We start from the raw sequence: 439281 nt of genomic DNA on the forward strand, positions 1-439281 counted from the left end.
TACCGCGGTCCGGCGCCCCGCAGCCGCGAGACGGCGATCCTGATGCTGGCCGACGGCTGCGAGGCCGCCCTGCGCTCCCTGCCCCCGGGCACCACCGAGGCCGAGGCCCGGGCCATGGTCCGGCGGCTGGTGGAGGCCCGCCAGAACGACGGCCAGCTCGACGGCAGCGGCATCTCCCGGGCGGAGCTGGAGTTGGTGATCCGCGCCTTCGTGCGGGTCTGGAAGCGCATGCGCCACCGGCGCATTCCCTATCCCATCCCCCCCCGCAAGGCCTTCAGCGCCTGAGCCGGAACCGCCCCAGCCAGCGGCCCACCACCAGCCCCAGTGTCACCGCCGCCAGGCCCCCCAGCAGGCTGACCAGCACCACGGCGAGCGCCTCATCGGGGCGACCCCGCCGCAGCGCCAGGCTGATCTCCAGCATCCAGCTGCTGAAGGTGGTGAGCGAGCCGCAGAAGCCGATGCCGCCCAGCAGCAGCAGCCGCGGCCGGGGAGGGTGCAGGCCGGCGATCACACCGATCAGGAAGGTGCCGACCAGGTTGGCCACCAGGTCCGCTTCGATCAGTCCGGTGGGCACCCCCTCCAGGCCCTTGCCGACGTCCTCCAGGCGCCAGCGCAGCAGGGCGCCGGGCACCGCACCTGCGGCCACCAGCAGCAGGTCCCGGGCTTCCCGGCGCAGGCTGGCTGGGCTGTCGGAAGGGGGTGGTGCCATGGTTCCTCCCTAGCTGCCGCCGATGGCCAGCCCGGCAGCCACGGCCAGCAGGCCCCCCAGCACCGAGCCGCCGCAGAGCAGGACAGCCTCGCGGCGCTGGCGTTGGTGCAGGGTCGCGTGCAGCTCGGCGATCCAGGTGGAGAAGGTGCTGAAGCTGCCCAGGAAGCCCGTGCCCAGCAGCAGCAGGGTGCGACCGGCTGCACCGCCGCAGCTGGCCTCCAGGCTCACCAGCAGGCCGATGGCGAAGCAGGCGATCAGATTCACCCCGAAGGTGCCCCAGTGCTTGCGGGGCAGCATCGGTTCGAAGTGGTTGACCACCCGGAAGCGCAGCCAGGCCCCCGGCACCGCGCCGATGGCGACGAACAGGGCGTCGTTGTCCATGGGGCCGGCCACCTCAGCGCCTCCCCTCCAGCAGGGCCCGCAGCTTGCGTTCCAGCACCACCGAGGCCGGGATCAGCGTGATCAGGTTGGCGGCGATCACCGGACCGTCGGCCCGCAGCAGGCCGTAGATGGCCCAGGCCAGCACCCCCAGTGTGAACAGGCCATACATCCGCAGCGAGATGGCGCTGGTGTCGCCGCTGCGCACGGTCTTCAGCGCCTGGGGGAACAGGCTCAGGGTGGTGAGGGAGGCGGCGCCGTACCCGAGGGCACTCACCGTGAACGACTCCATTGGCGCTGGCCGCTGTGGTGGTCAGCATGACGACATTCCGCCCATCCGGCCATGGCCCTGAGCTTCCGCGAACTGCAGCAGGGGCTGCAGGCCCCGTGGGGCCGGGAGCATGGCGACGCCGGCGGCGGGGCGGGCGCGGATTTCGATCTGCTGATCCTGCCTTCGCTCACCATGGATCCCTCCCAGCTGGCCCTGGTGACGGGGGCCCACCACTACGAGGAGCGCCAGCTGTTCTCCCTGATGCGGCTGCGCAATCCGGGCGTGCAGGTGGTCTACGTGACCAGCAAGCTGCTGCCCGAGCTGGTGGTGGACGCGGTGCTGGAGCTGATGCCGGGGGTGCCCACCTCCCATGCCCGCCGCCGGCTGCACCTGTTTGACACCGACGACGGCTCTGCCCGACCCCTGACTCAGAAGCTCCTGGAGCGGCCGGCCCTGCTCGGCCGGATCCGGGAGCGGCTGCGGCCGGGCCGGAGCTTCATCATCTGCTACGTGGTGACCGAGCTGGAGAAGACCCTCTCCGAGCGCCTGCAGGTGCCCCTGCTGGGCACGGACCCGGCCCTGGGTTACTGGGGCACCAAGGCGGGCAGCCGGGAGCTGTTCGCCCGCTGCGGCGTGCCCCACCCCCCCGGCACCGGGCTGGCCCACGGCCTCGACGACCTGGCGGAGGCGGTGGCCGACCTGTGGGAGAGCGACCCCGGGCTGGGGGGCTGTGTGATCAAGCTGAACGAGGGCTTCAGCGGCGAGGGCAATGCCCGCGTCGACTTCACCCCCCTGGGGCTGGCCGGGCTGGCCAGGAGCGAGCGGGTCGGGCGGATCCGGCGGGCCCTCGAGGACCTGCCGATGCCGGCGGCCGGCTGGACGGACCTGCTGGCCAGCCAGGGGGCCCTGGCCGAGGCCTGGCTGGAGGGCGGTGACGCCCTTCGCTCCCCGAGCGTGCAGGGCACGATCCACCCGGGCGGGATGGTGGAGGTGCTCTCCACCCACGAGCAGATCCTCGGTGGTGCCGGCGGCCAGACCTACCTGGGCTGCCGCTTCCCCGCCGCCGAGCCCTACCGGGTGGCGCTGATGGAGCACGGCCTGGCCGTGGGCCGGGCCCTCGCCGCCGAAGGGGCCCTCGAGCGCTTCGGGGTCGACTTCATCGCCCGCCGCTTCGGCGAACGCTGGGATCTGCAGGCCATCGAGGTCAACCTGCGCCAAGGGGGCACCACCCATCCCTTCATGGCCCTGCGGGCGATCACCGCCGGCAGCCTCGATCCCGCCACCGGTTGCTTCCTCTCCCCCACCGGCCAGCCGCTGCACTACCGGGCCACCGACAACCTCAGCGATCCCCGCCTGCGGGGGCTGATGCCCCTCGACCTGATCGACATCGTGGCCGAGGCCGGCCTCCACTACGACCCCGCCCGGCTGCAGGGCAGCGTCTTTCACCTGCTGGGCTGCCTGTCGGAGTTCGGCAAGCTGGGCATGACCTGCATCGGCCGCGATCCGGAGCAGGCCTCCGCCGTCTACCGCTCCACCGTGGCGGAGCTGCTGGCGGGGGCCTGCGCCCGCCGCGGGGCGGGGCTGCCGGAGGCCGGCGGCTGACGCTCCGGGCCACTCAGGGCAGGATGGGTCAGCACAGGGGGCGCATGGTCTCGATCACCGACCGCGAAGACGACCGTTCCCGGCGTTCTCCCCCGCCCCCGGTCCCCGGTCCGCCGCCACCGGCCGCCGGCCTGCCGCCCTGGACCAGCTGGCTGCAGATCGGCCTGAGCTCCATGCTCGCCGTGCTGTTCCTGGTGATCCTGGGGAAGACGCGCGAACAGAGCCAGCTGCTGATGAAGCTGGAGCAGCGCCTGCAGGGACTGGAGAACAGCCGCGCCCTCGATCGCACCTCCGTGCTGGAGGAGCAGCAGCGGGCGATGGTGGGCCGCCTCCAGACCCTGGAGGCCGGGGCCCAGCGGCTGGAGGCCCTCGAGCAGCAGCAGGACCAGTGGCGCTCCGCCCTGGCCGACCTGCAGGGCCGGGCGGTGCGGCGCCCCCAAAGGGATCCGGACCCCTTCCCCGCCACGCCGGTGCCTTCGGCGGGGCCCGGCGGCCGTCCCGCCCAGGCCCCGGCGGAGCGCGGCGACGGCGGCGGCGTGCTCCGCCCCCCGCCGGTGGGCAGCCCCTGAGCGGCCAGGGGAGCTCCCCCTGCCTCACCCGCGCCAGGTGGGCCCTCAGTCGGTGTCGCCGATCAGGGTGAAGGCGGCCCAGGCGACGGGATCGGGCTCCTGCCGCCGCACCTCCAGCATCGCCGCCCGCAGGGCCCGTGCCTTGGAGCGCCCGGCAGCCAGCTCCCTGTAGAAGGCCGTCATCAGGGCCGTGGTGGGGGCATCGGGAACGGCCCAGAGGGACACCAGCACGCTGCGGGCTCCGGCCGTGAGCAGGGACCGGGACAGGCCGATGACGCCGTCGCCGGTGATCGTGCCCCGCCCGGTGTCGCAGGCGCTGAGCACGAACAGGTCGGCCGAGAGGGAGAGTCCCAGGATCTCCCCGGCGGTGAGCAGCCCGTCGTCACGGTCCGAGGCCGCCAGCACGATCGTGCCCGGCACCTGCTGCCGCATGTCGTCATCGAGCAGGCCGTGGGTGGCCAGGTGCACCAGCCGCGCCTGACCCATGCCGGCGACGACGGCGGTCTCGGTCGCCCTGGCGCCGATCAGGGGGGTGGTGCCGAACAGGGCCGCGATGGCCCTGGCCTCCTGCTCGGCCCCGGGCAGGGGGGCCAGGGGGACCGGAGGATCGCCAGGCCGCAGGGCGATCGCCGGCATCGTCGGATTGCCAGCCACCAGCACACCCCGCCCGCCCTCTCCCTGCCCACTTTCTCCCCGCCCACCGTCGCCCCGGGGGCGGGAGTCCCGGGCGCGGCTGAGCATGGCCAGCACTTCGATCGAGGGGGCGGTGAGGAGGGTGTGCCGGGCGATCAGCGGCTGCCCTGTGGCATCGCGCAGGGCAGGGAAGGGCACGAAGAACAGGGGCCCCTGGGGGATGACGATCACCGGCGCCTCGGGATCGGCCGGCAGCAGGTCGGCGATGGGCTGGATCAGCAGGCGGTGCAGGTCCGCCAGGGCCCCGTCGGAGGCGCCGCTGCGGCGGGCCGCCGCCGGGGTGGCCGCGGCCACCACCGCCAGGCCCCGGGCGCTGCGCACCCCCATCGCCTCGCGGCTGGCGACCACCAGGCGGTCGAGGGAGGCCAGGGACCCGGGACTCTGCAGCCGGCGGAAGCTGATGCGCCCGTCGGGGGCGACGACCCAGGTGTAGATCCTGTCGTTGATCAGGGCGTACTGGACCAGGCTGGCGTTCTGGCTGCGGGCCACCGCCCGGATGGCCGCCAGATCCATCGGTGCCGCTGCCGCCGTCGCCGTCGCTGCCGGGGTCTGGGCCGAGCCGGTGGCGACCGAGCGGGCCTGGAGCTGCTCGACGAAGGCCCGGGCCCGGGCCCGTTCCGCCACCACCAGGGCGTCCTCGCTGCGGCCCTGGGCCACCAGCACCACCTGCAGCGCCTGGTACGGGGAGGTCTGGGTGTCGAACAGGGACACCTTGAGGTCGTCCCGGGGGCCCAGCCGGGCGCGGATCTCCTCGTTGCGGGCGACCGCCTGGCGCAGGGGTTCCTCCGCCTCCTGATTACGCCCGGCGCGGTGCAGGGCCAGGCCCAGCCCGACGAGCGCCTGGGCCTGGCCGTAGCGATCGTCGATGGCCTCGTAGATGGTGAGCGCCTGCCGGTAGCTGAGGCTGGCGCGATCGGTCTGATTCTGCCGCAGGTCCCCGTGGCCGAGGGCCAGCAGCATCATCCCCTCGTTGTAGCGGTTGCCGATCTCCCGATAGATGGCCAGGCTCTGGGCGTAGGCCCGACGGGAGGCGCCTCCGTCGCCCCGTTCGGCCTGGGCGTGGCCCAGGGCGGAGAGGGCGTTGGCCTCCAGGTTGCGGTTCTTTCCGGCCCGGGCCAAGGCGAGGCCCCGCTCCAGCTGGGCGACGGCGGTGGCGGTGTCGCCGTCCTCAGCGGCGAAGCCGCCCAGCGCGATCAGGGCGACCGCCTCGGACAGATGGTCCCCCGAGGTCCGGGCCAGCTCCAGAGCCTCGCGACTGAAACCGCGGGAGGCCTCGTTGTTGCCCACAAAAACGTGGACATCGGCCAGGCCCCGCAGCAGGGTCAGCTGGTTCCTGGTGTCGCCGGCCTCCCGGGCCAGGGCCAGGCCCCGGACGTAGGCGTCGATGGCCTCGGCGTAGTCGTTGCGCCAGTAGTGGGAAAAGCCGATCTGCTGCAGCACCTGGGCCCGTTCCCCCGGGGGGCTCCGGCGCGCCTCCATCTGGACCAGGACAGGTTGCAGGGTGGCGATCGCGGCGTCGTAGCGGGCCAGCCGCAGCTGGATGGCGCCGATGGCGGTGCGGATCGTGAGCGCCGTCTCGGGATCGTCCAGCTTCTCGGCCAGGCGCAGCGCGTCCTGGAAGTGGCGCAGGGCCAAGGGATCCCCTTGCTGGTCGGCGTGCAGCCAGGCGATCCGCATGTGAAGCCGCAGCAGAGTGGCTGGATCGGCCCGGGCCTCCCGCCCCAGCAGATTCAGGCTGGCCTGGCTCGCCGCCAGGGCCTCCGCCGGCCGGTCCTGGAAGGCCAGGACATCCCCGATGCGCCCGAGCACGATGGCCTCCCGTGTCCGGTCGCCGAGGCGGCGATGCAGGGTCAGGGCCTGTCGGAAGAAGGCCAGGGCGGGCTCGTAGCGCTCGAGCCAGTAGTGGGCGAAGCCGAGTTCCTCGAGGGTGCGGGCCTCGCCGGCCGCATCGGCCCGCTGACGGAACAGGAGCAGAGCCTGCTCCCAGGCCTGGATCGCCGCCGGCAGCTGCTGGGCGTTGGACTGCCGCAGGCCTTCCAGGTAGAGCTGCTCCGCCGTCGTGCCTGCCCGGGGTGGCTGGGGGGCGGGCTGGCCCGGGTCCGGGCTGGCTGGCGGTGCCGGAGCGGCCCGCAGCGGCGGCGTCCCCAGCAGCGCCAGGGGCACCAGGCCGGAGGCCAGCCACCGTCGTACCGGACCGGCACGGGATGGGGGCACTCAGATCACCTCGAAGCTGAGCGACAGGGTCGCGATCTGGGTGCTGTCCAGTCCCCGTTTCTCCACGGCCAGCCCCCGGGTGGCGGCGGGACCCGCCGTCAGATCCCGAAGCAGTTCCTCCACGGCGGCCACCGGTTCGGCCAGGGTCACCGGACCGCGCGTCTGGCCGGTACGGCCGGCGATCGCCTGTAAGCCCCTGAGGGCCTGGTGGATCGGCTGGAGGCTGGCGACAATCAGCACCTCCACAGGGCCCCTGGGCTCCTGGGTCACCAGGCGGAACCCGTCGCGTTCCGGATCAGGAACCAGCAGGGAGGCTCCTGCGGCCACCCGCGTCGCCTCGGCGTCGGCGGTCCAGTTGTTGGGGTAGATGACGGTCATCTCACCGGTGGGATCGATCACCAGCAGGCTCATGTGGATCGGTGTCGCCTCCCGGTTGCGGACCTCGAACTGCACGGCGCTGCCGACGGGCAGGCGGGCCGGACCCAGGACAGTGCCACTGGCCGGCCCCCCCGGGCTGCCGCTGGAGGCGGCCAGCCCCCGCGTCGGCAGGGTGCGCGCCACCAGAGCGTCCGGCTGACCTTCCGGCCGCATCGAGACCACCACTTGGAGTCGGGAGGAATCGCCGTTGAGGGCCAGCCGGAAGAGCCTCGCCGCCAGCAGGGCCTTGAACGTCGGGCGCAGCCGCTGGACCGCCGCCGCCACAGACTCCCCGCGGCCGCCGAAGGAGCGGGCCAGCGGGTCCCCGCCGGGGGTGAACAGACCGAGGCTTCCCTCCTCGGGAGGGGGATCGGCGCCGGCCGTCGGCCTCCCTGACAGTCCCGGTCGATAACGCCCGAGGATGGTCTGTACGTCCCGCTTCTGAAGCGGGGTCACCCGCAGCCGCGGCAGGGACTGAAGGGCCCGCTCCGCGTTGGGCAAGTCCCCTCCGAGGGATGGGTCCAGTCCGACGACAAGCTCCACATTCGGCGGCAGGTCGCGCAACCGTTCCTGCAGCAGCAGGCCGGGCGTGAGGGGCCCGCTGGCCTTCAGCACCGTGCCGCGGGCGATCAGACCCTGGCGGGAAGCCAGCGTCACCTCTCCGAGGACGGCTCCGCCGTGGTCCACCAGCCGGTAAACACTGCCCGGCCCGAGGGCGGTCAGTCCCTCCGGTTCGACGCCCCCGAGCCAGAACTCCACGCTGCCGCCACTGATGCCGGTCAGGACTCCATCCCCCGGGGGCACGGTCTGGTCGAGGAAGAACAGGGCGCTGCGCTCGTTGCCGCTGCCCGGCTTGCTTTCGTACAGCGGCTCCTGACGGGTGGTGGAGAGCCGCGTCGTGCTGCGGGCGATCGTAGGCAGCAGGGTGCGGATGGGGGTACTGCCGGTCTGCTGCCAGAGGTACTGGGTCAGCAGATAGGTGAACACCCCGGAATCGACGTCGTCGAAACTGGCGTCGGCGGCCAGCTGATCCCTGGCGGCACCGGCGAGCACCACCCCGTTGGCGACCCCGATCCTGCGCTGCTGGATGAAGGCGTCCCGGCTGAAGTTCTGCTGCTTCAGCAGCGTCTCCTGCAGCTCCAGCTCCCCGGGGCTGATCTGCAGCCGGGCATTGCCATCCCGGGCGCGGATGCGCAGGTTCCCCCGGGTGCCCCCGCCCGAATGGCAGCTGTCGAGCACAGCGGTGAAGTTCTCGCTGGCCACCGCCCGGCTGAGCAGGAAGAAGGAGTGGCCGGTGATGTCCTGCACCACGCCACCGCTGGCGGGAAAGCCCGCCGGCAGGCGGCTGTCGACGGGAACGAAGGTGCTGTTGAGCCCATCGTTGTGGTCCCGGTCGGGGTCGGCGATGCGGGAGCCGTGCCCGGAGAAGTGGAACACCACCACATCCCCAGGCCTGGCCTGGCGGATCAGGTGCTCCTGAAAGGCCTCCAGGATTCCGGCGCGGGTCGCCTTCGCGTCGGTGAGGGTCACGATGTCGCTGGGCTGGAAGCCGAACCGGTGGATCAGCAGTTCCCGCTGCAGCCGTACGTCGGTGACACAGCCGTACAGAGGAGCGAACTGGCTGGATTCCGGGTAAGCGTTGATGCCCACCAGCAGAGCCAGTTTGCGGGGGGTGCCCTGGGCCAGGACCCTGGCGTAGCGGTCACCGGCCTGCGTGAGCTGCAGGGCGTTCCACCCGAGGGCAGCCAGAGCGGCTCCTGAGAACTGGAGGAAGCTCCGACGATTCATGGCCAGTGCCTCATGGCTGGTGCCGTCGCGCGCGGCCGTCCCTGGCCGGAGATGGCCAACGTGCGGTCCACGATTGCAACGTAGCCATGGTGGGCGCGGGGGGCGACAGCGGCATTCGCAGGCATGAAGAACGGTTGCGAAATGTGACGACCCACCCGCCAGGGCCACTTGTCGTGGCTTACAGGCGCTGGTCCTGCTAGCTACCGAACAGCCGCGATCCGTCAGGAGCCGCTCCTTCCCACCACGGCCAGACACGCCGGGAATCCGCGCCGACGGCGGCAGCGGAACGACCGCTGGAACCCGGAGGGAGCGGTGCCGATGTCCACCCTTCATCAGCCGTATCCCCTTTCCTCCCCTGATGCCATGGAGACCAAGCGAGCCTGTCTGGTAGCCGTTCTGCTCACCCTTTTGGGGCCCATCGTTACCTGGCCTGTCCAGGCCCAGGACCTGAACGAGAGCGCCCTGCCGACCCCCCTGAGCATGCAGCTCCCCGGCGCGTCCCGGCCGGGAGCCGATCCGCTGCGGCTGCTGCAGTCTGCCGAGGTCCGCAAGGAGCTCGCCCTCTCGGAGGGCCAGATCCAGGAACTGCAGCAGCTCGATCGGGACACCAGGGCCCGGGTCCGCTCCCTGGCCGGCGCCAGGTCCCGAGGCGGGTCGGCTTCCCCGTCGGTGGCGGCGGTGCGGGGCTTCGAGGCCCAGCAGCAGGAGGTCGCCCGTCAGTCACGCCAGAGGGTGGCCGAGATTCTCGGCCCCGCCCAATTGGAGGCCTTCAAGGCCATCGTCGAAGCGAGCCCCGGACAGGACCCCCTGCAGCTCCTGATCAGTGACGGCATGCGCGCCCGCCTCGGGCTGACAGAGGCCCAGGCCGAGCAACTGCGTCAGGTGGCCGCCCAGGCCGGACCGCCGGGTGGGGGGCGCAGCCGTGGTGCTGGGGCGGCGGACGGCATCGCGGCCCTGAGCCGCCAGCTTGAGGCTCTGACCAGCAGCGTGCGTTCCAGGGTGGCCGGGATCCTCACGCCAGAGCAGCTCACCCGGCTTCGCCAGATCCTCCTGCAGGTGGATATGGCGGCACTGGCGGATCCCGCCATGGCCGGCGCCCTCAACCTGACCCCGGATCAGCAGCGGAGCCTGGCCCTCGATCGCCAGCGCACCCTTGATGCCATCGGGGAAGGTCACCAGCTCCCCCGTGCCCGCGGGCCCGCCGGGGAGGTCCCCTGCAGTGCCCTGCAGGCCAACCGCACCCGGCTCGATCCCGTGCTGCAGCAGAACCAGTCCCGCAGCCGCGGGGTGCTGACCGCCAGCCAGCGGACGGTGCTGGAGCAGATGGAGGGCAAGCCCCTGGCTCTGACACCGCCGGAGCCCTGTCGCCCCTAGGCGATCCGCAACCACCGTCGCTCCAACCACCCCTTCGCCCTGCGGATGCACCCCATGCCCATCACCGATGACATCGAGAGGCTGGCCCATGGCAACCCGACCAGGGAGGGGATCGCCAGGCTGCTGACGGTCGATGGAGATGAACAGGAACAGCTGTTCCAGCGTGCCCGGCAGGAACGGCGCCGGGCCGGAGGCGATCCGGTCACGCTCCGGGGGGTGATCGAGATCTCGAATCACTGTCAGAAGAGCTGTGACTACTGCGCCATGCGCAGTCCCAACGGCGAGATGGAGCGCTACCGGATGACTCCGGAGCGGATTCTGGAGATCGTCGCCGAGATCGCCGCCAACGGCATTCCCATCGCCTTTCTGCAGGCCGGCCAGGATCCCGCTGCCGATGCGATGGTGGCGAAGCTGATCCCCGAGATCAAGCGCCGCTTCGACCTCAGGATCCTGCTTTGCCTTGGGGAGCGACCCAGGGCCACGTACCGCAGGTTCGCTGAACTCGGCGCCGATTCCTACATCCTGAAGTTCGAGACCTCCAGCCCGGCGCACTACCGGGCCATCACCCGCACATCGCTACCGGCACGGCTCGACTGCCTCCGTCAGTTGCGGGAGCTGGGCTATGCCGTCGGCACGGGAAACATCGTCGGGCTGCCGGATCAGGACCTTTCCCAGCTGGTGGACGATGTGCTTCTCGCCCTCAAGCTCCGTCCCGACTTCGTCAGTGCCTCCCCCTTCATCGCCAACCAGTCCACACCCTTTGAATCCTGCCCCCAGGGTTCGCTGAATACGACGCTCAACATCCTGGCGATCTATCGCATCGGCCTCCGGACTCCCCTGATCCCGAATGTCAGCGCCCTGGAGAAGCTGCAGGCCGGTGGCCAGCGGCGGGGGCTGGAGGCAGGCGCCAACGTGATGACAGTCAACTTCACGCCGCCGAGCTATCAGGAGAAGTTCAACATCTACTCAAAGCAACGCTTTGTGGTGGGCCTCCAGCACGCCCTGGCCACCATTGAATCCGCCGGAATGGAGCCGTGCAGCTCCACCAGGACAGCCAGCCTCGCAGGCCTTCCCTCCTGATGCCCGCATCCATGCTGCGTCGGTGGTTCCTCAGCGTCCTTCTGCTGTTGGCGGGTGTCATAGGTCCGGGCCGACCGTCCCCGGCTGAGGCCGCCACGCCGGAGCGATCCTCCGGCGGCTATGTCCTGACCATCACATCCGGCCGATCGCTGGCCAATCTGGAGAGCATCGATTCCTTCGGCGTTACGGAGCAGGGGACTCTGGCGGCCCGGCTGTTGCTCAGGTACCTCAGCGATGGGGATCGCCAAGCGCTGCAGGCGGCCCGGGACGTCTGGAGCGGCATCATCCCCAGAGAGAACTTCGGGGGCGACTACACGGCGCTGCAGTGGTTCGCCGACTTGGCCCTTTCCCCACCAGACCAGCAGCGGCAACAGCTGCAGGATCCACGGGTCGCCAGCTATTACGCTTTCTTCGCTGCGAATGATTTCGCTCTTCTCAGGGAGTACCTGGGCAGGAAGTATGCGCTGGCCCCCTACGAAGACCTCGAAACCGAGAAGGGCCGCATCCGCCTGGCCTTCCTCGAGGACTCCATCTTGTTCAACAACCCGCGACGGGAGGAGTGGGAACGCACCAGCCTGATTCTGAATTCCCTCCAGATACGGCCTGGAGAAACGGTCGCAGACATTGGCAGCGGACCCGGCTACTACAGCTTCCTGTTTGCGGAGCGGGTCGGCAGCACAGGCAGGGTGTATGCCATTGACACCGTCAAGGCCCATCTTGATTACATCAACTCTGTCATCCGTCGCACCGGACTGACCACCATCACCACGATCAATAACCACAACGAAAGCATCGGCCTGCCGGTGGGGACCAAGGTCGACACGGCGTTCATGTGCTCCCTCTACCACATCCTCTATCTGGTGTATCGGGAGTCCGCCCGTGAGCAACTGCTCGCCACCATCAGAAACTCCCTGAAGCCCGGTGGCCGGTTGGTCATCGTCGACAACAGCTTGGTGGAGGACAGCCAGCTCCCTTACCACGGCCCGTACATCGCCAAGGAACTGGTGATTGCCCAGCTGGAACACCATGGATTCCGCCTGGAGAGTTCCCGGCAGTTCATCCCCCAGCGGTATGTGCTCACCTTCAGGCTCCAGTGAGGTCCGATGGCGATGCTGCTGACGCTGGAGCCGAAACTCATCGGCACCCTGGCTGCCCTGGGTTCCGCCGCGTCCTGGGCCCTTGGTTCGATCCTGTTCAAGGGGCTGGGACGCGATGTCTCCTCCCTGGCGATGACGCTTGGGAAGGGAGTCCTGAGCGTGGCGCTGCTCAGTCTCGCCGTCGCCACGACAGGCTCCGGAGCCATCGGGCTCACCCCCGCCCTGCTGCTGGTGCTCAGTGGCGTTGTGGGGATCGGCCTGGGAGATGTGTTTTTCTTCGAGGCCCTCAAGGCGCTCAGTGCCCACGCCATGGTCATCCTTCTGATGCTGGGTCAGGTGCTGACCGCCGTGCTGGCCCTAGTGCTGCTGCAGGAAATGCCGTCGGGGATCCAGTGGATCGGCATGGGCCTGATCTGTCTCGGTGTGGGGGTGGTGCTCTCGTCCGAATCGTCCGGAGAACGATCCGCCTCCCGCCTCAGGGGGGTGGTCTTCGGCCTGCTGGCGGTGGTCTGCATGTCCCTGTCGCTGATCATCGCCAAGCAGGGTCTCGAGCAGGTGTCCGCCCTCCAGGCCACGTGGATCCGGATGATGGCCGGCACCCTCTGTCTGTTGCTGCTGGGGCTGGTCAGCCGGCGGCTGTCCGGCTGGTTGCGACCCTTCCGGAGCAGGGCCTATCTGGCTGGATTCTTCGCCTCGGTCCTGGTGGTCACCTTCGGCGGATTCTGGCTTTCCCTGGTGGCCTTGAAGCACCTCGATGTGGCGGTGGCCAACACCCTCAATTCCACCGAACCCATCTTCATCCTGCCGCTGGCTTTTTTTGTGCTCGGGGAACGGATCAGCCGGCGCTCACTGTTGGGCACCGGGGTCACGATGGGAGGTGTGGTGGTTCTTTGCACCCATGGATAAAACGACTGCTGAGCAACGAAGTCAATCCAGTCGGTTTAAGCCATCGGTTTCTTCGACGGCACTGCGAATGGCCATGACTGAGACTAGAGTGCAACCAACGGGACGGGCACACCCCCGCCCAGGCCTGAGGCATTTTTCCATGCTTCTTCCGTCACATTTTCTTTTGCGACGCCCCGCGCCTCTGCCGTGGTCCCGCGGTTGATCCCACCAGCCAATCCTGTTTCCATTCGTCTCCCTGCCTGGCTCAGACTCCATCCCTCCCCCCGATCCCCATGACGATCCAGAACCCATCCGCTGAACGCTCCTTTCCCCTTAGCGAGCTGATGGCCAGGGCATCCAGCCGGGTGGAGGACTACAAAACCCTGCAGAAGCAGGGATTAATCTGCAGCAGTGGAGACTTTTTCCCCTCCGTTCACTATCCGCCCATCACGATGTATCCCCCGGTCGAGGAGGAAGAGTTCTTCGCTGGCTATTCTCTGCCCGAGGATGGTCTGTTCGATGTCTATGCCCACATCCCCTTCTGCCGTTCGCGTTGTCTGTTCTGCCACTATCCCGTTCAGCTCGGTGAGCGTTCACCCGAGAAGGACCGTTATCTGGCGGCTCTCGAGCGTGAAATGGATCTCTCCATGCGACGGCTCGGCATAGAGCGGATCCAGGCCCGTTCCGTGCTGGTGGGAGGTGGAACTCCGACCTATCTCAGCATCGACCAGCTTCGATCCTTTCTGGACTTCTTCACCCAGCGGGTGGACCTTTCGGCCTGCACCCAGTTCAACTACGACGTCGACCCGGTCACCCTGATCGGCCCGGAGGGCATCGAACGGCTGCAGGTCATGCGCGACCACGGCGTTGACCGACTCACCATCGGCGTCCAGTCACTCAATCCGGTGGTTCTCCGCCAGATGAACCGGCACCACGGCGTCGAAGAGACCCTCGAAGCCATCGACAACTGCAGGCGCCTCGGATTCCAGCTGAACATCGAGTTCATCTTCGGTTATCCAGGCGAAACCCTGGAGAACTGGATGGATGTGATCCGCCAGGCCGTCACACTCGATGTGCAGGAGATCCAGTTGTATCGCCTCAAGGTGGAGGCCTATGGGGATTATCAGGGCCCCATCAAGTCCATCCAGCATCTGCATCCCGAGCGGATGCCCTCCCTGGAGGAGACGATCATGATGAAACAGCTCGCCATCGATCTTCTCAACGCGAATGGATTTCACGAGAATCTCCGCCGGGTGTTCTCCAGGGAGCGTCAGCACTTTTCGCACTATGCCGACAACCAGTGCTGCGGCCTCCACGATCAGCTCGGTTTCGGCCTGACGGCCTTCAGCAGCCTCCGGGACCGCTTCGCGCTCAACACCCAGGATTTCGATGCGTACTACGCCCTGATCGACGCCGGCCGCCTGCCCCTCAACCGGGGCCTCCTCCGCTCGGCCGAAGAGCAGGCCCGCTGGGCGGTTGTGCTGCCGCTGAAGAACAGGGCGCTCTGGCGGAGTCACTTTGAGGCCGTCACCGGGGGTCGCCAGCTCGATCAGACCTTCGGCCCCCTGCTGAAGCGACTCGAGTCCTTCGGCCTGGTTCAGGACGAGGGGGACAAGGTCGTGCTCACCAGCCTCGGCGCCTTCGTTGCTGATGAGGTCGTGCAGCAGTTCCACGATCAGGCCTACATGCCCTATCCGGCCGAGGCCTATGCCCCGGGCCCGCTGCACCCCTACGACACGGTCCGTGTCAAAGGGGATGGCGCACTGGTGGGCGTCTGAGCTCTCAGCCCTTGACGGCGTCGCCGCTGGCGCTGGGCAGGATGTAGCGCTGCAGCAGCACGAACAGCAGCAGCACCGGCAGGATCGAGACCACCGATCCGGCCGCCACCAGGCGCCAGTCGAGGGAGAAGCTGCTGGCCAGCTGCTGCAGACCCAGGGGCAGGGTGTAGAGGGTGGGGTCGTCGAGAATGATCAGCGGCCAGAGGAAATCACTCCAGGTGCCGATGAACACGAACATCGCCAGGGTGATCAGGTCGGCCCGGGCCGCCGGCAGCATCACGTTCCACCACTCGCCGATGGGGGTGCAGCCATCGATCCGGGCCGCCTCCTCCAGCTCCACCGGCACCGCCAGGAAGCTCTGGCGCAGCAGGAAGATGCCGAAGGCCGTGGCCGCCTGGGGCACGATCAGGGCCCAGAGGGTGTTGCGCAGCCCGATCTGCACCATCAGCAGATAAAGGGGGATCATCACCACCTGGAAGGGGATCAGGATCGTGGCCACCACCAGGGCCAGCACCAGCCCGCGGCCGCGGAAACGCATCCGCGCCAGGGGGTAGGCCGCCAGGGAGCAGAACAGCAGGTTGGCCAGCACCGCCAGGGCGCTGACGATCGTGCTGTTGAGCAGGTAGGTGCCCATCGGGTTGGCGGCGAACAGGCGCCCGTAGGCCTCCAGGCTCGGCTGGCTGGGCAGCAGGGCCGGAGGGCTGGTGAAGATGTCCTCGGCCGGCCCCTTCAGGGAGGTGCTGACCAGCCAGAGCAGGGGCAGCAGCAGCAGCACGGCCACCAGCAGCAGCAGGGCGAGCTGCAGCCCGGTGGCCAGCGGGGAGCGGTTGGGGGCGTTCACAGACGCGGCAGTTCCGCCACCGGAAGGGGGGTCTTCTGGGGGTGGAGCGGGGCGCGCTGGCCGCCGGAGACCAGCCGGTTGAGGGCGTTCACGAAGGCCTGGGCCGCCGCCACGACGATGTCGGTGTCGGCCGCATGGCCCGAATAGAGCACCCCCTGGTGGCGCAGGCGGATGGTCACCTCGCCCATGGCGTCGATGCCTTCGGTGACGGACTTGATGCTGAACTCCACCAGCTCGTTCGGCACCTGGGCCAGGTGGTTGAGGGCCTGGCAGACCGCATCCACCGGGCCGGTGCCGATCGCCGCCTCGGTGAGGTCGATGCCGTCCCCGTCTCGCAGGGTGACGGTGGCGGTGGGCTGGAGGTTGGTGCCGCAGCTCACCTGCACCGACTGCAGGGCGTAGCGGGGCTGGTCCTGCTGCTGCACCTGCTCGCTGACGATCGCCTCCAGATCCCGGTCGGTGATCTCCCGCTTGCGGTCGGCCAGCTCCTTGAAGCGGGCGAAGGCGTCGTCGAGATCGTTGCGCTCCAGGGTGTAGCCAAGCTCCTCGAGCCGGGCCCGGAAGGCGCTGCGGCCGGAGAGCTTGCCGAGGGAGAGCCGGTTGTCGGCCAGGCCGACGGTGCGGGCGTCGATGATCTCGTAGGTGAGGCGGTTCTTGAGCACCCCGTCCTGGTGGATGCCGGACTCATGGGCGAAGGCGTTGGCGCCCACGATCGCCTTGTTGGGCTGCACCGCCATGCCGGTGAGGTTGGAGACCAGCCGGGAGGTCTTGGTGATCTCCTCGGTGCGCACGTTGGTGAGGGGGTCACGCTGGTCGGCGGGCCGGCCCAGGAAGGGGTTGAAGTAGCTGCGGCGCACGTGCAGGGCCATCACCAGCTCCTCGAGGGAGGCGTTGCCGGCCCGTTCACCGATGCCGTTGATGGTGCACTCCAGCTGGCGGGCGCCGTTCTTGACCGCTTCGAGGAAGTTGGCGACGGCCAGGCCGAGATCGTTGTGCCCATGCACCGAGATCACCGCCCGGTCGATGTTGGGCACCGAACGGTTGATGCCGGAGATGATCGCGCCGAATTCCGCCGGGGTGGTGTAGCCCACCGTGTCGGGAATGTTGATCGTGGTGGCGCCGGCGTTGATCGCCGCCTCGATCACCTGATGCATGAACTCCGGGTCGCTGCGGCCGGCGTCCTCGCAGGAGAACTCCACGTCATCGACGAGGGAGCGGGCATAGGCCACCATCTCGGCGGTGATGGCGAGCACCTCGGCGCGGGTCTTGCGGAGCTTGTGCTCGAGGTGGATGTCGCTGGTGGCGATGAAGGTGTGGATGCGCCGGCGGGCGGCGGGGGCCACGGCCTCGGCGCAGGCCTTGATGTCGCCGCTGGCGGCCCGGGCCAGACCGCAGATCACGGGCCCGTCCGGGGTGCCGACGTTGGCGGCGATGCGCTGGACGGCGTGGAAATCGCCGCTGCTGGCGAAGGGAAAGCCGGCCTCGATGATGTCGACCCCCAGGCGGGCCAGCTGCTGGGCGATCGCGAGCTTCTCCTCCAGGTTGAGGCTGGCGCCGGGGGACTGCTCCCCGTCGCGGAGGGTGGTATCGAAGATCAATACCCGGCCGGGATCGCGGGCCATGGGGTTAGGCGGAACAGCTATGAGTTAGGTCCACTCTAGGGGCCGGCTGTCCTGGCTCCGGGAGCGGAACCGTCAGGGAGCGGAACGTAGAGTGGCACCACAGAGGGTTTCCCCATGGCCGCAGGCGATCTGGCCCTGGTGTTGCATGCCCACCTCCCCTACGTGCGCTCCGGTGAGCCCGGTTCGCTGGAGGAAGACTGGTACTTCCAGGCCCTCCAGGAATGCTATCTGCCCCTGCTGGAGGTGCTGGAGCAGGCGGCCGCCGATCCCCAGCAGCGGCCCCGGCTCACCCTCGGCCTCTCTCCCACCCTGCTGTCGCTGCTGAGCGACCGGGCCCTCAACGGCCGCTTCCCGGCCTGGCTGGCCCTGCGCCGCACTCTGCTTGACGGAGCCGTTCCCGAGCTGGAGGTCCCGGCCCGCGAGCTGCAGCACACCCTCACGGCCATCGAGGCCCAGTGGCGGGAGATGGGGGGGGATCTCCTGCCCCGCTTCCGGCGGCTGCAGGAGCTGGGGGTCCTCGATCTGATCACCTGCGGCGCCACCCACGGTTACCTGCCCCTGCTGCGGGATTCGCCGGAGGCGGTACGGGCCCAGCTGCTCACCGCCGTTCGGGAGCACCAGCGGCTGCTGGGTGTGCGGCCCCTGGGCATCTGGCTGCCGGAGTGCGCCTACTACGAGGACCTCGACCGGCTCCTGGCCGAGTGCGGCCTGCGCTATTCCCTGCTCGACGGCCACGGCCTGCTCCATGGCCTGCCCCGTCCGCGCTACGGGGTCTACGCCCCGATCTGCTCCCCGGCGGGGGTGGCCTTCTTCGCCCGTGACAGCGAATCCACCCTGCCGGTGTGGAGCGCCAGCCAGGGCTACCCGGGTGACGGGGCCTACCGGGAGTTCCACCGGGATCTGGGCTGGGACCTGCCGGAAGCGGATCTGGAGACCCAGGGGATCCACGACCGCCGCCCCCTCGGACTCAAGCTGCACCGCGTCACCGCCCAGGGCTGCCCCCTTGAGCTCAAGCAGCCCTACGACCCGGCGCGGGCGGCCGAGCGGGTGACGGAGCACGCCGAAGCCTTCCTGCGGGGCCGCGCCGCCCAGATGGAGCAGCTGGCGGCGACGATCGTGCCGCCGCCGCTGCTGGTGGCCCCCTTCGATGCGGAGCTGTTCGGCCACTGGTGGTTCGAGGGCCCCCGGTTCCTGGCCGAGCTGTTCCGCCAGGGTCCGGCTCTGGACGTGCGCTTCACCCACCTGCGCGATGTGCTCAGCGAGGGGCGGTCCCTGCAGGTCTGCCGGCCGGCCCCCTCCAGCTGGGGGCAGGGGGGCTACCACGACTACTGGCTGAACGACACCAACGCCTGGGTGGTGGCGGAGTGGCAGCGCGCCTCCCGCGCCATGGTGCAGCGGGTGAACCGGGGCGTGGGCAGCACCGCCCAGCGGGCCCTGCTCACCCAGGCGGGCCGCGAACTGCTGCTGGCCCAGAGCTCCGACTGGAGCTTCATCCTGCGGGCCGGCACCACCACCGGCCTGGCGCGGGAGCGGATCCGCCGCCACCTCGACCGCTTCTGGCGGCTGATCGATGCCCTCGAGCACGGCACCGACCTGCCCCGGGAGTGGCTGGTGGGGGTGGAGCGGGAGGACGGGCTGTTCCCGCAGCTCAACGCCGCCGACTGGGCGACCAGGGCCTAGCGGCCTCCGCCCAGCCCCGGTCAGAGAATCTGATCCAGGAAGCGGCGGGTGCGCTCGTGGCTGGGGTTGGTGAAGAACACCTCCGGTGCGGCCTCCTCCACCACCTCGCCGTCGGCCATCAGCACCACCCGGTGGGCCACGTGGCGGGCGAACTTCACCTCGTGGGTCACCACCACCATGGTGATGTCGTCGGCGGCGAGATCCTGCATCACCTCGAGCACCTCCCGCACCATCTCCGGGTCGAGGGCGCTGGTGGGTTCATCGAACAGGAGGATGCGGGGTTCCATGCACAGGGCCCGGGCGATCGCCACCCGCTGCTGCTGGCCCCCCGAGAGCTGGCCGGGGTACTTGCCGGCCTGTTCGGCGATGCCCACCCGTTCCAGCAGGGCCCGGGCCTGGCGTTCCACCTCCGCCTTCGGGCGCTTGCGCACCAGCACCGGCGCCAGCGTCAGGTTGTCGAGCACCGAAAGGTGCGGGAACAGGTTGAACTGCTGGAACACCATGCCCACCTCGCGGCGGATGGCGTCGATGTTGCGCAGGTCGTTGGAGAGCACGATGCCGTCGACGGTGATGCTGCCCTTCTGGAAGTCCTCCAGGGCGTTGAAGGTGCGGATGAAGGTGCTCTTGCCCGAACCCGAGGGGCCCATGATCACCACCACCTCGCCGCGCCGCACCGTCAGGCTGGCGCCGCGCAGGGCCTGGAATCCATTGGGGTACCACTTCTCGACGGCCCGCGCCTCGATCATCAGTTCGCTGCTGGGTTGGCTCATGGGGCGGGAAGCGGGTTCGGAGCGGAGAAGGAGGGAAAAGGGAACGCAGCTCAGGTGGCGCTGGGTACGGCTTGGGGATCGAGGCGGCGCTCCAGGGCCCGGCTGCCCAGACCGAGGGCGGCACAGCAGCCCCAGAACAGCACCGCCAGGGTGAGGTACACCTCACCGTTTCTCCCCAGGAAAGCGGGGTTGGCCATCACGGTGCGGGCCGTGCCGAGCAGTTCCAGCAATCCGATCAGCGACAGCAGGGTGGTGTCCTGCAGCAGCGAGATGAACTGGCCCACCATGGCCGGCAGGGCCACCCGCAGGGCCTGGGGCAGCACCACATGCTGCAGGGCCTTGGGATAGGAAAGGCCGAGGGAACGGGCGGCCTCCAGCTGGCCCCGCGGCACCGCCGCCAGGCCGGAGCGCACCGCCTCCGCCAGGTAGGCGGCGGCGAAGAAAGTGAGCACCCAGGCCGCCCGCCAGACCCGCTCCGGGGCCAGCCCGCCGGGCAGCAGGAAGCCGAGGATGTTCTGGCCGAGGAACAGCAGGGTGATCAGCGGCGCGCCGCGGATGAACTCGATGTAGACCACCGAACCCCAGCGCAGCAGGGGCAGCTCGCTGCGGCGCCCCAGGGCCAGCAGCACCCCGATCGGGAAGCACAGCAGGATGGCAAAGCTCGAGGCCAGCAGGGTGAGCAGCAGGCCCCCCCATTCCGACGGGGACACGGTGACCAGCCCCAGCCCGCCGCTGATCAGCACCATGCCCCCCAGGTAGAGCAGGGGCCACACCAGGGCGGCCAGCCGCCGGCCGGTGGGCGACAGGCGGGTCCCGAAGCGACCGGCGAGCCAGCGGCAGAGGCCCAGCAGCAGGAGGAGCCCCCACCAGCGGGCCTGGATGGCCAGGGTCAGGCCGAGGGCCGAGGGCACGGCTATGGCGATCAGGGCGAGCAGCCCCAGGGCCAGCCGGTCGTTGCTCGGCCACAGCACCCCGGTGCGGTCCGGGCGGGGGTGGGCGCGCAGCAGGCCCCAGGTGGCGCCGCTGGCTGCCACCAGCAGGGCGGTGAGCAGCCAGAGGCGCCACTGCTGCTCGATCGGGTAGCGGCCCACGGCGAACAGGGTGCTGTTCACCCTCACCACCGCCCACTGGGCCTGGGTGAGGGCCCAGCGCAGGAAGCCGAAGGCCCCCAGGCTGAGCAGGGTGATCAGGGCCACGCTCAGCGCCGCGTCGGCGGGGGTGGCGAACAGTTCGGAGCGCAGGCGGCGCAGCAGGGCGTTCATCTCAGCGCTCCCGGATCTGGACCAGGTGGTTGAGACCGTTCATCAGGGCCGAGATCAGCAGATCGAGGGTGAGGTAGGCCGCCAGCAGCACCAGGATCACCTCCACCGCCCGTCCGGTCTGGTTGAGGGTGGTTTCGGCGACGGAATAGAGGTCGGTGTAGCCCACCGCCACGGCCAGGGAGGAGTTCTTGGCCAGCGAGATGTACTGGGTGTTGAGGCCCGGCACGATCACCCGCAGGGACTGGGGCAGGACGATGCGGCGCAGGGTGGCGAACCAGCTCAGCCCCAGGGAGGAGGCCGCCTCCCACTGACCCTTCGGCACGGCGGCGATGCCGCCCCGCACCACCTCGGCGATGAAGGCGCCGGAGTACACGATCAGGCCGGTGATCAGGGCGCCGAACTCGACGCTGAGCCGCACCGGGGCCTGCCAGACCCCGTTGACCAGCATCGGTCCCATCCAGCGCAGCCCGTCGCCGAAACCGGCGATGTAGAGGCCCGATTTGGCCAGCACCACCCCGGGCAGCTGGATCGCCGCCACCCCGTTGGGCAGGGTGAGGAACACCACGAAGTACCAGAACACCAGCTGCAGCAGCAGGGGGATGTTGCGCACCACCTCCACGTAGACCCGCGCCAGCCGCCGCAGCAGGCCGTTGTGGCTGAAGGAGGCCATCCCCACCAGGGTGCCCAGCAGGGTGGCCCCCACCAGACCCACCACCACCGCCCGGATCGTGTTGACCAGACCGGCGGCCAGGGCGCGCCAGTAGGGCAGCTGGGCGTTGAACGGAAGCACCGATTCCGAGATGTCGAAGCCGGCGGGCTGCTGCAGCCAGCGCCAGCTCAGCAGCAGGCCGGCGGCGGTGAGGTTGCGCACCAGATTGCCCAGCAGGAAGGCGATCAGCAGCAGCACCAGCAGACCCACCACGGCCTGCACCACCCAGGGCACGATGCGGCGGTCGCGCCACCAGGGTGGCGAAGGCGGTGCGGGTGGGGCAGGGGCCGGGTCGGCGGGGGGCACCGGCGCCATCAACGGAAGGGGGGCGAGTAGATCAGGCCGCCGTCCTTCCACTGGCGGTTGAGGCCCCGGTCGAGCTTGAGGGCGGAGGCGGGCCCGACATTGCGATCGAAGATCTCGCCGTAGTTGCCGACGGCCTTCACGGCTTTGACCACGAAGTCGGGCGGCAGGCCCAGCTGCTTGCCGAAGTCACCCTCCACCCCCAGGAAGCGGCGCAGGTCGGCCTGGTTGGTGTTGGCCTTGGCCTCGGCCAGCTTGGCGTCGATGTTCGCCTGGGTGATGCCGCTCTCCTCGGCCTGCATCAGCCCGTAGACGATCCAGCGCACCGCATCGGCCCAGGCAGGATCGCCGTTGGTGGTGGCGGGGGTGAGGGGCTCCTTGCTCATCACCACCGGCAGCAGGGTGTGGGCGTCGGGTTTGGGGAAGCTGGTGCGCTTGCCCGCCAGCTGGGAGCGGTCGCTGGTGACGGCCACGCAGCGGTCGCCGAGGTAGGCGGCGAAGGTCTGGTCGCTGGTCTGGAATTTCAGCGGCGTGTAGGGGATGTTCTGCTCCCGCATCCGGTCGGCCAGGTTGAGCTCGGTGGTGGTGCCGCTCTCGACGCAGATCGGCTTGCCGGCCAGACCCTTGAGGTCCTTGATGCCGCTGGCCACCGGCACCAGCACCCCCTGGCCGTCATAGAAGGTGGTGGGGGCGAAGCTGAGGCCGTTGCCGCCGGCCGCATCGCGGCTCAGGGTCATGGTGGTGTTGCGGGAGAGCAGGTCGACCTCGCCGCTGGCCAGGGCGGCGAAACGCTCGCTGGAGTTCAGGTCGCGGTACTCCACCTTCTCCGGGTCCCCCAGCACCGCGGCGGCCACCGCCTTGCAGACGTCCACATCGAGGCCCAGGTACTTGCCGTCGGGGCCCACGAAGCTGAAGCCGGGCAGCTTGCCCTCCACCCCGCAGATCAGCTTGCCCCGCCCCGTGATCGTGGAGAGCTTCTGGCTCTGCACGCCGCCACCTTCGCCGGCGCAACCGGCCAGCAGGCCGGCGGCACAGAGGGAAACCACCAGGGAGCGGGTCCGGGTCCGGAACATGCCTGCGTCTTAAAGGTGGCCGCATTGTTGCAGGTGCGGGCCGGTGCAGGTAGGCCCTGTGGAACCTCCTCAGCGGAAGGGGGGCGCGATGTGCAGACCGCCGGCGCTCCAGAGCCGGTTGAGGCCCCGCTCCAGGCCCAGGGGGGTGGCGCGGCCCAGGTGGCGCTCGAACAGCTCGCCGTAGTTCCCTACCGCCTTCACCACCCGCACCGTGAAGTCGGCGGGGAGGCCCAGCTGGCGGCCGAAATCCCCCTCCACCCCCAGAAAGCGGCGCGCCTCGGCCTGGCTGGGGTCGCGCCGTGCCGCGGCGAGGCGGGCCTCGACGTTGGCCTGGGTGAGGCCGCTCTCCTCCGCCTGGACCAGGGTGTGGGTGATCCAGCGCACGGCATCGGCCCAGGCCGGATCGGCCTGGATCGTCACCTTGGCGCTGGGCTCCTTGCTGAGCCGCTCGGGGAGCAGCACGTGGGCCGCTGGCTGCTTGAAGCCGCTGCGCTTGGCCGCCAGCAGGGAGCTGTCGCTGGTGATGGCGGCGCAGCGACCCTGCTCGTAGGCCGGGTAGGCCTGCTCACCCGACTGGAAGCGCAGCGGCTGGTAGGGGACCCCCAGCTCCCGCATGCGATCGGCCAGGTTGAGCTCGGTGTTGGTGCCGCTCTCGACGCAGATCGGCTTGCCGGCCAGCTGCCGCAGGCTGCGGACGCCGCTGGCCGCCGGCACCATCACCCCCTGGCCGTCGTAGAAGAACACCGGGCCGAAGCTGAGGGCATTGCCCCCCGGGGCGTCCCGGCTGAGGGTGTGGGTGGAGCTGATCGAGAGCAGGTCGACTTCGCCGCTGTTCAGGGCCACGAAGCGCTCCCCCGCCGTCACCGGCCGGAACTCCACCTTGGTGGGATCCCCGAGCACGGCGGCGGCCACGGCCCGGCAGAAATCGGCGTCGATGCCCACGAAGGCGCCGCCGGAGCCCACCGTGCTGAACCCGGGCACCGCTCCATCAACGGCGCAGACCAGCCGTCCCCGCTCGCGGATCCTGGCCATGGTGGGGCTGCCGGGGGCGTCGTTACCGGCGGCGCAGCCCACCAGGCCGGCGACCAGGCCGCCAAGGGCCCCGAGCCGCAGGGCCAGCGGGCCGATGGACCGCCTTCGGGCTCCGGGCGCCACGCCGTTCATCCGGGCAGGATCACCCGGTCGATGACGTGCACGATGCCGTTGTCGCAGATGATGTCGGCGGACACCACGGTGGCGTTCTTGACCTCGAAGGGGTCCGCCCGGCGGATCGCCACCGGCGCCCCCTCCAGGCTCTCCCATTCCGGCTGCGTCACCAGCTGCTCCCGCAGATAGGCCCCGGAGAGCACATGGAATTTGAGGATTCGGGCCAGCTGGGGGACGTTGTCCACCAGGGTCTGGACCGTGCCGGGGGGCAGGGCGGCGAAGGCGTCGTCGACGGGGGCGAAGACCGTGAAGGGGCCGGGGCTCTCCAGGGCGCCGGTGAGCCCGGCCACCTCGACGGCGGTGAGCAGGGTGGCGAAGCAGCCGGCCCCCTTGGCGGTTTCGATGATGTTGGCCATGGGTCTCCTAGCGGTAGTCCTGGGTCTGGATCTGGGGCAGGCGCGCCTCGGGCCGCAGGAAGCGGTCCATCTGGGCCTCGAAGAACTTCCGGTTGGCCATCAGATGCACGGGGTCGGTGTCATCGAGGGGATAGAGCAGGGCACAGCGCAGGGCCTGGATCACCGCCGAGGTGACGTTGTACATGGAGCGCTGGAAGGTGATCCCCAGCTGGATGAGCTTGTCCTCATCCCCACGCTTGTGCTGTTTGTAGAGCTCCTCCAGATAGGGGGGCAGGAAGTGGAGCATGTCCTGCATCAGCAGGGTGGGCGGAATGCCGGCCGAGCCCACGGGAAACACGTCGGCATAGAGGATGCCGTAGTGGAAATCGGCCTGATCGGCAGGCACCTGATAGGCCTGGGCGTTGTAGCTCTTGGTGCCGCGAAATGGCGCCGTGCGATAGAAGACCGCCTCCACGTAGGGGAGAGCCGCTTCATAGAGCCAGGTGAAGCCTTCGCTCTTGGGGATGATCTCGAAACACTCGCCCTTGATGAACACGTGGTGATAGATGGGCCGGCCCGCTACGGCGAAGATGCCGTTGACCAGGAAGTTCATGGCGTCGGGAACACCCTTGAAACCACCCTCGTCGTAGATGTCGCTCATCTCGAAGAACACCGGCGCCATCACCTCCCAGAACAGGCCGAGGTTGGCGTAGTAGCTCATCTTCTTCACCTGCTCCATGAACATCTCAGGGAACAGGCGATAGAGGCCGAGCATCAGCGGATTACCGCGGAAGTAGGCCTTGATGGCGCGATCGGCGTTGACCCGGTAAGCGTCACTGGCGAGATAGTCGTAGAAGCGGCCGCCCATGCCCTGGTGCCAGAGCATGGCCTCCATGCACGCCTCGGCGAACTCCATGTTGATCCGGTCGTGCCAGAGATGATGGAGCAGCTTCGACATCTTGCCGGTTTCGCCCTTCTCCATGAACGCCAGCAGTTCAGGATGGGCCTTTTCACCACCACGCCAGATCCGCAGCTTCGACTGGTCGCCGGCGTAGGAATTGGGGAGATCGAGGTACTCCTGGCTGGGAAAGTACTTGAAGGCCGGCAGGGGATCGAGGAACACCTGCTCGGCGATGTAGAGCAGGTCGCGCCAGTAGAAGTCCATCGGCACGGCATAGGCCTTGTAGATGCCGATGATCTGCATCAGGTTCTCCGGCGTGTCCGGCAGCATCGAGCCGCCGGCCTCCAGCCGGTGGATCACATCGGCATAGCGATGGGTGGAGGGCGGGATCAGGGGGGCGGTGATGGTCTCGGGGGCCGTGGCGGTGGGGGGTGTCATGACGTGCGCAGCTCCGAGGCGGAAGGGAGGGTGACGGCGACCAGGGGGGAGGCGGCGGCGGCGAGGGTGAAGGGCTGGGCGGCATCCCGGCTGAGGAACGGCTGGGTGCGCAGGGCCAGGCCCGTGGATTCGGTCTCACTCCAGCCCGTGAGGGCCGTGGGCCAGAGGCCCGCCGCGACCACCAGAACGGCGAGGGCCATGGCCGGCGCCCGCTCGCTCCAGCAGGTGGAGGTCCAGTCGGCGCGCTCGTTGTCGAGGCGGCCGAAGCCCACCCTGTTGAAGAGGCGGATGGCGTAGACGGCGGTGAAGCCCGAGGCGATCAGGCTGACCAGGGTGGCGCGGGGGAAGGTGGTCCAGCTGCCCTCGAACACCAGCAGTTCCGCTGGGAAGCCCGCCAGGCCGGGGATGCCGGCGGCCGCCATCATGGCCAGCAGCAGCATGCCCATGGTGAAGGGCAGCCCGCGCAGGGGATTCATCAGGCCGGAGAGCTCGGGGATGGCGGTGGTGCCGGTCTTGCGCTCGATCAGCCCCACGCAGGCGAACAGCAGGGCCACGATGATGCCGTGGGCGAGCATCTGGGCCACCGCCCCCTGCAGGCTGAGGGGGGTGGCGGCCGACAGCCCAAGCACCAGCAGGCCCATGTGGCCGAGGGAGCTGTAGGCCATCAGGCGGCGGATGTCGCTCTGGGCGATGGCGTTGAGCGCCCCGTACACCGCGCTGATGGCGCCGGCGGCGGCGATCCAGGGTGACCAGGCGGCCCAGGTGTCCGGGAGGAAGCCCACCCCGAAGCGCAGCAGGCCGTAGGCGCCCAGCTTGGAGACGGAGCCCGCCAGCAGCATCACCACCGGGGTGGGCGCCTGGCCGTAGGTGAAGGGCTGCCAGCCGTGCAGGGGAAAGACGGGAAGCTTCAGGCCGAAGGAGAGCAGCAGCAGGGCCAGGATCCAGCGTTGGGCCGTGGGGGAGAACTGGGCCTGGCGAAGATCCTCGAAAGCGAAGAGCGGACCGGCGGGATTGAACCAGGCGAAGGCCAGCACGGCCGCCAGCAGGGCCAGGCCGGAGACGGCGCTGTAGAGCAGGAAACGCACGGCGGCACCGGCCCGTTTCTCGCCCCCCCAGACCGCCACCAGCAGGGTGATCGGGATCAGCACCAGCTCGAAGGCCAGCAGGAACAGCAGGGCGTTGCGGGCCAGCAGACCCGTGACGACCCCCAGGTTGGTGGCCAGCATCAGGGAGAAGAACAGCCGCGGCCGGGACTGGTCCGCCGCTGCCGAAAGGATCGATAGGGAGGTGATCAGCGCGGTGAGCAGCATCAGCGGCAGCGACAGGCCATCCAGACCGAGATCGAGCCGGAGCCCGAGTTTCGGCAGCCAGGAGAGCTGCAGGTCGGCGGGGGGGTGCTGCCAGCAGAGCAGGCCCACCAGGAACTGAAGGGCCCCGAACAGGGCGGCGATGCCGCGGACCCGAACGGAAGGAACGGTTGCCGGCAGCAGGGGCAGCAGCAGGGTGCCGGCCAGGGGTGCGGCCAGGAGAAGCACGAGCGAGGACGATCCCATCAGCGGAACGGGCGAACGAGTTCGGACGGAACGGAAGGGGCGGAGGCCAGCAGCCAGGCGGCCATCAGCAGCACCCCGAGAACGAGGGTGAGGGCATAGGCCTGGGTGCGGCCGGAGGTGGTGAAGCTGAGGCGACGGGCTCCCTCGAGGGCGGCACTGCCGGAGGCTCCACTGAAGCCATCGATCAGCCGGTCATCCGACCAGGCGCTGAGCCGGGCCAGGGCCACCACCAGCCACACCACGGTGCGGTGGTAGAAGCGCTCGGTCTGCATGTCGTGGGCCAGCCAGTCCTGCAGGCCGCCGAGGGCGGCGGGCAGATGGGCCAGGGGGTGGGGCCGCAGGTAAAACGCCGCCGAGAGGCCGCCGCCCACGAGGGTGGAGATCAGCAGGGGCACCGCCAGCGGACCCCAGCCCGGAAGGGGGGACAGGGCGAAGACGCCGTTGATCACCATCAGCTGCGGCAGGTGCAGCACCAGACCCATGAGCACCAAGGTGGGCAGGGCCATCAGCCACAGCACCTCCGCGGAGCGGGTGGTGAACACCGACGGACGCCCGCCCCAGATCAGACCGAACACCCGGATCAGGCCGGCGCTGATCAGGGCATTGGTCAACAGCACCAGGGCACCGAGCAGCACCGGATGGGAGCTCTCGGCCGTGAGCTCCAGGAGCTCGCGCAGGGCGGCGAAGCCACCGAACGGCGGCAGGGCCATCAGGCCGGCGGCGCCGGTGAGGAAGGCCAGGCCCATCAGCGGACGCTTGCTCCACAGGCCCCCGAGCTGGGTGAGGTCCTGGGTGACATTGGTGATCACGATGGCGCCGATCACCATCAACATCAGGGCCATCGGCAGGGGATACACCAGCATCAGGTGATCGGCCACGCTGATGCCGCCCAGACCCACCGCCACGAACAGCAGGCCGAGCCAGCTGCTCACCAGGAAGGAGAGGGCGCGCTTCACATCGATCTGGGCGAGGGCGATCAGGGAAGCCACCAGGGCCGTGGTTCCGCCCACGATCACCAGCACGGTCTGCACCAGGGGGCTCAGTTCGATCAGGGGCTCGAGCCGCAGCAGCACCCAGGCGCCGCCCACCACCACCACCGAGTTACGGAGCACGGTGGAGGGCAAGGGGCTCTCCATCGCCTCATCGAGCCACAGGTGCAGGGGGATCTGGGCGCACTTGCCCATCGGCCCGGCGATCAGGGCCAGCAGGATCAACGGCAGAACCGGGGGAAGGGGGTTGCCGTTGTTGACCTGATCGGCGGCCCAGGCCTGCAGCCCGTGGAAGTTCCAGGTGCCGGTGATCGGCAGCAGGGCGATCAGTCCCGCCAGCAGAATCAGGTCGCCGATCCGCTTGGTGAGGAACGCATCGCGTGCACCCTTGACCACCAGGGGCTGGTTGTACCAGGTGCCCACGATCAGGTAGGTCCCCAGGGTGAGCAGCTCGAGGATCACGTAGCTGAAGAACAGCGAGTCCGTGAGCACCAGGGCGCACAGACCGGCCTCGAAGAAGCTCAGGGAACCGAAGAAGCGGGGCCAGCCCCAGTCCATCTCCAGATAGCCGATGGCGTAGATCTGCACCAGCACATGCAGGCCGGTGATCACCGTCATCGCGATCAGGGCCGGCTCGGTGATCAGGCCGTCGAAGCTCACCTTGAGCCCGGCGGTCTCCAGCCAGGTCCAGCCGAAGGCGAGGGGCTTGTAGAGGGCGGCCGCACCGGCGGCGGAATTGGAATGCAGCGCCATCAGGGCGGCGGCGCTGTGGACGAAGGCCACGCTCACCAGGGTGAGGTTGAGATAGCCGCAGGGGCGTGGGCCCGTGCGTGAGATCAGCCCCGGGGACCAGAGCAGCGACAGCAGGGACGCCACCAGGGGGTAGAGCGGCACCAGCCAGGCCGTCTGGGCGAAGAACAGGGTCATGGCGGGAGAACGGTCGGGACCGGAGATGGCCCGCGTGGTGGCGAACACTAAGATCCCAGGCCGCTGGCGGTGGGCTTTCCAGGAAGGAAAGCCCTATGGGTTCATCAAGAGGTTGTTATCAGTCGGCCGGGGGCGGCTCTGGGCTCAGGCGTCGGCGCTGCGACGCCGGCGCCACAGGCGCCACACCTTCTCCAGTTCGAGGTAGAGGAAGAACACCAGACTGAACCCCACGCAGATGCCCAGGTCGCGGGCCGAGAGGGGAACGGTGCCGAAGAATGTGGCCAGCACCGGCACGTAGAGCAGGGACAACTGCAGCAGGGTGGTGAACACCACCGCCCCCAGCAGCCAGGGGTTGGTGAATGGGGCCACCTGCACCAGGGGACGCTCACTGCGGGCCGCCAGAGCGTGGCCCATCTGGGCCAGGCACAGCATCGTGAAGACCATCGTCTTCCAGGGGGCACCGGCCCGGGAGGCCAGCACCATCATCGTGATCGTGATGGCGGCGAACACGACGCCGATGCGCAGGATGTAGCTGCCGACGCCGCGGGCGAAAATCGATTCGCCGGGCTCGGCGGGGGGCCGCTGCATCAGGCCGGCTTCGCCGGGCTCCAGGGCCAGGGCGAGGGCAGGCACCCCGTCGGTGACCAGGTTCATCCAGAGGATCTGGATCGGCGTCATCGGCACCCCCACCAGGCCCAGCAGCGGAGCCGAGGCGATGGTGATCAGCTCGCCGACGTTGCTGCCGAGGATGTACTTGATGAAGCGGCGGATGTTGGCGTACACCAGCCGGCCCTGCTCCACCGCATTGACGATCGTGGCGAAGTTGTCGTCAAGCAGGACCATGTCGGAGGCCTCCTTGCTCACCTCGGTGCCGGTGATGCCCATGGCCACGCCGATGTGGGCCTGCTTCAGGGCCGGGGCGTCGTTGACGCCGTCGCCCGTCATGGCGACAATCTGCCCCAGGCCCTGGAGGGCCTTGACGATGCGCAGCTTCTGCTCCGGCGCCACCCGGGCGTAGATGTTGCAGCGGCCCACGATCGCGGCCAGCTCGCCGGCATCGGCCTCCTCCAGCTGGCGGCCGAGCACCACCTCGGCCGTGTTGTCCACCAGGCCGATGTTGACGCCGATCGCCCGGGCCGTGAGGGGATGGTCGCCGGTGATCATCACCGGCCGGATCCCGGCCTCCCGGCAGCGGGAGACCGCCAGGGCCACCTCGGGGCGGGCGGGATCCAGCTGGGCCATCAGCCCCAGCAGCACCTGGTGCTCCAGTTCCTGCTCGGGGCTTCGGTGGTGGGGCGCGCAGGCGAAAGCCAGCACCCGCAGGCCGGCGGCGGCCAGGTCCCGGGCCTGCTCCAGCCACCACTGGCGCTGCTCCTCGCTGAGGGCCGCCACGCCGGAGCCATCCAGCCAGCGGTCGCAGGTGCCGAGGATCACCTCCGGGGCCCCCTTGCTGATCATCAGGGTGGCCGACCCGGCGGCACTGGCCCCCAGGGGCGCCTGCAGGGTGCCCTCGCGGTCCTCCACCCAGACGGCCATCAGCTGGCGCTCGGAGCTGAAGGGGATCTCCGCCTCCCGCTTGTAGTGGCTGCGCAGGGCGAAGCCATCGAGATCGGCCTTGGCGGCCGCCACCACCAGGGCCCCTTCGGTGGGATCACCGAGGATCTCCCAGCGGCCGTCGGGTTCCTGCTTGAGCTCGGCGTCACTGCACAGGACACCGGCCTGCAGCAACAGGTTCCGGCCCCCCGGCGCCAGACCGCCGGCGGCTCCGGCGGGTGGGGTGAGTTCGGCGGCGCTGAAGTCGCCGTGGGGGTCGTAGCCGTTGCCGCTCACCGCCAGGGCCGTGGTGCCGCTGCGCAGCTCCTGCACCACCTGGCGGTTGAGGGTGAGGGTGCCGGTCTTGTCGGTGCAGATCACCGTCACCGAGCCCAGGGCCTCCACCGCCGGCAGGCGGCGGATCAGGGCGGCCCGCTGCACCATCCGCTGGGTGCCGATCGCGAGGGTCACGGTGATCACCGCCGGCAGGCCCTCCGGCACGATCGCCACCGCCATCGAAAGGGCCACCTCCAGCAGGTCGAGCAGGCGCTGGCCCAGCAGCCAGCCCAGCAGCACCACGACAGCCACCAGGGCCAGGGCGGAGCCCACCAGCACGTTGGCCAGGCCGTCGAGCCGTTCCTGCAGCGGCGTGGTTTCCCCCCCCGCCGAGTTGATCATTTCGGCGATCTTGCCGAGTTCGGTCTGCATGCCCGTGGCGGTGACCACCGCCAGACCGCGGCCGCGCACCACCTCGGTGCCCTGGAACAGGCAGTTCTGGCGCTCCAGGACCGGCGTGCTCGGTTCGAGCACCAACGCGGCCAGCTTGTTCACCGCTTCGGCCTCACCCGTGAGGGCCGCCTCCCGCAGGCCCAGTTCGGCCACCTCCAGCAGGCGGGCGTCGGCGGGCACCCGATCGCCAGCCTCGACCCGGATCAGGTCCCCGGGGACCAGCTGCTCGCTCGGCAGCCGCTCCCAGATGCCGTCACGGCGCACGGTCACCAGGGGCTGGGCCATGTCGCGCAGGGCCTGCAGCGCCTGCTGGGCCCGGCTTTCCTGCAGGTAGCCCAGCAGGGCGTTGAGGCCCACGATCAGCACGATGGCGATCGCATCCTTGGGGAACCGCTGGGCGGCGTAGGCCACCCCTGCGGACACCGCCGCCACCGCCAGCAGCATGATCAGCATCACGTTGCTGAACTGGTCCCAGAGGATGCGCAGGTTGCTGCGCCCGGCCTTGAGTTCCAGCCGGTTGGGCCCCAGCCGGGCCAGCCGTTCGGCGCACTGGGCCGTGTTCAGACCGTCGCTGCTGGCCTCAAGCGCCTGCAGGCAGGCCTCAGGAGCCAGGGCGTGCCAGGGGCTCGCGGCAGGGGAGGTGGTCAACAGCAGGCGTTCACGAATTCTTCAAAGAGTAGTCACGGGAAGGGATGGCTTCGATCAGCCGTTCTCGGCCTCGGTAGCGGTAGCCACATGACCCAGCCGCCGCTCCAGCAGCAGCAGGCCCACCACGGTGGTGACGGTCACCATCAGCACCAGGGACGAGAACTGCACGGCATCGATCAGGCCCTGGTTCAGGGCCGTGGTGGCGAACACCAGCCCTGGCAGTCCCCGCGGGATCAGGCCGAACACCACCAGCCAGCGGTCGACCCCGGCCCGCCGGTCGTGGCGATCGATGCCCAGGCCGCAGGCCAGCTTGCTCAGCACCGCCATCACGATCAGGACCGCCGCCAGGCTCCAGGCCGCGGGCTGCAGCAGGGTGCCGGCGCTGATCCGCATCCCCACACTGATGAAATAGAGGGGCAGGAACACTTCCGAAAGCACGGTCAGCACCCGCTGCACCTCCCCCTCCACCGACCCCAGCCGCGCCATCAGCACCCCGCCCCAGAGGGCGCCGAGCAGGCTGGTCAGGCCGCAGGCCTCCCCCAGCCAGGCCGAACCGATCAGCAGCATCAGGATCGCCAGGGCGCTGGTGGGCCGCCGGCTGTGGCGGCGGGCCCAGTGGCTCACCGCCCGCCAGCTCAGCCCCGCCAGCAGCAGCCCCAGCACTGGCCCCCCCCAGCCGATGCCCTGGCTTCCCAGCTGCAGTCCCGCGCTGGCGGTGGCGATCGCCAGCAGGCCGATGGCCGGCAGGTCATCCAGCACCGACACCCCCACCAGCAGCCGGCCGGAGGGGGTCTGGATGGCACCCCGCTGGGCGAGGACCCGCAGGGTCACGCCCGTGCCGGTGGCACTCAGCACCGCCAGGCAGAGGAGGGTGGTGGGGATGGGGAGGTCGAACAGGGTCCTGAGGGGCCAGAAGGCCAGCAGCGGCGTGCAGAAGCTCAACGCCACCGTGCGCTGAATCGCGGCCCGCCGCGAGCGGAGCAGGTCGCCGCGCACCTCCAGGCCCACCTGGAAGAACAGGGTGAGGACCCCCAGCTCCGTGAGGCCGCTCAGGGGCGCCATCGCCTCGAACGGCACCACCGTGTTGCCGAGGACGAACCCCAGCACCAGCTCGATGACGATCGCGGGCACGGCCAGCCGGGCCATCCAGCCCTCCGAGAGGCGGGCCAGCAGCACGCCCAGCAGCAGGATCAGGAGGGTGCTCAGCAGGGTGGGTTGTGCCATCGCACGGATCGACCCAGGGGGACGGCGGACGGTTCGGCGCGCCCAGGACGGCTTGGACCACGGCCTCTAGCGTCCTAAGGCATCCCACGGCCGAGTCGACGTCGCATGCCCCGCCTCGACAACCTGCGGCGCCGGCTCATCGGCACTCCCCTGCCCACCAGCGCCCACCACGAGGAGCGGTACAGCAACGCCGAGGCCCTGGCGATCCTCAGCTCCGATGCCCTCTCCTCGGTGGCCTATGCGACCCAGGAAATCGTGCTCGTGCTGGGGATGGGCGGGGCGGCGGCCCTGGGCTTCACCCTGCCGATCACGGCCCTGATCGTGGCGCTGATGCTGGTGGTGGCCAGCAGCTACCGGCAGACGATCAAGGCCTACCCCCACGGGGGCGGCTCCTACCGGGTCTCCCAGCAGAACCTCGGGCAGACGCCGGGTCTGGTGGCCGGGGCCTCGCTATCGATCGACTACGTGCTCACGGTGGCGGTGAGCGTGGCCGCCGGCATCGCCGCCCTCACCTCCTACGTTCCGGCGCTGGACCCCGAGCGGGTGCCCCTCTGCCTGCTGGCGGTCCTGCTGGTGATGCTCGCCAACCTGCGCGGCGTGAGCTCCAGCGCCCGGTTCCTGAGCGTGCCCACCTACCTGTTCATGGCCGCCGTCGTCACCCTGCTGGTGGCCGGGGCGGTCAAGTCCGGCCTGGGCCAGCTGCCACCCCTGCCGGTGGCGGAGCAGCAGCGGCTGCTGGAGGCCGCCCACCAGGGCCGCCAGGGGCTGCAGGCCATCGGCCCCCTGCTGCTGATGCGGGCCTTCAGCTCCGGCTGCGCTGCGCTCACCGGCATCGAGGCGATCAGCGACAGCGTCGCCGCGTTCCGACCCGTGGAGTGGCGCAACGCCCGCCGGGTGCTGGTGGTGATGGTGCTGATGCTGGCCGTGATGTTCAGCGGCATCAGCGTCCTGGCCAGCCAGAGCGGTCTGGTGGTGGAGGACAACGGCCCGACGCTTCTGTACCAGCTGGGGGAGCGGATCTTCGGGGACGGCCCGTTGCTGTTCGTGCTGCAGCTGGCAACGCTGCTGATCCTGCTGCTGGCCGCCAACACAGCCTTCGCGGACTTCCCGCGGCTGGCGGCCTTTCTGGCCCAGGACGGCTTCCTGCCCCGCCAGCTCACCTCCCTCGGCGACCGGCTGGTGTTCAGCAACGGCATCCTGGCCCTCAGCGCCCTGGCGGGCCTGCTGCTGGTGCTGGTGGAAGGCAGCGTCAGCCGCCTGATCCCCCTCTATGCCGTGGGGGTGTTCATCAGCTTCACCCTCTCCCAGGCCGGGATGGTGATGCACTGGTGGAGGCTGCGGGATCGGGGCTGGCGCACCCGGGCCCTGGTCAACGGGGTGGGGGCGCTGATCACCGCCGTGGTGGGGGCGGTGCTGCTGATCAGCAAGTTCACCCAGGGGGCCTGGGTGGTGGTGCTGGCCATCCCCCTGCTGGTGATGCTGTACCGGCGCATCCGCAGCCACTACGACCACGTCGCCCGGCGCCTGCAGATGGCCTCCGACGGGCGCCTGACCCTGCCGCCTCCCCCCCCGCCCGGTGGCGGCACCCCCACGGTGGTGCTGGTGGGCCAGCTGCACCGGGGCAGTTACGAGGCCCTCTGCTTCGCCCGGAGCATCGCCAGTGACCTGGTGGCGGTGCACGTGGATCTCGCCGGCGACCAGGGGGAGGCCTTCCGTGAGCAGTGGAGCCGCCAGCTGCCGGAGGTGCCCCTGGAGGTGCTGCCCTCCCCCTACCGCTCCCTGGTGGACCCGGTGACCCGCTTCGTGGTGCGCTTCGAGCAGCAGCACCACAAGGACCACCGGTCCTTCTGCGTGGTCGTGCTGCCGGTGTTCGTCACCCGCCGCCGCTGGGAGAACCTGCTGCACAACCAGTCGACGATCCACCTGCGCCGCGCCCTGCGCGAGCGCGGCACCCGGGTCGTCACTACGGTCGGCTTCTACCTCTGAACGTGCCGATGCCAGCGTTCCTCACGGTCGCCGCCACACCGGCCGGACTGATCACGCTGGCGGTGTTCGTCGGGGCGATGGTGCTGTTCGTCACCGGCTGGCTCGCCCCGGAGGTCACCGGCCTGCTGGCGGCCGCCCTGTTGGTCAGCTTCCGGGTGCTCAAGCCCGATGAGGCGGTGCAGGGCTTCGGCAGCCCTGCCCTGATCACCCTGATGGGCCTGTTCGCCGTTTCCGCCGGGCTGTTCCGCAGCGGTGGCCTGGATCGGCTCCGGGCCCTGATCGGATCCGAGGCGGTCCGCAGCCCCCGGCGGATGATCGCCCTGATGGTGGGGGTGGTGGCCCCCATCTCCGGCTTCATCCCCAACACCCCGATCGTGGCCACCCTGCTGCCGGTGATCGAGGGCTGGTGCCACCGCCGCGGCGTCTCCCCCTCCAAGGTGCTGCTGCCCCTGTCGTTCGCCACCGTGCTGGGCGGCACCATCTCCCTGCTCGGCACCTCCACCAACCTGCTGGCCAGCGATGTGAGCCGCCAGCTGGGCTTCGGCTCCCTGGAGCTGTTCAGCTTCACGGCCATCGGCATCCCCGTGTGGTTGCTGGGGGGGCTGTACATGCTCACCGTCTCCGACCGGCTGCTGCCGGACCGTGGCCAGGGGGACGAGGACCTGCTGGGGGGCCTCGCCCGGGACGGCTACCTCACCGACGTGCTGATCCCGGAGCAGTCCGAGCTGATCGGCCAGTCCCTGCACAACAGCCGCCTGCAGCGCCGCTTCGACGTGGACGTCCTGGAGCTGCACCGGGGCCAGGACAGCTTCAGCGCCCCCCTGGCCGACCTGCCCCTGCAGGCCGGCGACCGGCTGCTGCTGCGCTGCAACCGGGACAACCTGCTGCGCCTCCAGCAGGAGCACACCGTCACCCTGGCGCCGATCGGGGAGCAGGAGGAGGATCTGCGGGAGCTCTCCGGCGAGACCACCTCCCCCCAGCGGGTGGTGGAGGTGCTGCTGCCCAACGGCTCCACCCTGGCGGGCGCCAGTGTGCGGGACATGCGCTTCCGCCAGCGCTACAACGCCACCCTGCTGGCGGTGCGGCGGGGCAACCAGGTGCTGCGGGAGCTGCTGGGCCGGGTGGTGCTCCAGGCCGGCGACGTGCTGCTGCTGCAGGCCCCGGTGGATGCCATCCGCGGCCTGCAGGCCAACAACGATCTGGTGCTGCTCGACGAGCTCGAGAAGGACCTGCCCACCACCGATCGCAAGCTCGTCGGCATGGTGATCGCGGCCCTGATGATCCTGCTGCCGATGCTCAAACTGCTGCCGCTGATGGCCGCGGTGCTGCTGGCGATGGTGGCGATGGTGGCCACGGGCTGCCTGCGTTCCGGCGAGCTGCTGCGCTCGATCCGCTGGGACGTGATCCTGCTGCTGGGCTCCCTCTCCTGCTTCAGCGTGGCGATGCAGAAGACCGGCCTGGCCGAGGCCCTGGCCACGGACCTGCTGCAGTCCCTCAGGGGCTGGCCCGCCTATGGGGTGCTGCTGGTGGTGTTCGTCCTGGGCCAGGCCTTCACCGAGGCCCTCAGCAACGGCACCACGGTGGTGCTGCTGATCCCGATCGCCACCGAACTGGCCAAGGGGCTGGCGATGCCGCCGATGGCCTTCATCTTCGCGATCACCTTCGCCGCCAGCCAGAGCTTCCTCACCCCGATCGGCTACCAGACCAACCTGATGGTGTTCGGTCCGGGTCGGTACCGCTTCCTCGACATGCCCCGCTACGGGGCCCCGCTCTCGATCCTCCTGGCCCTGGTGGTGCCCTGGCTGATCTGCCGCCACTTCGGGCTCTAGGCAGCGACGGCCCCGCGGGCGCTCAGGCGGGAGGCTCCTCGCCCTTGCCCTCCAGGGCCCTCTCCTCGAACCGGGCCACCAGTTTCGGCACCACCAGCACGATCACCAGCAGCACCAGAGCACCGAGGCCGAACTCGACAACCCCCTTCACCATCTGCTCAAAGGGGATCCAGCGGCCTCCGAGCCAGGCCAGGCCCACCATCGTCGAGGCCCAGAGCACGGCCCCCAGCATGTTGAACAGCAGGAAGCGGCGGTAGGGCATGCGGACCGCCCCGGCGATGGGGCCGGCCAGCACCCGCAGCACCGCCACGAACCGGCCCAGCAGGACCGACTTGCCGGCATGGCGCAGGAACCGCTCCCGCAGGGCCTCCATCTGCTCCGGGGTCCGGCCCAGCAGCCGTCCGGCCCGCAGCAGCAGTCCCCAGCCCGCCCGGCGGCCCACCCAGTAGCCGATGTTGTCCCCCAGGATCGCTCCGCCGGCCGCCGCCCCCATCACCCCGAGCACCTGCAGCTGGCCGCTGCCGGCCGCATAGCCCGCCAGCAGGGTCACCGTTTCCCCGGGCAGGGGCACGCCGGCGTTCTCCAGCAGCATGGCGACGAACACCACCCAGTACCCCCAGTCGTGGAGGAGGGATTCCAGGGTGGTGAGGCTGATGGTCCCGTCGAACACGGCCAGGGGCCAGGCCATCGCAACGTGGAAGGAATCCAGACCCTATCTCCCCGGCCAGGCCAGTGTTCCGGTGCAGAGCCAGCGGCGGCGGCGCAGCGGGTTGGCGTGGGGCCCCGGCCAGGTGAAGCGGGGCAGGGCCAGGGCCGGGGTGGCGGGTGTGATCAGGGCGGCGTCGACGGTGGCCACCTGGAGGTAGTGGCGGCCGCAGATCTCCCCGTCGCCGGGCAGATGGCTGTTGAAGGGGTAGGAGAAGGCCCGGGGGGGCTCCCCCAGCACCTGCTCGAGCGCGGCGGCCGAGCGGATCAGCTCCTCTTCGAACGCCTCCGGGCTGATGTTGCAGCGGGGCACGTGGTGGTGGCCGTGGCTGCCCAGCTCATGGCCGGCCTCCCGGGCCCGGCGCAGGTGGTCGGCGCCGGGGTAGAGGCGAGCGGCCGCTGCCGCCAGTGCGCCGGCCGTGTCAAAGCGCTCCGCCAGCTCCGCCAGCAGCTCCCGCACCCGCACCACGGGGGTGCCATCCCGCAGCCGGGCGATCAGGGCCGCGCCCTCCAGATCGGCCGGCAGATCCAGCCGCTGCCTGGCCAGTTCCGCCAGCCGGGGCGCCAGGCGGGGATGGGCGCCATACCAGTAGAGGGCGTGCTCCCAGACCAGCTCCCCGGCGGCGTGCATCGCCGTGGACTGGAAGAACACCGCCGGAATCCCCAGGCTCCGCAGCACGTCCATTCCCTGCTCGTAGTTGCAGCGCAGACCGTCATCGAAGCTGACGATCACCCCGAACTCGGAGCCCGTGGGGAAGCGGCCGGCCCGCAGGTCGGCGTAGGTGAGGAAGCGGGCGCCGCGGCGCCGCAGGACACCGAGCTCGGCGGCCAGCTCCCCGGGGGGAATCGGCGGCACCCCGAAGCGGTCGAGGAAGGGCTCCCGGCCCGGCTCGTCCACCCGGTGGTACAGCAGACACAGCACCTTGCCCCGCAGGCGCCGCAGCCAGAGGCGATCCAGCGGCGGCAGGAACAGCAGGTCCGCCGCCCGGTTGGCCGCCCGCCCCAGGCGGCTCATGGCTGCTCCCCCCGCACCACCCGCACGGCCCCGTCGCGGCGCGCCTGGTCGGCCAGGTAGTCGCGCACCAGGCCCCGGGCGATGCGGCGGTTGGCCATCAGCCGCTGCCAGGGCTCATAGACGTAGCCGGTGCGCCGCAGGAACAGCTTGCCCTTCTCCCACTGGGGCACCCGGGGCGCCGTGCCGGCCTCGAGCCGGTGGGCTGCCTCGATCAGCAGCTCGATGCCCACCTGGAAGCTGCGTACCTCGATGGTCTCGACGTTGTCGTCGGGCTGCATCGGCACGTGGGCCGACAGGATGATGTCGCCGCTGTCGATGCCGGGGTCGATGTGGTGGACCGTCACCCCCACCAGCTCCGGATGTCCCTCCATGAGCATGTAGAGGTTGCAGTTGGCGCCGCGGGCGTAGGGCGACAGCCCGGTGTGCAGGTTGATGAGGCCGTGGCGGATGGCGGGGATCAGCTCCAGCACCGGCGGGCGCAGCAGCTGGGTGCCGTTCACCAGGACGATGTCGGGGGCCACCTGGCGCAGGAAGTCGGCGGTGCGCGCCTCGTTGATGGCGGCGGTCACCAGCACCGGCACCCCGTCCGGCAGCTCGGGCGGGGCGCCGCCGTGATGGAACAGCTGGCGCTGCAGGGCCGCGCCGCGGCGGTCGTGGGGCCGCAGCAGCACCCGGGCGATCAGCTGGCGCAGCAGCCGCAGGGGCCGGCGGTACTTCGCCAGCCGGGAGAGCAGGCTGCGGCTGGCCGGTGGCGACACCTGCAGCACCACGCCCACCAGGGTGAAGTCCTCGGCGGCCCGCCGCACCAGGTGGCGCTGGTAGAGGCCGTCGCAGCAGAGCACCGCCACCCGCAGGGAGCTCACGGCCATGGAACCGCCGATCGCAGCGTCATGAGCGGATGGTACGGACGGGGCGGCCGGAAGGCGGCACAGTGGGACCGATCCTGAGGCGCCCATGGCCGTCCGTGACGTGCTGACCATCGGAGATCCGCGCCTGCGCCAGGTGAGTGCGCCGGTGGAATGCTTCGACGACCCCGGCCTGCCGGCCCTGCTCGACGACCTGCGCGACACCATGGCCGCCAACGCTGGGGCCGGTCTGGCCGCCCCCCAGATCGGTGTGCCCCTGCGGGTGGTGATCTTCGGCGTCACCCGCAACCCCCGCTACCCGGAGGCGCCCCCGATCCCGGAGACGGTGCTGATCAATCCGGTGCTAACGCCCCTCGGCGACGACCGGGACGACGACGCCTGGGAGGGCTGCCTGAGCGTGCCCGGCTGGCGGGCCCGGGTGCCCCGCTGGCGCCGCCTGCGTTACCGGGGCTTCGACGGCCATGGGCAACCCTTCGAGCGGGAGGTGGAGGGCTTCCACGCCCGGGTGGTGCAGCACGAGTGCGACCACCTCGATGGGGTGCTGTTTCCGGATCGGGTGCCGGCGGGGCTGCCCCGTGGCTGAGAGCACCGGAGCCTCCCCCCGCTGGTGGGTGCGCGGCGACCTGGACGGCTTCCTGGGCCTGGGCCTCGACAACCTGATCCAGATCCTGCTGATCGTGGCCCTCTGCCGCGGCGTGCTCGGGTATCCCGATGGCCTGATCTTCGGCACGATCCTGCCGGCCACGGGCATCAGCCTGGTGGTGGGCAACGTGGCCTACGCCGTCCAGGCCCACCGCCTGGGGCGGCGCGAGGGCCGTGACGACCGCACCGCCCTGCCCTACGGCATCAACACGGTCAGTCTGTTCGCCTACGTGTTCCTGGTGATGCTGCCGGTGAAGCTGGCGGCCACCGGCCAGGGCCTGGATCCCCAGGCCGCCTCCCTGCTCTCCTGGCGCGCCGGCCTGCTGGCCTGCCTGGGGTCGGGACTGATCGAGGCGGGGGGCGCCTTCCTGGTGGCCCCCCTGCGCCGCTGGCTGCCCCGGGCGGCCCTGCTCTCCACCCTGGCCGGCATCGCCCTGGGCTACATCGGCCTGGGGTTCCTGCTGCGCACCTACGCCGTCCCCGTTGTGGGGCTGGCGGTGCTGGCGGTGATCCTGCTGGCCTACTTCGGCCAGGCGCGGCTGCCCCTGCCGGGTGGCCTGCTGGCGGTGCTGGTGGGCATCGTCCTGGCCGCGGCCACGGGTCTGCTGCGGCTGGACGGCCCCACCTGGCAGGCCAACCTCGCCCAGGTGGGCCTGCACCTGCCCGTGCCCCGCCTCGGTGCCCTCTGGGAGGGTCGTGACGCCCTGGTCCCCTGGCTGGGGGTGACGGTGCCGATGGGTCTGTTCAACCTGCTGGCGTCACTGCAGAACCTGGAGAGCGCCGAGGCGGCCGGAGACGCCTATCCGGTGAAGAGCTCCCTGGTGATCAACGGCATCGGCACGGTCGCCGCCGCCGTTCTGGGCTCCTGCTTCCCCACCACCATCTACATCGGCCACCCGGGTTGGAAGGGCATGGGCGCCCGCATCGGCTACTCCTGGCTCAACGGGCTGGTGATGGGCCTGGGCTGTCTGCTGGGACTGTTCGGGGTGGTGGGCCAGCTGGTGCCGATCGAGGCCGGTATGGCGATCGTGCTCTACATCGCCCTGGTGATGGCGGCCCAGGCCTTCCAGGCCACACCCCCCGCCCATGCCCCCGCCGTGGCCCTGGGGCTGTTGCCCGGCCTGGCGGGCTGGGGGGCCCTGATGCTGAAGGCGGGGCTGCGGGCCGGGGGCAGCGGCACCCCGGCCAACCCCTTCGGTCCCCAGCTGCTGCTGCCCCTGCAGCAGGCGGATGTGTGGGCCGCCGGCGCCTTCGCCCTCGAGCAGGGCCAGATCCTGGCGGCCATGCTGCTGGCGGCGATGCTGGTGTACGTGATCGAGCAGCGCTTCCGCGCCGCCGCCCTCTGCGCCCTGGTGGCCGCCGCCGCCTCCTGGCTGGGCCTGATCCATGCCTGGAGCTTCACCCTGGCCGACACGGTTCTCGACCCCGGCTGGGGCAGCGGCACCCCCTGGGCCCTGGGCTATCTGGCGATGGCGGTGGTGTTTCTGCTGGGGCGTCCGCAGCGCTGAACCGGGCGCTGCCTAGGGTTAGGCGATTGCAGCGCCGCCCCATAGCCTCCGCACTCAAGGGACGCCTCAAGCGGATGGAGCAACGCTTCGAGCGGGTGCTGTGGCGCCTGCGGCTGATCGCCATCTTGCCGGTGGTGATGAGCCTGGTGAGCACGGTGGTGTCCTTCGTGCTGGGCACCCTGGAGATCGCCAAGGCGCTGTTCTCCCTCGGGCACGTCGATCAGCTCGACAAGACCTTCGTGGCCGAACTGCTGGGGGCGATCGTCTCGGGGATCGACCTCTACCTGATCGGCATCGCCCTGCTGATCTTCGGCTACGGGGTCTACGAACTGCTGATCTCCCCGATCGAGGCGGCCCGGGAGCACGACCAGGGGGGCGGCGGCCTGCTGGACATCCGCAACCTCGACCAGCTGAAGGAGAAACTGGTCAAGGTGCTGGTGGTGGCGCTGATCGTGTCCGCGTTCAAGGCGATGCTCACCCTGCCGATCAAGGACGGCCCGTCCCTGGCCTTCTTCAGCCTGAGCGTGCTGCTGCTGGCCCTGAGCGGCTACCTGGTCACGGGCAACGCCGACAAGGTGCTCCACCGATGACGGCCGCGGCCCCGCTGGAATCCGCCGCCCCGCCCCAGCGGCTGCGGCTGCGCCGTCCCGACGACTGGCACGTGCACCTGCGCGATGGGGCCCTGCTGCAGATGGTGGCCCCGGCCACGGCCCGCAGCTTCGGGCGGGCGATCGTGATGCCCAACCTCAGCCCGCCCATCACCACGGTGGCGGCCGCCATGGCCTACGGCGCCCGGATCCGGGCGGCCCTGCCGGACGGCAGCCATTTCACCCCCCTGCTCACCGCCTACCTCACCGACACGATCGATCCTGCGGAGATCGAGCGCGGCCACCGGGAGGGGGTCTTCACCGCCTGCAAGCTCTACCCGGCCCATGCCACCACCAACGCCGCCGCCGGTGTCACCGACCTGGCCCGGATCGCGCCGGTGCTGGCGACGATGGAGCGCATCGGCATGCCCCTGCTCATCCACGGCGAGGTGACCGACGCCGAGATCGACATCTTCGATCGCGAAGCCGTGTTCATCGAGCGCCACCTGGCGCCGCTGCTGGCGCGGCATCCGGGCCTGAAGGTGGTGCTGGAGCACATCACCACCGCCGACTCCGTTGCCTTCGTGCGCCAGGCGGGGTCCAACCTGGCCGCCACCATCACCCCCCACCACCTGCACATCAACCGCAACGCCATGTTCCAGGGCGGGCTGCGGCCGGACTTCTACTGCCTGCCGGTGGCCAAGCGCGAACGCCACCGGCTGGCCCTGCGCCAGGCGGCCACCTCCGGGGAGCCCAGCTTCTTCCTGGGCACCGATTCGGCCCCCCATCCCCGCTCGGCCAAGGAGAGCGCCTGTGGCTGCGCCGGCATCTACAACGCCCCCTTCGCCCTGGAGAGCTACGCGGCGGTGTTCGAGCAGGAGGGGACCCTGGATCGGCTGGAGGCTTTCGCCAGCCTGCACGGACCCGCCTTCTACGGGCTGCCCTTGAACGACGGCCACATCACCCTGGTGCGGGAGCCCCACACGGTGCCGCCCCGCCTGCACGGCAACGCCGCCGACGGCGCCGCCACCACCCTGGTGCCCTTCCATGCCGGCCAGGTGCTGCACTGGCGGCTGGCGGACGACGGCTGAGGGCCAGCCCGGGGCCACCGGGATCGATCAGGGCCGCGGCATCAGCGGCGCCCCGTCCGCCAGGGAGGGATCGCCGCTCAGCACGGCGGTGCCCGCCGGTGGTGCGCCGGCCGCCGGGAGGCGCTCCTTGCTGCGGTAGCTCCGGCCGTCGAACACCTCGCGCACCCAGGTGGGCGGGGCGCCACCCCCGGATTGCAGGCGCCAGAGATCACGCCAGCGGTTGCGGCCCGCCGCCGGGACGATCACCGGCAGGCGGCTGGTGGGGAAGCTGGCGATGCGGCGGTAGCCGGTGGCTTCCTGGCGGAACACCTCGAGCGTGCAGCCACCGGTGCCGCAGACGTAGGGACCCATCAGGTAGACGATCACGTCCTGACGGCCATCCCCATCGAGGTCGGTGCGGCCGTACACGTAGCTGACCCGCCCCATGCCCCCGGCGGCGCTGCCCAGGGGGCGGCGCAGGTCGGGGGAGGCCGCCAGGATCGCCGTCTCCAGTGCCGGATCGGGCCGGTTGCTGTAGCCGGGCCCGGCGGCGGCGCGGGGTTCCCAGATGAGGATGCCGCCATCGGCCAGCAGACTCAGGTTCAGGCGGCCGTCCCGCAGCAGGTAGCCCCGCACGAAGGGAAGCTGGCGGGCCAGGGGTTCCCCTAGGCTGGGCGCCGGGCACAGGGCCTTAGTACTGGCCAGGAGCCCGAAGCGAAAGCCGCCGTTGCCGGGGTCGGCGCTGGGCTCCACCTGCCAGGTGCCCGTGGCGCGGTTGCAGTCGAGCTGCAGGACTGCCCGGCCATCGGCCTGGAGCGAGAGGGTGTAGCGGGACGGGTCCTGCGGACGCCTCAGGCCCTGGGCGTCATCCATCGACTGGATCCCCACCAGCTGCCAGGTGGTGCCCTGCAGCGGCGGGTTCTGGGGGGCCGCCACCAGGGGCAAGGTCGCCCCCGTCAGGAGTGAGGCGGCGGCGATGGCGCCCCCCGTCCAGGCTCCCAGGAGCCGGGCTGTGCTGTATTGACCAGGCATCGGGCGACTCCTGCGGGCTCTCTCCAGAATCGGACAGAGACGCCCGTGGGGGGGCAGGAGGCCGAGCATGGTGGTGCCGCCCTGCCGCTGCCATGGGAATCCTGCGCGCCGCCACCACCTATTTCGCCCTGGTCTTCGGCACCGGTTTCGTTCTGGGGGCGGTGCGGGTGCCGCTGCTGGTGCCGCGGCTGGGGGAGCGCCTGGCCGAACTGCTGGAGATGCCGTGGATGGCCCTGGCCATGGTGCTGGCCGCCCGGCTGGTGGTGCGGCGGCAGCTGGCCGGCCGCGGCCCCCTCAGCCGGGCAGCCGCCGGAGCCCTCGCCCTGGCGTTCATGCTGGCGGCGGAGCTGGTGGTGGGGCTGCTACTGCTGCAGCGCCCGTTGCAGGACATCCTCACCGGCCGCGACCCGATCGCCGGCGGCGTCTATCTGGCCCTGCTGCTCCTCTATGCGCTGCTGCCGCTGCTGCTGGGCCGCGGCTCCACCACCACGGCGGTGCCGTAGCAGAGCACCTCGGTGGCGGCGGCGGTGCCGCCCTGCACCTCGGAGCCGTCGTAGCGGGTGCCGACGATCGCATTGGCCCCCAGCGCCCGGGCGTGCTGGATCATCTGCTCGTAGGCCTGTTCCCGGGCCTGCTCGCACATCTCGGTGTAGGCCCCGATCCGGCCGCCCACGATCTGCTTGAGCCCGCCCAGGAAGCCCTGCACCAGCGTGGGAGAGCGCACCACGATGCCGCGCACCAGGCCCCGGTAGGCGGTGATCGCATGGCCCTCGATCGTGAAGGTGGTGGTCACGAACACGGGTTTCACCATCGGGAGGCGGTCGGCGGTCGCCCCATCCTGCTGGGAGCGGCAACGCGCATCAACCAGTGCGCATGAAGCAGTGCCCATCAAGCAGTGACCATCAAGCAGTGCCCATCAAGCAGTGCGCATCAACCAGTGCGCATCAAGCGGCATGCTTCAGGCGGCCGGGCCGAGGCCCGCCTCCAGGACGGCAATCGCCCGCTCCAGGGCCACCCCGCGGCTGGCCTTGAGCAGCACCCGATCCCCCGGCTCGAGCCAGTCGAGCAGCACGGTGGCCGCCTCCTCGGGCGTGGCCGCCCGCGCCAGCCGTGGCAATCCGGCGGCGGCGGCGAGCATCGCCTGGGCTTCGGCCTCGGCCGCCACGATCACCAGCCCGTCGAGCCCCAGGGCCCGGGCCCGGCCCGCCACCTGGCGGTGCAGCTCCAGGCTGCGCTCCCCCAGCTCGAGCATCGTGCCCAGCACCGCATAACGGCGGCCTTCGCAGGCGCCTCCCGGCGCCGCCAGCAGCTCCAGGGCCGCCAGCACCGCCTCCGGAGAGGCGTTGTAGGTCTCATCGAGCAGCTCCACCCCGCCCAGGGTCAGGCGTCGGGCCCGCCCGCCCGGCAGATCCACCGCCAGGTCGGCGAGGGCCGTCGCCGACACGCCCAGCTCCCGGGCGACGGCCACCGCCAGCAGCAGGTTGCGGGCGTTGTGGCGGCCCTCCAGCGGCAGCGGCAGGTTCGGGCCGTCCAGCAGGATCAGGGAACGTCCATCCAGGCGGCCCACCAGCTCCGCCGCCGGCACCCCCGCCGGGAAGTCGGCCGCCTCGTCCTCCAGGGCGACACGCACCACCCGGCCCCGCCACACCCGCGCCAGGGACTGCTCCAGCAGCGGATCCCCGGCGGGAATCACCAGCACCCCCTCCGGTCCCAGTCCAGCGGTGATCTCGCACTTGGCCTGGCCGATCGCCTCCCGGCTGCCCAGCCGGCCGATATGGGCGGTGCCGATGTTGGTGATCACGGCCACATCCGGCTCGGCGCAGCGGCTGAGGCGGTCGATCTCCCCCAGGCCCCGCATTCCCATCTCCACCACCAGGGCCGCGGTGCCGGTGTCGGCCTTCAGGACCGTGAGCGGCGCCCCCACGTCGTTGTTCTCGTTGCCGCTGCTGGCCACCACCGGCCCGAGGGGGGCCAGGGCCGCCCGGATCAGTTCCCGCGTCGTCGTCTTGCCGGCCGAACCGGTCACCGCCACCACCGGCAGCCCCAGCTGGCGTCGCCAGAGGCGGGCCAGCTGCTGGTAGGCCGCCAGGGTGTCGTCCACGGGCCAGATCGGCCCGCCGCCGCCGGTCACCAGCTCCGCCAGGGCCGACCCGTCCAGCCGGTCCCGCTGCACCACGGCCGCCGCCGCCCCGGCGGCGAAGGCGTCAGCCACGAAGCGGTGACCATCGAAGCGCTCCCCCACCAGCGGCACGAACAGCGCGCCGGACAGATCGCCGCGGCTGTCGGTGCTGACGCGACGGATGGGGGCGCGCGGAGCGGTTCCGGGGGCCATCAGGGGCTCGCCCCAGAGCTGGCGCAACGGCTCGAACGGCAGCAGCATCAACCTGAAGTTCCGGGATCGAGCAGGATCATGCCGGACCCCACCAGCGCCCCGCGGGCCAGCAGGCGCCCCTGGCCGTCCACCAGCTCCAGGCGCTCATAGCCCAGCCCCCGGGCGCGCTCCTGCCAGCGTTCGGCCCAGCGGCCGCGGCCCGCCGGGGCAAGGGCGGCGTAGGTCGGCGCCATCGTCAGCACCAGCAGCCCCTGAGCGGGCTCGGGGTGGGCCGAGGCGATCAGGTGCTGCGGGTCATCCTCCGCCAGCAGGGCCAGAAGGGGGTCGAGTTCCAGGGCGGGCGGCGGCTCGGCGTCGGCCGGCGGCGGGGCGCTGGGCATGGGGGCCGCCTTCGATAGGGGCGGCGGGGTGATCGCCGTGGGCGGGGAGGCGGCCGGCGTGAGGGCGACCGGCGAGCTGCCGCCCGGCGAGCTGGCGGCTGGAGCGGAGATGCCTGGTGGCGCCGGGGTGGCCGGAGCCACCAGGGGGGCTGCAGGACCTGCCGCCGGCCTGGCGGCACGGTGGCTCAGCCCGCGCCAGGCCTGGCCCGCCAGGGCCAGCAGCAGGGCCAACAGGGCCGCCAGCAGCAGGGGCCAGAACAGGGGTGCCAACCCTTGCGGCCAGAAGCCAGGCACCGACAGATCCCCTTCACCGTTGCGGCGCCAGAGTTCCCGCAGCTTCAGGCGCAGGGAGGCCAGCACGGCCCGCAGGGCCTGGCCAAGCCGGCCCCAGGGGCTCGCGTAGGGCGCCGGCAGCTCGGAAGGTGGCGGAACCGGATCAGCCATGGACGCCGGACACGGGGAGCTGGCTCAGGAGTCGTTGCGGCGGCGGAGCAGGGCCAGGGGGTTGCGGGGCCGCTGGGGCGGCGGCGCCTCCTTGGGGGACCCCTCCGGCCTGGAGTCGTCATGGAGCAGGCTCGGATCCGCCCCCTGACCCTGGGAGAAGCGCTCCACCTGGGCCGCATCGGGGGTGGGCTCCTTGACCCCGCAGACCTCCCGGTACATGGCGTCGTACTCCAGGGCGGAGCGGTTCCAGCTGAAGTCGGTGGTCATGGCCCGCCGCTGCAGTTCCTGCCAGCTGGGCTCGTTGCGGTAGGCCTCCCAGGAGCGCACGATCGTCGTGTAGAAGTCGATCGCCTCATAGCGATCGAAGCCGTAGCCGGTGCCGGTGCCGGCGGTGGGGTCGTTGGGGGGCACGGTGTCCACCAGGCCGCCGACGCGGCGCACCACCGGGATTGAGCCGTAGCGCATCGCCAGCATCTGGCTGATGCCGCAGGGCTCGAAGCGGCTCGGCATCAGGAACGCGTCGCTGCCGGCGTAGATCAGCCGCGACAGGGCGTCGTCGTAGGTGAGGAACACCGAGAAGCGGCCCGGGTGGCGCGCCGCCATCTGCCACAGGCCCGACTCGTAGCCCCGGTCGCCGGTGCCCAGCACCACGAACTGGCTGTCGCTGTAGGCCAGCACCCGGTCGGCGACCTGCAGCAGCAGGTCCACCCCCTTCTGGTCCACCAGTCGGCTCACCATCCCCATCAGGTAGGAGCGGGGGCTGACGTTCAGTCCCATCCGTTCCTGCAGCAGCCGCTTGCAGGCGCTGCGGCCGCTGAGGTCGCCGGAGGAGAAGGGGGCCGGCAGGGTGGCGTCGCTGGCGGGATTCCAGTCCTCGGTGTCGATGCCGTTGAGGATGCCGCGCAGCTTGCCGCTGATGAAATTGAGCAGGCCGTCGATGCGCTCGCCGTACTCGGGCGTGCGGATCTCCATCGCGTAGGTGGGCGAGACCGCATTCACCCGGTCGGCGTAGAGCAGGGCCGCCGCCATGGTGTGGTCGCCCTGCATGTACCAGGGGCACCAGGTCATGCGGTCCAGCTTCCAGCGCCAGGGCCCCTGGTAGCGGAGGTTGTGGATGGTGAACACGGTGCTGATCTCCGGGTCCTGGTGCATCCACACCGGGATCATCCCGGTATGCCAGTCGTGGCAGTGCAGAACCTGGGGTTTCCAGCCCCCGTTCCAGGCGAATTCGGCACTGGCGTTGGCAAAGAAGGTGAAGCGCCAGTCCTCATCTTCGCCGCCATAGATGCGCTCGGGATCGAACACCGGATGGCCAACCAGATAGATCGTCAGACCACTGGTGGGGTGACGGGTTTCGTAGATGGCGAAATCCGTGCCCATGGCATGGCCCCGCCACATCGGTTCGGCCGGAATCTCCAGCCGACTCCAGAGTTTTCCGTAGCCCGGCATGATGATCCGCACGTCATGGCCCAGCGCCGCCAGGGCCGGTGGCAGGGAGCCCACGACGTCGCCCATGCCCCCCACCTTGATCATGGGTGCGCACTCCGCAGCGGCAAACAGAACCCTCATCCGCGCTCGATCGCTGGTGCGCCTGGAACTCTACGGGCTGCCCCGGAGCGCTCCGGTTGCCGACGTCGGCGGGCTCAGGGCAGCACGGTCACCGGTGTGCCGACCTGCACCATCTCGAACAGCTCCCTGACGTCCTCGTCGAACAGACGCACGCAGCCATGGGACACGGCACCGCCGACGCTGTTGCGATTCGGCGTGCCGTGGAAGCCGGAGGTCACGCATCCCTTGACCTCCAGGTGCTCCTGGCCGTTGAAGCCGCGCCGGCCCTTGCAGTCGCGGTGGAAGCCGATCCAGCGGGAGCCGAGGGGATTGGTGGGGCCGGGGGGGATGCGCACACCCTTGGCGGGATGCTCCCAGATCGGATAGGCGGTCTTCTCGATCACGCGGAACGAACCCACCGGCGTCTCCCAGCCGGGCATGCCCACCCCCACCTTGAAGCGGCGCCGTTCCCGATCGCCCTCCATCACCTTGAGCAGCCGCCGCCGGCGGTCGAGAATCAACTGCAGCGGGCCCTGGCCCGCCTCTACGCCCGTGGTGGCCAGAACCGGGTTGGCCGCCGCCGGTTCGATGCCTGTGGCAACGGCCTCAGCGGCTTGCATCGGCCATCCGACGAGGCAGCTGCAAAGGGCCAGAGCCAGGGGCGGGATGGCTTGGCGGTTCACGTTGTGCCCGGAGGGAAATCCATCATTGGACTTCACCTTAGCCAGCAGAACGCTGGTGCCGTCTGCTGTTGGGGCCGATGCCAGGCAATGGCACGCACCAGGGGGGGCCATGGCGATCCAACAGAATCCTGGGCCCTCCATTTTCAAGAACAAGTCGATAGCGGTCGCGCCATGGCCACCAGACTGTCCATCGATGACTACTCCCATCAAGACCAGACCCCGGTTCACGGCGCAGCAGAAGGCCGAGGCTGTGGAGCTTTGCCTGCAGGAGCGCCTTTCGTGCAGTGGCGTGGCCCATCGGCTTGGCCCTCCCTCCAGCAGCCTGGCCCGCTGGGTGCGCCAGGCCCGGATCGATCGTGGACAGGCAGGCCTGCAGGTCCAGGGACTGCTCAGCAGTGAGGAGAGAGCCGAGCTCAACCGGCTCCGCAAGGAGAACCATGGGCTCAGGAAGGCGAAGGATGGTTTCAGGCTGGCGGCAGCGCACTTTGTCAAGGAGCAGCTGCCGCCGAGAGGTTTCGCCTGATCGATGAGCTCAGTAGCCAGCACGCCGTTTCGTGGTTGTGCCGACTGCTGGGGGGCCGCTGGGGGCTCTAAGCCTGGCGGCAGCGGCAGGGAGCGCCGGAAAAGCAGGCGGCGGAGAATGCCCAGCTCAGCGCTGAGATCCAGGCGGTGTTCCAGGAGCACCGTGGTTTCTACGGCTCGCCCCGGATCCACCAGGAGCTGCGCGCTGCAAGGCATCCGGCGAGTCGTCACCGTTTCGCCAGGCGCATGCGCCGGGCAGATTTCAGAGCCAGGACCTGCAGGCCCTTCCGGCCCTGCTCCAGGGCCAGCAGAGGAGCGAGTGGCGTAGTGGATAACCTGCTGCAGCAGGACTTCCGGCCGTCGGCCACGAGCCGCTGCTGGGCAGGTGACTTCATTTACATCCGCATCGCAGCAGGCAGGCGGTACCTGGCGGTCTGGATCAACCTGTGCACCCGGCGTGTGTTCGGCTGGAAGCTCGATGTCCGAATGGATGCCGCCCTGGTGATCGAGGCTCTCCACCGGGCCCTCGGCCAGCGGCAGGTGGAGCCTGAGCAACTGCTGCTCAACAGGGATCAAGGAAGCCAATCCCGGGCCAGCGACTACCGCGAGCTGCTCTGCAGGCACGCGATCGTCTGCAGCATGTCGGCCAGGGGCTGCTGCCGAGACAACGCTGTGGTGGAGAGTATCTTCTCCACCCTCAAGTTTCTTGAACTGGACCTCGATGACAATCGAGAAGAACCGATCTCAACCAAGAAGCTGCAGTGGGAGCTGGGTTTGTGGATCGAGGGTTGCAACAACCGTAAGCGCCGCCATTCAACGATGGGTAACCTCAGTCCAATCGACTACGAGCAGCAGTTCATCGCTGCCCCTACACTCACACCTATTAACCCCTGATCGGTGTCCAAAGAATCGGGGGAACCCAAGCTTCAGTAAATTCATCATTCGAGAGCTGCTGCTCTCAAATTTGAACTCCCCTTGGACTGGGCTTCTCGCTTCGATCTCGCGGAGGCGGCAGAGTCTCTCAGCGAATTCCTGGCAAAGTCTGAATTGCTCCCAAGTTAGCAACAGCGCGGCCCCGCCATCCATGACTTCCATCACCAGCAGGCTCGGACATTGTTCGGACAGGCCCCGGACGGGGCAGCGCAAGCCGTCACTTCACAGACTCCACCTCACTCCGGACTACTCGGACAGGGTGGACACCCCCATCACAAGACAATTGGTGTGATCCCTCCTTCCAGCTGACAAGCATGTGAGGGGCAAGCTCCCACTGTCCGGGGTGTCCGGGTGTCCGGTTCAGTGATGGGCGGGGAGCCCTCAGCTGACACGGGTGAATGGAACGTCCCCCTCCCTCCCCCCGAGGGCGAGCCATCTCAACCACCATCTGCACCAGCACTGAAAAAATCCTATCGGTACAACCCTGGGAACTCCGCTTCAAGCTGAGCCACCTTGGGCTTGTCGTGAAACACCACGTAGGGATGGGTGGGGTTCCGGGCCACGAAGTCCTGGTGGTAAGCCTCGGTGGGGGTGAAGGCTCCCGAGGTCTCCACCGTGGTCACGATCGGATTCGTTAAGACTCCGGCACGGTTCAACTGGGCGATGTAGCCAATGGCCACCCGCCGTTGCTCTGTGTTGGTGGAGAAGATCGCCGAGCGGTACTGGCTGCCCACGTCGGGCCCCTGGCGATTCAGCTGCGTGGGGTCGTGGGCCACCGCGAAGAACACCTTCAGCAACTGGCCATAGCTCACCAGGGCGGGGTCGTAGGTGATACGGATGCCCTCGGCGTGGCCGGTGTCGCCGTTGCTCACTCGTTCGTAATCGGCGGTGGACGCCGGACCCCCGGCGTAGCCAGTCACCACCTCGGTAACGCCTTTGACGTGCTCGAAGACCGCCTCCATGCCCCAGAAACACCCCCCAGCCAGCACCGCCGTGGCGGTTCCGGCAGGAGTGCCGGCAGGGCTCTCAGCCAAGACCGGATTGGGGAGGTCCATCGCGGAGGCTGCCAGGAATCCAGCTGCCAGTAGACCGGCGGCGATCAGTCCCCCGGCGGCGGCTCTGCGGGCCAGGGGTGGGAGAGGAGAGGGCATCGAACGAGGGGCACACTTCCCAATACCGGTGGAGGCGGCCATTGGATGGGCTGAAACGACATGGGTACCGTTCAGTCCCCTCTTGCGGGCCTGGGCGAGTGCGCTATGGGGGATGGCGCCCTCTGGCAAGCCTGGATTCTTGCCAATGTGCTGGCTCTCTCACCACCCCGAGCACATCGCCCTGAGCCGGCTGCAATCCCACCAATCAGTAGTTCAGCTGCCAAGATCCCGACACTCCCATAGCACAGTTGCGGGTCGCTCCACAGCTGTGCTTTCTAGGCATTCTGATCCTCACCCCCTTGGCCGCCGCTGCCGCTACGTTGATGTCATTCGGCGATGGCGACACGCTGCCCGTGGAGGAAGCGGGGAGGAAGATCACCTTCCGTGTCGCCTGCATCGACGCCCCAGAGGTTGAGTAGGTATCCTAAGGCCAGAAGGGTCACGGTGGAAGCGGATAAGGTTATACCCCTTGCGATTCTGCAGGCATCCATCCATCGATATATAGGGAGACTCTGTACAGCTGGTTGCACTAGACTCATGCAAACGTGGTCAACAGAATAAAAGTCTAGCTGGCTCGTTCAAGCCGGGTTCACCAGACATCCTTTAGAATAAGACCTTGAAGCTTCCTGGAGTTGAATATGAAATCCCCCGCTATTCCAATCGATGAACAAGAGCGCCTTTCTCAGCTGAGGTCGTTGGCAATTCTGGACACCTCCCCTGAAGAGAGATTCGACCGCGTCACCCGCATGGCGCGACGGCTGTTCGGTGTTCCGATCGCCTTGGTATCCCTTGTGGATGAGAACCGGCAGTGGTTCAAGTCCTGTTTCGGCTTGGATGTCAATGAAACCGACCGCCGGATCTCCTTCTGCGGTCACGCGATTCTCAACCAGGGGACGCTGCTTATCGAGGACACACTAAAGGATGAGCGATTCGCTGACAACCCTCTAGTGATAGGTGCGCCGCATATCCGCTTCTATGCAGGCCAACCCTTACACACCCTGAGTGGTCAAGCGATAGGTACGCTTTGCATCATTGATCGAGAGCCCCGCAGCTTCGGGCAAGACGACCTATCGATGCTCAAGGATTTAGCCGGAATGGTCGAACGCGAGTTCATGGCAGTGCAGTTGGCCATTTCGGACGAACTGACCCGCATCTCGAATCGCCGAGGGTTTCTGGCGCTCAGCAAGTACAGCCTGGAAATATGCAAGCGGCAGAGTTTCCCTGCCACGTTGGTCTTCTTTGATCTGGACGGGTTCAAGCATGTGAACGATAGCTACGGACATGCCGAAGGTGATCGCGTCCTCAAGGAGTTTGCAGATCAGATGCGGGAATCCTTCCGCACATCGGATTTGTTCGCCCGACTTGGTGGTGACGAATTTGTTGCCTTGCTGACCAACGTCAATGCCGACGCGATTGATGTTCTCATCGAACGCTTCGACACTGCGCTTCAAGCGCGCTTCGCCGCGTTGGCCCTGCCCTACAGCATCGGGTTTTCCTATGGGCTTCTTTCTTATGAACCACTGAAGCATTCATCGATCGAAGACATGCTGCATGCGGCAGATAGTGCAATGTATGCGAACAAGAGAGGTAAGCGCGGTGGGCTGTAAGTTGCTTTGCTAATAGCTAACCATGCGTCAATGTGGACCGCACGGCCTTAGGCCTACTCATTGAGACGTCAGTATCCCGCTCCTGTTCTTGGGAGTCTCTGTTGGCTGGGCGTGATCTGCCACAGCCGGTGTTGGTTATGCAGCCTCTCGACTAAGTGAACCCACCGGTTCCGCCAGCTGCTGAGCGATCACAAAATGCTGCCCAGTCGACGGTCCGATCCAGAAGTCACCTGAGAAGATCCGCTCGAATAGCCGGAGCGAACGGTGGTAGACAAACGTTGAGGTCTGTACGCCGAAGAGCTCAGGCCCGTAGAGGATGAGTGCTAGCTCGGCCATCAGATAGTCTACCGCGCCCAAGCGCTGGTCATAGCTTGGGTGATGACCTTCTCGCCGCCGATTCTGAAGAACGTCGTCCGTTGCTGCAAGGCACTCCTGTTGAAACCCCCGGTCGGTGGCGAAGGCGTTGTGGCTGCGGTGTTCAAAGGCGGTATAACGATCTAGCCGCGTCACCTGAGTCCATGGACGCAACCGCAGCCGGTTGCCGACAGTCCCAGCGGCTTCGCGGGCTCGACCAATCTTGTTGTTGAGGTGTCGCACTTGTCGGCTGGTCTTACGGGCGGCCACTTCAGGGACATAGCCGCCCGCCTCCAATGTCCACACCGTCGGGGTGTCGGGAACGAACACATCGACGCGATCTAAATGTTCGTTGGCCCAGGCCAGCAACTCGGTGAGTCGACCCTCACTGTAATAACTGGTGAATGGGCTCGTCCCGACGACGGCATGGAAGCGCTCGCCGCGATCGGGTAAGCATCGCGACAGATAGGACGTGTTGCGATGAAGGTTCCCATTGCTGTAGGAGCTCAAGACGCACCCCTCCCCGGGGCGCGGCCGAATGACCATGCCGCAGTCGGGGCACGGGTGGGACACAACGCAGGCCGAATGCGCGATGCTCGTTGCGATCTGGGTTCTGCATCGGGGACAGGCCAACTCCATGGTCAAAGACGTTTCCAAGTCAACGGGGTGCCGGCGGCGGACAGGTTCGTGCCGTGTAGTCGCAGGCATAGATCGTTGGTTTCTGCCAGCTCAGGGGAATCTCCAGCAGATCGCGAGGGCCGCTGATGCCCTGGGCCAGGAAGATCAGAGCGGCCAGGAGGTTGGCGCTGACGTGCAGGCGGCGCCAACGTAGGTGTTTGTGGATCTCCGGCCGGCAGGCCACAGAGAACAGCATCAGGCCGGTGAGCCCGATGCCGCCCCAGAAGTGCGACTGCCAGAAGGCCAGCTCGAACGGGTTGTCGCTGAGGCGGAACACCTCTGGCTGCATCCCCAGGGTGATCACCCCCGCCCAGCAGAGCAGGCCGAAGCTGGCCCGGTAGGCGGGCCGCTTCACCCGCCAGAGGGCCGCCAGGGCGATCCCCGATCCCACAAGCACCAGCAGCAACAGCCCCAGCCGTTGTCCCCCCCCTTCGAAGGGCGAAAGGGGATGCTTGGTGGCGATCACCACCGCTTCGGCGATCAGCACGATCGCCACCACCGAACCGGCCAACAGCTTGCCGAGATCGGCATGGTCCCGGCCCACCGTGGCGGGATGTTTGGCCTGGGTGAGGCGGCGATCCCGGGTCTGCTGCGCCAGGCGCAGCACCATGCCCAGCAAGGGGTAGACGAGCACTACAGCCAGGGCCGGATGGAGCAGCCAGAGCCAGTCGACGGTCTGCATGGCTCAGGGCTTCAGGGGGGCCCAGGCCATGGTGGCGTTGAACGCCTCACACCAGATCATCACCGAGCCCTGCTGGCTGAGGTCGATCGAGGCGGGGATCACGTAGCTCTGGGCGCCGGAGGCGGATTTGAGCGGGGCGAGCACCGTGTAGGTGCCGGCCTTGAGGGGGAAGCTGGGGGGATTGGTGCTGGCCAGGGGCATCGCCGAAGGGCTGAAGATCACTTTCAGGTCAGGGGCGGTTTCCTTGGTTTTGAAGTCGCCGCTCAGCACCAATAATTGCTTGCCAGCCTTGTTCACGATGGTGTAGCTGCCGCTGACGGGGGCCTCGGCCATGCGGAAGCTCTGCATAGCCACTGGTGCCGCTTGGGCGATCAGGGTGGGGACGGAGCCCTGCATGGCTTCGGTCCGCCCGGGCGTTGCGGAGCTGCCGAGGAGCGTCAGGGCCAGGGCGCCTGCCAGGGACATCGAAAGGGGCTTCATGGGGAACGGTTCGTGGGGAGCGGCGTGGTTGGGATCCCGATCGGATCCGCTCACGCTTGTTGTCAATACCCGCAAGCCGCTTGATCGGATTGGGTGCCTGCCTGTCTGACCTTTCCGGGCACGGACAGGCCATTCAAGAGAATCGTTGTAGGGTGATATGCCGCTGCCACTCCATCGTCAGCTGTAAACCTCATGCAAGGGATTTGCCATGGCTAGCGGCTGTCTTTTCCATGCCTATGCATTCATGCAGCCGTCCGACGATGAGCCGATACGGTCGGTCATCACGGAAACGGCTTAAGAGGCAGTCGTCGCCTGGTATGTCAAGCCAGGCCAGCGAATCGCGGCCCATCTCCACCCTTCCGGTCAGGGCACCTGGAAGATTCTCTCCGGTCAGGGCGATTACCAGACGGAACCGTCAGGCGCTTCCCTCGCCATCACAGCTGGGGACGTGGTCGTTGTCCCCAAAGGGTGTGTGCACGGCATCAGAAACAACGGAAAAGAGCCACTCACTTTCATTTCAGTCGTTACCCCTGCAGATGCTGGTTTTGATCCAGTCCGTAACAAGCTGGTCTTAATTCCTCCATCCTGCTATTGCTCATCGCAAGCATCGCCATATAAGAATGTGAGAGCTGAATCACAGCCAGGGTTATCCGCATTGATTTCAACTCTGAGCAGGGGACAGCAGTTTGGTGGCGTTCTAATCGCTCCTGGAGGTTATGGACCGTACAATCCCTGATGGGGTCAACTGAGTCAACCTTATGGCCTCAGAGTGCGTGGTCGCAGGTCCTCATTGAGGAAGGCGGAGCACCCCTGGTACGTACATGGCGGACAGGGAGTCAACAAGCTCCGGACAGGCGGGGGGCAGCCCCTTCGTCCCAGTTCTCGCTGTATCCGGACTGCCCGGACTGGGTGGACATACCACCACAAGACAATAGTGTCTTGTCTCCCTTCCATACAAAGCAGGGACCCTGAGCGGCAACAAAACCCTGTCGGGCGTGTCCGGGCTGTCCGGCTCAGGAGGGGGGGCGCACGCATTTACTCTGGGAAATAGGGGGGTCTCATACCCGAGGGTGACTCCTCTCCTCCACCATCGGCACCATGCGGGTGACTGAGCTCCATGGCCTACTGGAGATTCTGCGGACCGAGGCTTAGCCGCTTGGCGCGTTGCACATTACCTCAATCCCTCAGGGTCGTTTGCCCGCCTGAACGGAAGCACGTCCGCTACTTGTGATCGCGGCTCAGGGCCATTCCGGCCTTAACTGCAAAAGTCATGAGCGGCGCGCTCTCGACTTTGTGCCGGCAGATCAAGCGCTGTTGACTGATCAAGGTCAGTCGGGCCTTGGGGCGGCTACGCGTGGGAGGCGAGCCTGGTAATGGCTGAGATACCACGACTATGGAGACCTCGGATCCCTTTGACTGTTGGAAAGCTTGGTGGAAGTACACAGCTAGCCTGTCGTCTTTCTGGTGGTGCCCAGCCATGATGCCCACAGCGCTCCCAACTGACACCCGATGCTGACGCTTTACTCCTATCCGACCTTGTTTGGTGTGGCCGATAACAACGGCTATGGGCTCAAGGTGTTCGCCTTTCTGAAACTTGCTGGTGTTTCCTTCCAGCATGAGCATCTGTTCGACGCCTCGGCTGCACCGCGTGGCCAGTTGCCCTACATCAATGACGACGGGGTGGCCGTCGGCGACAGCGACGCGATCCTGGCCCATCTCTCGACCAGCCGCCAATTGACGATCGATGCGGGGCTGACCGCGACCGAACGGGATCAAAACCTGCTGTTCTCGCGCCTGCTCGATGATCTGTACTGGGTGATGTCCTTTTCGCGCTGGAAGGACGAGCGGTTCTGGCCCGCCTTCCGTGACGCTCTACTAGCGGAGCACTCCAGCCTCGATGCGGCGGGCCTGGACAGGGCCCGGCAGTACAACTTCCAGCGCTATGCCGCCCAGGGCATCGGCCGCTTCGAGCCCGCTGCCGCCTACGCCCGTGGCTTGGACGATCTAGCCCTGCTCGCCCGCCGTGTACCGCCGGAGGCGTTCGTCCACGGTCATCTGCCCACTAGCGCCGATGCCGCGATCTACGGCTTCCTCGCCAACATATATTTCTCTCCCATCCCCACACCCCTGAAGCTTTTCCTGGTCGAACAACCCAACCTGGTTAAGCATTGTGAAACCATTCATGGCACCGTGATGCAGCAATGAAACTTACCCTGAGTTTTCCACTGGTAGCCCCAGTGGCTATCATAGTCGTCGTGATGGCCTGAGGTATTGACAGCAAAACTGCCTACATCATTACCTCTCGGGAGAACAACTGATGTCATCAATGCCCAGGATGGCAATGACTTTCTCAGAGGACTGAGCGGGAGTGATATCTTGCGTGACGGTCTAGGCGCTGATACCTTTGGGGGGCGATGGTCACGACCGACTTATCGGGGGCCATACAATGATCTTATATATGGCAACAATTGAGTTGATGCATTGATCGGCGGTGAAGGCGATGGCTATATTTTCCTTAGTGGCAAAGATAAGGCTGAAGATATGATAGTGTACAACTCTGGTGATCGTGGCGATACAATTGAGAAGTTCTCACCGGGGCGAATCAGCTATCGTCTTCAGTTCATTGGCATCCATGCGATTGATGTTGACAAAGCGCGGAGCCATACGGAGTTCCGCGTTGCTGATAGCATTTCGGGGGAATGAAGGTTTTTGTTCAGGCGTTCGAATAGTTATTCTCAACGATGTTACTGGGCTTTTCGGTATGAATCTCGATAGCATCATTCTCCCGAGTTCACTTTCTACCACATTTCACTTTTCATGACTCTGCTGGTACGTTTTGTAGTTACACCAGGTCTCGCTCTTTCTCAAGATTCTTAGTTGTCCAGCGCAACCCCAGACTCCAGGCTAGGGTTGTGGCGGTGTGGATCCGCTCGGCCAGGGCGGTGGCCGCCTGGCCGTCCTGACTCGGTCGCAGCATCGCGAAACCGTCCAGGCCGAAGAGCAGCAGGGAGAGCGACTCCCCGCTCTGCCGGGCCCGTAGGAACTCCCTCTGACCCGCCTCATGGAAGGGGCGTCGGTTCTGGAGCCCCGTGAGCGGGCAGCGATAGCTGTTGCGTCGCGACTCGAGGTACTGGGTCACCATGCCGCCCAGATCCTTGAGCAGCTGGTGTTCGGTGCCCGCCAGCTGCCGTGGCTCGCGGCTGATCACGCACAGAGTGCCGAGGTTGAAGCCGGACCGGGTCTGCAGCGGGACGCCGGCATAGAAGCGGATGTGGGGGTCCCCCGTGACCAGGGGATTGTCCCTGAAGCGCGCATCGGCGGTGGCATCGCTGACGACCATGACGTCATCGGAGCAGATGGTGTAGGCACAGAAGGCCAGCTCCCGGGGCGTTTCCCTCGGCTCCAGACCCACCCGGGAGAGAAACCACTGACGCTGCCGGTCCACCAGGGAGATCAGCGCGATCGGAACTCCGAGCATCTGGCTGGCCAGCCGGGTGATGCGGTCGAAGTCCTCATCGGGCTCCGTATCGAGGATGCACTGGTCGTCCAGCGCCGCCTGCCGCTCGGCTTCGTTGTCCGGGATCGGATAGGCGGACACCGGTCGTTGCAGCCAGGAACGGCAGTATGGACCGCGGCACCTCAGGGCAGCCAGGGCGCCTCGGAAAAGTCCGGGTCCCGCTTCTCCAGAAAGGCGTTGCGCCCCTCCTGGCCCTCGCTGGTCCGGTAGAAGAGGTGGGTGGCCTGGCCCGCCAGCTCCTGGATCCCCGCCAGCCCGTCGGTCTCGGCGTTGAAGGCGGCCTTGAGGCAGCGGATGGCGGTGGGGCTGTGCTGGAGCACCTCCCGCGCCCAGGCCACCCCCTGGGGCTCCAGCTCCTCCAGGGGCACCACGGCGTTCACCAGCCCCATGGCCAGGGCCTGGCCGGCGTCGTAGCGGCGGCAGAGGAACCAGATCTCCCGGGCCTTGCGCTGGCCCACCACCCGGGCCAGGTAGCCGGCACCGAAGCCGCCGTCGAAGCTGCCCACCCGCGGCCCGGTCTGGCCGAAGACGGCGTTCTCGGCCGCCAGGCTCAGATCGCAGAGCAGGTGCAGCACCTGGCCGCCGCCGATGGCGTAGCCGGCCACCAGGGCGATCACCACCTTGGGCAGGCTGCGGATGATCCGCTGCAGGTCGAGCACGTTGAGCCGCGGCAGCCCCGAGGCATCGAGATAGCCGCCGTCGCCGCGCACGCTCTGGTCCCCGCCGGCGCAGAAGGCCCAGACGCCATCGGCGGCCGGCCCCTCGCCGGTGAACAGCACCACACCGATGGTGGGGTCGTCCCGCACCCGGTTGAAGGCATCGCAGAGCTCCTGCACCGTGAGCGGCCGGAAGGCATTCCGCTTCTCGGGCCGGTTGATGCTGATCCGGGCGATCCCATCGCCGCTGGTCTCGAAGCGGATGTCGCTGTAGGTGCCGGCGCTGGTCCAGCGCGGCAAGGCTGGGGGAACGGGGGTCATGGGGAGGGGATCGGCCCGGTGGCCAGAGGGTCGGCCAGATCTGCGGCCATTGTGCGCAGCCGCTGCCGCAGGGCCGCGTCCCTTCGCCGGTCGGTGGGCACCACCAGCAGGGCCAGCGGCTGCGGCAGGGCCCAGGCCAGGGCGCCCTCCAGATCCTTCAGATTCTGCAGCCGCCGGCCGGGGACGCCGTGCACCGCCGCCAGCGCCAGCGGGTCCACCGGCTGGGGCATGGCGAACAGGCGCTCGAAATCCATCGCCGCCGCCGGCTGGGTGCGGATGGGCAGCTGCTCGAAGATGCCGCCGCCGCCGTTGTCGATCAGCACGACGGTGAGGCGGCCGCCCAGCTGCGGGCGCCACAGCCAGCCGTTGGCATCGTGCAGCAGGGCCAGATCGCCGCTCACCAGCACCAGGGCGCCGAGGGCCTCGGCCAGGCCGCAGGCGCTGGAGAGGGTGCCATCGATACCGGAGGCCCCCCGGAAGCCGTGCATCGGTCGGGGCGGGGCGGTCGGGTCGGCGAAGCTCTCCCAGTCCCGCACCGGGCTGCTGTTGGCCAGCAGCACGGGCAGCCCCGCCGGCAGCAGGCGGCTGAGGCGGCGGGCCAGGGCCGGCTCTCCGTTCTCACCGGCCAGCTCCTTATCCAGCAGCGCCTGCACCCCCGCCTCCGCCCGCCGCCAGCGGCCCGCCAGCGACAGCGAGGCGCCGGAGGCCTCGCCCGCCCCGGAGGCCGGCGGTTGCTCCGCCAGCCAGACCGCCAGGCCGGCACTCGCCTGGCCTCGCACCAAGCCGAGGGGGTCGAGGCGGCGCCCGTCCCCTTCGCTCACCAGCACCTGGGCCCCCCCCTGGGCCGCCAGCCAGCGCTGCAGCCGGCGGCTGGCCGGCAACGGGCCCAGGCGCAGCACCTGTCGATCCCCCCCGGGTGCCGGCCCGTCCCCGCCGGAGTGCTCCGGCAGCATCAGGTCGTAGGCCGTCACCGTCTCCAGATCCGGCAGGCCCCGCAGGCCGGAGAGGGCATCGGCCAGCACCGGCCAGCCGCTGCGCCGCTGCCAGCGCCGCAGGGCCTCCACGTGGGCGGGCCAGGCCGCCGGGGCCCCGCGCCAGGGGCCGGCCACCACCACGCCGGGCCGGTCCGGATCCAGGGCTGTGCTGGCGCCGGCCTGGGACACGGGGCAAGCCGGGCGGCCTGCGCGGGTGGCCAGGGCCCCCGACGCCGGGGGCGGCGGCGGCTCCCCGGCCAGCGCGGCGGCCAGGCGGCTGAGATCCGCACCGTCCGCATGCAGGGGTTCGTCGAACGGCAGGTTGAGGTGCACCGGGCCGGCGGAGCGGCCGGCCCCATCGCCCCGGGCGGCGGCCAGGGCCTGGCCGGCCAGGGCGTCCAGTTCCGCGGGGGACATGGCGGCCAACCCCTCCGGGTCGCCCTCGCCCAGCCAGCGGCAGCTGCCGGCCAGAAACACTTCCTGGTTGACGCTCTGGTTCGCGCCGCAGCCCTTGAGCCTGGCCGGTCGGTCCGCCGTGAGCAGCAGCAGGGGAACCGAGCCGAAGTCGGCCTCCACGGCGGCGGGCAGCAGGTTGGCCACCGCCGTGCCCGAGGTGGTGATCACGGCCGCCGGCTGGCCGCTGGCCCGGCCCAGGCCGAGGGCGAAGAAGGCGGCGGAGCGCTCGTCGATGGCGGTGTGCAGCCGCAGGCCCCCGGGCTCCAGCAGGGCGGCCGCCACCGCCAGGGGGGCCGACCGGCTGCCGGGGCAGAGCACCCCATGGGTCAGGCCGCCCCGGCGCAGCGCCCCCAAAAGCGTCAGGGCCGCCCGCACATTGGCCAGCGATGTCGGGGACCCGGCCAAGGGGGGCGCTCCGGTGTTCAGGATGGGGGAATCATCCTCACGGACGGTTTCCCATGGGCAGCGGCCCCGCCACGCCCACCCCCACGCCGCCGGCGCCGCCGTCGGCCCCTCCCGGTGGCGTCAGGGGCCTCGGGCCGCAGCTGTTCCGCCTGCTGCTCTGGGTGCTGGTGGCCCTGCTGCTGCGCTGGACGGTGGTGGAGCCCCGCTGGATCCCGTCGGGCTCGATGCTGCCCACCCTGCAGCTCCAGGACCGGGTCCTGGTGGAGAAGCTCAGCCCCCGCTTCGGGTCGGGGGTGGAGCCTGGCCGCATCGTCGTCTTCCATCCGCCCGCCGCCCTGCAGCAGGCGGGCTATGACCCCGGTGCGGCCCTGATCAAGCGGGTGGTGGCGGTGGCCGGCGATCGGGTGGAGGTGAAGGGTGGCCGTCTCTGGCGCAACGGCTCCCCCGCCGAGCCGGACTGGGCCCGTGAACCGATGGACTACGACCTGGCGCCCCTGCTGGTCCCCGCCGGCCAGGTGCTGGTGCTCGGGGACAACCGCAATGCCAGCCTGGATTCCCACCTCTGGGGCCCCCTGCCGGAGAGCGACCTGATCGGCACCGCCATCTGGCGCTACTGGCCTCCGGCCCGGTTCGGACCGGTTGGGTTCTCCCCTCCCCACGGGGGAGAAAGCACCTGAAAGCCTGCGTTAGGGTGCATGCCGTGTTGCAGAGCACACCGGAGGGGAAATGTTCAACCCGGAGTTCCTGACCGCCGACAACGAGGCGATCAGCGACAATTCGCTGATTCAGTACCTGCAGGAACAGTCTCCGGACGTGCTGCAGAGGGTGGCGCGCTCGGCCACCGGCGACATCCAGGACATCATCCGCCACAACGTTCAGGGTCTGCTGGGCATGCTCCCCGGTGAGCAGTTCGAAGTGAAGATCCAGGCCAGCCGCGACAATCTCGCCGGCCTGCTGGCCTCGGCAATGATGACCGGGTACTTCCTGCGCCAGATGGAGCAGCGCATGGAGCTGGAGACGGCCATGCTCGGTAGCGGCGGTTTCGAGGGGGGCCTTGACGACGACCCCGGTGAACTGGAGCTCTAGGCCTCAGCCGTCCCCTTCCCCCGGCACCAGCCCCAACCCCACCAGGGTGCGGTCGATGCCGGCGAGGGTTTCCCAGGCTCCCTGATCAGGGGCCCAGTCCCCCGTTTCGATCCGATCCGCCAGGGCCGTCAGCTCCTCGGCCGAGCTGGCGACGGGGGCATCGTGGTGGGCTGGCACCACCCGGCGCAGGCCCTTCAGCCCTGCCAGCACACGGATCCAGGCCACCAGCGCGCCCCGCTGGCGGGGGAACACCAGCCGCTCCAGCACCGCCGCCACCTGCAGGCTGCTGCGGCCCCCCGGAGCCAGGGCCTCGAAGTCGGCCTGCCAGCCGGGCTGCCAACGGAACGGGTAGAAGCCGAAGTGGGCCCGGGCGTCACGGCAGCCCGGGGCCAGGCAATGGCGCAGCACCTCGCCCAGGGGGGGGATCACCAGGGGCCTGGGGCGCAGGTAGGTGGCAAACAGCACCAGCCGCCACCAGCCCCGGCGCCGCCGCTGGGGATCATCACGCAAGGGTTCGTCACCGCGCTCGCGGGCATGGAACAGCAGCGGCGTGGGATCGAGATCGAACACCGCCGGCGGCTCCGGCGGGATCGCCACCAGGGCATCGGTGAGCAGCAGGCTGCCGCTGGCCCGATCGAAGCAGGCGATCTCCAGGAAGGTGCCCAGCCCCAGATCCAGGGGGCCCAGGGGCAGCCAGTCGAGCTGGTCGCCGTGGGGCACCCCATCGCTGAGCAGCTCCCGGGTGCGACGGGCGGGGAACCCCAGCCAGGCGGGCGGCAGCGGCAGGGGGAAGCTCCACTGCTTCGGCGCCACCCACACCTGGGCGTCCGGGAAGGCCCGGGCCATGGCCGGCACCGGCAGTTTGTGCTCCAGCCCCGACGCGGTGGGCAGCACGATGGTGCACACCCGGCCGTGGCGCTCTTCCAGGTCCCGCAGGCGGGCGCGCACCTCGGCGGTGGGGGGCACCGGGGCATAGAGCAGCAGCCCCTCCCGCACCCGCAGCACCAGCATGCGGATCGGCACCGCCACGTACCAGACCCCCTGCAGCTGCTCGAAGCTCCAGAGACGCCCGGCGACCAGCTCCCGCACCAGGGTGCGGCGGCGGCCGTAGGGGTAGAGGGGCAGCAGAGGCCACCAGGGCCAGCGCTGGTCCACCGCCGGGACCGTGGCAGGTTCGGTGGCCGGCTCGCTCACGCGGACGGGAAACGGGAGGCCCGTGGCGAACGGCGCCGCTGGGCCAGCAGGCCATGGCGCGGCGCCAGCAGGAAGCAGAGCAGGAACAGCAGCGTCTGCACCAGCACGATGCAGCCGGCGGTGGAGGCATCCATCCAGTAGCTCCAGTAGATCCCGGCCACGCTGGAGATCACGGCCGAGAGGATCGAGAGCCACACCATGCGGTCGAAACGATCGGTGAGCAGGTAAGCCGTGGCCCCCGGGGTGACCAGCATCGCCACCACCAGGATGATGCCCACGGTCTGCAGGCCCGCCACCGCCGCCAGGGAGAGCATCGACAGCAGCAGGTAGTGCAGCACGCCGGTGTGGAGGCCGATGGAGCGGGCGTGGGTGGGATCGAAGCAGAACAGGATCAGGTCCTTGCGCAGCACCAGCAGCACGGTGAGCACCAGCACGCTGATCACCACCGTCTGGAGGATGTCAGAGGAGCTGATGCCCAGCACGTTGCCGAACAGGATGTGGGAGAGGTCGATGCTGCTGCGCACCTTGGAGATCAGCGTCAGGCCGAGGGCGAAGAAGCCGGTGAACACCAGCCCGATCACCGTGTCCTCCTTGATCCGGGTCATCTGCTTGATGTAGCCGATCAGGGCCACCGAGCCGACGCCGAAGACGAAGGCCCCCACCGCGAAGGGCAGGTTCAGGGCGTAGGCGATCACCACGCCCGGCATCACCGCATGGGACACCGCATCGCCCATCAGGGCCCAGCCCTTCAGCGTCATGTAGCAGGAGAGCAGGCCGCAGACGCAGGAGACGAGCATGCTGACCAGCAGGGCCCGCACCATGAACTCCTGCTGGAGCGGTTCGATCAGCCAGGTGAGCACGGCCGTCATGGCGCCTGGTGGGGGTCGGCGTCGCCGGCCGGCTCGCCCTCCAGCCGCAGGCCGCCGAAGGTGAGGGCCAGGTTCTCGCTGGTGAACACCGAGGAGGTCTCGCCGTAGGCCAGCACGGTCTTGTTGATCAGCACCACCTGGTCGCAGAAGCTGGTGACGTGGGCCAGGTCGTGGGTGGAGATCATCAGGGTGCGCCCCTCGCGGCGGAACTGCTCGAACAGCTCGATCATCAGTTTCTCGGTGCGGATGTCGACGCCGTTGAACGGCTCATCGAGCAGCATCACCGAGGCGCCCTGGGCCAGGGCCCGCGCCAGGAAGGCCCGCTTGCGCTGGCCGCCCGAGAGGGCGCCGATCTGGCGGTGGCGCAGCGGCCACAGGTCCACCCGCTCGAGCGCCTCCCGCACCGCCTCCCGGTCGACCGGACGGGGGAGGCGCAGCAGATTCATGCTGCCGTAGCGACCCATCATCACCACCTCCTGGACGTTGACCGGGAAGTTCCAGTCGACGCTCTCGGTCTGGGGGACGTAGGCGACCGCCCGGGCCCGGCGGGCCTGGCGCAGGGGCAGGCCATTGATGGCGATGCTGCCGGCCGAGGGGCGCACGAAGCCCATCAGGGCCTTGAACAGGGTGGATTTGCCGGCCCCGTTCATCCCCACCAGGGCGCAGATGGTGCCGGCATCGAGATGCAGGGACGCCTCATGGACGGCCACCACCCCGTGGTAATCGACGCAGAGATTGCGAACGGCGATGCGCTCGTTGCCGGTGCAGGGGGTGGGGCGAGAGGGCATCGGTTCAGCTCCCCGCCAGACCCGCTTGCAGGGTCTCCACGTTATGACGCTGGAGTTCCAGCAGATTGGGCGCCGGACCGTCCGGCAGGGAGAGGGAATCCACGTGGAACACCCCGCCGAAACGGGCCCCCGACTGCCTGGCCACCTGCTGCTGCGGCTCGGCGCTGACCGTGCTCTCGCAGAACACCGCCGGCACCCGGCGCTCCTTCACCAGGGCGATCAGGCGGGCCATGCGCTGGGGGGTGACCTGGGACTCGGCGTTCACCGGCCACAGGTAGGCCTCGGTGAGGCCGTAATCGCGGGCGAGGTAGGAGAAGGCCCCCTCGCAGGTGGCCAGCACCCGCTGGCCGGGGGGGATCCGGGCCAGGGAGGTCCGCAGCTCCCTGTCGAGGGCGTCCAGCTCGGCGCTGTAGCGCGCGGCGTTGCGCTGGAAGGTGGCGGCGCCGGCGGGGTCGAGCCGGGTGAGGGCGCGGCGGATGTTCTCCACATAGACCTTGGCCAGCCGGGGGGACATCCAGGCGTGGGGGTTCGGCTTGCCCTGGTAGGCGTCCCCGGCGATCGGCAGGGGCGTGATGCCCTCGGTGAGGGTCACGTGGGGCACGTCGGGGAGGCCGGCGTAGAAGCGCTGGGCCCAGCGCTCCAGGCCGAAGCCGTTCTCCAGGACCAGGTCGGCCCCCGAGGCCCGCTTCAGGTCGCTGGGGGTGGGCTCGTAGCCATGGATCTCGGCCCCCAGCCGGGTGATCGATTCCACCCGCACCCGATCGCCGGCCACCTGGCGGGCCATGTCCGCCAGGATCGTGAAGGTGGTGAGCACCAGGGGGCGCTGGTCCGCAGCACCGGCGCTGTTGCTGGCCCCCGGGGCCGCCCCCGTCATCGACGGCGTGGGGGACGGGGCACCGCTCCGGGGCCCGGGGGTGCAGCCGCTGCCCAACAGGGGAAGCACCAGGGCGGCGGCCACCAGGGCCCGCTTCAGAGGGAGCCGCGGTGCCTTGTCGTGGTGGCCCTGGCCGTCATGGCGGTGCTGGGGCATGGGGACCGTTGGCGAGCAGAAAGCTTGGAGTGAACATTCTGGCCGCCGCTGCGGGTCCCCTACGGCCGGATGGCCGCCAAGGAAAAGCCCCCTCGACGTCCGCAGGGGACGGAGGGGGCGGGGGGTGGATCGGAGAGCGGCCCGAGGGCCGGAGCCGACCGCGGGTGCCGCGGGGATCAGCCGATCGCCGGAGCCTGCAGGGCCACGGGAACGGACTGCACGGTGGCCAGATCCAGGGGGAAGTTGTGGGCGTTGCGCTCGTGCATCACCTCGAAACCGAGGTTGGCGCGGTTGAGCACGTCGGCCCAGGTGTTCACCACCCGGCCCTGGCTGTCGAGGACGGACTGGTTGAAGTTGAAGCCGTTCAGGTTGAACGCCATGGTGCTGATGCCCAGGGACGTGAACCAGATGCCGACCACGGGCCAGGAAGAAGTGGAGGCTGCGGCTGTTGTTGAAGGAGGCGTACTGGAAGATCAGGCGACCGAAGTAGCCGTGGGCGGCCACGATGTTGTAGGTCTCTTCCTCCTGGCCGAACTTGTAGCCGTAGTTCTGCGACTCACTTTCGGTGGTCTCACGCACCAGGGAGCTGGTGACGAGGGAGCCGTGCATGGCCGAGAACAGGGAGCCGCCGAACACACCGGCCACACCCAGCATGTGGAAAGGGTGCATCAGGATGTTGTGCTCGGCCTGGAACACCAGCATGAAGTTGAAGGTGCCGCTGATGCCGAGGGGCATGCCGTCGGAGAACGAGCCCTGGCCGAGGGGATAGATCAGGAACACCGCGAAGGCCGCCGAGAGGGGGGCCGAGTAGGCGACGCAGATCCAGGGGCGCATGCCCAGCCGGTAGGAGAGCTCCCACTGGCGTCCCATGTAGGCGGAGATGCCGATCAGGAAGTGGAAGACCACCAGCTGGTAGGGGCCACCGTTGTACAGCCACTCGTCGAGGCTGGCGGCTTCCCAGATGGGGTAGAAGTGCAGACCGATGGCGTTGCTGGAGGGAACAACGGCGCCGGAAATGATGTTGTTGCCGTACATCAGGGAGCCGGCGACCGGCTCACGGATGCCGTCGATGTCGACGGCGGGCGCCGCGATGAAGGCGACGACGTAGCAGATGGTGGCGGCCAGCAGGCAAGGGATCATCAGCACACCGAACCAACCGACATAGATGCGGTTGTTGGTGGAGGTGACCCAGGCGCAGAAGCTTTCCCAGCTTTCCGAGCGGCCGCTGCGAATGGCAGTGGTCATGGAAGTAAGACGGTAGGGATAGGCAGTGATACCTCCACAAGGGAGGTCGATTCACATTAAGTAACCCCGAGGGAATCCGAACCGGGCAGCAATGAACCTTCAGGCAATCGGGTGGATTCACAATGAATATTCATGAAGTGAGTTCATGAAATGTTCGTCACACCGCCGGCGGCAGGGACGGGGCGGCCAGCGATGGCGAAGACGCTGGCCCCAGCTGCTGGCTGATCCAGGCAAAGCCCTGCTGCAGGAAGCGGGACCAGTCGAGCTTCTCCGCCTCGGCCGCCCGGGCCACCAGCAGGGGAGCCTCCCGCTTGATCCGCTCCAGGTCCGGGGCCTCGACGCCGGCGGAGAGGGCCAGCACATCGGCCATGGCATGGCTCACCACCCGCGTCAGATAGGCCGCGCTCAGGGCCTGAATGGCCCCGCCCACCACCCAGGTGGCGCCATGGAGACGCGCAGCGGCCAGCAGGGCCTGGCTGCTCCACTCCACCACCCCCAGCAACAGGGAGGCCTTGCCCAGTTCCATGGCGGCGGCCTTGAGCTGCTCCGCGCTCCACGGGCAGCCCCACAGGCGCGCCATCTCCTGCAGCATCAGGCCGTTGGCCGCCGCCAGCACCAGCAGATCCAGGGAGGGGAGGGGGGCGGCGAACACCCCCGCGGCCACCATCCACTGGGTGCGTTGCTGGAGTTGGACCAGCCGTTGCCGCCGCAGCCGCTCCAGGTCGGCCTGCCAGCGCCGGTGCAGCGCCTCGATGCGCCGCAGGGGCGTCGCCCGGCGCAGGGACGGGCCCTCGGCCACCAGCCAGCGGGCCAGGGGCTGCAGGCTGGTGGCCAGGGCCTCGGGGCTGCCGTCCCACGGCAGCAGCCGGTCGGCGGCGGCGCCGGGCCACTGGGAGGCCAGTTCGGACGCCAGGACGGCCGGGTCGCAGGGAGCCTCCGGCTGCACCAGCAGCCAGAGGGGCTGGCTCGGAGGCACGGCCTCCAGCCAGCGCAGATCGGCGGCCCGCAGCGGGGTCACCAGGTGGAACAGCACCACGTCGGCGGCGGCGAAGCCCTCCGGCCACTGGCGCTCCCGGCTCACCGCCGGCAGGGCTTCGCCCCAGCGCAGGCTCAGGGCCAGCCGGCCGCGCAGGGCCGCCTGGAGCTGGGGGGCCCAGGCGGCGTCGGGGGCGACGCAGCCCACCAGGGCGAGCTGGAGACCGGGCCGGGCCCCCTCCTGGCGCAGGGCGGCGAGGCCGGCGCGGCGCTGGATCTGGCCTTCGCCCGGCTCGCCCTCGTCCGGCCCCCCCTCCAGATGCTCGAACTGGAGCAGCAGCTCCTCGCAGCGCCGCAGCCAGGCGTCGAAGCTGGCGGGCAACCGGGGCGGTGCCAGGCGGGCGGGCCGCCGGCCCAGCCACCACCAGCCCGCCGCCACTCCGGCGAGCCCCACCAGACCCAGTCCCTCTCCGGGGAGAGCCCGCAGCAGCAGCTCGCCCCCGATCACCCCCCCGGTGAGCAGCAGGGCCTGCCGGCCCCACCCGGTGGACAGCAGGGAGGCCAGGGCGGCTGGGCGCAGGGGGTCCGGGGACGTCACGGGCGGGTACCGGCGGCGATGCCTCTCTAGCTCAGAAGTGACGGGGCTCCCACCCCCGCGTCCACCTCCCTTAAGACACCGTCCCTGCAGACCCCCGACGGACGCACCATGATTCAGGTTGTCGTCCGGGTCCCCTCCGTGCCGTCTTCCGATGCCCGCTCCGGCCCGGCTGCGACGTCTGGCTCGGCTGCCACGGCTGATGCTCTCTTCCTGCTGGACCCCCACCGCGAGGAGCTGCGCCGTGCCCTGAAGGAGCTGGAGGTCAGTGACCACTGGCACGGCGGCCTGCCGGTGTTGCTGCTCGAGCGCTGCTGGCTGCGCCTCAGCCGGGTCCCGGTGGAGGGGCTCGCCTATCGCCTGCCGCCGGACTGCAGCCAGGAGGCCCCCGAACTGCGCCGCTACCGGGAGCTGGTGGCCGCCGGCCACCCGGCCTGGGAGGCCGAACGGCTCTGCTGGGAGGACTTCGGTGTGGACGCCTGCCGGGAGGCGCTGCGGAAGTTCTGGGCCGCCCAGGAGCGGGGCACCCAGGGCTGGACGCTCGAGACCTACCTGGACCTGATCCAGCAGTACCGGCTGCGCTTCGCCGCCGGCGGCCCCCGTCCCGTCCCCCTGCTGGTGCTGGCGCGGCGGGACGGCCAGGCCCGCCTGGGCAGGCACCGGCTGCTGTGGCTGGGTCCTGACGCCGCCGGCGGCCGGACGTCGATGCGCGACACTTGCCCCTGATTGCGGGCTGCGGCCATGGCGGACGACACCAACACCCCCCTTCCCGTGGGCTCCGGCCGCGGGGATGCCCCCGAGCGGGGCGGCCGATCGGGGCCGAACCGGGAGCCGGGCGGCTTCCGCATCCGCCTCAGTGACAACGAGATGCAGGCCGCCCGTGCCCTGCAGGAGGCCTTCGGCCTGCGCTCCACCGTCGCGGTGCTGGGTTTCTCCCTGCGCACCCTCGCCGACCAGCTGGAGAAGGGCCAGCTTGAGGCCCTGGTGGCCGAGCACCGGGCCCAGGCGGGCTCCCGCGCCCCCGCTCCCCGGGGAGGGGAGCCCCGCCGCGGCGGTGGCGATGGCCAGCCCCGCCAGGGGAGCCGTGGCGGCCATGGGGCCCCCCGGATCGATCCCTTCGCCCGGCCCAGCCGGCCTGCGGCCCCCGCGGCGGTGATCGAAGCCGAAGCTCCGGCCGAATCCGGGGAGGCCGAGGCCGAAGCCCAGGAGACCGTGGCGGCCACGGACGCCGCCCCTGAGGCGGCTGAAGGGGCGGTGGCCCCTGCCGACAGCGAGGGCGACGCCACCCCGGAAGCGTGAGCGACACCGGCGCCAGGACGGCGCGGCCCCGGGTGCTCTCCGGCGTCCAGCCCACCGGGGCCATGCATCTGGGCAACTGGCTGGGGGCGATCCGCAACTGGGTGGCCCTGCAGGACAGCCACGAGACCTTCTTCTGCGTGGTCGATCTGCACGCGATCACCGTGCCCCACGATCCCAGCCGCCTGGCGGAGGACACCCTCACCACGGCAGCCCTGTACCTGGCCTGCGGCATCGATCCCCAGCGGTCCACGGTGTTCGTGCAGAGCCACGTCAGCCAGCACAGCGAGCTCTGCTGGCTGCTCAACTGCGTCACGCCGCTCAACTGGCTGGAGCGGATGATCCAGTTCAAGGAGAAGGCGCTCAAGCAGGGCGACAACGTCTCCACCGGCCTGCTGGACTACCCGGTGCTGATGGCCGCGGACATCCTTCTCTATGACGCCGATCTGGTGCCGGTGGGGGACGACCAGAAGCAGCATCTGGAGCTGGCCCGCGACATCGCCCAGCAGCGCATCAACGCCCGCTACGCGCCGGATCCGGAGCACCCGGTCCTCAAGGTGCCCGAGCCCCTGATCCTCAAGGAGGGGGCCCGGGTGATGAGCCTCACCGACGGCCGCAGCAAGATGAGCAAGAGCGACCCGAACGAGGGCTCCCGCATCACCCTGCTGGACCCGCCCGAGGTCATCACCCGCAAGATCAAGCGGGCCAAGACCGACCCGGTCATGGGCCTGGAGTTCGGCAACCCGGAGCGGCCGGAGGCGGACAACCTGCTCGGCCTCTACGCCCTGCTCGCCGGTGTGGGCCGCGAGCGGGCGGCGGCGGACTGTGCCGCCATGGGCTGGGGCGCCTTCAAGCCCCTGCTGGCGGAGGCCGCGGTGGAGGCCCTGCGGCCCCTGCAGCAGCGGTACGCGGAGCTGCGCCGTGACCCCGGCCACCTCGAGGCGGTCCTCAGGGACGGTCGGGAAGGGGCCTCGGCCGTGGCCGCCGCGACGCTGCAGCGGGTCCGGGCGGCCCTCGGTTTCCTGGCTCAGAATTGAACCGGAGTGCGGCTCCACCGGCAAGGGTCAGGAGAAAAGCGTGAATCAATCGTTCTGTATTGATCACGACAACTGATCGTTCGTCCTGGCTGTACCCCGGCCTCTCAGCGGCCCGCTCGGGGTGACCGGCGGCCCACGGTTCCCCGCCCCTCCCGGCTCCCGACTGAAAGTTTCCTGAAATCCCACCGCCCGGGCCGGTTCGGAGAGCACACCGGGGCGCCGCCTGTCCAGTACGGGCGCCGGGGTCTCGCGTCCAGGCCCCGGGCCTGAGCAGGGTCATGGATCCCTGACGACCGCCTGCCCTTGCGTCGCCCCCCGCCGCCGTCGAAGCCGCTCCAGCGGGGACCGCTCACGCTGGTGCTGCTCCTGATGCTGCCGATGGTGCAATGCCCGGCCGTCCCCGTTGCCCCACCGGCGCTCCGGCCCGCCGCCCCAACCGCTTCCCCGCCCGCCGCCCGGCCGGTGGTGGCGAGCGCCCCCGGCCCCTACGGCATCACCCCCGAGCGGCGCGCCCTGCTCAACACGATCCGCTACGCCGAGGGCACCTGGCTGGGCGGCAGCGACGTCGGCTATCGGGTGCTCTACGGCGGCGATCGCTTCGGCGACCTCAGCCGTCACCCCGACACCGTCGTGCGGCGCGGCTACGCCAGTGCCGCCGCCGGTGCCTATCAGTTTCTGCCCACCACCTGGGACCGGGCCGCCGACCGCCTCGGGCTGCGGGATTTCGGCCCCGCCAGCCAGGACCAGGCCGCCCTCCATCTGATCGAGCAGCGCGGCGCCCTGCGCAGCTTCGATCGCCATGGCCTGACACCCGAGGTGCTGGCCCGGCTGGCGCCGGAATGGGCCTCCCTGCCGACCCTGGCTGGCGAGAGCCACTACGGCCAGCCGGTGAAGTGCCGCACGCAGCTGCAGCGCTTCTACCAGCGCGAACTGGAGCGGCAGCGGCGCCTCACCAGCGCCTGAACGGCCTCACGGTTCCCGGTAGACCACCCGGCCCCGTTCGTCGTTGCCCACGTCGAGCAGGTGGTTGAGCAGCAGCCGCTCGATCTCGGCGCTGACCACGCTGCTGTTGGCCTGGGGGGGCAGCTGGAGCTCCAGCAGGGCGTCGTTGAGGGTGAAGCCGCCCTTGCCGGTGCGGCGGGCGAGCTGGAGCAGCTGGCGCTCGATCGGCGGGTAGGCCGCCGTGTCCCGGCCCGCCAGCGCCTCCTCCAGCAGCAGCGACTGGTTGGCCTGGCGCACCATGTCGGGCAGCAGCACCAGATCCAGCAGCTGGCCGATGCCGCAGAGCCCGAAGGTGAGCAGCCAGAGGGTGCCGCTCAGGGGCTTGCGGTTGTAGAAGCGCGGCAGGCCGCACAGCCCCACCAGGCAGGTGCACCACAGCAGATAGCTGAGGGCGACGCTGCGCCGCTCGGCCGACCGGTTCAGCCCCGCTCCCTCCGGACCGGCGGGGGCTGGTCGCTGCACGGCGCTCTGGACGGGTCCTGGCGTGGGTCGGGCGGCCATCACGGTGCTCAGCCCCTACAACTTAGGCCCGCTCGACGGCGGCACCGGCCTCCGGGGCCGGCGCCGGCCGGGGGCCATCGGTGGGCCTGGATACCATGCCTTCAACAGGTTGCCTCCATGACGTCCGCGCCCCCTTCGCCGGTGCCACCGGCCTCCAGCCCCGCCGCCCCCGGCGACGCCCCCTCCGATGGGGCCGCCATCGTGTTGCCGAAGACGAGCGAGAGCCCCCAGCTGCTGCGGATCCGCCATTCGATGAGCCACGTGCTGGCCATGGCTGTGCAGAAGCTCTTCCCCCGGGCGCAGGTCACCATCGGCCCCTGGACCGAAAGCGGTTTCTACTACGACTTCGACAACCCGGACCCCTTCACCGAGGCCGATCTCAAGGCGATCCAGAAGGAGATGGGCAAGATCATTGCCCGCAAGCTGCCCCTGGAGCGCATCGAGGTGAGCCGCGAGGAGGCGGAGCGGCGGATCCGGGCCCAGAACGAGCCCTACAAGCTGGAGATCCTGGAGGGGCTCAGCGAGCCGATCACGCTCTACACCCTGGGCGACCAGTGGTGGGACCTCTGCGCCGGCCCCCACGTGGCCCACACCGGCGAGCTCCACCCCAAGGCCTTCGCCCTCGAAAGCGTGGCCGGGGCCTACTGGCGCGGTGATGAGAAGCGTGCCCAGCTGCAGCGCATCTACGGCACCGCCTGGGAGACGCCCGAGCAGCTGGCCGAATACCAGCGGCGCAAGCAGGAGGCCCTGCGCCGCGACCACCGCCGGCTCGGCACCGACCTGGATCTTTTCTCGATCGAGGAGGAGGCCGGCGCCGGCCTGGTGTTCTGGCACCCCCGCGGCGCCCGCATGCGGCTGCTGATCGAGGACTTCTGGCGCTCGGCCCACTTCGAGGACGGCTACGAGCTGCTCTACACCCCCCATGTGGCCGACCTCAGCCTCTGGAAGACCTCGGGCCACCTCGACTTCTACAGCGAGAGCATGTTCGGCCCGATGGCGGTGGACGAGCGGCAGTACCAGCTCAAGCCGATGAACTGCCCGTTCCACGTGCTCACCTTCGCCAGTCGTCTGCGCTCCTACCGGGAGCTGCCGATCCGCTGGGCCGAACTCGGCACCGTGTACCGCTATGAGCGGCCCGGGGTGATGCACGGGCTGATGCGGGTGCGGGGCTTCACCCAGGACGACGCCCACGTGTTCTGCCTGCCGGAGCAGATCTCCGATGAGATTCTGCGGGTTCTTAACCTCACCGAGCGCATCCTCTCCACGTTCGATTTCCGCAGCTACGAGATCCATCTCTCCACCCGCCCGGAGAAGTCGATCGGTGAGGACGCGGTGTGGGAGCTGGCCACCGCCGGCCTGGTGGAGGCCCTGGAGCGCAAGGGCTGGGCCTACAAGGTGGATGAGGGGGGCGGCGCCTTCTACGGCCCCAAGATCGACCTCAAGATCGAGGATGCGATCGGCCGTCTATGGCAGTGCTCGACGATCCAGCTGGATTTCAACCTGCCGGAACGCTTTGACCTCCACTACGTGGCCGCCGACGGCAGCCGCTGCCGGCCGATCATGATTCACCGCGCCATCTTCGGCTCCCTGGAGCGCTTCTTCGGCGTGATGGTGGAGAACTACGCCGGTGATTTCCCCTTCTGGCTCGCCCCCGAGCAGGTGCGCCTGCTGCCCGTCACCGACGACGCCCTCCCCTGGGCCGAAGAACTCCGGGGCCTGCTGGCGGCCGCCGGGATCCGCGCCGGCATCGACCACAGCGGCGACCGGCTCGGCAAGCTGATCCGCAACGGCGAGCAGATGAAGATTCCGGTGCTGGGCGTGATCGGTGGCCGGGAGGCCGAAACCCGCACGGTCAGCCTGCGCAGCCGTCGCCAGGGCGATCTGGGCAGCGTGACGGCCGACGCCCTGGTGTCCGCCGCCGCGGCAGCCAACGCCGGTCGGCTGGCCACCCTGGCGCTGGCATGAGCCTCCTGCTGGCGGGCGACATCGGCGGCACCAAGACCCTGCTCAGCCTCTGGCGGCCGGGCGGGGAGCGGCCCGAGCTGGTGCTGGAGGAGCGGTTCGTCTCGGCGGACTGGCCGGACCTGGCCCCCATGGTGCGCCACTTTCTGGCCGCCGCCGGGCCGGTGGCGGGCGGTGTGCCGGCGGCCGCCTGCTTCGCCGTGGCGGGGCCGGTGGAGGGGGGCCAGGCCCGGCTCACCAATCTCCCCTGGGTGCTCGACACCGAAGGCCTGGCCCGTGGCTGCGGCCTGCCCCTGGTGGAGCTGGTCAACGATTTCGCCGTGCTGATCTACGGCCTGCCCCATCTCGATGCCGACCAGACGGCCCCCGTGCGGGAGGGCCAGCGGGATCCACAGGCCCCGTTGCTGGTGCTGGGGGCCGGCACCGGCCTGGGGGTGGCCATGGGTCTGCCCACCGCCGGGGGCCTGCGGGCCCTCCCCAGCGAAGCGGCCCACGGGGAGTTCGCCCCCCGCACCGCCGCCGAATGGGAACTGAAGCAGTGGCTCAGGGCCGATCTGGCCCTGGAGCGGATCTCGATTGAGCGGGTGGTGAGCGGCACCGGCCTGGGCCACGTGGCCCGCTGGCTGCTCGAACGACGCCACCCCGGCGGTGACCATCCCCTCAGCGGCCCCGCCCGGCTCTGGTGCGAGGCCGGCGATGGGCCCGACCGCGCCGACCTGCCGGCGGCGGTGGCCCTGGCCGCCGCCTCCGGTGATCCCCTGGCGGCCGAGGCCCTGGCGCTCTGGCTCGGGGCCTACGGCAGCGTCTGCGGGGATCTGGCCCTGGCCTGCCTGAGCCGCGGCGGACTGTGGCTGGCGGGGGGCACGGCCGCCAAGCTGCTGGCCAGCCTGCGCTCCGAAGCCTTCCTGGACCCGTTCCTGAACAAGGGCCGGCTGCGCTCCACCCTGGAGCCGATGCCCATCACCGCCGTGGTGGATCCGGGCGTCGGCACCTTCAGTGCCGCCTGCCGGGCCCGGATGCTGCTGGGCTGAGCCCGGCACGCCCCCCAGGGTCCGGCTGCAACACTGAGCCCAACGACAGGTCATTTATGGTCCGGCCCCAGATCGGCCAGGGGGTGGTGGTGGCGGTTCCCGCCACCACCGCCAACATCGGCCCGGGTTTCGATTGCCTCGGCGCCGCCCTGGACCTCGGCAACCGCTTCGAGCTGCGGGTGATCGAGGGGGGCGGTGAGCGGTTTGAGCTGATCATCGAGGGCCCCGAGGGGGCCCATCTGCGCGGTGGCCCCGACAACCTCGTCTACCGCTCGGCCCAGCGGGTCTGGCGCGAGGTGGGGGTCGAGGCGGTGGCCCTGGAGGCGCGGGTGCAGCTGGCGGTGCCCCCGGCCCGGGGTCTGGGCAGCAGCGCCACCGCCATCGTGGCGGGCCTGATCGGCGCCAATGCCCTGGTGGGAGAACCCCTCAGCCGCGAGAAGCTGCTGGAGCTGGCGATCGACATCGAGGGCCATCCCGACAACGTGGTCCCCTCCCTGCTGGGCGGCCTCTGCCTGACGGCCCGGGCCGCCTCCCATCGCTGGCGGGTGGTGCGCTGCGAGTGGAACCCGGCCGTCAAGGCGGTCGTGGCGATCCCCACCATCCGCCTGAGCACGAGCGAGGCCCGCCGGGCCATGCCGCGCAGCATCCCGATCAGCGACGCCGTGATGAATCTGGGGGCCCTCACCCTGCTGCTGCAGGGGCTGCGCACGGGCAACGGTGATCTGATCGCCGACGGCATGCACGACCGCATCCACGAGCCCTACCGGTGGGGACTGATCCAGGGGGGGAGGGCCGTGCGGGAGGCCGCCATGGGGGCCGGGGCCTGGGGCTGCGTGATCAGCGGCGCCGGCCCCAGCCTGCTGGCTCTCGCCCCCGAGAGCCGGGCGGCGGCGGTGGGGGAGGTGATGACGCAGGCCTGGCTGGGGGAAGGGGTGAGCAGCCACAGCGCCGTGCTCGGACTCCAGGAGGGTGGCAGCACCTGGGCCCCCCTGCCGGAGGGAAGCCGCCCACTGGCCGTGCCTGGTGAGTAGAACTACTCAGTTGATAGGCTCTGACGCCCGGGGGCCCCGTCCCGACGCGGCAGCCTCTCCCGTCATACTTCCTGCCTGGAGCACCCCACAGTGATGGACGCCAGCCTGCCGCTTTCGCTCGCGTCCTCCTCCCTTCCTTCCGGAATCACCGAAGCGGGTTTTCCTTGGCTCAGCCTGATTGTGCTGCTGCCCGCCACCGCCGCCCTGGTGATGCCCCTGCTGCCCGGTGACGGCAGCGATCCCCGCCTCCCCCGCACCCTGGCCCTGGGGGTGCTCGGGGTGGATCTGGCCCTGATCCTCTGGGTCTTTGCCCGCCACTTCGATGCCAGCCTCGGCGGCCTGCAGCTGGTGGAGCGCGTGGCCTGGGTACCGGCCCTGGGCCTGGAATGGTCGCTGGCCGCCGACGGACTCTCCGCCCCCCTGGTGGTGCTGAGCGGCCTGGTGACCCTGCTGTCGGTGGCCGCCAGCTGGAACATCCGCCTCAAGACCCGCCTCTACTTCGCCCTGCTGCTGGTGCAGGCCACGGCCCAGAGCCTGGTGTTTCTCTCCCAGGACTTCCTGCTGTTCTTCCTGGCCTGGGAACTGGAGCTGGTGCCGGTCTACCTGCTGATCGCCATCTGGGGCGGCAAGCAGCGCCAGTACGCCGCCACCAAGTTCATCCTCTACACCGCCACGGCCTCGCTGCTGATCCTGATCAGCGGCCTGGCCCTCGCCCTCTCCGGCGACACCTTCACCCTCAACCTCAGCGAGCTGGCGGCCCGCTCCCCCGGCGGCACCTTCGGCCTGCTCTGTTATCTGGGCTTCCTGGTGGGCTTCGGGGTCAAGCTGCCGATGTTCCCGCTGCACACCTGGCTGCCCGATGCCCACGGCGAGGCCAATGCGCCGGTGTCGATGCTGCTGGCGGGGGTGCTGCTCAAGATGGGGGGCTACGCCCTGCTCCGCTTCAACGTCCAGATGCTGCCGGAGGTGCATCTGCGGCTGGCCCCGGCCCTGATCGTTCTGGGCATCATCAATATCGTCTATGGCGCGCTCAATGCCTTCGCCCAGGACAACGTCAAGCGCCGCATCGCCTGCAGTTCGGTGAGCCACATGGGCTTCGTGTTGCTGGGCATCGGTGCCGTCGATGCCCTGGGGATGAGCGGCGCCATGCTGCAGATGATCAGCCACGGGCTGATCGCCGCGGCGATGTTCTTCGTCACCGGCGTCTTCTACGAACGCACCGAAACCCTCTCCATCCCCAACATGGGCGGCCTGGCCAAGGTGCTGCCGATCACCTTCGCCTTCTTCCTGGCCAGCTCCCTGGCCTCCCTGGCCCTGCCGGGGATGAGCGGCTTCATCAGCGAGATCACCGTGTTCCTCGGTGTCACCTCCTACGACGGCTTCACCGTCGGTTTCCGGGTGATCACGATCGTGCTGGCGGCCATCGGCCTGGTGCTCACCCCGGTGTACCTGCTCTCCCTCTGCCGGCGGGTGTTCTTCGGTCCCCGGATTCCGGCCCTGGCGGTGGTGGGTGACATGAAGCCCCGGGAGCTGCTGATCGGCCTCACCCTGCTGGTGCCGACCCTGGTGATCGGCTTCTGGCCGCGGGTGGCGATCGATCTCTACGAAGCCAGCACCAACGGTCTGGCCGCCGAACTGGCCAGCACCGGGGCGGTGGCCCTGGGTCGGATGGCCGCCCTCGGCTGAACCGCCGCCCGGCGCCGGGGTGGGCTGAAATGGGGTCTTCCATCGAAGCGGCCGCCCGGCGATGACCACCACCCTCCAGAGCCCCCCCGCCCTGCTGGCCGGCGAGGGCCTGCCGCGCTTCGAGGCCATCACCCCCGACCAGGTGGTGACCCACATCCCGGCGCTGCTCAGCACGCTCCAGGCGGAGCTCGATCGGCTGGAGGCGGATCTGGCGGCGGCGGCGGCCGAGGGCATGAGGCTCGGCTGGTCGGAGGTGATGGACCCCCTGCAGCGGCTGGGGGAGCGGCTGCGCTGGAGCTGGGGGGTGGTGAGCCACCTCAATGGCGTCTGCAACAGCCAGGAACTGCGGGAAGCCCACGCCAGCCAGCAGGCGGCTGTGGTGGCCTTCGGCAACCGGGCCGGCCAGAGCCGGGTGCTGTTCCAGGCGCTGCGCAGCCTGCAGGCCCAGGGGGGCCTCGATGCCACCCAGGAGCGGATCCTGACGGCGGAACTCCGCGACATGGAACTGCGGGGCGTGGGCCTGGAGGGGGAGGTCCAGGAAGCCTTCAACGCCGCCAGCCAGGAACTGGCCGAACTGGCCACCACCTTCGGCAACCGGGTGCTCGATGCCACCAACGCCTGGACCCTGCGGCTCAGCGATCCGGCCGAGGTGGAGGGCTTGCCTGAGAGCCTCAAGGAGCAGCTGGCCCAGGCCGCCCGTGATGCCGGCGATGGCGGGGCCACGGCCGCGGAGGGCCCCTGGCTGCTGGGGCTCGACATGCCCCGCTTCGGCCCCTTCCTGAAGTACAGCCGCCGCCGCGACCTGCGGGAGATCGCCTACAAGGCCCACGTGAGCCGGGCCTCAGGAGAGACCGACGGCAACTGGCCGGCGATCGAGCGGATCCTGACCCTGCGCCGGGAGCAGGCCCGGCGGCTGGGCTACGGCTCCTGGGCCGAGGTGAGCCTGGCGGCGAAGATGGCCGGTTCGGTGGATGAGGTGGAAGCCCTGCTGGAGGATCTTCGGGCCGCCGCCCATCCGGTGGCCCTTCAGGAGCTGGAGGAGCTGCGGGCCTGCGCCGCCCGGGAAGGGGCGGCCGAAGCGAACGACCTCAAGCCCTGGGATGTGAGCTTCTGGGCGGAGGTGCGGCGCCAGGAGGCCTTCGATCTCGACAGCGAGGCCCTGCGGCCCTGGTTTCCCCTGCCCCGGGTGCTCGAGGGACTGTTCGGCCTCTGCGACCGCCTGTTCGGCATCCGCATCCGCCCGGCCGATGGCGAGGCGCCGGTGTGGCATCCGGACGTGCGCTTCTTCTGCGTCGAGGACGCTGGCAGCGGCGAGCCCCTGGCCGCCTTCTACCTCGACCCCTACAGCCGTCCCGGCAGCAAGCGCGGCGGCGCCTGGATGGACGAATGCCTGGTGCGCTCGGTGGACGCCTCAGGGCAGCCGGTGCTGCCCGTGGCCTACCTGGTGTGCAACCAGAGCCCGCCGGTGGGGGACACCCCCAGCCTGATGACCTTCGAGGAGGTGGAAACCCTCTTTCACGAGTTCGGCCATGGCCTCCAGCACATGCTCACCACGGTGGAGCGGCCCCAGGCGGCCGGCATCAACAATGTGGAGTGGGATGCGGTGGAGCTGCCCAGCCAGTTCATGGAGAACTGGTGCTACGACCACGCCACCCTGATGGGCATGGCCCGCCACTGGCAGAGCGGCGAACCGCTGCCGGAGAGTGAATTCGCCAAGCTCCAGGCCGCCCGCACCTTCATGGGCGGTGCCGCCACCCTGCGCCAGGTGCACTTCGCCCTCACCGACCTGCGGCTCCACAGCCAGTGGACGCCGGAATGCGGCCGGACTCCGGAGCAGCTGCGCCGGGAGATCGCCGCCACCACCACCGTGCTGGAGCCGATCGAGGAAGACGCCTTCCTCTGCTCCTTCGGCCACATCTTCGCCGGCGGCTATTCCGCCGGCTACTACTCCTACAAGTGGGCCGAGGTGCTCAGCGCCGATGCCTTCAGCGCCTTCGAGGAGGTGGGACTGGAGAATGAAGCGGCGATCCGGTCCACCGGCCGCCGCTTCCGCGAGACGGTGCTCAGCCTCGGCGGCAGCCGCCACCCCGGCGAGGTGTTCGAGACCTTCCGGGGCCGTCCCCCCAGCCCGGAGGCCCTGATCCGCCACTCGGGACTGGTGGCGGCAGGGGGCTGATGGGTCCCAGCTTGACGCCCTCGGGGTCGTACCTTCAGCCCCCCGGATCCTGATCGTCTCGTCCCAGGGGCGCTTGTAGCAGCCCTTGGTCACATCCCTGACCCCGGTCAGGTCGTTCGGCTTCTCCCCAGCGGGTTGGCCCACAGAGAGTGGCGGCAGCCCGGGACGAAGATCTCCCACGGGTTTTCGTAGCCCCGGCTGGGGCGTTGGGCCGGGCGGCAGGGGCGAATCATGTGAGAATGGTTGTCATTCCGTGCCATCTCGCCATCCCCCGTCACGGCCTGCCTTCCCCGCTGGGGTCCCTGTCTCCGCTGCCGCCGGCCACCCCCGACCGCCATGGCTGATCTGGTGGTCGCCGGGTCTGGTCCCCAGGCCCTCACCCTCTGCTGCCTGCTGCTGCAGAAGCGGCCCCAGTGGCGCCGGCGGCTGCGGGTGCTCGACCCCAGTGGCACCTGGCTGGAGCGCTGGAACACCCAGATGTGCCGCTACGAGATTCCGTGGCTGCGCTCCCCTTCCCCCCACCACCCCCATCCCAATCCCCACGCCCTGCGCCGTTTCGCCCAGGAGTGCCGGCGCGGGGCCGAGCTTGAGGGTCCCTACGGCCTGCCCCACACGCAGCTGTTCGCCGATTTCTGCCGCAGCGTCGTGGCCGACTTCCAGCTGGCCGACCGGGTGCAGGCCGTGGCGGTCGAGCGGATCCGGCTCGCTCCCCCCGGGGACAACGCTTTCGAGCTGGATCTGAGCGATGGCTCCGTTCTGGCCCCCCGGCGGCTGGTCATCGCCACAGGGGCCGAGGCGCCGGTGCTGCCGGACTGGGTCCGGGCCATCGAGGACCCTTACCCGGCGGAGGCCCTGCAGCACAGCCACAGCCTCGACCTCGGCGCCTGCCGGGGGCTGGCGGGGCAGCATCTGGTGATCATCGGCGGCGGCCTGACCAGCGCCCATCTGGCCCTGGGGGCCATCCGCCGGGGTGCCCGGGTCAGCCTGTTCTGCCGGCGGCCGCTGCGCCGCAAGCCCTTTGATGCCGACCCGGGCTGGCTGGGCCCCCGCTACCTCAAGGACTTCCGAGCGGAACCCTGCTGGCACCGCCGCCGTCAGCAGGTTCTGGCGGCCCGCGACGGCGGCTCGATCACCCCCGAGCTGGCCAGCCGGCTGCAACAGGCGCAGGCCGCCGGAACGCTGCAGCTGAACGAGGGCTGTCAGATCGCCTCCGCCCGGTGGCGCCAGGGCCAATGGCAACTGCACTGCCGTGATGGCCGCCGCCACCAGGCCGACCGCCTCTGGCTGGCCACCGGCCACAGCCTGGGGGTTAGCCACCACCCGCTGCTGCGCCAGCTGCAGCAGCAGCGTCCCCTGGCGCTGGTCGAGGACTGGCCCGTACTCACCGGCGACCTGCGCTGGCCCGGCACCCGGGTGCACGTCATGGGGGGACTGTCGGCGCTGCAGTTGGGACCGGCGGCCCGCAACCTGTTCGGGGGGCGGGAAGCGGCGCACCGCATCTGCCGCGCCGCCCTCAAGTCCTGAGGCCCCCTCGATAGCCTGAGACCCACTGATCCGCCTCCGGTGACGCCTGCGCCCCTTGCCGGAACGATCTGATGGGAGCCCAGAGGATCCTGGTGCTCGGCGGTGGCTTCGCCGGCCTCTGGACTGCCCTGGGCGCCGCCCGCCAGCTCGATCAGCTCGGCCTCGGCCCTGACGCCGTCGAGGTGCTGCTCGTCAACCGCGACGCCTTCCACGCCATCCGCGTGCGCAACTACGAACCCGACCTGACGCCCCTGAGGGTGCCCCTGGAGATGGTGCTCGCGCCCGCCGGGGTCCGCTGGCTGGTGGGCGAGGTCGGCGGGATCGATCCGACGGCCCGGACGGTGACCGTGCATACCCCGGTCGGCGCGCAGGAACTGACCTACGACCGGCTGGTCTTCGCCCTCGGCAGTGAGCTGCGGCGGCCCCAGGTCCCCGGCCTGGCCGCCCATGGCTTCGATGTCGACACCTACGGCGGCGCCTTCCGGCTGGCGGGGCACCTGGAGGCCCTGGGCGAGTGCCCCGACGGCCCCGGACGCTTCACGGCCGTGGTGGTGGGGGCGGGTCTGACCGGGATCGAGGCCGCCTGCGAGCTGCCGGACCGGCTCCAGGCCGTCCGGGAGCGTGCCGGTCTGGCCGGGCCGGGGCGGGTGGTGCTGGTGGACCACAACCCCCGGGTGGGCTCCGACATGGGGGATGGGGCGCGACCGGTGATTGAAGAGGCCCTGGCGTCCCTGGGGGTGGAGTGTCGCCTCGGTGTGCGGGTGGTGTCCCTGGACGGCAGCGAGATCCGCTTCGATTCCGGCGAGGTCATGGCCACCGAGACGGTGGTCTGGTGTGCGGGGATGCGCGCCAGTCCGCTGGCCTCCGGCTGCGGGGTGCCCACCGATGCCTTCGGCCGGCTGCCGGTGGATGCCGATCTGCGGGTCGAGGGGCTGAGCGGCGTGTTCGCCGCCGGCGACAGCGCCCGCCTCACCCTGGAGGACGGCCACACCACCGTCATGTCCTGTCAGCACGGCCGTCCCATGGGCCGGTTCGCCGGCCACAACGCGGTCTGCGATCTGGTGGGGCTGCCGCTGCTGCCGCTGCGGATCGACTGGTACACCACCATCCTCGATCTGGGTCCCTGGGGGGCCCTGTACACCGAAGGCTGGGACCGCCGGGTCGTTGCCACCGGGGAGGCGGCCAAGCGCAGCAAGCGGCTGATCAACGGCCAGCGCATCTATCCCCCCCTGAACGGCGACCGGGCCGCGATCCTGGCTGCCGCGGCGCCGGTGATCCAGCGCCCACCAGCGTTACAGCCCCAAGAGGGCCAGCCATGAGCTCCCCAGCCAAGGAGAAGCCCACCGGCGCACCGATAGGCCGCCTCCTCGCCCTCGCCCTGCTCCTGGCCGGCGTGGGCCTGTTCTTCGGCCAGGGCTGGTATCGCCAGCTGGATCTCGCCGCCCTGCAGGCCTCCCGCGAGCAGCTGCTGGCCTGGCGGCAGGCGGCCCCGCTGGCCAGCGCCGCCGCCTTCGTGGCCGTCTACGTGCTGGTGACGGGCCTCTCCCTGCCCGGTGCCACCGTGCTCACCCTGGCGGGGGGCGCCATCTTCGGCCTGCTCCAGGGCACGGTGCTGGTGTCGATCGGCTCCACCCTGGGCGCCACGGCGGCCTGCCTGCTGGCCCGCACCCTGTTGCGGGAGCCGGTGCGGCGCCGGTTCGGCCAGCGCCTGGGGCCGATCGAGGAGGGCGTCCGTCGCGACGGCACCGCCTACCTGCTCAGCCTGCGGCTGGTGCCGGTGGTTCCCTTTGTGCTCGTCAATCTGCTGATGGGCCTCACCCCCATGCCCCTGCTGCCCTTCGCGCTCGTCTCCCAGCTGGGCATGCTGCCGGCCACCCTCGTGTACGTGAATGCCGGCACCCAGCTGGGCCAGCTCACCAGCCTGGGCGGCCTCCTCTCGCCGGCCCTGCTGGCCTCCTTCGCCCTGCTGGGACTGCTGCCCTGGATTGTGAAGCTGCTGCTGGCCCGCTGGCGTCTCTGGCGCCTCTACCGCCCCTGGCCCCGCCCCCGCCGGTTCGATCGCAACCTGATCGTCATCGGCGCCGGGGCGGCGGGCCTGGTCACCGCCTACATCGCCGCCACCGTGCGGGCGAAGGTGACCCTGGTGGAGCGGGACCGCATGGGCGGGGACTGCCTCAACACCGGCTGCGTGCCCAGCAAGGCCCTGATCAGCACGGCCCGCCTCGCCGCCCGCCTGCGCCACGCCGACCGCTATGGCCTGGCCCCCCAGGAGCCGCGGGTGGAGCTGCGTCGGGTGCTGGAGCGGGTGCGGCAGAAGGTGGCCGCCGTCGCCCCCCACGACAGCGTCGAGCGCTACACCGCCCTCGGGGTGGACGTGCGCCTCGGCCAGGCCCGCCTGCTCAGCCCCTGGGCGGTCGCGATCACCGCCGCCGATGGCAGTGAGACCCTGCTCACGGCTCGCGCCATCGTGCTGGCCACCGGCGCCGCGCCGGTGATCCCGGCCCTGCCCGGCATCGACACGGTGCGGGTGCTCACCAGCGAGACCCTCTGGGATGCCCTGGCCGAGCACCCCTCCCCGAGGCCCAGCCTGGTGGTGCTGGGGGGCGGGCCGATCGGCTGCGAACTGGCCCAGGCCCTGGCCCAGCTGGGCCTGCCGGTGACCCTGCTGCAGCGCAACGACCGCCTGCTACCCCGGGAGGATCCCGAGGTGGGGGCGCTGGTGCGCGAGGTGCTGGAGCGCGACGGGGTGCGGGTGCACACCGGCTGCCGGGTGGAGCGGGTGGGGCCTGCCGCCTCGGGGGGCGTACTGGTGGCGGTGGCGGTGGATGGAGCCACCCTTCGCCTCGAGGCCGACGAACTGCTCTGCGCCGTGGGGCGCCAGGCCCGGCTGGGGGGCCACGGCCTGGAGGCCCTGGGCATCCCCACGGGCCGCACCATCGACACCGACCCCTACCTGCAGACCCTCTATCCGAACATCCATGCCGCCGGTGATGTCGCCGGCCCCTGGCAGTTCACCCACACGGCGGCCCACCAGGCCTGGTATGCGGCCGTCAACGGGCTGTTCGATCCGATCCGCTTCGCCGTCGACGGCCGGGTGATTCCGCGCACCACCTTCACCGACCCGGAGGTGGCCCGGGTGGGACTGAACGAAACCGAGGCCACCGCCCAGGGCGTGGCCTTCGAGGTCACCCGTTTCCCCCTGGCCGAGCTGGATCGGGCCATCGTCGAATCGGCCGAGACCGGCTTCGTCAAGGTGCTCACCGTGCCGGGGAAGGACAGGATCCTGGGGGTGACGATCGTGGCCGAGCAGGCCGGGGAGCTGCTGGCCGAATTCGTGCTGGCGATGCGCTGGAACCTGGGCCTGGGCAAGGTGCTGGGCACGATGCACGCCTACCCCACCCTGGCCGAAGCCAACAAGTACGTGGCCGGGAGCTGGAAGAAGGCCCATGCGCCCCAGCGCACCCTGGCCCTACTGGAGCGCTTCCACACCTGGCGCCGGGGCGGCGGCTAGGAACGGGTCGGGGTTGTGCAGGGCCACGCTCACCGCCACGGCACTGGCCAGCAGCAGCCACAGCAAACGCAGGCCGATCAGTCCGGCGGCGGGGCGATCCAGGCCGGCCGCCGCCGCCACGCTCACCACCGCCACCAGCAGGCCGGCCACCGTGTCGGTGGCCGCCAGCACCGGGCTGTGCAGCCAGAAGAAGAGCGTGGTGAACACGGCGAACAGCAGCCAGCCCACCCCCTCCGAGACCAGCACCAGGCCCCGGCGCCGGCCGGCAGCGTCCCCCCGGTCCTGGCAGGCACCATCCTCCGGTTGGCGGTTGGCTACCCGCGCCAGGGCCAGAAGGGAGGTGATGTTCAGCACCAGCCACACCGGGGCGAACAGCCAGTCCGGCGGGGCGAAGGGGGGCAGACGGAAGCCGGTGTAGAAGGCGGCGTCGCCCAGCACCCCCGCCGGCCAGAAGCTGACGGCATTGGCGGCCACCAGGATCGCGGCCCCATGCCACCAGCGGAAGCGCAACGCCGGGGCGGTGGGGCTCACGCCTGGGAGTGGAGCCCGATGGTGTTGCCTTCGGTGTCGAGCACCAGGCTCATGAAGCCGTAGGCGCCGATCGACATCTTCGGCTTGATCACGGTGCCGCCGGCACCCGCCACCCGGCCCTCCTCCACGGCGCAGTCGTCACAGTGGAAATAGATCAGCGTGCCGCCACCTCCCGGGGCCATCCCCTCCATCTTCGCCAGGGCCCCTCCGGCCCCCACCTTGCCGTCGTCCATCGGGAAGGTGAGGTACTCCATGCCCGCATCGGGCAGGGGCTCCAGCGTCAGCTGGAACACGGCTTCGTAGAAGGCCCGGGCCCGGGCCATGTCGTCGACGTAGAGCTCAAACCAGATGACGGGATTGATGGCCATGGATCCGCCGATGTCCTGGGCTGAGACTAGGCCAGGAATCAGGGAATCACCCCGCCACCCCCTCCTGCTGGCGAGGCGCCAGCGGGGTCCAGTTCTCCTTCACCAGCTGGCGGGCCCGGCCCAGGGCCAGGGCCCCGGCGGGCACGTCCCTGGTGAGGGTGGAGCCCGCCCCCACCGTCACCCCCTCCCCGAGGGTGATCGGCGCCACCAGCACCGAATTGGCCCCGGTCTTGCTGCCGCCGCCGATCACGGTGCGGTGCTTGCGCACCCCATCGAAGTTGGCGGTGATGGTGCCGGCCCCCACGTTCACATCGGCACCGAGGTCGGCATCGCCCAGGTAGCTGAGGTGGTTGGCCTTGCAGCCCTCCCCCAGCCGGCTGTTCTTCACCTCGACGAAGTTGCCGATGCGGCAGCCGGCGGCCAGGTGGCTGCCGGCCCGCAGCTGGGCGAAGGGGCCGATCGCGCAGCCGTCCTCGACGTGGCTGTCACGCAGCACCGAATGGATCACCTCCACCCCAGCGCCCACCTCGCTGTTCTCGATCAGGCAGCCCGGCCCGATGCGACAGCCGTCGCCGATGCTGCTGGCCCCGCGGAAGTGGCACTGGGGCTCCACCAGCACATCGCGGCCGAAGCGGGTCTGCTCGCTGAGGGTGCAGCTGGCGGGATCGGTGAAGCTCACCCCCTCCGCCATCCAGTGGCGGCGCAGCCGGTCCTGCAGCACCGACTCGCAGTGGGCCAGCTGCTGGCGGTCGTTGATGCCGGCCACCTCGTCCGGGTCGCCCACCTCCAGGTGCATGGCCGGCCGTAGCAGGGCCACGGTGTCCGTGAGATAGAGCTCCCCCTGGTCGTTGTCGGTGCTCAGGCTGGGCAGCACGGTGGCCAGGCGCTGCCAGTCGAAGCAGTAGATGCCCGCATTGGTGAGGGTGTTGCCGAGCTGCTCGGCCGTGCAGTCGCGGTGCTCGACGATGCCGCTCACCTGGCCCGCCGCATCGGCGAAGACGCGGCCGTAACCGGTCGGGTCCGCCAGCCGGGCGGTGAGCAGGGTCACCGCGGCGCCGCTGGTCCGATGGGTGGAGAGCAGGGATTCCAGGGTCTCCGGCCGCAGCAGGGGAACGTCGCCGTTCAGCACCAGCAGCTCGCCCTCGAAGCCTTCCAGCGGCCCCAGCAGTTGCTGCACCGCATGGCCGGTGCCGTTCTGGGGCTGCTGCAGCACGAACTCCAGGCCCTCGACGGCGGAGAGGGTGCGCTCCACCCGGTCGGCCTGGTGACCCACCACCAGCAGCTGGCGGTCGGGGGCGAGCAGGTGGCAGCTGCCCAGCACCCGTTCCACCAGGGTCGCGCCGGCCAGGGGCTGGAGCACCTTCGGCAGGGCACTCTTCATGCGGGTCCCTTTCCCGGCGGCCAGGACGGCAACGGCGAGCATCGGCGGCGGCGGGGCGACTGCGCCGGAATCTACCGGTGCCCTTCGGGACGGCCCAGTCCGCCGGGGCCCGGACGCCGCGGCAGCCGGGCCGGCGGAGCGTCGCTCCGCTCCTGTTCCCGGCGGCGCCGCTCCAGGATCTCGGCGGCCGTGGCGGTGCCGCTGGGGTCCCGGTAGGGCAGGCCGGCGCGGCTGGCCAGGTGCTCCCGTTCGAACGGCTCCAGGGGGCGCAGGGCCGGATGGGGGGCCAGGGGGGTGAAGCCGGCTGCGGTCCCGGCGCTCCAGCGCTCCGGCTCGTCGACGGGTGGCCGGATCGCCCGCAGCTCCAGCCCCAGCTCCAGCAGGCAGCGGCGCACCGCCGCCGCCGAGCTGTAGGTGAGCAGCCGGCCGTCGGGCCGCAGCAGCCGCACCAGCTGCTCCAGGAACTCCCGGCTCCAGAGCTGGGGGCAGCGCGGCGGGGAGAAGGCATCCAGCAGCACCAGGTCGCAGCGACCCGCCAGGATGTCCAGCAGTTCCGGCAGCCGGCGGCGGGCGTCGCCGAGCCACAGGCGGTCGCCGCCGGCGAGGCCCTCGAGCCGGCTGAGCACCGCCTCGGGCCACTGGGCCCGGAAGCCGGCATTCGCCAGGGCCAGGGCCAGGGGCCGCGGGTCCAGCTCCAGACCCCACCAGTCCAGCTCCAGGCCGGCGGCGGTGGCGGCGGCGAGCAGGGCGGCGGTGTTGGTGCCCGTGCCGACGGCCACCTCCGCCACCACCAGCTCCCGGCCCGGGGCGAATCGCTCCAGCGCCGCCGGGACCACGAACTTCTCGTTGGCCTCCCGCAGGGCCCCGGCGGCACTGTGGAAGCCCTCCTCGCAGCCATGGCTGTAGAGGCTGAAGCTGCCGTCCCGGCCCAGCCGGGGCAGCAGCTGGGGCAGTGCTTCCGGGGGCGGTTTGGCCCCAGGCGAATCCCGATCCGCCTCAGGACCGCAGGCGGGCCAGGTCATCCCAGAAACCGGGGTAGGAGACGGCGGCCGCCTCCGGCCGGCCCAGGCGGGTGTCGCCCCGGGCCACCAGGGAGGCCACCGCCAGGCTCATCGCCACCCGGTGATCCGTCTCGCTGTCCACCACAGCCCCGTGCAGCGGGGTGGGGCCCTCGATGCTGAGGCCATCGGCGTGCTCCTCGAGCCGGGCCCCCATCGCCGTCAGCTGGCGGGCCATCACCGCCAGGCGGTCGGTCTCCTTCACCCGCAGCTCCGCGGCGCCGCTGATGCGGCTCAGGCCTTCGGCGCAGCAGGCCGCCACCGCCAGCACGGGGATCTCATCCACCAGGCGGGGGATCATCGGCTCCTCGATGCGGAAGGCCCGCAGCGGGCCGTGCTGCACGTGCAGATCGCCCACCGGCTCGCCGGCCACGTCGCGGCTGTTGAGCACCGTGATCCGGGCGCCCATCTCGGCGAGTACATCGAGAATCCCCGTGCGGCTTGGGTTGAGCCCCACGTTCTCGACCGTGAGCTCGGCCCCCGGGGTGATCGCCGCCGCCACCAGCCAGAAGGCGGCGGAGCTGATGTCGCCGGGCACCACCACGGTCTGGCCCACCAGGGTGGGTCCGGGCCGCACGGTGATGAACCGGCCCTCGTCGCCATCCACCTCCAGGTCGGCGCCGAAGGCCCGCAGCATCCGCTCGCTGTGGTCGCGGGTGGGGGCCGGTTCGATCACGGTGGTGGGCCCGTTCGCCGTCAGGGCCGCCAGCAGCAGGGCGCTCTTGACCTGGGCCGAGGCCACCGGCGTGCCGATGACGCTGCCGTGCAGGGTCTGCCCCAGCACCGCCAGGGGGGCCAGGTTGCCGTCCTCGCGCCCCTGGATCCGGGCGCCCATCTGGGCCAGGGGGGCACCCACCCGGCGCATCGGTCGCGAGCGCAGCGAGGCATCGCCGCTGAGCACGAAGTGGCGTCCTGCCCGGCCGGCCAGCAACCCCAGCATCAGCCGCATGGTGGTGCCGGAATTGCCGCAGTCGAGCACGTCGGCGGGTTCCCGCAGCCCGTCCAGGCCCACCCCCTCGACGGTCACCACCTGACCGTCCGCGATCGGTGAAACGGTGACGCCCATGGCCCGCAGACAGGCGGCGGTGCTGAGGGGATCTTCAGCAGGTAGCAGTCCCTCGATGCGGGTGGTGCCCTCGGCGATGGCCCCGAACAGGAGCGAACGGTGGGAAATCGACTTGTCGCCCGGCACGGTCACGGTCCCCCGCAGGCTGCCGCCGGCCTCCAGCAGCAGGGGCGCCGACGACGCGGCAGCGCTGACATCGACGCTCGCGGGGGAGGACAACAGCGGTGGCGCCAACTGGGGTGATCCTATGGAGCGACCGGGACAGGGCCCACGGCCAGGGCCCGCTGTCAGGGGCGGATGCCGTTGGCCCGCAGCCTTGCCGACAGGCTCCAGACCTCGACCACCAGCCGGTGCCAGGGGGTGATCGTCTCCATGGCCAGACCCATGGGGGTGGGGGCGGCGGCCCGCAGGGCCCGCGCCGCCGCCAGGGACCGGCGCGCTTCGTCGAGCCGCGCGCGCAGGTCCGCCTGATCCGCGGAGGCCATCACCGCCTCGGGGCAGTGGTCGAGCAGCAGCAGGCCGCGATCGAAGGACTCGGCGTAGTCCTGCAGCAGCGGCACCAGGATCTCCTCCAGCAGCGGGCCGGCGGGATCGGGAAGGGAGGGAGCGGGAACCATGTCGTGAGCCTAGGAATCCCCTCCGTGGCCGTCCGGGTACGGATCACCAGCCCCCGGAGGCTCGGGCTCCAGGAGCAGCCCCCAGCAGGGATGGAAGGGGTGGACCCGGGGCCGGCCGGAGCCGGCGCAGGCCAGCGGCAGCCCCAGGTTGGCCCAGCGGAACAGGGACCCCTCCAGGTTGCGCACGTCGCTGAAGCCGGCCTGCCGCAGGGACCGGGCCAGCCGGGCCGAGCGGTACCCCACCGAGCAGTAGACGACGATTGCCGCTTCCCGCGCCAGTCCCGCCGCTCCCGGTGCGTCCGGCTCCGGAAGCAGGCGGGCGCCCGCCAGGTGGCTGAGGGCGAATTCCTCCGGCCCGCGGGCATCGATCAGCAGCGGCGCGGGACCCTCACCGGCCAGCTGCTCAGCCAGCTCCTCACAAGTGATCACGGCCACGTCCGGGAAGCGCCGGCGGGTCCACTGGATCAGCAGGGGCCAGGCCAGCCGGCGCAGGCCGGCGGCGAGGGCCCGGCGGCCGGCGGCCGCCCGCGGGAGGGGCATGGAACGATGGGGCCCGAACGGGTCGCCCCATGATCGACGTCGCCGTCTGGGATGGCCTGCTGCGCCGCCATGTCGATGGGGAGGGCCGGGTGGACTACGCCGCCTGGCAACGGCAGGGCGCAGGCGAACTGGAGGGCTGGCTGGCGGTGCAGCGGCCTTTCGATCCGGATCCCGGCACCGGGCCCGAGGCGTTCGCCCTCTGGATCAACCTCTACAACGCCCTGGTGATCCGCCAGGTGCTGGCCCGTTTCCCCCTGGCCTCGATCCGCCCCACCGTCGCCGGGGTGCCCAACTGGCCGGCGTTCCTGGCCTTCTTCTCCCGGCCGGCGGTCAGCCTGCAGGGGCAGCCCCTCAGCCTCGATCGGATCGAGCACGGGATTCTGCGGCCCCGCTTCGCTGACCCCCGCCTCCATTTCGCCCTGGTCTGCGCCGCCAGGGGCTGCCCCCTGCTGCGGCCGGAGGCCTACCGCCCCGAGCGGATCGCGGCCCAACTGGAGGAGGACGCCCACCGTTTCCTGCGCAACCCCCTGAAGCTGCGCTTCGAACCGTCCCGCCGCACCCTGCACTGCAGCCGGATTCTGCAGTGGTACCGCCGGGACTTCCTGGCGGCGGCCCCCTCGATCGCCGCCTACGTGGGTCGCCACCGCCCGGAGCTGGACCTGCCGGCCGATGTCCGGATCGCCTGGCTCCCCTACGACTGGGCCCTCAACGGCTGAGCACCAGACACGGAGCCTCAGACCCAGAGCATCAGCTACGGACCATCCGGCGGAGGGCGTCAGTCCCTGACATCGCCGTAGAGGCGCTTCAGCCTCTCTGCCGGCACCCCCAGGCCCCAGAGCAGGCCGATCAGCAGATAGATCCCCGTGGCCTTCCAGGAGCCCCAGCGCGCCACCCGGCGGTCGGAGGTCTCCACCACCCGGTTGAGCTGCCGGATGCGGCCCAGGTGGCCCAGCCGGTCGCACAGATCGGCATCCTCCATGATCGGCAGGCGCTCGTCGAAGCCACCGCAGCGCACGAAGTCGCTGCGCCGGCAGAACATGGCCTGGTCGCCGAACAGCACCCGGAAGCCGTTCAGCAGGTAGCGGTGGGGCCGGAACAGCAGGGCCGCGTAGTGGGTCTTGAGGGCGTTGTGCAGACTCACGCCCCAGCGGGTGCGGTCACCGCCCCGCATCAGGGCCAGGAAGCCGCCGCCGCTGATGGTCGGGTCGGCCAGGGTGGTGCCCACCAGCTGCACAAGATCCGAGGGCACCAGGGTGTCGGCATGGACGAAGCAGAGCATCTCGCCGCGGGCCGCCGCCGCCCCCCGGTTCATCTGCACCGCCCGCCCCGGCCGCGGCGATCGGATCACCCGGCAGCCGTGCACGTGGGCGCTGGCCAGGGTGGCATCGGTGCTGCCGCCATCCACCACGATCACCTCGATGGCCGCCGGATCGAGGATCTCCAGCTGCTGCAGGGTGCGCCCAAGATGGCTGGCTTCGTTGAGGGTCGGGATAATGATCGAGACCGACCTTGCCGTCACCTTGCTGCGCAACAATCTTGCATTCTACGATCAGCAGGCGGCCAGCTGGTGGGAGCCGTCGGCGACGATCTTTCCCCTCAGCCAACTCAATCCGCTTCGCTTTCTCTTCTTTGATCGGTTCGTTTCCGACTGGCGGAATCTGAGGGTGCTGGATGTGGGTTGCGGCGGCGGTTACACCTGCGAATTCCTGGCCCGTCGCGGCGCCGTGGTCACGGGCATCGACCGCTCTGCCGCCTGCATCGCGGCGGCCCGCAGCCATGCGGCCACCTCGGGCCTGGAGATCACGTACCGGGTGGGGATCGCTGAGGAGCTTCCCTTCGCCATCGGCTGCTTTGATGTGGTGGTCTGCGTCGATGTGCTGGAGCACGTGGATCGGCCCGAGGCCGTGATCGCCGAGTTCGCCAGGGTGCTCACCCCCGGAGGAACGGTCTGTTTCGACACCATCAACCGCACCTTCCGCTCCCGGCTGACCATGATCTGGCTGCTGGAGACGCTGCTGCGGCTGATCCCCGCCGGCGTCCACGACTGGCGGCGGTTCGTACCTCCGGCGGAGCTGCGGCGCTGGCTGGAGGCCAGCGGCTTCGCTGCCATCACGATGCGGGGTCTGGACCTGTTCGGCCGGGGGCCGCTGCGCACCCTGGGCCGGCTGATCCACTACCGCCGCACCGGCGGTTTCCAGGTCGGCTTCGACCACGATCTGGCGGTCATGTTCATCGGCGTGGCCTCCCTCAGCCCAGCAGCAGCCCCCCCGACTCGCTGAAGGCGGCCCGGGCACTGCGCAGGTCGAACAGCAGGTCCTCCAAGGTCAACTGGTCCAGTTCACGCTCCAGGGCCTGCAGCAGCCGGCGGTTCAGCACCCGGGTCACCCGATCGCTGGGGCGGGGGTCCTGCTCGGCGCCCCCCAGGGCGAACAGGCTGCCGGCCGGGGCCTCCACCGCCGCTAGGATCGCCGCCAGGGGCACCTCGGCGGGCGGACGCCGCAGCCGGTAGCCCCCCTGCCGGCCCCGGCGGGCCTCCACCAGGGCGGCGCGGCGCAGTTTGAGCATCAGCTGCTCCAGCATCGGGCCGGGCAGGTCCTGGGCCTCGGCCAGGGCGCTCACCGACTGCCAGCGGGGCGGATCAAGGGCCAGCTCCAGCAGGGCCTTGAGGGCGTAGATGCCGCTGCGGCGCAGCATCAGCGACCGGCCGCGAGGCGCTCCAGCACGTGCTCCAGGGTGTAGCCGAACAGGGCGGGATCGGGCTCGCCGCGGCCCAGATCGTCCAGGCCCAGTTCGCTCCAGCGGCCATCCACCCGGGCCTCCAGGGCGGCGTCCCGGCCCAGGGCTTGGCCCCAGTCGTGCCGTTTCTCCGGGCCGATCTTGGTGGTGGCGTCGATGGCGAGCCGGCCGCCGAGCCCCAGCCGCTCACTGGCGAAGTCGAGGGAGTCGAAGGGGGTGTCCTCCAGCACGAACAGGTCCCGCTGGGGATCCACCTGGGCGCTGATCGCCCAGATCACCTGACGCGGGTCGCGGATCGCGATCGACTTGTCGACCACCACCACGAACTTGGTGTAGGTGAACTGGGGCAGGGCGCTCCAGAAGGCCATCGCCGCCCGCTTGGCCTGGCCGGGGTAGGCCTTGTCGATGGCGATCACCGCCAGCTTGTAGCTGAGGCCTTCCATCGGCAGGAAGAAATCGACGATCTCCGGGATCTGCTGGCGCAGGATCGGCGTGTAGATCCGGTTGAGGGCGATCGCCAGCATCGCCTCCTCCTTCGGCGGACGGCCGCTGAAGGTGGTCAGGAAGATGGGGTCACGGCGCTGGGTGACGCAGTGGAAGCGCACCAGGGGCGAGTCCTCCTCACCGCCGTAGAAGCCCATGTGGTCGCCGCAGGGGCCGTCCGGGAGCACTTCTCCGGGCGTGATCGTGCCCTCCAGCACCACCTCGCTGTGGGAGGGCACCTCCAGATCCAGGGTCTTGCAGCGGGCCAGCCGCACCCCCTCCCCGGCGTAGAGGCCGGCGAACAGCCATTCGCTCAGCTGCACCGGAATCGGCGTGGCCGCCGCCATCACCAGCAGCGGATGGACGCCGATGGCCACCGCCACCTCCAGCTTGCGGCCCATCGCCGCCGCCTTGCGCAGGTGCCGGGCCCCGCCCCGCACGCTCAGCCAGTGGACGGTGGCGCTGTTGATCGACTGGCGCTGCAGCCGGTAGACGCCCACGTTCGGCACCCCGGTCTCCGGGTCCTTGGTGATCACCAGTCCCAGGGTGATCACCCCGCCCGCATCCCCCGGCCAGGGGCGCAGCAGGGGCAGCTGCTCCAGGTTCACCTGCTCGCCCTTCAGCACCTGCTGGTGGCAGGGGGGGGTGAGGTCCAGGTCGGGTCGGGCCCGCACCAGGTCCCAGAACACCCCGCCGAACTTCATCACCTCCTTGAGGCCCTTGGGGGGCCGGGGCTGCTGCAGCAGGGCCAGCCGCTCCCCCAGGGCCTCGAGCTCCTCGGGCCGCTCCATGCCCATGCTCCACAGCACCCGTTCGACGGTGCCCATCAGGTTCACCGCCACCGGCATCGGGGAGCCGATGACGTTCTCGAACAGCAGGGCCGGGCCGCCCATGGCCAGCACCCGGTCGGCGATCGCCGCCAGTTCGAGGTCCGGATCCACCGGCGCCGTGATGCGCCGCAGCTGCCCGCGCCGCTCCAGCAGGCCGATGAAATCGCGCAGATTGCGCTGCCGCCCCAGGGCTTTGCCGATCCCGTCTGCCACCACCCCCGCCACGTCGTCCTGCGCCGTCGAGCTGCTGCCTACTGTGACGCACCCCCGTGACGATCGCGTTCCGTGCTGCTCTCCTATTTCCACACCTCCGAAGCGGTCCCGCCCCTGCTGCCCCCCGAGGAGGACGGCCCCGACGCCGCCGTGGTCATCGACGTGCTGCGAGCCACCACCACGATCGCCTGGGCCCTGGAGAACGGGGCCGAGGCGATCCAGGCCTTCGCCGACCTTGGCAGCCTGGAAGACGCCGCCGCCGGCTGGCCGGCCGCCCGGCGGCTGCGGGCCGGTGAGCGTGGCGGCAAGCGGGTGGAGGGCTACGACCTCGGCAACTCCCCCCTGGCGGTGACCCGGGAGCGGGTGGAGAGCAAGCGCATCTTCCTGAGCACCACCAATGGCACCCGCTCCCTCGACCGGGTCCGGGACGTGCCCCTGCTGCTCACCGCCTGCCTGCCCAACCGCACCGCCGTGGCCCGGCGGCTGATCGAACGCCAGGCCCTGCGGGTCTGGATCGTGGGCAGCGGGTGGGAGGGGGACTACTCCCTGGAGGACAGCCTGGCGGCCGGGGCCGTGGCCTCAGCCGCCATCGAGCAGGCGGTGGCGCCCCACATGGGGGTGCGCTGCGCCAACGACGAGATGCTGGCGGCCCTCGCCCTCTGGCAGCAGTGGCGCCATGACACCGAGACCTGCCTGCGCAGCGCCAGCCATGGCCAGCGCCTGATCGGGCTGGGCAACCATGACGCCGACTTCGCCTGCTGCGCCGCCGTCGACAGCCTCGAGATCGTACCGATCCAGGCCGAACCCGGGGTGCTGAGGGCCAGCTGAGGCGCTCCTTGCCCCCCTTGGCGGCTCCCTTACGATTCGCCGGTCTTGGAGCGGTCCGGCGGTGAGCAGTTTTCTGGCAGCGGCGCTGCAACTCACCAGCACGCCGGACCCCGACGCCAATTTCTCGGCGGCCGAGGAGCTGATCGAGCTGGCCGCCCGCCGCGGCGCCGACCTGGTCGGCCTGCCGGAGAACTTCGCCTTCATGGGCGATGACGCCCGCCGCCTGGAGCTGGCGCCGCTGCTGGCTGAGCGCTGCAGCCGCTTTCTGGTGACGATGGCCCGTCGCTACCAGGTCACCCTGCTGGGGGGCGGCTTCCCGGTGCCGGCCGGTGAAGGCCAGACCTTCAACCGCGCCGAGCTGGTGGGGCGGGAAGGCCAGCTCCTGGCCCGCTACGACAAGATCCACCTCTTCGATGTGGACCTGCCGGACGGCATCACCTACCGGGAATCGGCCACGGTGCAGCCGGGCCATGAACCGCCGCCGGTGGTCGATGTGCCGGGCCTCTGCCGGGTCGGGCTTTCGATCTGTTACGACGTCCGCTTCCCCGAGCTCTACCGCCAGCTGGCCGGTTCCGGGGCCCAGCTGCTGATGATCCCGGCGGCGTTCACCGCCTACACCGGCAAGGACCACTGGCAGGTGCTGCTCCAGGCCCGGGCCATCGAGAACACCGCCTACGTGCTTGCCCCCGCCCAGACGGGCCTCCATTACGGCCGCCGCCAGACCCACGGCCATGCCCTGGTGATCGATCCCTGGGGCACCGTGATGGCGGATGCCGGCGTGGAGCCGGGCCTGGCGATGGCCCCGGTCGACATGGCCCACGAGGCCAGGGTCCGTGCCCAGATGCCGAGCCTCCAGCACCGCCATCCGGCGTTGTTCTGAGGGTGATCGGAGTGCGTGCGACGCGATTCGCCTGGCTGCTGACCCTGCCCCTGGTGCTCGGGGCCCTTCCCGCCAGGGCGGCGAGTGCCCTTTCCGCCTGGCGCCTGAGCCGGGAGGGGGTGCTGGAGCTGCGCACCTCGCCGGGGGTGCGGCTTCAGGCCTTCTACGAGGAGGGCTCCGGCGTCACCGGACCCCGGGTCTGGGTGGATCTGCCGGGTGCCCCCCAGCGCAGTCGCTCGGTCCCCGTCGGCGGCCTGGTGCGGGAGGTGCGCATCGGCCGGCCCGACCCCGGCACCACCCGGCTGGTGCTCGAATTCCGTCCCGGCACCCGACTCGACCCGCGCCAGCTGCGCCTGGTGGGAACGGCCCGGGACCGCTGGCGCCTCTCCCTCACCGGCCTGCCCCTGAGCGGCTTCACCCGCAATGTCGGCGAGGGCGACATGGACGCCCCCACCTCCAGCTGGACCGCCTCACGCCCCACCGGCTTCGGCAGCAGCGGCCGGGCCACCTCCGGCCGGCCCATCTCCGCCGATGGGCTGCCGGTGGTGCCCCGGGGCCGCTTCCGGGTGGTGATCGACCCGGGCCACGGTGGCCCCGATCCGGGGGCCGTGGGGATCGGCGGCCTGCGGGAGACCGATGTGGTGCTGGACGTGAGCCTGCAGGTGGCCCAGCTGCTCCAGGCCCGGGGGGTGCAGGTGCTGATGACCCGCACCTCGGAGGTGGACGTCGACCTGCCCCCGCGGGTGGCGCTCGCCAACAGCAGCAACGCCGACGTGTTCGTCAGCATCCATGCCAATGCCCTGAGCATGGCCCGCCCCGACGTGAACGGGGTGGAGACTTTCTATTTCCAGTCCGGCAGCTCCCAGCGGCTGGCCCAGGCGATCCAGTCCCGGATCATGGCGATCTCGCCGGGCACGCCCGACCGCGGGGCCCGGCCCGGGCGGTTCTTCGTGATCCGCCGCACGGTGATGCCGGCGGCCCTGGCGGAGATGGGGTTCGTCACCGGCCGCATCGACGCCCCGCGGCTGGCCGATCCCGCCTTCCGCCGCCGCCTGGCGGTGGCCATCAGCGCCGGCATCCTCGACTTTCTCCAGGGGGCCTCTTGAGCCTCCTGGTGGGTCTGTTCGACAGCGGTCTGGGGGGGCTCACGGTGCTGCGTCAGGTCCATGCCCTCTACCCCCACTCCCCCTGCCTCTATCTGGGCGACACGGCCCGGGTTCCCTACGGCCAGCGTTCCAAGGAGGAGATCCGCTCGATCGCCTCGGAGGTGGTGCACTGGCTGCGGCTCCAGGGGGTGGGGGTGCTGGTGATGGCCTGCAACACCTCCAATGCCCTGGCCCTGGACGTGGCGGTGGCCGAAGCGGGCGTGCCGGTGGTGGGGCTGATCGACAGTCTGGCCAGCGACCTCACCAGCGATCACGTCGGGGTGCTGGCCACCCCGGCCACCGCCGCCAGCGGTGCCTACCGGCGCTCGATCCAGGCCTGCCGCCCCTCGGCCCGGGTGCTGGAGGTGGGCTGCCCCGCCTTCGTGCCCCTGATCGAGGCCGGCAACCTGCAGGCCCCGGAACTGCGGGCCGCCGCCGCCGATTACCTGGCCCCGCTGCTGGCGGCGAACGTGGACACGGTCGTGCTGGGCTGCACCCATTACCCGCTGCTGCGGGCCCTGCTGGCCGAATTGCTTCCCCCCGATGTGCAGCTGGTGGACCCGGCCCTGGCGGCCGCCCAGCGCCTCGGCCCCCTGCTGGCCAGCCTGGGGGATTCCCCCGAGGTGGACCAGGCGGGGGAGTCGGTGCGCCCCCCCCTGCAGCGCACCCGCTTCTGCGTCACCGGCCCCGCCGACGCCTTTGCCAGCGCGGCCGCCGCCTGGCTGGGCAGCCGGCCGGCGGTGCGCAGCGTCAGCCTGCAGTCGCCCACCCGCGCCTACTGAGGCACGGCCCCTAGGATCCTTTCATCGTGGAGGTGACGTGGCGACGGTTGCAGAGTTGCTCCAGCCGGTGGAGTCCGACCTCGATGCCCTGCTGGCCGACCTGCGCAGCCTGATCGGCGCCGGCCATCCGATCCTGCAGGCGGCCGCCGAGCACCTGTTCGCGGCCGGTGGCAAGCGGCTGCGGCCGGGCATCGTGCTGCTGCTGTCGCGGGCCATCGCTCCCGACGGCGGCCTCAGCCCCCGCCACCGGCGGCTGGCGGAGATCACCGAGATGATCCACACCGCCTCCCTCGTCCACGACGACGTCGTCGATGAGGCTGCCACCCGCCGCGGGGTGGCCACGGTGCACAGCCGCTTCAACCACCGCGTCGCGGTGCTGGCCGGCGATTTCCTGTTCGCCCAGGCCAGCTGGCACCTCGCCAATCTCGACGACCTCGATGTCGTCAAACTGCTCTCGCGCGTGATCATGGATCTGGCCGACGGCGAGGTGCGCCAGGGCCTGTTCCGCTACGACACCGGCCAGAGCTTCGAGACCTACCTCGAGAAGAGCTACTGCAAGACCGCTTCCCTGATCGCCAACAGCGCCCGGGCCGCCGGGGTGCTCACCGGCCTCAGCGAACCCCGGCTCGACGCCCTCTACCGCTTCGGGCGCCAGCTGGGTCTGGCCTTCCAGGTGGTTGACGACATCCTTGATTTCACCGCCAGCGACCAGCAACTCGGCAAACCCGCCGCCAGCGATCTGGCCTCCGGCTATCTCACCGCTCCGGTGCTCTACGCCCTCGAGGAGCGTCCGGCCCTGGCGGGTCTGATCGAGCGCGAGTTCTGCGAGGCCGGCGACCTCGACCAGGCCCTGGCGATGGTGCGCGGCTGCGAGGCCATCGGCCGTTCCCGGGCCCTGGCGGAGGGCTTCGCCCGCGAAGCCCATGAGGCGATCGAGTGGCTGCCCCCCTCGGAGCCCCGCAGCGCCCTTCGGGCCCTGCCGGAATTCGTCCTCAGCCGCCTCTATTGATCCGGCTCTAGGGATCCAGCTCCACTTCCTCCAGGGAGTTCAGGCAGACCACGTCTTCGGGATAGGCCTGGCAGCCCACCCCCGGCGGCAGCAGCACGTGCACCCGGCAGCCGGCGCCGAGGGCGGCGGCCACCCCGGCCCTGGAATCCTCGAAGGCCCAGCAGGCGGTCGGCGCCACCCCGAGGCGGTGGGCCGCCAGCAGGAAGGGATCGGGGGCGGGCTTGCCGTCGCCCAGCTCCGGATCGTCGCCATGGACCCGTTCGCTGATCAGGGCCAGCCAGGGGTGGGGGGCCACCTTCCTGTCCACCGCCGGTCGGGCACTGCTGGTGGCCAGCGCCATGGGGATCCCCAGGGCCCGGCAGCGCCGCACCAGGGCCTCGGCACCGGGCATGGCCGGGGCGGAGGCCAGCAGGGCCTCGGCGATGGGCTGGCGCACCGCCAGCAGCTCCTCCTCGCTCAGGCGGGGGCCGCCCGCGGCGAGGATCCACTGGCGCACCTGGCTGGCGCAGTCGAGCCGCCGGCGGCCCCGCAGGCTGAGGAGCTCGGGCTCATCGAGGGGCCGGCCGAAGCGGCTGGCCGCCGCCTGCCAGGCCCGGGCATGGGCGGGCTCGGTGTCCAGCAGCAGTCCGTCGAGATCGAACAGGCAGGCGGCGGGTCGCTGGGGCATCCCCCCAGCCTGCATCAGGACGGATCGTTCTCGGGGTAGCGATCCTCCAGGGCGGTCTCCAGGGTGGTGAGCAGCAGCACCAGGGCGGCCCGCTCATCGAGCTCACTGCCGCTCACCTCGCTGATCCAGCGGTGGCAGAGCCCCTCGATCTGCTGGAACAGGGCGGTGCCGCCCCGCAGCAGGGTCATCACCTTCTCGACGTTGTCCTCATCGATGTCCGGCGGCAGCCCCACCACGTAGCGGCGGCCATCGTCCCCCACATAGGTGAGGTTGCCGTCGGCGTCCAGCGTCGGGCCGGCATGGGGCGTGATCGGCTGCTCCTCCATGGCCTTCCGCTCCAGTCCCGTGGGGTCGTCCCCTGGCTAACGCCGCCGCGCGATCTTGCCAAGCAGGGATGAGCAGCCCTGATCGGCCGGCCGGAGGGTCCGGACGGCCCGGCGCTCAGCGGTTCAGCCGCTGCATCCGCCAGGTGACGAACGTGCCGATCGGGCTCCAGAGCAGGAACGGCACCAGCAGCAGAGCGGCCTCCGGCGAGACGGGCCGCAGCGCCAGGGCCAGCCCCAGGCCCCAGATCCAGCCGGCCGCACCCGCCGCCGTTCCCCACGCCAGCCGGCGGGTGCGGCAGATCAGCAGCGTGTAGCTCTGCACCAGAACCAGCAGCCCCAGGTAGGCGGCCATGGCCAGGGGCGCCGTCGCCCCTCCGGCCCGCCAGCGGAGCAGGGCCGAGGCGTAGAAGCAGAGGTAGATCAGGGACCAGATCAGCGGGATCCAGCGCTCGAAGGTGAGCCAGCGGGGGCGCCTGAGCCGCAGGAACCAGGCGAACTGCTGGCGGCTCGGGGTGAGGACGGCGATCACCAGGCCCATCACCAGCAGGATCGTCAGCCAGGCGGGCATGGGAGGGGGGCGGTTGCTTCCAGCGTGGCCCGGCTGCGGTTGAATGCACCATGCCCCAGCCTGCCCGGCAGGCCTCGCCATGACCCAGGACTCCTCGCCCACCATCGAGTCGGTGCTCCAGGAAGAGCGGCAGTTCGCTCCGCCGCCGGCGCTGGCCGCCGAGGCCCGCATCGGTTCGATGGCGGCCTACCAGGCCCTGGCGGCGCGCGCCGCGGCCGATCCGGACGGCTTCTGGGGCGAGGCGGCCCGCTCGGAACTGCACTGGTTCCAGCCCTTCGACACGGTGCTGGACTGGAGCAACCCGCCCTTCGCCCGCTGGTTCGAGGGGGGCACAACGAATCTTTCCTACAACTGCCTGGATCGCCATCTGGCCGGCCCCCGGGCCGACAAGACGGCCCTGATCTGGGAGGGGGAGCCCGGCGACGGCCGTTCCTTCACCTACCGCGAGCTGCATGCGGAGGTCTGCCGCGCCGCCAACGCCCTCAAGGCCCTCGGCGTCGGCAAGGGCGATCTGGTGGCCCTCTACATGCCGATGGTGCCGGAGGCGGCCATCGCCATGCTGGCCTGTGCCCGCATCGGTGCCCCCCACTCGGTGGTGTTCGGCGGCTTCTCGGCCGAGGCCCTGCGCGACCGCCTGATCGACGGGCAGGTGAAGCTGGTGATCACCGCCGACGGCGGCTTCCGCAAGGACAAAGCGGTGGCGCTCAAGCCCGCCGTGGACCAGGCCCTGGCGGAGGGCTGCCCCAGCGTCGAGCATGTGCTGGTGGTGCGGCGCACCGGCGAGGCCACCGGCTTCGAGGCCGGCCGCGACGTCTGGTGGCATGAGCTGGTGGACGGCCAGAGCGCCGACTGCCCGGCCGAGCCCATGGCCAGTGAGGACCGGCTGTTCGTGCTCTACACCTCCGGCTCCACCGGCAAGCCCAAGGGGGTGGTGCACACCACCGCCGGCTACAACCTCTGGGCCCACCTCACCTTCCAGTGGATCTTCGACATCCGTGAGGACGACATCCACTGGTGCACCGCCGATGTGGGCTGGATCACCGGCCACAGCTACATCGTCTACGGGCCCCTCTCCAACGGCGCCACCACACTGATGTACGAGGGGGCGCCGCGCCCCTCCAAGCCCGGGGCCTTCTGGGAGGTGATCCAGAAACACAGGGTGACGATCTTCTACACCGCCCCCACCGCCATCCGGGCCTTCATGAAGAGCGGCCGGGCGGTGCCCGACCAGTACGACATGGGCAGCCTGCGGATCCTCGGCACCGTCGGTGAGCCGATCAATCCCGAGGCCTGGATGTGGTACCGGGATGTGATCGGCGGCGACCGCTGCCCCGTGGTGGACACCTGGTGGCAGACGGAGACCGGCGGGGTGATGATCAGCCCCCTGCCCGGGGCCACTCCCACCAAGCCGGGATCGGCCACCCTTCCCCTGCCCGGCATCGCCGCCGATGTGGTGGATCTGGAGGGCAACAGCGTGCCGACAGGGCAGGGGGGCTACCTGGCGGTGCGGCGCCCCTGGCCCGGGATGATGCGCACCGTCCACGGCGACCCGGAGCGCTTCCGCCGCAGCTACTGGGAGCACATCCGTCCCGCCGACGGCAGCTGGCTGTACTTCGCCGGCGATGGCGCCCGTCGCGACGCCGACGGCTACTTCTGGGTGATGGGCCGGGTCGATGACGTGATCAACGTCTCGGGGCACCGGCTGGGCACCATGGAGATCGAATCGGCCCTGGTGAGCCACCCGTCCGTGGCGGAGGCGGCGGTGGTGGGCCGGCCCGACGAGCTCAAGGGGGAAGGGATTGTCGCCTTCGTGACCCTGGATGTGGGGGTGGACGGCGATGCGGCCCTGGAGGCCGAGCTGCGCCGCCACGTGGGGCTGGAGATCGGGCCGATCGCCCGGCCGGACGTGATCCGCTTCACCGATGCCCTGCCCAAGACCCGCAGCGGCAAGATCATGCGTCGCATTCTGCGGTCCCTGGCGGCGGGGCAGGACGTCAGCGGCGACACCTCCACCCTGGAGGACCGCTCGGTGCTCGATCAGCTGCGGGTCTGAGACCAGGCGCCGATCTGCTCGGCCAGCCGCTCCATGGAGCGCTGGCGGGCCGGATCATCGGCCCACTCCCCCAGAAACTGCTTGCGCAGCCCGCCGCTGGCCGGGGTGAGGTGATCCCCCGGCAGTTCCAGCAGGGTGGAAGCATCGCCTGCCCTGGCCTGCAGCACGCCGATCAGCCGCCCGCTCTGGTCGATCGTGTCGCGGCTGAAGCGCACCACCAGGTTGCGGGGCTGGCGGTAGCTGCTGCCGATCTGCCTCAGGGTGTCCTCCGGGGAGGGGCTGAACTCACTGCGGAAGCGGAACTGCTCGCCCAGCTCCGCCAGGAAGGGGATCGACCGCTCGGCCGAGAAGTTGTTGAAGCTGAGGGCCACCAGGCCATCGCAGCGGCGCCCGCCGTCGGGGGCGAGCAGATGCAGTTTGCAGCCGAGGCTGTGGCCCAGCCGGATCAGGGGGAAGGCGGACCCACCGGAGGCCGGAGGGTCCTGCGGCTCCATCGCCCCCTCCCGCTGCTGGCGGAACAGGCGCCAGGCGGTGTTGGCCTGGGCCTGGTGGTCGAAGCCCGGCACGTAGCTCCAGGCGTGGATGCGCCAGCCCCGCGCCGCCAGGGCCTCGAGACAGCGCCGGTAGCTGAGCTGGGGGGTGGCGGCCAGGTAGCTGCCACCGATGAACTCGATCAGCCCGCGGGGCCGGCCCGGCGGCTCCAGCCGCCAGAGCTCACCCTGCTGTCGCCACGCCGTCATCGTCCGGTTCCCCCGTGCTGGATCGTGGGCCGGTTCAGGAGGCCTGGAGACCGCGCAGGGCGTCGAGGGCCTCGCGCCGGTGGGCCGGGCCGTCCAGCAGGTTGTTGAACACGTGGCGGATCACCCCCGTTCCGTCGATGACGTAGGTGACCCGGCCGGGCAGCAGCCCCAGCACGCTGGGCACGCCGAAGGCTTTGCGCAGCCGGTTGCCCGCGTCCACCAGCAGGGGGAAAGGCAGCCGGTGGCGGTTGGCGAAGCGGCGGTGGCTGGCGGCATCGTCGCCGCTGACGCCCCACACCTCGGCCCCGAGCGCCTGCAGGTCGGCGTAGCTGTCACGGAAGGCGCAGGCCTCCATGGTGCAGCCGGGGGTCTCGTCCTTGGGATAGAAGAACAGCACCAGGGCCTTGCCCTCCAGGCGGTCGCTGCGGCGCTCGGTGCCGTCCTGGTCGGGGAGGGCGATCAGGGGGGCGGTGTCGCCGGGGGCGAGGGCTGGGGCCACGGAGCGGGGGACGGGGCAGGATCCAGCAAGCCTAGGAAGCCGGCACCGGCGGGGTCGGGCCCGGGGCCAGCCGGGTGGCGCCTGGCCTTGGGCCCGCCGGGTGGGGCCGGAAGGCCTTGCCCGGCTTGCGACCATGGAGCAGCGTGCGGATGGCGCCGATGCAGGAGCAACCCGGTCTCTGGCAGCAGAACGACCTGCTGGGCCTGGCCGCCCCGGAGCCCCCCGTTCCGGCCGCATCCCCGTCGCCCGCCACGGCGCCACCCCCGGCCTCCGCGCCGCCGCCGGCCCCATGGCCACCGCAGGCCCCCGTGGAACCGCCGCGCCCCGTTGCCATCACCCTGCCGGCCTGCGCGGGGCGTCCCCAGCGGGCCCTTCCCCGGGGGCCCGAGACCCTGCTGATCCTCGACACGGAGACCACGGGCCTCTCTACCCTCCAGGGGCAGTGCATCGAGGTGGGGGCGATCCTGTTCCACGTGCCCCACCGGGCCGTGCTCACCCAGGTGTCGTTCCTGCTGCCCTGCCCGGCCAATGCCGCCGAGGCCATCAACGGCATCCCCGCCGCCGTGACGCGGCTGGAGCAGCCCCGGCAGGAGGCCCTGGCCTGTTTCGCGGCCATGGCCGCCGCCTGTGACGCCGTGGTGGCCCACAACGCCGCCTTCGATCGCCAGTGGTTCGGCCTGGGGCCCCTGCCGCCCCTGGAGCGCCCCTGGATCTGTTCGATGGAGGACATCCGCTGGCCGGCCGAGCGCCAGCTGCGCAGCACCCCCTCGGTCCGCGATCTGGCCCTCGCCTATGGGGTTCCCGTGTGGGCCGCCCACCGCGCCCTCACCGACTGCATCTACCTGGCCCAGGTGTTCGAGCGCTGCGGCGATCTGGAGGCGCTGCTGCTGGCCGCCCTGGAGCCCCGCAGCCTCTACCGCGCCGAACTGCCCTACGCCGAGCGTCACCGTGCCAAGGAAGCCGGTTTCCGCTGGAACGAGGCCGTGCCGCGCGCCTGGAGCCGCCGGCTGAGCCGGCGGGAAGTGGAAGCCCTGCCCTTCCCCGTTGAGCTGGTGGCGGATCCGGTCCCCGCCGATCGGCTGGCCCACAGCGCCTGAGGTCGGCGGCGGTTCGGTCGGGGATCTTCCGTTTTTGTTTCGATCCTTGAAGCAGAACCGGGGATCCCGGGCACTGCTGGCCAGCCTCCCCACCCTTGGGATGTTCTTCCGGGGTCGGAGCCATGGTCACCCGGTCGCCGACCGGCTCCGCTGATGGCGCTGACCCCGCCCAGCAGTCCGTGCGCCGCTGGCAGACGGCCCGGACCTGGGCGCGGCTGATCCGGGAAGCGGAAGCGCTCTGGCGGGTCGACGTTCGGGCCCTGCGCCGACTGGCGTCCCAGGAGCTGTTCCAGCTGGTCCAGGAGGTGCCCCCCCGGCTGCGGCGACGGGTCAACCTCTGGCTGGTCCGCTTCAACGTGCTCACCCGCCTGCGCTGAGGCCCGGCGAGACCCCGGGACACGGGAGCTGGGCAAAAAAAATCAGCTGACGGGATCAGCTGACGGGAAGGAAGACCACCGACACCCGCGAGGGGTGAGCGTTCGGCGGGCCGGCTGAATCGGAGCGGCGGGATTTGAACCCACGACCCCCACTACCCCAAAGTGGTGCGCTACCAAGCTGCGCTACGCCCCGGCGGCATGAAGCTATCACAGCGTCCTGGGGGTCCTGCGCCGCCTCGAGAGCCGTCGCATCAGGCGGTTGGTGAGCCGCTGACGGGCCATGCCCGCGTAGCCCCGGATGTGCTCGCGACGGGCCAGCAGCCGCAGTTCCGCCAGTCCCATGGTGGCCAGCTGCAGTTCCGGCAGCCGCTGCCAGGCCATCGACGGCAGGGGCAGCTCCGAGCCCCCGCGGCCCTCCGGGAAGCCCTTCAGGGCCCCACCGGCCATCCATTCGGGCACCAGGACGAACAGCACCGCCAGCAGGCCGTAGAGCTCCACCAGCCCCCTGGGCAGCGGATGCAGCTGGCGCTTCGGCGGGTCCTGCTCCTCGGCGGGGTCTCTCACGGCAGGAACGCCGCCGCCGGGGCACCCGGCGCCATGGCGCTGGGGCCCCCCTGGCGCCACTGCAGCGGAGGCTCGCCGGAGGGGTTCAGGCGCACGGTCCAGAAGGCCAGGGCGAAACAGATCCCCACCGCGGCGATCAGGGCCACGATCACGACCCGATCGGAGAGGGGCTTCATACCTGTTCGCTGCGCACGCAGACCCGTTTGATGGGCAGCTGCTCGAGGGTGAGTTCATCGCCCCGCAGGATCACCCGCAGGGATTCGTTCTGGTAGCGCAGCCCCGGCGCATCGGAGGCCTCCCGGAACAGGGTGGCGCGGGTGCGGCCGGCGATCAGGGAGGCCTGGGAGGCGTTGCGCTCCAGCACCACCGAAAGGCGGTCACCGCAGAGGAAGCGCTCCCGGATGTCGTAGTTCTCCCACCATGGGGACTGCATCGCCAGCAGCGGCAGAAGTCCGAGCGCGAGCAGCGGGGGGGCGGCCATGGCGGAGGCGGTCAGACGAGGGCGATCGGCGCATTGTCGCCGCGAAGGACGCAATGGGGGATGGCCCAGTCATAGCTTTCCCACACGCGGGCGGGAAGGAGGTAGGTGGCGCCGGGAAAGTCGCCCAGGGGAACCCCGGTGGGCTGGGCGGAGCAGTAGGGACGGCTGCCGGGCTTGGCCAGGTACTGCTGGTGGTACGGCTCGGCGAAGTGGAACCGCTGGCCGCTGGCGATCTCCGTGGTGATCCTGCCGCCGCCGGTGGCGTCAAGGGCGCTCTGGTAAGCCTGGCGGCTCGCTTCGGCCAGGGCGAGCAGCTCCGGGTCGTCGACGTAGATGGCTGAGCGGTACTGGCTGCCCCGGTCGTTGCCCTGGCGGTTGCCCTGGGTGGGGTCGTGGCACTCCCAGAACAGCTTGAGCAGGTCGGCGAAGGAAACCCGGCTGGTGTCCCAGACCACCCGCACCACCTCCGCGTGGCCGCTGCGGCCGCTGCAGACCTGCTCGTAGGTGGGGGACGCGAGCTGGCCGCCGGCGTAGCCCACGGCGGTGGTGATCACCCCGGGGAGCCGCCAGAAGCCCTTCTCCGCCCCCCAGAAGCAGCCGCAGCCGAACTGGGCCTCGGCCTGGCCCGCCGTCGGCGGGGCGGTCAGGGGGGTGCCGAGGACCGCATGCAGGCTGCTGTCCCGGGCAGGGCTGCGGTCGCTCGCAGGACTGCTGAAGAGGCCGAACACGGTGTTTCCTGGCGGGGAAACCAACCTAGGCAGGGCCCTGCTGGTCCTGCTGCGGGACCAGGGCGATGTGGTTCAGCAGGGTGGTGATGAAGGCGAACAGCAGGAAGGGCAGCGACAGCACCAGGATCAGGCCCACCCCCACCAGGGCGAACAGGGGGCGGCTCGCCCCCATCAGGGCCAGACCCGCCGCCAGGCTCACGAAGATCACCGCCATCCAGATCAGCACCTGGCCGTAGATGTCGCCGAAGGTCAGGGTGCAGCGGATGTTGTAAGGCTGCTGGCTGAGGAACGACGGGGTGGGGGCCATGGGGACGGCGTGGCAGGCGTTGGGGAAACCACGGCCTCTCCAGATAAGCCCAGCCGGCGGTCTTGATGCGGGCTGCTCAACAACTGTTTGAAACCGCCCCTCGCGGCCGGCGGGCACCGCCGCCTCAGGCGGCCTGAAGCTGGCGATCGGCCTCTTCCCGGTCCCAGAGCCGGCGGTAGGTGCCCTCCTGGAGCAGCAGCTCGTTGTGGTGGCCCTCCTGGACCAGGTGTCCCCCTTCCAGCACCAGGATCCGGTCGCAGGCCGCCGCGGCCGAGAGCTGGTGACTGATCATCACCACCGTGCGCCGCTGCTCTTCGCGCACCGAACGCAGGATGCCCGCGGCGGTGGTGTTGTCGACGCTGGCCAGGGCGTCATCGAGCACCAGCAGGGGCGCGTCCACCAGCAGGGCCCGTCCCAGGGCGGTGCGCTGGCGCTGGCCGCCGCTGAGGGTGATGCCCCGCTCCCCCACCAGGGTGCGGTAGCCGTCGGGGAAGCCCTTGATGTCCCCCTCCAGGCGGGCCTGGCGGGCGGCCTCCTCGACCCGGTCCATGCCGGCCTCCGGGTCGCCGTAGCGCAGGTTGTCGGCCAGGCTGGCGGTGAACAGGTAACCCTCCTGGGGCACCAGGGCGACCTGGCGCCGCAGGTCGCTGAGCCGCAGCCGCGTCACGTCGACACCGTCGAGGAACAGCTGGTCGGGCGGCACCTCCACCATCCGCCCGAGGGCCCGGGCCAGGGTGGTCTTGCCGCAGCCCACCGGACCCACCACCGCCACCAGTTCGCCGGGGCGGATCGTGAAGCTGAGGTTCTCCAGGGATGGCTGCGTCGCCCCCGGATACCGGACCGTGAGCCCCCGGGCCATGACCGCCCCGAGGGCCGGTCGGGCCGGGGGCACCGGATCGGCGGGGGAGACGATGGCGGGGGGATGGCTGAGCAGGGATTCCACCCGCTCCAGGCTCACCTGGCCGGTCTGGAAGGTGTTGAGGGTGAAGCCCAGCAGGGCCGTCGGGAACACCAGGCGCTCCACGAACAGGATCAGGGCCACCAGATCGCCGATGCTCAGCCGCCCGTTCTCCAGCTGGCCGCTGCCCAGGGCCAGCAGCAGCAGCAGGCTCAGGGAGGCGATCCCCTCCAGCATCGGAAACAGGGTGCTGCGGGTGCGCGCCAGGGAGAGCTGGGCGTCCAGGTACACCTTGTTGAGGTCGGCGAAGGCCTTCTCCTCGGTGGCCTCCTGGCCGTAGATCTTGATGGCGCCGATGCCGCTGAGGTCCTCCTGGACCAGGTCGCTGAGGTTGGCCAGCACCTCCTGCTGGCGCCGCTGCTGCTTCATCATGCGGCCGCCGAACAGGCGCACCACCATCAGCATGCCGGGGTAGAGGGAGACGGCCGCCAGGCTCAGCAGCGGATCGATCGCCAGCATGGCCGGCAGGGTGAGGGCATAGGCCAGCACCGTGTTGGTGAGGCTCAGCAGGGCAAAGCCCAGCAGCCGGCGGATGTTCTCCACATCGCTGGTGGCCCGGCTGATCACCTCACCGCTGCCGGTGGTCTGCACCCAGCCGGGGTCCTGGGTGAGCACGTGGTCGAAGATGCGCTCCTTCAGGCTCGCCTCCACCTGGCGGCCCACCCCGAAGACCAGCATCCGGGAATAGAGACGGGTGGCCCCCATCACGGTGGCCATCACGATGATCAGCCCCGCCACCCCCAGCACGTCCGCCAGCACGAAGCCGGGCTTGAGCTCGTTGATCGACTGCCGCACCACCAGCGGGATCGCCACGCCCAGCAGGTTCACCACCACCAGGGCGGCGGCCCCCACCAGCACCGTGCGTCTGTGGGGCCGGAGGTACCGCCCGATCAGATCCAGCCGCAGGGCAGCCATGCAGGAAGGCGGGGCAAGGGGATCCCTAACCTAGGCATCCCTCCCCTGGCCCCCGGGCCGCCCGGGCCATGGACGACCAGAACCACCCCCTCCATGCCATTGACCGGGAGACGGTCGACCGGCTGCTGGCGGTGGAGCGCCCCGAGGACGCCCACCTGGTGGATGCCGCCCGGTTGCAGATGCGCTATGCGGGCTTCCCCGGCGCCGCCGACATCCGTGACGACCTCGAGCGGATCCTGCGCCTCTGGGGACTGGACGTCGCGGCGCTCCATGCTCGCACCCGCGCCATCTGGGCGGCCGGGTTCCGGCCCGGTGCCGCACCGGTGGCCGAAGCCGTGGGCTCGGGCTTCGACACCGCCTCCGACGACGTCGGCTGAGGGCCGGCGGCCGGCCGCGTGGGCCCGTTGGTCAGAACGGCCCACTTCGGGCGATAGTGGGAGCGTCCCCATCACCCGGCCCGGCGTGCTCTGCACCCGGGCTTTTTTCTTGCGCTCCTGTCCCCCGTTCCTCTCTTTGGCCGGACTCCCGTAAGTTGCCGCTGATGCTTCAGCGTTCGGTGATGTCCGCCTCCCCCACCTGGCCCCGGCTGCTGGAACAGCTCCTGGATGGCCGGGATCTCCAGGCCGACCAGGCCGAGGCCCTGATGCGGGGCTGGCTGGAGGGCAGCATCGACCCGGTGCTCACCGGCGGCCTGCTGGCCGCCCTGCGGGCCAAGGGCACCAGCGGCGAGGAACTGGCGGCGATGGCCGCCGTGCTGCGCCAGGCCTGCCCCCTGCCGGGTGAACGGCCGCCGCTGGAGCTGATCGACACCTGCGGCACGGGCGGGGCCGGCGCCGACAGCTTCAACATCTCCACCGCCGTGGCCTTCACGGCCGCCGCCTGCGGTGCCCATGTGGCCAAGCACGGCAACCGCAGCGCCAGCGGCCGGGTCGGATCGGCCGACGTGCTCGAGGCCCTCGGCCTCGACCTGGGGGCGCCCCTGGCGACGGTGGTGGAGGCCCTGCCGCGCACCGGCGTCACCTTCCTGTTCGCCCCGGGCTGGCATCCGGCCCTGGTGGGCCTGGCCCCCCTGCGCCGCACCCTCGGTGTGCGCACCGTCTTCAACCTGCTGGGGCCGCTCGTCAATCCCCTGACGCCGGAGGCCCAGGTGCTGGGTGTGGCCCGGCCCGACCTGCTCGATCCCATGGCCGACGCCCTGCGTCGCCTCGGCCAGCGTCGGGCCGTCGTCGTCCACGGCCACGGTGGCCTCGATGAGGCCACCCTCTCCGGCCCCAGCGAGCTGCGCCTGCTGGAGGACGGCGCGGTGCGTCGCGACTGGCTCGACCCGGCGGCGCTGGGGCTGGCCCCGGCGGATCTGGAGGCCCTCCGGGGCGGCGATGTGGCGGCCAACCGCGCCATTTTGGAGGCGGTGCTGCAGGGCGGCGGCACCCGGGCCCAGGCCGATGTGGTGGCGCTGAACGCCGCCCTGGTCCTGTGGGCCGCGGGGCTGGAGCCCTCCATCGCGGCGGGACTGGAGCGGGCCCGCCAGGCCCTGGGTGACGGCAGCGCCTGGGCCAGGCTGGAGGCCCTGCGCGACGCCCTGGCGGGGTCTGAAGGATGATCGGGATTCCTGCCGACGCCCCCCTGGACACCCCACAGGCGGCCCCCGAGGTCCCCAGTCCCGACGACGCCACGCCGGCCGTGCTCGTCCTGGCCGACGGCACCGTGTTGCGGGGGCTGGCCTGTGGCGCCCGCGGCCATGTCTGCGGCGAGGTGGTCTTCAACACCGGCATGACCGGCTATCAGGAGGTGCTCACCGACCCCAGCTACGCCGGCCAGCTGGTCACCTTCACCTACCCCGAACTCGGCAACACCGGCGTCAACGGCGAGGACCTCGAAGCCGACCACGCCCACGCCCGCGGCTGCATCCTGCGCCAGCTCGCCCCCCGGCCCAGCAGCTGGCGCTGCGAGCAGACGCTCGACCAGTGGCTGGTGCGCCAGGGGGTGGTGGGCATCCGGGGTGTCGACACCCGGGCCCTGGTGCGCCACCTGCGCGAGGGTGGCGCCCTGAATGGCGCCATCGCCAGCGACGGCACCGACCCGGCCACGTTGCTGGCCCAGGTGCGGGCCGCCCCGTCCATGGACGGCCTCAACCTGGCGGCCCAGGTGAGCACGCGGGAGCCCTACAGCTGGAACCGGAGCTGCTCGGCCGCCTTCGACACCCGGCTCCAGACCCGTCCCGACCGTCCCTACCGCGTGGTGGCGATCGATTTCGGCATCAAGCGCGCCATCCTCGAGCGCCTGGTGGCCCATGGCTGTGCCGTCACCGTCCTGCCGGCGGACGCCACCCTGGAGCAGGTGCTGGCCCTGGAGCCGGAAGGGGTGTTCCTCTCCAACGGCCCCGGTGATCCGGCCGCCGTGGCCGAGGGGATCGCCCTGGCCGGGGATCTGCTGCAGCAGCCGCAGCTGCCGGTCTTCGGCATCTGCCTGGGCCACCAGATCCTCGGCCTGGCCCTGGGGGGCCGCAGCTTCAAGCTCGGCTACGGCCACCGCGGCCTCAACCACCCCTGCGGCTCCCCCGGGTCGGTGGAGATCACCAGCCAGAACCACGGCTTTGCCCTCGATGCGGCCTCCCTGCCCGCCGAGCGGGTGGAGATCACCCACCTGAATCTCAACGACCGCACCGTGGCCGCCCTGGCCCTGCGTCACCAGCCCGTCTTCGGCATCCAGTACCACCCGGAGGCCAGCCCCGGTCCCCACGACGCCGACCACCACTTCGCCCGGTTCGTGGCGCTGATGGCGGAACGTCGCTGAATCGGCACGTTTCGTTGCGGTTCCCTGAATCGGGATGGGGGTCTCTACAGTTCCTCGCGTTCCACACCTTGAGGACGGGGCCATCACCGACCTGCAGCGACTGACCGTCTCCCTGAGAGGGGGCAGCGAACGGCGGGATGAGTGCCTGCTGTTCAGTTTCACGGGGCAGCTGGACGCCTATTCCGACAAGCAGTTCACCGAATTCATCACCGACCGGCACAAGGGAGAGACCCTGCCCGTGGTCATCGACCTCAGCCGGATCGATTTCATCGATTCCTCCGGACTCGGTGCCCTGGTGCAACTGGCCAAGCTGTTCAACGACAGCGCCCGCCAGTTCCTTGTGGTCGGCAACGCCAGGGTCGTCCAGACGGTCAAACTGGTGCGCCTGGAGGCCTTCCTGCACCTGCAACCCGACCTGGAGTCCGCCCTTGGCAGCCTCGCCCCCGCCTGAGGGGTCAGGCCACTGGGTGGCCTCCGTGCCCCCCCAGCCACCAGCGACTGCCCTCGCCACGGCCCAGCTGGCCTGGCTGGGGGATGCGGTGTGGGAACTGCACCAGCGCCTGCGCCGCTGCCGCCAACCGGCCAGGGCCGCCGACCTGCACCGGGCCGTGGTGGCGGAGGTGCAGGCCGAGGCCCAGGCGGAGGCCCTGCGGCGACTGGATCCCCTGCTCAGCGAGGCGGAGCGCCGCGTGGTCCTTCGCGGACGCAACCAGGCCGGGCGGGGCCCCCGTCGCGGTGCGCCCCACGCCTATGGGCAGGCCACGGGATTTGAGACGATGCTGGGATGGCTTTTTCTGCAGGACCCCAGACGGCTGGCTGAGCTGCTGGACCATCTCGAGAAGACCGAACCCCGTTCCCCATCCGCCAGCCCATGAGTCCCTCCCCTGACCGCCGCGGTGACCGCCGCCCCGACCGTCGGCCTGACCGCCGCTCCGACCCCGGCGCCGACCGGACCCCCCGGCGTCTCGGCTCCGGTGCCGGCGGGCGCCCCGTCAGCCGCGGCGCCGCCTCGCCCCGCCCCCGCCGCCCCGGAGAGGGCTACAGCCGTGACAGGCCCCCCTTCGATCGGGACCGTGGCGTTGAAAGGGGTGGTGAGCGGGGTGGCGAGCGCTCAGGTGCCCCCGATCGAGCCGGCGGCAGCCCCTATGGCCGTCGACCCTTTGAGGGCCGCCCCGGCGCCGATCGCCCCGACGACTCCCGCGGCGGCGGCGGCCGGCCGACCCGCGATCGGCGCCCTGGGGACCGCTTCGTCCCCGCCCGCCCCTCCTTCGGCCGCCCCGTCCCCGGCCGCTCCGGCGCCGGACGCCCGACCAGCGGCCGTCCCATCCCGTCGCGGACGGGGCCGGCCCGCCGGGGCCCGGCCCTGTTCCGGGATGCTGACCGCGCCCCGCGCCCCTTCCAGGGCCGCAGCGGCCCCGAGCGGCCGGAGTCCGACGGTTCCGATGTCGATTTCCGTGGCGCGGCGGAGGCCTTCGCCGCCTCCGCCCCCACCGACCTGATCTGGGGCCGCCACACGACCCAGGCCACCCTGGAGAGCGGCCGGCCGATCCACCGGGTGTGGTGCACCCCGGAGATGCGCTTCAACCCCCGGTTCCTGCAGCTGCTGCGGGAGGCCAAGGCCTCCGGCGTGCTCGTGGAAGAAGTGACCTGGGCGCGCCTGGGCCAGCTCACCGGGGGGGCCGTGCATCAGGGCATCGTGCTGCAGCCCGCCGCCGCCGAGACCCTCGACCTCACCAGCCTGATCGAGGGCTGCCGCACCATCGGCGAGGCCCCCCTGCTGATCGCAGTGGACGGGCTCACCGACCCCCACAACCTCGGCGCCATCGTCCGCAGCGCCGAGGCCCTGGGGGCCCATGGCATGGTCCTGCCCCAGCGCCGCAATGCCGGCCTGACCGGCTCGGTGGCGAAGGTGGCGGCTGGTGCCCTCGAGCACCTGCCGGTGGCGCGGGTGGTGAACCTCAACCGCTCCCTCGACACCCTCAAGCAGGAGGGCTATCGGGTGGTGGGTCTGGCCGAGGAGGGCACCGTCAGCCTGGAGGAGGTGGACCTGGAGGGACCCCTGGTGGTCGTCACCGGTTCGGAGGGCGACGGCCTGTCGCTGCTCACCCGCCGCTCCTGCGACCAGCTGGTGCGCATTCCCCTGCGCGGTGCCACGCCGAGCCTGAACGCCTCGGTGGCCACGGCGCTGCTGCTCTACGAAGTCGCTCGGCGCGGCTGGATGCGGGGCCTGACGGGCACCGCCCCCGCCCCCAGGATCGTGCGGCCCTCGCTGCCGGCGCCCCCCGACCCCGAGCCGGAGACCCGGCCCGAAGCTGTGGTGCTGCCGGAGACGGAGGCCATGCCGGACGTGGAAGCTGCCCCGGACGCGGAGGTCATGGCCGAACTGGATGCCCCGTTCCTGGACGAAGCAGCGGCTGAGGAGCTCGACGAGGAGCTCGATGGTGACAACGACCCTGCCTGGAGCCACCAGGAGGCTCAGGCCGAACCGGTAGCCGCCGAGCTGGCCGAATCGGTAGCCACCGAGTCGGCCGAACCGACCGCCGCCGAGCTGGCCGAACCGACCGCCGCCGAACCCGACCCGGAAGACCTCCCGGTGCTGCCGGAAGCGGCGGCTGCGCAGCTCGCCGAGCCCACGGCCAACCCCCTGGAGCCCCTGCCATACCTGGCATCGCCCCAGCCGGGCTTCGACGGCGACATCCGCCTCTGATGCCACCGGCGGGGGTGGCCCAGCCGCCCCCCAGAATGGCCACCTCGCCTCCTCCTCCCCTCCATGAACCCACTGCTCTGGCCCATGCGCGGCATCGCCAATGGGCTGGGCCTGGCCTGGTGGGCGCGGGTGGAAACCCGCTCCCCTGATGCGGTGTACTGGTTCGGGCCCTTCGTGCGTCGGCGGACGCTGGAGCAGGCCCTGCCCGCCTTCCTGGACGACCTGCGGGCGGAGTCACCGGCGTCCCTGGAGCACCAGTGCCTGCGCACCGGCCGCCGGGAGCCGTTCACCGAATCCCCGGATCTGGCCGCGTGATTCTGGTCGACTGATAGCGTCCAACGCAGCTGGTCAGCGGTTGGATGGGCATCGCCGAATGGCGGGAGCAGCTTCGGCGGGGCGAGGTGTCGGCCCGGGAGCTCACGGATCGCCACCTGGCGCGCATCGCGGCGGTCGATCCCACCGTGCACGCCTTTCTGGAGGTCACCGCCGAGCGGGCGCGGGCCGATGCCGATCGGATCGACGCGGCCCGGGCGGCCGGTGAGTCCCTGCCCCCCCTGGCCGGCATTCCCCTGGCCATCAAGGACAACCTCTGCACCAAGGGCATCCGCACGACCTGCTCCAGCCGCATGCTGGAGACTTTCGTGCCCCCCTACGAATCCACGGTGACCGAGCGGCTCTGGCGGGCCGGCGCCGTGCTGCTGGGCAAGACCAACCTCGACGAGTTCGCCATGGGCAGCTCCACCGAGACCTCGGCCTTCGGCGCCAGCCGCAACCCCTGGAATCCGGATCGGGTGCCCGGCGGCAGCTCCGGCGGCAGTGCGGCCGCCGTGGCCGCCGGTGAATGCATCGGTTCGCTGGGTTCGGACACCGGCGGCTCGATCCGCCAGCCCGCCAGCTTCTGCGGGGTGGTGGGCCTCAAGCCCACCTACGGCCGGGTGAGCCGCTGGGGTCTGGTGGCCTTCGCCAGTTCACTGGACCAGGTGGGACCGTTCAGCAGCAGCGTGGCCGATGCCGCCGAGCTGCTGCAGGTGATCGCCGGGGAGGATCCCCGCGATGCCACCTGTCTACGGGCGCCGGTGCCCGATTATTCCGCCGATCTGGAGAAGCCCATCGCCGGGCTGCGGGTGGGCCTGATCCGTGAGTGCTTCGACCAGGAGGGCCTGGACCCTGCGGTGAAGGCCTCGGTGCTGGCGGCCGCCGCCCAGCTGGAGGCCCTGGGCTGTGAGCTCGTGGACGTGAGCTGCCCCCGCTTCAACGACGGCATCGCCACCTACTACGTGATCGCCCCCTCGGAGGCCTCCGCCAACCTGGCCCGCTACGACGGCGTCAAGTACGGCTTCCGGGCCGCCCCCGGCGAGCCCGGCAGTGACGGCCTGGCGGCGATGACCGCCCGCAGCCGGGCCGAGGGCTTCGGCGAGGAGGTGCAGCGCCGCATCCTGATCGGCACCTATGCGCTCTCCGCCGGCTACGTGGATGCCTACTACCGCAAGGCCCAGCAGGTGCGTACCCTGATCCGCCGCGATTTCGACCGCGCCTTCGAGACCGTCGACGTGCTGCTGACCCCCACCTCCCCCACCACCGCCTTCCCCAGCGGCGCCCACGCCGGCGATCCCCTGGCCATGTATCTGGCCGACCTGCTGACCATCCCCGCCAACCTGGCCGGCCTGCCGGCCATCAGCGTGCCCTGCGGCTTCGACGCCCAGGGTCTGCCCATCGGCCTGCAGCTGATCACCGGCGTGCTGGAGGAGCCCAAGCTGCTGCGGGTGGCCCATCAGTACGAGCAGGCGGCCCGGGTGATGGACGCCCGGCCCGCGGCGACGCTGGTGGCCTGAGCAGGAGGCCGACTCCCAACCCTCCGGGATGGGCCACTGGCCAGGTCCCTAGGGTGGTTGTCTCGATCGGGTGTCGCCGGCGATGAACCCGGATGAAGCGGCGATCCGAAGGGTCCTGGATCGGTGGGCCGTCGCCACCCGTGACGGTCGGCACGACGACGTTCTCGCCCATCATCAGGACGATCTGGTGATCTTCGACGTGCTGTCGCCACTGCGGTACACCTCAGCGGCGCGCTACCGGGACAGCTGGGAGTCCTGGCAGCCGGACGCCCGGGGTGCTGTGGTGTTCGACCTGGAGGATCTCACTGTCGAGGCGGGAGCGGATGTGGGGTATGCCTTTGGCCTGCTCGCGTGCGGCGGAACACTCCCGGACGGAGCGACCTTCAGCGATACCGTCCGCATCACGTTCTGCCTGCGCAAGCGTGAGGGGCAGTGGAAGGTCGCCCACCAGCACGTCTCCAAACCGATCGAAAGAGGCTGATTGATCGTGCGAACCGCCAGGGAGATCCAGAGGAAGGGCTTCCTGGCCGTCCTGCTGTTCCTGATCGCCGCGGCCCCTCCTGTCCGGGCTGGTCAGGACAATGTCCGCTGCCTGAGGTCCATCGGTGTGCAACCACTTCAGAGACTTCAGTTCGGCCTTCGCTCCACCAGCGATTCCAGCGCCTACGTTCTCTATCAGGGTCGTGGCGCGCCGATCCCCTTGAAACTGTTGAAGGTGACCGAGATCAGGCGGGTCGAAGGGGGCCGGCCATCGGAGTTCGAAACCCAGTGGATCGAAGCCATCGCCCCTGAATCGGCGGGACGCTATGTCTATACCAACATCGGGGCGCTGATTGATGATTTTCAGTCCATCCGCAAGGATGGAACGATCGTCCGCTTCGTGGATGATGCCGATGTGCTGGATGCAGGCACGTGCCTCTGGCCGCCTCCCTAGAAAGCCCTGGGAAGGGATGGTTGGCTGAGGGTCCATGAAGGCGGCTGCAGCCCATCGGCCACGGATCCGCCGCACGCCGCATCGATCGGCCAACGCTGCCTCGTTGCCTGATTAGAGACAGGCATGGACAACCTCTCCCATCGGCAGAACAGGACCTGGCTGGCCGTGCTGTCGGCCGTGGTGTTGGTGGTGGCCGGCGTCGCCATCCTCAACAACCAGCACCAGCAGCGGCTCCAGGCCGAGGCCCGGGTCCAGGCCGCCCAGGATCAGGCCAATCGGGAGTCCATGCAGCGCATGGAAGGCGAGCTGGCCCTCAGGAACGAATTGGAGTCCGCCTCCCGGCGGGAGGCCGCCCTGCAGCTGCAGCTCAGGGAGATGGACGCAGGGGCGAGCCGTCTCCAGGCCGCCGATGGCCAGCAGCAGGCCCGGCGCCAGATGGCGGAACGGGAGCTTCAGGAACTCCGGAGCCAGCGCGCCAAACTCGAAAAGCAGGTCGACTGCGAGCGGATTCAGCTGACGCTGAACCAGCTCGCAGCCAAGGGCAACACGGACCAGGCTCTGAAGCTGCAGACCCTCTGGGCCATGCCCTGCCCCAACCTCCAGGCGGCCGGATAGTCGCCTTCCGGCCCTCCCCTGCAGGCCCGGACGGGCCCGCAGCGCCATCACGGCCCTGGCCTGAACCACCAGATCTGGTGGTGCCCGGTAGGCTGACCCCATCCTGTGGTGGCCATACCCACCGACGCCGTGGCCTTCGTTCCGCTCCACAACCACAGCGACTACAGCCTGCTGGACGGGGCCTCCCAGCTGCCGGCGATGGTCCAGCGGGCCGTGGAGCTGGGCATGCCGGCCCTGGCCCTGACCGACCACGGGGTGATGTACGGCGCCATCGAGCTGCTGAAGCTCTGCACCAAGGCGGGCATCAAGCCGATCATCGGCAACGAGATGTACGTGATCAACGGCTCGATCGAGGATCCGCAGCCGAAGAAGGAGCGTCGCTACCACCTGGTGGTGCTGGCCAAGAATGCCGTCGGCTACCGCAACCTGGTCAAGCTCACCAGCATCAGCCACCTGCGCGGCATGCGCGGCCGGGGGATCTTCTCGCGGGCCTGCATCGATAAAGCCCTGCTGCGCCAGTACAGCGAAGGTCTGATGGTGGCCACCGCCTGTCTGGGCGGTGAGATTCCCCAGGCGATCCTGCGCGGTCGCCCGGAGGTGGCCCGCGAGGTGGCCGCCTGGTACCGGGAGGTGTTCGGCGACGACTTCTACCTGGAGATCCAGGACCACGGCGGCCTCGAGGACCGCATCGTCAACGTCGAGATGGCCCGGATCGGCGCTGAGCTGGGCATCCCCCTGATCGCCACCAACGACGCCCACTACCTCACCAGCAACGACGTCGAGGCCCACGACGCCCTGCTGTGCGTGCTCACCGGCAAGCTGATCAGCGACGAGAAGCGCCTGCGCTACACGGGCACCGAATACATCAAGAGCGAGGCGGAGATGGCCCGGCTCTTCGCCGACCACCTCGAGCCGGAGGTGATCGCCGACGCCATCGCCACCACCGCCCGGGTGGCCGAGAAGGTGGAGGACTACGACATCCTCGGGCGCTACCAGATGCCCCGCTTCCCGATCCCCGAGGGCCACACGCCGGTGAGCTACCTCAGCGAGGTGAGCCACCAGGGTCTGCGTCGCCGGCTGTCGCTGACCGAGGAGGCCCCGATCGATCCCGGCTACGGGGAGCGGCTGGCCTTCGAGCTCCAGGTGATGGAGCAGATGGGCTTCCCCACCTACTTCCTGGTGGTCTGGGACTACATCCGTTTCGCCCGCGAGCAGGGCATCCCGGTGGGGCCGGGCCGGGGGTCGGCCGCCGGTTCGCTGGTGGCCTACGCCCTCGGCATCACCAACATCGATCCGGTGGAGCACGGCCTGCTGTTCGAGCGCTTCCTCAACCCGGAACGCAAGTCGATGCCGGACATCGACACCGACTTCTGCATCGAGCGCCGCGGCGAGGTGATCGACTACGTCACCCGCCGCTACGGCGAGGACAAGGTGGCCCAGATCATCACCTTCAACCGCATGACCTCCAAGGCGGTGCTCAAGGACGTGGCCCGGGTGCTCGACATTCCCTACGGCGAGGCCGACCGGCTGGCCAAGCTGATTCCCGTGGCCCGGGGCAAGCCCGCCAAGCTCGCCGAGATGATCGGCGCCGAGTCGCCGGTGCCGGAATTCCGTGAGAAGTACGAGAACGATCCCAAGGTGCGCCACTGGGTCGACCTGGCCCGCCGCATCGAGGGCACCAACAAGACCTTCGGTGTCCATGCCGCCGGTGTGGTGATCGCCGCCGAACCCCTCGACGAACTGGTGCCCCTGCAGCGCAACAACGACGGCCAGGTGATCACCCAGTACTTCATGGAGGACGTCGAGGCGATGGGCCTGCTGAAGATGGACTTCCTGGGCCTCAAGAACCTCACCATGATCGAGAAGACGATCGAGCTGGTGGCCCAGGCCGAGGGGGAACGGCTCGATCCCGACGCCCTGCCGGCCAACGATCCGGGCACCTACGCCCTGCTGGCCCGGGGGGATCTGGAGGGCATCTTCCAGCTCGAATCCAGCGGCATGCGGCAGATCGTCCGTGATCTCAAACCCTCCTCCCTGGAGGACATCTCCTCGATCCTGGCCCTCTACCGGCCCGGCCCCCTCGATGCGGGCCTGATCCCCAAGTTCATCAACCGCAAGCATGGCCGCGAGGCCATCGATGTGGCCCACGCCAAGCTGGAGCCGATCCTCAAGGAGACCTACGGGATCATGGTCTACCAGGAGCAGATCATGCGGATCGCCCAGGATCTGGCGGGCTATTCCCTCGGTGAGGCCGATCTGCTGCGGCGGGCGATGGGCAAGAAGAAGGTGTCGGAGATGCAGAAGCACCGCCACCAGTTCGTCACCGGCGCCAGTGAACGCGGCGTCGAGGCTTCCATTGCCGATGCCCTGTTCGACCAGATGGTCCTGTTCGCCGAGTACTGCTTCAACAAGAGCCACTCCACCGCCTACGGCGCCGTCACCTACCAGACCGCCTACCTCAAGGCCCACCATCCGGTGGCCTACATGGCGGCCCTGCTCACGGTCAATGCCGGCACCACCGACAAGGTGCAGCGCTACATCGCCAACTGCCAGGCCATGGGCATCGAGGTGATGCCACCGGACGTCAATGCCTCCGGCATCGACTTCACGCCCGTGGGCAAGAAGATCCTCTTCGGCCTCTCCGCCGTCCGCAACCTAGGGGATGGCGCCATCCGCCAGCTGATCGAGGCCCGTTCCAGCGGTGGCCCCTTCCTGCACCTCGCCGACCTCTGCGACCGGATTCCCGGCCAGCAGCTGAACCGCCGGGCGATCGAGTCCCTGATCCACTGCGGTGCCCTCGATGGCCTCGAACCCAAGGCCAACCGGGCCCAGCTGATGGCCGACCTCGATCTGGTGCTCGACTGGGCCAGCTCCCGCGCCCGCGACCGGGCCAGCGGCCAGGGCAACCTGTTCGACCTGTTCGGCGGCGGCTCGGGGGCTGCCGAGGGCGCCGCCGCCGTGGAGGCCCCCGCCCCGCCCAGGGCTGCTCCCGTGCCCGACTACCCCCCCACCGAGAAGCTGAAGCTGGAGAAGGAGCTGCTGGGCTTCTACATCTCCGACCACCCCCTGCGCCAGCTGGCGTCCCAGGTGCGGCTGCTGACGCCGATCGGCCTGGCCAACCTCGAGGAGATGGCCGACAAGGCCAAGGTGAGCGTGGTGGTGATGGTGAGCGAGATCCGCCAGGTGACCACCCGCAAGGGGGATCGCATGGCCGTGCTGCAGCTGGAGGACCTCACCGGCTCCTGCGAGGCGGTGGTGTTCCCCAAGAGCTACGCCCGCCTGGCCGACCACCTGATGGTGGATGCCCGCCTGCTGCTCTGGGCCGGTGTCGACCGCCGTGACGACCGGGTGCAGCTGCTCGTGGATGACTGCCGCAGCATCGAGGACCTGCAGCTGGTGATGGTGGAGCTGGCCCCCGAGCAGGCCGGTGACATCGCCGTTCAGCACCGTTTGCGGGAATGCCTCACCCGCCATCGCCCCGGTCAGGAGGAGGCGGGGGTCAAGGTGCCGGTGGTGGCGCTGGTGAAGCACCAAGACGAAACGCGCTTCGTGCGCCTGGGGGGCCAGTTCTGCGTCGCCGATGCGTCGGCGGCCGTGCAGACCCTCGCCTCGGCCGACTTCAGGGCCTGGCTGCGCTCACCCCTGGGAGCTGCCTGAGCCGGAGCCCGAGGTGCCCTGGCGCATGGCCCGCACCGAGGCCCGCACCCGGCCGATGTTCACGCCGATCTGCTCGAAGCCCAGCAGGCTGCCCGGGCCGTCCTCCCAGCTGGCCGAGAGCACCCCGTAGCTCAGGCCCAGCAGGCCGAGCAAGAAGAAGGCCCCGGAACCCACCAGGGTGAGGCCGGGGGGGACATCGAGCAGACCGCGGCTCACCAGCAGGTAGCTGGCGACGAACACCCCCATGCCCAGCAGCGTGGGGGTGCCGGTGGCAATGGCGATGCGACGGACCATGCGGTTGGCCACCGCATCCGGGATCACCTGCTGGCGGGGCGCCCTGGCCGGGGTCGTCGGTACGGGACGATCTGCCCCGAAGGATTTCGGCTTCGGCCGACGGGCCATGGAACCGTCCTCAGCCGCGGATGCCGAGCTTCTTGATCAGTTCGGCGTAGCGGGTCTCGCTCTGGGCGCGGAGGTAGCCGAGCAGGCGCTTGCGGCGGCCGATCATCTTGAGCAACCCCTGGCGGGAGGAGAAGTCGTGGATGTTCTTCTGCAGGTGGCCACTGAGTTGCTGGATCCGCTCGCTCAACATCGCGACCTGCACTTCCACCGAGCCGGTGTCGGTGCCGTGGGCCTGATGGGAATTGATCAGTTCCTGTTTCTGGGTGGTGGTGAGCGGCATGGGCGGATCGGGGCCCGAACGGTGCAAACCAACACCTTAACGTGCGGCCCGTTGGCCCATCCTCGGAGCCGCCCGATTCAGGCCACGGCGCGGGACAGCCAGCGCAGACTTTCCCGGATCCAGTCGTCGGCGCCGGCGGAGGCGTCGAGCCCCGCGGCGACGGCCCGCAGGGCCCGGTGGATTTCCAGGGGCTCGTAGCCGAGGGCCACCAGGGTGATCTGCACCTCCTCACGGCAGGGGGCCGAAGGGGCGCCGTCGGGGGTCTCACCGGGGCCCCCGTCGTCCTCGAGGGGATCGACCAGGCCGGCGAAGCGCTCCTGCAGGCGCGCCCGCAGCTCCACCGACAGCCGTTCGGCCGTGCGCTTGCCCACCCCGGGAGCCAGGCAGAGGCTGCGCAGGTCGGCGTGGACGATGGCGCGCACCAGATCGGGCACCTCCAGGGCCCCGAGCAGGCCAAGGGCCATCTGGGGGCCCACGCCGCTCACGGCCACCAGCTCCCGGAACAGGTCCCGCTCACGCCGATCGGGGAAGCCGTAGAGGGTCCAGCCGTCGTCGCGGATGCTGTGGTGGATGTGGAGGCCCAGGTCGCAGCCCTCCTCCGGCAGCCGGCGCCACTGGCGCAGGGTGAGCTGCACCTCGTAACCCACCCCCTGGCAGATCAGCAGTGCCCCGCATCGGTGAGCCTGCTGCCATGGTTCGGCCAGTCGCCCCTGCAGCCAGCCGATCATGGTGAGACGTGCGTCAGCCCCCATGCTGCCCCTCCTGCCAAGCCCCCCGGCTCGCCTCCCCTCGCCGACGGCCCCGGTGCCGGGGGTGCTGCTGGCGATGCTGCTGGCGATGCTGCTGCTCCTGGGGGGCTGCAGCCGGGTGGGCCAGCCCCCCAGGGGGGTGCTGCTCGAGGCCCTGACGCTGCAGATCCAGCTCACCCAGGGGGCCATCGCCCGGGCTCTCGACCTCCAGGCGGACGGCCTGCCCGAGGTGAGCCGGGTGCGGGTCGATGGGCAGGAGGCGGTGGCCATCGGGCCGGACCGCGGCCTGCATCTCACGGGCCGGTTCGACTGGCGGTTGCCGGGGGACGTCATCCGCGTCGACAGTCCCTTCGAGCTCTACCTGCAGCCTGGCCCCAGGGGGGAGAGCTGGCGGTTGGCCCGCCCCAGCGGCAGCAGCGACGGCAGCCGCCAGGACTGGATCACCGATCCCCTCCCCCTGCCCCGGCGCTCACGGGGCTGAGGGAGCCGCCTCGCCGAGCCGCAGCCAGCGGATCACCCGCGGCAGGGTCAGCCCCTGCACCAGCAGGTTGATCACCACGACGCAGAAGACGATGCCGCCGGCGTTCCTCACCAGGCTGGGCACGCTGGCCGGGTCGATGCCCCGCACCCGGGGGATGGCCTCCACCATCACGAAACTGAGGGCGAGGGGAACGGCACCGCGCAGACCGCACCAGGACACCAGCAGGGACTCGCGCCGATCGAAGGGGGAGAACCGCTGCAGCAGCAGAACGCTCACCGGTCGGGCCACCAGCATCATGGCGATGGCGACGATGATCCCCTCCGGCACCGAGGGAAGCAGCGCCCGGGGGTGGACGCTGAGCCCGAAGATCAGGAACACGGTGATCTCGGTCATGGTGTTGAACGGCAGCAGGGTCTGCTGCAGGGCCTGCGGCGTGATCCGTTCGTTGCTGTAGGGAAGGTTGCTGAGCACCAGGCCGGCCACATAGGCGCTGATGAAGCCGGACCCCCCCAGCAGCTCCGCCAGGCCATAGGAGATCAGGCCGATGGAGATGCCAAGAATCAGCAGCTGGCTCGGATCCCGCACCAGCCGGTTGAGGCTGAAGCGGCCGATGTAGCTCACGCACACCCCGATGAGCAGGCCCGAGCCGATCTTCTGCAGGAAGGTCTGCAGCTGCTCCAGCACCACGGCGTGGCCACTGCTGCCGCCATCGACGCTCGTCAGGCCGATCACCAGGCCAAGGAAAAGAATGCCGGTGGGATCATTCACCGCCGATTCGAACTGCACCAGGGCCGCCAGCTTCGGCGGGATCGCCTTCTGCAGGGACTGCAGCACATTCATGGTGGCTCCCGCATCGGTGGAGCCCAGACAGGCGGCGATCAGCATGGCCACCGCCAGCGGCATCTGCTGGAAGCCCAGTTCGACGCCGCCGGCATCGGGGGAGGCCACGGCCCAGATGATCACCCCCAGCAGCAGGCTGGAGAGGATCACCCCGCCCACCGCCAGGATGATGCCGTACTCGAGGAAGCCGCGGATCGAGCGGATGTCGGTCTCGAGGCCGGCGTTGAACAGCAGAATCGACAGACTCAGGGCCTGCAGCCGCAGGATCGTCTCCTGGCTGAACAGGGTGACCGAGGGGTTGATCAGCAGCCCGAACAGCAGCACCCCGAGGATGGCCGGGACGCCGATCTTCAGGGAGAAGCGGCTGATGGCCAGGGTGCCGAGAAAGATGCCCCCGACGGTCACCATCATCAGCGGCAACGGCACCACACTGGGAGCGATCGCCGGGCGCAGCAGGCTCATCCCGGTGCTGTGGCTCAGGCCGGCCTCCGCCGTGGCCAGCCAGCCATGGAGCCCAATGGGGAGTGGCGGGTACAGCGGAGGAACCCAATCCGGCGGCGTCATCGTACGGGCGGCTCCCGCGCCGGTTCCATCGCGGCGGCCACCCCGGGGGGCTGCCGCAGAGCGATCAGGGTGGCGACCAGGATCAGGCCCGCCCCGCCGGCCGTCGGCAGATCGATGGGCTCCCCGAAGATCCACCAGCCCCAGAGGGCGGCGAATCCCACCTGCACGTAGCTGATGGCCGTGGCCCGGGCCGCCGGCAGCTGGGTGAGCGCCCGGGTGAGACCCACCTGACCCAGCTGGGTGAACACCCCCACCGCCACCAGCCAGAGCAGCTCGGCCGGTGTGGGCAGCACCGGATTCAGCAGCACCGCCGGCAGGCTGAGGGGAACGGCCACGAGCGGGAAGTAGAGGATGATCACGGCCGGATGCTCGCTCTCCGCCAGGCGCCGCACGCTCACGTAGGCCACGGCGGTCAGCAGGGCGCCGGCCACCGCCACCAGCACCCAGGTCGCGGGCAGGGGGGCGCCGGCCGTGGGCCGGGCCACCAGCAGCACCCCCAGCCAGCCCAGCCCCATGGCGGCCAGCACCCGCCGCCCCAGCCGTTCGCCCAGCAGCAGCCAGGCCAGCAGGGCCGTGAAGGTGGGGTAGAGGTACTGGAGCACCGTGGCGGCGGCCAGCGGCAGGTGCACCACGGCGGCGTAGACGCAGAACAGGGCGGCACTGCCCACCAGCCCCCGCCCCACCAGCAGCCCCCGGCGCTGCCCCCAGGGATCCACGCCGATCCGGCGCACCATGGCGTAGCTCAGAGCCAGGCTCACCAGGGCCCGGGCCAGCACCACCTCGGCCAGGGGCAGGCGCTCGCCCACCTGCTTGACCCCCACCACCATCAGGCTGAAGGCGAGGGCACTGAGCACCATCCAGGCCCCGGCCGGGAGGGCGCCGCCGCCGTCGGCCGAACTCATTCGGTTCACCCGGCGATCTCCAGCGGTGGTGGCAGGCCCCAGAATGGCGCCAGCCCGACCACCACCGCTGGGGGGTGCCGGCAGCCGTTCCACCCCCCTTTCCCTTTCACCCCTGCCTCCGGAGCCTGTCCTCCTTGCGCCTGCACCCTTGAACCTTCCCCGTCTCCACCCCCGCACGATCGAGGCCGTCAAGGAGCGGGCCGACATCGTCGACGTGGTGGGGGAGCACGTGGTGCTCAAGAAGAAGGGCCGTGAATTCGTCGGGATCTGCCCCTTCCACGACGACAAATCGCCGTCGATGACGGTGTCGCCCGCCAAGCAGTTCTATTACTGCTTCTCCTGCGGGGCCGGCGGCAACGCCATCAAGTTCCTGATGGAGCTGCAGCGCACGAGCTTCAGCGAAGTGGTGCTGGATCTGGCCCGCAAGTACCAGCTGCCGGTCGAAACCCTTGACGGTCCCCAGCAGGAACGCCTGCGCCAGCAGCTCTCCCGCCGCGACCGGCTGCACCGGGTGCTGGCCCTGGCGGCGGGCTGGTTCCAGGGCCAGCTGCGCGCGCCGGAAGGGGCGGCGGCCCTCACCTACCTGCGCCAGACCCGCGGCCTCAGCGAGACCACCCTCGAGGCGTTCCAGCTGGGCTATGCCCCGGCCGGCTGGGACGGCCTGCTGCAGCACCTGCAGCAGGTGGAGGGCCTGGGCCCCGACCTGCTGCAGGCGGCCGGCCTGGTGGTGGCCCGCAAGGGGGGCGGCGGCTTCTACGACCGCTTCCGCGACCGGGTGATGGTGCCGATCCGCGACCGCCAGGGGCGGGTGATCGGCTTCGGTGGGCGCGGCCTGGACGGCGCCGAGCCGAAGTACCTCAACTCCCCGGAAACGGAGGTGTTCGAGAAGGGCAAACACCTGTTCGGGCTGGATCGGGCCGCCGATGCCATCCGTCGCGACGACCGGGCCGTGGTGGTGGAGGGCTACTTCGACGTCATCGCCCTGCACGCCGCGGGCATCACCAATGCGGTGGCCGCCCTCGGCACGGCCCTCAGCTCCAGCCAGATCACCCAGCTGTGCCGCTGCTGCGACAGCCGGCGCCTGATCCTCAACTTCGACAGCGACGGGGCGGGCATCCGCGCCGCCCAGCGGGCCATCGGCGAGGTGGAGCAGCTGGCGCTGCAGGGCCAGCTGGAACTGCGGGTGCTGCACCTGCCCGCCGGCAAGGACCCCGACGAGTTCCTCCAGCAGCACGGCCCGGGGGAGTACCGCTCCCTGCTGGACCAGGCCCCCCTCTGGCTCGACTGGCAGATCGAGCAGGTGCTTGAAGGCAAGGATCTGGCCCGCGCCGACCAGTTCCAGCAGGCCGTCTCCGGACTGGTGCAGCTGCTGGGCAAGCTGCCCCAGTCGGCCGTGCGCAGCCACTACCTGCAGCAGGTGGCGGAGCGCCTCTCGGGCGGCCAGGCCCGGCTGGCCATCCAGCTGGAGGAGGATCTGCGCCAGCAGGTCAAGGGCCAGCGCTGGCATGGCCGCTCGGCGAAATGGGAGCAGCCCGGGGAGGTGGGCCACCGGGAGCGGGCCGAGGCGGAGATCCTGCGCCTCTATCTGCACTGCCCGGCCTGGCGCGGCGTCATCCGCGCCGAGCTGCGGCGCCGGGAGCTCGATGATTTCGCCCTCCAGCACCACCGCCAGCTCTGGGCCGCCATCGGTGAGCTGGAGGAGGACAACCTGGGGGCCGGCCGGCTCGAGGCCATCAACCGGGGCACCGACCCCGGCCTGGACCTGGCCGACCTCGACCTGCCCCGCCTGCTGGGCGACCGGCTGCTGGTGGAGCAGAGCGCCCTGCTGGGCCGCCTCACCCCCCTGCTGGAGCCCAGTGAGGTGCAGCGGCTGGCCCTGGCCCACCCACCGCTGCAGCTGCGGGGGGCCACGGCGTCGCTGGAGCGCCAGCGGGTGCTGCGCCGCTGCCGTCACCTGCTCGATGCCTGGTCGAGCCAGCGCCTCCAGACCCTCGAGCAGTGCATCGCCCGGCTGCTGGAGGAGGAGCGTGACACGCCCCCGCCGGCGGTCGCCCCCCCGGCGGCCGGCGCCGGCCTCGACATGGAGACCCGCATCCACGATCTCTTTGACGCGCTCAACGGCGACGCCCTGCGCTTCCAGGAGGCCTACTACGCCGAACGCCGCTACCTGAATCAGCTGGATGACGGCCGCCGCGCCGGCTACGAGGAGACCCTCACGGCCCCGGCCGCCTGACACCGGACTCGCTCGCCGCCAGCCGATCTGCCTACAGTTCTGGTGGAGGCAAGGTCCCATGGCGTCATATCCGGCCTTTCCCGTCCCCCCCGATGAGGACCAGCGGCTCCGCGATCTGGAGCGCTACGGCCTCCTCGCGGCCGACAGCGACGAGCACTTCGAGCGGATCCTGGACCTGACCGCCGCCCTCTTCCGGACCCCGATCGTGGCCCTGTCCCTGGTGGAGGCCGACCGGCAGTGGTTCCTGGCCAGCCGGGGGCTTGATGTGCGCGAAACCCCCCGTGAGATGGCCTTCTGCGCCCATGCCATCGTCCATGACGAGGTGATGGTGGTGCCCGATGCCCGCGCCGACGAGCGCTTCCGCAGCAACCCCCTGGTCTTCGCCGATCCCCACATCCGCTTCTATGCCGGCGCGCCGCTGCAGACGCCGGAGGGCCACAACCTCGGCACCCTCTGCGTCATCGACCGGGAGCCCCGGGACATCAGCCCGGAGCAGCGCGAGCTGTTGCACCGTCTGGCCCAGCTGGCCATGCGGGAGCTGGAGCTGCGGCGTCTCGCCCACCTCTGCCCGGTCACCGGCCTGCCCACCCGCCACACCTTCCTGACCATCGGCGAGCGGGAGTTCGCCCGTGCCCGCCGCGACCACCAACCCCTGTCGCTGCTGCTCTTCGATGTCGACAATCTGCGGCTGATCAACAACCGCTGGGGCCATGCCGCCGGTGACCGGGTGCTGGCCGATCTGGTCCAGCTGGCCCGCACCTTCCTGCAGGAGCAGGACTTCGCCGCCCGCGTCGGCGATGGTGCGTTCGCCCTGCTGCTGGTGGGCATCGCCGCCGACCAGGCGATGGCCCTGGCGGAGGCCCTCCGCACCGCCGTCACCCACATGCCCGGCGTGCACACCCATTCCGACTTCCGCCTGCACATCAGTGGCGGCCTCACCGGCCTGGCCCCCCAGGATCACGGCTTCCCCGAGCTGATCCTGCGGGCCGAGCGGGCCCTCGCGCTGGCCAAGGGCAACGGCCGTGACCAGGTCGCCAGCCTCTTCGACGGCCCCTGAGGGCCTCAGGCCCGCACCACCGGCACATCGCTCAGGCGGGTGGTGGCCGCCCTCGACAGGCGCGAGCGGCGCATCGTCCAGCGGGGCCGCAGGCCGCAGGCGGCCCACTGCACCGTGCCGCTGCCGTAACGGCGGTTGAGGCCGTCGATGGCGGCCATCAGGGCCTCGCGCCGCCGCTGCTGCTCGGGGGGCAGCGGCACCAGCAGATGGTGCTGCAGCAGTTCCACCGGCTGCAGATCCTGCAGCAGCACCCCCGCCTTCTGCAGTGGCTTGTGGGGCCGGAACAGCCGCTCGGCCAGGGGCAGGGCGGCGGCGAGCAGCACGGCGGTGTCGTTGCTGGGCAGCGGCAGACGGGCGGTGGCGGCGTTGGCGTAGAAGCGGGTGCCGTTGAAGGGGCTGCTGCGCACGAACACGGTGACGCTGCCCGCCCGCTGCCCCTGGCGGCGCAGCTTCTCACCGGCCCGGCTGAGGTAGGTGGCGATCGCCTGCCGCAGGCCCTCGAGGCTGGTGACCGGCTCGCTGAAGCTGCGGCTGACGCAGGTTTCCTGCTTCGCCGGCGGCACCGCCACCAGGGGCAGGCAGCTGTGGCCGCGCAGCTCCTGCTGCAGACGCACCCCCACAACGCCGCAGCGATGCCGCAGTTCGCCGCTCGGCCTGTCGCGCAGGGCCCGGGCGTTGGCGATGCCCCGCAGCCGGCACCAGCGGGACAGCTGGCGGCCGATGCCCCAGACGTCCTCGATGGCGATGGTCTCGAGCCAGGGGTCCGGATCCCCCGCCTGGCCCAGATCGAACACACCGCCATGGGAGGGGTCGCGCTTGGCGATGCGGTTGGCGATCTTGGCCAGCACCTTGGTGGGGGCGATGCCCACCGCCACCGGCAGACCCAGCTGGCGGCGCACCTGGCGGCGCAGGTCCCGCCCCCAGGCGGTGAGGTCGCCGTCGCCGGGGGGGCGGTGCAGGCGGCCGAAGGCCTCGTCGATGGAATAGACCTCCAGCTCCTCCACCCAGGCCTCAAGGCTGGCCATCAGCCGCTGGCTCATGTCGGCGTAGAGGCCGTAGTTGGAACTGCGCACCACCACGCCGCGGCGTTCCAGGTCGTGGCGCACCTGGAACCAGGGGGTGCCCATGGGAATGCCCATGGCGCGGGCCTCGGCGCTGCGGGAGACGATGCAGCCGTCGTTGTTGGAGAGCACCACCAGGGGCTTGCCGATCACGGCGGGATCGAGGGCCGCCTCGCAGGAGGCGTAGAAGTTGTTGCCGTCGATCAGGACTGTGGCCTGGGCCATCGGCCTCCTGGCAGCGAACGGATCACGTGCAGGGCCACGCCCCAGAGGCGGTCGTCGTCGCTGCCGCCGAGGGCCAGGGGCGGGTAGGCGGGGTTGGCCGCCTCCAGCCACCAGTGCGGCCCCCGGCGGACCAGGCGCTTGAGGGTGAACCCCCCCTCCAGCAGGGCCACCACGATGCGGCCGGAGCGGGGAGCGACCCCCCGATCCACGACCAGCAGATCACCGTGGCGGATGCCGGCCCCGACCATCGAGTCGCCGCAGACGCGCAGCAGCAGGCTGCGGTCGGGGTGGAGGTTCAGCTGGGCGTTGAGGTCGACCCCGGGGCCGGGAGGGATGGCGGGGTGGTGGGGATCGGGGTGGTGATCGGGCACGGGCCCCGGGCGGCAGGCCTCACTCTAGTACGGATGTACTGGTCAGTCCCCGTCCTCGAGCAGCAGCTGTTGGAAGGCGGTGTAGAGCTCCCGCTCGGTGTCGTCGGCCGGGAGCCGCCGCTTCGCCCCGTTCCGGGGGGTCGGGGCGGGTCGCCGGGGGGCGGCCCCGGGGGAGGCGTTGGCGCCGGTGGGCTCCCTGCCCGGCTCGCCGCTTCGGGCAGCGGGCGCCCCGGGACGGGGGCCGCCGGGGGCGGGAGGCGTCTCCAGCTGCCGCAGGCGCTCCAGCAGATGGGGGGGCACGCTGCCGTCGGCGCTGACGTTCATCAGGGCGCGGAACAGCTTCTGGGGGTCCTGTTCGGTCTCCACCGGATGGCGACGCTCAAGCGCCGAGGACCCGGGGGCCGGGGCGCCGGCGGCCGGGGTGGGGGGCGGCGGGGCGGGCAGCGGGCGGGGCAGCTGGCGGCCGAGGGCCTCCAGCCGCTCACGGCTGCGGGCATCGAAGCTCATCGGGGCGGGCTCAGCTGCAGTTCAGTGTGTCGCGGGTGAGGCGGCCACTGACGGGGTTGGTGCCGCTGGCGGCGGCACAGAGGCTGGTGAGGGCATCACCGCGCAGGGGGACGTTGGTGAAGTCGGCGCCGTCGATGAGCACGCCGCGGAACTTGGTGTTGAAGGCGAAGGCGTCGTCGAGGCGGGCGTTGCGCAGGTCGGTGCCCTCGAACACGGCCGAATCCAGGGTGGCGTCCCGCAGGTCGCTGCCGCTCAGATCAGCGTCCTGGAGCTTGGCGCCGAACAGGCTGGCGCCGCGCAGGTCGGCCCCCGAGAGATCGGCGTCCCGCAGGTTGGTGAGGTTGAAGGTGACGCCGCGCAGGTCGGCGCCGTGGAAATCGGCACCGATCAGCACCTGCTTGGCGTAGTCCATCGCCGCCGCCACCGGCATGGGACGGGCCAGCAGCAGCAGTCCATCCAGCAGCAGGGCCAGCAGCAGGGCCAGCAGCAGGCCCGGGAACCGGGACGGGGAGAGGGGGCGCGTCATCGGCGATGAAGCGGAGAAGGCCAGCCTAGGCAAGGGCTCCACGCCGCTCCAAGGCCTGTGGAGGGGTGCCGAAGGGAAGGGGGCGACTAGCGTGATGCAGGACCGCATCGGCGGCCCGTTCGCTCTCCGCACCCATTGATGACCAGGGACTTCCAGCCCAGGGGCTTCCGGCGATCAGGGCCCGGCCGCTGGCCCCGCACCACGGCAGCGGGACAGCGATGCTGAGCAGCGTCGCCGGGGCAGGGGAGGCGGGGGCCGGGGCGATCGAGGGCCTGCTGGAGAGAATTGAGCGGCCGGCGGCCCTGGCGGATGGACAGGGGGTGATCCTGGCGGCGAACGGGGCCTTCTGCCGGCGTTCGGGGCTGGAGCCGGCGGCGCTGCGCCAGCGGTCCCTGCAGGAGCTCTGTGCCGCCGACGTGGCACCGCTGCTGGCGGGGAGCGTGGCAACCCTGCGCAGTGATCTGGTCGGTGGGCCGCAGGCCGAAGCGGCGATTCCCCTGTTCCTCACCCGCCTGCCCTCCGGTGTCGGGCCGGGGACGGTCTGGTGCCTGCTGGAGCTGCTTGACCAGCGGGTGAATCTGGCGGATCTGGATGGCCTGGTGGCCGACCGCTATGCGGACGGTGCCGTGCTGATGCATCTGCAGGTGCTGCAGCTCGACCTGGTGCGCGGCCGGCTGGGCATCGCCGCCTGCGAGGCGCTGATCGAGGAGATCGCCCACCGGCTGGAGGCGGCGCTTCCGGCCGGGGGATTCTTCTCCCGCCAGGGCGGTGACCGCCTGCTGGCCCTGGTGCCGGGAGCGATGGGCATCGACGCGGTGCGCGACATGGCCGGCGGGCTGCTGGCCAGTCTGGAGAGTCCCACCACGGTGCTGGAGCACGTCATCGAGCCGTCGCTGAACGTGGGCATCAGCCGCGCTCCCGATGACGGCAGCGAGTTTCCGCTGCTGCTGGATGCCGCCACCCGGGCACTGGAGGAAACCCACCGCCAGCCCTTCCCCAGCTGCTGCATCGCGGCGCCGGTGGAGCGGTCGGTCCAGCTGCAGGAGCTTCTGGCCCGCCCCCTCGCCCTGGCGATCGAGCAGGAGCAGCTGGAGCTGGCCTTTCAGCCGATCATCGAGCTGGAATCCGGCCGGGTGATCGCCGCCGAGGTGCTCTGCCGCTGGGATGACCCGGTGCTGGGCCGCCAGTCCCCCGCCGACTTCATCGACGTGGCCGAGGCCACGGCCCAGATCTCCTCCCTGGGGCGCTGGGTGATGGAGCGGGCGTTCGAGGCCCTGCACCGCTGGGACCTGGCCGGGCTGCAGCTCGGGCGGATCTGCGTGAACGTCTCGCCGCTGCAGGTGCAGGACCCGACCTGGAGCAGCGACCTGCTGATGGCCCTGGAACGCCACCAGCTGACGCCCGACCGCATCGTGCTGGAGCTCACCGAAGGCAGCATCCTGGAGATGTCCACCCATGTGGCCGACCAGCTGCGGGACCTGAGGCGGCAGGGGTTCGCGCTGGCCATGGATGATTTCGGCACCGGCTATTCCGGCCTGCAGCGGCTCACCGAGCTGCCCTTCAGCGAGGTGAAGATCGACCGGAGCCTCATCTCCGCGATCGACTACGACCAGCTGCAGCAGGCCATGCTCAGCGCGGTGATCCGGCTCAGTGACGCCACCGGGATCATGGTGGTGGTGGAGGGGGTGGAACGCTCCCGGCAGCGCCAGATGCTGCTCACCCTCGGCTGTCGCCACGGCCAGGGGTACCAGCTCTCGGCCCCGCTCTCCGAACAGGAGCTGGAGGCCCTGCTCCAGAGCCAGATCACACCGGAGGCCTGAGGGGATCCCCGGGATGGTCTGGAGCGTCCCCCTGCTGCAGTCCATCGACATCGGCGATGGGCGCTCCGTGGCGGGGCTCTCCAAGGCGATCCAGCTGTCGGTGGCGCCGGTGTTCCTGTTCACCGGTGTCACCGGGCTGCTGAGCCTGTTCAGCTCCCGGCTGGCCCGGATCATCGACCGCACCCGTGTGCTTCAGGAGGCCCTGGCGAAGTGCCGGGCGAAGCCGGATCCCGATCCGGAGGAAGGGGATCGGCTGGAGCTGGTGCTGGCGGTGCAGCGCCGCCGCACCTTCCTGATCAACCGGGCGATCCTGGCGGTCACCGTCACCGCCCTGCTGGTGGCCGCGGTGGTGGCGGTGCTGTTCATCAGCGCGGTGGCGGCCCTGGATGTCACGGCCATCGTGGTGCCCCTGTTCGTGGCGGCCATGGGAGCCATGATCGTGGGCCTGCTGCTGTTCCTGCTGGAGGTGCAGCTGGCCATCAGCCAGAACCCGCGCCGGTACTACTGAGCCTGGCGCGGAGCTGGCACCTGGTGGGTCGTGAATGGTTAGATCCGATACAGTTTGGCCATGGCTCTGGCCTTCCTCGTCCCCCTGATCCAGTCCCAGAGGCGCAAGGGGCGGGCCTATCAGCCCAGCTTCCGGCCCACCGAGGTGCTCCTCTCCTGGACCGGTGCCCTGGTCGCCATCACCCTGCTGGGCCTGATCAGCGCCGCCAGCCGCTACCCGCTCGTCGCCGCCCCGCTGGGGGCCTCCAGCGTGCTGCTGTTCGGGCATCCCGAGAGCCCCCTGGCCCAGCCCCGCAATCTGCTGCTGGGCAACGGGCTGGCCGCCCTCGCGAGTGTGGTCTGCGTCGCCTGGCTGGGGACGGCCCCCTGGGTGATGGGGCTGGCGGTGGCGCTGGCGATCGCCGCCGGACAGCTGCTGCGCTGCCTCCATCCCCCCGCCGGCGCCGTCGCCCTGCTCGGGGTGCTGCTCCACGCCGGGCCGTCGTACGTCGTCGCGCCGGTCCTGGCCGGTTCCCTGGTGCTGCTGCTGGTGGCGCTGGGCTTCGGCTGGCTGATTCCCGGCCGTCGCTACCCGCATCACTGGTTCTGAGGCCCTGATCGCCGCCACCCGCCGCTGGTGGCGGCCAGCGGGAACCCTTGGGGCAGAGGATCCCCTGCCCATGGCCCCCGGCCCCGCCCGCTGCCGCAGCGCCGCCCAGCGAGACGGCGCCTGGGCGGAACAACGGGTGCTGCGGCTGCTGCGGCGGCGCGGCTGGGAGCTGCTGGAGCGCAACTGGCGCTGCCGTTGGGGGGAACTGGACCTCATCGTCCGGAAGCCGGGGCGCCTGCTGCTGGTGGAGGTGAAGGGGCGTCGCGCCGGCAGCCTGGATGGCAGCGGAACGGCGGCCCTGCGCTGGCAGAAGCGCCGGCGGCTGGCACGGGCCTGGGACTGCTGGCTGGCGGCCCACCCCCGCTGGGAGCGGACGCCGGTGGAGCAGGTGGCGGCCCTGGTGCCGTTGCCGCCGGCCCGGGCTCCGGTGCGATGGGTCCGGCTGGGGGACTGAAGCGAGCCTCCGAAGGTCCGCCGCTCCGGCGGGGGAGAAGGGGCCTCAGGGCTGGGCGGGGGCCGGGGCGGGGGCCGGGGCGGCCGTGGCCGGCGTGGCGGCCGGGGTCGGGGCTGGCGTCATCGTGTAGTACACGGTGCAGCGGTAGCGGGTGTTGTCCAGACCCACCTCCAGGTCCTCGCAGACGGTGCGGGTGACCGTGGCGCCCTTGGGCACCTGGCTCCTGGCCTGCTGTCGGGTCGCCTGACGGTCGAAGATCGATTCGGCGGTGACGCTGCCGGCCCGGGCGGGTCCCGCCGGCAGGGCCACAACGGCGGCCAGGGCACCGGCCACCAGCGCACCGGCCAGCAGGGGCCCCGCCAGCAGGGGGCCGCTGCGCCTGGCGTCGCTGCGTCGCAATGTCTGGGCCATGGGGGGAGAAGCAAACGCTGCTCCTGCTCTAGCCAGGCCGGACGGCGCTGCAATCTGGGGAGACCTGCCGGCGCCTCCATGACCTTCAACGGCCACCGGGCCCGTAAGCGCTTCGGGCAGCACTGGCTCACCGATGGCCAGGTCCTCGATCGCATCGTGGCCGCCGCCGAGCTGCGGAGCGACGACCACGTGCTGGAGGTCGGCCCGGGCCGGGGCGCCCTGACCGAACGGCTGCTGGCGTCGCCGGCGGCCTCGCTGCTGGCGGTGGAACTGGACCGGGACCTGGTGACGGGCCTGCGGCAGCGGTTCGCTGGCGACGGGCGCTTCACCCTGATCGAGGGGGACGTGCTGGAGATGGCGCTGCCCTTCCCCGACCGTCCCGCGCCGACCAAGGTGGTCGCCAACATCCCGTACAACATCACCGGACCGCTGCTGGAGCTGCTGGTGGGGCGCCTGGGCCGGCCCGCACCCTGTCGCTTCGAGCGCCTGGTGCTGCTGGTGCAGCAGGAGGTGGGCCAGCGGATCCGGGCCCGGCCGGGCAGCAGCGCCTTTTCGGCCCTCAGCGTGCGTCTGCAGCTGCTGGCCCGTTGCCGCAGCGTCTGCCCGGTGCCGGCCCGCTGCTTCTCCCCGCCGCCGAAGGTCACCTCGGAGGTGATCGTGATCGAACCCGTCCCGCCGCAGTCCCTGCCGCCGCGGGACCTGGCCCTGGCGGTGGAGCGGCTGCTGACGCGCTGCTTCGCCGGACGGCGCAAGATGCTGCGCACCACCCTGGCGGGCCTGCTGCCGGCGCCCCAGCTGCTGGAGGTGGCCGCCACCGCCGGTGTGGATCTGCAGCAGCGGCCCCAGGAGCTGGGGCCCGAGCGCTGGCTGGCCCTCGCCACCGGCTTGAATCGGGCATCGAGCGCCGATCCCGGCGGAGCGTGATCCCGATGGCAGATGTGACGGTGCGGGCCCCCGCCAAGATCAACCTGCACCTGGAGGTGCTGGGTCTGCGGCCGGACGGCTACCACGAGCTGGCGATGGTGATGCAGAGCATCGACCTTGCCGACACCCTGGTGCTGCGCACCACCGCCGACGCCATGATCCGGCTGCGCAGCGACAACGCCGACCTGCCCAGCGACGGCACCAACCTGATCGTCAGGGCGGCCGAGCTGCTGCGCTCCCGGGTCGGCCTGCCGGAACTGGGGGTGGACATCACGCTGCACAAGCGCATCCCCATCGGCGCCGGCCTGGCGGGGGGCTCGAGCGATGGGGCCGCCGCCCTGGTGGGCCTTGACGCCCTCTGGGGCCTGGCCCTGGGCAGCGAGCGGCTGCACGGGCTGGCGGCCGAACTGGGATCGGACATGCCCTTCTGCCTGGAGGGCGGCACCCAGCTCTGCTTCGGCCGCGGGGAGCGGCTCGAGCCCGTGACGGCGCACGGGGCGCCCGGCCAGGCGGTGCTGCTGATCAAGCATCCAGAGGCCAGTGTCTCCACCCCCTGGGCCTACGGCCGCTGCCGGGACCTGCGCAGTGACTTCTATCTCGACGCCGAAGCCGACTTCGAGCAGCGGCGCCAGGCTCTGCGTCAGGGCCCCCTGGTGACGGCCCTGGCCGGCCGGGGCCCGCTGCCCCACCTGCGCAACGATCTGCAGGCGGTGGTGGAGCCGGAGGTGGCGAGCATCCGCGCCGGCCTCGACCTGCTGCGCCGCGGCCCGGGGGCCCTGGCCGTCGCCATGAGCGGCTCGGGGCCGAGCCTCTTCGCGCTCCATCCGGATCTGGCCACGGCTGAGGCGGCCCGGGAGTCCCTGGCGGAGCCGCTGGAGGCCCTGGGCTTCGACGCCTGGTGCTGCCGCTGCGGCGGATCCGGTGTCAGCCTGGTGACGGATGGATCCGCGCCATGACCGACGAACGACCCGCCCCGCCGCCGCGCAAGGGACCCCTCAGTTTCCTCTCCGGTGCCCTCACCAGCGGACTGCTGGCCTGGCTGAGCCTGGGCGTGAGCCAGCGGGTGGTGGGCTGGTACGTGACCCATCCCCCCCACTTCGACTCGGCCTTCGCCCAGAGCATCGCCACCGCCATGAAGACCCTGATGGTGGGGATGTGCTTCTTGGCCACCTTCACCTTCGCCTTCATCGGCCTGGGGCTGTTCCTGGTGTTCATCCGCAGCCTTTGGCCGGCCGAGGCCGAATCCCCTTCCTAAGCTGCCCACCCTGCCATCCCTCCCGCCGATGACACCCCACGACCTGGGTCTGCTGGTGGTCCTGCTGTTGCCGGGCATGCTCCTGTCGGTCCTGCTGCTCAGCACCTTCGCCGCCGGCGGCTGAGATAGGTTGGCCGCGCACAGGCCCCTGCTCCGTGGCTGAAATTCTTCTGTTCAACGCCCTGCGCGAAGCCATCGACGAGGAGATGGCCCGCGACCCCCATGTCTGTGTCATGGGAGAGGACGTGGGCCATTACGGCGGCTCCTACAAGGTCACCAAGGACCTGTTCGAGAAGTACGGCGAACTGCGGGTGCTGGACACCCCCATCGCCGAGAACAGCTTCACCGGCATGGCCGTCGGTGCCGCCATGACCGGCCTGCGGCCGATCGTGGAGGGCATGAACATGGGCTTTCTGCTGCTCGCCTTCAACCAGATCTCCAACAACATGGGGATGCTGCGTTACACCAGCGGCGGCAACTACACGATCCCGGCGGTGGTGCGCGGACCCGGTGGCGTCGGCCGCCAGCTCGGCGCCGAGCACAGCCAGCGCCTCGAGGCCTACTTCCATGCCGTGCCCGGCATCAAGATCGTGGCGGTGAGCACCCCCACCAATGCCAAGGGCCTGATGAAGGCCGCCATCCGCGACAACAATCCGGTGCTCTTCTTCGAGCACGTTCTTCTCTACAACCTCAGCGAGGAGATCCCCGAGGGCGACTACATCTGTGCCCTCGACCAGGCCGAGGTCGTCCGTGAAGGCAAGGACGTCACGATGCTCACCTATTCGCGCATGCGCCACCACTGCCTCAAGGCGGTGGAGCAGCTGGAGGCCGAGGGTGTGGATGTGGAACTGATCGACCTGATCAGCCTCAAGCCCTTCGACATGGAGACCATCGCCCGCTCGATCCGCAAGACCCATCGGGTGGTGGTGGTGGAGGAATGCATGAAGACCGGCGGCATCGGCGCCGAACTGATCGCCCTGATCACCGAGCACTGCTTCGACGACCTGGACGCCCGGCCGGTGCGCCTCTCCTCCCAGGACATCCCCACCCCGTACAACGGCAACCTGGAGAACCTCACCATCATTCAGCCCCACCAGATCGTTGCCGCGGCGCACGATCTGAAGGCGGGTCGACGCTGAGATGGGACGCCAACAGGGCTGGTTCGCCCTCATCCTGGCCCTCACCATCGCCTCCGGGGCCCTGCTGGCCAACTACGGCCTGCAGCTCGGTCTCGATCTCCGCGGCGGCAGCCAGCTCACCCTCCAGGTGATGCCGGCCGGCGCCATCACCCGGGTGGATGCCGAGCAGCTGGAGGCCGTCAAGGACGTGCTGGAGCGCCGCATCAACGGCCTGGGCGTGGCCGAATCCACCCTCCAGGCGGTGGGCAGCGACCAGCTGGTGCTGCAGCTGCCGGGTGAACAGGATCCCAGCCAGGCGGCCCGGGTGCTGGGCAGCACGGCCCTGCTGGAGTTCCGGGCCCAGAAGCCCGGCACCGAGCAGGAGATGCAAGGCCTGCTGGGCCTCAAGCGCCAGGCCGAGTCGGTGCTGCGCTCCAAGCGGCCCCCCTCCGCCCTCGATGACCCCGCGGCAACGCCGCCGCCGGCGCCGGTCTCCCTGTCGGCGGAGGACCTGGCCAAGGCGCTCACCTCCCTCGGGATTCAGGTTCCCCCCGGCACCAGCGAGGTCGACCAGCTGGAGCTGCTGCTGCGGGAAACCAATCGCCGCATCCTCTCCCTCTACGGCCCTCCCCTGATCACCGGCAAGGACCTCACCAGCGCCGGCCGCCAGCAGCAGGCCACCGGCACCGGCTGGGAGGTGACCCTGGGCTTCAACCGGGAAGGGGGTGAGAAGTTCGCCGCCCTCACCCAGTCGATCGCCGGCACCAACCGGGTGCTCGGCATCGTCCTCGATGGCCGCTCGATCAGCGAGGCCAGCGTCGGCGAGCAGTTCAAGGTGGCCGGCATCACCGGTGGATCCGCCTCGATCACCGGCAACTTCAGCGCCGAGGAGGCCCGCGACCTGGAGGTCCAGCTGCGGGGGGGCTCCCTGCCCCTGCCGGTGAAGATCGTCGAGGTGCGCACCGTCGGCCCGTCCCTGGGCGCCGAGAACATCCGCTCCAGCCTCGTGGCCGGCCTCTCGGGCCTGGCCCTGGTGGCGGTGTTCATGGCCGTGGTCTACCGCCTGCCCGGGATGGTGGCGGTGCTGGCCCTGAGCCTCTACGCCCTGTTCAACCTGGCTATCTACGCCCTGATTCCCGTCACCCTCACCCTGCCGGGGATCGCCGGCTTCATCCTGTCCATGGGGATGGCGGTGGATGCCAACGTGCTGATCTTCGAGCGCATCAAGGAGGAACTGCGGGCCGGCAACACCCTGATCCGCTCCATCGACACGGGCTTCTCCCTGGCCCTGTCCTCGATCATCGACGGCCACGTCACCGGCCTGATCAGCTGCGCCGCCCTGTTCTTCCTCGGCACCGGCCTGGTGAAGGGCTTCGCCGTCACCCTGGCGATCGGCCTGCTGCTCAGCCTGTTCACCGCCCTCACCTGCACCCGCACCCTGCTGCGGCTGCTGATGAGCTACCCGGCCCTGCGGCGCCCCACCTACTTCCTCCCCGCCCGCCAGCTGCCGCCCGTCCGGGCCGGCGCGGCCCCGGCGGGCGTGGCCTGAATGTCTCCCATGACCTCCGTCCCCTCCCCCCGCTTCCGCATCAACCGCCACCGGCGGCTGGCCTGGCTGGGCTCGGGGCTGGCCTGCGGCCTGAGCCTGCTGGGGCTGGCCCTCTGCTGGCTGAACCCGGCCATCGGGGCCCCCCTGCGACCCGGCCTCGACTTCACCGGCGGCACCCAGGTGCAGGTGGAGCGGGACTGCTCCCCCTGCAAGGCCGTGACCCCCGCCGAGGTGCGCCAGGGCCTCAGCCGCCTCACCCTGCCCGCCCCGGAAGGGGAGCGTCCCCCCAGCCTGGGCAGCGCCTCGGTGCAGGTGCTGGATGGCGGCCGGTCCCTGCTGCTGCGCCTGCCGGCCCTCGACGCCGACCAGAGCACGGCCCTGGTCGGCGACCTGGCCGCCCGGTTCGGGCCGCTGCGCTCCAGCGGCACCTCGGTCAACACGATCGGTCCCACTCTGGGCTCGCGGCTGCTGCGCGGCAGCCTCATCTCCCTGCTGGTGAGCTTCGTGGCGATCTCCGCCTACATCACCTTCAGCTACAGCGGCATCTTCGCCGGGCTGGCCCTGCTGTGCCTGGCCCACGACGTGCTGATCACCTGCGGACTGTTCGCCTGGCTGGGACTGCTCCAGGGCATCGAGGTCGATTCCCTGTTCGCCGTCTCCCTGATCACGATCGCCGGCTATTCGGTCAATGACACGGTGGTGGTGTACGACCGGATCCGTGAGCAGCGCCGCACCCTCGGTGAGCTTCCCCTGGTGGATCAGGTGGATGTGGCCGTGGATGCCACCCTCACCCGCTCGCTCTACACCTCCTTCACCACGCTGCTGCCGCTGGTGGCCCTGATCTTCTTCGGCGGCAGCACCCTGTTCTGGTTCGCCGTGGCGCTCACGGTGGGCATCGCCGTCGGCAGCTGGTCGAGCATCGGCCTGGCCCCCACCCTGTTGCCGGTGTTCTCGAAGCGATGAGGGGCCCCGAGCGCATCGAGGCGACCCGGCGTGGCTGGCCCCTGCTGCCCGTGGTGCTGCTGGTGCTGGCCTTGGTCGACCTGCGGGTGGAGCTGATCCTGCTCTGGGACCACCTCACCCTCACCTCCCTCACCGCCGCCGTCCGCTCCCACCTGCTGGCCGTCACGGTGCTGGTGGCCCAGCCCTCCCTCTGGCACCACTACCGCCGCGCCCGCGGCTGAAGCGATCAGGCCCCAGGGCTGATCCGGGCGTTCAGGCCCGGTCCCAGCGGTCCATCACATCCCGGACCAGCACCTCTTCGCAGACCACCTGCAGGACCACCACCAGGGGCAGGGCCAGCAGCAGGCCGGGCAACCCCAGCAGGGCCCCCAGGCTCAGCTGGGCCATCAGCGCCACCGTGGGCAGCAGGTTGACGGTGCGGCTCAGGAGCAGCGGGGTGAGCAGGAAGGCCTCGCCGTTCTGGAGCAGCAGCCGCAGCACCAGCACCTGGACCACCTTGGCCGGCGAGATCAGCAGGGCCACAGCCAGGGGCAGCAGGGTGGCGGCCGTGGGCCCGATGGTGGGCACGAAGGTGAGCAGGCCACAGACCAGGCCGCTCAGCAGGGCCAGGGGCACCTGCAGCAGGGCCAGGCCGGCCCAGGTGGTGACGAACACCACCGTGCCTGAGATGGTCATGCCGGCCAGCCAGCCCCCGAGGGCCTCACGGCATTCCCCCAGCAGTTCCTGCATGCGCGGCCGGTAGAACCGGGGTGTGGCGGCGACCAGCAGGCGCTGGTGGCTGGCGGGATCGAGGGCCATCAGGATCGCCAGCAGCAGCATCAGCAGCAGCTGGATCGTGCTGTTGGCGGCGCCGCCGGCCACACCGAGCAGCTGGCCGCCCAGGGGCTGCAGCCGGTCCCAGAGGGTTCCTTCGGCCAGCTGCCGCTCCAGGTCCCGCAGCAGGGGGGTGCTGGGCACCACCTTGCCGAGCCGCTGGATCAGTTCGGGCACCAGCTGGCTGAACTGGCGGACCTGGTCGATCAGTTCCGGCAGCAGCAGATTGGCGAGCAGCCAGCCGATCGTCAGCAGGACCAGCAGCACCAGCGACAGGGAGGCTCCCCGGTTCAGGGGGGTGAGCCGGCGCAGCAGGCTGGTGGGCACATCGAGGGCCACCGCCAGTACCACGGCTCCGAAGAGGATCAGCAGCACCCAGCGCAGTTCCCACAGCAGCAGCAGCAGCGCCACCAGGGCCAGGGCCCCGAGCAGGGTGCGTGCCTTCATGTCCGCCGCCGTTCCCGCTTCCAGGGATCGAGGATGTCATGGATCAGCACATCCCGCAGCAGCACCTGGAGACAGACCGCCAGCGGCAGGGCCAGCAGCAGGCCGAGGGGACCGAACAGCAGGGTGAACAGCAGCTGGGCGGTGAGGGTGAGCCCGGGCAGCAGCTGCAGCTGGTGGTGCATCACCGAGGGGGTGATGACGTAGCTCTCGAGGTTCTGGATCAGGACGTACACCAGCAGCACGGCCACGGCCTTCCAGGGGGCATCCAGCAGGGCCACCGACATCGGGAAGATGGTGCTGAGCGTGGGCCCCACATTGGGGATGATGTTCAGCAGGCCGGCCAGCAGGGCGTTGGCCGCCACCAGCTTCACGCCCAGCAGGGACAGGCCGATCGCCGCCAGCAGGCCCACGCAGAGGGAGCTGATCAGCACCCCCACCATCCAGCTGCTCAGGGCGGTGCCGCAGGCCACCAGCACCTGGCGCAGGCGCCTCCGGTAGAAGGAGGGGGCCAGCAGCAGCATCGCTTCCCGGTAGGCGGTGGGCTGGGCGGCCACCATCAGGGAAACGGCCACCACGAACAGGGTCTGGAGCAGACCGGCGCCGAGGTTGCCGGCCACCCCCACCAGGCCGATGGCACCGCCGCCGAGCCGGCCAAGCAGATCGGGAGGCAGGGAGGTGGGAACCGACAGGGTCGATTTGATCCAGTCCAGACTGCCGTCCCGACGGCCGTAGAGCATCTGGGAGGCGCCCTCGAGGGCCTGGCGCAGCAGCTTCAGCAGCTCGTCCCAGGCCCGAGGCACCTGCAGCACCAGCTGCCGGAACTCGCTGATGAAGGGTGGGATCACCACCGTGGCGACGATCAGCACCACCAGGCTCACCAGCACCAGGGCCAGCAGCAGGGCGAGGGGCCGGGCGACGCCGATCCGCTCCCGGATGGCGCCCACCAGGGTGCAGAGGGCCATGGCGAGCACCACGGCGGCGAACAGCAGGATCAGGGCGTCACGCAGGCTCCACAGCAGCACCAGCGCCGCCAGCAGGGCGATCAGGCCCAGCCACTGGCCGAATTTCAAACCTCCTCCTGAGCCTCCTCGGCCGGCTCGTCGCCCTGGCCGGCGAAGCCCAGGCCATGGCCGTCGGCGTAACGCTGGGCGAAGCGCATGAAGCGCTCGAAGTCGGCGGTGCTCTTCCAGGTGTAGGTGGCTTCCAGGGCGCTGGCCTTGCCATTGACGAAGCGGGCCTTCACCTCCCGGGTCACCATCTCGCCCTCCTCATCCAGCATGAACATGCCGGTGATGTCCCCCACCGACTGGGGCGCCAGGGCTTCGGGCTCCTCGAACACGAAGGTGGCCTGACCGGTGCGGCCATCCCGTGAGCGGGTCAGGCGGATGTCGGGCACGACCGTCTCGTCCACCCCGCGGAAGAACTGAATGGCGGCGGCCATGGCACTCGCTCAAAAGATGACTTTAGGCAGAGCCCGTCCCCGCTCCCATGGCGGCGCAGACCCCAGGCCTGGGCCCATCGCTCCTGACATAGTGGGACCCACCCTGCTGCCTCTCCGGCCGGTCGTCTCCCCCATGCTCTCCGGTCCTCCGGTTTCCAGCACCGTCGATGCCGATCAGCTGCTGGAGCGCTTCCTTTCGGGCTCGGCCCGTCAGCGCCGCAGCCTGCTGTCCAGCCTCGGTCAGGCCGGCGACGCCCTGCTGGATCGGATCCCGGACCGGCTGGACCGCCTTGACGCCACCGGAGACGACTGGGCCGCCGGCCACCTGATCCAGCTGCTGCTGGCCTCCGGTGACACCGTTCGCCAGGAGGCCCTGCTGGCCCGCCATCCGCAGGGCTGGCTCGCCGTCACCAGCGTCGCCGGGCTCGACTACGGGCCGCTGCAGCACCATCTGATGCGGCAGGCGTTCGAGGAGGCCGACCGGCTCACCAGTGACCACCTGCGGCAGCTGGCCGGCGAGGGGGCCGTGCGCCGCGGCTACGTCTATTACAGCGAGGTGGCGAGCATGCCCGCCATCGATCTCACCAGCCTCGACCGCCTCTGGACCTGCTACTCCCAGGGGCGCTTCGGCTTCTCCACCCAGGCCCGGCTGCTGCAGGCCTGCCAGGGGCAGTGGGAACGCCTCTGGCCCCGCCTGGGCTGGAAGACCGACGGCACCTGGACCCGCTACCCGGGGTCCTTCCAGTGGACGATTGACGCCCCCGAGGGCCACATGCCCCTGATCAACCAGCTGCGGGGGGTGCGCCTCATGGACGCCCTTCTGCAACATCCCGCCATCCAGGCGCGCCTGGAGGAGGCAGCGGCGGGGCGCCCGCGTTAGGTTCCAGTCAGGCGAATGGGACCACCTGCTTCATGCAGCTCCGCTGGGCCGACTACATCACCCCCTCCACCCTGCAGCTGGGCCCGCTGGTGGAGCTGCTCCTTGAACCCATCGGCTGCGCCCTGCGCCAGGCGGAGCTGCAGCTCGGTCTCCAGGAGGCCCTGGTCAACGCGGTGCGCCACGGCAACGGCTGCGATCCGGGCAAGTGCCTGAGGATCCGTCGGATCGTCACGCCGCGCTGGGTGGTGTGGCAGGTGCAGGACGAGGGGCCCGGCCTGCCCGTCCATGCCCGCCAGGCCTGTCTGCCCTGCCAGGAGGATGCCCCCTCCGGCCGGGGCCTGTTCCTCATTCACCACTGCTTCGACGACGTGCGCTGGAGCGGTCGCGGCAACCGGCTGCAGCTGGCGGCCCGGCGGGCCGCGGTCAGCGCCCGTGGGCAGGACAGCCCGGATCGCTGATCTCGGCCCGGAGCCAGGCCTGGGCGTTCTCCAGCAGGGCGATGGCGCGCAGGCGGCCATCGCTGGGCGCGGTGGCGCCGGGGTCATCGGCGGCGAGCAGCTGCACCAGCGCCGCCGCCAGCTGTTCGGCGGCCCGCCGGGGGCGCTGACGCTTCAGGGCGTGCCACTCCCGATCGCCGATGCTGAGCTGGCGGTGCAGGCGCTCGGCCAGGGGCAGGGCCTCGGCGGGCCAGGAGCGGCTCGCCGGGAGGGCGGCGCCCGCCATGGAGGGCGATCCGGCTGGAGCGGCGGGGGCTTCCACTGGACGATCGGACCGAAGTGGATCCATCCTGTCGCTCCAGGCCTCGCCCTGTCGATCGCTCCGCCATGAGACGTCCCCAGCGCCCCCGCCGCCCCCCGTCCCCGGGAGTGCTGCATCATCTGGCGGCGGTGCTGAGCCTGGCCGGTCGCTCCGGGGCGGTGGCCGCCAGCGGCGTCAGCCTGCGCCGCAGGCGCCAGCGGCTGGAGCTGGCCCAGCGGCTGCTGGACCCGCTCCCGGAGGCCCTGCTGCCCCGCGGGCGGCACGGTGATCGCTTCTGGACGGCCCTGCGCTGGGGCGGGCTCGGGATGCTGCTGGCCTGGCTGCTGCGGCCCTGACTCAGGCGCTGGCCTCCGCGACGAACTCGAGCGGATGGGGGCGGTGCTTGAGGGCCTCCATGTCCGAGCGTTTCAGGGCGATCCAGTCATCGAGCAGCTCCCGGCTGAAGACATCGCCGGCCAGCAGGTAGTCCTGGTCGGCGGCCAGGGCCGCCAGGGCGGCGCCCAGATCGGCGGGAAGGCGCTGCCCATCGGCCGGATCCGGAGGCGCCATCGTCGGGGCGGGCTCCCGATCGGCGGGGGGGCCGGGATCGATCTGGTGGCGCACCCCGTCGAGGCCGGCCAGCAGCATGGCGCTGAAGGCCAGGTAGGGATTGGCCAGCCCGTCGGCCTGGCGCAGCACCAGCCGCCGCCGGCCGGGGTCCCCGTCCGGCTCGGGAACCGCCACCGTGGTGGCCGGGTCGTTGCGGGCGTAGGCCAGGCGGGCCGGCGCCTGGGGGCCGCTCCCCAGGCGCCGGTAGCTGTTGGTGCCCGGGTTGGTGAAGGCGGCCAGGGAGGGACCATGGCGCAGCAGCCCCCCCAGGTACCAGCGGGCGGTCTGGGACAGGTCGCCGTAGGTGCCCTTACCGGCGAACAGGGGATGGCCGGCCCTCCACAGGCTCTGGTGCACCGCCAGGCCGGCGCAGGCGGGCTCCAGGGTGGGCCTGGGCAGGAAGGTGGCGCTCCAGCCGTGACGGCGGGCCACGTTCCGCACCACGTAGCGGCTCACCATCAGGGCGTCGGCGGTCCGCAGCGGATCGCCGCTCGCCAGCGTCAGGCTCTGCAGGGGGCCGCCCGCCGGCTGGTGCGGCAGGCGGGCCCGGATCCCCAGGGCCGCCAGGGTGTGTCCCAGCTCGTTGTGGAGCACCTGGGGAATGGCGCTGCCGGGGGCGACCCGGTAACCGCAGCCGAGATCGTCGGCCTGGGACGTGAGCTCCTGGAACAGGAAGTAGCCGGCTTCGGCGCCGAAGCGGGCGGCGTCGGCCAGTCCGCTGCCCGCCAGCAGGGCCTGGGCGTGGGCCGCCACGGTGCGCGGGCAATGGCGCAGACGCCCGGCGCTGTCGGGTGGCCCCTCGACGGCGGCGATCAGGCTCAGGCTCCGGGGGGAAAGAAAGGGGTCGATCCAGGCGCTGGCCGGGTCGGGGTGGAGCACCAGGCCGTCGAGGGCCAGGCCGTGGTGGAAGGCCCCCTCTCCAAAGCGATGGGCCTCCAGCCCGATCGACCGCCAGCGCCCCGCCAGGTCCGTCACCTTGAGGTCGATGCGCTCGATGCCGTCGTCCCCGAGGCGGCGCAGGACGTCCTGGGCGGAGGTGGCCATGGCGGGGGCGGGGGGGAAGGCTGCCGCCACGATGGTGCCCCCCCGATCGGCCGGTGGCCGCGTAACCGTTTCTGTCAGATTCCCCAGAACCAGCCGCAGCACAGGAATCTGGCGGATTGCGAGTGCTACCTTCCGCTTCAGGTGCGTCGATCCGTTTCGTCCATGCGAGATGCCATCACCGGTCTGATCGGTCGCTACGACCAGCTGGGCCGCTACTTCGATCGCTCCGCGATCGATCGGATCGATTCCTATTTCGGTCAGGCGGAGTTGCGGCTGGCTGCGGTCGAGCTGATCAACCGGGAAGCCGCCACCATCGTGCGGGAGGCGGCCCAGCGCCTCTGGCTGGAGGACCCTGAACTGCTGCTCCCCGGCGGCAACGCCTACACCACCCGGCGGCTGGCGGCCTGCCTGCGCGACATGGATTACTTCCTGCGCTACGCCAGCTACGCCCTGGTCGCCGATGACTTCACCATCCTCGACGAGCGGGTGCTCAACGGTCTCGACGACACCTACAAGAGCCTGGGGGTGCCCACCGGTCCCACCGTCCGCAGCATCGCCCTCCTCGGTGAGGTGATCGCCGAGATGCTGGCCGATGCCGGCATGGCCGACACCGGCCTGGTGCGGGCTCCCTTCGAGCACCTCTGCCGCGGCCTCTCCTCCAGCAATGTCCGGGCCCGCTGAGGCGACCGTTTCCTAATCTCCCTTCACCTCTGCCGCCCCGCCAGGTCTTGCCTCCTCTCCCAGTGCCTCCATCCGTCAGCAGCGCCCACCGCCTCACCCTGGACCCCATCGCCACCCCCGAGCGTCTGCTGCTCGGTCCGGGTCCCTCCAACGCCCACCCCACGGTGCTGCAGGCCCTTGCCCGGATGCCGATCGGCCACCTGGATCCCCTCTACATCGATCTGATGGGTGAGGTGCAGGAACTGCTCCGCTACGCCTGGCAGACCGACAACCGGCTCACCATCCCGATGAGCGGCACCGGCAGCGCCGCCATGGAGGCGACCCTGGCCAACACCATCGAACCCGGCGACAAGGTGCTGGTGGCGGTGATGGGCTACTTCGGTCAGCGCCTGGTCGACATGGCCGGTCGCTACCGGGCCGAGGTGGCCACCATCGAACGGCCCTGGGGCGAGGCCTTCGACCTGGCCGAGATCGAGGCGGCCCTGATCGCCCACAAGCCCGCCATCCTGGCCATGGTCCACGCCGAGACCTCCACCGGGGTCTGCCAGCCGATGGAGGGCATCGGCGAGCTCTGCCGCCGGCACGACTGCCTGCTGCTGCTGGATACGGTCACCTCCCTCGGGGCGGTGCCGCTGCACATCGACGCCTGGCAGGTGGATCTCGCCTACAGCTGCAGCCAGAAGGGCCTCAGCTGCCCCCCCGGACTGGGCCCCTTCACCATGGGCCCCCGGGCCGAGGCGAAGCTGGCCGCCCGCACCGGCAAGGTGCCGAACTGGTACCTGGATGTCTCCCTGCTGAACAAGTACTGGGGCAGCGACCGGGTGTACCACCACACGGCGCCGGTGAACATGAACTTCGGCATGCGGGAAGCCCTGCGGCTGCTGGCCGAGGAGGGGCTGGAGGCCGCCTGGGCCCGCCACCGCCGCAACGCCGAGCGTCTCTGGGCCGGCCTGGAACGGCTGGGCCTGGAACTGCACGTCAGCGAACCCCTGCGGCTGGCCACCCTCACCACGGTCCGGATTCCGGAAGGGGTCGACGGCAAGGCCTTCAGCCGCCACCTTCTCGATCGCTTCGGCATTGAAGTGGGCGGCGGGCTGGGGGACCTGGCCGGCAAGGTGTGGCGCATCGGCCTGATGGGCTACAACAGCACCCCGGAAAATGTCGACCGGCTGCTGGCCATCTTCGAGAGCGAGCTGCCCGCCTTCCGCCCGTCGCCGGCGGCGGTCGCGGCCGGTGTCGCCTGAGTCAGGCAGGCCCCTCTCCCCCGGTCCGTAACGCCTGCCTGGCCCGGCGCCGCTGCCGGAACCAGGTCTCCAGCTGCTCCCCGGCCCGCTCCCCCAGCACGCCCCCCCGCACCACCATGTGGTGGTGGGCGCTGGGGTGGCGCGACAGATCCAGGCTGCCGCCGAGGCCGCCCCGCTTCGGATCGGCCGCCCCGTAGATCACCGTGCCCACCCGCGCCTGGATCAGGGCGCCGGCGCACATCGGGCAGGGCTCGAGGGTCACCAGCAGGGTGCAGCCATTGAAGCGCCAGTCGCCCCGGGTGGCCGCTGCCCGGCGCAGGGCCAGCAGTTCGGCGTGCCCGAGGGGGTCCGCCCGCCGGTGGCGCCGGTTGCTGCCCCAGCCCACACAGCGGCCGGCCTCATCCAGCAAGGCCGCCGCCACCGGGATCTCCCCCCCCGCCCCGACCACGTCGGCGAGGCGCAGCAGCCGCTCCATCCACAGCAGGCTGGCGGCGTCATTCAGCATGGACGCGTCATGCAGGATGAAGTCCTTCTAGCCATGCCTCCGGAGGGGCAAGCGGCAGAATGCCGAAGCCCCCACCGTCGCCGTTGGCCAGCGTCCCCCCCGCCCCGCGGCCAGCGCCGCCCCCCAGGGAGTGCGGCTCCTTCGTGGATCCGTTCCAGGTGGATCCGGCCCTGGAGGCTTTTCTGCAGCAGGCGTCCGGCCTGCTGTGCCGCTGGCTGGGTCAGGCCGGCCACGGCACACCCCTGCCCGGGCTGAGCGTGCTGCCGGTGGTGGAGCCGGAGGCCGAGGGCCTGGGCAGCGACCGGCTGCTGGCCGATCTGCAGCTTGTGATGGAGGGGGCCTACAACCCCAACCATCCCGGCGCCCTGGCCCACCTCGACCCGCCGCCCCTGTCGGCCTCGATCGTGGCCGACCTGATCTGTGCCGGGCTGAACAACAATCTGCTGGCCGAGGAACTCTCCCCCAGCCTGAGCCGCCTGGAGCGGGCCCTGTGCGCCTGGATCGCGGGACGTCTCGGCCTGCCCGAGGGCTCCGGCGGTGTGGCGGCCAGCGGCGGCAGCCTCAGCAACCTGATGGCCCTGGTCACCGCCCGCCACCGGCGGGGTCTGGCCTCCCGGAGCGACGCGGTGGTTCTCTGCAGCGAGGAGGCCCACGTGTCCCTGATCAAGGCCGTGGCCGTGATGGGCCTGCCGGCCGAGGCCCTCGTGCGGCTGCCGGTGACCGCCGCCGGCGCCCTCGACCCCCTGGCCCTCGAGGAGAGGCTGGCCCGCCTCGATCGGGCCGGCGTCCCCGTGATCGCGGTGGTGGCGACCTCCGGCACCACCGTGCGGGGCGCCCTCGATCCCCTGGAGCCCATCGCCGCCCTCTGCCGCCGTCACGGCCACTGGCTGCACGTGGACGGGGCCATCGGGGCGATCTTCGCCTTCAGCGAGAGGCTCGCTCCCCTTCTGGGCGGCCTGGGGCTGGCCGATTCGATCACGGTCAATCCCCAGAAGCTGCTGGGCATCACCAAGACCTCCTCCCTGCTGCTGCTGGCCGACCCCCGCCACCTCCAGCGCGCCTTCAGCACCGGCCTGCCCTACATGGAGCCCAGCTGGGGCGGCGGCCACCAGGGGGAGGCGGGCCTCCAGGGCACCCGGCCGGGGGAGATCCTCAAGCTCTGGCTGGGGCTGCGCCAGCTGGGCCTCGAAGGCATGGCCGCCCTGATTGACGCGGCCGTCCAGCGCCGCAGGGAGCTGGAACGGCGGCTGCGGGCCATCGGCGGCCTGGCCCTCTGCAGCGGCCCCCTGCACCTGCTCGCCTTCCGTCCCGAGGGCTCAGGCGCCGCCGGCGCCGAGCGCTGGAGCGCGGCCACCCGGGCGGCCCTGCTGGGAGAGCAGCTCATGCTGTCGCGGCCCGTCTATCGGGGGCTCCACCACCTCAAGGCGGTGCTGGGCAACCCCCACACGGGCAGCGAGCACCTGGAGCGGCTCGCCCTGGTGGTGCAGCGGAGCCTGGCGGAGGCCGACCATGGCTGACCCTAACCAGACCCCCGTGCCGCCGCCGCGCCCCGTCACCGACCGCCGCGGCCGCTGGGTGGCGATCCTCACCGGGGCCCTCTCGATCCTGATCGGGGTGGCCTACCTGGTGCTGATCACCGTCCTGGATTCCCGCGGTCCCCTCCTGCCCCCGCCCCCCGAGGCCCTGGGCGTGGCGGCAGCCGCCGCGCCTGCCGCTGCTGCAGCGGTTCCACCACCCGGCTGAGGGCCGTCTCCAGGAAGCGGCGTAGCATCCCCTCCCGCTGGTTGAGGTCGTACTCGCGCTGCAGCACCTCCTGCAGTCCGCCATCCCCCCAGTCCTGGTTCTGGCGGAAGTAGGTGATGAAGCTGCGGCCCGCCACCCGCGTGAGCCAGGCGGCGCTGACGGCCTGCACCGCCCGGCTGACGACCAGGGCGGGCAGGTTGAGGCTCAGGGCCGAGGTGATCAGGCCCACCCCCCCCTTGACCAGGCCGAGGCCCGCCAGGGTGCGGCCCACCGACAGGGCCAGATCCTGGGCGCTTTCGCGGCTGAGGCTGACGCCGTAGACCCGGCCGATCTCCACCACCATCTGGGCGTTCACCGCGGCGGTGGCGAGCAGGTCGATGCCCGGCAGCGGCGTCACCATCACCACCCCGGCGCCGATCCACATGTAGCGGTCGACGATCGTGCTCGCATCGCTGCGGCGCTGGCGATCGAGCAGATCCTGGCTGGCCTGGCTGAGGCGACGGCACTGCAGCAGCAGGTTGTCGGCGATCAGTTCCTCCCCGTCGGCATGCAAGACGGCGGCGATGCGGCGCAGCAGGGCCTCCACCTCCGGCTCCGGCTGCAGCGGCCGCCCGCCCGGCATCGGCACGCTCTGGGGGGCGGCGCTGACGGGGATCACATCCTCGGGACCAAGGCGCGCGGCGGTGCGCTGCCGCAGCAGCGCCAGCAGGCGACGCTCCTCCTCCTCGCCGCGCAGGTCGCATTTGTTGAGCACCACCAGCAGTCGCTTGCCCAGCCCCGCCAGGGCCTCGAACACCTCCAGCTCGCTGGCGCGCAGGTCGCCGTCCAGCACCAGCAGCAGCAGGTCCGCCCGGGCGGCCAGCTCCCGGGCCAGGCGCTCCCGCTCCCGGCCCTGGCGGCCCGCTTCGAGAATGCCCGGGGTGTCCTCCAGGATCACGGCCCGGCTCAGATCCTTCAGCCGCAGCCGGTAGCGGCTGGCGGCGGTGGTGGAACCCATCGGTGCCCCCACCTCCCCCACCAGCTCCCGCAGCAGGGCCCGGATCAGGGAGGTCTTGCCGGTCGAGCCGGTGCCGAACACGACGATCACCAGGTCGCCGCGCTCCAGCTCCGCCTCCATCCGCTGCCGTTCCTGGCGCAGGGCCTCCCGCTCCACCGCGTCGCGCACCTGGGCCAGGGTGCGGTCGATGGCGCCCAGGTTCCGCTGGGCCGCCTCCCGGCGGCTGGAGGGGACCGCCGCCGGGGCGGATCTGCCGGGCCCAGACGCCCCACCCTGCCGCAGCCGCCGCAGCCAGGGCCAGCCCACCTGGGCCAGGGCCACCGCCAGGGCCGCCAGCAGGATCAGCATCAGCGGCCCCACCATCCAGTAGGGCAGCCAGGTGCTCAGGGTCCACTGCAGCTGCTGGATCGCCTGCAGCACCAGGCCCAGCACCACCAGCACCAGCAGACCCAGAAAGACCCAGATCCAGAGCCGCGGCGGCAGTTTCACGGTCCCGGCGGTGCGGAACGCACGATCTCGCCGAACAGGGAGGCCGCCAGGGCGCTGCTGGCGGCGCTGGGGCTGTTGTCGTCATTGCCCAGCCAGATGCCGATCACCCACTGGCGCCGGGGGGCGTAGCCCACGAACAGCAGGTCCCGGCCCTCGTTGGTGGTGCCGGTCTTGCCCCAGCTGCCGGCGCCCACGTAGGCGGCGCTGCCGGTGCCGCCGCTGACCACCGCCTCCAGCAGGGTCCGCATCGCCTTGGCGGTGGCCGGGCTCATCACCCGCCGTCCCGGGTTGCTGACGGCCCTGGAGCTGCCGGCGGAGGCCCGGCAATCGGCCCCGCCCGGCGCCCCCCCCGTCCGGGGGGCGGGGCAGGCCTCGGCGTCGGTGAGTCGCCGGATCGTGGTCGGGGCCCGCCAGAGTCCATCGGCGGCGACAGCGGCGTAGGCAGCGGTGAGCTCCAGCAGGGTCACCTCGCTCTGGCCCAGGGCCAGTCCCGGCACCGGCGCCAGGGGGCTGGTGAAGCCCAGGTCCCGGCCCTTGCTGACAACGGCATCGAGCCCATCCTTGCGGGCCAGCCGCAGGGCGGCGGTGTTGCTGCTGATCGCCATGGCCTGGCGCAGGCTGAGGCTGCCGCCGCAGCCGCTGCTGAAGTGCTGGCCGCCCCAGTCCAGCGGCCCGCAGCCGACCCGGTCCCCGGGCCGGGCGCCCCGCTCCAGGGCGACGACGTAGGGCACCAGCTTGAAGGTGCTGCCGGGCTGGCGCAGGGCCATCGAGGCCCGGTTGAACTGGCTCTGCAGGTAGTCCCGGCCGCCGGCGATGGCGCGGATCCCGCCGCTGCGGCTGTCGAGCACCACCACCGCCCCCTGGCTCACCCCCAGGGATCGGCTGGCGTCGATGCGCTGGCGCAGCAGCAGCTCGACCCGCTCCTGCAGCAGCGGATCGAGGTGGGTGTCGATCAGGAAGTTGCCCTCGGCGGCCACCGCCTTGCCCACCTGGTTCTCCAGGTCGCGGCGCACCTGGTCGGTGTAGAAGGGCGCCCCGCGCTGCTGGGCGGAACGGCAGGCATCCGCAGCCAGCCGGATCGGCTGACGCCGGGCCCGCCGGGCCTGGTCGGCGGAGATCCGGCCGGTGGCGGCCATCTTGTCGAGCACCTGGTTGCGGGAGGCCAGGGCCGCCGCGGGATCGACGCAGGGGTCGTAGCCGTTCGGGGAGGGGAGCAGGCCCACCAGCAGGGCGGCCTCCTCGAGCTTCAGCGCCGAGGCGGGGCGACTGAAGAAGCGCCGGGAGGCGTCCTCGAATCCCCAGACCGCCCCGAGATAGACCCGGTTGAGGTAGCTGAGCAGCAGTTCCTCCTTGCTGAAGCGGGCCTCCAGCTGCAGGGCCACCAGCAGCTCCCGCCATTTGCGCCCCAGGGTCTCCCCCTGCCCCACCTGCTCCGGGTAAAGGCTGCGGGCGATCTGCTGGGTGAGGGTGCTGCCGCCCTCGAGCACCCGGCCCCCCAGGAGGTTGGTGACCAGGGCCCGGGCGGTGCCGATCGGGTCGACGCCCGGATGCCACCAGAAGCGGTTGTCTTCGCTGGCCAGCAGGGCATCGATCAGCAGCGGCGGATAGGCCCCCAGCTCGGGAAGCTCGCGACGCTTGCGATCCGCCACGGAGGCCACCGGTCGGTCGTTGCGGTCGTAGAGGAGCAGGGGCCCCCGCACCGTCGCCAGGCTGCCCCGGGTGGGCACCTGGAGCAGGGACAGGGCCAGCAGCAGGCCGCCGCCGCCGGCCACGGCCGCCGCAGCCAGCGCCCCCCAACGGCCGATCCGGTCGAGGCGGGTGCTGCCGTCGCGCTCGAACAGCAGCGTGGGCAGATCCGCCTGATCGGCGGGCCCGAAGCGCACCCGGTCCCCCTCGCGCAGCACCAGCTCCCGCACCCTCCGGCCCCGCCACCACAGCCCGTTGGTGGAGCCGGCGTCGCTCAGCAGCCAATGCCCGCCGTGGTTCTCCAGCAGGGCGTGGTGGCGGCTGACCGCCGTGTGGTCGATGACGATGGCGTTGTCGGCGGCCCGGCCGATCCGGTAGACGCTGCCGTGCAGGGGCTGTTCCAGATCCGGCAGACCGGGCCGCAGCACCGTGAGCCGGGGGCCGGGGCCCCGGGGCCGCAGCCGCTGCTCCAGCCCTTCAAGGATGGCGGTCGGCATGGGGTCGCAGCAGGTCGATGAGGAAGCAGGCGACGGCCAGGTTGATGGCGACGTCGGCGAGATTGAAGATCGGGAAATGGATCGGGACGAACTCCAGGAAGTCCACCACGGCCCCGTGGCGCCAGCGGTCGATGCCGTTGCCGACGGCGCCCCCGAGCAGAAGACCGAGGGCCAGCACGTTCCAGAGGCCGGCGGGGGGACGCCAGAGGATCCAGAACAGCAGGCCGAGGCTCACCAGGGCGCTCACCAGACCCAGCTGGTTCGGCGCCCCGGCGAAAAGGCTGAAGGCCGCTCCGGTGTTGCTGACGCGCTGCAGTTGCAGCAGGCCAGGCAGCAGCGGCTGGATGCTGCCGCTGGCCAGGTGCTCAAGGGCCCAGCGTTTGCTGAGCTGATCCAGCCCCACAGCGAGGGCCGCCAGCAGCAGGGGGGCCAGCCGCGGTCGCAGCGTTCGCGCCATCACGAGGGCACCAGCAGCAGACGGCGCAGCAGCCAGGCCAGGACGCCGGCGGAGCAGCAGAGCAGCAGCTGGGGCAGCAGGGCCAGGCTGTAGCCCACCACCAGCGTCAGGGTGCCGCCGCCCCAGCGGCCGGCCAGGCTGCCGAGGAGCAGGTTGGCCAGGCCGCAGAGATGGAGCACCACCAGACCGATGGCGGCGGCGCCGGCCAGGGTGAGGGGGTCGTCCATGCCCGGCTGGCGGGCCAGCTTGCCGGTGATCCAGGCGGCCGGCAGGAAGCCCGCCAGGTAGCCGAAGCCCGGATCGAGCAGGTAGCCGATGCCGCCCCCTTCGTGGAACACCGGCAGCTGGAACAGACCGACACTGAGATAGGCCACGGCGGCCAGGGTGGCACTGCGGGGGCCGCACACCAGGGCCGTCAGCAGCAGGGCCGGCACCTGCAGGGTGATGCCGAGCGGACGCACGGCCCAGCCCGTCGCCTCATGGACCGGAAAGGCCGCCGGCACCAGACCGCCGACAAGAATCAGGAGCAGGCCGGCGATCGCTCCGCTCCAGGTGGCAAGGGCCCGCAATGCACCGTCCATGGCTGGCGCCCATCCTGCTGCAGCTAGGTTCGGCTGAGAAGGGCCCCCCCCCGCCCGCCCGCCGGGCACCCGAAGCGCCGGACCCCCCGCCCCGATGCCGGATTCCACCCCCACCGAGCCGTCCGCCCCCGAGGCGGCCACCATGGCGACTCCCGAGGCGACCCCCGAGGCGACCCCCGAGGCGACGGCGCCGCCGGATCCGCCGGTGGAGATCCACCTGGGGGATGCGGTGCGGCTGCGCCAGCCGCTGCGCTACCTCAAGACCGCCGACCCGATGCCGATGCTGCGCCCGCCGGACCTGGTGGATCCCGGGGAGGTGGGGCGCGTGGTGGAGATCAGGGCCCTGGATCTGCGGGCCATCCGCTTCCGCCGCGGCACCTTCCTGATCAACGCGACGGATCTGGAGCCCGCTCCGGCCGACGGCTGAGGTCGTGGTCGAGCCAGGCCCGGTGCGCCTGCTCCAGGGCCGGTGCCGGGCCCACCAGGCTCAGGGACGGGGTGGTGAGCCAGCGACGGGCGGCGGCGCGCAGGTCCTCGGCGTCGAGGCTCGGCGCCCGCTCCAGCACCCGGCGCACGTGGTCGGCGGGCAGGCCGTGGCTGAGCACCAGGGCCTGCCGTTCGGCGATCTGGGAGCAGGTCTGTCGCCCCATGGCGTCCTGCCCCTGGAACTTGGCCAGAGCCAGCAGCCGTGAGCTTTCATCGAGGCGCTCGCTCAGCAGCCGATCCCATTCGTCCAGCAGGCAGGTGGTGGCCTCCGCCACGCGCTCAGCCGAGGTGGACAGGTGCATGACGAACGGCGGTGCTCCGCTGTGGGCCGGCAGGTGCACACCGACGTCGTAGGCCAGGCCGCGCTCCTCCCGCATCGTCACGAACAGGCGGCTGGACATGCCGAGGCCCAGGTGGGCCTGCAGCAGCCGCAGGGCCAGGGCGTCGGGATGGGCCAGGGGAACGGTCGCGGCCCCCAGCATCAGCACCACCTGCTCGGTGTCCTGGACCTGCTGGGCGTGGTGGCCGGTGGCCGGCGGCGGGCCGTCGAAGGGCCGGAGCCGGGGCGGGCGGGTGCTCCAGGGCGCCACCGCCAGCTCGCGCTCCAGCACCTCCCCCAGTTCGGGCGGGGCATCGCCGCAGAGCACCAGGACGGCGCCGTCGCTGCCGAGCCGTTCCACCAGGGGCCGCAGCTCCTCCGGCCCGAGGCCGGCCAGCTCGGCTTCGATCCCGAGCGGGTCGTGGCCGTAGGGGCCGTCGCCGTAGAGCAGCCGGCGCAGCTGGTCATGGGCCAGCTGGAAGGGGTCCTCCTTCTGGCGCTGCAGCAGCTGCAGGTTGAGCTGGCGCTCGATGGCCACCTGGTCGGCCGCGAGCCGGGGACGCCGAGCCATCGCCAGCAGCAGGGGTACCAGGGTGGTGGCGTCGTCGGCGGCGCACTTCAGGGCCAGCACCAGGCCATCTTCGTGGGCTTCCACCCGCAGGGCCGCACCGGCCCCCTCGACACAGTCGGCGAGGGCCTCGGCATCGAGCGCGCCGCAGCCCCGCGTCATGCTGCCCGCCAGCAGCTGGTGGGCGCCGCGGGCGCCGGCGGGGTCATGGCCGCTGCCGCCTGGAATGGCCAGGCGTGCTGCCAGGATCGCCGGTCCGGGTCGGTGCAGGATCCGCAGCGGCAGGCCGCCCTCCAGGGTGCGGCTGTCCTCGCCGCCGGTCGGGGGGCTGCCAGGCGTGGGCCTGCCGGGGGGGTGGTTGCCGGGGGGTGGGGCGATGCTCATGCCGGCACCGCCTCGAGCACGCAGGCCAGGGCCGGATCCAGCAGCGGCAGCATCTGCTCCTGGAGCCGCTCCGGCGACCAGCGCTCCAGCAGTTCCAGGGGATGGCCGAGAGCCTGGGGCCGGCCCCAGAGGCGGCCACTGCCGATCAGGGAGGCCACGCCGCCGGGGGATTCCAGGGAGAAGCGGTAGCCGTTGGCGACAAGGCGCCGGGCCCGCCCCCATTCCTGCTCACCCAGGACGTCCTGGCGGAGCTCCTGCCACACCTGATCGATGGCCTGCCGCACCTCCCCCAGCTCCTCGGGATCGCAGACGGCCTCCAGCAGGGCGATGCTGCCGCCCTCCATGGCATGGAGATCCAGATCGATGCTCTCCACGATCTGCAGCTGCTCCCGCAGTCGCTCCACCAGGCGGCTGCGGCGCCCTTCCGCCAGCACGGTGGTGCCCAGGTCGGCCCCGGCCATGGCCTCCAGATCGGCGGCGGGCGGCAGCCACCACAGCATCAGCAGCCGGGCGGCCTCGAGCCGCGGCACCGCCAGCCGATGCAGCCCCGGGGTGACCCGCAGCTCCGCCGGCACCATCGGCACGTCGCTCGCCGCCAGGGAGGCCAGTGGACCGCTCGCGGCCCGCTGAATCAGGGCGCCGTCGCCGACGGCCCCGGCCAGAGACAGCACGCAGCGGCCGGCGGCGTACTGGCGCCGGTGGAACGCCGCCATGGCGGCCGGGTCATGGTCGAGCAGCTCCTGGCGCCGCCCCAGGATCGGCCGTCCATAGGGGTGGTCGGGACAGGCCAGGGACAGCAGCCGCTGCAGGGCCACCTCCTCCGGCTGGTCCTCGCTCTGGGCCAGCTCCTCCAGCACCACCTGCCGCTCCATGGCGAAGCTGTCGGGGTCAAGCCGGGGCTGGAGCACCAGATCCATCAGCAGATCGAGGGCTTCGGCCGCCCCCTCCGGCGGCATCAGGGCGTGGAAGTGGACGTCATCGAAGCCGGTGGCGGCGTTGCTGCTGCCCCCCAGGGCCTCGATGCGGCGGTCGAACTCCCCGGCCGCCAGCCCGTCGCTGCCCTTGAACACCATGTGCTCGAGGAAATGGGCCAGGCCGCTCTCCGAGGGCCCCTCGAAGGCGCTGCCGGCGCGACACCAGAAATCCAGGCAGACCAGGGGGGCATCCGGCAGGTCGAGCTGCACCAGTTCGACCCCGTTGGCGAGGGTGTGGCTGACGGGGGCGGCCAGACCGGGCAGCAAGGACCCGCAACAACCCAGGGAATCGCTCACGGATGCATGGCAGGATCCGCATTCTGCTGTGACGCCGTGTCCATGGGTGAGGTCGCTCCGGCCGTCGACGGTGGCATCCATCCCCTGGTGGATGCCCTGGCGGAGCGGATCCGGCTCTGTCGCAACGCTCTGCCGGATCTGGCCCCCCTGGCGATCGACCCCGAACTGGAGGCGATCAGCGGCAGCCTGGACGGGGATGCTCTGTTCATCCGCAACGAGGTGCATCGCTGCCGGGGCCTGCGCAAGCTGCACCTGGAAACGGCGCGCCTCGGGGCCGGGCTGCAGATCCTCCATTGCGTCTTCTTCCCCGACCCCCGCCACGACCTGCCGGTGTTCGGCGCCGACATCGTCGCGGGTCGGGGCGGGGTGAGCGCCGCGATCGTCGACCTCTCGCCGGTGGGGGAGACCCTGCCGGAGCCCATCGCCGAGGCCCTGGCCGGTCGCGACCGGCCCGCCTTCGCCCAGGTGCGCGAGCTGCCCCCCTGGGGCTCGATCTTCTCCCCCCACGTCCTGTTCGTGCGGCCGGAGTCGGAGGCGGAGGAGCGGGGGTTCGTCGAGGAGGTGGCCACCTTCCTCGGCGTGCTGGCGGCAGCGGCCGCGACCAGCCCTTCCCAAGCTCCTGACGATCCAGCTACGGTTGCGCGATGGCGCGGGCAGTTGAGGTATTGCAAGCAACAGAAACAAAACGACAAGACCCGGAGGGTGCTGGAGAAGGCCTTCAACCCCCAGTGGGCCGACCGCTACATCGAGGACCTGCTCTTCGACGACCCACCGGTCCCCTCCGCAACGGCCTGATCGTTGCCGGCGTGGTCGGCCTGGTGGTGGGAGGTGTCGTGCTCTATCAGCGCCTCCAGCCCGCCAGACCCCCGGCGGCCGCCGTCGCCCGGCCGCCGGCGCCGGTGGAGGCCGTGGCGGCCCTGGGGCAGCTGGAGCCCGACGGTGACGTGCGCGTCCTGGCGGCGCCGATCACCGGCATCGGGGGCAGCCCCCGCATCACCGAGCTGCTGGTGGCGGAGGGCGATCGGGTGCGGGCCGGCCAGCTGCTGGCCCGCTTTGACAACCAGCCGCTGCAGCGGGCGGAGCTGGAGCTGATCCGCACCCGGATCGCCAACCTCAGCCGCCGCCTCACGATCCAGACCCGGGACCTGGCGCGCTACCGCAAGCTGGCCAGCGATGGCGCCTATTCCGCCGCGGATCTCGATGTGCTCGAGCAGCGCACCCTGGAACTCCAGGGCCAGCTGCAGGAGGCCAGGGCCTCGCTGGTCAAGGCCGGCACCGATCTGGTCAACACCGAACTGAGGGCCCCGATCGACGGCACCGTGCTGCGCATCCAGTCCCGCGTCGGCGAACGACCCGGGGACAAGGGCATCCTCGAGCTGGGGGCCAGCGACCGCATGGAGGCCTCCGTGGAGGTCTACGAGAGCGACATCGACCGGGTCCGGGTCGGCCAGGCCGTCACCCTGACCAGTGAGAACGGCGGCTTCGACGGCACGCTCCGGGGCACCGTGCGGCGCATCAGTCCCCAGGTCCGCCAGCGGGAGGTGCTCTCCACCGATCCCACTGGCGATGCCGATGCCCGCGTCGTCGAAGTGCGGGTGCGTCTCGATCCCCAGGATGGAGCCAGAGTCGCCGACCTCAGCGGCCTGAAGGTCATCGCCCGCATGCAGCCATGACCCTCTGGCAGGGACGCCGCATCCCGCTGGCCTGGCTGCTGCTCACCCGCCAGCCGATGCGCCTGGCGGTGGCCCTGGCCGGGATCACCTTCGCCGGGATCCTGATGTTCATGCAGCTGGGCTTCCGCGACGCCCTGTTCGACTCCAGCGTCACGGTGCACAAGCTGTTCGACACCGATCTGGTGCTGCTCAGCCCCCGCAGCAAGAGCTCGATCAGCATGACCGGCTTCCCTGAGCGACGGCTGGTGCAGGCCTTGGCCGATCCGGACGTGACCGGCATCACCCCGGTTCACTGGAATCTTTTGCTCTGGCGCAACCCCCAGACGAAGGGCACCCGGGCCATCTTGGCCCTGGGATTCGAGCCGGGAGATCCCCTGTTTCTCGATCCGGCCGTCACGGCCTTGGCCCCCCGCCTCACCCAGAAGGGCCGCGTTCTCTTCGACGACCTGTCGCGGGATGAGTTCGGACCAGTTGCGAAATGGTTCAAGGAGGGCCGCGTCGTGGAGAGCGAGGTGGGCGGCAAGCGCTTGCGAGTGGCGGGGCTGTTCAGCTCAGGACCCTCCTTCGGCGCCGACGGCAACATCCTCACCAGCCGGGAAACCCTTCTGAGCCTGGTGCCGAACAATCCACCCGGCAGCATCGAACTGGGGCTGATCCGCCTGCGTCCAGGAGCCGACCCCGCCCAAGTGGCAGAGCGTCTGCGCCGGTTGCTGCCGGAGGACGTCACCGTGCTCACCAAGCAGGGCTTCCTGGATCTGGAGATGGACTACTGGCGCACCAGCACCGCCATCGGCTTCATCTTCACCCTCGGCGCCGCCATGGGCTTCGTGGTGGGCTGCGTGATCGTCTATCAGATCCTCTACTCGGATGTGAGCGACCACCTGCCGGAGTACGCCACCCTGATGGCCATGGGATACAGCCTGCTCACCCTGCTCGGCGTGGTGGCCCGTGAGGGGCTGCTGCTGGCGATCTTCGGCTACCTGCCGGCCTACGCCGCCGGTCAGGTGCTGTACGCCGCCATCCATGCCGCCACCAAGCTGCCCGTGGCGATGGCCGGCGACCGGGCCATGACGGTCTTCCTGATGATCCTGGTGATGTGCATGGGATCGGCGGCGATGGCGATGCGCAAGCTGGGCGACGCCGATCCGGCCGACATCTTCTGAGCCGAGCCTGCTTCCGAACCGATGACCACCCTCCTGCCCGGAACCGCCCCAGCCGCCGCCCCCAGCGGGGATGGCCCCGCCACGGTCGCGGTGCGGCGTCTCAGCCACTGGTACGGCACCGGCGCGATGCGGCGCCAGGTGCTGCAGGGCATCGACCTGGAGATCCACCCCGGCGAGGTGGTGCTGCTCACCGGTCCCTCGGGCTGCGGCAAGACCACCCTGCTCACCCTGGTGGGGGCCCTGCGGCAGGTGATGGAGGGGTCGGTGCGGGTGCTGGGCTGCGAGCTGAACGGCTCCAGCCGCCATGAGCGCCAGCTGCTGCGACGCAGCGTCGGCATGATCTTCCAGGGCCACAACCTGCTGCGTTGCCTCACCGCCGAGCAGAACGTGCAGATGGGGGCCGACCTGCTGCCCGATCTGAGCTATCGCGCCCGCCGCGACCTCTCACGGGAATGGCTGCGGGCCGTGGGCCTCTCCGATCACCTGGGCAAGCTGCCCCACGACCTCTCCGGCGGCCAGAAGCAGCGGGTGGCCATTGCCCGCGCCCTGGCCGCCCACCCCCGCCTGCTCCTGGCCGACGAACCCACCGCCGCCCTCGACAGCCGCACCGGCCGCGAGGTGGTGGAACTGCTCCAGCGCCTGGCCCGCGACGAGGGCTGCGGGGTGCTGATGGTGACCCACGATCCCCGCATCCTTGATGTGGCCGACCGCCTGGTGCGGATGGAGGACGGCCGGCTCTGGGCCCAGGAGGCCGTGGTCGGGTGAGTAGGGTGGAATCTTCCAGTCTTTTCAAGGCTCCCATCCCCTATGTCGAAACGCAGGAATCTCAAGAAGGAAAAGCAGGAGCGCAACCGGGCCTACGCCCGCAAGTTCAAGAAGCGCAAGCTGCGCAACGACGGCCGCGGTGAAGGGGCCGGCAACGGTGTGACCGGCACGGCCAACAACGGCGGCGCCGCCGACTGACCGGACCGGTCCGGCCATGGCGGCACCGGGGGGATTCGCTGCGGATCCCCCCTTTTTCATGGCCCCTCCACCGTGGTCTCCCCACCGTGGTCCTTACACCGTCACCCGATGTTCATCAGCGTCGTCATCCCCACCTACAACCGGCTGCCGATCCTGCGCCAGTGCCTGCAGGCCCTGGAGCGCCAGGAGACCGGCGGCCCCCTGCAGGCCTATGAGGTGGTGCTCGTTGACGACGGCTCCACCGACGACACGGTGCGCTGGCTGGATGCCCACGCCACTGCCTTTCCCCATCTGCGGCTGATCCGCCAGGACCATGGCGGTCCGGCCGAAGGGCGCAACCGCGGCGTGGAGGAGGCCCGTGGCGATGTGATCGTCTTCATCGACAGCGACCTGGTGGTGACGGAGCGGTTCCTGCTGCACCACGCCACAGCCCTGGCGCGGTCCTGGGATGAGAGCGGCGACCGGCTCTGCTTCACCTACGGCGCCGTGATCAACACCCACAACTTCGACGACCCGACCGCCGAGCCCCACAAGCTGCGGGACCTCTCCTGGGCCTACTTCGCCACCGGCAATGTGGCGATCGACCGCCGGGTGCTGGAGCAGTCGGGCCTGTTCGACACCGGCTTCCGTCTCTACGGCTGGGAGGACCTCGAACTCGGCGAACGGCTGCGCCGCATGGGCGTGCGGCTGGTGCGCTGCCCCGAGGCGGTGGGCTACCACTGGCATCCACCCCTGAGTCTGGAGCAGATTCCCGATCTGGTGCGGGTGGAGCGGGAGCGGGCCCGGATGGGTCTGGTCTTCTACCGCAAGCACCCCACCTGGCGGGTGCGCTTCATCATCCAGTACACCTGGCTGCACCTGGTGCTCTGGGAGCTGCTCACCCTCGGCGGCCTGATCAATGAACGCAGCCTGCGGCCCTTGCTGCGCTGGCTGATCCGCCGTGGCCAGGCGGGCCTGGCAATGGAGCTGCTGCGGCTGCCCCTCAACCGCTTCGGGGTGCGGGCCCTCCACGCCGAAGCCCGCCAGCAGGGCCATTTGGTAGGTTGACGGGGTAACCCCAACACCGCACACCTGCACGTTTCGGGTGATCCGCTCCCCTTCCTGTGGCGCGGCATCCCTGGCAGGTGGAGGCCAACCCGAAACCCCCCCAACCCCATGGCTGTCGTCACTCTCTCCGAGATGATGGAGGCTGGTGCCCACTTCGGACACCAGACCCGTCGCTGGAATCCCAAGATGTCGCGCTACATCTATTGCGCGCGCAACGGAGTCCACATCATCGATCTCGTGCAGACCGCCGTCTGCATGAACAACGCCTACAAATGGACCCGCAGTGCCGCCCGCAGCGGCAAGCGCTTCCTGTTCGTCGGCACCAAGAAGCAGGCCTCCGAGGTCATCGCCCAGGAAGCGGCCCGCTGCGGCGCCTCCTATGTGAATCAGCGCTGGCTGGGCGGCATGCTCACCAACTGGAGCACGATGCGGGCCCGTATCGACCGCCTCAAGGACCTGGAGCGGATGGAGTCCTCCGGCGCCATCGCCATGCGGCCCAAGAAGGAAGCTGCCGTGCTGCGTCGTGAACTCGACCGCCTGCAGAAGTACCTCGGCGGTCTGAAGAACATGCGCCGGCTGCCCGATGTGGTGGTGCTGGTGGACCAGCGCCGCGAGACCAACGCCGTGCTCGAGTGCCGCAAGCTCGACATCCCCTTGGTGTCGATGCTCGACACCAACTGCGACCCCGATCTCTGCGACGTTCCCATCCCCTGCAACGACGACGCCGTGCGTTCCGTCCAGCTGGTGCTGGGTCGGCTGGCGGATGCCATCAATGAAGGCCGCCATGGAGCGCAGGATCAGCGCGGCGGCGACGACGACGCCTGAGCCGTTCTCTCCCTCCCGACCTCCCCCACTCCCACCCCATGGCTGAGATCACAGCGAAGCTCGTCAAGGACCTGCGCGACAAGACCGGCGCCGGCATGATGGACTGCAAGAAGGCCCTCACCGAATCCGGCGGGGATGCCACCAAGGCCGCCGAATGGCTGCGCCAGAAGGGCATTGCCACCGCCGAGAAGAAGGCCGGCCGCACGGCGGCCGAAGGGGCCGTCGGCAGCTACATCCACACCGGTGCCCGCGTCGGCGTTCTGGTGGAGGTGAACTGCGAGACCGATTTCGTGGCCCGCGGTGAACTCTTCCAGGAGCTGGTGCGCAACGTGGCGATGCAGATCGCCGCCTGCCCCAACGTGGAATACGTCAGCACCGACGACATCCCCCCCGAAGTGGCAGAGCGCGAGAAGTCCATCGAGATGGGTCGCGACGATCTCGCCGGCAAGAAGGAGGAGATGAAGGTGAAGATCGTGGCGGGGCGCATCGGCAAGCGCCTCAAGGAACTGGCCCTGATGGACCAGCCCTTCATCCGCGACAACACCGTGACCGTGGGTGAGATGGTCAAGTCGGCCGCCGGCAAGACCGGCGAGAACATCCGCGTGCGCCGCTTCACCCGGTACACCCTCGGCGAGGGCATCGAGGTGGAGCAGTCGGATTTCGCCGCCGAAGTGGCGGCGATGGGCAAGGCGGCCTGAGCCGGAGCCGTTGAGCGACCCGTCCGATTCGATCGATCTGCCGGGTCAGCTCCAGGCCCTGTCCCGGCGGCTGAGTCAGTCGAACCCGGAGCTCTACCGCCACGTGGCCCTGTACCTGCAGGTGCTGCGCCAGGTGCTGCCCCAGCAGGTCCGCCAGGCCTGCTTCCATCTCGCCACCCAGGTCCACCCGCTGCGCTACAGCGAGCTTCCGGTTGAGCGCCGGCGCCTGCTGCATGGCCAGATCCAGGAGCTGGTGGGACGGTGCTGCAGCCTGCTCACGGTGGAGCAGCTGGTGATCCTGGCGGCCCAGATCTCCCGGGAACGCCAGCGGCGCGACCGTCATGAGCGGGAGCAGCTGCTGGAGGAACTCACCTGGGAGGGGGACGGCGGGGCCGGGGAGCCGGAGCCCCTGCCGCCCGGTTCGGTGCAGATCGCCTTCGCCCCGCCCCTGGCCGGCGGATCCTTCCTCTGGGGAGCCCTGGGCCGTGGCGAGGCCCCCCCGCCGGACCGAGACGAAGGGCGGCGGGGCGATCCGGACGACGGGCCTCCGCAGCATCGGGACGGCGCCCAGCCCGAGGACCCTGACGAGGACTCCGAGGAGGATCCCGATGAGGACTCCGAGGCGGATTCCGAAGATGACGCCCCGGACGGGACCCCGGGAGGGTCCGGGCCGGAACCGGCGGACACCCTGTGGCAGGCGGGACGACTGCCTGACGATCCCGAGCGGGTGCTGCGCTGGATGGACGGCATGGAGCTGGCCCTGGGCCGGCGCCTGCGCAACCTCTCCCACGCCGTCAATGTCGAGCTGCTGCGCGGCGGCGTCAGCCGCAGCCTGCTGCCGGTGAGCCTGCTGGATGCGGTGCTGGCCGGCCAGCTCGAGACCATGGCCGCCCCCGCCAACCTGATGCGGCTGCCCCTGCCCTTCCCTGGCGCCCGTGCCCCCCAGGCCCAGACCCTGGCGGTGCTGCTGCGGCCCACCGATCTGGAGCTGGAGGAGCCCCGCCTGCGCACCTGCCGGCGCCGGCTGCAGCAGCATCGTCAGGAGGTTCGCAGAATGGCCCAGCAGTTCCGTCGCCTGCAACGGCGGTTACGGATCCATCAGGCCGAACAGCTTTGGCTGCAGGACATCCGCCCCCCATCGATTCCGAACGACTGAACGGCCCCCCCTCCGTGGAGGGACCGGCGCTGCCGTCGTCGGAGGTCCTGGAGAGCTGGTGCATGCCCCTGCAACTGGCCTGCCGCCTGGAGGCCGAAGCCGGCTTCGGCGATCTCCAGGGCCGTCGCGACCGGTTCAGCGGCTTCCTCGCCACCACCCTGGCGGTGCCGCCCGAGGGGCTCGAGCCCGCCGAGCGCCAGCAGCTGGCCGCCCTCGCCCGGGACGCCGCCGGCTACGGCGATCTGGCGCTGGCGGGTCGCCAGACCCTGGTGCGGCGCCTGCGGCAGGCGCTGCACGAGCTGCGTCGCCGGCGGCAGGAGGTGCGGCCCGTCGGTCCCCCACGCCTGCGGCTGGCTCCCGCCGGACCGGCGGCGGTGCCGGACGGCGGTGGCCCCCGGGGGCTTGATCCCCAGACGCCCCTGGCGGAGGTGCCCGGCATCGGAGTGAAGACCGCCACCCGTCTCGCCGCCCTCGGCCTGCTGGTGGTGCGCGACCTGGTGCACCACTACCCCCGCGACTACCTCGATTACGCCCACCTGGTGCGGATCGCGGCCCTGGAGCCGGGGCGGACCGCCACCATCGTGGCGACGGTGCGCCGCTGCCATGCCTTCGGCAGCCCCCGCAACCCCAACCTGGCGATCCTGGAGCTGCAGGTGCAGGACGTGACGGGCCGGCTGCGGGTGACGCGCTTCTTCGCCGGCCGCCGCTTCAGCAGCCCGGGCTGGCTCAAGGCCCAGCAGCGGCTCTACCCGGTGGGGGCCACGGTGGCCGTCAGCGGCCTGGTCAAGGACAGCCCCTACGGCCCCTGCTTCGCCGACCCGCTGCTGGAGGTGATGGAGGCCCCCGGAGCGCCGGTGCGATCGGAGCGGATCGGCCGGTTCGTGCCCGTCTACGCCCTCACCGAGGGGCTCAGCGGCGAGACCCTGGCCCGGGCCATCGCCGCGGTGCTGCCGGCGGCGAGCCGCTGGCCCGATCCCCTGCCGGAGCCCCTGCGCCTGGAGCTGGGCCTGGCGCGCCGCGGTGAGGCGCTGCTGGGGCTCCATCGGCCCGCCGACCGGGAGGAGCTGCAGCGCTGCCGCCGGCGCCTGGTGTTTGATGAGTTCCTGCTGCTGCAGCTGGCCCTGGGGCAGCGGCGGGAGCGCCTGCGCCGCGCTCCGGCCCCGCCGCTGCTGCTGCCCAGCGGCGGCGAGGACCTGGTCAGCCGCTTCCTCGACCTGCTGCCCTTCCCCCTGACCGGCGCCCAGAGCCGCGTGCTGGCGGAGATCCGCGCCGACATGGAGCGCCCCCAGCCCATGGCCCGGCTGGTCCAGGGGGACGTGGGCAGCGGCAAGACGGTGGTGGCCCTGGCGGCCCTGCTGGGGGCCATTGCCGCCGGCTGTCAGGGGGCCCTGATGGCACCCACCGAGGTGCTGGCGGCCCAGCACTTCCACAAGCTGGCCGGCTGGCTGCCCCAGCTCGACGTCAGCATCGAGCTGCTCACCGGCTCCACCCCCGCCCGCCGCCGCCGCCAGGTGCTGCAGGACCTGGTCAACGGCCAGGTGAAGCTGCTGGTGGGCACCCACGCCCTGCTCGAGGATCCGGTGCAGTTCGACCGACTCGGCCTGGTGGTGGTGGATGAGCAGCACCGCTTCGGGGTGCGGCAGCGCAATCGGCTGCTGGCCAAGGGGCTCCAGCCCCACCTGCTGACGATGACCGCCACCCCCATCCCCCGCACCCTGGCCCTCTCGATCCACGGCGACCTCGACCTCAGCCAGATCGATGAGCTGCCACCGGGCCGCACCCCGATCCGCACCCGCCTGCTGCGGGGATCGGAGCGCGCGGGGGCCTGGGAACTGGTGCGCCAGGAGGTGGCCCAGGGGCAGCGGGCCTACGTGGTGCTGCCCCTGGTGGAGGAATCGGAGAAGCTCGACCTGCGCTCCGCCGTGGAGGTGCACCGCCACCTCGATGAGGAGGTGTTCCCCGAGCTCACGGTGGGCCTGCTGCACGGGCGGATGACCGGGGAGGAGAAGCAGCGGGCCATCAGCGCCTTCCAGGAGGGGCGCTCCCAGGTGCTGGTGTCCACCACGGTGGTGGAGGTGGGGGTGGACGTACCGGAGGCGAGCGTGATGGTGATCGAGCACGCCGAGCGTTTCGGCCTGGCCCAGCTGCACCAGCTGCGGGGCCGGGTGGGCCGGGGGGCCGCCGCCTCCCATTGCCTGCTGCTGCACGAGGGCGACAACGCCATGGCCCGCCAGCGACTGGAGCTGCTGGCCCGCAGCAGCGACGGCTTCGAGATCGCTGAGATGGACCTGCGGCTGCGGGGCCCCGGCCAGGTGCTCGGCACCCGCCAGTCGGGCCTGCCGGACCTGGCCCTGGCCAGCCTCAGCGACGACGGAGCGGTGCTGGAGGAGGCGCGGCTGGCGGCACGGCGGATCCTGGCGGAGGACCCGGACCTGGCCCGCCACCCGCACCTGCGCGGGGCCCTCGAGGCCCAGCGGCGCCGCTCGGTGGAGGCGGCCCAGTTGAATTGATCCAGACCACCGGCCCACCGGTCCGACCCGCGCCCGCCGCCCCCATGCCGCCCCTGCGCCCCTGGAGCCCGATCCCCATCGCCGATGCCGGCGAGCCCCTGGAGGACCTGCCGCCGGGCCTGTGGCGCCTGGAGCCCCACCCCTACCAGGCCCTGGGGGCGCCCTATGGCCCCGCGGCCAGCCCGTTCCGGCTGCGCCGGGGGGTGATCGAGCGTCTGGAGCGGGCCCAGGAGCGGCTGCGGCAGCACCGGCCCCAGTGGCGGCTGGCCATCTTCGACGCCTGGCGACCCCTCGCCGTGCAGGCGTTCATGGTGCGCCACGCCTTCCGTGCGGCCTGCCGCGAGCGGGGCCTCGACCCGGAGGCCTTCGGCCTCCCCCAGCAGGCCGTGGCGGCGGAGGTGGATCGCTTCTGGGCCCCACCCAGTGCCGATCCGGCCACCCCTCCCCCCCACAGCACCGGGGCCGCGGTGGATCTCACCCTGGCCGAGGCCAGCGGACGCCCGCTGGCCATGGGCGGCGAGATCGATGCGATCGGAGCCATCTCCGAGCCCGAGCATTACGCGGAGGCCGCCCCCGGCAGCGAGGCCGCCGATTGGCAGCAGCGGCGCCGGCTGCTGGCGGCGGTGATGGAGGAATCAGGCTTCGCCCAGCACCCCAACGAGTGGTGGCATTTCAGCCACGGCGACCAGCTCTGGGCCTGGCGCCGCGGCGAACCGCAGGCGCTCTACGGGGCCGTCGCGGGAAGCGTGGCCGGTGCCGCGGAAGGTGCCGGCTGAGCGGTGCCGGGTGCCGGGGCGTTGGTCACCGGGATCACGGTGCCCGGCAGGGTCAGGCCCAGTTCCCGGAACAGCACGCTGGCCTGGGGGCGGGTCAGCAGTCCCTTCTGGACGCAGCGCTTGAGGCTGGCCAGGGTCATGTCGTCCTGGACGCGGCGCAGCTTGGCCAGCACCGCCGGGCTCTGGTCGGCGAAGGGCTGCAGATGGGCCTTGTAGGCGGCCCTGATGGCGTCCGGCTGGCAGGCCAGGGGATCGGACTGGAAGTACTGAACCGGGGCCTGGGGCGCACGCGGGCGTTCCGCCGCCTCACTGGCCTGCCCCGGTCCCAGCAGCAGACCCGCCAGCACCGTGCCGAGCAGGGAGCCCAGCAGAGTCTGGATGGGGCCGGCGCAGGGGCGGCCCATCAGGCGGCGGCCAGCAGCTGGCCGACCCGTTCAGCGCCGATCCGCTCGACGAAGTCGCCGAAGCGGCTGCGGGTCCCCCCCTCGTCGCGCCAGGCCACCAGCAGCGGCTCCAGGGTGGCCTCCAGCTTCTCCAGGGGCATTTTCTCCAGATAGGGACTGGCCAGCCGGGTCAGGCCGTGGCTGCCGCCGAGCCACAGCTGGTAGGTGTCGACGGAGCTGCCCACCAGACCGATCTCGGCCATGTAGGGGCGGGCGCAGCCGTTGGGGCAGCCCGTCATGCGCACCAGCAGGGGTTTGCTGATCTCCAGCCGCTCCAGCAGGGCCTCGAGGCGATCGAGCACCCCGGGGAGGATCCGCTCGGCTTCAGTGATGGCCAGGCCGCACAGGGGCAGGGCGGGGCAGGCGAGGGCATGGCGGGCCAGGGGCGCCGACGCCTCGGGAGCGGTGAGGCCGAGGGCCGCCAGACCCTCCCGCACCGACCCCCGCTGGGCGCTGCCGATGTTGCAGAGCAGCAGGTCCTGGTTGGGGGTGAGGCGCACCTCCAGCTGGTAGGTCTCGATGAGACGGCGCAGGCCGCTCTTGAGCTCCCCCTGCAGGCGGCCGCACAGCACCGGCAGGCCCACGAACCAGAGGCCCGGCGACTGGCGGTGCCAGCCCAGGTAGTCGGTGAGCACGGCGGGGGGCTCCCGCCGCATCCCCTTGATCGGATGGGGAAAGTAGCGGCCCAGCTCGGTGCGGAACCAGTCCACCCCCCGGTCGTGGATCAGATACTTCATCCGGGCGTGGCGGCGCTGCTCCCTGTCGCCGTGGTCCCGCTGCAGGGCGACGATCGCCTGCACCAGCTCCAGCACATGGCCGGCGGCCACATAGCCGAGGGGATCGGCGGTGCGGGCGAAGGTCTCGTCCTTGTTGTGGGTCCGCCCCATGCCGCCGCCCACGTAGACGTTGCAGCCCAGGGGCCGGCCGGAGGGGTCGCTGAACAGCACCAGGCCGATGTCCTGGGTCAGCAGGTCCACCGAATTGTCCCCGGGGACCGTGACGGCCACCTTGAACTTGCGCGGCAGGTAGGTGGAGCCGTAGAGCGGTTCGGCCGCGTCACCGCTGAACACGGCACCGCTCTCCTGGAGCCTGCGCGCCTTCTTCACGGGCCCTTTGGGCTTGATCCGGTAGCTGAGGTCCCCGTCCACCCAGAGGTCGAGATAGGAGCCCTCGGCGGCCTGGGGAGCCAGCAGGTCGGCGATCTGATCGGCCAGCAGGCGGGCCTCCGGGTAGCCATCGCGCTCGAACGGAGCGGCCGGGGCCATCACGTTGCGGTTGATGTCCCCGCAGGCCGAGAGGGTGGAGCCCAGGGCCCGCACGATGCCGCCGATCACCTCCTTGAGATCGGTCTTCTGGACCCCGTGCATCTGGAAGGCCTGGCGCGTCGTGATCCGCAGGGTGCCGTTGCCCAGCCGGTCGGCGAGGGCATCGAGCGCCAGGTAAAGGGAGGTGGGGATGCGCCCGCCGGGGTTGCGCAGCCGCAGCATCATCTGCCAGTCCTTGTCAGCTCCCTTGCGACGTTTGTCCCGGTCGTCCTGCTGGTAACTGCCGTGGAACTTGAGGATCTGAACGGCAGGATCGGTGAAGCTGGGCAGATCGTTGCCCAGTTCGCCCGCCAGGGGATCGTGCAGGTGGCCGCTGCCGGCCTTGAGTGCCTCCTGCTTGGTGGGGGGCTTGGCGGGGGGAGCCGATGGGAGCGACGTGCTGTCGGCGACCGTCGTCGAGGACATCGGCATGGGGACGGGTATCTGAACTGAAACTAGCGAACGGGACGGGGCGCCCCGCCGGAGCTTCCGGCCGTTTCCCTCCTTTGCATACAGTCGCGTTCTGCCCGCTCCCCTGCATGGCCACCTTTCTTCTGGAGATCGGAACCGAGGAACTGCCGGCCGACTTCGTGCGCCTGGCCCAGCCCCAGCTGCAGGCGATCGTGGCCCGCGACCTGCAGGAAGCCCGCCTTGCCTGCGACGCCATCCGAACCGGCGGCACCCCCCGGCGCCTGGCCGTGACCGTCACCGGCCTGCCCCGCCAGCAGGAGGATCTGGTCGAGGACCGCAAGGGTCCGCCGGCCCAGCAGGCGTTCCGCGATGGCCAGCCCACCCAGGCCGCCATGGGCTTCGCCCGGCGCTGCGGCTGCAGCCCCGACCAGCTGGAGATCCGCGACACCGACAAGGGCCCCTTCGTCTTCGCCCGCACCACCGAGGCCGGCCGCCCCACCGCCGAGGTGCTGGTCGGCTGCATCCCCGGCTGGATCCGTTCCCTGCAGGGGCGGCGCTTCATGCGCTGGGGCGCCGGTGATGGCCGCTTCAGCCGGCCCCTGCGCTGGCTGGTGGCGCTGCTCGATGAGGCGGTGGTGCCGGTGGCGCTCAGCGACGTCGATCCGCCCCTGGCCAGCGACCGCCTCAGCCGCGGGCATCGCCTCCATCCCGGGACCGTGACGATTCCCTCCGCCGCGGGCTACGCCGCCGCCCTGGAGGCGGCCGATGTCCAGGTCGACCGGGAGGCCAGGGGTGCCGCGATCCGCACCGCTCTGCAGGCGGGGGCGACAGCGGCAGGAGCCGAGCTGGATCTGCCGGAGGCCCTGTTCGATGAACTGGTCGACCTGGTGGAGTCCCCCCGCCTGATCGAGGGCTCCATCGACACCGACTACCTGGCCCTCCCCCCGGAGGTGCTCAGCACCGTGATGCGCTCCCACCAGCGCTACGTGCCCCTGCGCCTGGCGAACGCCGCGGCCGATCCCCTGGCCCTGGAGGCCGGCGAGGCCCTGATGCCCCGCTTCCTGTGTCTGTCCAACGGCCTGGCGGCCGCCGCTGACACGATCCGGCGCGGCAATGAGCGGGTGCTGCGGGCGCGGCTGGCGGACGCGGCCTTCTTCCTGGCGGCCGATCGCCGCCAGAGCAGCGCCGAGCGGGTCGAGGCCCTCGATCGGGTCACGTTCGCCGAAGGGCTCGGCAGCCTGGCCGACCGCAGCCAGCGCCTGGCCTGGCTGGCGGATCGGCTCTGCCGTCGCCTGCCGCTGGCTGACACCGCCGCCGTGGCCGCCCGGCGGGCAGCCCCCCTGTGCAAGCACGATCTGGTGAGCCAGATGGTGGGGGAATTCCCGGAGCTGCAGGGGGTGATGGGGGCCAAGTACCTGCTGGCGGAGGGCGAGTCCCGCGCCGTGGCCCTGGCGGTGCTGGAGCACTACCAGCCCCGCGGTGCCGGTGACGCCCTGCCGGGTTCCGAGGCGGGGGCGGTGCTGGCCCTGGCGGAACGGCTGGAGCTGCTGCTGAGCATCTTCGCCAGGGGCGAGCGGCCCAGCGGCTCCTCCGATCCCTATGCCCTGCGCCGGGCGGGCAACGGAGTGCTGCAGATCCTCTGGGATCGGGACTGGTCGCTCGACCTGGTGGCCCTGATGGCCGAGGCCACGGCCCACTGGCAGCCGTTGCTGCCCGAGCTGGAGGTGCAGCCCCTGACCCTGGCCGCCGACCTGCTCGACTTCCTGCGCCAGCGGCTGGCCAGCCTGCTGGAGGAGGAGGGCTTCGGTGCCGATCTGGTCCAGGCGGTGGCCGGCGATGGCGTCTCCCTGGAGCGGCTGCTGCGGGACCCGGCCGATGCCCGGGCCCGGGTGGAGCTGCTGCGGCGCCTGCGCAGCGAAGGCAGCCTGCCCCTGGTGCAGGCGGTGGTGCAGCGGGCCTCCCGCCTGGCGGAGCAGGCCGACCTGGCGGCGGATCAGGTCAACCCCCAGGGGGTGGTGGATCCGGCGCTCTTCGCTTCCCCGAGCGAGTCGGCCGTGCTGGCGGTGCTGGAACGGCTGGGGGTCCATGCTGCCGCCAGTGGCACCGGCCGCTACGAACCGCTGGCCCGGCTGCTGGGGGAGAGCGGCACCACCCTGGCCGCCTTCTTCGATGGCCCCGACAGCGTCATGGTGCTGTGCGACGAGCCCGAGGTGCGCCGCAACCGCCTGCGGCTGCTGGCGGTGCTGCGCAACCAGGCCTCGGAGCTGGCCGACTTCAGCCGTCTGGGGGGCTGACCCGTCCGGCGTTTCCCCCGGGCGCCCGGGGCCCGGTTCATGCCAGCAGGGCCACCTCGATGCACAGCCCGGGTCCGAAGGCCATGGCCAGGCAGGGCCCGGACGCACCGCTGCGCCGCAGGCGTTCGAGGATGAACAGAAGCGTCGGGGACGACATGTTGCCGTAGTCCCGCAAGACCGACCGCGAGGGTTCGATCAGACCTGGATCGAGATCCAGGCCCTTCGTGACCGCCGAGAGGATCCGGGGTCCACCGGAGTGCACGGCCCAGCAGCCGATGGCGTCGAGGCTCAGACCGTGGGTGGCCAGCCACCCCTCCAGCCAGGGCCGCAGATGCTCGCCGATCAGGCCAGGGACCTGCGGGGAGAGGCCCATGGCGAAGCCGTGGTCCCCGATCTCCCAGGACATGGCCTCCGTGCTGGCGGGCACCAGCAGAGAGCCGCTGGCGATCAGCCGCCCCAGCGGTGCCGTGGCCGGTCCCCCCGGCGCCGGCGGCTCCCCTGTGACCACCAGCGCGGCGGCGCCATCGGCGAACAGGGCATTGGCCACGATCCGCTCCCCATCCCAGCCGTACTGGAGATGGAGGCTGCAGAGCTCGACGGCGCACAGCAGCACGCAGGCCTCCGGCTGGGCCCCGGTGAACCCGGCGGCGACCCTCAGACCGTTGAGCGCCCCGTGGCAGCCCATGAACCCCACGTGGGTGCGGGCCACCCCGGCGTCCAGCGGCAGGGCGGCCATCAGGGCCAGGTCGACGCCGGGGGCATGGAAGCCGCTGCAGGAGACCGTGATCAGATGGGTGATCCGCTCGGCGGGCAGCCGGGCCTGCGCCAGGGCTGCCTGGACGGCCCGCTGGGCCAGGGGTGGTGCTTCGGTGGCGTAGCGCCGCATCCGCTCCCCGGTGCCGGGGCTGGTGGCCCCGAAGAAGGTCTGTCTGGGGTCGCTGCCAGGGGGCTGGAGCAGGACGCTGTGGCGGCTGGCGACGCCCGAGCGGCGGTGCAGGGTCTCCAGCAGGCGGCGCTGGCCTGGGGAGGGCATCTGGTGGGGCAGGGCCACCTCGGCGGCGATGGCGGCGGCATCGGCCTGGGCGATCCGTTCGCGAGGCAGGGCCGTGCCCAGCCCCTGGATGGTCAGGGACATGGCTCGGGGACCAGCGACTTCAACCCGGCGCCATCGAAGGGGTGCAGGAAGGGCGCCGCCAGGGCCGGCCAGCGCTCCACCGCCGCCAGGGCGCAGCGGCTGAGGCCAGGCCGGCGCAGGGCGAAGGCGAGGCCCCCCAGAGCCGCTGGCGCGATCCGATCAGCCGTCGGTACCGGCGAACCCATTGCCGCTCGAGCTCCCTGCTCCAGTGGTGCTGTCTCTGCACGACCAAGGGCACCGCCGCCAGGGCCCCCAGCAGGGCCCAGCCCATCCCCTCCCCCGTGAACGGTTCGACGTAACTGGCCGCGTCCCCCAGCAGCAACAGCCGCTCGGCCGCCGGGGGCCAGCACTGGGCGGTGAGGGCCGGGGTGGCCAGCCAGGCGGCGGCATGGGCCTCGGGAACGGGCTCGAAGCCCGCTTCCGCCAGCACGCCCGCGGCGGCGGCGGCCGCTCCACCGGTCCGGATCAGATGGTCCCGATCGAAGGCGGCCGCCAGATTGGTCGCGCCGGTTTCGGTGCGCACCAGTCCCACATAGCCATGGCGGCCGATCGCCATGTGGATCGTGCCCCGGCCGTAGCTTCTTGCCCCGGTCTCCAGACGGCAACCGGCCCCGACCCTGGAGCGTGGCTGGACCCGGCGGCGGATCCCGACGGCATGGGTCACTCCCGGGCTGCCCAGCCCGGTGGCCACCAGCACCACCCGGGCGCTGGTGGTTTCAGCGGCGCCGCCGCTGCGCAGCCGCACCTCCCGGCCACCGGGGCAGGGGCCGGCCACCGTGGCTGCGGTGCCCGTGCGCCACACCGCGCCCTCGGCCACCGCCGCCTCGCCCAGGGCCAGGTCAAGGCGGCCCCGGGAGAGGGAGCGGCCCAGGGGCAGCTCCAGTTCCAGCTGACGGTGCTGCAGTCCGAGGTGCAGGTGGGTGAGGGGCACGCCTCCCAGGTGGTCGACCAGGTCCGGCAGGCCGGCCCCGGCCAGGGCCCGGAGGGCCACCCCGTCGAGACAGGTGCCGCAGACCTTCCAGCGGGGAAAGGCCCGCTTCTCCACCAGCAGCACCCGCAGCCGTTGCCGTGCGAGCTGGTGGGCCGCCAGGGCCCCGGCGGGCCCGGCCCCGATCACGACCACATCCCACTGGGGAGCCGTCATGGCGTCTCCATCGCCCGCTCGGGACGGCGCCAGCTGAGCAGGAAGCGCTCGGGCCAGTGGCGCGTCAGGCGGGCCCCCCGCAGGACGGCCCGATCCGCCAGATCAACGGCCTCGTCCATCCGGAAGGCCCCCTGCACCGACACGGGACCATCGAAATGAACGATCGGCGAGCGACTCAGCAGCCGGCAGCCCACCCAGGCCAGCCCGTAGCCCAGGGGACTGCGGATCAGGTCGTTCACCAGCACCAGGTGTCGGCTGCTCTGACCCAGGCGGCGGAGCAGCTCGACGGCGTCGGTGTCCTCGAGATGGTGCAGGAACAGCCTGCAGACCATGACGTCGTAATCCGCCGGCAGGGGATCCACCAGCACATCAGCCTGGAAAAAGCTGCTGCCCTCCGGGGGGCCGGCGCCATGGCCGCTGGCGATGGCCACCGCCTGCGCGCTGCGGTCGCAGCCGTCCACCTGCACGGCCAGTCCGCTCCTGCGGCAGCGTTCCGCCAGGGCGATGGTGTTGTCGCCGCCTCCGCAGGCCACATCCAGGATCCGCAGGGGCCGATCGGAGCCGAGGGCGACGGCCAGGGCCTGGACCGGCCTGAACAGGCACCCCACGGCGCCGCTGATGGCATTGATCCGTCGCAGACCCTGGAGGGCCTGCCCGTGGGCAGCGGCGTCGATGCCGTCCTGGTCCATCCACTCCGACTGTCGGTTCCGCTCGCCCAGGGGCTGCCAATGCATCGGTGATCGTCGCTGCGGGTGGGGCGGCATCGTTGTGGGTGGGGAATCGCCTGGATCGGAGGCCTCCCAGAATTTCGGAGCAGGGTCTCCTGGCAGGGACCTTCAGCGGGCGTCCCCTAACTTGTCTGTTCGCTCCGACCGCTGGCCGAGGGGCCATCACTGAAATTGCCGATGCTGTTCGACGGTGTTCTGATTGTTCTCCTGATTCTGGTCAACGGGATTTTTTCGGGTTCGGAATTGGCCATGATGTCGGCTCGGAGATTGCGCCTTGAGCACCAGGCGGAGGCCGGAGACCACAAGGCGGAAGTGGCTCTGAAACTAATCCGATCCCCCAACGATTTTCTCTCGACGGTGCAGATCGGCATCACATTGATCGGCATTCTGAGTGGTGCCCTGGGCGGCTCACGGGTGGCCGAGGGCCTGCGGCCGCTGCTGGAGGCCGTACCCCCGCTGCGGGCCTGGGCCGATCCCCTGTCCCTCGGACTGGTGGTCACGCTGATCACCTTCCTGTCCCTGGTGCTGGGGGAGCTGGTGCCCAAGCGCATCGCTCTGCATGACCCGGAGCGCATCGCCTGCCTGGTGGCCCCCGCCATGCGGAGCCTGTCGCGCTGGATGGCCCCCCTGGCCCATCTGCTCGGCTCCTCCACCGATCGCCTGCTCAGCCTGATCGGCATCGGCGAGGGGGGCGAACCGGAGATCACCGAAGATGAGATCAGGACCCTGCTGCGCAGAGGAACGGAGTCCGGCCTGTTCGAGGCGGCCGAACACGCCATGGTCGAGCGGGTGTTCCGGCTGGCCGACCGCCCCGTCAGGGCGATCATGACCCCCCGCACCGATATCCGCTGGCTTGATCTCTCCGATTCCCCCGAGACCCATCTGCAGCAGGTGATCGAAGGCAACCATTCCCTGTTCCCGGTGGCCCGCGGCAGCCTCGATGCCTGCGTGGGGGTGGTGCGCGGCCGGGCCGTTCTGGCGGCCCGGCTCACCGCGGCCCCCGGCCCGGTGGAGACCCTGGTCCAGGCCCCGCTCTACGTGGGGGAGAGCACCCGGGCCCTGAAGCTGATCGAGCAGTTCAAGAGCTCCGGCATCCACATTGCCCTGGTGACCGACGAATTCGGGGGCATCGAAGGGCTGGTGACCCTGAATGACGTGATGGAGGCGATCGTCGGCGACCTCTCCTCGGCCACGGACAAGGATGACCCGATGGTCATCGTCCGCCAGGATGGGTCCTGGCTGCTCGACGGGGCCCTCGACATCGCCGACTTCGAGGATCTGGTGGACCGACGGCCTCTGGCGGAGGAACTCCGGGGCGGCTATCAGACCCTGGGCGGCTTTGTGATGCACGTGCTCGAACACATCCCCAGGGCGGGGGATGTCTTCACGTGGGAAGGGCTGCGGATCGAAGTCGTCGACATGGACGGCAACCGGGTCGACAAGCTGCTGGTCAGCCGCCTCGACCCGGCCCCGGAACTGCCCTGATCAGGCGAGCTTCACACCGCGATCCTCACTTGACCACCAGCACCGGCTCCTTTTTGGAGCCGGCATCGGGATCCGTGCCGGCATCCGGGTCGGTGGGGGGGGTCGCGGCGTGGACGCCGGCCGGCTTCATCGCCGAGCGGGGCTCGGCGGCCGCCAGGATCGCTTCGGCCTCCTCCACCGAGCGCACGGCGCTGGGCACCGGCTTGTAGCCGGCGGGAGCCAGGGCCTGGCCCCGCAGCACCGCCCCCAGGGTGAGCACCGTGAGCTTGATCTGCTGCCAGGGATTCATCGCCACCACCCGCTTGTAGAGGTAGCTGTCGAAGGTGAGGCGCTGCACGTCCTTGTCGTCGCACATCTCGACGAACGCCTCACGGGCGGCATCGTTGCTGTAGAAGATGTTCTGGAGCAGTTCCAGCACCTTGTAGGTGGCGCCGTACTTGCGGTCCCACTTGCGGATGTAGACCTTGAGATCCTTCTCGGTGGGGATGCGGCTGCCGGAGGCGCTGGCGGCGACGATCTCCTCGGCGCACATGCGGCCGCTCTTGGCGGCGAAGTAGATGCCTTCGCCGGAGCTCTTGGTGACGTAGCCGGCGGCATCGCCCACCAGGGCCATGCGGCCCACCACCCGCCGGGGGCGGGGATGCTCGGGGATGGGGTGGGCTTCCACCTTGATCACCTCACCCCGCAGCAGACGGCGGCTGGCCCGCTCACGGATGCCCTTCTGGAGCCCCTTGATCAGGGACTGGTTGGCCTGCATGGTGCCGGTGCCCACCGCCACGTGGTCGTACTTGGGGAAGACCCAGGCATAGAAATCGGGCGACACGTCGGTGCCGACGTACATCTCCGCGAGATCCTCGTAGTAGGCCATCTCCTCGGCCGGCAGCCGGATCCGCTCCTGGAAGGCGATCGCGACGTTGTAGTCGCCGGCATCCATGGCCTTGGCCACCCGGCTGTTGGCCCCATCGGCGCCGACGATCAGATCCACCTCGAGGGTCTTCAGCTCACCGGTGGGGCCGCCGGAGGAGTAATCGGCGTAGTGGAGGGTGTAGGGACCCTGGCGCTGGCTGCCGGTGTCGATGCTCTGCACCAGGCCGTTGACCAGGTGGGCGCCGAGTTCGGCGGCCCGGTTGCGCAGGAATCCGTCGAGCACCTCCCGGCGACACATGCCGATGTATTCGTTGCTGTTCTCCAGATGGATGTCCACCTCCCGGTTGGAGGGGGAGATCATCCGCATGTTCCGCACCTTGCGGTCGATGATCGATTCCGGCAGATCGAATTCCTCCACCATGCACAGGGGAATCGCTCCACCGCACGGTTTGGCGTTGTCGAGCTTGCGCTCGAACAGCCAGGTCTCGATGCCGGCCTTGGCGAGAACTTCCGCAGCACAGGAACCGCTGGGGCCGCCGCCCACGACTGCCACTCGCAACATCTTGAAACCTGCTCCGCCATTGGGATGTGGGGGGGAAGCTAACACTGCTGAACCGGTGACTGCCCGGTATGGAATCGACTGAAATGAGCTCCCACCTAAGATCGAGGGTCGCTCGCGGCTGAGGGAATGCCCGCCCACGCTCCGCCGAGGCCCGTCGCTGCTGGCCGGCCGCTGAGGCCAGCCGCCGCCGCCAGCCGCTGATGCCCCTTGGTGACGACATCCCGCTGGCCCGGCGCTCCACGCCCCCTCCGCGCCGGCCGGCCTCCGTTCCCAGGCGGATCGCCCAGGTGGTGCTCAGCGGTGCCCTGCTGGCCGGCGGCAGCGTGCTGCTGCTGATCGGCCCCCTGCGCTCCTGGATCACCCCCACCCCCGTGCCGGGACTGTCGGCCCGTCTGGGGCCGGATGGCCGGCTCCTCGGCCACTTTCCCTATCCCGAAGCCGACCCCGCCGAGCTGGTGGCCATCGCCCCCGGATTGCGCCTGCGGCCGGAGGCGGCCCGTGCCCTCGAGGCCATGCGGGCCGCTGCCGATGCCGACGGTGTGGTGCTGACGGTGCTCAGCGCCTGGCGCAGCGTCGAGCTGCAGAAGCAGCTGTTCTTCGATGTCAAGGCCGAGCGCAACCAGACCTCCGCCGACCGGGCCCGGGTCAGTGCGCCGCCCGGCTTCTCCGAGCACAGCACCGGCTTCGCCGTGGATCTGGGGGACGGTCGCCTGCCCTCCACCAATCTGATGGAGAGTTTCGAGACCACCGAGGCCTACCGATGGCTCGATCGCCACGCGGCCCGCTTCCACTTCGTGCGTTCCTTCCCCAGGGGCAACCCCCAGGGCGTGAGCTACGAACCCTGGCACTGGCGCTTTGAAGGTTCCACCGAAGCCCTGGAGATGTTCGAGCCGGCCCAGCGTCTGGCCCGCTGAGCCGATGGGTTCGGGGACCCGTCGCCGGGCTCCAAGGAGGGGGTGGGAGTAGGATCAAGATCCGCTTCAACGTTCGCCACATGTCCCACCGGGCCGGCGCGGCAGGGTTTCCCAAAAAACCCTGACGAAGCGTCAGAGCGCTGGTCGGTCCCTGTTCAGGGCCACTTCTGGGCCACGGACACCCTGTCCCGTCCAGTTCAACGCCCAGCTGAACGCCACGTTGGCAGCGACATGTCTTTTTCGTTTCGCCATCAACGCCCCGTTTCCCTGGAGACGACCACCGTCGATTCGATTCCGACGATCCCCTTCCCACACCTTCGCAGGACGACATTCCCATGAGCGGCGACATCAAAGGCGCCCCGATACGCAATATCGCGATCATTGCCCACGTCGACCACGGCAAGACCACCCTGGTGGATGCCCTGCTCGAGCAGTCCGGCATTTTCCGCGAAGGTGAAGCGGTGCCCACCTGTGTGATGGATTCCAACGACCTGGAACGGGAGCGGGGGATCACGATTCTCTCCAAGAACACCGCCGTCGATTACAACGGCATCCGCATCAACATCGTCGACACCCCTGGTCACTCCGATTTCGGCGGTGAGGTGGAGCGGGTGCTGGGCATGGTGGATGGCTGTCTGCTGATCGTGGACGCCAATGAGGGGCCCATGCCCCAGACGCGCTTCGTTCTCAAGAAGGCGCTGGAGAAAGGTCTGCGGCCGATCGTGTTCGTCAACAAGATCGACCGGGCCCGCGTCGATCCGGAACAGGCGGTCGACAAGGTGCTCGATCTGTTCATCGAGCTCGGCGCCGACGACGACCAGTGTGATTTCACCTATCTCTTCGGCAGCGGCATGGGCGGTTACGCCAAGCCCGACATGGCCACCGAGAGCGACAACATGAAGCCGCTCTTCGACGCCATCCTGCGGCATGTGCCGCCGCCGGTGGGGGATCCCGCCAAGCCCCTGCAGCTGCAGGTCACCACCCTCGACTACTCCGATTTCCTGGGTCGGATCATGATCGGCCGGGTCCACAACGGCACGATCACCGGCGGCCAGAACGTCGCCCTGATCCGCGACGACGGCAGCATCAAGCGCGGCCGGATCAGCAAGCTGCTCGGCTTCCAGGGGCTGCAGCGGGTCGAGATCCCGGAAGCCCGGGCGGGTGATCTGGTGGCCGTCGCCGGCTTCGACGAGGTCAACATCGGCGAGACCATCGCCTGCCCCGACCACCCCGAGGCCCTGCCGCTGATCAAGGTGGACGAACCCACCCTGCAGATGACCTTCGTCGTCAACGACTCCCCCTTCGCCGGCAAGGAAGGCAAGTTCGTCACCAGCCGCCAGCTGCGCGACCGCCTGCAGCGGGAGCTGCTCACCAACGTGGCCCTGCGGGTCGAGGACACCGACTCCCCCGACCGCTTCTCGGTCTGCGGCCGTGGTGAGCTGCACCTCGGCATCCTGATCGAGACGATGCGTCGCGAGGGCTTCGAGTTCCAGGTGTCCCAGCCCCAGGTGATCTTCCGCACCATCGACGGCACCCCCCACGAGCCGTTCGAAACCCTGGTCATGGACGTGCCCGAGGAGGCCGTCGGCAGCTGCATCGAGAAGCTCGGCATCCGCAAGGGCGAGATGCAGAACATGGAAGCCACCAGCGACGGCCGCACCCAGCTGGAGTTCGTGGTGCCCTCCCGCGGCCTGATCGGCTTCCGGGGCGAGTTCATCCGCGCCACCCGCGGCGAGGGGATCATGAGCCACTCCTTCCTCGATTACCGCCCCATGCAGGGCGACTTCGACGCCCGTCGCAACGGCGTGCTGATCGCCTTCGAGGAGGGCACCGCCACCTTCTACGCCCTCAAGGGTGCCGAGGACCGGGGCCAGTTCTTCATCACCCCCGGCACCAAGGTCTACAAGGGGATGATCGTCGGCGAGCACAACCGTCCGCCCGACCTCGAACTCAACGTCTGCAAGGCCAAGCAGGTCACCAACATTCGCTCGGCCGGTGCCGAGGTGCTCGACACCCTCCAGTCACCGATTCAGATGACCCTGGAGCGGGCCCTGGAGTACATCGGCCCCGACGAGATGCTGGAGGTCACCCCCGAATCGATCCGGCTGCGCAAGATGCCGGTGAAGAAGCCCGCCAAGCGTTGAGTCCCGGCGCCCCATCCGCCGATGAGGAAACCCTGCTGCAGGCCGACCCCCGCCTGCGGCAGGCCGTCGAGCACTTCAATGCGGCCGCGTGGTACGCCTGCCACGACGGCTTCGAGGAGCTCTGGCACGAGACCCAGGGGCCGATGCGGCCCGTGCTCCAGGGTCTGCTCCAGATCGCCGTGGCCGAGCTGCACCTGGAACGCGACAACCGCCGCGGTGCCACGGTGCTGATGGGTGAGGGGCTGGGCCGCCTGCGGGGCTGCGGCGACGAAGCCCTGGGCCTGGCCCTCGGGCCGGTCCGGCTCCGGGCCGCCCAGCGGCTGGAGGCCCTGCAGCAGCAGGCCGACCTCACCGGTCTGCCCCTGCCGCGCCTGGAACTGGCGCGGGGAACGGGCACGGCGCCGGTACATTGAGCACACTCAAGGCCTCCACGATTTCCACCTTGACCCTGCCCCCCCGCCCACTGCTGTTCGTGCTCGCCGCGGGGTGCGTGGGCGCCGCCCTGCTGGTGCTCCCGTCCCGCCCCGTCGCGGCCCAGGCGCCGGCCGCCACGGCCCAGGCGCCGCGCCCGAAGGCGCCCGCCACCGGCATGGTCACGATCGAGTCCGATGTGCAGCAGGCCGACAACCAGAACGGCATCGTCACCGCCACGGGCAACGTGCGCATCGTCTATGCCGATCGCGGCATGACGGCCACCTCGCGCCAGGCCCAGTACTTCAGCAACGAGGGGCGCCTGGTGCTCACCGGCGACGTCGATGTGATCGACACCGATGGCCAGCGCCTGCGGGCGGAGCGGCTGGTCTACCAGCTCGACAGCGAGCGCATGCTGGCGGAACCGCCGGCCGGCAAGCAGGTCTTCAGCAAGTTCCGCCTGCAGCAGCAGGGCACCTCCAAGCCTGACGCAGCCAAGCCTGCTCCCCCCAAGCCGTGAGCCTGGTTCTGGAGAGGGTGGCCATCACCCTCGCCGGCCGCCCCCTGGTGACCGACGTGAGCCTGGATCTCCACCCAGGGGAGGTGGTGGGGCTGCTGGGGCCGAACGGGGCCGGCAAGACCACCACGTTCAACCTGATCACCGGCCTGCTGCGGCCCGACTGCGGTGAGGTGCTGCTGGATGGGCAGTCGGTGGCCCACCTGCCCATGCCCCGCCGTGCCCGTCTGGGCATCGGTTATCTGCCCCAGGAGGCGAGCGTGTTCCGCCAGCTCAGCGTCCGCGACAACCTGATGCTCGCCCTGCAGGAAAGCGGCTCGGAGCCCGCCGGACGCCGTCGACGTCTGGAGGTGCTGATCGAGGACTTCCACCTGAGCGGCTTCCAGAACCGCCGTGGCTACCAGCTCTCCGGAGGGGAGCGGCGCCGCTGCGAGGTGGCCCGGGCCCTGGCGGTGGGGGACCAGGGCCCCCGCTACCTGCTGCTGGACGAACCCTTCGCGGGGGTGGATCCCATGGCCGTCGCCGATCTCCAGGCCCTGATCGACAGCCTGCGCGGCCGTGGCATGGGCGTGCTGATCACCGATCACAACGTCCGGGAGACCCTGGCGATCACCGACCGGGCCTACATCCTGGCCGATGGCAGGATCCTTGCCTCCGGTGCCTCCCATACCGTGGCCAACGATCCCCTGGTGCGGCGTCACTACCTCGGCGAGGGCTTCCAGCTTTGAAGGGGGCCCTGCTGGAGAAGCGCCCCACCTGGCTGCAGCTGCCGGGCGGCGAGCGGCTGCGTGACTGGAAGCGGGTCCCCCGCTGGCGGGATCTGCCCCTGCTCGACCGCTGGCTGCTGCAGGAACTGCTGGGCCCGTTGCTGTTCGGCATCGCCGCCTTCACCGCCGTGTCCCTGTCGGTGGGGGCGGTGTTCGAGCTGGTGCGCCGGGTGGCCGAGTCGGGGCTGCCGGTGATGGCGGCCATCCAGGTGCTGCTGCTGCGCCTGCCCTCCTTCCTGGTCCTCTCCTTCCCGATGGCCACCCTGATGGCCACCCTGCTGGCCTACAGCCGCCTCTCGGGGAGCAGCGAACTGACCGCCCTGCGCAGCGTGGGCGTGAGCACCCGCCGCATGGTGCTGCCGGCCATGGCCCTGGCCCTGGTGATGACCCTGCTGACCTTCGTGTTCAACGACGCGATCGTGCCGCGGGCGAATCTGGCGGCCACCAACAGCCTGGAGCGGGCCCTCGGCAAGGCCATCGCCACCGAGCAGAGCGACAACGCCCTCTATTCCCGCTTCACCGACGTCAAGCTGGCCAACGGCGAATCAGTCAAGTGGCTGACCCACATCTTCCATGCCCGCCAGTTCCGCAAGGGGGTCATGCTCGATGTCACCCTGCTCGACTTCTCCCGCCACGGCTACCGGCAGATGCTCACCGCACTCACCGGCAAGTGGAACGAGAAGGAGGGCATGTGGGAGTTCAACAAGGGCCGCATCACCAACATCGACGTGGCCAGCGGCACCACCACCTCCGCGAGCTTCGACCGTTACCTCTACCCCTTCACCCGGGACCCGATCGAGGTGGCCCAGCTGCCCACCGACGCCAGCACCATGACGGTGGGCCAGGCCCTCACGGCGGAGCGGCTGCTGCTGGAGGCCAACAACACCAAGGAGGCGCGGCGGCTGCGGGTGCGCATCCAGGAGAAGTTCGCCTTTCCGGCCATCTGCCTGGTGTTCGGTCTGATCGGCAGCAGCCTGGGGGTGCGCCCCAATTCCCGCACCAGCCGCAGCCAGGGGTTCGGCATCAGCGTGCTGCTGATCTTCGGCTACTACCTGATGTCCTTCATCTTCAGCTCCCTGGGGATCACGGGCACCCTGATGCCCTTCCTGGCGGCCTGGCTGCCGGTGGTCATCGGCCTGGCCGGCGGGCTCTGGCTGCTGCGGCAGGCCAGCCGCTGAGGCCCCACCGGGGGGACGGCACGGCAAAGTGGATCGGTTTCGATCCGCTCCCTTGGTGAACGATCCGGTCATCGGTCTCGGCCTCGCGGCCTTCGCCCTGCTCCTTCTGGTGCTGCCCATCGCCTTCTGGTCCGTCAGCGGCGGCCAGAGCAACCCGGTGGTCAGGATCCTGGTGGCCTCGGCCAATCTCTGCCTCACGGCCCAGCTGGTGTTGCGCTGGTGGGAGTCGGGCCACTTCCCGATCAGCAACCTCTACGAGTCGCTCTGTTTCCTGGCCTGGGCCTGCACCCTCACCCAGCTGCTGGTGGAGCGCAGCTGGCCCAACCCGCTGGTGGCGGCGGCGGCCACGCCGATGGGTCTGGGCTGTGTGGCCTTCGCCAGCTTCGCCCTGCCGGATCGCCTCCAGGAGGCCTCGCCCCTGGTGCCGGCCCTGCGCTCCAGCTGGCTGGTCATGCACGTCAGCGTGATCATGGTCAGCTATGCGGCCCTGCTGGTGGGCTCCCTGCTGTCGGTGGCGGTGCTCTTCGTCGACCGCAACGAGGATCTGGAGCTGCGCAGCAGCTCGATCGGCAGCGGCGGCTTCCGCCAGGCCCGGCTGGCCAGCGACGGCCCCGGTGCCATGGCGCTCAGCAGCAGCAGCTTCCGCATCAGTGAACAGCTCGACAGCCTCAGCTACCGCACCATCACGGTGGGCTTCCTGCTGCTCTCGGTGGGCCTGGTGAGCGGGGCGGTGTGGGCGAATGAGGCCTGGGGCAGCTGGTGGAGCTGGGACCCGAAGGAAACCTGGGCCCTGATCTGCTGGCTGGTCTACGCCGCCTACCTGCACACCCGTCTGATCCGCGGCTGGCAGGGGCGCCGGCCGGCACTGGTGGCCTCGGCGGGCCTGGTGGTGATCGCCGTCTGCTACATCGGCGTCAACCTGCTGGGCATCGGGCTGCACAGCTATGGCTGGTTCCTGGGCAGCTGAGCGGCCGCACGGGTTGCTGTTGCCCCCCCGGGGGCTCCCCAGCAAAACGAAAAGGCCGCCCGTACCGGGCGGCCTGATGACCCTCAGACCAGGGCCGGTTCGGGGCGGCGGCTGTTGCGGATGCCCGTGATGGCCTCGGCGTAGTCGGCCTGGCTGAACACCCCCGACCCGCTGACGATGGCGTTGGCGCCCGCCTCGATCACCTGCCAGGCGTTGGCGGCCTTGATGCCGCCATCCACCTCGATCCAGGGATCCAGTCCCCGTTCGTCGCACAGACGGCGCAGCTGGCGGATCTTCTCCACCTGGGAGGGGATGAAGCTCTGGCCGCCGAACCCGGGGTTGACGCTCATGATCAGCACCAGATCACAGAGCTCCAGGCAGTACTCGAGGGTGTCGAGGGGGGTGCTGGGGTTGAGCACCGCACCGGCCATCTTGCCGAGGTCCTTGATCTGGCTGAGGTTGCGGTGCAGGTGGGGGCAGGCCTCCACCTGGACGCTGATGATGTCAGCGCCGGCCTTGGCGAAATCGGCCACGTATTTCTCGGGCTCGACGATCATCAGGTGCACGTCCAGGGGCTTGGTCGTGACGGGGCGCAGGGCTTCGACGATCAGCGGGCCGATGGTGATGTTGGGCACGAAGCGGCCGTCCATCACATCCACATGGATCCAGTCGGCGCCGGCGGCGTCGACGGCCCGGACGTCGTCGCCGAGGCGGGAGAAGTCGGCCGAGAGGATCGACGGGGAGATCACCAGGGGCTTGGTGCTCATGGACGGCCACCGCAGCGGAAGAGTGAAGCGATTGTAAGGAGCCGCCCACCGTGGGACTCCCGGGGGGATCCCGGGCGCGCTGATACGATGGCCCCGCTTCGATTCCGAGAGGCCTTGCAGCGGCTGGAACGTTCCCCGCTTTGCCTGCGGTCCGCCTCCGGCGTGCCGGCCCCTCGTTGAGGCCCCTCCCCCTGCCGGACCGTTGTGGATCGCACTCTCATCCAGGAACTGCTCGAAGTCGTCGAGCAGGCCGCCATCGCCTCCGCCCGCCTGACCGGGCTCGGCAAGAAGGACGAAGCCGATGCCGCGGCGGTGGAAGCCATGCGCACCCGCATGGGCAGCATCGCCATGCAGGGCCGGATCGTGATCGGCGAGGGGGAGCGGGATGAGGCGCCCATGCTCTACATCGGTGAGGAAGTCGGCAGCGGCACCGGCCCCGGCGTCGACTTCGCCGTCGACCCCTGCGAAGGCACCAACCTCTGCGCCAACGCCCAGGACGGCTCGATGGCCGTGCTCGCCGCCAGCGACCGGGGCGGCCTGTTCTACGCGCCGGACTTCTACATGAAGAAGCTGGCGGCGCCCCCGGCGGCCAAGGGCAAGGTGGACATCCGCAAGAGCGCCACCGAGAACATCGCCATCCTCAGCGAGGTCCTGGGCCTGGCCCCCAGCGAACTCACCATCGTGGTCATGGACCGCGCCCGCCACAAGGACCTGATCGCCGAGATCCGTGCCACCGGCGCCCGGGTCAAGCCGATCAGCGACGGTGACGTCCAGGCCGCCATCGCCTGCGGCTTCGCCGGCACCGGCACCCACTGCCTGATGGGCATCGGCGCCGCTCCCGAAGGGGTGATCTCCGCCGCCGCCCTCCGGGCCCTCGGCGGCCACTTCCAGGGCCAGCTGGTGTACGACCCCGCCGTCGCCCAGACCAGCGAGTGGGCCGACTACACCAAGGAGGGCAACATCGCCCGCCTCAACGAGATGGGCATCACCGACGTCGACAAGGTCTATGAGGCCGAGGAGCTGGCCTCCGGCGAGAACGTCGTCTTCGCCGGCAGCGGCATCACCCCGGGCCTGCTGTTCAAGGGCGTCGTGTTCGAGTCCGACTGCACCCGCACCAGCAGCCTGATCATCAGCACCCTCGACCGCAGCGCCCGCTTCACCGATACGGTGCATATCAAGGAAGGCGCCAAGAGCATCGCCCTGCGCTGATCCCACCAGAGTCCGGACTTCGGAGCCCGCCTCCATGCACATCGCCGTCGTCGGTCTGAGCCATCGCACGGCTCCGGTGGAAATCCGCGAGCGCCTCAGCATCCCTGAGCAGACCATGGAGGATTCCCTCCAGCGGCTCCGCTCGGATGAGCAGGTGATCGAGGCCTCGATCCTGAGCACCTGCAACCGGCTGGAGATCTACACGCTCCTGCGCCACCCCGAACAGGGCATCACCGCCGTCGGCGATTTCCTCAGCCAGCAGTCCGGTCTGGCGGTGGAGGAGCTGCGTCCCCACCTGTTCACCTACCACCACGAGGAGGCCGTCGGCCACCTGCTGCGGGTGGCCGCCGGCCTCGACAGCCTGGTGCTGGGGGAGGGCCAGATCCTCTCCCAGGTGAAGAAGATGGTGCGCCTGGGCCAGGAGCACCGCTCCGTGGGCCCGATCCTCAACCGCCTGCTCAACCAGGCGGTGAGCACCGGCAAGCGGGTGCGCACGGAAACCAACCTGGGCACCGGGGCGGTGTCGATCAGCTCGGCCGCGGTCGAGCTGGCCCAGCTGAAGGTGGGCCAGGCCCGGGGCACCGATGAACTGGTTCCGCTGGACCAGGAACAGGTGGCCGTGGTGGGGGCCGGGCGGATGGCCCGGCTGCTGCTGCAGCACCTGCAGGCCAAGGGCTGCCGGGGGGTGGTGCTGCTCAACCGCACCGTCGCCCGGGCCGAAGCCCTGGCGGCCGATTTCCCCGCCCTGCCGGTGCAGTGCCGTCCCCTGGACGACCTCGACCACTGCCTGAGCACCTGCTCGCTGGTGTTCACCAGCACCGGCGCCGAGGAGCCGATCATCACGGCCCGGCGGCTGGAGGGGCTCAACCGCCGCTCCAGCCTGATGCTCATCGACATCGGCGTGCCCCGCAACATCAGTGCCGATGCGGCCCAGCTCCAGGGTGTCGACAGTTTCGACGTCGACGATCTCCAGGAGGTGGTCGCCCGCAACCAGGAGGCCCGCCGGGAGATGGCCGCCGAGGCCGAGGGGCTGCTGGCGGAGGAGGCCAGGCTGTTCCTGGAGTGGTGGGACGGCCTCGAGGCGGTGCCCCTGGTCAACCGCCTGCGCCTGCAGCTGGAGGACATCCGCGAACAGGAGCTGCAGAAGGCCCTCAGCCGCATGGGCCCGGACCTCTCCGCCCGGGAGCGGAAGGTGGTCGAGGCCCTCAGCAAGGGCATCATCAACAAGATCCTGCACACGCCGGTCACCCGGCTGCGGGCCCCCCAGCCCCGCCAGCAGCGGCGGGCGGCCATGGGGGTGCTGCAGGACCTGTTCGAGCTTCACGACGACCCGCCGGAGGCCTGAGCCCCGCCCCACGGGAGGGTCCCCGCTTCACCGGCTCCAGCCCCACCTTTCACTGCAACGGAACATGAACCGAGAAGCCGCAGCGCCGCGCTCCCCGTCACCACGCTCCAGTACGGTCTGGCCAGCCAAGGACCGAGGACTGGGCTCATGAAACGCGTTCTGGCCATCATCCTGGGAGGCGGGGCAGGAACACGTCTCTACCCCCTCACCAAGATGCGGGCGAAGCCCGCCGTTCCCCTCGCCGGGAAATACCGACTGATCGATATTCCCATCAGCAACTGCATCAACTCCGAGATCAACAAGATCTACGTGCTGACGCAGTTCAACAGCGCCTCGCTCAACCGTCACCTGACGATGAGCTACAACCTCTCCTCCGGTTTCGGCCAGGGCTTCGTGGAGGTGCTGGCCGCCCAGCAGACCCCCGACAGCCCCAGCTGGTTCGAAGGCACGGCCGATGCGGTGCGCAAGTACCAGTGGTTGTTCCAGGAGTGGGACGTGGACCACGTCCTGATCCTCTCCGGTGACCAGCTCTACCGGATGGACTACAGCAAGTTCGTCCAGCACCACATCGACTGCGGCGCCGAACTGACGGTGGGGGCCCTGCCGGTGGATGGGGCCCAGGCGGAGGGCTTCGGCCTGATGCGCACCTCCTCCGACGGCCGCATCCTGGAGTTCAGCGAGAAGCCGAAGGGTGCCGCCCTCGAGGCCATGCGGGTCAACACCGAGAGCCTGGGCCTCTCCGCCGAGGAGGCCGCCAAGCGGCCCTACCTGGCCTCGATGGGGATCTACGTCTTCAACCGCAACACCCTGTTCGACCTGCTGGCCAGCCATCCGGAGGCCACCGATTTCGGCAAGGAGATCATCCCCGCGTCCCTCGGCCGGGGGGACCATCTGCAGACCTTCCTGTTCGACGACTACTGGGAGGACATCGGCACGATCGGGGCGTTCTACGAGGCCAACCTGGCCCTCACCGACCAGCCCAATCCGGCCTTCTCCTTCTATGACGAGAAGTTCCCCATCTACACCCGGCCCCGCTACCTGCCCCCCAGCAAGCTGCAGGACGCCCAGGTGACCCAGTCGATCATCGGCGAGGGATCCCTGCTCAAGGCCTGCAGCATCCACCACTGCGTGCTCGGCGTTCGCTCCCGGGTCGAGGACGAGGTGGTGCTCCAGGACACCCTGCTGATGGGGGCCGACTTCTTCGAATCCTCCGAGGAACGGCTGGTGCTGCGCGAACGGGGCGGCACCCCGATCGGTGTGGGCCGGGGCACCACCGTGAAGGGGGCGATCCTCGACAAGAACGTGCGCATCGGCCGCGACGTCACCATCGTCAACAAGGACCGGGTGGAGGAGGCCGATCGGCCGGAGCTCAACTTCTACATCCGCAACGGCATCGTCGTGGTGGTGAAGAACGGCACGATCGCCGACGGCACCGTGATCTGAGGCCCGCGCCGGGGGAGGGCTGGGCCAGCAGTTGCTGACATCCCCCCCCGGGACACCGACGCGCCGCCGACCGCTGGCCACAGTGGCGATGAAGCAAGACATCCACGCTCCTATGGGCAAGGCGCATTTCGGACTCATCGGCCTCGGCGTGATGGGTGAGAATCTGGTCCTCAACGCCGAGAGAAACGGTTTCTCAAGCGTCGTCTACAACCGGACCTACGCCAAGACCGAGGAGTTCCTGGCCGGACGCGGCGCCGGCAAGGACATCGTGGGAGCGGCCAGCCTCGAAGAGTTCGTGGCGGCCCTGGAGCGGCCCCGCCGCATCCTGATGATGGTGAAGGCGGGCGATCCGGTGGATGCCACCATCGCCAGCATCTCGCCGCTGCTCGAGGAAGGCGATCTGCTGATCGACGGCGGCAACTCCCTCTACACCGACACCGAACGGCGGGTCAAGGAGCTGGAGAGCAAGAGTTTCGGCTACATCGGCATGGGCGTCTCGGGCGGCGCCAAGGGGGCCCTGGAGGGGCCGAGCATGATGCCCGGCGGCACCAAGGCGGCCTACGACGCCATCGAAAGCCTGGTCACGAAGATGGCCGCCCAGGTGGAGGACGGCCCCTGCGTCACCTACATCGGCCCCGGTGGCGCCGGCCACTTCGTCAAGACCGTCCACAACGGCATCGAGTACGGCATCGAGCAGATCCTGGCCGAGGCCTACGATCTGATGAAGCGCATCGCCGGGATGGACGGCGATGCCATGGCCGATGTGCTGGGGGGCTGGAACCAGACCGAGGAGCTCGCCTCCTTCCTGGTGGAGATCACCGAGGTGTGCCTGCGCACCAAGGATCCCGAGAGCGGCGGTGATCTGGTGGAGCTGATCGTCGATGCCGCCGGCCAGAAGGGCACCGGCCTGTGGACCGTGGTCAGTGCCCTGGAGATGGGGGTGCCCGTGCCCACCATCTACGCCGCCCTCAATGCCCGGGTGCTGAGCTCCCTGCGCAGCGAGCGGATCGCGGCCGAAGCGGTGCTGCACGGCCCCGCCCCCCACAGCTTCTCCCTCGGGGAGCCCGCCACCGGCATGGCGCCGCTGCGGGACGCCTGCATCCTGGCCTGCATCGCCAGCTACGGCCAGGGGATGGCCCTGCTGCAGGAGGCCTCCAAGCTCCACGACTACAACCTCGATTTCTCGGCCATCGGCCAGATCTGGAAGGGGGGCTGCATCATCCGGGCCCGGCTGCTGCAGCGGATCCAGGACGCCTACGGCGCCAATCCGTCCCTGCCCAACCTGATGCTCGATCCCTGGTTCGCCACCCAGGTCAACCAGCGCCTGGCCGGCCTGCGCCAGGTGGTGGCGGGGGCGGCCCTGGCGGGCATCCCCGTGCCCTGCCTCAGCAGCACCCTCGACTACATCGACAGCTACCGCACCGGCCGCCTGCCCCAGAACCTGGTGCAGGCCATGCGCGACTGCTTCGGCTCCCATACTTATGAGCGCACGGACCGCCCCGGCGCGTTCCATACCGAGTGGCTCGTTTGACCGAACCCAGCACCCGCTACCAGCTGATCGTCGCCACCAGCCCGGACGACCTGGCCCGCAAGACGGCCGAGCAGATCGCCTCCGGCATTGATCTGGCTCTGGCGGAGCGGGATCGGGCCCAGATTGCCCTGGCCGGCGGCGAAACGCCCCGGGCGGCCTACGCCCGGCTGGCGGAGGAACACCTGCCCTGGGAGCGGGTCGATGTGCTGCTGGGGGATGAGCGCTGGGTGCCGGCCGACGACCCCTCCAGCAATGCCCGCATGCTGCGGGAAACCTTGCTGGCCCACCCCCAGGCCAGCCGCGCCCGCTTCCATCCGGTGCCCACCGACCGTCCCACCCCGCAGGCCAGCGCCGAGGCCTACGCCTCCGAGCTGGCGGTGCTCTGCCCCGGTGCGCTGCCCCGCTTCGATGTGCTGCTGCTGGGCCTCGGCGACGACGGCCACACCGCCTCCCTGTTCCCGGGCACGGCGGCCCCCGGCGTCAGCGACCGACCGGTCACCATCGGCGAGGGCAAGGGCCTGCCCCGCATCACCCTCACCGCACCGGTGCTCTCGGCCGCCCGCCGGGTGATCTTCCTGGTCAGTGGCGCCGGCAAGCGCCAGGCGCTCGCCCGGCTGCTCGACCCGAGTGAGCCCGCCGAGCGCACCCCCGCCCGGCTGGTGCGGCCCGCGGGCGTGGTGGTGATCCTGGCGGACGCCGCCGCCGCCGCCGATCTCCCCGGCACCTGAGGCCGTCATGCAGGTGATCCGCGGCGATGGCTTCAGCGGCTGGCATGCCCTCAACGACACCGTCATGGGGGGCCGCAGCTCGGGCCTGTGCACGGTCAGCAGCCGGGGCCTGCGGCTGGAGGCGGAGGTGGTGGAGCAGGGCGGCGGCTTCGTCAGCTGCCGCTCGCCCATCTTTTCCCCTCCCCTTGATCTCTCTGCTCAGGCCGCCTTCGAGCTGGAGCTGCAGGGCGACGGCCGTCACTACAAGCTGGCGGTGGCCTGCGCCGATGGGGTGGCGGGTCTTACCGAGATGATTCCCGGCGGTGTGCGCTGGGTGGCGAACTTCGCCACCGAGGCCGAGGGACCCTGCCGGGTGCGGATCCCCTTCGCCCAGCTGCGGGCCTCGATCCGGGCCAGGCCGATCGAGGCGCTGCCCCTGGGCCTCCCCCTGCGCTTCGATCCGGCCCGCATCACCCGGTTGCAGATCCTGCATTCGAAGTTCGGCGACGACGGCTCCGCCAATCCGGGCTTCCGGGCCGGCCCGCTCAGCCTGGAGGTGATGGCGATCGATGCCGTCGCCTGAGTCCTCCATCGGCAGCGCCAACACCGATCTGTGCCAGCTGGTGGCGGCGGCGGCCGACCTCTGCCGCAAACCCCTGCGCCACGCGGTGGTCAACCCAGACCCGGGTGCCATCGGGGCCGGCCCGGGGGCGGAGGAGGAGGGGGTGGACAGCCTCGATCTCTGCCTGCGGCTGGAGGCCCGCACCCCCGAGGGCGAACGGGTGCCTGCGGAGGATCTGGAGCTGGAGATCTACCGCAGCGGTACGGAGCTCAACCTCACCCTGGCCTGGCGGCAGGGGGAGGACCACCCCCTGCTCTGGCAGGGCAGCCATCCGGTATGGATGGATGGGGCCACGGGCCTGCGCTGCAGCTGTCCGCCCCAGGGTGAGCCGCTGGAGGCCTTGGCGCGACGCCTGCGGGCCCTGTTGCGGCCCGATCAGGGTTGAGGCGTCGGCAGCACCATCAGCAGCGAGCCGGTTCCCATCGTTGAGGGGAGCGGCCAGAGTTCGGCCGTGGCCACCAGCGTGCGGCCATCCCGATGGCGCAGGGGAAAGGCGTCACTGACGAACAGCGGCCCATCGGCGGGCGCGTCGGTGCCAACAGGAGCCGTGGCCGCCTCCGGCAGCTGGCAGAACAGGGAGGCCGGTGACCCCACCAGGCTGTCGCGCTCGAAGCCGATCCTGTGGCACAGGCTGGCGTTGACCAGTACCACCCGCTGGCTGCTGTCGAACACCGCCACCGAGAAGCTGGGGCTACGGATCAGCGTCTCGAACAGCACCGAGAGATCGCGGCCATGCTCCTGGGCCTGGCGCTGCTGGGTGATGTCGGAGAGGGTGCCGACCACATAGCGATCCATCTCCTCGGTGAGCACCTTGGCGTTCTCCGTCACCCAGCGCTGCTCGCCGTCCCGGCGGATGATGCGGTACTGCACCGACCAGCCCCCCCGGGCCGGGTCCCGGCTGGCCCAGACCCGATCGCGGTCCTCCGCCAGGATCGCGTCGTCGAGCAGCCGGGGATCGGCGAACAGCTCGGCCGGGCTCCAGCCCGTCAGGGGCAGGATGCGCTGGCTGGCATAGAGCAGCCGGCCCAGGCTGGCGTCCCGCTTCCAGACCGCTTCCTCGAGGGCATCGGTGAGGCTGGAGAAGGAATCGAGGGAGGTCTCGGCGGCCCGGCGCAGGGCCAGCAGCTCCGACACGTCGGTGAGGGTGATGATGGCCCCGAGCCGCTGACCCTCCTGCTCCTGGTAGGGCAGCACCTGGGCCAGGTAGGCGATGTCCTCGCTGACCGCCTCAATGTTGCGCCGCGGAGCACCGCCAACGACCTCTGTGAGGGCCTTCCGCAGACCCGGCAGCGGCACCGTGGTGGGCACGCCCAGCAGGGGCTGGCCGATATCGTCGTTCACCAGGGCGAACACCCGCACCGCCAGGGGCGTGAACCGGGTGATGCACAGCTCCCGGTCGACGATGACCATGCCCTGGTTCAGGGAGTTCTGGATGTTCTCCAGATCGGTGCTGAGCAGCTGCAGCTCCGTGCTCCTGGCCCGCAGTTCCTGGTTGAGGGTGGCCAGTTCCTCGTTGGTGGCCTGCAGCTCCTCGTTGGAGGATTCCAGCTCCTCATTGGAGGACTGCAGTTCCTCCGACGAGGCCTGCAGTTCCTCGGCCGAGGCCTCCAGTTCCTCGTTGGCCTCCTCCAGGTCCGCCAGGGAGCGGCGCAGGGTGTCGTGGCTGGTGAGCAGCTCCTTTTCCAGCCGGGCGATCTGCTGGTCGAAGTTCGGGTCGCGGATCAGCGTCGTATCCGCGGCGGCCGGTTCGGCGCCGTCCGGCGGTTCCCGCAGGAAGCTCAGCAGGGTCAGGATCCGGTCGTTGACCTGGAGCGGTCGGGCCTCCAGCCGCAGGTGGATGGCGAAGTCAGGCAGATGCAGCAGGCGGCTGCGGGCCGGCTGGCCGTCGGCCCGCACGATCAGCAGCAGGGCGCGGGCTTCGGCCTGCAGATCCTCCAGCAGGAAGGAGGTGGCGGCGGTCGAGATCCGCCCTTCCGGAAGCCGGCAGAAGGGACTGACATCCCCGATCACCTCCACCAGTCCGTGGTTCTCATCGAGGATCACGCAGGGGGGTGAGGTGCTGCGGACCAACGCTTCGAGGGTGGCCACATGCTCCTCGACCACGGTCTCCCGCAGGATCGAGATCCGACCGATCGGGTTGAACAGCATCGTTGGCCGCTGGGACGGCTGGGCGACCGTGGAGTAGCGGGCGGACTGGGGCTCAGCGGTGCGATGGAAGATGCGGTGGTCGGCGTTGGCCACCTCGAAACCCTCGGTCCTGTGGCCCAGCGACTCCGTACGGCCGAGGAACAGCAGGCCCGCGGGCAGCAGGCCGAACCGGAACTGCGCCAGGACCCGATCCTGCAGGGGCTGGGTGAAGTAGATGAGGGTGTTGCGGTTGGAGATCAGATCCAGGCGCGGGAAGGGGGGATCGACCGCCACGTTGTGACGGGCGAAGACCACGCAGTTGCGCAGGTCTTCACTGATCTGGACCTCACCGTTGCACGGCACCACGAACCGTTCCCGCAACGACTCCGGAATGGCCAGGCTGGAGGCGGCGGGATAGGTGGCCCGGCGTGCCACGGCCAGGCTCTCCTCGTCGAGGTCAGTGCCGAAGATCTTGAGGTGATGGGTCAGGTCCTGGGGGTGGCCGAGCACCTCGCTGATGAGCATGCCCAGGGAATAGACCTCCTCCCCGGTGGCACAGCCGGGCACCCACACCCGCAGGCGATCCCTGCGGATGCGCTGGGCCACGTAGGCCCGCAGGAGCTCACCGAGGGCCGCGAACGACTCCGGGTCGCGGAAGAAGGAGGTGACGGTGACCAGCAGGTTGTGGACCAGGGCCGAGGCCTCCTTGCTGTCGGCCGAGAGCACCTGCAGGTACTCGTCCATGCTCTCGATCTGGCGGATCGCCATCCGCCGCGCCAGCTGTCGCTGCAGGGTGGACTCCTTGTACTGGCTGAAGTCGATGCCGCTGTTGTGCTGCAGCAGCTCCAGGGCACTGGAGACGTTGAGGCCCCGGGGATCGGGGACGTTCAGCTCGACCCAGTCGCCATCGGAGCTCATCAGGTCCGTGAGATGGCGGCCGATGGCGGCCGGCTCGAGGATCAGGTCGGCCCCACCCATGGCGACGGCGGCGGTGGGCATGGCCGCGAACCGGGCGCTTTCGGGGGTCTGGGCGATGGTGAGGCCACCGGCGGCCCGCACGGCCCGCAGGCCGCGGGCGCCGTCGGAGCCGGTGCCCGAGAGCACCACGGCGGCCCCGTGGCCGTTCCAGTGGTCGGCGATTGATTCGAACAGACGGTCGATGCTGGGGCTGGGGCCGAAGCGGGGCTCGGGCGCCACCAGCCGGAGCCGGTTTCCCGAGACGCTGATGTCGTGGTTGGGGGGGCAGACGCTGACCGTGTCCGGCAGCAGCGTGGCCCCGTCGACCGCCTTGACCACCTGCAGCTCGGTGACCCGCGCCAGCAGCTCGACCATCAGGCTGCCGTGGTCGGGGGAGAGGTGCTGGGCCACCACATAGGCCACGTTGCCACCCGGGGTGAGGCTGCCCAGCAGCGCCTGCAGGGCCTCCAGGCCACCGGCCGAGGCTCCGATCCCCACCAGATGCATGCCGGGATCGGCATCGGGGGGCGTGGATGATGCCGGGGAAGATTCCGCGTCATTGGATTCTTCCATCAACCCCCGGACATGGAACGTTCGCCTTCAATCTAAACCGGTGAACCCCGCCAGGCCATCATCGAGCGATGCCGCGAATCGGCTGGATTGGGACGGCAGGCCCCGGCGCCGGCCGTCAGGATGTCCGGGCCTCCGCAGCGGGGGCGTCGGTGAGCTTTCCAGCAACGAACCATCATGAAATGCCATTCGTGCGTGCTGGCACATCGCGTTATTTCTCAGGCCTTTGGCCCTCTCGACCCGCCAGCGGGAGGCGGGTGTCGACGAGCAGAAACTTCAAACTTTTTATGATACTCTGAACACAGTGAGAAACCATGGTGGTGAGGCATCGTATGCACAACGAGCCTTGCTTTCCGGAGTTTGATCACCATGACGTTGCCCTTTTCCCTAATCCTCTGCTGCGTCTGCTTCGGCTGAGTACGGATCCCCTCGTCTGCGCCTCCCTGTTGCAGGAGGCCCTGCCCCTGGTGGAGCTGATCCCGCTGGAGCCCGAGTCCTCCTGGTGGTGTTACGGCGCCAACCTCCGACTCGGCGGGCTGCTGGCCACCGCCTGGACGGCCAGGCCGACGCGGATGACCTTCTCGGAACGTCAGGAACACATCGTTGTCCTGGGCTATGGCGGAGAACAGCGGCTGCGACAGGCCTCCACCACCTGGCCCTGTGCCCGTGGAGGCTGTGTGCTGATGGCCAGTGCGGTCTGCACCATGGAGAGCACCCTGTCGTCCGCTGTGGCTTTCGCTCTCACCAGAGACCGACTCCTGGAGACGGCGATGGCGATGGGTGGCTATCAGCAGAAGCCGAAGGACTGGGAGGAAACGGTGTCGCTGGCCCATGGCTGGAGCCCGCCCAGGAACAACGCCGCCCCTTCCCTGCTCTCGGCGTTGCAGCAGACCATCGCCATGGCCGGTCAGTTGTCCGGCTATGGCCACGGGCTGTTGGATCGCCTCCAGTTCGACGACCAGATCTATCGGCTGATGGTGGCCATGCTGCTGCCGGAGATCCGCCAGGACAAGACCCTGGACCGGCTCCTGCACCGGCAGCGCCAGGGTCGTGATTCCTTCGATGAACTGATTGACTACATCAAGCAGAATCTGGGCGAGCCGCTCACCCTCACTGACCTGGAATCGAGGAGCCATTACTCCCGCCGAGCGCTGCAATATGCGTTCGCCGAACGCATGGGGTGCACGGCCACCAAGTGGATCAAGATGCAGCGTCTTGACCGTGCCCGGCAACGGCTGGAGCGGCCGACCCTGAACGACACGGTGGGGAGCATTGCCCGCGAATGCGGCTACCGCTCCCTCGGACTGTTCAGCGTGGATTTTCAGCAGCGGTTCCATGTCAGGCCGTCCGAGCTGCTGCGGGAGTCCCGGCGGCCGTAGTCGGGACCGTCCCGCTCACGTTCGCCGTCGGAACGCGTCAGCCGAATCCATGCGGCTCTGGTTGTGCTCGCTGGGATGGGCGCCCTGCAGGGCCGATTCGAGCAGGTAGGCGGCCAGGTTGGAGAGGGAGCGTCCCTGGACGTTGCTGCGCTCCACCAGGGCCTGGTAGGCGTTGTAGGGAACCGTGATCGTGACACGCACCGGCCGCAGGAAGGGACCGGGTTCGGAGTGGCTTCGCATGGGTCGAGGGGGTGGCTTCCTCTGATCTAGGCCCATGGACGGGATCTGCGTCCAGACGCGTTATGGGACGTCGGAGCGGCTCCAGGGGCGAGAGGCCAGAGCTGGCCGGCGATTCACCCTGCTGCGGACAGCAGCAGAGCGCCTGCGCCGTCAGTGCAGGCCTGCATCGACCTGCGGAAACTGCACGTTTCTGAAAACGGGCTCAGCTCCAGGGCTCAGTCGGGGGGCAGGTCGGTCACCGCCCCCAGGCTGCTGCTGCTCACCAGCCGGGCGTACTTGCCGAGCACGCCAGTGCGGTAGCGGGGGGCGGGCCTGGTCCAGGCGCTGCGGCGCCGGGCCAGCTCCTCCGCGTCCACGTTGAGCTGCAGCAGGCGCTGCTTCGCATCCACCGTGATGCTGTCGCCCTCCTGCACCAGGGCGATGGTGCCGCCCGCGGCGGCTTCCGGAGCCACGTGGCCCACCACCATCCCGTAGGTGCCGCCCGAGAAGCGGCCATCGGTGATCAGGGCCACCGAATCGCCCAGCCCCTCGCCGATGATCGCGGCGGTGGGGGCCAGCATTTCGCGCATGCCGGGGCCTCCCACAGGCCCTTCGTAGCGGATCACCACGACATCACCGGCGCTGATGCGCTTGGCGAGGATGGCGGCCAGGGCATCCTCCTCACTCTCGAACACCCGCGCCGGGCCGGTCATCACCGGGTTTTTCACTCCGCTGATCTTGGCCACGCTGCCCTCCTCGGCCAGGTTGCCCCGCAGGATCGCCAGGTGGCCCTGGGCGTAGAGGGGGTTGGACAGGGGCCGGATCACGTCCTGGCCCGCCGGCGGTTCGGAGGGCACGTCGGCGAGCACCTCGGCCAGGGTGCGCCCCTCGATCGTGCGGCAGTCCCCGTGCAGCAGGCCGCCGTCGAGCAGCAGCTTCATCACCTGGGGGATGCCGCCGGCCCGGTGCAGATCGACGGTGACGTAGCGGCCGCTGGGCTTGAGGTCGCAGATCACGGGCACCTTCTGGCGGATCGTCTCGAAGTCGTCGATCGTCAGGGGCACACCGGCGGTGCGGGCAATCGCCAGCAGGTGCAGCACCGAGTTGGTGGAACCCCCCACCGCCATGATCACGGCGATGGCGTTCTCGAAGGCCTGGCGGGTCAGCAGGTCCCGGGGGCGGATGTTCGCTTCGATGGCCTTCACCAGCACCTCGGCGGAGCGGGCGGCGCTGTCGGATTTCTCATGGTCCTCCGCCGCCATCGTCGAGCTGTAGGGCAGGCTCAGGCCGAGCACCTCGAAGGCCGAACTCATCGTGTTGGCGGTGAACATGCCGCCGCAGCTGCCGGCGCCGGGGCAGGCGTTCTTCTCGATCGCCAGCAGCTCGGCCTCGTCGATGCGGCCGCCGGAGAGCTGCCCCACCGCCTCGAAGGCACTGACCACGGTGAGATCACAGGGCCCCAGCTTCCCCGGCTTGATCGTGCCGCCATACACAAAGATCGCCGGGATGTTCATGCGGGCCATGGCGAGCATGGCGCCGGGCATGTTCTTGTCGCAGCCGCCGATGGCCAGCAGACCATCCATGCTCTGGGCGTTGCAGGCGGTTTCGATCGAATCGGCGATCACCTCCCGGGAGACCAGCGAGTACTTCATGCCCTCGGTGCCCATCGAGATGCCGTCGCTGACGGTGATGGTGCCGAACATCTGGGGCATGGCGCCGGCCCCATGGGCGGCCTGCTCGGCGCTCCGGGCGAGGTCGTTGAGGCCGATGTTGCACGGCGTGATCGTGCTGTAGCCGTTGGCGATGCCGATGATCGGCTTGCCGAAGTCCCCGTCGCCGAAACCGACGGCCCGCAGCATGGCCCGGTTGGGGGAGCGTTGGAGGCCCTTGGTGATGGCGTCGGAGCGCAGCATGGCCGGGGAGGAACGGGTCTGCTGCAACTTACCGAGGGGCCTGCGCCCTCAGGCCTGGGGCTGCAGCTGCTCGAGCTGGCGGCGCACCTCGTCGATCGCCTGGTTGAGCTTCTGGACGCGGTCGTGCAGCTGGTCGCTGCTCACCGGCGCCTCCTCAAGGCCTTCGCTGAGACGGGAGACCCGCAGCATCCGCAGCTGGCGCTGGGACAGCCGATGCCGCTCGGCCCGGCGCAGCAGCCAGACGGCGAGGCCGGCGGCCCCCATCACCGCCCCGGCGGCCCCGGCCAGCAGGACCAGACTGCCGCTGGCGGAGGATTGCTGCCTGGAATCAGCCATGGAGCGGCACGGAAAGGGGCTTCCGGATCGGAGGAACCCACCCTAGGCAGTGGCGGCGGCGATTCCATACAGCCGCTCACTCACCTCGCCGAAGCCCGGCACCACCCGGTGCCGGCTGTCCACCTCCGGGTCGATGCCGGCGCAGTAGAGGGTGAGCTGGCTGTGGCGCTCCCCGACGACCTTCAGCCCTGGGCTCGCCGCCAGGGTGGTGATCACCCGCAGCCGCTGCCCCTCCACCCCCAGGCCCGCCAGACGGTCGAGCAGGGCCAGCAGGATCGAGCCGCTGGCGAGCACCGGCAGGAACACCAGCACGCCGCTGCGGGCCTCGATGGTGGCCGGCAGGTCGTCGAGAAACCAGTGGGGCTTGTGCTCCGGCCCACAGGGCTCGATGCCCACGTGGGCCAGCTGGGCCGACGGCAGCACCGACTGGGCCCCCTGCCACAGGCCCAGGCCCCCCCGCAGCACCGGGATCACCAGCAGGGGCACCTCCGGATCGACCACCTGGCCGTCGCAGTGGCCCAGGGGCGTGGTGACCGACACCGGACGGTGGGGCAGCCAGTCGCGCAGCGCCTCATAGGTGAGCCAGCGGCCCAGCTCCGCCATGGCGGTGGCGAACAGGGGCGAGGGGGTGGACCCGTCCCGCAGCAGGGTGAGCCAGTGGCCGATCAGGGGATGGGGGGGGACCACCACCCGCAGGGACATGCTCATGTCGGGGTGTGTCTGCCATAGCTTGATCCGGCAGCGTACCGGTGTGGCATGGTCCCCAGCTCCCCAACCTTCCCCGTGATCCGCCGCAGGCCCGGGGGCCCGCTGGGCGGCCTGCTGGGGTCCGTCCTGGGGGGGGTGCTGGGGACGGTGCTGGGCCTGCTGTTCATCTGGAGTGTGCTGCCGGTGGCTCCGGCCCAGGCGATCACCGCCCCCGAGCTGCGCGCCCAGCGCTCCTTCCAGGACCTCGACCCCGACCTGCGGGGCCGCAATCTGCAGCAGCAGGAGTTCCTCAAGGCCTCGATGGAGGGCTTCGATCTGCGCGACGCCGACCTGCGGGGCGCCGTGTTCAACTCCACCGACCTGCGCCAGGCCGACCTGCGCGGCGCCGACCTGGAGGACGTGGTGGCCTTCGCCACCCGCTTCGACGGGGCCGACCTGCGGGGCGCCCAGTTCCGCAACGCCATGCTGATGCAGAGCCGCTTCCGGGATGCCCGCATCGACGGGGCCGACTTCAGTGACGCCGTGCTCGATCTGCCGGAGCAGAAGGCCCTCTGCGCCCGGGCGAGCGGCAGCCATCCCCTCACCGGCGTCGACACGCGCGAGAGCCTCGGCTGCCGCTGACCCGCGCCGGCGGCGCCTCCCCTAGGTTTCGGGTCCCCGTTGCCCCCTCCCCGATGACCGCTTCCAGCACCCGACGGCTGCCGGTCACGGTGGTGACCGGATTTCTGGGGGCCGGCAAGACCACCCTGCTGCGTCACCTGCTGCTGGAGAGCGGCCTGCGGCTGGCCGTGCTGGTCAATGAGTTCGGCGAGGTGGGCATCGACGGCGATCTGATCGCCTCCTGCGGCTTCTGCCCTGAGGAGGAGCTGGGCGATCGGCTCGTCGAGCTGGCCAACGGCTGCCTCTGCTGCACGGTGCAGGATGAGTTCCTGCCCACCATGCAGCGCCTGCTGGAGCGGGCCGACCGGCTCGACGGCATCGTGGTGGAAACCAGCGGCCTGGCCCTGCCCGAGCCCCTGGTGGCTGCCTTCGGCTGGCCGGAGATCCGCAGCCGCACCCGGGTGCACGGGGTGGTCACGGTGGTCGACGGGGAGGCGATGGCCGCCGGCCATGTGGTGGGGGATGCCGACGCGGTGGAGGCCCAGCGCCGGGCCGACCCCAGCCTCGACCACATCAGCGCCATCGAGGATCTGTTCGCCGACCAGCTCGGAGCCGCCGACCTGGTGCTGGTGAGCCGGGCCGACCGGCTGGAACCGGAGGCCCTCGCCCGGGTGACGGCGACGCTGCGCGCCAATCTGCGCCCCGGCACCGACGTGCTGCCGATGGCCCGGGGCCGCCTCGATCCCTCCCTGGTGCTGGATGGTCCCGGCCGTGATCTGGCCGGCGACCACGACCACCACCATGACCATGGCCACGACGACCATGACCACCACCACCACCACGATCACCACGACCATGCCCACGTGGCGATGGAGTCGATCGTCGTGCGCCGTGCCGGCCAGTGGGGGCGGGCCGCCCTCGAAACCCAGCTGCAGCGGCTGCTGATCGATCACCCCGTCGTGCGGCTCAAGGGACGGCTGCGCCAAGGGGGCAAGCGCCTGCCGCTGCAGATCCAGGGGGTCGGCCGCCGCCTTGACTGCTGGTACGAGGAGCGGGCGGGGGCCTCCCCTGACGCCGACTCCGTCGAGGGCGAAGGCCCCGACGGGCTGGAGCTGGTGGTGCTGGCCACCGGCGGCGCCGTCGGCCCCTTGCGTCAGGCCCTCGATCGCCTCTGAGCGCCGGGCGGCGACCCGGGCGGTGTCTGCCGCCCAGACCGGCTCAGTCGAGGGGGATATCGCCCCTGGCGCAGACCCCATCCCAGCAGAGGTCGGTGTTCTCCACCCAGCGGCTGTTCACCGGCTGCCAGCTGCCGGAGGGTTTGAGCATCGTCACCCGGCCCCGGCCGTCGTGGCGGAACTCGATCCGCTGCCCCCCCACCAGCAGGAACCAGTGGAGGCCGAGCTCCTCGACCTGCATCTGGCAGTCCTGCCACGGACCGTCCGCCAGGCGGCACTGCAGGGTGACCAGCCCCGGCAGGGAATGGGCCTGCAGGGCCGTGGCGGCCACGGCCAGACCCATGAGCCAGGCCAGCAAGCGAGGCCCGAATGGATCCAGCAGAACCCTTCGCAGGGAAGGCACCACGGCCGGCGGTGCGGAGAACCAACCCCAGGCTGGTGCTGTGCCGAGGGGGTCGGTGGGGCGTGCTGCCAAGATTTAACAAACGTCCGTGCCCCCGGTGCCGCTCTTCAACGCCCGCGTCCAGGTCTCCCTGCGCCCCTCCGTGCTGGACCCCGCCGGGGAGGCCACCCGGGCCGCCGCCGCCCGGCTCGGGGTGGAAGGCGTCAAGCGGTTGCGGATCGGCAAGGCGATCGAACTGGATCTGGAAGCCCCGGACCGGGCCACCGCCCAGGCCCGGCTCGAACTGCTCAGCGACCGCCTGCTCGCCAATCCGGTGATCGAGGACTGGTCGCTGGATCTGGCCGAAGCCGGTTGAGGGGGCCAGACCGATGACCGTCGGCATCGTTGTGTTTCCCGGCTCCAACTGCGACCGGGACGTGGCCTGGGCCCTGGAGGGCTGTCTGGGCATCCCCGTGCGCTTCCTCTGGCATGAGGAGCGTGACCTCTCCGGTCTGGAGGCCGTCGTGCTGCCGGGGGGCTTCAGCTACGGCGACTACCTGCGCTGCGGCGCCATCGCACGTTTCGCCCCGGTGCTGGAGGCGGTGCGCTCCTTCGCCGAGGGTGGCGGCCCGGTGCTCGGCATCTGCAACGGCTTCCAGGTGCTCACCGAGATGGGCCTGCTGCCCGGTGCCCTGACCCGCAACCGGGATCTGCACTTCCTCTGCCAGAGCAGTGAACTGGAGGTGCAGCCCGGGGCCTGCCGCTGGCTCGGCGCCTATGGCGCCGGCGAACGGATCAGCCTGCCGATCGCCCACGGCGAAGGGCGCTACCAGGTGGAGCCTGAGCACCTGGAGCGCCTCGAGGATCAGGGCTGTGTGGTGCTGCGCTACGTCGCCAATCCGAACGGCTCGCGGGGGGATGTGGCCGGCCTGAGCAACCCGGCGGGCAACGTGCTCGGCCTGATGCCCCATCCGGAGCGCGCCTGTGATCCGGTCACCGGCGGCCTCGATGGGCGCCGGTTGCTCGCCTCGCTGCTGGGCTGAAGCTCAGTCCAGGGCCGCGAAGAAGTCGCGGCTGCCGCGGGGATCGGGGGCCAGGGTGCGGGCCCCGGGCGTCCAGTCGGCCGGACACACCTGGCCCGGCTGCTGCCGCACCAGCTGGAAGGCCTGCAGCACCCGCAGGGTTTCGTCCACACTGCGGCCCACGGCCACGTCGTTGACGGTGCTGTGGCGGATGACGCCGTCGGGATCGATCAGGAACAGCCCGCGCAGGGCCGTGCCGGCGTCCTCGTCGAGCACGTGGTAGGCCCGGGCGATCTCCTTGTTGAGATCCGACACCAGGGGGTAGGCCACGTCCCCCAGCCCGCCGCTCCGGCGGTCGGTCTGCACCCAGGCCAGATGGCTGTAGGGACTGTCGACGGACACGGCCAGGAGGGCGGCATCGAGGCGGGCGAACTCCCCGTGGCGATCACTGAAGGCCGTGATCTCCGTGGGACAGACGAAGGTGAAATTGAGGGGATAGAAGAACAGCACCACATCCCTGCCGCGATAGTCGCGCAGCGACAGCTCCCGGAACTCCTGATCCACCACGGCGGTGGCGCGAAAGTCGGGGGCTTCGAGCCCCACGAGCCTGCCGCTGCTGGTCATGGTGGGCACCGTCTCGGGGGGGGATGACACCCATGCTGGCCTGAAGAAGCCAGGCCCCTACGATGACTGGCAAAGAAACGATGCCTCTGCCATGGGTTGGGATCCGACCGTTCTGCGCAAATACAACACCACCGGCCATTTCCGGCTCATCAATCAGCTGCGCTCCGAACTCAAGGGCAACCCCCTGATCCGCCCCAAGGACGGGGAAACCGTGGGCGCCGCCAACCGCAGCAAGAGCCTCACCCGCGCGCTCCAGAACCGTTCCCAGTCCGGTGGTTACGGCCGCAGCCGCCGTTCGCTCCCCAGCTCCCAGCCCGTCGTTGTCGCGGCCCCCGCGCTGCCCGTCACCGCTCCCGTTCCGGTGCGGGTCGAGAGTGTGGAAAGCCAGGAGGCGGCCAACGCCCGCAGCTTCCGTGAACGGCTCAACGCCATCGAAATGCGCTGAAGCAGCGGCAACGACGATCCCGGAGCGGGATGGCTGCAGCGGCACTATTTCGGCGCCGTTGCAGCGCAGTGACGCCTCCAATCAGCAGGCCATTCGCCTCAATTCTGGATCACTGGAGCCAATCAACAATGACCCAGGAAAGTGGCTCGGGGGAGACTTGAACTCCCGACCTTGGGGTTATGAATCCCACGCTCTAACCAGCTGAGCTACCGAGCCAATCGTTGTGACTTTAGACGATGACCGGTGCGGCCCCCGGCCGGGTCAGGCCCGGGGGGGCAGCATCTGCAGGGGGTTGACCGCGCCGCGGCCGGGGGGATGGATCTCGAAGTGGAGGTGGGGGCCGGTGCTGCGGCCGGTGCTGCCCATCTGGCTGATCACCTGACCCTGCGCCACCGTCTCACCCCTGGTGACCAGCAGGCGGCTGTTGTGGGCATAGAGGCTGCGGCTGCCGTCGGGATGGGCGATTTCCACCAGGAAGCCATAACCACCGTCATGCCAGCCGGCGAACACCACCTGGCCCTCCCGGGCGGCCATGATCGGCGTGCCGACGTTGTTGGCCACATCGATGCCCTTGTGCATCCGGCCCCAGCGCCAGCCGAAACCGGAGGTGAACACCCCGCGGGTGGGCCAGATCCAGGCGGTGGAGGGGGCCGTGGTGCCGCCATTGAGGGGCGGCTGCGGGTCACCGAACTCCGGGGTGTCGGGCCAGCTGATGCCGCCGCTGACGGACGGCTTCAGGCCCAGCAGCATGCGGGAACGGCCCGGGGCCGACTGGGCCAGGCGCACCTGGCTGCCCACCACGAGCCGTGCGGTTTCCAGGCCCGGATTGAGGCGGATCAGCTCGGCCACGCTCAGGCCGTAGCGCTGGGCGAGCTTGAGCACCGTGTCCCCGAAGCGGACGACCCCGTCCCGCTCCACCGGCGGCGGGGTGGAGACCGGCGGGCTCTGGCGCTGGACAGTGGCGTCGAGGGAGGCGATGCGGCCGAGGCGCTCCTTGCCGCGGGAAGGCACCACCAGCCAGTCACCGTTGCCGAAGCGGTGGTCTTCATCGACGTCGTTCAGCCGGGCCAGTCGGGTCTCATCGAGGTCGAGGGCCGTGGAGAGCTCCTCGATGGACACCGGACGGCGGACCTTGATCCAGACCCGGTCGGTGGCGGAAGGCAGGGAGGCCAGCAGGGTCTCGGTGGACACCGTGCTGGGGGAATCGTCAGCGAGAACGGCCACGAGCGGCACGACGGCCGGTGTGGAGAGGAGAAAGGGAAGAATCAAGCGGAAAGGCTTCATGCATTTCACATCCAGCGGACAAAACCCAGCAGAGAAGCCAACATCTGCGGGTCCGGCAGAGAGTAGCGCCATGAACCACAGGGGGCAAGGTTCCTCAGGCACAACGCGGTCTGGACATCGAGACCGTCCCGCATCGGTCTCAGGAGTCGCTGCCTGCGGCGGGCCCGATCTGGCGCAGGGCCTCGAACAGCACGATGCCAACGGACACCGAGAGATTCAGGCTGCGGACACCCCCCCGGCCCTCCCGCGCCCGGCAGGCCATGGGGATGGTGAGGCGCGCCTCGGCGGACGCCTGCAGGGCGTTCGGTAATCCGTCCGTCTCCCGACCGAACAGCAGCCAGTCGTCGGGACGGAAGCGGTAGTCGGTGTAGGCCGTCTCCGCCTGGCTGCTGAGGGCCACCAGGCGGCCGCCCCGGCCCCGCCGCTCCGCCTGGAAGCGCTCCAGGTCCCCGTGGCGGTGCAGCGACACCCAGGGCCAGTAATCCAGGCCGGCCCGGCGCAGGTGCCGGTCGCTGATCGTGAAGCCCAGCGGTTCGATCAGATGCAGCTCGCAGCCGGTGGCGGCGCAGGTGCGCGCCACGTTGCCGGTGTTCGGCGGGATCTGGGGCTGGTAGAGGACGACGCGAGGCATCCGGGGCGCGATCAGAAGCCGGAGGGCACGGGCTGGCTCAGGGCCAGCAGGTCGATGGCACGCCCCTGCAGGACGAGCCAGGCCGCTTCGCTGCGGGCCATGAGGGTCTGCTGGATCGTCCCGAGCCGGTCCCGGAAGCGGCACCCGGCCGCCGTGGCCGGCACCACACCCCAGCCCGTCTCCTCACAGACCACCACCAGTGGCGCCCGGCAGCTGCCGAGGGCACCGAGCAGCTCGTCGCAGCGGAACCCCCAGTCCGGCGGCTCCAGATCCAGGTGGGCGGCCACCCAGGTCCCGAGTGAATCCACCAGCCCCAGCTGGCCCGGCTGCAGCTGGGCCACCGCGGCGGCCAGGGCACCGCTCACTTCCCAGCAGCCCCAGGCGGGCGGGCGCCGCAGGCGGTGCCGCCGCAGCCGCTCCTGCCAGGCCGCGTCGTCGGGCAGGGAGGGCCCGGTGGCCAGGTAGATGACCGCAAGACCGCTGGCGCCCGCCAGATGCTCGGCCCAGCGGCTCTTGCCGCCCCTCGAGGGTCCGCTGACCAGCGTCAGGCGGGGATGGCGCTGGTCCCCGGCGGGGGGCTCAGCCGCCACCTCAGCCGCCACCTCAGCCGCCACCTCAGCCGCCACCGTTCATGTTGCGCAGGGTGGCCACCGAGGACGGCGAGACGCGGTTGAGGTAACGGAAGATCCAGTACTTGAAGATCGTGGCCAGCACCACCGGGAAGGTGGCGATGAAGAGCATGACGAAGTTCTCCTGGGCCGGCAGTCCCAGATGGTGGGCGACACCGTCGAGCAGCACCGTCCAGCCCTCCGGACTGTGGAAGCCCACGAAGATGTCCGTGAACAGGATGATGGCGAAGGCCTTGGCGCTGTCGCTCAGGCCGTACACCATTTCGTCGATGAAGCCGCGCAGCACCTGGATGTCGCGCCGTCCGAGGATCGCCACCACCACGAAGCCGATGAAGCCGCAGACGTCGGCCAGGACGTTCTTGATGGCGTGGGTGCTCTCCTGGTCGGCCTCCTCCTTGAGCTCCTGAGCCCGCTTGGCCAGCTCCGACTGCAGCTCCTCGCGGCTGGGCAGGGCCTTGCCGGACAGCAGGGCATCGAATTCGATCTCCGCCTGGTAGACGCGCAGCTTCTCCACGGCCCGCTCCTGGAGGTGGGGTTTCGGGTAGGTGAGGAAGGTGTTGTCGGGGGCGAAGCGATCCACCAGGGGCGAGACCACGTAGGTGCGGCTCACCTGCTGCACCAGCACCGGCACCAGCACCAGCAGCAGCAGGATCCGCAGCGACACCAGGGTGGAATCGCGGCGGCGGCGGAAGCCCGCCACCACGCTGGCCTCCGCCTCCGGGTCCAGCTGGCGCCGCACCTGGTCGACCACACTCACCAGGCTGCGGGGCAGCATCTCCGGGGTGCGGCTCAGGGCCGGCAGCTCCTCCCGGGCCACCGCATAGCGGGCGGTGACGGTGTCGATCAGCTGGTACTGGCGCAGTTCCTGGCCGGAGAGCTCCTGGCGGTAGGGGGCCAGCACGTCCCTGGACTGGCGGCAGACCTGCAGGGCCGCCCGGAAGCGGCGCAGCACCTGGGCCTGCATCGCCCGCGGGATGCTCAGCTCCAGTTCGGGACGCACCGGACGGTCGTTGTAGTGCTCCATCTCGATGCTCTGGATCAGCAGGGCGGCTTCGTAGCCGCGCTCGAGATCGGAGCTCAGGTCGAGGGAGCGGGCCCGCCCGAAGGTACCCATCCAGTTCGTCAGTCCCATGGGGAGGCGGGTCGCGGGGGAATCAGCGGGAGAAGACCCACCAGGTGAGCATCGGCACCACGGTGCCCACCACCAGCAGCACGATCACCCAGGTGAAGGCATTGCTGCTGGAGGTCTCCTCCCGGGTGGGGATGTTGCTGACGACCGCGGCGGCCTCCTCGACGACGGGGTCCCCGGGATCCTCGCCACCCTGCAGGACGGTGGCGAGGCGCTGGAGGGCGTCGACGGCGGCCTGGCGGTAACGGTCACCGCTGCGCAGCGGCTGGGCCATGGTGGTGGCGGCGGTGCTCTCCAGCAGCTCGTCGGGGAGCTGGCGGTCGAGGGGGGCCTGGGCGGCGATCGCCGTGGAGCGGGTCTGGGTGTCGATCAGCAGCAGCAGCAGGGGATCGGGGCTGCTGCCGGCGGGGGGATCGGCCGACCAGCGCTCCACCAGCTGGGCGGCCAGGGTGGAGAGGTCGAGGCCGTAGTCGAGCCGGGTGAGGGTGACCAGGCGGGCGTCGACCCGTTCGGCACTGAAGGCCTGCAGCTGGCGCTCGATCTCGGCCTTGCCCGCCCGGCTGAGCACGTCGGCGCCGTCGAGCACATGCTCGGCCGGGGGTCGGGCGGGCAGGTCCGAGGCCGAGAGGGCCCGGGCGGCGGCGACCGGCGCGGCCAGCACCAGGCCGAGGGCCAGCACCAGGGAGAGCAGGGACCGGAGCAGCCCGGACCGGCCGGTGGGGCCGGGGGGCGCTGCCGCCACCGGGGGCATCACTGAAGCCAAGGCCATCGTGCGAGACGCCACCAGTCTGCCGTTGCGACCCCGTTCCGGCATCCTGAAAGCAGCTTCGCTGCCGGACACCACGATGACGATGTCCGCCCCGGCCCGTGTCGTCCTGGCCTGCGGCGCCACGGGCCTGGCCCTGGCTGTGTTCAACCAGATGACCGCCCCCAGCCTGGAGCCTCCGCTGGAGCGGGCCTCGGTGCTGGCCAGCATCCTGGCCGTGCTGCTGCTGCTGGTGGCCCTGCTGTGGCAGCGGGTGGAGCCGGTGGCACCGGAGCGGGTGCCGCTGGAGGGCCCGGTGGGGCTGCGGCTGACGCCGGATCTGGAGGGGTCCCTGGCCGAGGAGCTGGGCTGGGGCAGCACCATGCTGCTGACGGCCACCCCGGCGGCGGTGGTGCTGCTCCACTGGCGCGGCCAGATCCTGCTGGAGCGGGGAGTGCTGGGCCGCGGCGACTTCCGGCCCGGAGCGATCTGTGCCCGCAGCATGGCCAGCGGCAAGGCCATCTCCCTGGTGGATCTGAAGCTCTACCCCGGCCGGGACGAATTCGGCAGCCTGCCCGCGGGCCTGCCGGCGGTGCTGGTTCAGCCGCTGGGTCAGGAGGGGGTGCTGGTCCTGGGCGGCTGGTCGCCCCGCTGCTTCAGCCGCAGCGATCTGGCGTGGGTCGAGGGCTGGGCCCGCAGGCTCACAGGCGAATTGGCTCGGGTTTCGGGCGCGGCGCCACCGGCCGCGGAGGTGTCGTCGACGGCGGCACCTGAAACTGGCTGAACACCCGGCCACCGGGGTTGGTGACCACCACGGCCCCCTTGTCCCCCAGCCGGCCCCGCAGCACACTGCCGCGGGTGAGCTGGCGGCTGGCCGGCCGTTGCAGCAGCACCGAGCCATCGGCGGTGACAGCCTGGGTCTCCCAGTTCCAGGAGCAGCTGCGGGCCTCGAGGCTGGCGCCGTCCTGCTGGAGGAAGCAGCCCGAGGGGATGCGCACCAGATGCTGGCCGGCATCCACCTGCAGGGCCTTGCCCCGGGCGCTGGCGCCGCCGGCCACCGCCGGGTCGCTGAACAGCACGGGCGGCCCCAGGTTGAACAGCTGGGTCCGGGTGTTGCCGATCAGGGAGGTGGCCGTAAGGGTCTGGAGCGGGCGGGTGGCGGCCGAGCCCGGCGGCCGCCGTTCCCCCAGCACCGGCCCGCGGGCGGTGAGGGCACCGCTGCCGGGTTGCCAGAGCACCGAGGACACGGTCAGCAGGATCTGGGGGGCACCGACGGGGTTGGCCCGGAAGGGATCGAAGGCCTGGGCCCAGCGCTGCAGCTGGGGCTTGCCCTGCAGCTCCAGGGTGTCCTTATCCAGGCGGAAGGTGGCCCGCTCTGCGGAGAGTCGGGTGTGGGGGTCGAAGCCTTCCGGATGGCGGTCGATTTCCATCAGGTTGCGGGAGGGGAGCCAGCGCACCCGGGAGCCCTGGATCATCACCGGCTCCTTGCCGAGCCGCTGCAGCCGGATCCGCCCCTCCAGCAGGATCACGGCGCCGTCGTTGATCACCGTTCCGGTGGAGGCCTCCACCCGATAGGCCGGCTTGCCGTCGCTGTAGATCACACCGCGGGGCTGCAGGGCCCGGGCGACACGGCGGCGCAGGTCGTAGCGGGCCTCGGGGCTGGTCAGTTCCCAGTTGGGCCGGCCGAACACGTCCTGCTGGCGCAGATCCAGGGAACGGAACACGAAGGGGGTGGGCGCCGTCTCGCGGGCGACATCGCCGCGGCCGCAGCCCGTGAGCAGCAGCACCAGCAGGGCCGACAGGCGCCAGCGTCGCGCAGGGAGAGGAAGCGTCAAAGGGGGGAATCCAGTTCCAGTCGATGCATCACCGGGGTCGGTTCGGGCAGGGCCAGGTCACTGGCCAGCTTCCCCCAGTGTCGGGCCGCCGTCCAGCCGCTGTCGGCTAGCAGGGCCGGCTGGGCCAGCTGGTCGAGCATCCGCGCCGAGAGATCCGGCAGCAGGGGGGCCAGCAGCACGGCCACCCAGCGACTCGTCTCCAGCACGGCATAGAGGTCCTCGGCCACGCCGGAGCGCCCCTCCTCCGCCTTAATCGCTTTCCAGGGGGCACGGTCGTTGAGGAAGCCGTTGGCGGCTTCCGCCAGCTCCAGGATCGCGGCGGCCGCGGTGCGGAAATCCAGCGCCTCGAGGGCACCGTCGACGGTCTCGGCGCAGGCCAGGCAGCGCAGGGCGAGGGGATGGTCGGCGGCGGCGGCGGCCCCGGCCGGCGGCACGGCCCCGTCGAACCAGCGGCGCGCCATCGACGAGGTGCGGTTGAGCAGGTTGCCGATCGTGTTGGCCAGGTCGTTGTTGACCAGATCGCTGAAGCGCTGCTGCTGGAAATCGCCGTCATCGCCGAAGGGAATGTCCCGCAGCAGGTACCAGCGCACCGCATCGGCACCGCAGCGCTCCAGCAGCCCATTGGGATCGAGCACATTGCCCAGGGACTTGCCCATCTTCTGGCCCTCCCGGGTGAGGAAGCCGTGGCCGAAGACCTTCTCCGGCAGGGGCAGCCCGGCCGAGAGCAGCATGGCCGGCCAGTAGACGGCATGGAAACGCAGGATGTCCTTGCCGATCACGTGCAGCTGGGCGGGCCAGCCGCGCTCGGCCAGCAGGGCGAGATCGTTGGCGTCGTCCGGTTCCAGCAGGGCCGAGAGATACCCCAGCAGGGCGTCGAACCACACATAGAAGGTGTGGCCCTCGTAGCCGGGCACGGGGATGCCCCAGGGCAGGTCGAGGCGGGAGATGGAGAAGTCCCGCAGGCCGCCGGCCACGAAGTTCTCCACCTCCCGGCGCCGGGAGCGCGGCGCGATGAAGCCGTCGCTGGCCACCAGCCGCTCGATCGGCTCCTGGTAGCGGGAGAGGCGGAAGAAGAGGTTGAGTTCGTCGCGCCATTCCAGTGGGCGCAGGTGGATGGGGCAGTGGGGCTCCTGCGCCGAAGGCGCTTCCTCCTTGAACTCCTCGCAGGCCACGCAATACCAGCCCTGCTGGCGCCCCTCCACCACATCGCCGTTGGCCTCGACCCGGGCGAAGAACTGCTCCACGATCGCCCGGTGGCGGGGATCGGTGGTGCGGATGAAGCGGTCGTTGCTGATGCCCCAGCGGCGCCACAGGTCGCGGTACTCGCCGCTGATGGCGTCGCAGTGGGCCTGGGGGGTGAGGCCGGCCGCCTCGGCCGAGCGCTGGATCTTCAGCCCGTGTTCGTCGCAGCCGGTGATGAAGGTGACCTGCTCGCCCTGCAGCCGCCGGAAGCGGGCGATGGTGTCGCAGGCAAGGGTGGTGTAGGTGCTGCCCAGGTGGGCACGGTCGTTGACGTAATAGAGGGGGGTGGTGAGGGTATAGGTCATCGGCAGGCGACGTCGGCCGGGTCCGCCGGCGGCAGGAGGGGGTCCCGTGACGCACCCCCTTGACGCCCGTGGGCCCAGGCCCGGGGCCCGGATCCTACCCATGGCCCCGGGATGGGATGCTGGCCCCCTGACCCCGGCCCCTTCCCCCCGATGCGCACGGGCTTTGATCGCAGGGCGGACGTGCTCGTGTGGGGCGGCGGCAGTGGTGGTGTGGCCGCCGCCCTGCAGGCCGCCCGCTCCGGCGCCGACACCCTGCTGCTCACCCCCGGGCCCTGGCTGGGCGGCATGGTGAGTGCGGCCGGGGTGTGCGCCCCGGACGGCAACGAGCTGAGCCCCTGGCAGAGCGGCCTGTGGGGGGCCCTGCTGCGGGCTCTCCAGTGGATCGAGCCGGAGGGTCTGGATCAGAACTGGGTGAGCTGCTTCGGCTACCGCCCCGCCAGCGCCGAGCGGATCCTGCGCCGCTGGGTGGCCGCCGAGGAACGGCTGGACTGGTGGTCCGGCGTGCGGCTGGAGGCGGTGGAGCGCGACGGCGATCGCATCAGCGCCGTGACGGTGGCGTACAGGGGCGTCCAGCGGCACCTGCGGCCCACGGTGGTGATCGACGGCAGCGACCGGGGCGAGCTCTACCCCCTGGCCGGGGCCCCCTTCCGCTTCGGCTGGGAAGCGAGGGAGCAGTGGCAGGAACCCAGCGCCCCCACGGCCGAGCGCCTCGGGAACGACCCCTTCTTCCAACGGCAGCCGGTGCAGTCACCCACCTGGGTGTGCCTGGGCCAGCTGGACGAGCGTGGGGGGACGGCGGCCCCCGAGGCCGAGGCCTGGCGCCGCAGCCCCCCTCCCCTGCCGGAGCCCTTCGCGGCGGCCACCGACGCCTTCGGCCTGGAGCGCACCCTCACCTACGGGCGTCTGCCCGGGGGCCTGGTGATGCTGAACTGGCCCCTGCACGGCAACGACTGGCACCAGGGCCTGGAGCGGGCCTTCTCCGAGCGGGTCGGCGGTGGCGACGCCGCCGAGGCGGCCGAGCGCGAGCTGCTGGCGGCCATGCGCGACCACAGCGAGACCTTTGCGGCCGCCCTGCGCCAGGCCAGCGGCGGCTGGCTGGGGCCTGCGGCGGTGTTTCCCACCCCCGACGAGGCCAGCGCCGGCCGGCTCAGCGGCGCCGGATCGCTGGCGTTGATGCCCTACTGGCGTGAGGGCCGCCGGCTGGTGGCCCGGGAGCTGGTGCTGGAGCAGCACCTGCTGCCCTGGGGGGAGGGCGCCTGCATCGCCCCCCTCAGCCGCACCGCCGACGGCAGCCTCAGCAGCATCGCCGTGGGCAACTACGCCAACGACCACCACTACCCCGGCGGCGACTGGCCCCTGGCCCCCAAGAGCTGCCGCTGGGGGGGCCGCTGGAGCGGCACCCCGTTCACCATCCCCTACGGCGCCCTGGTGAGTGCGGGGGTGACCAACCTGCTGGCGGCCGACAAGGGCTTCGGCGTCAGCCACATGGCGAACGGGGCCACGCGGCTGCAGCCCCTGGTGCTCAACATCGGCCAGGCCGCCGGGATGGCCGCCGCCCTGTGTGTGCGTGACGGGATCGATCCCGCCGGCCTGCCGGTGCACCGGCTGCAGGAGGCCCTGATCAGCGATCCGCTGGCCCCGGCGGCCGTGGTGCCGCTGTGGGACACCCCCTGGCACCACCCCCGCTGGCGCGAGCGGCAGCTTGCGGCCGTGGCGGCGCCGGAGCGGATCGATCGCCACGGCCATCTGGAGGCGGGAGCGGCGCCGGCGGCACCGTCGGGCTGGGCACCGCCGCCGGAGCCCGGCGAGCGCCTCTGGCGGGGCGAGCTGGTGCCCGATGGCAAGGGCGGCTACGTGCTCCACGGCGAGGCGGGATCCTGGCCGCTGATCACCCTGGAGCCGGCCTTGCAGCAGTGGCTGCTGGGCCTCGAACGTCCCACTCCGGCGGCCCTGATCGGCTGCGCCAACCCCTGGGGCCCCTGGCTGCGGGTGTCGCGGCCGGTGCCGTGAAGCTGCTGCTCAGCGGCGCCGCCATCGCCCTCACCTTCGCCGCCTTCCTCCCCTACATCCGCTCCATCCGGGCCGGCCGCACCCGCCCCCATGTGTTCTCCTGGCTGATCTGGGGGGTCACCACCCTGCTGGTGTTCCTGGCCACGTGGGCCGGCGGCGGCGGGGTCGGGGCCTGGCCCACCGGGGTGTCGGCCCTGATCACCTTCTCCATCGCCTGGCTGGCCCATACCCATGGCGCCGACCGGGCCATCACCACCAGCGACTGGCTGTTTCTGGCCGGCGCCGCCTCGGCCCTTCCCTTCTGGTTCCTCACCGCCGATCCGCTCGGGGCGGTGGTGGTGCTCACTCTGGTGGACCTGCTGGGCTTCGGCCCCACCCTGCGGCGGGCCTACGGCCACCCCCACCAGGAGCGGATCGGCTTTTTTGCCCTGTTCGTGCTGCGCAACCTGCTGGTGCTCCTCTCCCTGGAGCGGCTGACACTCACCACGGCCCTGTTCCCGGCGGCGGTGGGCCTGGCCTGTGTGGGGGTGGTGCTGCTGCTGCTCTGGCGGCGGCGGCGCCTGCGACGGACGGGCCAGCCGGCCTGAGGTCGGCCAGGATGGGCGGGATCAGCGCCGTTGCCCCATCGTGTCCGCCAACCCAGGATCCGCTCTCCGCTCCCTGCCCGTGCTGCTCACCTTGGTGGGCTCCGCCCTGCTGCTGGCCGCGCTGCAAGGCCGGGCCCAGGGCCTCAACAACATGCGCGACCAGCTGATCATCCACTACTGCACCCTGGCGGTGAACGCCGACTTCGCCAAGGCGGGCAAGCCGGTGCCGGCGGGCCTGGCCAAGGACACCTGCACCTGCGTGGCCCAGCAGGTGAACGCCCGGGCGACGATTCCCCAGGCCGAGACCATCTGCAAGCAGCAGGCGATGGGCAAGTACAACCTCAGTCCCTGAGGCCGCCAGGGTCAGCCCGCGGCCGTGAAGCGCAGCAGGTCCCGCAGGGAATCCACCTGCTGCAGCCGCACCAGCAGGGCGTCGCCGGGGCCGGGGTCGCCATGGCACTCGGCGGCCAGATCCATGGCCAGATCCGGCAAGTGCACCAGGCCGAGCCGGTCCTGGGGGCGCAGCCAGCGCAGGAACAGCCCCGGCCACTGGTGCTGCTCCTGGGCCTCGAACCACACCTGCTGCCAGTGGCGCTGGTCCTCCCGGGCGATCTGCAGCCCTTGGCGGATGGCCCCCTCCAGCTCGCTCAGCAGCGCCGCCAGCTCCGCCTCCTCCAGCACTGGCAGCCCCTGCCGGTGGGCCAGCAGCTGGCGCTGCACCAGCAGGTCGTTGTAACGCCGGATCGGTGAGGTGGCCTGCACGTAGCAGGGCAGGCCCAGGGAAAAGTGGGGGGCCGGAGTGGTGCCGAGATGGCCCCGGCTGAGGCAGCGCTTGATGGCCGCATGGCGCACCGGTCCGGCCGGCAGGCTCGCCAGTTCCGCCTCAGGGGGCAGCTCCGCCGCCAGCTGGCTGCGGTAGGGCAGGGCCAGGCCCCGCTCTTGCCCGAGATGAGCGATCACGGCCCCGGCCAGGATCATGGCCTCGGCCACCAGGGTGCGCGAGGGCGAGGGTTCGGTGATCTCCAGCTGGGCCCCCTCGGCGTCGCAGCGGATCCGGCCCTCGGGCTGGTCCAGATCGAGGGCCCCCCGGGCCAGCCGCCAGCGGCGCCGCCGCTCCATCAGGGCCTGGATCTCACTGAGATACCGCTCCTGGGGCGGGGCCAGCTCGATCAGTTCATCGGCATCGGCATAACTGAGCGGATAGGCGGGTCGCACCCAGCTGGACTCCAGCCCATGGGCGGCCACGGCGCCGTCCTCGTCCAGCTCCACCCAAAGGCTCAGGGCCGCGCTGCGCTGGCCCATGCGCAGGCTCATCGGGCCGGTGCTGAGCACCTCGGGGAACATCGGCAGCGGCCCCCGGGCCAGGTAGAGGCTGCTGGCCCGGCGCCGGGCTTCGATGTCGAGGGGGCTGTCCGGCGTCACCAGCCGGCCCGGGTCGGCGATGTGGATCCACAGCCGTGGTGTGCCGTCGGGACCGGGCTCCAGCGAGAGGCCGTCGTCGATGTCGCGGGTGTCCGCATCGTCGATGGTGACGGTGTGCAGGCCGGTGAGGTCGCGGCGGCGCTCGTCTCCGGGCAGGTCGGTGCCAGCCAGGGCCACCAGGCGGCGGGCCTCCTCCTCGAGCTCCGCGGAGAAGCCCGCCTGCCAGGTGGTGTTCTCCAGCGAGGGCAGATGGTGGCGCTCCCACTGGCCCAGATCCACCAGCAGGTGCCGGATCGGCGCCGACTCCATGGCGCAGTGGGCCGCCTGCAGGGCGCGGTGCAGGTCGTCCGGCAGGGGACGGCTGATGTCGCCACTGGCCCACTCCCGCAGCAGGGCCAGGTGCTGGCGCTGCTCGGCATCGAGCTGCTGGGGATCGATCGGGCGGCGCTGGCGCAGGGCGTCCTGCCACTGGCGGCGCCGCTGTTCGCCCAGGTGCTGGCGGCGGGCATCCCGCCGCAGTCGCCGCACATCCACCAGCGGCCGGGCCTCCACCTGCTGCTGGCGCCAGCGGAACAGGGTCTGGGGACCTTGCAGCCACAGCCAGCAGGCGGCCCGCTGGACCGGGTCGCCGCCGTCGCCGATCAGATCGACGAAGTCCGCCAGCTCCAGGGACAACGGGTCGTCCTGCAGCAACAGCCAGGCGGCCCCCAGCTCCCGGGGGCGGGGGGCGGCCTGCTGCAACGTCTCCGCGCTCAGCCCCCAGGGGGGCTGGGACAGGCGTGAGGGTGGTGATTGATCGCCAGGAAGAGCGGCCAGCAGATCGAGCTGCCGCACCCCGCGCTGGACGGCCTTGGCCTCGAAACCCACCTTGAGATCGAGGCGTGTGCCTTTCTCGGCCACAACGACCGCCAGCAGGCTGCGGCTGTCGTCGTGGAGGCCGACCAGGTCACCCGCCGTGAACCGACGCGAGGCGGAAGGCAACTCAGCCTTCGGGGTTCACGAAGGGCAGCAGGGCCACGATCCGGGCCCGCTTGACGGCATTGGTGAGGTCGCGCTGCTGCTTGGCCGTCAGGCCGGTGAGGCGGCGGGGCAGGATCTTGCCGCGCTCGGTGATGAACTTCTTGAGCAGATCGACGTCCTTGTAGTCGATCGGATCACCGGGCTTGATCGGCGAGAGGCGCTTCTTGAAGAAGGAACTGGACATGGGAACGGAGGAAAGGAACGAAAGGAGGGAACTGCCGCTGCAGAGGCCGCGGGACGATCAGAAGCTGGGATTCCGCAGGGAATCCGGCCTCACTTGATCTCCTTGTGGATGGTGGAGGCGTTGCAGTGGGGGCAGAACTTCTTGAGTTCAATCCGTTCGGTGGTGTTGCGGCGGTTCTTCTGGGTCGTGTAACGGGACACGCCAGGGGACCGCTTGGCGGGGTTGGACCGGCATTCGGTGCACTCGAGGGTGATCACCAGCCGGACGCCCTTGTTCTTGGCCATGGAAGGACGTTGCGCCGCGGATGCGTTGCAGAGAGACGATCCTGCACCTTACCTCCCGATGGGGAGGGCCCTGATCGCTTCCTAATGTGGGCGGCTGCTGTGCACCCCTCCGATGCTGGTTTCGCTCCAATGGCTCCGGGAGCTGGTCAGCGTGGAACCGGCCTGTCTCGAGCCGGGGCATCTGGCGGAGCGCCTCTCGATGGCCGGCTTCGAGGTGGAGGCCATCGAAGATCTGGCGGCCCGGGCGGCCGGTGTGGTGGTGGGCCATGTGCTGCAGCGTGATCCCCACCCCAACGCCGACAAACTCAGCGTCTGCCGGGTGGATGTGGGGGCTGGCGAGCCCCTGCAGATCGTCTGCGGTGCGCCGAATGTGCGCCAGGGTCTGCACGTGCCCGTGGCCCTGGTGGGCAGCACCCTGCCGGCGGTGGGGCTCACCATCAAGCCCGCCGAACTGCGGGGAGTGGCCAGCAGCGGCATGATCTGCTCCCTGCGGGAGCTGGGTCTCGACGATGGCAGCGATGGCATCGCCGAGCTCGACCGGATCCTGGACACCCTGCCCCCCCTTGGCACGGCGGTGGGCCCCCTGCTGGGCCTGGATGACCAGGTGCTGGAGCTGGCGATCACCGCCAACCGCCCCGATGGCCTGTCGATGCGGGGGATCGCCCGCGAGGTGGCGGCCCTCAGCGGCGGCAGCACCACCTTCCCCGCGGCGGCTCCAGCCGTGGCGGCCGAGCCCCTGGCGGCTGTCCCTGCGGCCCTGGAGGCGATGGAGGCGGGGGGGCTGTTCAGCCTCACGGCCCTCAGCGGGCTGACGGTGGGCCCCTCCCCCGACTGGCTGCGCCAGCGGGTGGAGCGGGCCGGTGTGCGCCCCATCAACAACGTCGTCGACATCACCAACCTGGTGATGCTGGAAACGGGCCAGCCCCTGCATGCCTTCGACCGCGACCGCCTGGGGGCCCTCACGGGCGCCGTGCCCGCGCCGGCCAGCATCGGCCTGCGTCAGGGCCGCAGCGCTGAGGCCTTCGTCGCCCTCGACGGCCAGGAGCGCACCTTGAGCGAGGAGGCCCTGGTGGTCACCTGCGGCGACCACCCCATCGCCCTGGCCGGCGTGATGGGGGGCCTCGAAGAGGCCGTCACCGACTCCACCACCGCCATCTGGCTGGAGGCGGCGGTGTTCGCCCCCCAGGCGGTGCGCCGCTCCGCCCGCAGCGTCGGCCTGCGCACCGAGGCCTGCAGCCGCTTCGAGAAAGGGGTGCCGCGGGAGATCACCCTGGCCGCCGCCGACCGGGCCGTGGCCCTGCTGCAGGAGCTGGCCGGAGCCCGGGTGGAGGGGCGCTGGCTGCACCAGCGGCCCCCGTCCCCCCAGCCGCCCCTGCCCCTGCGCCGCGATGCCCTCCACAACCTGCTGGGTCCGGTGGTGGTGGAGGGCGAGCCCCAGGACCTGGACGACGAACGCATCACCGCCACCCTCGAAGCCCTCGGCTGCGTCCTTGTGGAGGACGAAGACGGCTGGCAGGTGCGGGTGCCGCCCGAGCGGGCCATGGACCTCAAGCGGGAGGTGGACCTGATCGAGGAGGTGGCCCGGCTGGTGGGCTACGACCACTTCGCCGCCCACCTGCCCGACCCCCTGATCCCCGGCGGCCTCGAGCCGGCCCAGCAGCTGGAGCGACGCCTGCGCCGCAGCCTCTGTGCCGCCGGCCTGCAGGAGATCGTCTCCCTGTCGCTGGTGGCGGCGGCGCCGGGCCGGGTGCCCCTGGCCAACCCGCTCCTGGCCGACTACGGCCACCTGCGCGACAACCTGCACCAGGAGCTGCTCCAGGCCGCCCGCCGCAACCTGCAGGCCTCCCTGGGGGGCTTCTGGGGCTTCGAGATCGGCCGGGTGTTCCCGGGTGGTGGGGCCAGCGGTGAGGAGCGCCATGGGGAACGCACCCTGCTGGTGGGGGTGATCGCCGGGGAGCGGCGCGCCGAACGCTGGCGCAACTCCGGCAAGCCCGCCCCCCCGGACTACTTCCAGGCCCGCGGCGTGCTCCAGGCCGGTCTGGAACCCCTGCGCCTGCCCCTGGAGGACCGCCCCCTGAGCGACGCCCCCCTGCTGCACCCCAGCCGCGCCGCCCAGCTGCTGGTGGAGGGCAGGCCCGCCGGCTGGTTCGGCCAGCTCCACCCGGCCGAGGCCGAGCTCCTCGACCTGCCGGCCGCCACCTACGTGTTCCAGCTGGAGCTGGAACCCCTGCTCAGCGCCGGCACCCGCCGCAACCGCTGGCAGCCCAGCTTCCGCCCCTACCCCACGGTGCCGGCCTCGGAGCGCGATCTGGCCCTGGTGGTGCCCACCGACACCACGGCGGCGGACCTGCTGGCGGCGATCCGCAAGGCGGGCAAGCCGTTGCTGGAGCAGGCGGAGCTGATCGACCGCTACGAAGGGGCCCAGGTGGAGGCCGGCCGCTGCAGCCAGGCCTTCCGCCTCCGCTACCGCGACAGCGCCCGCACCCTCACCGACGAGGAGGTGGAGGCGGCCCACGGGCGGGTGCGCGACGCCCTCGAACGCCGCTTCGGCGCCGAACAGCGCCGCTAGAGACGCTCCAGGGCCGCCAGGGCCTCCACGTGGCTGGTGTTGGGGAAGAAGTCCACGGGCTGCACCCAGTTCAGCCGGTAGGCCCCTGCTCCGCACAGCTGGGCCAGGTCGCGGGCCAGGGCCGCCGGATCGCAGCTCAGGTAGGCGATCCGCTCCGGTTGCGCCGCCAGGATCGCGGCGATGGCGATCGGGCTCAGACCCTTGCGGGGGGGATCCAGCACCAGGGCCTGCTGGCCCTGGAGGCGCTCCTCCAGGACCTGGGGCACATCGGCCTGCTCGAAGCTGGCCCGATCCTCCAGCCCGTTGGCGCCGGCATTCACCCGGGCCATGGCCACGGCGCCCGGGTGCAGCTCCAGGCCACTGACCTGCCAGCCGGCGGCGGCCAGGGGCAGGCTGTAGGTGCCGATGCCGCAGTAGGCATCGAGCAGGGAACCGCCGGCGGGAGCCGGGCCGAGGGCTTCGATCAGATGGGGAACCAGCCGTTCGGCCTGGTGGGTGTTGACCTGGAAGAAGGTGTCGGCGGCGATGCGGAAGCGCAGGCCGGCGAAGCGTTCCTGGACCCATTCCCGGCCGCGGATCACCCGGGTCTCGTCGCCCATCAGCCGATTGGTGGGCCTGGGCTGGAGGTTCAGGCAGACCCCCACCAGCTCGGGCCAGCGTTCGCACCAGGCGTCGGCCAGGGCTTCGAGGCCTGGCAGGTCGTCATGGCTGCTGATCAGGGTGATGAGCAGCTCACCGGTGGCTGCCCCCACCCGCAGGCCCAGGTGACGCAGGCCGGGACCCTCCACGGCCTGGGGGTCGTTGCCGTGGCGGTCGATCGGCCAGTCACTGGCTTCGATGTCGGCTTTCAGGGGGGCGATCAGGGCGTCGATGCGCGGATCGAGCACCGGGCAGCGGGCCATGTTGACGATCTGGTGCGAGCCGCGGCGGTAGTAGCCGGCCCGCAGCCGGCCATCGGCCCGGCGCTCCAGCGGAATCAGGGCGCGGTTGCGGTAGCCCAGGGTCGGAGCGGCCACCAGCAGCGGCCGCACCGGGGCGCTCAGGCCGCCGATGCGCTGCAGGGTCTGCTCCAGGGTGCGCTGCTTCCAGGCCGCCTGGGCCCCGTCCGTCAGCGGCTGGAGGCTGCAGCCACCGCAGTTGTCGGCCAGGATGCAGGGCGGCCGGCGCCGGTCCGGAGAGGGCGTCAGCACCCGCAGCAGCTGGCCCACCAGATGGCGCCGCGCCACCGCCTGCAGCCGCACCTGCACGGTGTCCCCGGGCAGGGCGCCGCTGACGAACACCACCTGCCCGTCGTGGCGCCCCACCCCCTGCCCGTCATGGCCCAGGTCGGTGATCTCCAGCTCGAGCCTGTCGCCCACCGAGGCCATCTGTCGTCCGCCGCACTGCTGCGACCCTATCGGGGGTCGTGCAAAGGGGCGTTACACCTTGCGCCCGGAGCCCTGGCGGAGGCTTCGGGCTCGATAGGATTCGCCGGACTGTGGTCGCTGCTATGAGCGTCGTTCGCGATCTGATCCTCCAGGCCGATGATCAGCTCCGCTATCCCACCGGCGGCGAGTTGCGCACGATGGTGGAATTCCTCAGCGGCGGAGCCCGCCGGCTGAGTGTCGTCAGGGTGCTGACCGACAACGAGAAGAAGATCATCGCCGAAGCCTCCAAGCAGCTGTTCCTGCGCAAGCCGGAGTACGTGGCCCCCGGTGGCAATGCCTTTGGCCAGAAACAACGGGCCCAGTGCCTGCGGGACTACAGCTGGTATCTGCGGCTGGTCACCTACGGAATCCTGGCCGGCAGCACCGAGCTGATCCAGCAGATCGGCGTGGTGGGTGCCCGCGAGATGTACAACAGCCTGGGTGTGCCCCTGCCCGGGATGGTCGAGGCCATGCGCACCCTCAAGGAGGCGGCCCTGGTGTTGCTCGGTGGCGACGAAGCCGCCCTCGCCGGTCCCTACTTCGACTACCTGATCCAGGGCCTGCAGACCTCCACCTGAATCGGTCCGTCAGTCTCATTCGGGTCCAGGCGCTGGTCCGACGCTGGTTCCAGCATGAGATGCTCAAGCAGCATCAGCCTCCCACCCCGTCACCGACGTGACGGGGTTTTTTGTGGGGACGCCCGCGATGGAGCCGATGGTCCGCCTAAGACGCATCAAGAACGTCTGTGGGCCGGCGGAGCCACGCCATAGGTCTCAGATAAGACCCAGTGCTAGTCCAGGGCTGGGCCCCGAACCAGCCAGTTGCGACGCCAGGAACGGCGGTGGCGCCGGTTCCTTGATGGCTGCGCCGTTCGCGGTGCAGGTGCCGACGGCATTCCTTCGCGGCTGGGCGACGACCCGCTCGAAGGGGAGTCCGCCCCAGCGCGCGGGGGCCAGGTCCGACGACAGTTCCGCAGTCGTCGCAGCCGGGTCTCGCATCGGGTCCAGGAGCAACTCTCGCCCGAGACTCTTGGTGCACAGGGTGCACGGTTCGGGGTGCAGGGTCCTGCATGCGGATGGACGACCCCTTGGGGATGGCTCTCCCCCTGGGGGCTTGGGCGGCTTCTGAGGCGAGCGACCGCCTCCGGCCTTGATTCAGCCTGCGTATCTGTGTCAAAGACAGATACGCAGAGATTTGAAAGCCAGCTGGGATCTGCCTTATCAGCTTCTGTCCAATCCATGGACAGAACGACGGTACTCCACTCGCAACCCCTGGACATCCCCCGGCTTCGCTGTCAGATGGGCGTTGAGCGCCCATGGCGTCGATGGGGACGTCCCATTGCTGGTGACAGCTCAAATCGACGAAAAAAAGCGGTATCGCCGCACCCATCCGGGTCCAGCTATGGGACCAGGTAATAGTCTCATCGGCGCCGTCTCGGACTGGGGCGCGCCTGGCAGCCGAACCCATCAGTCCGCCCTTCGCCTCTGTGTCGCATAACTAGACCAGTAAAGAGTCCCAGATGGGACTGCCGGTCCACTGGCTAGGGGTCCGGCCGTTCGCCTCGGCGGGTCAGCGCTCGTTCGCGGCCCCCTGCCGGTAGAGCTCCTTGAGCAGCTGGTAGGCCTCGTTGAGGCGCCGCATCGCCTCCACCGAGCCGCCGGCATCGGGATGGTGGCTCTGGGCCATCTCCCGGTACGCCTCGCGGATCTGGGCCAGGGTCAGGCGCTGGCCGGGATCGGTCGGCAACTGCAGCAGCCGCAGGGCCCCGTGCAGGGTCATGGTGTGCTCCAGGGTCTGGAAGGAGGTGCCCCGGCGACGGCGGCGGAAACGGTGCACGAAGCGGCGGATCAGGGTGGGAATCCGCAGGCTCAGGGTCGATCCACTGAACGGGTCCTCCAGCACGCCGGCGGTCACCATCACCCGCTCGAACGTCGGCGGTCCATCGCTCCAGCCGGGAACGAACTGCTGCATCACCTGGCAGGCCGCCGACCAGGTGAAGCTGCGGCCCTCGCTCTGGTCGGACTGGGGCCAGATCTCCTGGCCCAGCCAGAGCATGGCCGCCTCCAGCACCGCCGCCCCGGCCGGCGATCCATAGAGCGTGCGCCAGTGGTTGCCGGCCTCCTCCATCGCCTGCTGCACCACCTCGCTGCCGAGGGGCGGCAGGGGGGTCAGGGGCAGGGGCGCGGCAGCCTGCGACACCGTCGGCCGCAGACTGCGCTTGAGCACATCGGAGCGGCGCCGCACGAAGCCGGGCAGATCGATCCCCCCACCCGATGGCTGGGGGCGCGGGGCCTGCTCCTGCGGAGCCTCCCACTGGAATTCCGCCTGCAGGGTGTCCATCGCCCCCCGTCCCACCAGCACCAGGGCCCCCTGTTCCTCCAGGTCCTGCCGCTCCTCGTCGTGGTGCGGGCGCGACCGGCCCTCCAGCGCCAGGCCATGGCCCCCTCCGCCATCACCCTCACGATCCCCCTCGCCCTCGCCATCCCCGTCGTCGCCGGAGCCGAACAGGTCATCCAGCAGCCGTTCGAGCACATCGCCCCGGCTGCGGATGCCCCACTCCCGCCGCAGATGGTCCAGGTGGGCCACCAGCTCCCGGGTGAGGTCGAGGCTGATCCGTTGGCGCCCGTCATTCGACTTCTCAGCCACGGCAGCCCTCCATCGGTGCTGGGATCGCGGGCATCGGACGGCTGGTCAGGGTCCCCGCTGGTCCCGCAGGAACTGCTGCTGGGCCTCCACGGCCTCGCGGTAGCGATCAACCAGCGTCCCGCCGCCGGCGGCGGTGCCCGAGCGGCTGCGCATCGGCGTGATCATCGGGGACGGGGCCAGCACGCCGCGGTTGGAGGAGGGCAGCGGCGGCGGCGGGGTCAGCCAGCCCGGGGCCGGTGCCGGGCGGAGGATCTGGGACGGCGGCACCAGGGGTCCGGTGCCACCGGTGGGTGCCGGGGCGATCGTGGCGGCGGGCGGCACGATGGTGACCGCCGGAGGGGCGACCGGCGGCGGGGCCGGGCGGACGGTGGCCCCGGCCCGGGCCAGCTCCAGCTGCCGCTCCCGCTCCTGGACCATGGCCAGCTGGCTGGCGCTCACCACGCTCAGCAGGTGGCCGGGGGTGGCATCGGCCGGGTAGACGAGGCTGACCCGTACGGGGTTGACGACCCCGGGGGTCAGGTCGATCTGGCCCAGGGAGAGGCTCTGCCCGGAGCGCAGACCCACATGCACCTCCCGCATGCCGGCGGGGGTCTGGATCTGGATTGAACCGCGGAAGGCCGTGAACGGCTGGCCGCCGATGAGGGTGGGGTGGCTCATCACCAGCTCATAGGGGCCGTTGCCCTTGAGATTCAGGTCGACGTCGAAGCGAACCCCATAGGTGCCGACGTTGTCGAGGGACGAATCGACCATGCGGCTGGCCAGGGCGTTGACCTGCACGTCCCGGGTGCCGAAATGGTGCCGGTCGGTGCTGGTGAAGGGCACGTGCAGCGGCCCCTTGACGTCGAGGTCGTGGCTGATCGAGGCCTGGTAGGCATCGCCGAGGGCCACGCCGCCCACGCGGGAGAAGATCCGCCGGTTGTGGATGTCGTTGATCCGACTGAGATACACCCGGCCGGGGGCCAGGCGGCCCTCATCCAGCACTGCCAGCACGTCCCTGTCGGAATCGGGAGTCTTGGCGGCCACCACGGCGATCTGGAAGGGGCCGTCGCTGCGGCCGCGCAGCAGGGCGTTGGCGATGCCGAGGGCGGGGAGATCGGTCTGGAACAGCACGATGCGGCTGCGGGCCGGGATCGTGATCTCATCGGTCAGACGGCTGTCCAGCCGGCCGCGCAGCATCTGGACGGCGGTGGCATCACCAGGGCCGGTGTTCCAGGGACGGGGACCCAGGGGCTTGACCCCCATCAGATTGTTGGCGAGGTAAGGGGCCTCGAAGCTGTTCCGCACCGCCCCCTTGGAGAAGCGGATGTGGACAGGACGCTGGCCCGGATTGATCAGGATGGCCGCCAGGGTCAGTTCAGCCCGTCGCGTGCCAGGGGCGATCGAGCGGCGGTTGGGGGGGAAGTACTTGTGGTGCAGGTGCATGCCGAATTCCCCGTTGAAGGTGTATTCGGCATTGCGCAGGGGTTGCCCGGTCTCGGCGGCGTAGGCATAGCCGGGCGCGGTGTTGATCAGGATCCCCGGCCCCTCGACCTCCTCGGGCTGGTTGGAGTGCAGCACCGGCACGTTGTTGAAGGTGCCGTTCAGCGGTCGGGCCTTCTGACCCGCCATCAGGGCCACGTAGGCGTGGGCGGGCTGCGCCAGCACGAGGCCCAGACCCAGCGTCAGCCAGACACCGATGGGACCAATGGGGGAAACTGATCTCAAATTGCGACAGGCTGGTGGTGTGGGTGGCCAGAGGACGGTAAGGCGGGATGCGACCGTCCCAACCGATGGGGGGTGCGAGGACCTGGGCAGCCCCGGATGGAACGACGGGCTCGCTAGAACGGACCCACTCTGCAGATTTTGTCATGATTCCTCCCTTCGGGTACTGCTCCGGGTCGGAGTCCGGAGCCAGCGCCCTGCGGCGGTATCAGGAACGCAAGCTGCGCCTGCTGAGCTTCTGGCGCGATGGCATCGAGCGCCAGCTGGCCGCGATGAACGCCGCCATCAGCACCCTGGAGCAGCAGATGCACCGCGATCAGGCTGATCACCAGGGGTGAGTCCGCGGGCGTCCAGCTCCCGCCGCAGCTGCTCCAGCCCTTTGTGCAGCAGGCGTTTCACCGTCATCGGGCTGACGTCCATCTGGCGCCCGAGGCGGCGGTAGCTCCAGCCCGCCAGAACCACCTGGCGCACCACCAGCTTGGTGCGGGGATCGAGAAGCCCCAGCAGCATCGCCGCCGACGGTCCGGGTTCCTCCTGGCGGCAGGGCTCGCTGGCCGTCTGGGAGGCCACGGCCTCCACCAGGCAGGGATCATCCAGGTTGGCGGGCCTGGCCAGCAGCCGCTGCAGCTCCAGCCGTTGCCACTCCGCCGGGGTGACGCCCAGGGTGCCGCTGAGCAGGGTGATTCCCCGGCCGGGATCCGCCAGCAGGATGGGGTGGCGGCTGAGTCGGTTGAACCGTTCCTGCAGTTCCGCCTGGCGCCGCGGCAGTCGCACCATCGGGGCCGCATCCCGCAGGTAGTGGAGGATGGCCCCCCGGATGTGGGGCCTGGCGAAGGCCTCGAACGGGGTGCGGAGGTCCTCGTTGAACAGTTCGGCGGCCCGGATCAGCCCCAGCAGCCCCACCTGGAGCAGGTCTTCGAAGGATTCCCGGCTGCACCGGGCGTAGTGCAGCGCCAGGGGGCGGACCACGGCCCGGTACTGCTCCACCCGCCGGTTGCGGCGGGCGGCGGCGGCGGGAAGGGTCTGGCGGCAGGAGGGGGAAGGGGCCATGGTCGTGGGGCCTGGACGTCGGCGATGTCGGGACAAGCGGGGCGTGCCGTGGCGCCGATGAGGGCTGGCGGTGCGCTCCTTTTCCAGAGAGGGCCAGGGGGCCCGAAACGCACAACCGTGAAACCACGGAAGTTTGCCGTCGGCTTCAGGACCGCGGGGCGGCCACGTCCTCCAGCAGGGCCCAGGGACCGTGGCGCTCCAGCCAGGCCCTGTCGGAGCCTTCGGTGATCAGCAGGAAGCCGGCGAAGCCCAGGGCATTGACGCTGAAGCCGGCCCCGTGCTCCCGCACTCGCCGCACGGTCAGGAACCAGTCGTCGTCGAACAGCAGGTTGTAGGGGTGCAGGGGCTCGCTGTCGCGGCCCGGCTCCCCCAGCTCCAGATCCCGGGCATGGGCGTGGTACAGATCCGCCAGATCGGACCCGCCCAGGGGATCGCTGCGCCGGCTGAGGCGGTAGGCCCAGCACCAGGCGGGCGTCCCCGTCTCGAGCTGCTCCAGGAACAGCGGCGCCAGGGGGCAGCTGGGCTCACCGGGGCGGCGTGGCAGCAGCTGCAGATGGCGATGGGGCTGGCTGGCGCCGGAGCGGGCGCCGCTGTTGAAGAACCACAGCCCGCCGGTGTCCCGGCCCACCTCCGCCACCGCCTGCCAGTCGCAGGCCTCGATCCAGCCGGCCTGGGGGCGCCAGTCCCGGGTGATCACCAGCAGGTGCGCCTCCTGCACCGGGTACTTGTTCAACAGCAGCACGTGGGCAGGCTCGAGCAGCTCCACCTGCAGGGGCCGGTCCCAGGGCAGGAAGGGATTGGGCCGGGGCCCCCCCTGGCGCAGGTGCCGGGGCGTGGAGGAGAGCAGCTCGCGGACGACGAAGGGCTCGATGCCGGGGACCGGCAGGAGGCGCGTATCGAGGGGCACCAGAGCCCCCTGGCGCCGGGCCCGTTCCGTCACCTCAAGGGCCCGCTGCCAATGGCGCTCAGCTCGCACCGGCCTGCAGTCGGGCCAGGGAGGCGCCCCGGTAGTAGCGCCCGAGGATCTCGTTGTACCGGAGTCCCTGCTCCGCCAGATCCTGGGCACCGTGCTGGCTCATGCTGGCCCCCAGGTGACCGTGGGCCTCCTGGGTGATGCGGTTGGTGGCCGCGTAGAGGCTTTCGACGATGCCCCCCTGGTAGCTGAGGATCACCCCGGAGGTGCTGGCGGTGGCCTGGCGGGTGCGGGCGGTGACGCTGCCCAGGCCCCGGTAGGCCTGCCAGCGGGTGGTGTCGCCCAGGTGCCAGTGGGCACTGGCCGGACGGGCCATGTGGGCCATGGCGTAGGACCGGGCCGCCACGGCCTGGGCCTTGAGGGCCTCCATGTTCCAGCTGCTGGGCATTTCGGCGCCCACCACCGAGCTGATGTAGCGCTCCAGGGAAACGTGGTTCACCAGCTGGAGGCCCTGGGATCCGCGCAGCACCCTCAGGCGGCCTTCGTAGGGACGCCCGTCCACCTGCAGGACGTGGTCGGACCCTGTTTCCAACCAGACCTCGGCCCGTCCGGCCATGGCCGTCGCCAGGTCGGGGGCGTCAGCGGCACCTCCCTCCTGGACGGGGCGCCCGTCCCGGTCGACCAGCCGCCAGTAGCCGGTGGCACCGAGCCGGGGGGAGGGGGAGGCGCCCAGAAGGGCCACCCGGATCTCGAGGGGGACCTCCGCGCCGGCCTCCGGCTCCACCAGGGCCGGGTCGGGATCGCTCAGGCTGGTGCGCTGGGCCTGCAGGGACGCCGCCGCCAGCAGATCGCTGTCCGGAGCACCGCTGGCCCCGGTGTCCGCCTGGGAGACCTTCCGGGGCTGGGCGATCAGGGCCTCCAGGAGGTCGGGATCGGAGCGGGAGGCCCCCGCCGGGATCAGTTCCTGGGCAGCGAAACCGGCCCCCACCGCCACGATGGCCAAGGGGGCGGTGAGCAGGATCGGGTGGCGGCGACACCCCTGCAAGAGTCGCCGGCCGGTGGCGCGGAAAGCGGCGATGGCGGCCGTGACGTGCCGGCTCACGGCGGAGATCCACAAAGGGGTCCATGGATCATGCCGGAGAATCCGTCTCCGTCGCCGCCCCGCGCAGGACGGTCGCCCCATTGCACAGCGCCCCAGCCCTGTCGTTCAGGCGGCCGCTTCGGCCCGCAGGTCGCGCTGCATCAGCTCCTGCACGGCCTGGCGGGCCTCCAGCTCGCCCGCCAGCAGGCGCACCACCTGCCCGCAGATGGGCAGTTGCCAGCCCTCCCGCACCGCCAGGGCGAGGGTGGCCCGGGCGGTGCGGGGCCCCTCCACGGTGGCGCCGATCCTGGCCAGGGCGGTGGCTTCATCGCAGCCCTCGGCCAGCAGGCTGCCGAAGCGGTAATTGCGGCTGAGGCTGCTGTTGGCCGTGGCCAGCAGGTCCCCCAGGCCCGCCAGGCCGTAGAGCGTGGTGGGCTGGCCGCCGAGGGCCTGGAGCACGACGGCGATCTCCGCCAGACCCCGGCAGAGCAGGGAGGCCTTGGCGTTCGCCCCCAGGCCCAGGCCGTCACTGATGCCGGCGGCCAGGGCGATCACGTTCTTGAGGGCCCCCGCCGCCTCGGTGCCGATCGGATCGGCGTTCGTGTACAGCCGCAGGTGCGGGGTCCGCAACTGCTCCTGCAGCCGGCGGGCCAGTGCCGGGTCGTCGCTGCTGAGCACGCTCGCGGCGGGCAGGCCCCGCTCGAGCTCCTCGGCCAGATTCGGACCGCTCAGCACCGCCAGCGGCAGCGCCGGCAGGTGGCTGCGCCAGAGCTGGCTGGCGGTGCAGAGGCTGTCGAGGTCGATGCCCTTGCTGCAGCTCAGCAGCGGCAGGCCCTGCGGCCAGTGCCCCCGCAGGCCCAGGCCCAGGGGGGTGACCCCCACCATCGACACGGCCACCACCACCAGATCGCAGTCCTGCAGCAGGGCCACCGGGTCTCCCCCATCCCGCCGCGACCAGCTGCGGAGCTCATGCCCCTGGCGCTCCCAGAGCCGCAGCAACGTGCCGCCCCAGGCACCCCGACCCAGCACGGTGATGCGCAGACTCATGGACCGACGCGCGGGGCGGATCCCCGGATGGCCCTGCCATCATGCGCCATCCCCCTGCCCGCCATGACGACCGCCACCCACCCCTACTGGCACGACTGGGAGGGCCAGGCCCTGATCGTGGGTCCGGGGGGCATCGGCCGGGCGCTGGCGGCCGAGCTGGCCCGGCGGGCGCCGGGACTGCGGATCCGCAGCGCCGGCCGCCGCGACGCGGACATCCGACTCGATCTGGCCGATGACGCCAGCCTGGCCGCGCTGGCCGCCTCTGCCGCCGACGCGCTCGCCCCCCTCCGGGTCGTGATCAACACCGCCGGGCTGCTGCACGACGGCCCCCTGCAACCGGAGAAGCGCCTCTCCCAGGTGAACCGCCAGGCCCTGGAGCGCAGCTTCGCCGTCAACGCCTTCGGGCCCCTGCTGCTCGCCCAGGCGGTCGAAGCCGCCCTGCCGCGCGACCGGCCGGTGCACTTCGCCAGCCTGTCGGCCCGGGTGGGCAGCATCGGCGACAACCGCCTCGGCGGCTGGTACGCCTACCGGGCCGCCAAGGCGGCCCAGAACCAGCTGTTGCGCACCCTGGCGATCGAATGGCAGCGCCGGCTCCCTTTGGCCTGCGTGACCCTGCTCCATCCCGGCACCACCGCCACCCCGCTCTCGGCCCCCTTCGGCCGCTCCGTGCCGCCCACGGCCCTGTTCAGCCCGGAGCGGGCCGCCGGCCACCTGCTTGATGTGCTGGAGGGCCAGACGCCCGCCGGCAGCGGCGCCTTCCTCGCCTGGGACGGCCAGCCGGTGCCCTGGTGAGGCACCGGCTGGCGGGTGTCGCTCAGGCGGCGTGGCTGCGCAGGACGTCCAGGGGGATCACCTCCAGGGTGGAGAGGGCGGAGCTCTCCAGCCGCACGGGCGGGGCCATGCCGTCTTCGTAAGCCTCCAGCCAGCGGGCGGCGCAGACGCACCAGTGATCCCCGGGGCGGAGGCCGGGGAAGTTGTAGGCCGGCATCGGCGTCGACAGGTCGTTGCCCTGGGCGCGGCTGTAGGTGAGAAACGACTCGTTCACCACGCAGCAGACCGTGTGCCGGCCGAGATCACCGGGGTCGGCATGGCAGTAGCCGTCCCTGAACCATCCGGTGAGGGGCGCACAGCCACACTCCTGCAGCGGTTCTCCCAGCACGTTGCGGCTTTCGGCAGGGGGCTGCGGGGCGGAGGCGACCAAGGCCGGAGCGGTGCAGGAACGGGGAGAGTCTGACGGAGGACTGGCACAAATTGCCCCCAGGAGGTTGACGAATTCCGGGGGAGAGGGGTTAAAGGTCTTTCAGCACGACCCCCTTCATGAGCTGGGATTTCACCGAGGATGCGGCCTTCCTGGCCCTCTGCGACGCCTACAAGGAAAGCGGTGAGCCCTCCGCCATGGAGTTTCTGGCCCATGGCGAGGGTGCCTTCCATTTCCAGGAGCTCACCCAGAACGCCGCGGGGGAAGGCATCGACCTGAGCGACTCCGACGCCCTCGACACCTTCCAGCAGGACGTGATCGACAGCCTGGAGGAGCTCTGCAGCTGAGCTCCGCCTTCGCATGGGCCTTGGCCGCTTCCCCCCCGGCCGGCCCTCAGCCGTAGAAGAAGGCGATCTCCTTGTCCTTGAGGCCCTCCCAGCCCGCTTCCCGCAGCCGCTGATCGAGGGTGAGCCGATCCATGTGTTTGGCGCCGGTGCGGACGATGCGGTTGCGCATCGACTTCTTCACGCCGCTGCGGGCCCGGCGGCTCTCCAGTTCCATGACTTCGCCGTAGAGGGCGAGCATGGCGGCCGGGATCGGGGAGCCGTCCAGATCCACGCCCGCCGCGATGGCGTCATCAACGCCGCCGGGTCCTGCGATGGCCATGGCCAGGGATGCGAAGGGTCAGCAAAGCCTGCCATGGCCGGTCCCCAGGAGGAGCCTGAGAAGGGCCTCAGGCGCTGAAGTACCGGGCCTGGCTGTGCAGGGCCACCAGGGCGGTGGTGCTCTGCTCCGGCTCCAGCTGGTCGCTTTCGTCCATCGTCAGGCCGATGCGGTCGGCGCCCAGCCAGGCGAGCTGCTGACGGGAGTCGGCCACGTTCGGGCAGGCGGGATAGCCGAAGGAGTAGCGGCTGCCCCGGTAGCGCTGGGCCAGCACGTCCCGCAGGGCCGTGGGCTCGTCGGCGGCGAATCCCATCTCCCGGCGGATGCGGGCATGGGTCCATTCGGCCAGGGCCTCCGCCATCTGGACCGCCAGGCCGTGGAAATAGAGGTAGTCGCTGTAGCGATCGGCCCGGAAGAGCTCCTGGGCGAAGCTGGTGGCCCCTTCGCCCATGGTGACGGCCTGCATCGGCAGCACGTCCGCCGGCCGCTGGCTGCCGTCGGGAGCCGTCTCCAGGTCGCGGTAGAAGTCGGCGATGCAGTAGCGGTTGCCGCTGCGCTGGCGCGGCAGGGCAAAGCGCCCCAGCTCGCCGCCGCCGCCGGTGGCCGGATCCCCGTCGGCCATCGCAGAAGGATCGAACACCACCAGCTCATTGCCGGTGCGGCCGCAGGGGAAGTAGCCGTAGGCCACCCGGGGGGTGAGCAGGCCCTCCTGGCGGCAGCGGCCGAGCCACTCCTGCAGCACCGGTTCCGCCTTCTCGGCGAGCATCGCCTCGTAGTCCTGTCGGCTCTGCTGCTGGGTCTTGCGCAGCTGCCACTGGCCGGCGAAGAGGGCGTTGCGATCCAGGTAGGCGAACACCTCGTCGAGGTCGATCCCGGCCTCGGTGAGCACCCGGGTGCCCCAGAAGGGGGGCGCGAGGGCCGGTTCGGCCGGCACCGCCGCGGAGCGTTCGTCGCTGGGGGCCGCCCCTGTCCCAGCTGGCACCGCCTCATCCGTCCCGGGCTCGGCCGGCGCCGGAGCCGCTCCAGGCTCCACGGACGCCTCGACTGCATCGGCGGCCGCTGCCCCGGAGGCGGGCTCAGCCAGCCCCAGGCCCTCGGGAGCGCCGTCGAGGAAACCCTGGTGGTCGTCCCAGCGGCCGGCCGCCTTGGCCTCCATCAGGGCATCCATGAAGCGCAGATCGGCGAAGGCGTCCCGGCCGTAGATCACCTGGCCCCGGTAGGCCGCTCGGCAGTCGCCGTTGACGAACCGCGGTGTCAGCGCCGCTCCGCCGAGGATGACGGGAACGGAGATGCCGACCTCGTTGAAGGTTTCGAGATTGTCCTTCATGAAGGCGGTGGACTTCACCAGCAGGCCGCTCATGGCGATGCAGTCGGCGCCGTGCTGCCGCTGGGCCTCGACGATCGCGTCGACGCTCTGCTTGATGCCCAGATTCACCACCTCATAGCCATTGTTGGTGAGGATGATGTCCACCAGGTTCTTGCCGATGTCGTGAACGTCCCCCTTGACGGTGGCGATCAGAAACTTGCCCTTGCTGCTGGATTCGCCCTCCTGCCGTTCCATGTGCGGTTCGAGGAAGGCCACGGCCGCCTTCATGGTTTCGGCGCTCTGCAGCACGAAGGGCAATTGCATCTGCCCGGAGCCGAACAGTTCGCCCACCACCTTCATGCCATCGAGCAGGAAGGTGTTGATGATCTTCAGGGGCGGATGTTCCGCCAGGGCCTCCTGCAGGGCGGGCTCCAGGCCGATGCGTTCGCCGTCGATGATGTGCTGCTTGAGCCGCTCCTCCAGGGGCAGGTCGGCCAGCGATGGCCCGGAGGCCCGGGCCTCCTTGGCGCTCACCCCCTCGAATTCGCTGGTCAGCAGGGTGAGGGGGTCGTGGACGCAGATGCCGTCCTCGAAACGACGCCGGTCGTGGATCAGGTCGCGGCAGATCTGCTGATGCTCCTCGCTGATCTTCGCCAGGGGGAGGATCTTGGCCGGGCTGACGATTGCCGCATCCATGCCCGCGGCGCAGCAGTCGTGCAGGAACACCGAATTGAGCACGATGCGGGCGGCCGGTGACAGCCCGAAACTGACGTTGCTGACCCCCAGCACCACATGGACGCCGGGAAGGTCCCGGCGGATCCGGCGGATCGCCTCGATCGTGGCGGCCGCGTTGGCCCGGTCCTCCTCGATGCCGGTGGAGATGGGCAGGGCGAGGGGGTCGTAGAAGATCTCATGGGCCGGCAGGCCGAATTCCAGGGCATCCCGGTAGGCCCGCTGGGCGATGGCGAACTTGCGCTCGGCGGTGCGGGCCATGCCCTCCTCGTCGATCGTGCCCACCACCACGCCGGCGCCATAGTCCCGGGCCAGTTCGAGCACCTTGAAGAAGCGCTCGTCGCCGTCCTCGTAGTTGGTGGAGTTGAGGATGCACTTGCCGCCGGCCACCTTGAGGCCGGCCTCCATCTTCTGCCACTCGGTGGAATCGAGCATCAGCGGCAGGTTGACATTGGTGACCAGGCGGCTCACGAGATCGTGCATGTCCTTCACCCCGTCGCGCCCCACGTAGTCGACGTTCACATCGAGCACGTGGGCGTTCTCCTTCACCTGGCCCCGGGCCACCGCCACCAGGCCGTCCCAGTCCTCGGCGTTGAGCAGTTCGCGCACCTTCTTCGAGCCGCTGGCATTGAGCCGCTCGCCGATGATCAGGAAGGAGTTGTCCTGGAAGTAGGGGGTGACGCCATAGATCGAGGCCACCGCCGGCTCGTAGTGGAGCGGCGGCCTCTGCAGACGCTGCCGGGGCAGCCGCACCTCGCGGGGGGCCGGCTTCAGACCGGCGGCGAGATCCGCCAGGGCGCCGATGTGGGCCGGGGTGGTGCCGCAGCAGCCACCGATCACCTGCACCCCCAGATCCTCGACGAAATGCATCAGCTGCATCCGCATCTCGGTGGGGGTGAGCCGGTAGTGGGCCACGCCGCCGACGTTCTCCGGCAGCCCCGCGTTGGGGATGCAGCTCACCACAAACGGACTGTGCTGGCTGAGGTAGCGGATGTGCTCCTTCATCTGCTCCGGGCCGGTGGCGCAGTTGAGGCCGAGCACATCGATCGGAAACGGCTCCAGGATCGCCACGACGGCGGCGATGTCGGAACCCACCAGCATGGTGCCGGTGGTCTCCATGGTCACCGAGACCATCAGGGGCCGCCGCTCCCCGGCGGCGCTGAAGGCCTCCTCGATGCCCTGCAGGGCCGCCTTGATCTGCAGCACGTCCTGGCAGGTCTCGACGATGAACAGGTCGACGTCACCGGCGATCAGGCCTGCGGCCTGCTCGCGGAACGAGGCCTTCATCGTGTCGAAGTCGATGTGGCCGAGGGTGGGCAGTTTGGTGGTGGGTCCCATCGAGCCGGCCACGAAGCGGGGCTTCTCCGGCGTGCTGTAGGCGGCGGCCATCTCGCGGGCCAGTTCGGCGGCCCGGCGGTTGATGGCGAAGGCCTGGTCCTCCAGTCCGTACTCGGCCAGCACGATCGAGGCGGCCCCGAAGGTGTCGGTTTCGATCACGTCGCAACCCACCTCCAGGAACTGGCGATGCACCGCCTGGACCGCATCGGGCCGGGTGAAGACCAGGTTCTCGTTGCAGCCCTCCAGGGCCGCGCCACCGAAATCGGCTGCCGTCAGGTTCATCTCCTGCAGAGACGTGCCCGTGGCGCCGTCGAAGACGAGCACCGGCCGGGTGGGACCGTGCAGCCAGTCGAGAAAGCCGATGCGGTCGGTGGGGTGGTGGATGGCGGCGGTGACGACCATCAGGCGTCGATGCGGATGCGGGTGACCCAGTGGTCATAGGAGGGATCACGGCCCTCCGTGATCGCTGTCAGGCGGTCGCGCAGACGCTCCATCACCGGGCGGTGGCTGGAGAGGTCGGTGGACTCGATCCGGCGCACCGGGGTGACCCGGGCGGCGGTGCCGCTGAGGAACACCTCGTCGGCGATCATCAGTTCGGTCTTGTCGACGGCCCGCTCGAGCACGGGGATGTCCATCGAGCGGGCCAGCTCCATGATGCTGGCCCGGGTGATGCCCTCGAGGATGTCCTGATCGACGCCCGGGGTGATCAGCACGCCGTCCCGGACGATGAACAGGTTCATGCCGCTGGCCTCGCTCACCTTGCCGCGGCTGTTGAGCAGCAGGGCCTCATCGAAGCCGCTCTTGACGGCTTCCGTCTTGGCCAGGGAGCTGGTGATGTAGGCGCCGCTGATCTTGCCCCTCAGGGGCAGGGAGCGGTCCTCCTGGCGGCACCAGCTGCTGATCCGGCAGCTCACCCCCTCGGGGGAGAGATAGTCGCCCATCTCGATGCCGTAGATGAGGAAGTCCGTCTGGATGTTGTGCAGCCGCGGGGCGATGCCCAGGTCGCTGGTGTAAACAAAGGGCCGCAGGTAGATCGGGCAGGTGGGCCGGTTGGCCTGCAGAAAGGCGTGGATGGCGTTGTGGATCGTCTCCTCCGGCAGTTCCGTCAGCAGCAGCCGGGCGCTCTGGCTGAGGCGGCGGGCATGGCGATCGGCGCGGAACAGCAGGATCTCGTTGTTGTCGGCGGGGTTGGGGAGGGCCCGCATGCCGCCGAAGGCGCCCGTGCCGTAATGCAGCGCATGGGTGGCCACCGAGAGGGTGGCCTCGGCGAAGGGGACGCATTGTCCGCCGAACCAGGCATAGGGCAGGAACTGGTGCATGGAAGGCGGTGGCGACGATGCGATCTTCTCATCGCGTTCGGCAGGATGGGGCCATGCATCGACTCGCGTCCATCGCCGGGGACAGGACGGAGGACGACGGCGGCCTCTTCGTGGAGCAGCCAGCGGCGCCGGTGGTGCTGCTCAGCAGTGCCGACACGGATCTGCTGGCGGTGGCCCAGCTGCTCGCGGCCGAGCCGGAGCTGCTGCCCGGGGAGCTGCGGGCCCTGAACCTCTCGGCCCTGCAGCACCCGGCGGTGATCGACCACTACGTGGCCACCAGCCTGGCCAGCACCCGGCTGGTGGTGGTGCGGCTGCTGGGGGGAAGGGGCCACTGGAGCTACGGGCTGGAGTGCCTGCGGCAGTGGGCCGCCGCCGCAGAGGGCCGCCAGCTGCTGGTGCTGGCCGGCACCGCCGAGGAGGAGCGGGCCCTGGCCTGCCTCGGCAACCTCGACGGTCCGCTGGCGTCGGCCTGTGCGGCCTGCCTGCGGGAGGGGGGGGCGGCCAACCTGCGCCTGCTGCTGCGGACCCTGGCCGGCCTGCTGGCCGGCGAATCACCCGAGCCCCCATGGCCCGTCCCGGCCGCCGATCCCCTCCCCCACGACTGGCGTGATGAGCCCGGCTCCCGGGTGGGGGTGATCCTCTACCGGGCCCTCTGGCAGGCGGGGGATCTGGCCCTGATGGAGGCGCTGCTGGAGGCCCTGCGCGCCCGGGGGCTGGCGCCGCGGGCCCTGTGGGTGAGCAGCCTTCGGGATGGGGCCGTGCAGCGGGGGGTGGGCGATCTGCTGGCCCGGGAGGGGGCGGAGGCGGTGCTCTGCGGCACGGGTTTCGCCTCGGTGTCGTTCGAGGAGGCGGGGCTGGGGGCGCCCCTGTGGGAACGGCTGGGGGTGCCGGTGCTGCAGGTGCTCTGCAGCGGCCGCAGCCGCGACGCCTGGCGCTCCAGCAGCATCGGCCTGGCCCCCCTGGACCTCAGCCTCCAGGTGGCCCTGCCGGAGCTGGACGGGCGCCTCACCACCCGGGTGGGGGCCTTCAAGGAATGGAGCGCCACCAGCGACAGCCTGGCCACGGCCCTGCACCGTTACGTACCCGACCGGGAGCGCCTCGACTGGATCGTCCGCCTTACCGCCGCCTGGATCGACCTGCGCCGCACCCCGGCCGCCGGGCGCCGCGTGGCCCTGGTGCTGGCCAACTACCCCAACCGCAACAGTCGCCTGGCCAACGGCGTCGGCCTCGACACCCCGGCCAGTGCCGCCCTGATGCTGGGCTGGCTGGCGGAGGCCGGCTACGACCTGGGGGCGGCCGTGGATCTGCCGAACGACGGCGATGTCCTCATCCACCGGCTGCTGGAGGGCCGCAGCAACGATCCGGAGAGCGGCCACCGTCCCCCCCTGGACCACCTGCCCCTCGCCACCTACCAGGCCTGGTATGCCACCCTGCCGCCGGAGGGCCGCCAGCGGCTGGAGGCGGTCTGGGGGCCGCCCGAGGCCGACGCGGGCCTGGAGCCGGCGGTGCTGGCCGACGGGGTCATGGGCCCGGCGTTCCCGGTGCGCGGGCTGCGGTTCGGCCGGGTGCTGCTGCTGATCCAGCCCGAGCGCGGCTACGACCGGGATCCCAGCCTCAGCTACCACAGCCCTGATCTGCCCCCCACCCACGCCTACCTGGCCCAGTACCTCTGGCTGCGCCAGGGCTTCGGCGCCCAGGCGGTGGTGCACGTGGGCAAGCACGGCAACCTGGAATGGCTGCCCGGCAAGGGGCTGGGGCTGTCCCAGGACTGCTTCCCCGAGTGGGCCCTCGGCCCCCTGCCGCACCTCTATCCGTTCATCGTCAACGACCCGGGCGAGGGCAGCCAGGCCAAGCGCCGTGCCCAGGCCGTGATCCTCGACCACCTGACCCCTCCCCTGGGTCGGGCCGGGCTGCACGGTGATCTGCAGGGCCTGGAGGCCCTGCTGGATGAGTACTGGGAGGCGCGCCAGCTGGGCAGCGCCCGGGCCCCGCTGCTGCGGGAGCGCCTGGGCCAGCGGCTGCTGGAGCTGCAGCTGCCCGCCACGGCCCAACCGGATCTGGACGGCCAGCTGGAGGCGGCTGACGGCTACCTCTGCGAGCTCAAGGAGGCCCAGATCCGCCTCGGCCTGCACACCTTCGGCACCCTGCCGGCGCCGGCCAGGCTGGCGGAACTGCTGCTGTGCCTGGCGCGGGCGCCCCAGGCGGGGGTGCCGGGTCTCACCCAGGCCCTGGCCCTCGATCTGGGCCTGGATCTGGACCCCTGGTCCGATCCGGAGGAGGCGCCCCTCTCCGCTGCCGACCGCGGCCGCCTCACCGCCCTCCGGGGGAGCGGCCCCCGGCTGCGCCATGCCGGCGACGGGGTGGCCCTGCTGGAGGCTTGCGCCCTGGGGCTGGTGGAGGCGGAGCTGGGCGGAGCCCCCGGGAGAGCGGCGGTGGCGCCGGAGACGCCCGTGGTGCCTGGGGTGCCCGTTGTGCCGGGGTCGGCCACCAAACGGGCGCTGGGGCACCTGCGCCGGGCGCTGCTGCCGCCCCTGCTGGCCTGCGGCGCGGCGGAGCGGCAGTCCCTGCTCACCGGCCTGGCCGGGGGCCGCATCGCCGCCGGACCTTCGGGGGCGCCCACCCGCGGGCGGCCGGACCTGCTGCCGACGGGGCGCAACTTCTACAGCGTCGATCTGCGTGGTCTGCCGACGGAGGCCGCCTGGGACCTGGGACGGCGCAGCGCCGAACTGCTGCTGCAGCTCCATCTCCAGGAGGAGGGGGACGACCTGCGCAGCCTGGCCCTCTCGGTCTGGGGCACCGCCACCATGCGCAACGGCGGTGAGGACATCGGCCAGGCCCTGGCCCTGATGGGCGTGCGCCCCGTCTGGGATGGCCCCACCCGCCGGCTGGTGGACGTGGAGGTGATTCCCCTGCGCCTGCTCGGCCGGCCGCGGGTGGATGTGACCCTGCGCATCTCCGGCCTGTTCCGTGATGCCTTTCCCCAGCTGGTGGGCTGGTTCAACCGGGCCACCCGCCTGGTGGCCGGCCTCGACGAGGCCCCCGAAGACAACCCCCTGGCGGCCTCGGCCCGGCAGGAGGGTCATGGGGGGCGCATCTACGGCTCAGCGCCCGGGGCCTACGGGGCCGGGCTGCAGGGCCTGATCGACAGCGGCCACTGGGAGGAGCGCGGTGACCTGGGCGAGGCGTTCCTGAACTGGAGCGCCTGGCGCTACGACGGTGATCCGGGCGACACCGCCGGCGGCGGCGCCATCGAGGCCAGGGCGGATCGGGCCGGGCTGGAACGGCGCCTGGCCTCGGTGCAGGTGGTGCTGCACAACCAGGACAACCGGGAGCATGACCTGCTCGATTCCGACGACTACTACCAGTTCCAGGGGGGGCTGAGCGCCGCCGCCGAGACGCTCCAGGGCCGGGCCCCCGCCCTCTGGTTCGGCGACCACTCCCGCAGCCAGCGCCCCCGGCTGCACCGGCTTGAGCGCGAGTTCGACAAGGTGCTGCGCTCCCGGCTGCTGAATCCCCGCTGGATCGCCGCCATGCAGGAGCACGGCTACAAGGGCGGCTTCGAGATGGCCGCCAGCCTCGATTACCTGTTCGCCTACGACGCCAGCACGGGGCGCGTCCCTGACTGGGGCTACGGCGCCATCAGCGCCGCCTGGCTGGAGGACGGGGCCGTGCGGGCGTTCCTGGGACGCGCCAACCCCTGGGCCCTGCGGGACATGGCCGAGCGGCTTCTCGAGGCGCACCATCGCGGCCTCTGGGACGGGGCCGATCCGGAGCGGCTGGAGCGGCTGCGGCAGCTGGTGCTGGAGAGCGAGAGCCTGGTGGAGCAGCGCTGAACCAGGCTCCCGGCAGCGCTGGGATCAGAGCTCCAGATCCCTCACCATGGAGCGGAACGGATCGGTGGTGCCGGGCTTGGCCGGCGCCTGGGAGCCTGCGGGCTGGCCCTGGGCCTCGGCCTCCTTCTGCTGCTTGGCCGCCGCCGGACCACCGGGCAGGTTGGTGGGGGTGACCGCCGCCCCCTTCATGCGCTGGCCGAGCTCGGCGGCGCTCATCTGCTGGGCGAAGGTCTTCTTGACGGGCTTGGGGATGCCGCCGGTGAGGTTGACCGACCCCTTCTCGGTGGGCTGGACGCCGGCCAGACCGGGGGTCATCTTCTCGACCCGGGCCTCCATCGAGGCCACCTCCGCCACCATCTCCTTGTCACCCGGGCTGTCGGCGTTGCCGGGGAAGGTGTGGCGGATCGTGTTGGACCGCTTCATGAACTTGACATCCCCGAGGCTGCTGGAGGCCTCGGGATCGAGGAAGAAGGTCTCGGCCTTGGGTTTGGCCTTGGCGGCAGCCTCGGGCTTGCTCACCGAAGCGGCACGGGAACCGAACAGACGATCGAACAGACCCATCGACGCAAGGAGGAAGGTGTCAGCAAACCCTAGCGGCCGCGGAGCACCAGCCCATGGGTATCCGTACCACAACTCATCAGAAGACCCCGACGCTCCAGGTCGGCGGCGATCGCGTCGCACACCAGCGGCGTCGGCTGCCAGCGGCTCTGCATGGCGTAGTCGTACCAGACCTCGGCGCCGTCGAAGCCCAGATCCGCCGCCGCCGCGATCAGGCGCTGGTGGGGCAGCCGGTAGCGGGCGGGGTGGGCCAGCAGCACCAGGCCCCCGGCCGCGCGGATCGCCGTCACCACCGCCTCGGCCCGCAGGGCCGGCCCCACCACGGAGGTGCCCTGCAGGTAGGGGTGGAGGGAGGGGTGCTCCTCGGCGAAGCCCAGCCCGAGCACATGGACCAGGCAGCCCTCCAGCAGGCAGCTGATCTCCACCCCGCGCCAGAGGGTGGGGGTGGCCGCCCCCCGGCGGCGGTGGTCCTCCAGGGCGGCGCTGATGGCGCCATGGGCCGCCAGGCCGTGGTGGTCGGTGACGGCCAGGTGCTCCAGGCCGATGGCCACGGCCTCGGCCGCCAGATCCTGGGGATGGAGGCTGCCGTCGCTGCAGATCGTGTGGCAGTGGAAGTTGAACCGGTCCGGGCAGCTGTCAGCCCGCACCTGGCGCAGCACCGGGGTCAGGGGATGGGCGAGAGCCTCAGGCCGCAGCACCACCGCTCTCCTGCTGGGCCAGCCGTTCGGCGCGCAGCCGCCGCCAGCGGGCATAGAACTGGATCGAGCCGGCCATGAACACCACCAGGGCCACCAGGAACCAGGTGGCGGCACCGGTGGGGAACTGGGCCTTGAAGACCACCAGCATCACCACCAGCACCAGCATCAGGGTGGGGAGTTCGTTGAGAGCGCGCAGCTGGCGGCCGCTCCAATGGCATTCGCCGCGCTGCAGCTGGCCCATCAGCCGGTAGCAGAGGTGGTGGTAGACGAGCAGGCCCGCCACGACGGCCAGCTTGGCGTGCATCCAGGCCTGCTTCAACCAGGCCGGTTCCACCAGCAGCAGACCCACGGCCATGGTCACAGCCACCACCATGCCCGGGGTGGTGATGATGTTGGCCAGACGTCGCTCCATCAGCCCGTACTGCTCCTCGAAGGCCTGGCGAACAGGCAGCTCCAGCTCGGCGGCCTCCCGGTGGTAGATGAACAGGCGCACCAGGTAGAACAGCCCGGCAAACCACACCACCACCCCGACAATGTGGAGCGTCTTGAACCAGAGGTAGGCCTCGGGGGGCCAGGTCAAGGCGAGGGTCAGGGGCAGGGACAGCGTCATGTCAGGGCCCGGGGAAGCGCTTTGCGCGGCGGACCGCCAAGTTAGTCGCCGCCGGGTGGGCGGCGGCGAAGCTCAGCCCTCCCCCACCAGGCGGCAGCAGCGGCGGGCCACGGCGGCGCTGTAGGCCCGGTCCACGGGCCCCAGCCGCGGACTGATGGCGCCATCGCGGCAATCCACCACGATCCGTTCCCGCCGGCTCTCCTGGTCGCTGACCCGCAGCCTCAGCTGCCAGTGGTGCTTGGCGCTGCGGCTGATCTCGTCCCCGCAGACCGGACCGACGCACAGGCCCGGAGACGCCACCACCGGCGCCGGAACCAACGGCAGCATCAGCAGGGCCATCAGCAGGCCAGCCCAGACCCCCGCTCCCCAGGCGCGCACGGCTGGCCTCATCCCGCCAGCTCCAGGGGTTCCCCCTGGGGGGCCTCGGCCTCATCGGCCCCGTCCATGGGGGGGTGGAAGTGCTCCCACACCTGCCGGGCCAGGGCCGGCCCCATGCCGGGGACGGCGGCGATCTGCTCGGGGCTGGCCAGCTGGATGGCGTCGATGGAGCGGAAGTGGGCCAGCAGGTCCTTGACGCGCTTGGGGCCCAGGCCGGCGATGTCGCTGAGGCGGGAGCGCTTCATCCGCTCCCCCCGCTGCTGACGGTGGAAGCTGACGGCGAAGCGGTGGGCCTCGTCCCGCAGGCGCCGCAGCAGCACCACCCCCAGCTGGTCGGCCTCGGTGTCGAGGGGCTGGCTGGCGCCGGGCAGGAACACCTCCTCCCGCTGCTTGGCCAGGGAGCACACCGTGAGCTCCTCGTGCAGGTCAAGCTCCCGCAGGGCCTCCATCACCGCCGACAGCTGCCCCTTGCCGCCATCGATCATCACCACGTCGGGCCAGTCGCTGAGGCCATCGGTGTGCAGGGCCGAGGCGCCGGCCTTCCGCAGGGCGCCCAGGTCGGCCCCCTCCGCCTTCGCCTGCGACCAGCGCCGGAAGCGCCGTCGCATGATCTCCGCCATGGCCATGAAGTCATCGGAGTGGCCGGCGCGGATGCTGCTGCTGCGGATCCGGTACTTGCGGTAGTGCTGCTTGGCCGGCAGGCCGTCGATGAACACCACCTGGGAAGCCACCGCATCGCTGCCCTGGATGTGGCTGATGTCGTAACCCTCGATCCGGCGCGGCGGCACCGGCAGCTCCAGCAGCTGGGCCAGGTCCTCGGTGGCCAGCAGCTGCTGCTCCGCCCCCCGCTGGGCCCGGGCCAGCTCGAATCCGGCGTTGCGCTCCACCAGCTCGATCAGATCCGCCTTCTGGCGCCGCTGGGGCACGGCGAGCCGCACCTTGCGGCCCCGCCGTTCCGCCAGCCAGTCGCCGATCAGCTCCTGCGCCGGCAGCGGGTGCTGCAGCAGCAACTCGGGCGGGATCTCCACCGGGTCCACCTGGCTGTAGTGCTCCTCGACCACCCGCTGCAGCACCTCCGCCGGGGTGGCGATCGCCGCGTCGGCGGTGTAGCCCAGGCGCCCCACCAGCTTGCCGGCGCGCATCTGGAAGATCTGCACGGCCGCCACCCGCTCGTCCGACGCCAGGGCGATCACATCGCGGCTGATGGAACTGTCCCCCAGGCTCATCTTCTGGTCGGCGGTGAGCAGGTCGAGGCCCTGCAGCTGGTCGCGCACCCGGGCGGCGGCCTCGAAGTCGAGCCGCTCGGCATAGCGCTCCATCTGCTGCCGCAGCAGGTCCAGCAGTTCATCGTTGCGGCCCTGGAACACCATCGCCACCTTGCGCAGGATGCGGTGGTACTCCTCGGAGCCGATCTTCTCCTGGCAGACCCCGGGGCAGCGGCCGATGTCGTAGTTGAGGCAGGTGCGGTCGCGGTAGAGGGGCTGGGGCCGCTGGCGCAGCGGAAACACCCGCTTGACCACGGCCAGGGTGCGGCGCAGCAGGCCCACATCCACGTAGGGCCCGTAGAAGCGGTCGAGGGGGCTGCGCAGCCGGCGGCGGCGGGTGATGAAGATGCGGGGGTAGGCCTCGCTCCAGGTGATGCAGAGGTAGGGGTACTTCTTGTCGTCCTTGAGCAGGACGTTGAAGTGGGGCTGGTGGTTCTTGATCAGGTTCGACTCGAGCGCCAGCGCCTCCGCCTCGCTGTCGGTGACGATGAACTCGATCTCGCAGACCTGGCGCACCATCAGGGCGATGCGCGGGCTGATGTCGTGGGAGTCGCGGAAGTAGCTGCGCACCCGCGCCCGCAGGCTCTTCGACTTGCCGATGTAGAGGATGCGGTCGCTCGCATCCCGCATCAGGTAGCAGCCGGGCTCCGCCGGCAGCTCCCGCAGCCGGGCCGAGAGCCGCTCGCGCTGCAGCAGCAGCGGCCCGACGACGTCACCGCCCGAATGGCCGCTCGGCGTGCCATCCGGAGTGCCGACCGGAGTCGCAACCGGTTCAGCCATGGCGGAGCCTCAACCGCCGTACTGCCAGCCCGTGGCGGCCAGTTCCAGGGCGGCGGCGTCGCGGTGCAGGGTCGCCGACTTCACTTCCCCCACGAAGACGGTGTGGTCGCCATGGGCCACCTGGCCCACCAGGGTGCACTCCACCGCCCCGAGAGCGTCGTCGAGCACCGGCAGGCCGAGGGGACCGAGCTGGAACGGGGCGGCATCGAAGCGTCCCCCCACCCCCTTCTGGGGTTTGAAGAACACCGCCGCCAGGTCCTTCTGATCGGCGGCCAGCACGTTGAGGGAGAAGCGGCCGCTGCGCTGGATCATGCCGTTGCTGGTGGAGTCGGCGCGCACCGCCATCACCACGAGGGGGGGCTCGAAGGACCCCTGGGTGACCCAGCTGGCGGTGAAGCCGTTGACCTCGTCGCCTTCGGCCACCCCGCAGATGAACACACCGTGGGGGATCTTGCGCAGCAGCGTCTTCTTGGCGGCCGCGTCCAGGGCAACGTCGGTCATGGGGTGGGCGGCAGGGATCAGGCGACTCTAGGAACCCGGCCGCGCCCGGGAACCCGCCCGGGCCCTCCTCCATAGGCTGGGGCGATGCGAGCCCTCTACCCCGGCAGTTTCGATCCCCTCACCCTGGGCCACCTCGACCTGATCGAGCGGGCGGCCGGCCTCTTCGACGGGGTCGTGGTGGCGGTGCTGATGAACCCCTCCAAGCAGCCCGCCTTCCCCCTGGAGCGGCGGCTGCAGCAGATCCGCTGCGCCACCGAGGGAATCGCCGGCATCGAGGTGGGCCATTTCGACGGTCTCACCGTCACCTACGCCCAGGCCTGCGGCGCCCAGGTGATTCTGCGGGGTCTGCGGGCGATGAGCGACTTCGAATTCGAGTTGCAGATCGCGCACACCAACCGGACCCTGGCCCCCCGGGTCGAAACCCTGTTCATGGCCACCGCAGCGCACCACAGCTTTCTCAGCAGCTCGGTGGTGAAGGAGGTGGCCCGCTTCGGCGGGGACGTGGGTCACATGGTCCCGCCGGGAGTGGCGATCGACCTGGAGAGGCTCTTTAATCGACAGGCAGCTCCCGAAACCCGATATGGCTGAGGTCCGCTTCACCGTTCTCGATCAGCTGGATCAGCTGGAGGACATCGTTCTCGACGGCAGCCGGATCCCCTTCAGCGGTGGCCGTCTGGTGAACGAGCAGGACGCCATCGAGATGATGGATGCCCTGCGGGAGGCCCTGCCCGGGCAGATCTCCCAGGCTGAGGACCTGATCCGCCAGCGGGAGGGCTTCATCGAGAAGGCCCGGCTGCAGGCCGAGGAGATCGTCACCCAGGCGCGGCGCGAGCGGGAGCAGCTGATCAACGCCGCCGCCATCCGCCAGGAGGCGGAGCGCCAGGTGACGGAACAACGGGAACTGGCCCGCCAGCAGTGCGAGCAGATGGTGCTCCAGGCCCGCCAGCAGGTGGCCCAGACCGAACAGGAACACCAGGCCCGGATGGCCCAGTTCGAGCAGCAGTTCGCCGGCCGCCGGCAGCAGCTGGAGCAGGAGGCCCAGCAGCGGCGCCAGCAGCTGGAGCAGGAGGCGGCGGAGCGCAACCGCCAGCTGCTGGAGCAGCACGAGCGCAGCCGGGCCCAGGCCCTGCAGGAACTGGAGGGCATCCGTCAGGAAGGGCTGCGCATCCAGCGGGACAGCCAGGCCGAAGCCGAGCGGCTCCATGCCGACGCCCTCCAGTTCCGCCAGCAGACCCAGCAGCAGTGCGATGCCCTGATCGCCCGCAGCCGCCAGGAGGCGGCCACCATCCAGGAGGGCGCCAACCGTTATGCCGAGCAGGTGCTGGGCGAACTGGAGGTGCGCCTCAAGGAGCTCAGCCAGGTGGTGCTGGGGGGCCGGCGCGAGCTCGTGCGGCTGCAGGCCCAGGACACCCAGGCCGCCAGTCGCCCCCCCGAAGCCCCCATTCCCCTGGAGAACGCCGCCGTCGATCGGGCCCGCCGCGCTGCCGGCCGTCTCCGTCGGGCCGCCAGCCGGGGGCTGGCCAGCTGAGGCAGCCGCCTCAGCGCCGGCTCAGATCGCCGATGGGCAGGCCCCCACGGCCTGCACCTCCCGCAGGACGCGGCCGATGGTGGTGTTCGGAGCCCCGGCCCCGGCAGAGACAGCGCTCACGTACCGGGGACCGTCCGGCGTCTGGAGCACGCCGCTGATCGACCGCACACCGGTGAGGGTGCCGGTCTTGGCGAAGAGACGGCCATCGAGGCTGGTGCCCTTGTAGAGGTTGCGCAGGGTGCCTCGGCGTCCGGCGATGGCCATCGAGCTGATGTAGTCCCTGGAATAGGGGTGGTGGTCCATGCGCAGCAGCAGGGCCACCAGGAAGCGGCTGGTGACCCGGTTGGCGCGGTCGAGGCCGCTGCCGTCAGCCACCCTGACCCCCTCCATCGGCAGCCCCTGTTCGCCCAGCCAGAGCATGTTCAGGCGGCTGGCCTCGGCCACGTCCCAGGTGCCGGCCGCCTGGCGCAGCAGCACCTCGGCGGTGAAGTTGTGGCTTTCGGTGTTGGCCAGGCTCAGCAGGCCATGCATGGAGGTGGAGGGTTCCTGGTGGATCAGCACGGCATCGGCGGGGATGGGCTGGCGGGCGGACACCAGGGTCAGCTGCAAGGGCGACCCTCCGCCCTGGTTCATGGCCCGACGCAGCAGCGTCTGCAACCGGGAGGGGGGATTGCTGACTGCGTCGTCGATGGCGTTGCTGGTGATCGCCAGCCGGGTGATCGGGGCCCCGTAGGCGTAGGCCCGGTCAGCCACGTGCCAACCACTGGGCCACCAGTTCTGGGAGGCTTCCTCCGCCAGTTCCAGCCGCACCGGACCACCCCCCGGGACGGTGGCGGCGCCGGCGGCCATGGCCAGCTGGGCGAAGCGCTGCAGCTGGGGCAGGGCCAGGTCGGGGTCCCCCTGCCCCGTGAGCCGCAGGGTGCCGTCCTGGAGGCGCCAGAGCTGGGTGCTGAGCCGGTAGTCGGGGCCGAGGCGATCGAGGGCGAAGGCGCTGCTGACCAGCTTCTGGTTGGAGGCCGGCACCCGGGGCTGGCGGCCGTTGACGTCGGCCAGCAGGCGGCCGCTGCCATCGGCGACGCTGACGCTCCAGCGGGAGCGCTCCCCGCCCAGCACCTGGGTGACCTGCCGCTGCAGGCTGGGGCAGCTGACCTCACTGGCCAGCCGCGGCATGCCCACCGGGGGGGGCGCCGGCGGCAGGGTCGCCATCGGCAGGGGGCGCTCACTCCGGGCCGAGGGCAGGGCCGGTGCGTTCTGGGCCAGGGCCGCCGGGCCCGCCGATCCGGTGCCGGCGGCGACCAGCAGCAGGGTCGCCAGCCCCAGGGGATGGCGGTGGCGTCGGTGGCCGGGGCGGGCGGAGGCGGTCATGTCAGGAGGTTCCGAGTTTCAGGCCCGTGACGGTGCCGTTGAAGCGGTAGTTGGTGCCCTCCAGCTCCACCGGGGCGCCGATCTTGATCGTCTGGTTGCCGAAGACCACTCCACCGGCCGTGCGGCGGCCCTGGCCCTCCAGGACGAAACGACCATCGAAGGTGCTGAAGGTCTTCTGATTGGGATCGGGGGCGCTCACTACCTTTCCGTCGGGGGTGAGGGTGGAGATGATGCGATCGAAGGGGATGATCTGCTTGACCGCCACGCTGCCGTGGGGCTGGTTGCGGATCACGATCGCCACCTTGCCTTCGGCCCGGGCCTGCTCCAGCAGCTCCAGCGGTGCGGCGGCGGGGGCACCGCGCACATCCACCATCACGGTGACGGGCTCGAGGGCGCCGGTGGCCTGGGCCACCGCCCCGCTCAGCCGGGGGCTCCAGATCACGCCCCCGATCGCCAGCAGGGCGGCGGCGGCGGCGCCGACGTCGACGAGGCTGAAGGAACGGGACCGGGGCGATTCGCTGGGCATGGGCATGGGAAAGCCCGCGAAGTGTACGCAGCCTTTCCGGGATCCACCAGCCGCCCCGGCCGGCCCGCTCCCGACAGGGGCCTCAGTTCTGCAGGTCCTCGATCATCTGGCCGAGGGCCCGCAGGTTGCCGCCCAGACCGGCCTCTTCACGGCCGCTGAGGGCCAGGTCCTGCTGCTCCGCATCGGGCTTCTGCTCGAAGCTCGCCGCCAGCCGGAAGCCGTCGGGGTCGAGCCGGTACAGCTCCCATTCGCCCGGGTAAGCGCAGCGCAGGGCCCGGTCAGCCTTGGGCAGCAGGGCATAGGCGGCCCGCCAGCCGGCCAGGAAGCCACGGCGACGCTGGCGCGCCACGCTGCCGATGCCCACGGCGGCATCCTCCAGGGCGGGATTGATCAGCACCACCGCGTCGCCGTGGCCGCCGCAGACCTCCTCCACCAGCTCGTACTCCGCCTGGCTCGCCCCCACCAGCAGCAGCACGCCGCTCGAGGGGCCTTCCTGCTGGCGCCGCCGCTGGTCGGAGAAGCTGCCGATGTGCTCGGCCAGGGCCGGCGCATCCCGGCGTGCCAGGGCGGTGGCACCGGCATCGGGAAACAGCAGCCGCACGCCGGGCCGCTCCGCCATCAGCCCCTCCAGCAGCCGCAGCACCACGGGCATCAGGCGCAGCCCCTCGAAACGGAACTCGACGGTCCAGCGGCCCCCCGATCCGGCCCCCAGGGCCGCCTGCAGGGCCTGCAGGGCTTCGGCTTCGGCGGTGCGCAGGTCGGCGGGCAGCATCGGCGGGCGGCAGGGCTGTCCGGACCCTACCCAGGCGCTTCCGCCACCCTGCGGCGGGCCTGCTCCAGGGCCGCCGGCAGTCCGGCCAGATCATCGGGGCTGTTCCAGGGGCCCAGGCTGATCCGCAGGCCGCTGGCCGCCTCGGCGGGGCCGTAGCCCATGGCGAGCAGCACGGCACTGGTGCCGGCCGTGCCCGCGGCGGCCCCGGCGCTGGTGCAGGCCGATCCGCTGCTCACCGCGTAACCCCGGCGGGCCAGCTCCCGCACCAGCCCCCGGCCGCCCAGGGGCCGGCCATCCGGCCCGTCCACCAGCAGGCTGATGTGGTGCGGCAGGCGTCCGGCGGCGTCGTCCGGCTCCGGACCGCTCAGCCGCACGCCCTCCCGTTGCCGCAGGGCGGCCAGCAGGGGGTCCCGCAGCGTGCTCAGGGGGTCGTCGCCGCCATGGGCCGCCAGGCGCCGGTCGGCCAGCTCGAGGGCCGCCGCGAAGCCGGCCACCAGGGCCACCGGCTCGGTGCCGCCGCGACGGCCCCCCTCCTGGGCGCCGCCGATCAACGGTTCGAGCCGGACGCCGCGCCGCACCAGCAGGGCCCCCACCCCGCGGGGACCCTGCAACTTGTGGGCCGCGCAGCTGAGCAGGTCCACGGGCAGCCGGCTGAAGGCGACCCGGCGGTGCCCCACCACCTGCACCGCATCGACATGGAACCGCACGCCCGCCTGGCGGCAGAGCGCCCCGATGGCCTCGATCGGCTGCAGGGTGCCCACCTCGCTCTGGCCCCAGAGGACTGACACCAGCCGGGTCGGCGGCGTCAGCAGGCTGCGCAGGATCTCCAGGTCGACCACGCCGCGGCGATCCACCGGCAGGAGCTGCACGTCCCAGCCCCGGCGCGCCAACGCGGCGGCGGCGGCGTAGCTGGCGGGGTGCTCCACCGCCGAGAGCAGCACCCGACCGGCTTCCAGCGGTCCGTCGGAGCCCACCAGGGCGGTGTGGATCGCTTCGCTCCCCCCGGAGAGGAGCACCAGTTCATCGCCACCGCAGCCCAGGCTCGCGGCGATCGCCTGGCGGTCGCGCTCCAGCCGCTCCGCCGCCGCCAGGCCGGGGCCATGGAGGCTGGAGGGGTTGGCCCAGGCCTCGCGGTGGGCCCGATCCATGGCCTCGAGCACCGCTGCGGCCGGGGGGGCGGTGGCGCAGGCATCGAGGTAGATCTCCCGCGGCGGGGCTCCGGCCCCGTCGGCCTCAGGGAGCGCCGGGGGCATCGCGGGAGAGGCGGCCCCGGCTGCGGGATTCCAGGGATTCGCCGGCCAGGGCCACCAGATCGTCGAGGGAGCGCCCCTCCAGCAGGGCCGTGACGCGGGCCCGGGCTTCGGCGCTGGGGCAGGCCTCCGGGCGCAGGCAGCCGTTGACGCAGGCGGTGGCGCAGTCAATGGCGCCATCCCCCGCCTGGGCCGGGCTGGCGGTTGGCGGTACCATCGCCGGGGCGGGGGGCATGTCCTCCTCCTCGCCGAACAGCGATGGGGCCACGACCCCGTCAAACACCGCTTCGGCCGGACCGGTCATGAAGACATGGCCGCTGGCTTCGTCCCAGTGGATCTCCAGGGGCCCCCCCGGCAGATCCAGCCGGGCGTGGCGGGCGGCCAGGCCGAGCCGGTGGCAGGCCACCAGGGTGGCGCAGGCGCCGGTGCCGCAGGCCAGGGTGGGGCCCGCCCCCCGCTCCCAGACCCGCATCACCAGATGGTCGGGGGCGAGCACCTGGACGAAGTGGACGTTGGTGCGGGCCGGGAAGGCCCCGTGCACCTCCAGGGCGGCGCCGAGGCCCTCCAGATCGATCGCCGCCACATCGGCGACGGGCACGACGGCGTGGGGATTGCCCATGCCGGCGGCCGCCACCGCCAGGCGCTGGCCCAGCACCTCCAGCTCGCCCACCGGCAGCCCCTGCTCGCCCACCGCCAGGGTGGTGGGCACGGTCTCGGGCGTCAGGAACGGCGGACCCATGTCGACGCGGATGCGACCGTCCTCAGCGAGGGCCGGCACGATGCGACCGGCGAGGGTCTCGATCTCCCAGCTGCGGGGAGCCTCGTCGCCGTCACTGTCCGCCAGGAAGCGGGCCAGACAGCGGATGCCGTTGCCGCACATCTCCGGCTCGGTGCCATCGGCGTTGAAGATCCGCATGCGCAGCTCGCCGCCCTCTCGGGGCGGCAGAGCCAGGATCACCCCATCCCCGCCGACCCCGAAGCGGCGGTCGCAGAGCCGCTGCACCCGCTCGGGGGTGAGGCCGAACAAGTCCTCAGGATCCTCTAAGCTGCGCCCGTCCAGGAGCAAGAAGTCATTTCCCAGACCCTGGTATTTGCTGAATTGGAGCACCTGAAGCACCGTTCCGTGAGTCCTGGAGGTTGGGGTCGATCCTATGCAGAGTTTCTTTGAGCGACGGGGACCCAGGCTCGACACCACCCTGCCCAGTGTGCGCCACGTCCAGGAGCTGATCCGCATCCGCACCCCGGTGAACGTCGTCCTGCTCTCCGGCAAGGAGTTCGATGGCATCATCCGCTGGCAGGACAGCCATTTCCTGGCGATGAGCACCGAACCCGGCACGCCGCTGCTGCTGATCAGCCTGGCCGCCGTGGCATCGCTGCGCGCCCTCAGCTGAGCCTTTCCATGGGCTGTGACACGATCACTCCCATTCCCATTGGCCCGTGACTGACCCCTCCCGCTACCGGCCCGAAGCGATCGAGCAGCGCTGGCAGCTGCAGTGGGAGCAGCTGGGACTGCACGCCACCCCGGAACAGACCGGGGACGCCGACGACACCTACTACGCCCTTTCGATGTTCCCCTACCCGTCGGGGAGCCTGCACATGGGCCACGTCCGCAATTACGTCATCACGGACGTGATCGCCCGGGCGGCCCGCCTGCGGGGACGGCAGGTGCTCCATCCCATGGGCTGGGACGCCTTCGGTCTGCCGGCGGAGAACGCCGCCATCGAGCGGGGCGTCGATCCGGGGGACTGGACCGACCGCAACATCGCCCAGATGCGGGACCAGCTCAAGCGGCTGGGCCTCTCGATCGACTGGGACCGGGAGGTGGCCACCTGCCACACCGATTACTACCGCTGGACCCAGTGGCTGTTCCTGCAGTTCCTGGATGCGGGCCTGGCCTACCGCAAGGAGGCGACCGTCAACTGGGACCCGATCGACCAGACGGTGCTCGCCAATGAGCAGGTGGATGCGGAGGGGCGCTCCTGGCGCTCCGGTGCCCAGGTGGAGAAGCGCCGTCTGCGCCAGTGGTTCCTGAAGATCACCGCCTACGCCGATGCCCTGCTCGACGATCTCCCCACCCTGGAGGGCTGGCCGGAGCGGGTGCGCACCATGCAGGCCAACTGGATCGGCCGCTCCCTCGGGGCCGAGCTGACCTTCAGCACCGAGAGCGGTGCCGCCATCACCGTCTTCACCACCCGGCCCGACACGATCCACGGGGCCACCTATGTGGTGCTGGCTCCGGACCACCCCCTGGTGGCCCAACTCACCACCGACGACTGCCGCCTCTCGGTGACCGCCTTCTGCGATCTGGTCAGCCGCCAGAGCGAGCAGGAGCGGACGGCCGAGGACCGGCCCAAGCGGGGCGTGCCGATCGGCGCCTGGGCGCGCAACCCCGCCAGCGGCGAACGCATCCCCGTCTGGATCGCCGATTACGTGCTGGCCGACTACGGCACCGGCGCCGTCATGGGGGTGCCGGCCCATGACCAGCGCGACTTCGCCTTCGCCCGGCAGTACGAGCTTCCCGTCAGGCGGGTGGTGATCCCCGAGGGGTCCGATCCCCACGCCTACGAGGGCCAGGCCTGGACCGAAGCCGGCGTGCTGATCGGCTCCGGTTGCTTCGACGGCCTGACCAGCGCCGAGGCGAAGTCGGCCATCGTCACCTGGGCCGAGGAGCAGGGCTGGGGCCAGGGACGGGTGCAGTACCGCCTGCGGGACTGGCTGATCTCCCGCCAGCGCTACTGGGGCTGTCCCATTCCCGTGATCCACTGCGACAGCTGTGGCGTGGTGCCGGTTCCCGACGACCAGCTGCCGGTGGAACTGCCCCGGGACATCCCCTTGAGCGGCAAGGGGGGCACCCCGCTGGCCAAGCTGGCGTCGTGGGTGAACGTGCCCTGCCCCAGCTGCGGCGCCCCCGCCAAGCGGGAGACCGACACGATGGACACCTTCATGTGTTCGTCCTGGTACTACCTGCGCTACAGCGACCCCCACAACGACCAGCGGCCGTTCGAGCGCGGCGCCGTCGACCGCTGGTTGCCCGTCGACCAGTACGTAGGCGGCATTGAGCACGCCATCCTGCATCTGCTCTATTCCCGCTTCTTCACCAAGGTGCTGCGGGACCGGGGCCTGCTGGGCTTCTCCGAACCCTTCGCCCGCCTGCTCACCCAGGGCATGGTGCAGGGCATCACCTACCGCAATCCCCAGACCGGCCAGTACGTGGCGCCGGCCCAGGTGGCCGACCCCAGCGACCCGCGCGATCCCGTCAGCGGCGAGGTGCTGGAGGTCTTCTACGAGAAGATGTCCAAGTCGAAGCACAACGGCGTCGATCCGGCGGTGGTGATCGACCGCTACGGGGCCGACACGGCCCGGATGTTCATCCTGTTCAAGGCGCCTCCGGAGAAGGATCTGGAGTGGGACGACGCCGACGTGGAGGGCCAGTACCGCTTCCTGCAGCGTCTGTGGCGCCTGGTGGACGGGGCCCATGGCCGCGGGCTGCGGCTGCCCGCACCTGACGCCCCCCAGCCGGCGCCCGACCCCGCTTCGCTCAGCGACGGCGAACGGGAGCTGCGCCGGGCCGTGCACACCGCCATCGCCGCCATCAGCGAAGACCTGGAAGGGGAGCTCCAGCTCAACACGGCCGTCTCCGAGCTGATGAAACTCAGCAACGCCCTGGCGGCCCACCTCGAGGGGGCCGCTCCGGCGGTGGCCACCGAGGCCCTCGCCACCCTGCTGATCCTGCTGGCGCCGTTCGCGCCCCACCTGGCCGAGGAGCTCTGGCAGAAGCTCAGCGGCCACGGGGACGGCCAGTCCATCAGCGCCGGGGCGAGCGTCCATTGCCAGCGGTGGCCCGCCGTTGATCCGGCGGCCCTGGTGCGCGACACCATCCCCCTGGTGATCCAGGTGAAGGGCAAGATGCGCGGCAGCCTGGAGGTGCCGGCCGACGCCGATGCCGCCACCCTTGAGAGGCTGGCGCTGGAGAGCGACGTGGCCCAGCGCTGGCTGGAGGGTCAGCCGCCGCGGCGGGTGATCGTGGTGCCCGGCAAGCTGGTCAACCTGGTGCCCTGAGGCCCACCTTCGAGGGCCTCAGGCCAGCAGGGCGGCGGCATGGTGGCGCAGGTGGTCGTCGATGAAGCTGGCGATGAAGAAGTAGCTGTGGTCGTAGCCCTCCTGGAGGCGCAGCTCCAGGGGGTGGCCTGCGGCCTCGGCCGCCGCCGCCAGGTCGGCGGGCCGGAGTTGCGTCTCGAGGAAGGGGTCGGCGCTGCCCTGATCCACCAGCAGGGGCAGCCGCTCCGCGGCAGCCGGCAGCAGCAGGGTGGCGTCCCAGGCGGCCCAGGCCTGCGGATCGGGGCCCAGGTAGGCCCCGAAGGCCTTCTGGCCCCAGGGGCAGGCGGAAGGATGGCAGATCGGGGCGAAGGCGGACACGGAGCGGTAGCGGCCCGGGTGCCGCAGGGCCGCCACCAGCGCGCCATGGCCCCCCATGGAGTGGCCGCTGATGCCGCGGGCCGAAGCCAGGGGCAGCTCGGTTTCCAGCAGGGCAGGCAGCTCCTCCACCACGTAGGCATGCATCCGGTAGTGGCGATCCCAGGGGGCCTGGGTGGCATCGACGTAGAAGCCGGCCCCCTGGCCCAGATCCCAGCCGCCATCGGGATCGGTGGGCACCTCCGCTCCCCTGGGGCTGGTGTCGGGTGCCACCAGGGCCAGGCCGAGCTCGGCGGCGAGGCGATGGGCGCCGCCCTTCTGCATCACGTTCTCGTCGGTGCAGGTGAGGCCTGAGAGCCAGTAAAGGGCCGGCACCCGTTCCCCGGCCAGGGCCCGGGGTGGCAGGTACACCGCCAGGGTCGCCGGGCCGTTCAGGGCCGAGGACGGGTGGCGGTAGCGGCGGTGCAGACCGCCGAAGCTGCGGTTCTCGCTGAGGAGCTCGAGCATGGGGACGCCGGCCTTCGGGGTCGCAGGGGGGGTCAGAAGTGGATCACCGAGCGGATGCTCTGGCCGGCGTGCATCAGGTCGAAGGCCCGGTTGATGTCCTCCAGTCCCATGGTGTGGGTGATGAAGGTGTCCAGCGGGATCTCCCCCTGCTGGAAGCGATCGACATAGCCCGGCAGCTCACTGCGACCCCGCACGCCGCCGAAGGCGGAACCCCGCCACACCCGGCCTGTCACCAGCTGGAACGGCCGGGTGGCGATCTCCTGGCCCGCCCCGGCCACGCCGATGATCGTGGATTCTCCCCAGCCCTTGTGGCAGCACTCCAGGGCGGCGCGCATCACCTGGACGTTGCCGATGCACTCGAACGAGTAGTCCACGCCGCCGTCGGTGCGATCGATCACCACCTCCTGGATGGGGGCGTCGAAGGCCTTGGGATCGAGGCACTCGGTGGCGCCGAGCTGGCCGGCGATGGCGAACTTGTCGGGGTTGGTGTCGATGCCGATGATCCGTTCGGCCCCGGCCATCACCGCCCCGATGATCACGGCCAGGCCGATGCCGCCCAGGCCGAAGACGGCCACGCTGCTGCCGGGCTCCACCTTGGCGGTGTTGAGCACGGCGCCGATGCCGGTGGTGACGCCGCAGCCCAGCAGGCAGACCTTCTCCAGCGGAGCCTCCGGGGCGATCTTCGCCACCGCGATCTCAGGCACCACCGTGTATTCGGAGAAGGTCGAGGTGCCCATGTAGTGGAAGATCGGCTGGCCGTTCCTGGAGAAGCGGCTGCTGCCGTCGGGCATCAGGCCCCGGCCCTGGGTGGCGCGGATCGCCTGGCAGAGGTTGGTCTTGCCGGAGAGGCAGAAGCGGCAGGAGCGGCACTCGGGCGTGTAGAGGGGGATGACGTGGTCACCCACCGCCAGGGAGGTCACCCCGGGGCCCACCTCCTCCACCACCGCCCCGCCCTCGTGGCCCAGCACCGCCGGGAAGATCCCCTCGGGATCGGCGCCGGAAAGGGTGAAGGCATCGGTGTGGCACACGCCGGTGGCCACCACCCGCAGCAGCACCTCGCCGGCCCGGGGGCCCTCCACATCGATCTCGGTGACCTCCAGGGGCTGACCGGCGGCCCAGGCGACCGCGGCGCGGGATCGGACCATGCTCAAGGGGGAAGGTCCCTCAAGTGTGCTGGAAGACCAGCCCGTCGGGCTGCCCCCAGTCGCCTTTCGCCCCATAGCCGCGGTCGTTGGCGCAGAGGTGGCGCAGCAGCCAGAACACCGGCTCCACGGCGTCCAGCTCCAGCTCCGCACCGATGGCCGCCAGGGAGCGGGCCCGGCCGTCGGCGAGCAGGGCCTCCACCCGGCTCTGCAGGGCCAGGATCCCGGCGGCCGCCTTCTTGCCAGCCTCCACCCCGGGCTGGTGGTAGGCGTTGACGTTCACCAGTTCCCCGTAGAGCCCCACCGCCCGCTCGAACAGGGCGATCAGGGCGCCGAGGCCCCGGGCGTCGAAGCGGCGCAGGGTGATGGTGATGCTCTGGCGGGCCTGCTCGGCCAGGGCGGCGCGGGTGCCCTGCAGGAATCCCTCGAGGAAGTCGGCGGGGCACTCGCCGTCGATCGTGGGGATCTCCGCCGGGTCCTCCAGCACCTCGATGAAGGTCACGAAGAAGTTGTCGAGGCCGTCCCGCAGCTGCTGCACGTAGGCGTGCTGGTCAGTGGAGCCCTTGTTGCCGTAGACGGCCAGCCCCTGGTGCACCACAACACCGTCGCGGTCGAGCCGCTTGCCCAGGGACTCCATCACCAGCTGCTGCAGGTAGCGGCTGAACACCTCCAGCCGGTCCCGGTAGGGGAGCACCACCATGTCGCGGCGCCCCTGGCCGCCGCCGGCCACATGCCAGGAAGCGGCCAGCAGGGCGGCGGGGTTCGTGCGCAGGTCGGGCACCCGCGTGAGGCGGTCCATGGCGGCGGCCCCCTCGAGGAAACCGCGCAGGTCGGCGCCGATCAGGGCGGCGGGCAGCAGGCCGACGGCACTGGTGATGCTGGTCCGGCCCCCCACCCAGTCGAACATGTCGAAGCGGCGCAGCCAGCCGGCCGCCTTCGCCTCCTGATCCAGGTGGCTGCCGCCCATGGTGATGGCCACCGCCTGGGCGCTCCAGTCGCCCCCGGCGGCCAGCACCCGGGCCCGGGCCTGCACCATGCCCAGATGGGGTTCGGGGGTGCCCCCCGACTTGCTGACCACGATCACCAGCGTGGTGGTGAGGCGGGCCGACAGGGCGGCCAGGGTGCGGGCCATGCCGTCGGGATCGACGTTGTCGAAGAAGTGGAACGGCAGTCCCACCCCCTGGCGTTCCAGGGCCCGGAGCATCAGCAGGGGGCCCAGGCCGGAACCGCCGATGCCGATCCAGAGCACATCGGTGAAGGGCCGGCCGCCGGGGGCCGTGACCGTCCCGGCCAGCACATCCCGCCCGAAGGCTTCGAGGCGGTCCACCTCCGCGGCGATGGCGTCGGCCACCGCCGGGTCGGGGGCCAGTTCCGGGGCCCGCAGCCAGTAGTGGCCGACCTGGCGGCCCTCGTCGGCGTTGGCGATGGCCCCGGCTTCGAGGGCCTCCATGGCGGCGAAGGCGCGGGCGAAGGGGGCCTCGAAGGCCTGGAGATCCTGCTCCTCCAGAGCCATCCGGCTCACGTCGAGCCAGAGGGAGAGATCAGGGTCGTGCCAGAGCAACTGGCGGAATCGCTCCCAGAGGGCAGCGGAATCTTGGCCGTTCAACGGCGGCAGCGGGGACATGGCTCCTGGGACGCCGTGACGGGCCCCCGAACCGTATCCATCAGCCTCCATGTTCGGCAAGCGGATCGGCGGATGCGGGCTTTCCACCACGGGGCCGGCTCCGGGAGCGCCCCTGGAGCGGGAAGAATCCGGCCGTGTTCGTTACAATTGATCTAAAGAGCGCCATTCCGCTTGCTGTCCCGCCTCGCCGGAACTAAGCCCCGACGCTCCGGCCGCCGGCCGGCGGTCACGACCCTGGCGCGCCTGCGGCGCCCCAGCCTGCGGCGCCGAGGCCTCCGTCGCCAGGGACTGCGGCTGGCGTTGCTGCTGACGGGCGCCGGGCTGGCCCTGGCTCCCCTGAGCCGCCAACCCCAGGTGGCGCTGCGCAGCTCCTTCCTGCTCACCGATGGTGGGCGCGAGGGCAGGTCCTTCCCCCTGATCACGCCCTCCACCAGCGAAGGGCTGCGGCCCGATCCGGTGGATTTCACGCCCGAGGAACTGCGGGAGCTCAACCGTCGCTTCGGCGTCCACGGCCCCCAGCCCCGGCTGGCCCAGCTGTTCACCGAGGGCATCGACCAGCTGCAACCCCTGCGCAGCCACACGCTCGGCCGGCTCGAGGAGCTGCGGCCGGTGATCCTCAGCGAGAGTCGCCGCCACCACATCAATCCGATGCTGGTCACCGCCGTGCTCTTCGATGAGCTGCAGCACGCCAAGCCCGGCGAAGACCTGCCGCTCGCCGCCCGCAGCGGCCTGTTCCACACCCACGGCCCCGCCCAGCTGAGCGTCGGTGAGCTCGTCAAGCAGGGCCTCCTGCCCGCCAACGCCACCCCGGAGCAGATCGACGAGGCGCGCATGGAGCTGCTGGATCCCGACCGAAACGTCCGGCTGCTGGTGGGCAAGTTCGTGCGGCTGAAGCAGGCCCTGGGGCTCTCCGGCAACGCCCTGCTGATGGCCAGCACCTCCCCCGCCGAAGCCAAGGCCATCGCCACCCTGGCCTACCTGCACAACGGCAAGCTGGACTACCCCGGGCGGGTGCTGCGCTACATGCAGGACCCCGAGCTGCACGCCCTGCTCTACGGAACCCGCAAGCCGATCACCAGTCCGCTGATCTGAGTCCGGGTCCTCGCTCTGCCTCCGGGCCCTCGCCGCTCCCCGATCAGCAGAGCACCCCCAGCGCGGCCAGGCGCACCTGCAGTTCCCGCCAGTCGAAGCTGCGCGGATCCATCCGTTCGCCGCCCAGATCCACGTGCTGGTGGGTGGTGATGTTGCTGGGGGGGATGCCGTAGCGGCGCATCCAGCGGGCCAGCACCACCGCCAGAGCGTCGTACTGGGCGGCCGTGTAGCCGCTGTGGCTGACGTCCTGGTTCTCGCCGTCGAGGGGCGTCTCCAGGCTGAGGTGCAGGGCGAAGTTGTTGATCGAGCCGGCCAGTTCCGGGTTGGTCACCACCCAGCGGCCGTTGAAGGCGGAATTGCCGGCACCGAAGGCCCGCTTGGCCGGGTCCAGCGCCTCCACCACCTGGCCGTCGAGGCCGATCAGGGTGTGGTAGCTCACCTGGTCCTCGTCCCGCGGATGGGGGGTCATGAAGGTGTTGATCGCGGAGTTGATGCCGAAGACGGTCTCGTGCAGGACGACGACCTGGGGGGTGGTGTCGAGGGTCTGGCCGAAGGCATCCCGGCGGAAGCGCTCGCCGTAGTTGCTCGGGTCGATGCGCAGCCGGACGGTGTCGTACCGGAGCCGCTCCGCCAGGCCCGCCAGGCGGGCGCGCAGGGCCGGGTCGGCCTGGCAGGCCCCGCCCAGGGGGGCGCGCCAGGCGGCCTGCGGCGGTGGCAGGGCCTGCTCGGGCGGCGACGGCGACCCTCCCCCGTCGGCGGGGGACTGGCGCACCTCCTCCAGCAGGTCGAGCAGGGAGGCGCGGCCCCCGGCGTTGCCTGGAGCGCCGAAGAGGTCACGGCCCAGCCAGGTGAGCCCCCCCAGGCTGATCACACCCGCCCCAGCCACCGCCAGCACCAGGGGGCGCAGGGACGAGGTCATGGCAGCAGCGACAGCCAGCGCTGCCGGTTGTCGCGGGTGTGGGGGCCGTCCAGATCGGGATCGATCACCAGCTGCCAGCCGGCGGTGGCCGGCGGGTCGGGCACCAGGCGGGTGGTGCGCACCCGGCCATCCCGCGCGTAGAGCACCTGCCGTTCCGCCGCTGCCGTGGCCATGGCGAGGGCCATCGCCAGGTCCTCGGGGGTGCGCAGGCGCAGGTCGTCGAGGGCCAGCAGTTCATCGCCCGCCTGCAGGCAGGCCCGCTCCGCCGGCCCGTCCCGATGCACCCGCTTCAGCCGCAACATGCCCGATGCGGGCTCCTCCAGCTGCCAGCCGAAGAAGGGTTCCCGGGCCGGTGTGGGCCGCAGGGCCAGCCCGAGGTCCGCCAGGTAGGCGTCGAGGTCGGGGTCGTCGGTGCTCTCCAGCCAGTGCGGCAGCAGCTCCGCCAGGTCGGGGGCCCGGTCCGCGAAGGCGTTGACCAGATCGGCGTTGGTGTAGCCCCGCCCGGCGGCCCCATGGCTGCGCCACAGCGCCCGCAGCACCACCCCCAGGCTGGAGCCATGGCGCCGCAGGTGCAGGTCGAGCACCAGGGCCACAACGGCCCCCTTGAGGTAATAGCTGATCTGGCTGTCGGCGGAGGAGGCGTCCTGGCGGTAGAGCTTCACCCAGGCCTCCTCGGCGCTCTGCCGCAGTCCCTGCACCCGGCGTCCGGGGGTGAGCCGATAGCGGCTGAGGTCGGCCCCGAGGTCCTCGAGCAGGTCGGCCTCCGTGCCCACGCCGGCCGCCAGGGGCAGCAGCAGATCGAGGTAGGAGGTCACCCCCTCGGCGAACCAGAGACCGGGCACGATCGTGGCCCGTCCGTAGTCCAGCGGCGTCAGCTCGGCGGGCTTGAGGCGCCTCACATTCCACTGGTGCAGGTACTCGTGGGCCACGAGCTGCAGCAGCTTGCGCCGGCCACCGGGACCCGCCAGGGCGCGGCGGCCGTACTGGAGCACGCTGGCGTGGTCGTGTTCCAGGCCGCCGAAACCCGCCTCCAGCAGGTGCAGCACGAACAGGTAGCCGTCACTGGCGGGGGCGCTCTCCCCCATCAGGCGGCAGCAGGCCAGGGCGATCCGTTCCACGTCGGCCAGCCAGGCGGGATCCTCCCCGGGCAGGTCGCCCCCCCAGGTGACCCAGCGGTGCGGCACCCCGGCGACGCTGAAGGGGTGGCAGGGGTGGGGGCCGGCCTCCAACGGCGCATCGATCAGCCGGTCGTAGTCGGCGGCCACCCAGGCCCCGTCACCGGCGGCCGGGAGGGGGAGGAAGGCCTGCCAGCTCTCGGGCAGCCGCAGCTCCAGGCGGTGGGGATTCCAGCGTTCGCCCGTGGCTTCCAGCACCACCCCGGCCAAGGCCAGGAAGCCATGGTCGGCGCTGAGGTGGCAGGTGCGCACGCTCAGTTCCGTGGCCTGGAGGTCGTAGCGGATGACGAGGGGATCGAGGCGGGTGAGGGAGAGCCGCCAGCAGGCCTCCGAGAGCCGCGTCGGTACGACGCGGGCCTCCCCTTGAACCACCTCCAGACCCTCCAGGTTCCGGACATGGTCCCGGATCAGGTACGAGCCCGGGGTCCAGGCGGGCAGCCGCAGCTCCGTCCGCAGGCTCCGGGGGGTGAGGTGGAGGGTGACCTGGACCCGATGACGATGGGGCTCCCGCAGGTCGAGCTGGACGACCGGCCCGGCGGCCGTGTCGGGGTGGGGTGGGTCGTCAGACACGGAGCTCGATCGACGCCGTGGGGACGGCCAGGCGGGCCTCCTCGAGGGCCGCCCGGGCGGCATAGGCCCGGGTGATCCGGCCCAGCAGCCGCTGCAGGGCGGTGTTGCGGCTGAGGCGCTGGAGATCGCCCACCAGGGCGAGGGATCCGTCGTCCATGGCGGCCCATCCCAGGCCCTGGCCGTCCCTGAGCTGCAGTTGCAGCGTCACCGCCTGGCGTTCGCCGGCGAATCCGACCAGTTCACCCCCCCAGCGCCAGGGGAGATCGAGGCTGGCGAGGGTGGCCGCCAGGGCCTCGGCATCCCGCAGCACGGTGGGCAGGATGGAGAGATGGGACATGGACGCAATGCCCGATTCCGCTGACCATAGCGATCCCGGCGGGTCTCTCCAGTGGCCGTTGCCACAGCCGGCTCCGGCCTCCCAGGCCCCGCTGCGACTGGCGGTGATGGCCTCGGGGGCGGGAAGCAACTTCGAGGCCCTGGCGCGGGCCTGCGGCGAGGGGCGGCTGCACGGCCAGGTGGTCGTCCTGGCGGTCAACCGGCCGGACTGCGGGGCCCGGGAGCGGGCCGAACGGCTTGGCATCCCCTGTGAGGTGATCGACCACCGCCACCAGCCCTCACGGGAGGCCCTCGACCGGGCCCTGATCCAGCTGTTCGAGGTGCACCGGGTGGATCTGGTGGTGATGGCGGGCTGGATGCGCATCGTCACCTCGGTGCTGATCGGAGCCTTCCCGGAGCGGCTGGTCAACATCCACCCCTCCCTGCTGCCCAGCTTCCGGGGCGCCGACGGGGTGGGGCAGGCCCTGGCGGCCGGGGTCACCCTGGCCGGCTGCACCGCCCACCTGGTGACCGCCGAAGTGGACGCGGGGCCGATCCTGGTGCAGGCGGCGGTGCCGGTGCTCGCAGGCGATGACCGGGAGCGGCTCCATGCCCGCATCCAGCGCCAGGAGCACCGGATCCTGCCCCTGGCCGTCAGCCTCGCCGCCCGGCGCCTGGCTCAGGGGTAGAAGGGCAGCAGCGGCAGGCCGGTGCCCGCCTCCAGGCCGCTGAGCAGGTTGAGGCACTGCACCCCCTGGCCGGCCTGCCCCTTGATGAGGTTGTCGATGGCGCTCATGACGATCAGCTGGCCGGTGCGTGGGTCCACCTGGACCGACAGCAGGCAACGGTTGGTGTTGCGCACCCACTTGGTGGAGGGGTAGACCCCCACCGGCAGAACCTGCACCGTGGGGCTGTGGCGGTAGGAGGCCTTGAGCAGGGTCGTGCAGTCCTCCGCCGTCAGCCCGGGGTCCCGCAGCCGTCCGTACACGGTGGCCAGCAGCCCCCGCACCATCGGCATCAGGTGGGGCGTGAACTGCAGCTGGATCGCCTGGCCCGCCGCCTGGCCCGCCAGCTGCTCGATCTCACTGGTGTGGCGGTGGCCCACCACCCCGTAGGGCGCCACGGCCTCGGCGGCCTCGGCCAGCAGCAGGTTCTCCTTGGCGGCCCGGCCGCCGCCGGAGGTGCCCGTCTTGGCATCGATGACGATGCCCCCCGTCTCGATCAGCCCCTGCTCGAGGAACGGCAGCAGGGCCAGCAGGCTGGCGGTGGGGAAGCAGCCGGGGGCCGCCACCAGGCGGGCCTGCCGGATCTGCGCCTCCGCCACCTCCACCAGCCCGTAGACGGCCTCCCGGCAGAGGTCATCGTCCTGGCGGGCGACCTGGCGGGCCTCGGCGGCATAGACCTCCTGCCACTGGGCCAGGGAGCGGTAGCGATAGTCGGCCGAAAGATCCACCACCTTCACGCCGCGCTGCAGCAGCTCCGGCACCAGGCCGGCCGCCAGGCCGTTCGGCAGGCTCAGCACGGCCAGATCGGCGGCGGCGGCGATCGCCTCCGGATCGGGCGAGCGCACCACCAGGTCGTCCTCCAGGGGGAGGAACGGCACCAGTTCGCTCCAGCGCCTGCCACTGCTGCGCTCTCCGCCCAGAAAGGTCACCGTCAGATCCGGGTGGCCCTGCAGCAGCCTGAGGGTCTGCAGTCCCCCGTAGCCACTGGCACCGATCACCGCAACGCGCTTGCCAGCCATGCGGAACGCAGAAGAACGCTGGATCGTACCGGCACCCTATAAATGAGGTTCGATCCTTTCTCCGATCCGTCTCGCTCCCTTGACCGTCCTGTCCGGCCCACGCCAGTCCACGGGCATTCACTTCGATGCCATCGCCGATGCCCTGGCGGCCATCCGCAACGGCGAGTCGATCGTGGTGGTCGATGACGAGAACCGGGAAAACGAAGGGGACCTGATCTGCGCGGCCCAGTTCGCCACCCCCCAGCAGATCAACTTCATGGCCACCGATGCCCGGGGGCTGATCTGCCTGGCGATGGAGGGCGAGCGGCTTGATGCCCTGGATCTGCCCCTGATGGTGGATCGCAACACCGACAGCAACCAGACCGCCTTCACCGTGAGCGTGGATGCGGGTCCGGAGCGGGGGGTGAGCACGGGCATCTCGGCGGAGGACCGGGCCCGGACGATTCAGGTGGCGATCCACCCCGATACCCGGCCCGGCGACCTGCGCCGACCGGGCCACATCTTCCCGCTGCGGGCCCGCCAGGGCGGGGTACTGCAGCGGGCGGGCCACACCGAGGCGGCCGTCGACCTGGCCCGGCTGGCGGGCCTTTACCCGGCCGGTGTGATCTGCGAAATCCAGAATCCCGATGGCTCCATGGCCCGGCTGGCCCAGCTGGCCGACTACGCGCGCCACCACGGCCTGCGGCTGATCAGCATCGCCGACCTGATCCGCTACCGCCTCGACACCGAGCGGTTCGTGGCCCGCCAGGCGGAGGCCACCCTGCCCAGCAGCTTCGGCCAGTTCCGGGCGATCGGCTACCGCAACGAACTCGACGGCAGCGAGCACGTGGCGATCGTCAAAGGCTACCCGGAACGCGGCAGTGGTCCGGTGCTGGTGAGGGTGCACTCGGAGTGCCTCACCGGCGACGCCTTCGGCTCGCTCCGCTGCGACTGCCGCCCCCAGCTGGAGGCGGCGCTTCGCATGATCGAGTCGGCTGGTGAGGGGGTGGTGGTCTACCTGCGCCAGGAAGGGCGGGGCATCGGCCTGATCAACAAGCTCAAGGCCTACAGCCTCCAGGACGGCGGGCTTGACACGGTGGAGGCCAACGAACGGCTGGGCTTCGCCGCCGACCTGCGCAACTACGGCGTCGGCGCCCAGATCCTCAGCGACCTGGGGGTGCGCCGGCTGCGCCTGATCACCAACAACCCCCGCAAGATCGCCGGTCTGGGCGGCTACGGCCTCCAGGTGGTCGACCGGGTGCCCCTGGTGATGGATCCCGGCATCCACAATGCCGCCTACCTGCGGGTAAAGCGCACCAAGCTCGGCCACCTGATGGAGGCCGAATCCCACGGCCTCACGGCGGTGCTGGGCTGGCACGGCCCCCACGACCCCTTGCTGGGGGCCAGCCGTCTGGAGGTGCTGAGGGAGTGGGCAAGGCGCAAGGGGCTGCTGCTGGAGCGCGAGGAGGACCCCCGCCTGCTGGCCCTGCTCGACGGTCCCGGGCTGGCCCTGCTGCTGGCGGCCCACCAGTCCCGCCAGCTCACGGCCGCCGACCTGGCCGGGCCGCTGATGGAGATGGCACGCTGGCAGGGAACCACCGGCGTGAACCTGCTGCTGGCGCCCGATGCCCGCCGCAAGGGCCATCCGAGCATCGATCTGGAGCCGGAGCGTCGCCAGCTGACCGACCTGGTGCCGCCTGAGGGCAGCGAGCAGGCGCTGACCCTCACCTGCCCGCTGCTCAACCTCACCCCCGGGGCCTTCATCGTCTGGTCCTGAGGGGTTGCCCGGGGCCAGCGGCCCCGGCTGTCCACCAGCACCGGGTGTGGTCAGTCCTCAATCGTCACCGTGCGGATGCGGCTGCCGTTCTTCAGGGCCAGCACCACATCGATGTTCTCGGTGTGGCCGAACACGGTGTGCTGGCCATCCAGGTGGGGCTGGGGGCCATGGCACAGGAAGAACTGGCTGCCGCCGGTGTTGCGGCCCGCATGGGCCATCGACAGGCTGCCGGCCTTGTGCTTCTGGGCGTTGATCTCACAGGGGATGGTGTAGCCGGGACCGCCGGTACCGGCCATGCCGCGGGCACCCTCGCGACTGTTGGGGCACCCTCCCTGGGCCATGAAACCGTCGATCACCCGGTGGAAGGCCAGGCCGTCATAGAAGCCGTCCTTGGAGAGCTTCACGAAATTGGCGACGGTGCCGGGGGCATCGGCGTCGAACAGATCGATGGTGATCAGGCCGGCGTCGGTGTCCATCAGGGCCTTGGTCACGGTCGAGGAGGCAAACTTCGACTGTATCCGTCCAGGGCACCTCGCATCCATGGCCAGCACCGAGCCCCGTTCCCCGTCCCCCCAGGCCAGCGGTCTGCCGACGTCCGACCTTGCGAAGGCCCGTCTGGGGGTGCTCGGCGGCAGCGGCCTGTATGCCATGGAGGGCCTCGAGGACGTGCGTGAACTGACGGTCGACACCCCCTACGGGGCCCCCTCCGACAGCCTGCGGATCGGCCGGATCGGCGATCTGGAGGTGGTGTTCCTGGCCCGGCACGGGCGTCACCACACCTTCACCCCCAGCGAGGTTCCCTACCGGGCCAACCTCTGGGCCCTGCGCTCCCTCGGCGTGCGCTGGATCCTTTCGGTGTCCGCCGTGGGTTCCCTGCAGGAGAGCGTGCGGCCCCTCGACATGGTGGTGCCCGATCAGTTCATCGACCGCACCATGCAGCGGCCGCTCACCTTCTTCGGTGAGGGCCTGGTGGCCCACGTCGGCAACGCGGACCCCTACTGCGCCGTGCTCTCCCGCGTCCTCGCCGACGTCAGCGACAGCCTGATGCCGGAAGGGCGCCAGCTGCACCGCGGCGGCACCTACCTCTGCATGGAGGGGCCGGCCTTCTCCACCCGGGCGGAATCCGAGCTCTACCGCTCCTGGGGCTGCACGGTGATCGGCATGACCAACCACACCGAGGCCCGGCTGGCCCGGGAGGCGGAGATGGCCTACGCCACCCTGGCGATGGTCACCGACTACGACTGCTGGCATGCCATGCACGACGCCGTCACCGTCGAGCTGGTGATCGACAACCTGCGGGCCAATGCGGCCCTGGCCCAGCAGATCGTGCGGCTGGCCGCCGAGCGGGTGCATGCCCTGCGGCCCCCCAGCCCGGCCCACCAGGCCCTGCGCGATGCGCTGATGACGCCGCCCGCCCAGGTGCCGCCGGCCACCCGGCGCCGCACCGACCTGTTCACCGCCCCCTACTGGGGACCGTTCAGCGAGGGTGAGGTCACGAGGGAGACGACGCCGGCGGCAGGCTGACCCCGAGGGCCTCAAGGCACTGGCGCAGGCCGGGGCCGTGGCGTTCCAGGGCCGACCGGGCCGCTCCGGCCTCAAGCCCGGAGGCGGCCATCAGCAGTGCCAGTCGCACCGATCCTCCGGCCCGCTCCAGCAATCCCAGCCCCTGATCACGTGGTACGCCGGCCAGATCCCGCAGGATGCGCAGGGCCCGGTCCTCCAGCTTGCTGTTGGTGACCGCCACATCCACCATCCGGTTGCCATACACCTTGCCCAGGCGCACCATCACGCCGGTGGAGAGGATGTTGAGGGCCATCTTGGTGGCGGTGCCCGCCTTGAGCCGGGTGGAGCCGGTCAGCAGTTCCGGCCCGGTCAGCAGGCGGATGTCGATGTCACAGGGCATCGGCACCTGGTCGGCGGGCACGCAGGCCATGGCCACGGTGAGGGCCCCGATCGCCTGGCCGTGGGCCAGCCCCCCCAGCACGTAGGGGGTGGTCCCGCCGGCGGCGATGCCCACCAGGGCATCATCCGGGCCGAAGCCCCGCTGGACGAGGTCGTCACGACCCGCCTCCCGCAGGTCCTCCAGTCCTTCGGAGCTGCGCAGCAGGGCCGCCGCCCCGCCCGCCAGCACCCCCTGCACCAGTTCGGGGGGACTGCAGAAGGTGGGCGGACACTCCACCGCGTCCAGCACCCCGAGCCGTCCGGAGGTTCCCGCCCCCAGGTAGAAGAGGCGCCCGCCTCCGGCGAGCCGCGCCGCAATGGCGTCGATGGCGGCCGCCAGCTCCCCGGCGGCGGCGGCCACCGCCTGCTGGGGCAGCAGGTCGTTGGCACAGAAGAGCTCCACCAGGCTGGCCGTGGGCAGCCGGTCGAGGGTCTCGCTGGCCGGGTTGGGCCGCTCGGTGAGCAGGTGACCCCTGTCGCCGCCTGGGGCGCTCAAAGCAGACCTTCGAGGCGACGGCGGAAGGCCTCCAGCTCCGAATCGCCGCTGGGCCCGTCGGCATCCGCCCCGTCGGCGGGGGCCGGATCCTCCTTCCAGCCCGTCACTTCCATGTTGCGTTCGGGCGGGGCGAGCAGCAGCCGCTCCTCCTCGCTCTCGGGCATGAAGCCGGCGGGGACGAAGCGGGCCTCGTAGCCCGCCTCGGCGCAGAAATCCTCCAGATCCTGGCGATTGAGGGCCTCGACACAGGGCACCGGAAAGTCCTGGGCCTCGAGCAGCCCGGCGTAGCGCTCGGCGTCGTCGGGGTTCTCGAACAACAGCACCACCGTCCGACCGCCGAGTTCGAGGGAGTGGATGCCTTCCTGGTCGCTGCCCGGATCGAACAGCAGGACATGCACCGGGTTGGGTGGGAGACCGCCGTCTGTCACATCGTCAGGGGTGGGGCGCAGGCCAGTGTCTCATCCGTTGGCGGTCGATGGGGCGTTCAGTCCCCGTCCCTGGGGCCGTTCTGTTCCCGGTCCAGCTCCCGCAGCCGCCGGAACAGGGCCTCCTCTGCCTCCGTCGGCCGCTCCGGAACCACGATTCTCACCTCCACCAGCTGGTCGCCGCGCTGCTCCCCCAGCCGCTGCCCCCGCTGCCGCAGCCGCAGCAGCCGGCCGCTGGAGGATCCGGGCGGCACCCGCAGCCGCACAGGCCCCTCCAGGGTCGGCACCACCGCCTGACAGCCGAGGGCGGCATCGGCGGGATGGAGATCGAGCTGGTAAAGCACCCGCAGGCCATCGATGCGCAGACCCTCCGCGGTGCGCACCCGCAGCTGCAGGAAGTGGTCGGCCCCGCCGGGCGCCACTCCCGCCAGCCGCAGCCGCCAGCCATCTCCCGCCAGGGGAGGGGTCCAGACCTCCACCACCGTGCCGTCCCGAAGCTCCAGCTCCAGCCGCTGACCACTGAGCGCCTGCTCCGGGGCGAGGCTCACGAGGGTCTCCTCGTCGGTGGCGGCCATCACCGGTGGCGGCGCGGCCGGCGCCGTCGCCACCTCGCCGGCAGCCGGGGGTTCCTCCTCGATCGGATCCTCGTCCCAGTCACGGGGACGGCGCCTGTCCTGGCCGAACAGTTCCGCCAGGTAGTCCTCGAAGCGGGGAAAGCCACTGGCGAAGGGATCGGCGTCGAGGCCGGCGCTGTCCTGGCCCTCCCCGGCTTCCCAGGCGCGACGGCGGACCGGATCGGAGAGCACCGCGTAGGCCTCGTTGACCCGCTTGAAGCGGGCCTCGGCCACCGGGTCGTTGCCGTTGAGATCGGGGTGCCAGCGGCGGGCCTGCTGGCGAAAAGCCCGCTTGATGCTGGCGGCGTCGGCGCCCGGAACCAGCCCGAGCACCTCCCAGTGATCGCGGGCGGCCGTGGCCGCCGGGTCCGACGTGGGGGACTGGCTCACGACCCTCAGCTATCGGCCCAGGGATCGTCCTGGTCGTAGCGGCCGGCGCGGCGGGGGCGGTGCCGCTCGCCGGAGACCTCGCGGTCGTAGGGCTCCTGGCGATCCCATGGGCGACCGTTGTCCCAGCGGCGGGGGGGGAGGTCGTCGTCGTAGCCGGCCTCCCGCTCGGCGAAGCGGCCGAGGGGGTACGGATCCCGCTGCAGCGGCCGGGGCGGGCTCGACCAGGGGTCGGAGCGGCCCGATCCGCCCCAGTCGTCCCAGTCGTCGTCGGAGAAGAGTTCGTCCTTGAGGGACCCCAGGGTGTTCTTGAGGCCCTTGAGGGGTCCGCTCTCCGCCCGTCGTTCGCCCAGCAGGCGGCGGTTGAGGCCGAACAGGGCCTCCTGCAGCTGGCTCACGGCCAGTTCGAGGTCGGCGGGGTCCTCCTGGGTGAGCACGTCCTGCACATCCCGCAGGGCCAGCTCCACGGCACGCTGCTGGCGGTCGGCACCGGCGGGACCCAGCTCCAGGGCGGCATCCCGCAGCCGCCGCTCGGCCTGGGCCACCAGGGTCTGGGCGCGGTTGCGGCGGTCGATCACGGCCCGCTTGCGGCGATCCTCCACCGACTTGCGCTCCGCTTCCTCCAGCAGCCGGTTGATCTCCTCCTCACTGAGGTTCGAGCCCCCCTGGATCGAGACGCTCTGCTGGCGCCCGGTGGTGCGGTCGGTGGCGGACACCTGCAGCAGACCGTTGGCGTCGATGTCGAAGGACACCTGCACCTGGGGCACACCGCGGGGGGCCGGCGGGATGCCGGAGAGGCGAAAGCGGCCGAGGGACTTGTTGTCGGCCGCCATCTGGCGCTCCCCCTGGAGCACGTGGATCTCCACCGACGACTGGTTGGCCTCCGAGGTGCTGAACAGGTCCGACTTGCGGACCGGAATCGGGGTGTTGCGGGGGATCAGCACCTTCATCACCCCACCGATCGTCTCCAGCCCGAGGGAGAGGGGCGTGACGTCGTTGAGCATCAAGTCGCGCAGCTCACCGGTGAGGATGCCGGCCTGCACCGCCGCACCGATCGCCACCACCTCGTCGGGGTTGACCGACTGGCAGGGTTCCCGGGGAATCAGGGTGCGCACCATCTCCTGGACCATCGGCATGCGGGTGGAGCCGCCCACCAGCACGACGTCATCGATGGCGTCGGCACTCAGACCCGAATCCCGCAGGGCCCGCTGGACCGGACGCAGCAGCCGGTCGAGCAGGTCGGGGCAGAGCCCCTCGAAGGTGCCCCGCTCGAGGGTGGTCTCGATGTGGAGGGGGCCGTCGGGGCCCGTGGCGATGAACGGCAGCGACAGCGGCGTGCTCTGCACGCCCGAGAGCTCCTGCTTGGCCTTCTCGGCGGCCTCGGTGAGCCGCTGCAGTGCCTGGCGGTCGCGGCGCAGGTCGATGGTGTGCTCCGCCAGGAAGGCCTCGGCCACCCAGTCGACGATGCGGCGGTCCCAGTCGTTGCCCCCCAGCTGCGTGTCACCGCTGGTGGCCATCACATCGAAGACGCCGTTGGCGATGCGCAGCACGGAGACGTCGAAGGTGCCGCCGCCGAGGTCGAACACCAGCACCCGCTTCACGGTGCTGCGGTCAAAGCCATAGGCCAGCGCCGCCGCGGTGGGTTCGTTGAGGATCCGCTCCACCGTGATGCCCGCCAGCCGGCCGGCGTCGCGGGTGGCCTGGCGCTGGGCATCGTTGAAATAGGCCGGCACCGTGATCACCGCCGCCTCGACCGCCTCGCCCAGGTAGGTGGTGGCGTCGTCCACCAGCTTGCGCAGGATCGAGGCCACCAGTTCCTCGGGGGCGTACTCCCGTTCCGTGGCCGGGCAGATGACGCGCACGTTGCCCTGGTCGTTGGCCCGCACGCTGTAGGGCACCCCCAGGCTGCCCTCGTCGAGTTCGTCCCAGCTGCGGCCGACGAAGCGCTTGAGATTGGCGAAGGTGTTGCGGGGATTGAGCACCAGCTGGCGCCGGGCCAGCTGGCCGACCAGCAGTTCCTGGTCGCGGCTGAAACCCACCACCGAGGGGGTGGTGCGCCCTCCCTCCGCATTGGCGATGACCTGGGGCCGGCCGCCTTCGAGCACGGCCACCACCGAATTGGTGGTGCCCAGATCGATGCCGACGATGCGCCCCATGGAAGTCCTGATGGCGGCCCAACGCTACCGGAGCCTGTCGACCGTTAAACCGAGCTTAAACGGGCCGGCTGAAACTCGTGCTGAGATCAGGAGCAACGTCCATGCCGACCGGCATCATTGCTGCATGAGGAGCTCCCCCTCCACCGACGCGTTCACCCTCAGACGACGGCCCCCCCAGGAGAAGCTGGTCGACATCGGCTTCCGCCAGCTCACCCTGGTGCTGGCCGCCTCGGTCGGGGTCGTCCTGCTGGCGATCTTCGTGACGGTGTTCAGCGGTGCCAAGGAGGCCATGGCCACCTTCGGCCTCAAGTTCCTCACCACCTCCGCCTGGGATCCGGTCAATGAGGACTACGGCGCCCTGATCGCCATTTACGGCACCCTCGTCACCTCGATCCTGTCCCTGCTGATCGCCGTGCCCATCGGTCTGGGAACGGCGATCTTCATCACCGAGGACCTGCTCCCCCGGGGCCTGCGGGACCTGATCGGCCTGCTGGTGGAACTGCTGGCCGCCATTCCTTCGGTGGTGCTCGGTCTGTGGGCCATCTTCGTGATGGAGCCCGCCATCCGCCCGTTCCTCTCGTTCCTTCACAGCAGCCTCGGCTGGACCCCCTTCTTCTCCACCGAGCCCCAGGGTCCCGGCACGGCGCCGGCGATCCTGATCCTGGTGGTGATGGTGCTGCCGATCATCACCGCCATTTCCCGCGATGCCCTCAACCAGGTGCCGATCGAGCTGCGCCAGGGGGCCTACGGGGTGGGCACCACCCGCTGGGGCGCCATCTTCAACGTCATCCTGCCGGCCGCCGTCTCCTCGATCATGGGCGGCGTGATGCTGTCGCTGGGCCGGGCCATGGGGGAGACCATGGCGGTGACCATGATCATCGGCAACTCCCTCAATTTCAGTGTCTCCCTCCTGGCCCCGGGCAACACCATTTCCTCCATGCTGGCCAACCAGTTCGGTGAGGCGGATGGCATCCAGGTGTCGGCCCTGATGTATGCGGCCGTCGTTCTGATGATCCTCACCTTCGTCGTCAACGTGATGGCCCAGTGGATCGTGCGGCGCCTCAGCCTGCGCTACTGATCCGGTTTCCTCCCTCCACCCACCAGCCTTCACGACGTTCCCTGGCCATGTCCGTCTCGACTCCGCCGACGACCCGTCTTTTCACGGAACGGCTCAGCCTCCATTACGACCCGTCCCTGAAGCGCAACCGCTTCAACCAGATCGCCACCGCCATCGCCGGAGTCTTCGCCGTGGTGGCGGTGATCCCCCTGTTCCTGGTGATCATCTACGTGCTGATCCAGGGGGGACGGCTGCTCAGCCTGCAGCTGCTGACCGAGCTGCCCCCGGCCCCCGGCCTCGAAGGCGGCGGCATCGGCAACGCCATCCTGGGCACGATCGTCGTCACCCTCAACGCCTCCCTGATCGCCATCCCGGTGGGGGTGGGCGGCGGTGTCTACCTCTCCGAGTACGCCCAGAACGGCTGGTTCTCCCGCTTCGTGCGCTTCGGCAACGACGTGCTGGCCGGGGTGCCCTCGATCATCTGCGGCGTCTTCATCTACTCCCTGATCGTCGCCACCCGGATCTTCTTCGACCAGAGCTTCAGCGCCATGGCCGGCGGCATCGCCCTGTCGGTGCTCATGCTTCCCACCGTCATCAAGACCACCTACGAGGGCCTGCTGCTGGTGCCCCAGGAACTGCGCTGGGGGGCCTACGGCGTCGGCGCCTCCCGCTTTGTGACCATCACCCGGATCACCCTGCCGGCCGCCTTCACCCCCATCGCCACGGGGGTGGTGCTGGGCATCGCCCGGGCCGCCGGAGAAACGGCGCCGCTGATCTTCACGGCCCTGTTCTCCCCCTTCTGGCCCGAGGGGGTGTTCAACCCGATCGCCACCATGTCGGTGCTGATCTTCAACTTCGCGATCATGCCCTACGAGGCCCAGAACGAACTCGCCTGGGCGGCCTCCTTCGTGCTGGTGATCATGATTCTCGGCGCCAACCTGCTGGCCCGCTGGATCAGCCGCGCCTCGCGCTCCTGACCCCCTCTCCGTCCCCACTCCTCCGGCTCCGTCTTCTCCCATCCCTGCCATGACTGCTTCCCCTTCCTCCACCGCCGCCAGCGACGTCTGCATGTCCCTGCAGGACGTGACGATCTCCTACGGCAGCTTCGAAGCGGTCAAGAACGTCTACATGGATCTGCCCAAGGGCAAGGTGACTGCCTTCATCGGGCCTTCGGGCTGCGGCAAGAGCACGGTGCTGCGGGCTCTCAACCGCATGAACGACCTGATCCCGGGCTGCACGCTCAAGGGCCGGGTGATCTTCGACCAGCACGATCTCTACGACAAGCGGGTGGATCCGGTGGAGGTGCGCCGTCGCATCGGCATGGTGTTCCAGAAGCCCAATCCCTTCCCGAAATCGATTTACGAGAACATCGCCTTCGGGGCCCGGATCAACGGCTACAAGGGCGACATGGATGAACTGGTGGAACGCTCCCTGCGCAAGGCGGCCGTGTGGGATGAGTGCAAGGACAAGCTCCAGGAGAGCGGCCTCTCCCTCTCCGGCGGTCAGCAGCAGCGACTCTGCATCGCCCGGGCCATCGCCACCGAGCCGGAGGTGATCCTGATGGACGAACCCTGCTCGGCCCTCGATCCGATCTCAACCCTGAAGATCGAGGAGACGATGCATGAACTGAAGCGCAGCTACACGATCATGATCGTCACCCACAACATGCAGCAGGCCGTGCGCGTGGCTGACATGACCGCCTTCTTCAATGCCGAGGCCGTCGAAGGCGGCACCGGCAAGGTGGGCTATCTGGTGGAATTCAACGAGACCGAGAACATCTTCAACTCTCCCAGCCAGCAGTCGACCCTTGACTACGTCAGCGGACGCTTCGGCTGAGCCCCACTCCGGGGTGGCCGCGACCGCAGACCGATCAGCACATTCCGTCTCAGCACATCTTGTCTCAGCACATCCCGTCCCGTACCTGGGATGGGTCTCATTTTGGTGTGTCGCATCCTGGCTTGAAAAGCCAAAAAAAAGCCGGCCCTGGGGACCGGCTTCAGCAAACGGAGAGGGAGGGATTCGAACCCTCGATAGAGTTGCCCCTATACAGCATTTCCAGTGCTGCGCCTTCGACCACTCGGCCACCTCTCCAGCGGCGAAATGGGGCAGATGGCAATGTAGCAGGGGCTGCACCTGGCCACCGCTCCCCAGCGATCTCGCCCCGCCTGCGCCCCCTGCCCCCCGTCCAGCGCCCCATGACCCGCACCCATCCGATCACGGTCCACTGGCGACAGGCCAACCGCGTCATCCGCCTCGATGTTCCGGAAGGGGAGTACATCCTGCGCAGCTTCGAGGCCCAGGGTGAACCGCTGCCCTTCAGCTGCCGCAACGGCTGCTGCACCGCCTGCGCCGTGCGGGTGCTGGACGGCAGCATCGACCAGCGGGAGGCCCTCGGCCTCTCCAGGCAGCTGCGGGAGGAGGGCTACGGCCTGCTGTGCGTGGCCCGGGCCACCGGCCCGCTGGAGGTGGAGACCCAGGACGAGGACGAGGTGTACGACCGCCAGTTCGGACGTTTCTTCGGCCGCGGTCTGGTGCGTCCCGGCCTGCCCCTGGACGACGAATGACATCGCTCTGCCAACGGGCCCTGGAGGGGTCCGGCCTCGATGGCGCCGAGCTGGAGCGCCTGCTGCAGGTGGCCCGTGCGGCCGCCGAGGCCGGGGGCCGCGAGCTGCGGCGCCACTTCGGCCGGCTGGAGCAGGTGAAGGAGAAGGGCACGGCGGGCAACCTGGTCACCGAGGCGGACCTGGCGGCCGAAGCGGCCGTGCTGGCGGTCCTGGCGGCCGGCACCCCCACCGTGGCCGTGCTCGCGGAGGAGAGCGGCCGGCTGGACGGCCAGGGGGATCTGCAGTGGTGCGTCGATCCCCTTGACGGCACCACCAACTACGCCCACGGCTACCCCTTCTTCGGCACCTCCGTGGGGCTGAGCTGGCGGGGCCTGCCCCTGCTCGGCGCCCTGGAGGTGCCGGTGCTGGAGGAGCACTACTGGGCGGCTCCGGGTCGGGGGGCCTGGTGCAACGGCCACCGGCTGAGCGTCAGCGACTGCGGCGCCCTGGCGGATTCCCTGCTCGTCACCGGGTTCTCGTACGACCGGGTGCGGCGGCTCGACAACAATTACGCCGAATTCGCCTGGTTCACCCACCGCAGCCACGGGGTGCGGCGGGCGGGGGCGGCGGCGGTCGATCTGGCTTTCGTCGCCGCCGGCCGGGTCGATGGCTACTGGGAGCGGGGCCTGTCCCCCTGGGATCTGGTGGCGGGCGTGGTGCTGGTGGAGGAGGCCGGAGGACAGGTGTGCGCCTACGACGGCGGCCCCCTCGACCTGGCCGACGGACGGGTGATCGCCTGCACCCCCGCCCTGCGTCAGCCGCTGATCGAGGGCCTGGCCCTGTGCCGTCCCCTCAGCGGGGCCAGCTTCGGTGCCCCGGAACTCGATGCCCTGGCCGGCGTGGCGACCGACGCTCCATAGGATCCGCCCCACCCCACCCCACCGCCCCAGCACTCCCCTCCATGGCCCTCCAACCTGCCGCCGGCGCCCGGGACCTCAACCCGGGTCAGGTGGACAGCAACCGGCGACTCTGCGACCTGCTGGCGACGGTGTACCGCCTATGGGGCTACCAGGAGGTGGCGCCGCCCACCATCGAGCGGCTCGACACCCTTGAGGCCGGCGGCGCGATCGCCGAACGGGAGCTCGTGCGGCTGGCGGCCGACGAACCCCTCGGCCTGCGGCCGGAGCTCACCGCCCCGATCGCCCGGGCCGCCAGCACGCGCATGCTCAGCCGGCCCCGCCCGCTGCGGCTCTGGGCCAGCGGCACCACCTTCCGCAGCTTCATCGGCGACGGCGGCGGCCAGCGCATCAGCGAACAGCTGCAGAGCGGGGTGGAACTGCTCGGCGAGCCCTCCGCCGCCGCCGACACGGAGCTGCTGCATCTGCTGCTGGCCGCCGTGGCGACCCTGGGGCTCGCCTCCGAGCACCGCCCCACCCTGTTGGTGGGCCACCACGGCCTGCTCAGCGCCCTGCTGAGCCAGGTGCCGGCGGAGCAGCGCTCCGCGGCGCGCCACGCCCTCACCGACTTCGATCCCCTCGCCCTCGCCGCCCTTTCCCTCCCCGACAACCAGCGCCAGCGGCTGATGGCCCTGATCGGCCTGCGGGGTGAACCGGTGCGGGTGCTTTACCAGCTGGAGCAGTGGCTCGGTCCGGTGCCGCTGCTGGAGTCCCTCGCCGCCACCCTGGCCAGCGTCCAGGAACCGGCCGGTGCCCTGGGGGTGCGGGTGCAGCTGGATCCCACCTTCCAGCCCCACTTCGATCTCTACGACGGGCTGGTGTTCAAGCTCGTCTGCCAGGGCAGCGATGCCCCGGTGGCGATCGCCAGCGGCGGCCGCTACGACGGCCTGGTGGGCCGCTTCTGCAGCGACGCCGCCCAGGCGGCCGGCACCGGCTTCGGCTTCGACGTGGAGGCCATCCGTGACCTGCTCGATTCGGCGACGACCCCGGAGGCCGCCGCGGAGGCGCCCGGTCCGTGGCTGGTGGCCAGCGCCACTGCCGCCGGCCTCGGGGCGGCCCTGCGCCGCATGGCGGAACTGCACGGCGGCGGCGAGGCCGCCGAACTCTGCACCCAGCCCTGCGTCGACCAGGCGGCGGCGGAGCAGCTGGCGGCGGAACGGGGCTGCCGCGGTGCCCTGTGGCTGGCTGCCTAGGATCCGGCCGCTCGCTCTTTCGCGTCGATGGCCCATTCGATCGTCACCAACGTCTGTGAGGGCGTGGCCGACTGCGTCGACGCCTGCCCCGTGGCCTGCATCCACCCCGGCCAGGGTGCGAACAGCAAGGGCACGGCCTTCTACTGGATCGATTTCGACACCTGCATCGACTGCGGCATCTGCCTGCAGGTGTGCCCGGTGGCGGGGGCGATCCTGCCGGAGGAGCGGCCCGACCTGCAGAAGCCCGGCGGCTGACGCCCCCTGGTTCGGAGACCCCACCCTCGCCGGCCTTGAGCCGCCGCGCACCCCCACCTAGGTTCGAGGCGATTCTTCTCTTTCGCCATGACGGTGCTGGAACAGGGCCAGATTCAGATCCACACCGAGAACATCTTCCCGATCATCAAGAAGGCCGTCTATTCCGGCCATGAGGTGTTCCTGCGGGAACTGGTGAGCAACGGTGTCGATGCCATCAGCAAGCGGCGCATGGCCGCCATGGCCGGCGACTGCAGCGAAGGGGAGGAAGGGACGATCGCCATCCGCATCGACCGGGAGGCGAAGACCCTCACCATCAGCGACAACGGCATCGGCATGACCGCCGATGAGGTGAAGCGCTACATCAACCAGGTGGCTTTCTCCAGCGCCGAAGACTTCCTCGAGAAGTACAAGAGCGAAAGCGACGCCATCATCGGCCATTTCGGCTTGGGCTTCTATTCCAGCTTCATGGTGGCCGCCCGGGTGGAGCTGGTCAGCCTCAGCGCCCGGCCCGGTGCCGAGGCGGTGCGCTGGAGCTGCGATGGCTCACCCAACTTCAGCCTCGAAGGGGCCGAGCGGTCCGAACCTGGCACCGACGTGATCCTGCATCTGATGGAGGAGGAGCTGGAGTACATCGAACCCTCCAGGATCCGCACCCTGATCACCACCTACTGCGATTTTCTGCCGGTGGCGGTGCAGCTGGACGGCGAAACCGTCAACAAGCGGGAGGCCCCCTGGCGCAAGAGCCCCCGGGAGCTCAGCGACGACGACTACATCGCCCTCTACCGCTATCTCTACCCCTTCCAGGGGGATCCCCTGCTCTGGGTGCATCTCAGCACCGACTACCCCTACAACCTGCAGGGCATTCTCTACTTCCCCAGGATCACCGGCCGGGCCGACTGGGAGAAGGGGGAGATCCGCCTCTACTGCAACCAGGTGTTCGTCAGCGATTCGATCAAGGAGGTGGTGCCCCGTTACCTGCTGCCCCTGCGCGGCGTGATCGATTCGCCCGACATCCCCCTCAACGTGAGCCGCAGTGCTCTGCAGACCGACCGCCGGGTGCGCTCGATCGGTGGCTTCGTCGCCAAGAAGGTGGGCGACCGGCTCAAGGAGCTTCACCGTGACGAGCCGGCCCGCTACGCCGAGATCTGGGATTCCCTGGCCCCCTTCATCAAGATCGGCGCCATGGAGGACGACAAGTTCGCCGACCAGGTGGCCGACCTGATCCTGTTCGGCACCACCGCGGCGGCCAGCGATCCATCGGCGGAGGGGGAGGCGGAGGTGGCCCCCGATCCCGTCGCCACCGACGGTCGCACCTACACCACCCTGGCCGGCTACCGAGGCCGGCTGCCGGCCGACAACGCCACTCGCATCCTTTATTGCACCGATGAGGCCGGTCAGGCCGGGGCCCTGGCCCTCTGGAAGGGGCAGGGGGCCGAGGTATTGCTCGCCGACACCCTGATCGATTCCCAGTTCATCCCCTGGCTGGAGGCCCGCCACGGCGACCTCCGCTTCCAGCGGGTGGACGCCGAACTCGATGACAGCCTGCATGAGCCCGAGAGCGAGCTGGCGGACGCCGACGGAGTGGACAGCGGCGAGAAGCTGCGGGGTCTGTTCAAGGCCGCCCTCGGCAACGACAAGGTCACTGTCCAGGTGCAGTCGCTGAAAGGGGAGGGCTCCCCGGCCGCCCTGATCCTGCTGCCGGAGCAGATGCGCCGTCTCAACGACATGGGGGCCCTGATGGAGCAGCGGCTGCCGGGTCTGCCCGAGCACCACGTGCTGCTGGTCAACCGCCGCCACCCGCTCGTGGAGGGCCTGCTGAAGCTGTCATCCGGTGCCGTGATCACCGGCGGCGGCAGCTCCCCCAGCCTCCAGCTGGCCGAAGATCTCAGCCGCCACGTCTACGAGATGGCGCGCCTGGCCGTGGGGGGCCTGGAGCCCAACCAGTTGGCCGGCTTCCAGCAGCGCAGTGCCGATCTGATGGGTCAGCTGATGCAGCGCGGTCTCTGAGGCGTCGGGAGCACCGGAGGCCCCCCCGGAGCCCTCCTGTGGAGCGGCCCCCCAGGCCGCCTAACCTGGCCCGATGGCGGCCCGCCCCCCCTTCTCCAGCCTGCGGCGGTGGCGGTCGCTCCCCAGGCTGCTGACCCTTGCCGTGCTGGCCCTGCTCTCGGCGGCGGCCCTGCTGGTGATGCTCCCCGGATCCGGCCAGTCCGGCTCCGGGCCCTCGAGCCCCCCGGCGGCGCCAACCGGACCCGTACCGGTGCGGGTGCTGATGCCCGCGCCCCTGGCCGACGCGGTGGCTGCCCCGGTAGCCCAGTTCAACGCCAGCACGCCCGGCGTGGTGCTGGAGGTGATCCGCGGGCCCCTCGACACCGAGACCATCTCCGATCTGGCCACCGGCAGCCTGCTGCTGGGGGAGGCCCCCTTTGACCTCTTGCTGGTGGATGTCAGCTGGCTGCCCCGCTACGTGGCCGCCGGCTGGTTCGAACCCCTGGAGCGCTGGTTGGGGCCGGAGTCGCTGGCAGCGATGGAGCCCGGCGCCCGTTTGGGCAATGGTCTTGACGGCCACCTCTGGCGCATGCCCCTCACGGGCGACACCGGCCTGCTCTACTGGCGCACCGACCTGATGGAGCGCCCCCCGCGCGACACCGACGAGCTGGTGGCGATCTCCCGGGACCTGCAGCGCCGCGGCAAGGTGCGCTGGGGCTACCTCTGGCAGGGGCGCCAGTACGAGGGGCTGAGCTGCGTGATGGTGGAGGTGCTGCAGGGCTTCGGCGCCCACTGGTGGAACGGCTCCACCGCGCGCACGGAGCTGGACAGTCCGGAGGCCGTGGCGGCCGCGAAGTGGCTCGCGGACCTGCTGCAGGACGGGGTGAGCCCACAGGCGGTGGCCAGCTACGCCGAGAACGACGCCCTGCAGTCCTTTGCCGCCGGTGACGCCGCCTTCCTGCGCAACTGGCCCTACGCCTGGCGGGAGATCGAGAAGGGCGGGGGGCCGGTGAAGGGCAAGGTGGGCGTCACGGCGATGGTGGGGGCCCCCGGTGAGCAGGGGGGCGGCACCCTGGGCACCTGGGGGCTCTCCCTGATCAAGGGCAGCCCCCATCCCGAGGAGGCGGTGGCGGCGATCCGCTGGCTCACCGGCCCGATCGTGCAGCGCCAGCTCGCTATCGAGCAGGGCTATGCCCCCACCTGGAGCACGCTCTATGACGATCCCGAGCTGCAGCGCCGTGCCCCTCTGCTGGCGGTGCAGCGCCAGGCCCTGCAGCATCCCCAGCTGCGGCCGCCCACGCCGGCCTATGCCCAGCTCAGCGACCTGCTGGCCCGGCAGGTGAACGGCATGCTCACCGGCCAGGGGGGCCCCGGCCCGACCATGGCGGCCGCCCAGCGCCAGAGCCTGCAGGTGCTGCGCTCGCTGGCGGGACCGGCGGGCGACACTGCAGCGGGCCGCCCTGCCGTGGACCGATGAAACCCCGCGCGGCCAGCCTGCTGCTGATGGCTCCCGCCCTGCTGCTGCTGGCGGCGGTGTTCGTCTACCCCCTGCTGCGCTACGGCTGGCTGAGCTTCCAGGCCAGTTCGGTGCTCACCGGGCTGGTGCCGGTGCCGAACGGGGGCGCCAACTGGGGGCGGTTGCTCGATGACGCCCGCTTCTGGACGGATGCGTACCAGACCCTGCGCTTCGCCGTCTGCTCGGTGGCGCTGGAACTGGCCGGGGGGCTGGGGCTGGCTCTGCTGCTGCATCGCCCCCTGCGGGGCCGGGGGACCCTGCGGGCCCTGACCCTGCTGCCCTGGGCCCTGCCCACCACTGTGATGGCCCTGGGCTGGCGCTGGATCCTCAACGACCCCCACGGCCCCCTCAACGCCGCCATCCGCTCCCTCGGCGGCAGCAGCTACGGCTTCCTCTCCACCCCTTCCACCACCTGGTTCTTCGTGGTCCTGGCGGACGTCTGGAAGACCCTGCCGTTCGTGGCCCTGCTGCTCCTGGCCGGACTCCAGACCATTCCCGAGGATCTGGAGGAGGCCCTGCGGCTGGAGGGCGCCGGCGGCCTGCAGATCCTGCGCCGCCTGACCCTGCCGCTGCTGGTGCCCTACCTCGCCCTGGCCCTGCTGTTCCGGATGGCCCAGGCCCTGGGTGTGTTCGACCTGATCCAGGTGCTCAGCGGCGGCGGGCCGGCCGGCAGCACCGAGAGCCTGGCCCTCTACGCCTATCTCAATGCCATGCGCTTCCTCGACTTCGGCTATGCCGCCACGGTGATGCTCGCCACCTTCCTGCTGCTACTGGTGCTGCTCGGCGGCGGCTGGCTGCTGTGGCGGCGGGATGATCTCCAGGGCCGCCGGGAGCGGGCCGCATGAGGCTGCTGGTGCTGCTGTGGAGCCTGGGGCCGCTGCTCTGGCAGCTGCGCACTTCCCTGCTGCGCCCGGAGGCGCTGGTGGCGCCGCTGCTGGAGGGCAACCCCTGGACGCTGGCCAACTACCGGCTGGTGCTCTCCGGCGACCCGCCCTTCTGGCGCTACCTGGGCAACAGCACCCTGGTGGCCCTGGCCACCACCCTGCTCACCCTGCTGCTGGCGGTGCCCTGTGCCTATGGGCTGCAACAGCAGCGCGGCCTGCTGCGCTGGGGCGTCGGCCTGGCGCTGGTGGGGGCGGCGATGTTCCCCACCGTGCTGCTGTTCCTGGCGCTGCTGGAGATCGCCCGCCGCTTCGGCCTGGCCAATGACCTGCTTGCCCTGAGCCTGCCCTACGCAGGCCTGTCGCTGCCGCTGGCGGTGCTGCTGCTGCGTGCCGCCTTCGCCGACCTTCCCGCCGAGATGGAGGACGCCGCCCGGCTGGAGGGCCTGGGCCTCGGCCAGCGCCTGCGGCACGTGCTGCTGCCCCTGCTGGGGCCGGCCCTGGCCAGCACGGGCATCCTGGTGTTCCTGGCCAGCTGGAACGAGTACGCCATCGCCCTTACCTGGATCAGCCGCAGCGACCTGCTCACCCTGCCGATCGCCATCGCCCGGATCGGCGGCGGCTCGGTGTTCACCATTCCCTACGGCGCCTTCGCCGCCGCCACGGTGCTGGGCAGCCTGCCCCTGCTGCTGCTGGTGCTGGTGGCCCAGCGACCCATCATCTCGGGTCTCACCCGCGGGGCGGTGAAGGGATGAACGCCGCCGCCGCCGGTCTGGAGCTGCGCCAGCTGTGCCGGGAGGCGGGGGGACGCCGGCTGCTGGACGGGCTTGATCTGAGCGTCGCCCCCGGCGAATGCCTCGCCCTGCTCGGCCCGAGCGGCTGCGGCAAGTCCACCACCCTGCGGGTGGTGGCGGGACTGGATCCCGCCAGTGCGGGCCAGGTGCTCCTCGACGGCCAGGACCTGGGCGCCCTCGGCCCGGGCGAACGCCAGGTGGCGATGGTGTTCCAGAGCTACGCCCTCTATCCCCACCTGAGCGTGGAGGGCAACCTGGAACTGGGGCTCAAGGTGCGTGGGGTGCCCGCCGCCGAACGCCAGCGGCGCCTCGGGACCGTCCTCGAGCTGCTGCAGCTCGACGCGCTGCGCCAGCGCCGCCCTGCCCAGCTCTCCGGCGGCCAGCGCCAGCGGGTGGCCCTGGCCCGGGCCCTGCTGCGCCAGCCGCGGATCATGCTGCTGGATGAGCCGATGAGCAACCTCGACGCCCAGCTGCGGGAGGAGCTGCGACCGGAACTGCGACGGCTGGTGTGCGGCCGGGAGCAACCGGTGATCTACGTCACCCACGACCAGCAGGAGGCCGTGGGCATGGCCGACCGCCTCGCCCTGCTGGAAGCCGGCCGGTTGCAGCAGGTGGGCAGCCCGCGGGAGCTCTATGCCGATCCAGCCAACCGCTTCGTGGCCAGCTTCCTGGGACGGCCGGCGATCAACCTGCTGGCGATCGCGCCCGGCCGCCAGCTGGGCCTGCGGCCCGAGCACCTCCACCTGGCCGAGGACGGGGCCGTGGAAGCCCGGCTGCTGCGGCGTGAATGGTGGGGCCACCAGCAGCTGCTCTGGTTCGACACCCGCTGGGGCCCGGTGCGGGTGCTCAGCGACCCCGAGGCGCCGGTTTCCGCGGAGCCGCGCCTGGGCTGGCAGCGGCAGCACGAACTCTGGTTCGATCCCCTCAGCGGGGCCCGGCTCCAAGGCCTGGGGCCAGTTTGGTAAAGTCACAGGCTGGCTCAGGCCTGCACCGTCCACCGTCGTCACATCGTCATGTCCCGGGTCTGTCAGCTCACCGGCAAGCGCGCCAACAACGGCATGGCCGTCAGCCACTCCCACGTGCGCACCAAGAAGCTGCAGCAGGTGAATCTGCAGGAGCGCCGCCTGTGGTGGGCTGAGGGCAACCGCTTCGTGAAGCTGCGCGTCTCCACCCGCGCCCTCAAGACGATCCAGAAGAAGGGTCTCGGTGCCTATGCCAAGGAGCTGGGCGTCAATCTTGCCAAGGTCTGACCATCCGGCCGGCCCCGCTAGGGTCCGGCCCTGATCGAAACCTGGCTGTGAACCGTCGCACCTTTCTGGGAAGATCCCTGCTGGCCGCCCTCAGCCTGCTGGTTCTCCCGGGCCGGGCCAGGGCCATGGGCGGCACCCTTCCCGAGGTCGGCCAGCCCGCCCCCGCCTTCGACCTCGACGGCGTCGCTCCGTCGGCGGACGGCACCGTCGTCACGACCCACCGCAGCCAGGCCGACTTCCGTGGCCGCTGGCTGGCCCTGTACTTCTATCCCAAGGACTTCACCAGCGGCTGCACCCTTGAAGCCCGGGGATTCCAGAGGGACCTGGAGACCTTCCACGACCGCAACGCCGAGGTGGTCGGTGTGAGCGCCGATGACCCGGACGCCCACCTCTCCTTCTGTGGCAGCGAGGGTCTGGCCTATCCGCTGCTGTCGGATCCGGGCGGTGCCGTCAGCCGTCGCTACGGCTCCTGGCTGGCACCCTTTTCGGCGCGCCACACCTTTCTGATCGACCCGGACGGGCTGCTCCGCGCCAGCTGGGTGGCGGTCAGGCCCTCCGGCCACAGCCAGGAGGTGCTCGCCGAACTCGCCCGCCTGCAGCGGGAAACCGCGGCCTGAGGCGTCACCCGTGCCCCGGTGGCGGCGGGGTGATCAGGACTGCAGGGTGTCCAGCACCGCGCGATGCACCTGGCTCTGGCGCTGCAGGTCGGCGATGCCGCTCTGGTTTGGTGGCTGGTCGAGCGCGGCGGCCCAGCCCTCCTGCAACCCTGCGGATGGCGGGGCGTCCAGATCCTGGCAGGGGCAGCCGATGCCGGCCGCCGCAGCGGCCACCTTGGGGTCGTAGCTGAGGGCGGCGCAGGGGCTGCCCGCCAGGGCCGCCAGGATCAGCCCATGCAGCCGCATGGCCAGCACCAGACCGGCCTGGGCGAAGGCGTCCATGGCCTCCTGGGGCGTCGCGGCCGCCAGCTCGCGGCTGCGGGCGGCCAGGGCCGGGCCCACCAGACCCTGGCGGGTGAGGTCGGCCAGCAGGCCCCGGTCCTGGTCCTGGTGGAAGGGCAGCCAGTGCACCGGGCGGTCGGCCGCCACAGCCAGCCCCTCGAGGGCCTGCAGATAGGGACGCCAGGCCATGGCGTCGAGCTGGCGCACCGGCCGGAAACAGACCACGATCGGACCGCCCCTGCCGCGCCAGGCCCGGGCAGGCAGACCCCAGACCGGATCACTGCCGACGCGGTCCGCCACGCCCCAGGCCCTCGCCTGGGCTGCGGAGGCCGGGTCCCGCCAGCTGATCGCCGTGGCCAGGGGCAGCAGCCCCCGCACGAGCAGCCGGCTGCGGCGGCGCCGCAGGGGTCCCAGGCCCTGGCCCCAGAGCAGGACGGGCTTGCCCCGGGTGCGGGCCGCCAGCATCAGGGCGCCGTAGTACAGGAGGCTGCGGAAGCTGGTGGCGTCCTGAAGCAGGCTGCCGCCGCCGAGCACCAGGGCGTCGCAGCGGTCCAGGGCGGCCAGCACCCCCTTCAGCCGGCGGCGGCCGGTGGTCTCCACCCCGAAGCGCTCCCGCACCAGGGCCTGGTCATGGGCCGTGACCAGGGGACGGCACTCCCCCGGCAGCTGGTCCAGCAGCACCTCCAGCAGGGCATCGTCACCCAGGTTGTGCTCGCCGTAGTAGCCGCAGATCAGAGCACGCATCCGACGCAGCGGCGGGTCCGGCTCCGTACATTACGGATCGCACCAGGCCCCACCCATGCACGCGCTGTCGCTGCCCACCTGGTGGATCCACATCACCTCGGTGCTGGAATGGATGCTGGCGATCCTGGCCGTGCAGGCCTTCGGCCGCCGGCGTCGGGAAGGGGGCTGGCGCTGGCTGGCCCTGGCGATGGTGCCGGCGCTGGTGAGCGCCATGGCCGCCTGCACCTGGCATCTGTTCGACAACAGCGAGGCCCTCAAAGGGCTGGTGGTGTTGCAGGCCGGCCTCACCGCCGCGGGCAACGGGGCCCTGGCCCTGGCCGCCTGGAACCTGCTGCGCCAGCAGCGGCTCTCCCCGGAGGAGGAAGCCCCGTGAGCCTGCCCCTGGCCGCCTGGTTCCAGGGCCTCGGCGCCATCGATCCGGCCCCGTTCTTCGTGCTCTCCCTGCTCCCCTACCTGGCCTTCCTGTGGTGGGCCCGCCAGGTGCGGGCCTTTCCGCGGCTAGCGCTGCGCGGATTCCAGCTGACGCTGCTGTTCGTGGCGGTCACGATCGTCGCCGCGGTGGTGGCCCAACAGGTTTACGGACGGCAGCTGGCGGACGTCGATCCCCTGCACGGCGGCGCCGAAGCCTTCCTGTCCCTCAGCAACCTGGTGGTGCTGCTGGGGTTCCGGCTGCTGCCTTCGCCAGCCCCGCAGAAAGGTCCGGCGGCGGGCTCAGGCGCACCCCAGGTGAACAAGTCTTAAGGGGTCGGGGCACAGGTCGCCCTGACCCGGAAGATGGGGCGTCGCCACGTGCATCATGATCGCTCCTCTCCTGGCCATGGCTCCCGCTTCGATCAGCTGGTCCCCGAAGGTGGCCCTGGTCATGATCGTCTGCAACGTCATCGCCATCGCCATCGGCAAGGCCACCATCCAGCAGCAGAACGTGGGCCTCAAGCTGCCCAGCGACAACTTCTTCGGCGGCTTCAGCCACGGCGCCATGCTCGGCACCACCAGCCTGGGCCACATTCTGGGCATGGGCGCCATCCTGGGCCTGGCCTCCCGCGGCGTTCTCTGAGCGGCCCCCCGGCTGGCCCTTCAGCGCCAGCCGGGCTTCAGCGCCAGCCGAGCAGATACGGCATCGCCCTGAGGCCGTAGCCCTCGAAGCGATAGCCGAACAGCAGGGCCGAGAGATCCTCCGCCCTGCTGTTCTCCAGGCCCCGCAGCACCTGATCCAGCCGCCCATCGGCCCGAGGCCCGTGCAGGCCCAGCCAGGTGCGCCGGGCCAGGCGTCCACTGAGGGACCAGCGCCAGCCCAGGGCCCGGCGCAGCTGGGGCGCGTAGTCCCGCAGGGCTCGCTCCGCCTGCATCGATGAACCCGCCGGGGCCGTGAGGGCTTCCTGCAGCAGCGGGGCGAGCACGGCGCTGCTGGTCAGGGCGTGCCGGATCCCTTCGCCGCCGAGCAGGTTGGCGGTGCTGACCGCATCCCCCAGCCCCACCAGTCGACCCCGCCGGTGCGGTTCCCGGCGCCGGATCGTGCTGCGCACCAGGCCCCCGTGGCGGTCGAGCACCTCGAAGGGCTCGCAGCCGGTCCCGACTCCCGCCCGGCCCTCCGGCAGCAGCCGGCGGCCGAGGTCGTTGATCAGACCCCCCAGGGGAGGTTGTTGGCGCTGGGGGTCCACCAGCCGGCAGACGCCGAGCTTCAGCACCCCGGGCTGCATCGGAAAGATCCAGCCGTAGCCCTGGGGCACCCAGTCGCTGCCCAGGCAGAAGCTGAGTCGGTCGGCCCAGCGCTCCCAGCAGGCTGGGGACACCCGCAGCAGCCATTCCAGGCCGGCGGCCCGCACCAGCCCATCGCGCCGACGCTCGGACACCGGCGGATCCCCCAGCAGGGCCCGGCCGTGGCCACTGGCATCCACCGTCCAGTCACTGTTGATCTGCAGCGTGCTGCCGTCGCCGCGGCGCAGCAGGGTCACCATCCGCTCGCCCTCCTGGCGGCTGGCGCAGGCGTGCAGTCCCAGATGCACCCGCCCGCCCCAGCGGCGGCACTGGTCGGCCTGCCAGCGGCGCAGGGCACCGAAATCCAGCACCACCCCGAGGGGACGGGGCGAGGCCCAGCACCGGGTGGCGGGCCCGGGTCCGATCAGTTGCCATTGCCGCCAGCGGCTGCCCACCACCTCCGCCGGCAGGCCCAGGCTGGCCATGGTCTCGATCGGCAGGGCGGCGCTGCTGAAGGCGGAACGGCCCAGGTCATCGAGCCGGTCGACCAGCACCACATCCACCCCCTGAAGGGCCAGACGCCGGGCCAGGTCCCCGCCGGCCGGACCGGCCCCCACCACCAGCACCTGGCAGCGGAGGGTCGACTCAGACGGCAAGGGCGGTGGGAACGGTGGCGCGGAAGACGGGCCCGAAACGCTCGAGGATGCGATCGGCCATCTGGGACGGCGTCAGGCCAAGGCGCTCCTTGCTCTGGTCGGGACTGGCATGGTCGACCAGGACATCGGGGATGCCGAGGCGCAGCACCGGCACGGGCAGGTCGTGGTCGTTGAAGGATTCCACCACGGCGGCACCGAAGCCTCCCGGCAAGGCCCCCTCCTCCATCGTCACGACCCGGCCGATGCGGCGGGCCAGGGGCAGCAGCAGCGCCTCATCGAGGGGCCGCAGGAAGCGGGCATTGACCACCGCCGCCCGCAGGCCCTTCTCCTGCAGCAGCCCGGCGGTGGCCATCGCCGGCGCCACCATGGCGCCATAGGCCACGATCAGCACGTCGTCACCGTCGGTGAGCAGCTCACCGCGGCCGATCTCCAGGGGCTGCCAGCCCTCGTCCATCAGCGGCACCCCTTCCCCTTCACCGCGGGGAATGCGGATGGCGCAGGGGCCATCGTGGGCGATCGAGGTGACCAGCATGCGCTGCAGCTCGGCCTCGTCCTTCGGGGCCATCACCGTGAAATTGGGCACGGCCCGCAGGTAGCTGATGTCGTACTGGCCCTGGTGGGTGGGGCCGTCGGCGCCGACGATGCCGGCCCGGTCGAGCACGAAGGTGACCGGCAGCTTCTGGATGCCCACGTCGTGGATGAGCTGGTCGTAGGCCCGCTGCAGGAAGGTGCTGTAGATCGCCACCACCGGCCGCAGGCCCTCGCAGGCCATGCCCGCCGCCATGGTGACGGCGTGCTGCTCGGCGATGCCGACATCGAAGTACTGATGGGGGAGGGCCTTCTCCAGCAGATCGAGGCCCGTGCCGGTGGCCATGGCGGCGGTGATGCCCACCACCCGGGAGTCCTGCTCGCAGATCTTCACCAGGGTCTGGCCGAACACCTTGCTCCAGCTGGGGGGCTTGGGCTTGCTGGACGGGTAGGCCTTGCCGGTGGCCAGGTCAAAGGCCGACTGGGCGTGGTATCCCACCTGATCGGCTTCGGCGTAGGGGTAGCCCTTGCCCTTGGTGGTGGCCACATGCACCAGCACCGGGCCCTCGCAGCGGTGGGCCGCCTGGAAGGTGCGCACCATCTCGGGGATGTCGTGGCCGTCGATCGGGCCCACGTAGGTGAAGCCCAGCTCCTCGAACACGGCGCCCACCTTGGGCACCGCCAGGCGCTTCATGCTCTCCTTGAGGGTCTTGAGCTCGGTGGGCAGCTCCCCGTGCAGGAAGGGCAGGTGCTTCACCGCCTCCTCGGCGCTGCCGGAGAGGAACTGCACCGGCTTGCTGAGCCGCATGCGGTTGAGGTGGGTCGAGAGGGCCCCCACCGGCGGTGAGATCGACATGTCGTTGTCGTTCAGCACCACCAGCAGCTTGGTGCGGGGCAGGTGGCCCGCATGGTTGATGGCCTCCAGGGCCATGCCGCCGGTGAGGGCGCCGTCACCGATCACGGCGACACATTTGAAATCCTCGCCGCGGCGGTCGCGGGCCAGGGCCATGCCCAGGGCGGCCGAGATGCTGGTGGAGGCGTGGCCGGCGCCGAAGTGGTCGAAGCGGCTCTCGCTGCGCTTGAGGTAGCCCGCCACACCGCCCTGCTGGCGCAGGGTGTGGAAGTCCTTGTACCGGCCCGTCACCAGCTTGTGGGGGTAGGCCTGGTGACCCACATCCCAGACCACCCGGTCGTGGTCGAGGTCGAGGGTCTGGTAGAGGGCGAGGGTGAGTTCGACGACCCCCAGTCCCGGACCGAGGTGCCCGCCGCTGGTGGCCACCACCTCCAGGTGCTTCTCGCGGATCTGGCGAGCCATGGCCTCGAGTTCAGCGGTGCTGAGGCCGTGCAGCTGATTCGGATGGCTCAGCTCGCTCAGATGCATGCCCGTCCTTGCTTCCAGATGGCCAATCTACGGGGTTCGCCCCGGCGCACGGCGGCGGATGCCACCGTTCCGGGGTCGGGTTGCGACACTGGAGCCATGACCACGGCCGACAACGACGACGCCTTTCCCGGGGCGACCGCCTACCTGCAGCGGATCCTGCGGGCCCGGGTGTACGACGTGGCGATCGAGTCCCCCCTCGATCCCGCCCCCAACCTCTCCCGCCGGCTCCACAACCAGGTGCTGCTCAAACGGGAGGACCTCCAGCCCGTGTTCAGCTTCAAGCTGCGCGGGGCCTACAACAAGATGGCCGGCCTGGAGCGAGCGGAGCTCGACCTGGGGGTGATCGCCGCCAGCGCCGGCAACCACGCCCAGGGGGTGGCCCTGGCGGCCCAGCGGCTGGGCTGCACCGCCGTGATCGTGATGCCGGTCACGACGCCGGAGATGAAGGTGCGCTCCGTGGCGGCCCGGGGGGCCGAGGTGGTGCTCCACGGCGACACCTACGACGAGGCCTGCGAGGAAGCGCACCGGCTGCAGCGCCAGCGGGGACTCACCTTCATCCATCCCTTCGACGACCCCGACGTGATCGCCGGCCAGGGCACCGTCGCCCTGGAGATCCTGCGCCAGTGCTCCGATCCCCCCGATGCCATCTACGTGGCGGTGGGCGGCGGCGGCCTGATCGCGGGCATCGGCGCCTACGTCAAGAGCCTCTGGCCCCGGGTGGAGGTGGTCGGCGTCGAGCCGAGCGATGCCGACGCCATGACCCGCTCCCTGGCGGCGGGGGAACGGGTGCGGCTGGAGCAGGTGGGCCTGTTCGCCGACGGGGTGGCCGTGCGTCAGGTGGGGGTTCACACCTTCGCCCTGGCCCAGCGCTGCGTCGACCGCATGGTGACGGTGGACACCGACGAGATCTGCGCGGCGATCAAGGACGTCTTCGAGGACACCCGCTCGATCCTGGAACCCGCCGGCGCCCTCTCGGTGGCGGGCATGAAGAAGGATGTGGCCCAGCGGCAGCTCCGGGACCGCACCCTGGTGGCGGTGGCCTGCGGCGCCAACATGAATTTCGACCGGCTGGCCTTCGTGGCCGAACGGGCCGAGCTGGGCGAGGAGCGCGAAGCCCTGCTGGCGGTGGAGATCCCGGAGAAGCCCGGCAGCCTGGCCCGGTTCTGCGCCGTCCTCGGCCAGCGCAGCCTCACCGAGTTCAGCTACCGCCTCGCCGACCCCCAGCTGGCCCACATCTTCGTGGGGGTGCAGATCAGCGGCCACCAGGACACCCGCCAGCTGATGGACGCCCTGGAGTCGCAGGGTTTCCCCTGCCTTGATCTGAGCGGCGACGAGCTGGCCAAGCTCCACCTCTGCCACATGGTGGGCGGCCGGCTGCCGGCCAGTGCGGGGGCGGCCCTCGACCAGGGAGAGGAGCGGCTGTATCGCTTCGTGTTCCCGGAGCGGCCCGGGGCCCTGATGGCCTTCGTGAACGCCCTGCATCCCAACTGGAACATCAGCATCTTCCACTACCGCAACCACGGCGCCGACGTGGGCCGCATCGTGGTCGGGGTGCAGGTGCCCCCCGGGGAACTGGAGGCGTGGCGGGCCTTCCTCGCCGATCTCCCCTACCAGCACTGGGAGGAGACGGGCAATCCGGCCTACCGGCTGTTCCTGGGCGAGGTGGGACGGGCCCTGCCCAGTGCAGGCGGGCTGGTGGGGGTCTGAAGCCTGCGATACGTTGCCGCCACGCCGTGCCGGACGTCCCCATGGCCGAACCCGACGCCCAGCCCCCCGAAGGCGCGCCCCCCATCGACGGACAACTCCTCGGGGAGCAATCCTTTGGCGAGCCCTCTGCAGCGGCCACTCCGGGGCTCTCCCTGCCGGCCCGGCTCGAGGCGATTCTCTACCTGAAGGGTCGGCCCCTGGAACTGGGTGAGCTGGCCGCCATCGCCGGCATCGACCGGGACGAAACCGAGCTGGCCCTGATCACCCTGATGGCCGACTACGCCCATCGCGACACCGCCCTGGAGATCCACCAGGAGGGCCAGCACTACGCCCTGCAGCTGCGGGCCGGCCTGGGGGACCTGGTCCAGAACCTGCTGCCGGTGGATCTCTCGGTCGCCGCCCTGCGGACCCTGGCCACCATCGCCCTCAAGAAGCGCCTGCTGCAGTCGGAGCTGGTGGAGCTGCGCGGCTCCGGGGCCTATGACCACATCCGGGAGCTCCTCGCCCAGGACTTCATCGAACGCCGCCGCCAGAGCGACGGCCGCTCCTACTGGCTGAGCCTGAGCGAGAAGTTCCATCGCACCTTCTCCCTGAAGGCCGATGATCTGGCCGCCCTCGGCTCCCGCCTGGCGGCCGCCGAGACGGCCGGAACGCCGCCGCCTGCCGACGAGGAGGCGGATCCATAGAGTTGGCCTAACAGCTGGCGCAAGCCTGCGCCCCCATCCTCCGACCCCTTCCATGAGCATCCTCGTCTTCCTGCTCCAGGTGCTGGCCCAGACCCTGAGCATCTACCTCCTGGTGCTGCTGGTCCGGGTGCTGCTGAGCTGGTTCCCCAATCTCGACTGGAGCAATCCGCTGCTCTCCAGCGTCAGCGCCATCACCGACCCCTACCTCAACGCCTTCCGCGGCCTGATTCCGCCGCTGGGTGGCCTCGACCTCTCGGCGCTGGTGGCGTTCATCGCCCTGCAGCTGGCCCAGAGCCTGCTGGGGGCGTCGATCGCCAGCCTCTCCGGCGGCCTTCCCTACTGAGGCTCCCCGGCCGGGGACGCCGCCAGGGCCTCCTCCAGGGGGAGCAGCTCGTCGTCGATGCCGGCACGGGTACGCACCGGGGCACTGAATCCCCGGGCCTTGACGCTGCGGGTGCCCAGCGGCCCGGGGGTGCCGGCCGGCACCGCCAGCCGCAGGGCAAAACTGGAGCGCCCGGGGGGCACATCACCGATCGATCCCACCCGGGTGCGGTTCGGCAGCACCGGTTCACCACTGGCGTCGAGGATCAGGCCGAACACATCGGTATCCACCACCGGCTTGGATCCGGGGTTGACCACCACGCCGCGCAGGGCCCAGCAGGTGGCACCGCTGGGGCGGGCCAGGGTCGGCTGGGTGGCCAGGTCATCGGCGGGACAGGGCTCCAGCACCACCTCGGACACCGTCAGATCGGTGGCGCCGGCCAGGGCCGGGGCACCGCAGACCACCAGCAGCACGAGGAACAGCCGCACCAGCAGCCGGAGGAATGGCCCGACCCGGGTGGCGACCGACCTGCCGGCCCAGCTGCCGGCCGGAGTCCTGGTCCCTGGAACGACGATCCCTGCCTGAGTCACCGCCGGTCGCCGCTGCCTGCGATCACGTTACGGTTCGCCCGGTCGGCCAGCTTGGCCAGGTTGGCGGCCGCCACGTCGTCGAGATCCAGCCCCAGTTCCGTGGCCAGCTGGGCCACGTACCAGAGCACGTCCCCCAGCTCCAGCCGCAGATCGTCGCGAACCTCGGGGCCGAACACCCCGGCTCGGTCGCGCAGCACCTTCTTCACCTTGTCGGCCACTTCGCCGGCCTCGCCGCACAGGCCCAGGGTGGGATAAAGGATGTTGTTGCCGGCCTCGGGGTAGCGGGCCGTCTCACGGGAGCGTTGCTGGTAGTCGTGAAAGTCCATTCCAAGCGCGCTCCGGGCAAGTCCGGATGGTAGTTTCCGCCCCTGTACAAGGTCGTTCAATGGCCCCTCACGATCTCATGCGTCGCACAAAGATCGTGGCCACGATCGGGCCCGCCACCGAGTCGCCCGAGGTGCTGCGGCAGCTGATCGCCGCCGGCGCCACCACCTTCCGTCTCAACTTTTCCCACGGCGATCACAGCGATCACGCCGATCGGATCGCCACCATCCGCCAGGTGGCCCACGAACTGGGCGTCCACATCGGCATCCTCCAGGACCTGCAGGGCCCCAAGATCCGGCTGGGCCGCTTCCAGGCCGGTCCCATCACCCTGGCCAAGGGGGATCCCTTCTCCCTCACCTCCCGGGCCGTCAACTGCGACAACACGATCGCCACCGTCACCTACGACCGTCTGGCGGACGAGGTGACCAGCGGCAGCCGCATCCTGCTGGACGACGGCCGGGTTGAGATGGTGGTGGTGGAGGTGGACGGTCCCGGGCAGACCCTGAAGTGCAAGGTCACGGTGGGCGGGGTGCTTTCCAACAACAAGGGGGTCAACTTCCCCGATGTGCAGCTCTCGATCCGGGCCCTCACCCCCAAGGACCGGCGCGACCTGGCCTTCGGGCTGCAGCAGGGCGTCGACTGGGTGGCCCTGAGCTTCGTGCGCAACCCCTCCGACATGCTGGAGATCCGGGAGCTGATCCGCAGCCAGGGCCACAACACCCCTGTGGTGGCCAAAATCGAGAAGTTCGAGGCCATCGACGCCATCGACGCGATCCTGCCCCTCTGCGACGGGGTGATGGTGGCCCGGGGCGACCTCGGGGTGGAGATGCCCGCCGAGGAGGTGCCGCTGCTGCAGAAGGAGCTGATCCGCAAGGCCAACAGCCTCGGCATCCCGATCATCACGGCCACCCAGATGCTCGATTCGATGGCCTCCTGCCCCCGGCCCACCCGGGCCGAGGTGAGCGATGTGGCCAACGCCATCCTCGACGGCACCGATGCGGTGATGCTCTCCAACGAGACGGCCGTCGGCGACTACCCGGTGGAGGCGGTGGCCACCATGGACCAGATCGCCCGCCGCATCGAACGGGACTACCCCCAGCGGGTGCTGGACAGCCACATGGCGACCACCATCCCCAACGCCATCTGTCAGGCGGTCAGCAGCATCGCCCGCCAGCTCAACGCCGCGGCGATCCTGCCCCTCACCAAGACCGGCTCCACGGCGCGCAACGTCAGCAAGTTCCGCCCCAGCACCCCGATCCTGGCGATCACCTCCGATGTCACGGTGGCCCGGCAGCTGCAGCTGGTGTGGGGGGTCAACCCCCTGCTGATCCAGGACGAGTCCAGCAGCAGCCGCACCTTCAGCGTCGCCATGGCCACGGCCCAGCAGCTGGGGCTCCTGGGCGCCGGTGATCTGGTGGTCCAGACCGCCGGCACCCTCGAAGGGGTATCCGGCTCCACCGACCTGGTCAAGGTGGGCATCGTCTCCGCCGTCATGGGCCGTGGTGTGGGCATCGGCAGCGGCACCGTCAGTGGCAAGGTGCGCCTGGCCAGCTCGCCGGAGGATGCGGCCCGCCTGGAGGCCGGCGAGATCCTGGTGGTGCGCGAGACCAGCGCCGCCTACCTGGAGGCGATCCGCAAGGCCCGCGGGGTGATCGCCGAGGAGGAGGGCCGCCAGAGCCACGCCGCCGTGATCGCCGAGCGGCTGGGTGTGCCGGTGATCGTGGGGGTGGCCAACGCCACCCTCGAGCTGCGCATGGGCGAGGTGGTCACCCTCGAGATCCAGGAGGGGGTGGTGCACCGGGGACCCCGCAGTGCCCACCCTTCGGCGGTGCCGTCTTTCCTCTAGAACCGAAGCGACTCCGGCTGCGCCGCCATGGCCTCCAAGCTGCCCCTGAGCGAGACGGTGGCCATGGCGCTGCTGACGCTGCGCTCCAACCGTCTGCGCAGCCTGCTCACCATGCTCGGCATCGTGATCGGCAACGCCTCGGTTATCACCCTGGTGGGGGTGGGGCGTGGCGCCCAGAACCTGGCCGAGAGCCAGCTCAGCACCCTGGGCGCCAACGTGCTGTTCGTGGTGCCCGGCAACAACGACACGCGCCGCCAGGGGATCGAGACTCCGCGCACCCTGGTGCTGGAGGACGCCAAGGCCATCGCCGAGCAGGTGCCGAGCGTGCGTCGCGTCGCCCCCCAGATCACCCTCAATGAGGTGGCCCAGGCGGGGGGGTTCAGCTCCACGATCTCGGTGTCCGGGGTGACGCCGGAATTCCTGCCGGTGCGCAGCTTCGAGGTGACCCGGGGCCGCTTCATCGACGAGCGCGATCTCAAGGGCGCCCGCAACGTGGTGGTGATCGGGCCCGATCTGCAGAAGAAGCTGATGCCCACCGGCGAAGCCCTGGGCCGCCAGCTCCGCATCCGGGACAAGTCCTTCGAGGTCATCGGCGTGCTGGCGTCCAAGGGGGCGGTGTTCGGCTCCAACCAGGACGAGAACGCCTACATCCCCCTCACCACCATGGTGAGCCAGCTGAGCGGACGGGATCCCACCTTCGGCGTCAGCCTCACCTTCATCAGCGTGGAGGCCCGCGACGAAGCCAGCACCGGCGCCGCCGCCTTCCAGATCACCAACCTGCTGCGCCAGCGCCACCGCATCCTGCGGGAGGACGACTTCGCCGTGCGCTCCCAGAAGGATGCCCTCACGATCGTCGGCACGATCACCGGCGGGCTCACCCTGATGCTCGCCGCGATCGGCGCCGTGTCCCTGCTGGTGGGCGGGATCGGCATCATGAACATCATGCTGGTGTCGGTGAGTGAACGCACCGAGGAGATCGGCCTGCGCAAGGCCCTCGGAGCCCGCAGCAGCGACGTGCTGCTCCAGTTCCTGGTGGAGTCCCTGGTCCTTGCCAGCCTCGGCGGGGTGATCGGCAGTGCCATGGGCCTGGGCACCGTGGCCCTGGTGGCGGCCTTCACCCCCCTGCCGGCCACGATCGAGGCCAGCACCGTGTTGCTGACGGTGGGGCTGTCCGGCTCGATCGGCCTGTTCTTCGGGGTGGTGCCGGCCCGCCGCGCCGCCCGACTGGATCCGATCGCGGCCCTGAGGAGTCTCTGAAGCCGCCGGCGGGGCCGCAGCGGTCGCCCGTGGGGGCCTAGCCCCGGCTTCGCCCAGGGAGAATAGAAGAAAAGATTAAGACTGCCAATCCGTCGCCTTCGTCACCGAATCCCCACAGCCGCAATGGCTTGATGGTATGGACGTCGCCGCATGAAGGTGTTGGATCAACTGGCCCGGACGGAACAGGTGGATTGCGGCTACCGGAACAGCTCCGACCGCATGGTCATCCTGCGCTGCATCGGGCCGGGGCAGTTCTTCCTCGAACGGGTCGTGTTTCCTTTCGAACTCCTGACCTTTCAGTGTCCCGAGAGGAGCGAGGTGGAGATCTGGACGCACGGCCTGGGTGGCCCGGAACTGCTCGAATCGATCGAGTCCCGCGAACTGATCATGGAATCGGCCCCCGTGCCTGAGGCTGCCGCCGGAGGCATCGAGCTCAACCCCTGGCTGCAGGCCAGCTGACCACACCCTCCGGCGCTGCCGGGCTCCCGCTGGCGGGCCCCGCGCTCTTAAGGTTGTCCAAAAGCTTCACAACCATGAATCAGCGCTGGCGTGTCCTTGCCCTGTGGCTGTTGCCGGTCGCCGTGGCCCTGTTCCTGGGCTGGCAGTTGCTGAGTTCCGGAGGGCGCCTGGCCCCCGCCGGCAGTGGCGGCGACACCACCGCCCCCCGCAATGCGGCGGTGGCCCGGATGAGCTACGGGCGCTTCCTGGATTACGTGGAGGCGGGTCGTGTCACCGCCGTTGACATCTTCGACGGGGGTCGCACCGCCGTGATCGAGGCGGTGGATCCAGACCTCGACAACCGCGTCCAGCGCCTGCGCGTCGATCTGCCCGGCGTCGCTCCGGAGCTGATCAACAAGCTCAAGGATCAGGGCATCAGCTTCGATGTCCATCCGCCCAAGTCCACCCCGCCGGCCCTGGGGCTGCTGGGCAACCTGCTCTTCCCGCTGCTGCTGATCGGCTCGCTGATCTTCCTGGCCCGGCGTTCCTCCGGCATGCCGGGTGGCCCCGGCCAGGCCATGCAGTTCGGCAAGTCCAAGGCCCGTTTCGCCATGGAGGCGGAAACCGGCGTCAAGTTCGATGACGTCGCCGGGGTGGAGGAGGCCAAGCAGGATCTCCAGGAGGTGGTCACCTTCCTCAAGACCCCCGAGCGCTTCACCTCGGTCGGAGCCAAGATCCCCCGCGGTGTGCTGCTGGTCGGTCCCCCCGGCACCGGCAAGACCCTGCTGGCCAAGGCGATCGCCGGCGAGGCCGGGGTGCCTTTCTTCTCCCTCTCCGGTTCCGAGTTTGTGGAGATGTTCGTCGGGGTCGGCGCCAGCCGGGTGCGCGACCTGTTCAAGCGGGCCAAGGAGAACAGCCCCTGTCTGATCTTCATCGATGAGATCGACGCGGTCGGCCGCCAGCGGGGCGCCGGCATCGGCGGCGGCAACGATGAGCGGGAGCAGACCCTCAACCAGCTCCTCACGGAGATGGATGGCTTCGAGGGCAACAGCGGCATCATCATCATCGCCGCCACCAACCGGCCCGACGTGCTGGATTCGGCCCTGATGCGGCCCGGCCGTTTCGATCGCCAGGTGCAGGTGGACGCGCCCGACATCAAGGGTCGGCTCTCGATCCTCAAGGTGCACAGCCGCAACAAGAAGCTGGCTGACGACGTCTCCCTGGAGATGATCGCCCGCCGCACCCCCGGCTTCACCGGCGCCGACCTGGCCAACCTGCTGAATGAGGCGGCGATCCTCACCGCCCGCCGGCGCAAGGAGGCCACCGGTCTGGCCGAGATCGACGATGCCGTCGACCGGATCATCGCCGGCATGGAGGGCAAGCCCCTCACCGATGGCCGCAGCAAGCGCCTGATCGCTTATCACGAGGTGGGCCACGCCCTGGTGGGCACCCTGGTGAAGCAGCACGATCCGGTGCAGAAAGTCACCCTCATTCCCCGGGGCCAGGCCCAGGGCCTCACCTGGTTCGCCCCCGATGAGGAGCAGATGCTGGTCAGCCGAGCCCAGCTGAGGGCCCGGATCATGGGGGCCCTCGGGGGCCGTGCCGCCGAGGATGTGGTGTTCGGCCACTCCGAGGTCACCACCGGGGCCGGCGGCGACATCCAGCAGGTGGCCTCGATGGCCCGGCAGATGGTGACCCGCTTCGGGATGAGCGATCTGGGTCCGATGTCCCTGGAGGCCGGCAACCAGGAGGTGTTTCTGGGCCGCGACCTGATGACCCGCAGCGATGTCTCCGATGCCATCGCCCACAAGATCGACGAGGCCGTCCGCCAGATCGTCCAGAGCTGCTACACAGACACGGTGAAGCTGGTGGCCGAGCACCGGGCCTGCATGGACCGGCTGGTGGAGCTGCTGATCGAGAAGGAAAGCCTTGATGGGGACGAATTCCGTCTGATCGTTTCGGAGTTCGCCTCGATTCCCGACAAGGATCGCTTCTCCCCCCTGCTCACCGCCGCCGACCTGGCGACTGTTCCCCCGCAGGGCCCCGCCGTGGCTGAGACCAGCGAAGCCTCCTGAGCTCCGGCTTTGGCGCCATGAAAAAAGGCCTGCTCCGGCAGGCCCTTTTTTGTGGGCGGCTGGGGCTCAGACGGGGCGAACAGGCCGCTTTTCGATCACCTTGTCGATCAGGCCGTAGGCCATCGCTTCGGCCGGCGACATGAAGAAGTCCCGATCGGTGTCGATCTGAATGCGCTCCAGATCCTGTCCGGTCCGGCTCGCCAGTTCGCGGTTGAGCTTGTCCTTCAGATAGAGGATCTCATCGGCCTGGATGCGGATGTCGCTGGCCTGGCCCCGGGCCCCGCCGAGGGGCTGGTGGATCATGATCCGGGAATGGCTGAGGCTGCTGCGCTTGCCCTTGGCGCCGGCGCAGAGCAGGAAGGCGCCCATGCTGGCCGCCAGGCCAACGCAGACCGTCTGGACGTCGGGTTTGATGTGCTGCATCGTGTCAAAGATGCCAAGGCCGTCGTAAACCGAACCGCCGGGGGAATTGACATAGAGGAAGATATCCTTTTCAGGATCTTCGGCCTCCAGAAACAGCAGCTGGGCCACCACGCGGTTGGCAGACTCCGCCGTCACCGGTTCGCCGAGGAAGATGATCCTCTCGCGCAGTAGGCGGGAATAGATGTCGAAGGCTCTTTCACCGCGACCCGACTCCTCGATGACGATCGGGATCATGGGCTCCAGACAGGCGATTGAAACGATCCTACCCAGCCGCCGATCGGGTCGAGTGCCTGCAGCGCTAAGGTCGCTGCAACGAAGAATCCATCCGCGTGAGCGCTGCTCTCACCGTCGCCGACAGCAAGCGCGCCTTCCACGGCGCCTTCCCCCATGTCATCAGTCCCCTCTACCGGCGCATGGTCGACGAACTGCTGGTGGAGCTCCACCTGCTGAGCCGTCAGAAGGGCTTCCAGAGTGATCCCCTGTTCGCCGTCGGACTGGTGCAGGTGTTCGATGGCTTTGCCCGGGGCTACCGTCCCGAAGCCCAGAAGGCCCCCCTCTTCCAGGCCCTCTGCGCCTCCTCCGGCTTCGATGGCCCCGACCTGCGCCGCCAGTGCGAGGAAGCCCTGGCCGCCATGGGACGCCACAGCCAGGCCGAGGTGCGCCAGTGGATCGAGAGCCAGGGGGCGGGGGCCCCGCCGCCGGTGGCCACCGCCCTGGCCGGCATCCGCCGGCCCGACTTCCACTACTCGCGTCTGATGGCCGTCGGCCTGCTCGCCCTGCTGGAGCAGGCCCTGGCCGACGACGCCATGGAACCCCAGGCCCTGCGCCAGCTGGCCCACGACATCGGCGCGTCGATGGGCCTGCTGCGCGACCGTCTCGACAAGGACCTCGCCCTCTACGCCAGCAACCTGGAGAAGATGTCCATGGCCGTCGAGCTCATGGAGGAGACGGTGGCCGCCGAGCGTCGGCGGCGCGAGCGCCAGGCCGTCAGCGGCTCACCTGAAGGCGTCCCTTCAGCCAGCTGAGCCCGTCGGCTCCGTTAGCCGTTGTGCCGGGAAGGGACTCCATCCACAGCTGATCGGCCCGTCGCACCAGCTCCGGCAGGGGTTCGGGGAGCAGGCCCAGCTGGTCCAGCCCCCTTGGCCGGACCCGCAACCACAGCTCACCGCTGGCCGGGGCGCCCGTCCCTGTGGTGGTCATGGCTTGCCAGCGGCCGGGCACCGGACCGAGGAACAGCAGCAGCTGGGGTGCGGGTCCCCCCTCGCCGATCCAGCGCCATCCCCCCAGCACCACGCCGTCCTGCCGGCTCCAGGTGGCGGCACCCGCCTGGGATGCGGCCGCGGTGGGGCCCGCCTCCAGCCCCTGGGCCTGCAGGGCCCGGGCCAGACCCTGCAGCAGCTGGCGCCAGCCCTGGCGGTCGGCCCCCACCGCCACCTGGAGCTCGAGCGAGGCCTGGAAGGCACCGGTGAGCTGGGGCTGGAGCCGCAGCCGGAACGGGGAACGCCGCAGCAGGGCGAGACCCTTGGTGTCGATGCCGTAGCGGGCCGCCAGGGGATCGCGGATCAGCTGGCGGGCCAGAAGTCCCCGGAACAGCTGCTCGAGGGAGGAGCCCTGCAGCTCCAGCAGCAGGTCGGCGGGCAGGGGCGGCCGGGCGGACGGCGGCAGGTCCGGGATCCTCAGGCGGCCCGCCGGGCCGGTGGAGGCGGGGCGATCGGAGGCTTCGCCGCGCCAGCGCACCTCCGAACCCTCCAGGGACAGGGAGAAGCAACCCTCCTGGTAGGCCTCCAGCAGGGGAGCAAGGGGCCCCACCAGGGCCCCGAGTCCGGAGGCGTTCCAGAAGACGCCCTGGCCACTTTCCAGGCGGGGCAGGCAGGTGCTGAACAGTCCGCGGCCGGCCCGCTGGTCGGGCCGCAGCTGGTCCTGCAGCAGGCGCCGGGAGAGGGGATCCGGTGCCACCACAAGCAGGTTCCCCACCCGCAGGCCCTGGGCCGGCAGGGGCGGCCGGGCCCCGCCGGCGGCGTTCTCCTGCAGCACCAGGTAGGCGCCCCCGTCGGTGTGAGGTCCCCAGAACTGCCACCAGGTGCGACGCTGCTCGCGCCACAGCCGGCGGCCCGCGGCCTCGCCGAGGCGGTCTCGCCAGAGGGCCGGAACCGGCCGCTCCGGGCTGGCGGGGAAACTCTGCAGCAGGCTGCTCACCGCCATCAGCTGCTCAAGTCCCTGGGCGCGGGGCCGGGGCCAGCGCCACAGGGCCAGGCTCGGCAGCAGCAGCAACAGCAGCAGGGTGACCGTGGTGAGCGGCAGGGGAGGCGGCCCGGGTAGCCGGGGCAGGGCCGGCGCCACCAGCGAGCGGCGCAGACGATCGATCGGGCGGCTCATGGAATCGCCGGCGGGTTGGGGCCAGGGAGGGTGGGACGTCGCGGCCGGCCCCGGGGCCGCTCCTTCATCGGTGGTGACCCTGGCGAAAGCGGGCGTCTGCGCAGGGGGGCGATGGCCAGGCGACCAGCAGCGGAGCGCTCACCCAAAGAGGCCTTTCGGCCCCCTCGCGCCAGGGCTGGTCAAGGGTTGACCATCAGCGGTTGCGGCCTTCGCTGGAGCGCCGTCGGCGCTTGTCGCGCCATTCGACGGTGGAGAGATAGATCACACCCACACTCACGAAGAGCAGCAGGGCGGAGGCCAGGCCCGCCAGCAGGGTGGTGGTGGGGAAGGCCAGATCAGAAACCGATGCTGTTGTCACCGTTGCGGCCCCACACCACCATGGCGATCGAGAAGGTGAAGATGGCCGCCAGGGCGGACCAACCAAGGGTGATCAACATCGGGCCCGGTTCAAGACTCCGCGCATGTTACCTACGCTGGGGACCGGCAGCCGCTGCAGGCCCATGGTCGTCGCCCCCTCCAGAAGTCCCGCCCCGATCGCCCAGCGCCGGTCCGCGCACTATCCCAGCGTCAACGTGATCGTCCTCGACGACGACGTCAACACGTTCCAGCACGTGGTCGCGGTGCTCGTGCGCCATCTGCCCGGCATGCAGCCCGACCGGGCCTGGGAACTGGCCCACCGCATCGATGGCGAGGGATCGGCGGTGGTCTGGAGCGGACCGCTCGAGCAGGGGGAGCTGTACCACCAGCTGCTCTCCGCCGAAGGTCTGACCATGGCTCCCCTGGGCCACGGCTGAGCAGCACCCATGGCCCGGCTGGTGATCACCCACAGCACCTACGTGGAGGGCCTGATCCCGTTGCTCAGGCGGCTGGCGACCCTGCCGGACATCGACACGATCACCCCGGCGGTGATCACCCGGGTCAGGGGCCGCAGCGTCGGCCTGCGGCTGCGGGTGTCGAGCCCGATCACCGGCGGCCACAAGCTGCTGGCCCGCCGCGGCAGCACGGCCCAGGAGGTGTTCGTGGTCACCCGCCTCAGCCGGGATCAGCTGCAGGAGGAACTGGATCGGCTGACGAGCTGAGCAGGCTGGTGGGGGCCACCCGCTCGTAGACGGCCGGGGTGCCGAAGCGGCCGTAGGCGCCGCTGTCGCGGAACCAGCTCGCCCCGGGCACCTCCTGCAGATCGCCGGGGCGCAGTCCCCAGCGGCGCTCCAGGTAGGCCGCAGCAGCAGCCCTATCGAAACGGGGCTGGCCCCAGGCCACGATCGCCAGGGCAAGGGCCCGGATCCGCAGGGCGCCGGCGGGACTTTCCTGGATCTCCTCCTCCAGCAGGAAGGTGCGGAAGGCGCCCGCCGCCTCCCCTTCCAGGGGGTACTTCTGCAGGTACAGCGCCCGGGCCCGGGGGAACACCGGACCCGGGGCACGGGCGAGCAGGCGCTCGAAGGCCTGCTGAAAGCTCGAAGGCTCGCTGTTCACGGCGGCGGGGCGACCTGCCCCCAGCATGCCGGCCCGGGCGCGATCGGAATGGGGAAAAGGGGTGGACCGCCGTGCCGTCTTGCCCCAGTGTTCGACCTGGATGAACCAGAAGGGGAGTCAGGGGCGGGGCTTCGTTTCCGGCAATGAAGCCGGTCTACGTTGCCGTCGCTGAAGACTCCCCGTGTCGAAAGGGAGTCAGATCAGAAAACTGTGAAAGGCAGTCACCAACACAGCAGTCCGCCAGCATCCTAGGCGGGTTGGTGGGGGAGCGGCCAGATGGCCCGCACCTCGGCCAGCAGCCGCTGGCGTTCCAGTTCCCGCTCCTCTGCGGTGCGGCCCTGCAGAAGCAGGGTGAGGTGGCCCAGCTTGCGTCCCACCCCTCCGCCCCGCTTGCCATACCAGTGCAGGTGGGCGTCCGGGAGGGCCTCCAGTGCCCGGCGCCGCGCCAGCTGGTCGTCATCACCGTCCTCCGGCGCCAACAGGTTGACCATCAGCGCCCCGGGCACCACGGCCTCGGTGGCCCCCATCGGCAGACCGGCGACGATCCGCACCTGCTGGGCGAACTGGCTGGTGCGGCAGGCCTCGATCGTCAGATGGCCGGAGTTGTGGGTGCGGGGGGCCAGCTCGTTGACCTGGAGCCCCGAGGGCCCGTAGAAGAACTCGATCGACAGCACCCCCACGTAATCCAGGGCCGTGAGCAGGGAGGCGGCCACGTTGCGGGCGAACACCTCCACCCGGTGGTCCACCGGAGCGGGGAAGAGCACCCAGTCGCAGACACGGCTGTGCTGGTGGGTCTGCACCAGGGGGTAACAGGCCACCTGCCCCTGTCGGTCGCGGCAGGCCACGAGGGCCAGTTCGCGCTCGAAGGCCACCAGCTCCTCAAGGATCCAGTCGTCCGGCTCGACGCGATCCAGCAGCTGCTCCAGCGCCCCCAGATCGGGCACCGGCACCGTCCCCCGGCCGTCGTAGCCGCCGCGGCTGGCCTTGGCCATCAGGGGAAAGCGGAAGCCCTCGGGGAGGCGCGGCACCGCCGGCGTCTGCAGGGGGCGCGGTGGGCCCGCCGGCGGGAGCCCCGCCCCCTCCCCGCCCGGGGGCAGGGCAGGCTCCGGCTGCAGCACATCGGCCAGGGGACACCAGCGGGGGGCGGGCAGATGCAGGTCACCGAGCAGCCGCCGCTGGCCCGCCTTGCTGACCAGGGGCTGGAGGGCATCGAGACCCGGCAGGAATTGCAGCCCCGGCCCCTCCAGGGCCCGCAGGGCCTCGAGGGGGATCCACTCGTTCTCGAAACTGATGGCGCCGCAGCGACCGGCCAGCTCCCGGGTGGCGTTGACGTCATCGACCGGCGCCAGCACCACGCTGGCGGCGGCACGGGTGGCCGGATCCCCGGCACCGGGCGTCTGCACGTGCACGGCGACACCGAGGTCCCGGGCCGCCTCGGCCAGCATCCAGGCCAGCTGGCCACCGCCGACGATGCCGATGGCGTCGAGCGGTGCCGGCGTGGCCTGGGGAAGGGGGTCCGCGATGATCTTCACCCTGGCTTTGGTGGCTCGAAGCGGAAACCAGCCTGCCATCAGGGGGTCGAGGGCCCCGACGGTGACATCACCGGCAGGGGCCCGGCGGGGATCACTGGAGCGGGTTGTCGGCGGCGAAGGCGTAGCGCAGCAGGCTGAGCAGCAGCACGATCAGGAACAGGGCCAGACCCACCGTGCAGGCATAGCTGATCTCCAGCTCGGAAAAGGCCTGGTCGTACACGTAATACACAATCGTGCGGGTGCTGTCCGCCGGGCCCCCCTGGGTCATCAGGTAGACCTCCTCAAACACTTTGGTGGCCCCGATCGCCGAGATCACCGCCACCAGCGTGATGTAGGGCCTCAGCAGGGGCAGGGTGATGTCCAGATGGCGGCGCCATCCCTCGCTGCCATCGAGGGCCGCCGCCTCGTAGAGATCGGCGGAGATCCCCTGCAGGCCGGCCACGAAGATCACCATGTAGTAGCCGAGGCCCTTCCAGAGGGTCACGAGCATCACCGAGGGCAGGGCCAGACCGGTGGAGGTGAGGAAGCCGATCGGCGAGAAGCGGTCCCCCAGCAGGGCGCCGAGCCAGCCGTTGACCAGGCCGTTCTCGGCGTAGAGCCAGCGGAAGGCGATCGCCGCCACCACCAGCGACACCAGCACCGGGGTGTAGAAGGCACCGCGGAACCAGTGGATCCCCGGCAGCTGGCGGTTGACCAGCACCGCCAGGGCCAGGGATCCGAGCACGATCGGCGGCACCACCCCCACCAGATAGAGAAAGGTGGTGCCCGTGACCCGCAGCAGCATCGGGTCGGCCAGCAGGCGGCGGAAGTTGGCCAGGCCCACGAAAGTGAGTGGCTCGCCCACATCCAGCCCGGTGCGGGTGAAGCTGATCACCAGGGCCATCGCCGCCGGAATCAGCACCGACACGGCGAGCAGCACCAGGGCGGGGGTCAGGAACGCCCAGGCGGAGCGGGTGGCTGCCGGTGCGGCGGGGGTGGGTGGAGCCATGGGGACATCCTGCCGGAGCCGGGGCGATGCACAATCGGAGCCGAGGCAGGAGCCCCCTTGGTGCCGCCCCACCCCTTTCCCCATGACCCCAACGCCGACGCCCAAGCAGGTGCTGCGGGAGGTCTTCGGCTACGACGCCTTCCGCGGCCCCCAGGCCGCCATCGTCGAGCACGTCTGCGCGGGGGGGTCGGCCATGGTGCTGATGCCCACCGGTGGCGGCAAGTCGCTCTGCTATCAGATCCCGGCCCACTGCCGGCCGGGCACGGCGGTGGTGGTGTCGCCTCTGATCGCCCTGATGCAGGATCAGGTGAGTGCCCTCCGCCAGGCCGGCGTGCGGGCGGCCGCCCTGCATTCGGCCGAGAGCGGCGCCTCGGCCGCCGCCACCTGGCGGGAGCTGCAGGCCGGGGGTCTGGACCTGCTGTACGTGTCGCCGGAGCGGCTGCTGAACGGTGACCTCATCGAGCGGCTCGCCGACCTGCCCCTGGCCCTGTTCGCCATTGATGAAGCCCACTGCGTCTCCCAGTGGGGCCACGATTTCCGTCCCGAGTACCTGCAGCTGGCGGTGCTCGCGGAGCGCTTCAGGGCCGTTCCCCGCATCGCCCTCACCGCCACCGCCGATCCCCGCACCCGCTCCGAGATCGTGGCGCGCCTGGGCCTGGAGCAGGCGGCGGTGTTCACCGCCAGCTTCGATCGGCCGAACATCCGCTATCTGCTGCGGGACAAGAGCGATCCGAAGCGCCAGCTGCTGGAGTTCCTCGCCAGCCAGCGGGGCCATGCCGGCATCGTCTACGCCCGCTCCCGCAAGCGGGTGGAGGAGTTCGCCGCACTGATCAAGGCCGACGGGCATGACGCCCTGCCATACCACGCCGGCCTGGCGGCGGACACACGCGGTGCAGCCCTGGAGCGCTTCCGCCACGGCAGCGGCGTGATCGTGGTGGCCACCATCGCCTTCGGCATGGGCATCGACAAGCCGGACGTGCGCTTCGTGGCCCACGTGGACCTGCCCAAGAGCCTGGAGGCCTACTACCAGGAGACGGGCCGAGCGGGCCGCGATGGGCTGCCGGCCATTGCCTGGATGGTGCATGGAGCCGCCGACGTGCCACCGCTGCGCCGCTTCATCGAGGAGTCCGACGCCGCGCCGGCCCAGAAGCGCATCGAGCATGGCCGGCTCGATTCCCTGATCGGTTTCGCCGAGACCTCCGGCTGCCGCCGCCGGATCCTGCTCGACTATCTGGGCGAGACGGGCAGCTCCGACTGCGGCAACTGCGACGTCTGCCTGGAGCCGAACCAGGGGGTGGACGTGACCGAACCGGCCCGCAAGGCCCTCTCGGCCGTCTACCGCACCGGCGGCCGCTTCGGGGCCGCCCACCTGGTGGACGTGCTGCTGGGGGGGGACACCGCCCGGGTCCGCAGCCTCGGCCATGACCAACTGGGGGTGTACGGGATCGGCAGGGAACTGGACCGGCTGCAGTGGCGCAGCCTGTTCCGCCAGCTCACCGCCAGGGGGTACCTGGTGGCGGCCGCCGATGGCCATGGCGGCCTGGAGTTCGGCCCCGAGGCGCTGGTGCGGCCACTGCTGCGGGGGGAGTCCCGCCTCGAGATCCGGCTGCCGCCGCCGGCCCGGGAGCGACGTGGGCGCGCCTCCGGGGGAGCCACAACGCCCGCGGCCGGCGCGGAGTCCGCCGATCCGGACCTCCTGGCGGCCCTGAAAGCCTGGCGGCTGGAGCAGGCCCGGCAGCAGCGCCTGCCCCCCTATGTGGTCTTTCATGACCGCACCCTGGTGGCAATCGCCGAACGCCGTCCCACCGGCCTCGACGAACTCGCCGGCCTCACCGGCATCGGCACCGCCAAGCTCGCCAGCTACGGGGAGGCGGTGCTGGAGGTGGTCCGCCGCCTCTCCCCCCAGGCCTAGCCTCGGTCCACCCTCGCCCCTTCCTCCGTGCCGCAGGAGTACCGCACCATCACGGTGTCCCTCGCTGCCGATCCCTACCCGATCCTGATCGGTGAGGGCCTGCTCGGGGGCCTCGGTTCGTTCCTGCTCGAACGGGGAATCCAGAGCGGCACCCGGGTGCTGATGGTGACGAATCCCGATGTGGACGCGTTCCACGGGGCCCGGGCGCTGCAGAGCCTGGAGGCCTCCGGCTTCGTGGTGCGGACGCTGGTGATCGAGGCCGGTGAGGAACAGAAGACCCCCGCCACGGTGGCGGCCATCCACGACGCCGCCTTCGCCCACCGCCTGGAGCGGAGCTCCCTGATCGTCGCCCTCGGCGGCGGTGTGGTGGGGGACATGGCCGGCTTCGCCGCCGCCACCTGGCTGCGGGGCATCGCCGTGGTGCAGGTGCCCACCACCCTGCTGGCGATGGTGGATGCGGCCATCGGCGGCAAGACCGGCGTGAACCATCCCGGCGGCAAGAACCTGATCGGCGCCTTCCACCAGCCGAAGCTGGTACTGATCGATCCCCTGGTGCTGGCGACCCTTCCGGAACGGGAGTTCCGGGCCGGCATGGCGGAGGTGATCAAGTACGCCGTCATCGGCGATGGGATCCTGTTCCGGGATCTGGAGGCGGCCGCCGAGCGGCATCCCAGCGGGGGCCTGGCCAGCCGGGACGCCCTCGGCCCGGTGCTGCTGCAGCGGCTGCTGGAACGTTCCGCCGCCGCCAAGGCCCGCGTCGTGGCGGCCGACGAACGGGAAGGGGGTTTGCGGGCGATCCTCAATTACGGACACACCCTGGGGCATGCGGTGGAGAACCTCAGCGGCTACGGCACCTGGCTGCACGGCGAGGCCGTGGGCCTGGGCATGCTGGCGGCCGGTGACATCGCTGTGGCCATGGGGCTCTGGAGCCAGGCCGATCAGGACCGCCAGCGACGTCTGATCGCCGCCGCCGGTCTGCCCATGGACTGGCCGGCCCTGGATCCCGAGGCGGTGCTGGCTTCCCTGCAGGCCGACAAGAAGGTGCGCCAGGGGAAGGTGCGTTTCGTCCTGCCCACCGGTGTGGGATCGGTCACGATCCGGGATGACGTCGATCCCGCCACGATCCGGGCCACCCTGGCGGTCGCCACTTCGATCGGCGCCCCCTGACACAGGGGCCCGCTGCGGCCCCCTCCTGCGGGCCAGGGCGCCGGGGAGAGGGGCTCAAAGGTGGTCTTTCGCTGACAGGGAAGGCGCGGACCCCTCGGATCGGAGACCATCACCGCAAGGTTTTCTTCAACACGGCCCATGAGCCTTCGTCCCAGCCGGTTCAAAGACATCCTGAGCCAGCCCCTGAGACGACTCGGTGCCCTGGCCAGAACCGTCGGGCTCGGGGGGTCGGAGCAGACCGCCCAGCCCGATCCCTCCGCCCCGGCGGAGGAGGTTTCGCCGTCTGCCGTGGAGCCCACACCGGCGTTCTCGCCCCCTCCGGAGGCGCCCCAGGAGCCCGGCCGCGGGGCCAGCTGGGTGGCCTTCGTGCCCCGCGATCCCCAGTGGTCCCAGGTGCGCTGGTTCATCGAACCGGGCGACCGGAAGCGGGCCCAGGCGGAGGGAGCCACCCAGCTGTGTCTGCGGGTGGCCGACGTCACCGGGCTCGATGGGGGGTCCACCCACCCCCACACCCTCCAGGAGGTGGTGGTCGACAGCCAGGCCAGTGAGTGGTACCTGCCGGTGCCCCTGTCCGGCCGCGATTACCGGGTGGAGCTGGGCTTCCGCAAGGGCGGCAGCGGCGGCTGGATCTCCCTGGCCTTCTCCGCCACCGCCCATGTCCCGGAGCTGGATGGTCCGGCCCTGACCACGCCCGATCCCTTCGTGGCCTTCTCCATGCCTCCCGCCGCTGACCCGGCACCGGGAGCCGCCCCGGCCCGCGAGATCGTCAACGATCTGCACGAACGGCTCTACCAGAGCGCCACCAGCCCCTGGCGGCGTCTGGGCCGCGGCTCCGAGGCCTTCCACGAGATCGATTCCGCCGCCGGCCTGCACGGTGCGGGCGGTGCCCTGTCCGACTCCGGCGCCGGTCCCTGGGCCTCCGGCCGCAGTGGTTCCGGCATCGGTGGGGTTGCGCCCCGGCAACGTTCCTTCTGGCTGGTGGCCGATGCTGAGCTGATTGTCTATGGAGCCACCGACCCCTCGGCACGGCTCAGCATCGGCGGTGAGGACGTTCCCCTCTCCGCCGATGGCACGTTCCGCCTGCAGGTGCCCTTTCGGGACGGTCAGCAGCTCTACCCGATCGAGGCGCTGGCGGCCGATGGGGAACAGAAGCGCAGCATCACCATGGAGTTCCGCCGCACCACCCCCCACGCCAACGTCAATCCCCGCGAGGAAGCCCAGTCGGAGTGGTTCTGAGCAGGGGATGGCAAGGAGTTCGCAGGTGAACCGGGGGCTTGAGCCGAAGGGCTGAGCGCCGGGATCAGGCCGAAGGGGGACTCAGGAACAGGGGTTCCCTTCCCGGGGTCGCCGGTTCACCGTCACGGCGCAGGGCGATCCAGCGGAACTCACCGAGCCCCGCCGGATCCACCAGCCGCAGCAGGGTTTCCCTGCGCTGAAGCAGCTCCGCCAGCGGCGTGCCGCTCTGCCGCTGCAGGCCATGCAGACGCTGGGCCAGGCCGAGGGCCAGGAGGGCCTCGCCCTGGCGGCAGACGCCCTGGGGCTGCCAGCCACCGGCCCGGGCGGCGATGTCCAGGCTCTCCAGGCAGAGGTGGGCGGTGAGGTCCCACTGGCCCGGCTCGCGAAGCGGGTCGTCGCTGGCCCGCTGGCGGCGGTAGGCCATCAGGGTGCCGTTGCTGCGCTGGGGCGCGTAGTAGCGGCGGGCTTCATGGGCGTAGTCGATCACCAGCAACCAGCCCTGGTCGAGGGCTGCGGCGCAGGCAGCCAGCCAGGGGGCCAGACCGGGGTGGAGCTCGCTGCACCAGCCCTCGGGACGGCGTTCATCGAGGGGCAGCAGTCCCAGATCGGCCAGCGACGCCAGCATCGCCCCGGACAGGGGTTCACCGGCCTCCAGCCGAAGCCCGTCGTTCTCCAGCACGACCCGCTGGCGGCACCAGCGCTCACCCCGCCGCTCGAACCGCTCCACGGCCAGGGCGTCAAGCACCTCGTGGGCCAGCACCACCCCCCGCAGCGGGACGTCCGCCAGGGTCCGGAGGTCGGCCCAGCGCACGGGCAGGGGGCAACTGGCGAGCCGCCGGCGCTGCCGCTCGGCCATGCCGGCATTGGGCTCGACGAGCACCAGCTCGGTGCGCCCGGCCAGGGAGGGCCAGCCGGTGTGGAGCGCTTCGGCCAGCTGCCGGGCCAGCTGCCCCTCCCCCGGGCCGGTCTCCACCAGGGCCAGGGGTGCGTCAGCGGGGAGCAGGGCCAGCCACTGGGCCACCTGGGGGGCCAGCAGGCGGGCGAACTCTTCGCCCAGGGAGGGGGCCGTGGCGAAGTCACCACCGGGGCCGATCTGGAGCCGGCCGCTGCCGTAGGCCCCATGGTCCGGGTCGTGCAGGGCCCAGTCCATGTAGTCGAGGAACGGCACCGAGCCCCCCGCCGCCCGCAGTCGCTGGGCCAGCCAGGCCGGAACCGCCGGGGAGCCGGGGGAGGGAGGGATCACGCGGCGTGGGACGACTCGGTGAGAATGCTGACCGATGGATGACGGAACGATGGCGATGGCGGCAGCGACGGCACCGACAGCGATGGCGGCTCGACAACCGCACCGGGATGGGCCGCAGCGGCGCAGCGACCTGGGGCGGCGGCTGGGGGCGCTCCTGGCCACGCTCTGCCTCGTGCTCGTCACCTGGGTGCTGCCGGGCACCGTCGGCCCGGCCCTGGCGGCGGACAACCCCCAGCTGCTGCCCGATCACCCCACCCCGGTGATCGACCTGGCCAAGGCCCTCACCGACGGCGAACGGGGGGCCCTGGAGAGTGAACTGGAGGATTTCGAAGCCAGCAGCGGCTGGAAGCTGCGGGTACTGACCCAGTACGAGCGCACGCCCGGCCTGGCGGTCAAGGGCTTCTGGGACCTCGATGAGCGCAGTCTGCTGCTGGTGGCCGATCCCCGCGGCGGCAACCTGCTGAACTTCAACGTGGGCGAGGCCCTGTTCGCCCTGATGCCCCGCACCTTCTGGGTGGAGCTCCAGACCCGCTACGGCAACCAGTTCTACGTGCGCGACCACGGCGAGGACGGTTCGATCCTCTCGGCCATCCATGCGGTGAAGGGCTGCCTGGCGATCGGCGGCTGCCAGGTGGTGCCCGGGCTGCCCCAGGAGCAGTGGATCCTGACCCTGTGCACCTCGATCCTGGGGGGACTGATCGTCGGGTTCGCCGCCTTCCCGCGCCAGGAGGGTCGTCGGGTGGAGTGGACCTGGGTGCTGCTGCTCTCACCCCTGTGGGTGATCCTGTTCGTCGCCCTGGGAATGGGGCCGATCATCACCCGCACCCACGACGTGCTGCCGCTGCTGCGCAACGTTCTGGGCTTCCTGGGAGCGGCGGTGCTGGCCTATCTCATCGCCCAGAAGACGCTCGGCGGTGTGCGACTGGAGGGCAAGGGGGAGAGCTGAGCTCAGGGCGCCGGGGTGCTGACGCGCTCCAGCTGACAGGAGAGGCTGGCGTCATTGCAGGCCGGCGGCACCTGGCGGATGGCCACGTCTTCCCAGACGGCGGCCTCCTCCCTGCGCAGCTGGGCCAGGTTCTGCTCGTAGAAGCGGCGCAGGTCGTTCAGACGCTTGACGGGCTGGCCGTAGAAGCTGCGGCCGGCCAGGGTGGGGAACGAGGCCCACTCGGGGGCCAGCCGGGCGGCCAGATCGGGGGTCAGCTCGCCACGGTCGGCCAGATGCAGGGCACCGCGACGCTGGACCAGGAACAGGGCGGCCTGGTCCTGGGATTCGGGGCCGAAATCGGAGACCCCGAGAGCGCGGGTGACCATGTCCCAGGTGAAAGGCATGAACTGGTAGGCCCCGGCGGCCGCACTGGCGTAGCGGGCCGTGCGCATGACGCGGTTGGGATGGCGCTCGAGGGAGTCGAACAGGCTGCCGCCGAACAGGATCCGATAGCCGATCTCATGGCCGTTGGCCCAGGTTCCCTCGGCGTAGCGGATGGTGTTGAGCAGGGCGCGCCGCTCGGGGGTGATGGCGAAGACCCGGGGCGCGGCCGGCAGCGGCGAGAGCATCGCCATGCGGGTGGGGCCGGCGGGGGCGACGCTGCTGGCCCCCCAGCCCTGGGAGCCCTCGGCGGCTCTGACTGGCCCGGCCAGGCTCAGACCCAGTCCGGCGAGGGCAAGAAGCAGGGGGGTGCGCTGAAGGTTCGGCAAGAGAAGAGGTCGGGAAGGACAAGTGGGCAGAGACCTGTTGCAGGGACAACAGAGTCAAACCGGCTTGATGTGCTTGGTGAGACCAGGTCTTCTGGAGAACGACAACAGGAAGAACCAGTGATCCCGGGACAGTGAAAGTGAATCCATGACGCCGGGAGTTGGCGGTAATTTGCCGATGAATCAGCAGAATCGATTCCTTATTTGTGACGGTCGAATAACTGTCTACCGGTATCAAGAATGACGTTTTGCATTCCGGTTACAGCCAGGGACTGATTTCTCCCGGATTCGATGAACAGATGATCAAATCCCGAAGCCCTGCCCCATAGGCAGTGCTGATCGTCCCTCCAGCCAGGACACGAGCGTCTCCGCGGCGGTGGAGGCCCCATCGACCGCCAGCGGGCCGTGCCGGGGGGGGAGCAGGGGCAGATCCAGCTCCCAGTCGCCACGCCGGAAGGCCTCCTGGCTCAGCAGTCGATGCCAGCCGTGGTTGCGCAGGTCCTCCTCCAGCACCGGGGCTTCGGCGAATCCGCTGCGGTGCACCAGATGGATACCCACCGCCTGGCTGAAGGCCTCGCAGAAGCTGCTGTAGCCGGGCTTGGTGATCAGCCGTCCGGCCAAGGGCATCAGGTCGAGGGGGCGCACCCCCGGCGGCAGGCAGCGGCCATTGGGCACCGTGGCCAGCAGGGGCTCCGGCCCGATGAAGACGTGCTCGGGCCAGCGGGCCAGCAGCGCCGGGTCGATCGCCATGCCGAGGCCGCCGAAGCTGACCAGCACCACCCGCTCCCGCTCCGCCGGCAGGGCCAGCTCCCGGGCCAGCCGCGCCGGGTCGAGCCGGGGCCGGGAGCTGGTCAGGCCCAGCCGCACCTCCGGCACCCCCCAGTCCATCGGCAGGGCCAGGGGGCAATGGAGCAGCAGATCCCCCTGGCCGTAGAGCCGGCGGTGCCGCTCCACCCAGGGCCGGAAGGCCGGTCCCATGGGGGCGTGGATCGCATCCCAGCCGAAGCTGGCGAGCCACACGAGCGGCACCTGCAGACGGCGGGCCAGCAGGGCCGCCGCCGGCGGCACGTCCCCCAGCACCAGAACCGGCTGCCGCTGGGCCTCCAGCCAGCGGGCCTCCCGTTCCACCAGCGCCGGCAGCTCCTCCTTCAGCCGCTCGAGGGCCGTCAGGGTGGCGCCGGCATCGGCTCCGAGGGCATCGGCCTGGACCACCCCCACATCCCAGCGGCAGGGACGCACCTCGAAGGGCACCGGCCCGAAGGAGAGCTCCAGGAAGGCCGGCGGCAAGCCGGTGGAGATCACCAGCCGCCAGTCGGGCCTGAGGGCGGCGAGTTCGCAGAGCACCGAGGCCGTTCGGGATCCATGGCCGAAGCCATGGCTGCTGACGCAGGCGCAGATCAGCAAGGGCTGAGCACTCCCGCGGCCGGCAGGGCCGCCGTCCAGAGGGTCTGCTCGTAATGGAGGGCGCCGTCGATGCCGTACCAGCGGTGGCTGATGTGGCGCAGATCGCCATCGGAGAAGACGACCCAGCTGAAGTGGCGCAGGGCGCGGCCCCGCTGGTCCACGCCATGGCGGGGGACGCAGGCGGTGTTCAGGAAGGCGGTGCCCTGGGCGTCGCGGCGGAAGCTCAGCCGTTCCCCCTGGTGATGGCAGAGGGCGTGGTGCATGTGGCCGAACACCACCAGGGGCAGGGGGCGGCGGCGGCGGATCTGATCCACCGCCAGGGCCAGATCCTGATCCCCCCAGTCGCAGGCGGGGGCCTTCCAGTCGCGGCCGCAGGGGTCGTCCACCTGGGTGCCCAGGCCGCTGGGGCCGGAATGGGCCAGCAGGATCAGCGGCAGCTGGGGATCGGCGGCCAGGGCCGCCCGGCTGATGCGCTCGGCGGACTCCTGCAGGCCCACTGGCCCGTAGACCGATCGCACCGCCTTGGAGAGGTGGAAGCCACCGCCGGCGGTGCCAGGACGGGCGCCCACCACCGCCAGCCCGGGGGGACGCAGCTCCCTCAGACCCCAGCCGCAGTGCCGCTCACCGAGCAGCTCCAGCTGGCGGCGCAGGGTGCGGCCGCTGCCGTCCTTGCCGGCATCGTGGTTGCCCAGAACGCAGGCGATCGGCAGCTCCAGGGTGGCGAGCAGTTCGGGGATGCGGCACTTGCCGTCGCTCAGGTCGCCCACCAGCAGCAGGGCATCCGGACGGATCCGTTCCAGCACGTCGTGGTCACTGCGATCCCACTGGTCGTGCAGATCCCCCGCGATGGCGATGTTCAGCTCAGCCAATACCGACCGCTTCCTAGAGTGGGATCATCGTGCATGAGAAGGGGCATCGGTTGGTCTTCACGCAGACGCTGACCCACACGCCCCAACCCAGCCCTGAGGCCTGCCCGCCCCATGCTGAGCTGGCCGCCGCGATCGAAACGCTCAAGAACGAGCGCAACGCCATCATCCTGGCCCACTACTACCAGGACGACGCCATCCAGGACTGCGCCGATTTCATCGGCGATTCCCTCGAGCTCTCCCGCCGCGCCGCCAGCACCGACGCCGAGGTGATCGTCTTCTGCGGCGTCCACTTCATGGCGGAGACCGCCAAGATCCTCAACCCCGGCCGCACGGTGCTGCTGCCCGACCTCGAGGCCGGCTGCAGCCTGGCGGACGCCTGCCCCGCCGACGCCTTCGCCGACTTCCGCCGGCTTCACCCCGACCACGTCGTGGTGAGTTACATCAACTGCTCCGCGGCGGTGAAGGCCCAGAGCGACCTGATCTGCACCAGCAGCAATGCGGTCCACCTGGTGCAGCAGCTGCCGGCCGACCGCCCGATCCTGTTCGCCCCCGACCAGAACCTGGGGCGCTGGGTAGCCCGCCAGAGCGGCCGGGAGCTCACCCTCTGGCCCGGCAGCTGCATCGTCCACGAGACCTTCAGCGAGCAGGCCCTGCTGCGCCTGCGCCAGGAACACCCCGAGGCCGAGGTGATCGCCCATCCGGAGTGTCAGCAGCACCTGCTCGACCTGGCCGACTTCATCGGCTCCACCAGCAAGCTGCTGCAGCGCACCCAGACCAGCCCGGCCCCCTCCTTCATCGTGCTCACCGAGCCGGGCATCCTCCACCAGATGCGGCGGCGGGCACCGGAGAAGATCTTCCATGAGGTGCCCGGGGCCGACGGCTGCAGCTGCAACGCCTGCCCCTACATGCGGCTGAACACGCTCGAGAAGCTGTGGCGGTGCCTGCACACCATGGCGCCGGCGATCGAGCTCGACGAGGAGATCCGCTTGCGGGCCCTGGTGCCGATCGAGCGCATGCTAGCGATGAGCGCCTGAGGGGCCGGCCCGGACCCCTCGGCTCGGCACCTTTTCAGTAGCTGTAGTTGGCCACGAACAGCGAGCCGCCGTCACCGGAGGGTTCGGAGCCGGCCACATAGGCCCCGCGGGCCGCGGCGCCGTTGGCCCGGGCGCGGGCCAGCAGGGCCGCCTGGCCCGCCGCCGTGTCGTTCCCCTTCCATTCACTGAGGCAGGAATGCTGCAGGGCGCGGCCGTAGGAGAAGCCCAGGTGCCAGGGGGCCTCCGGGTCGGCGGCATGAATGGCCGAGAGCAGGACGCTGGCCTCCTCCTCCCCCAGGCCCCCCGAGAGGAACAGGATCGCCGGCACGGCCGGGGGCACGCTGCGGCGCAGGGTGCGCACGGTGTAGGCCGCCACCTGCTCGGAGCTGGATCGATCGGAAGCCCCGGCTCCAGGCAGGGTCATCGAAGGTTTCAGCAGGGTGCCCTCCAGGAATACGCCGTTCTGGCCCAGGGCCTCGTAGACGCTGCGCAGCACCCACTCCTGCACCGCCGCGGTGGTGAGGATGTCGTGGTCGCCGTCCATCAGGATCTCCGGCTCCACGATCGGCACCAGGCCCTCCTCCTGGGCCGTGCGGGCGTAGCGGGCCAGCCCCCAGGCGTTCTCGCGCACGCACAGCTCCGAGGGGCAGCCGTCGGCGCTGATGCGCAGCACGGCGCGCCATTTGGCGAAGCGGGCGCCGCGGGCGTAGGCCCGGGCCGCCCGTTCCTGCAGGCCCCGCAGTCCCGTGCACCAGGTCTCGCCGGCCAGGCCCCCGGCCAGGGGCTCCACCCCGAGGTCCAGCTTGATCCCGACCACCAGCCCCTGCTCCTTGAAGAGATCGACGATCGATCCGGCCGGCCGGCCCGCGATGGGGGCCGCCTCCTGGTAGAGGGTTTCCTCGTAGAGGATCACGCCGCTGATCGTTTCGCCGAGTCCGGGGGTGGTGGCCAGCAGGGTGCGGTAGGCGCGGCGGTTCTCCTCACTGTTCTCAAGGTCGATCGCGGCGAAGCGCTTGCCGATCGTTCCGGTGGATTCGTCGGCCGCCAGCAGGCCGGTGCCCGGCCGGGCCAGGGCGGCCGCGGTGGCCTCCAGCTCCTCGCGATGGGTCTCCAGTGACATCGGGCCAGCGGTGATGGCTGCCCCATGGCTAGTGGTGAGCCCGCACGCCGTCAACGGACACGGGCCGCCAGGATGCGGCCATCCCCCTGCGGCGGCACCGGCGCGCCATGGTCCTGCCGCCCGACGGCCTGCTCCAGCTCACCCCCCAGGGGCTCTACTGTCCGGCGGCCCAGGCCTGGATCGACCCCTGGCGACCGGTGAGCAGGGCCCTGATCACCCATGGCCACGCCGACCACGCCCGGCCCGGCAGCGGCGCCTACTGGGCGGCGAGCCCGGGCGAGGGCGTGCTGCGCCAGCGGCTGGGGGCCGGCATCGAACTGACGGGGCTGGCCTACGGCGAGGAACGACGCCTCGGTGGGGCTGTGGTGTCGTTCCATCCGGCCGGCCATGTGCTGGGCTCGGCCCAGATCCGGATCACGGCCGGCGATGAAACCTGGCTGATCAGCGGGGACTACAAGCGCGATGCCGACCCCAGCTGCGCCCCGTTCGAGCCGGTGAGCGCCGACGTGCTGATCACCGAGGCCACCTTCGGCCTGCCGATCTACCGCTGGCGGCCCGGCTGGCAGGTGGCAGCCGAGATCCTGGCCTGGTGGCGGGGGGGCCCCCAGCGCCCCTCGCTGCTGTTCGCCTATGCCTTCGGCAAGGCCCAGCGGCTGCTGGCGGAACTGGCCGCGCTGGGGGTGGAGGAGGAAGTGCTGCTGCACGGGGCGGTGCAGGCCCTGATGGAGCCCTACCGGAGCCAGGGGGTGGTGCTGCCGCCGACGCGGCCGCTGAGCGAACTTCCCCGCAGCGAATCGCTGGCCGGGCGCCTGGTGCTGGCGCCGCCCTCGGCCCACCGCTCGCCCTGGATGAAACGGTTCACCAACCCCCAGACCGCCTTCGTCAGCGGCTGGATGGCGGTGCGGGGGGCACGGCGGCGACGCGGCTTCGAGCGGGGCTTCGCCCTCAGCGACCACGCCGACTGGGACGGGCTGCTGCGCACGGTCCGGGACTGCGGCGCCCGCCAGGTGTACGTGACCCACGGCAACAGCGACGGACTGGCCCGCTACCTGCGCGAGGAGCAGGGTCTGGCGGCCGAGCCCCTGGGGCGGGCCTTCGAGGGGCAAAGGAACGAGGAGGGGGAGGCGGCCGGAGCCTCGCCCGCCTGAAGCGATGAACAGACAACGGCCCGCTGAATGTTCGCCATGGAACCGCAGTATGGGAAGCGAGGGAAGATCAGCGCCACGGGAAAAAGATTCACCTTGAAAGCCCGTTGTCAAGGGCCGATGGAATCAATAACTGTTGAAGATCCAGGATGATGGGGCCAGCTCGCACCTAGCGTTCTTGAGGAAGGGAACGTGGTGCCATGGGTGAACATGGGGGATCGGCAGACCACGTCGCGAGCCTTCACGATCGGCTGGCCGATTTCTGTCTGATCGCCGACCTCACCGACACCGACCTGCTGGCCTCCGATGCGCTGAGCGGCCATTTTCTTGCCTGCAGTCATTCAGCCCACACCCATCTGGGGTACAGCATCCCGGAACTGCTGGCCCTGTCCCCGGAAGCGATCCAGGCCGATCCCGATCACGACGCTGCCTGGGGGGCCGAGCGTCGCCGCGAGCTGATCGTCGCCGGCGGCGGGACCCTGCACACCCGTCATCGCTGCCGCGATGACTCCATCCGCGACGTCATCGTCCGCAGCCGTGTCCTCGAGATCGACGGGCGGCAACTGATCGTGAGCTGCGTCAGCGACGAAACCCAGCAGCGCCACCGGGAAATGCAGCTCGCCGACACCCTCTCCCTCCTGGAGGAGGGGACGACGATCAGCGGCATCGGTGTCTGGGATCTGCGCTTCAGTGATGGCCGCATGCGGTGGTCGGAGCAGACCCGGCGCCTCTGCAGAAGCCCGCACGGCGGTGACCACCCCTCGCTCCGGGACTACGGCGCCCTGGTGCATCCCGACGACCGACTCCGCTGGCATATGGATGTGCGGCGGGCCGTGACCCGGGGGGATGTGTTCCGCAGCTGCCACCGGCTCTGCTTCGAGGACGGCACGGAGGTGATGGTGGAGGCCGTGGGTCAGCTCAGCTACGACCACAGCGGTGCGCCGGCGCGCATGGTGGGCACCCTCAGGGACATCACCGGCGAGCAGGCCCTGCTGCAGGCGGTGGCGGGCGAGCGCTCCTGCGACCCCCTCACCGGCCTTCCCAACAAGCTCGCCACCCTGGAGGAGCTGGACCGACGCCTGAGCGGTCGCCGCTACAACGCGTCGATGGCGGTCATGAGCCTGGATGTGGATGGCTTCGGGGACATCAACGACCACTTCGGATCCGATGTCGGCGACCGGGTGCTGCGCGCCATGGCCGGCCGGCTGCGGGATCTGATCGGCCCGGGCGACTGGCTGGCGCGGCTGGGCAGCGACCAGTTTCTGATCCTCATGGAAGAGGGAGTCCGCTCCATCGGTGATGCGATGGGCGCCGCCCGTCGGTTGCAGCAGGAGTGGGCCCAGCAGCAGCCGTTACTGGAGGCCCTGCCCCTCGACCCGACGTTTTCCGTGGGGATCGCCACCTATCCCGAGCACGCCCAGGAGAGCCGGACGCTGATCCAGTGCGCCAACACGGCCCTGATGAAGGGGAAGGCCCAGGGAAGCACTCAGGTGTGCGCGTACTCCAGCACGATCAGCCGCCAGATTCAGGAGCGCATGGAGCTGAGCATTCAGCTGTCCCAGGCGGTGGAACGCGAACAATTCCGACTGCTGATTCAACCGCAGCGAACCGCATCCAACGCGCTCGCCGGCGGGGAGATCCTGCTGCGCTGGACCAACCACCTGAGCCTCTCGGTGCCGCCCAGCCATTTCCTTCCGCTTGCCGAAGAGAGTGGTCTGATCCTGCAGCTCTCCCCCTGGGTGCTGCGACAGACCGCCCAGCGGATCAGCGCCTGGCAGGCGGCGGGCCTCCACCCCCCGCGGCTGGCCCTGAACGTCTCCCCGCGGGAGCTGGAGCTGCCGGACGGGCGCTTCATCGGCGCCATGCTGGAGACCCTGGCGGAGCACCAGCTGCGTCCCGAGCAGCTGGAACTCGAGATCACCGAAACGGCGTTGATCCGCAATCCCCTTCTGGCCCGTGAACAGCTGCGGGTGCTGGCCGATCAGGGGTTCCGGATCGCGATCGACAACTTCGGAACCGGCTATTCCTCCCTGGAACTGCTGCGGACCCTGCCGGTCCATCGACTCAAGATCGATCGCACCTTCGTGCAGGCTCTGACGACTTCCCCCGTCGATCAGACCATCGTGGCCACCACCATCGCCCTGGCCCATGGCCTGGGGATGGACTGCACCGCCGAGGGGGTGGAGACCGAGGAGCAGCGCCGGAAGCTGCAGGATCTCGGCTGCGACTGCTTCCAGGGCTTCCTGTGCGGTCCTCCCCTGGAACCGGAAGCCTTCGAGGCCCTGCTCCTGCATCCGGGTAGCGCGGTCGTTCCTGCCCCGGAGCGCTGGTCGGGGGCACCGCAGGGCAGCGCAGCCCCGTCAGGCCGGCCGGCGGCTGGGGCCCATCTGCCCGGCACGTTCGAGCAGCTCGCGTTGCTGCGAACCGCCGTGGACGCCAGCCGTGATTTCTTTCTGCTGCTGCAGTCCGTCCATGGCCATGACGGCAGCATCGAAGACTTCCGGGTTCTGGATGTCAACAGAGCCGTCTGCTCCCACCTGCAGCAGGACCGCGAGGCGATCCTGGGCCAGACGCTGCTGGCCATCAGCCCGTCGATGGTCCAGAACGGGCTGATGGAGCTGTATGGCGATGCGGCCATGCGCAACGTCCCCACCGCCGTCAGTGGCTTTGCCGCCGACGATGGACCCACGGCCACGGGCCGCCGTCTGTTCGACATCGAGATCACCCCGGACCGCGGGATCCTCGCGGTCACCTGGCGGGATGTGACCGAGCAGGACCACGCCGCCCGCAGCCTGGCGGATGTGGCAGCCCTGTACCGGCTGCTCGCCGACAACATCGTCGATGTGATGCTGCTGCTGAACCACCACCAGCAGGTGGTGTGGGTGTCGCCGTCGCTGCAGCCCATGACGGGCTGGCAGCAGACGCAGTGGCACGGCCGGAGCTTCCAGGATCTGTTCGCCTCCGCCGAGGAGCCGCCCGGACCGGTGGATCTCGACCAGTGGCTGGCGGAGTCGGGCCCGATCCGCCAGGGCCGTCTGCGGCTGGCCGATCCCGATGGGGACTGGGGCTGGGTGCAGCTGAACGTCCGCAGGCTCGCGTGCGACCAGCTGCGCAGCCTCGACACGCGCGGGTTCGACACCAGTGGCGAAGTGGACCCCATCGGGGCCCCCCTGAGCCTGGCCCATGGCTACGTGATCACCCTCCAGCCGGTGGATGCGCAGGTCCTGGAGGAACGCCTGTTGCTGCAGCGCGCCAACACCGATGCCCTGACGGGCCTCTGCAGCCGCGCCGCCATTCTCGAGCGGCTGGAGCGGCTGCTGCTGGATGAGCGTGCCCACAGCGCCCAGCCCCTGGCCCTGCTCTTCTGCGACTGCGACGGCTTCAAGGGCATCAACGACCGCTACGGCCACGCCTGCGGTGATGCGGTGCTGAGAACCGTGGCCCGCAGGATTCAGGCCCGGACCCGCCGCGGCGACCATGCCGGCCGGATCGGCGGCGATGAGTTTCTGCTGCTGCTGGAGGGGATCGAGCAGCTCGAGGATGCGATCGCCTTCGCCGAAGACCTCCAGACCAGCATCAGCGAGCCGATCCCCTGGAGTGACCGCACCATCGAACCCTCGTTCTCGATCGGCATCGCCCTGCACGGGGCCGGGGAGGATGCGGATCTGTTCCTCCGGCGGGCCGACCGCAACATGTACACAGCCAAGGCCGCCGGCCGCCGTCGGGTGGTCGCCCTCTGAACCTTCCCCGTCAGACTGGCCTCCCACTCCGGCGACGGCTTGCCCCATGCGGTTCAACCTCCAGCAACGTCTGCAGTCGCTGCGGATGGTGGCCGGCCTCGCCGCCTTCCTGAAGAACCCCACGGAGCTCGAGAGCGTCTTCGGGGTGGCCCGGAGCCTCCAGGGCAGTCCCCTGGCCAGCCAGATGCAGCGACACCTGCTGGAGAACCCGGCCATGGCTGCCCTGGTGGCGGAGGGCTGGCGGCCCGAGCCGGTCGAGCTGGCCCATCTGGCGGCCCTGCCCGTGGGCAGCCTGGGTCGCACCTACGCCGACCAGTTGCAGCGCCTGAATCTGACGCCGGACAGCCTGATCGATCCCCGACCGATCAGCTCACCGGCGGAGTACATCACCCACCGGCTGCGGGAGACCCACGACATCATCCACGTGCTCACCGGTTTCGGCATCGACGGCCCCGGCGAGCTGGGGCTGCAGGCCTTCAACCTGGCCCAGGTGCGCTCCCCCCTGGCGGTGCTGCTGATCTTCGGTGGCCTGCTCGGCACCCTTCAGGACGACGAACCGCTCGAACCGCTGCTGCGCGCCCTGGCCCGGGGCTTCGCCATGGGCCTGGAGGCCCGCTGCCTGATCACCTTCAAGCTCGAGGAGGGCTGGGAGCGGCCCCTGGCCGACTGGCGACGGGAGCTGGGGCTGCCGGAAGCGCCCCTGGCCTGAGCCGATGCGGGCCTTCGCCGACCTCTTCCGGCAGCTGGAGCGCAGCAGCGGCACCAAGGCCCGCGTCGAGGCGCTGGCGGCCTACTTCAGGGCCGCCGATCCGGCCGATGGCGCCTGGGCCCTGGCCCTGCTGCTCGGCAAGCGGCGCCGGCGGCTGATCACCGGCCGGCGGCTGCGGCAGATCGCCCTGGAGCGCTCCGGCCTGCCGGACTGGCTGTTCGAGGCCTGCCACGCCCAGGTGGGGGATTCGGCCGAGACCATCGCCCTGCTGCTGCCCCGGCTGGGCCTGCCGCCGGCCCCGCCCCTGGAGCTCCCTCTGGCCGAGTGGATGGGCACGCGGCTGCCGGCCCTGGCCGCCCTGGAGGCCGAAGCCCAGGCGGAGGCGGTGCTGGAGATCTGGGGGGGGTTGCCCGAGGGACAGGTCTTCCTGTTCAACAAGCTGCTCACCGGCGGCTTCCGGGTGGGGGTGGCGGCCGGCCTGGTCACCCGGGCGCTGGCGGCGGTGTCAGGGCTGGAGGAGGCGGAGCTGGCCCACCGGCTGATGGGCGGCTTCGAGCCCTCCGCCGCCGCGATGGAGGCCCTGCTGGCGCCCCTGGAGGCCGGCGCCGCCGCGCCGATCAGCCGCCCCTATCCCTTCTGCCTGGCCTCCCCCCTGGAGGCGGAGCGCCTCGCCGCCAGCGATCCCGCCGGCTGGCAGGTGGAGTGGAAGTGGGACGGGATCCGGGCCCAGCTGATCCGCCGCGACGGCCAGACCTTTCTCTGGAGCCGGGGCGAGGACCTGATCAACGCCAGCTTCCCCGAGCTGGAGGGGGTCGCCGCGTTGCTGGGACCGGGCACGGTGCTGGACGGGGAGCTGACCGTCTGGCCGGCCGGGGCGAGCCAGCCCGCCGGTTTCGGTCCCCTGCAGCGGCGGCTGGGGCGCCAGAAGCCCGGCGCCGCCCTGCTGCGGGAGTGTCCGGCGGCCTTCGTGGCCTACGACCTGCTGGAACGGGGGGGCCGGGACCTGCGCCCCGAGCCCCTGGGCCGACGCCGTGCCGCCCTGGAGGACCTGGTGCGGCGGCTGCCGGAGGCGGCCTCCACCCCCGCTGCCGGGCTCCTGCGCCTCTCCCCGGTGCTGCCCCTCGGCCACTGGGAGGAGCTGGAAGCCCTGCGGCAACGGGCCCGCTCCGTGGGCGCCGAGGGGCTGATGCTCAAGGCGCTCGATTCGGCCTACGGCGTCGGGCGGCGCCGCGGGCTGTGGTGGAAGCACAAGCTGGAGCCGATGGAGCTCGATGCGGTGCTCCTCTATGCCCAGGCCGGCAGCGGCCGCCGCGCCAACCTCTACACCGACTACACCTTCGGCCTCTGGGACGGCGAAGGCCGCCTGGTGACCTTCGCCAAGGCCTACTCAGGGCTCGACGACGGCGAGATCACCGAGCTGGACCGCTGGATCCGCCGCCACACCACCGAGCGCTTCGGTCCGGTGCGGGCCGTCGAACCGCTGCAGGTCTTCACCCTGGGCTTCGAGGGCCTGCAGCGCTCCTCCCGCCACCGCAGCGGCCTGGCCGTGCGCTTCCCCCGCATCCTGCGCTGGCGCCGCGACCGCACCCCCGAATCCGCCGACAGCCTGCTCAGTGCCCTGGCGCTGCTGGAGGAGCCGGCCATCCCGGCGCGATCGGGCCCGGCTCCCCGGTCGGATCCAGCTCAGCGATCGGATCCTGCTCAGCGGTAGACCGAACGGCCATCCCCGGGCAGCAGCAGCGGCGCCGCCGGGTCGATGCGCCGGCCCAGGCTGAGCTCCGGGGGCCCCGGATCGGCGCCCTCCTCCCAGCGCTCCAGGGACAACACCCGGCCGTCGGCCCCTTCGTAATCGCCGTAGCGGCAGCCCGTCAGGCGCCGGTTCATCACCCGGGCGGCAGCGGTCACCGACGCCCGGCCCGTCTCCTTGAGGTGATAGAGCTGGCCGCGGCAGCGCAGGTGCTCGGGGAAGTCGGCCGTCAGACCCTCCAGCTCGGCGGCCGGGACGTCCTCCAGCCAGCTCACCTCCAGCCAGTCGTCCTCGCAGACGCTCAGCCAGCGGCCCTCGGTGCCGTCGCGCAGCAGGTACTCCAGCCACTGGAAGCCGTCGTCGTCGTAGAGCAGCCGGTCCTCCACCACCCAGTCACGGCCGTCGTGCTGAACGATGTCGCCGGTGGTGAGGTTGAACAGGGTGCGGCCCTGCAGCGTCGGGGCACGGCGGCGCAGGCGGGTCCGCCGCAAGAGCAGCAGGGCGACGGCGGCGAGCAGCAGGAGGAGCAGGAGAAGCCAGACAGCCATCGAGGCGCTCAGGGGCCGGAGCAACCAGGCCGGCGGGCCCAGCTTATGGAGGCCGTCGCCCCCGTCCCGTCGCCGCCGCGGGGGCCGGTCAGTTCTCGCGCCAGCGGCCCTGGCGCTGGTACTCGGCCAGCACCGGCCGGTGCAGGCGATTCGGCAGCACCCGCTCCCCCGGCGGCAGGGCCAGATCCCGGCTGAGGGGGAAGAGGCGCTCCAGCTGCCCCTGGTCGATCCAGCGGCCCTGGAACGGAAGCACGGCCGGAGACGGCCGCGGCGGGCCGCGGTGGGCCAGCACGAAACCCCAGGGCCCGAAGCTGGGCACATCCACGCCGTAGGGGCGGGTGGTCAGGTTCAGCTCGCCCAGGGTGGCCTGGATCGAGGCCAGCACCCTGGGGCTGAAGAACGGCGTCGAGGCCTGGGTGACCAGCAGGCCGTCGGGGGCGAGCCGGCCCAGCAGGCGCCCGTAGAAGGTGACGCTGTAGAGGCGCGCCAGGGCCGGCGTGGACGGGTCGGGGAAATCGGCGATGATCACGTCGTAGGGGCCCCGCAGCTGACGCACCCGCTCGAAGGCGTCGCCGAACACCAGCCGCACCCGGCCGTCCTCCAGGCTGGCGCCGTTCAGCCGCCTCAGGAACGGCTGCTCCCGGGCCAGCCGCGCCATGGCGGGGTCGAGCTCCAGCAGATCCACCTGCCGCACGGCCGGCCAGCGCAGCACCTCCCGCAGGGCCAGCCCATCGCCCGCCCCCAGCAGCAGCACGCGAACCGGCCGGCCGTGCCAGGCCATCGCCGGATGCACCAGGGCCTCGTGGTAACGGTATTCATCGAGGCTGGAGAACTGCAGCTGGCCGTCGAGGAACAGGCGCAGGTCGTCGCGGCGGCGGGTGAGCACGATGCGCTGGTGGCGGCTCTGGAGACGGCTCACCACCGGATCCTCGTACAGGCCGTCCTCGATCCGGTCGCCGAGGGGGACCAGTCCGAGGCCCGCCAGGGCGACCACGGGAACGGCGAGGGCGATCGAGCGGCGCCAGAGCCTCCCCACCGGGAACACGGCGGCGATCACCACGCAGCTGACCAGGGGCATCAGGGCCAGCCAGCCGGCGGTGGGCAGCAACCCCAGCCAGGGGAGCAGCACCAGGGGAAACAGCAGGGCCCCCACCAGGGCGCCCAGGTAATCGAGGGCCAGCACCCTCGCCAGGGCGACCCGCAGCTGCTGGCCGCACTCCAGCAGCCGGGTCAGCAGCGGCACCTCCATGCCGCCGAGCGCCCCCACCAGCACGGTGAACACCACCAGGCCCAGCCACACCGGCCCCCCCAGCCGGAAGAGGGCGAACAGGCCCAGGGGCGCCAGCAGGCACAGGGGCGCCAGGGCCAGTTCGACGCCCAGGAACCACTGCAGCAGGGCCAGACCGGGATCGGGCCCGGTGGCCAGAAACTGGCTCAGCCAGGCGCCCAGGCCCATGGCGGCCAGGAAGGTGCCCACCACCACGCCGGTGGCCAGGGCATGGTCGCCCAGCAGATAGCTGGCCTGGGTGACCAGCATCAGTTCCAGCACCAGGCTGACGCTGGAGGAGAGGGCCGCCGCCGCCAGCAACACCCGCACCTGCAGGGGGCTCAGGGGCGGAAGGCTGCGGGCCGTCACTTGGCCGCGCCCGGCCCGCGCCCCTGGAACCCCGTCCAGTCCTGGCGGCGGGGCGTCGCCGTCACCCAGCGACCGGAGCGGTAGCTGCCGCCGTAGCGGACGCCGCTGGAGGCGGCGGGGGTGCCCTCCTGACCGAGGCGCCAGAGGCCGGGACGGGTGATGGCGGTCACGGTGCCGGCGGCGACCACCGTCACCGTCAGCAGCATCAGCAGCGCGCGCTCGTCGACCATCTCAGCGGCCCTCCATCGCCCCGTCCAGGGACAGCACCGGGACCGCTCGGGCCGTCCGCAGCCCGTCCTCCACGGTGAGCCGCAGCCACTCAAGCTCCCAGAGGTCACCGTCGGCGCGGAAGCTTTCGGGCAGCTGCACGCGGAAGCGGTGGCTGCCCGGCTCCGGCAGGTGCAGATGCATCACCTGGCGGGCGGACAGCCAATGGTCCCCATCGCTGGAGCGATGGGCCACGGCCAGCGTCTGCCGGTGCCGGAGGCGGGGGCGTCCGAGGGCGTCGCACACCTGCAGCTCCAGGGTGGTGGTGGCCGGCGGCTGGCCCAGGGGGGGATCGTCATCGGGCAGCTCCCAGCGGGCCTCCACCCCCACCCGCACCAGACCGGAACCACCGGCGTCACAGCGGATCGCGCTGACGCCGTCGCCGCTGCGCCGCACCCAGCGGCCCCGGCCGATGCTGTAGCAGGCCCTCAGCAGCACCAGCGCCGTCGCCAGCGTGACCACGGCGGTGAACAGGAGCAGGGGGGCGTCGACGCTGTGGTTGCGGACGCTGCCGCGCACCACTACAGGCTGCGGCAGGGGGCGACCCGCCTCATCGAGCAGATCCTGCAGCTGCACCGCCAGCTGGAAGCGTCCGTTTCGGTCGGGGCGCAGGTCCAGCGCCACGCCCGCGTCGCCCTCCTCCCAGGTGCCGCTCTCCCCGTCCTCCGCCCAGGTGCCGCTGGCCCGCCAGCCGTCCTTGGTGAGAGCAAGCACGGTGCGGCCGCTGGCGTCGAGCAGGGCGACATCCAGCTCGATGCTGCTGTTGGAGGGGATCTCGGCCGCCAGCGTCAGCTGCGGGCTGCCCAGCCAGCCGTCCCGCAGCTCGAAGGGGGCACTGAGCACCCGCTGGCCCTCCGGCACCACCATCACCAGCCGCCGGGGCCACTCCAGCGCCGAGAGGGCCAGTACCAGCAGGGGCAGCAGCGGCAGCACCAGGCTGGCCAGCGGCCAGAGCAGCAGCGCCGGATCCCGCTGTCCGCCCGGGGAGGACGTCCCCATCAACGGGCGGCCTCCGGGCAGTCCCTACGGTGGGTCCGGCTTCGTGACGAGGGGATGGTCAAACCACTGCTCCAGATGCTGCTGATGGTCGGCTGGACCTTTCTGGGCATCATCCTCATCTATGTCGGGCTGCTGCTCTTCGATCGCCTCTCCCCGATCGATTACCGGGCCGAGATCCGCCGGGGCAACATCGCCGCCGGCGTGGTGCTGGGGGCCGTGATCCTGGCCATCGCCGCCGTGGTGGTGGCGGTGCTCTCCACCTGAGCCGTTCCCGCCCCGCCCCCCCCTTGACCCCCTCCCCCGCGGCGGCGCTGCGGCCGATCGAGGCCTGGTTCACAGCCCGTGGCTGGCGGCCGATGCCGTTCCAGCGCCAGTGCTGGCGCGCCTATCTGGAGGGGGCCAGCGGCCTGATCCAGGTGCCCACCGGCTCCGGCAAGACCTACGCCGCCGTGATGGGACCGATCGCGGCGATGCTGGCCGAGAACGGTGGCGCAGGACCGGACGCGGGCCTGCGGCTGCTGGTGCTGACGCCCCTGCGGGCCCTGAGCCGGGATCTGCTGCTGGCGATCCGGGAGCCGATCGAGGCCATGGGCTGGCCGCTGCGGGTGGGGCTGCGCAACGGCGACACCAGCAGCCATGAGCGGGGCAAGCAGCTCAAGGCCCCGCCCCAGATCCTGATCACCACGCCCGAATCCCTCTCCCTGCTGCTGGCCGGCCCCCGGGCCCAGGCCCTGTTCGCCGATCTGGAGGCGGTGGTGATCGACGAGTGGCACGAGCTGATGGGCAGCAAACGCGGCTCCCAGACCGAGCTCTGCCTGAGCTGGCTGCGCAGCCGGCGGCCGGCCCTGCGCACCTGGGCGATCAGCGCCACCATCGGCAATCTGGAGGAGGCGGCCCGGGCCGCGGTGGGGGTGGACGGCGAGCCGCGGATCATCACCGCCCGCATCCGGCGGGACACGCAGATCCGCAGCCTGCTGCCCGACACCATCGACGGCTTCCCCTGGGCCGGCCACCTGGGGCTGCGCATGTACGAGGAGCTGGTGGCCGCCCTGGACCCGGCCGTCTCCACCCTGCTGTTCACCAACACCCGCAACCAGGCCGAACGCTGGCACCAGTGCCTGCGCTTCGCCTGCCCGGAGATGGAGGGGGCCCTGGCCCTGCACCACAGCGCCATCGACCGGGCCGAGCGGGAGGCCATCGAGGCGGGGGTGAAGGCCGCCGCGATCCGCTGGGTGGTGTGCACCAGCTCCCTGGATCTGGGGGTCGATTTCCAGCCGGTGGAACGGGTGGTGCAGATCGGCAGCGCCAAGAACCTGGCGCGGCTGCTGCAGCGGGCGGGCCGCTCGGCCCACCAGCCCGGGGGCACGGCCCAGGTGCTGTTCATGCCGACCAACGCCCTGGAGCTGCTGGAGGTGTCGGCGATGCGCCGGGGACTGGGGGAGGGGCTGGTGGAGCACCGCCGCCCGCCCCAGGAGCCCCTCGATGTGCTGCTCCAGCACCTGGTGAGCCTGGCCTGCGGTCCGGGCTTTGAGCCCGAGGCCACCCTCGCCGCCGTGCGCCGCACCTGGAGCTACCGCCAGCTGGAGCGCAGCCGCTGGGACTGGTGCCTGCGCTTCCTGGAGGAGGGGGGCGACTGCCTGGGGGCCTACCCGCGCTACCGCAAGCTGGAGCGGGAGCCGGCCGCGCCCGCCCCGGCCGGCTCCTGGCGCTACGTGGTGCGTGAACCGGCCGTCGCCCGTCTGCACCGGCTCAACATCGGCACGATCAGCGCCGATCGGGCCGTGACGGTGCGCTTCGTGCGGGGCGCCGTCCTGGGCCATGTGGAGGAAGCCTTCGTCGGCCGGCTCAAGCCGGGGGACGTCTTCTTCTTCGCGGGCCGCCAGCTGGAGTTCGTGCGCCTGAGGGAGATGACGGCGATGGTCAAGGCCACCACGCGTCGCAGCGCCACGGTGCCCGCCTGGGGCGGGGGCCAGATGGCCCTCTCCGACCTGCTCAGCGCCCATCTGCGCCGGGAGGTCGACCGCTGCGCCCGCGCCCTTGACGGCGAGGCGGGGTTCAGCCTCGACACCGCCGAGCTGCGGGCCCTGGAACCCCTGCTGGAGCGCCAGGTGCAGCTCTCCGCCCTGCCCCGGACCCACCAGTTTCTGGTGGAGCTGTGCCACACCCGGGAGGGCAGCCATCTCTACGCCTATCCCTTCGAGGGCCGCTTCGTGCATGAGGGCCTCGGCTTCCTGTGGTCGTGGCGACTGGCCCGGCACCATCCGGGCACCTTCACGGTGTCGGTGAACGACTACGGCTTCGAGCTGCTCGCCCCCCGCGGCTACCCCTTCGAGGAGCTGCTCGCACAGCACGCCGAGAGCCTGCTGGATCCCACCGGCCTGCTGGAGGACCTGGAGCGGGCCGTGAACCTCTCGGAGCTCTGCCGTCGCCGCTTCCGCTCCATCGCCCAGGTGAGCGGCCTGGTGCTGAACGGCTACCCCGGCCAGGCCCGGTCCGGCGGCCAGCTGCAGATCAGCGCCGCCCTGCTCTTCGATGTCTTCCAGCGCCATGAGCCCGGCAATCTGCTGCTGGCCCAGGCCCGCGGCGAGGTGCTGGAGGACCAGCTCGACCTGGGTCGGCTGATCGGCACCCTGGAGCGGCTACAGGCAAGCGAGTGGCTGGAGCGGTATCCACCCCGACCGGGGCCCATGGCCTTCCCCCTGCTGGCGGAGCGGCTCAACAACCGCATGAGCAACGAGTCGCTGCTGGAGCGCCTGGAGCGCCTGCGCCAGCAGGCCACCCGGGCCGAGGGCCGCTGAGAGCCCGGCGGGGGTGCAGGGCAGGGAAGGAAGAACGGAGGGGGTGGGATTCGAACCCACGGAATCTTGCGATTCGCCGGTTTTCAAGACCGGAGCCATCAACCACTCGACCACCCCTCCTGGATGGGCGGCCCGACGCGCATGCCGGAGCCACGCCATGGTCCCATGCAGGGGCGGCCCCTACAGCCGGCTGGGCAGCCCCTTGCAGCCGCCGGGGATCGTCTGGCGGGAGCGGGGCCCGCTCCAGGCCGCCAGGTAGGTCCGGCTGGCGGGATCCAGCTGGCGCACCCCCGAGAGGTTGACGTTCTCCACCAGGGCACCGGTGCCGGCACCGCCGGCGTGGTCCGGCGGCTGCTGGGGCTGGGGCGGGGTGGCCTCCAGGGCTTCGCCGTAGAAGAAACGGGTGTCCTGCAGGTTGGCCCCCTGCAAGTTGGCGCCGGCCAGGTTGACGCCCGAGAGGTTCGCTTCGGCCAGATCGGCGCCGGAGAGGTCGGCCCCGGAGAGATCGGCACCGTTGAAGTCGATGGCCCGCAGGTCGGTGCCGGCGAGGTCGGCTCCCCGCAGCATGCTCTGCAGGCGGATCACCGGGACGCCCCTCTGCCGGTCCTCCTCGTAGCTGCCCTCCCCATCGAGGATGGCCCGCCCCAGCCGCTGGTCGCGGCGCAGGGGCGTCAGCAGCCGGGCGTGGGAGAGAAACCGCAGGATCCGGGCCTTGCCGTCGCCGTCGATGCTGCTGAGCACGGCGGCCAGACGGCCCTCCGCCAGCATCCGCTCCAGGGGCCAGTCCTCCAGCAATCCCTCTTCGTCGCTGATCAGCTCGGAGATGCCGTGGATGAAGCTGTCGATGGTCTGGGCCTGGGTGATGCGGTTCTGCTGGGTGGTGAGCCGCTGGTCCACCATCACCTGGCGCCAGGCGATCATCAGGGCCACCAGGGCCACGAGGATCTGGCCGATCGCCCCGATCACCCCTTCCCCGAAGGCGCCGATCGCCTCCCAGTCGCCGTTGCGATAGATCGCCAGCAGCGGGTCAAGCCAGCCCAGGGCCAGGGGGATCGACAGCAGGGCGAGCACCAGGGACAGCAGCGCCAGCAGGCGAACCGTGGGGGGGTCCTCCAGGTGGCGGGCCAGGAGCTGCCAGAGGGGCGGCAGCAACTGCCGCAGGGCCAGGGCGACGACCAGCAGGGCCGCCGGCAGCGCCAGCCAGGACAGTCCCAGGATGAGGGCCGCCTGGAGCACCAGGAGCGTGAGCAGCAGCTGCAGGCCGGCCCCGTGGCGCAGGCGGGTCCAGGCCCCACCCGAGCGCAGGGCGGGGGGCGGGCCGGAGGCGGCGGAGAGCGGACGGTCGTCCGGCTTCGTGCTCATGGGACGCGGCTGCCCTGGAAGAAGAAGCCGGCCGCCAGGATGGCGTAGGCCGCCAGCAGCAGCACCCCCTCCAGCCAGTCCGAACGTCCGTCGAGGCTGACCAGGTTGCTCACCAGGACCGCGGTCGCCACCGCCACCACCTCATAGACGTTGAAGCTGAGGTCGAGGGGGTGGCCGAGCAGCGGGGCCACCAGCAGCAGCACCGGCACCACCAGCAGTCCCACCAGCAGGGTGGAACCCAGGGCCACCGACACCGCCAGGTCCATCTTGTCCTTGCGGGCCATGCTCACCGCCGTGAGGTACTCGGCGGCGCCGCCCAGCAGGGGCAGCAGCACCACACCGGTGAACAGGGCCGAGAGGCCGAGGGACTCGGTGACGGTTTCCACCACACCGACGAACAGCTCGGAGGCGTAGGCCAGGCCGACGGTGGCCGCCAGCAGCACGGCGACCCAGGGGAGCAGGGGCGGCTTGGTGGCGCCGCCATCGCCGTGGCTCCCCTCGCCATCCACGCCCAGGTCAGCCTCCGCCACGGCGTAGAGGGTGCGGTGGGTCTTGAGGGAAAACAGCAGCGTCAGGCCGTAGACGGCCAGCAGCACCCAGGCCACGAACAGGGAGAAGGACTCGGCGGCACCCGCGTCGAGGCCGCCGGCGCCGTTGCCCACCATGCCGCGCAGGCTGGGGATCAGAATCGCCAGCACAGCCAGGGTCATGGCGGAGCCGTTGACCCGGGCCACCACCGGCTGGAAGCGCTGCTCGCTGCGGCCAATCCCGCCGACCAGCATCGACAGGCCCAGGGCCAGCAGCAGGTTGGCCATCACCGTGCCTGTGATGCTGGCCTTGACGATGTCCACCAGGCCCGCCCGCAGGGCCGCCAGGGCGATGATCAGTTCGGTGGCGTTGCCGAAGAGGGCATTGAGCAGGGCCCCGAGCGAAGGCCCGAGGGTGAGGGACAGCTCCTCGGTGGCGGTGCTGAGCAGGATCGCCAGCGGAATGATCGAGAGGATCGAGGTGACGAAGACGATCCCGTCCCCCCAGTGGAGCCGATCCGCCGCCGCCGCCACCGGCAGCATCGCCAGCAGGCCGGTGGCGATGCGCAGGCGAGGGGGCATGTAGAGCGAAAGAGAGTGACCCATTGTGACCGACTGTTGATCGTCGGGGCCATGGCCACCAATGGTGGAATCACCACGCCATCGGGGTGGGCCGGGGCCGGCCGGCGACGTCGGTGTGATCAGGAGGCGCGGGCGGGATGTTCGACTCAGAATGGCCGCAGCAGCATGCTCCTGATTGCCCGACACCCTGCAGGCCAGCATGGGTCCGACCAACCCTCAGGCGATGAACATCCCCATCCAGGGACCCGATGGGGACGGGCCCGACCAACGCCCCGGCCACCGCTTCAGGCTCCGCCGGCCACGGCGAGGGCATCACCCCCCGACACGACAACCGGCGGCATCGATTCAGCAGGTCTTCACCCTGATTGCGATTGTCAATGGGTTGGTTCTGCTGTATCTGGTCATCGCCGCCATCCAGGTGCTGATGGTGCCCGGCAGCCGCTCGGCGGAGGTCTATGTCTCCCTGATCCTCACGCTGCTGCTGGTCATCCTGGCGATCATCTCTTATCAGATCATCGCCCGGCGCATCATCCTGCCCATCGCCCGGCTGGTCAGGGAGGCCAGTGCGATCGAGAGCGACGACATGAGCAGCCTGCTGACGATCCGGAGCAACGACGAGATCTCCAGACTCGCCCAGGCCTTCAACGTGGTGCTCATCAAGATGCGCCAGGCCCTGATCGCCGGTGAGGCCAGCAACCGGCAACTGCTGGAGGCGAACCGTCAGATCGAAGCCTCCATCAACTACGCCGGCCTGCTGCAACGCTCGATCCTGCCGGACCGCCAGCTGCGGGAAACGTTCGGCAACGACTATTTCATCCTCTGGCTGCCGCGCGACACGGTCGGTGGCGATTACTACATCTTCCACTCCGAAGGCGGACACTGCCTGGCCGGGGTGGCCGACTGCGCCGGTCACGGCGTGTCTGGAGCGATGATGACCATGCTGGCCAGGGCAGGAATCGATCGCTCGATCATGGAGGTGGGCATCACCTCACCGGCCGCCATCCTGAGCTGCACCGATACCGCCATGCGCACCCTGCTGCATGGGGCCAGGATGAGCAAGTCGATCGCCACCAGCATGGACATCGGGCTGGTTCGCCTTGACTTCGAAGCCAGGACACTTAGATTCTCTGGGGCAAAGATCAGTCTCTATTGGAGTGATGGGCAAACCATGCACATGCTCAGGGGAGACCATCGGGCCATCTGCGACCAACGGGTGGGCTCCTACACGGACCACGACATCCCGTTGCTGCCGGACTGCACGTACTACCTCACCACCGACGGCCTTCTGGACCAGTCCGGCGGCGACAACGGCTTTTCCCTCGGCACCCAGCAATTCAAGGAATGGCTGATCCGGCTGGCCCGCCAACCTCTGGAGCAGCAGCGCCAGGCCCTGGCCGATGCCCTCGAGCAGTTTCGCGGCGGCCATCCCCAGCGGGACGACATCACCATCCTGTCCTTCCGATTCTCCTAGAGGCCTGACTGATGCCCCAAACGATCATGACCAGCGAGCCCATGTCGAGGCCCACCAAGGCCCCTGGTGAGGCGATCTCGGAGCTGACGCGATGACGATCACCACCACCAGCCTGATGTCTCTGAGGGAATTCTTCAGTGACTACCGGATCCTCATCTGCTTCAATGGCCCCATCTCCACCACCTTGATCGGTGAGATTGGATCGGCACTCAAGGAACACATTGAATCCAATCATGCACCAGAACTAGAAGTGATGGATGTGTTCAGTGTGTATATTGAAATGAGTCAGAATATCCGCAATTACGCCACCAGTCATGGCTTCAGTGACGCCGAGTCCTCCGCCACGGTCGTGATCGCGGCCGCCGAGGCTGGCCATTACGCCGTCTGTGCGGGTAACCTCGTGAAGACGGAGGATGGAAAGGCCCTGTTGCAGCGGATCCACGAACTCGCCGACTGCGACAAGGCCCAGCTGAAGGTGCTCTACAAGCAGCAGTTGCGCCAGCCCCACTCCCAGACCCCGGGCCAGGGTGCCGGCCTGGGTCTCATCGAGATCGCCAGGCGCTCGACCCAGCCCATGGAGGCCTCCCTTGACCCCCTTGAGACCGGTCGTGCCTTCTTCAGCCTTCGGGCCATCATCTGATCCCATGAGCAGCAGCGAAGCACTGAACCTGTCGGTACCGGGCTCCCAGTCCAGCCCCTCGATCCGTGCGGACTGGAAGGCCGGGGTCGTGGTGATGAGCGGCGAGTCCTATCCTGAGAATTCGTTCGAGCTCTATGACCAGCTGATCCAGTGGATTGAGTCCTACCTGTCCACCGCCGACCAGTCCCTCACCCTTGAGCTGCATCTCAACTACCTCAACACCAGCAGCATTCGCTTCATGATCGACATCTTTGATCTGCTGCAGAGCGCCTTTGATGAAGGCAAGGAGGTGCTGGTGCAGTGGATGTTCGATGACAGAAACCCCCGCTCCGCCGAACTGGGTTCTGAGTTCAAGGAAGACTACACCTTTCCTTTCCTGATCCTTTCCATCAACGCCTGACATGCCCGAGACTTCTGGTCCGAAATCAGACGATCAGCTGGAACAGGAAGTCATGGCCGTCCTGGCCGATCAGCGCTACGACAATGATCCGGTCCGGGATCTGCTGGCCAGGCTATGGCACCGCATTGAGGAGCAGGTCGACCGGCTGGAGCGCGTCGCCGATATCTCCGACCTTTACCAATCCCACGTGCTGGAGAGCAACCGCAGCCTCACGAATCGCTACGAGAAGCAGCTGCGCCAGATCAAGCGGGTGGTGCGCATCTCCGACCTCTATCAGGCCTCGCTGAAGGAGGTGAATCTCAGCCTGTTCGAGGCCTCCACCCACGACGCCCTCACGGGAATCTCCAACCGTCGTTTCATGGCGGAGCGCTGCCTGGAGGAGGATCAGCGGGCCAGTCGGCATGGCTCCACCTACTCGATGATCATCCTGGATGTTGATCATTTCAAGTTGATCAACGACGAATATGGCCACGCCACCGGTGATCTGATGCTAGTGGATTTCGTCAAGGCCCTCTCCAGCAGCCTTCGCCATTACGACATCATCGCCCGCTGGGGAGGGGAGGAATTCCTGGCCCTGCTGATTGATGCGGACCTGTCCACAGCAGAGGGCGTGGCCAAGCGGATGCTGGCCAACATCCGCACCATGCGCGTCTCCATTGACGACATGGAACTGCAACTCACCGCCAGCATGGGCCTGACCGAGCACAAGGCCGATGAGAACTACGACGCCACCTTCCGCCGCGCTGACAAGGCTCTGCTGATGGCCAAGAACGGCGGTCGCGACCGCCTCGTAGTGATCGATCCAGGCGAACCCCTCAGCCATCGCGAGATCAGCAACTTGGACGCCAGCGCCGAGTAGGGGGCCGGGCCGTGGCCGAAGCAGCCACCACATCCCAGGCCATCAGCACCGGCACACCCCATCCCCCGGCGCCATCGCACCGGGGGAGGATTGCACCCTTCATTCCCCGCCCTTCAAGCCAATATGGGACCCGGCGGCCCGCTGGGCCGCCGGCACCTCAGGCCTCAGGCTTGGCGAGCGGCAGCAGACATTTGTCGGAATCGCACCCGGCCGGGCCGGCTTCGATCAGCTCGCCGCGGTCGTACTTCTGCAGCGCCAGGAAGAAGTCGGCGCAGACACGTCGCTGCTCGACCTCAGCGACCAGGCGGGCGTAGGTGGCCTGATCGATCGGCTCAAAGGGCAACCGCGGGAAGGTGGCATTGGCATCGAAGCGGGCCAGGAGCGCCGCCGAGATGTAGCCCTCGCCATTCTCGATGGCGTGGTGGATCGCGGCGGCCAGGGGCTCGATCTCATGCTCGCGGAATTCCACAGTCGCCGAGGTGTTGTGGGTGGTGTAGTACCGCTGCACCTGCATGTAGAAATCGAACTGGGCCAGGGCGGAGAAGTTGTTGATCTCCACCCGGTCGGCCCCGGGCAGGTTGGCCCAGCTCACCTCGGTGGGAATCTCCACCAGCCACTCGGTGCAGCGCGGATCGAAGGGATCATTCAGCAGCCGCCCCTGCTCGTCCTTGTCCGACTGGGACGGAACGATCGCATAGCCGTACTCCATGCAGGCGAGGGCCACCGGATCGTTCTTGCGGAAGGTGATGCGGCGGATGAAGCGCTGGGCCTTGGGGGGATGCCAGCCGGGGCTGGCGCCGGTGAGCAGGCTCTTGGTGCCGGCCGGCTGCACGGTGGTGCAGCGGTTGGGACGACGCATGCCGTGGCGGTCGCAGTAGTCCCACACCGCCTCATGCACCCAGTCCTTCCAGCGGGACAGGTAGGCCGCCTCCTGCTGGCGGAACGCCCGGCCCTCCTCGCTGTCGGGACGACCCGCCTCCCACCACTGCAGCCAGGGGGTGCCGAAGGCGTGGACAAAGAAGTCGAACAGGCCGGTGAAGCTGACCCCGACGATCGGATCCCAGGCCCGGCTGCGGCGGTAGCGCTCGACCTCAAAGCGGTGGTTCAGCAGGCAGGCCACCGCCAGACCGCCTGCTTTGAAGGCATCCTCTTGGGCCTGGTGGTCGGTGGGGTCGATCCGATTGAGATGGATCTCCGCCAGGTTGCAGTGGAAATCGGCCCCCAGAATCTCGCCGCAGGGATTGAGGCCGTAACGTCCGAGCCGGTGTTCCAGCTCGTCGGCGCCGATCTCCGGATGGTGCAGCTGCAGCCAGCGGCCGGCTTCCTCCCGGCCCTGGTCGCAATAGATGCCGATGAACTCGGTGCGCAGCTCGGGAGTGGTCAGCAGGTCGGCGTTGGAGCGGGCGATCGCCTCGGGGGCGAACTGGATGGCCCCCTCGCCCGACTGGAACTGCTTGGTGACCGCTTCCAGCACCACCTCGCGGCTGGGGCGCACGTGAAAAACGCGGGTGTGGTTGGCCATGCGCAGGGCGTCGCGCTCCGGATCGATGCGCCAATTCCCCTGCGCGTCCTGCTGCCAGAGGTTCTCCTTGGCACCGAGGGCGGAATCGTCATCGGCGCAGAACTGGCGCATGCCGGCACTGCGGCGGATGTTGCCGGCCACGATCGTGACCGCCGCCTCATCAATCAGCAGACAGCACTCCACCGAGGTGAGCTGGCGCCCGATGGCCTTGTTGAGGATTTGGGCGACGCGGCCATAGAGATCCTTCAACTTGACCGGGTTGGCCATGCCGCCGAAGCCCTTGAGGGTTTCCCCCACCGGACGCACGTCCGAGAGATCCACCGAGACGTGTACGGGGCCCTCGAAGCGCTCGTCGCTGCAGAGGTTGAGCAGCAGGCGATAGCTCTCCACCCAGCCGGCGCGGGTGTCGCCGACGCGGACGCTGACGTGATGGCCGTCGATCTGGTGGGTGGTCTGCTGCTGGCGGGAGCCGATCGGCGTCAGGCCGATATCGGTCACACCGTCGATGACGAGGGTGTTGCGCACCTTCGGCAGCCGGCTGATCAGATGGGGCTCGATGATGGCGCCGGTGCCGCAGCCCATCATCGCCAGATCCATCATCAGGGCGAAGGCTTCCCAGTCCACCAGGTTGGTGGAGGTGCAGTTGTAGGCGCCGGAGAAGTTCTCGGGTTGCTCGATCCACTCGGTGCCGCCGATCCACAGCCAGCGGCCGGAGGGCAGGGCCATCTGGTGGCGCTGCATGCGCCGGATCAGCTCCACCTCGGAGGTGTCCAGGGAGCCGAGCACCCGCAGACCCTCCAGGTTGCGCTCGGCCACCTCGTGCCAGCTCTCCCGGCCACCGCTGGCGGTCTTGCGGCTGTAGGTCCGGTAGAAGACCGGGTAAGCGGCCGGAGCGGTGACCGGAAAATCCGCCGCCGGCCCCGGGCTCGCGTCGCCGCCGGCAGAGGGTGCCCCGACCGATGTCGCCCCGGCCGATGGGGCCGCCGTGGTGGGGGTGGCTGGACGGGCAGCGGAAAGGGTCACGGGGGGTACGGCCGGATCGTGTTGCGCACCATAACGCCACCTGTAGGGTCTGCAACGCTCACCCGCCACCAGCCACGGTGCCCGGGCCGCCCCAGGGGATGCTGGAGCGATGGAGCGGATCTGCGAACCCGAGCTGATGGACGAGCCGCTGCAGGCCCAGGCCTATGCGGCGGCGGACTTCTCCAGCGGAGACCGGGCGGTGCTGGAGCGGATCGACGCCGTGCTCGGCCCCAGGGGCGTGGGGGAGGGTGAGGGGCTGAGCGTCGTCGATCTGGGCTGCGGACCGGGCAACATCACCTTTCTGCTGGCCGGTCGCTGGCCCGAGGCCGACGTGCTGGGCATCGACGGCTCCGCCGCCATGCTGGCCATCGCCGAGAGGCGAAGGCTGGCGGATCCGGACGCCCATCGCCACGTGCGCTTCCGGCGACTCGTCCTGCCCAGCCCGCGGCTGGCGGGACCCTGCACCGCCGTGGTCAGCAACAGCCTGCTGCACCATCTCCATGATCCCGGCGTGTTCTGGGGGGCCGTCAAGCAGCTCGCGGGGCCGGACACCTGCCTCTATGTGCGCGACCTGCGCCGGCCGGCGACCGCCGCGGAGCTGGAGGCCCTGGTGGCACGCCACGCGGGCGCGGCGCAGGCGGTGCTGCGACGGGACTACGCCCATTCGCTGCGGGCGGCCTTCACCTGCGCCGAGGTCAGCGAGCAGCTGGCGGCCGCCGGACTGGAGGGGCTGCAGGTGCGGGAGGTGGACGACCGCTATCTGGAGATCCACGGCCCCATCCCGCCTGGCAGGCTGGCCCCATGACCAGCCGACCCCCTTCCGTCCCCGTACCGGACACCGACGCCGCGGCCCTGGCGGCGGCGGTGAGCCGGCGCCGCAACTTCGCGATCATTTCCCACCCCGACGCGGGCAAGACGACCCTCACCGAGAAGCTGCTGCTCTACGGCGGGGCCATTCAGCAGGCCGGGGCGGTGAAGGCCAAGGGGGAGCAGCGCAAGGTGACCTCCGACTGGATGGAGCTGGAGAAGCAGCGCGGCATCTCGATCACCTCCACCGTGCTCCAGTTCGACTACGCCGGCAGCACGGTCAACCTGCTCGACACCCCCGGCCACCAGGACTTCTCGGAGGACACCTACCGGACCCTGGCCGCCGCCGATAACGCCGTGATGCTGGTGGATGCGGCCAAGGGCCTGGAGCCCCAGACCCGCAAGCTGTTCGAGGTCTGCCGGATGCGGCGGATTCCGATCTTCACCTTCGTCAACAAGATGGACCGGCCGGGGCGCGAACCCCTGGAGCTGATCGACGAGATCGAGCAGGAGCTGGGGCTGGCCTGCTGGCCGGTGAACTGGCCGATCGGCAGCGGCGACCGCTTCCGCGGCGTCATCGACCGGCGCTCCCAGGATCTGCTGCTGTTCGAGCGGGCCGAACGGGGCCGCCAGAGCCTGGAGCGGCGCCTGGCCCCCGGCGATCCCGATCGGGCCGGGCTCGTGGAGGCGGAGCTGCTGGAGCTGGCCCAGGAGGAACTGGAGCTGGTGGAGGGGGCCGGCGCGGCTCTGGATCTGGAGCGGGTGCACGCCGGTGAGCTGAGCCCGGTGTTCTTCGGTTCGGCGATGACCAACTTCGGGGTGCGCCCCTTCCTCGATGCCTTCCTGGAGCTGGCCCAGCCGCCGGTGGCCCGGGAGAGCGACCAGGGGCCGGTGGATCCGCTGCGGCCCGAGTTCAGCGGCTTCGTGTTCAAGCTGCAGGCCAACATGGACCCCCGCCACCGCGACCGGGTCGCCTTCGTGCGGGTGTGCAGCGGCCGCTTCGAGAAGGACATGAGCGTGCGCCATGCCCGCAGCGGCCGCACCATCCGCCTGTCCCGGCCCCAGAAGCTGTTCGGCCAGGACCGGGAGGTGGTGGAGGACGCCTACCCCGGCGATGTGATCGGCCTCAACAACCCCGGCATGTTCGCCATCGGTGACACCCTCTACACCGGGGCGCGGGTGGAATACGAGGGGATTCCCTGCTTCAGCCCGGAGATCTTCGCCTGGCTGCGCAACCCCAACCCTTCGGCGTTCAAGAGCTTCCGCAAGGGGGTGAACGAGCTGCGGGAGGAGGGCGCCGTGCAGGTGCTGTACGACACCGACCCCAGCAAGCGGGATCCGATCCTGGCGGCGGTGGGCCAGCTGCAGCTGGAGGTGGTGCAGTACCGGCTGGAGAACGAATACGGCGTCACCAGCCGGCTCGAACCGCTGGAATTCAGTGTCGCCCGCTGGGTGAGCGGCGGCTGGCCGGCGCTGGAACGGGTGGGACGCCTGTTCAACTGCAAGACGGTCCGCGACGCCTGGGACCGCCCCGTGCTGCTGTTCCGCAACGACTGGAATCTGCACCAGCTGCAGGAGGACCACCCCGACCTGGAGCTGCACGGGGTGGCGCCGGTGGTGAGCGGTGTGGAGCCGATCGCCCTCTGAATCCGGGGGCTTGGGCGCCGGCCCGGGGGAATCCCCTCCCTCGCGCCAGGCGGTTGGAGGGGGCAGAATGAAGCAACAATTCGTCACGCCGCAACGGACGGTCACTGCGATGCCTCGATCCGTGACGCCATCCCCGCTCTGGCTCGTGCGTCCCCGCAGCGACGGGGGCAGTGATTACGTCAGCTTCCAGCCCTCCCAGGGGGCCGTGGAGATGCGAGAAGGCAGCCACCTGCCGCCCCAGATGCCCCTGCTGAAGCGGCGCCGCTCCCTGGCCATCGAGGAAGCCGAAGCCTGCCGGCGCCGTCTGCAACAGGAAGCCGGATATCACCGCAGTGAACCGCTTTTTTAGCCTTGGCTCGATACGCTCGGTGGTATGAACCAAGGATCCGACCAGACCCAGCCGGCCCCTGACGCCTCCGACCCGTACGAGCGGCTGGGCGTCGCCCCGGATGCCTCCTTCGACACGGTCCAGGAGGCCAAGCTGGCTCGGCTGAAGGAGGCCGGTGACGATCCGATGGTGCGCTCCCGCATCGAGGCGGCCTACGACGCCGTGTTGATGGATCGGCTCAAGGAACGCCAGCAGGGTCGGGTCAGCAGTGCCGCCCGCTCCGCCTCCCAGCGGGAACAGGCCTCACCACCGCCGAGTCGCCCGGCCCTTTCGGCCCTGCCGAGCCTGCCCCAGCTTCCCCCCTCCCGCCTGCCCCGTCCCAGTTTCTCCCTGCCCCGGCTGCAGCCGGCCAGCGGCCGGGAGCTCTGGTTTCCGCTGGCCGCCGACGGCGTCCTTCTCGTGCTGCTGGTGCTGATGCCCGAGGCGGCCCCCGAACTGCTGACGGCCCTGGCCACCGGCGTCACCCTGCTCAACCTGCAGCGGCGTAACGGCCGCTTCCTGGCCGCGGTGGGCTGGTCCTTCGCCCTCCTCTGCCTGGGCCTGATCCTCGGCGGCCTGCTGGCCGGTGGGCTGGGGCCCGCCGTGGGCTCGGCCCTGCCGGTCTCCACCCTCCAGCTGCAGAGTATCCCCGCCATCCTGCTGCTATTGCTCGGAGCCCTCCTGATCGCCTGAGCGCAGCTCAGGCGACCGCGGCCAGCTCGTCGATCAGCTCCTGCAGCTCGGGGGCCTCCACCCGGTAGACCTCACTGCAGAAATGGCAGGTGAGTTCCGCCTGGCCGTCCTCGTCCAGCATGGCGCTGAGCTCATCGCGGCCCAGGAGCCGCAGGGCGCTGACGCTGCGGTGACGGCTGCAGGGGCAGTGGAAACGCACCGCCTGCTCGATCGGCGCCGCCTCGAGGGGCTGGGGATCGAGGTCCGGAAAGATGTCCTCGAACAGGGCGTGGAGCTGGTGGGCATTTGCGGCGAGCCGATCACTGAACCCGGTGATCTCCCGGCAGCGCTCCTCCAGCAGGGCCACCAGGGCCGGCTCCCGTGCCGCCTTCGGCAGCACCTGCACCAGCACCCCACCCGCGCTGCGCACCCCGGAGCTGTCGATCGTCTCGCCCACGAACAGGGCCGAAGGGGTCTGCTCGGAGTGGAGCAGGTAGGAGGCCACGTCCTCGCCGATCCCACCGCTCACCAGCTCCACGGTGCTGCTGAAGGGTTCCCCCTGGCCCCGGTCCCGCACCACGTGCAGGTAGCCGGTGCCGGTGGCGCGGCGGAAGTCGAAGCGGTGGCCGCCGGCGGCGTCGGGGAGGAGATCGAGCTCCAGGTCCGGCCGGCCCACGTAGCCCCGCACGGTGCCGTCCCGGCCCGCATCCACCATCAGACCGCGCAGGGGCCCATCGGACTGGATGCGCAGATTCACCCGTCCGTGGGCCACCTTCATCGAGCTGGCCAGGAGCAGCCCCGCGGTCATGGCGCGTCCCAGCAGGGCGGTGGTGAGAAAGGAGAGCCCGTGGCGATCGCTGGCCATGCGGCTGGCGGCGGTGGTGGTGACCGCCACCATGCGGATGCCGCCCCCGGCGCCGGTGGCCCGCAGCAGGCTGTCCCCCATCAAGCTGTCCCCACCATCAGCCCGTCATCGTAAGGAGGCGGATCGGGGGGCCTCCAGGGGGCCCAGGCTGCCCCCCTCCAGGCGCCAGCCGTGGTCGATGACGCCGCGGAACAGCTCGGGTTCGTGGGTCACCACCAGCAGGGCCCGTTCCCGGGCCAGCTCCCCCAGCAGCTGCAGCACCTCCTCCCGCACGGTCCAGTCGAGACCGGCGGTGGGTTCATCCAGCAGCAGCACCCGGGCATCGCGCACCAGCTGCACCGCCAGGGCCAGACGCCGCTGCTGGCCGCCGCTGAGCCGCTCGGGAGCCTGCTGCAGGGAGAGGTGGCCGAGACCCACCTGCTCCAGCACCGCCTCAGCCTTCTCGGCGGTGAGACGCCGGTGTCCCAGCTTCAGCTCCTGACCCACCGTCAGACCGAGAAAATGGCGTTCCGGGAACTGGAACACCAGCCCGCACAGCCAGCGGCGCTGGCGGCTGCTGAGGACCTCCCCCTGCCAGAGGATGCGGCCGGCTTCGGCTTCGGCCAGGCCGCAGAGCACCTCCAGCAGGGTGGTCTTGCCGCTGCCGCTGCGGCCGGCCACCAGGGCCGGGGCACCCACCGCCAGCTGCAGGGACACATCCCGCAGCACCGGCGCCGCCGCCGTGGCCGGGTGGTAGCGCAGACCGATGACGTCGAGCATCCCACCAGCATGCCGTCCGCCCCTGCGACCGGGGAGCGCCCGGGCGCCCATGCCCGGGAACGTGTTGGATGGGGGGACACGCGCGCCGTCTCCCCCCTCCCCATGGATGTCCGATTTCGCGAGGTGGATCCGTTCAACTGCTGGATCTGGCTGCACTTCGCCGACCAGCCCGGCGCGGCCGAGCGGGGCTACGTCGAGACGGCCTTCGACAGCTGGTTCTTCCTCGGCAAGCTGGGCGGCTTCAACGCCGAGAACCTGCAGACCCACGAGGGGGGGGTGGACCTGGGCTGGCTCCCCTACGACACTGAATCCGCCGAACGCTGTCTGCCGGCCCTGATGCACAACATGGGGCCGATGGAGTACCAGGACGACTGGGCCCGCTGCTGGGTCGACCTGGGCACCAGCGATGCCCTGGCCCTCGATGTGCTGATCAACGCCCTGCGCCAGCTGGACAACGACGTGCTCGAGATCACCGAGCTGGTGATCGGCGGCCTCAACGAGGACTGGCCGATCGACGAGGAGCCCGAAAGCCCCTTCTCCGGGGACTGATGGGGCGGGAGCTGCGCCGGCTGCTGATATCCCCGGAGCGGATCGCCGCCCTGGCGACCGGGGACCCGAGCCAGGCCCGGCTGGCCCTCGAGCCCCAGGAACGCCACTACCTGGAGCGGGTGCTGCGCTATCGCCCCGGCGATCGCCTGGCCCTGGTGGACGGCGTCGGCGGGCTGTGGACGGCGGTGCTCGACACCGAGCGGGGCCTGCGGCTGGAGCAGGACCCCTGTGCACCCCTGCAGCGGCAGGCGTCGGTGGGGCCGCCCCTGGAGCTCGCCATGGCCGTGCCCCGGCGGGAGGCGGATCTGGTCTGGCGCATGGCCACCGAACTGGGCGCCGACCGGCTTCAGCCCCTGCTGGCCGAGCGGGCCGCCCCGGGGGAGCGCTGTCCCCTCGAGCGCTGGCAGGCGATCGTGCGGGAGGCCACCGAGCAGTGCGAGCGGCTGTGGCACCCGGTGCTGGCCGCGCCCCAGCCGGCCGGGGAGTGGCTGGCCCGGCCCACGGCCGGCATCGCCCTGCTGGCCACCACCCGGCGGGAGGGGCTGCCCCTCTGCAGCCAGCGGCTGCGGGAGCTGGTGGACGGCACGGGCGCGGGAGAGAGCAACGCGGACCCGGCGGCCGGAATCCGGCTGGCGATCGGCCCGGAAGGGGGCTGGAGCCCCCGGGAGGAGGAGCGGGCCGAAGCGGCCGGCTGGCAGCCGGTGAGCCTGGGGCCCACGATCCTGCGCACGGCCACGGCCGCGGTGGCTGGCCTGGCCCTGCTGGCCGACTGGCGGGCGCTCAGGAGCGCATCATGCCGGCCGCCATCTCTTTGAACACGGCCAGGTTGGCCCCGGGGGTGCGGCGCTTCATCGGGGTGGCTCCGCCGGCGGTGACGCAGTCGGGGGCGAAGGTGGCCATCGACGGGGCCGGCCGCAGGGCCTCGGCGGCGGCCAGCTCGGCCGCGATCGCCTCGGCGGTGGTGAGGCCCGAAACGGGCTGGGGGGTGGCCTCCGCAGCCGCGGAAGCGGCGGGGGTCGACGCCGGCTTGGCCTCGGCCGTCTCGGCAGCGGCCTTCGGGGCGGGCTTGGACTCGGCCCGGGGGGGCGCCACCACCGCCGGGGGCTGGTTGCCTTCGCCGCCGCCCAGATCGAGGAAGAACTTGGGTCGCTTGAAGACCATTCGGTGCACCGCCGGATGGAGCGATTATCCGCCGAAGCCGGCGCCCCGCTGCGCCTGGCTTAGATCTGTGCAACACAACGGGCCCCCGCCATGCTGCCGCTGTCGCCCCAGGACCCCCTGCACTGGCTGGCGGCCCTGGCGATCAACGGGCTGCTGATCAGCCTGGCCCAGCGGCTGCCCCTGCTCACCCCGGCGGGCTGGGTCCATGCCGGGGTGCTGGGCACCCTGCTGTGGGGAAGCCTGGGCTGGCGTGGCTGGCTGGCGGTGGTGGTGTATCTCGCCCTGGGCAGCGGCGTGACGAAGCTGGGGTTCCGGCGCAAGCGGGAGCTGGGCCTGGCGGAAGGCCGGGAGGGCCGGCGCGGGCCGGAGAACGTCTGGGGCTCCGCCCTGGTAGGGACGGTGCTGGCCCTGCTCGCCTGCCGGGCACCGGCGGCCAGCCAGCCCCTGCTGCTGGCCGGCTTCGCCGCCAGCTTCGCCGCCAAGCTCGCCGACACCTTCGGCAGCGAGATCGGCAAGCGCTGGGGCCGACACACCGTGCTGATCACCAGTCTGCGGCCGGTGCCCCCCGGCACCGAGGGGGCCATCAGCCTGGAGGGCACCGCCGCCAGCCTGCTGGGCAGCGCCCTGATGACCCTGGCGATGGTGGCCCTGGGTGTGATCCGCGGCTGGCCGCTGGCGGCCCTGGTGGGCGGTGTCGGGCTGGTGGCCACCCTGGCCGAGAGCGTGGTGGGCGCCAGCCTGCAGCGTCACTGGCGCTGGCTGACCAACGAGGTGGTCAACGGGCTCCAGACCCTGCTGGCGGCCCTGCTGGCGATGGCGCTGGTGGCGTGGCTGCTGCCGGCGTCGGGCTGAGATCCCCCTGGCGCCAGGCGAGGGCGGCGCGCCTGAGGCGATCAAGGGCGGCGTCATGACGGCGCTGGGCCTGACGGGCCGGGATCCCCAGCTGCCGGCCCAGCTCCACCCAGGTGCAGCCCCCATCGAGGCGGCCCACCAGCAGCTGCCGCTCCCGGGGATCGAGATCGGCCAGCTGGCGCCGCAGCCACAGGCGCTCGGCGCCGCGGGGGTCGCACGGGGCCTCCAGCGGGTCCTCGGCGACCGGGCCGGTGGGAGCAGCCAGCAGATCCAGCAGGCAGCTGGGCGCCTCAAGCTCGCCGACCCCTGGGCCGAGGGGCGCATCCAGGCTGCGCACCGCGGCGGTCCGGCGGATCGCCAGGGCCTCCTCGAGCCGGGCCGGATCGCAGGCCAGCCGATCGGCGAGGGCGGCGGGCGACAGCGGGTCGAGGCCCTGGCGGCGGCGCCCCTCCTGCAGGGCGAGCACCTGCTGGTGCAGATCCCACAGGGGCCGTGGCGGACGCACCAGGGGCTGGCGGTCCCGCCGCTCGCGGCGCATCGCCCCCTGGATATACGGCACAGCAAAGCTGCTGAGGCTGACGTTGCGGTCGGGATCGAAAGCCTCGACGGCCTTGATCAGGCCGAGGCTGCCCACCTGGGCCAGGTCCTCGAAGGCCAGGCCGGCGTCGGCGCCCTGGCGGCCGGCGATCGAGAAGACGAGCGGCAGGTTGTCCTCCACCAGCAGGTTCCGCCAGCGGAGCCGGGTGGCCGGATCGGTGGCGTCGGCGTAGGCCCTGAGCCGGCGGCGGTTGCGGGTGCGGCGATCCACGATCGCCTCGGGAATCTCCCGGCAGCCGGGACAGAGATCCGGCGCCGGCAGCCGGCGGGTGCTCAGCACCACGGGTGCCGGAGGCGGGGGCGAGGGGGGCGGGGGGCGATCCATGGCAGAAGGCACGGGGGTCCGTTTCTTCAGGGTCGCCGTTGGCCCTCGGCGGCGGTTCACCCCACCGAGGGAGTTCCTTTCACCCGAACGGGTGATGCCGGCGGCACCGGCATGGGGAACAGTGGCCGCTGGAGCCATGCCTCAGAAGCCGGCCGTCACGCTGCTGTGGGGATCGAGCCCGGCCCACTCCAGCAGGGCGCCCCAGCTGCGCAGGCGCCGGTAGAGCTGGCCGTGGCCGTCGCTGTTGAGGTGCAGGCCGTCGCTGCACAGGCACTGCAGCCAGTGGGGGTCGGCCAGCAGGCCATCCAGCAGCGGCAGGAAGGGCACGTCGGCCTCCATGCAGGCCTCCTCCAGCAGGCCCTCATAGCGGCGCACCGTGGCCAGGTCGTACCAGAGCATCTCGGCGAAGGGCATGACGACCTCATCCACCGGCGTCAGCCCCAGCACGAACACCGGGGCGATGGACGTCAGCCGGGGCAGCAGCTGCCGCAGGCCGAACAGGAACGCGTCGGGGGCCAGCTGGTGGCGGCCGTCGGGCCGCCCCACCCGGGCCGTGTCGTTCAGGCCGATCGACAGCAGGATCCCCTGGGGCCGCTGGCGGCGCAGTTCACCCCGGCTGGTCACCTCCGCCTCGGCACGGGCCGCCAGCCGCTCCAGCCCATCCCCCCGCACCCCCAGGCCGTAGAGCACCGGGCCCTGGGGCAGCTCCATCCAGTGCCGCCGCAGGCGCTCGCACCAGCCGCCCTGCTCGGGGTCGCCCCAGCCGTAGACGCCGCTGTCGCCCAGCACCACCAGCTTCTTCGGCACCGGCATCGGCTGGGCGATCAGAGACTGGCGCCGAAGCGGCGCAGCCGCTCCAGGCCGTCGTCGATCGTGGCCGGGGACGCCGCGCAGGAGAGGCGGATGCAGCGGTCGTCGCCGAAGGCGGCACCGGGCACCACCGCCAGCCCCACCTCCTCCAGCAGCCGGCCGCAGAGGGTCATCGAATCCAGGCCCCAGGCGCTGACGTCGGGGAAGGCGTAGAAGGCCCCTTCGGGGGGCAGCAGCTTGAGGCCGCTGATCGCCATCAGGCCGTCACTGAGCCGGGAGCGGCGACGGCTGAATTCGGCCGCCATCTCCTGGACGCAGTCGCGGGATCCGCTCACGGCCGCCAGGGCGCCGAACTGGGCGAAGCTGCAGACGTTGCTGGTGCTCTGGCTCTGCAGGGCGCTGGCGGCGGCCACCACGTGGCGGGCGCCCGCCAGCCAGCCGATGCGCCAGCCGGTCATCGCCCAGCCCTTGGCGAAGCCGTTGACGATGAAGATCCTCTCAGCGATGTCGGGTGCCACCGCCGCCAGGCTGTGGTGCACGTGGCCGGGGGAGAGCAGAAGCTCGTAGATCTCGTCGCAGACCACCGCCACGGCGGGATGGCGGCGCAGCACGGCGGCGATCCCCTCCAGCTCGGCGCGGCTGAGCACCATGCCGGTGGGATTGGAGGGGCTGTTGAGCACCAGCAGCCGGCTGGCCGGGGTGATCGCCGCCTCCAGCTGCTCGGGGCTGAAGCGGAACCCGCCGCTGGCATCGGTGATCAGGCAGCGCACGCTGGCGCCGGCCAGGTGGGCCATCTCCGGGTAGCTGAGCCAGTACGGGGCCGGCAGCAGCACCTCGTCGCCGGGGTCGAGCAGGACCTGGAAGAGGTTGTAGAGGGCCTGCTTGCCGCCGTTGGTCACCAGCACCTGGTCGGGGCGGGTGGGAACGCCGTTCTCCTGGCTGAGCTTGGCGGCGATCGCCTGGCGCAGCTCCGGTTCGCCGGCCACGGGCCCGTAGCGGGTATGGCCGGCCTCCAGCGCCTCGGCGGCCGCCTGGCGGATGAAGGCGGGGGTGTCGAAGTCGGGCTCCCCGGCGCTGAGGCTGCAGATGTCCTTGCCCTCGCCGCGCAGCTCGCGGGCCTTGGCGGTGATGGCGAGGGTGAGCGATGGCTGCAACGCCTGCGCCCGGGCGGAGAGCGTCAACGGGGCCGGCATGGCAGCGCGCGCCGTCTGGAGGGCGCGATTCGGCAATCCGGCCATCTTGCCCTACGCCCGCGACCATGGCGAACAATGGGGCGATGGCTCCCGATCACCTGCAACCTTCTCCCCGGCAACCCTCTCCCCTGCAGCCGTCCCTTCTGGGTGAGGACCCCGCCACCGCGGAACCTGCCGCCAGGGAGCCCACCGCCACGGAGGCCACCGCCACGGTGCACACCGCCGGGGTGATCGACGCACCCGCTGGGCCACCCGATCTGGCGGCTCTGGAGCGGGACTGCCGCGAGTGCCGCCGTTGCGGCCTGGCGGAGGGCCGCCGGACGGTGGTGGTGAGCCGCGGCGATCCGGCGGCCCGGCTGATGGTGATCGGCGAGGGGCCGGGTGCCCAGGAGGACGCCAGCGGCCGGCCGTTCGTGGGTCGGGCCGGCCAGCTGCTTGACCAGATGCTGGCCAGCGTGGGGCTGGACAGCGAGCGCGACGCCTACGTCTGCAACGTGGTGAAGTGCCGTCCGCCGGACAACCGCCGGCCCACGCCCCAGGAGATCGCCGCCTGCGCCCCCTGGCTGGCCGCCCAGATCGCCGCCGTCGATCCCGCCGTGGTGCTGCTGGCCGGCGCCACCGCCCTGGAGGGGGTGCTGGGAATCAAGGGCGGGATCACCCGGCTGCGGGGCCGCTGGCACCCCTGGCAGGGCCGCTGGGTGATGCCCGTGTTCCATCCCTCCTACCTGCTGCGCAATCCCTCGCGCGAAAAGGGCTCCCCCAAGTGGCTCACCTGGCAGGACCTGCAGGAGGTGCGGCGTCGCCTGGAGGAGGACAGACCGCCGACACCCTCTTTGTGACAGGCTTTGGCCATCACCGGCCCACGCGAGATGACCGGCACCCTGGCCACACCCACCACCACAGCCCCGGGGACCTCCCCCCTCCCGGCCGACTGGGCCAGTGACCCCCGCTTCGACACGGTGATCCGCCGCCGCAAGACCCGCAGCGTCCGTGTCGGCGACGTGTGGGTGGGCAGCGAGCACCCCGTGGTGGTGCAGTCGATGATCAACGAGGACACCCTCGACATCGAAGGGGCCACCGCCGGCATCCGCCGCCTGCACGAGGCCGGCTGCGAGATCGTGCGGCTGACGGTGCCGAGCCTGGCCCATGCCAAGGCGGTGAAGGAGATCCGCCAGCGGCTGGAGGACACCTACCGGCCGGTGCCGCTGGTGGCCGACGTGCACCACAACGGCATGAAGATCGCCCTGGAGGTGGCCCAGCACGTCGACAAGGTGCGGATCAATCCGGGCCTTTATGTGTTCGACAAACCCGACCCCAACCGCACGGAGTTCACCCCCGAGGAGGTGGCCGCGATCGGCGAGCGCATCCAGGCCACCCTCGAACCCCTGGTGAGCCTGCTCAAGGACCAGGACAAGGGGCTGCGGATCGGTGTCAACCACGGCTCCCTGGCGGAGCGGATGCTGTTCACCTACGGCGACACCCCCCTGGGGATGGTGGAGAGCGCCATGGAGTTCATCCACATCTGCGACCGCCTCGATTTCCACAACATCGTCGTGTCGATGAAGGCCTCGCGGGCGCCGGTGATGCTGGCGGCCTACCGGATGATGGCCTTCCGCATGGACGCCGAAGGCTTCCATTACCCCCTGCACCTGGGGGTCACCGAGGCGGGCGACGGCGACTACGGCCGCATCAAGAGCACCGCCGGCATCGCCACCCTGCTGGCCGAGGGCCTCGGCGACACGATCCGGGTGTCGCTCACCGAGGCGCCGGAGAAGGAGATCCCTGTCTGCTACTCGATTCTGCAGGCGATGGGGCTGCGCAAGACGATGGTGGAGTACGTGGCCTGCCCCAGCTGCGGCCGCACCCTGTTCAACCTGGAGGAGGTGCTGCACACGGTGCGCAACGCCACCGCGCACCTCACCGGCCTGGACATCGCCGTGATGGGCTGCATCGTCAACGGCCCCGGCGAGATGGCCGATGCCGACTACGGCTACGTCGGCAAGACCCCCGGCACCATTTCCCTCTACCGGGGGCGGGAGGAGATCCGCCGGGTTCCCGAAGCCGAAGGGGTGGCGGCGCTGATCGCCCTGATCAAGGAGGACGGTCGCTGGGTCGACCCCTGAGCGGGGAGCCCACCCCTGGCATCGGCGCTACGTTGGAACCACGTTTCAGACTCCTTGAGGATCCCCACCATGGGCAGAGCTCGCGCCACCGTCGTGGTGCTGGTTGGTCTCGGTGCCTGTGCCGCCACGGCGGTGATGGCCCGGGAGATGGTGCTGACCCCCACCGGAACCGTGTCGATCAGCGACAGCCCCAAGGAGGTGATGGACCAGGCGTGGCAGATCGTCTTCCGCGACTACCTGGACACCACGGGCAAGTACACACCTGAGCAGTGGCGCAAGCTGCGCCGGAGTGTGCTCTCCAAGAGCTACAGCACCCCCAAGGATGCCTACGAGGGCATCCGCGGCATGCTCAGCACCCTCGACGATCCCTACACCCGCTTCCTGGACCCGCGGGAGTTCAAGGAGATGCAGATCGACACCTCCGGGGAGCTCTCCGGGGTGGGCATCCAGCTGAGCGTCGACAAGGAGACCAAGGAGCTGGTCGTCATCTCGCCGATCGAGGGTTCGCCGGCCTCCAGGGCCGGGGTGCAGCCCAAGGACGTGATCGTCTCGATCGACGGCAAGAGCACCAAGGGGATGAGCACCGAGGACGCGGTGAAGCTGATCCGGGGCAAGGCGGGCACCACGGTGAACCTGGTGCTGCGCCGCAAGGGCCAGAACATCGACACCCCCCTGACCCGGGAGCTGATCGAGATCCATGCGGTCACCCACCAGGTGAACACCGCGCCCGACGGGACGAAGATCGGCTACATCCGGCTCAAGCAGTTCAGCGCCACTGCCACCAAGGACATGCGGGCGGCGGTGCGGGACCTGGAGGCCCAGGGGGTGCAGGGCTACGTGCTCGACCTGCGCAGCAACCCGGGCGGGCTGCTGGTGGCGAGCGTCGAGATCGCCCGCCAGTGGATCAACGAGGGCATCATCGTCTCCACCAAGACCCGCGACGGCATCCAGGACGTCAAGCGGGCCACCGGCCAGGCCCTCACCACCAAGCCCATGGTGGTGCTGGTCAACGAGGGTTCGGCGAGCGCCAGCGAGATCCTTTCCGGCGCCCTGCAGGACAACAACCGGGCCGTGCTGGTGGGCCAGAAGACCTTCGGCAAGGGTCTGGTGCAGTCCGTGCGTGGCCTGTCCGACGGCTCCGGCATGACGGTGACCATCGCCAAGTACCTGACGCCCCGCAACCGGGACATCCACAAGCACGGCATCAACCCGGACGTGCCGGTGAAGATGACCGAGCAGGAGGTGCAGCGGCTCAAGCTGGAGGACATCGGCACCAACCGCGACAGCCAGTACCGGGTGGCCGAATCCACCCTGCGCAAGCAGCTGCAGGCAGGTGCCACCCTGCAGAAGGCCTTTGAGCCCGGCAGCGCCAACCTGCCGGCGGCCCTTGCCAAGCCCTGACCCAGACGACCGGATGCCGGGCAGCCCGCCCGGCTCGGTCTGGGACCTGAAGCCCTGGTGGTGTCAGCCGTGGACCATTCTGGTCACCGGCATGGTGGTGATCGGGGCGAGCTGGCTGGTGCTGCACCTGTGGTGGATCACCGCCGGGGTCTCAGCGGTGATCGCCGCCTGGTGGCTGCTGTTTCTGGTGCTGATGCCGGCCGCCTGGAAACGGTCGCAGGCCGGCGGCAGCGAAGGCTGAGACGCCGGACTCAGGCCACGGGCTGCATCAGCCCGCCGCCGGGGGAGGAGTCGTCGTCGTCGTTGTTGCCGGCGGCGGACTGGAGCAGGGCGAAGAAACCGAGGCCGAGCACCCCCAGGAAGGCCGGCAGCAGCAGGGGATTCTGGGTGGCGCCCGCGACCTCGATCAGCTCACCCATGTCGGCGCGTAACGAAAGATGACGTCACCTTAACGGACATTCTCATCGGCTGGGCGCCCCGCTCAAGGCCAGGTGGCCCAGGGGCCACCCATCGCCAGCCGATCCCCTCGGCCGTAATCTCCGCAAGGGCAGCACGACTCGCTCACCTTCATGCGTTCTCCCGATCGGCGGTGACATCGAAGATCCCCGTCCTGATCTGCATCGATGTGGAACCGGACGTGTTCTTCGTGCCGCGTCAGGACCCTGAGCCATGGAAGGGCTACGAGCTCACCCATGCGTACATCCGGAGCTGGCGATCGGCGCTGCAGCAGCTCACGGGAGACGCCGTGCATGTCAACTGGTTCCTCCGCATGGATCCGCAGGTGGCCCTGGCCCATGGCCGTGCCTCCTGGGCCGTGGATCACTACCGGGAGCTGATCCAGGAGGCCATCGACGCCGGTGATGAGCTGGGCGCCCATGTCCACACCTATCGCTGGTGTGGGGACTCCGGCGACTGGCTGGATGACCACGGCCACGACGACTGGGTGGCGGAATGCCTGGCCACCGCCGCGGAAGCCCACCGACCAGCCTCGGGTCGCCGTGCCGTTCGCTGCGCTTCGGCAATTACTGGTGCGGAACGCAGGCCATCAATCGGGCGGAAGCCCTGGGATTCCGTTTCGATCTGACCATCGAGCCCGGCCTGCCCCCCAATGCGCTGGACTCACGCAAGCCGCCCCACTCGGGCGATCTGCCGGACTACTACCGGGTGCCCCGCGAACCCTATGCCCCCTCCCGCCGCGACTTTCGCCGCCGGGCCAGGCCAGGTGAACGGGAGATCACACTCCTGCCCCTCACCTCCGCCCACCTGCGCTACGGCTGGGGGCCGCAGAGCCTGAAGCAGCGATGGCGGCGGCTGCGCCACAACGGCCTCCGCCACCGGCTGCAGGACACCCCCCTTTCCATGTGGCGGGACTGGAGCCATCCCAACGGGTTCAGCGCGATGGTCGACCGGGCGATCGCCCGGCAGCGACATCCCTATCTGGCCTTCGCGATTCACTCCAACGCCCCCGTCGAGCCGGAATCGCTGCCGAGAATCGAGCGCTGCCTGCAGGCCCTGATGGCCCACCCCGAGCGCTCCCGATTCGCGTTCTGCACCCCCGCCGAAGCCATGGCGATCCTGCGCGGCAACGCCCCAGGAAACGCCCCAGGCGGCCGAGGCCGTTGCGGGTGATCGGCCCCCCCCGGTGGCGCAGCAGCTGCCACCAGGCACGCGGCTGCCAGGGGTCCGCCAGCAGGTAACCGATCAGAACGGACGTCGGATAGGCATTCTCCGGATGGAACGGCACCAGCCGGCCCAGGTGCCGGATGGTGGCGGGCTGGCCCCGGTGCAGGGTCCGCACCAGACGTCGCCGCTGCCGGACGTCGCTCCCGGTGAGGGTCGGGCGCAGGTACCACTCCAGGGTGCCGATGACGCGGTCCCGCAGACGGGCCGATCCAGGCGTCTCCGACCGGAGCGCCGCTGCTCGGGACAGTTCCGCTTCCAGTTGCGTCATGGCGGACCGCATCAGCGCCGGATCGAATCGCTCCATGGCCCCGATCACCTGGGCCATGGGTCCGAGAATCCGGCACTGCTGCAGGCGCAGGTCCGCTTCCGCCGGATGGCTGAGGCTGCGCTCGCGGGCCAGGGCCTCGCAGCTCGTGCGGATGTTGAGGAAGTACTCGTGGGCCCGCTCCAGGCGCCAGCGGGTGCTGGTGGCCTCCCGGTGCTGCACGCGATAGGCGGCGGTGGCCGTGGCGTTCCGCACCATCGGGGCGACGGAGGCCAGCTGGAACCAGGCCTGCACATCACTGCTCCAGGCATTCCGGGCCGGCCAGCCGCCGATGGCCTCCAGAGCTCCGCGGCGGATCAGCACGAAGGAGGGGGTGTCAATGCGGTGGAAGGGAAAGGAGTCCCAGGGGTCGAACCGTTCCGGTCGAAGGCACGGCTCCGGGAAGGACAGCTCCCGTTCGTCCTCGTAGGTGAGGGTGCGGGAGACCGCCGCACCGGCGGCCGGATCGTCCAGCAGCAGCGTGCTGAGCAGCTCGAGGTGGCGGGGATGCCAGTGGTCGTCCTGGTCGAGGAAGGTGATGAAGGCCGCCGTGCTGTGAGCGAAGCCGAACTGACGGGTCTGGTGGGTGCCCCTGCCGGGATGGCGATAGAGGGCCACCTGGGGAAAGGAGCGGACGATGGCCGCCGAGTCGTCGCTGGAGCCGTCGTCGACGACGATGATCTCCCGGGCCGGCAGGGTCTGGGCCAGCACGGATGCCAGCGTCTGGCGGATCCAGGGGGCGCCGTTGAACAGGGGGATGACCACCGCGATGTCCGCGGCGGTTGCGCCTGAGCCCGTGGTGCCGTGGGGGGCCCTCACACCACCAGCACCGCCGCGTTCTTCGCCGCCTGCTCCTCGGCCCGCTGCTCCTCGGTGCGCCCATCGGCCTCGGGGATCTGGCCGGCCATGGCGGAGAGCCAGGCCATCAGCTGCTCCACCTGCTGGGCGGGGGAGAGGGCCCCCAGCCCCCGGGCCAGCACCTTGGCGGTGCTGCCGGCGCCGCCCTGATACACCAGCCGGCCGTGCAGGTGCTGGGGCAAGGCCTGGCGCAGGCGGCGGAAGGCGGGTTCCTCCATCGGCGTTTCCAGGGCGATGTTGGGTTTCTCCGGCCTGATGCGCGAGAAGCCGCAGCGGCGGGCCAGCAGCTTCAGCTCCATCAGCTGCAGCAGGCTCTGCACCGGCGCCGGAATCGGGCCGTAGCGGTCGGCCCAGCCGGCGGCCAGCTCCACCAGGGCCGCCTTGCCCCCGCACTCGGCGGCGGCCCGGTAGGCCGCCATCTTCTCGTCGGCTTCGGTGATCCAGTCGGCCGGGATGAAGGCCGTCACCGGCAGGTCGATCTGGGTCTCGTCCACCGCCGGGATGTCCTGGCCCTGGATCTCGGCCAGGCAGTCCTGGAGCATCTCCATGTAGAGGTCGAAACCGATCGCCTCCATCTGGCCGCTCTGCTCCACCCCCAGCAGGTTGCCCACCCCCCGGATCTCCATGTCGCGCATGGCCAGCTGGTAGCCGGAACCCAGCTGGGCGAACTCCTGGATCGCCCGCAGCCGCTGACGGGCCGCGTCGCTGAGGGAGGCATCGCCCGGATAGAACAGCCAGGCGTGGGCCTGGATGCCGCTGCGGCCCACCCGGCCCCGCAGCTGGTACAGCTGGGCCAGGCCGAAGCGGTGGGCGTCCTCCACCAGGATCGTGTTCACCCGGGGGATATCCAGGCCGCTCTCGATGATCGTGGTGCAGAGCATCACGTCGGCCTCGCCGGCGTTGAAGGCCACCATGGCGCTCTCCAGCTCCCCCTCCGGCATCTGGCCGTGGGCCACCTGCAGCCGCAGCCCCGGCAGCATCGCCCGCAGCTGGCCGGCCACCTCCTCGATGCCCTCCACCCGCGGCACCACGTAGAACACCTGGCCGCCGCGGTCGAGCTCCTGGCGGATGGCGCTGCGCACCGCCTCCTCGTCCAGGCTGGCCAGGTGGGTCTTGATCGGGCGCCGCAGCGGCGGCGGCGTGGTGATCAGGCTCATCTCCCGCACCCCCGAGAGGCTCATGTACAGGGTGCGCGGGATCGGCGTGGCGGACAGCGTCAGCACGTCCACGTCCTTGCGCAGCGCCTTGATCTTCTCCTTCTGGTTCACACCGAAGCGCTGCTCCTCGTCCACCACCAGCAGACCCAGCTGCTGGAAGCGGGTGCCCTTGCCCAGCAGCTGGTGGGTGCCCACCACCACATCGATCGTGCCCGCCGCCAGGCCGTCCTGGATCGTCTTGCGCTCGGCGGCGGTGCGGAAGCGGTTGAGCAGGGCCACCTTGAGCGGATAGGGGGCAAAGCGCTCGCTGAGGGTGCGCCAGTGCTGCTGGGCCAGGACGGTGGTGGGGGCCAGCAGGGCGCACTGCCGGCCGGCGGTGACCGCCTTGAAGATGGCCCGGATCGCCACTTCCGTCTTACCGAAGCCCACATCGCCGCAGACGAGGCGGTCCATGGGCTGGGGGCGTTCCATGTCGCGCTTCACCTCCACGATCGCCTTGAGCTGGTCGGGGGTGGGGTCGTAGGGGAAGGAATCCTCCAGTTCGCCCTGCCAGGGGCCATCGGAGGGGAAGGCGAAGCCTGGCGCCTGGTGGCGCTCGGCGTAGAGCTTCACCAGATCCATGGCCACCTTGGCCACCGCCTTGCGGGCCCGCTCCTTGGCCTTGGTCCAGGCCGTCCCGCCCATGCGGTTGAGTTCCGGCGGGCTGTCGCTGCTGGCCCGGTAGCGCCCCAGGCTGCCCAGCTGGTCGGCGGCCACCCGCAGCAGCCCGTCGGCGTACTGGACCACCAGGTAGTCGCGGACCTCGCCGCCGATGGCCAGCTTCTCCAGCTTCAGGAAGCGGCCGATGCCGTGGTTGCGATGCACCACGAAGTCGCCGGGGAGCATCTTGTTGGGATCCACCGTGCGGCTGGCCGCCTTGCGGCGCCGGCGCACATAGCCCCCGGCCGCCAGGCTGTGCTGGCCGAAGATCTCCCGGTCGGTGAACAGCACCAGCTTCCAGGCCGGCAGCTGGAATCCCTCCAGCTCGGCGGTGCCGCGCAGCTTGAGCGCCACCGGGGTCCCCTGCTCCACCAGCCGCTCGATGGCCGGGAAGTCGCGGGCATTGGGCACGAAGCGCGTGACGCAGTCGTGCTCCTCCAGCAGGGCCACGGCCCGTGACGGCTGGGCGGAGACGATCCAGGGCCGGGCCTTCTCGCGCAGGTGCCCCTTGATCTGCTCCGCCAGACGCCCGAACTGGTTGGGATGGGCCGGCACCGGGCGGCTGGCCAGGTCGAGGTCGTTCGGGTGGCGGTCGCTCTCGTGCAGCTCCGCCAGATCGAAGCCCGTGAACGCCTCCGCCTCCGCCAGGGCCGCCGCGATCGGCCGGTGCAGCCGGGCGGGCAGGGGCAGGGGCGACTCACCATCGGCGGCCTTCACCACCTCGCCGTGGTGCTCGGCGGCATGGTCGAACCACTGCTGGCCGTGGGCCAGGCACTGGCGCCGCTCATCGATCGCCACCAGGGTGCCGGCGGGCAGGTAGTCGAGCAGCGTCGCCGGCGCCTCCCAGGCGAGCCCCATCAGCCGCCGCATTCCCTCCGGCGTGCCCCCCTCCAGCAGCTGGTCGAGGGCGGCGGGCTCCAGCAGCCGCTCCAGCCCTTCCGGCATCCGCTCCCGCAGGGCCTCGGCGATCAGGGGGGCGTAACTGGTGGGGGTGAGCCGCACCCGCTCGATCACATCGAGGGAGCGCTGGGTGGCGGGATCGAACTCCCGCAGCTTCTCCAGGTCTTCACCGAAGAGCTCCAGCCGCACCGGCAGCTCGGCGCTGACCGGAAACACATCGACGATGTCGCCCCGGCGGCTCCAGGTGCCCTCCTGCTCGATCGTGGGCACCTTCTCGTAGCCCAGGCCCGCCAGGGTGTGGGCCAGCTGCTCCAGATCCAGCCGATCGCCCCGGCGCAGGGTGAGGCAACGGGCCGCCAGCTGGGGCGGCGGCGGCAGGTGGGGCTGCAGGGCCCGCTCGGTGGCCACCACGGCGAAGCGGCCAACGCCGGCACCCGAAGCCCCCTCCCCGTCGCCCACCAGCTCAGCCAGCACCTGCAGCTGGCCCCAGGTGATCTCGCTGGTGGGCTCGAAGGGCTCGTAGGGGGAGCCCTCGCTGGTGGGATAGAGCTGACACAGGGGCCAGCCCATCAGCTCCAGCAGGGAAGCCCAGCGGCCCGCCTCCTCCAGGGTCGGCACGACCACCAGCAGGGGCGCCTCACTGGAGCCCGCCAGGGCGCTGGCCACCAGGGCCCGGGCCGCCCGACCCGCCCCGCTCAGCCGCAGGCGCTCGGCCCGCCCGCAGCGCGCCTTCACCTCGGCGGTGAGGGGAGCGGCCTGCAGCTGGCGCACGAGGGCGTGGAGGGGCATCGCGTGGATGGGATCAAACCGGTGGCGATCCTCGCAACCACCGCACACCGCCGCGACGTCCCGGCCCCTTTGCGGTCATGCTGGTGGTCGGTCTGCCGAGCGATGGCCCGCTTCCGTTGTCCCACCTGCCGCGGTCGCCCCCTGCGGATGGAGCCTCCCTACACGGGGCTGCCCCGCTGCGGGCGCTGCGGAGACCTGCTGGAGCCGAAGCCCCGCCATGGCCGCGCCTGGGGGCTGGCCGGCGGGGTGGCCGTGCTGGTGCTGGGGGGAGCCGCCCTCTCCGGCCTGCTCGAGCCGATGGGGAGCCTGCCCGAGCAGGCCCCCGAGATCACCACCCGTCTGCTGGAGCGCTTCGATCCGGCCCCCGATCCGAGCCTGCGGCCGATGGCCCTGATCGAGGGGGGCCTGCTGGAGAACCTCAAGGAGGCCGACCGGCAGTGGATCCCCAGGGCCGAACCCCTGGCCGGTGGAGGTATCCGCTTTCTCTACCGCCGCCGGGCCGGGGAACCCGAACTCTCGGTGGATGAGCTGCAGGCCCTGATCGACGCCCCGCCGGACCACGGCGAGAAGCGCCGCGCCATCGCCGATCTGCTCAGCGTGCTCGAGCAGGCCGGGGTGCAGGTGCAGCTGGCGGAACCCAGAAAGACGGGCGCCGCCGGGGAATGGGACCACGCCGCTCGCACCCTGCGGATCAAGCCCGCCGTGGTCGACAAGGGCACCGTGGATTTCGCCCAGGTGCTGAACCACGAGGCGATCCATGTGGCCCAGAGCTGCGCGGCGGGCGGCCTGCGCTCCGTTCCGCGGACCCTGGGGCTGAGCCAGGAGGTGCCGGCGGAACTGAAACTCCACCTCGACGATCCCCTCTACGCCGGAGCCTCCGACTGGGAGAAGGCCCTGGAGCGCGAGGCCTACGCCAATCAGCGCCAGATCGAACTGGGCGCCACCCTGGTGCGCAGCCATTGCCGCGTCCGCGCCACGGGCTGATCAGCGGGAGATGTGGGCGATCAGGTCGAGGCACTTGCTGGAGTACCCCCACTCGTTGTCGTACCAGGACACCACCTTCACGAAGGTGTCGGTGAGGGCGATGCCGGCGGAGGCATCGAAGATCGACGTGCAGGTTTCGCCGAGGAAATCGGTCGAGACCACGGCGTCCTCCGTGTAGCCCAGGATCCCGGCCATCGGACCGGCGGCGGCTTCCCGCATGGCGGCCTTGATGGCGTCGTAGCTGGCGCCCCGCTCGAGATTCACCGTCAGGTCCACCACCGACACGTTGGGGGTGGGGACCCGGAAGGCCATGCCGGTGAGCTTGCCGCTCAGGGCCGGGATCACCTTGCCCACCGCCTTGGCCGCGCCGGTGGATGAGGGGATGATGTTCTGGCCGGCACCACGGCCGCCGCGCCAGTCCTTGACCGACGGCCCGTCGACCGTCTTCTGGGTGGCGGTGGTGGCGTGGACGGTGGTCATCAGACCATCGCGGATGCCGAAGCTGTCGTGCAGCACCTTGGCCATCGGCGCCAGGCAGTTGGTGGTGCAGGAGGCATTGGAGACGATGTCCTGGCCGGCATAGGTGGTGTGGTTCACCCCCATCACGAACATCGGCGTGTCGTCCTTGGAGGGGGCCGACATCACCACCTTGGAGGCCCCCGCAGCGATGTGGGCCCTGGCCCGCTCATCGCTCAGGAACAGGCCGGTGGATTCGAGCACCACATCGGCACCGACATCACCCCAGCGCAGGGCGGCGGGATCGCGCTCCGAACTGATGCGGATGCGGCGGCCGTTCACCACCAGGGCGCCATCGTCGACGGCCACCTCGCCTTTGAAACGGCCATGGGTGGAGTCGTAGCGGAGCATGTAGGCGATGTAGTCGACATCGATCAGGTCGTTGATGCCCACCACCTCGATGTCATCGCGCCCGCAGGCGATGCGGAAGACGAGGCGACCGATGCGTCCGAACCCGTTGATGCCGATCCTGATGGTCACCGGTGGATCTCCCGAGGCAAGACAGGGGATTCAGCGTCGCACGCAGCCGGCGGCCATCGGCGGCGCCGTGCAGGCCTTTGTCGCCAGATGAAACGGGCTCAGATCCAGGCGGGCCGGGGGATTTCGGCGGGGGTGGAGGCCCCGGCGTGGCATCCCGGGGCCCGGCCCGCGCCGCCGATCGGGATCAGCCCTCCTGGCCCGGGGGCACCGGCGCCTCGGCGGTGCCCCGCAGCGTCTCCTCCTCCAGCAGCATGTTGAAGCGCAGCAGGTCGGCGTCCTTCAGCTGCTGGCGGCTGCTGACTCCCATCTGCTTCTCGAGGAAGCTCCGGCCCATGCTCCCGTCCCAGCCCAGCTGCTGCAGCAGCAGGTTGCACTGCTCAAGCAGGTCGGCCCGCCGCAGCGGGACCGCCGCCGTGGCGGGGTCGCAGCCGGGTTCGAGGGTCTCGATCGCCTGCAGGTAGGCGATCAGGTCGGCGTAGACGGTGATCCGGTCGCGGCTGCGGTGGCCGAAGCAGCGCTGCAGATAGGCGGCCTCCCGGTCCCGGTCCCAGCCGAGACGGCGCAGCTGCAGATCCAGATGGGTGAGTTCGGCGCTCCAGTCCTGGGGGTCCTCGGCGGGACTCGGGGGGGCGGGCACGGGCGCCGCTGCCGCGGGAGGCGCGGGCGCGGGCACCGGCGGCGCGGGCACTGAACGGGGTGCCGGCGTGTCCGGCGCCACGGGTGGGGTGGGGGCGGCGGGAGCCCGGACCGCTGCAGCAGGGGCCGGGCCGGCGGCTTCAGGGGCCGGCCCGGGGCCCTGGAGATGGTCCAGCAGGCGGGCCCTGGCCCGGTCCTCGGCTTCTTCGGCATCCCCGGCCTCCCCCAGGGCGCTGCCCAGGAAGCGTTCCCCGTCACGGGCCGAGACCAGCACGACGCGGCGGCCGCCGTCGCAGTGCAGCAGTCGGACGTGGACGTGCATGGGGGCGGGAGGCACCGATGGTCTTTCTAGAGTGCTTCTTTGCAGCCTCCACGGCCGAGTGAACGCCAGGAATGGAAGTGGAATCGGTGGAGAGCCTCACGCCCCTGCTGCAGCCCCTGCTGCAGGAGGCGGACCAGTGGGGCGAGGTGCTGCTTCTGCTGGTCCTGCTGGTGGGGCTGGAGGCGGTGCTCTCCGCCGACAACGCCATCGCCCTGGCCGCCATCTCCCGGCGGCTGCATGATCCGGCGCGGCAGCGCATGGCCCTGAACCTGGGCCTTGTGCTGGCCCTGGTCTTCCGGCTGGCCCTGATCGCCCTGGCCAGCCAGGTGCTGGCCTTCTGGCCCCTGCAGCTGCTGGCCTCGGCCTACCTGCTCTGGCTCTGCGGCCGCCACCTGCTCGGCAAGGACGACGGTGCCGACGACGATGGGGCCGGCCAGGACCCGGCAGCAGCCGATTCCGCCACCCACGGCTCCCACCACGGCCCGGGCCATCCCCACCACGGCGCCACCCTGGGCTCGATCGTGGCCACCCTGGCCCTCACCGACCTGGCCTTCTCCCTGGACAGCGTCTCCGCGGCGGTGGCGGTGACCGACCGGGTGCCGCTGGTGATGGCCGGCGGGGTGATCGGCATCCTCGCCCTGCGGCTCACGGCCGAGCTCTTCCTGCGCTGGCTGGAGATCTTTCCGCACCTGGAGACGGCCGGCTACCTGGCCGTGGGCCTGGTGGGCCTGAAGCTGCTGCTGCGCCTGGTGCTGCCGGCCGTGGAGGTGCCGGAATGGGCCCTGCTGCTGGTGGTGGCAGGCCTGTTCGCCTGGGGCTTCTCCCTGCGCACGGAGCCGTCGCCGCTGCCCGGACCGGGCAGCGGCGACGGCTGAGGCCTGCGGAGCGATGCGGATTGAACTGCGCCAGATCGACTCGGACCGGCTGATCACCACGATCGAGATCGACGACCTCGGCAACGTGCCCCACCCGGGTCGCTGGCTGACCGTCGACGCGGGCAGCTTCCTGGTGCTGCAGCGCCGCCACCGCTACCGCCTGCGGCAGGGGCGCTACGAGCTGGCGACGGTGGCGCTGCAGGTGAAGCCCCAGCGACGGCCGGCCGATGCCATCTGGTGGGATGGTCGCTGGGTGATCGGTGACCCCCACTGCCGCTTCAACGCCCGCAGCCCCCTGCTGCGCTGTGCGGTGCTGCCGGAGGGACCCTGCGAGCGCTGCAGTCACCGCACGCCCCGGGGAGGCGGCGATGGCGCCGCCGGCCGGTCCTAGGCTGGGGACCACTCCGTATTCGCGCCCGATCACCGCCCCTATCTCCAGGCCCCAGGCCCAGGTCACCCGGAGCCGACGCAGCGGCAACGGCTCCTCCCCCACCCCTGCTGCGGTGGCCAACCCAAACGCTGCTTCGGTGGCCGCCGATCCCCTCACCCCCAGCCACACCGCCACGGGTCTGAACCCACCGGTGGCCGGGCTGGCGACCGATTTCGCCGTGCTGGGCCTGTCGGAGCCGATCCTCAAGGCCGTGGCCGCCAAGGGCTACAGCAGCCCCTCCCCGATCCAGCGGCAATGCATCCCCGCCGTGCTCGCGGGGCACGACGTGATGGCGGCGGCCCAGACGGGCACCGGCAAGACGGCCGGGTTCACCCTGCCGATGCTGGAGCGGCTGCGCCACGGCCCCCATGCCCGCTCGGGTGTGGTGCGGGCCCTGGTGCTGACACCCACCCGTGAACTGGCGGCCCAGGTGGCGGACAGCGTCACCGCCTACGGCCGCTACCTGGATCTGCGCTCCGACGTCGTCTTCGGCGGGGTGAGCGCCAACCCCCAGATGCAGCGGCTGCGCCGCGGGGCCGACGTGCTGGTGGCCACCCCCGGCCGGCTGATGGACCTGCACCAGCAGAACGCCCTGCGGCTCGACCGGGTCGAGATCCTGGTGCTCGACGAGGCCGACCGGATGCTCGACATGGGCTTCATCCGCGACATCCGCCGGATCCTTTCCCTGCTGCCGCCCAAGCGCCAGAACCTGCTGTTCTCGGCCACCTTCTCCACCGAGATCCGACGGCTGGCCACCGGCCTGCTGCACAACCCCGTACAGCTCCAGGCCACCCCCGAGAACCAGGCCGCGCCCCTGGTGGAGCAGGTGATCCACCCCTGCGACATGGACCGCAAGGGGGATCTGCTCAGCCATCTGATCCGCAGCAACGACTGGCGCCAGGTGCTGGTGTTCTCCCGCACCAAGCACGGCGCCAACCGGCTGGCGGAGCGGCTCGAGAAGGAGGGGCTGGGGGCGGCGGCGATCCACGGCAACAAGAGCCAGGGGGCCCGCACCCGGGCGCTGGCGGAGTTCAAGAGCGGCGAGGTGCGGGTGCTGGTGGCCACCGACATCGCCGCCCGCGGCATCGACATCCACCAGCTGCCCCATGTGGTCAACCTCGACCTGCCCAACGTGGCCGAGGACTATGTGCACCGCATCGGCCGCACCGGCCGGGCGGGCCAGAACGGCCATGCCATCTCCCTGGTGGCGGCCGAGGAGCATGAGCTGCTGCGGGCCATCGAACGCCTGGTCGGCTCCCCCCTGCCCCGCCAGGAGGTGGCGGGCTTCGAGCCCACCGTGCTCTCCGCGCCGCCCCTGGATCTCAGCGGCGGCCGGGGCCGCCGCAGCCAGGGCCCCCGCCATGGGCAAGGGCAGGGCCACGACCGGGGCCGGCGCCGCAGCGGTTCCCGCTGAGCCAGGGCCCAGCGGGGGAATGGCAGTGGTTGTGACAGCCTCCGCCGCCTCCCTAGGGTGAAGTGAGGATCTGCCTCCTTTCGACATGCCCTACGAACCCGGATCCACCCAGTGCCGCGTGCTGATCGACTGCAAGGCCCAGATCGAAGGCATGCTCCTGGCCCTGGAGCGCATCGAGAACAGCCGCCACATCCGTGACCAGCTGGTGGCGGTCCACAACCAGCTGGAGGGGCTGCACGAACTGCACCGGCGCCAGCCGGAGGAGCTCGCCTCCGGCAGCTGAAAGCGCGGCGGACGCCGCCCGCCTGGGGCGTTCATCCAGCCCCGGCCATCTCCTCCCCCCGGATACGGTGCTCCCATCCCTGGCAGGCCGCATAGGCACCGGCCAGGGTGGGGCTCATCACCCGCTCTCCCGGGCTGCGCTCATGGCTCGCCACGTAGCAGCCCAACGTGTCCCGGAAGATCCGGCAGCCGGAGCCGGTGCTGTTGACGAAGGAAAGATCGCTGACCATGGCATCCCCACCCATTCACTGGCTTCGGTCTACTGCCTGCGTCGGCGGTCCAACACTGAGACGGCGGTAAGGGAACAAATCGTCAAGACCCCTTGCCGAATCAGTGGGTCAGGGGGTATTTGCACCGATCCGATCGCCCGCCACCAGCCCCAGCTGCTGGATCAGGGTCTGACCCTCGCTCGGACGCCGTCCAGGCAGCTGGGCCTGGCGCAGCAACACCGGGCAGCCACCGGTGGCCAGCACCAGTCCCTCCCCCTCCACCACCGCAAGCACGGTGCCGGGGCCATCCGCTGGCGAGCCACCCGCTGAGCAACCATGTGCCGCCGTCCCGTCCCGGGCGGAGCTGCCCCAACGGGCCGCCAGGGCGGCAGCCACCGGAGTGAGCTGGTCGGCCAGCCGGGCCACCAGGGGTTCGGTGGCCAGCAGCTTCAGCCGCTCACTCCCCCAGGGGCAGGAGGCATTGGGGTGGAGCCCCATCACCCGGCGATGGATGGCCAGGGCGGTATCGCTCCAGTCCACGCGGGTGTCCTCCTTGGTGAGCTGGCGGGCGTGGCTGAGCCCTTCAACGGCCTGGGCTCGCACCCCGAGGCGGGCCAGCCGGTCCGGCTCCGGACCGGCCCCCGCCGCCTCGATCAGGGGCAGGGCCTCCACCAGCAGCTCCCCGGTGAGGCACGCCAGCCGTTCCGACAGCTGGCCGGCGTTCTGCAGCAGGGGAATGGCAAGGCGCCGCTCCAGCAGCACCGGGCCGGTATCCAGCCCCTCCTCCATCGCCATGATGCCGACGCCCGTTTCGGCGTCCCCCTCCAGCAGGGCCCACTGGATCGGCGCCGCCCCTCGCCAGCGGGGCAGCAGGGAACCGTGGCCGTTCCAGCAGCCCAGCGGGGGCTGGGAGAGCACCGCCGGCGGCAGGATCTGGCCGAAGGCCACCACCACTGACACCTCCGCCCCCAGGGCCGCCAGCTCCTGCTGGCAGGCCAGGTCGCGGCGGATGCGCTCGGGGGTGAACACCGGCAGCCCCAGCTCCAGAGCCCGTTGCTTCACAGGGGAGGGCACCAGGGCCTTGCCCCGGCCCCGGCGCCGGTCGGGCTGGCTCACCACACCAACGATGCTGTGGCCGGCCTGCCGCAGGGCTTCGAGACTGACCACGGCGTAGGCCGGGGTGCCCCAGAACAGGACCTTCAAGCGTCGCCCGTGATCGAGAGACCCTCCACCCAGACGTGGGGGCAGAGCCCGTCGGGGGTGACCTTGGCCGGACCCTCGAAACCGATGATGGAGCTGAGCAGGGTGCGGATGTCACCGGCCACGGTGGCGGCCTCGATGGAGCGCGGGGTGCCCCCCTCCACCCACCAGCCGTCGAAGGGGAGGGAGAAGGAGCCCTGGCTGGCCTTGACGCCGGCATGGAGGGCCGAGAGCGAATCGATCACCACCAGGCCGTCCGAACCGGCGGCGAAGCGGTCGAGGCCCTGGGCGCCGCCGTCACTGCCGGGGGTGGGGCCGATCTCGAACCAGTCCGGGCCCACCGACACCTTGGCCCCCAGGCCCGCATGGCCGGTGGGGGCGACACCGAAGGCCCGGGCGGTGGCCTCCGAATGGAGGAAGTGGCGCAGCACCCCGCCCTCCACCAGGGACAGGCGGCCAGTGGGGGTGCCTTCCCCGTCGAAGGCGGCCGCACCCACGTTGGCCGGATTCAGGCCGTTGTCGTGCAGGGAGAAGAAGGGAACGGCCAGCTGCTCGCCGAGGGACTCCCGCCGGCTGAGGCTGACGCCATCCAGCACGGCGCGGGCATTGAACAGGCTGCTGAAGGCGCCGATCAGGTCGAGGAAGGCCTCGGGACTGAAGACGCAGGTGTAGCGGCCGGTGGCGATGGGGGCGTAATCGAGGTGTGCGATGGTGCGCTCAGCCGCCTCCTGCACGCAGCCGGCCACATCGAGATCGGCGGCGCCGTAGGCCAGCCTCACGGCGCCGCTGCTGCGGGGCTTGCGGCCAGCCTCCTCGGCCCGGGCATAGAGGTAGAGGGAGGCGGTGGTGAGGCGCTGCTGGCGGCAGGCGCCGGCACTGTTGATGTAAAGCCGGTCGCTGCTGCGCTGGGCCAGGCCGTTGTAGGGGACCGTGCCGATGGCGGGGTGGCGTCCGAGCAGGTCGCGCTCCGCCTCCTTGAGGGTGTCGAGCAGGCGGAGGATGCTCACCGGCGGGCGGAGCGGCTGCTCCAGCACCGGCAGCGGCGCGGTGGCCAGGGGGGAGAAGTCGGGGACCTCGTCGACGTTGCCGTAGGCGCTGGCATCGCGGGCCCCGGCCAAGGCCCGGGCCAGGCCGGCATCGGAGAGGTCAGAGGTGCTGGTGATGCCCACCAGGCCGTCGTCGTTCCAGACCCTGAGGGTGATGGCGCTGCGCTGGGCGCCCTTCATCTGCTTGGCTTCGCCCCGATCCACCTGGACGGAGGTGTCGGTGCTGCAGGAGGCGCCCAGGTCCCAGCGGTGGACGCCCTCCCGCTGGGCCAGCTGCTCGAGGCGCTGACGCAGCACCTCGGCAGCGAGGCTGGTGGCGGCTGATTCGGTGTTGGCCATGCTCAGCGTCCCCCCACGGTGATGGTGTCGACCTTGATGTGGGGCTGGCCCACGGTGACGAAGATGCTGCCGCTGACCGAGCCGCAGAAGCCGGCGGCCAGCTCAAGGTCGTTGGCGCACATGGAGATCCGGGGCATCACCTCCTTGGCGTCGCCGATCAGGGTGGCGCCCTTCACCGGCCTGGTGAGGGTGCCGTTCTCGATCAGGTAGCCCTCCTCGACGGCGAAGTTGAACTGGCCGGTGGGGCCGACGCTGCCGCCACCCATCGACTTGCAGTAGAGCCCTTGATCGACGGAGGCGATCAGATCCTCCGGGCTGTGGGGGCCGGCGGCGATGTAGGTGTTGCGCATGCGGCTGGCGGCGGCGAAGGCGTGGCTCTGGCGCCGGCCGCTGCCGGTGCGGGGATGGCCGGTGCGGCGCTCCCCGGCCCGGTCGCTGAGGAAGCGCTGCAGGATGCCGTTCTCGATCAGCACGGTGCGCTGGGGCTCCATGCCCTCGTCGTCCATCGCCAGCGAACCGAAGGCGCCGGCGGTGAGGCCTTCGTCGATGGCGGTGAGGGAGGGGTGGGCGATGGGCTGGCCGACCATGTCGGCGAAGGGGGTGGTGGCCCGCTCCACCTGGGTGGTCTCCAGCAGGTGGCCGCAGGCCTCATGGAAGATCACGCCGCCGAAGCGGTTGGCCAGCACGACGGGGAACTGGCCGGCCTCGACGTAATCGGCGTAGAGCATGGTCCCGGCGCTGCTGCAGACGTCAACGGCGGCGGCCTCCACATCCCAGTGGCGCAGGTCGTCGGGGCTGTCGGTGGTGCCATAGCGACGGCCCAGGCTGGCCCGGTGGTCGCCGTCGGCGGCCAGCACGTTGAGCCCCACCGACTGGTGCAGCCGCACGTCCCGGGCGAAGGTGCCGTCGCTGGCGGCCACCAGCACCTCCTGCCAGTCGCGGGCGTAGCTGCCCCGGCGCACCTGCAGGTGCTGGCCATGGGCCTGGAGGCGGTCGGTGCCCTCCAGCAGCCGGCTGGTGGCCTCCGCCAGGGACGGGCAGGTGGGCAGCCAGCCGTCCTTGGAGGCGGCGAAGTCGCGCAGTTCGGGCAGGCCATCGAAGCCCCCGCCGGTGTGGGTGGGGAGCACGAGCCCCAGCATGCCCAGGGCCTGCTCCAGGGCGGCCCGCAGGCCGGCGGCGCTCAGGTCGTTGGTGGAGACGAAACCGTCACGGTCTCCCAGGAACACCCGCAGGCCGGCCCCGGCCCCGAAGGCCGGGCTGACGCTGGTGATGGCATCCTGCTCGGCCAGCAGGCCGAGGTGGTCGGAGCGCTCCAGGAACACCTCCACCAGATCGGCACCGGACGAGCGCCCCGCGGCCAGGAGCGGCTCGAGGACGGAACGCCAGGCCGGATCGCCGAGGGCCGCCGGGGAGAGGGTGAGCGGGGAGGCGGTCGGTGCGCCGGTGGGAGGGGAGACGACCAAGCGGCGAAGAAAGGAACTGGGCCGATTCTGGCGGGTCGGCTCAGCGCACGGCGGGCTGGAAGCGTTCGCTGCGGATCGGCGCCATCAGGAACAGGCGGGCCATCTGGACACCGTTGCCGATCCAGTGGGGCAGCTTGCGCAGGGTGCGCACCGGCGCCGGGGCGCCGGAGCGGTCAGCCTCGGCCAGGGCGGCGTTGTGCTGCACCAGCTTCTCCAGCCGGCCGTAGAACTCGGGATGCTCGACGTTGAGCACCACCGGGAACACCCGGGCGGAGGTTTCGTTGGTCTTGGCGATCACGTACTTGTCGTAGGTGCGGGCATCAAGGCCGAGGGCCTCGTAGAACTCCTTGCGGGCCACGTCACGCACATACATGGTGGCGAACACGGCCAGCAGGAAGAAGCGGCACCAGAGGCGGGCCGTGAAGCCGCGCACCGTGTCGGGCTGGGCCTTCATCAGGGCGTCGAAGAAGTCGCCGTGGCGGTTCTCGTCCTGGCACCAGTTCTCGAAGAAGTTGAAGATCGGGAAGATCTTGCTCTCGGGGTGCTGCTCCAGGTGGCGGTAGATGGCGATGTAGCGCCAGTAGCCGATTTTCTCGGAAAGGTAGGTGGCGTAGAAGATGAACTTGGGCTGGAAGTGGGTGTAGGCCTTGGTGGCCGTCAGGAAGCCCAGGTCGAGCTGGAGGCCGAAATCGGCCATGGCCTTGTTGAGGAAGCCGGCATGGCGGGCCTCATCGCGGGCCATGTGGGCGAAGCATTCCGCCAGCAGCGGGTTGCGCTCCTTGATGCGACGGCTGAGCTCCTTGTAGAGAAGGAAGCCCGAGAACTCCGAGGTGCAGCTCTGCTCGAGGAACTCGACGAAGACGCGGCGGGTTTCCGGATCCAGCTTGTCGGCGGCGCCTTCGAACTGCCCGTCACGGACGAAGTGGTGGCGGTTGTAGTCCTTGCGGAACTCCTCGCAGATGGCCTCCAGCTCCACTTCGTTGGGCCGCAGATCCATCGCCGCCATGGCGTCGAAATCCGTGGTGTAGAAGCGCGGGGTGAGGATCGTGTCCTTCACCGGGTCCTTGATGGCCGGGGCATCCGGGGTGCCCACCCGGGGGGCGGTGGGGGCTTGGGTGGCGGGAGGCACCATCGCGATGGACGTTCAGAGAGCTCGGCCGCCATCGTAGGCATCGATCCCCGCGATCGGTCCGGATGTGAAGGGGCGGATGTGAAGCGGGGAAACGGGCCGGCGCCTCAGTTGGGGCCCAGCCACTTCTGGCCGTTGAGCCGCTGCACCACCCGCGACACCAGCAGCGAGAGGGTCATCTTCTTCTCGTCGATCAGGAACGACTCCAGCAGGCTGGGGCTGCCGGCCCCCTCGGTGAGGGCGATGGTCTTGGCGGAGCTGATGTCGGGCCGGGTGAAGCAGAGCCAGAAGCGGCGCTCGCCCGGCAGCCGCCCCTGGACCATCCAGCAGTCCGCCCCCACCACGGGCATGGCGCCCTGCTCGAACACCAGCTCCGGAGCAGGGCCGCCGTAGGCCTCGATCTCCTGGGTCAGGGCCGGCAACAGCAGCTCGGGCACGAAGACCTCGAACGGCTTGTCCTCCGGGGCGGGGGGCTTGGCCTTGGGGGCGGGGGTCTTCGCCTCCGGCGCGGCCGTTTTCGCTTCCGGTGTGGCGGCCACAGGGTCGGGGGTGTTGCTGGGGGTCTCGGTCACCGCTGCGGTCCCTGGGCGCGAAGGTGCGGGAACTTTAGGCAGCGTCCCGGGAGCTCAGGTGGTCGCGGCGACCGGACTCACCATTCCTCGCCATCGTCGTGGCCCCAGTCGTCGGCGGCGCTGGCCGGGACCGGGGCCGGCGGGCGCGACGCCACCGCCGGCTCGGGACGGAACGGGCGGGGGTCGGCGGCCTCGGGGCGGTGCAGCACCCGGTAGGGCACCGACACCGTCGGGGCCGGCTCCCCCGGGGCGCGGCTGGGGCCGGCAGCCGAAGACGCGGCGGGGGCGGCAGGCGCGGCGGCGGTGCGCCCCTCGGATCGGTCGCCCCAGGGGGCGCTCCAGGTGTCGTCCTCCAGCCGGTCCGGGCGGCGGACCGTGCGCCGCAGCGGCGGACGCCCCCCCTGGCGCAGGGCGAGGGCGGTGGCGCCGGCACTGAGGGCAGCGCCACCGCCGGCCGCCACCGCCATCCACAGGCCGATCGGCAGGCTGGGGGTCTGCCAGGTGAGCAGCCGCAGGGCCAGGGAGGGACTCGGGTTGAGGGCCGCCACCAGCAGGGTCACCAGCAGCGGCGAGAGCAGGGGCAGCAGCAGCAGGCGAGGCAGCACGGTCCGGAGCGTCAGGAGGTGGAGACTTCGTCCGGGGCGGACCGGCCCACGGGCCCCTGCCAGCGCTGCAGGGAGCCGAGCTGGAGGCCGAGGGTGTCGAAGACGCGGATCACCAGGAAGTCCACCATCTCACCGATCGTGGTGGGCTGGTGGTACCAGGCCGGAACCGGCGGGGCGATGCGGGCACCGGCCTCGGCCAGGCGGGTGAGGTTGCGCAGGTGCACCAGGTTCCAGGGCAGCTCCCGCGGTGCGATCACCAGGGGCCGTCCCTCCTTCAGATGCACGTCGGCGGCCCGTTCGATCAGATCCAGGGCCACGCCGGAGGCGATCCGGCCGACGGTGCCCATGCTGGCCGGCAGGATGACCATGCCACGGGTGAGGTAGCTGCCGCTGGCGATGGCGGCGGCCTGGTCGTTCCAGCGATGGCAGTGCAGCCGGCCGGAGCTGCAGCCGGTGCGTTCCCGCCAGAAGCGCTCCTGGGCGTCGGGCTCCGACGGCACCCGCAGGCCCATCTCCGCCTGCCAGACCCCGATCGCCCCCCGGCTGGTGACCATCTCGACCGGCAGGTCGTCCTGGAGCAGCAGCTGCAGGGCCCGTTCCGCCAGGGGCTGGGCGGAGGCACCGGACACCGCCAGCACCACGGGAAGCGAGGACGGCGCCATCGGCGGCTCAGCCCTCGTCCGCCGAGGGGACAGCCCCGTCGCCCGCGGTCTCGTCGCCCGCGGCCTCGGGGCCGTCATCGGCGCCACCCTCCTCCACCCGCTCGAAGTCCTCGGGCTGAAGCACCGCCAGGTCGATCTGGTGGCGCAGGGCGTCCACCTTCTGGATCTCCACGTCGACCCCGTCGCCGACCATGTAGGTGCGGCGGAATTTCCGGCCCACCAGGCGGTTCTGGCGGGAGCGGTACTCGTACCAGTCGTCCTTGAGGGAGCTGACATGCACCAGACCCTCCACCTGGGAGGGGGGCACCTCGACGAAGAAGCCGTAGCTCTGCACGCCGCTGATCACCCCAGGCAGGGTCTGGCCGACGAGGGGCTCGGTGTGGCGGGCCTGGACCAGGGCCAGCACATCGGCCTGCAGCTCCTGCAGGAAGCGGCAACGGCCGTTGAGGCGCTGGGCCAGGCCCTGCTCCTGGCCCTGCTGGTACGGGGCCAGCTGGCCGGGGGTCAGCAGGGGCCAGTCGGTGCTGCCGTGGCAGGCGTCGCTGGCCAGGTCGGTGCTTATCTTGTGGCGCACGCTCGGCCGGTCCTTGCCGTCCACCAGCAGGCTGACCAGCAACTGCTGGTTCCAGAGATCGGCGTAGTGAAGGGTCGGGCAGCACCAGGGGGCCACCGCGGTCTCCTCCCCGGCCACCGCATGGGGACCGGCCTCGGCCGCCAGCTGCACCGGCCGCAGCGCATCGCGCAGCTGCTGCTGCAGGGGCCGGCCCCGGTCGGTGGCGGCGAAGACGGCGGCGAGTTCGGCGGCGCTGGCGTTGCCGTCGGCACTGAGCTCCATCGGGATGTCGAGGGCCAGGGCCGCCTTGGCGACGTCGTTGATGTCGGTGGCCTCCGCCGCCGGATTGAGGGCGAACAGGGCGGGCAGTTCCAGGGCCAGCAGGTGGCGTCCCAGGGCCCGGTGGGCCACCAGCACCGCCTCCCGCAGGATCGCCACCGGATCCTCGGCCGGCAGCTCCACCAGCCAGCCCTGCAGGGCCGCATCCGGGGCAGGCACCCGCAGGTCGCCGAGGCTGTCGAGGGCGGGCATGGGCAGGTCGAGATCGATCGAGCCGGCCGCGAGTCGCCGCTGACGCAGCAGGCCGCTCAGCTGGACCAGCTGCTCCAGCAGGGGCAGGTGATCCTTGAGGGGCTTGAGGGCGGCGGGGACGGTGCGGGCCTTGGGCTTGCGCTCAGCCAGGGCCTGCATCGCGGCCCGGTCCACCCGGGCGTCGGGGGTGATCTGGCTCAGGCTGAAGCGGAAGTGCTCAAGGGCGCCCTCCGCGTCCAGCTCCAGGGCCACCGACACCGCCGCCTGGCTCTCGCCGGGGCGGAAACCGCAGGCCTTGGCGAGGGCCGCAGGCAGCAGGGGCAGCCAGCGGCGACCCAGGCAGATCGCCTCGCCCTGCTCCCGCAGCCAGATGTCGAGGCTGTTGCCCATGCCGATGCGTTCGGCCACGGCGGGGCTGTGCACCCACAGCCGCCAGCCCCCCTCGCGCTGCTCCAGGGAGACGGCGGGGAGCGCAGGGGCCTCGCCGCCCTCCCAGGCCTCCAGGATCAGGGTGGGCAGGGCCGTCAGGTCGGCCCGGCCCTTGGCGACGGGCTGCTTCAGGGTGGTGCGGGGGCAGGCCGACCGCTCCTGCAGGCGGTGCTTGGCCAGCAGCAGCTCGGTGTCGGCCGCTTCACCGCCATGCACCGGCAGGCTGCGGGCGACGTGGCCGGCTGGACCGAACTGGGCCACCGGGAAGCGATCGATCTTCACCTCGACCACCGCCTCCTCGGCGGGGTCCAGGTGGACCGCGTCCTCCTCAGGCAGGGCGACCGAGGTGAGCAGCCGGTCGTCGAGGGGGACGGCGACGAGCTGGCCGTCCTGCCGCTCGACCTGGGCCAGCAGGCTGGGGGTCTGGCGCTCGAGGATGCACTGCACACCCCCTTCCGGCGAGCGGCGACGCCCGCCCTCGCGGGTGATCTTCACCAGCACCCGATCGCCGTTCCAGGCGTGGTTGAGCTGGTGGTCACGGATGTAGATGTCCTCGCCGCCGTCCTCCCGCAGGGCGAAGCAGAAGCCCTTGCTCGAGCAGCGCAGCCGCGCCGGGATCAGCTCGGGGGTCTCGCAGGCGCGGACCCCTTCCCCGTCCTCCTCCACCAGGCCCAGCCGCAGCAGGGCATCCAAGCCGATGCGCAGCTGCTGCTTGCAGGTCTTGGTGGTCAGGCCCAGCGACTTCTCCAGCTTGGCCAGGGCCACCGCATCGGTCGTGGAGAGGTGGTCGAGCAGATCGGCGACCGTGAACTTCATCGGGTGGGACATACGCGGAGGATGGCACTGCCGGAGCAGCGCGGTGGCCAGGGTGGTCCGGAGCGCCAGGGGGGTCGTCGGCCTCCGTGGACCGGGGATGGCCCGGGAGCGCCCGCCGTCACGGTGAGCGCCACCTGGGGACTCTAAGGAGCGGGAGGCTCTGGGTTCTCTCCAGGGGCATCGGCCGCCGCGGCGGCTGCCTCGCCGTCCCCGGCGCCGGAGCGCAGGATCAGGCGAGTGCCGATGATCAGGAAGCCGGCGGAGGCCGCCAGCTGCAGGCCATCGGTGGGGATCACGCTGGAGAGGGACCCGCCCGCCGCCGCCCCCACCAGGCTGGCCAGCACCAGGGCGACGGCGCTGCCGGCGAACACCGCCCCGGGCCGGCTGGAGGTGCCGCTGATGCTGACGATGGCCAGCTGGGTCTTGTCGCCGAGCTCCGCCAGGAAGACGGTGGCGAAGGTGGAGGCGAGCAGGGCGAACGGCATGGCGCGGGGGGTGACGGACTCAGGCGTTGAGGAGGTGGAGCGGCGCCAGGTGCAGCACAGCCTGGCGGCCCAGCCACAGGCCCAGGGCCACCATCAGGATCCCGGCCGCCCGCTCCAGCTGGTGGGGGGGCATGACGGTGGACAGCCAGCGCCCCAGCAGCACCCCCACCAGGCTGGAGCAGATCAGGGCCAGCGAGGCGCCCACGAAGACAACGACCGGCCGGCCCGACTGGGCCGACAGCAGCAGGGCCGCCAGCTGGGTCTTGTCGCCCAGTTCGGCCAGGAAGACGGTGGTGGCGGTGCTCAGGAACACCGTGATCCAGCTGGAGGGGGCCGGGGATTCGGGGGCACTGCTCATGAGGGCTGGCGGATCGTCCGCAGGAAACGACGCATCACCGGGTGGCGGCCGCCCAGCTCGGCGCGGATCTGCTGCCGGCAGGAGGCGATGGCCAGGGCCTCGGGGTCATCGCCGGGCTGGCCGAACAGGGCGACGAGCTGATCCACCCGGCAGAAGTCGGGCCGTTCCGCATAGATCCGGCAGCGGCGTGAGCCGGTGTCGAAATGGCGGCACCAGCCGTCCTCCCCCACCATCGAAAAATAGAGCGCCTGCTGGTCGGGATCGAGGGCCTCGATCGCATCGCCCCGCAGGGCCGGGTCAAGGCGGCAGCAGGAACCGCAGCCACTGATGCACTGCCAGTGCTCGGTTCGGGGCACGGTGACACCACGGGGTCGCTCCATTCACTCACACCCGGGGCCTTCTCCTGAGGCCGTCTTCCGAACCCGCGCCCGGCGCCCGCGGTGACAACCGATCACGGCTGCCCTCGCGGGGCCCGAAGCGGCCGACGGGCGACCTACACTCCTGGCCGATTGTCCCCCTCCCCGGCAGCCGCACCATGGGTATCGATTTCCATCTCATCTCCAACTTCGGCGCCCTGGCCCTGATCACCCTGGCCGGCCCGGCCGTGATCTTCATCCTCTACTACCGCCGCGGCGCCCTCTGAGCCTTCCGGCACCAGGAGGTCGGCCAGGGCGTGATACACCGGTTGGCCCTGGATCGCCTTGCCCATGTAGGCCGCGATCACGGCCGAGGCCACAAGGCCAGGCATGAGCTGCTGGTCGCCCGCCATGCGGATGGCGAAGGCGATGGTCATCACCGGCAGCTGGGTGGCTCCCGCCAGCCCCGCCGCCATCCCCAGGGCCAGGCCCAGGTGGGGATCCCCGGCCACGGCCCGCACCAGCCCTGACCCGAACACCCCCCCAATGGCGAAGGCCGGGTCGATCAGGCCCCCGGGAATCCCCGTCGACAGCGCCAGCACCGGCCCGATCAGGCGGGAAACCAGCAGGACAAGCCAGCTGGCATTGATGGTGGTGTCCGCGTCCTGATCGAGGATCAACCGCATCAGGGTCTCACCGTCGCCGCCGCTGGCACCGCCCGTGGCCACGGCCATCAGGGCCAGGGCCACCCCGACCGCCAGGCCGAGCCGCAGGGGCTGACGGCGGGCCATCGGGGTGATCAGGCCCGTGGCCCGTACCAGCAGCCAGGCGAAGGCACCGCCGAGGGCACCACCGCCGACGCCGATCGGGATCGCCCAGAGCAGCTGGGCGACCTCGGCCACCGGGGTGGGGTTGATTCCCAGGGCGAACATCGGCTGGCCGCCGAGACCGCTGACCAGGGCCGCCGCACTGGTCAGCACCAGAGCCGGCCACACCAGTCGCTGCTGGAAGCTGCCGGTCAGCTCTTCGACCACGAAGACCATCCCCATCAGGGGGGTGTTGAAGCCGCCGGCCAGGCCGGCCCCCGCCGCGCCGGCCAGCAGGTGGCCCCGGCTGGCCCGGTGCATCAGAGCAGGCCAGCGCCGCAGCAGGGCCTGGCCCACGGCCGCACCCACCTCCACCACCGGCCCTTCGCGGCCCAGGGGCAGCAGGGCCAGGCTGGCGACGGTCCAGAGGCCCAGCCGTTCCCCGGTCGGGGCGGCGGCGAGCAGCCGGGCACCCCGGTGGGGATCCTCCAGGCAGAGGATCACCTGGGGAATGCCCGAGCCGGCCCCGCGGCGCCAGGGGCCCCGCTGGAACCAGAGCAGCAGCGGCACCAGGGGGATCGGGGCCAGGGCCAGCAGCCAGCCGGTGACGCTCCAGGCGCCGCCGCTGAAGGCCGGCAGGGTGGAGAGCAGCCGATCCTGGATCAGGTCGATGCGGTTGAGCGGCCAGCAGGCCAGCCCCACCGCCGCCCCCAGCAGGGCCAGCAAGACCAGGGAGCGCACCGGGCCGAGGGGCGACCGGCTCATCCTTCGACCATCCCCAGGGCCATGGCCGCCTCCCGCATCAACCCCTGAACGTAGGGGTGGGCAGGCGCCTCCGGGTCGGAGGCGTCGGCACCGCCCGGCGGGATGGCGGAGCGCAGCTCCTCGCCAGCGGCGTTGCGGATCACCAGGCTGTCCCCCTGGCGCCGGCACCAGTAGGTGCGGTCGCGGCGCTGCAGCACCACGCTGTCACCGCCGCTGCAGCGGATCGCCTCCAGCTCCAGCTGGAACCGTTCCACCCCCTGCCAGTCATCGCGGCGCAGTCGGTAGGCCACATCCACCGGACCTGTCCACTGGTCGGGCCCCTGCCAGCGCCAGCCGATCGCCCGCAGCCGTGCCTCCCCCTGGGCCAGCTGCAGCTGCAGGTGGCCGCCGCGCAGCAGCTTCCGCTCCACCACCTGGCAGCGGCTGCTCCAGAACAGGGGCGTGGGATGGCCGATGCCGAAGGGGGCCAGCCGCTGGAGCTGGTGCCAGAACTCCCGGTCGATGCGCTCCAGCCGCAGCAGGGCCTCGGGCTCCACCGGGCGGCCCTCGCCCGCCGCCTCGAGCCAGCGACCGGCGAGAGCGTCGAGCCGTTCCTGCAGGGCCGTGACGTTCTCGGCCCGCACCGTGAAACCGCCGGCGGCGGGATGGCCGCCGTGACGCTCCAGCAGCTCGGCGCAGGCCGTCAGGGCGGCATCGACGGCGAACCCCTTCGGCGCCCGCACCGACGCCCTCAGCCGGCCTCCCCCTTCGCCGGCCAGCAGGGCCACGGGACGGCCGAAGCGCTCCACCAGCCGCGAGGCGACGATGCCGATGACGCCGTGGTGCCAGTGGCCCTGGGCCAGCAGCAGGAAGGCGGGCCGATGCGGACCATCGGCCTCCAGCAGGGCCAGGGCCTCCGCCTCGATCGCACTGCAGAGCTCGCGCCGCTGGCGGTTGAGGGCTTCGCAGGAGCGGGCCAGCTCCAGGGCCCGCTCGGGATCCTCGGTCGTCAGCAGGTCCACGACCAGCTGGGGGTCCCCCAGGCGGCCGACGGCGTTGATGCGCGGGGCCAGCTGGAAGCCCACCGCTTCCGCGTCGACCCGGTGCTTCTCCAGGCCCGCCAGCTGCTGCAGGGCCTGCAGGCCGGGCAGGGGGCTGCGGCCCAGCAGGGGGAGGCCATCGAGCAGCCAGCGGCGGTTCACCCCCTCCAGGGGGGCCATGTCGGCGATGGTGCCGATGCAGAACAGGTTGAGGGCGATCTCCAGCCCGTGGCGGTGCCGCAGCCGCCGGCAGAGGGCGGTGGCCAGGACGTGGGCCAGCCCCACCCCCGCCAGCCCCCGGTAGGGGGAGCCCTCCGGGGTGACGGCCGGGTGCAGCAGGGCCAGGTGGGGCGGCAGCTGGGGGGGCAGGGTGTGGTGGTCGGTGAGGATCACCTCCACCTCCAGGGCCGCGGCGCGCTCCAGGGCCTCGATGGCGGCCACGCCGTTGTCCACCGTGATCAGCAGCCGCACCCCCTCGGCCGCCAGCCGCTCCACCATGGCGGCGTTGAGGCCGTAGCCCTCGGCCATGCGGCTGGGGATGGCGGCCTGGGGGCGGGCGCCAAGCCGCTGCAGGACGCCCACCAGCAGGGCGGTGCTGGTCATGCCGTCGGCGTCGTAATCGCCGCAGATCGCCACCACCTCCGCCCCCTGGCAGCTGCGCACCAGCCGCTCGACAGCCAGCGGCAGGCCGGGGAAATGGGCCTCCGGGTCGGGGGCCGCCTCGGGATCGAGCAGGCGGCGCACCGCCTCCGCCGTCACCAGGCCACGACGCCGCAGCAGGGCCAGGAGTTCTGCGGGAAGGTCCGGGTCCGCAGCGCCGGCCTCCTCGGCGGGACCGTCGCCGCCGAGGGGGGAGGGCAACAGCCAGCGTCGCTCGTCAACGGCAAAGAGCAACGAGGAGCAGGCAAGGCCTCCGCATTGTGGAAGGCGGGGCTGCGGGGCGCACCCCCTTAGCCTGGCTCCGGACACAAGCAAGGCGCCCATGGCCCCGGCCCTGTCGGCCCTGCTCTGGGACGTGGACGGCACCCTGGCCGAGACGGAGTTCGAGGGCCACCGGGTGGCCTTCAACCGCAGTTTCGAGGCGGCCGGACTGCCCTGGCGCTGGGACCGAGCCACCTACGCCGGGCTGCTGGCGGTGGGCGGCGGCCACGAGCGGATCACCGCCTTCCTGGAGCAGGTGGAGGGCCGCACGCCGGAGCGGGACCGGGTCGAGGCGCTGCAGCGGCGTAAGCAGGCCTTCTACGCCGAACTGGTGCGCCAGGGGGGCCTCGCCCTGCGGCCCGGGGTCGCCCGGCTGGTGGGGGAGGCCGCCGCGGCGGGCCTGCGGCAGGCGATCGTCACCACCAGCGGCCGCAGCGCGGTGCAGGCCCTGCTGGAGGGCGCTCCACCGGCGCTGGGCCGGGCCTTCGCGTTCTGGGTCTGCGGCGATGACGTGGCCCGCAAGAAGCCGGATCCGGAGGCCTACCGGCTGGCGCTGCGGCAGCTGGACATGACCGGGGGCGCGAAGCAGGGCGGCGTCCTGGTGCTGGAGGACTCCCCGGCCGGGCTGGCGGCGGCCAGCGGCGCCGGGCTGCCCTGTCTGGTCTGCCTGAGTGCGGCAACCCGGGAGGAGCCGGCCAGCCGCTTCAGTGCCGCCCGGGCCGTCATCGAAAGCCTGGAGGCCCCCGGGGGAAGGGTCAGCGTCCACAGGGGCCCACCTTGCCCCGAAGGCCAGGTGACGCTGTCGTGGCTGGAGCGCCTGCTGGACACGCCATGACCCGCCTTCCCGTGCAGCGCACCCGTTTCCAGGGGCTGACGAGCCGGCTGGGCAACCGGGTGGCTGGCGTGGCGCGGCGCAGCTGGCGGGCCGGCAGCCTGGCCGCCTTGGCGCTGCTGCTGGGTTTCTTCGCCGGCCAGAACCTCACCAGCCTGCTGCTGTTCACCACCCCGGGGGGCCGCCCGGCGGTGGTGCTCGGCCTGCTGCTGACGATCGAGACCCTGGTGCGGCTGCGGACCCGCCTGGTGGGCGCCGAGCCCTCCCTGGCCTGGGTGCTGGTGGACAACCTGCGCATGGGCGCCACCTACGCCATCGTGCTCGAGGCCTTCAAGGTGGGGACCTGAGTGGGTGGTGCCACCAGAGCCCACCATGCCCTCGGAGCCAGCACCGGATGCCTGGGACGGACGGTTGGCCCGGGCGGGGGACCTGGGCCCGGTGCACCCCAGCCTGCTGCGGCTCCTGGCTCTGCCGATGCTGCGGCGGCTGGAGGACGGGCTGCGGGGCGGAGCCGCGGCGCGGCGACCCGTGCTGGCCCTCAACGGGCCGGTGGGGGCCGGCAAGACCAGTCTCGGCCGGGCCCTGGAACATCTCGCGACCCTCGGGGGCCTGCGGCTGACGGTGGCTTCGATCGACGACCTCTACCTGCCGGCCCCCGAACGGCGCGCGCGGCTGGAGGGAAACCCCTTCGGCGTGAGCCGGGTCCCACCCGGCAGCCACGACCTGCCCCTGTTGATGGACGCCCTGGCCACCTGGCGGGCCGGGGGGACCCTGCGGCTGCCCCGGTTCGACAAGACCCTGGCCGGTGGGGACGGCGAGCGGAGCGGCTGGCGGGAGGAGCCCGCCGAGGCGCTGGTGATCGAAGGCTGGCTGATGGGCTGCCGAGCCCTCGGTCCCCAGGCCCTGGACGAGCGGCTGCGCAGCGGTTCGGGGCTGGAGGCGCTGAGCGAGGCGGAGCGCCGCTGGCTGCCCCGCTGGGACGAACACCTGGAGGCGTATGACGGGCTCTGGAGCGCCTGTGATGGTCTCTGGCTGCTGCGTCCGGACACCTGGAGACTTCCCCGCCGCTGGCGCTTCCAGGCGGAAGCCCGCCAGCGGCGGGCCGGTGGCGGATGGCTCAACGGTCACCGACTCGACGCTCTGGTGCGGGCCACCCTCCACTCCCTGCCGCCAGCTCTGTACCAGGACCCCCTGCTGGGGTCCAACGGCGGGAACGGAAACATCGGTCCGAGCAGGACCAGGTCCGGGGGATCAGGGCTGGCCATGGAGGGTGGGGTGCTGCTGGACGGACGTCGGCGTGCCCACCCCCTGGGGGTTCAGCTGTCCTCGCCGGCTTCGGCCTCTTCGGCGATCGGGTAGACGAAGCCCTGGGCGCGGCCGCTCAGGACAGCCTTGCCCAGCGACATGGCCTTCTGGGCCGCCACACCGGCCTTCGCCTTCCAGTGGGCGTGGCGCTGGTTGCGCTTGCCCTTGGAGGTTTTCTTCTTGGGAACGGCCATCCCTTTAACTCACTGCCAAACGACGATCCTGCTTCGCCGACTCGCCTTTCGTCAAATCGCTACAGTCGGTTTCCGCAAAGCAACTCCTGAAAAGGACGCCAGGCCTGTGAGCAGCAGTTCTCCTCCGGAGCCGGCCACGACCTCCGCCGCCCAGGCCAAGCCCGGTGCCGAGTCCGGCGCGTCACCCGCCCCTGCGGCTCCTGCCACCCCGGCACCATCCAAGCCCGCCCCGCCGGTGAGTCCGGGGTTCAGCCTCGGGGGCCAGGGGTCCGCGGCGCCCTCCTACAGCCAGCTGCTGCGGGACATCGAAGCCGGAAAGATCAAGAGCCTGGAGCTCGCCCCTGCCCAGCGGGTGGTCACGGCCACCTTCCAGGACGGCCGCAGCCGCCAGGTGGCGGTGTTCAGCGACAACCAGCAGCTGCTGCGCACCGCCGAGCAGGCCCGGGTGCCGCTGACGGTGCGGGACGAGCGGCGCGACGACGCCATGGCCGGCCTGGTCACCAACGGCCTGCTGGTGGCCCTGCTGATCGCCGGCCTGGTGCTGCTGGTGCGCCGCTCCGCCCAGGTGGCCAACAAGGCGATGGGCTTCGGCCGCAGCCAGCCCCGCCTGCAGGAGGAAGGGGCGATCACGGTGCGCTTCGAGGACGTGGCCGGCATCGCCGAGGCCAAGGAGGAGCTCCAGGAGGTGGTGACCTTCCTCAAGACCCCCGAACGCTTCACCTCCATCGGCGCCCGCATTCCCAAGGGGGTGCTGCTGGTCGGCCCGCCCGGCACCGGCAAGACACTCCTGGCCCGCGCCATCGCCGGAGAAGCCGGGGTGCCCTTCTTCTCGATGGCCGCCACCGAATTCGTGGAGATGTTCGTCGGTGTGGGGGCCAGCCGGGTGCGGGATCTGTTCCGCCAGGCGAAGGCCAAGGCGCCCTGCATCATCTTCATCGATGAGATCGATGCGGTGGGCCGCCAGCGGGGGGCCGGGATCGGCGGCGGCAACGACGAGCGGGAGCAGACCCTCAACCAGCTGCTCACCGAGATGGATGGCTTCGAGGACAACTCGGGCGTCATCCTGCTGGCAGCCACCAACCGTCTCGACGTGCTCGACGCGGCCCTGCTGCGGCCCGGACGCTTCGATCGCCGCATCAGCGTCGACCTCCCCGACCGTGCCGGCCGGGAGGAGATTCTCTCGGTTCACGCCCGTACCAGGCCCCTGGCCGAGGAGGTGTCCCTGGCCGACTGGGCCCGGCGAACCCCCGGCTTCTCCGGCGCCGACCTGGCCAACCTGCTCAACGAGGCGGCCATCCTCACGGCCCGTCGCCAGAAGAGCCAGGTGGACGACCAGGCCATCGGCGATGCCCTCGAGCGGATCACCATGGGGCTGGCGGCCGCCCCGCTGCAGGACAGCGCCAAGAAGCGGCTGATCGCCTACCACGAGATCGGCCACGCCCTGCTGACCACACTCCTGCCCCACGCCGACCGGCTCGACAAGGTGACGCTGCTGCCCCGGGCCGGCGGGGTGGGGGGCTTCGCCCGCACGATGCCCGATGAGGACATCCTCGATTCCGGGCTGATCAGCAAGGCCTACCTGCGGGCGCGGCTGGTGGTGGCCCTCGGCGGCAGGGCCGCCGAACTGGTGGTGTTCGGCCCCAGCGAAGTGACCCAGGGGGCCAGCAGCGATCTGCAGCTGGTGCGGCGCATCTGCCGCGACATGGTGCTGCGCTACGGCTTCTCCAGCCTGGGCCCCCTGGCCCTGGAGGAGGACGGGGAGGAGGTGTTCCTCGGCCGCGACTGGATCCGCTCGGCCCCCCACACCTCCGTGCGCACCGGCAACCGCATCGACGAACAGGTGCGCCGGCTGGCCTTCGAGGCCCTGGAGAAGGCCGTGGCGGTGCTCACCCCCCGGCGCGAACTGATCGATGAGCTGGTCAACAAGCTGATCGAGCTGGAGACCATCGACGGTGACAGCTTCCGCGCCCTGGTGGAGGCCCATGAGGCCAAGGGAGGGTCAGCCCTCGCCGGCCAGACCGGAGGCAAAGCGGATGTCGAGGCTGCGCAGGTAGGTGTGTAGGCCGGCGTCCTGAATCGGCAGCAGCCGGGCGGGATGGCCGCTTTCATTGACATGGGAATGCCAGTGGCCCGGCGGCGTCACGAAGGCGGCGCCCGGCTCCCATTCCATGCGCAGCGGGTTGCGGATCGTGCCGTCGGGGTTGAGGTCGGGGCCGGAGAGGGTGGCGCAGCCGGGCTGGCAGTCGATCACCAGGTCGAGGGCCACCGACTGATGCCGATGGGGGGGCTGAACCGCGCCGGCCGGCACCAGTCCGTACATGGCCCAGAGGGTGTGGGTCACGGTGCGGCTCGCCGGCAGGGCCGTGTTGGCCATCAGCAGGCTGAGGCGGTTGCTGCGGGCGCTGCTGGGATCCGCCGCCAGCGCCGCCAGCTCCTCATCCAGCCAGGCGGCCGGGTAATGGCTGGGGGCGAAGCGGGCGGATTCGGCCCGCACCCCGAGGAAGGTGAGCAAGGGAGCGTCGTGGATCCAGTAGAGAACGCTCTCTTCGGAGGCGTCCAGCCGAGGTTCCAGTCCGGCCGGCAGGACGAACAGATCCCCGCGGCCCCAGGCCAGATCCAGGGGTTGGTCCCCGGCACCGGAGGGACAGTGGCAGCGACCGGATCCCCGATACACATAGAAGAGGGAGCTGGTGGCGTTGGCGGCCACCGCGATGGATTCACCGCCCAGGATGCGCACGAAATTGGCGCTCAGGGCCGGGCTGGTGGCGGGGTAGGGACAGCCGAGACGGGCGCTGAGGTCGAGGGGAAGAACCGCCGTCGGACCCGTGGCGTGGAGCTCGGGGCCCCAGCGGCCCTCGGGAATCGGCTCGGTCAGACCGGGACGGATCGGATTGGCGGCCTGGCGGTAATCGAACAGCAGGGTGTCGGCGTGCCAGTCGTGGCGGCCGGCGATGGCGGCGGGGCTGGGGGGCCTGGACGCTTGGAGCTGCCCCATGGGTTCAGGTTGCAATCGTTGACAGATCTTATGGATTTCTTTCCATCGCCGGCGCCTTCCCCCCCAGGGGTGGTGACAGCGCTGCGGCCCCCAGCCCAGGGGGCCGGGTTCAGCCGCCGGCGACCGCGGGCACGATGCTCACCTCATCGCCGTCGCTGAGGACCGTGGCCTGGTTATCGAGGAAACGGATGTCCTCACTGTTCACGTAGAGATTGAGGAAGCGGCGCAGTTTGCCGTTCTCATCGCACAGGCGTGCCTGGATGCCGGGGTAGCGGCCTTCGAGAGCCTGGAGCAGGCCGTCGATGCTGCTGGCCTCCAGGCTGACGCTGGCCTCGTCGTTGGTGAACTTCTGCAGGGGGGTGGGGATCAGAACCTGGATGGCCATGGAAGCGGTCGAAGGGGCAGGGACGGGGGAGACGGAGGCGATCAGGCCCGGGGGGCGGCGCCGCCGTGGGAGGCCTGGGAGCGCTCCCAGGCTTCGTGGAAGCTGGCCAGCTGGGGCTCGATGGTGTACGGAGCGCCGATGGAGGAGGCGATGGCCTCGGTGGTCTTGAGGCCGTTGCCGGTGATGTAGGCGACGGTGGTTTCCGAGGGGTCGATCTTGCCCTGCTCCACCAGCTTCTTGAGCACGGCAATGGTGGTGCCGCCGGCGGTTTCGGTGAACACCCCCTCCATCTCGGCCAGCAGCTTGATGCCGTCGATGATCTCCTCATCGGTGACGGCGGCGATGCTGCCGCCGGTGCGGTTGGCGATGTCGATGGCGTAGGGGCCATCGGCCGGGTTGCCGATGGCGATCGATTTGGCGATCGTGTTCGGCTTCACCGGGGTGATGAAGTCGCGGCCGGCGGCGAAGGCCTGGGCGATGGGGGAGCAGCCCTCCGCCTGGGCGCCGCTGAAGCGCACCGGCTTCTCGTCGACGAGACCCACCTTGATGAATTCGTCGAAGCCCTTGCGGATCTTGGTGAACAGGGAACCGGAGGCCAGGGGGGCGACGATGTGGTCGGGAAGCTGCCAGCCGAGCTGCTCGATCACCTCGTAGCCGAGGGTCTTGGAGCCCTCGGAGTAGTACGGACGCAGGTTGATGTTGACGAAGCCCCAGCCGTAGGTGTTGGCCACCTCGGAGCAGAGCCGGTTGACCTGGTCGTAGTTGCCCTTCACCGCCATCAGGGTGGGGTTGTAGACGAGGGTGCCGAGCACCTTGCCCAGCTCCAGATCACTGGGGATGAAGACGCAGCACTCCAGGCCGGCATGGGCGGCGATGGCGGCGGTGGAGTTGGCCAGGTTGCCGGTGGAGGCGCAGCTGACGGTGGTGAAGCCCAGTTCCCGGGCCCGGGTGAGGGCCACCGAGACGACGCGGTCCTTGAAGGACAGCGTCGGCATGTTGACGCCGTCGTTCTTGATGTAGAGGGAGGAGAGGCCGAGGCGCCGGGCCAGGCGATCCGCCTTCAGCAGGGGGGTGAAGCCCGTGCCGACGTCGATCGGGTCGCCCTCGACGGGCAGGAACTCCCGGTAGCGCCAGATGGAGGTGGGGCCGGCCTCGATCGTGGCGCGGCTGACGCGGCTGCGGATGGCGTCGTAGTCGTAGACCACCTCGAGGGGGCCGAAACAGACGTCCTCGCAGACGTGGCGGGCGCCGGCCTCGTAGGGATGACCGCATTCCTTGCAGCGCAGGCCCGTGAAGGTGGAGCGGGAAAGGGTGGCGGTCAAGGGAATCCCGGTCACTGGGGGACACGCTAACAGCGGTGTCCGGAGGCCGCCGATAAAGCCGACCTCCGGCATCGGGTATTGACAGCTTGTCGCCCGCAGGGTTCTGCCTACGCTCCGGTTGTGCCCGTTCCCACCCCTCTGCCGTCCCCCCGGAGGCCCCACCCCGCCGTCGGCCTGGCCATCGCCTTCGCTCTGCTGCTGGTCCTCTGGGCGGGGGCCCGGCTGGCCATCGAATGGCTCTGGTTCGCGCAGTTCGACTTCCAGCAGATCCTGCTGCGGCGCTGGATGCTGCAGCTCTCCGCGTTCACGGCGGTCTTCGGCCTCGGTTCGGCGCTGCAGCTGGCCCAGCTGCAGCGCTGCTGGCGGCTGCGGGAGCAGGCGGCCGAGGCGCCCCGGCCGAGGGAGCCCCTGCTGCGCCTGGGCAACGGCGCCCTGGTGGCGGTGCTGATCGGCCTGGTGCTGCTGCTGGCCGGGGGTCTCAGCTATCTGATGGTGCAGGCCCGGGGACTGATCGCCAACCCCTTCAACGGCGATGTGATCACCGGCTTCTCCGTGCTCCGCGACCTGCCGCCCCTGCTGGTGGCGGGCCTGGCCGGGGGCCTGCTGCTGCCGCTGCTGCTCTGGCCCCTCACCACCCTGCGGATCACCCTGGCGGCCGCCCTGGCGGGCTCGGCCACGGCGGTGGCCCGGGGCTGGAGCCTCTGGCTGCCCGCCCTGCTGGCCACCCCCTTCGGCGAAGGGGATCCGCTCACCGGGTTCGACCTCTCCTTCACGGTGCTGCGCCTGCCGGCCCTGCGGCTGCTGCTGAGCGTGCTGCTGGCCCAGGGGCTGGTGGGGCTGGCGGCCTGTCTGCTGCTGACCATCGGCAAGGGCCGCAGCCTCAGCGATCTGCGCTTCGACGGGCTCAGCAAGGCCCAGCAGCGGGTGCTGCAGCCCCAGGTGGCGGCCCTGGCCGTCGTGCTGGCCCTCAGCAACGCCCTGGCGCCCTTCGACCTGATGGTGCAGGGCAGCGGCGTGGCCTCGGGGGCCGGCTACGTGGATCTGCACGTGCGCCTGCCCCTGCGGCTGCTGTTCGCGGTGCTGCTGCTGCTCACGGCCTGCGCCCTGCTGGTGCCCCTGCCCCGGGGCTGGGTGCGCCGCGGTGCCCTGCTGCCCCTGGCGGGCACGGCCCTGCTGGTGCCGATCAGCGAATGGGTGATCACCCCCCTGGCCCAGCGTTTCTGGGTGCAGCCGCGGGAGCTGGCGGTGGAGGCCCCCTATCTGGAGCGGAGCATCCGGGCCACCCGCCGCGCCTTCGGCCTTGAGCATGTGCGCACCATCCGGCTGGAGCCCAGCCAGGGCCTGACCAAGGCGGATCTGGCCAGCGCCCCCGGCACCCTCGACAACATCCGCCTCTGGGACAGCCAGCCCCTGCTGGCCGCCAACCGCCAGCTGCAGCAGCTGCGCCTGTACTACACCTTCCCTTCGGCGGATGTCGATCGCTACCCGCTGCAGGGCAAGTCGGCCCGGGACGGCTCCCAGCAGGTGCTGATCGCGGCCCGGGAGCTGGACAGCAGCGCCCTGCCGCCCGGCTCGCGCACCTGGCTGAACCGCCATCTGGTGTTCACCAACGGCCACGGCTTCACCGTCTCGCCGGTGAACGCCTTCGGTGCCGACGGCCTGCCCCTGTTCTTCGTCAAGGACCTGGGCAGCAGTGGCCGGGTGCAGGGCATCCCCGAACTGGGCATCACCGACAAGGAGGCCCAGGCAGCGCTGCCGGTGGGCAGCCCGAGCCTCTACTTCGCCTCCGGGCCCTCCCCCTACGCGATCGCCCCCACCAAGGTGAAGGAGTTCTCCTATCCGGAGGGGGAACTGAACGTCTACACCCACTACACCGGCACCCGGGGCATCTCCCTGGCCTCACCGCTCAACCGGCTGGGGGCGGCGATCTACCTGCGGGAGCCGCGGCTGCTGTTCACCGGCTCCTTCACCGACCGCTCCCTGCTGCTGCTGCGGCGACAGGTGAACCGGCGTCTGACGGCCCTGGCGCCGTTCCTGCGCTTCGAGAGTCAGCCCTACCTGGTCACCGCCCGGGTGGCCGGCAGTGAGGGGTACCGGCCGGAGCAGTACCAGTACTGGCTGCTGGACGGCTTCACCACCAGCCGCTCCTACCCCTACAGCGATCCCAATCCCCAGGGGCTGCGCTACTTCCGCAACCCGGTGAAGGCGGTGGTGGATGCCCACGATGGCCGGCTTTGGCTGTACGTGAACGATGCCCGCGATCCGGTGCTGCGCACCTGGGTGCGCGCCTTCCCGGAACTGTTCCGGCCGCTGTCGGCGATGCCGAAGGGACTGCTCGCCCACATCCGGGTGCCCAAGAGCCAGTTCGATATCCAGGCGGAGCGGCTGCTGCGCTACCACGTCACCGATGTGCGCACCTTCTACAACGGCGACGACGTCTGGTCGGTGCCCACCGAGATCTACGGCGAGAACAGCGTGCCGGTGTCGCCTTACCACCTCACCCTGCAGCTGCCGGGCGAGCAGCGTTCCGAGTTCGTGCTGCTGCTGCCCTTCACCCCGCTGAAGCGCTCGAATCTGGTGGGCTGGCTGGCGGCCCGCAACGATCCGCCCCACTACGGCGAGCTGATGCTGGTGCGCTTCCCCCAGCAACGGCTGTTGCTCGGCCCCCAGCAGGTCACCGCCCTGATCGACCAGGACCCGACGATCAGCTTCCAGTTCGGGCTCTGGAACCGGCTGGGCTCGCGGCTGTTCCGTGGCAACCTGCTGGTGCTGCCGGTGGGCGAGGGCCTGCTGTACGTGGAGCCGATCTACCTGCAGTCGAAGAGCAACGACCTGCCCACCCTGGTGCGGGTGGTGGTCACCGACGGCCGTCGCTTCGTGATGGAGCGCAGCCTGCAACGGGCCCTGGAGCGGCTGGTGGACGGGGCCCCCACCGCCAAGGAGTCGGCCGCCGGCAAGCCGCCCCTGCCCGATGGCACGCCGCTGCCCCTGCCCCTGCCCTGAGCGGTCGGTCTGGCCGGCCATCCAGGGAAGGGCCGGCCATGAAAAAGGGGCCCCGTGGGGCCCCGATGGATCGTTGGGTGATCGCTGGGGAAACGCCGATCAGGCGGCCACGGCGGTCTTGGGATCGAGGGCACCCTTGGCGTAGAGGGTGGCGTAGTAGTTGATGTCGCGCTGCTTGATCTTGCTGGCGTTGCCGGCACACCAGAACTGCTGGTAACGATCCAGGCAGACCTTCTTCATGTAGGCCCGGGCGGGCTTGTTGAAGTGGCGGGGATCGAAGTTGGCGGGATCCTTGGCGGCGGCTTCCCTCACGGCGGCGGTGAAGGCGAGGCGGTTGTCGGTGTCGATGTTGATCTTGCGCACGCCGTTGCGGATGCCTTCCTGGATCTCCTCAACGGGGACGCCGTAGGTCTCGGGGATGGCGCCGCCGTACTTGTTGATCATGTCCAGCCATTCCTGGGGAACGGAACTGGAGCCGTGCATCACCAGGTGGGTGTTGGGGATGGCCTTGTGGATCTCGGCGATCCGGGAGATGGCCAGCACCTCACCGGTGGGCTTACGGGTGAACTTGTAGGCGCCGTGGCTGGTGCCGATGGCGATGGCCAGGGCGTCGACCTTGGTCTTGGCGACGAAGTCGGCCGCCTCGGCGGGGTCGGTGAGCAGCTGGGAGTGGTCGAGGGCGCCTTCGAAACCGTGGCCGTCCTCAGCCTCACCCTTGCCGGTCTCCAGGGAACCCAGGCAGCCCAGTTCGCCTTCCACGCTCACACCGATGGCGTGGGCCACATCCACCACTTCCTTGGTGACGGCCACGTTGTAGTCGTAGCTGGCGGGGGTCTTGGCGTCGGCCTCGAGGGAGCCGTCCATCATCACCGAGGTGAAACCGTTGGCGGCGGCGCCATAGCAGGTGGCGGGGCTGTTGCCGTGGTCCTGGTGCATCACCACCGGGATGTCGGGATAGGTTTCCACCGCGGCCAGGATCAGGTGGCGCAGGAAGCTTTCGCCGGCGTACTGACGGGCTCCGCGGGAGGCCTGCAGGATCACCGGGCTGTCGGTCTCGTAGGCAGCCTCCATGATCGACTGCACCTGCTCCAGGTTGTTGACGTTGAAGGCAGGAATGCCGTAGCCGTTTTCTGCGGCGTGATCCAGCAGCAGGCGAAGCGGTACGAGCGCCATGGGAAATCTCGCGGTATTGGGGTGGGTACGGTTGTGGAGAACCGTGATCGAAGGACGGCTGGCGGGGTCGTCCCGCCGGGTCTGCCGGGGAGTCTAGGGGATGCCCTCCAGGGTTCCTGCTCCCTGGCGGGCCCAGTCGCAGCACCGCTGGCTGGCCACCGCCTCCGACAGGCCCGGGAGCATCGGACGCCGCTGCCGCACCGCCTGGGACCACCAGCCCAGCAGCCGGCGCACCGGCGCGATCCGGCCGTCCTCCCAGGTGCGGCCGTAGGCCAGGGCCGGATCGGCGGCCACGGGCCGCAGGGCCTCGCCGGGGCGGGCCATCCACAGCTGCATGCCGTGGACGTAGTCGGCCTGGTTGCTCGAACCCAGCACCAGGGTGGCCTCGCTGCCATAGAGCTCGATCCAGTAGCCCCGGCCCGCCCGGGCCACCGAGGAGAGGGCGAGCTGGGCGGGCACGGCCCGACCGCGCCGGTCCTCGAGGTCGAGCTGGATCAGGGCGCTGTCCTCGGCGTCCACCACCCCCATGGCGCCGGAGCCGGGGATGGGGCGCTCGCCGATGGCGGTGCTGAGCCGGGCGGTGAGCCCCCGGCTGGGACCGATCAGCCAGTGGAGGGTGTCGAAGGCGTGGGTGCCCAGGGCGCCGAGCACGCCGCCGCCGGCCGCCGCCTGGGAGTACCAGCTCCAGGGGCGGCTCGGATCGGCGCGGCTGGACATCAGCCAGTCGAACGTCACCAGCCAGGGATCCCCCAGCACCCCCGCCTCGAGCAGGGCGGCCAGCTGCTGCACATGGGGCACGGCCCGGTATTCGAAGTCGACCGCCACCACCAGGCCCCGGGCGATGGCGAGGCGCTGCAGCTCTTCCACCTGGCCGGCATGGAGGGCCACCGGCTTCTCCAGGAACAGGTGCTTGCCCGCCTCCAGGGCCGTGCGGGCCAGGTCGAAACGGGGCTCCGGCGGCGTGGCGATCACCACCGCCTCCACGGCGGGATCGGCCAGGAGGGCGGCGAAATCGTGGAAGGCGGGCAGCTCCGCCGCCTGGCCCGCGGCGGCGGCCCGCTCCGCCCGGGGGTGCCAGAGGGCCACCGGCTCGGTGAGCGGGGCGTCCCGCAGGGCCGGCAGGATCACCTTCTCACCGAAGCCGAGGCCGGCGACGGCGACCCGCAGGGGCGCCTCAGGCCGTCGCATCGCTCTCCCGGGGCCGGCGGGCGGCGTCGCAGGCGGCGTGCAGCACGCGGATCGTGAGGTTGTCGCCGGCGGCCGGCTGCCAGGTGGCGCCCCAGCGGGGCAGGCCGTTGACGGCGGTGTCGCGGTAAAGCTCCTCGTCGCAGTCGAGCTGCATCACATACAGCTGGCCGACGGGGGGACGGGCGTCCTCGGGCGCATCGGCGGCGGCGGCCGGCTGGAAGCGGCTCAGCACCGAGAGGCGGCCGTCGCGATCGAAGCGGAGGCTGCCGGCATCCCACCACTGACGGCCTTCAGGGCCGGCCTCCACCTCCTGCCAGTCGACTGGGCCGGCCATGGAGGCGACGGGACCCGCCAGCCAGCAGCCCAGCAGCAGCAGCACCGTCAGCAGGGCGGCGGCAACAGGAGTGCGGCCACCTCTCATGACACCGCTCATGGCACCACGGACACGGCCGGCCGCAGGCTGCCGTGCAGCCGCAGCAGGGTGGAGAGGGTGCCGCGCAGCTGGGGCCGGGGCACGATCGTGTCGACGAAGCCGTGGTCCTGGAGGTATTCGGCAGTCTGGAAGCCCTCAGGCAGCTTCTCGCCGAGGGTCTGCTCGATCACCCGACGGCCGGCGAAGGCGATCATCGCCTTGGGTTCGGCCAGGATCAGGTCGCCGAGCATGGCGAAGCTGGCGGTGACCCCGCCGGTGGTGGGATGGGTGAGCAGAGGCAGGTAAAGCAACTCGGCGCTGCGGTGGCGCTGCAGGGCGCCGGATACCTTGGCCATCTGCACCAGGCTCAGCATCCCTTCCTGCATGCGGGCGCCGCCGGAGGCGCAGACGATCAGCAGCGGATAGCGGCGGGCGGTGGCCAGCTCCACCAGGCGGGTGAGCTTCTCGCCCACCACCGAGCCCATGGAGCCGCCCATGAAGCGGAAGTCCATCACCCCCAGGGCCAGGGGCATGCCCTCCAGGCGGCAGAGGCCCGTGACCACCGCATCCCGCAGGCCCGTGGCCCGCTGGCTGTCGCGCAGCCGGTCGGCGTAGCTGCGGCGGTCCTTGAAGGCGAGGGGGTCGGTGGGGGCGAGGTCGGCATCGATGGGCTCGAAGCTGCCCTCATCGGCGATCAGGCGGATGCGCTCGGCGCTGTCGATGCGGTGGTGGTGGCCGCAGCCCTTGCAGACGCTGGCGTTGGCGATCAGGTCCTTGCGGTAGACCACCAGGCCGCATTCCGCACACTTGCTCCAGAGGCCATCCCCCTCGTCGGCCTCAGGGCCCTTGCTGGCCCGGACGGCGGGGGCGTTCTTGCGGCGATCGGCGAACCAGTCGAACAGGGACATGGGGCGACGGCGGCGACGGGGAACGGAGACCTGGGGCCATTAAAGACCCAGGCCCCAGAGGCGCAGCCAGGGGCCGTGGCCGCCGATCCAGACCGCCAGGGCGGCGGCGGCGAGAAAGGGGCCGAAGGGGAAAGGCTGCTGGCGGCCGAGACGGCCGCTGAGGCGGGCGATGCCCCCGATCAGGGCACCGCCGAGCACCGACAGGCTGACCGCCAGCCCCAGGCCCAGGGGTCCGAGCCAGGCCCCCATCAGGGCGGCCAGCTTGGCGTCCCCCAGGCCCAGGGCCGGCCGGCCCATGGCCTTCTCGGCCAGGGCGCTGAGGGCCTCGAAACCCAGCAGGCCGGCGGCCACCGCCAGCAGGTGGGAGAACAGCAGCTCCCGGCCCACCTCGGCCCCCTGCGGGAAGCCGACGCCGGCGGTGACCGCCAGGCCGAGCAGCACCCCCCAGCGGCAGAGGGGTTCGGGCAGCCAGAGGCTGTCCAGGTCGATCAGGGCCAGGGGCAGCAGCCAGCTGGCCAGCAGCCAGCCGGCCGCCAGCAGCAGCCAGGGACTGGGGTCGGGGCCCATGGCGGCGGGGCGGGCGAAGAGCATGGCCACCCAGAGGCCGGCGGTGAGCAGCTCCACCAGCGGGTAGCGCACGGCGATCGGCGCCTGGCAATGGCGGCAGCGGCCGCGCAGCAGCAGCCAGCTGAGCAGCGGCACGTTCTCGAACCAGGCCAGGGAGGCGCCACAGCGGGGGCAGTGGCTGCCGGGGAACACCAGCGACTCCTCCCGCGGCAGCCGCCAGACCACCACGTTCAGGAAGCTGCCGATGCAGGCGCCGACCAGGGCCACGAGGGGGGCCAGCAGGGGCAGGGCGGCGGTGGGGGCCAGCAGGGCGACGGAACTCATGGCAGCGGGCGGCTGGATCCCCCGCGGGCACTGCGGCCCCGGGCCGAGCGGGGGCGCAGCAGCTCCATCGGCACAAACTGTTCGTCCGGCAGGAGGATGGGCAGCTCGAACACCACCCGTCCCTGGGGGCCGGCACCGAGCAGCACCACCCCCAGCGGTTCGGGGGCGGTGGGGCAGGCCTCGAGGAAGCGGAAGTAGACCCGGCGCGAACAGCGCAGCAGTTCGGCGCTGTTGATGCGATCGAGGCGCAGGGCACCGACGGGCGGGGAGGCCGAGGACTCCCCGCCCCTGATCAGGAAGGAGGGGCTTCCGGACGGGGAGCTGCCGGGCCCGGACGGGTGGATGGTGGGGGGCTGGGCGGTGATGGGATTCACCGATTCCTTTCGGGGGATCTTAGGGCCGAAAGGAAGATCGAGAGAGCGATCTTCAGCCGAGCTGCTCAGTGGAGGTTCTTCTTCTCCTCGATCATCTTGTGGATGATCGGCGTGAGGATGATCTCCATGGCGAAGCCCATCTTGCCGCCGTTCACCACGATGCTGGTGGGGCTGGACATGAAGGAATCGTGGATCATGCGCAGCAGGTAGGAGAAGTCGATGCCCCACTTCTCACGGGCGCCCTTGCGGAAGTGGATGATGACGAAGCTCTCGTCCGGGCTGGGGATGTTGCGGCAGATGAAGGGGTTGGAGGTGTCCACCGTGGGCACCCGCTGAAAGTTGATGTCCGTGCGGCTGAACTGGGGGCAGATGTGATTGATGTAGTCGGGCATGCGGCGCAGGATCGTGTCGACGATCGCCTCGGCCGAGTAGCCCCGCTCGGCGTTGTCGCGGGAGATCTTCTGGATCCACTCCAAGTTGGCGATCGGCACCACGCCGATCAGCAGATCCACCAGGGAGGCAACGTCGTAGCCGTCACCCACCACACCACCGTGGAGGCCCTCATAGAAGAGGAGGTGGGTATCGCTGGGGATGGGCTCCCAGGGGGTGAACTGGCCGGGCTCGAGGCTGGTGCCGAGGCGGGCGTTGTGCTCGGCCGCCTCCTCCACCGAGTGGAGGTAGTAGCGGCGGTTGCCGCTGCCGGTCTCGCCGTAGGTGCGGAACAGCTCCTCGAGCTTGTCGAAGATGTTGGCCTCGGGGCCGAAGTGGGAGAAGTTCTCGCCGCGGGCCTGGGCCTCGGCCATCGCCTGCTTCATGGGGCCCCGCTCGAAGCGGTGGAAGCTGTCGCCTTCCACCACCGCCGGGATAATGCCCTCGCGGGAGAAGATGTGCTCGAAGGCCCGTTTGACGGTGCTGGTTCCCGCTCCCGAGGAACCGGTGACAGCCACGACCGGGTGACGCTTCGACATCGACGCAGGGGGGTTGAGAGGCTGTGAGTTTGGCAGGTCGCCGGTCCGCTCCCCCCCCAGCCGTTACCGGAAGGGGGCGATCAGCCGGGCAGGGCCGCCAGCAGCTGCTCGCCCATGGCCTGGCAGCCCACCCGGGTGCAGCCGTCGGACATCAGCAGGTCGCCGGTGCGGTAGCCGGCGGCCAGCACCCGGTCGACGGCGGTCTCGAGGTTTGCGGCAGCGGCCTCCTGCTGCAGGCCCACCCGCAGCAGCATGGCGGCCGACAGCACCATGGCGATGGGGTTGGCCTTGTCCTGGCCGGCGATGTCGGGGGCGGAGCCGTGCACCGGCTCGAACAGGCCCGGGCCGCCGGAGCCGAGGGAGGCCGAGGGGAGCATGCCGATCGAACCGGTGAGCATGGCGGCCTCATCCGAGAGGATGTCGCCGAAAAGATTGCTGGTGAGGAGCACGTCGAACTGGCGCGGCTCGCGCACAAGCTGCATGGCGGCGTTGTCGACGTACATGTGGCTGAGCTCGACGGCGGGGAACTCGGCGTGGATCGCCTCCACACGGTCGCGCCACAGCTGGCTGACATCGAGCACGTTGGCCTTGTCGACCGAGCAGAGGCGGCCGCGGCGGGCCGCCGCCAGGCGGAAGCCCACCCGGGCGATCCGGTCGACCTCGTGATCGGCGTACACCATCGTGTTGAAGGCGCGCACGCCGCCATCCACCTCGATGCGCCCCTTGGGGGTGCCGAAGTAGATGCCGCCGATGAGTTCGCGCACCACCAGCAGGTCCACCCCTTCGATCACCTCGGGGCGCAGGCTGCTGGCGCCGGCCAGGGCCGGGATGATCTTCACAGGCCGCAGGTTGGCGAACAGCCCCAGGCCGGAGCGCAGGGCCAGCAGGCCGCTCTCGGGACGCTGCTCCCGGGGCAGGGCGTCGAAGCGGGGGGCGCCGATGGCGGCGAGGAGCACCGCATCGGAGGCCCGGCAGGCCTCCAGGGTGGCGGCGGGCAGGGGCTCGCCGGTGGCGTCGATGGCGGCACCGCCGACAGGCTGCGGATCGAACGTGAGGCTGAAGCCGTGGCGGCCGCTCACCGCCTCCAGCAGGGTGCGGGCCACTGCGGTGATCTCCGGACCGATGCCGTCCCCCGCGAGCAGGGTGATCCTGTAGCTGGTCATCGCGAGGGGGGGCCGCTCAGCAGGCGAGGCTACTTCTGCAGCTGCCGCAGGGTGCGGGCCATCTCGGGCAGCTTGTTGAAGACGGCGGAGCAGCGCAGCCAGAGCCGGTTGGGGATGGCGGGGTAGCCGCTGACCACCTCACCGGCGGCGATCTCGCCGTGGATGCCGGACTTGGAGGAGGCGATGGCCCGGTCGCCGATCACGGCCCGGTTGGCCACCCCCACCTGGCCGGCGAGGATGACGCCGTTGCCGAGAATGGCGCCGCCGGCGATGCCCACCTGGGCCGCCAAGGCGCAGCCTTTCCCTGTGACCACGCCATGGCCGACGTGGACGAGGTTGTCGATCTTGGTGCCGGCACCGATGCGGGTCTCGCCGACGGAGGGGCGGTCGATCGTGGAGCCGCAGCCCACCTCGACGCCGTCCTCGAGCACCACCCGGCCGGTCTGGGGCATCTTCACCCAGCCCGAAGCGGTGGGCACGAAACCGAAGCCCTCGGCACCGATCACCGCCTGGGACTGGACCACGCACCCCGCCCCGAGACGGCTGCCGGGATGGAGCACGGCGTTGGCGTGGATCTCGCAGCCCTCGCCGAGCTGCACGTCCTCATAGAGAACGACGCCGGGATGGAGCACGCAGCCTGAGGCCACGACGCTGCCGGCGCCGACCACCCCATGGGCCCCCACATGGGCATCGGCGGCCACGGTCGCCCCCGGGTCCACCACGGCGCTGGGGTGAACCCCCGGGGGCTTCGGGGTGGGGGGATGCAGGGCCCCGAGCGCCTGGGCGAAGCCGAGGCGGGGATCCTTGAGGGCCACCCAGGCCAGGCCGCGCTCGCTGGCCAGCTGCTGGATTTCTGCATCGAGGGGCAGCAGCAGGGCGGCGGCACCGCTGGCGGAGAGGGCGGCCGCCAGGGCGTTGCCGGGTTCAAGGAAGGCCAGCTGGCCGGGGCCGGCGCGATCCAGCGCTTCGGCGCCCGTGATCTCCGGATCCCCTGCCAAGTGCCGCGGGCTGCCGTCCTGCACGGCGCCGATCCGGGTGAGCAGGCTGCTGAAGCGCATTCCCCAGGGGGCGGACGGCCCGGATCGTAGGCCCCACGGCCGCCGGCGGGGGGCGGATCAGGGGGCAGGATCGAGCAGCTCCAGCAGGGGCACGAAGCGGTAGCCGCGGCGGCGCAGGTCGGGGATGAGGCAGCGCAGGCTCTCCAGGGTGCGGCCGCTCAGGTCAGGGGTGTCGTGCAGCACCAGGATCCCGCCGGGGTGGGCATTGAGGTGCACGAACAGGCGCACGAACCAGAGGGGCGGCCGCAGGGTGTCCCAGGGAAAGATCGAGCCCAGCACCAGGCGGTAGCGCCGGGCCGCGAGGGTTTCGAGCATGGCCCTGCGAAACCAGCCCTGCCCGGGGCGAAACCAGCGCCAGCGCAGTCTGGCGGGGGCAGCGGCCCGGGCGATCACCCGTTCGGTGTCGCTCAGCAGCTGCTGGAACACCGCCGGCGGAACGGCGGCGGCGGACGCGTCACTCCAGAGGTGGTTGCCGAGATCGTGGCCCTGCTGCAGGGCCCGGCGGGGAAAGCGGGGGTCGCGCTCCAGGTGGGAGCCGATCAGAAAGAAGGTGGTCGGCACCTCGAGCTCCCGCAGCAGGGCCAGCAGGGCCTCCGATCCGGGGCTGGGACCGTCGTCGATGGTGAGGGCCAGCGTCTTCTGCCGGCCCGGGCCGCACCAGATCACCTGCGGGCACAGGGGCACCAGCAGCAGACGGATCAGCACTGAGGGCAGCAGCACCACCAGCAGCAGCAGGTCCGCCAGCACGACCAGAGCCAGCACGGTGAGGAGCAGGGTCATGGGCGGGGGCGGCCTCAAGAACGATGACACCGGCGGCGGGCCGTGGTCCGGCGTCGTCCTGGCTGGCTAGGGCGGGGGGTGGTTCCCTTCTTCTCCGCGCCGCCATGACCGCCCCGAAGAAAGCCGCCGCCACCGGCAGCGCCAGCACCCCGGCCGCGCGGGGGCAGGCCCGCACGGTGATCTACTGCCACGGCATCTCCAACATGCCCCCCGAGGGGGTCCTGCGCTCGGAGTGGGACCGGGCCCTCTTCGGTGCCGACCAGGGGGAGCGCACCCGCATGGCCTACTGGGTCGACCGGGAGCGCTACCCGGAGACGGCGGGCCTCTCCACCCGGGCCCTGGGCGAGGACCGGGCGACGCTGCGGCCGGAGGCGCAGGGGCTGCTGGCCGCCTCGATCCAGGAGAGCGACGCGCCGGCGGAATCGCAGGCCTTCGTGGACGCCCTGACGGCGCAGCTGGAGGCGGCCGCCCAGACGGCGGCCCAGCGGGGGGCGCCGATGGGGGGCCCGGCGACGCTGTCGGTGGAGGCCAAGGGGCTGTGGAGCCCGGTGACGGCGATGTTCACCCAGGCCTTTCTGGCGGATGTGAACGATTTCCTGTTCAACGGGACGAAGCGCCAGCGGATGGTGCAGACCGTGAAGGAGCGGGTCAGCACCGGCGGCGGCCCCTTCGTGGTGGTCGGCCACAGCCAGGGGAGCATGGTCACGTACCAGGCGCTGATGGAACTGGGCGCCAGCCTGGAGGTGGATCTGTACGTCACCATCGGCTCACCGCTGGGGCTGCCCCAGGTGACCGACGTGCTGCAGAAGTGGCACGGCCAGAAGCTGCCGATCCCGGCCGGTGTGAAGCGCTGGGTGAACATCGCCCAGGACGGCGACATCGTCTGCCTCGACCAGAGCCTGGCCGACGAGTACAGCGCCGCCGGCAAGCCGAAGATCATCGATGAACGGATCCCGGGGGTGGTGTGGCCACCCAGCAAGGCCCATTCCGCCAGCCGCTATCTGTCGCGCCAGTCGACCCAGGAGACGGTGATGGCGGCACTGGATCGCTCCCGCTTCCAGCCGGTGAGTCCGATGACGGTGGCCCGCAGCCTGGCCGATGCCCTGGATGTGGAGGCCACGGCGCGGGTGCCGGTGCTGATCGAACTGGCGGATCGCTCGACGGCGACGCCGGAGGGGGGCGATTCGTTGCAGAAGGCCCGCGAAGCGGTGCTGGCGTGGATCCAGGCGCATGTGCTGCAGGGTCCGATCACCGCCGAGACGGTGTTCCTGGAGGACCAGCTGGATCGCTACGTGGCGGTGAACCTGACCCGGGCCGAAGTGGAGACCCTGGCGGGGGCGATGAGCCGCCAGTACGGCGCCACCACACCGGCGGTGTACCGGATGTTCAGCAACAGCCGCAAGAAGGCGCTGATGCACGATTCGATCCACACCGTGCAGGCCCGCACCGCCCAGCTGGGCTACAACGCCTGCGGCCAGGGCATCACCTGGGCCGTGCTCGACACCGGCATCGACCGGCACCATCCCCATTTCCACAACAACACCTTCGCCCCGGACGGAACGATCGCCGCCGAGTGGAACTGCACCGCGCGGGGGCCGGTGCAGAAGGGCAGTGGCAACGACGCCAACGGCCATGGCACCCATGTGGCGGGGATCATCGCCGGCGGGTTGCTGTCGGTGGGCAGCGAGGGCGGCCCCGACCTGCTGGCCATGGCCCCCCGGGCCCGGATCGTGAGCTACAAGGTGCTGGCCGATAACGGCGGCGGCTACGACGCCTGGATCATCAAGGCGATCGACCACATCTGGAAGCAGAACCAGGAGGGACGGCGCCTGGCGATCCAGGGGGTGAACCTGAGCCTGGGGGGACCGTTCGACCCGGCCAGCTTCGGTTGCGGCGATTCACCGCTGTGCGCCTCCCTGCTGCGGCTGGTGCGCCAGGGGGTGCTGGTGGTGCTGGCGGCGGGCAACGAAGGCAGCGGCGACATCGTGGTGGACGGCTTCAGCGCCACCCGCTCGTTTGATCTCTCGATCGGCGATCCGGCCAACCTGGATGAGGCGATCGCCGTGGGCTCTGTGCACCCGACGCTGCCGCACCGCTACGGCACCTCCTACTTCTCCTCACGCGGTCCCACCGCCGATGGCCGCCTCAAGCCCGATGTGGTGGGTCCGGGAGAAAAGATCCTCTCCTGCCGCAGCAGCAGCGACCCCAAACGCAGCCCCAGCCGGGACAAAGGCAAGAGCCTCGATGAGCTTTACGTGGCACTTTCCGGCACCAGCATGGCGGCGCCTCACATCTCCGGGTTGCTGGCCGCCTTCCTGTCGGTGCGCACCGAATTCATCGGCTATCCCGACCGGGTGAAGCGGATCCTGCTGGAGCACTGCACCGACCTGCAACGGGACCGCTACCACCAGGGGGCGGGCCTGCCGAATCTCTCGAAGATGTTGCTGGAGACTTGAGGGTTCACCGGTCCGTGAGCCACGGCTACGGTCCGGCGAGGTTCAAAGCATGGTGCCAAAGCGGTTATTGGCGATAGCGGATGGAGTTGTGCGGTAGTTCACGGAATGGGCTCAGGCCGAGCATCGTTCACGGAATCCAACGAAGAATACGCTAGGTTTCTATCAGGCTCCAACGCGACACACAGGTCGCGCAAGCCCTTGGCGCTTCTGCCAGGAGCAAAGGCGCCGAAGTCGTTGACGCTCGTTCTGCAGATCAACCGGCCTCGGGGTGTCCCGGCTCCAATCATCGTGTTTTGGCGCAGGTCATGCGGGGTTCGATTAGGTTTTCGCCAAGTGATGCCCCTCAGCGCAAAGCCAGACGTCTTCAGAGCCGATCCAGAGACAGTACCGACAATGCCAAGAACATCGCGGTTGCATACGCTATTAAGAATGACCAGAGACAGACAAGAAAGCTCTAGATGGCAGCGCATTCAGGACAAAGGCCAGACACAGAATGCAGAAAGGAAAGTGGCTTGTCGCAATCTTGCCAAGGCAGTGTGTGAATCGCGAATCTGTAGCAAGCACAACTTACCGTGTCATTACAACGGACTGACCTTTGAAGTTCCGGATCTGGTTACCAACTTCAAGCCCGCCGACGATTGCCAGCTCCAGATCGCAAGTCCTGACAACGAAAGAACGCCCCACCAGCCATTACGTTTTATTGCGACAGTTCTTCGGTTGACGACGAGGTAAGTTGAATAAAAAGATGCTGCACATAGACACTCCATACATGTACAGACAATGTACGCCTTGGCTAGGTTTATTCATCACATTCTTGGTCGCCATATCTCAGCCTGCTGCAGCTGAACCCTGCTTGTCCAGAGAAGCCATGGAGCTCATTAACCTACGGCTTGGACAACTTGGCGCACTTGCATTTGCCGCTGGCACAGGTCTTGGCATATGCAGCAGTGATTCTTCAGGTGTGGAGCAAAGCGTACAACGAATTGATGAACTAAGTGCCTCTGCCGAAATGAGTCTAGAGCAGCTTTCCTGTCCCTCATCAGATCATGTCGCAACTGGAAGTGAGAGCTTTCATTTGGTCCCTCAAGCTGCCGGCTTTTCCAGCGGACCGACAAAGACATGTAGCTGCTCTCAGTACAAGGAAGCACTGAGGGAAGCTCGTGCTGCATTGAGGAGTCTTGCCAGATGACGAATCCATCCAGCACTGCGACCACACAGGAACAAGTCGCAGGCACAAGCGCGGATGAAGCTCTCAAGAGCATAGATAAGATCTTGAGTGAGAACACAGAAGCCAAGTTCAATTCTGCCACTAGTGAGTCAACAACGGAAGTAAGCAATAGCTGGACTCCTCGCGAGACAATGATCATGAGTGGGGCGGCACTTGGCTACAGCCTGATTGTTCTTATCGTCGCAACAGTCATTGCGAAAGGACTGAAAACACCCGAACAGGCAATAAGATTATTCACGGTTGTCCTCATTATCAACTCAGCAGTATTCTTCATTGTTGCAGGGTACTCAAGTCAACAGATTGCTCCAGCATTTGGATTGCTAGGGACAATGGCTGGCTACGTCTTAGGCAAGTCACAAGATAACAACAGAAATCAAGACCCTCAAGACAAGCAGTCTTAGCGAACCATCAACGGTTCTGCAGCCGAAGGGAATTCCTTTCTCTCTTCTCGAGAGCCTCATCCTGTCATTCATCGGCAACTGGGCTGACGGCCACATCAGAGATAAAGCCATGACCCACGAGACTCTGGAGGAGTCGGATTCCAGCCATGAGTCATCTGCTTTGCCTAAGCTGCTGACCCATGTCGACACTCACCAAACTAATCATGGCCATCATCTTGCCGGAGGATAAGTACGTTGATGTTGATGGGGTTAGCACGAGATATTGGTGTTTGGGCACTATAGACTCATCGGTTCTGTTTATTCACGGCCAGGGGGGCGCAGTTGACTATTGGTACAAGAATGTCTTTTCAATGGCTGAACGCCATCAGGCTTATACACTGGATTGGGCTGGATCAGGCAAGACTGACAAGCCGAGTGCAACGTATGGTCTTGACGATGTCACTCAGTTCATTATCCGCTTCATGGACGTGGTTGGATTGTCTCATTCCACCCTGGTTGCAGGCTCTGTGGGCGGCATGCTTGCGCTCAAGAAGGCTTCAACTCTTATTCTGTGGGGGAGGCAAGATCGAGCATTCCCAGTGAGTCACGCTGAAATCGCAAGGAATCGAATTCCTGATTCCCAATTGAAGGTATTTGAGGAATGCGGCCATTTGCCATATCTTGAGTATGCAGATGAATTCAACACCACAGTGCTTGAGTTTCTCTGGACTTAAGTTGAACTTCTGCAGCCCAACATCAAGATCAGCTGACGGGAGCAGCGGCATCGCTCGCTTGCAGAGGGCTCCTTCCCACCGATGATCCTGCGCGTTAGGCCCCACAAGGTCCGCTGCTATTGAGCCACCGCCAAGAACAGTAGCAATGCAGACACCACGAAACGCGAGATCCCCTGACTTCTGTTTGAACCACCATCTTCGAGACCCCGTAGAAGCAGCAAGCACCATGAATCCGATAGAACACCCAAGGCCTGTCCCAATGCCTGGATACAAGAAATGGGCGATATGGATCGGCAGGATTGTTCTTGTCCCCGTATTCACAGCAACTTGTGCAGGGTTTGTCTTTGGCCTCTACCGCTTCGTCACAACGGGGCAGATAAACAGCCCTGGCAGAAACTTTGGTCCCGCTAGTAGCACGATCCAGTTCTCAATCACCCTGTCTGGTTCCTTGTCCTCCTCCTCTTCTACCTTGTGCTTGTCGCGAACTGTATCGTTGGAACCATTCTACTCGCCCGATTGTTCTTTAGACTGGGACAAAATCGTACGAAATGACGCCTAACACCTCGCTCAACCTGACCAGCGATGGTCCTAAGCGCGTTGCCGCTTCAGGCCCATTCTGTCAATCTCCTCAGGTGGCTAAGCCATTCACACCTGCTCGGGCGGCTTAACGCGGCTGTCGAGCCTATTGTCTGCTGAGGGGGAAGCGATGAACGACGTTGTCATCCGCCAGATAGGGCCGGGCGACTATCACCCGATCATCTCGGTCGTTGATGCATGGTGGGGTGGCCGGCCAATGGCCGACATGCTGCCCAGACTCTTCTTCGTCCACTTCCAGTCCACCAGCTTCACCGCCGTCGTTGATGGTCAGATCGTGGCGTTCCTCATCGGGTTCGTGTCGCAGACCTATCCGGACCAGGCCTATGTCCATTTTCTCGGTGTCCATCCGGCACGACGGGGAGAGGGGTTGGGACGCCTCCTCTATGGGCGCTTCTTTGCCAGGGCCGCCTCGCTTGGCTGTCGCACTGTGCATGGCGTGACGTCTCCGGTCAATCGCAACTCGATTGAATTCCACCGTCGCATGGGATTTTCGTTCCTTGAATCTGATGTCAAGGTCGACGGCGTACCCGTTGCTGTGGGCTATGACGGGGAAGGGGAAGACCGCGTGATCTTCAGGAAGAAACTGGATCCTCCAGACATGGAACGGTGATGCCCATCATGCCGATCGAAACCACAAGCGTCTGAGCGGTTGACCGTTCTTCCGCCAAGCGGAAAGCCGCATGTCCACTTCCCTAAGGAGTACAGCCCCATGTCAGAAGCGAACAAGCATCTCGTCCGTCGACTCATCATGGAAGGGTGGAATGGGCGCAATTTCGCCGTGATCGACGAGCTTTGCTCGGACAACTTCACCATGAACGACCCATCGGCTCCCCATCTGGCGAACGGACCCGAGGCCGCCAAGGCCTACATCGGAGCCCTCGTCGCTGCGTTTCCCGACCTTCACATGCAGGTGCACGATCTGTTCGCAGAAGCAGACCGCGTGTCACTGCGCTGGTCGGCCGAAGGAACCCACCAAGGGGAATTCAACGGAATTCCACCGACCAACAGGCGCATCTGCGTGGCCGGCCAGGCGATCTACCGCATCGCGAACGGCAGGATCGAGGAAGACTGGATCATCGTGGATACCTACGGAATGCTTCAGCAGCTCGGCGTGATTCCAGACTGAGCCGGCACCATCGGGGAGATCTCGATACCGTCTTCCGTGTGTGTCCTCCACCATGACGGCAGCCCTGTTCAGCCCGGCGATGCTGGTCGATCCCTACCCGACCTACGCCGCGTTGCGACGCACCGACCCGGTCCACTGGCATGAACCGTTCGGGGCCTGGGTGCTGACGCGCTACGACGACGTGGTGGCGGCGACGCACGACCCCCGGCTGCGCTCCGATCGCGCCGGCGGCATGGGCGAGCGGGCCGGCCGCCCCGAACTGCAGCCCCTGTTCGAGGTCATCGGGGCCCAGATGAACATCACCAACCCGGAGCGCCACCACCGGCTCCGTGCCCTGGTGGCCAAGGTGTTCACGCCACGGGCCGTGGACGCCCTGCGGCCGGCCGTCGCAGCCATGGTCAACGAGCTGCTGGATCGGCTGCCGGAGCAGGGCCGCTTCGATGTGATCGCCGACCTCGCCTTTCCGCTGCCGGCCCGGGTCATCGCCCGGCTGCTCGGGCTGGACACCGGCGAGCTGGAGCAGCTGAAGCGCTGGTCGGACGACTTTTCGGCGATCTTCGGCACCGATCCCTCCGCCGTGACCCCCGAGCAGTACCAGCGGGCCCTGCAGAGCACCCACGAGCTGACCACGTTCTTCCGCGCCGAATTCGAGAAGCGCCGGGCCTCGCCCGGCGACGATCTGCTGAGCCTGCTGGTGCACGCCGAGATCGACGGCGATCGGCTCAGTGAGACAGAGCTCATCGCCAACGCCAATCTGCTCCTGGCCGCCGGCCACGAGACCACCACCCATCTCATCGGCAACGGCCTGCTGGCCCTGCTGCACCACCCCGACCAGCTGCAGCTGCTGCTGGACGAGCCGTTCCTGATTCCCAATGCGATCGAGGAGTTCCTCCGCTACGACGGCACCGTCCAGTTCATGTACCGCGAGGCGGGGGAGGAGCTCACGATCGGCGAGCGCTCGATCCGCAAGGGGCAGCTGGTCTACCTGATGTTCGCGGCCGCCAATCGCGACCCGGCCCGCTTCCCGGACCCCGACCGGCTCGACGTGCGCCGCAGACTCGACGTGCACCTGGCCTTCGGCCATGGCCCCCATGTCTGCCTGGGGGCGGCCCTGGCCCGGATGGAGGCCCAGGTCGCCTTCACGGCCCTGCTGCGGCGCTGTTCAGGACTTCAACTCACCGACGAGCCTCTGGCGTATCAGGACAACCTGGAGCTGCGCGGGCTGAAGGGGTTGCCGGTGGTGTTCGAGCGGCGATCGGCCTGAGCGCTCAGCCGGCCTCCGTTTCCACCGAGGCCATCGCCGGGCGACCGGCCAGCACCCGCCTCAGCCGCTCGCGGAACCACTGCAGGGGGTGGCCCATGTCGGCGTCCTCGAGCAGGCCGCGCTGGCGCAGGCAGTCCTCGTAGCTGCGCAGCACGTCGCTGCGGCGGGCCACCTCCCGGGCGACGTTGTCGGCGAATTCGGGCCGTGAGGCCAGCAGGGCGCGGAAGCTGCCACTGGGCACCACGAACAGCGTCGTGTCCTCGGCCGCCACCATCGTGGTGGGGTAGGGCACCTGCAGCAGCAGCGGCAGTTCGCCGAAGAACTCCCCGGCGGTGAAGGTGAAAAGCTTGCGGCTCACCCGGTCGGTTTCGTGGATCGCATCCACCGCGCCGCTCAGCACCAGGTGGAAGGAGCGTCCCTCATCACCCTGGCGCACCAGCACCGTGCCGGCAGGCACCAGACGGCGGGCGCCGCTGCCCACCAGTTCCCGCAGGCGCCGATCATCCATGCCGCTGTAGCAGGGATGGTCGGGCAGGGACGTCCGCAGGGGGCTCCAATCCGGGGCGGCGGCGTCCCCTTCCTCGGCGCGCCGGGAGGAGAGCAGCTGGATCTGCTGGCGCGACCCGGCCAGTTCGATGCGGCGCTGGCGCAGCCCCTGCTCGATCGCGTAGTTCAGCGAACTGCGCAGGCTGAGGCTGGCGTGGATCGCCGACGTCCAGGCCCAGAGCTCGAACGCCATCCCCTGGCCCTGGAGCCCGTGCAGCAGCACCTTCGGCGGCGGATCGGCCAGCACCGTCGGTTCGGCCAGGGCCGCCTCCAGCAGCACCTCGGTCACGGCCAGGGGGTCGCTGCCGTGGGCCACCGTCACCTCCACATCCACCCGGCCATCGGAGCTCAGGTAGCTGAGGTTCTTCACCGGCGCATTGGTGATGGCCGAATTGGGCACCACGATCTCGGCGCCCTGGAAGGTGCGGATCACGGTGGAGCGGATCGAGATCTCCCGGATGAAGCCGCTGGTGTCGCCGAACTCGATCTGGTCGCCCACCTTCAGCTTGCCCTCCATCAGCAGGGTGAGACCACTGGTGAGGTTGCGGGTGAGCTCCTGCAGGCCGAAGCCGATGCCCACGCCCAGGGCCCCGAAGATCACGGCGAGGGCACCGATGTCGAGCCCCATCCCCTGGGCCACCACCACGTAGCCCAGCGCCGCCAGCCCCATCGAGAAGAGGGTGGCCACCGCCTCACGCCGCCCCTCCGGCAGGGAGAACCAGCGCAGCACCCGTCCGGCCAGCAGCCGCTTCAGCCACCGCGCCGCCAGGCTCACGGCCAGCAGCAGCAGCAGCACCTCGACGACCCAGAGGAGGGAGAAGCTCTGGCGACCCAGCGGCAGCAGCGGGGCCGTGAACAGCTTCTGAAGGCGCTCGAGATCCACCCCTTGTGCTCCACCGCTGCTCCCTTCTAGCCCGAGGGGCCGGAATGACGCTGTCCGCAGCGGGCGGCCGCACCGATGAGCGCCCCTACAGTCCCCCTGGACGCCAGCCATCTCTGGAAACGCCCATGCGACGCCGACTGCTCACTGCGGCCACCGTTCTGACGCTGGGCTCGACGCCCTCCTGGGCCGCCCCGGCATCACCCCCCTGTGAGGCGGCGCTCGGCACCTGGGACTACGTGGCCCCCAGCAAGCCCGGCCGGGCCGTGGTCACGAAGCTGGCGGACGGGCGCCATCACCTGGTGTGGATCATCTCGGAGCGTGGAGCCACCGTCGCCGGCGCCTGGGAGGCCACCTGCGAAGGCTCCCGCCGCACCTGGCGCGTGCTGTTTCCTTCGGATCCCGGCATCGCCGGACTGAAGGTCGTGGAGGAGTTTGAGGTGAGCGGCGATGCGATCCGCTTCTGGATTCTCGGACCGGATGGCAAACGTGGGCCGATGGGTGGCGCCCGTCGCCTCCCCTAGGAACCTCCGGACAGTCCCACCTGCACACTCTGTTCGTTGAGGAAGTAGTTGGAATCAAAGGCCTTCAGCTTTCGATCCATCAGCCGATCCTGCTTTTCGGGATCATCCAGGCGCAGGCAGTCGGAGGGGTCGCCATCCACGCAGAGCAGCGGAATGACCACGTCCGTCCTGTCATACCCCCACTCCAGCACCCGTCCTCCCAGCAGGGCGTTGCCCTTGGGTGGCTCCCGCGTCAGCACAGGAACCAGCACATCCACCTGGGCGGCGTAGGCGCCGGCAGGCAGGGAGACAATCACTGAACGGTGAATCGTTTCGCCGGGATTGATGTGATCGTCGACGAACAACTTGCCGGCCGCTTCGGTGGGATAGGGCTGGAGCACCGCCCCCCTCTCCACGTGGATGGCATCGAAAGGGCCGATGGCGCGACTCGGAAACGTGGAGCGGTTCAGCACCTGGCGGCGTATCGGGAACAGTTCCCAGAAGCTGCTGAGCAGGTAGAGCCGGCGGGTGCTGGCGTTGGTGGCGCTGACCTTCAGTTCCCGCTGCAGCGAAGGTGACGAGGAGCCGCTGCCGCCCTCAGCGGCCATCGGGATCAGGCTGATCTCCAGGGTGATGCTGGCCGGCGCCTGGGATGGCACGTAGATCTCCTTCCAGACGAAGGTGTAAATGCCCCAGGAGGCGGCGATGATGATGCCCGACGTGCGCACCCATTCATGCAGCGATGGCGAGCGCAGCCAGGCCGGCAGGCGCAGCGATCGCGCCCTGGTCCGGGCCCCCGGCATTCCCTTGCGGGGCAGGGTCTCTCTGTCGCCATGGGGCCTGGTCGGGGGGTCGCTGCTCACGGGTGGTGGTGGTGCCTCATTTCTTCCCGGTGAAACCGGGCAGTCGCCTCGGGCAGGGGGCGTTGGGCAGCGGCCTGCAGCGCCGGCCCATCACCCCCATGGTGTTGAACGCGGCCCGGTCAGTCCCGGTGGCCAGCGCACCCAGCAGCGCCGGATCGGGCACCCGGTCCCCGGCGAGCTCGGCCATCGCCGAATCGGAGCAACCCGCCAGTTCCGTCATGCCGAGGCCGGTGAGCAGGGCATAGGAGCGCTGGCTGCGGGTTCCCATCTGCTCGGCCAAGGCGGTGGCGTAGGCCCCGTTGGCCGGGGCAACGACCGCATCGGGCCTGGGGGGATCCTGGGGCGTGGGTTGCAGGCCGGTGCCACCGATCAGCACCCCCGCCAGGCAGTTGGCCTGGAGGTTGGCGGCGGCAGGGGCCAGGCGCGATGGTCCCCGATGGCCCAGGATCGCGGTGCCCAGGCCGATCCCGACCCAGTAGGCCACGCCCCAATCGCCATGGCGGCTGGCTGCCTTTTCCAGCCTGGAGCGGTCCAGCAGCAGCTTGCCGCTGGCGGCACAGAGCAGCGCGGGGCTCTGGGCGGCCCCGGCCGCACGGGCCGCGGTGCCGGCCCCGGGGCAGGCCGACGCCGGCGTCTGGCCGGCGGGAAGCACCTCGATGGCCGGCCAGGCCAGCGACGCGGTGCCGGAATCCGCGTTCCAGCTCTGGCGGAGCTGGCTGGCGACGGCCGAGACCGTGGCGTCCAGGTCAGGGGCGGCGGCCCCGGGGGCCACCGGCACGAGCAGCGAGGCGGCGACCAGCAGAGCGCCCAGTGCCGCAGACCCCGGTTGGTGTCGCATGGGTGGAAACAACAACAGCCGCCGGCCCGATCAGTCTGCCTGGTGTGCCGGCAATGGTTCACAACCCCGGAATCGGCCCCCCGTCGCCGGTGAGCTGCCAGGCGGCCCAGAACTTGTGGTCGGCCCAGTCCGGCTCCGGCGGGTTGCTGCGGAACTCCTGCTGCACCGCCGCCAGCGCCTCCATGCGACCCATCCCCTGCTTGAGCAGGGCGACATAGCGCTGCATGAACGCCGCCGTGGCGTCATCGTCCACCTTCCACAGCGACAGCAGGGTGGAGCGGGCGCCGGCCACCGTGAGGGCCCGCTGCAGCCCATAGACCCCCTCGCCGGTCTGCAGGGTGCCGGAGGCGGTGTCACAGGCGGAGAGCACCACCAGCTCGGTGCCATCGAGCTGCAGCTGGGCCGCCTCCTTGGCCGTCAGATAGCCGTCGTCCCCGGCCACGGCGGCGGGGGTGGCCTGGCCTGACGGGCGGCGCTGGTTCGCGCCCGTCAGCACAATGCCACTGTTCAGCAGTGGGTCGCCGCTGCCCGTGGTGAAGAACCCGTGGCTGGCGATGTGCAGCACCCTGGGGCCGCGCGCCTCCTGCAGCACGGCGGTGGTGGCGGCGGCTCCCTGATACAAGACCGCACCGAGGCGTTCGGCGATCCAGCTCCCCTCGGCGGCCGTCGCCGGCAGCGGCTGCCACGGGCCCGGGCCGCCGAAATCGGGGGCGGCGAGCACCAGGGCACGCTGGCCCCCAGGCCCGGGACTGCGCAGGCTGAGCAGGTCGCGGCCGCTGGTGAGGAGCCGCAGCTGCACCTGCTGGCCCAGGGTGGGTGCCGATTCGGACGTTGCCCCGTTCAGGCCGCCGGTGGGAGCCGGCAGCGCCGTGAACGGGATGCGGCTCAACTCACCATCGGGCGAAATGAACCACTGCCGCCGCCCCACCAGCTGCGGCAGCAGGGGCCCCAGCACTTTCTGGCTCACCCGGGCCCAGAAGGGTCCGGCGGGGCGGTTGCGGGCCAGGCTTTCGGCCAGGGCCTGCTGGATCAGGGGATCGGTGGCCGCCGCCGGGCCGAGGTCCACCGCACGGGTCGACCCATCGGGGAACAGCAGCATCGCCAGATAGCGCGCCTCCCCCCAGCTCCTGGCCTCCGGTTGACGGGCGGCGTAGGGGCGGAAACGCTGGAATTCGATCAGCACCCCATCGGCCGGCAGGGCGGCGGCCACCTGGGCGGCGTCCACCAGGCGCGGGGTCAGGGCCGGCAACTGGCGGTAGAGCTCCTGCTCCAGCCGATCCCGCTCCTGCTGCAGCGTCCGTCGCTGCGCTTCGCTGAGGTTGACGTCGGCCAGGCGGGCCGTGATCGCCGTGAGCTGGCCCACCAGGCCCAGCTGGGCCGGCGAGCCCCGGCCCAGCTGGGCCTGGCGCCGTTCGATGTCCTGCAGCAGGCCGTGGCGGTTCAGACGGGTGAACAGGGCCAGGGAGGCGCCGGCCGGCGTTGTGGCCACCAGGGAAAAGGGGATCTCCCAGACGTTGCCGAGGGCCTTGATCTGCTCCTGCCGCCGGGCCTGGGGCAGCAGCGGGGCCTCCCGCTGCAGGAACAGGGACTGGCTGCCGATGCCGCGGCGCAGCAGGGGTTCGGCCCTGGCCTCGGCCCCCTGGCTCAGGTATCCCTTGGCCAGATTGTTGACGCTGAGGGCGGTCGTGGGGTGATCGGGCCCCAGCGCGGTCTCGTAGATCCCCAGGGCACGCAGGAAGAGCGGTTCCGCCCTGGCATGGGCGCCCTGAAGCCGATAAAGATCCGCCAGGTTGTTGAGGCTGCCGGCGGTATCGGGATGGTCGGGCCCCAGGGCCTGCTCCCGGATCGCCAGGGCGCGTCGGTGCAGCGGCTCGGCCCTGTCGGCGGCTCCCTGCTGGTCGATCAGCACCGCCAGGTTGTTGAGGCCCGTGGCGGTGACGGGGTGGGTGGGTCCCAGCGTCTTCTCCTGGATGGCCAGGGCGCGGCGCAGCAGGGGCTCCGCCTTGGCGTAGGCCCCCTGGTCGCTGTACAGCATGGCGAGGTTGTTGAGGCCGGCGGCGGTCTCGGCATGGCCGGAACCGAGCGCCTTCTCCCGGATCGCCAGGGCACGCCGCAGCAGGGGCTCCGCCTTGGTGTAGGCGCCCTGGCTCCGGTACAGCAGCCCGAGGTTGTTCAGGCTGGTGGCCGTGGCGGGGTGCTCCGGGCCCAGCGCCTTCTCGTTGATCGCCAGGGCGCGCTGATAGAGGGGTTCGGCCCTGGCGAAAGCACCCTGGTTCTCCTGGAGCGCCGCCAGGTTGTTGAGGCTGGTGGCGGTGTCGGGGTGATCGTCACCCAGGGCTTTCTGCTTGATGGCCAGGGTGCGGCGCAGCAGGGGCTCCGCCTCGCCATAGCGGCCCTGGTTGATGTACACCGCCGCCAGGTTGTTGAGGCTGGTGGCGGTGTCGGGGTGATCGGGTCCGAGCGCCTTCTCCCTGATGGCCAGGGCCCGCCGATAGACGGCTTCGGCCTTGGTGTAGGCGCCCTGGCCGTTGTACAGAAGTCCGAGGTTGATCAGGCCCAGGGCAAGACCTGGGTGCTCCGGCCCCAGTGCCTTCTCGGCGACCTGCAGGGCGCGGCGGTAGAGGGGCTCGGCCCTGGCGTTGTTGTTCTGGTTGTAGTAAAGCCAGGCGAGGTTGTTGAGGCTGAGGGCGGTGAGGGGATGGTCCGGTCCCAGGGTCCGGGTTCGGATCGCCAGGGCCCGGGCCAGCAGGGGCTCGGCCCTCGTGAAGGCGCGCTCCTTGACATAGAGCAACCCGAGGTTGCTCAGGCCGGTGGCCAGATCGGCATGGTCGGGCCCCTGCGCTTTCTCGCGCCAGGCCAGCACCTTTTCCCACAGCGCCGCCGCCTTGCCGTTCGCCCCCTTGGCCTCCAGGGCGTTGGCCTCATCGATCCACTCCCACACCTGCGCCGGGGTCTGGGTGTAGCGCTCGCCCAGCGGCTGGGCGATCCACTCGTGCTGGCGAGGCGCCGGGTGCAGGGCCGGGCGACCGGCGGCCGCCGACGGCTGTCCATCGGCCAGCAGCAGCACGGCCAGGGCGGTTCCCCACCGACACAGAGCCAACGGCAGGCGAGCGGACCGCATCATGGGGGTACGGGGGGTTCCCAGCTTCCGGTACGGGATCCAGCATGGGCCGCACATCGACAAAACCTGCCGGAGCGGGTCCATGAAACTGATGGTGGTGGGCGCCAGCCGCGGGCTGGGCCGGGCCTTTGTCGAGGGTCTGGGCAGCCCCGGCGACACGGTGATCGGGGTCTCGCGGCGACGGCCCGATGGCCTGACCCTGCCTCCGGGCGTCGAGCTCGCGTGGATCGAGGCCGATCTGGCGGAGCCGCTGCCGGCGGCCCGCTGGATCGAGCAGCAGGCGCCCGCCCAGCTGGATGTGCTGATCTACAACCTCGGCGTCTGGGAAGCGAACGCCTTCAGCGAGGCCTACAGCTTCCTGGAGGATCCCGACGACAGCATCCTCGAGATGGTGGCCATCAACATCACCGGCACCCTGCTGCTGCTGCGGCGACTGATCCCCCGGCTGCTCGACTCCCGGAGGCCCCAGCTGATCCTCACGGGCTCCACCTCCGGCCTGCGCCAGAGCGGCCAGCCGGAGGTGACCTTCGGCGCCTCGAAGTTCGCCCTCACCGGCATCGCCGATGCCCTGCGGGAGAGCTTCCGGGACCAGCAGCTGGCGGTGACCTGCCTACAGCTGGGCTACCTCAACACCGACGACGGCCTTGAGGTGTCGCGCGAGGCGGCCGCCGGCCGCGGTGAGGGCCGGCAGATCCCGCTGCACGACGTGATCTGGATCGTCTCGGCCCTGCTGCAGCTCTCCCCGGCCTCCTTCGTGCGCGAGCTGGTCCTGCCCGCCATCGGCGACGAACGGTTCTGACGTCCGAGGCACCCCTACGGTGCTGCCACCCCGCCGACGGCACCGGAGCCATGCACACCCTGCGCCCGGGGCCTTGGCTGTCCGGCCTTCTGCTACTGCAGACCGCCCTGCTGCCGGGCAGCCTGGCGCTGGGCGGGCCGGCGCTCGCCCAGCCGGAGGATCCGGCGGCGGGCCTGGTGCTGCCGGCGGCCGCCTACCGCGCCTTGCTCGGCCAGCCACCGGCCCCGGGCAGCCGGCTGGAGCTCGACGATCTGGCCATCCTGCGCTGGAACCAGCGCAGCCGCACGCCGGCGGGGATCGTCCACAGCTGGCGCTTCCTGAACCGCAATCTCAGCGTCTTCGATGCCGCCGTGGGCGCCGACCTGGCCAGGACTTCACCTCTCCTCCACGCGGGCCTGCCGGCTTTTCTGGCGCGGGCCGATGGGCTCAAGGATCAGCTCAAGGATGCGGTGGCCCGGCCGCGCCCCTTCCTGAGCCACTCGGATCTGAAGCCCTGCCTGCCCCTGGAGAGCTCCTGGTCGTTCCCCAGCGGCCACGCCACCTGGTTTGCCACCGCGGCCCTGCTGCTGGCCGACCTGCTGCCGGAGCGCCGGGAGCGGCTGCTGCCGGTGGGTCTTCAGGGGGGCTACGTGCGTGCCTATTGCGCCATGCACTACCCCAGTGATGTGCTGGCCGGCCAGCGCCTCGCCGAAGCCATCAGCCGGGATGTGATCGCCTCGCCCCAGTGGACGCGCTTCAAGCAGCAGGTGGCCGGGGAGCGCCGCCTGCTGCTGGCGGTCCCACCGGCCGGCCTGCCCCTGCTGGCGGATTGATCGAATTCCGCGCCACGGTCCGCGGCGCCCGGCGCAACGGACTGGGCCTGCTGCTCACCCCGCTGGTGCGGCTCCGCCGCGTCGTGCGGACGCTGGCCCTGGCCCTGGAGCGCATGATCTGGCGGGAGCTGATCGAGGGGGAAGCCCCCGCCAACCCGCTCGTCAGCCTGCTCGCCTTCCTGCTGTTCTCCGGCCTCTGCCTGCTGGCCAGCCTCCAGGGGACCGTGGGCTACGTGATCGGCCTGCTGCTGTTCCTGTTGCCGATGGAGTGGCTGATGGCCCGGCTGGGCTACGGCGCGCCAGTCCAGCGGCGGGTACTGCTGCAGAGCTGGGGCGACCGCATCCGTCTGTTCCTGGACACGCCGGAGGGCAGCGAACGCCTGGAGCTGGGACGGGCCGCCGTCACGGCGGTGCTGATCCGCCAGGCCAGCGTCCAGCTGCCGCCGCTGGGGGAGCGGTCCCTGGGCTGGGATCTGGTTCTGGCTATGGCCGATCCCGTTGGGGAGCACCTGCTGGCCCGTGCCGCCGGCTTCTCCGGCGCCTGGCAGCGGGGCCACGCCCTGGCCGCCGATCTGGGGGTGCCCCTGCGCCTGGCCGGCGTCCCCGACGGCCTGCAGCTCCCGGAGGCCCGGTCGGACAGAGCGCAGCCGGAGGATGTCTGGAGGCTGGAGCCGGGGGCCTCCGCCACACGCCTGGTCCGCAGCCGACGCACGGTGGGCGCCGCCCAGTGGTGCCGCTCCTTCGTCACGCAGGGCAGCGACCTGCTGTTCGTCGCCGTGCTCAACACCGTGATGGTGAAGTACGGCGGCTTTCTCGTCTGGATGTTCGGTCCGCGCCTGGGCCTGAGCGCACCCACCACCCTGGTGCTGGATCTCTCCCTCCCGGGCCTGCTGTCGCTGGGCCTGCCGGAGTGGACCGTGCTCCAGACCCTGCTGGTGATCGCCGCCCTCGGTGCCGCCGGCATCGGCAGCTACAGGCAGTGGAGTCCCCAGGAGCTCTCCGTGGCGGACGACCAGATCCACCTCCGCCGCCCCGGCCAGCCCAGGCGCCAGCTGCCGTTGCGGATGATCACCGCCGTGCTGCGGCTGCCGGGTCCGGACCCCCGGGTGGTCCTCTGGAGCGAACGCCGGCCGCCGATCGTGGTGGACGGCCTCTCCGGCGAGCGGGAGGCGGCCGAGCTGCTGGAGAAGCTGGAGGCTGTCCTCGATCGGCCCCGGGGATGATGGAGCCCATGAACCTCTGCAACCCCCACTCGCTGGCCGCAGCCCTGGTGGTGGCGCTGCCGGTCCTCGCCGCGGCACCCGCCGTCCCAGGGCCCGCCAGGCCGGAAGCCGCGGCGGAAGCCGGCCTGGCGGCGCTGGAGGCCCGTTCCGGCGGCCGGCTGGGGGTGTTCGCCATCGACACCGCCAGCGGTGCCCGGATCGGCCACCGGGCCGGCGAGCGCTTTCCCCTCTGCAGCACCTTCAAGGCGATCCTGGCGGGGGCCGTTCTGCACAGAAGCCAGCGGCAGCCCGGCTTCCTGGAGCAGCGGATCCGTTTCGGCCGCCAGGATCTGGTGAGCCACTCGCCGATCGCCGAGCAGCACCTCGAAGGCGGCCTGACGGTGGCGGAGATGGCCGCCGCCACGGTCCAGACCAGCGACAACACGGCCGCCAACCAGCTGATGGCACGTCTGGGCGGCCCCGCCGGCCTGACCGCCTTCGCCCGCTCCATCGGCAACCGCACCTTCCGGCTCGATCGCTGGGAAACCGCCCTCAACTCCGCCATCCCCGGCGACCCCCGCGACACCGACACCCCCGCCGGCATGGGCACCAGCCTTCAGGCCCTGGTGCTCGGGACGGCCCTGGGCCCGCCGCAGCGGCAACGGCTGCAGGACTGGCTGATCGGCACCACCACCGGCGACCGGCGGGTCCGGGCCGGGGTGCCGTCGGGCTGGCAGGTGGGCGACAAGACCGGCACCTGCGGGGCCTACGGCACCGCCAATGACGTGGCCGTGCTCTGGCCGCCGGACCGGGCGCCGATCGTCCTGGCGGTGTTTCACACCCAGGCCGATCCGGCCGCCGCCGCGCAGGATGGGGTGATCGCCGAAGCCGCGACGATCGTGGCCGGGGCGTTCAGACCGGCTGGCAGGTGAGCACCAGCTGGTCGCGGTGCACCACCGCATCCCCCACCGGCCCCAGCCGGCGGCGCACCTCCTCGCTGCTCAGACCCTTGATCCGGCGCAGTTCCTCACTGCTCAGGGTGCTCAGGCCCCGCCCCAGTTCGCGGCCATCGCTGGCCAGCACCCGCACCGCCTCGCGCCGGGAGAAGTGACCCTCCACCTCGCGGATGCCCACCGCCAGCAGGGAGGCCCCCTGCTGCAGCAGGGCCCGCTCGGCGCCCGCATCCACCCGCACGCTGCCCTTCACCAGCAGGGCATGGGCCAGCCAGCTCTTGCGGTCGGCCAGGGGGGTGGCGCTGGGCTGGAACACGGTGCCCACCTTCTCGCCGGCGAACAGGGCCTCGAGCACCGCCGGATCGCGTCCATCGGCCAGCCGCACCCGGATGCCGCTGGAGGTGGCGATGCGGGCCGCCGCCAGCTTGGTGGTCATGCCGCCGGTGCCCCACTGCCCGCCCCCCTCGGCCACGTGGCTGAGGCGCTCCAGCTCCGCCAGGTCGCGCACCTCCTCGATCGGGCTGGCATCGGCATCGGTGCGGGGGTTGCCGGAATAGAGCCGGTCAACGTCCGTGAGCAGCACCAGCTCATCGGCGCCGATCGCCACCGCCACCAGGGCCGAGAGGGTGTCGTTGTCGCCGAAGCGCAGTTCGTCGGTGGCCAGGGTGTCGTTCTCGTTCACCACCGGCAGCACCCCCCACGCCAGCAGCTGCTCCAGGGTGCGGCAGGCGTTCTGGTAGCGGCGCCTGGAGGCCAGATCGCTGCGGGTGAGCAGCACCTGGGCCACCGCCATCCCCCGCACGGCGAAGGCCTCCTGGTACAGACCCATCAGCCGGCCCTGGCCGACGGCGGCAGCCGCCTGCAGGGCCACCACCTCGGTGGGGCGCCGGCTGAAGCGGAGCGCCTCGCAGCCCAGTCCCACGGCCCCGCTGGTCACCAGGGCCAGCTGGTCGCCCCGGCGCTGCTGGCGGCCGAAGCTGGCGGCCAGATCGGCGATCACCGCCGCCGTGGAACGCTCGGGGCTGCCCCGCAGCAGGCTGGTGCCCACCTTGATCACCCGCCGCAGTCCAGGGCGGGCGTCCGCCGCCGCGCCGGAGGTCGGCGTTGTGCCGGAGGTCGCCATCAGCCCGGCACCGAGCCCACCCAGCGGGCCATGCGCAGCTCGAGGTTCTGGAGCCGGTCCTGGCGGCAGGGTTCACCGTCGGGATCGATCGGCTTCACCAGCACCGTGAACAGGCCCATGCGATTGCCCACCAGCACGTCGGTGAACAGCCGGTCGCCCACCAGGGCCACCTGGGCCGGGGGCAGGGCGAGGTCCTGCAGCACCTTGCGCAGGGCGGCGCGCCGCGGCTTGCCCGCCGAGGTGGTGTAGGGAAGGCCCATGGTGTCCGCCACCGCACCGATCCGGCGCCGGGAGGGGTTGTTGCTGAGCAGGTGCAGGGGCATCCGCTCACGGGCATGGCGCAGCCACACCTCCGCCTGCACGGGCATGGTGGCCTGGCGGCGGGGCAGCAGGGTGCGGTCGACGTCGAGGACCAGGGCGCGGATGCCACGGTCGACCAGCTCCTGCAGGGGCAGGTGGGCCAGGGAGGTCCCCAGCAGCCAGTCGGGCGTGAGCAGGTCGCGCAGCATCAGTCGTCGCTCTCCCGTTCGTCGAGTTCGGCCTCGATGCGCGGCTGGACCCGCTCGAACTCCTCCCCCTCCACCATCACCGCATCGGCGCCGTCCATGCGGGCCACCACGAAGAAGGGATCCAGGGGGATGTAGAGGCCGTACTCCTCATCGCCGGCCATGAAGCTCACCAGCAGCTCGTAGGTCTCGCTGTCATCATCCCCCTCCTCGTCCTCGAGGTCGTCCGGGTCGGGCTCCTCCAGCTCACCGCTGACGGTGAGGGTGACGGCGGAACGCACCAGGGTGAGGTCGTGCTCCTGCAGCACCACATCCGCCACCGACAGCACCGGTTCGGTGGCATCGAGGGTCTCGATCAGTTCGGGGTCGTCATCCTCCCGCAGCCGGAACAGGCACACCGGGGTGTCCACCGGCGTCAGCAGGGCGTAGTCGTGGCCGTCGAGGGGGATCAGCTGCTCCAGGAAGCACAGCAGCTGGCGGCCGCTGCCGTCCCGCACCTGCACGGTGGGCACATCGCCGGAGCCCGTCATCGCAGGGGGGTCGGAGGCCATCAAGAGGAAGCGGGTCTCCTCAGAATGAATCAGCACCGGCCCGAGTGCCCACGACGATGGCCGCCGGGTCGACCGGATCGGCGCTGATCAGGGCGGGACCCAGGGCCTCGGGCCCCTCCCGCAGCCACTGTTCCAGCAGCAGCGCCGCCGCCGCGCTGTCGAGCCGGCCGCTGCGGTCGCCGTGCAGCCCGAAGCGTTCGCCGGCGGACCAGCTGCTGGCGTGCTCATCCACCCAGGCCAGGGGCAGGGGCTGGCCCAGGGCCGCCAGGCCCCGGGCCAGCCGCAGGCCGTAGCGGCGACAGTGGACCCCCTGGGGGGTGGGCCGCTGGCTGGCATCCAGGGGCAGGCCCACCACCAGCGTCTCCACCCGCCGCTGGCGCACCAGTTCCAGCAGGCGCCCCAGGTCGGCCTGGAAGTCGCCCCGGGCCAGGGCAGGCAGGGGGGTCACGGTGAGCCCCAGGGGATCACAGCCAGCCAGGCCGATGCGGCGGCGGCCCACATCCAGGGCCAGCACCGAGCGCGGCCGGGGCGGCGCCATTCAGTGCAGCACCAGGGGCTCGCTGGGCAGGCTGCCAAGGGGGCCGGTGGGGGTGGGCATGGGGCGCCGCCGCGGCTGCAGCTGCTCCAGCACCGCCTCGATGCGGCGGGCCGCCCGCTTGGCCGGCTGGCCTTCCTGCCGCCGCCAGACGCTGCGGGCCATCAGCACCTCCTCGCCGTGGGCCTCGGCCCCGAGGGCCTGCAGCCACAGCTGGCGGTCGCCATCGCCCACCTCGCAGCGCAGCCAGAGGCTGGCGCCACCCCGGCCGATGCGGTGCAGCAGCGACTCGGCCGCCGGCCCGAGCAGATGGCCCCAACCCGGGTGGATGCTCAGCTCCACCGCCTGGCCGCCACCGGGATGTTCATCGAGCAGGCGCACGCCGGCCACGGCCTCGTTGCGGACGCCATCCACCAGCATCCAGCCCTGGCCGCGGCTCTGGTCGAGCAGGTCCTCGATGCGGCGGTCCTGGAGCTGGCGCAGGTGGGCCGGGCAGGTGGCCTGCTCCAGGTGCCACAGCAGCGGGGCGGTGCGACGGTTGAGCGGGCGCAGCTGCAGGTCGGCCGGCGGCACGGGGGCGGCGCCGGCGGCGGGCAGCTGCCAGCGCCAGAGGCGATCGGTGCGCTGCGGCTGGAACCCCTGCTCCCGCAGGGTGGCGAGCCGGGAGGTGTCGAGGCTGGAGGCGGTGGCGATCCAGCTGGCGGCGCCCTTCACCCGGCCAATGGCCTGGCGCAGCAGATCACCGGCCAGTGCTGCCCGGCTCGGGGCCGGACCATCGGCGGCCGCCCCCTCGCTGGCGGCCAGGGCCAGGCGCAGGTGCTGCACCTGCCAGCAGGTGCCGCTGCGGTTGAGGCGGCGGCAGACGATCAGCCCCAGGGCCTGCTGGCGGGTGAGCCCCTGGCGCTGCAGTGCCACCAGCACCTGGGCGGCCAACGGCCGGCGGCTGGTGACCGCCGTCAGCAGCTGTTCCGGCAGGGCCAGCAGCAGCGAGCGCTGCAGCAGCGGCTGCAGCGGCAGGAAGGCGGGATCATCGAGCAGGGGCAGGTGCCATCCCTGCAGGGGCTCCACCGTCCAGGTGGGGGAGGTTCTGCCCTGGGCAGGCACTGGCACGGCAGGCACTGGCACGGCAGACGACGGTGGAGAGGGGGCGTGGGCGAAACGGGACCGACGCCGCGGCGGCTGGCGACGTCGTTTCAGGATTCTACGCGGGCCTCACCAGCACCAGAGGTGTGCGCTCATTGGCGTTGCCGGCGGGATTGGGGCGCAGCGCCCGCATCAGCAGATCTTCATCGGTGCCGCCGCTGGCGGCCAGCACCTTCACCCGCCCGAGGTCGTTGACATCCACCACGGCCACCGCCACCCCCAGGGCCGCCGCCATCCGCTCACACCAGGCGGCCGGCTGATCCGGTCCGAGCACGATCGTCTGGTCGTAAGGGGGCGTGGTGCCGGTGATGTCGTCGATCAGGCGGGCCTGCTCCCCGGCCAGGCGATAGAACCAGCCCTTGCTGCCCACCAGCTTGAGGGCGGTGCCCACCACCCAGGCCCCGAGCACCCGCGCCGGGCCGGACACATCGATCAGGGTCTGGAGGCCGCAGGCCGTGGCCAGGGAGCTGGTGGGGTGGAACACCCGGCAGAGCAGGCGGGCCAGGAAGGAGGGCTCCACCGTCGAGGGGTGGTGGTAGCGCCCCTGGATCACCGCCAGGGGGGTCTCACCGATGGTGAGCACGTCCCCGGGCTGCAGCAGCCCGTCGGTGTAGCGCTGCAGCACCGCCAGCGGATCGTCGAGCACCCCGAGCAGGTGGGTGCGCACCGGCAGCACCCGGCAGCGCTCCCCTTCGCGCCAGCCGGGGGCGGCGGGGTCGCCCGGCTCCGGCCTCTGCAGCGGCAGCAGGATCCCCTGGCGCCGCTGCAGCCGGCCGAAGGGCCCGTAGTTGACCCAGTGGATGTCCATCCAGAGGGTGTCGAGCACGCTCTCCAGGTCCAGGCCGCCGGGCGCCGTCAGGTTGAGGCGGATGTGGGCGGCCGTGCTCTTGCGGCCCTTGACGATGTAGGCGGCCCAGTACCCGTCGGGGCGGGCCTCCTCGTCGGGATGCAGGGGCGTGATCTGCAGCTCGTGGCGCACCTGGCTGACGTCACTGCGGCCCAGCAGGGTGGGCACCACCGTGATCTCGGGCACCATCACCTCCATGCGGGGGTGGGGGTTGCGGATGCGCACCTCGCCGGTGATCTCCAGGCCCTGGGCCCGGCGCCGCACCTGGAAGGATCCCGGCAGCAACTGCAGGGGCGAGGCGGGCCGGAGGCGGTGGCGGAGTTCGAGCACCACCAGGCCCAGGCCGAGGAGCAGCAGCAGGACCAGCAGGAAGGAAACGGGGAGCGGCAAGCCGATACGTCGGGGAATGTCCGGCCGGAGCGTAGATGCGCCCGCGGACCTAGCTTCGGCCCCATGGAACCGGCAGGGCCCTGGCATGCGCAAGACCTTCGTGCTCGACACCAATGTGTTGCTGCATGACCCCCAGGCCCTGAACCGGTTCGAGGACAACCAGGTGGTGATCCCGATCGAGGTGGTCGAGGAAATCGACCGCTTCAAGCGGGACCCCTCCGAGAAGGGCCGCAACGCCCGCCAGGTGTCGCGGCTGCTCGACCAGCTGCGTGAGAAGGGCAACCTGGCCGAAGGGGTGCCCATCGACGACGTCAGCGGCGGCACCGTCAAGGTGGTGTTCTGCCGCAGCGAGACCCTGAGCCAGCTGCCCCCCGAGCTGAAGGCGGGCAACGGCGACAACAACATCCTGGCCGTGGCCCTGGAGCAGCGCCTGCAGGAGGTGGTGGGCAGCCAGCCGCCGGTGGTGCTCGTCACCAAGGACACCAACCTGCGCATCAAGGCCGATGCGGTGGGCCTGATCGCCCAGGACTACACCACCGACAAGGTGGACATGGCCGACCTCTATCCGGGCTTCTGCGAGCGCTGGGTCGACGCTGATCAGATGGACCGCGTGAAGACGGGTGATGGCCTGCCGGCGGATGCCATCCCGGAGCAGACGGTGGCCGTCTCGCCGCTGCAGGCCAACGAGGGGGTGACCCTCATCGATCTGGCCCAGCCCGCCCACACCCTGCTGGCCCGCTACAACGGGCGCACCGGCACCCTGCAGCCGCTGCAGAAGTCCGCCAAGGCCAAGATGGGGCGCATCCAGCCCCGCAACCGGGAGCAGTCCTTCGCCCTCGATCTGCTGCTCGATCCGGCGGTGGCCCTGGTGACCCTGGTGGGCAAGGCGGGCACCGGCAAGACCCTGCTGGCCCTGGCGGCGGGGCTGCACCAGGTCGCCGACGAGCGTCTTTACGAGCGGCTGCTGGTGACCCGCCCGGTGATCTCCCTGGGCAAGGAAATGGGCTTCCTGCCAGGGGATCTGGAGGAGAAGATGGCCCCCTGGATGCAACCGATTGTCGACAACCTCGACTTCCTGCTGGGTGGCGACGAGGGCCAGCCCGCACGCGGCAGCCACCGCCCGCCCCGCAGCAACTGGAGTGACCTCAAGGGCATGGGCCTGCTGGAAGTGGAGGCGATCAGCTACATCCGCGGCCGCTCCATCCCCCGCCAGTTCATGGTGGTGGACGAGGCCCAGAACCTCACCCCCCATGAAGTGAAGACGATCGTGACCCGGGTGGGGGAGGGCACCAAGATCGTGCTCACCGGCGATCCGTACCAGATCGACAATCCCTACGTGGATGCCGAGAGCAATGGGCTCACCTGGCTGGTGGAGCGCTTCAAGGGCCAGCTGCTCTCCGGCCACATCACGCTGATGCGGGGCGAACGCTCCGAGCTGGCCGAACTGGCCGCCAATCTGCTCTGAGCCTGCCCCCCAGCCCGCTCAACCGGCGGATCTCAGGGGAGGAAGGTGCAGGTGATCGTGCCGTTGACGGCCACCCTCAGCATGGCCTGGCGATGGGTCTCCTGGGCCTGCTGACCCAGGCACAGCACACCGCTGGCGTCGCCGGTCCAGGAGCGGCTGTTGATCTGCCGGGCCGAGGTGCCGTTGCAGTTGCGGGTGGGCCCGCCGCCGGGCTGGGCGACCACCACATGCAGCCCGGACTTATGGGCCACCGCGCACTGCTCGGCGAAGGCGACCGTCTCCAGGATGCTGCTGGAAGCTTGGGCCACAGCGCGGGCGCGGAGGTACTGGGGCAGGACCACCGCAGAGAGAAGGCCCACGATGGCCGCGACGATCAACAGCTCCAAGAGCGTGAACCCGGATGCTCCGGGTTCCCCCAGCCTTACCGAATGGCGGCGGTGATCGCCGCGGACAAAGGGCAGAGAGAAGACGGGGAAGGGGCTCTGGAACATCTCAGGCGTGGGGATCCCCTTCTGTCTCGTCCGGGTGAGAATCAGGGATACCAGCAACAGACCGCCACGAAGAAGGTCGTCCTGAAGTTGATCCTGAAGCTGAAGAACATCCGCCAGGGCTCACTCCAGAGACCTCACCGTGGGTGACAACGGGGATCTTACGGGCGATCCACAGAAAATCAACCGGACCGGTCCCCGCTCACCAGCCTGACGTCATCAGGCTCAGACCATCTGCTCTGGCCTGACGAGGCGGTCGAACTCCTCCCCGCTGATCTCGCCCAGCACCAGGGCCGCCTCCCGCAGGCTGAGCCGGTGCTCGTGGGCGTGACGGGCGATGGCGCAGGCCCGGTCGTAGCCGATCGCCGGTGTCAGGGCCGTCACCAGCATCAGGCTGCGGTCCCGCATGGCTTCGATGTGGGCCACATCGGCGCGCAGGCCCTCGATGCAGAGCTCCCGGAACGTGCCGCAGCTGCCCGCCAGCAGGTCGATGCTCTCCAGCAGGTTGTGGGCGATCAGGGGCTTGAACACATTCAGCTCGAAGTTCCCCTGGCTGGCCGCCATCTGGACGGCGGTGTTGTTGCCCATCACCTGCACGGCCACCATGGTGAGGCTCTCGCACTGGGTGGGATTCACCTTGCCGGGCATGATGCTCGAGCCCGGTTCGTTCTCCGGCAGCACCAGTTCGCCGAGGCCGCAGCGGGGCCCGCTCGCCAGCCAGCGGATGTCGTTGGCGATCTTCATCAGGCTGCCCGCCAGCACGGTGAGGGCGCCGTGGGCCGCCGCCAGCCCCTCCTGGCCCGCGAGGGCCTGGAACTTGTCGGGGGCACTGGTGAAGGGCAGGCCGATGCGCTCCGCCAGCCGGGTGGCCACCGCCTCACCGAACCCCGCCGGGGCATTAAGTCCGGTGCCCACGGCCGTGCCGCCGATGGCCAGCTGCAGCACCTGGGGCAGGGTGGCCCGCAGGCCCGCCAGCCCCAGCTCCAGCTGGGAGGCGTAGCCGCCGAATTCCTGGCCCAGGCTCAGGGGCACCGCATCCTGCAGGTGGGTGCGCCCGATCTTGATCAGGCCGGCGTAGGCCTCCGCCTTCTGGCGCAGGGCGGCGATCAGCGCCTCCAGGCTCGGGATCAGCCGCTGCTGCAGTTCGATCGCCACCGCCATGTGCATGGCGGCGGGGAAGGTGTCGTTGCTCGACTGGCTCAGGTTGACGTGGTCGTTCGGGTGCACCGGCACCTTGCTGCCCAGCACGCCGCCGGCGGCGGCGATCGCCCGGTTGGCGATCACCTCGTTGACGTTCATGTTGGTCTGGGTGCCCGACCCGGTCTGCCAGACCCGCAGCGGGAACTCGCCATCGAGCCTGCCCTGGCTCACCTCCTCGGCGGCGGCCACGATCAGGCCCGCCAGCTGTGGGCTCAGCACCCCACGGGCCGCGTTCACCTCGGCGCAGGCGGCCTTGAGCTGGCCGAAGGCGTGCACCACCGGCATCGGCATCGGCGCGCCGAAGGGGAAGTTGCGCAGGGAACGCTGGGTCTGGGCGCCCCAGTAGTGCTCGGCCGGCACCTCCACCGGGCCGAGGCTGTCGGTTTCTGTGCGGGTGGCCGGCATCAGCGGGACGCCACCACTTCGCTGTTGAGTTCGTTGAAACTCAAGGTGGCGCTGTTCCCCGAGCCCGGCGCCATCGGAATGCCGGTGGCTTCGCTCACGGCCGTGTTGATGGCATCGACGCTCACCTGGCCATGGCGATCGAAGACGACGCGGCCGGTGCCGTCGATCACCACCACCTGGGGGATCAGGCCGTCCCAGTAATGGGCCGGATCGGCCACGCCGGCGTCGGGCCGGTTCTGGAGCGGATCGGTGACCAGGGGGATCAGGTCGACGGCATTGCCCCAGACCCGCTGCAGCTCCGACACCACCGGCGAGAACTGCTTGCTGACGCTGCTGTCGTCGAGGTAGTAGACGAGCACGGCCACCCGGTGCTCGTCGAGGGACTGGGCCAGGCTGCTGCGGGGCGGCACCAGGGAGCCGTTGCCGGCGTAGAGGGCGAAGATGTTGCCGTCGTAGCGGTCGTTCTCGAGGCTGGCCGTCGCCTCGCCCGGGGCCCAGAGCAGCCCCAGCACCAGGGTCAGTAGCAGGGCCCAGAGGCCGGCGAGGGGCCGGGAGCGCGAACGGAGCAAGGGGAAGCGGGCAGATGGGCACATTGTGCCGTGGTACCCGGCCGCCTCAGCTGCGGTTGAGGCTGCGGCCCATCCCCTGGACAATGCCGCGCCCCACCAGGCCGATCGCCCGGCCGAGCACCTGGGTCAGCAGCACCACCAGGAGGTCGCCGAGACGTTTGAGCAGGCTGCGGAGCTGGGGACCCAGGGCATCGCGGGCCTCCAGGGCCAGGGTGACCCCCTGCTGAACCCAGCCCAGCTGGCGCAGCTCGGCATCGCGGGGCTCCGTGAGATCCACGCAGTCGATGGCACCGTCGCCCAGGCGGAACAGGGAGCGTCGGCTCTCGTAGAGGTGGATCGGCCGCTCGAACCAGCTGGTCCAGCGCTGCTGGGCGTTGAGCTGGTTGCGCAGCCGTTCCAGGTTGCGGGTGGCGAGCAGCTCGGGGCGCAGCAGGTAGCGGCGCAGTTCGGGCCATTCGGCGCAGGCCGCCAGCACCTCGGCGCTGATCAGCTCGGCACTGCGCACCAGCCAGTTGCTCAGCAGCAGCTCCAGGTACAGGACCGCCTGGGGCTCATCCGGCGCCACCAGGCGGCCGTCCACCAGCAGCGGACGGGCCTGCAGCAGCGGGCTGAGCATGGCGGCGGGATCGGTCAGCTCCAGATCGTCGGTGTCGAGGCTGCTGCGCTGCAGCAGGGTCTCGGCCACCGGGCAGAGCCGGCCCTCCATGGGCAACTGCACATAGGACCCGGCCATGGAGCGCAGGGCCTGCTGGCGCAGCTCGGGCTGGAGCTCCCTCCAGAGCCGCTCCAGCTGCTCGCCGCGGGGATCATCCTGCAGCAGACGCTGGCGCAGCCGGTGGAACTGCTCCAGCAGTCCCAGCAGCAGGTCGCTGCGGCGGGAGGCATGGAGGCCGTCGAGGGCCAGCAGCTGGCCACTGTTGTTGCTGGGGCCGGCGGCGGCGGCCTCCGTGAGCCGGCCGCGCAGGGCCTCCCAGAGCCCTTCGGCGGTGCGTTGCCGCAGGGTGATGGCCACCCCATGGGCCGGGCCGCCGAGTGGGGCGCTGGGCACGCTGGCGTCGGCGAACGGGGAGGGCAGCCCGGCGGGGCCGTCGAGGGGCTGGCCCCAGGCCAGGCTGACGGGCCCCCAGAGCCAGAGCAGCAGCCGGCGGGCCAGCCGCAGCTCCCGCACCCGGCCCTGCAGCACCAGCAGCGGCAGCAGGTCGACCGGCGGCGGATCCAGCAGGCGCAGGCAAAGGCGGAGTTCGGCATCGATCTGCTGCAGGCCGCTCAGCAGCAGCCACTGGCCCAGGCCCATCGGCACGGAGGGCCCGGGGTTCTCGCCCCGTTGCGTCGCGGCGATGGCCAGCACCCGGCCGCCGGCCAGCAGGGTGCTGACCGCCTGCCGCAGGCTCTCGGCATCGGCCTGCTCGATCAGCCCCTGGGCCGGCAGCTGCAGCAGGACATCGCTGCCGTAGGGGTGGGTCGCGGGCAGCAGCAGCAGCAGCGGCGCCGGGTGCCAGCGCTCCAGCAGCCGGCGGCTCTCGGCGTCGAGGGCCTGGGGTTCGGGCAGGCTGCCGAGGTACCAGAGGACGAGCTGGGGTGCCCCCTGGAGCTCTTCAGGGCCGACCACCCGGCAGCCGCCCCATCCATCGGAAGCCGCGCCGGAATCGTCAACCTCCAGCCAGCTGGTGAGGCCGGCGCGCTCCAGGGGGTCGGCGAACAGCAGCAGCTGGGGCAGGGGCCGTGCCGGACGTCGTCCCACGTTGCCAGAGAAGGAATGGCCCGACCTTAACCAAGGCGCCGGGCTTTCTCCAGTGCCATCCCTTCAGGAGGGGCGGGGCCGGCCGGAGAGATGCAGGGTGTACGACTCGATGGCAAAGCCCGTCTGCTCCTCGATCTGCTGGAGGAGATGGTCGGGCAGAAGAACATCAAGGTCGTGGATCTGGCCGGACTGGGTGCAGGTCAGGTGGCTGTGGGGATCGGCGCGATAGCCATAGAGACGGCCACTGGCCCGCTCAATGCACTCGATCACGCCGGCCGATTGCAACGCCTCGAGGTTCTGATAGACGGAGGTGTGGCCGATGTGGCGGCCCTGGTTGTTGAGCTTGTCGAAGATGTCGCGGGCGGAAAGATGGCTCTTCTCATCCCAGAGAAGATCCAGCACCATGCGCCGCTGACGGCTCAGCCGCATGCCCAGATCCCGGCAACGCTGGTAAACCTCCTCCACATGGGATGGCGCCGTGGCCACCGCATGGCGATCACCGGCCTCGCCGCGGCGGCCCGGGGCCGCGGAGGATGCGGTGGTCGTTGAAGAAGGCAAACGCTGCCGCAGAACACATTGGCTCTGTTATAGAGCAGTTGCCCGATCATCGGCATGAACGCCACAGCGGCGGCCGGCCGGGCTCAGGCGATCGGCAGCCGCAGCGGATCCTGGAGCCGACCGTCGCCGAGGGCCTGCAGCGCCTCGGCCAGCTCCACCCGTCCGTCGTACAGCGCCCGTCCCACGATCACCCCCTCCACGCCGAGGGGTTCGAGACTCAGCAGGCTGAGCAGGTCGGTGAGGCTGCCCACACCGCCTGAGGCGATCACCGGCAGGGAGGTGGCCTGGGCCATGGCCCGCAGGGCCGCCAGGTTGGGGCCCCCCAGGGTGCCGTCGGTGGCGATGTCGGTGCTGATGATCGCCGCCACTCCGGTTCCCTCCAGGCTGGCGGCCAGGGCCGTCGCCTCCACCGTGCTCTGCTCGATCCAGCCGCGGGTGGCCACCTTGCCCTCGTTGGCATCGATCCCCACCACGATCCGGCCCGGGTGGCGGCCCGCCAGGTCCCGGACCAGCGCCGGGTTCTCCACGGCAACCGTGCCCAGGATCACCCGGTCCACACCCCAGCCCAGGAGCTGTTCGGCCCGCTCCACCGAGCGCACCCCTCCCCCCAGCTGCACCGGGATCTCCAGGGCCGCCGCGATGGCCTGCACGGCGGCGTCGTTGGAGGGTTCGCCGCTCCGGGCACCATCGAGATCCACCAGGTGCAGACGGGTGGCCCCCTGCCGCTGCCACTCGCGGGCCTGGGCCACCGGATCGTCGCTGAAGCGGGTGACCTGGCCGTAATCGCCCTGATGCAGCCGCACGCAATGCCCGTCGAGCAGATCGATGGCGGGGATGACTTGCATGGAAAGGGAGGACAATGCCGCTGCCGGACCCATCCTGTGCCATGACGCTGCCTGGATGATGCGGACCTGATGGCCCCCACCCCTCCCGACCTCGCCACTCTTCACCTCGCCCCGGACGACTGGCGCCGCCTCCGGGATGCGCTCCGTTACCAGGGCCGCGATCTCCACCACCGGTCCTACGCGGTGGACAGCCGGCGCCGGGAACTGCTGTGGGAGGAGATGGACCGCTGCCTGGCGCTGGCGGATCGCATCGAAGAACATCTCGCCGGGCTCGACGGGGCCGATGCGGGCTGAGAGGACGGGGCCCCTGCGGCTGGTCACCTATCTGGGACTCGTCGCCCTGCTGCTGCCCATCGGCGGCGCTGGCCCGGCCCTGGCCCAGCCCCTGGCCCCGCCTCCGCTGGCGCCGCCGGCCCCACCGCCGCGCTCGTTGCTGGGGCCCGACGGTCCCGATCCCCGCGACAGGCCGCCCCCCCTGGCACCGCCCGGTTCGGTGATCCCGCCGATCAACCGCCCCGATCCCCGGCTGGAGGCGGCCCTGCGGGCCCGCCTGTTCGGCGGCCCGCTGGCCTCCCCCCCCGCCGCAGCCGGCGATCCCGACCAGACCGAGTGGGAGCAGGCCCGTGCCACGGCCACCCGGCCGGTCTGCGCCGACGTGGGCCCCCTGCGCTACCTGCACAACCGGGTCGACCTGGACGGCGACGGCCGCCTGGAGACCGTGGCGGTGGTGGTGGGCTCCTACGCCTGCTCCAGCGGCGGCTGCAGCCTGCTGATCTTCCGGGGCAACGACGGCAGCCTGGAGCTGGTGGCGGAGAACGGCCTGTTCCAGTCGCCCCTGACGGTGATCAGCAACCGCCACCGCGGCTGGCTGGATCTCACCATGCCCGCCAGCCTGCATGGCGCCCCCGACGGCCTCAAGGAGCTGCGCTTCGATGGCCGCACCTACCGGCCCATGCCGCTGCCGGTGGCCGACGGCACCAGCGGGCCGCCCGGCACGGTGCTGCTGGAGCTGCTGCCGCTGCCGTTCGAGCGCCTGGGCCAGCCCCTCCCCTGCGGCCCCTGATCCGGCCCGGCCGCTTGAATGGCGCTCACCGACGCGGCATGGCGATGAGGATCCTGGTGATGGGCGGCACCCGTTTCGTGGGTCGCCCCCTGGTCAACCGGCTGCTGGAGGCGGGCCATGAGCTCAGCCTGTTCACCCGCGGCCGCCAGCCGGTGCCGGCGGGGGTGGAGCACCTGCAGGGTGACCGGAGCAGCGCCGAGGGCCTGGCGGCCCTCCAGGACCGCCCCTTCGATGTGATCGTCGACAGCTCCGGCCGCACCCTGGAGGACACCCGCCAGGTGATCGAGCGCACCGGTCCCCCCTCCCACCGGCTGGTGTACGTCAGCTCGGCCGGGGTCTACGCCGACAGCGAGCTCTGGCCCCTCGACGAGGACGCCCCCACCGATCCCCAGAGCCGCCACGCCGGCAAGCTGGACACCGAAGCCTGGCTGCGCCAGGAGGGCATCCCCTTCACCAGCTTCCGCCCCACCTACATTGTCGGTCCCGGCAACTACAACCCGGTGGAGAGCTGGTTCTTCGATCGGATCGTGCACGGCCGGCCGGTGCCCCTGCCGGGCGATGGCAACACCATCACCCAGCTGGGCCACGTGGCCGACCTAGCGGCCGCCATGGCCCGCTGCATCGAGGTGGAAACCGCCACCAACCGCATCTACAACTGCACCGGCTCCCAGGGCACCACATTCCGGGGCCTGGTGGCCGCCGCCGCCCGCGCCTGCGGCACCGATCCGGAGGCGGTGGAGATCCGCAGCTTCGATCCCGCCGGCCTCGACAAGAAAGCCCGCAAGGCCTTCCCCCTGCGCCTGGCCCACTTCCTCACGGACACCCACCGTGTGCGGCGGGAGCTGGCCTGGGAGCCCGCCTACGACCTGGAGGCCACCCTGGCCGACAGCTACGCCAACGACTACGCCCTGCGGATGCCCACCACCCCCGACTTCAGCAGCGATGCGGCCCTGCTGGGGTGAGGGGCCGCCGGCAGGTCAGCCCCGCTGAGCCGCCCGCAGATACCCCAGGGCCGAGCTGAGGGCCAGCAGCAGCGACGGCCAGAACAGCCACCAGCCGGCGGCCTGCAGAGCGGCCACCAGTCCGGCCCCCTGGCCCAGGCCCCAGGCCGGCGGCCAGAGCAGCAGCAGCAGAGACACGAACTGCAGGATCGTCTTGGCCTTGCCCCCCAGCGAGGCGGGGCCGCCGCTGCCCTGGCCGGCCCGCCAGCCGGAGATCAGCAGCTCCCGCGCCAGCAGCAGCCACACCGCCCACAACGGCAGGCCGCCCGTATGGGCCAGCCAGAGCAGCGGGGCGCTGATCAGGATCTTGTCGGTGAGGGGATCGAGCCGCGCCCCCCACACCGAACCGCCGCCGGCCCGGCGGGCCAGCGCGCCGTCGGCCCAGTCGCTCAGGCCGCCCAGCAGCAGCAGACCCCAGGCCAAAGCGGGCCGGCCGCCCGCCAGGGCCAGCAGCAGGGGCAACCCCAGCACGGCCCGGGCCAGGGTCAGCAGATCGGCGAGGCGTCGCAGGGCAGGGTCCCGTTCACCAGCAGAATGCCATCACCGAGGAGATCCGCATGGTCGTCGAGCGCAGCGTGGCCGA

General features: G+C 70.7%; 430 protein-coding genes, 4 tRNA genes, 1 other RNA gene and 4 pseudogenes (2 of these 439 running past the window's edge). 212 read left to right on the plus strand and 227 right to left on the minus strand.

What is annotated here, in order from left to right; translation table 11 throughout:
* Positions 1–285 carry the 3' portion of an HDIG domain-containing metalloprotein gene (locus tag KBZ08_RS02185; protein WP_254971014.1) on the plus strand. 1806 nt of this gene lie to the left of the window's left edge, so the window shows 285 of its 2091 coding nt (coding positions 1807–2091); its start codon lies beyond the left edge, outside the window; its stop codon occupies positions 283–285.
* On the opposite strand, the gene KBZ08_RS02190 is transcribed toward KBZ08_RS02185, so the two are convergent.
* Genes KBZ08_RS02190 through KBZ08_RS02200 form a run of 3 tightly spaced genes read right to left on the minus strand, consistent with a single transcriptional unit; the run spans position 275 to position 1379 of the window.
* Positions 275–709, minus strand: coding sequence for a CrcB family protein (locus tag KBZ08_RS02190; RefSeq protein ID WP_254971015.1), 435 nt, complete (start codon positions 707–709; stop codon positions 275–277). The genes KBZ08_RS02185 and KBZ08_RS02190 overlap by 11 nt on opposite strands.
* 9 nt (positions 710–718) lie before the next feature.
* Entirely contained in the window at positions 719–1090 is a 372-nt protein-coding gene (locus tag KBZ08_RS02195) for a CrcB family protein (RefSeq protein WP_181279990.1), read from the minus strand.
* A 13-nt stretch (positions 1091–1103) separates the two neighbouring features.
* Complete coding sequence (locus tag KBZ08_RS02200) at positions 1104–1379, minus strand: SemiSWEET family sugar transporter (protein WP_254971017.1); 276 nt, start codon at positions 1377–1379, stop codon at positions 1104–1106.
* Between the two features lie 51 nt (positions 1380–1430).
* Between KBZ08_RS02200 and KBZ08_RS02205 the strand changes: the two genes are divergently transcribed.
* Entirely contained in the window at positions 1431–2960 is a 1530-nt protein-coding gene (locus KBZ08_RS02205) for a peptide ligase PGM1-related protein (protein ID WP_254971018.1), read from the plus strand.
* Positions 2961–3004: 44 nt separating this feature from the next.
* The gene (locus KBZ08_RS02210) at positions 3005–3529 is read left to right on the plus strand and encodes a hypothetical protein (RefSeq protein ID WP_254971019.1); all 525 of its coding nucleotides are present in this window, start codon (positions 3005–3007) and stop codon (positions 3527–3529) included.
* 45 nt (positions 3530–3574) lie between these two features.
* On the opposite strand, the gene KBZ08_RS02215 is transcribed toward KBZ08_RS02210, so the two are convergent.
* Together KBZ08_RS02215 and KBZ08_RS02220 are read right to left on the minus strand one after the other, a co-directional pair.
* Positions 3575–6436: a CHAT domain-containing tetratricopeptide repeat protein gene (locus KBZ08_RS02215; protein WP_254971020.1), complete on the minus strand. Its 2862-nt coding sequence runs from the start codon at positions 6434–6436 to the stop codon at positions 3575–3577.
* Positions 6437–8641 (minus strand): caspase family protein, encoded by a 2205-nt coding sequence (locus KBZ08_RS02220; protein ID WP_254971021.1) that lies wholly within the window; start codon positions 8639–8641, stop codon positions 6437–6439.
* 363 nt (positions 8642–9004) lie between these two features.
* On the opposite strand from KBZ08_RS02220, the gene KBZ08_RS02225 reads away from it, so the two are divergent.
* From KBZ08_RS02225 to KBZ08_RS02245, 5 genes are all read left to right on the plus strand, one after another.
* Positions 9005–10015: a hypothetical protein gene (locus tag KBZ08_RS02225; protein WP_254971025.1), complete on the plus strand. Its 1011-nt coding sequence runs from the start codon at positions 9005–9007 to the stop codon at positions 10013–10015.
* A 54-nt stretch (positions 10016–10069) separates the two neighbouring features.
* Complete coding sequence (locus KBZ08_RS02230; RefSeq protein WP_254971027.1) at positions 10070–11095, plus strand: radical SAM protein; 1026 nt, start codon at positions 10070–10072, stop codon at positions 11093–11095.
* Between the two features lie 11 nt (positions 11096–11106).
* Positions 11107–12192, plus strand: coding sequence for a methyltransferase domain-containing protein (locus KBZ08_RS02235; protein ID WP_254971029.1), 1086 nt, complete (start codon positions 11107–11109; stop codon positions 12190–12192).
* A 6-nt stretch (positions 12193–12198) separates the two neighbouring features.
* Positions 12199–13098 (plus strand): DMT family transporter, encoded by a 900-nt coding sequence (locus KBZ08_RS02240; protein WP_254971031.1) that lies wholly within the window; start codon positions 12199–12201, stop codon positions 13096–13098.
* Positions 13099–13370: 272 nt separating this feature from the next.
* Positions 13371–14855 (plus strand): coproporphyrinogen-III oxidase family protein, encoded by a 1485-nt coding sequence (locus KBZ08_RS02245; protein WP_254971033.1) that lies wholly within the window; start codon positions 13371–13373, stop codon positions 14853–14855.
* A gap of 4 nt (positions 14856–14859) precedes the next feature.
* On the opposite strand, the gene KBZ08_RS02250 is transcribed toward KBZ08_RS02245, so the two are convergent.
* Together KBZ08_RS02250 and KBZ08_RS02255 are read right to left on the minus strand one after the other, a co-directional pair.
* On the minus strand, positions 14860–15696 hold the full coding sequence (locus KBZ08_RS02250) for a carbohydrate ABC transporter permease (RefSeq protein WP_106219807.1): 837 nt from the start codon (positions 15694–15696) through the stop codon (positions 14860–14862).
* Positions 15693–17318: a 2-isopropylmalate synthase gene (locus KBZ08_RS02255; RefSeq protein WP_254971036.1), complete on the minus strand. Its 1626-nt coding sequence runs from the start codon at positions 17316–17318 to the stop codon at positions 15693–15695. Before KBZ08_RS02255 ends, KBZ08_RS02250 begins: the two co-directional genes overlap by 4 nt.
* 114 nt (positions 17319–17432) lie before the next feature.
* Here KBZ08_RS02255 and KBZ08_RS02260 point away from each other — a divergent pair, with 114 nt between their 5' ends.
* Positions 17433–18998 (plus strand): glycoside hydrolase family 57 protein, encoded by a 1566-nt coding sequence (locus KBZ08_RS02260; RefSeq protein ID WP_254971039.1) that lies wholly within the window; start codon positions 17433–17435, stop codon positions 18996–18998.
* Between the two features lie 20 nt (positions 18999–19018).
* Here KBZ08_RS02260 and KBZ08_RS02265 read toward each other — a convergent pair whose 3' ends face one another.
* The 11 genes from KBZ08_RS02265 to KBZ08_RS02315 form a co-directional block, all read right to left on the minus strand.
* Positions 19019–19768 carry an amino acid ABC transporter ATP-binding protein gene (locus KBZ08_RS02265; RefSeq protein ID WP_315861236.1) on the minus strand — a complete coding sequence of 250 codons (750 nt, stop codon included), beginning with the start codon at positions 19766–19768 and terminating at the stop codon, positions 19019–19021.
* Positions 19769–19818: 50 nt separating this feature from the next.
* A complete protein-coding gene (locus tag KBZ08_RS02270) occupies positions 19819–21030 on the minus strand; it encodes an amino acid ABC transporter permease (protein WP_254971041.1) in 1212 nt (403 codons plus the stop codon).
* 1 nt (position 21031) lies between these two features.
* Positions 21032–22054, minus strand: a complete 1023-nt coding sequence (locus tag KBZ08_RS02275; RefSeq protein ID WP_106219812.1) for an ABC transporter permease subunit — start codon at positions 22052–22054, stop codon at positions 21032–21034.
* On the minus strand, positions 22054–23115 hold the full coding sequence (locus KBZ08_RS02280) for an amino acid ABC transporter substrate-binding protein (protein WP_254971045.1): 1062 nt from the start codon (positions 23113–23115) through the stop codon (positions 22054–22056). The genes KBZ08_RS02275 and KBZ08_RS02280 overlap by 1 nt, the downstream gene beginning before the upstream one ends.
* 69 nt (positions 23116–23184) lie before the next feature.
* The gene (locus KBZ08_RS02285; protein WP_254971047.1) at positions 23185–24279 is read right to left on the minus strand and encodes an amino acid ABC transporter substrate-binding protein; all 1095 of its coding nucleotides are present in this window, start codon (positions 24277–24279) and stop codon (positions 23185–23187) included.
* Complete coding sequence (locus KBZ08_RS02290) at positions 24276–24677, minus strand: fasciclin domain-containing protein (protein ID WP_106219814.1); 402 nt, start codon at positions 24675–24677, stop codon at positions 24276–24278. The genes KBZ08_RS02285 and KBZ08_RS02290 overlap by 4 nt, the downstream gene beginning before the upstream one ends.
* 7 nt (positions 24678–24684) lie before the next feature.
* The gene (locus KBZ08_RS02295) at positions 24685–25995 is read right to left on the minus strand and encodes a CO2 hydration protein (protein WP_254971050.1); all 1311 of its coding nucleotides are present in this window, start codon (positions 25993–25995) and stop codon (positions 24685–24687) included.
* Positions 25992–27548 carry an NADH-quinone oxidoreductase subunit M gene (locus KBZ08_RS02300; protein WP_254971058.1) on the minus strand — a complete coding sequence of 519 codons (1557 nt, stop codon included), beginning with the start codon at positions 27546–27548 and terminating at the stop codon, positions 25992–25994. Before KBZ08_RS02300 ends, KBZ08_RS02295 begins: the two co-directional genes overlap by 4 nt.
* The gene (locus KBZ08_RS02305) at positions 27548–29464 is read right to left on the minus strand and encodes an NAD(P)H-quinone oxidoreductase subunit F (protein ID WP_254971059.1); all 1917 of its coding nucleotides are present in this window, start codon (positions 29462–29464) and stop codon (positions 27548–27550) included. The genes KBZ08_RS02300 and KBZ08_RS02305 overlap by 1 nt, the downstream gene beginning before the upstream one ends.
* 144 nt (positions 29465–29608) lie before the next feature.
* Complete coding sequence (locus KBZ08_RS02310) at positions 29609–32374, minus strand: cation-transporting P-type ATPase (RefSeq protein WP_254971066.1); 2766 nt, start codon at positions 32372–32374, stop codon at positions 29609–29611.
* A gap of 54 nt (positions 32375–32428) precedes the next feature.
* The gene (locus KBZ08_RS02315; protein WP_254971068.1) at positions 32429–33598 is read right to left on the minus strand and encodes a cation:proton antiporter; all 1170 of its coding nucleotides are present in this window, start codon (positions 33596–33598) and stop codon (positions 32429–32431) included.
* 105 nt (positions 33599–33703) lie between these two features.
* On the opposite strand from KBZ08_RS02315, the gene KBZ08_RS02320 reads away from it, so the two are divergent.
* Positions 33704–35584, plus strand: coding sequence for an APC family permease (locus KBZ08_RS02320; RefSeq protein ID WP_254971070.1), 1881 nt, complete (start codon positions 33704–33706; stop codon positions 35582–35584).
* A gap of 8 nt (positions 35585–35592) precedes the next feature.
* Entirely contained in the window at positions 35593–37413 is a 1821-nt protein-coding gene (locus KBZ08_RS02325) for an SLC13 family permease (protein ID WP_254971071.1), read from the plus strand.
* Between the two features lie 22 nt (positions 37414–37435).
* On the opposite strand, the gene KBZ08_RS02330 is transcribed toward KBZ08_RS02325, so the two are convergent.
* From KBZ08_RS02330 to KBZ08_RS02340, 3 genes are read right to left on the minus strand one after another with little or no spacing between them, the layout of a single operon-like run.
* The gene (locus KBZ08_RS02330; RefSeq protein WP_106219821.1) at positions 37436–38101 is read right to left on the minus strand and encodes a DedA family protein; all 666 of its coding nucleotides are present in this window, start codon (positions 38099–38101) and stop codon (positions 37436–37438) included.
* Positions 38102–38125: 24 nt separating this feature from the next.
* Positions 38126–39133, minus strand: a complete 1008-nt coding sequence (locus KBZ08_RS02335; protein WP_254971074.1) for a polysaccharide deacetylase family protein — start codon at positions 39131–39133, stop codon at positions 38126–38128.
* Positions 39130–40002: a formyl transferase gene (locus KBZ08_RS02340; protein WP_254971075.1), complete on the minus strand. Its 873-nt coding sequence runs from the start codon at positions 40000–40002 to the stop codon at positions 39130–39132. The genes KBZ08_RS02335 and KBZ08_RS02340 overlap by 4 nt, the downstream gene beginning before the upstream one ends.
* 85 nt (positions 40003–40087) lie before the next feature.
* Between KBZ08_RS02340 and def the strand changes: the two genes are divergently transcribed.
* The 4 genes from def (at position 40088) to pyrC (ending at position 43827) form a co-directional block, all read left to right on the plus strand.
* Entirely contained in the window at positions 40088–40582 is a 495-nt protein-coding gene (def, locus tag KBZ08_RS02345; protein ID WP_254971077.1) for a peptide deformylase, read from the plus strand.
* A complete protein-coding gene (locus KBZ08_RS02350) occupies positions 40533–42149 on the plus strand; it encodes an NCS2 family permease (protein ID WP_254971079.1) in 1617 nt (538 codons plus the stop codon). Before def ends, KBZ08_RS02350 begins: the two co-directional genes overlap by 50 nt.
* Positions 42150–42223: 74 nt before the next feature.
* Positions 42224–42739: a YqhA family protein gene (locus KBZ08_RS02355; RefSeq protein WP_254971081.1), complete on the plus strand. Its 516-nt coding sequence runs from the start codon at positions 42224–42226 to the stop codon at positions 42737–42739.
* The gene (gene pyrC, locus KBZ08_RS02360) at positions 42736–43827 is read left to right on the plus strand and encodes a dihydroorotase (RefSeq protein WP_254971082.1); all 1092 of its coding nucleotides are present in this window, start codon (positions 42736–42738) and stop codon (positions 43825–43827) included. The genes KBZ08_RS02355 and pyrC overlap by 4 nt, the downstream gene beginning before the upstream one ends.
* A gap of 27 nt (positions 43828–43854) precedes the next feature.
* On the opposite strand, the gene KBZ08_RS02365 is transcribed toward pyrC, so the two are convergent.
* Positions 43855–44838 (minus strand): META domain-containing protein, encoded by a 984-nt coding sequence (locus KBZ08_RS02365; RefSeq protein ID WP_254971084.1) that lies wholly within the window; start codon positions 44836–44838, stop codon positions 43855–43857.
* 92 nt (positions 44839–44930) lie between these two features.
* Between KBZ08_RS02365 and KBZ08_RS02370 the strand changes: the two genes are divergently transcribed.
* The gene (locus KBZ08_RS02370) at positions 44931–45341 is read left to right on the plus strand and encodes a hypothetical protein (protein WP_254971086.1); all 411 of its coding nucleotides are present in this window, start codon (positions 44931–44933) and stop codon (positions 45339–45341) included.
* Here the strand turns inward: KBZ08_RS02370 and KBZ08_RS02375 are convergent.
* The 5 genes from KBZ08_RS02375 to KBZ08_RS02395 all read right to left on the minus strand — a co-directional run bounded on the left by KBZ08_RS02375 (position 45284) and on the right by KBZ08_RS02395 (position 50162).
* Positions 45284–45649, minus strand: coding sequence for a YbjQ family protein (locus KBZ08_RS02375; RefSeq protein WP_254971088.1), 366 nt, complete (start codon positions 45647–45649; stop codon positions 45284–45286). The genes KBZ08_RS02370 and KBZ08_RS02375 overlap by 58 nt on opposite strands.
* 147 nt (positions 45650–45796) lie before the next feature.
* Positions 45797–47218, minus strand: a complete 1422-nt coding sequence (gene murF, locus KBZ08_RS02380) for a UDP-N-acetylmuramoyl-tripeptide--D-alanyl-D-alanine ligase (RefSeq protein WP_254971089.1) — start codon at positions 47216–47218, stop codon at positions 45797–45799.
* Positions 47218–47994 carry a hypothetical protein gene (locus KBZ08_RS02385; RefSeq protein WP_254971710.1) on the minus strand — a complete coding sequence of 259 codons (777 nt, stop codon included), beginning with the start codon at positions 47992–47994 and terminating at the stop codon, positions 47218–47220. Before KBZ08_RS02385 ends, murF begins: the two co-directional genes overlap by 1 nt.
* A 24-nt stretch (positions 47995–48018) precedes the next feature.
* A complete protein-coding gene (glgA, locus tag KBZ08_RS02390; protein WP_106219831.1) occupies positions 48019–49563 on the minus strand; it encodes a glycogen synthase GlgA in 1545 nt (514 codons plus the stop codon).
* 74 nt (positions 49564–49637) lie between these two features.
* Positions 49638–50162 (minus strand): L,D-transpeptidase, encoded by a 525-nt coding sequence (locus KBZ08_RS02395; protein ID WP_254971091.1) that lies wholly within the window; start codon positions 50160–50162, stop codon positions 49638–49640.
* 172 nt (positions 50163–50334) lie between these two features.
* Here KBZ08_RS02395 and KBZ08_RS02400 point away from each other — a divergent pair, with 172 nt between their 5' ends.
* Positions 50335–50748, plus strand: a complete 414-nt coding sequence (locus tag KBZ08_RS02400) for a transposase (RefSeq protein ID WP_254971093.1) — start codon at positions 50335–50337, stop codon at positions 50746–50748.
* A 134-nt stretch (positions 50749–50882) separates the two neighbouring features.
* Positions 50883–51641: pseudogene (locus tag KBZ08_RS02405) on the plus strand (IS3 family transposase); the annotation flags it as partial.
* Between the two features lie 509 nt (positions 51642–52150).
* Here the strand turns inward: KBZ08_RS02405 and msrA (KBZ08_RS02410) are convergent.
* Positions 52151–52735 carry a peptide-methionine (S)-S-oxide reductase MsrA gene (gene msrA, locus KBZ08_RS02410; protein ID WP_315861243.1) on the minus strand — a complete coding sequence of 195 codons (585 nt, stop codon included), beginning with the start codon at positions 52733–52735 and terminating at the stop codon, positions 52151–52153.
* 791 nt (positions 52736–53526) lie between these two features.
* Between msrA (KBZ08_RS02410) and KBZ08_RS02415 the strand changes: the two genes are divergently transcribed.
* A complete protein-coding gene (locus tag KBZ08_RS02415; RefSeq protein ID WP_254971095.1) occupies positions 53527–54438 on the plus strand; it encodes a sensor domain-containing diguanylate cyclase in 912 nt (303 codons plus the stop codon).
* Between the two features lie 135 nt (positions 54439–54573).
* Here KBZ08_RS02415 and KBZ08_RS02420 read toward each other — a convergent pair whose 3' ends face one another.
* The 3 genes from KBZ08_RS02420 to KBZ08_RS02430 all read right to left on the minus strand — a co-directional run bounded on the left by KBZ08_RS02420 (position 54574) and on the right by KBZ08_RS02430 (position 56632).
* Positions 54574–55302, minus strand: a complete 729-nt coding sequence (locus tag KBZ08_RS02420; RefSeq protein WP_254971096.1) for a tRNA-dependent cyclodipeptide synthase — start codon at positions 55300–55302, stop codon at positions 54574–54576.
* Positions 55303–55450: 148 nt separating this feature from the next.
* Positions 55451–56152, minus strand: coding sequence for a DUF4079 domain-containing protein (locus KBZ08_RS02425; protein WP_254971097.1), 702 nt, complete (start codon positions 56150–56152; stop codon positions 55451–55453).
* A 3-nt stretch (positions 56153–56155) separates the two neighbouring features.
* A complete protein-coding gene (locus tag KBZ08_RS02430) occupies positions 56156–56632 on the minus strand; it encodes a DM13 domain-containing protein (RefSeq protein ID WP_254971098.1) in 477 nt (158 codons plus the stop codon).
* 328 nt (positions 56633–56960) lie between these two features.
* On the opposite strand from KBZ08_RS02430, the pseudogene KBZ08_RS02435 reads away from it, so the two are divergent.
* The 4 genes and pseudogenes from KBZ08_RS02435 to KBZ08_RS02445 form a co-directional block, all read left to right on the plus strand.
* Positions 56961–57368, plus strand: a pseudogene (locus KBZ08_RS02435) (cupin domain-containing protein); the annotation flags it as partial.
* A gap of 773 nt (positions 57369–58141) precedes the next feature.
* Entirely contained in the window at positions 58142–58837 is a 696-nt protein-coding gene (locus tag KBZ08_RS02440; protein WP_254971101.1) for a glutathione S-transferase C-terminal domain-containing protein, read from the plus strand.
* A gap of 66 nt (positions 58838–58903) precedes the next feature.
* Positions 58904–59104 carry a hypothetical protein gene (locus KBZ08_RS16580; protein WP_396122355.1) on the plus strand — a complete coding sequence of 67 codons (201 nt, stop codon included), beginning with the start codon at positions 58904–58906 and terminating at the stop codon, positions 59102–59104.
* Between the two features lie 9 nt (positions 59105–59113).
* Positions 59114–59335: a hypothetical protein gene (locus KBZ08_RS02445; protein ID WP_254971103.1), complete on the plus strand. Its 222-nt coding sequence runs from the start codon at positions 59114–59116 to the stop codon at positions 59333–59335.
* Between the two features lie 139 nt (positions 59336–59474).
* Here KBZ08_RS02445 and KBZ08_RS02450 read toward each other — a convergent pair whose 3' ends face one another.
* Genes KBZ08_RS02450 through menD form a run of 3 tightly spaced genes read right to left on the minus strand, consistent with a single transcriptional unit; the run spans position 59475 to position 62961 of the window.
* On the minus strand, positions 59475–60230 hold the full coding sequence (locus tag KBZ08_RS02450) for a GAF domain-containing protein (RefSeq protein WP_254971104.1): 756 nt from the start codon (positions 60228–60230) through the stop codon (positions 59475–59477).
* A gap of 41 nt (positions 60231–60271) precedes the next feature.
* Positions 60272–61126 (minus strand): 1,4-dihydroxy-2-naphthoyl-CoA synthase, encoded by an 855-nt coding sequence (gene menB, locus KBZ08_RS02455; RefSeq protein WP_106219849.1) that lies wholly within the window; start codon positions 61124–61126, stop codon positions 60272–60274.
* Entirely contained in the window at positions 61123–62961 is a 1839-nt protein-coding gene (menD, locus tag KBZ08_RS02460) for a 2-succinyl-5-enolpyruvyl-6-hydroxy-3-cyclohexene-1-carboxylic-acid synthase (RefSeq protein WP_254971105.1), read from the minus strand. Before menD ends, menB begins: the two co-directional genes overlap by 4 nt.
* Positions 62962–63014: 53 nt before the next feature.
* Between menD and lepB the strand changes: the two genes are divergently transcribed.
* Positions 63015–63638 carry a signal peptidase I gene (gene lepB / locus KBZ08_RS02465; RefSeq protein WP_219903883.1) on the plus strand — a complete coding sequence of 208 codons (624 nt, stop codon included), beginning with the start codon at positions 63015–63017 and terminating at the stop codon, positions 63636–63638.
* A 49-nt stretch (positions 63639–63687) separates the two neighbouring features.
* Complete coding sequence (locus tag KBZ08_RS02470) at positions 63688–64047, plus strand: DUF760 domain-containing protein (protein WP_015108028.1); 360 nt, start codon at positions 63688–63690, stop codon at positions 64045–64047.
* A gap of 3 nt (positions 64048–64050) precedes the next feature.
* On the opposite strand, the gene KBZ08_RS02475 is transcribed toward KBZ08_RS02470, so the two are convergent.
* The 6 genes and pseudogenes from KBZ08_RS02475 to KBZ08_RS02500 all read right to left on the minus strand — a co-directional run bounded on the left by KBZ08_RS02475 (position 64051) and on the right by KBZ08_RS02500 (position 70746).
* Positions 64051–65241, minus strand: coding sequence for a DUF4336 domain-containing protein (locus KBZ08_RS02475; protein WP_254971106.1), 1191 nt, complete (start codon positions 65239–65241; stop codon positions 64051–64053).
* Complete coding sequence (locus KBZ08_RS02480) at positions 65238–66110, minus strand: metal ABC transporter permease (RefSeq protein ID WP_015108030.1); 873 nt, start codon at positions 66108–66110, stop codon at positions 65238–65240. The genes KBZ08_RS02475 and KBZ08_RS02480 overlap by 4 nt, the downstream gene beginning before the upstream one ends.
* Complete coding sequence (locus KBZ08_RS02485) at positions 66107–66898, minus strand: metal ABC transporter ATP-binding protein (RefSeq protein ID WP_254971107.1); 792 nt, start codon at positions 66896–66898, stop codon at positions 66107–66109. The genes KBZ08_RS02480 and KBZ08_RS02485 overlap by 4 nt, the downstream gene beginning before the upstream one ends.
* A gap of 4 nt (positions 66899–66902) precedes the next feature.
* Complete coding sequence (locus KBZ08_RS02490; protein ID WP_315861237.1) at positions 66903–67928, minus strand: metal ABC transporter substrate-binding protein; 1026 nt, start codon at positions 67926–67928, stop codon at positions 66903–66905.
* 176 nt (positions 67929–68104) lie between these two features.
* Positions 68105–69173, minus strand: a pseudogene (gene psbA / locus KBZ08_RS02495) (photosystem II q(b) protein).
* A 157-nt stretch (positions 69174–69330) separates the two neighbouring features.
* Positions 69331–70746, minus strand: coding sequence for a YcjF family protein (locus KBZ08_RS02500; protein WP_254971109.1), 1416 nt, complete (start codon positions 70744–70746; stop codon positions 69331–69333).
* Between the two features lie 138 nt (positions 70747–70884).
* Between KBZ08_RS02500 and KBZ08_RS02505 the strand changes: the two genes are divergently transcribed.
* The 4 genes from KBZ08_RS02505 to KBZ08_RS02520 all read left to right on the plus strand — a co-directional run bounded on the left by KBZ08_RS02505 (position 70885) and on the right by KBZ08_RS02520 (position 74039).
* Positions 70885–71469, plus strand: coding sequence for a hypothetical protein (locus tag KBZ08_RS02505; protein WP_254971111.1), 585 nt, complete (start codon positions 70885–70887; stop codon positions 71467–71469).
* A gap of 15 nt (positions 71470–71484) precedes the next feature.
* Positions 71485–72042, plus strand: coding sequence for a hypothetical protein (locus KBZ08_RS02510; RefSeq protein ID WP_254971112.1), 558 nt, complete (start codon positions 71485–71487; stop codon positions 72040–72042).
* Positions 72039–73076, plus strand: a complete 1038-nt coding sequence (gene trpS, locus KBZ08_RS02515) for a tryptophan--tRNA ligase (RefSeq protein ID WP_254971114.1) — start codon at positions 72039–72041, stop codon at positions 73074–73076. Before KBZ08_RS02510 ends, trpS begins: the two co-directional genes overlap by 4 nt.
* Positions 73077–73379: 303 nt before the next feature.
* Positions 73380–74039 (plus strand): glycoside hydrolase family 104 protein, encoded by a 660-nt coding sequence (locus KBZ08_RS02520; protein ID WP_254971116.1) that lies wholly within the window; start codon positions 73380–73382, stop codon positions 74037–74039.
* Between the two features lie 6 nt (positions 74040–74045).
* Here KBZ08_RS02520 and KBZ08_RS02525 read toward each other — a convergent pair whose 3' ends face one another.
* The gene (locus tag KBZ08_RS02525) at positions 74046–74540 is read right to left on the minus strand and encodes a TM2 domain-containing protein (protein WP_219903885.1); all 495 of its coding nucleotides are present in this window, start codon (positions 74538–74540) and stop codon (positions 74046–74048) included.
* 156 nt (positions 74541–74696) lie between these two features.
* On the opposite strand from KBZ08_RS02525, the gene thrS reads away from it, so the two are divergent.
* From thrS to KBZ08_RS02565, 8 genes are all read left to right on the plus strand, one after another.
* A complete protein-coding gene (thrS, locus tag KBZ08_RS02530) occupies positions 74697–76544 on the plus strand; it encodes a threonine--tRNA ligase (protein WP_254971119.1) in 1848 nt (615 codons plus the stop codon).
* On the plus strand, positions 76541–77572 hold the full coding sequence (locus KBZ08_RS02535; protein ID WP_254971121.1) for a glucokinase: 1032 nt from the start codon (positions 76541–76543) through the stop codon (positions 77570–77572). Before thrS ends, KBZ08_RS02535 begins: the two co-directional genes overlap by 4 nt.
* 56 nt (positions 77573–77628) lie before the next feature.
* Entirely contained in the window at positions 77629–78603 is a 975-nt protein-coding gene (gene thrB, locus KBZ08_RS02540; protein WP_254971123.1) for a homoserine kinase, read from the plus strand.
* 93 nt (positions 78604–78696) lie between these two features.
* Positions 78697–80289, plus strand: coding sequence for an NAD(P)H-quinone oxidoreductase subunit 4 (locus KBZ08_RS02545; protein ID WP_106219863.1), 1593 nt, complete (start codon positions 78697–78699; stop codon positions 80287–80289).
* Positions 80290–80350: 61 nt separating this feature from the next.
* The gene (locus KBZ08_RS02550) at positions 80351–82465 is read left to right on the plus strand and encodes a M3 family metallopeptidase (protein ID WP_254971126.1); all 2115 of its coding nucleotides are present in this window, start codon (positions 80351–80353) and stop codon (positions 82463–82465) included.
* Positions 82466–82801: 336 nt separating this feature from the next.
* On the plus strand, positions 82802–83989 hold the full coding sequence (locus KBZ08_RS02555) for a SidA/IucD/PvdA family monooxygenase (RefSeq protein WP_254971128.1): 1188 nt from the start codon (positions 82802–82804) through the stop codon (positions 83987–83989).
* Positions 83990–84060: 71 nt separating this feature from the next.
* On the plus strand, positions 84061–85308 hold the full coding sequence (locus KBZ08_RS02560; protein WP_254971131.1) for an NAD(P)/FAD-dependent oxidoreductase: 1248 nt from the start codon (positions 84061–84063) through the stop codon (positions 85306–85308).
* Complete coding sequence (locus tag KBZ08_RS02565; RefSeq protein ID WP_254971133.1) at positions 85305–87500, plus strand: FAD-dependent oxidoreductase; 2196 nt, start codon at positions 85305–85307, stop codon at positions 87498–87500. The genes KBZ08_RS02560 and KBZ08_RS02565 overlap by 4 nt, the downstream gene beginning before the upstream one ends.
* Here KBZ08_RS02565 and KBZ08_RS02570 read toward each other — a convergent pair.
* From KBZ08_RS02570 to KBZ08_RS02600, 7 genes are all read right to left on the minus strand, one after another.
* Complete coding sequence (locus KBZ08_RS02570; RefSeq protein ID WP_254971135.1) at positions 87459–88031, minus strand: TspO/MBR family protein; 573 nt, start codon at positions 88029–88031, stop codon at positions 87459–87461. The genes KBZ08_RS02565 and KBZ08_RS02570 overlap by 42 nt on opposite strands.
* Positions 88028–88399, minus strand: a complete 372-nt coding sequence (locus KBZ08_RS02575; protein WP_254971137.1) for a VOC family protein — start codon at positions 88397–88399, stop codon at positions 88028–88030. The genes KBZ08_RS02570 and KBZ08_RS02575 overlap by 4 nt, the downstream gene beginning before the upstream one ends.
* A gap of 46 nt (positions 88400–88445) precedes the next feature.
* Positions 88446–89822, minus strand: coding sequence for a bifunctional UDP-N-acetylglucosamine diphosphorylase/glucosamine-1-phosphate N-acetyltransferase GlmU (gene glmU / locus KBZ08_RS02580; RefSeq protein WP_254971139.1), 1377 nt, complete (start codon positions 89820–89822; stop codon positions 88446–88448).
* Positions 89823–89851: 29 nt separating this feature from the next.
* Entirely contained in the window at positions 89852–90802 is a 951-nt protein-coding gene (locus tag KBZ08_RS02585) for an MnmC family methyltransferase (protein WP_254971141.1), read from the minus strand.
* Positions 90777–92072, minus strand: a complete 1296-nt coding sequence (gene aroA / locus KBZ08_RS02590; protein WP_106220203.1) for a 3-phosphoshikimate 1-carboxyvinyltransferase — start codon at positions 92070–92072, stop codon at positions 90777–90779. The genes KBZ08_RS02585 and aroA overlap by 26 nt, the downstream gene beginning before the upstream one ends.
* A gap of 119 nt (positions 92073–92191) precedes the next feature.
* The gene (locus tag KBZ08_RS02595) at positions 92192–92521 is read right to left on the minus strand and encodes a DUF2605 family protein (protein WP_254971143.1); all 330 of its coding nucleotides are present in this window, start codon (positions 92519–92521) and stop codon (positions 92192–92194) included.
* A gap of 9 nt (positions 92522–92530) precedes the next feature.
* On the minus strand, positions 92531–93061 hold the full coding sequence (locus KBZ08_RS02600) for a rhodanese-like domain-containing protein (RefSeq protein ID WP_254971145.1): 531 nt from the start codon (positions 93059–93061) through the stop codon (positions 92531–92533).
* A gap of 29 nt (positions 93062–93090) precedes the next feature.
* Between KBZ08_RS02600 and KBZ08_RS02605 the strand changes: the two genes are divergently transcribed.
* The gene (locus KBZ08_RS02605; protein WP_254971147.1) at positions 93091–93777 is read left to right on the plus strand and encodes a DUF547 domain-containing protein; all 687 of its coding nucleotides are present in this window, start codon (positions 93091–93093) and stop codon (positions 93775–93777) included.
* A gap of 59 nt (positions 93778–93836) precedes the next feature.
* Here the strand turns inward: KBZ08_RS02605 and KBZ08_RS02610 are convergent, their stop codons facing one another.
* The gene (locus KBZ08_RS02610) at positions 93837–94580 is read right to left on the minus strand and encodes a TIGR04283 family arsenosugar biosynthesis glycosyltransferase (protein ID WP_254971149.1); all 744 of its coding nucleotides are present in this window, start codon (positions 94578–94580) and stop codon (positions 93837–93839) included.
* Here KBZ08_RS02610 and ubiG point away from each other — a divergent pair.
* The gene (ubiG, locus tag KBZ08_RS02615; protein WP_254971151.1) at positions 94555–95340 is read left to right on the plus strand and encodes a bifunctional 2-polyprenyl-6-hydroxyphenol methylase/3-demethylubiquinol 3-O-methyltransferase UbiG; all 786 of its coding nucleotides are present in this window, start codon (positions 94555–94557) and stop codon (positions 95338–95340) included. The two genes, KBZ08_RS02610 and ubiG, sit on opposite strands and share 26 nt — an antisense overlap.
* Here ubiG and KBZ08_RS02620 read toward each other — a convergent pair.
* Complete coding sequence (locus tag KBZ08_RS02620; RefSeq protein ID WP_254971153.1) at positions 95309–95755, minus strand: Rrf2 family transcriptional regulator; 447 nt, start codon at positions 95753–95755, stop codon at positions 95309–95311. The genes ubiG and KBZ08_RS02620 overlap by 32 nt on opposite strands.
* Positions 95755–97323 carry a UbiD family decarboxylase gene (locus KBZ08_RS02625; protein ID WP_254971155.1) on the minus strand — a complete coding sequence of 523 codons (1569 nt, stop codon included), beginning with the start codon at positions 97321–97323 and terminating at the stop codon, positions 95755–95757. Before KBZ08_RS02625 ends, KBZ08_RS02620 begins: the two co-directional genes overlap by 1 nt.
* A gap of 72 nt (positions 97324–97395) precedes the next feature.
* On the opposite strand from KBZ08_RS02625, the gene KBZ08_RS02630 reads away from it, so the two are divergent.
* From KBZ08_RS02630 to sds, 5 genes are all read left to right on the plus strand, one after another.
* Positions 97396–98151, plus strand: coding sequence for a 2-phosphosulfolactate phosphatase family protein (locus KBZ08_RS02630; RefSeq protein ID WP_106219877.1), 756 nt, complete (start codon positions 97396–97398; stop codon positions 98149–98151).
* Positions 98152–98212: 61 nt separating this feature from the next.
* Positions 98213–99031 carry a carbon-nitrogen hydrolase family protein gene (locus KBZ08_RS02635; protein ID WP_106219878.1) on the plus strand — a complete coding sequence of 273 codons (819 nt, stop codon included), beginning with the start codon at positions 98213–98215 and terminating at the stop codon, positions 99029–99031.
* A gap of 5 nt (positions 99032–99036) precedes the next feature.
* The gene (locus KBZ08_RS02640; protein WP_106219879.1) at positions 99037–100137 is read left to right on the plus strand and encodes an N-acetylmuramoyl-L-alanine amidase; all 1101 of its coding nucleotides are present in this window, start codon (positions 99037–99039) and stop codon (positions 100135–100137) included.
* On the plus strand, positions 100134–100958 hold the full coding sequence (murI, locus tag KBZ08_RS02645; protein WP_106219880.1) for a glutamate racemase: 825 nt from the start codon (positions 100134–100136) through the stop codon (positions 100956–100958). Before KBZ08_RS02640 ends, murI begins: the two co-directional genes overlap by 4 nt.
* Positions 100959–100995: 37 nt before the next feature.
* Positions 100996–101967, plus strand: coding sequence for a solanesyl diphosphate synthase (gene sds, locus KBZ08_RS02650; protein WP_043325320.1), 972 nt, complete (start codon positions 100996–100998; stop codon positions 101965–101967).
* 7 nt (positions 101968–101974) lie between these two features.
* On the opposite strand, the gene KBZ08_RS02655 is transcribed toward sds, so the two are convergent.
* The 3 genes from KBZ08_RS02655 to KBZ08_RS02665 form a co-directional block, all read right to left on the minus strand.
* Complete coding sequence (locus KBZ08_RS02655; protein ID WP_254971158.1) at positions 101975–102634, minus strand: HAD family phosphatase; 660 nt, start codon at positions 102632–102634, stop codon at positions 101975–101977.
* A gap of 14 nt (positions 102635–102648) precedes the next feature.
* On the minus strand, positions 102649–102960 hold the full coding sequence (locus KBZ08_RS02660; protein WP_015108066.1) for a hypothetical protein: 312 nt from the start codon (positions 102958–102960) through the stop codon (positions 102649–102651).
* A gap of 115 nt (positions 102961–103075) precedes the next feature.
* Entirely contained in the window at positions 103076–103528 is a 453-nt protein-coding gene (locus KBZ08_RS02665) for a TspO/MBR family protein (RefSeq protein ID WP_106219882.1), read from the minus strand.
* Positions 103529–103607: 79 nt separating this feature from the next.
* On the opposite strand from KBZ08_RS02665, the gene acs reads away from it, so the two are divergent.
* A complete protein-coding gene (gene acs / locus KBZ08_RS02670; protein WP_254971162.1) occupies positions 103608–105581 on the plus strand; it encodes an acetate--CoA ligase in 1974 nt (657 codons plus the stop codon).
* Here acs and KBZ08_RS02675 read toward each other — a convergent pair.
* Positions 105566–106321 carry a DUF1350 family protein gene (locus tag KBZ08_RS02675; protein ID WP_254971164.1) on the minus strand — a complete coding sequence of 252 codons (756 nt, stop codon included), beginning with the start codon at positions 106319–106321 and terminating at the stop codon, positions 105566–105568. The two genes, acs and KBZ08_RS02675, sit on opposite strands and share 16 nt — an antisense overlap.
* A gap of 34 nt (positions 106322–106355) precedes the next feature.
* Complete coding sequence (locus KBZ08_RS02680; protein WP_254971167.1) at positions 106356–106820, minus strand: peroxiredoxin; 465 nt, start codon at positions 106818–106820, stop codon at positions 106356–106358.
* A gap of 149 nt (positions 106821–106969) precedes the next feature.
* Between KBZ08_RS02680 and KBZ08_RS02685 the strand changes: the two genes are divergently transcribed.
* Complete coding sequence (locus tag KBZ08_RS02685; protein ID WP_396122357.1) at positions 106970–107917, plus strand: 3'-5' exonuclease; 948 nt, start codon at positions 106970–106972, stop codon at positions 107915–107917.
* A 122-nt stretch (positions 107918–108039) separates the two neighbouring features.
* Positions 108040–108294, plus strand: coding sequence for a hypothetical protein (locus KBZ08_RS02690; protein WP_106219886.1), 255 nt, complete (start codon positions 108040–108042; stop codon positions 108292–108294).
* A 119-nt stretch (positions 108295–108413) separates the two neighbouring features.
* Here KBZ08_RS02690 and KBZ08_RS02695 read toward each other — a convergent pair.
* From KBZ08_RS02695 to KBZ08_RS02725, 7 genes are all read right to left on the minus strand, one after another.
* Positions 108414–108487: transfer RNA gene (locus tag KBZ08_RS02695), tRNA-Pro, on the minus strand.
* Between the two features lie 14 nt (positions 108488–108501).
* Entirely contained in the window at positions 108502–108858 is a 357-nt protein-coding gene (locus KBZ08_RS02700) for a hypothetical protein (RefSeq protein WP_106219887.1), read from the minus strand.
* Complete coding sequence (locus KBZ08_RS02705; protein WP_106219888.1) at positions 108855–109034, minus strand: hypothetical protein; 180 nt, start codon at positions 109032–109034, stop codon at positions 108855–108857. Before KBZ08_RS02705 ends, KBZ08_RS02700 begins: the two co-directional genes overlap by 4 nt.
* Positions 109031–109339, minus strand: a complete 309-nt coding sequence (locus KBZ08_RS02710; RefSeq protein WP_106219889.1) for a hypothetical protein — start codon at positions 109337–109339, stop codon at positions 109031–109033. Before KBZ08_RS02710 ends, KBZ08_RS02705 begins: the two co-directional genes overlap by 4 nt.
* Positions 109340–109350: 11 nt before the next feature.
* Entirely contained in the window at positions 109351–110067 is a 717-nt protein-coding gene (msrA, locus tag KBZ08_RS02715; protein ID WP_106219890.1) for a peptide-methionine (S)-S-oxide reductase MsrA, read from the minus strand.
* A gap of 25 nt (positions 110068–110092) precedes the next feature.
* Positions 110093–110374, minus strand: coding sequence for a hypothetical protein (locus KBZ08_RS02720; RefSeq protein WP_106219891.1), 282 nt, complete (start codon positions 110372–110374; stop codon positions 110093–110095).
* A 124-nt stretch (positions 110375–110498) separates the two neighbouring features.
* Positions 110499–112247, minus strand: coding sequence for an ABC transporter ATP-binding protein (locus tag KBZ08_RS02725; RefSeq protein WP_254971172.1), 1749 nt, complete (start codon positions 112245–112247; stop codon positions 110499–110501).
* Positions 112248–112315: 68 nt separating this feature from the next.
* Here KBZ08_RS02725 and KBZ08_RS02730 point away from each other — a divergent pair, with 68 nt between their 5' ends.
* The 12 genes from KBZ08_RS02730 (at position 112316) to KBZ08_RS02785 (ending at position 124785) form a co-directional block, all read left to right on the plus strand.
* Positions 112316–112624 (plus strand): DUF3288 family protein, encoded by a 309-nt coding sequence (locus KBZ08_RS02730; protein ID WP_106219893.1) that lies wholly within the window; start codon positions 112316–112318, stop codon positions 112622–112624.
* A gap of 182 nt (positions 112625–112806) precedes the next feature.
* A complete protein-coding gene (gene trpD / locus KBZ08_RS02735; protein WP_181280000.1) occupies positions 112807–113847 on the plus strand; it encodes an anthranilate phosphoribosyltransferase in 1041 nt (346 codons plus the stop codon).
* Positions 113844–115040: a glutamine-hydrolyzing carbamoyl-phosphate synthase small subunit gene (gene carA, locus KBZ08_RS02740; RefSeq protein WP_219903894.1), complete on the plus strand. Its 1197-nt coding sequence runs from the start codon at positions 113844–113846 to the stop codon at positions 115038–115040. The genes trpD and carA overlap by 4 nt, the downstream gene beginning before the upstream one ends.
* Positions 115041–115074: 34 nt before the next feature.
* Positions 115075–115491, plus strand: coding sequence for an STAS domain-containing protein (locus KBZ08_RS02745; protein ID WP_106219894.1), 417 nt, complete (start codon positions 115075–115077; stop codon positions 115489–115491).
* Positions 115492–115507: 16 nt separating this feature from the next.
* Positions 115508–115915, plus strand: a complete 408-nt coding sequence (locus KBZ08_RS02750; protein ID WP_106219895.1) for a Mini-ribonuclease 3 — start codon at positions 115508–115510, stop codon at positions 115913–115915.
* Positions 115912–117747, plus strand: a complete 1836-nt coding sequence (gene rlmB, locus KBZ08_RS02755) for a 23S rRNA (guanosine(2251)-2'-O)-methyltransferase RlmB (protein ID WP_254971176.1) — start codon at positions 115912–115914, stop codon at positions 117745–117747. Before KBZ08_RS02750 ends, rlmB begins: the two co-directional genes overlap by 4 nt.
* 63 nt (positions 117748–117810) lie before the next feature.
* Positions 117811–118062, plus strand: coding sequence for a DUF1816 domain-containing protein (locus KBZ08_RS02760; protein ID WP_106219896.1), 252 nt, complete (start codon positions 117811–117813; stop codon positions 118060–118062).
* A gap of 44 nt (positions 118063–118106) precedes the next feature.
* Positions 118107–119579: an Asp-tRNA(Asn)/Glu-tRNA(Gln) amidotransferase subunit GatA gene (gene gatA / locus KBZ08_RS02765; RefSeq protein ID WP_106219897.1), complete on the plus strand. Its 1473-nt coding sequence runs from the start codon at positions 118107–118109 to the stop codon at positions 119577–119579.
* 82 nt (positions 119580–119661) lie between these two features.
* The gene (locus tag KBZ08_RS02770; protein ID WP_106219898.1) at positions 119662–120060 is read left to right on the plus strand and encodes a nuclear transport factor 2 family protein; all 399 of its coding nucleotides are present in this window, start codon (positions 119662–119664) and stop codon (positions 120058–120060) included.
* Positions 120061–120513 (plus strand): hypothetical protein, encoded by a 453-nt coding sequence (locus KBZ08_RS02775; RefSeq protein WP_106219899.1) that lies wholly within the window; start codon positions 120061–120063, stop codon positions 120511–120513. It begins immediately after the preceding gene.
* Between the two features lie 123 nt (positions 120514–120636).
* Positions 120637–121128, plus strand: a complete 492-nt coding sequence (locus KBZ08_RS02780) for a hypothetical protein (RefSeq protein WP_106219900.1) — start codon at positions 120637–120639, stop codon at positions 121126–121128.
* A 129-nt stretch (positions 121129–121257) separates the two neighbouring features.
* Positions 121258–124785 (plus strand): DNA polymerase III subunit alpha, encoded by a 3528-nt coding sequence (locus tag KBZ08_RS02785; RefSeq protein ID WP_106220207.1) that lies wholly within the window; start codon positions 121258–121260, stop codon positions 124783–124785.
* Here KBZ08_RS02785 and KBZ08_RS02790 read toward each other — a convergent pair.
* The 3 genes from KBZ08_RS02790 to ruvA form a co-directional block, all read right to left on the minus strand.
* Entirely contained in the window at positions 124765–125187 is a 423-nt protein-coding gene (locus tag KBZ08_RS02790; RefSeq protein ID WP_254971181.1) for a PAM68 family protein, read from the minus strand. The two genes, KBZ08_RS02785 and KBZ08_RS02790, sit on opposite strands and share 21 nt — an antisense overlap.
* Before the next feature lie 10 nt (positions 125188–125197).
* Positions 125198–125467 (minus strand): 30S ribosomal protein S15, encoded by a 270-nt coding sequence (gene rpsO / locus KBZ08_RS02795; RefSeq protein ID WP_015108092.1) that lies wholly within the window; start codon positions 125465–125467, stop codon positions 125198–125200.
* Positions 125468–125544: 77 nt separating this feature from the next.
* Entirely contained in the window at positions 125545–126195 is a 651-nt protein-coding gene (gene ruvA, locus KBZ08_RS02800; protein ID WP_254971183.1) for a Holliday junction branch migration protein RuvA, read from the minus strand.
* 22 nt (positions 126196–126217) lie between these two features.
* On the opposite strand from ruvA, the gene KBZ08_RS02805 reads away from it, so the two are divergent.
* Positions 126218–126697, plus strand: a complete 480-nt coding sequence (locus KBZ08_RS02805; RefSeq protein WP_106219903.1) for a hypothetical protein — start codon at positions 126218–126220, stop codon at positions 126695–126697.
* Here the strand turns inward: KBZ08_RS02805 and KBZ08_RS02810 are convergent.
* Entirely contained in the window at positions 126686–127999 is a 1314-nt protein-coding gene (locus KBZ08_RS02810; protein WP_254971184.1) for a cation:proton antiporter, read from the minus strand. The genes KBZ08_RS02805 and KBZ08_RS02810 overlap by 12 nt on opposite strands.
* 98 nt (positions 128000–128097) lie before the next feature.
* Positions 128098–129003, minus strand: a complete 906-nt coding sequence (locus tag KBZ08_RS02815; protein ID WP_315861238.1) for a DMT family transporter — start codon at positions 129001–129003, stop codon at positions 128098–128100.
* A gap of 148 nt (positions 129004–129151) precedes the next feature.
* Between KBZ08_RS02815 and dnaG the strand changes: the two genes are divergently transcribed.
* The gene (dnaG, locus tag KBZ08_RS02820) at positions 129152–131236 is read left to right on the plus strand and encodes a DNA primase (protein WP_254971187.1); all 2085 of its coding nucleotides are present in this window, start codon (positions 129152–129154) and stop codon (positions 131234–131236) included.
* A gap of 58 nt (positions 131237–131294) precedes the next feature.
* Positions 131295–132293 (plus strand): sensor domain-containing diguanylate cyclase, encoded by a 999-nt coding sequence (locus KBZ08_RS02825; protein WP_254971188.1) that lies wholly within the window; start codon positions 131295–131297, stop codon positions 132291–132293.
* A 5-nt stretch (positions 132294–132298) separates the two neighbouring features.
* On the opposite strand, the gene KBZ08_RS02830 is transcribed toward KBZ08_RS02825, so the two are convergent.
* Genes KBZ08_RS02830 through KBZ08_RS02845 form a run of 4 tightly spaced genes read right to left on the minus strand, consistent with a single transcriptional unit; the run spans position 132299 to position 134983 of the window.
* On the minus strand, positions 132299–133579 hold the full coding sequence (locus tag KBZ08_RS02830; RefSeq protein WP_106219907.1) for a Y-family DNA polymerase: 1281 nt from the start codon (positions 133577–133579) through the stop codon (positions 132299–132301).
* Positions 133558–133950 carry a LexA family transcriptional regulator gene (locus KBZ08_RS02835; protein ID WP_254971190.1) on the minus strand — a complete coding sequence of 131 codons (393 nt, stop codon included), beginning with the start codon at positions 133948–133950 and terminating at the stop codon, positions 133558–133560. Before KBZ08_RS02835 ends, KBZ08_RS02830 begins: the two co-directional genes overlap by 22 nt.
* Positions 133951–133992: 42 nt before the next feature.
* Complete coding sequence (locus tag KBZ08_RS02840) at positions 133993–134457, minus strand: hypothetical protein (protein WP_254971192.1); 465 nt, start codon at positions 134455–134457, stop codon at positions 133993–133995.
* Between the two features lie 10 nt (positions 134458–134467).
* Complete coding sequence (locus tag KBZ08_RS02845; RefSeq protein WP_106219909.1) at positions 134468–134983, minus strand: pentapeptide repeat-containing protein; 516 nt, start codon at positions 134981–134983, stop codon at positions 134468–134470.
* 218 nt (positions 134984–135201) lie between these two features.
* Here KBZ08_RS02845 and KBZ08_RS02850 point away from each other — a divergent pair, with 218 nt between their 5' ends.
* The 4 genes from KBZ08_RS02850 to KBZ08_RS02865 all read left to right on the plus strand — a co-directional run bounded on the left by KBZ08_RS02850 (position 135202) and on the right by KBZ08_RS02865 (position 138353).
* Entirely contained in the window at positions 135202–136803 is a 1602-nt protein-coding gene (locus KBZ08_RS02850) for a bifunctional diguanylate cyclase/phosphodiesterase (RefSeq protein WP_261359109.1), read from the plus strand.
* Positions 136804–136816: 13 nt separating this feature from the next.
* On the plus strand, positions 136817–137311 hold the full coding sequence (locus KBZ08_RS02855) for a DUF2721 domain-containing protein (RefSeq protein WP_106219911.1): 495 nt from the start codon (positions 136817–136819) through the stop codon (positions 137309–137311).
* 60 nt (positions 137312–137371) lie between these two features.
* Positions 137372–137899, plus strand: coding sequence for an HPP family protein (locus KBZ08_RS02860; protein ID WP_106219912.1), 528 nt, complete (start codon positions 137372–137374; stop codon positions 137897–137899).
* Positions 137900–137969: 70 nt separating this feature from the next.
* Positions 137970–138353, plus strand: coding sequence for a YraN family protein (locus KBZ08_RS02865; RefSeq protein WP_106219913.1), 384 nt, complete (start codon positions 137970–137972; stop codon positions 138351–138353).
* A gap of 45 nt (positions 138354–138398) precedes the next feature.
* Here KBZ08_RS02865 and KBZ08_RS02870 read toward each other — a convergent pair whose 3' ends face one another.
* Complete coding sequence (locus KBZ08_RS02870) at positions 138399–138764, minus strand: hypothetical protein (RefSeq protein ID WP_254971197.1); 366 nt, start codon at positions 138762–138764, stop codon at positions 138399–138401.
* A gap of 78 nt (positions 138765–138842) precedes the next feature.
* On the opposite strand from KBZ08_RS02870, the gene rsmA reads away from it, so the two are divergent.
* The 7 genes from rsmA (at position 138843) to KBZ08_RS02905 (ending at position 144794) form a co-directional block, all read left to right on the plus strand.
* On the plus strand, positions 138843–139688 hold the full coding sequence (rsmA, locus tag KBZ08_RS02875) for a 16S rRNA (adenine(1518)-N(6)/adenine(1519)-N(6))-dimethyltransferase RsmA (protein ID WP_254971199.1): 846 nt from the start codon (positions 138843–138845) through the stop codon (positions 139686–139688).
* Positions 139689–139693: 5 nt separating this feature from the next.
* Positions 139694–140644, plus strand: coding sequence for a 4-(cytidine 5'-diphospho)-2-C-methyl-D-erythritol kinase (gene ispE / locus KBZ08_RS02880; protein WP_106219915.1), 951 nt, complete (start codon positions 139694–139696; stop codon positions 140642–140644).
* A complete protein-coding gene (locus tag KBZ08_RS02885; protein ID WP_094584495.1) occupies positions 140641–140943 on the plus strand; it encodes a DUF3082 domain-containing protein in 303 nt (100 codons plus the stop codon). The genes ispE and KBZ08_RS02885 overlap by 4 nt, the downstream gene beginning before the upstream one ends.
* A 155-nt stretch (positions 140944–141098) precedes the next feature.
* Positions 141099–142082, plus strand: coding sequence for a pyruvate dehydrogenase complex E1 component subunit beta (locus tag KBZ08_RS02890; protein ID WP_254971202.1), 984 nt, complete (start codon positions 141099–141101; stop codon positions 142080–142082).
* 1 nt (position 142083) lies between these two features.
* Positions 142084–143610: a protein translocase subunit SecD gene (secD, locus tag KBZ08_RS02895; protein ID WP_106219917.1), complete on the plus strand. Its 1527-nt coding sequence runs from the start codon at positions 142084–142086 to the stop codon at positions 143608–143610.
* 9 nt (positions 143611–143619) lie between these two features.
* Positions 143620–144573 carry a protein translocase subunit SecF gene (gene secF / locus KBZ08_RS02900; protein WP_106219918.1) on the plus strand — a complete coding sequence of 318 codons (954 nt, stop codon included), beginning with the start codon at positions 143620–143622 and terminating at the stop codon, positions 144571–144573.
* A complete protein-coding gene (locus KBZ08_RS02905) occupies positions 144570–144794 on the plus strand; it encodes a hypothetical protein (RefSeq protein ID WP_254971205.1) in 225 nt (74 codons plus the stop codon). Before secF ends, KBZ08_RS02905 begins: the two co-directional genes overlap by 4 nt.
* A 31-nt stretch (positions 144795–144825) precedes the next feature.
* On the opposite strand, the gene KBZ08_RS02910 is transcribed toward KBZ08_RS02905, so the two are convergent.
* The 3 genes from KBZ08_RS02910 to psb28 are packed head-to-tail and all read right to left on the minus strand — an operon-like array spanning position 144826 to position 147274.
* Positions 144826–145833, minus strand: coding sequence for an AI-2E family transporter (locus KBZ08_RS02910; protein WP_106219920.1), 1008 nt, complete (start codon positions 145831–145833; stop codon positions 144826–144828).
* The gene (locus KBZ08_RS02915) at positions 145830–146903 is read right to left on the minus strand and encodes an AI-2E family transporter (protein WP_106219921.1); all 1074 of its coding nucleotides are present in this window, start codon (positions 146901–146903) and stop codon (positions 145830–145832) included. The genes KBZ08_RS02910 and KBZ08_RS02915 overlap by 4 nt, the downstream gene beginning before the upstream one ends.
* Positions 146900–147274, minus strand: coding sequence for a photosystem II reaction center protein Psb28 (gene psb28, locus KBZ08_RS02920; protein WP_015108118.1), 375 nt, complete (start codon positions 147272–147274; stop codon positions 146900–146902). The genes KBZ08_RS02915 and psb28 overlap by 4 nt, the downstream gene beginning before the upstream one ends.
* 133 nt (positions 147275–147407) lie before the next feature.
* On the opposite strand from psb28, the gene KBZ08_RS02925 reads away from it, so the two are divergent.
* Positions 147408–148154, plus strand: coding sequence for a GUN4 domain-containing protein (locus KBZ08_RS02925; protein ID WP_254971214.1), 747 nt, complete (start codon positions 147408–147410; stop codon positions 148152–148154).
* Between the two features lie 32 nt (positions 148155–148186).
* Positions 148187–148612 carry an ATP-binding protein gene (locus KBZ08_RS02930; protein ID WP_106219922.1) on the plus strand — a complete coding sequence of 142 codons (426 nt, stop codon included), beginning with the start codon at positions 148187–148189 and terminating at the stop codon, positions 148610–148612.
* Here KBZ08_RS02930 and KBZ08_RS02935 read toward each other — a convergent pair.
* A complete protein-coding gene (locus KBZ08_RS02935) occupies positions 148578–148877 on the minus strand; it encodes a DUF6439 family protein (protein WP_106219923.1) in 300 nt (99 codons plus the stop codon). The genes KBZ08_RS02930 and KBZ08_RS02935 overlap by 35 nt on opposite strands.
* Positions 148878–148978: 101 nt before the next feature.
* On the opposite strand from KBZ08_RS02935, the gene KBZ08_RS02940 reads away from it, so the two are divergent.
* On the plus strand, positions 148979–149248 hold the full coding sequence (locus KBZ08_RS02940; RefSeq protein ID WP_146134540.1) for a hypothetical protein: 270 nt from the start codon (positions 148979–148981) through the stop codon (positions 149246–149248).
* A 1-nt stretch (position 149249) separates the two neighbouring features.
* Here KBZ08_RS02940 and KBZ08_RS02945 read toward each other — a convergent pair whose 3' ends face one another.
* Entirely contained in the window at positions 149250–150545 is a 1296-nt protein-coding gene (locus KBZ08_RS02945) for a glutamine synthetase family protein (RefSeq protein ID WP_254971217.1), read from the minus strand.
* Positions 150546–150707: 162 nt separating this feature from the next.
* Here KBZ08_RS02945 and KBZ08_RS02950 point away from each other — a divergent pair, with 162 nt between their 5' ends.
* Together KBZ08_RS02950 and KBZ08_RS02955 are read left to right on the plus strand one after the other, a co-directional pair.
* Entirely contained in the window at positions 150708–151226 is a 519-nt protein-coding gene (locus KBZ08_RS02950) for an allophycocyanin subunit beta (RefSeq protein WP_254971219.1), read from the plus strand.
* Positions 151227–151288: 62 nt separating this feature from the next.
* Positions 151289–152470 carry an alanine--glyoxylate aminotransferase family protein gene (locus KBZ08_RS02955; RefSeq protein WP_254971221.1) on the plus strand — a complete coding sequence of 394 codons (1182 nt, stop codon included), beginning with the start codon at positions 151289–151291 and terminating at the stop codon, positions 152468–152470.
* Position 152471: 1 nt separating this feature from the next.
* On the opposite strand, the gene KBZ08_RS02960 is transcribed toward KBZ08_RS02955, so the two are convergent.
* The gene (locus KBZ08_RS02960) at positions 152472–152975 is read right to left on the minus strand and encodes a nucleoside deaminase (protein WP_106219928.1); all 504 of its coding nucleotides are present in this window, start codon (positions 152973–152975) and stop codon (positions 152472–152474) included.
* A gap of 83 nt (positions 152976–153058) precedes the next feature.
* Between KBZ08_RS02960 and KBZ08_RS02965 the strand changes: the two genes are divergently transcribed.
* Positions 153059–154492, plus strand: a complete 1434-nt coding sequence (locus KBZ08_RS02965; protein WP_254971223.1) for a pyridoxal-dependent decarboxylase — start codon at positions 153059–153061, stop codon at positions 154490–154492.
* Positions 154493–154608: 116 nt separating this feature from the next.
* Here KBZ08_RS02965 and KBZ08_RS02970 read toward each other — a convergent pair whose 3' ends face one another.
* Genes KBZ08_RS02970 through KBZ08_RS02985 form a run of 4 tightly spaced genes read right to left on the minus strand, consistent with a single transcriptional unit; the run spans position 154609 to position 159425 of the window.
* Complete coding sequence (locus KBZ08_RS02970; RefSeq protein ID WP_254971225.1) at positions 154609–156204, minus strand: YcjF family protein; 1596 nt, start codon at positions 156202–156204, stop codon at positions 154609–154611.
* The gene (locus KBZ08_RS02975) at positions 156201–158387 is read right to left on the minus strand and encodes a transglycosylase domain-containing protein (protein ID WP_254971227.1); all 2187 of its coding nucleotides are present in this window, start codon (positions 158385–158387) and stop codon (positions 156201–156203) included. The genes KBZ08_RS02970 and KBZ08_RS02975 overlap by 4 nt, the downstream gene beginning before the upstream one ends.
* A complete protein-coding gene (lspA, locus tag KBZ08_RS02980; RefSeq protein ID WP_106219933.1) occupies positions 158368–158844 on the minus strand; it encodes a signal peptidase II in 477 nt (158 codons plus the stop codon). The genes KBZ08_RS02975 and lspA overlap by 20 nt, the downstream gene beginning before the upstream one ends.
* Positions 158844–159425: a biotin transporter BioY gene (locus KBZ08_RS02985; RefSeq protein ID WP_181280005.1), complete on the minus strand. Its 582-nt coding sequence runs from the start codon at positions 159423–159425 to the stop codon at positions 158844–158846. Before KBZ08_RS02985 ends, lspA begins: the two co-directional genes overlap by 1 nt.
* A 94-nt stretch (positions 159426–159519) precedes the next feature.
* On the opposite strand from KBZ08_RS02985, the gene KBZ08_RS16465 reads away from it, so the two are divergent.
* Positions 159520–159852 (plus strand): DUF3148 domain-containing protein, encoded by a 333-nt coding sequence (locus tag KBZ08_RS16465; RefSeq protein ID WP_315858465.1) that lies wholly within the window; start codon positions 159520–159522, stop codon positions 159850–159852.
* On the opposite strand, the gene KBZ08_RS02995 is transcribed toward KBZ08_RS16465, so the two are convergent.
* Both KBZ08_RS02995 and KBZ08_RS03000 read right to left on the minus strand, forming a co-directional pair.
* Entirely contained in the window at positions 159812–161182 is a 1371-nt protein-coding gene (locus tag KBZ08_RS02995) for a pitrilysin family protein (RefSeq protein WP_254971229.1), read from the minus strand. The two genes, KBZ08_RS16465 and KBZ08_RS02995, sit on opposite strands and share 41 nt — an antisense overlap.
* Positions 161179–162423, minus strand: coding sequence for a pitrilysin family protein (locus tag KBZ08_RS03000; RefSeq protein ID WP_254971231.1), 1245 nt, complete (start codon positions 162421–162423; stop codon positions 161179–161181). The genes KBZ08_RS02995 and KBZ08_RS03000 overlap by 4 nt, the downstream gene beginning before the upstream one ends.
* A 72-nt stretch (positions 162424–162495) precedes the next feature.
* Here KBZ08_RS03000 and KBZ08_RS03005 point away from each other — a divergent pair, with 72 nt between their 5' ends.
* From KBZ08_RS03005 to KBZ08_RS03055, 11 genes are all read left to right on the plus strand, one after another.
* Complete coding sequence (locus KBZ08_RS03005) at positions 162496–163248, plus strand: phycocyanobilin:ferredoxin oxidoreductase (protein ID WP_254971233.1); 753 nt, start codon at positions 162496–162498, stop codon at positions 163246–163248.
* An 11-nt stretch (positions 163249–163259) separates the two neighbouring features.
* The gene (locus KBZ08_RS03010; RefSeq protein WP_254971234.1) at positions 163260–164126 is read left to right on the plus strand and encodes an efflux RND transporter periplasmic adaptor subunit; all 867 of its coding nucleotides are present in this window, start codon (positions 163260–163262) and stop codon (positions 164124–164126) included.
* Positions 164123–165289, plus strand: coding sequence for an ABC transporter permease DevC (devC, locus tag KBZ08_RS03015; RefSeq protein ID WP_254971236.1), 1167 nt, complete (start codon positions 164123–164125; stop codon positions 165287–165289). Before KBZ08_RS03010 ends, devC begins: the two co-directional genes overlap by 4 nt.
* A 21-nt stretch (positions 165290–165310) precedes the next feature.
* On the plus strand, positions 165311–166054 hold the full coding sequence (locus KBZ08_RS03020) for a DevA family ABC transporter ATP-binding protein (RefSeq protein ID WP_254971237.1): 744 nt from the start codon (positions 165311–165313) through the stop codon (positions 166052–166054).
* Between the two features lie 42 nt (positions 166055–166096).
* Complete coding sequence (locus tag KBZ08_RS03025) at positions 166097–166252, plus strand: hypothetical protein (RefSeq protein WP_011293689.1); 156 nt, start codon at positions 166097–166099, stop codon at positions 166250–166252.
* Positions 166253–166360: 108 nt separating this feature from the next.
* Positions 166361–167299, plus strand: a complete 939-nt coding sequence (locus tag KBZ08_RS03030) for a glycosyltransferase family 2 protein (RefSeq protein ID WP_106219941.1) — start codon at positions 166361–166363, stop codon at positions 167297–167299.
* A 108-nt stretch (positions 167300–167407) separates the two neighbouring features.
* Complete coding sequence (gene rpsB, locus KBZ08_RS03035) at positions 167408–168124, plus strand: 30S ribosomal protein S2 (RefSeq protein ID WP_015108141.1); 717 nt, start codon at positions 167408–167410, stop codon at positions 168122–168124.
* Between the two features lie 38 nt (positions 168125–168162).
* A complete protein-coding gene (gene tsf / locus KBZ08_RS03040; protein WP_106219942.1) occupies positions 168163–168822 on the plus strand; it encodes a translation elongation factor Ts in 660 nt (219 codons plus the stop codon).
* Positions 168823–168832: 10 nt separating this feature from the next.
* Positions 168833–169978, plus strand: coding sequence for a hypothetical protein (locus KBZ08_RS03045; protein ID WP_254971241.1), 1146 nt, complete (start codon positions 168833–168835; stop codon positions 169976–169978).
* Positions 169979–169992: 14 nt separating this feature from the next.
* Positions 169993–172488 (plus strand): ATP-dependent DNA helicase RecG, encoded by a 2496-nt coding sequence (gene recG, locus KBZ08_RS03050; protein WP_254971248.1) that lies wholly within the window; start codon positions 169993–169995, stop codon positions 172486–172488.
* A gap of 44 nt (positions 172489–172532) precedes the next feature.
* A complete protein-coding gene (locus tag KBZ08_RS03055; RefSeq protein ID WP_254971249.1) occupies positions 172533–173264 on the plus strand; it encodes a M15 family metallopeptidase in 732 nt (243 codons plus the stop codon).
* Here KBZ08_RS03055 and KBZ08_RS03060 read toward each other — a convergent pair.
* Positions 173213–173668: a hypothetical protein gene (locus KBZ08_RS03060; RefSeq protein ID WP_254971251.1), complete on the minus strand. Its 456-nt coding sequence runs from the start codon at positions 173666–173668 to the stop codon at positions 173213–173215. The genes KBZ08_RS03055 and KBZ08_RS03060 overlap by 52 nt on opposite strands.
* Positions 173668–175437 carry a sulfite reductase, ferredoxin dependent gene (gene sir, locus KBZ08_RS03065; protein ID WP_254971252.1) on the minus strand — a complete coding sequence of 590 codons (1770 nt, stop codon included), beginning with the start codon at positions 175435–175437 and terminating at the stop codon, positions 173668–173670. The genes KBZ08_RS03060 and sir overlap by 1 nt, the downstream gene beginning before the upstream one ends.
* Positions 175438–175550: 113 nt before the next feature.
* Between sir and glyS the strand changes: the two genes are divergently transcribed.
* Positions 175551–177716: a glycine--tRNA ligase subunit beta gene (glyS, locus tag KBZ08_RS03070; protein WP_254971260.1), complete on the plus strand. Its 2166-nt coding sequence runs from the start codon at positions 175551–175553 to the stop codon at positions 177714–177716.
* 37 nt (positions 177717–177753) lie between these two features.
* Here glyS and KBZ08_RS03075 read toward each other — a convergent pair whose 3' ends face one another.
* From KBZ08_RS03075 to KBZ08_RS03085, 3 genes are read right to left on the minus strand one after another with little or no spacing between them, the layout of a single operon-like run.
* On the minus strand, positions 177754–178851 hold the full coding sequence (locus tag KBZ08_RS03075) for a type III polyketide synthase (protein WP_254971269.1): 1098 nt from the start codon (positions 178849–178851) through the stop codon (positions 177754–177756).
* Positions 178852–178870: 19 nt separating this feature from the next.
* Positions 178871–179995, minus strand: a complete 1125-nt coding sequence (locus KBZ08_RS03080) for an NAD(P)/FAD-dependent oxidoreductase (RefSeq protein ID WP_254971271.1) — start codon at positions 179993–179995, stop codon at positions 178871–178873.
* On the minus strand, positions 179992–180729 hold the full coding sequence (locus KBZ08_RS03085; RefSeq protein ID WP_254971273.1) for a methyltransferase domain-containing protein: 738 nt from the start codon (positions 180727–180729) through the stop codon (positions 179992–179994). The genes KBZ08_RS03080 and KBZ08_RS03085 overlap by 4 nt, the downstream gene beginning before the upstream one ends.
* A 171-nt stretch (positions 180730–180900) precedes the next feature.
* On the opposite strand from KBZ08_RS03085, the gene KBZ08_RS03090 reads away from it, so the two are divergent.
* Positions 180901–182208 carry a hemolysin family protein gene (locus tag KBZ08_RS03090; RefSeq protein WP_254971275.1) on the plus strand — a complete coding sequence of 436 codons (1308 nt, stop codon included), beginning with the start codon at positions 180901–180903 and terminating at the stop codon, positions 182206–182208.
* A 25-nt stretch (positions 182209–182233) separates the two neighbouring features.
* Here the strand turns inward: KBZ08_RS03090 and chlP are convergent, their stop codons facing one another.
* Entirely contained in the window at positions 182234–183637 is a 1404-nt protein-coding gene (chlP, locus tag KBZ08_RS03095; protein ID WP_254971277.1) for a geranylgeranyl reductase, read from the minus strand.
* 200 nt (positions 183638–183837) lie between these two features.
* Between chlP and KBZ08_RS03100 the strand changes: the two genes are divergently transcribed.
* The 7 genes from KBZ08_RS03100 (at position 183838) to ccsB (ending at position 190535) form a co-directional block, all read left to right on the plus strand.
* The gene (locus tag KBZ08_RS03100) at positions 183838–184551 is read left to right on the plus strand and encodes a D-alanyl-D-alanine carboxypeptidase family protein (RefSeq protein WP_106219953.1); all 714 of its coding nucleotides are present in this window, start codon (positions 183838–183840) and stop codon (positions 184549–184551) included.
* 335 nt (positions 184552–184886) lie between these two features.
* Positions 184887–186695, plus strand: coding sequence for a translational GTPase TypA (gene typA / locus KBZ08_RS03105; protein WP_254971278.1), 1809 nt, complete (start codon positions 184887–184889; stop codon positions 186693–186695).
* Positions 186692–187108, plus strand: a complete 417-nt coding sequence (locus tag KBZ08_RS03110) for a DUF309 domain-containing protein (RefSeq protein ID WP_106219955.1) — start codon at positions 186692–186694, stop codon at positions 187106–187108. The genes typA and KBZ08_RS03110 overlap by 4 nt, the downstream gene beginning before the upstream one ends.
* 29 nt (positions 187109–187137) lie before the next feature.
* Positions 187138–187626 carry an LptA/OstA family protein gene (locus KBZ08_RS03115; RefSeq protein WP_254971280.1) on the plus strand — a complete coding sequence of 163 codons (489 nt, stop codon included), beginning with the start codon at positions 187138–187140 and terminating at the stop codon, positions 187624–187626.
* Entirely contained in the window at positions 187623–188351 is a 729-nt protein-coding gene (lptB, locus tag KBZ08_RS03120) for an LPS export ABC transporter ATP-binding protein (RefSeq protein WP_106219957.1), read from the plus strand. The genes KBZ08_RS03115 and lptB overlap by 4 nt, the downstream gene beginning before the upstream one ends.
* Before the next feature lie 56 nt (positions 188352–188407).
* Complete coding sequence (locus KBZ08_RS03125) at positions 188408–189568, plus strand: LptF/LptG family permease (protein ID WP_181280028.1); 1161 nt, start codon at positions 188408–188410, stop codon at positions 189566–189568.
* Positions 189569–189623: 55 nt separating this feature from the next.
* Positions 189624–190535, plus strand: coding sequence for a c-type cytochrome biogenesis protein CcsB (ccsB, locus tag KBZ08_RS03130; RefSeq protein WP_043326237.1), 912 nt, complete (start codon positions 189624–189626; stop codon positions 190533–190535).
* Between the two features lie 83 nt (positions 190536–190618).
* Here the strand turns inward: ccsB and rpe are convergent, their stop codons facing one another.
* Positions 190619–191302, minus strand: a complete 684-nt coding sequence (gene rpe / locus KBZ08_RS03135) for a ribulose-phosphate 3-epimerase (protein WP_106219959.1) — start codon at positions 191300–191302, stop codon at positions 190619–190621.
* Between the two features lie 204 nt (positions 191303–191506).
* Between rpe and glpX the strand changes: the two genes are divergently transcribed.
* From glpX to KBZ08_RS03170, 7 genes are all read left to right on the plus strand, one after another.
* Positions 191507–192511 (plus strand): class II fructose-bisphosphatase, encoded by a 1005-nt coding sequence (glpX, locus tag KBZ08_RS03140; RefSeq protein WP_106219960.1) that lies wholly within the window; start codon positions 191507–191509, stop codon positions 192509–192511.
* A 34-nt stretch (positions 192512–192545) separates the two neighbouring features.
* Positions 192546–193856, plus strand: a complete 1311-nt coding sequence (locus tag KBZ08_RS03145) for a glutamyl-tRNA reductase (RefSeq protein ID WP_106219961.1) — start codon at positions 192546–192548, stop codon at positions 193854–193856.
* Positions 193857–194003: 147 nt separating this feature from the next.
* Positions 194004–195299, plus strand: a complete 1296-nt coding sequence (locus tag KBZ08_RS03150) for a glucose-1-phosphate adenylyltransferase (RefSeq protein WP_106219962.1) — start codon at positions 194004–194006, stop codon at positions 195297–195299.
* 112 nt (positions 195300–195411) lie between these two features.
* Positions 195412–196830, plus strand: coding sequence for an NADP-dependent phosphogluconate dehydrogenase (gene gndA / locus KBZ08_RS03155; protein WP_254971284.1), 1419 nt, complete (start codon positions 195412–195414; stop codon positions 196828–196830).
* Entirely contained in the window at positions 196827–197558 is a 732-nt protein-coding gene (gene pgl / locus KBZ08_RS03160; RefSeq protein ID WP_254971285.1) for a 6-phosphogluconolactonase, read from the plus strand. The genes gndA and pgl overlap by 4 nt, the downstream gene beginning before the upstream one ends.
* A 7-nt stretch (positions 197559–197565) precedes the next feature.
* Entirely contained in the window at positions 197566–198120 is a 555-nt protein-coding gene (locus KBZ08_RS03165; RefSeq protein WP_106219965.1) for a CIA30 family protein, read from the plus strand.
* On the plus strand, positions 198107–198544 hold the full coding sequence (locus tag KBZ08_RS03170) for a hypothetical protein (protein WP_106219966.1): 438 nt from the start codon (positions 198107–198109) through the stop codon (positions 198542–198544). Before KBZ08_RS03165 ends, KBZ08_RS03170 begins: the two co-directional genes overlap by 14 nt.
* Here the strand turns inward: KBZ08_RS03170 and KBZ08_RS03175 are convergent.
* Positions 198535–201750: a chemotaxis protein CheB gene (locus KBZ08_RS03175; RefSeq protein ID WP_254971288.1), complete on the minus strand. Its 3216-nt coding sequence runs from the start codon at positions 201748–201750 to the stop codon at positions 198535–198537. The genes KBZ08_RS03170 and KBZ08_RS03175 overlap by 10 nt on opposite strands.
* Positions 201751–202259: 509 nt before the next feature.
* On the opposite strand from KBZ08_RS03175, the gene KBZ08_RS03180 reads away from it, so the two are divergent.
* A complete protein-coding gene (locus tag KBZ08_RS03180) occupies positions 202260–203192 on the plus strand; it encodes a helix-turn-helix domain-containing protein (RefSeq protein ID WP_254971290.1) in 933 nt (310 codons plus the stop codon).
* A gap of 15 nt (positions 203193–203207) precedes the next feature.
* Here the strand turns inward: KBZ08_RS03180 and KBZ08_RS03185 are convergent, their stop codons facing one another.
* The 4 genes from KBZ08_RS03185 to upp form a co-directional block, all read right to left on the minus strand.
* Complete coding sequence (locus KBZ08_RS03185; RefSeq protein ID WP_106219969.1) at positions 203208–203432, minus strand: ribbon-helix-helix domain-containing protein; 225 nt, start codon at positions 203430–203432, stop codon at positions 203208–203210.
* 215 nt (positions 203433–203647) lie between these two features.
* Positions 203648–205324: a dihydroxy-acid dehydratase gene (ilvD, locus tag KBZ08_RS03190; RefSeq protein ID WP_254971292.1), complete on the minus strand. Its 1677-nt coding sequence runs from the start codon at positions 205322–205324 to the stop codon at positions 203648–203650.
* Positions 205325–205372: 48 nt separating this feature from the next.
* Entirely contained in the window at positions 205373–205660 is a 288-nt protein-coding gene (locus tag KBZ08_RS03195) for a hypothetical protein (RefSeq protein WP_106219971.1), read from the minus strand.
* Between the two features lie 42 nt (positions 205661–205702).
* Entirely contained in the window at positions 205703–206368 is a 666-nt protein-coding gene (gene upp / locus KBZ08_RS03200; protein WP_106219972.1) for a uracil phosphoribosyltransferase, read from the minus strand.
* 48 nt (positions 206369–206416) lie between these two features.
* On the opposite strand from upp, the gene KBZ08_RS03205 reads away from it, so the two are divergent.
* Entirely contained in the window at positions 206417–206989 is a 573-nt protein-coding gene (locus tag KBZ08_RS03205) for a pentapeptide repeat-containing protein (RefSeq protein WP_219903912.1), read from the plus strand.
* A gap of 53 nt (positions 206990–207042) precedes the next feature.
* On the plus strand, positions 207043–208143 hold the full coding sequence (gene cobW, locus KBZ08_RS03210) for a cobalamin biosynthesis protein CobW (RefSeq protein WP_254971296.1): 1101 nt from the start codon (positions 207043–207045) through the stop codon (positions 208141–208143).
* Between the two features lie 43 nt (positions 208144–208186).
* Here the strand turns inward: cobW and KBZ08_RS03215 are convergent, their stop codons facing one another.
* Positions 208187–208501, minus strand: a complete 315-nt coding sequence (locus KBZ08_RS03215; RefSeq protein ID WP_106219974.1) for a hypothetical protein — start codon at positions 208499–208501, stop codon at positions 208187–208189.
* Between the two features lie 142 nt (positions 208502–208643).
* Here KBZ08_RS03215 and purS point away from each other — a divergent pair, with 142 nt between their 5' ends.
* Both purS and purQ read left to right on the plus strand, forming a co-directional pair.
* A complete protein-coding gene (purS, locus tag KBZ08_RS03220) occupies positions 208644–208901 on the plus strand; it encodes a phosphoribosylformylglycinamidine synthase subunit PurS (RefSeq protein WP_094584545.1) in 258 nt (85 codons plus the stop codon).
* Positions 208902–208914: 13 nt separating this feature from the next.
* Positions 208915–209568, plus strand: a complete 654-nt coding sequence (purQ, locus tag KBZ08_RS03225; RefSeq protein ID WP_254971298.1) for a phosphoribosylformylglycinamidine synthase subunit PurQ — start codon at positions 208915–208917, stop codon at positions 209566–209568.
* A 3-nt stretch (positions 209569–209571) separates the two neighbouring features.
* On the opposite strand, the gene KBZ08_RS03230 is transcribed toward purQ, so the two are convergent.
* On the minus strand, positions 209572–210171 hold the full coding sequence (locus KBZ08_RS03230; RefSeq protein WP_254971300.1) for a peroxiredoxin: 600 nt from the start codon (positions 210169–210171) through the stop codon (positions 209572–209574).
* Positions 210172–210262: 91 nt separating this feature from the next.
* Between KBZ08_RS03230 and KBZ08_RS03235 the strand changes: the two genes are divergently transcribed.
* The gene (locus KBZ08_RS03235; RefSeq protein ID WP_254971302.1) at positions 210263–210616 is read left to right on the plus strand and encodes a hypothetical protein; all 354 of its coding nucleotides are present in this window, start codon (positions 210263–210265) and stop codon (positions 210614–210616) included.
* Between the two features lie 142 nt (positions 210617–210758).
* Here KBZ08_RS03235 and KBZ08_RS03240 read toward each other — a convergent pair.
* The 6 genes from KBZ08_RS03240 to psb32 all read right to left on the minus strand — a co-directional run bounded on the left by KBZ08_RS03240 (position 210759) and on the right by psb32 (position 215040).
* Positions 210759–210832 (minus strand) — tRNA-Met (locus KBZ08_RS03240).
* A 45-nt stretch (positions 210833–210877) separates the two neighbouring features.
* Positions 210878–211900 carry a M23 family metallopeptidase gene (locus tag KBZ08_RS03245; protein ID WP_106219978.1) on the minus strand — a complete coding sequence of 341 codons (1023 nt, stop codon included), beginning with the start codon at positions 211898–211900 and terminating at the stop codon, positions 210878–210880.
* A gap of 139 nt (positions 211901–212039) precedes the next feature.
* Positions 212040–212531 carry a tRNA (cytidine(34)-2'-O)-methyltransferase gene (locus tag KBZ08_RS03250; RefSeq protein ID WP_254971304.1) on the minus strand — a complete coding sequence of 164 codons (492 nt, stop codon included), beginning with the start codon at positions 212529–212531 and terminating at the stop codon, positions 212040–212042.
* 11 nt (positions 212532–212542) lie between these two features.
* Positions 212543–213157: a bifunctional adenosylcobinamide kinase/adenosylcobinamide-phosphate guanylyltransferase gene (locus KBZ08_RS03255; RefSeq protein WP_315861239.1), complete on the minus strand. Its 615-nt coding sequence runs from the start codon at positions 213155–213157 to the stop codon at positions 212543–212545.
* On the minus strand, positions 213147–214292 hold the full coding sequence (gene pxcA, locus KBZ08_RS03260; RefSeq protein WP_254971305.1) for a proton extrusion protein PcxA: 1146 nt from the start codon (positions 214290–214292) through the stop codon (positions 213147–213149). The genes KBZ08_RS03255 and pxcA overlap by 11 nt, the downstream gene beginning before the upstream one ends.
* 22 nt (positions 214293–214314) lie before the next feature.
* Entirely contained in the window at positions 214315–215040 is a 726-nt protein-coding gene (psb32, locus tag KBZ08_RS03265; RefSeq protein WP_254971688.1) for a photosystem II repair protein Psb32, read from the minus strand.
* 94 nt (positions 215041–215134) lie between these two features.
* Here psb32 and KBZ08_RS03270 point away from each other — a divergent pair, with 94 nt between their 5' ends.
* The gene (locus tag KBZ08_RS03270) at positions 215135–215818 is read left to right on the plus strand and encodes a cofactor assembly of complex C subunit B (RefSeq protein ID WP_254971307.1); all 684 of its coding nucleotides are present in this window, start codon (positions 215135–215137) and stop codon (positions 215816–215818) included.
* Here the strand turns inward: KBZ08_RS03270 and lptC are convergent.
* Positions 215736–216869: an LPS export ABC transporter periplasmic protein LptC gene (gene lptC / locus KBZ08_RS03275; protein WP_106219983.1), complete on the minus strand. Its 1134-nt coding sequence runs from the start codon at positions 216867–216869 to the stop codon at positions 215736–215738. The genes KBZ08_RS03270 and lptC overlap by 83 nt on opposite strands.
* Positions 216866–218416: a methionine--tRNA ligase gene (metG, locus tag KBZ08_RS03280; protein WP_254971317.1), complete on the minus strand. Its 1551-nt coding sequence runs from the start codon at positions 218414–218416 to the stop codon at positions 216866–216868. The genes lptC and metG overlap by 4 nt, the downstream gene beginning before the upstream one ends.
* 150 nt (positions 218417–218566) lie before the next feature.
* Between metG and KBZ08_RS03285 the strand changes: the two genes are divergently transcribed.
* The 3 genes from KBZ08_RS03285 (at position 218567) to KBZ08_RS03295 (ending at position 221365) form a co-directional block, all read left to right on the plus strand.
* Positions 218567–220426 carry an FAD-dependent oxidoreductase gene (locus KBZ08_RS03285; protein ID WP_254971320.1) on the plus strand — a complete coding sequence of 620 codons (1860 nt, stop codon included), beginning with the start codon at positions 218567–218569 and terminating at the stop codon, positions 220424–220426.
* Complete coding sequence (locus KBZ08_RS03290; RefSeq protein ID WP_106219986.1) at positions 220423–221013, plus strand: hypothetical protein; 591 nt, start codon at positions 220423–220425, stop codon at positions 221011–221013. The genes KBZ08_RS03285 and KBZ08_RS03290 overlap by 4 nt, the downstream gene beginning before the upstream one ends.
* A gap of 79 nt (positions 221014–221092) precedes the next feature.
* Positions 221093–221365, plus strand: a complete 273-nt coding sequence (locus KBZ08_RS03295; RefSeq protein WP_254971322.1) for a hypothetical protein — start codon at positions 221093–221095, stop codon at positions 221363–221365.
* Positions 221366–221376: 11 nt separating this feature from the next.
* Here the strand turns inward: KBZ08_RS03295 and KBZ08_RS03300 are convergent, their stop codons facing one another.
* From KBZ08_RS03300 to rpmG, 3 genes are all read right to left on the minus strand, one after another.
* Positions 221377–223416, minus strand: a complete 2040-nt coding sequence (locus KBZ08_RS03300) for a ribonuclease catalytic domain-containing protein (protein ID WP_254971325.1) — start codon at positions 223414–223416, stop codon at positions 221377–221379.
* Between the two features lies 1 nt (position 223417).
* Entirely contained in the window at positions 223418–223639 is a 222-nt protein-coding gene (gene rpsR, locus KBZ08_RS03305; RefSeq protein WP_006041316.1) for a 30S ribosomal protein S18, read from the minus strand.
* 89 nt (positions 223640–223728) lie between these two features.
* On the minus strand, positions 223729–223923 hold the full coding sequence (gene rpmG, locus KBZ08_RS03310) for a 50S ribosomal protein L33 (protein WP_254971327.1): 195 nt from the start codon (positions 223921–223923) through the stop codon (positions 223729–223731).
* A gap of 112 nt (positions 223924–224035) precedes the next feature.
* Between rpmG and pheT the strand changes: the two genes are divergently transcribed.
* The gene (gene pheT / locus KBZ08_RS03315) at positions 224036–226492 is read left to right on the plus strand and encodes a phenylalanine--tRNA ligase subunit beta (RefSeq protein WP_254971329.1); all 2457 of its coding nucleotides are present in this window, start codon (positions 224036–224038) and stop codon (positions 226490–226492) included.
* Here pheT and rlmD read toward each other — a convergent pair.
* Positions 226489–227859 carry a 23S rRNA (uracil(1939)-C(5))-methyltransferase RlmD gene (rlmD, locus tag KBZ08_RS03320; protein ID WP_254971330.1) on the minus strand — a complete coding sequence of 457 codons (1371 nt, stop codon included), beginning with the start codon at positions 227857–227859 and terminating at the stop codon, positions 226489–226491. The two genes, pheT and rlmD, sit on opposite strands and share 4 nt — an antisense overlap.
* 122 nt (positions 227860–227981) lie before the next feature.
* Between rlmD and KBZ08_RS03325 the strand changes: the two genes are divergently transcribed.
* Positions 227982–228476, plus strand: a complete 495-nt coding sequence (locus tag KBZ08_RS03325; protein WP_106219991.1) for an allophycocyanin subunit alpha-B — start codon at positions 227982–227984, stop codon at positions 228474–228476.
* A gap of 991 nt (positions 228477–229467) precedes the next feature.
* On the opposite strand, the gene KBZ08_RS03330 is transcribed toward KBZ08_RS03325, so the two are convergent.
* Together KBZ08_RS03330 and KBZ08_RS03335 are read right to left on the minus strand one after the other, a co-directional pair.
* A complete protein-coding gene (locus KBZ08_RS03330) occupies positions 229468–230544 on the minus strand; it encodes a J domain-containing protein (RefSeq protein WP_254971333.1) in 1077 nt (358 codons plus the stop codon).
* A gap of 45 nt (positions 230545–230589) precedes the next feature.
* The gene (locus KBZ08_RS03335) at positions 230590–232248 is read right to left on the minus strand and encodes a DUF3370 family protein (protein ID WP_254971335.1); all 1659 of its coding nucleotides are present in this window, start codon (positions 232246–232248) and stop codon (positions 230590–230592) included.
* A 143-nt stretch (positions 232249–232391) separates the two neighbouring features.
* Here KBZ08_RS03335 and KBZ08_RS03340 point away from each other — a divergent pair, with 143 nt between their 5' ends.
* Positions 232392–232583: a sigma factor SigF gene (locus KBZ08_RS03340; protein ID WP_106219994.1), complete on the plus strand. Its 192-nt coding sequence runs from the start codon at positions 232392–232394 to the stop codon at positions 232581–232583.
* Here KBZ08_RS03340 and KBZ08_RS03345 read toward each other — a convergent pair.
* The 4 genes from KBZ08_RS03345 to KBZ08_RS03360 form a co-directional block, all read right to left on the minus strand.
* The gene (locus KBZ08_RS03345) at positions 232531–233295 is read right to left on the minus strand and encodes a sigma-70 family RNA polymerase sigma factor (protein ID WP_254971336.1); all 765 of its coding nucleotides are present in this window, start codon (positions 233293–233295) and stop codon (positions 232531–232533) included. The two genes, KBZ08_RS03340 and KBZ08_RS03345, sit on opposite strands and share 53 nt — an antisense overlap.
* A gap of 145 nt (positions 233296–233440) precedes the next feature.
* A complete protein-coding gene (locus KBZ08_RS03350) occupies positions 233441–234271 on the minus strand; it encodes a DUF4922 domain-containing protein (protein WP_254971337.1) in 831 nt (276 codons plus the stop codon).
* The gene (locus KBZ08_RS03355) at positions 234261–235310 is read right to left on the minus strand and encodes a SpoIID/LytB domain-containing protein (protein ID WP_254971339.1); all 1050 of its coding nucleotides are present in this window, start codon (positions 235308–235310) and stop codon (positions 234261–234263) included. The genes KBZ08_RS03350 and KBZ08_RS03355 overlap by 11 nt, the downstream gene beginning before the upstream one ends.
* A gap of 105 nt (positions 235311–235415) precedes the next feature.
* Positions 235416–236336 carry an NAD(P)H-dependent glycerol-3-phosphate dehydrogenase gene (locus KBZ08_RS03360; protein WP_254971342.1) on the minus strand — a complete coding sequence of 307 codons (921 nt, stop codon included), beginning with the start codon at positions 236334–236336 and terminating at the stop codon, positions 235416–235418.
* Between the two features lie 63 nt (positions 236337–236399).
* Between KBZ08_RS03360 and KBZ08_RS03365 the strand changes: the two genes are divergently transcribed.
* Positions 236400–237128, plus strand: coding sequence for an SDR family NAD(P)-dependent oxidoreductase (locus KBZ08_RS03365; RefSeq protein WP_254971344.1), 729 nt, complete (start codon positions 236400–236402; stop codon positions 237126–237128).
* Positions 237129–237150: 22 nt separating this feature from the next.
* Here KBZ08_RS03365 and KBZ08_RS03370 read toward each other — a convergent pair whose 3' ends face one another.
* Positions 237151–237537, minus strand: coding sequence for a DUF2237 family protein (locus KBZ08_RS03370; protein ID WP_106219999.1), 387 nt, complete (start codon positions 237535–237537; stop codon positions 237151–237153).
* Positions 237538–237653: 116 nt separating this feature from the next.
* Between KBZ08_RS03370 and KBZ08_RS03375 the strand changes: the two genes are divergently transcribed.
* Positions 237654–237881 carry a hypothetical protein gene (locus KBZ08_RS03375; protein WP_106220000.1) on the plus strand — a complete coding sequence of 76 codons (228 nt, stop codon included), beginning with the start codon at positions 237654–237656 and terminating at the stop codon, positions 237879–237881.
* A gap of 46 nt (positions 237882–237927) precedes the next feature.
* Here KBZ08_RS03375 and KBZ08_RS03380 read toward each other — a convergent pair whose 3' ends face one another.
* The 3 genes from KBZ08_RS03380 to KBZ08_RS03390 all read right to left on the minus strand — a co-directional run bounded on the left by KBZ08_RS03380 (position 237928) and on the right by KBZ08_RS03390 (position 242892).
* On the minus strand, positions 237928–238200 hold the full coding sequence (locus KBZ08_RS03380) for a DUF4090 family protein (RefSeq protein ID WP_106220001.1): 273 nt from the start codon (positions 238198–238200) through the stop codon (positions 237928–237930).
* Between the two features lie 67 nt (positions 238201–238267).
* Complete coding sequence (metH, locus tag KBZ08_RS03385; RefSeq protein ID WP_254971352.1) at positions 238268–241975, minus strand: methionine synthase; 3708 nt, start codon at positions 241973–241975, stop codon at positions 238268–238270.
* Complete coding sequence (locus KBZ08_RS03390; RefSeq protein ID WP_094584571.1) at positions 241975–242892, minus strand: branched-chain amino acid transaminase; 918 nt, start codon at positions 242890–242892, stop codon at positions 241975–241977. The genes metH and KBZ08_RS03390 overlap by 1 nt, the downstream gene beginning before the upstream one ends.
* Positions 242893–242945: 53 nt before the next feature.
* Here KBZ08_RS03390 and cobN point away from each other — a divergent pair, with 53 nt between their 5' ends.
* Positions 242946–246725 (plus strand): cobaltochelatase subunit CobN, encoded by a 3780-nt coding sequence (gene cobN / locus KBZ08_RS03395; protein WP_254971354.1) that lies wholly within the window; start codon positions 242946–242948, stop codon positions 246723–246725.
* Between the two features lie 24 nt (positions 246726–246749).
* On the opposite strand, the gene KBZ08_RS03400 is transcribed toward cobN, so the two are convergent.
* From KBZ08_RS03400 to KBZ08_RS03425, 6 genes are all read right to left on the minus strand, one after another.
* Positions 246750–247286, minus strand: coding sequence for a hypothetical protein (locus KBZ08_RS03400; protein ID WP_106220004.1), 537 nt, complete (start codon positions 247284–247286; stop codon positions 246750–246752).
* A 29-nt stretch (positions 247287–247315) separates the two neighbouring features.
* A complete protein-coding gene (locus KBZ08_RS03405; RefSeq protein ID WP_106220215.1) occupies positions 247316–247981 on the minus strand; it encodes a PHP domain-containing protein in 666 nt (221 codons plus the stop codon).
* The gene (gene hemJ, locus KBZ08_RS03410) at positions 247968–248591 is read right to left on the minus strand and encodes a protoporphyrinogen oxidase HemJ (RefSeq protein ID WP_254971356.1); all 624 of its coding nucleotides are present in this window, start codon (positions 248589–248591) and stop codon (positions 247968–247970) included. Before hemJ ends, KBZ08_RS03405 begins: the two co-directional genes overlap by 14 nt.
* A gap of 72 nt (positions 248592–248663) precedes the next feature.
* Entirely contained in the window at positions 248664–248981 is a 318-nt protein-coding gene (locus KBZ08_RS03415; RefSeq protein ID WP_254971358.1) for a hypothetical protein, read from the minus strand.
* Entirely contained in the window at positions 248978–251014 is a 2037-nt protein-coding gene (uvrC, locus tag KBZ08_RS03420) for an excinuclease ABC subunit UvrC (protein WP_254971361.1), read from the minus strand. The genes KBZ08_RS03415 and uvrC overlap by 4 nt, the downstream gene beginning before the upstream one ends.
* Positions 251015–251023: 9 nt before the next feature.
* Complete coding sequence (locus KBZ08_RS03425) at positions 251024–251515, minus strand: flavin reductase family protein (protein WP_106220006.1); 492 nt, start codon at positions 251513–251515, stop codon at positions 251024–251026.
* Positions 251516–251599: 84 nt separating this feature from the next.
* On the opposite strand from KBZ08_RS03425, the gene coaD reads away from it, so the two are divergent.
* Entirely contained in the window at positions 251600–252103 is a 504-nt protein-coding gene (gene coaD, locus KBZ08_RS03430) for a pantetheine-phosphate adenylyltransferase (protein WP_106220007.1), read from the plus strand.
* Positions 252096–253043 carry a hypothetical protein gene (locus tag KBZ08_RS03435; RefSeq protein WP_106220008.1) on the plus strand — a complete coding sequence of 316 codons (948 nt, stop codon included), beginning with the start codon at positions 252096–252098 and terminating at the stop codon, positions 253041–253043. Before coaD ends, KBZ08_RS03435 begins: the two co-directional genes overlap by 8 nt.
* Before the next feature lie 21 nt (positions 253044–253064).
* Here KBZ08_RS03435 and KBZ08_RS03440 read toward each other — a convergent pair whose 3' ends face one another.
* The 5 genes from KBZ08_RS03440 to dapF form a co-directional block, all read right to left on the minus strand.
* The gene (locus KBZ08_RS03440) at positions 253065–254408 is read right to left on the minus strand and encodes a D-alanyl-D-alanine carboxypeptidase/D-alanyl-D-alanine-endopeptidase (protein WP_106220009.1); all 1344 of its coding nucleotides are present in this window, start codon (positions 254406–254408) and stop codon (positions 253065–253067) included.
* Position 254409: 1 nt separating this feature from the next.
* A complete protein-coding gene (locus KBZ08_RS03445; RefSeq protein WP_219903927.1) occupies positions 254410–254934 on the minus strand; it encodes a DUF4330 domain-containing protein in 525 nt (174 codons plus the stop codon).
* Between the two features lie 82 nt (positions 254935–255016).
* Positions 255017–255706 (minus strand): DUF1995 family protein, encoded by a 690-nt coding sequence (locus KBZ08_RS03450; protein WP_106220011.1) that lies wholly within the window; start codon positions 255704–255706, stop codon positions 255017–255019.
* 26 nt (positions 255707–255732) lie between these two features.
* Complete coding sequence (locus tag KBZ08_RS03455) at positions 255733–256959, minus strand: cysteine desulfurase family protein (protein ID WP_254971367.1); 1227 nt, start codon at positions 256957–256959, stop codon at positions 255733–255735.
* Positions 256940–258064: a diaminopimelate epimerase gene (gene dapF, locus KBZ08_RS03460; RefSeq protein WP_254971691.1), complete on the minus strand. Its 1125-nt coding sequence runs from the start codon at positions 258062–258064 to the stop codon at positions 256940–256942. Before dapF ends, KBZ08_RS03455 begins: the two co-directional genes overlap by 20 nt.
* A gap of 43 nt (positions 258065–258107) precedes the next feature.
* Between dapF and KBZ08_RS03465 the strand changes: the two genes are divergently transcribed.
* Positions 258108–258347, plus strand: a complete 240-nt coding sequence (locus tag KBZ08_RS03465; protein WP_106220014.1) for an Hfq-related RNA-binding protein — start codon at positions 258108–258110, stop codon at positions 258345–258347.
* 46 nt (positions 258348–258393) lie between these two features.
* Complete coding sequence (gene leuS / locus KBZ08_RS03470) at positions 258394–261015, plus strand: leucine--tRNA ligase (RefSeq protein WP_254971370.1); 2622 nt, start codon at positions 258394–258396, stop codon at positions 261013–261015.
* Between the two features lie 18 nt (positions 261016–261033).
* On the opposite strand, the gene fghA is transcribed toward leuS, so the two are convergent.
* Genes fghA through KBZ08_RS03485 form a run of 3 tightly spaced genes read right to left on the minus strand, consistent with a single transcriptional unit; the run spans position 261034 to position 264642 of the window.
* Positions 261034–261876 carry an S-formylglutathione hydrolase gene (gene fghA / locus KBZ08_RS03475; protein ID WP_254971372.1) on the minus strand — a complete coding sequence of 281 codons (843 nt, stop codon included), beginning with the start codon at positions 261874–261876 and terminating at the stop codon, positions 261034–261036.
* 32 nt (positions 261877–261908) lie between these two features.
* Positions 261909–263021, minus strand: a complete 1113-nt coding sequence (locus tag KBZ08_RS03480; protein WP_254971374.1) for an S-(hydroxymethyl)glutathione dehydrogenase/class III alcohol dehydrogenase — start codon at positions 263019–263021, stop codon at positions 261909–261911.
* Positions 263022–263040: 19 nt separating this feature from the next.
* Positions 263041–264642: a glucose-6-phosphate isomerase gene (locus KBZ08_RS03485; RefSeq protein ID WP_254971376.1), complete on the minus strand. Its 1602-nt coding sequence runs from the start codon at positions 264640–264642 to the stop codon at positions 263041–263043.
* A gap of 414 nt (positions 264643–265056) precedes the next feature.
* Here KBZ08_RS03485 and KBZ08_RS03490 point away from each other — a divergent pair, with 414 nt between their 5' ends.
* Entirely contained in the window at positions 265057–265734 is a 678-nt protein-coding gene (locus tag KBZ08_RS03490) for a helicase DnaB (RefSeq protein ID WP_254971693.1), read from the plus strand.
* A gap of 43 nt (positions 265735–265777) precedes the next feature.
* Here KBZ08_RS03490 and KBZ08_RS03495 read toward each other — a convergent pair whose 3' ends face one another.
* The 3 genes from KBZ08_RS03495 to KBZ08_RS03505 are packed head-to-tail and all read right to left on the minus strand — an operon-like array spanning position 265778 to position 268735.
* A complete protein-coding gene (locus tag KBZ08_RS03495) occupies positions 265778–266653 on the minus strand; it encodes an N-acetylmuramoyl-L-alanine amidase (RefSeq protein ID WP_254971378.1) in 876 nt (291 codons plus the stop codon).
* Positions 266650–268398, minus strand: a complete 1749-nt coding sequence (locus KBZ08_RS03500; RefSeq protein WP_254971380.1) for a M61 family metallopeptidase — start codon at positions 268396–268398, stop codon at positions 266650–266652. Before KBZ08_RS03500 ends, KBZ08_RS03495 begins: the two co-directional genes overlap by 4 nt.
* Positions 268391–268735: a DUF1257 domain-containing protein gene (locus tag KBZ08_RS03505; RefSeq protein ID WP_106220021.1), complete on the minus strand. Its 345-nt coding sequence runs from the start codon at positions 268733–268735 to the stop codon at positions 268391–268393. The genes KBZ08_RS03500 and KBZ08_RS03505 overlap by 8 nt, the downstream gene beginning before the upstream one ends.
* 7 nt (positions 268736–268742) lie before the next feature.
* Between KBZ08_RS03505 and purN the strand changes: the two genes are divergently transcribed.
* Positions 268743–269402 carry a phosphoribosylglycinamide formyltransferase gene (purN, locus tag KBZ08_RS03510; RefSeq protein WP_254971381.1) on the plus strand — a complete coding sequence of 220 codons (660 nt, stop codon included), beginning with the start codon at positions 268743–268745 and terminating at the stop codon, positions 269400–269402.
* Here the strand turns inward: purN and argC are convergent.
* Entirely contained in the window at positions 269393–270457 is a 1065-nt protein-coding gene (gene argC / locus KBZ08_RS03515) for an N-acetyl-gamma-glutamyl-phosphate reductase (RefSeq protein WP_106220023.1), read from the minus strand. The two genes, purN and argC, sit on opposite strands and share 10 nt — an antisense overlap.
* A gap of 79 nt (positions 270458–270536) precedes the next feature.
* Between argC and ribBA the strand changes: the two genes are divergently transcribed.
* Entirely contained in the window at positions 270537–272213 is a 1677-nt protein-coding gene (gene ribBA / locus KBZ08_RS03520) for a bifunctional 3,4-dihydroxy-2-butanone-4-phosphate synthase/GTP cyclohydrolase II (RefSeq protein WP_254971384.1), read from the plus strand.
* 50 nt (positions 272214–272263) lie between these two features.
* Here the strand turns inward: ribBA and KBZ08_RS03525 are convergent, their stop codons facing one another.
* Positions 272264–272704: a peptidylprolyl isomerase gene (locus KBZ08_RS03525; protein WP_106220024.1), complete on the minus strand. Its 441-nt coding sequence runs from the start codon at positions 272702–272704 to the stop codon at positions 272264–272266.
* Positions 272705–272753: 49 nt separating this feature from the next.
* Here KBZ08_RS03525 and mtnP point away from each other — a divergent pair, with 49 nt between their 5' ends.
* Entirely contained in the window at positions 272754–273737 is a 984-nt protein-coding gene (gene mtnP / locus KBZ08_RS03530; RefSeq protein ID WP_254971387.1) for an S-methyl-5'-thioadenosine phosphorylase, read from the plus strand.
* Here mtnP and murQ read toward each other — a convergent pair.
* From murQ to dnaK, 4 genes are all read right to left on the minus strand, one after another.
* Entirely contained in the window at positions 273706–274650 is a 945-nt protein-coding gene (gene murQ, locus KBZ08_RS03535) for an N-acetylmuramic acid 6-phosphate etherase (protein WP_254971389.1), read from the minus strand. The genes mtnP and murQ overlap by 32 nt on opposite strands.
* Positions 274647–275048, minus strand: a complete 402-nt coding sequence (locus KBZ08_RS03540) for a DUF3110 domain-containing protein (RefSeq protein ID WP_106220027.1) — start codon at positions 275046–275048, stop codon at positions 274647–274649. Before KBZ08_RS03540 ends, murQ begins: the two co-directional genes overlap by 4 nt.
* A gap of 86 nt (positions 275049–275134) precedes the next feature.
* Positions 275135–276079 (minus strand): DnaJ domain-containing protein, encoded by a 945-nt coding sequence (locus KBZ08_RS03545; protein ID WP_254971392.1) that lies wholly within the window; start codon positions 276077–276079, stop codon positions 275135–275137.
* A gap of 5 nt (positions 276080–276084) precedes the next feature.
* Positions 276085–278232, minus strand: a complete 2148-nt coding sequence (gene dnaK, locus KBZ08_RS03550; protein ID WP_106220029.1) for a molecular chaperone DnaK — start codon at positions 278230–278232, stop codon at positions 276085–276087.
* A gap of 124 nt (positions 278233–278356) precedes the next feature.
* On the opposite strand from dnaK, the gene pstC reads away from it, so the two are divergent.
* Genes pstC through pstB form a run of 3 tightly spaced genes read left to right on the plus strand, consistent with a single transcriptional unit; the run spans position 278357 to position 281125 of the window.
* Positions 278357–279310 (plus strand): phosphate ABC transporter permease subunit PstC, encoded by a 954-nt coding sequence (pstC, locus tag KBZ08_RS03555; protein WP_106220030.1) that lies wholly within the window; start codon positions 278357–278359, stop codon positions 279308–279310.
* 47 nt (positions 279311–279357) lie between these two features.
* Positions 279358–280266 (plus strand): phosphate ABC transporter permease PstA, encoded by a 909-nt coding sequence (gene pstA / locus KBZ08_RS03560; RefSeq protein WP_254971396.1) that lies wholly within the window; start codon positions 279358–279360, stop codon positions 280264–280266.
* 49 nt (positions 280267–280315) lie between these two features.
* Entirely contained in the window at positions 280316–281125 is an 810-nt protein-coding gene (pstB, locus tag KBZ08_RS03565; protein ID WP_106220032.1) for a phosphate ABC transporter ATP-binding protein PstB, read from the plus strand.
* 168 nt (positions 281126–281293) lie between these two features.
* On the opposite strand, the gene KBZ08_RS03570 is transcribed toward pstB, so the two are convergent.
* Positions 281294–281380, minus strand: a tRNA-Ser gene (locus tag KBZ08_RS03570).
* Between the two features lie 104 nt (positions 281381–281484).
* Here KBZ08_RS03570 and KBZ08_RS03575 point away from each other — a divergent pair.
* The 11 genes from KBZ08_RS03575 to KBZ08_RS03625 all read left to right on the plus strand — a co-directional run bounded on the left by KBZ08_RS03575 (position 281485) and on the right by KBZ08_RS03625 (position 291280).
* A complete protein-coding gene (locus KBZ08_RS03575) occupies positions 281485–281853 on the plus strand; it encodes a 2Fe-2S iron-sulfur cluster-binding protein (RefSeq protein ID WP_254971399.1) in 369 nt (122 codons plus the stop codon).
* On the plus strand, positions 281850–282752 hold the full coding sequence (locus KBZ08_RS03580) for an inositol monophosphatase family protein (RefSeq protein ID WP_254971401.1): 903 nt from the start codon (positions 281850–281852) through the stop codon (positions 282750–282752). Before KBZ08_RS03575 ends, KBZ08_RS03580 begins: the two co-directional genes overlap by 4 nt.
* Before the next feature lie 41 nt (positions 282753–282793).
* Positions 282794–283981 (plus strand): ATP phosphoribosyltransferase regulatory subunit, encoded by a 1188-nt coding sequence (locus KBZ08_RS03585; protein WP_254971402.1) that lies wholly within the window; start codon positions 282794–282796, stop codon positions 283979–283981.
* A 27-nt stretch (positions 283982–284008) separates the two neighbouring features.
* Positions 284009–284236 carry a ferredoxin family protein gene (locus tag KBZ08_RS03590; RefSeq protein WP_094584616.1) on the plus strand — a complete coding sequence of 76 codons (228 nt, stop codon included), beginning with the start codon at positions 284009–284011 and terminating at the stop codon, positions 284234–284236.
* An 87-nt stretch (positions 284237–284323) separates the two neighbouring features.
* Positions 284324–286243 (plus strand): molecular chaperone HtpG, encoded by a 1920-nt coding sequence (gene htpG, locus KBZ08_RS03595; protein WP_254971406.1) that lies wholly within the window; start codon positions 284324–284326, stop codon positions 286241–286243.
* Positions 286244–286316: 73 nt separating this feature from the next.
* Positions 286317–287699: an extracellular solute-binding protein gene (locus tag KBZ08_RS03600; RefSeq protein WP_254971408.1), complete on the plus strand. Its 1383-nt coding sequence runs from the start codon at positions 286317–286319 to the stop codon at positions 287697–287699.
* The gene (locus tag KBZ08_RS03605; protein ID WP_106220038.1) at positions 287696–288583 is read left to right on the plus strand and encodes a carbohydrate ABC transporter permease; all 888 of its coding nucleotides are present in this window, start codon (positions 287696–287698) and stop codon (positions 288581–288583) included. Before KBZ08_RS03600 ends, KBZ08_RS03605 begins: the two co-directional genes overlap by 4 nt.
* Positions 288580–289374: a carbohydrate ABC transporter permease gene (locus KBZ08_RS03610; protein ID WP_254971410.1), complete on the plus strand. Its 795-nt coding sequence runs from the start codon at positions 288580–288582 to the stop codon at positions 289372–289374. Before KBZ08_RS03605 ends, KBZ08_RS03610 begins: the two co-directional genes overlap by 4 nt.
* Positions 289371–290378 (plus strand): ABC transporter ATP-binding protein, encoded by a 1008-nt coding sequence (locus KBZ08_RS03615; RefSeq protein ID WP_106220040.1) that lies wholly within the window; start codon positions 289371–289373, stop codon positions 290376–290378. Before KBZ08_RS03610 ends, KBZ08_RS03615 begins: the two co-directional genes overlap by 4 nt.
* A 48-nt stretch (positions 290379–290426) precedes the next feature.
* A complete protein-coding gene (rpmB, locus tag KBZ08_RS03620; protein ID WP_106220041.1) occupies positions 290427–290663 on the plus strand; it encodes a 50S ribosomal protein L28 in 237 nt (78 codons plus the stop codon).
* Positions 290664–290710: 47 nt separating this feature from the next.
* Positions 290711–291280, plus strand: a complete 570-nt coding sequence (locus KBZ08_RS03625; protein ID WP_254971411.1) for a peroxiredoxin — start codon at positions 290711–290713, stop codon at positions 291278–291280.
* A gap of 33 nt (positions 291281–291313) precedes the next feature.
* Here the strand turns inward: KBZ08_RS03625 and csaB are convergent, their stop codons facing one another.
* Positions 291314–292345, minus strand: coding sequence for a polysaccharide pyruvyl transferase CsaB (gene csaB, locus KBZ08_RS03630; RefSeq protein WP_254971412.1), 1032 nt, complete (start codon positions 292343–292345; stop codon positions 291314–291316).
* Between the two features lie 55 nt (positions 292346–292400).
* Here csaB and KBZ08_RS03635 point away from each other — a divergent pair, with 55 nt between their 5' ends.
* The 3 genes from KBZ08_RS03635 to psaK are packed head-to-tail and all read left to right on the plus strand — an operon-like array spanning position 292401 to position 293399.
* A complete protein-coding gene (locus KBZ08_RS03635; RefSeq protein ID WP_254971413.1) occupies positions 292401–292718 on the plus strand; it encodes a DUF2499 domain-containing protein in 318 nt (105 codons plus the stop codon).
* Positions 292715–293086 carry a DUF3593 domain-containing protein gene (locus KBZ08_RS03640; RefSeq protein WP_254971414.1) on the plus strand — a complete coding sequence of 124 codons (372 nt, stop codon included), beginning with the start codon at positions 292715–292717 and terminating at the stop codon, positions 293084–293086. Before KBZ08_RS03635 ends, KBZ08_RS03640 begins: the two co-directional genes overlap by 4 nt.
* 55 nt (positions 293087–293141) lie before the next feature.
* A complete protein-coding gene (psaK, locus tag KBZ08_RS03645) occupies positions 293142–293399 on the plus strand; it encodes a photosystem I reaction center subunit PsaK (protein ID WP_015108267.1) in 258 nt (85 codons plus the stop codon).
* 37 nt (positions 293400–293436) lie between these two features.
* Here the strand turns inward: psaK and KBZ08_RS03650 are convergent, their stop codons facing one another.
* Together KBZ08_RS03650 and dxs are read right to left on the minus strand one after the other, a co-directional pair.
* Entirely contained in the window at positions 293437–294696 is a 1260-nt protein-coding gene (locus KBZ08_RS03650) for an NAD(P)/FAD-dependent oxidoreductase (RefSeq protein ID WP_254971415.1), read from the minus strand.
* Positions 294686–296605 carry a 1-deoxy-D-xylulose-5-phosphate synthase gene (gene dxs / locus KBZ08_RS03655; RefSeq protein ID WP_106220047.1) on the minus strand — a complete coding sequence of 640 codons (1920 nt, stop codon included), beginning with the start codon at positions 296603–296605 and terminating at the stop codon, positions 294686–294688. The genes KBZ08_RS03650 and dxs overlap by 11 nt, the downstream gene beginning before the upstream one ends.
* Positions 296606–296701: 96 nt before the next feature.
* On the opposite strand from dxs, the gene ilvA reads away from it, so the two are divergent.
* The 3 genes from ilvA to KBZ08_RS03670 are packed head-to-tail and all read left to right on the plus strand — an operon-like array spanning position 296702 to position 299341.
* Positions 296702–298312 (plus strand): threonine ammonia-lyase, biosynthetic, encoded by a 1611-nt coding sequence (gene ilvA, locus KBZ08_RS03660; RefSeq protein ID WP_254971417.1) that lies wholly within the window; start codon positions 296702–296704, stop codon positions 298310–298312.
* 41 nt (positions 298313–298353) lie between these two features.
* Entirely contained in the window at positions 298354–298998 is a 645-nt protein-coding gene (gene scpB, locus KBZ08_RS03665; RefSeq protein WP_315861240.1) for an SMC-Scp complex subunit ScpB, read from the plus strand.
* Positions 298999–299050: 52 nt separating this feature from the next.
* Complete coding sequence (locus tag KBZ08_RS03670) at positions 299051–299341, plus strand: YggT family protein (RefSeq protein ID WP_106220049.1); 291 nt, start codon at positions 299051–299053, stop codon at positions 299339–299341.
* Here KBZ08_RS03670 and KBZ08_RS03675 read toward each other — a convergent pair.
* Both KBZ08_RS03675 and KBZ08_RS03680 read right to left on the minus strand, forming a co-directional pair.
* A complete protein-coding gene (locus KBZ08_RS03675) occupies positions 299335–299808 on the minus strand; it encodes a hypothetical protein (protein ID WP_254971419.1) in 474 nt (157 codons plus the stop codon). The two genes, KBZ08_RS03670 and KBZ08_RS03675, sit on opposite strands and share 7 nt — an antisense overlap.
* Before the next feature lie 98 nt (positions 299809–299906).
* Positions 299907–300236 carry a nucleoside triphosphate pyrophosphohydrolase family protein gene (locus KBZ08_RS03680; protein ID WP_106220051.1) on the minus strand — a complete coding sequence of 110 codons (330 nt, stop codon included), beginning with the start codon at positions 300234–300236 and terminating at the stop codon, positions 299907–299909.
* A 59-nt stretch (positions 300237–300295) separates the two neighbouring features.
* Between KBZ08_RS03680 and pyk the strand changes: the two genes are divergently transcribed.
* The 4 genes from pyk (at position 300296) to ftsH (KBZ08_RS03700) (ending at position 305850) form a co-directional block, all read left to right on the plus strand.
* The gene (gene pyk / locus KBZ08_RS03685; protein ID WP_106220052.1) at positions 300296–302080 is read left to right on the plus strand and encodes a pyruvate kinase; all 1785 of its coding nucleotides are present in this window, start codon (positions 300296–300298) and stop codon (positions 302078–302080) included.
* Positions 302081–302107: 27 nt separating this feature from the next.
* Positions 302108–303337 carry an ABC transporter permease gene (locus KBZ08_RS03690; protein ID WP_015108276.1) on the plus strand — a complete coding sequence of 410 codons (1230 nt, stop codon included), beginning with the start codon at positions 302108–302110 and terminating at the stop codon, positions 303335–303337.
* Positions 303338–303487: 150 nt separating this feature from the next.
* Positions 303488–303796 carry a DUF1830 domain-containing protein gene (locus KBZ08_RS03695; protein WP_106220053.1) on the plus strand — a complete coding sequence of 103 codons (309 nt, stop codon included), beginning with the start codon at positions 303488–303490 and terminating at the stop codon, positions 303794–303796.
* A 74-nt stretch (positions 303797–303870) separates the two neighbouring features.
* Positions 303871–305850 carry an ATP-dependent zinc metalloprotease FtsH gene (ftsH, locus tag KBZ08_RS03700; protein WP_254971423.1) on the plus strand — a complete coding sequence of 660 codons (1980 nt, stop codon included), beginning with the start codon at positions 303871–303873 and terminating at the stop codon, positions 305848–305850.
* Between the two features lie 66 nt (positions 305851–305916).
* On the opposite strand, the gene clpP is transcribed toward ftsH (KBZ08_RS03700), so the two are convergent.
* Complete coding sequence (gene clpP, locus KBZ08_RS03705) at positions 305917–306507, minus strand: ATP-dependent Clp endopeptidase proteolytic subunit ClpP (RefSeq protein WP_015108279.1); 591 nt, start codon at positions 306505–306507, stop codon at positions 305917–305919.
* A 95-nt stretch (positions 306508–306602) separates the two neighbouring features.
* Between clpP and psb29 the strand changes: the two genes are divergently transcribed.
* Positions 306603–307298, plus strand: coding sequence for a photosystem II biogenesis protein Psp29 (gene psb29, locus KBZ08_RS03710; RefSeq protein ID WP_106220055.1), 696 nt, complete (start codon positions 306603–306605; stop codon positions 307296–307298).
* On the opposite strand, the gene KBZ08_RS03715 is transcribed toward psb29, so the two are convergent.
* The 3 genes from KBZ08_RS03715 to petN form a co-directional block, all read right to left on the minus strand.
* A complete protein-coding gene (locus tag KBZ08_RS03715; RefSeq protein ID WP_254971426.1) occupies positions 307261–308649 on the minus strand; it encodes a hypothetical protein in 1389 nt (462 codons plus the stop codon). The genes psb29 and KBZ08_RS03715 overlap by 38 nt on opposite strands.
* A 193-nt stretch (positions 308650–308842) precedes the next feature.
* The gene (locus KBZ08_RS03720) at positions 308843–309007 is read right to left on the minus strand and encodes a hypothetical protein (RefSeq protein WP_015108282.1); all 165 of its coding nucleotides are present in this window, start codon (positions 309005–309007) and stop codon (positions 308843–308845) included.
* Complete coding sequence (gene petN, locus KBZ08_RS03725) at positions 308985–309086, minus strand: cytochrome b6-f complex subunit PetN (protein WP_015108283.1); 102 nt, start codon at positions 309084–309086, stop codon at positions 308985–308987. Before petN ends, KBZ08_RS03720 begins: the two co-directional genes overlap by 23 nt.
* A 63-nt stretch (positions 309087–309149) precedes the next feature.
* Here petN and clpS point away from each other — a divergent pair, with 63 nt between their 5' ends.
* Positions 309150–309443, plus strand: coding sequence for an ATP-dependent Clp protease adapter ClpS (clpS, locus tag KBZ08_RS03730; RefSeq protein WP_106220057.1), 294 nt, complete (start codon positions 309150–309152; stop codon positions 309441–309443).
* A gap of 9 nt (positions 309444–309452) precedes the next feature.
* Positions 309453–309728 carry a DUF2103 domain-containing protein gene (locus KBZ08_RS03735; RefSeq protein ID WP_106220058.1) on the plus strand — a complete coding sequence of 92 codons (276 nt, stop codon included), beginning with the start codon at positions 309453–309455 and terminating at the stop codon, positions 309726–309728.
* Here KBZ08_RS03735 and KBZ08_RS03740 read toward each other — a convergent pair.
* From KBZ08_RS03740 to KBZ08_RS03755, 4 genes are all read right to left on the minus strand, one after another.
* Entirely contained in the window at positions 309682–310122 is a 441-nt protein-coding gene (locus KBZ08_RS03740; protein WP_254971429.1) for a hypothetical protein, read from the minus strand. The genes KBZ08_RS03735 and KBZ08_RS03740 overlap by 47 nt on opposite strands.
* A 59-nt stretch (positions 310123–310181) precedes the next feature.
* Positions 310182–310364: non-coding RNA, 6S RNA (gene ssrS, locus KBZ08_RS03745), on the minus strand.
* Positions 310365–310370: 6 nt separating this feature from the next.
* Positions 310371–311693 carry a 5-(carboxyamino)imidazole ribonucleotide synthase gene (locus KBZ08_RS03750; protein WP_106220060.1) on the minus strand — a complete coding sequence of 441 codons (1323 nt, stop codon included), beginning with the start codon at positions 311691–311693 and terminating at the stop codon, positions 310371–310373.
* A 52-nt stretch (positions 311694–311745) separates the two neighbouring features.
* Positions 311746–312642, minus strand: coding sequence for a carbohydrate ABC transporter permease (locus KBZ08_RS03755; RefSeq protein ID WP_106220061.1), 897 nt, complete (start codon positions 312640–312642; stop codon positions 311746–311748).
* Between the two features lie 82 nt (positions 312643–312724).
* On the opposite strand from KBZ08_RS03755, the gene recQ reads away from it, so the two are divergent.
* The 3 genes from recQ (at position 312725) to KBZ08_RS03770 (ending at position 316957) form a co-directional block, all read left to right on the plus strand.
* On the plus strand, positions 312725–314554 hold the full coding sequence (recQ, locus tag KBZ08_RS03760) for a DNA helicase RecQ (protein WP_254971431.1): 1830 nt from the start codon (positions 312725–312727) through the stop codon (positions 314552–314554).
* A 27-nt stretch (positions 314555–314581) separates the two neighbouring features.
* Positions 314582–315721: a 3-dehydroquinate synthase gene (gene aroB / locus KBZ08_RS03765; protein ID WP_254971432.1), complete on the plus strand. Its 1140-nt coding sequence runs from the start codon at positions 314582–314584 to the stop codon at positions 315719–315721.
* Positions 315722–315859: 138 nt separating this feature from the next.
* Positions 315860–316957 carry a DUF4912 domain-containing protein gene (locus tag KBZ08_RS03770; protein WP_254971433.1) on the plus strand — a complete coding sequence of 366 codons (1098 nt, stop codon included), beginning with the start codon at positions 315860–315862 and terminating at the stop codon, positions 316955–316957.
* Between the two features lie 64 nt (positions 316958–317021).
* On the opposite strand, the gene KBZ08_RS03775 is transcribed toward KBZ08_RS03770, so the two are convergent.
* Positions 317022–318200: an SAM-dependent methyltransferase gene (locus KBZ08_RS03775; RefSeq protein ID WP_254971435.1), complete on the minus strand. Its 1179-nt coding sequence runs from the start codon at positions 318198–318200 to the stop codon at positions 317022–317024.
* 82 nt (positions 318201–318282) lie between these two features.
* Here KBZ08_RS03775 and KBZ08_RS03780 point away from each other — a divergent pair, with 82 nt between their 5' ends.
* Positions 318283–319146, plus strand: a complete 864-nt coding sequence (locus tag KBZ08_RS03780; protein ID WP_254971437.1) for a TPM domain-containing protein — start codon at positions 318283–318285, stop codon at positions 319144–319146.
* 2 nt (positions 319147–319148) lie between these two features.
* On the opposite strand, the gene KBZ08_RS03785 is transcribed toward KBZ08_RS03780, so the two are convergent.
* The 3 genes from KBZ08_RS03785 to KBZ08_RS03795 form a co-directional block, all read right to left on the minus strand.
* The gene (locus KBZ08_RS03785) at positions 319149–319895 is read right to left on the minus strand and encodes a glycoside hydrolase family 104 protein (RefSeq protein WP_254971438.1); all 747 of its coding nucleotides are present in this window, start codon (positions 319893–319895) and stop codon (positions 319149–319151) included.
* 300 nt (positions 319896–320195) lie between these two features.
* Positions 320196–321296, minus strand: coding sequence for a hypothetical protein (locus KBZ08_RS03790; RefSeq protein ID WP_254971440.1), 1101 nt, complete (start codon positions 321294–321296; stop codon positions 320196–320198).
* The gene (locus KBZ08_RS03795; RefSeq protein WP_106220069.1) at positions 321290–322165 is read right to left on the minus strand and encodes a TIGR04168 family protein; all 876 of its coding nucleotides are present in this window, start codon (positions 322163–322165) and stop codon (positions 321290–321292) included. Before KBZ08_RS03795 ends, KBZ08_RS03790 begins: the two co-directional genes overlap by 7 nt.
* 68 nt (positions 322166–322233) lie before the next feature.
* On the opposite strand from KBZ08_RS03795, the gene nadA reads away from it, so the two are divergent.
* Positions 322234–323199, plus strand: a complete 966-nt coding sequence (nadA, locus tag KBZ08_RS03800; RefSeq protein WP_254971696.1) for a quinolinate synthase NadA — start codon at positions 322234–322236, stop codon at positions 323197–323199.
* Positions 323200–323233: 34 nt separating this feature from the next.
* Here nadA and KBZ08_RS03805 read toward each other — a convergent pair whose 3' ends face one another.
* Complete coding sequence (locus KBZ08_RS03805) at positions 323234–324319, minus strand: class I fructose-bisphosphate aldolase (RefSeq protein ID WP_106220070.1); 1086 nt, start codon at positions 324317–324319, stop codon at positions 323234–323236.
* Between the two features lie 107 nt (positions 324320–324426).
* Between KBZ08_RS03805 and KBZ08_RS03810 the strand changes: the two genes are divergently transcribed.
* The 4 genes from KBZ08_RS03810 to KBZ08_RS03825 all read left to right on the plus strand — a co-directional run bounded on the left by KBZ08_RS03810 (position 324427) and on the right by KBZ08_RS03825 (position 331624).
* Positions 324427–325467, plus strand: a complete 1041-nt coding sequence (locus KBZ08_RS03810; protein ID WP_254971444.1) for a ligase-associated DNA damage response exonuclease — start codon at positions 324427–324429, stop codon at positions 325465–325467.
* Positions 325468–325664: 197 nt separating this feature from the next.
* Positions 325665–329204 carry a diguanylate cyclase domain-containing protein gene (locus KBZ08_RS03815; protein ID WP_254971452.1) on the plus strand — a complete coding sequence of 1180 codons (3540 nt, stop codon included), beginning with the start codon at positions 325665–325667 and terminating at the stop codon, positions 329202–329204.
* Positions 329205–329250: 46 nt separating this feature from the next.
* Positions 329251–329913, plus strand: a complete 663-nt coding sequence (locus tag KBZ08_RS03820; RefSeq protein ID WP_254971454.1) for a Coq4 family protein — start codon at positions 329251–329253, stop codon at positions 329911–329913.
* A 4-nt stretch (positions 329914–329917) separates the two neighbouring features.
* Positions 329918–331624 (plus strand): ATP-dependent DNA ligase, encoded by a 1707-nt coding sequence (locus KBZ08_RS03825; protein WP_254971456.1) that lies wholly within the window; start codon positions 329918–329920, stop codon positions 331622–331624.
* Here the strand turns inward: KBZ08_RS03825 and KBZ08_RS03830 are convergent.
* The 4 genes from KBZ08_RS03830 to KBZ08_RS03845 form a co-directional block, all read right to left on the minus strand.
* Positions 331615–332208 (minus strand): DUF4178 domain-containing protein, encoded by a 594-nt coding sequence (locus KBZ08_RS03830; RefSeq protein ID WP_254971458.1) that lies wholly within the window; start codon positions 332206–332208, stop codon positions 331615–331617. The genes KBZ08_RS03825 and KBZ08_RS03830 overlap by 10 nt on opposite strands.
* 88 nt (positions 332209–332296) lie before the next feature.
* Positions 332297–333844, minus strand: a complete 1548-nt coding sequence (locus KBZ08_RS03835) for a polyamine aminopropyltransferase (RefSeq protein WP_254971460.1) — start codon at positions 333842–333844, stop codon at positions 332297–332299.
* Complete coding sequence (locus KBZ08_RS03840) at positions 333841–334074, minus strand: hypothetical protein (protein WP_106220075.1); 234 nt, start codon at positions 334072–334074, stop codon at positions 333841–333843. The genes KBZ08_RS03835 and KBZ08_RS03840 overlap by 4 nt, the downstream gene beginning before the upstream one ends.
* A 1-nt stretch (position 334075) precedes the next feature.
* Positions 334076–335110, minus strand: a complete 1035-nt coding sequence (locus tag KBZ08_RS03845; RefSeq protein ID WP_254971462.1) for a hypothetical protein — start codon at positions 335108–335110, stop codon at positions 334076–334078.
* A 54-nt stretch (positions 335111–335164) separates the two neighbouring features.
* On the opposite strand from KBZ08_RS03845, the gene KBZ08_RS03850 reads away from it, so the two are divergent.
* Complete coding sequence (locus tag KBZ08_RS03850; protein ID WP_094584670.1) at positions 335165–335374, plus strand: DUF350 domain-containing protein; 210 nt, start codon at positions 335165–335167, stop codon at positions 335372–335374.
* Positions 335375–335397: 23 nt separating this feature from the next.
* A complete protein-coding gene (locus tag KBZ08_RS03855) occupies positions 335398–337908 on the plus strand; it encodes a ligase-associated DNA damage response DEXH box helicase (RefSeq protein ID WP_254971464.1) in 2511 nt (836 codons plus the stop codon).
* 35 nt (positions 337909–337943) lie between these two features.
* Here KBZ08_RS03855 and KBZ08_RS03860 read toward each other — a convergent pair.
* From KBZ08_RS03860 to cax, 3 genes are all read right to left on the minus strand, one after another.
* Positions 337944–338028, minus strand: a tRNA-Ser gene (locus KBZ08_RS03860).
* A gap of 60 nt (positions 338029–338088) precedes the next feature.
* Positions 338089–339270: a pentapeptide repeat-containing protein gene (locus KBZ08_RS03865; protein ID WP_254971466.1), complete on the minus strand. Its 1182-nt coding sequence runs from the start codon at positions 339268–339270 to the stop codon at positions 338089–338091.
* Positions 339267–340379: a calcium/proton exchanger gene (gene cax / locus KBZ08_RS03870; RefSeq protein WP_254971468.1), complete on the minus strand. Its 1113-nt coding sequence runs from the start codon at positions 340377–340379 to the stop codon at positions 339267–339269. The genes KBZ08_RS03865 and cax overlap by 4 nt, the downstream gene beginning before the upstream one ends.
* 382 nt (positions 340380–340761) lie before the next feature.
* Between cax and KBZ08_RS03875 the strand changes: the two genes are divergently transcribed.
* The 4 genes from KBZ08_RS03875 (at position 340762) to siaD (ending at position 343749) form a co-directional block, all read left to right on the plus strand.
* The gene (locus KBZ08_RS03875; RefSeq protein ID WP_219903939.1) at positions 340762–341850 is read left to right on the plus strand and encodes a SpoIIE family protein phosphatase; all 1089 of its coding nucleotides are present in this window, start codon (positions 340762–340764) and stop codon (positions 341848–341850) included.
* A gap of 91 nt (positions 341851–341941) precedes the next feature.
* Complete coding sequence (gene siaB, locus KBZ08_RS03880) at positions 341942–342490, plus strand: biofilm regulation protein kinase SiaB (protein WP_254971470.1); 549 nt, start codon at positions 341942–341944, stop codon at positions 342488–342490.
* Between the two features lie 4 nt (positions 342491–342494).
* Entirely contained in the window at positions 342495–342890 is a 396-nt protein-coding gene (gene siaC, locus KBZ08_RS03885) for a biofilm regulation phosphoprotein SiaC (protein ID WP_106220082.1), read from the plus strand.
* Between the two features lies 1 nt (position 342891).
* On the plus strand, positions 342892–343749 hold the full coding sequence (gene siaD / locus KBZ08_RS03890; protein WP_254971472.1) for a biofilm regulation diguanylate cyclase SiaD: 858 nt from the start codon (positions 342892–342894) through the stop codon (positions 343747–343749).
* 157 nt (positions 343750–343906) lie between these two features.
* Here siaD and nrdJ read toward each other — a convergent pair whose 3' ends face one another.
* Entirely contained in the window at positions 343907–346294 is a 2388-nt protein-coding gene (gene nrdJ, locus KBZ08_RS03895; RefSeq protein WP_254971474.1) for a ribonucleoside-triphosphate reductase, adenosylcobalamin-dependent, read from the minus strand.
* Positions 346295–346403: 109 nt separating this feature from the next.
* Between nrdJ and KBZ08_RS03900 the strand changes: the two genes are divergently transcribed.
* The 4 genes from KBZ08_RS03900 to KBZ08_RS03915 all read left to right on the plus strand — a co-directional run bounded on the left by KBZ08_RS03900 (position 346404) and on the right by KBZ08_RS03915 (position 349808).
* Positions 346404–347099: a class I SAM-dependent methyltransferase gene (locus KBZ08_RS03900; RefSeq protein WP_254971475.1), complete on the plus strand. Its 696-nt coding sequence runs from the start codon at positions 346404–346406 to the stop codon at positions 347097–347099.
* Positions 347096–348748, plus strand: coding sequence for a peptide chain release factor 3 (locus tag KBZ08_RS03905; protein ID WP_254971477.1), 1653 nt, complete (start codon positions 347096–347098; stop codon positions 348746–348748). Before KBZ08_RS03900 ends, KBZ08_RS03905 begins: the two co-directional genes overlap by 4 nt.
* A 109-nt stretch (positions 348749–348857) precedes the next feature.
* Entirely contained in the window at positions 348858–349097 is a 240-nt protein-coding gene (locus KBZ08_RS03910; RefSeq protein ID WP_106220086.1) for a hypothetical protein, read from the plus strand.
* Between the two features lie 24 nt (positions 349098–349121).
* On the plus strand, positions 349122–349808 hold the full coding sequence (locus tag KBZ08_RS03915) for a CPP1-like family protein (protein WP_254971479.1): 687 nt from the start codon (positions 349122–349124) through the stop codon (positions 349806–349808).
* Positions 349809–349815: 7 nt separating this feature from the next.
* Here the strand turns inward: KBZ08_RS03915 and hslO are convergent, their stop codons facing one another.
* Entirely contained in the window at positions 349816–350733 is a 918-nt protein-coding gene (gene hslO, locus KBZ08_RS03920) for an Hsp33 family molecular chaperone HslO (protein WP_106220088.1), read from the minus strand.
* A gap of 24 nt (positions 350734–350757) precedes the next feature.
* Positions 350758–351411 (minus strand): ABC transporter ATP-binding protein, encoded by a 654-nt coding sequence (locus KBZ08_RS03925; protein ID WP_254971482.1) that lies wholly within the window; start codon positions 351409–351411, stop codon positions 350758–350760.
* 102 nt (positions 351412–351513) lie between these two features.
* On the opposite strand from KBZ08_RS03925, the gene KBZ08_RS03930 reads away from it, so the two are divergent.
* Both KBZ08_RS03930 and KBZ08_RS03935 read left to right on the plus strand, forming a co-directional pair.
* Positions 351514–351960, plus strand: coding sequence for a DUF3531 family protein (locus tag KBZ08_RS03930; protein ID WP_106220090.1), 447 nt, complete (start codon positions 351514–351516; stop codon positions 351958–351960).
* Positions 351960–352775 (plus strand): 16S rRNA (uracil(1498)-N(3))-methyltransferase, encoded by an 816-nt coding sequence (locus KBZ08_RS03935; RefSeq protein ID WP_254971485.1) that lies wholly within the window; start codon positions 351960–351962, stop codon positions 352773–352775. Before KBZ08_RS03930 ends, KBZ08_RS03935 begins: the two co-directional genes overlap by 1 nt.
* Here KBZ08_RS03935 and KBZ08_RS03940 read toward each other — a convergent pair.
* The gene (locus KBZ08_RS03940; protein WP_254971487.1) at positions 352741–353121 is read right to left on the minus strand and encodes a hypothetical protein; all 381 of its coding nucleotides are present in this window, start codon (positions 353119–353121) and stop codon (positions 352741–352743) included. The genes KBZ08_RS03935 and KBZ08_RS03940 overlap by 35 nt on opposite strands.
* Positions 353122–353211: 90 nt before the next feature.
* Here KBZ08_RS03940 and KBZ08_RS03945 point away from each other — a divergent pair, with 90 nt between their 5' ends.
* Positions 353212–353973: a TIGR00297 family protein gene (locus KBZ08_RS03945; RefSeq protein ID WP_254971489.1), complete on the plus strand. Its 762-nt coding sequence runs from the start codon at positions 353212–353214 to the stop codon at positions 353971–353973.
* On the opposite strand, the gene KBZ08_RS03950 is transcribed toward KBZ08_RS03945, so the two are convergent.
* The 3 genes from KBZ08_RS03950 to KBZ08_RS03960 all read right to left on the minus strand — a co-directional run bounded on the left by KBZ08_RS03950 (position 353897) and on the right by KBZ08_RS03960 (position 356898).
* Complete coding sequence (locus KBZ08_RS03950) at positions 353897–354895, minus strand: sigma-70 family RNA polymerase sigma factor (protein WP_254971491.1); 999 nt, start codon at positions 354893–354895, stop codon at positions 353897–353899. The two genes, KBZ08_RS03945 and KBZ08_RS03950, sit on opposite strands and share 77 nt — an antisense overlap.
* Before the next feature lie 141 nt (positions 354896–355036).
* Positions 355037–355708 (minus strand): GDSL-type esterase/lipase family protein, encoded by a 672-nt coding sequence (locus KBZ08_RS03955; RefSeq protein ID WP_106220095.1) that lies wholly within the window; start codon positions 355706–355708, stop codon positions 355037–355039.
* A gap of 11 nt (positions 355709–355719) precedes the next feature.
* A complete protein-coding gene (locus KBZ08_RS03960; protein ID WP_254971493.1) occupies positions 355720–356898 on the minus strand; it encodes a pyridoxal phosphate-dependent aminotransferase in 1179 nt (392 codons plus the stop codon).
* An 83-nt stretch (positions 356899–356981) separates the two neighbouring features.
* Between KBZ08_RS03960 and KBZ08_RS03965 the strand changes: the two genes are divergently transcribed.
* From KBZ08_RS03965 to KBZ08_RS03980, 4 genes are all read left to right on the plus strand, one after another.
* Positions 356982–357737: a uracil-DNA glycosylase family protein gene (locus tag KBZ08_RS03965; RefSeq protein WP_219903941.1), complete on the plus strand. Its 756-nt coding sequence runs from the start codon at positions 356982–356984 to the stop codon at positions 357735–357737.
* Between the two features lie 30 nt (positions 357738–357767).
* A complete protein-coding gene (ispG, locus tag KBZ08_RS03970) occupies positions 357768–359021 on the plus strand; it encodes a (E)-4-hydroxy-3-methylbut-2-enyl-diphosphate synthase (protein WP_106220098.1) in 1254 nt (417 codons plus the stop codon).
* Between the two features lie 69 nt (positions 359022–359090).
* Positions 359091–360422 carry a S41 family peptidase gene (locus tag KBZ08_RS03975; protein ID WP_106220099.1) on the plus strand — a complete coding sequence of 444 codons (1332 nt, stop codon included), beginning with the start codon at positions 359091–359093 and terminating at the stop codon, positions 360420–360422.
* A gap of 13 nt (positions 360423–360435) precedes the next feature.
* Complete coding sequence (locus KBZ08_RS03980; protein WP_254971495.1) at positions 360436–360663, plus strand: DUF6737 family protein; 228 nt, start codon at positions 360436–360438, stop codon at positions 360661–360663.
* A gap of 10 nt (positions 360664–360673) precedes the next feature.
* Here KBZ08_RS03980 and KBZ08_RS03985 read toward each other — a convergent pair whose 3' ends face one another.
* Positions 360674–360841, minus strand: a complete 168-nt coding sequence (locus KBZ08_RS03985; RefSeq protein WP_015108332.1) for a hypothetical protein — start codon at positions 360839–360841, stop codon at positions 360674–360676.
* A gap of 170 nt (positions 360842–361011) precedes the next feature.
* On the opposite strand from KBZ08_RS03985, the gene KBZ08_RS03990 reads away from it, so the two are divergent.
* The gene (locus KBZ08_RS03990; protein ID WP_254971497.1) at positions 361012–361506 is read left to right on the plus strand and encodes a hypothetical protein; all 495 of its coding nucleotides are present in this window, start codon (positions 361012–361014) and stop codon (positions 361504–361506) included.
* 306 nt (positions 361507–361812) lie between these two features.
* Here the strand turns inward: KBZ08_RS03990 and KBZ08_RS03995 are convergent, their stop codons facing one another.
* Positions 361813–363174, minus strand: a complete 1362-nt coding sequence (locus KBZ08_RS03995) for a glycosyltransferase family A protein (RefSeq protein WP_254971498.1) — start codon at positions 363172–363174, stop codon at positions 361813–361815.
* Positions 363175–363224: 50 nt separating this feature from the next.
* Positions 363225–366812, minus strand: coding sequence for a transcription-repair coupling factor (gene mfd / locus KBZ08_RS04000; RefSeq protein ID WP_254971499.1), 3588 nt, complete (start codon positions 366810–366812; stop codon positions 363225–363227).
* 102 nt (positions 366813–366914) lie between these two features.
* On the opposite strand from mfd, the gene KBZ08_RS04005 reads away from it, so the two are divergent.
* Positions 366915–367796 carry a hypothetical protein gene (locus KBZ08_RS04005; RefSeq protein ID WP_146134543.1) on the plus strand — a complete coding sequence of 294 codons (882 nt, stop codon included), beginning with the start codon at positions 366915–366917 and terminating at the stop codon, positions 367794–367796.
* Here KBZ08_RS04005 and gap read toward each other — a convergent pair whose 3' ends face one another.
* Positions 367797–368792: a type I glyceraldehyde-3-phosphate dehydrogenase gene (gene gap / locus KBZ08_RS04010; RefSeq protein WP_106220104.1), complete on the minus strand. Its 996-nt coding sequence runs from the start codon at positions 368790–368792 to the stop codon at positions 367797–367799.
* Between the two features lie 184 nt (positions 368793–368976).
* A complete protein-coding gene (locus KBZ08_RS04015; RefSeq protein WP_254971503.1) occupies positions 368977–369750 on the minus strand; it encodes a hypothetical protein in 774 nt (257 codons plus the stop codon).
* Positions 369751–369821: 71 nt separating this feature from the next.
* On the opposite strand from KBZ08_RS04015, the gene KBZ08_RS04020 reads away from it, so the two are divergent.
* The 4 genes from KBZ08_RS04020 to KBZ08_RS04035 all read left to right on the plus strand — a co-directional run bounded on the left by KBZ08_RS04020 (position 369822) and on the right by KBZ08_RS04035 (position 372752).
* A complete protein-coding gene (locus KBZ08_RS04020; RefSeq protein ID WP_254971504.1) occupies positions 369822–370625 on the plus strand; it encodes a TerC family protein in 804 nt (267 codons plus the stop codon).
* A 13-nt stretch (positions 370626–370638) separates the two neighbouring features.
* Positions 370639–371016 carry a DUF6464 family protein gene (locus KBZ08_RS04025; RefSeq protein WP_254971505.1) on the plus strand — a complete coding sequence of 126 codons (378 nt, stop codon included), beginning with the start codon at positions 370639–370641 and terminating at the stop codon, positions 371014–371016.
* A gap of 190 nt (positions 371017–371206) precedes the next feature.
* Positions 371207–372469 (plus strand): DEAD/DEAH box helicase, encoded by a 1263-nt coding sequence (locus tag KBZ08_RS04030; protein WP_106220223.1) that lies wholly within the window; start codon positions 371207–371209, stop codon positions 372467–372469.
* Positions 372470–372554: 85 nt separating this feature from the next.
* Positions 372555–372752: a hypothetical protein gene (locus KBZ08_RS04035; RefSeq protein ID WP_106220108.1), complete on the plus strand. Its 198-nt coding sequence runs from the start codon at positions 372555–372557 to the stop codon at positions 372750–372752.
* Positions 372753–372783: 31 nt separating this feature from the next.
* On the opposite strand, the gene KBZ08_RS04040 is transcribed toward KBZ08_RS04035, so the two are convergent.
* From KBZ08_RS04040 to KBZ08_RS04095, 12 genes are all read right to left on the minus strand, one after another.
* Positions 372784–372981 (minus strand): hypothetical protein, encoded by a 198-nt coding sequence (locus tag KBZ08_RS04040; RefSeq protein WP_254971507.1) that lies wholly within the window; start codon positions 372979–372981, stop codon positions 372784–372786.
* Between the two features lie 108 nt (positions 372982–373089).
* Positions 373090–374163 carry a methionyl-tRNA formyltransferase gene (fmt, locus tag KBZ08_RS04045; protein ID WP_254971509.1) on the minus strand — a complete coding sequence of 358 codons (1074 nt, stop codon included), beginning with the start codon at positions 374161–374163 and terminating at the stop codon, positions 373090–373092.
* Positions 374160–375545, minus strand: a complete 1386-nt coding sequence (locus KBZ08_RS04050; RefSeq protein ID WP_254971510.1) for a TldD/PmbA family protein — start codon at positions 375543–375545, stop codon at positions 374160–374162. Before KBZ08_RS04050 ends, fmt begins: the two co-directional genes overlap by 4 nt.
* A gap of 2 nt (positions 375546–375547) precedes the next feature.
* Positions 375548–376906, minus strand: coding sequence for a TldD/PmbA family protein (locus tag KBZ08_RS04055; protein WP_254971699.1), 1359 nt, complete (start codon positions 376904–376906; stop codon positions 375548–375550).
* 142 nt (positions 376907–377048) lie between these two features.
* Positions 377049–378140: a magnesium-protoporphyrin IX monomethyl ester (oxidative) cyclase gene (gene acsF / locus KBZ08_RS04060; protein ID WP_254971512.1), complete on the minus strand. Its 1092-nt coding sequence runs from the start codon at positions 378138–378140 to the stop codon at positions 377049–377051.
* Between the two features lie 104 nt (positions 378141–378244).
* Complete coding sequence (locus tag KBZ08_RS04065; RefSeq protein ID WP_254971514.1) at positions 378245–378709, minus strand: DUF2996 domain-containing protein; 465 nt, start codon at positions 378707–378709, stop codon at positions 378245–378247.
* Between the two features lie 77 nt (positions 378710–378786).
* The gene (locus KBZ08_RS04070) at positions 378787–379314 is read right to left on the minus strand and encodes a hypothetical protein (protein WP_254971516.1); all 528 of its coding nucleotides are present in this window, start codon (positions 379312–379314) and stop codon (positions 378787–378789) included.
* A gap of 11 nt (positions 379315–379325) precedes the next feature.
* Positions 379326–379976 carry a flavin prenyltransferase UbiX gene (locus tag KBZ08_RS04075; RefSeq protein WP_254971518.1) on the minus strand — a complete coding sequence of 217 codons (651 nt, stop codon included), beginning with the start codon at positions 379974–379976 and terminating at the stop codon, positions 379326–379328.
* A 7-nt stretch (positions 379977–379983) separates the two neighbouring features.
* Entirely contained in the window at positions 379984–382305 is a 2322-nt protein-coding gene (locus tag KBZ08_RS04080) for an RNB domain-containing ribonuclease (RefSeq protein WP_254971522.1), read from the minus strand.
* Positions 382306–382448: 143 nt separating this feature from the next.
* Positions 382449–382790 carry a TMEM165/GDT1 family protein gene (locus tag KBZ08_RS04085; RefSeq protein ID WP_106220117.1) on the minus strand — a complete coding sequence of 114 codons (342 nt, stop codon included), beginning with the start codon at positions 382788–382790 and terminating at the stop codon, positions 382449–382451.
* A gap of 19 nt (positions 382791–382809) precedes the next feature.
* Positions 382810–383148 (minus strand): TMEM165/GDT1 family protein, encoded by a 339-nt coding sequence (locus tag KBZ08_RS04090; protein WP_159818177.1) that lies wholly within the window; start codon positions 383146–383148, stop codon positions 382810–382812.
* Positions 383145–383528, minus strand: coding sequence for a YkgJ family cysteine cluster protein (locus KBZ08_RS04095; protein WP_106220119.1), 384 nt, complete (start codon positions 383526–383528; stop codon positions 383145–383147). Before KBZ08_RS04095 ends, KBZ08_RS04090 begins: the two co-directional genes overlap by 4 nt.
* 155 nt (positions 383529–383683) lie before the next feature.
* Between KBZ08_RS04095 and psb30 the strand changes: the two genes are divergently transcribed.
* Positions 383684–383791, plus strand: coding sequence for a photosystem II reaction center protein Ycf12/Psb30 (gene psb30, locus KBZ08_RS04100; protein WP_071881620.1), 108 nt, complete (start codon positions 383684–383686; stop codon positions 383789–383791).
* Between the two features lie 75 nt (positions 383792–383866).
* Here psb30 and KBZ08_RS04105 read toward each other — a convergent pair.
* Positions 383867–385075 (minus strand): annotated as a pseudogene (locus tag KBZ08_RS04105) (chloride channel protein); the annotation flags it as partial.
* A complete protein-coding gene (gene recJ, locus KBZ08_RS04110; protein ID WP_254971526.1) occupies positions 385072–386988 on the minus strand; it encodes a single-stranded-DNA-specific exonuclease RecJ in 1917 nt (638 codons plus the stop codon). The gene recJ and the pseudogene KBZ08_RS04105, both read right to left, overlap by 4 nt.
* Positions 386989–387076: 88 nt before the next feature.
* On the opposite strand from recJ, the gene KBZ08_RS04115 reads away from it, so the two are divergent.
* The 3 genes from KBZ08_RS04115 to KBZ08_RS04125 are packed head-to-tail and all read left to right on the plus strand — an operon-like array spanning position 387077 to position 389206.
* On the plus strand, positions 387077–387850 hold the full coding sequence (locus KBZ08_RS04115) for an HAD-IA family hydrolase (protein WP_254971528.1): 774 nt from the start codon (positions 387077–387079) through the stop codon (positions 387848–387850).
* Positions 387847–388194: a DUF565 domain-containing protein gene (locus KBZ08_RS04120; RefSeq protein WP_254971529.1), complete on the plus strand. Its 348-nt coding sequence runs from the start codon at positions 387847–387849 to the stop codon at positions 388192–388194. Before KBZ08_RS04115 ends, KBZ08_RS04120 begins: the two co-directional genes overlap by 4 nt.
* Positions 388195–388219: 25 nt before the next feature.
* Positions 388220–389206, plus strand: a complete 987-nt coding sequence (locus tag KBZ08_RS04125) for a phosphoribulokinase (protein WP_254971531.1) — start codon at positions 388220–388222, stop codon at positions 389204–389206.
* Here the strand turns inward: KBZ08_RS04125 and rpmF are convergent.
* Positions 389164–389346 (minus strand): 50S ribosomal protein L32, encoded by a 183-nt coding sequence (rpmF, locus tag KBZ08_RS04130; RefSeq protein WP_106220124.1) that lies wholly within the window; start codon positions 389344–389346, stop codon positions 389164–389166. The two genes, KBZ08_RS04125 and rpmF, sit on opposite strands and share 43 nt — an antisense overlap.
* A gap of 235 nt (positions 389347–389581) precedes the next feature.
* Here rpmF and ftsH (KBZ08_RS04135) point away from each other — a divergent pair, with 235 nt between their 5' ends.
* A complete protein-coding gene (ftsH, locus tag KBZ08_RS04135) occupies positions 389582–391408 on the plus strand; it encodes an ATP-dependent zinc metalloprotease FtsH (protein WP_254971534.1) in 1827 nt (608 codons plus the stop codon).
* Here ftsH (KBZ08_RS04135) and KBZ08_RS04140 read toward each other — a convergent pair.
* The 3 genes from KBZ08_RS04140 to thrC all read right to left on the minus strand — a co-directional run bounded on the left by KBZ08_RS04140 (position 391346) and on the right by thrC (position 394048).
* Complete coding sequence (locus KBZ08_RS04140) at positions 391346–392341, minus strand: cupin domain-containing protein (RefSeq protein ID WP_254971536.1); 996 nt, start codon at positions 392339–392341, stop codon at positions 391346–391348. The two genes, ftsH (KBZ08_RS04135) and KBZ08_RS04140, sit on opposite strands and share 63 nt — an antisense overlap.
* A gap of 109 nt (positions 392342–392450) precedes the next feature.
* Entirely contained in the window at positions 392451–392726 is a 276-nt protein-coding gene (locus tag KBZ08_RS04145; protein ID WP_106220127.1) for a MoaD/ThiS family protein, read from the minus strand.
* A gap of 41 nt (positions 392727–392767) precedes the next feature.
* Positions 392768–394048, minus strand: a complete 1281-nt coding sequence (gene thrC / locus KBZ08_RS04150; protein WP_159818195.1) for a threonine synthase — start codon at positions 394046–394048, stop codon at positions 392768–392770.
* Between the two features lie 120 nt (positions 394049–394168).
* Here thrC and KBZ08_RS04155 point away from each other — a divergent pair, with 120 nt between their 5' ends.
* Positions 394169–397051 (plus strand): UPF0182 family protein, encoded by a 2883-nt coding sequence (locus KBZ08_RS04155; protein ID WP_106220129.1) that lies wholly within the window; start codon positions 394169–394171, stop codon positions 397049–397051.
* Between the two features lie 99 nt (positions 397052–397150).
* On the opposite strand, the gene fba is transcribed toward KBZ08_RS04155, so the two are convergent.
* From fba to KBZ08_RS04205, 10 genes are all read right to left on the minus strand, one after another.
* Positions 397151–398224 (minus strand): class II fructose-bisphosphate aldolase, encoded by a 1074-nt coding sequence (fba, locus tag KBZ08_RS04160; RefSeq protein WP_254971542.1) that lies wholly within the window; start codon positions 398222–398224, stop codon positions 397151–397153.
* 93 nt (positions 398225–398317) lie between these two features.
* A complete protein-coding gene (locus tag KBZ08_RS04165) occupies positions 398318–399412 on the minus strand; it encodes a Gfo/Idh/MocA family protein (protein WP_106220130.1) in 1095 nt (364 codons plus the stop codon).
* A complete protein-coding gene (locus KBZ08_RS04170) occupies positions 399399–399845 on the minus strand; it encodes a hypothetical protein (protein WP_254971545.1) in 447 nt (148 codons plus the stop codon). Before KBZ08_RS04170 ends, KBZ08_RS04165 begins: the two co-directional genes overlap by 14 nt.
* On the minus strand, positions 399842–400732 hold the full coding sequence (gene accD / locus KBZ08_RS04175; RefSeq protein ID WP_106220131.1) for an acetyl-CoA carboxylase, carboxyltransferase subunit beta: 891 nt from the start codon (positions 400730–400732) through the stop codon (positions 399842–399844). Before accD ends, KBZ08_RS04170 begins: the two co-directional genes overlap by 4 nt.
* A gap of 39 nt (positions 400733–400771) precedes the next feature.
* Positions 400772–401623, minus strand: coding sequence for an A24 family peptidase (locus tag KBZ08_RS04180; RefSeq protein WP_254971547.1), 852 nt, complete (start codon positions 401621–401623; stop codon positions 400772–400774).
* On the minus strand, positions 401620–401997 hold the full coding sequence (locus KBZ08_RS04185) for a hypothetical protein (protein ID WP_219903951.1): 378 nt from the start codon (positions 401995–401997) through the stop codon (positions 401620–401622). The genes KBZ08_RS04180 and KBZ08_RS04185 overlap by 4 nt, the downstream gene beginning before the upstream one ends.
* A 65-nt stretch (positions 401998–402062) precedes the next feature.
* Complete coding sequence (locus tag KBZ08_RS04190) at positions 402063–402965, minus strand: phosphoribulokinase (RefSeq protein WP_106220133.1); 903 nt, start codon at positions 402963–402965, stop codon at positions 402063–402065.
* 80 nt (positions 402966–403045) lie between these two features.
* Positions 403046–404128, minus strand: coding sequence for a 3-isopropylmalate dehydrogenase (leuB, locus tag KBZ08_RS04195; protein ID WP_106220134.1), 1083 nt, complete (start codon positions 404126–404128; stop codon positions 403046–403048).
* A 29-nt stretch (positions 404129–404157) separates the two neighbouring features.
* Positions 404158–405186, minus strand: a complete 1029-nt coding sequence (gene lpxD, locus KBZ08_RS04200; protein WP_254971551.1) for a UDP-3-O-(3-hydroxymyristoyl)glucosamine N-acyltransferase — start codon at positions 405184–405186, stop codon at positions 404158–404160.
* A 57-nt stretch (positions 405187–405243) separates the two neighbouring features.
* Entirely contained in the window at positions 405244–405966 is a 723-nt protein-coding gene (locus tag KBZ08_RS04205) for a polysaccharide deacetylase family protein (RefSeq protein WP_254971553.1), read from the minus strand.
* A gap of 104 nt (positions 405967–406070) precedes the next feature.
* On the opposite strand from KBZ08_RS04205, the gene KBZ08_RS04210 reads away from it, so the two are divergent.
* The 6 genes from KBZ08_RS04210 (at position 406071) to KBZ08_RS04235 (ending at position 413751) form a co-directional block, all read left to right on the plus strand.
* Positions 406071–408422 (plus strand): S8 family peptidase, encoded by a 2352-nt coding sequence (locus KBZ08_RS04210; protein WP_254971556.1) that lies wholly within the window; start codon positions 406071–406073, stop codon positions 408420–408422.
* A gap of 1185 nt (positions 408423–409607) precedes the next feature.
* Positions 409608–410051 carry a hypothetical protein gene (locus KBZ08_RS04215; protein WP_254971558.1) on the plus strand — a complete coding sequence of 148 codons (444 nt, stop codon included), beginning with the start codon at positions 409608–409610 and terminating at the stop codon, positions 410049–410051.
* A gap of 179 nt (positions 410052–410230) precedes the next feature.
* A complete protein-coding gene (locus KBZ08_RS04220; protein ID WP_254971561.1) occupies positions 410231–410764 on the plus strand; it encodes an alpha/beta fold hydrolase in 534 nt (177 codons plus the stop codon).
* Between the two features lie 706 nt (positions 410765–411470).
* Entirely contained in the window at positions 411471–411971 is a 501-nt protein-coding gene (locus KBZ08_RS04225) for a GNAT family N-acetyltransferase (protein WP_254971563.1), read from the plus strand.
* A gap of 99 nt (positions 411972–412070) precedes the next feature.
* Positions 412071–412487, plus strand: coding sequence for an ester cyclase (locus tag KBZ08_RS04230; protein WP_106220139.1), 417 nt, complete (start codon positions 412071–412073; stop codon positions 412485–412487).
* A gap of 52 nt (positions 412488–412539) precedes the next feature.
* The gene (locus tag KBZ08_RS04235) at positions 412540–413751 is read left to right on the plus strand and encodes a cytochrome P450 (protein WP_254971566.1); all 1212 of its coding nucleotides are present in this window, start codon (positions 412540–412542) and stop codon (positions 413749–413751) included.
* A 4-nt stretch (positions 413752–413755) separates the two neighbouring features.
* On the opposite strand, the gene KBZ08_RS04240 is transcribed toward KBZ08_RS04235, so the two are convergent.
* Positions 413756–415180, minus strand: coding sequence for a mechanosensitive ion channel domain-containing protein (locus tag KBZ08_RS04240; protein ID WP_254971568.1), 1425 nt, complete (start codon positions 415178–415180; stop codon positions 413756–413758).
* Positions 415181–415305: 125 nt separating this feature from the next.
* Here KBZ08_RS04240 and KBZ08_RS04245 point away from each other — a divergent pair, with 125 nt between their 5' ends.
* Positions 415306–415701, plus strand: coding sequence for a hypothetical protein (locus KBZ08_RS04245; protein ID WP_106220142.1), 396 nt, complete (start codon positions 415306–415308; stop codon positions 415699–415701).
* Here the strand turns inward: KBZ08_RS04245 and KBZ08_RS04250 are convergent.
* From KBZ08_RS04250 to KBZ08_RS04260, 3 genes are read right to left on the minus strand one after another with little or no spacing between them, the layout of a single operon-like run.
* Positions 415698–416543 (minus strand): hypothetical protein, encoded by an 846-nt coding sequence (locus tag KBZ08_RS04250; RefSeq protein ID WP_254971571.1) that lies wholly within the window; start codon positions 416541–416543, stop codon positions 415698–415700. The two genes, KBZ08_RS04245 and KBZ08_RS04250, sit on opposite strands and share 4 nt — an antisense overlap.
* A 16-nt stretch (positions 416544–416559) precedes the next feature.
* Complete coding sequence (locus KBZ08_RS04255) at positions 416560–417381, minus strand: hypothetical protein (RefSeq protein WP_254971573.1); 822 nt, start codon at positions 417379–417381, stop codon at positions 416560–416562.
* Between the two features lie 58 nt (positions 417382–417439).
* Entirely contained in the window at positions 417440–420481 is a 3042-nt protein-coding gene (locus KBZ08_RS04260; protein WP_254971574.1) for a CHAT domain-containing tetratricopeptide repeat protein, read from the minus strand.
* A gap of 103 nt (positions 420482–420584) precedes the next feature.
* Between KBZ08_RS04260 and KBZ08_RS04265 the strand changes: the two genes are divergently transcribed.
* From KBZ08_RS04265 to bla, 4 genes are read left to right on the plus strand one after another with little or no spacing between them, the layout of a single operon-like run.
* Entirely contained in the window at positions 420585–421301 is a 717-nt protein-coding gene (locus tag KBZ08_RS04265) for an SDR family oxidoreductase (RefSeq protein WP_254971576.1), read from the plus strand.
* Between the two features lie 50 nt (positions 421302–421351).
* Entirely contained in the window at positions 421352–422113 is a 762-nt protein-coding gene (locus KBZ08_RS04270) for a phosphatase PAP2 family protein (protein ID WP_106220147.1), read from the plus strand.
* Positions 422110–423336 carry a hypothetical protein gene (locus KBZ08_RS04275; protein WP_254971585.1) on the plus strand — a complete coding sequence of 409 codons (1227 nt, stop codon included), beginning with the start codon at positions 422110–422112 and terminating at the stop codon, positions 423334–423336. Before KBZ08_RS04270 ends, KBZ08_RS04275 begins: the two co-directional genes overlap by 4 nt.
* A gap of 8 nt (positions 423337–423344) precedes the next feature.
* Positions 423345–424247 (plus strand): class A beta-lactamase, encoded by a 903-nt coding sequence (bla, locus tag KBZ08_RS04280; protein WP_254971587.1) that lies wholly within the window; start codon positions 423345–423347, stop codon positions 424245–424247.
* Here bla and proB read toward each other — a convergent pair.
* The 6 genes from proB to KBZ08_RS04310 form a co-directional block, all read right to left on the minus strand.
* Complete coding sequence (gene proB, locus KBZ08_RS04285; protein WP_181280020.1) at positions 424228–425391, minus strand: glutamate 5-kinase; 1164 nt, start codon at positions 425389–425391, stop codon at positions 424228–424230. The two genes, bla and proB, sit on opposite strands and share 20 nt — an antisense overlap.
* Positions 425391–425900: a YqeG family HAD IIIA-type phosphatase gene (locus KBZ08_RS04290; protein WP_106220149.1), complete on the minus strand. Its 510-nt coding sequence runs from the start codon at positions 425898–425900 to the stop codon at positions 425391–425393. Before KBZ08_RS04290 ends, proB begins: the two co-directional genes overlap by 1 nt.
* Positions 425900–426448, minus strand: a complete 549-nt coding sequence (locus tag KBZ08_RS04295) for a DUF3727 domain-containing protein (RefSeq protein ID WP_043325387.1) — start codon at positions 426446–426448, stop codon at positions 425900–425902. The genes KBZ08_RS04290 and KBZ08_RS04295 overlap by 1 nt, the downstream gene beginning before the upstream one ends.
* A gap of 19 nt (positions 426449–426467) precedes the next feature.
* Positions 426468–426986, minus strand: coding sequence for a Holliday junction resolvase RuvX (ruvX, locus tag KBZ08_RS04300; protein WP_254971591.1), 519 nt, complete (start codon positions 426984–426986; stop codon positions 426468–426470).
* Entirely contained in the window at positions 426987–428093 is a 1107-nt protein-coding gene (locus KBZ08_RS04305) for a hypothetical protein (RefSeq protein ID WP_219903955.1), read from the minus strand.
* A 91-nt stretch (positions 428094–428184) separates the two neighbouring features.
* Positions 428185–429363 carry a F420-0:Gamma-glutamyl ligase gene (locus tag KBZ08_RS04310; RefSeq protein ID WP_106220152.1) on the minus strand — a complete coding sequence of 393 codons (1179 nt, stop codon included), beginning with the start codon at positions 429361–429363 and terminating at the stop codon, positions 428185–428187.
* A gap of 85 nt (positions 429364–429448) precedes the next feature.
* On the opposite strand from KBZ08_RS04310, the gene KBZ08_RS04315 reads away from it, so the two are divergent.
* Positions 429449–430828 carry a PhoH family protein gene (locus KBZ08_RS04315; protein WP_106220153.1) on the plus strand — a complete coding sequence of 460 codons (1380 nt, stop codon included), beginning with the start codon at positions 429449–429451 and terminating at the stop codon, positions 430826–430828.
* 32 nt (positions 430829–430860) lie between these two features.
* Here KBZ08_RS04315 and KBZ08_RS16470 read toward each other — a convergent pair whose 3' ends face one another.
* From KBZ08_RS16470 to hisA, 6 genes are all read right to left on the minus strand, one after another.
* On the minus strand, positions 430861–431319 hold the full coding sequence (locus KBZ08_RS16470) for a type IV pilin protein (RefSeq protein WP_396122361.1): 459 nt from the start codon (positions 431317–431319) through the stop codon (positions 430861–430863).
* Between the two features lie 222 nt (positions 431320–431541).
* A complete protein-coding gene (gene fumC, locus KBZ08_RS04325; RefSeq protein WP_254971701.1) occupies positions 431542–432924 on the minus strand; it encodes a class II fumarate hydratase in 1383 nt (460 codons plus the stop codon).
* Complete coding sequence (locus KBZ08_RS04330; protein ID WP_106220156.1) at positions 432921–433514, minus strand: thylakoid membrane photosystem I accumulation factor; 594 nt, start codon at positions 433512–433514, stop codon at positions 432921–432923. The genes fumC and KBZ08_RS04330 overlap by 4 nt, the downstream gene beginning before the upstream one ends.
* A 22-nt stretch (positions 433515–433536) precedes the next feature.
* On the minus strand, positions 433537–435231 hold the full coding sequence (locus KBZ08_RS04335; RefSeq protein ID WP_254971596.1) for a DUF3685 domain-containing protein: 1695 nt from the start codon (positions 435229–435231) through the stop codon (positions 433537–433539).
* A 63-nt stretch (positions 435232–435294) separates the two neighbouring features.
* Positions 435295–435660 carry a Fur family transcriptional regulator gene (locus KBZ08_RS04340; RefSeq protein ID WP_219904006.1) on the minus strand — a complete coding sequence of 122 codons (366 nt, stop codon included), beginning with the start codon at positions 435658–435660 and terminating at the stop codon, positions 435295–435297.
* A gap of 212 nt (positions 435661–435872) precedes the next feature.
* Positions 435873–436634, minus strand: coding sequence for a 1-(5-phosphoribosyl)-5-[(5-phosphoribosylamino)methylideneamino]imidazole-4-carboxamide isomerase (gene hisA, locus KBZ08_RS04345; RefSeq protein ID WP_106220158.1), 762 nt, complete (start codon positions 436632–436634; stop codon positions 435873–435875).
* Positions 436635–436703: 69 nt separating this feature from the next.
* Between hisA and KBZ08_RS04350 the strand changes: the two genes are divergently transcribed.
* From KBZ08_RS04350 to KBZ08_RS04360, 3 genes are read left to right on the plus strand one after another with little or no spacing between them, the layout of a single operon-like run.
* Positions 436704–436928, plus strand: coding sequence for a hypothetical protein (locus tag KBZ08_RS04350; RefSeq protein ID WP_181280021.1), 225 nt, complete (start codon positions 436704–436706; stop codon positions 436926–436928).
* The gene (locus KBZ08_RS04355) at positions 436918–437697 is read left to right on the plus strand and encodes a hypothetical protein (protein ID WP_254971600.1); all 780 of its coding nucleotides are present in this window, start codon (positions 436918–436920) and stop codon (positions 437695–437697) included. Before KBZ08_RS04350 ends, KBZ08_RS04355 begins: the two co-directional genes overlap by 11 nt.
* Before the next feature lie 44 nt (positions 437698–437741).
* Positions 437742–438659 carry an NAD-dependent epimerase/dehydratase family protein gene (locus KBZ08_RS04360; protein WP_254971602.1) on the plus strand — a complete coding sequence of 306 codons (918 nt, stop codon included), beginning with the start codon at positions 437742–437744 and terminating at the stop codon, positions 438657–438659.
* A gap of 15 nt (positions 438660–438674) precedes the next feature.
* Here KBZ08_RS04360 and KBZ08_RS04365 read toward each other — a convergent pair whose 3' ends face one another.
* A complete protein-coding gene (locus KBZ08_RS04365) occupies positions 438675–439208 on the minus strand; it encodes a CDP-alcohol phosphatidyltransferase family protein (RefSeq protein ID WP_254971705.1) in 534 nt (177 codons plus the stop codon).
* 47 nt (positions 439209–439255) lie between these two features.
* Here KBZ08_RS04365 and KBZ08_RS04370 point away from each other — a divergent pair, with 47 nt between their 5' ends.
* Positions 439256–439281, plus strand: the beginning of a protein-coding gene (locus KBZ08_RS04370) for a CBS domain-containing protein (RefSeq protein ID WP_254971604.1). Its footprint extends 445 nt past the window's final position; the window shows 26 of its 471 coding nt (coding positions 1–26); the start codon lies at positions 439256–439258; the stop codon falls past the right edge of the window.

The sequence above is a fragment of the Cyanobium sp. Candia 9D4 genome (assembly GCF_024346155.1).
Classification (GTDB): Bacteria; Cyanobacteriota; Cyanobacteriia; order PCC-6307; family Cyanobiaceae; genus Cyanobium; species Cyanobium minutissimum.

What these genes read in the sequence shown, in the direction of transcription:
- KBZ08_RS02190 (WP_254971015.1), bottom strand. Translation starts at nt 709, where the DNA reads ATGGCACCACCCCCTTCCGACAGCCCAGCCAGCCTGCGCCGGGAAGCC.
- KBZ08_RS02195 (WP_181279990.1), bottom strand. Translation starts at nt 1,090, where the DNA reads ATGGACAACGACGCCCTGTTCGTCGCCATCGGCGCGGTGCCGGGGGCC.
- KBZ08_RS02200 (WP_254971017.1), bottom strand. Translation starts at nt 1,379, where the DNA reads ATGGAGTCGTTCACGGTGAGTGCCCTCGGGTACGGCGCCGCCTCCCTC.
- KBZ08_RS02205 (WP_254971018.1), top strand. Translation starts at nt 1,431, where the DNA reads ATGGCCCTGAGCTTCCGCGAACTGCAGCAGGGGCTGCAGGCCCCGTGG.
- KBZ08_RS02210 (WP_254971019.1), top strand. Translation starts at nt 3,005, where the DNA reads ATGGTCTCGATCACCGACCGCGAAGACGACCGTTCCCGGCGTTCTCCC.
- KBZ08_RS02220 (WP_254971021.1), bottom strand. Translation starts at nt 8,641, where the DNA reads ATGAATCGTCGGAGCTTCCTCCAGTTCTCAGGAGCCGCTCTGGCTGCC.
- KBZ08_RS02225 (WP_254971025.1), top strand. Translation starts at nt 9,005, where the DNA reads ATGGAGACCAAGCGAGCCTGTCTGGTAGCCGTTCTGCTCACCCTTTTG.
- KBZ08_RS02230 (WP_254971027.1), top strand. Translation starts at nt 10,070, where the DNA reads ATGCCCATCACCGATGACATCGAGAGGCTGGCCCATGGCAACCCGACC.
- KBZ08_RS02235 (WP_254971029.1), top strand. Translation starts at nt 11,107, where the DNA reads ATGCTGCGTCGGTGGTTCCTCAGCGTCCTTCTGCTGTTGGCGGGTGTC.
- KBZ08_RS02240 (WP_254971031.1), top strand. Translation starts at nt 12,199, where the DNA reads ATGGCGATGCTGCTGACGCTGGAGCCGAAACTCATCGGCACCCTGGCT.
- KBZ08_RS02245 (WP_254971033.1), top strand. Translation starts at nt 13,371, where the DNA reads ATGACGATCCAGAACCCATCCGCTGAACGCTCCTTTCCCCTTAGCGAG.
- KBZ08_RS02255 (WP_254971036.1), bottom strand. Translation starts at nt 17,318, where the DNA reads ATGGCCCGCGATCCCGGCCGGGTATTGATCTTCGATACCACCCTCCGC.
- KBZ08_RS02260 (WP_254971039.1), top strand. Translation starts at nt 17,433, where the DNA reads ATGGCCGCAGGCGATCTGGCCCTGGTGTTGCATGCCCACCTCCCCTAC.
- KBZ08_RS02265 (WP_315861236.1), bottom strand. Translation starts at nt 19,768, where the DNA reads ATGAGCCAACCCAGCAGCGAACTGATGATCGAGGCGCGGGCCGTCGAG.
- KBZ08_RS02270 (WP_254971041.1), bottom strand. Translation starts at nt 21,030, where the DNA reads ATGAACGCCCTGCTGCGCCGCCTGCGCTCCGAACTGTTCGCCACCCCC.
- KBZ08_RS02275 (WP_106219812.1), bottom strand. Translation starts at nt 22,054, where the DNA reads ATGGCGCCGGTGCCCCCCGCCGACCCGGCCCCTGCCCCACCCGCACCG.
- KBZ08_RS02280 (WP_254971045.1), bottom strand. Translation starts at nt 23,115, where the DNA reads ATGTTCCGGACCCGGACCCGCTCCCTGGTGGTTTCCCTCTGTGCCGCC.
- KBZ08_RS02285 (WP_254971047.1), bottom strand. Translation starts at nt 24,279, where the DNA reads ATGAACGGCGTGGCGCCCGGAGCCCGAAGGCGGTCCATCGGCCCGCTG.
- KBZ08_RS02290 (WP_106219814.1), bottom strand. Translation starts at nt 24,677, where the DNA reads ATGGCCAACATCATCGAAACCGCCAAGGGGGCCGGCTGCTTCGCCACC.
- KBZ08_RS02295 (WP_254971050.1), bottom strand. Translation starts at nt 25,995, where the DNA reads ATGACACCCCCCACCGCCACGGCCCCCGAGACCATCACCGCCCCCCTG.
- KBZ08_RS02300 (WP_254971058.1), bottom strand. Translation starts at nt 27,548, where the DNA reads ATGGGATCGTCCTCGCTCGTGCTTCTCCTGGCCGCACCCCTGGCCGGC.
- KBZ08_RS02305 (WP_254971059.1), bottom strand. Translation starts at nt 29,464, where the DNA reads ATGACCCTGTTCTTCGCCCAGACGGCCTGGCTGGTGCCGCTCTACCCC.
- KBZ08_RS02315 (WP_254971068.1), bottom strand. Translation starts at nt 33,598, where the DNA reads ATGGCACAACCCACCCTGCTGAGCACCCTCCTGATCCTGCTGCTGGGC.
- KBZ08_RS02320 (WP_254971070.1), top strand. Translation starts at nt 33,704, where the DNA reads ATGCCCCGCCTCGACAACCTGCGGCGCCGGCTCATCGGCACTCCCCTG.
- KBZ08_RS02325 (WP_254971071.1), top strand. Translation starts at nt 35,593, where the DNA reads ATGCCAGCGTTCCTCACGGTCGCCGCCACACCGGCCGGACTGATCACG.
- KBZ08_RS02330 (WP_106219821.1), bottom strand. Translation starts at nt 38,101, where the DNA reads ATGGCCTGGCCCCTGGCCGTGTTCGACGGGACCATCAGCCTCACCACC.
- KBZ08_RS02335 (WP_254971074.1), bottom strand. Translation starts at nt 39,133, where the DNA reads ATGAGCCGCCTGGGGCGGGCGGCCAACCGGGCGGCGGACCTGCTGTTC.
- KBZ08_RS02340 (WP_254971075.1), bottom strand. Translation starts at nt 40,002, where the DNA reads ATGGCCGTGAGCTCCCTGCGGGTGGCGGTGCTCTGCTGCGACGGCCTC.
- def (WP_254971077.1), top strand. Translation starts at nt 40,088, where the DNA reads ATGGCCGTCCGTGACGTGCTGACCATCGGAGATCCGCGCCTGCGCCAG.
- KBZ08_RS02350 (WP_254971079.1), top strand. Translation starts at nt 40,533, where the DNA reads ATGGGGTGCTGTTTCCGGATCGGGTGCCGGCGGGGCTGCCCCGTGGCT.
- KBZ08_RS02355 (WP_254971081.1), top strand. Translation starts at nt 42,224, where the DNA reads ATGGAGCAACGCTTCGAGCGGGTGCTGTGGCGCCTGCGGCTGATCGCC.
- pyrC (WP_254971082.1), top strand. Translation starts at nt 42,736, where the DNA reads ATGACGGCCGCGGCCCCGCTGGAATCCGCCGCCCCGCCCCAGCGGCTG.
- KBZ08_RS02365 (WP_254971084.1), bottom strand. Translation starts at nt 44,838, where the DNA reads ATGCCTGGTCAATACAGCACAGCCCGGCTCCTGGGAGCCTGGACGGGG.
- KBZ08_RS02370 (WP_254971086.1), top strand. Translation starts at nt 44,931, where the DNA reads ATGGGAATCCTGCGCGCCGCCACCACCTATTTCGCCCTGGTCTTCGGC.
- KBZ08_RS02375 (WP_254971088.1), bottom strand. Translation starts at nt 45,649, where the DNA reads ATGGTGAAACCCGTGTTCGTGACCACCACCTTCACGATCGAGGGCCAT.
- murF (WP_254971089.1), bottom strand. Translation starts at nt 47,218, where the DNA reads ATGCTGCTGCCGTTCGAGCCGTTGCGCCAGCTCTGGGGCGAGCCCCTG.
- KBZ08_RS02385 (WP_254971710.1), bottom strand. Translation starts at nt 47,994, where the DNA reads ATGGCTGATCCGGTTCCGCCACCTTCCGAGCTGCCGGCGCCCTACGCG.
- glgA (WP_106219831.1), bottom strand. Translation starts at nt 49,563, where the DNA reads ATGAGGGTTCTGTTTGCCGCTGCGGAGTGCGCACCCATGATCAAGGTG.
- KBZ08_RS02395 (WP_254971091.1), bottom strand. Translation starts at nt 50,162, where the DNA reads ATGCAAGCCGCTGAGGCCGTTGCCACAGGCATCGAACCGGCGGCGGCC.
- KBZ08_RS02400 (WP_254971093.1), top strand. Translation starts at nt 50,335, where the DNA reads ATGGCGATCCAACAGAATCCTGGGCCCTCCATTTTCAAGAACAAGTCG.
- msrA (WP_315861243.1), bottom strand. Translation starts at nt 52,735, where the DNA reads ATGGACCTCCCCAATCCGGTCTTGGCTGAGAGCCCTGCCGGCACTCCT.
- KBZ08_RS02425 (WP_254971097.1), bottom strand. Translation starts at nt 56,152, where the DNA reads ATGCAGACCGTCGACTGGCTCTGGCTGCTCCATCCGGCCCTGGCTGTA.
- KBZ08_RS02430 (WP_254971098.1), bottom strand. Translation starts at nt 56,632, where the DNA reads ATGAAGCCCCTTTCGATGTCCCTGGCAGGCGCCCTGGCCCTGACGCTC.
- KBZ08_RS02440 (WP_254971101.1), top strand. Translation starts at nt 58,142, where the DNA reads ATGCTGACGCTTTACTCCTATCCGACCTTGTTTGGTGTGGCCGATAAC.
- menB (WP_106219849.1), bottom strand. Translation starts at nt 61,126, where the DNA reads ATGACCCCCGTTCCCCCAGCCTTGCCGCGCTGGACCAGCGCCGGCACC.
- lepB (WP_219903883.1), top strand. Translation starts at nt 63,015, where the DNA reads ATGGGCAGCGGCCCCGCCACGCCCACCCCCACGCCGCCGGCGCCGCCG.
- KBZ08_RS02470 (WP_015108028.1), top strand. Translation starts at nt 63,688, where the DNA reads ATGTTCAACCCGGAGTTCCTGACCGCCGACAACGAGGCGATCAGCGAC.
- KBZ08_RS02480 (WP_015108030.1), bottom strand. Translation starts at nt 66,110, where the DNA reads ATGACGGCCGTGCTCACCTGGCTGATCGAACCGCTCCAGCAGGAGTTC.
- KBZ08_RS02485 (WP_254971107.1), bottom strand. Translation starts at nt 66,898, where the DNA reads ATGCCCTCTCGCCCCACCCCCTGCACCGGCAACGAGCGCATCGCCGTT.
- KBZ08_RS02490 (WP_315861237.1), bottom strand. Translation starts at nt 67,928, where the DNA reads ATGCCCCAGCACCGCCATGACGGCCAGGGCCACCACGACAAGGCACCG.
- KBZ08_RS02510 (WP_254971112.1), top strand. Translation starts at nt 71,485, where the DNA reads ATGGCGGACGACACCAACACCCCCCTTCCCGTGGGCTCCGGCCGCGGG.
- thrS (WP_254971119.1), top strand. Translation starts at nt 74,697, where the DNA reads ATGACGTCCGCGCCCCCTTCGCCGGTGCCACCGGCCTCCAGCCCCGCC.
- KBZ08_RS02535 (WP_254971121.1), top strand. Translation starts at nt 76,541, where the DNA reads ATGAGCCTCCTGCTGGCGGGCGACATCGGCGGCACCAAGACCCTGCTC.
- thrB (WP_254971123.1), top strand. Translation starts at nt 77,629, where the DNA reads ATGGTCCGGCCCCAGATCGGCCAGGGGGTGGTGGTGGCGGTTCCCGCC.
- KBZ08_RS02545 (WP_106219863.1), top strand. Translation starts at nt 78,697, where the DNA reads ATGGACGCCAGCCTGCCGCTTTCGCTCGCGTCCTCCTCCCTTCCTTCC.
- KBZ08_RS02550 (WP_254971126.1), top strand. Translation starts at nt 80,351, where the DNA reads ATGACCACCACCCTCCAGAGCCCCCCCGCCCTGCTGGCCGGCGAGGGC.
- KBZ08_RS02555 (WP_254971128.1), top strand. Translation starts at nt 82,802, where the DNA reads ATGGCTGATCTGGTGGTCGCCGGGTCTGGTCCCCAGGCCCTCACCCTC.
- KBZ08_RS02560 (WP_254971131.1), top strand. Translation starts at nt 84,061, where the DNA reads ATGGGAGCCCAGAGGATCCTGGTGCTCGGCGGTGGCTTCGCCGGCCTC.
- KBZ08_RS02565 (WP_254971133.1), top strand. Translation starts at nt 85,305, where the DNA reads ATGAGCTCCCCAGCCAAGGAGAAGCCCACCGGCGCACCGATAGGCCGC.
- KBZ08_RS02575 (WP_254971137.1), bottom strand. Translation starts at nt 88,399, where the DNA reads ATGGCCATCAATCCCGTCATCTGGTTTGAGCTCTACGTCGACGACATG.
- glmU (WP_254971139.1), bottom strand. Translation starts at nt 89,822, where the DNA reads ATGCTCGCCGTTGCCGTCCTGGCCGCCGGGAAAGGGACCCGCATGAAG.
- KBZ08_RS02585 (WP_254971141.1), bottom strand. Translation starts at nt 90,802, where the DNA reads ATGACCTGGCCCGCCTGCGGTCCTGAGGCGGATCGGGATTCGCCTGGG.
- KBZ08_RS02595 (WP_254971143.1), bottom strand. Translation starts at nt 92,521, where the DNA reads ATGGTTCCCGCTCCCTCCCTTCCCGATCCCGCCGGCCCGCTGCTGGAG.
- KBZ08_RS02600 (WP_254971145.1), bottom strand. Translation starts at nt 93,061, where the DNA reads ATGCCCCTCCCGCGGGCGGCCGCCGGCCGCCGGGCCCTCGCCGCCGGC.
- KBZ08_RS02605 (WP_254971147.1), top strand. Translation starts at nt 93,091, where the DNA reads ATGATCGACGTCGCCGTCTGGGATGGCCTGCTGCGCCGCCATGTCGAT.
- ubiG (WP_254971151.1), top strand. Translation starts at nt 94,555, where the DNA reads ATGATCGAGACCGACCTTGCCGTCACCTTGCTGCGCAACAATCTTGCA.
- KBZ08_RS02620 (WP_254971153.1), bottom strand. Translation starts at nt 95,755, where the DNA reads ATGCTGCGCCGCAGCGGCATCTACGCCCTCAAGGCCCTGCTGGAGCTG.
- KBZ08_RS02655 (WP_254971158.1), bottom strand. Translation starts at nt 102,634, where the DNA reads ATGCCCCAGCGACCCGCCGCCTGCCTGTTCGATCTCGACGGACTGCTG.
- KBZ08_RS02660 (WP_015108066.1), bottom strand. Translation starts at nt 102,960, where the DNA reads ATGGAGGAGCAGCCGATCACGCCCCATGCCGGCCCGACGCTGGACGCC.
- KBZ08_RS02665 (WP_106219882.1), bottom strand. Translation starts at nt 103,528, where the DNA reads ATGCCCGCCTGGCTGACGATCCTGCTGGTGATGGGCCTGGTGATCGCC.
- acs (WP_254971162.1), top strand. Translation starts at nt 103,608, where the DNA reads ATGACCCAGGACTCCTCGCCCACCATCGAGTCGGTGCTCCAGGAAGAG.
- KBZ08_RS02675 (WP_254971164.1), bottom strand. Translation starts at nt 106,321, where the DNA reads ATGACGGCGTGGCGACAGCAGGGTGAGCTCTGGCGGCTGGAGCCGCCG.
- KBZ08_RS02685 (WP_396122357.1), top strand. Translation starts at nt 106,970, where the DNA reads ATGGCGCCGATGCAGGAGCAACCCGGTCTCTGGCAGCAGAACGACCTG.
- KBZ08_RS02690 (WP_106219886.1), top strand. Translation starts at nt 108,040, where the DNA reads ATGGTCACCCGGTCGCCGACCGGCTCCGCTGATGGCGCTGACCCCGCC.
- KBZ08_RS02705 (WP_106219888.1), bottom strand. Translation starts at nt 109,034, where the DNA reads ATGAAGCCCCTCTCCGATCGGGTCGTGATCGTGGCCCTGATCGCCGCG.
- KBZ08_RS02710 (WP_106219889.1), bottom strand. Translation starts at nt 109,339, where the DNA reads ATGGCCGCCCCCCCGCTGCTCGCGCTCGGACTTCTGCCGCTGCTGGCG.
- KBZ08_RS02720 (WP_106219891.1), bottom strand. Translation starts at nt 110,374, where the DNA reads ATGGCCCCCACCCCGTCGTTCCTCAGCCAGCAGCCTTACAACATCCGC.
- KBZ08_RS02725 (WP_254971172.1), bottom strand. Translation starts at nt 112,247, where the DNA reads ATGGCTGCCCTGCGGCTGGATCTGATCGGGCGGTACCTCCGGCCCCAC.
- KBZ08_RS02730 (WP_106219893.1), top strand. Translation starts at nt 112,316, where the DNA reads ATGGACGACCAGAACCACCCCCTCCATGCCATTGACCGGGAGACGGTC.
- trpD (WP_181280000.1), top strand. Translation starts at nt 112,807, where the DNA reads ATGTCCGCCTCCCCCACCTGGCCCCGGCTGCTGGAACAGCTCCTGGAT.
- carA (WP_219903894.1), top strand. Translation starts at nt 113,844, where the DNA reads ATGATCGGGATTCCTGCCGACGCCCCCCTGGACACCCCACAGGCGGCC.
- KBZ08_RS02745 (WP_106219894.1), top strand. Translation starts at nt 115,075, where the DNA reads ATGGGGGTCTCTACAGTTCCTCGCGTTCCACACCTTGAGGACGGGGCC.
- rlmB (WP_254971176.1), top strand. Translation starts at nt 115,912, where the DNA reads ATGAGTCCCTCCCCTGACCGCCGCGGTGACCGCCGCCCCGACCGTCGG.
- KBZ08_RS02760 (WP_106219896.1), top strand. Translation starts at nt 117,811, where the DNA reads ATGAACCCACTGCTCTGGCCCATGCGCGGCATCGCCAATGGGCTGGGC.
- gatA (WP_106219897.1), top strand. Translation starts at nt 118,107, where the DNA reads ATGGGCATCGCCGAATGGCGGGAGCAGCTTCGGCGGGGCGAGGTGTCG.
- KBZ08_RS02770 (WP_106219898.1), top strand. Translation starts at nt 119,662, where the DNA reads ATGAACCCGGATGAAGCGGCGATCCGAAGGGTCCTGGATCGGTGGGCC.
- KBZ08_RS02780 (WP_106219900.1), top strand. Translation starts at nt 120,637, where the DNA reads ATGGACAACCTCTCCCATCGGCAGAACAGGACCTGGCTGGCCGTGCTG.
- KBZ08_RS02790 (WP_254971181.1), bottom strand. Translation starts at nt 125,187, where the DNA reads ATGGCCCGTCGGCCGAAGCCGAAATCCTTCGGGGCAGATCGTCCCGTA.
- rpsO (WP_015108092.1), bottom strand. Translation starts at nt 125,467, where the DNA reads ATGCCGCTCACCACCACCCAGAAACAGGAACTGATCAATTCCCATCAG.
- ruvA (WP_254971183.1), bottom strand. Translation starts at nt 126,195, where the DNA reads ATGATCGGCTGGCTGCAGGGGCGACTGGCCGAACCATGGCAGCAGGCT.
- KBZ08_RS02805 (WP_106219903.1), top strand. Translation starts at nt 126,218, where the DNA reads ATGCTGCCCCTCCTGCCAAGCCCCCCGGCTCGCCTCCCCTCGCCGACG.
- KBZ08_RS02810 (WP_254971184.1), bottom strand. Translation starts at nt 127,999, where the DNA reads ATGAGCCTGCTGCGCCCGGCGATCGCTCCCAGTGTGGTGCCGTTGCCG.
- KBZ08_RS02815 (WP_315861238.1), bottom strand. Translation starts at nt 129,003, where the DNA reads ATGAGTTCGGCCGACGGCGGCGGCGCCCTCCCGGCCGGGGCCTGGATG.
- KBZ08_RS02825 (WP_254971188.1), top strand. Translation starts at nt 131,295, where the DNA reads ATGGCGTCATATCCGGCCTTTCCCGTCCCCCCCGATGAGGACCAGCGG.
- KBZ08_RS02830 (WP_106219907.1), bottom strand. Translation starts at nt 133,579, where the DNA reads ATGGCCCAGGCCACAGTCCTGATCGACGGCAACAACTTCTACGCCTCC.
- KBZ08_RS02840 (WP_254971192.1), bottom strand. Translation starts at nt 134,457, where the DNA reads ATGAGCTTCGATGCCCGCAGCCGTGAGCGGCTGGAGGCCCTCGGCCGC.
- KBZ08_RS02845 (WP_106219909.1), bottom strand. Translation starts at nt 134,983, where the DNA reads ATGACGCGCCCCCTCTCCCCGTCCCGGTTCCCGGGCCTGCTGCTGGCC.
- KBZ08_RS02850 (WP_261359109.1), top strand. Translation starts at nt 135,202, where the DNA reads ATGCTGAGCAGCGTCGCCGGGGCAGGGGAGGCGGGGGCCGGGGCGATC.
- KBZ08_RS02855 (WP_106219911.1), top strand. Translation starts at nt 136,817, where the DNA reads ATGGTCTGGAGCGTCCCCCTGCTGCAGTCCATCGACATCGGCGATGGG.
- KBZ08_RS02860 (WP_106219912.1), top strand. Translation starts at nt 137,372, where the DNA reads ATGGCTCTGGCCTTCCTCGTCCCCCTGATCCAGTCCCAGAGGCGCAAG.
- KBZ08_RS02865 (WP_106219913.1), top strand. Translation starts at nt 137,970, where the DNA reads ATGGCCCCCGGCCCCGCCCGCTGCCGCAGCGCCGCCCAGCGAGACGGC.
- KBZ08_RS02870 (WP_254971197.1), bottom strand. Translation starts at nt 138,764, where the DNA reads ATGGCCCAGACATTGCGACGCAGCGACGCCAGGCGCAGCGGCCCCCTG.
- rsmA (WP_254971199.1), top strand. Translation starts at nt 138,843, where the DNA reads ATGACCTTCAACGGCCACCGGGCCCGTAAGCGCTTCGGGCAGCACTGG.
- ispE (WP_106219915.1), top strand. Translation starts at nt 139,694, where the DNA reads ATGGCAGATGTGACGGTGCGGGCCCCCGCCAAGATCAACCTGCACCTG.
- KBZ08_RS02885 (WP_094584495.1), top strand. Translation starts at nt 140,641, where the DNA reads ATGACCGACGAACGACCCGCCCCGCCGCCGCGCAAGGGACCCCTCAGT.
- secD (WP_106219917.1), top strand. Translation starts at nt 142,084, where the DNA reads ATGGGACGCCAACAGGGCTGGTTCGCCCTCATCCTGGCCCTCACCATC.
- secF (WP_106219918.1), top strand. Translation starts at nt 143,620, where the DNA reads ATGACCTCCGTCCCCTCCCCCCGCTTCCGCATCAACCGCCACCGGCGG.
- KBZ08_RS02905 (WP_254971205.1), top strand. Translation starts at nt 144,570, where the DNA reads ATGAGGGGCCCCGAGCGCATCGAGGCGACCCGGCGTGGCTGGCCCCTG.
- KBZ08_RS02910 (WP_106219920.1), bottom strand. Translation starts at nt 145,833, where the DNA reads ATGAAGGCACGCACCCTGCTCGGGGCCCTGGCCCTGGTGGCGCTGCTG.
- psb28 (WP_015108118.1), bottom strand. Translation starts at nt 147,274, where the DNA reads ATGGCCGCCGCCATTCAGTTCTTCCGCGGGGTGGACGAGACGGTCGTG.
- KBZ08_RS02925 (WP_254971214.1), top strand. Translation starts at nt 147,408, where the DNA reads ATGCTCTCCGGTCCTCCGGTTTCCAGCACCGTCGATGCCGATCAGCTG.
- KBZ08_RS02930 (WP_106219922.1), top strand. Translation starts at nt 148,187, where the DNA reads ATGCAGCTCCGCTGGGCCGACTACATCACCCCCTCCACCCTGCAGCTG.
- KBZ08_RS02935 (WP_106219923.1), bottom strand. Translation starts at nt 148,877, where the DNA reads ATGGCGGGCGCCGCCCTCCCGGCGAGCCGCTCCTGGCCCGCCGAGGCC.
- KBZ08_RS02940 (WP_146134540.1), top strand. Translation starts at nt 148,979, where the DNA reads ATGAGACGTCCCCAGCGCCCCCGCCGCCCCCCGTCCCCGGGAGTGCTG.
- KBZ08_RS02945 (WP_254971217.1), bottom strand. Translation starts at nt 150,545, where the DNA reads ATGGCCACCTCCGCCCAGGACGTCCTGCGCCGCCTCGGGGACGACGGC.
- KBZ08_RS02950 (WP_254971219.1), top strand. Translation starts at nt 150,708, where the DNA reads ATGCGAGATGCCATCACCGGTCTGATCGGTCGCTACGACCAGCTGGGC.
- KBZ08_RS02960 (WP_106219928.1), bottom strand. Translation starts at nt 152,975, where the DNA reads ATGCTGAATGACGCCGCCAGCCTGCTGTGGATGGAGCGGCTGCTGCGC.
- KBZ08_RS02975 (WP_254971227.1), bottom strand. Translation starts at nt 158,387, where the DNA reads ATGCCGACCGCCATCCTTGAAGGGCTGGAGCAGCGGCTGCGGCCCCGG.
- lspA (WP_106219933.1), bottom strand. Translation starts at nt 158,844, where the DNA reads ATGGCGCGAACGCTGCGACCGCGGCTGGCCCCCCTGCTGCTGGCGGCC.
- KBZ08_RS02985 (WP_181280005.1), bottom strand. Translation starts at nt 159,425, where the DNA reads ATGGACGGTGCATTGCGGGCCCTTGCCACCTGGAGCGGAGCGATCGCC.
- KBZ08_RS16465 (WP_315858465.1), top strand. Translation starts at nt 159,520, where the DNA reads ATGCCGGATTCCACCCCCACCGAGCCGTCCGCCCCCGAGGCGGCCACC.
- KBZ08_RS02995 (WP_254971229.1), bottom strand. Translation starts at nt 161,182, where the DNA reads ATGAGCATCGCCCCACCCCCCGGCAACCACCCCCCCGGCAGGCCCACG.
- KBZ08_RS03005 (WP_254971233.1), top strand. Translation starts at nt 162,496, where the DNA reads ATGGGTGAGGTCGCTCCGGCCGTCGACGGTGGCATCCATCCCCTGGTG.
- devC (WP_254971236.1), top strand. Translation starts at nt 164,123, where the DNA reads ATGACCCTCTGGCAGGGACGCCGCATCCCGCTGGCCTGGCTGCTGCTC.
- KBZ08_RS03020 (WP_254971237.1), top strand. Translation starts at nt 165,311, where the DNA reads ATGACCACCCTCCTGCCCGGAACCGCCCCAGCCGCCGCCCCCAGCGGG.
- KBZ08_RS03025 (WP_011293689.1), top strand. Translation starts at nt 166,097, where the DNA reads ATGTCGAAACGCAGGAATCTCAAGAAGGAAAAGCAGGAGCGCAACCGG.
- KBZ08_RS03030 (WP_106219941.1), top strand. Translation starts at nt 166,361, where the DNA reads ATGTTCATCAGCGTCGTCATCCCCACCTACAACCGGCTGCCGATCCTG.
- rpsB (WP_015108141.1), top strand. Translation starts at nt 167,408, where the DNA reads ATGGCTGTCGTCACTCTCTCCGAGATGATGGAGGCTGGTGCCCACTTC.
- tsf (WP_106219942.1), top strand. Translation starts at nt 168,163, where the DNA reads ATGGCTGAGATCACAGCGAAGCTCGTCAAGGACCTGCGCGACAAGACC.
- KBZ08_RS03055 (WP_254971249.1), top strand. Translation starts at nt 172,533, where the DNA reads ATGCCGCCCCTGCGCCCCTGGAGCCCGATCCCCATCGCCGATGCCGGC.
- KBZ08_RS03060 (WP_254971251.1), bottom strand. Translation starts at nt 173,668, where the DNA reads ATGGGCCGCCCCTGCGCCGGCCCCATCCAGACTCTGCTGGGCTCCCTG.
- sir (WP_254971252.1), bottom strand. Translation starts at nt 175,437, where the DNA reads ATGTCCTCGACGACGGTCGCCGACAGCACGTCGCTCCCATCGGCTCCC.
- glyS (WP_254971260.1), top strand. Translation starts at nt 175,551, where the DNA reads ATGGCCACCTTTCTTCTGGAGATCGGAACCGAGGAACTGCCGGCCGAC.
- KBZ08_RS03075 (WP_254971269.1), bottom strand. Translation starts at nt 178,851, where the DNA reads ATGTCCCTGACCATCCAGGGGCTGGGCACGGCCCTGCCTCGCGAACGG.
- KBZ08_RS03080 (WP_254971271.1), bottom strand. Translation starts at nt 179,995, where the DNA reads ATGACGGCTCCCCAGTGGGATGTGGTCGTGATCGGGGCCGGGCCCGCC.
- KBZ08_RS03085 (WP_254971273.1), bottom strand. Translation starts at nt 180,729, where the DNA reads ATGCATTGGCAGCCCCTGGGCGAGCGGAACCGACAGTCGGAGTGGATG.
- KBZ08_RS03090 (WP_254971275.1), top strand. Translation starts at nt 180,901, where the DNA reads ATGCTGTTCGACGGTGTTCTGATTGTTCTCCTGATTCTGGTCAACGGG.
- chlP (WP_254971277.1), bottom strand. Translation starts at nt 183,637, where the DNA reads ATGTTGCGAGTGGCAGTCGTGGGCGGCGGCCCCAGCGGTTCCTGTGCT.
- KBZ08_RS03100 (WP_106219953.1), top strand. Translation starts at nt 183,838, where the DNA reads ATGCCCCTTGGTGACGACATCCCGCTGGCCCGGCGCTCCACGCCCCCT.
- typA (WP_254971278.1), top strand. Translation starts at nt 184,887, where the DNA reads ATGAGCGGCGACATCAAAGGCGCCCCGATACGCAATATCGCGATCATT.
- rpe (WP_106219959.1), bottom strand. Translation starts at nt 191,302, where the DNA reads ATGAGCACCAAGCCCCTGGTGATCTCCCCGTCGATCCTCTCGGCCGAC.
- KBZ08_RS03145 (WP_106219961.1), top strand. Translation starts at nt 192,546, where the DNA reads ATGCACATCGCCGTCGTCGGTCTGAGCCATCGCACGGCTCCGGTGGAA.
- KBZ08_RS03150 (WP_106219962.1), top strand. Translation starts at nt 194,004, where the DNA reads ATGAAACGCGTTCTGGCCATCATCCTGGGAGGCGGGGCAGGAACACGT.
- gndA (WP_254971284.1), top strand. Translation starts at nt 195,412, where the DNA reads ATGGGCAAGGCGCATTTCGGACTCATCGGCCTCGGCGTGATGGGTGAG.
- KBZ08_RS03165 (WP_106219965.1), top strand. Translation starts at nt 197,566, where the DNA reads ATGCAGGTGATCCGCGGCGATGGCTTCAGCGGCTGGCATGCCCTCAAC.
- KBZ08_RS03170 (WP_106219966.1), top strand. Translation starts at nt 198,107, where the DNA reads ATGCCGTCGCCTGAGTCCTCCATCGGCAGCGCCAACACCGATCTGTGC.
- KBZ08_RS03175 (WP_254971288.1), bottom strand. Translation starts at nt 201,750, where the DNA reads ATGCATCTGGTGGGGATCGGAGCCTCGGCCGGTGGCCTGGAGGCCCTG.
- KBZ08_RS03185 (WP_106219969.1), bottom strand. Translation starts at nt 203,432, where the DNA reads ATGCGAAGCCACTCCGAACCCGGTCCCTTCCTGCGGCCGGTGCGTGTC.
- ilvD (WP_254971292.1), bottom strand. Translation starts at nt 205,324, where the DNA reads ATGCTGCGCTCCGACGCCATCACCAAGGGCCTCCAACGCTCCCCCAAC.
- KBZ08_RS03195 (WP_106219971.1), bottom strand. Translation starts at nt 205,660, where the DNA reads ATGGCTGATTCCAGGCAGCAATCCTCCGCCAGCGGCAGTCTGGTCCTG.
- upp (WP_106219972.1), bottom strand. Translation starts at nt 206,368, where the DNA reads ATGAGCATGTCCCTGCGGGTGGTGGTCCCCCCCCATCCCCTGATCGGC.
- KBZ08_RS03205 (WP_219903912.1), top strand. Translation starts at nt 206,417, where the DNA reads ATGGTCCCCAGCTCCCCAACCTTCCCCGTGATCCGCCGCAGGCCCGGG.
- cobW (WP_254971296.1), top strand. Translation starts at nt 207,043, where the DNA reads ATGACCGCTTCCAGCACCCGACGGCTGCCGGTCACGGTGGTGACCGGA.
- purQ (WP_254971298.1), top strand. Translation starts at nt 208,915, where the DNA reads ATGACCGTCGGCATCGTTGTGTTTCCCGGCTCCAACTGCGACCGGGAC.
- KBZ08_RS03230 (WP_254971300.1), bottom strand. Translation starts at nt 210,171, where the DNA reads ATGACCAGCAGCGGCAGGCTCGTGGGGCTCGAAGCCCCCGACTTTCGC.
- KBZ08_RS03235 (WP_254971302.1), top strand. Translation starts at nt 210,263, where the DNA reads ATGGGTTGGGATCCGACCGTTCTGCGCAAATACAACACCACCGGCCAT.
- KBZ08_RS03245 (WP_106219978.1), bottom strand. Translation starts at nt 211,900, where the DNA reads ATGAAGCCTTTCCGCTTGATTCTTCCCTTTCTCCTCTCCACACCGGCC.
- KBZ08_RS03250 (WP_254971304.1), bottom strand. Translation starts at nt 212,531, where the DNA reads ATGCCTCGCGTCGTCCTCTACCAGCCCCAGATCCCGCCGAACACCGGC.
- pxcA (WP_254971305.1), bottom strand. Translation starts at nt 214,292, where the DNA reads ATGGGACTGACGAACTGGATGGGTACCTTCGGGCGGGCCCGCTCCCTC.
- psb32 (WP_254971688.1), bottom strand. Translation starts at nt 215,040, where the DNA reads ATGCCCCCGGTGGCGGCAGCGCCCCCCGGCCCCACCGGCCGGTCCGGG.
- KBZ08_RS03270 (WP_254971307.1), top strand. Translation starts at nt 215,135, where the DNA reads ATGACGATGTCCGCCCCGGCCCGTGTCGTCCTGGCCTGCGGCGCCACG.
- metG (WP_254971317.1), bottom strand. Translation starts at nt 218,416, where the DNA reads ATGACCTATACCCTCACCACCCCCCTCTATTACGTCAACGACCGTGCC.
- KBZ08_RS03285 (WP_254971320.1), top strand. Translation starts at nt 218,567, where the DNA reads ATGCGCACGGGCTTTGATCGCAGGGCGGACGTGCTCGTGTGGGGCGGC.
- rpsR (WP_006041316.1), bottom strand. Translation starts at nt 223,639, where the DNA reads ATGTCCAGTTCCTTCTTCAAGAAGCGCCTCTCGCCGATCAAGCCCGGT.
- rpmG (WP_254971327.1), bottom strand. Translation starts at nt 223,923, where the DNA reads ATGGCCAAGAACAAGGGCGTCCGGCTGGTGATCACCCTCGAGTGCACC.
- pheT (WP_254971329.1), top strand. Translation starts at nt 224,036, where the DNA reads ATGCTGGTTTCGCTCCAATGGCTCCGGGAGCTGGTCAGCGTGGAACCG.
- rlmD (WP_254971330.1), bottom strand. Translation starts at nt 227,859, where the DNA reads ATGGCCTCGGTGGGCGACAGGCTCGAGCTGGAGATCACCGACCTGGGC.
- KBZ08_RS03325 (WP_106219991.1), top strand. Translation starts at nt 227,982, where the DNA reads ATGAGCGTCGTTCGCGATCTGATCCTCCAGGCCGATGATCAGCTCCGC.
- KBZ08_RS03340 (WP_106219994.1), top strand. Translation starts at nt 232,392, where the DNA reads ATGATTCCTCCCTTCGGGTACTGCTCCGGGTCGGAGTCCGGAGCCAGC.
- KBZ08_RS03345 (WP_254971336.1), bottom strand. Translation starts at nt 233,295, where the DNA reads ATGGCCCCTTCCCCCTCCTGCCGCCAGACCCTTCCCGCCGCCGCCGCC.
- KBZ08_RS03360 (WP_254971342.1), bottom strand. Translation starts at nt 236,336, where the DNA reads ATGAGTCTGCGCATCACCGTGCTGGGTCGGGGTGCCTGGGGCGGCACG.
- KBZ08_RS03365 (WP_254971344.1), top strand. Translation starts at nt 236,400, where the DNA reads ATGACGACCGCCACCCACCCCTACTGGCACGACTGGGAGGGCCAGGCC.
- KBZ08_RS03375 (WP_106220000.1), top strand. Translation starts at nt 237,654, where the DNA reads ATGAGCTGGGATTTCACCGAGGATGCGGCCTTCCTGGCCCTCTGCGAC.
- KBZ08_RS03380 (WP_106220001.1), bottom strand. Translation starts at nt 238,200, where the DNA reads ATGGCCATCGCAGGACCCGGCGGCGTTGATGACGCCATCGCGGCGGGC.
- metH (WP_254971352.1), bottom strand. Translation starts at nt 241,975, where the DNA reads ATGGTCGTCACCGCCGCCATCCACCACCCCACCGACCGCATCGGCTTT.
- KBZ08_RS03390 (WP_094584571.1), bottom strand. Translation starts at nt 242,892, where the DNA reads ATGCACCAGTTCCTGCCCTATGCCTGGTTCGGCGGACAATGCGTCCCC.
- cobN (WP_254971354.1), top strand. Translation starts at nt 242,946, where the DNA reads ATGCATCGACTCGCGTCCATCGCCGGGGACAGGACGGAGGACGACGGC.
- KBZ08_RS03400 (WP_106220004.1), bottom strand. Translation starts at nt 247,286, where the DNA reads ATGGGTCTGTTCGATCGTCTGTTCGGTTCCCGTGCCGCTTCGGTGAGC.
- hemJ (WP_254971356.1), bottom strand. Translation starts at nt 248,591, where the DNA reads ATGACGCTGTCCCTGCCCCTGACCCTCGCCTTGACCTGGCCCCCCGAG.
- KBZ08_RS03415 (WP_254971358.1), bottom strand. Translation starts at nt 248,981, where the DNA reads ATGAGGCCAGCCGTGCGCGCCTGGGGAGCGGGGGTCTGGGCTGGCCTG.
- uvrC (WP_254971361.1), bottom strand. Translation starts at nt 251,014, where the DNA reads ATGGCTGAACCGGTTGCGACTCCGGTCGGCACTCCGGATGGCACGCCG.
- KBZ08_RS03425 (WP_106220006.1), bottom strand. Translation starts at nt 251,515, where the DNA reads ATGACCGACGTTGCCCTGGACGCGGCCGCCAAGAAGACGCTGCTGCGC.
- coaD (WP_106220007.1), top strand. Translation starts at nt 251,600, where the DNA reads ATGCGAGCCCTCTACCCCGGCAGTTTCGATCCCCTCACCCTGGGCCAC.
- KBZ08_RS03435 (WP_106220008.1), top strand. Translation starts at nt 252,096, where the DNA reads ATGGCTGAGGTCCGCTTCACCGTTCTCGATCAGCTGGATCAGCTGGAG.
- KBZ08_RS03440 (WP_106220009.1), bottom strand. Translation starts at nt 254,408, where the DNA reads ATGACCGCCTCCGCCCGCCCCGGCCACCGACGCCACCGCCATCCCCTG.
- KBZ08_RS03445 (WP_219903927.1), bottom strand. Translation starts at nt 254,934, where the DNA reads ATGCCCAGCGAATCGCCCCGGTCCCGTTCCTTCAGCCTCGTCGACGTC.
- KBZ08_RS03450 (WP_106220011.1), bottom strand. Translation starts at nt 255,706, where the DNA reads ATGCTGCCCGCCGACCTGCGCACCGCCGAAGCCGAAGCCCTGCAGGCC.
- KBZ08_RS03455 (WP_254971367.1), bottom strand. Translation starts at nt 256,959, where the DNA reads ATGCCCCCGGCGCTCCCTGAGGCCGACGGGGCCGGAGCCCCGCCGCGG.
- KBZ08_RS03465 (WP_106220014.1), top strand. Translation starts at nt 258,108, where the DNA reads ATGCAGAGTTTCTTTGAGCGACGGGGACCCAGGCTCGACACCACCCTG.
- fghA (WP_254971372.1), bottom strand. Translation starts at nt 261,876, where the DNA reads ATGCTCGAGCTCCTCAGCGAGAACCGCAGCTTCGGCGGTCTGCACCGC.
- KBZ08_RS03480 (WP_254971374.1), bottom strand. Translation starts at nt 263,021, where the DNA reads ATGGTCCGATCCCGCGCCGCGGTCGCCTGGGCCGCCGGTCAGCCCCTG.
- KBZ08_RS03485 (WP_254971376.1), bottom strand. Translation starts at nt 264,642, where the DNA reads ATGTCCCCGCTGCCGCCGTTGAACGGCCAAGATTCCGCTGCCCTCTGG.
- KBZ08_RS03495 (WP_254971378.1), bottom strand. Translation starts at nt 266,653, where the DNA reads ATGACCTCGTCCCTGCGCCCCCTGGTGCTGGCGGTGGCTGGGGCGGGT.
- KBZ08_RS03505 (WP_106220021.1), bottom strand. Translation starts at nt 268,735, where the DNA reads ATGTCCCATCTCTCCATCCTGCCCACCGTGCTGCGGGATGCCGAGGCC.
- purN (WP_254971381.1), top strand. Translation starts at nt 268,743, where the DNA reads ATGCCCGATTCCGCTGACCATAGCGATCCCGGCGGGTCTCTCCAGTGG.
- argC (WP_106220023.1), bottom strand. Translation starts at nt 270,457, where the DNA reads ATGGCTGGCAAGCGCGTTGCGGTGATCGGTGCCAGTGGCTACGGGGGA.
- mtnP (WP_254971387.1), top strand. Translation starts at nt 272,754, where the DNA reads ATGGCCAGCACCGAGCCCCGTTCCCCGTCCCCCCAGGCCAGCGGTCTG.
- dnaK (WP_106220029.1), bottom strand. Translation starts at nt 278,232, where the DNA reads ATGGGGCGCATCGTCGGCATCGATCTGGGCACCACCAATTCGGTGGTG.
- pstC (WP_106220030.1), top strand. Translation starts at nt 278,357, where the DNA reads ATGAGGAGCTCCCCCTCCACCGACGCGTTCACCCTCAGACGACGGCCC.
- pstA (WP_254971396.1), top strand. Translation starts at nt 279,358, where the DNA reads ATGTCCGTCTCGACTCCGCCGACGACCCGTCTTTTCACGGAACGGCTC.
- pstB (WP_106220032.1), top strand. Translation starts at nt 280,316, where the DNA reads ATGACTGCTTCCCCTTCCTCCACCGCCGCCAGCGACGTCTGCATGTCC.
- KBZ08_RS03575 (WP_254971399.1), top strand. Translation starts at nt 281,485, where the DNA reads ATGACCCGCACCCATCCGATCACGGTCCACTGGCGACAGGCCAACCGC.
- KBZ08_RS03580 (WP_254971401.1), top strand. Translation starts at nt 281,850, where the DNA reads ATGACATCGCTCTGCCAACGGGCCCTGGAGGGGTCCGGCCTCGATGGC.
- KBZ08_RS03585 (WP_254971402.1), top strand. Translation starts at nt 282,794, where the DNA reads ATGGCCCTCCAACCTGCCGCCGGCGCCCGGGACCTCAACCCGGGTCAG.
- KBZ08_RS03590 (WP_094584616.1), top strand. Translation starts at nt 284,009, where the DNA reads ATGGCCCATTCGATCGTCACCAACGTCTGTGAGGGCGTGGCCGACTGC.
- htpG (WP_254971406.1), top strand. Translation starts at nt 284,324, where the DNA reads ATGACGGTGCTGGAACAGGGCCAGATTCAGATCCACACCGAGAACATC.
- KBZ08_RS03600 (WP_254971408.1), top strand. Translation starts at nt 286,317, where the DNA reads ATGGCGGCCCGCCCCCCCTTCTCCAGCCTGCGGCGGTGGCGGTCGCTC.
- KBZ08_RS03605 (WP_106220038.1), top strand. Translation starts at nt 287,696, where the DNA reads ATGAAACCCCGCGCGGCCAGCCTGCTGCTGATGGCTCCCGCCCTGCTG.
- KBZ08_RS03610 (WP_254971410.1), top strand. Translation starts at nt 288,580, where the DNA reads ATGAGGCTGCTGGTGCTGCTGTGGAGCCTGGGGCCGCTGCTCTGGCAG.
- KBZ08_RS03615 (WP_106220040.1), top strand. Translation starts at nt 289,371, where the DNA reads ATGAACGCCGCCGCCGCCGGTCTGGAGCTGCGCCAGCTGTGCCGGGAG.
- rpmB (WP_106220041.1), top strand. Translation starts at nt 290,427, where the DNA reads ATGTCCCGGGTCTGTCAGCTCACCGGCAAGCGCGCCAACAACGGCATG.
- csaB (WP_254971412.1), bottom strand. Translation starts at nt 292,345, where the DNA reads ATGCGTGCTCTGATCTGCGGCTACTACGGCGAGCACAACCTGGGTGAC.
- KBZ08_RS03635 (WP_254971413.1), top strand. Translation starts at nt 292,401, where the DNA reads ATGCACGCGCTGTCGCTGCCCACCTGGTGGATCCACATCACCTCGGTG.
- psaK (WP_015108267.1), top strand. Translation starts at nt 293,142, where the DNA reads ATGATCGCTCCTCTCCTGGCCATGGCTCCCGCTTCGATCAGCTGGTCC.
- dxs (WP_106220047.1), bottom strand. Translation starts at nt 296,605, where the DNA reads ATGCATCTGAGCGAGCTGAGCCATCCGAATCAGCTGCACGGCCTCAGC.
- ilvA (WP_254971417.1), top strand. Translation starts at nt 296,702, where the DNA reads ATGACCACGGCCGACAACGACGACGCCTTTCCCGGGGCGACCGCCTAC.
- scpB (WP_315861240.1), top strand. Translation starts at nt 298,354, where the DNA reads ATGGCCGAACCCGACGCCCAGCCCCCCGAAGGCGCGCCCCCCATCGAC.
- KBZ08_RS03670 (WP_106220049.1), top strand. Translation starts at nt 299,051, where the DNA reads ATGAGCATCCTCGTCTTCCTGCTCCAGGTGCTGGCCCAGACCCTGAGC.
- KBZ08_RS03680 (WP_106220051.1), bottom strand. Translation starts at nt 300,236, where the DNA reads ATGGACTTTCACGACTACCAGCAACGCTCCCGTGAGACGGCCCGCTAC.
- pyk (WP_106220052.1), top strand. Translation starts at nt 300,296, where the DNA reads ATGGCCCCTCACGATCTCATGCGTCGCACAAAGATCGTGGCCACGATC.
- KBZ08_RS03690 (WP_015108276.1), top strand. Translation starts at nt 302,108, where the DNA reads ATGGCCTCCAAGCTGCCCCTGAGCGAGACGGTGGCCATGGCGCTGCTG.
- KBZ08_RS03695 (WP_106220053.1), top strand. Translation starts at nt 303,488, where the DNA reads ATGAAGGTGTTGGATCAACTGGCCCGGACGGAACAGGTGGATTGCGGC.
- ftsH (WP_254971423.1), top strand. Translation starts at nt 303,871, where the DNA reads ATGAATCAGCGCTGGCGTGTCCTTGCCCTGTGGCTGTTGCCGGTCGCC.
- clpP (WP_015108279.1), bottom strand. Translation starts at nt 306,507, where the DNA reads ATGATCCCGATCGTCATCGAGGAGTCGGGTCGCGGTGAAAGAGCCTTC.
- KBZ08_RS03715 (WP_254971426.1), bottom strand. Translation starts at nt 308,649, where the DNA reads ATGAGCCGCCCGATCGATCGTCTGCGCCGCTCGCTGGTGGCGCCGGCC.
- petN (WP_015108283.1), bottom strand. Translation starts at nt 309,086, where the DNA reads ATGTTGATCACCCTTGGTTGGTCCGCCCTGGCGGCCATCTTCACCTTC.
- clpS (WP_106220057.1), top strand. Translation starts at nt 309,150, where the DNA reads ATGGTCGTCGCCCCCTCCAGAAGTCCCGCCCCGATCGCCCAGCGCCGG.
- KBZ08_RS03735 (WP_106220058.1), top strand. Translation starts at nt 309,453, where the DNA reads ATGGCCCGGCTGGTGATCACCCACAGCACCTACGTGGAGGGCCTGATC.
- KBZ08_RS03750 (WP_106220060.1), bottom strand. Translation starts at nt 311,693, where the DNA reads ATGGCAGGCTGGTTTCCGCTTCGAGCCACCAAAGCCAGGGTGAAGATC.
- KBZ08_RS03755 (WP_106220061.1), bottom strand. Translation starts at nt 312,642, where the DNA reads ATGGCTCCACCCACCCCCGCCGCACCGGCAGCCACCCGCTCCGCCTGG.
- recQ (WP_254971431.1), top strand. Translation starts at nt 312,725, where the DNA reads ATGACCCCAACGCCGACGCCCAAGCAGGTGCTGCGGGAGGTCTTCGGC.
- KBZ08_RS03770 (WP_254971433.1), top strand. Translation starts at nt 315,860, where the DNA reads ATGAGCCTTCGTCCCAGCCGGTTCAAAGACATCCTGAGCCAGCCCCTG.
- KBZ08_RS03780 (WP_254971437.1), top strand. Translation starts at nt 318,283, where the DNA reads ATGGCGGCTCGACAACCGCACCGGGATGGGCCGCAGCGGCGCAGCGAC.
- KBZ08_RS03805 (WP_106220070.1), bottom strand. Translation starts at nt 324,319, where the DNA reads ATGTCACTGGAGACCCATCGCGAGGAGCTGGAGGCCACCGCGGCCGCC.
- KBZ08_RS03810 (WP_254971444.1), top strand. Translation starts at nt 324,427, where the DNA reads ATGGTCCTGCCGCCCGACGGCCTGCTCCAGCTCACCCCCCAGGGGCTC.
- KBZ08_RS03815 (WP_254971452.1), top strand. Translation starts at nt 325,665, where the DNA reads ATGGGTGAACATGGGGGATCGGCAGACCACGTCGCGAGCCTTCACGAT.
- KBZ08_RS03820 (WP_254971454.1), top strand. Translation starts at nt 329,251, where the DNA reads ATGCGGTTCAACCTCCAGCAACGTCTGCAGTCGCTGCGGATGGTGGCC.
- KBZ08_RS03825 (WP_254971456.1), top strand. Translation starts at nt 329,918, where the DNA reads ATGCGGGCCTTCGCCGACCTCTTCCGGCAGCTGGAGCGCAGCAGCGGC.
- KBZ08_RS03830 (WP_254971458.1), bottom strand. Translation starts at nt 332,208, where the DNA reads ATGGCTGTCTGGCTTCTCCTGCTCCTCCTGCTGCTCGCCGCCGTCGCC.
- KBZ08_RS03840 (WP_106220075.1), bottom strand. Translation starts at nt 334,074, where the DNA reads ATGGTCGACGAGCGCGCGCTGCTGATGCTGCTGACGGTGACGGTGGTC.
- KBZ08_RS03845 (WP_254971462.1), bottom strand. Translation starts at nt 335,110, where the DNA reads ATGGGGACGTCCTCCCCGGGCGGACAGCGGGATCCGGCGCTGCTGCTC.
- KBZ08_RS03850 (WP_094584670.1), top strand. Translation starts at nt 335,165, where the DNA reads ATGGTCAAACCACTGCTCCAGATGCTGCTGATGGTCGGCTGGACCTTT.
- KBZ08_RS03865 (WP_254971466.1), bottom strand. Translation starts at nt 339,270, where the DNA reads ATGAGCACGAAGCCGGACGACCGTCCGCTCTCCGCCGCCTCCGGCCCG.
- cax (WP_254971468.1), bottom strand. Translation starts at nt 340,379, where the DNA reads ATGCCCCCTCGCCTGCGCATCGCCACCGGCCTGCTGGCGATGCTGCCG.
- siaB (WP_254971470.1), top strand. Translation starts at nt 341,942, where the DNA reads ATGACGATCACCACCACCAGCCTGATGTCTCTGAGGGAATTCTTCAGT.
- siaC (WP_106220082.1), top strand. Translation starts at nt 342,495, where the DNA reads ATGAGCAGCAGCGAAGCACTGAACCTGTCGGTACCGGGCTCCCAGTCC.
- siaD (WP_254971472.1), top strand. Translation starts at nt 342,892, where the DNA reads ATGCCCGAGACTTCTGGTCCGAAATCAGACGATCAGCTGGAACAGGAA.
- KBZ08_RS03900 (WP_254971475.1), top strand. Translation starts at nt 346,404, where the DNA reads ATGGAGCGGATCTGCGAACCCGAGCTGATGGACGAGCCGCTGCAGGCC.
- KBZ08_RS03905 (WP_254971477.1), top strand. Translation starts at nt 347,096, where the DNA reads ATGACCAGCCGACCCCCTTCCGTCCCCGTACCGGACACCGACGCCGCG.
- KBZ08_RS03910 (WP_106220086.1), top strand. Translation starts at nt 348,858, where the DNA reads ATGCCTCGATCCGTGACGCCATCCCCGCTCTGGCTCGTGCGTCCCCGC.
- KBZ08_RS03915 (WP_254971479.1), top strand. Translation starts at nt 349,122, where the DNA reads ATGAACCAAGGATCCGACCAGACCCAGCCGGCCCCTGACGCCTCCGAC.
- hslO (WP_106220088.1), bottom strand. Translation starts at nt 350,733, where the DNA reads ATGGGGGACAGCCTGCTGCGGGCCACCGGCGCCGGGGGCGGCATCCGC.
- KBZ08_RS03925 (WP_254971482.1), bottom strand. Translation starts at nt 351,411, where the DNA reads ATGCTCGACGTCATCGGTCTGCGCTACCACCCGGCCACGGCGGCGGCG.
- KBZ08_RS03930 (WP_106220090.1), top strand. Translation starts at nt 351,514, where the DNA reads ATGGATGTCCGATTTCGCGAGGTGGATCCGTTCAACTGCTGGATCTGG.
- KBZ08_RS03935 (WP_254971485.1), top strand. Translation starts at nt 351,960, where the DNA reads ATGGGGCGGGAGCTGCGCCGGCTGCTGATATCCCCGGAGCGGATCGCC.
- KBZ08_RS03940 (WP_254971487.1), bottom strand. Translation starts at nt 353,121, where the DNA reads ATGGTCTTCAAGCGACCCAAGTTCTTCCTCGATCTGGGCGGCGGCGAA.
- KBZ08_RS03945 (WP_254971489.1), top strand. Translation starts at nt 353,212, where the DNA reads ATGCTGCCGCTGTCGCCCCAGGACCCCCTGCACTGGCTGGCGGCCCTG.
- KBZ08_RS03950 (WP_254971491.1), bottom strand. Translation starts at nt 354,895, where the DNA reads ATGGATCGCCCCCCGCCCCCCTCGCCCCCGCCTCCGGCACCCGTGGTG.
- KBZ08_RS03955 (WP_106220095.1), bottom strand. Translation starts at nt 355,708, where the DNA reads ATGCCGGTGCCGAAGAAGCTGGTGGTGCTGGGCGACAGCGGCGTCTAC.
- KBZ08_RS03960 (WP_254971493.1), bottom strand. Translation starts at nt 356,898, where the DNA reads ATGCCGGCCCCGTTGACGCTCTCCGCCCGGGCGCAGGCGTTGCAGCCA.
- KBZ08_RS03965 (WP_219903941.1), top strand. Translation starts at nt 356,982, where the DNA reads ATGGCTCCCGATCACCTGCAACCTTCTCCCCGGCAACCCTCTCCCCTG.
- ispG (WP_106220098.1), top strand. Translation starts at nt 357,768, where the DNA reads ATGACCGGCACCCTGGCCACACCCACCACCACAGCCCCGGGGACCTCC.
- KBZ08_RS03975 (WP_106220099.1), top strand. Translation starts at nt 359,091, where the DNA reads ATGGGCAGAGCTCGCGCCACCGTCGTGGTGCTGGTTGGTCTCGGTGCC.
- KBZ08_RS03980 (WP_254971495.1), top strand. Translation starts at nt 360,436, where the DNA reads ATGCCGGGCAGCCCGCCCGGCTCGGTCTGGGACCTGAAGCCCTGGTGG.
- KBZ08_RS03985 (WP_015108332.1), bottom strand. Translation starts at nt 360,841, where the DNA reads ATGGGTGAGCTGATCGAGGTCGCGGGCGCCACCCAGAATCCCCTGCTG.
- mfd (WP_254971499.1), bottom strand. Translation starts at nt 366,812, where the DNA reads ATGCCCCTCCACGCCCTCGTGCGCCAGCTGCAGGCCGCTCCCCTCACC.
- KBZ08_RS04005 (WP_146134543.1), top strand. Translation starts at nt 366,915, where the DNA reads ATGGCCCGCTTCCGTTGTCCCACCTGCCGCGGTCGCCCCCTGCGGATG.
- KBZ08_RS04015 (WP_254971503.1), bottom strand. Translation starts at nt 369,750, where the DNA reads ATGCACGTCCACGTCCGACTGCTGCACTGCGACGGCGGCCGCCGCGTC.
- KBZ08_RS04020 (WP_254971504.1), top strand. Translation starts at nt 369,822, where the DNA reads ATGGAAGTGGAATCGGTGGAGAGCCTCACGCCCCTGCTGCAGCCCCTG.
- KBZ08_RS04025 (WP_254971505.1), top strand. Translation starts at nt 370,639, where the DNA reads ATGCGGATTGAACTGCGCCAGATCGACTCGGACCGGCTGATCACCACG.
- KBZ08_RS04035 (WP_106220108.1), top strand. Translation starts at nt 372,555, where the DNA reads ATGCCCTACGAACCCGGATCCACCCAGTGCCGCGTGCTGATCGACTGC.
- KBZ08_RS04040 (WP_254971507.1), bottom strand. Translation starts at nt 372,981, where the DNA reads ATGGTCAGCGATCTTTCCTTCGTCAACAGCACCGGCTCCGGCTGCCGG.
- KBZ08_RS04050 (WP_254971510.1), bottom strand. Translation starts at nt 375,545, where the DNA reads ATGGCCAACACCGAATCAGCCGCCACCAGCCTCGCTGCCGAGGTGCTG.
- acsF (WP_254971512.1), bottom strand. Translation starts at nt 378,140, where the DNA reads ATGGTGCCTCCCGCCACCCAAGCCCCCACCGCCCCCCGGGTGGGCACC.
- KBZ08_RS04075 (WP_254971518.1), bottom strand. Translation starts at nt 379,976, where the DNA reads ATGGCGCCGTCCTCGCTTCCCGTGGTGCTGGCGGTGTCCGGTGCCTCC.
- KBZ08_RS04080 (WP_254971522.1), bottom strand. Translation starts at nt 382,305, where the DNA reads ATGAAGTTCACGGTCGCCGATCTGCTCGACCACCTCTCCACGACCGAT.
- KBZ08_RS04085 (WP_106220117.1), bottom strand. Translation starts at nt 382,790, where the DNA reads ATGCCGTTCGCCCTGCTCGCCTCCACCTTCGCCACCGTCTTCCTGGCG.
- KBZ08_RS04090 (WP_159818177.1), bottom strand. Translation starts at nt 383,148, where the DNA reads ATGAGCAGTGCCCCCGAATCCCCGGCCCCCTCCAGCTGGATCACGGTG.
- KBZ08_RS04095 (WP_106220119.1), bottom strand. Translation starts at nt 383,528, where the DNA reads ATGGAGCGACCCCGTGGTGTCACCGTGCCCCGAACCGAGCACTGGCAG.
- psb30 (WP_071881620.1), top strand. Translation starts at nt 383,684, where the DNA reads ATGGGTATCGATTTCCATCTCATCTCCAACTTCGGCGCCCTGGCCCTG.
- KBZ08_RS04115 (WP_254971528.1), top strand. Translation starts at nt 387,077, where the DNA reads ATGGCCCCGGCCCTGTCGGCCCTGCTCTGGGACGTGGACGGCACCCTG.
- KBZ08_RS04120 (WP_254971529.1), top strand. Translation starts at nt 387,847, where the DNA reads ATGACCCGCCTTCCCGTGCAGCGCACCCGTTTCCAGGGGCTGACGAGC.
- KBZ08_RS04125 (WP_254971531.1), top strand. Translation starts at nt 388,220, where the DNA reads ATGCCCTCGGAGCCAGCACCGGATGCCTGGGACGGACGGTTGGCCCGG.
- rpmF (WP_106220124.1), bottom strand. Translation starts at nt 389,346, where the DNA reads ATGGCCGTTCCCAAGAAGAAAACCTCCAAGGGCAAGCGCAACCAGCGC.
- KBZ08_RS04140 (WP_254971536.1), bottom strand. Translation starts at nt 392,341, where the DNA reads ATGGGGCAGCTCCAAGCGTCCAGGCCCCCCAGCCCCGCCGCCATCGCC.
- KBZ08_RS04145 (WP_106220127.1), bottom strand. Translation starts at nt 392,726, where the DNA reads ATGGCCATCCAGGTTCTGATCCCCACCCCCCTGCAGAAGTTCACCAAC.
- fba (WP_254971542.1), bottom strand. Translation starts at nt 398,224, where the DNA reads ATGGCGCTCGTACCGCTTCGCCTGCTGCTGGATCACGCCGCAGAAAAC.
- KBZ08_RS04165 (WP_106220130.1), bottom strand. Translation starts at nt 399,412, where the DNA reads ATGCGACGGCCTGAGGCGCCCCTGCGGGTCGCCGTCGCCGGCCTCGGC.
- KBZ08_RS04170 (WP_254971545.1), bottom strand. Translation starts at nt 399,845, where the DNA reads ATGAGCGGTGTCATGAGAGGTGGCCGCACTCCTGTTGCCGCCGCCCTG.
- accD (WP_106220131.1), bottom strand. Translation starts at nt 400,732, where the DNA reads ATGTCCCTGTTCGACTGGTTCGCCGATCGCCGCAAGAACGCCCCCGCC.
- KBZ08_RS04180 (WP_254971547.1), bottom strand. Translation starts at nt 401,623, where the DNA reads ATGAGTTCCGTCGCCCTGCTGGCCCCCACCGCCGCCCTGCCCCTGCTG.
- KBZ08_RS04190 (WP_106220133.1), bottom strand. Translation starts at nt 402,965, where the DNA reads ATGTCGAAGCGTCACCCGGTCGTGGCTGTCACCGGTTCCTCGGGAGCG.
- leuB (WP_106220134.1), bottom strand. Translation starts at nt 404,128, where the DNA reads ATGACCAGCTACAGGATCACCCTGCTCGCGGGGGACGGCATCGGTCCG.
- lpxD (WP_254971551.1), bottom strand. Translation starts at nt 405,186, where the DNA reads ATGCGCTTCAGCAGCCTGCTCACCCGGATCGGCGCCGTGCAGGACGGC.
- KBZ08_RS04205 (WP_254971553.1), bottom strand. Translation starts at nt 405,966, where the DNA reads ATGACCCTGCTCCTCACCGTGCTGGCTCTGGTCGTGCTGGCGGACCTG.
- KBZ08_RS04210 (WP_254971556.1), top strand. Translation starts at nt 406,071, where the DNA reads ATGACCGCCCCGAAGAAAGCCGCCGCCACCGGCAGCGCCAGCACCCCG.
- KBZ08_RS04215 (WP_254971558.1), top strand. Translation starts at nt 409,608, where the DNA reads ATGACGAATCCATCCAGCACTGCGACCACACAGGAACAAGTCGCAGGC.
- KBZ08_RS04220 (WP_254971561.1), top strand. Translation starts at nt 410,231, where the DNA reads ATGTCGACACTCACCAAACTAATCATGGCCATCATCTTGCCGGAGGAT.
- KBZ08_RS04225 (WP_254971563.1), top strand. Translation starts at nt 411,471, where the DNA reads ATGAACGACGTTGTCATCCGCCAGATAGGGCCGGGCGACTATCACCCG.
- KBZ08_RS04230 (WP_106220139.1), top strand. Translation starts at nt 412,071, where the DNA reads ATGTCAGAAGCGAACAAGCATCTCGTCCGTCGACTCATCATGGAAGGG.
- KBZ08_RS04235 (WP_254971566.1), top strand. Translation starts at nt 412,540, where the DNA reads ATGACGGCAGCCCTGTTCAGCCCGGCGATGCTGGTCGATCCCTACCCG.
- KBZ08_RS04245 (WP_106220142.1), top strand. Translation starts at nt 415,306, where the DNA reads ATGCGACGCCGACTGCTCACTGCGGCCACCGTTCTGACGCTGGGCTCG.
- KBZ08_RS04255 (WP_254971573.1), bottom strand. Translation starts at nt 417,381, where the DNA reads ATGCGACACCAACCGGGGTCTGCGGCACTGGGCGCTCTGCTGGTCGCC.
- KBZ08_RS04265 (WP_254971576.1), top strand. Translation starts at nt 420,585, where the DNA reads ATGAAACTGATGGTGGTGGGCGCCAGCCGCGGGCTGGGCCGGGCCTTT.
- KBZ08_RS04270 (WP_106220147.1), top strand. Translation starts at nt 421,352, where the DNA reads ATGCACACCCTGCGCCCGGGGCCTTGGCTGTCCGGCCTTCTGCTACTG.
- bla (WP_254971587.1), top strand. Translation starts at nt 423,345, where the DNA reads ATGAACCTCTGCAACCCCCACTCGCTGGCCGCAGCCCTGGTGGTGGCG.
- proB (WP_181280020.1), bottom strand. Translation starts at nt 425,391, where the DNA reads ATGGCGACCTCCGGCACAACGCCGACCTCCGGCGCGGCGGCGGACGCC.
- KBZ08_RS04290 (WP_106220149.1), bottom strand. Translation starts at nt 425,900, where the DNA reads ATGCTGCGCGACCTGCTCACGCCCGACTGGCTGCTGGGGACCTCCCTG.
- KBZ08_RS04295 (WP_043325387.1), bottom strand. Translation starts at nt 426,448, where the DNA reads ATGGCCTCCGACCCCCCTGCGATGACGGGCTCCGGCGATGTGCCCACC.
- ruvX (WP_254971591.1), bottom strand. Translation starts at nt 426,986, where the DNA reads ATGGCGCCGCCCCGGCCGCGCTCGGTGCTGGCCCTGGATGTGGGCCGC.
- KBZ08_RS04315 (WP_106220153.1), top strand. Translation starts at nt 429,449, where the DNA reads ATGCGCAAGACCTTCGTGCTCGACACCAATGTGTTGCTGCATGACCCC.
- KBZ08_RS16470 (WP_396122361.1), bottom strand. Translation starts at nt 431,319, where the DNA reads ATGTTCCAGAGCCCCTTCCCCGTCTTCTCTCTGCCCTTTGTCCGCGGC.
- KBZ08_RS04330 (WP_106220156.1), bottom strand. Translation starts at nt 433,514, where the DNA reads ATGTGCCCATCTGCCCGCTTCCCCTTGCTCCGTTCGCGCTCCCGGCCC.
- KBZ08_RS04340 (WP_219904006.1), bottom strand. Translation starts at nt 435,660, where the DNA reads ATGCGGCTGAGCCGTCAGCGGCGCATGGTGCTGGATCTTCTCTGGGAT.
- hisA (WP_106220158.1), bottom strand. Translation starts at nt 436,634, where the DNA reads ATGCAAGTCATCCCCGCCATCGATCTGCTCGACGGGCATTGCGTGCGG.
- KBZ08_RS04350 (WP_181280021.1), top strand. Translation starts at nt 436,704, where the DNA reads ATGGCCCCCACCCCTCCCGACCTCGCCACTCTTCACCTCGCCCCGGAC.
- KBZ08_RS04355 (WP_254971600.1), top strand. Translation starts at nt 436,918, where the DNA reads ATGCGGGCTGAGAGGACGGGGCCCCTGCGGCTGGTCACCTATCTGGGA.
- KBZ08_RS04360 (WP_254971602.1), top strand. Translation starts at nt 437,742, where the DNA reads ATGAGGATCCTGGTGATGGGCGGCACCCGTTTCGTGGGTCGCCCCCTG.